The following is a 461373-nucleotide window of genomic DNA, read 5'->3' as shown; positions in this document are numbered from 1 at the left end:
TTTTCAGGAGGAAGTAGCTGATGATAAAGGAAAAGCTAAATACATGTTCTGGTTTACGGGAGCCGTTGTCAAGGAAGGTGAGAAACCCCGTGATGCCGGTGCCAGTACGTTCTACAGTGCCATGTCGAATATCAACTTGCGTATAGAAGATGGCAATCCGCATGCAGTGGCGCTACGCACACACTTTGCCCAACACAGTTTTATCAGTTATGTGGCCGTATACATAGGTAAAGGCAAGGCTGGTCTGTTCGATGTGGGCAATGAGTTGGAAAACGTTGCTTTTTACGGGGGAGATTATGGCATTTATACGACAAAAGCTTCTCCCGGATGGCCGGTAATGATGGTCGACTCTTATTTTGAGGGACAACGTGTAGCTGCTCTTCGTTGTCAGGAGTCCGGTTTGGCAATGGTGAATCTGTATGCCAAGAATGTTCCGGCTGTATTTGATATTGACCCTAATTATTGCGACAAGTTATTTTTGGAAAACAGCTATTTTGAAAATGTAAGTGGTCCGGCAGTGGTGATTACCAACGAGAACAACAGCAACAATCAGATAACCTTCCGCAATGTATATTGTAAGAATGTACCGACCTTGGCGAAATATACCCGTAGCAATACGGCCACCCATGTTGCTCATAAAATCTATAAGGTAAAGTCATACGACCACGGCTTGCAGATGGATAACATGGTGGATATGCCGGAATATGAAACGTTGGTTGATATTGAACCGATACAGAAGATGCCGGTTGCCCAACTGATGGACATCCCTGCACTGCCTGCAATGGCAACATGGGTAAATCTGCGCGAATTCGGTGCAAAGGGAGATGGGGAAACGGATGATACGAAGGCCATCCAGGAGGCTATTGACAAGTACGATAATATCTATGTGCCCCAGGGCTGGTATCGCATTACCGAAACTTTGAAGATGAAGCCCGATACCAAGTTGATAGGCCTGCATCCTTTTGGCACTCAGTTCCGGCTAGACGAAAGTACTGCTGCATTCAGTGGTTTTGGCGGTCCGAAAGCGATGGTGGAATCTTCGGAAGGCGGTGCAAATATGCTGGTGGGCATTGGTATCAATACCGGCGGTTATAACTATCGTGCTGTAGGTGTGAAGTGGATGGCAAATGCAGATTCTTATATGAATGACGTGAAGTTTGTAGGCGGGCATGGCGGTTTATGGAAACCTAAACCGGGTGTTGAGGAACCACGTGGCCGGTGGAACAGACCGGCTCGTATCAGTTCTCCCGATAATCCGGTAGCGGCTTCGGGCATGGACCTTGCTTGGGACAACCAGTATTGGAGTCTGTGGGTGACCAACAACGGTGGTGGCACCTTTAAAGACATCTGGACAGCAAGCACATATGCCACCAATGGTTTCTATGCCAACAATACTTCTACTCCGGGGCGTATCTATGCCATGTCCATCGAGCATCATGTAAGAAATGAAGTACGTTTCAACAAGGTGTCCAACTGGAAGGTGTATTGCATGCAAACCGAGGAAGAGAGCCGCGAAAGTACCGATTGCCAACCGATAGAGATGGACGACTGCAAAGATGTGACCTTTGCAAACTTGTATATGTTCCGCGTTATCCGTGTCAATGAACCGTATCACAGTTCTGTACGTATCCGCAATTGCGAGAACATCGCATTTCTGAACCTGCATAACTATTCTCAGATTAAATATACGAATAACATTGCAGTGTTCGATGTCAACAAAGACATTGACATCCGCCCGTGGGAACTTTCTCGCTTGATTGTAACCGGAAAAGAACCTCATCAGCAACCGTTAGGCAATGAAATAGGTAAGGTGAACCAATTGGCTTCCGATTTGGAATTTGCCGAAGGCATTGCGCGCGACAGTAAAGGTAACATTTACTTCTGCGACCATCGGATGCGTCGTATCTTTAAGTGGTCGGTAGAGACAAACAGCTTGTCGCTGCTGGCAGATTTCCCGTGGAAACCCTCCAACCTGGCTTTTGATTCAGAAGATAATCTATTGGTATTGTTCAGATATGATGCGCAGCCGGGATATCTGATTAATGGTAAGCCGGAGGAAATGCCGGTAATGCCTGATACAAAAGGTACTTCTTTCAGCGGATATGGTAATTCCGCATATACAATGAGAGTCTACTCCATTGACCCGGAAAATCCGGAAGAGACCATCAAACTGTTGCCGCGTGTTCCGATGGGTCAAGTGAAGAACGTGTATAAGGCTCTTTATCCTTCTAACCGTTGGAGAGACTTCCACGATTTCAATGCGGTGTCGGTCTATGTTCCTGAAATGTGCTTCCTGGCACCGGATGGAAAAACTATCATTCCTCATTATTTCGACTTGTCACGTAGTTCTTCCCTGCTGGAAGCCTATCCGGGAAAGCCTTTCTATACATCTGATGAATATGACCGCAGAATGGTGAAGATGGATGTGGCCAATGACGGCACGCTCTCCAACTTGAGCTATTTTGTGGAGCAGGGCGAATTTGGTTCTGCTGTAGATAAGGAAGGGAACTTGTATGTGGCTGACGGAGAAATATATGTATTTGATAAGGATGGCAAGAAGAAAGGGATGATTCGTGTTCCCGAACGTCCGTCCACATTACAGTTTGGCGGTAAGGATGGCAATACATTGTTTGTCACAGGCCGTTCCAAGTTCTTTGGTGTACGTATTAAATAAGGAAAATCCATATTAAAACAATCTGTGTAATGAGAAATTATCAAATAATGAGATACCTGCTGATAGTCTGTTGGATTATCTGTAATATGTCGTCCGGGTGGGCGGTAGGGGGTGGTTCCGCCTATACGCAAAGACCGGACGATCCGGAAGCATTCTACTTTACCCCGGAGAATTACGGCTTCAAGGCTGATGGAAAGTCCGACGTGACCGATGCGCTTCAAGAGGCAATCAATCAGGTGAAGCGCGAAAAGAATTTTGGGATACTGTTTCTGCCGGAAGGAAATTATCGCATTAGCAAGACGATTCAAATTCCCTCATCCATTCGGCTGATTGGTTATGGGAAGAAACGGCCGGTGATTTATTTGGGAGCCGATACACCCGGTTTCCAGACTACTCAAAATTATATGATATGGTTTACGGGAGGGCTGGCACAAGAGGGCAGGAAGCCTTCGGATGCCGGTGCAGGTACTTTCTATAGTGCGGTGTCCAATGTGGATTTCCGTATAGACAAAGGTAATCCTCAAGCCGTCGCCATTCGTGCGCATTTTGCCCAGCATGGATTTATCAATCATTGCGACATTCGGATTGGTTCGGGAAAAGCCGGCATGTATGATGTGGGCAATGAACTGGAAGACGTCAGGTTCTATGGCGGTGAATATGGGATAATTTCTTCCAGGACTTCTCCGGGATGGCCTATGATGATGGTCGATACTTACTTTGAGGGGCAGAGAAAAGCGGCTGTCTATTCAAAAGAGGTGGGGTTTGCCATCGTCAATATGCATGTGAAGAATACGCCCGTTGCCTTTGAAATGGCAGAGAATCTGGCAGACCGCCTTCATGTGGAGAATTCGTTGTGGGAGAATATTTCGGAAGCCGGTGTCAGGGTAAGCGTAGAGGGAAATACTTTTTCGCAATTGAATCTGGTGAATGTGGATTGCAGGAATGTTCCCGTACTGGTGGACTATGCTCAAAGTGGAAAGAAAGTTGCCGGAAAAGCAAAAATGTACAGAGTCAAGGAGTTTACTTACGGTCTGGTGTATCAGGATTTGAATGATGCTTCTTCTTTCAGGGAAATATGTGAAATAGAGCCGGTGGCAAAACTGCCGGTTCCACTTGGCAAGGACCTTCCGGTTCTTCCGGCAATGGAGACATGGGTCAATATCCGCGACTTAGGGGCAAAAGGTGATGGCGAGACTGATGATACGGAAGTTTTTGAAAAAGCTGTCTCTTTGCATAAAAACATCTATGTGCCCCAGGGGTGGTATCGTCTGACGAGAACGTTGAAGCTGTCTCCCGGTACTAAGCTGATTGGGCTGCATCCTTTTGGGACTCAATTTCTGTTGAAGGAAAGCGAGCCTGCATTCAGTGGTTTCGGCGTGCCTGTGCCTTTGGTTGAATCTTCCGAAGGCGGCGACGACGTACTGAATGGTATAGGTATTAATACTGGTGCGTATAATTACCGTGCTGTCGGCTGTAAATGGATGGCGGGTGAGTGTTCGTACTTGAATGATGTGAAGTTTGTAGGCGGGCACGGCACCTTGCGCAAACCGGCTCCGAATGCTTCCGGACAGTCGTCTTACCGCAGGGGCGAGCGTCGAATTAGTTCCCCGTCTTCTCCGGTCATGGAGACCGGTAAGGATATGGCTTGGGACAACCAGTATTGGAGTTTGTGGATTACAAACAATGGCGGCGGGACAATCAAGGATGTTTGGACAGCCAGTACGTATGCTGCCAGTGGGCTTTATATTAGCGAAACGAAGACTCCGGGACGTATTTATGCCATGTCTTTGGAGCATCATGTCCGTACTGAAGCCCGTTTCCATAATGTGGCCAACTGGAAAATTTATGCTTTCCAGTTTGAGGAAGAAGGTCGTGAAGGGCCTGATTGTTATATGGCAGAAATGTCCAATTGTCAAAATATCGAAATGGTAAATGTGTGGATGTATCGCGTTATCCGTGCCTTTATGCCAAAGAGGATAGGTTTCCGCATATGGGATTGCAAGAATATCACTTTCCGTAATATGCACAATTATACGCAGATATTGCCAGTCATAGAGTTTCCTATATATGATATGAATAAGAAGTTGCCCGTTTATTCGTGGGACTTTGCCCGTCTCACTGTTTCGGGTAGCGAGAAGAGCCTTCGCCCTTCCTGCACGGTCATGGACAAGCCTGTGAAGCTGGCTACCGGTTTTGAACTGGCCTCCGGAGCTACTACCGACAGTAAAGGAAATATCTACTTCTGTGAAAACCGTCTGAAGAAAATCTATAGATGGTCGGCAGACACGGAGCAGATTACTTTGATAGCTGATTATCCCTGGAAGCCTTTTACATTGGCCACTGATACGCAAGACAATCTGCTGGTTATTTTCCGCTATGACCCTCAGCCGGGTTATCTGGTGAACGGCAAGCAGGAAACGGTAGTGCGCTTGCCGGATGATAATCCGATGTACAGTGGTTGGGGTAACAGTGGCTGGAGTGCTTGGGGGTATTCTTTTAATCCGGATAGCGTGGATGCTACGATGAAGCCTATGCCACGTGTTGTTACAGCCGGTATGAAGAATATACAGAAGGTCATTCACCCTTCCAGTCGCTGGAGAGGTGACTTTGACAAGGTGGTTGCCATTATGCCTGAGTATAGTTTTGTCGCTCCGGATGGCGTGACAATTATTCCGGATACCTATGATTTGGGACGTTCTTGTGCTTTGACTGTTACAGTGCCCGGTCAGTCAGAACCGGTTTATATTGTAAATGAGATGAATAAAACGACAGTACAACTTTCCGTTGGTGTGGATGGCCGTTTGACAGAACAAGGAATAATATGTCCTTATGGCCAATACAGTAATGTGACCGATGCTGACGGAAATGTTTATGTTGCTGATGGTGAAATATTTGTCTATGACAAATATGGTAAAGAGCAGAGACGTATTCAGATAGAAGAACGCCCGATTTCCTTGGCAATTGGTGGGAGGCAGAAGGATATGCTTTTTGTTACCACCTCAAGTTCTTTCTATGGGATTAAGATACGTTAGGTATTGGTGTAGGTAAAAAAAGAATTAGCCCCTGCGGTTGTTTTATATCGCAGGGGCTAATTTATTATAAGAAGGTCTCTTTTCCTTATAGGCTGATTACTTGGAATATTATTTTTCCAGCAGCTCTTTCAGAAAAGAATCCAGTTCCTCATCCAATCCTTTCAGTAGCTCCTCATTGACCAATAGAGTATCATCATCCATCAGCAGCAGTTCTGCTATTGTTTCTCTATCGTCATCCACCAGTACAAAAGAGAATGGTTTCAGAATTGTTAGCTTGTCGAACTTTCCTTCATTTTTCATGCTGCAGAGCAGTGAGGACAAGATACGCTCTACATTTTCGTAGAAATCATCTCCCTCGTATGTCATCCATTCTTCAATGGAAGTATTGGCAAGCTCTTCATCTTCATCATCAAAGATAGACAGTTCGCCCGAATTCTGATTCGGTTGCAGATGAATGTCTGTAACGATAGTCTGTTCGCAACCGCAGGTGTATTTGCCGATTGCTTTTTTAAGAGTGTCCTCCAAGAGTGCTAATGACGATTGACTGAGCTTCATAATAACTTTCTTTTCTTAATGGTTGTTCAAAGGTATAAAAAAAACGGTTATCTCTGCATCATTTGACTAAAAATCATCATCAAATCTGTTCATTTGCATGTTCAGGCGTGCCATTCCCTCTTTTCGTTTCTCCAATTCGTCTACATACATGCTGATAAAGATGTAATAGGAGATGGTTCCATCATGTATTTCGCCTGTCTCTTTTTTGTCTGTCTTGCTTTTCTCACGGGCAAGGGTTTGCGCTTTTAATGCCCATTCCAAGGCAGTATCTATGCTGTCTTGCATTTCGTAGCCCAAAGCGGTGTTATAGGCTGCATACATTTTCTGTTTTCCTTTTTTTGTTTCGTAGGTCTGCTTCCAGAGCTCTACTGCTTTACTCCAATTTTCTTCTTTGGCATATACGGCTGCGTCACGCATATTTACAGAACCACCACTGAAGAGATAGCGGTTACCAGTTTTCCAATAGGGGAGTAGATGTCTTACCGGAACCGTTCCTGCAAATTCAGATGCTTGCTTCACCATGTCTTCTTCGCTGATGAGGCGGGAACGTACTGACGCTTCACCATTTCCTGCCTCTTCCCAGAAAATACTGTCATTGCTGTTGACGGTTACCATAGGACCTTTGCGGTTAGGCAAATATATTCTGACGGTAGGATATACCTTTACGTCCACTGTGCCGAGGAACGCACCCCAGTCGGGCATATAACTTATCTTGCGATTGGAACGCATTTGTATGTTTTCCAGGGCTATCAGGAAATCTACGTCCAAATTCTGTGTAAGTTCCAGTACTTCATCCCTCGATAATGTGCTTTCGCGGGGATTGATGTCTTTACTCCGGAGGGCAGAGTCGCATATCACAACCTCTTCAAAGTAGTTTTCGTTGGCAAGGGCCTCTGCAAGAGATTCGGTTGTTATTGCGGCGTCTCCATTGTAGTAGTTGGTGAGGCGTGCCACCTCATTCTCGCTTTTTTTCTGTTCTTCCTCACTGATGATGAGTTTGTTGTCCGGTACGTTTGGCATGTTGTTGACAACAGCCACACGTTTCAGTGTTGCCGGGAAACTGACTTCTGCCGGAAGCATATAATCAATGGACAGTTGTTCTACACTCTGGCAGCTGCCTAACAGCAGAGACCCCATCAATAACAGACAATAGTGATATTTGGTCATAGTCTTTGGTTTTGTTCTTTGGAGCAAAAGTACTCTTTTAGCTGAATATTCAAAAGCTGGAACGAATAAAAAATGTGATAATGTGGTAGGAGAAAAAGTGATAGGGTGATAAAAGATACCTGACGGTATCATCTTATCACCCTATCGCTTTATCATTTTATAGCTTTGATTTATGCATTCCTTCCGTGGCAGTTTTTGTATTTCTTACCGCTTCCGCAAGGACAAGGATCATTGCGTCCTACGGTCTTCTCGGCACGGATAGGTTCGCGTCTTGGTTGTTCACGTGTATCTTGTGCCGCAGCGGCCTGCTGGTTCGGGTCATTCAAATCAACCTTCTGTTCGCGATACTTGCTCATATCCTGGCGTTGTTCCGGAGCAGCCTGGCGCACCTCTACTTGGCGGGGAGCCTGGGGAGCCTCAGGGGCTTCAGCCGGAGCCTCTTGTACCGGGATTTGTCCACGCATCAGGATAGAGATGGTCTGGTTATTGATTTTGTTGACCATTGCATCAAACAAGTTCACAGATTCCAGCTTGTAAATCAGTAGCGGGTCTTTCTGCTCGTAACTTGCATTCTGCACGGAGTGTTTCAGCTCGTCCAGCTCGCGCAGGTTTTCTTTCCATGCTTCGTCGATAACATGCAGCAAGATGGATTTCTCGAATGACTTCACCACCTCCTTACATTCTGTCTCGTAAGCTTTCTTCAGGTTGCAGGAGATGTTGTACATACGTTTTCCGTCTGTGATGGGGATAAGTATGTTTTCGTACATGTGTCCCTGCATTTCGTATACTTGCTTGATGACCGGATAGGCTATCTGTGCCATACGTTCTGTCTTGCGCTTGAAGAGTTCCATGGCAGCGTCAAAAGTTCTGTCTGCCAGTTTTTCTTTCTTCTCATTACGGAATTCCTCTTCGGTGAAAGGTACTTCCATGGCAAGCGTCTGGAGCACATCCATCTTGCAGTTTTCATAGTCGGGTGCTTCGACGGCGTTGGCACAACGGTCCCAAATCATGTTCACGATATCCATACCGATACGTTCGCCCATCAAAGCGTGGCGGCGTTTGGTGTAGACTACTGTACGTTGCTTGTTCATCACGTCGTCATATTCCAACAGACGCTTACGGATGCCGAAGTTGTTTTCCTCAACTTTCTTTTGCGCACGTTCAATGGACTTGGAAATCATGCCGTGTTCAATCATTTCACCTTCTTTGAAACCTAGTTTGTCCATTACACTGGCAATGCGGTCACTGGAGAACAAACGCATCAGGTCATCTTCCAAAGATACGAAGAATACAGAAGAACCCGGGTCGCCTTGACGTCCTGCACGACCACGTAACTGACGGTCCACACGGCGTGATTCGTGGCGTTCTGTACCGATGATGGCAAGACCGCCTGCAGCTTTCACTTCCGGACTCAGCTTGATGTCGGTACCACGACCGGCCATATTGGTAGCAATGGTTACAGCACATTTCAAACCGGCAGTAGCCACAATATCCGCTTCTTTCTGATGCAGTTTGGCATTCAATACACTATGTTCAATCTTACGCATGGTGAGCATTTTGCTCAACATTTCAGAGATTTCAACAGAAGTGGTACCCACCAGTACGGGGCGTCCTGCTGCCACCATTTTTTCTATCTCTTCGATGACTGCTTTATATTTTTCACGTTTTGTCTTGTAAACGCGGTCGTTCATGTCGTTACGGGCAATGGGGCGGTTGGTCGGAATAACCACTACATCCAGTTTGTAGATGTCCCACAACTCGCCGGCTTCTGTTTCTGCCGTACCGGTCATACCGGATAGTTTGTGGTACATACGGAAATAGTTCTGTAATGTAATGGTGGCAAAAGTCTGGGTGGCAGCTTCTACTTTCACGCCTTCTTTGGCTTCGATGGCTTGGTGCAAACCGTCAGAATAACGACGTCCTTCCATGATACGTCCCGTCTGCTCATCCACAATCTTTACCTGACCGTCGATTACCACATATTCGTCATCTTTCTCGAACATGGTGTATGCCTTCAACAGTTGGTTGATGGTATGCACACGTTCGCTTTTGATGGCATAGTTGGTCATCAGGGCATCCTTCTTTTCAAGGCGCTGTTCGTCTGTCAGCTCTGTTTCGTTTTCCAAGGCAGAGAGTTGCGCTGTGATATCGGGGAGTACGAAGAAAGTGGGGTCCTCTACATTGCTACTAATCAAGTCTACGCCCTTGTCTGTCAAATCCACGCTGTTCATTTTCTCTTCGATAACGAAGTACAGCGGGTCAGTCACCTCGTGCATGCGCTTGTTGTTCTGCTCCATGTAGATTTCTTCGGTCTTCAGCATACCGGCCTTGATGCCTTGTTCGCTGAGGAACTTGATGAGTGCCTTGTTCTTGGGCAGGCACTTGTGACTGCGGTACAAAGCGAGGAAGCCTTCTTCCTGGTCTTTCTTATCGTTCGATGCAATCAGGCGCTTGGCATCGGCCAGGTATTGGGTAGCCAGTTTTTTCTGAGCTTCTACCAGACGTTCTACTTGTGGGCGGAGCTGTTCGAAGAGTTGGTCATCGCCTTTGGGAACCGGTCCGGAGATAATCAGCGGAGTACGGGCATCATCAATCAATACTGAGTCCACCTCATCGACAATGGCATAATTATGTTGGCGTTGTACCAGGTCTTTGGGGCTGATAGCCATGTTGTCACGCAGGTAGTCGAAACCGAATTCATTGTTTGTACCGAACGTGATGTCTGCCAGATAAGCTTTGCGACGGGCATCAGAGTTGGGCTGGTGCTTGTCGATGCAATCTACACTCAAACCGTGGAACATGTAAAGAGGACCCATCCATTCGGAGTCACGTTTTGCCAGATAGTCGTTCACTGTTACCACGTGCACGCCGTTACCAGTCAGGGCATTGAGGAATACCGGTAGGGTAGCTACCAATGTCTTACCTTCACCGGTTGCCATTTCGGCAATCTTACCTTTATGTAGAACCACACCGCCGAATAGCTGTACATCATAATGTACCATGTTCCATACAGTATCGTTGCCACCTGCTATCCAATGGTTCTGGTAGATGGCTTTATCGCCTTCGATGCGTACAAAGTCTTTAGTGGCAGCCAGTTGGCGGTCAAAATCGGTAGCTGTAACCACTATTTCTTCATTTTCAGAGAATCGTTTGGCTGTTTCCTTTACAATAGAGAAAGCGGTGGGTAATACTTCGTCCAGCGCTTTTTCATAAATCTCCAATATCTCTTTCTCGATTTTGTCGATTTGGTTGAAGAGGTCTTCGCGTTTTTCCAGTTCGGTATCTTCAACGCTGGCTTTCAGTTCTTCCACTTTGGCGCGTTGTTCGGCTGCCGAATCGTGGATGTAGGCTTTCAGTTCTTCTGTCTTGGCGCGTAGGGCGTCGTTGTCGAGTTTGGCTACTTCCGGGTAAGCGGCTTTGATTTTCTCCACCCACGGTTGTATCTCTTTCATGTCGCGTGTGGATTTGTTGCCGAAAATCGAGCTTAAAAATTCATTAAATCCCATTATATATTTGTTTTTATTATTATTGCTGAGTTAGTTGAGCGTGCAAAGTTACTGATTTCTATACAGATTATCCAGATTTGCACAGATTATTTTAGAATCAAAAGTCGAGGGGAGATGCTGTACTTGCATTAGGGGCGCGGATGCGCATTACACTTGCCAGGGTAGGGGCAATGCGGTCGATACTGATGGGTATACGGATGATTTCAGCCTTCATTCCTCCTCCCAATAAAATGAGGGGAGCAGGAATATCGGCCGTACGTACTACACGGTTATCAATACTATTTTCCTGCATGATAGTCCAGCCCGGAAGTATTTCAATGAGCAAATCGCCAGAGCGCTTGCGGTGAAAACCATTGCGTATACGTTCTATTTGCGGTGACCAGGGGCCCAAAAGCAGGCGATGAGCTGAATATACTTCGCTCACGCCACTGAACTGAACCAGAAATTCGGCAGATTTTTCTTGAATTTCAGTCAGGCTCAGCTGCTTGTTCTCAATAAGTTTATGGTTGAGATAGATTTGTTGGTCATAATAAGCTTCCACATATTGTCCCTCGCCATAGGATGCCATGAGGTACATGTTCAGCAGGGCGGCACAGCGGTTCAGGTAGAATTCACCACCCGGTATCCGATATACGCCCGGGTCGGCAGCTTCCGGGTCGGCATAGCCGGTGGAGGTGATGCAGAAAAGTACGTTGTGGAGCCCAACTTTACGTTCTATGAGCTCTAATAAGGAAGCTATACTACGGTCCAGCCGTACGTAGGTATCTTGCATTTCCATGGCACATTCCTGCGTACTCCGGTGGTTGTAATTTCCTGCGTAGTAAGTCAGCGATAATAGGTCGGGTACGTCATCTTGTCCGATAGTGCTCTTGTTCAGCAGCTCTTCGGTCAGCAGGTTGACTTCCTCGTTGATGAAAGGACTGGTAATCAGGCGGCGAAATTTGTTTGCCCGTTCACCGTCCAGCTTGTATTTGAATGGTTCGTTACGCCATTCGGGCAGAAATGTATAGTTGGTAAAAGGAAGTGCAGGTGTCCATACCATATCCTTGATACGGTAGTCGGGAGATTTCCGGTCGTTGTATTGACTCAGCCACCACGGAAATTCATTATAATAAGTTGTACTGCACCATTTTCCGGTATTGTTATTAAGCCAGAAGGCACCGTTCCCCGCGTGTCCGGCACCCAATATGGCGGCATCGCGGAAAGGCGCAATGGCATAAACCAGACCTTTGTTGCGGGTAGCTATTTTTAGCTCGTCGGCAATGGTGGAGGTCAGTAATTGGGAGGGGGAAGTGCTTTCGTCGGTATAGTTGCCCATGAAGTTGGGGTCTTCTACACAGTCTATGGGGCGTAGTGTACCTGCATCCAGCCACTGCTCTGCAATGATGCCGTTCATGGACGGTGTTGTCCCGGTATAGATGGCGGCAATGGCCGAGGCTCGGTCCGTTCCGCAAAAAGGAAATTCTGCTTGACGGAAGACTTTACCTTCACGCAGTAAGCGCTTAAACCCCTTTTCTCCGTATAAGGACGAAAATGCTTCCATATAGTCTGTACGCAACTGGTCAATGGTCAATGTTACCACCAGCTTTGGGGAGGCAGGCAGCGGTTGGGCTTGCAAACCACTGAATGTAAGTGCGAGTATGGAAGTTATCAGTCCTTTTTTCATTACTTTCGTTTGTATGTCAGAATGAGGTTGCTTGCAGAACGTATCAGCAAACACAGTGCCAAAGGTAATATTGCTGGCGGAATTCTCTGCGGAATTATTGCCCAAAGCCCTATAAAAAGTGTTAAAACTGCAAAGTTAACCAGCATATAGCGGCTTATTTCCCTTTTTCGTACCCTGGATAGCATGAATGGAAGGCAAAAAAGGTGAAATGGATGGAATACAAATAGTATATAATTGGGACTTACTGCCGGATGCTGTGAGAATAGTGCTAAAAATGCCAGTATACATCCAGCCATTCCGGCAACCAAGAAGAGTATGAGGTCCATGCCCCAGAGAGTTTTTCCTCTTCGTATGCCGTAAATGCTGATGCCTGCTACAAGTATCAGTAATAGCGAAGCCGACTGCATCGGTGTGATGCCTCTGCTGACGAAGTCGGCTGGTGTTTTACCCGTTACTACGATTTTTTCTTCTTTGGCAACCAGTGGCCGTGCTTGTCCTTCTTTGTCCACAATCTGCGCTTTATTGAAATACTCCTGCATGTAGAAGGGGACGAACATTGCCAGCCGGCGGTTGATGGGTTCGTCTGCTTTGCTGCCCATGCATAAGTCCATGCCGAAACGTGACCACAAATGGCCTTCACTGTATTTATGCAGCAAATCCCTGAAAGAGATTCCCGTACTGTTATCAGTCATATTGTCAGCGTATTGCAGCGTGCCGTTGATGGCACGTTCTATCTGGTCTCGCGGGCGGGTGGCGCAATTGTCGTAGAAAAAATTGTAGCGGTATACTCGGTTTTCGGGGCGGTAGTTCTCTGTCAATAGTGTTATCAGGCGTTCTTTTTCTTCTTCTGTTAGGTTTAACGTCTGTTGCCAGACATCGCGTCCCAGATAGTTATATTCGGCGGCGAAATGCTCATAATCGGTCACTCCAAGTTGATAATCCGTTTCTCCCAAGGCAAAACGGAAGATGAAGTTAGGGGCGTTGAAGTTGAACATGCCGTAATTGAAGACGGCGTCAATGCCGCGCGTATAGTTCTCGTACCGTATGGCAGTGTGTCCGAATAGGGAATAAATCTCTCCTCCTGCAGCGCAAGTCAGTAGACTGACGCGCACGGAGTCTGTTGCAGCACTCTTTTGCTGTTGTGTCACCTGGGCATTCGCTGCAGGCAAACAGAAGAAAAAGATTACTATATATATATGTATAAGTAGGCTTCGTTTCATGCTGCAAACTTACGGAAAAAACTAATATTATCCCAATTTGTGATGAGGAACTAAAGTGGTTATTCGTGTTATCCCAGTCATCTGTGTCCGAAGAATCTTTTTTAATTATGAACTTGATACAATTCTTGATTCGCATTATTGGCTGTTTTGAATCAACTGCCAAGTACGAGCGGTAAGTGTTTTCTATTTACAAATGATATAGGTGAAAGAATAGTGGTATATTGAACCTGGTTTAGCCGTATACTGAATGCCATTCAATCGTATACTGAATAGGGATCGGTCGTATACTGAATGTAATGCATCTCAACTATATTGATAATCAGGTGGTTGTGGTATGGCGTTGTGGTTTTAATAAATCTCAACAAATTATTGGAGTGGCATTGTGCTTGTTTGGTACGGATATGAATAAGAATTCTTGTGCGGTTGCTCTTCTAATAAAGAGGTAGTTTCTGCTGAATTTCAATATTAATGTTATATCTTTGCGCCGCTAAATTTATGCAATACGGTGAATCTCATTATTGATATAGGAAATACAATTGCCAAGATGGCGGTGTTTGATGGTGGACGTATCGTAGAGGTGGTGTATGACTCCAATCTGACGTTGGAACGATTGCCTGAAGTGTGCCGTACATATACGATTGAAAAAGCGATAGTGGCTACTGTCATTGATTTGAGCAGAGAGGTGTTGTCGCAACTGGAAGGTATGGCTGTTCCCATTCTGTGGCTCAATGAAAAGACTTCTCTTCCGGTAGAAAACCTCTATGAAACTCCCCGGACGCTGGGGTATGATCGTATGGCGGCGGTGGTAGGAGCCAATGAGCAATTTCCTGGCAGGGATATACTGGTGATTGATGCCGGTACTTGTATCACTTATGAGTTTGTCGATGCTGCTGCCCGCTATCATGGCGGGAATATCTCTCCCGGCCTGCAGATGCGTTTCAAGGCGCTTCATCAGTTTACCGGACGGCTTCCAATGGTGACTCTTGAGGGGCGGATGGTGCCCATGGGGAAGGATACCGATACGGCTATCCGTGCCGGAGTACTGAAGGGTATTGAATATGAAATTTCAGGTTACGTTACGGCTATGAAGCATAAATATCCTGAACTTTTGGTTTTTTTAACGGGCGGGGATGATTTTTCTTTTGATACAAACTTAAAAAGTATCATCTTTGCAGACAGATTTTTAGTGTTGAAAGGATTAAATAGAATTTTAAACTATAATAATGACAGGCTATAGACAAACACTGTTAGTGCTCTTGCTTACGATATTATCAGGAGCGGCAGTCGCTCAAAATAATACGAATTCTCCCTATACACGATATGGATATGGACAGTTGTCTGAACAAGGCTCAAGTAACAGCAGGGCGATGGGTGGTATTGCCTATGGTTTACGAGACAAGTACCAGACTAACTTTGCTAATCCGGCATCCTATACGGCGGTAGATTCGCTGACTTTTATCTTTGATGGAGCAGTCTCTCTACAGAATACAAACCTCAGTAACGGCACTCTGAAACAAAATGCCAAGAATTCCAGTTTTGATTACATCACGATGCAATTTCGTGCAAGTAAATGGGCTGCCATAAGCTTGGGGTTATTGCCTTATTCGAATGTGGGATACAGCATGGGAGAGTACCGGGAAGATACGGAATTCCCAGACAAATCTACGACGGTAAGCTATTCGGGAGAAGGAGGTCTGCACCAGCTTTATTTAGGTGCAGGCTTTAAAATAATTAAAAATCTTTCCGTCGGTGCGAATTTTTCGTATCTTTGGGGAGATATAACAAGAACCGCTGCGGAAACCTTTCCGTCCAGTTCTAGTGTATTTCCTATTACAATACAGTCTAATGTGGCTGTAAAGAGCTATAAATTGGATTTTGGAGCACAGTACACCCACCAGTTTGGAAAAAAGCATGTTGCAACATTGGGAATCGTATTTTCTCCGGGGCATGATTTGAGCAACGATGCGTACGAAGTTACGCAGACTGGCAATAGTAATACGGGAGTTACCTCGGTAACAAGGGACACTATTGTTACTTGCGGCATTCCAACAACATTTGGAGCAGGTGTGACATACGTGTACGACGATCGTCTGACGGTGGGAGCGGATGTGATGTTTCAAAATTGGAGTAAAGTGAGCTATATGAATAATGACGAGGCGTTTTGCGACCGTGGAAGAGTATCCGTTGGTGCAGAATATCTGCCGAATCCTATGGGACGAAGTTATTTGTCTCATGTGAAGTATCGTTTGGGAGCTTATTACTCCAAGCCTTATTATAAGATAGACGGTGTACGTGCCGCTGATGAATATGGCATTACTGCCGGTTTTGGATTACCTATACCGAGAACCCGTTCCGTATTGAGCCTTTCTGCGCAATACGTGCGAACCAAAGGAACCCAAGCTGCGTTCTTGAACGAAAATACATTGCGTATTTGTATCGGAGTAACCTTTAACGAACGCTGGTTCTTCAAGCGTAAAGTGGATTAATGGAAATTGAATAGACAAAAAATATAACAACTAAAATTTAAATACAATGAAAATTAAGACGCTTGTGGCTGTCTTGCTCCTTTCGGGTGGAGCGACCAGTACTTTCGCACAGACTGAAAATTGTAATTCGAACAGTAGTATCTCTCATGAAGCAGTGAGAGCTGGTAACTTTAAGGATGCATACGCTCCTTGTATGGCTGTATTGAAGGATTGCCCTACACTGCGGTATTATACATTTACAGATGCTCAGAAGATTTTAGTGGGTTTCTTGAGTCAGATTAAAGATAGAAATTCTGCTGATTATAAGAAGTATTTTGATGAGCTGATGGATGTGTATGACTTGAGAATGAAGTACATTCCTGAATTTGTTAACAAGGGAATGAAGGGGGTGCCGAGTGTAGCTGATGCTTTGGGTGCCAAAGCAGTGGATTATCTTCAATTTGCTCCGACTCCGGACCTTAATACAGCTTACAATTGGCTGAAAGAATCTGTCCAAGCAGAAAAGGGCGGCTCCAAAGGTGCGGTTTTACACTATTTCTTGGATGTTTCTATGCAGAAGGTAAAGGCAGATGACAATCATACTGACCAGTTCTTCCAAGACTATATTGATGCTTCCAAGTATGCGGATGATGCTATCGCAGCTGAGACCAAAGAGGCAAAGAAGGCAAACCTGCAAACTATCAAGGATAATTTGGTAGCTATGTTCATCCAGAGTGGTGTGGCTGATTGTGAATCTTTGCAGAATATCTATGGCCCTAAAGTAGAAGAAAATAAGACAGACTCTACTTTCTTGAAGAAAGCATTGAATATTTTGAAATTGATGAAGTGTAACGAAAGTGAAGTTTATTTCAAGGCTTCTGAATACATGTATCAAATTGACCCGACTGCCGATGCTGCTGTAGGTGTAGCATACATGTACTATAAAAAAGGTGACTATGACAATGCCGTGAAATACTTTGACGAAGCATTGGCTAAGGAAACCGATAATGACAAGAAAGCTGAAATGGCATATGCCACTGCTGCTGCTTTGATGCAGGCTAAGAAACTTTCTCAGGCAAGAGCATATTGCCAGAAGGCTATTAGCTTTAAGGAAAACTATGGTGATCCTTATATCTTGCTGGCACAGCTTTACGGTTCCAATCCTAATTGGACTGACGAGCCAGCTCTGAATAAGTGTACTTACTTTGTAGTAATTGATAAGTTGCAGAGAGCTAAAGCGGTGGATCCTTCAGTTACAGAACGTGCTAACGAGCTGATTAGTACTTATTCCCGTCACACTCCCCAGGCTAAAGACCTCTTTATGTTGGGTTACAAAGCTGGTGACCGTATCACTATCGGCGGATGGATAGGTGAATCTACAACTATCAGATAAAACTATGTTGCTACAACTCATCAACGTTGTTTATCATAAAAATGCGAGCATAACCATTGTCTTTGGGGCAATGGTTATGCTTCTTTTATTTTCTTCATGTTCCGGGAAGAAGAAGGAGCTGGGCGATGCCATTACCGAGCGTGATTCTATGGCGGTGATGGACACCCGCGGGGTGACTACGCTAGTGTCTGATTCCGGTGTAACACGTTACCGCATCAATACGGAAGAGTGGCTGGTCTTTGACCGGAAGAATCCTCCATACTGGGCTTTTGAAAAGGGGGTCTATTTGGAAAAGTTTGACTCTATCTTCCAAGTGGAGGCAAGTATCAAGGCCGATACAGCCTATTTCTTTAATAAGGAAGAGTTATGGAAACTGATGGGGAATGTGCATATACAGAATTTGAAAGGTGAGCAGTTTGATACAGAGTTGCTGTATTGGGACCAGCGGACACAAAGAATTTATTCGGATGAGTTTATCCGTATCGAACAGCCTGACCGTATCATTACGGGACATGGCTTTGAATCCAATCAGCAAATGACTGTTTACACGATTCGCAAGCCGGAGGGCATCTTCTATGTTGACGAAGAGGCTGCCGCAGCAGATAGCTTGCAGACTGATACCATAAATTGATAAAATGGATACCGTTATTTTTTTATTGATAACCATGGTTTTCTCCGCTTTCTTTTCAGGAATGGAGATTGCCTTTGTTTCCGTAGATAAACTGCGCTTTGAGATGGAAAGGAAGTCAGGCGTCACTTCCGGTATCATTTCCTATTTTCTTCGCAACCCGAATAACTTCATCTCGACCATGCTGGTTGGTAATAATATCGCGCTTGTCATTTATGGTATCTTGATGGCACAAATCATAGAGGTGAATCTTCTTGCCGGAATTATTTCCAACCATTTTGTAATGGTGTTGGTGCAGACTATAATTTCCACTCTTATTATTTTGGTAACCGGTGAGTTCTTGCCGAAGACTTTGTTTAAAATCAATCCCAATCTGATGCTGAGGGTGTGTGCCATTCCTTTATTTATATGTTATGTCATTCTGTTTCCTGTTTCAAAATTTGCATCGGGATTGTCGTATCTGTTCCTTCGGATATTTGGGATGAAAGTAAACAAGGAAGCGTCGGCCAAGGCTTTTGGCAAAGTGGATTTGGATTACTTCATCCAGTCGAGCATAGAGAATGCGGAAAGTGAAGAAGAACTGGATGCAGAGGTAAAGATATTCCAAAATGCGCTTGATTTTTCGAATATAAAGATACGCGACTGTATTGTACCGCGTACAGAGGTGGTAGCTGTAGATCTGACCACCACATTGGAAGAATTGAAATGTCTTTTTGTGGAGTCGGGTATTTCTAAAATCATAGTATATGATGGAAATATAGATAATGTGGTGGGATATATTCACTCGTCGGAAATGTTCAGGAATCCGGTAGACTGGAAGAATAACGTGAAGGAAGTGCCTATTGTACCCGAAACGATGTCGGCTCACAAACTGATGAAACTGTTCATGCAGCAGAAAAAAACGATTGCTGTAGTGGTGGACGAATTTGGTGGTACGGCAGGCATCGTTTCTTTGGAGGATTTGGTGGAAGAAATTTTCGGCGATATTGAGGATGAGCATGATAATACGTCCTATGTATGTAAGCAGCTGGGTGAACGTGAATATGTGCTTTCGGCCCGTCTGGAAATAGAAAAGGTAAATGAGACTTTCGGGCTCGACCTGCCGGAATCGGACGATTATCTGACAGTGGGCGGTCTGATTCTGAACCGTTATCAAAGTTTCCCGAAGCTGCATGAAGTGATTGAAGTGGATAATTATCAGTTTAAAATAATCAAGGTGACAGCTACTAAAATTGAGTTGGTAAGACTGAAAGTCATTGAATAATTTCATTTAGGCGTAATTTTTTAAAGAATAAATGGATGCGTATTAGCATTTTTTGTATCTTCGTGCGCTAAAATGAACATGTTAGGAAAATAATAATAAACAAATAAATCATATTAACTAAAATGGCAACATTACAAAACATTCGGTCTAAAGGACCTTTATTGGTGATTGTTATTGGTTTGGCGCTGTTTGCTTTCATCGCAGGTGACGCGTGGAAAGTGCTTCAGCCACACCAGTCACAAGACGTTGGTGAAGTGAACGGGGAGACAATTTCCGCTCAGGATTTTCAAGCATTGGTAGAAGAATATACAGAAGTTATCAAGTTCTCCAGTGGCAACAGTGCATTGAGCGATGAACAAACCAACCGAATCAAAGATGAAGTATGGAGAACATACGTCAATAATAAACTGATTGAAAAAGAAGCTAAGAAACTTGGCTTGTCTGTATCTAAGGCGGAAGTTCAGGCTATCATTGATGCCGGTGTGCATCCGATGCTGCAACAGACTCCGTTCCGTAATCCCCAGACCGGTGCGTTCGATAAGGATATGTTGAAGAAGTTCCTAGTAGACTATTCCAAGATGAACAAGGCACAGATGCCTTCCAATTATGCAGAGTATTATGAGTCTATGTATAAGTTCTGGTCTTTCCTTGAGAAGTCTCTTATCCAGGCTCGTCTTCAGGAAAAGTATCAGGCTTTGATTACGAAATCTCTCTTCTCCAATCCTGTGGAAGCTCAGGATGCATTTGATGCAAGAGTGGATCAGTCAGACCTGTTGCTTGCAGCAGTTCCCTATTCTTCTATTGTTGATTCTACTATTGTCATCAAGGATTCTGACTTGAAAGCTGCCTACGATAAGAAGAAAGAGCAATTCAAGCAATATGTGGAAACCCGTAACATTAAGTTTATTGATGTGCAGGTAACTGCAAGTGCAGAAGACAGAGCTGCTCTCCAAAAGGAAATGGAGGAATATACGGAGCAACTTATTGCCAATCCTTCTGACTATACTACCTTCATCCGTTCTACCGGTTCCGAAACTCCTTATACAGACTTGTTCTACACTACTAAGTCTCTGCCCGCTGATGTGACTGCCCGTTTGGACTCTGTTGCGGTGGGTGGTGTGTTCGGACCTTATTATAACGTATCGGACAATACTCTCAACTCTTTCAAGAAATTGGCTACTGCTGCCATGCCGGACTCTATCGAGTTCCGTCAGATTCAAGTGGTTGCTGAAGATGCTGAAAAGACGAAGACTTTGGCCGACAGCATCTACAATGCTATTAAGGAGGGTGCCAGCTTTGCTGAAGTTGCGAAAAAATACGGTCAGACCGGTGAGCCTACCTGGATTTCTTCTGCTAATTACGAAGGCGCACAGATTGACGGTGACAACTTGAAATATATTACTGCTGTCACTACTTTGGGACAGAACGAGCTGACCAACTTGGCGTTGGGACAGGCAAATGTCATTTTGCAGGTAACCAACAAGAAGGCTGTCAAGGATAAATATAAGGTAGCCGTTATCAAGCGTCCGGTAGAATTCAGTAAGGAAACTTACAGTAAGGCATACAATGAGTTCAGCCAGTTTATTGCTGCAAACAATACTTTAGAGAAAATGATTGCCAATGCGGAAGATGCTGGTTATAAGTTGCTGGATAGAGCCGACTTGTACAGCTCTGAACATGGTATCGGTGGTATCAGAGGTACCAAAGATGCTTTGAAATGGGCGTTTGAGGCAAAAGCCGGTGAAGTTTCCGGTTTGTACGAATGTGGCGAGAGCGACCATATGCTGGTAGTAGGTGTTGCAAGTATTGTTCCTGAAGGCTATCGCCCACTGGCTTTGGTAAAAGACCAGTTGAGAGCTGAAATTCTCCGTGACAAGAAAGCAGAGAAGATTATGGCTGATATGAAGGCTGCCAATGCAACTTCGTTCGAGCAGTATAAGAATATGGCAAATGCTGTCAGTGATTCTGTAAAGCACGTTACTTTCTCTGCTCCTGCCTATATCCCGGCATTGCGTAGCAGCGAACCTCTGGTAGGCGCATACGCTTCTATTGCCGAAGTGAACAAGCTGAGTGCTCCTATCAAGGGTAATGGTGGTGTATTCGTTCTGCAACCTTATGCAAAAGAGAAACTGAACGAAACATTCAACAAGGAAACTGAAGAGGATAACTTGGCCAACATGCATGCACGCATGGCAAGCCAGTTCATCAGTGACTTGTATCTGAAAGCCAACGTAAAAGACCAACGTTATTTATTCTTCTAAGAATAGAAAAAATATATTGAAAAGCCGTCCGGTACTTCCGGGCGGCTTTTTCATTGTCTGTACATTTCATTTTCTACACTCTCCGTTGTCTTTGTGCAACTTTATTCCTACCTTTGCATTCTTGAAAGAGTTTTGTTTTAATGAAAAACGATATGCAGAAACGACCTCTATTGGGCTTGACGCTCTCTGAATTGCAGAATGTGGTGAAGAATCTGGGAATGCCCGGTTTCTCTGCCAAGCAGATAGCTTCCTGGCTGTATGACAAGAAGGTGATTTCTATAGACGAAATGAGCAATCTTTCGTTGAAGCATCGGGAATTGCTGAAAGAAATCTATGAGGTAGGTGCCAAAGCGCCGGTAGATGCCATGCGCTCTGTAGACGGTACGGTGAAATACTTGTACCGGGCAGGCGAGGGACATTTTGTGGAAGCTGTCTATATACCCGACGAAGACCGGGCTACGCTTTGTGTCTCCTCCCAGGTGGGCTGCAAGATGAACTGTAAATTCTGCATGACCGGCAAGCAGGGTTTTACCGCCAATCTGACATCTAACCAGATTATTAACCAAATCAATTCGTTGCCCGAAAGGGACAAGCTGACCAATGTGGTAATGATGGGTATGGGTGAACCACTTGATAATCTGGACGAGGTATTGAAAGCGCTGGAAATAATGACCGCCTCTTATGGGTATGCGTGGAGTCCCAAGCGTGTTACACTTTCTTCTGTGGGACTGAAGAAGGGCTTGCTGCGTTTTATTGAGGAATCGGATTGCCACCTGGCTATCAGCCTTCATTCGCCGATACCTTTGCAACGCCGCGAGCTGATGCCGGCAGAGAAGGCGTTCTCCATCACGGAGATTGTAGAATTGTTAAGAAACTATGATTTTAGCAAACAGCGCAGACTATCTTTTGAATATATTGTTTTCAAAGGAGTGAATGACTCGTTACCGTATGCAAAGGAACTTCTGAAGCTGCTACGCGGGCTGGACTGCCGGATTAACCTGATTCGTTTTCATGCCATACCTGGGGTGAATCTTGAGGGAGCCGATATGGAAACCATGATTGCGTTCCGTGATTATCTGACTTCTCACGGTCTGTTTACCACTATACGGTCATCGCGTGGAGAGGATATATTTGCCGCTTGTGGCATGTTGTCCACTGCCAAGCAGGAGGAGAATAAAGAAGAATTAATATAAATTATTAACTTAGGTAGGGAGGATATTACGCATTCTTCGTAGCTTTGTGAAAAACTAAAATGATAGAGATATGAGAAAGCACTTGTTTTATTTAAGTATGGTTCTCGTACTGACACTTTTTTCCGCCTGCGGTGGTGGTAAAAAGGGTGTGTTTACTCCGACCTCCAGCGGTCGTGCGTATGAAGTTCTGGTAGTGGTGGAGCCCGGCTTGTGGGAACGTCCTGCCGGTAGGGCGCTTTTCGATGTGCTTGATTCTGATGTTCCGGGGCTTCCCCAGTCAGAACGTTCATTCCGAATCATGTATACTGCCCCTTCCAATTATGATGCCACTTTAAAACTGATTCGCAATATCATTATTGTCGATGTGAACAAGGATCTCTATACCCAGCCTAAATTCAAGTATGCAAGGAATGTATATGCCGCTCCTCAGTCTATTCTCACTATTCAGGCGCCGGACGAGGTTTCGTTCGAGAAATTTGTGGAGGAGAACAAGCAGGTAATCATCGATTTCTTTACCCATGCGGAAATGAACCGTCAGATTTCAGTATTGAAGGACAAGCATAGCGACTATATAGCAACGAAGGTGAAAAGCCAGTTCGATTGCGATGTATGGGTGCCGGGCGAACTGACATCTACCAAGGAGGGGGAGAACTTCTTCTGGGCAGGTACGAATGCGGCTACCGGTGATCAGAACTTTGTAATCTACTCTTATCCTTATACGGATAAGGATACGTTTACTAAAGAATATTTTGTTCATAAACGCGATTCTGTGATGAAAATCAATATCCCGGGTGCCCAAGAAGGTATGTATATGTCGACGGATTCTCTGATGACCGATGTACGTCCCATCAGTGTGCAGGGAGACTATGCACTGGAGGCCCGCGGCTTGTGGCGTGTGAAGGGTGATTTCATGGGTGGTCCGTTCGTATCGCATGTACGTTTGGACAAAGCCAATCAGCGTATAATTGTATCTGAAATATTTATTTATTCACCTGATAAAATGAAACGTAATCTGGTACGTCAGATGGAGGCTTCGCTCTATACCTTGAAACTGCCCGGCAGTAAGCAGGAAGGTGAGGAGATTCCGGTAGGTGTAACCGCAAAAGATACTACTAATAATAAGTAATAAAAATGGAAGATAACAAAATAAGAGTCGGCATTACACAAGGCGACATTAATGGTGTAGGGTATGAAGTGATTTTAAAGACGTTTGCAGACCCGGTGATGCTGGAATTGTGTACGCCGATTATCTACGGTTCGCCTAAAGTGGCAGCTTATCATCGTAAATCATTGGACTTGCCTGCTAACTTCAGTATCGTCAACTCCGCTTCCGAAGCGGCTCCCAATCGCTTGAGTGTAGTGAACTGTACGGATGATGAAGTAAAGGTTGAGTTTTCTAAACCTGACGTTGAAGCTGGTAAAGCTGCACTTGGTGCACTGGAAAAAGCCATTGAGGAATATAAGGAGGGGATGATAGACGTGATTGTCACAGCTCCCATCAACAAGCACACCATCCAGTCGGAGGAGTTCGCCTTCCCCGGACATACGGAGTATATAGAGCAGAAATTGGGAGATGGCGAGAAGGCCCTTATGATTCTGATGAAAGATGACTTCCGGGTAGCATTGGTGACCGGACATATTCCCGTTAAAGAGATAGCCGGAAGCATCACCAAAGAACTGATACAAGAAAAACTGAAGATATTCAACCGCTCCTTGAAGCAGGATTTTGCTATCGGCGCACCGCGTATTGCAGTGCTTTCACTGAATCCGCATGCAGGAGACGGTGGATTGCTGGGAACTGAAGAGCAGGAGATTATCATTCCGGCCATCAACGAAATGGCTGCTAAGGGTATGCTTTGCTATGGTCCTTATCCGGCAGACGGGTTTATGGGCTCAGATAACTTTATCCATTTTGATGGTATCCTGGCCATGTATCACGACCAGGGGCTGGCACCGTTCAAGGCATTGGCTATGGACGAGGGCGTAAACTATACTGCCGGCTTGCCGGTGATACGCACTTCGCCTGCTCATGGAACGGCCTACGATATCGCCGGGAAAGGAATTGCCTCTGAAGATTCGTTCCGGCAGGCTATCTATGTGGCTATAGATGTGTTCCGTAACCGCCAGCGTGAGAAAGAGGCACATGCAAATCCGCTGCGCAAGCAATATTACGAGAAACGTGACGATAGCGACAAACTGAAACTCGATAGTGTAGAAGAAGATTTGTAGAATGACAAAAGCGGAAATACAACAAGTAAAATTACGTTTTGGCATCATCGGCAATAACGAAGCGCTGATGCGTGCCATTGATATCGCTATCCAGGTAGCGCCTACCGACTTGTCTGTACTGATTACTGGAGAGAGTGGTGTGGGAAAGGAGAGCTTTCCGCAGATAATACACCAATACAGCCGGCGCAAGCATGGACAGTACATTGCCGTGAATTGTGGGGCCATTCCCGAAGGAACGATTGATTCGGAACTGTTTGGCCACGAAAAAGGTGCATTCACGGGGGCTATCGGTGAACGGAAGGGGTATTTCGGTGAAGCCAACGGCGGAACAATCTTCCTTGATGAAGTCGGCGAATTACCTTTGCCTACCCAGGCACGCTTGCTGCGTGTGCTTGAGAGCGGTGAATTCATCAAGGTAGGTTCTTCTAAGGTGGAAAAGACCGATGTGCGTATTGTTGCCGCTACCAATGTAAACTTGACACAGGCCATTGCTGACGGACGCTTTCGTGAAGACTTGTATTACCGTTTGAACACAGTACCTATTCAGGTTCCTCCATTGCGCGAACGCGGTGAAGACGTGGTGCTGCTGTTCCGCAAATTTGCTTCGGACTTTGCGGAGAAGTACCGTATGCCTGCCATTCAGCTGACGGAAGACGGCAAGCAAGTATTGCTGAGCTACTCATGGCCGGGTAATGTGCGCCAGTTGAAGAATATCACCGAGCAGATATCCATCATTGAGACCAATCGTGAAATCAATGCATCCATACTGAAGGGCTATCTGCCTGAGCAGAACAATATGCAGCGCCTGCCTGCCTTCTTTGGAGTGAAGGAGGACAAGAGCTTCGGAAGTGAACGGGAAATTCTCTATCAGGTTCTGTTTGATATGCGTCAGGATGTAACGGACTTGAAAAAGCTGGTGCATGAGATTATGGCTGAAAGGGGAACGGTATCCAATCCGACGGTTGCCACATCTACCTATTATGCGCCGGTCACTCCGGCGGTGGTACCTCCGGTGACATCCAGTGTCCCTACTATTATACATCCTTCGGTAAAGCCGGTTACTCCGGTGGACGATGACTTCCAGGATACGGAAGAATATGTGGAGGAGTCACTCTCCCTGGATGAAGTGGAGAAAGAAATGATACGTAAAGCGCTTGAAAAACATCACGGCAAGCGTAAGAGTGCGGCTCAGGATTTGAATATCTCTGAGCGTACGTTATACAGAAAGATAAAAGAATATGGATTGGATTAAAAAAGCGGCATTTGCTTCCTTGTTGGTAAGCTTGTTATTTCTGGTGAATTCATGTAGTATGAAGTTGGGACTTGCTCCGATAAGCTCTATTGACTATACAAAGGTAAAAACGATTTCCATTGCCGATTTCCAGAACCGGGCAGAGTATGTATATGCACCGTTGGCAACAGAGTTTAATCAGAAAATGAAGGATATGTTCATTCAGCAGACTCGCCTGCAATTGGTGAACTCCGGAGGAGACTTGGACATAGACGGAGAAATAACCGGTTACAACCAATATAATGAATCGGTGGATGCCAGCGGTTTCTCTTCGAAGGTGAAGGTGACACTGACAGTTAACGTGCGCTACACCAATAACACGAACCATGAGGAGGACTTTGAACAGCAGTTCTCGGCTTTCCAGACCTATGATTCCTCACAATTGTTGACCGATGTGCAGGACCAGCTGATAACCCTGATGGTGAAGGACATTGCTGAACAGATTTTCAATGCAACTATAGCTAACTGGTAAACTCATGACGCCTACCCATTTGCAACAATGGATTCAGCATCCCGAGACGCTGAATAGGGATACTTTGTACGAGCTTCGCACATTGGTGGCACGCTATCCTTATTTCCAGTCGCTCCGTTTGCTCTATCTGAAAAACCTCTATCTGCTGCACGACATCAACTTTGGCGCGGAGCTGCGCAAGGCTGTGTTGTATGTGGCAGACCGTCGTGTGTTGTTTTACTTTATAGAGGGTGACCGCTATACTTTGAAATCCCAGAAGGTCTCGTCGCTTTTTTCCGGCGATTCGGAGAAAGAGCCGAGTGTAGACCGTACCCTTTCCTTGATAGATGCGTTTTTGGCTACTGTTCCCGAAGAGCATTCACAGCATACGGAGCTGGATTATGCGGTGGATTATACGGCCTATTTAATGCAGGAAGAACCTGGTGTAGATGCAGAAAATGAGCAGGAAGTACCTAAACTGCGCGGACATGAATTGATAGATGACTTTATTCAAAAGAGTGAGTCTCCAGATGTCGCGAATACGAGAAGAGAGTTTCTTGTAGAGAAGGAGGAAGAGACTGAAGAAGAGGAAGAGCGCTCCGTATCGCCGGTAACGGAAGAATTGGACGATAGCTGTTTTACGGAAACTTTAGCCAAAATCTATATAAAACAGCACAGATATGACAAGGCACTTGAAATTATTAAAAAATTAAGTTTGAATTATCCAAAAAAAAATGCTTACTTTGCAGACCAAATCAGATTTTTGGAGAAATTGATTATTAACGCTAAATCAAAATAACAAAATGTATTTATTATTAGTTATCTTAATGCTGATTGCATCTGTGCTGATGTGCTTCATTGTATTGATTCAAAATTCTAAAGGAGGCGGTCTGGCATCAGGCTTTTCATCATCCAACCAAATTATGGGTGTGCGCAAGACTACGGATTTTTTGGAAAAAGCAACTTGGACTCTGGCAGCTGTCATGGTAGTCTTCAGTATTGTTTCTGCTTACACTATTCCTTCTTCCACAGGTAAGGGCGGTGATGTGATTCTGGAACAGGCGCAACAAGAAGAAAAAACTAATCCTTATAACATGCCCGTAGGTACAGAAGCTCCGCAATCGGAGGCCCCTGCAGCTACAACTCCGGCTGAAGCTCCTGCTCCTGCAGCAGAAGCCCCAGCAGCAGAATAAGATAAGGATATTGCGGATGACTCCCGCTTGGAAAAATAAGAGAAAGGTTGATACTGAAAAGGTGTCAACCTTTTTTCGTTTTAATGAAGTATTTATTTACCTTTGTCAGCAACTTATGCAATCTGATTAATAAATTGAAATTTAAATAGTGCAATGACAGAACAACTCAAACTTAAATTGAATGATTCCAAGGCTACCCGTTGGGGGGCATTGGTGATTGTTGCCTTCACGATGATGGCAGCTTATTATGTAAACGACGTGGTAGCGCCATTGAAGACAATGTTGGAAACGGACTTGGCTTGGTCGAGTACTGATTTCGGATTCTTTACCGGTGGTTATAGTTTCCTGAATGTTTTTTTCCTGATGCTGATTTGGGGAGGATTAATCCTCGACCGCTTTGGCATCCGCTTCACCGGAAAGCTGGCAACTATCTTGATGGTAGGTGGTACAGCACTTGAATACTATGCAATGACGGGACTTGCCGGTACCGACGCGACTTTATTTGGAATCAATGAAATATTTGGCTATAAAACAGGGGTGTTTGTTGCTTTTGCCGGTTATTCCATCTTTGGAGTAGGAGCGGAGGTCGCTGGTATTACAGTTTCCAAAATCATAGCTAAGTGGTTTAAGGGGAAAGAGCTTGCCACGGCTATGGGGGTACAAGTTGCTTTGGCACGTATCGGTTCGCAGGCCGGTTATGCAGTAGCCATTCCTTTGGCCCGTGCTTTCGGTATTTCCACACCGGTGTTGTTGGGCTTGGTTCTGTTGTTGGGTGGTATGATTGCTTTCTTCGTCTTTACAGTGATGGACAAGAAGCTGGACAAACAGATGGAAGCTGCTGCCATTGCTGCCGGTACGGAAGATGAGGAAGAGAAGTTCTCCTTTAAGGATGTGAAGAATATTCTGGTCAATCCCGGTTTCTGGCTGATAGCATTGCTGTGTGTATTGTTCTACTCTTGTGTATTCCCATTCCAGAAATTTGCTTCCGAGTTGATGATTATCAAATACGGTATCAATGAGAATGTAGCTGGTACGTTTGCCGGACTTCCGGCATTGGGGGCGCTGATTCTGACCCCGGTCTTTGGTGGTTTTATTGACAAGCGGGGCAAGTCCGCATCTATCATGCTGCTGGGTTCAGCCATGCTGATATGTGTACATTTTATTTATGCTATTCCCGATATAAACTATTGGTTGGTAGCTATTGTGCTGATGATAATTTTGGGCATCGCTTTTTCGCTGGTACCTTCTGCCATGTGGCCGGCTGTGGCCAAGATATTCCCGGTAAGTCAGCTGGGTACGGCATACGCATTGATTTTCTTTATCCAGAATATCGGTCTTTGGGGTATTCCTACATTGATAGGATGGGTGCTTGATGCCTATTGTATATCCGGTAAGAAACCTGATGGAACGAATATGTATGACTATACGGTGCCTATGTGCATATTTACCGGTATTGCCTGCTTGTCCCTTGTAGTGGCCCTACTGCTGAAGAAGGCGGACAGGAAGTATGGTTATAAGCTGGAAGAGCCTAATATTCAGAAATAATAGGAAAAGCGGATATCGTATGATGGAAATACCCGAAGGAAAAGTAAGTCTGTTGGACGCTGTTCCGGTCCGCTGTGGACATATAACAACCGAATGGGAAGGTGAGTGCGCCGTACTCGCCTACCCACGGTTTAAATACGAATGGATGCGTCGTTTTTTATTGCCGAAGGGGATGTCTCCTGACATCCATGTGAGGCTGGAAGAACACGGCACAGCTGTCTGGAATCTGATAGATGGACATCGTACCGTGCGCGAAATCATCTCTCTGCTTGCCAGGCACTTTGGGAAGGAAGAGAATTATATTCCCCGGGTCACCGCCTACGTAATGCAGTTGCGTAAGGATGGATTTATCCAGTTGACAATCCGGAATTAGAATTCCTTTATTCCCTATCCACTTTTATCAATCCTCCCGTTGCCGTATCAAACAGCACTTTGATGGTTGAATTCTTGTTGAACAGTACTGGTGCGAGATATTCTACGGTGCCGAATTGGGTAATGGGAAGTTGGTCATCAAACAATTTCTTATTGTTATACACCAATGTCACTTGTGCCTTGCCCGGAAGGTTATAGGCTACACCGTCCACTTTCTTTTTACTTTCCTCGGTGGCAGATACATCGGGATTTTTGAGGTCTGTGACACTGATGTAATACGGTTCACCTGCAAGGTCATTATTAGCTACCACTCCTAACTTTTTGGAGAAACGGAAAGCCACTTCATCTTTCATCTCTTTAGGCGTCAACCGGATAGTGAATGTCTTGGGTTCTTTCTTTATTTTGCCCGAGAACATTTCCGTCATGGCCGTTTCCTGCTGGTTCAGATTGTCGAGCATCAGCTTGAGCTGGGCGCCGTCCTTGGGCATATTGTCTGCCTCACCGCGCAGGATGGCATTCTTGCTTTCGCGGATGCTGTATATTTCCTTGGCCACCAGCTCGGCCATCTTGGCACTGGAGTTGGACATCAGTATTTCTTCTGTCAGAAAACTGCGTGGGTCAATGTTGCTTTCGGTGGCTTTAGCTACGGGCATCTTGGCAGCAGGCTTGTCACTGAACGGAATGTTGATGGAGCGGACAATCCCGTCTTCAGTAAGCTCCATAAGGGGTGCCACGGTTTTGTCTTTCATTTTGACGAAATAGACATTGTCCTTATCCGGTATACCGGCTATACGGGTTTCTATCTTATCCAGTGTCCAGAACTCTTCCGGTTCGGCAGACACGTTGTTGAGACGCAGATAGCGGTCGGCATATCTGCAAAATTCTCCGGGAGTGTAGGTATGCTTGGTGGTTTGCAATACGATTTCTATTTCTGTTTTGGGCAACATATAGGTTACTCCATAGTCTTTGCCACGCATCACACCGGTGGTTACGTCTGTTTGCGCTATGGCAGTGGTGGACAAGAACAGAGCTGAGAGTATCAATATATTCTTTTTCATAATCTACATTTGTTTAGACTGATTTAGCTAAGGGACAAAGTTAATGAAGTTATCTTTGCTAAATATTGCTTTATAAATTATTAACAGAGCTGACGAATTGTACGCAAACCGGCATGTCGACTACAATGTCCTGATGAGTGTCTTCTAAAAGTCCGGTAACTTCGTTTCGTTTATACACCTGAATGACATTGCTGTCACGGCAGGCGGCAAGCAAGTATTTGCCGTTGGGTGTAATGTTGAAGTTGCGAGGATGGATGCCGGTGGGCTGATAACCTACCTTTGTCAAGGTCCCATTTTCGGGATTAACGGCAAAGATAGCGATGCCGTCTTCTTTCAGCCGATTACTGGCATAGAGGTATTTCCCGTCCGGACTGAGGTGGATGTCTGCACTTCCACGGGCGGCTACGGTGTCGGCTGTAATGGTTTGTATCTGTTCCAGGCGGCCGTCATCGTAACTGAAGGCGATGACTTTGCCGGACAACTCGGTGATGAGATAGGCAAACTTCCCGTTGGGACTGAATGTCAGGTGGCGCGGGCCGGAATCCTCCTCAATGTTAACGGCTTCCAGAGAAGCATGAGGAATAGGGTTGTCGGGGTGCATCACAAAGCGCAGGATGCGGTCGGCACTGAAGTCGGTGGCGAAGATGTACTTTCCGTCCGGTGAAAAGACCGTGCAATGGATGTGGGGAGTGGCTTGCCGTATGGCATCGGGACCGGTGGCAGAGCCTTGAAAGAGCGTGTCTGCAGGAGCCAAAGTGCCGTCTTTCTGTAAAGGAAAGACGGACATGGTTCCACCGCTGTAGTTGGCAGTCAACACTTCCCGGCCATTGGTGGCCACGTAGCAGGGGTCGGCGCCGAAGGTGGGAACGGTGTTCAGCAGGCGCAATTCTCCCGTTTCCCGGTCGAAGGCAAGGGAGCTGAGGGCTGCTGTGTTGTCGTTCATTTCACTGACGGCATAGACAAATTCGCCATCTTCCGAGGGGACGAGGTAGGAGGGATTGGGCAATGTCGCTGAACTGAGCGGGACGGCTGTTCCCGTCTCCTGATTAAAGCGGAAGGTATAGATACCCTTGCTTGAACCATTCGTGTAAGTACCCACCAGCATGGCAAGTTCGTCCTGGCCACCGTTAGTGCCCTTTGGAGAAGAGCCACATGCTGTCAAACCTAATCCGAGCATACAGAAAAGAAGTGTTTTCATTAATTTAATGTGCTAATGTGTTAATGTGCAAATGTGCCAATATGCTAATGTGCTAATTGGCTGCGCTGTATATGCCGCAGGGGCATTGGCACATTAGCACATTGGCACATTAAAATTTAACTTTGGCAATACTGACGCGGTCATCGTTCAGCACGATGCGGAGGTCGCTGGCGGTAGTGCCTTTGAACGGATAGGAAATCAGCTTGCCATATTCGCTGACGGTGCCCGAATATACGGTGAGGAACTGTCCGCCACCGCCCGAGAGTTGGATTTCGAAGGTTGCCGGTAGGTTGTTGTCGCGTGTAAAGGCGATGGCAACTTTATCTACCTTGGCTCCGTTCTTTAAGGCAAAGGTAATATAATCTCCCTTATTTCCTTGCCATACGGTATTGATTTTTTCGTCGAGCACGTTTTCGGCATCCTCTGGGTTGGTGCTGGCGCTCACGCGCTTTGCTGGTTTTTGGGCTTCAATGGCTTTGGCACGGGTCTGGTAGGCTTCTACGGTCAGCGTTCCGTTCAAACGGATGTCTTCGGAAGAGGCGCCGGCCATGAGCACGAAGTCGCCGGGTTCCACCACCCATTTCATGTCAGCGTCCAGAAGCTCCAGGTGCTTGCGGTCGATGGTGAAGGACAGTTCCTGGGTTTCGCCCGGTTCAAGGTGGATGCGCTGGAAACCTACAAGGTTCTTTTCGTAGGTGGTGATACTGCTCAGTACGTCGCGGATATAGAGTTGCACTACTTCATCTCCGGCGCATTTGCCGGTGTTGGTCACCTTCAGGCGGACGGTGGCAGACTCGTTCGGGGTAATGACTCGGGGGGTGATGTCGAGGTCGGAGTACTCGAAGGTAGTGTAGCTCAAGCCGTAACCGAAGGGGTACAGTGCTCCGTTGATGCGCGACATGTTGCCCGTGGGCCCCGGATTCTTACCGCCGTCTATCTGTGAAGAAGGCTTGCAGGGGAAGTTGAAAGGGATTTGCCCTACGGTCTTGGGGAAGGTCACCGTCAGCTTTCCACCGGGGTTGTAGTCGCCGAAGAGGATGTCGGCCAGGGCTGTTCCGCCTTTGGAGCCGGGATACCAAGCTTCGAGGATGGCGGGGACGAACTTGTCTGCCCAGTTGATGGAGAGCGGGCGTCCGTTGATGAGTATCAGTACGACGGGCTTCCCCGTGGCTTGTATGGCTTGAAGCAGTTGCAACTGCCGACCGGGCAGGTCGAGGCTGGTGCGCGATTTGTTTTCGCCGCAGGTGCGTTGTCCGCCGCCCAATACTACGATGGCAACATCAGCTTGACGGGCATTTTCTACGGCTTTGTCTATCTCGGCTTGTTCGTCGTCGGTCAGCGGATAGTCTATGATTTCACTTTCGGGCCAGTGGGCGTCCACCAGGTCGCAGCCTTTGGTGTAGAGCACCTCTGCCTTGCCTTTTGTCTTTTCTTGAATGCCTTCCAGTACAGTGGTCACCTCTACGGCAAGGGGGCCGTAATGGGTCAGCGCGTAGCCTTCTTCGTTGGCATTGGGACCACAGACGGCAATCTTCTTGGTGGAGTTGATGTCTAAGGGCAACAGCTCACCGGCATTCTTCAGCAGAACGATGGACTCGCGGGATGCCTGCAAGGCGATGGCTTCGTTCTCTTCTTTTTCCACTTCACGGTCGGCACCGGTAAGGTCTGTCTGGTAGGGGGCATCGAACAGACCAATGAGGAACTTTACCCGGAGGATGTCGCGCACACGGTCGTTAATGACTTCTTCGCTCAGCCCGCCTTCCTTCACCAGTTTGCGGAGGGGAAGGACGAAGGAGTCGGGCGAGCGGAAGGTACAGCGTACGTTCAGCCCGGCTTCCACGCTTTGGCGGACGGCTTCTTTCATGTCTTTGGCGGTGCCGTGCTTGGTGTAGAGGTATTCTACGGCGTCACTGTCGGATACGACGTAGCCACGGAATCCCATTTCGCTACGCAGGCGGGTGGTGAGCCAGTAGTAGCTGCCCTGCACGGGGATGCCGTCGTAATCGTTGTACGAACTCATTACGCCCAGCATGCCAGCTTCCCGGATGACGCGTTTGAAGGGGTAGATGTGTATGTTCTCCACTTCGCGCGGCGACATTTGCGGGTCCACACGTGCCATGCCTTCGCGGGCGCCTTTGTTGTTACTGTAAGCGGCAAAGTGCTTGCCGGTGGCGGCCACTTGGTGGTTGTGCTGCAAGCCGCGCACCATTTCGATGCCCAGTTCGGCTACGAGGTAGGGAGATTCGCCGTAAACCTCCTCGTAGCGTCCCCAGCGCTGGTCGCGTCCTACGTCGAGGATGGGGGCGTAGACGTTGGTGTAGCCCAGCATGCGGGCTTCGCGTCCGGTGATGAGTCCTACTTGGCGAATCAGTTCACGGTTCCAGGTATGTCCCAGTCCCAGTTGGGTGGGGAAGTTGGTGGCGCGGTAGCTTTCCACGCCGCGTATGCCTTCGTTGGTAAAGTCTACAGGGATGCCGAGACGGGTATCTTCCACAAAGAACCGCTGTACCTCGTTCAGTGCCCAGGTGTGGCGCGAGGCGGGCCAGACGTAGGCATTGTCCGAGGGGGGGAGTCCCCATTGCTGGAAGCCGTTCAGGTGTTCGTCGATGGCGCCGATGCCGTCTTTCCAGAGCAGCTCTTTCCATTCGGGGGTGGGGAGGTCGTCTTTCAGTACACGTTTGTAACCGTAGAGGGTGACCATTTGGCAGGTCTTCTCGTCCAGCGTCATCTGTTGCAGCAGGTTTTCGATGCGTGCTTCGAGCGGGGCGGAGGGGGCTTCGTACACGTCTTTCACTCCGTTTTTGTTGAAGTCTATCCAACCTTTGCGGTATATTTCACTTTTCACCGGCTTGTAGGTTGCCGGTGTTTTGGCAGGCTTTTGTGCGCAGAGCAGTGTGCTTCCTCCAAGCAGCAGGGTTAGGGCAATAAGGTTCTTCATGATATGTTCTAAAAATCTCTTGGTTATTATTGTTTCTTTTGTTGACAAAAATACGGCTAATGTGTGAAATAAAGGGATAAAATAGTCCGAAGTATCGGCTTTTATTGTCCGAAGGGTCTTCCTCTTACTAAAAATATCCTCCAAGACGCTACCGGGGAATTCAAATCATTATTAGACGAAACATATCATTCACTTTTAAAAAGAAAGAGAGAACACTATAATAACCTGAAAAGTAGATGCAATCGCGGTGTATACAAGTATTACGGCTACATCTGTTAAACGAGGGTGTATTTATATAATAGGAATCTGTTGGCGGAATTGTTACTTGTACGGAAGAACTTTCTTTTCAACCTTGGGATGTCTAAACCAAACCTTGGTTTAGACATCCCAAGGCTGGGTATGAAAAAACCAAAGTTTGGGATAGATTGCTTCCTTAATTCTTTCCGGTTTTTCAGTTAACTTCAGAGACTTTTTTCGTTAACTTCCCATCTCTTCTGTGCAAATATCCATTACAGAAGATAGAGATTCCCTCTTGCAGGGGTTAATTCCGTCAACGGATACTGGCTTTGGTAGCTGTTTGAACATTGATGACAATGGGGTGCACATATTGTATGTATGGAGGATTATTGTTTTTATCACGAAAAGTCAGTATTAGCTAATATTTGTAAATATATGGTGATTGCTAATAAAAGAATATGTATCTTTGTGCCAAAGAAAGCGGTAGAGGATGAAAAATAAAGTAGCATTTATCCCTTTTTCACCCTCCCTACTTAGCAATGAGTTACGCAATCTTTTAAATTTCAGACTGTTACAAAGTCATGGGGTTGACTGGATTTGACAGCGGGCAGAAATGGTAAGTAAGCATGCAGTGCGTCGTTGATTTGCACTTTAATCTCAGTCCTCAAAATTTTATCTGGCGAAACTCGTTACGCTCTCGCTGCTTAATCGAAGTATAGTAGATTGAAGCTTAATCCCGGCACCAGGTGCTGGGACGTGACATCACTCGGAAGCTGTTGCTCCGAAGCATTCCGATAAAGTGGTGCAGTCAAATCGGGGATAGTTCGTGTCAGCCTCGTGGCGCGGGTGAAAATTTAGAGGATAAGGCAACGGTTGATGGCTTTGGTTCTGCCGCTGTACGAAAATTTAGGCAAAGATAAGCATGTAGAAAGCTTATGATTTCCTCGTTTGGACGAGGGTTCGATTCCCTCCAGCTCCACGAAAAATGGGAAAATAAGTTTTTAATTCCTTGAATTTCAATGATTCAGGGAATTTCTTTTTCTACTACTTCCTCTATCTTTTATATTCATTTAAAAATAATTGTAGTAAATGTGCTACAATTCAAAATTAATATCTACTTTTGTCTGTTCAAAAATCAATAACTATTAGAAGTGGGGGCAACACTTTAAATTCTGCAACAGATTTATGAAAATTCACGAAGGAAAATGTACAGAGAAGATTTTGAAAGAACGTGAACGGATTGGTAACCGGTTAGCCATTCTTCGCAAGAAGAGAAATATGACCCAAGAGGAATTGGCTAATCTTTGTGGTGTTAATCGTGTTAATATAGCCAAGATAGAGAAAGGGGCTTATAATGTGAGCATTGATATACTATCTAAGGTAACATCCGCTCTTGGTTTTGTGATAGATATAAAAGTGGATAGCTCTGTTTGTCCGATTCATTTCTCTCAACGTAAACCTGTAAAGCTGGTAATAGGGGAAGACTATTATGTCAGTTTTGGCAATAACGAAGCCCATAGATGTAAGCTGGTTGATATTCCGGAGATGTACCAAGGTCAAAGAATTAAAATCGAAACTCCGACCCCGAGAGGGTCTATCACCCACATATTATTTGCCGATGAAATAGGAACGACACCTGACGAGGCTGTAATGAACCAAGTAACGATGTAAAAACATTAAAAGGGAAGAAGTGCAAGTTCCTCTTTTATTGAAATCCCCCTCGCTACAACCATCTGCAGCGAGGGGGATTTTTTAGTTTATGAGGGTTTCTACACCCACTCTTTCATCAGAGCTATTCAAAAAATTAATGGTTTCTTCTGAATATATAATCTTAAATTGATGGTTCGGAATCAATTCTAAAGCTGGGAAATCAGTAGTGATTAACAGTTTTAGTCCCTTTCTTTAATATGTAAAAGCAACTTGTACAAAAGAAGTTTCTTATATACGGGATAGCAGCAATAACTCCGTTGAGCCTTCGTGGGGACAAGCCGAATTTGATTTTATAATGTGGGTTTATAAGGTACAGTCTCCGGTCAATGATTTGATAGTTGGCTTGCCGGGCGATACGATTGAACAGTTCTATGGTGCATCCGGTGCTCTTTATATCCAGTAGCTCCGTAATTGCGTGTTCCTGCTCGCCGCATAGTCTTAATATCCATTTGTATAAAGTGCGGGGAAGGAGGTGGAGAAAAGGGAAGTGTGAAACAATGCGGCTGTGTGCTATCTGCTGGTGGCCTCCGAATGGCATTTGCCAGGCGGGAAACCCTACAAATATAGCTCCATCGGCAGACAAATGTTTTTGTAGGCCGGAGAGGAACCGTTCTTTGTCTCTGATATGCTCTATCACATCGTGTAGAAGAATTAGGGGAAAATTCGTAGCCTTGTCCTTAAGCTGGAAAATGTCGGTGGCAATGAACTGTCCCTGCTGATGCCTTTGGGCGAAGAAGGTTCTGGCTTGTTCTATTCGCGTGGCATCAATGTCTACGCCCATCACCCGGCAACCGGCTTCGGCAAAGGGGAGCAGATTGCCTCCCTCTCCACAGCCCACTTCCAGCACTTTATCGGGGATGTGTCCGATGACTTCCTTTATGTAGGGGATATAATAGTTCTTGCTGGTCTGTGACTGTTCACCAAAGTAGCTTTCCCGGTCGGTATGTCGTTTCTGCATGTTCTTTGTTCCTTCTTGAGTTTGATTATCCATATAAATAGATAATCAGTCGGGTAAAAGACTGCGTGGCACATCGTTTTTTTACCAGGAAATGCGGAGGCCTACCGGGAGGGTGAATGTGAACGGATGTTCCTTTCGGATGGTGCGCAGTTGGCTGCCGTCGGGGATGTAATAGTTTACAGTCGGCTCCAGATAGATGCCTGCCTGGGGTGTGAGGTGATATTGTATGCCTATACTTGTGTTGACCGACCACTGCCAGGGAGCACTTACCGGATGACTGCCGAGCTTGTGTGGAATACTGTCCGTGACATGGAAGCTTTGGAGTGTCCCTTTTATGGGGATATCCACCTGCATGCCTGCCGTGGCATAACCGGAGAAACGTTTGTAATGCCAGAAACGGTAGGAAAGCCGGAGAGGGATGCCGATATAATGTAGCTTCTGGTTGTCTTGAATGCGGAATGCTTCGCCGGTAGTGAACTCCGACCTGAGAAGCGTATATTGCAATCCGGTTTCCAGACTCCAACGCTCATTCAATTTCTTGCTGAGAGAGAGTCCCACGACGATGGGGGCATGATGCTGCTGGTTCTCAACAATCCTGCCGCTGTTATTCTGGGCAATCTGCATGAGTCCGATGGAATCTTTTCCCAGAGTACCCTGCTGATAGCGGGTGTGCAGATAAGAATAATACTCTTCCCACGTACTGACTTGTTGAGGGAAGTCACTTGAAATGCCGTCGGTATGTGGAGTGGCAATCAGCTTATATAAGTTCTGTGCCAGTTGCGGTCCGAGTGAACCTGCCAGCATCAACTTCCATTTCCCGGATTTCTTCTTGCGGGTTGGCAGCATCGGGGAAGGGGAGGAGGCGAAAGCCATCTGCCGGTTGGTGATGGTCTGTCCGGTGAATGGAGAGGGTATGGGATATTTGTGGATGCTATCTTTCATTTTGGGTATGGTAAGGGGCCATTCTGTGGAAACAGGAACGGGAGGGATGATTCGTTCCCTTTTGTTCAGATTTTCTTTGGTATAGCATTGTTCGTCGTTTCGGGGAGTATCGGTTTTCTTTGTTAGTTGCGTACTCCCGGCTTGCCTGGAAGAAACTTTGGACAAACGGTTTTCCCTGATACTCTTTTTCTCTCTGTACAGATAGTCATACAGCGTTGGAAAGAGAAGCAATACTGTCAAAACAATGAATACACGGTATCCTGCCAGCATCTTTTTAAGTAAAATTTTCGCCCGGAACAATTGGGAGGAAGAGGAGTGTGGCGCTATACCCAGTAAATCTCCGATTTCTTTGTGGGACAATCCTTCCAGTACTGCCAGTTTAAATACCTTGCAGTAGCCCTCCGGAAGGCTCTCCACTATATCCAGCATCTTATCGTACGAAATGAAATCCGGACAAAAAGGATTTTCAGCAGGCTCTTCCTCTTCCGGAATATCTGTCAATGGGATGGTGGGGTTGGCATTGGCATGGTTGAGGTATTGCAGTGCCAGGTTTCTCATAATCTTTTTCATCCAGTATTCCAGTTTCTCCGGGTTGCGCAGCGAATGAATGGAAGTGAATATGATGACAAAACCGTCGTGAAGAAGATCTTGGGCTATCGTTGGGTCGGGAATATAGCGTAGGCATACTTTCAGCATTTTCTCTGAATAGTTTTCGTAGAGCAGGCTCAAGGCCTGCCCGTTTCCCTTCTGGCATAAAGTGACAAGAGCTTTTGTATCCATGTGTTTGTCTCAATGTTATTTCTTAAAGATAGAGAAGAACATGAATGACTGCATGGATTTTTATTTTTTAACTAAGCCTCCCGGTTGGCTTCTGCTGCACAGTCCGGACAAATGCCTTTCAGTACATAGTTGATGCTGTTCAGTGTAAATCCTTGAGGCAGCTTCACCACCGGAGTGGGAATGTTGGTGAAGCAGAAGGTTTTGTTGCATTTCTCGCAATGGAAATGGGTGTGCAGGTCGCTTACGTCGCAAGAGCAACTGTCGCTGCACACGGCATACTTGAAGGAACCCGTCCCGTCATCTATACTGTGTATCAGATGATGGGAGAGGAATAGGGTAAGGGTACGGAAGATGGTGGATTTGTCCACCGTATCCAGCATGGTTTCAAGGTCGAGCAATGAGACGGAACGGCCTGCCTGCATCATGGTGCGCAATACCAGGATGCGAATGGCAGTGGGCTGTATGTCTCTTTTGGCCAATAGGTCCAAATATTTCTTTTGTTCCATTTTTTCTATTTAATAAGTTTCTGTATGCGTATGGCGTTCACTATCGCAATGAGGGCGACGCCTACGTCGGCAAAGACAGCTTCCCAAAGTGTGGCGATTCCACCGGCACCGAGGATGAGGACAAGCAGCTTCACTCCGAAAGCCAGCGAGATGTTCTGCCAGACAATCCGGCGGGTTTGCCTGCCCGCATGAATGGCGGTGCCCACTCTCGAAGGCTGGTCTGTCTGTATCACTACATCGGCGGTTTCGATGGCGGCATCGCTGCCAAGTCCGCCCATGGCGATGCCCACATGACTAAGGGCAAGAACCGGGGCATCATTGATGCCGTCGCCCACAAAGGCTATCCGGTTGGCAGGGTTGCTGCGGAGTGCCTCGATGTGCTTCACCTTTCCGTCCGGCAGCAGGTCTCCGTATGCCTGGGTGATGCCTAGCTTTTCTGCAAAGTTAGTAACAATGGCTTGTTTGTCTCCCGATAATATCTGAATATTATTGATATTTAAAGCTTTTAATTCTTTGACGGCGTTGACGGCGTCTTCCTTCAATGTGTCTGATAATAACAGATAGCCGGCATATTTGGTTCCGATGGCGCAGACCACAATCGTATCGACAATTGATGACAGTTCATCGGGATATTCTATCCCGAACTTAGTCAGCAGGCGGGTGTTGCCCACCAGGACACGCATTCCATCCATAGTGGCTTGCAGTCCGTGGCCGGCAATCTCCGTAACGTCCGTTGTGGCAATCAGCTCTATATCCCTTTGTTTGGCATAGCTTACGATGGCTTTGGCTATGGGGTGCGTACTGTTTCGCTCTGCCGAGGCGGCAAGCTGTATCAACTTCTCTTCCGTAACTCCCGGTTGTGCCTGGCAGGATTGTACATCGAAGGTGCCTTTGGTCAGCGTACCCGTCTTGTCGAATACCACCGTGTCGACTTGGGTGATGGCATTGAGGTAGTTGCCCCCTTTGAAGAGGACACCCAGGCGGGAGGCGGCACCGATTCCTCCGAAGTAGCCTAACGGAATGCTTACGACGAGGGCGCACGGGCAGGAGATAACCAGAAAGACCAATGCTCTGTATAGCCAGTCATTGAAGATGAACGAGAATTGTGCATCTGCCAGCGAATAGAGGAAGGGGAGCAGTACAATCAATGCCGCCAGTCCGGTGACGGTGGGCGTATAGATACGGGCAAACTTACGGATGAAAAGTTCTGCCGGCGCTTTGCGCTCGGAGGCATTCTGCACCAGTTCCAATATACGGGAAAGAGCACTTTTCTCGAAGGGTTTGGTGACTTGGATGCGTACGACTTTGTCGGTCGCAATCATTCCGGCAAGCACTTCCCCGCCTTGGCGGATGTTGCGGGGAACACTTTCTCCCGTCAGTGCGGAGGTGTTGAAGGCGGCAACTTCGTCCAGCATCGTTCCGTCCAGGGGGACGCGCTCTCCGGCTTTTACTTCGATGGTTTCGCCTACCTGCACACGTTGGGGAGCTTCGACAAGCGTACTGCCGTTTCTGATGACCGTTGCCGTTTCGGGACGTACGTCGAGCAGGGCGCTGATGTTACGCTTGGCTTTGTCTACGGCTTTGTCCTGAAAGAGCTCTCCCAAGGAGTAGAAGAGCATGACGGCAACGCCTTCGGGATATTCGCCTATATAGAAGGCGCCGAGGGTGGCGATGGACATAAGGGTGAATTCGCTGAACACGTCCTTTTGCAGGATGCTTTCCCAGGCTTCCCTCATCACCGGGAGGCCTACGGGGAGATAGGCAAGCAAGTACCATATAAAAGGTACATACTCTCCCTTGAAGAAGGTGGCGTCAGTAGCATTCAGGATGAGCCCTCCGAAGAGCAATAGGGCAGAGAGGATGATTCTCCAATAATCTTTCAGCAGACTGTTTCTTTTTTCTTGTATCGCTGTATGTCCGTGTGTGCAGCAGCATTTGCAACTCATATTGTTTCCTCCTATTTTCTATTTTCTGCAGCAAAGGTAGCGGAAAGGAGATGCAACTTGGTTGCAAAGTGAAAATTCCCGGACTGTCCGGGCTGTCTTAGATTTCCAGCATCCGTTTCTCCCGTTCCAGGTCTTTCTCGTTCAGCAGGGGAGAGGGGACGGAACAGGTTTTGATGAAGTCGCCCGGCTGGCAGGTGTAGTTGTAGTAGGGGCGTTGCTCGTCGGTCAGCTGGTCTTGGGGGATGAGTTGGCCTTTCAGTTCCAGGAAGTCGTCCATGGAGGTGCTGTCCGAGTGTTTGATGAAGAGGATGCGGCGGGCTATGGGGTTGCGGTTGTAGTCCAGACAGAGGTAGAGCCCTTTGAGCAGGTGGGGAAAGTCGTACATGGGCAGTTGCAGGTAGATGGTGAACAAGGCCAGTTGGGGCGCCTCGCGTTCGTTGAAGAAGATATAGGCATTCTGGTGGTTGTTGAAGATAGCAGTGCCGAAGTGGGTGGTGTTGTAGGCGCTCATGTGCACCACTTTGACGTGGTCGTTGCTGTCGGCAGGGGTTATCAGGTAAGGCTCCACCTTTAAGGCATTGGAGGAGGAAGAGAGGCTGTAACTGATGTAGATGCCGCTGTAATTGTACACTTCCTGCGCCGAGTGGAGCATCTCTTCGGTCAGCATGTCGAGGAAAGGGTTGGCTTTTTGCCCCGTGGCTGGAGCAGGCTCCAGCTCAAAAAGTTGTTCCTTCAGTTCTTTGAGGGAGCCGAGGAGGCGCTTCTTCGATACGTTGTTCACTTGGGAGAGGGCGTAGTCCAGGGATTCTTCCTCCGTACTGCCTTTCCGCAGGGTGCTGATGTAGGTGGGGAGGACGCTGGAGTAGAGGGAGGAGAGGACGCTCGCCGCCATGTTGGTGTGGTCTGCCATTTCTTTCATTTTCACTCCTTTGTTGCGGAGGTATTCGATGCGTTTGTATATGTCTAAAAGGTCGTTCATAAGGGTGTGCTTCTATGATACATTACTTAAATGGGTGCAAAGAAAAGGTGCGGATGTTATGCTGGCGTTACATAAATATTTCATTAATGTTACATAATAAAGGGCTGTTTTCATGAAGTTTATTAATAATGGAAATTCATTTTTGCTGTCAGCGCCCGCCTCTATCTTTGCCACCGAAATCAAGAACGAATTTAAACAACACACTATGTTCAACGGTGAGAAAAAACAGATAATACAGAGCAAGAGACTGGCTGATGCCTTATTCATCCTTTGGGCGGGTGGAGCGGCTTTGCTTTCCTATTCACTGGTCTATGCGCTGCGCAAGCCGTTTACGGCTGCGGGCTTCGACGGGCTCGACTTCTTCGGGATGGATTACAAGACGGCAACCAGCATCGTGCAGATTTCCGGCTATTTTATTTCCAAGCTGATTGGCATCAAGGTAATTTCGGAACTGAAGAAGGAGAACCGTCTGAAGTTCATCATCCTCTCGGTGGCGGTGGCCGAGCTTTCGCTGGTGCTGTTCGGAGCGTTGCCCCGGCCGCTGAATGTCTTTGCGCTGTTCTTCAACGGGCTTTCGTTGGGATGCATGTGGGGAGTGATTTTCAGTTTCCTCGAGGGGCGGCGGGTGACGGATCTGCTGGCGAGCCTGATGGGGCTGAGCATTGCCATCAGTTCGGGCACGGCAAAGTCTGTCGGGCTGTTTGTGATGGAGCATCTCCACATCAGTGAGTTCTGGATGCCTGCCTTTATCGGTGCCTTTGCCTTCCCGCTGCTGTCGTTGCTGGGCTGGCTGATGACGAGAATGCCGCAACCTACCGCGGCAGACCGGGCACTGCGCTCGGAACGGGTGACGCTGGACGGCAGGGCGCGTGCGGACCTCTTCAAGAGCTTCATGCCGGTATTGCTGATGCTGTTTGCGGCAAACTTGTTCATCACCGTCTTGCAGGACATCAAGGAGGACTTCCTGGTGAAGATTCTGGATGTGGAGGCGGTGGGGCTGTCGTCGTGGGCATTTGCCAAGGTAGATGCGGTGGTGACACTGATTATCTTGTTGCTTTTCGGGCTGATGTCCGCGGTGAGGAGTAATATAAAGGTGCTGTGCCTGCTGCTGGTGCTTGTGACGTGCGGCACAGCGACCTTGGGATTCGTGGCCTTCAATTACGATGGGTTGCAACTGCCACCCATGACGTGGCTGTTCCTCCAGAGTTTGTCGCTCTATACTGTTTACCTCAGCTTTCAGACGTTGTTCTTCGAGCGTTTCATCGCCTGCTTCCGCATCAAGGGGAATGTGGGGTTCTTTATCGTCACACTCGATTTTATCGGGTATACCGGTACGGTGGTGGTATTGGTATTCAAGGAATTCTTCAATCCGGACATCAACTGGCTGGATTTCTATAACCTGATGTCGGGCTATGTAGGCATTGTGTGCAGCGTGGCTTTCCTATGCTCGGCTGTCTACCTGGTGCAGCGCTATCGCAAGGAGAATGCTTCGGGACCGTTGGGCTCTTCCCTTTTCCGTTTGCGCCGTTGGTCCCGGCCGGGCAATTCCTTGCTTCTTGAGACTGAATAATAATAATATATCGTATGAAAAGAATTGAATGTATCATTATGGACTGGGCAGGAACTGCCGTCGATTACGGTTGCTTTGCTCCCGTCGCCGCCTTTGTCGAGAGCTTTCGGGCCATCGGCGTTCCCGTCACTGCTGCCGAAACACGTGCGCACATGGGGCTGACCAAAGTAGAAGAAATCCGTGCGCTGTTCAATATAGAGCGTGTCCGTGCGGAATTTGAACGGAAATTCGGCCGTCCCGCCGGTGAGGAAGACGTGCAGGCACGTTATGCCGAATTCCAACGGGTGTTGTTTGCCTCGCTCGAAGATTATACCGACCCTATTCCCGGTGTGGTGGAAACGATTTCCGCACTGCGTGCGCAAGGCGTCCGCATTGGCTCCACCACCGGCTATACCCGCTCTATGATGGATGTTGTGCTGCCTGCCGCCACTGCCAAAGGCTATGCGGTAGATAATTGTGTCACTCCCGACGGGTTGCCTGCAGGCCGTCCTGCTCCCTACATGATATATAAGAATATGGCAGACCTCGCCATCCCCTCCGTAGATTGTGTGTTGAAGTATGGCGATACCATCGCCGACATCAAGGAGGGTATCAATGCCAAAGCATGGACCGTCGGTGTAGTCCTCGGCAGTAACGAACTGGGACTGACACAAGAGGAAGTCTCCTCCTTGCCTGCCGATGAGCTCGAAGCCCGTAAGGCCGATGTCCGCCGCCGCATGCTTGCCGCCGGTGCCCACTATGTGGTCGATACCATTGCCGAGCTTCCCGCAGTCATCGCCGAGATAAACCGTAAACTTGAGATTTTGTAACCCTTATAAACGTATAAACTTAAAAACTCAATGCATATGAAACCCTACATTCTCCTTACCCCCGGCCCCCTTACTACCTCACAAACTGTCAAGGAAGCCATGCTGACCGACTGGTGTACCTGGGACGAAGACTACAACCTCCACATTGTGGAAGAAATCCGTAAGTCCCTCGTCTCCCTCGCCACCCAGCATACCGGCGACTATACTTCCATCCTCCTGCAAGGCAGCGGCACGTACTGTGTGGAAGCCGTCATCGGTAGCGTCATCAAGCCTGGCGACAAACTTCTCATACTGAGCAACGGCGCCTATGGCGACCGCATGGGCAACATCGCCGAGTATCACGGCATCTCGTACGACATGCTTGCTTTTGACGAAACGGAGCAAGTCTCCGTCAGCTACGTTGACGACTATCTTTCGCACAATGCCGAAATCACTCACGTTGCCGTGGTGCATTGCGAAACCACTACCGGCGTGCTCAATCCCCTCAAGGAGATAGCCCACCTCGTCAAGATGCACGGCAAGAAACTGATTGTAGACGCCATGAGCAGCTTCGGCGGTGTTCCCCTCGATGTACACGAACTGGGCATAGACTTCCTCATCAGCAGTGCCAACAAGTGCATCCAGGGCGTTCCGGGATTTGGCTTCATCATCGCTCGCCGTTCCGAGCTGTTGCACTGCAAGGGCGTCTCCAAGTCACTCTCTCTCGACATTTACGACCAATGGGAAGCCATGGAGAAAGGACATGGCAAATGGCGTTTTACTTCTCCCACACACGTGGTCCGCGCCTTCAAGCAAGCCATGGACGAACTGGCAGAGGAGGGCGGTGTGGAGGCCCGTCACAACAGATATTGCGAGAACCACCGCGTGCTGGTGGACGGCATGCGTTCCCTCGGTTTCCAAACGTTGCTGCCGGACGAGATTCAATCGCCCGTTATTACTTCTTTCCTCTATCCTTATGCCGATTTCAACTTCAAAACTTTCTACACACAACTGAAAGAGCGTGGATTTGTCATCTATCCGGGAAAGATTTCGCAAGCCGACACTTTCCGTATCGGCAATATCGGAGATGTTCATCCCGAAGATTTCTGGCAGCTGATAGAGATAATTCGCGAGTGTAAATACTAAGCTCCGAATCTGCATAGATTTAATCGTTCCATCGTGGAGGAATAATATTTCCCCCACGATGGAACGATTTATCCTTCGCCTTCCTTCTCCTTAAGCTTCCCTATTAAATTTGACTTTCGTCAAGTCTGTAAACGCTATCTTTTCGTATTTTTGCACCCAATTTCGGAGGTATCAGATTTATGGCAACATCCAGAGAAATGACGGAAGGACGGGCTCTTCCGTTGATTTTCAACTTTACTTTGCCTTTACTGCTCGGCAATCTGCTGCAACAGACCTATTCATTGGTGGATGCAGCCATCGTGGGGCGCTTTCTGGGTATCAACGCCTTGGCTTCAGTCGGGGCAAGCACTTCGGTCGTTTTTCTTATTCTGGGATTCTGCAATGGCTGTTGCGGAGGTTTCGGCATTCCCGTGGCGCAAAAGTTCGGTGCGCGGGATTATGTCACGATGCGCCGTTATGTGGCTGTCAGCCTGCAGCTGGCTGCGGTGATGTCTGTTGTCATTGCCGTGGTTACCAGCATTTACTGTGCAGATATTCTGCACATGATGAGTACGCCGGAGAACATATTCACGGGAGCCTATTATTACCTGCTTGTCACGTTTATCGGGGTTCCCTTTACTTTCTTCTATAATCTGCTGTCCAGTATTATCCGTGCATTGGGTGACAGCAAGACGCCGTTTTGGTTTCTACTTCTCTCTACGGTACTGAATATCCTGCTCGATTTGTTCTGCATTCTGGTACTGGGTTGGGGAGTGGCAGGAGCTGCCATCGCTACCGTATTTTCACAAGGCGTCTCGGCCATATTGTGCTACATCTATATGATGCGTCGTTTCGACATTCTGAAGACAACGCCTGCCGAGCGGAAATTCGATGGTGCTTTGGCACGCACACTGATGTACATCGGCGTACCCATGGGACTGCAATTTTCCATTACTGCCATTGGCAGCATTATGCTGCAAAGTGCCAATAATGCTTTGGGTACGGCTTGTGTGGCTGCATTCACGGCAGCCATGCGTATCAAGATGTTTTTCATGTGTCCTTTCGAGAGTCTGGGCATGGCAATGGCCACCTATAGCGGGCAAAACTACGGTGCGGGCAAGCCGGAACGTATCTGGATGGGAGTCAAGGCAAGCACCCTGATGATGATTGTTTATTGGGCGTTCACTTTCTGTGTACTGATGTTCGGTGCCAGGACTTTTGCCCTGCTCTTTGTAGATGCCTCTGAGTTGGAGATTTTAAAGAATACGGAGTTGTTCCTGCACATTTCCGTTTCCTTTTTCCCGGTTCTGGGACTGCTCTGCATCCTGCGATACACTATCCAGGGGGTGGGATATACCAATCTTGCCATGCTTTCCGGTGTCTCGGAAATGATTGCCCGGATACTGGTCAGCCTGCTGGCTGTTCCGGCTTTCGGCTATCTGGCCGTGTGTTTTGGTGACCCTACTGCATGGATTTTTGCAGATGCCTTTTTAATACCAGCCTTCATTTATGTCTATCGGCGGATACTTCGGATGAAGAAAAATTAGTGTATCTTTGTATCGGGGAGTTGAAAGAAGAATGACCGGACGAAAAATTATACACATCGATATGGACGCATTCTACGCCTCCGTAGAACAGCGTGATAATCCTGCATTGCGGGGCAAGCCCATTGCCGTGGGCCATGCGGAGGAGCGGGGAGTGGTGGCGGCAGCCAGTTACGAGGCACGGCGTTTCGGGGTGCGTTCTGCCATGTCGTCACTGAAGGCAAAGCGGCTGTGCCCCCAACTTATCTTTATCCCGGGACGGATGGAAGTCTACAAATCCGTTTCCCGCCAGATACACGAAATCTTTCATGAATATACGGATGTCATCGAGCCCATTTCGCTGGACGAGGCTTTTTTGGATGTGACGGAGAATAAACCGGGCATTCCGTTGGCTGTGGACATCGCGAAGGAGATAAAGCGGAAGGTGCGGGAGAGGTTGAATCTGGTGGCTTCCGCCGGCATATCCTATAATAAGTTTCTTGCCAAGATAGCCTCGGACTACCGCAAGCCGGACGGGCTTTGCACCATACATCCTGCCCAGGCACTGGACTTTGTTGCCCGGCTGCCCATTGAAAGTTTTTGGGGAGTGGGACCGGTAACGGCGAAGAAGATGCACACCTTGGGGATTCACAACGGGGAACAGCTGCGCATGCAGTCTTTGGAAATGCTGACCCGCGAGTTTGGCAAAGTGGGGACAGTCTATTATGATTTTGCCCGTGGCATCGATACCCGTCCGGTAGAGGCTGTCCGTATCCGCAAGTCTGTGGGCTGTGAACATACGTTGGAGAAGGACATCAGCAAGCGTTCATCCGTCATTATAGAGTTGTACCATGCGGCAGTGGAGCTGGTGGGGCGACTGGAGCACGCCAATTTCCGCGGGAATACGCTGACGCTGAAAATCAAGTTTCATGATTTTAGCCAGATTACCCGCAGTATGACCCAAACAAAGGAGCTGGTTGCCCTTGACGTGATTCTGCCTTTGGCAAAGCAATTGCTGCAGGAAGTGGATTATGAACATCATCCTATCCGTTTGATTGGGCTTTCCGTTTCCAACCCCCGTGAAGAGGGGGAGGAGAAAGGAGTCTGGGAGCAGCTGAGTTTTGAATTTAGTGACTGGGAGACGGACCATTCAAATAAATAATGCTATATTTGTGTTCAGTATTAAAAAAAGGAAAGCTATGGGCTGTTTTATGAATATTTTGTGGTTGATGTTTGGAGGTATCATCACTGCTGTGGAGTATCTTATTGCAAGTTTATTGATGATGTTCACCATTATTGGCATCCCTTTCGGCATGCAGACCTTGAAAATGGCAAGCCTTGCCTTGTGGCCTTTCGGCAAAGAGGTTCGTAGCGGGGAACGTTCCAACGGTTGCCTCTATGTGCTGATGAATATTCTTTGGATATTCTTGGGCGGCATTTGGATTTGCCTTTCGCACTTGGGATTCGGGTTGTTGCTGTGCATCACTATTATAGGCATTCCTTTCGGTATTCAACATTTTAAGTTGGCAGGGCTGGCATTGACTCCTTTCGGGAAGGATATTGTTGCGGCTTGAGTTATTTTCTGTTGGTTTGGAATATGCCAGAGAAGAAGAAGGGCGGGGAATTTTTCAGTTCTCCGCCCTTCATTCATTGTATTTAAAGGTGTTTTTTTACATGGTTACAAGGGGCTGCTTTGCAAGCAGTTTTTGTAGTTTACCGTTCAGTGTTTGGCACATTGTTCCATTACCCATTGCTTGATAGCGTTTGATTTGGTACTGTAACATAAAAATTTCATTTGCATTCTTTTTCATAATTCTCATCTTTTTGTGCTCTCCGCGTTTCGGAAAGCGGGTTTTATATCTTTTCTTTTATCTTATAACGCTGCAAAGATACGAAATGTTTGCGATAAATATGTTCTATAACATAAAAACTTATGTTTCTTTCTTCATTTTCTCTAGAAATACTGTATTTTGCAATCCGTATATAACAAATATATTACATATCTTTGCATGTACTACCATGTAAAGAAGAGAGGTAATACTTATGAATAAACTGACAGAACTTTGGCGGAGCCCCTATCCCATGTTTTATCAACGTTGGAAAGCGGTGGTGATACCTTCGGTCATTATATTTCTGATACTATATATACTCCAACCTTTCGGTATTTCCCGGATAAAGGAAGGTGTATTTTGGGTGGTTGCCGGTTCGGCACTTATAGCGGCGGGTGCTTCGAGCATCTTCACTTACCTGCTTCCGGCATTGTTTCCCACCTATTATAAAGAGCAGAACTGGACGTTGGGTAAACACGTGTTGGACGTGTTGCTGATGCTGTTACTGATAGCGGTGGGAATTTGGGTCTATCATTCATGGTTGATGGGTATGTGGCTGGACAAGCGGTTGTTTTTTCTGGCTTTGTCTTGGGTAATGGTACTGGCACCTTTTCCAGTCGTGTTTTTCTTGCTGTGGAATCGCAATTTGCAACTGACCCGTAATCTGCAAGAAGCCATGGAGATAAATTGCCACCTTTCAAAGAGGGCATCTCAAGAGGTTGGGGCGGAAAGTAAGGAGTTTTCTCCGGAGGAAGTGTTGGTGTTTTCCGGTGGCACCAAAGATATGCTGGAAGTGAAGGCCGTAGATTTTCTTTATGCGGAGGCTGAAGGAAATTATGTGAAGGTGGATTATCGACTGAAGGGAGAGAGTACCCGGAAGATGTTGCGTGCCACGATGAAGCAGGCAGAGGAGGCGGTTGCTGCCTGCCCCTTCATTATCCGGTGTCATAGATCCTTTCTGGTGAATGCCCGCAAGGTGGTGAAAGTGGACGGAAACTCTCAAGGATACCGGTTGAGGCTGGAGGGAGATGGAGAGGAGATTCCTGTTTCACGTGCCTATGCCAAGGAGGTGAAAGCACTGATAGAAAACAAGATAAAGCGGTAGCTATTCGTCACAGAGATACGCCATTCGTCACAAGTCGTTGGTTGTTCGTCACATATCCGGGTCGTCTGTCCCGGATATTTTTTTTGTCCGTGTCCTTCCTTTATGTTTGTGGCAGGAAAACATAACGAACATGAAGATATGAAGTGGAAAATAATCTTTTTAATGACGGGCGGACTTCTCTTTGTACAAGCTTCCGTAGCGCAGAAGTCGGTGACGGATACCGTGCGTCTGACATTCAATATCGATAGTATAGGTCTGGACGAAGTGGTGGTAAGAGGGAAAAAGACTCCTGCCGCCAATAGCAGGTGGAGCGATATGCATCCGGTGGAACTAGTCACGGTGGGCGGTGCAAACGGTGATTTGTACAAGGCATTGCAGACCTTGCCCGGTACGCAGGTGCAGGGGGAGACCGGCGAATTACTGGTACGTGGTGGGAGCAGCTATGAGACACAGACCTTCATTGATGGGATGCATGTGTTGAATCCCTATACCTCAACATAAAGAAATCACTTGCATAGTTCTGTGACTTTTGGTAATTTCGCTTCCGAAACGAAGATAACGAATTAAATACCAAACAAATATGAAAGCAGCATTTCTAATCAGATGTTCTACTAAGAACCAAGATTTAAACAGACAGACCAGAGATTTAACTAGGCTAGCTAAATCTATGGGTTATGAATATGACCTAGAGAATTTAGTATATGGTGAAAAGATTACTGGTAAGGATGATGTTACTAAGAAGAACAGAGATTCTATTGATAGATTGCTAAGAGCAGCTAAAGAGCAGAGGTTTGATGTAGTGTTAGTGTCAGAAGTAAGTAGAATGAGCCGTGACCCTGCTTCTGGTCGTATCTATGTGCGTCTACTTATTAATATGAATATACCTGTTTACTTTAAAGATATAGACCTTTGGACTATTAACCCAGAAACAGGTAAGAAGGTAAGGGATGCAGAATTAGTTATCGGTGCAGCCTTCGATGCAGCTTGGAAGTATCTAAAGAGTATGAAAACTCAAATAGCATCTGCTAGAAGAAACGAACTGGATAATAACAGAATATCTATCGGGCAGCCTTACTTTGGCTATAAGAGATATGAAGGTACTGATAAGAGTAAGAAGAACCAGATAGTAGTTAATGAAGAAGAAGCAGAAGTAGTACAGGCAGTATATAATGAATATCTAAAGGAAGGTGCTACTTTAAAGTCCACTGCTTTGGCTATTACTGATAAGTATGGTGAGAAGCTAAATAGGAAATTCTCTTTAGGTACTATCGAACATATTCTTACTTATGAAAGCTATGCTACTGGTATTAAGAAGGTGAATCTTAAAGACCCAGATACTGATGAAGTAGAAGTATTCGATGTTAATACACCTATTATTATAGATAAGGAACTATATGAAGCAGCAGCCAATAAGAGAAAGAAGAATAGGGTAAAGGATGAACCATACCCAAACCAGCAAGTATATCTGTTATCTAAGCTGATTAAGTGCCCAGATTGTGGATATACATTAACACCTAGAAGGAAGGCTGGTGAATTTGGGCAGACTTATAGATTAGTAAATGGTAAACCTGCTGTTAGTTGGCTTTGTATGAGTGGTATTAACAATATTACAGACTGTACTAATAGAACATCTATAGCTAATGAAAAGCTAGAGCCTATTATATGGGAATTGGTAAAGAAGGAACTGATAGGCTATGCTAATATGAATGATGAGAAGCGAGAAGAGCAGATTAGAGAATGTGAGGAGAAGATAGAATACCAGAACTATAGTATTCAGAACTTCACTAAGGAGATAGATAAATTAAAGAAAAGACTATCTACAGCCTACCAATTCTCTATTAATGCTGCTGAAATGGCTGGGGATGATGAAGATATGAGAACTATGGCTATGGAAGAATTTAATAGAACCGCTAAGGGTGTTAGGCAGGAAATGAAGAACTTTGAGAAGTCAATAGAGCAGGCTAAAGGTGAATTAGAGAAGCTAAGAGATTTAAAGACCTTCTATAGCCAGCCTACCTTACCTAAAGACTATTTAGAACAGATAGAAGGTAACTTCACTGAAAAGCGTAATCTAGTGAAGCAGCTTATTACTAAGATAGTGCCTTATAGAATTACTACCTTTAAGAAGAAGGAAAGGGAAAGCGGTGTTAAAACTTGTAATAAGATGATTACCGTTAAGAATGGTGCTGTACTACTGGAAGTCTATACTATTGGCGGTGTTTACAATGTGTTCTATAATGCTAATAGTAAGTTCCAAGTAAAGACAGCCTACTATGTTCACGGTGAATATGCTACCTTTCAGAATGGTATTAGAAAGTTTCCTGCTTATGATGAAGGTGAGTACTTTGTAATTAGTAATGCTAATATGGTAATGGAAACGGATGATATAGATGAAGTAGTAACAGTGAATGAGTTTGTAGATATAGCTATAGCTAATAATTGGGTTATAGAATACCAATATATCTAGTGACAGTTGAGGAATCTTATTCAAGATGTAAGGAGCAAATATCGTTAATAATGGTGATTATTTGCTCCTTTTTAGTACCTTTGCGCTAAATTGGATTAATAGGCAAATAATGAATTTACGCTTTATAGATTTATTCGCAGGGATTGGAGGAATCCGCAAAGGGTTAGAACTAGCTGCTATTGAAGCTGGTTATACCCCTATTTGTGTATTTACTTCTGAAATAAAGCCGTATGCCTTAGATGTATTAAAACAGAATCACCCTAATGAAGAAATAGTAGGAGATATTACTAAAGTGGATGCTGCTACTATTCCTGATTTTGATATATTATGTGCTGGCTTTCCTTGCCAAGCCTTTAGTGCTGCTGGTAATCGGCTAGGATTTGCTGATACTAGAGGAACTTTATTCTTTGATGTTGAGAGGATTCTTTTAGCCAAGAAGCCTAAAGGATTCATCTTGGAGAATGTAGAAGGTCTAGTAAATCACGATGGGGGGAAAACACTTAAAACTATTCTCAAGCATCTAAAGGCTATAGGTTACAAGGTATCTTATGCGGTTCTTAACTCTAAATATTTTGGAGTACCACAAGAACGAAAAAGAATCTACATAGTAGGTACTTTTAATAACACCGTCAAGTTAGATAATTTCCCTATTGTAGAACATTCTTTAGGAGATATATTAGAGGTGGGTTTACCGACAATTAAAAGTCAGTTTACTAAGTTACTTCTGTCTAAATATGAAATCTCAGAACTTTATGGTAAATCCATTAAAGATAAGAGAGGTGGTAAGGACAATATACACAGTTGGGATATTGACCTTAAAGGTAAGACAACAAAAAGAGAGAAGGAACTACTTAATCTTCTTTTGACAGAACGTAGGAAGAAGAAATGGGCTGCTGAATATGGCATAGATTGGATGGATGGAATGCCACTTACCAAAGAAATGATAACTACTTTCTACGCTGGCTCTGATTTGCAAAAGCTCTTAGATGGTCTAGTGCAGAAAGGGTATTTAGTCTATGAGCATCCTAAAAGAAAAATAACTAAGAAGGTTGGTAATATTTCATCGTCACATAGAGAGCAAGATACTAGCCTTCCTAAAGGATATAATATAGTAACTGGTAAACTTAGCTTTGAGATAACTAAGATACTAGACCCTGCTTCTATAGCTCCTACTCTGGTCGCTATGGATATGCAGAAACTGGTAGTGGTGGACGGTAATGGTTTAAGAAAACTTTCACTAAGAGAAGGGTTAAGACTCTTTGGGTATCCAGAAGATTATCAGTTTGATGTATCAGAGAAAGATGGTTTTGATTTGCTTGGTAATACTGTTGTAGTACCAGTTATTAAGGCTGTGTGTAGTCGACTTCTAAAACAGATATAGTTATGGCAGAGGAATTAATACATATTACTCCAGAGGAGCTATATGATAAGTTGCTCACAGACTTCAATATAAAATCAGTGGAAGGACGGATAACCTTCTGCTTGGGAAGTGTGGGTATTATTGTTAAACAGAAAGATGTAGTAGGTAATATAGGTGAGTTCTATCAATTCAATTTATCCTCTTGTATCAGACAGCAGAACTCTTTAACTGCCCAATTTGTGAGCTTTAGTCTTTCAAATTTAGCGAATATTTTCTACCCCCCCAATTTTTACAATAATTAACTTGTGTTTGTTGTAAAAATTGGATGTGCAGGCATAATTCACCCCAACAACTCAGGTTTCAGCCTGATTATTTGCGTGTAACGACTGATGTTATACACAAGACTGGTGAGTGCTACATTGGCTTTAGCACGAATAAGCCCTACTGTACGCACCACAAGTCCACGCATGGTTTGTTCCTCAAACCCGAATACATGCTCGACAAGGCAACGTGTCTTGGATTTTTTCCTATTGTCTGATTTCTGCTCCTTGGTAAGCGGACGGTTACGGTAGCCCTTTTCGCAAATTATCGGATTCATCTTATGCTGTTTTACAATCTCCTCTTGTCCGACATAACCGGCGTCCAAATACAAGTCCTTGCCTTCGTCTTTTTCATCCAGCAGTCCTTCAAAGCCTTTGGAATCATGCACTTCTGCCGACGTGGTATCATAAGAAAGTATGATCTTATTGCGTTTCTCAACTTTAGTATGCTGCTTGTAGCCGTAAAAAGTCTCATCACGCTTCTTTGTCCAGCGGGCATCTACATCCTTGTGGCACTTCTTGTGGGGATTGTCATTCCACAACTTATTACCCGCTCCCTGTTTTATCTGCTCATTTTCATCACGGGTGTTACGTTGGCGAGGGGCAATAACAAAACTGGCATCAATGATGCGACCCTCATTGAATTGCAGACCCTTACTTTCCATGAAACTATGAAATTCCGAAAAAAGCTTGTCATAAACGCCTGTATTTGTCAGGAGTTCGCGATACTTCCACACCGTCTTCTCGTCGGGAACATCGTCAACACATTCAATACCAAGAAACTTGCGGAAACTCGTACGGTCAACTATCTGATACTCTATCTGATGGTCACTCAAACCATAATAACGCTGAAGAAACAAGACCTTGAACATCAGCACACAGTCTATCGGCGGACGACCGGCATTACTTTTGCGCTCTCCGGTAAAAAGGGCTGATTCAAGAGTAGGACGAAAGATCTCAAAATCAACATACTGAGACAACACTTCAAGAGGATTGCCCATTTCATTCAAACGCAATTCACGATTCTCTGACTCAAATAGTTGATTATAACGAAGCTTACGGTATCGGGATAACTTGTTCATTATAAAATTCTTATTTTCTGCAAATTTACGCTCTTGGAACCATATAAACAACTGTACTACAATATTTTAATTTATAGAACTCCTCTATAATACAAGAGTGGTTAGAAGGATGGTTAAGGGCTAATAATATATATTTTGCTCCTAATCCTAATACACAGATGCCACCAGATATATTTTTAAATGAGGACAGAAAGGTTAATTTAGTAGAAGTTAAAGCTTTTAATAGTGAAGGTAGTGCTGGTTTTGATATAGCAGATTTTAAGTCTTATGTAAAGGAGATAATAGAGAAGCCATATATGCTTCACGTTAAATATCTTATTTTTGCTTATAAGATGGATAGTAATGGTATTGTAACTATTACTGATATTTGGCTAAGAAATATCTGGGAAATAAGTGCTGCTATGGGCAAATCCGCTAATTGGACTGTAAAAGTACAATATAAAAATAAGCAGATACATAAACTTCGTCCTACTGCTTGGTATTCTACGAAACCTTCTAAGACACCTGTATTTGAAACTTTGGAAGATTTTTTAGGAGCGTTAGAGGAAACTATATTTAAGTACACTGAAACTAGGGAGTTAGCTAATAGTGGATGGAAAGATAAATTAATAGATGCTTATAGTAAACAGTATAATATAACGCTTAATATTCCTAGGTGGATGGATATAGAGTGCAAATATAGATTAGAATCGCTGCCTAAAGGAAGTAATAAAAAGTCATAAGTGGCTGTTTTAATTTACAACCCATAATAACAAAACCCCAGCCTACCGATTAAAGTAAGCTGGGGTTTATAATTAAAATTTAGGCGAAATCTTAGACCATCCACCATTTACTAAGGTAAATCTTTGAGCCTTATTAGAAGGAATCATAATAACCTTCTTATAGTAGTTACCGTTATCGGCTGCTGTAGTAGTCGGACAGTATTTATAATCTATAGTACCAAAGTTCCTAACAGTATTAGTACTATACCAATAGGCATTAACTTTAGTTCCATCTGTAAAGAAGTTAATGTAGTATGCTGTATCTGACTGGCTATCTTTCTTATCCTTCACTAAGGACTTATATTTAGATACTTCCATTAAGTGAGTATCATAGCCTTCATACTTAATATCTCTTACCTTTATTTCGGCTACTACCTTCTTATCCTTATAAGTAAAATAGTAGTCCACTGGTGCAAACTTATCTTCTGTAGGATGCAGATTAGTAGCACCCACTTGTATTAAAAATGATTCTAGTAGTTTCCTTCCATTTAGTTCTAATTCATCAAATTTATCCATTTAAGCTAGTAGTTTGTACTAGCCTGTATTCCATTATCATAAGTCATAAATCATTCACATTAACCATATACCATTTACAGGCTAATGGGTTATTCTTCCTTAGCAGGTTCTTCTTTAGTTTGTAAATCCTGCTGTACCATCTGTAACAGTCCAGCCACATCTTTATAAGGTTGCTGGACTAAGTAGTTAATAATTGCGTTAATAGTTTGTTCTGACATACGTTTCATTCACTTAGTATATTTAATGCTTCATCTGATTCTAATATAACTGCTTCTTCATCTACCCACATAGTTCTTATCTTTAATAGCCTTAATAACCCTATCTGTTTCTTCTGTGATATGTTGTTTAATCTCATTTACTACAGTCCTAATAAGGAAATACATTAGAACTGTTAAGAATGTTAGTAATACATAGGTTGTAAACATAGTATATATAGTTTAAGTAGTTAATAATCAAAGTAAAGTAAGGCTATCTTCACAGACTACCTTACTGAATGAATAACGAAGTTAGTTATAAAATAAATAATCTATGTGATAGGATAATCTTTGTATTAGAAGTATCTGTAGTATTATTACTTTGATTAGTAGTAAAATAGAACTAAATTACTCACTAATCAGAATGATAAAGTCATTCCCATTTAACTCTTTATCATATTGCAAATGTAATAATAATATTTTACATATCAAAGCTAAATTACAATAATTTTAATAATTCATCTAAACACTATCTTAGGTCTGATTATTGTAGTTGAGAATAAAGGTTTAGTAGTATATCTGTAAGGAAATCATTTTCTTCTACAGTTTTAAATCTTTTCCTGTCTTTAAGTTTAGTAGCATTATAATAAAGAGAGAAATTAGCTGTTAGTTCATTAGTGCCAGCTAGTAAACCTGCCATCATTATACATTTAGAACCTTTGTAAAACTTAATACAACCACCTTCTTTATAAAGTCGGATGATATATTTAATTCCTATGCTGTTTAAAATTTCCTTAGCTTTAATACCAGCTTCTACTGCATCTTTCTTTAGCTTTAATATTCTAGCTTCTTCTGATTCCTTTGTACTGGGTGTAAAGTCAATAACCATAGCTTACTTAATTTTAATGTACTGAATAATATAACCTCTTACCTGCTTACCATCTATTCTTTTCCTAGCTTCCTTAATCTTAGCATAATCTTCAAAGTCTTTAATGCTAGCTTTTCCTTTGATTCCTAGCGTGCCATAAATACTATTCAAGCAATCTTTAATATCAGCAGAAGGAATAAATTCACCGATTCTAAATGCAGGAATAGTAAGCAGTAACTTAGCTACCTTAGCATTATTATCCATCTTTTCAGAGATACTAATAAGAAGTCTTTGAATATGTGAAGTATGATATTTAAGTTCCCTAATCTGTTCCATACCTAGTAGTTCATAAGCATCTTTGATATAGCTATATTTCTTTTTTAATAAGGCTAATCTGTCACCATCTGTAAGACTGAATACCATACCTTCCTTTCTTTGCATTATAGAATCATATTCTTCTATAGCATCCTTAAAGGTAGTTCTGGCTGAATCATTCTTTAATAGCTTATCAGAAGTCTTATCTGTACTGCATCCTACAGCCATACCAGCCTTATTATATTCAGTGCTTAAATTAACTTGTAAACTGTATGTATGGTTAAGTACCTTGAAGTTATAAATATCCAGTTTCATCCTATTAGGGTCAAATACAAATTCACCAGTTTCTTCATCCTTCCAAATGTAATGATAGATACTTTCTTTAGTCCCTTCCTTAATTTCCTTATCATTATTAACCTTAGTAATATATGATTTGGCTTTCTGTTCTTCTTCCAGAACTACCTGCTTATATTCTTCATAAGTAAGGTCTGTATTGTATCTGGTAGCTTTATAAAGATGTGTAATAGTATCTGCATACTGGGTATTTCTAATTCTACCTGCTATCTGTCTTACCTGTGTACTAATATCCATTAAGGTTTGTGCCTTAGTGCTTTCAGAGATGATATAAATTTTACCTTCTGTATCAAATAAATCACAGCCTTCAAAGCAAGTGGAAGTATAAAAGTTTATCTTCTTTACAGGGTCAGTAGTTTCACCATTAGTAACACCTTGGCAAGTATGCTTATAACTTTCATTATTCTTACTAAAGATGATTCTGGTATTCTCATTAGTAAGGTTACAGTTCTTAATCATAGTAGCAATAAATTCCACCGAGTTTACAAAGAAGTGGGCATTACCGAATACTTTACCTTCTAAGAAGTCATTGATAACTTTCTTTACTGTAGCACCTACATACTTACATTGTACTGCATTTACCTTTACTTCGGTCTTATCTTCCCAGTCTATTTTAAAGGTCGGAATATCCTTTAGTTCTTCCAGCATTAAATCATATTCAATAGGGGTAGCTGTTAAGAATGACCATTCTTTGAATTTCTTATATTCGTCTAATACAGTCCTTACAGCCTTGTTTCTAAAGACATACTGGATAAATAACAGGTGTAGTTCATCTATTAGTAAGAAGTAGTTATAACCAGTAATACCAGCAACTTTAGCTAAACTATCATAAGTACACATAATCTTTTTAGCACCTTTCTTAGTATTCAAATACTCTCTAATTTCGTATGTGGTAACACCTTCATAAACACCTAGTACATTAACCTTACCATCTGTATTATATTTCTGCATCTTATTCTTAATTAGTGATACAAAGGGAACACATATAATAGTATCTTTACCATCTTCTAAAGCTATAGATGTTCCGCCACAGCCTACTTTACCTTTATCTATTAAATATCCTACTGGTAAACCATTCTCTTTGAATAATGGATATTCACCTAAATACTTGTACTCTTTAGTAATAATAATGTTTGTCATAATTGTAAATTGTTTGTTTAGTTAGTCGGTTTAAAATCTGGAGTTTAGAAGCATCTGGAGTTTGAATTAAGGGTGTGACATTTTTGGGTATTCTTTCTATAGAAGATTGAGGTTTCGCTACCAAAATTTGTCACACTTGAAATAAAATAATAAGCGTATCACTACGCTTACTATTCTACGCTTAACTAACCCAAACTCAAAAATTATGATGAATAATTAACATTCAGTACCTAAAATATGCTCAAAAGGTACTTATGGTAATAACTTTGTGATTCTTAGATGTGAATTAAGTGGAAGAACTGGCTAATCAGCTAGCCAGTCCACTTAGAAAATCGAATTAAAATCTATGTTTCAGTATGATAGTTTCCTTCATTTATTGTAATACAAAGATAGTGAAATATTTTGACATATCCAAATTTATTGTAATAAATTTTAAAATTTATATTGAGGATGTTATAACAGCTATATTCTTGTATTACAGTATGCAAAGTGATGGATGAATGAACTTAAAGTAAAGTTTCTTATCACTCCTTTCCACTAGACCAGCTTCTAAAGCTGAATATACTGTATTATGTTGTACCCCTATTTCGTGAACTATTCTATTCAGAGATAAATCTACTATATTGGATGCTATTCTAGACCAGCATTTGAATCGGATTAAGAAGCCGATTACTAATCTATCTACATCTGTATCTAACAGGCTGCTATCTATGGTTACAAAGAACTTGGTAGGTTCTGTATTGCTATACTTATTACTGCATCCAGTTCTATCTATTGTTAGGTTGGCTACTTCTTCAAACTTCTTTAGATGGTTAAAGATGGTAGTTTCACTAACACCTGTTATTCTTACTATATCTTTAATAGTACTATCTGGATTCTTACTAATGGCTACTAATGTGCAGAAGTAAGTAAATGCTTCATTATTGGTTAATGCCTGTAATACTGGTATGCTTAATTTAATGTTCATAGTGATGTTCTTTTGCGTGGCACTCTTTACAGATAGACATAAGGTTATTAAAGTCAAATGCTTTGGCTAGTCTTTTAGTGCCAGTATAATTCATAAAGGAATCTATGTGGTGAATATCTTCTGCTGGCTTAATAATGCCTTTGGCTAAACAGAGTTCACATAATGGCTGCTGCATTAGCTTAGCTAGTCTTAATTCCTTCCATTTGGTAGATTGGTATATCTTCTGTCTTTCTTCCCTGTTAAATGTTCTGGAAGGCTGCTTATTCGGTTTCTTTAGGTATGGCATATAGTTCTGATGGTATTATGTATTCACCTTCTTCATTCTGTACTTCCAATGGTGCTAATTTACTATTCATTGTATAGCTGGACTTCTTAGTATAGCATCTTATAGTATTGAATTGTACTCTTAGTAATGCTAATACAGATTCTTCTGTTACTTCTTCCAGTCCTACTTCCATACATCTTATTACTGCTTTCTGTAGGAAATCTTCTACAGTCTGGGACATATAGATATTGTCTTTATAGTATGTGGTGTATTGCTTTACTAATTCGGGATAATGTTTGGCTATTATATCAGCTATTTTAGAAGCATTTCTATGAAGTGGCTTATCTATTACTGTATTGTAGCTGTACTGGTCATATTGTGGCTTCCAGTTAATTATCTTATCTGCTGTTTCTATATCAATGTGAAATAATGCTGCTGCTTTGTCTAGTCCGTAATCATATACATACTGTAGAAGGACTGATTTAGGTGGTCTTATCATTCTTGAATTTAATGTACTGGTTAATGGTTTCCCTGTTATAATTGAAGAAGTCCTTTAGTATGGCTTCTATTAGTGGTGCTTTATCTGATTTGTGGTTAGTATGTTCATCTATAATATCAATATTTCTATTAAAGAAATCTGCTATTATCAATCTTAGTAGTTTAGACCTGTCTTTGCCTAGTAATTGCTGTAGTTCTGTTAGTAGCAGGTCGGTATTTAGGTCTATTTTAGCTTTAATTTCTATTGGGTAATTACTTCTTCTTTCCATAGTTTAGCCTTTAATTGTATTACAAATTTACTAATACCTTAACAGACTTCCAAATAAATAATTCACATTCTTTAATAATTGTATTGTAGTGATTATAAGTCAATTAGAGCCATTGCATAGCTTTATAAATTATAAAAATTAAAAAGACTATAATATGATAAATTACACTATTCCAAAGGACATTGAAAAGGATGCTAAGGTATATATGCAGAATGTACTGGAACAGCTGGATAGTACTGGTATGTTAGAGAATGTGGATAGTGCAGCTTTAACGATGCTGGCTAGAAACTACAGTATGTTCATTAAGGCATCCAAACAGTTAGAAGATGAAGGTTTGACTGTTACCAGTGATAGAGGTAACATAGCACCGCACCCAGCTATTAAGATTGCTAAAGATGCTCAAACGCAAGCTATGAAAGTTATGCTGGAGTTCGGACTAACAGCTAAGGCTAGAACTAAATTGCCTAAAGTAGAACAGGACGGATATAACCCATTTGAGCAGTTTATAAAGGAAGGAAAGGAAACTAGGTAATGAATACCAAACTTTACTATGAATATTGTAGTAGGGTTCTTAATGGTGAAATAATAGCTGGTGAAACTATTAAACTAGCTTGTAAGAGATTCCTGAATGACCTGCAAAGGGATGATTTGGAATTTAAAGAGGACAAGGTAGATAGAGCCATTCTGTTCATTAGCACATTGAAGCATTATACAGGTAGACATTCTGGTAAACCATTCACCTTAGAAGGATGGCAGCAGTTTATAATAGCTAATATAGTTGGATTCTACTGGAAGGGAACTACTACCAGAAGATATACTAGCAGCTATATAGAAGTAAGTAGGAAGCAGGGTAAGACAGCTTTGGCTGCTGCTTTATGCTTGTATTATTTAATAGCTGATGGTGAAGATGGTGCAGAAGTATTACTGGCTGCTAATAGTAAAGAGCAAGCTAAGATAGCCTTTGATATGTGTAGCAAGTTTAGTAAGGGATTGGATTCTAAAGGCAAGTATCTTACAGCCTATAGAGCTGATATTCTGTTTAACCTTACTAATTCCAAGTTGAAAGTATTGGCTGCTGATGATAGTAAACTGGATGGATTTAATGCCAGTTTTGGTTTATTGGATAAAGATTTGTTCAATTAAAACTCCTTTAACTTCTGGGAACTCCTTAATAAAGCGTGTAGTTAAGGACAATCAGAAACCAAGCATCTTAGAGATAAGATGAAGGCTCAACGACTATCGAAAACACATCTATTACAGATGGAAGTGAGTAGAGTACACCCAAGTGGGTGGAAATGGGGAGGACTTGACAAACTTTCATAGTTATAATTAAAATCTTAATATATGAAAGTTTACACCTTAACAGACCCTACAACCAATGAGGTTAGATATGTAGGGGTAACAATTCAGAGTTTAAATCAAAGATTATCACAACATATAAACGCTGCTAAGCATAATGAGTGCAGACACGTTTGTAAATGGATAAGAACTTTGATTCAAAAAGATTTAAAACCAATCATAGAACAAATAGATGAAGTATCAAACGGTGAATGGGAAGGTATGGAACAATACTATATAAAAGCCTATAAAAGTATTGGATGTAATCTTACTAATATTTCCAAAGGTGGTGCTGGTGTTATAACTGCTGATATGAGAAGTAAATCATCTATGGAAAGAAGTGCAGAAGGACACAAAAAGCCTGTTTATCAATTAGATACAAAACTGAACATTATTAAAGAATGGAAGTCTGCTAGTGATGCTGCAAAAGAATTAGGTTATAAACAATCTAACATTGGAAATGCAATGTGTTATAAAAGAGCAGCTTATGGATTCTTTTGGTGTAAGGTATGTGATTATGATGGTTTTAAGCCTAGTGTAAAATACACTAATGAAAAGGGAAAAGGTCAAGTTAAGATATAGTCTAAACTCTAAGGTAACTTAGAGCGGTCTTTGTGGGATAACTACCTACCAGACGGTACTTGCCTAACGAACAAGTATGAATATAATGGAATATCACGCTGCTAAGAATAGTAAAGTACGTGATGTTATTAAGTCCAGTATGGGGATGAGGATGAACCCGCATCTTTGTACTATTACTACTGCTGGCTTCGATAAGACTTTACCCTGTTACCAATTAAGAACCGTAGCTATAGAGGTGCTTAATGGCTTAAAGGTAGATGATGAAATGTTTATAGCTATCTATTCTTTAGATGCTGATGATGATTGGAGAGATGAAAAGAACTGGGTTAAATGTGCACCAAACTTGGATATTACAGTAACTTCCAAATACATTAGAGGACAGGTACAACAGGCAATAAATAACCCTGCTGATGAAGTCGGAGTTAAAACTAAGACTTTGAATTTATGGTGTGACAGTTCTAATGTGTGGCTACCAGAGGACTATATTATTAAGTGCAGTCAGGAAGTAAACCTTAATAAGTTTGCTGGTATGGATTGCTATGTAGGTGTGGATTTGGCTGCTACTTCGGATTTGACTGCTGTAGCCTACTTAGTAGTACTGGATGGTACTTACTACTTCAAAACACATTACTATCTTCCAGAATCGGCATTAAAGGATAAGGCAGATAAGGAACTTTACAAATACTGGAAGCAGCAGGGGTATCTTACTGTTACCAGTGGCAATGTTACCGATTATGACTATATAACTGCTGATATGCTTAGATATGCTGATGTAGTTAATATCCAGTCTGTAGGATATGACAAGTATAATGCTACACAATGGGCTATAGATTCTACAGAGCAGGGATTACCATTAGAAGAATATCCACAAACACTAGGTAACTTTAATATGCCTACTAGAGAACTGGAAAGGCTGATATTATCTGGTAAGGCAGTTATTGATAACAATGAAATAAATAGGTACTGCTTTAGAAATGTTACTTTGAAGTCTGATTATAATGGTAATGTTAAACCGAATAAGGCAGTAGATAAGAAGAAGATAGATGGAACTATAGCAATGATACAGGCTTTAGGTATGTATCTGAGAACACCACATTACACAAATGAAATACTGACTATTTAATGGGAATTTTTACTAATTGGTTTAAAAAGAAAGAACCAGAACAGGAAACCAGAGGGTTATTCTGTGATTCCTTAATGTATAATATGAATGGCGGTTATACCACTAATAAGGCTATGCTGTTATCTACAGTCTACAGATGTGTAGATGTTATTAGTGATGCAGTGGCACAGCTTCCATTAGAGCCATATTATATTACTGATTCTGGTTATAAAGAAAAGTTTATTAAGCATCCTACTTACTACTTACTGAACAAAGAGCCGAACAATAAGATGAGTAGGTTTACTTTTATAAAGACTTTGATAGTAAGTACACTACTTAAAGGTAATGGATATGCTTACATAGAAAGAGATGCTAAAGGAGATGCAGTGGCACTTCATTATTTACAGCCAGATTATGTTACTATTACTGAACAGAAGGACGGAATTAAATATAGTGTTGTAGGCATTAAAGGACTGGTAGAGCCTTGCAATATGATTCATATACTGAACTTTAGTTATGATGGTATTACTGGAATCAGTACTTTACAACACGCCAGACAGACTTTAGGACTGGCTACAGATTCTGAATCACACGCACAAGGATTCTTTAAAGGTGGTGCTAATCTGGCTGGTATTCTTAAAGTACAATCTACTTTAACTGGTAAGCAGAAGGTAGATTTAAAAACTAGCTGGCAGACTGCTTTTAGTCCTACTACTGGTACACCTAATGGAGTGGCTGTATTAGAAGGTAATATGGACTTTCAACCTATTACAGTGAATCCTGCTGATGCACAACTATTAGAAACCAGACAGTTTAATGTAATTGATATTTGTAGGTTCTTCGGAGTATCACCAGTTAAAGCATTTGACTTATCCAAGAGCAGTTATAGTACTGTTGAGGCTACCCAGCTAGCTTTTCTTACTGATACATTATCACCATTACTAGAGAAGATAGAATTAGAGTTTGAAAGGAAGCTGTATAAGCCTTCTGAAAGGAGTAGAATAGATGTAAGATTTGATACTTCTGTATTACTAAGAGCAGACAAACAATCTTTAGCAAACTACTACAATACACTATTTAATATCGGTGTGGTTAGTGCTAATGAGATTAGAAAGCAGTTGGATTTACCTGCTATAGATGGTGGGGATTCTCACTTTATACAGGTTAATCTAATGGAGATTAAAAATGCTGCTAATAACATTCCATCTAATAACAATATAATCAATGATACAGACAATTTACAAGGGAACTGACTTAGTATTCAATATTAAGTTGGAAGATAAGGACGGTATTCCATTTAGGGTAAGAAACACTTCTGAATTTATACTTAGGCTTTACACCACAAACCCAGCAGAGTTTATAGAATGTAATTTTAAAGGTGGTGATTTGACTGGTATAGTAGAAGAAGATAGAATAGATAAGGCGGTTATTAATTCATCTGACCTAGATAAGCTACAATCTGGACTAATCTATTACAGCTACAGCTTTAAAAGTCCTAATGCTATGTTTAATGATGCTTATTATGATGAGGTAGTTAAAGGGCAGACTAATTATTATTTGAAGTAATGGAACTACAGAGAGCAACTAAAGAAGGAGTATTAGAACTGGATAGAATCAGTGCCAAGATTGGTAGTACAGTTAATGCTGTATGGGGTACTATAGAAGGTGATATTACTAAGCAAACCGATTTACAGGATGAACTAAAGAAGGTAAAGGATAGTATTCCTACTAAAGTTCCTGCTGATGGTGGTAATGCTGATACTGTAAACGGACATACAGTAGAATGTGATGTACCTGCTAATGCTAAGTTTACTGATACTGTTTATGATGATTCTATTATTAAGGCTGGCATAGCTAATAAGGTGGACAAGGTATCTGGCAAAGGTTTATCTACTAATGACTACACAACACCAGAGAAACAGAAACTGGCTGGACTTAGTAACTATGATGATTCTGCATTAAGAAAGTATGTTGAATCCTTAGAGGAACAGAACAAGCTATTAAAGGAACAGGTAGCAGCATTACAGACTAAGATAGATAATACTGGTTGGATTCTATTGGAATAATAACAATACTATGAGAGAACTAAGAAACTGTAATGAAATTGTAAAGATGGATTCTAGGACTGTAGAAGGGTATGCTTTAGTATTCGGTAAGCAGTCTAGGGATTTAGGTGGCTTTACTGAAGTAATAGAACCTACAGCCTTAGAAGGTATTTTAGAAAAGTCTGATATACTATGCTTACTGAATCACAATGAGGATAGAGGTATATTAGCCAGGTCTAAATATGGTACTGGAAGCCTAGAATTAACTATAGATGATACTGGACTTAAATACAGGTTTGAAGCACCTAACACTGCTTTAGGTGATGAACTGTTAGAAGGTCTTAGAAGGGGTGATATTAGTACTTCTTCATTTGCCTTTACTATCGGTAAAGATACTTGGACTAAGAAGGAAGATGGTAGTTATTTAAGAACTATCAATAGCTTCAAAGAATTATTCGATGTATCACCAGTATATAAAGAAGCATATCCAGATACATCTGTAGCATTAAGAAAGATGCAGGATTTAGAGAGCGAGGATTTAAAAGATTACTTCGCTGGACTTAGGAGTAAGTTAAACTAATGAACACCTTAGAACTACTGGACAAAAAGGAACTGCTTCAAAAGAGAGCAGAGGAAATTATATCTGGTGCTGAGAAGGAAGTAAGAAAGCTAAATGCTGGCGAGCAGGTAGAATTTGATGCACTTACTAAAGAAGTGGCAGATATAGATATTCAGATTAGGAAGATTGAAGAAGATAACCTTAAACAAACAACACATACAACTAATACTATGAAAGAAAAGTTTTCACTTTTAAAGGCTATCAATGATGTAGCCAATAACAGACAATTAGACGAGAGAGCACAGGAAGTAGTAACTGCTGGTATCGCAGAAATGCGCAAGGCTGGTCAGTCTTATAGCGGACAGATTGTACTTCCTATCGAGGAAAGAGGTGATATTAAAGCTACTGTAGCTACAGCAGGACAGGAGAATGTAGCAGAAGATAAGTTAGGTATTCTAGAACCATTGAGAGCAAATTTAGTATTGGCACAAGCAGGTGCTTCTTATATGACTGGACTTGTAGGTAATGTTTCTATTCCTGTTTATTCTGGTTCAAATGTAGGCTGGGCTGGTGAAGTTGATGCTGCTTCTAATGGCGGTGGTACATTCTCAGAAGTAAACCTAGAGCCTAAAAGACTTACTGCATATATCGACGTATCTAAGCAATTCTTAATTCAAGACTCTAATTCTGCTGAGGAAATGCTAAAGAGAGATATTGTTTCAGCTATTGCCAACAAACTTGAAGCTACTATTTTGGGTAGTGAAGCTGGTGATGCAAAGAAACCTGCTGGTATGCTTAATGCTGTAGTAGCAGATAGCAATGCTATCACTTACAAGGATATTGTTAAGATGGAAGCTGATTTGGAAGCTAAGAATGTGAGAGGTGATATTAAGTTTATTGTTTCACCTTCTGCTAAGGCTGATTTAAAGACTACTGACAAGGGTACTGATACTGGTAAGTATCTGATGGAAGGTAATGAGGTAAACGGTTATCCAGTTCTTTCTACTTCTGCTGTAGCTGGTAAGGGCGTAATCTTCGGTAATTTTGCTGATTTGGTTATCGGTCAATGGGGTGGAATTGATTTAACAGTAGACCCATATACACAAGCTGCTAACGGTAAAGTAAGACTTGTTATCAATGCTTACTTTGATGCCAAGCCTAGAAGAGCAGAAGCATTTGTTAAGAAGGTTCTTAAAGCCTAATTATAGTCTATTTAATAAGTAGTAAGCTATGTATATAACTTTAGAACAAGCAAAGAAACACCTGCTAGTAGATGAGGATTTTAGGGCAGATGATATGTACATTCTGGACTTAATAGCTGTAGCAGAGGATTCAGTATCTAAACATTTAGACATAGCTTTAGATGAATTAGAAGTAGGTGGTACTTTACCACCTGCTATAATTCACGCTATGTTACTAATGATAGGTAACTTATATGCTAATAGAGAGCCTGTAGCATTTGGTACGGTAGTTAAACTGCCTTATAGTTATGAATATCTTATAGGACTTTATAAACACTATGAAATAAAATGAGGGCAGGACTATTAAATTATCCAATTACCATACAAGAACCTATAACACTAAAAGATGTATATGGGGCTAATGGTATAGACTGGAAGGATGCTATAAGTACCAGAGCGCAGGTTACTTATAATTCTGGAAACAGACAGAACCAGAATAATGAAATAATCCACTGCTATACAGTTACCTTTACTATAAGGCTATATCACAAAGTTAATGAGCAAATGCGAATTATTTGGAATGGCAATAAGTACAGGATTCTTAGTATTAACCGAGAATTATATAAGCAATCAATAACCATAGTAACTGAATTGATAAATGAATAATATAGAAGTAGATGCCAGACAGATTACTTCTATGTTTGCAGATTTGACAAGCAGACAGCAAAGGCAGGTCTATAGAAGTGCTTTAAGAAAGGGTGCTGGTATCTTAGTCGGTGAAACTAAAAGGCAGCTAAGGCAGACTTTAGGCAGGGCAGCTTCCAGTAGAAACTGGTGGAATGGTAAGACCTTAATAAGTGGAATCAAAGCTAATGCTGATAGAAACGGAGAAGAAGCTAAAGTACATATTATGGGTGACTTTAGATTGAAGTTCTTTGAACTGGGCACTAGAGTTAGAAGAACCACTGGTAGTAATACTGCATCTGTTAGGGGAAGGAATCCCATTAGAAGGCAGAGAGTATCAGCCAATAGAGGTAGTATTAATGCAGCACATTTCTTTAGAACAGCTAAAGCCAATAAGGAAAGGGAAATCTTTGATAATATGGATAACCTTATAAGCCAGTCAATTCAGAGAATAGCTAATAGGAACAGACGATGAGTTTACAAGTAGGTAAAGCTATCTATAATATTCTTAGTAATGATGCAAAGGTTATAGATAGTGTAGGACATAAAATTTACCCTTTAATAGCTGATACAGGTACTACATTTCCATTCATTGTTTATAGAAGAACAAGTATAGAACCATCTGATAGTAAGGATAGATTTATATATAGTGAAGATACTTATGTGGAAGTGGTTATAGCTTCTGATAAGTACAATGAATCTATAGAAATTGCTGACTTGGTTAAAAATGCCTTACAAGGTAAGAGGGGTAACTATTCTGGTATTAACATACACGATATTAGAATGACAAATGCAGATGAGGATTATATAGAAGATACATTCATTCAGAACCTTACATTCAACATAAAGACAAATGGCAGGACAAGTAATTAACGGTGGTGACTTAATGCTATTTATTGACGATAAGTCTATAGCATTTGCCACTAGCCACAAACTAAGTATAAATGTAGAAACAGTAGAAACCACTTCTAAGGATAGCGGTGGTAAATGGGTAGCTAAGGCTGCTAGAAAGATTAGCTGGAACTGTAGTACCGAGAACCTTTATTCTAATGATGGTGAAGGTATGACTTTTGACCAGTTATTCGATAAGCTGACAGCCAGAACACCTATTAAGGCTGTATTCTGTTTAGAGAAAGACTACGCAACAAAGAAAGATGAAGTTCCTTCTGGTGGATGGTTGCCAGCCACTACTGGAACATATTCGGGTAATGTTATTATTACAGCACTTGAAGCTAATGCACCTAATGGAGATAATGCAACATTTACAGCTTCATTTGAAGGTGTTGGAGCACTTACAAAGACAGCATAATTATAAGCCTTTATATCTCTAGGTTATGGAGGTGTAAAGGCTTTATTATTTAATACTTATTGATATGACTATTAAAGGACAAGACTACAAATTGAAATATACTCTTAGAGCCTTATTTATCTATGAACAGATTACAGGTAAGGCATTTGAGTTAAAGACTATCACAGATGAATATCTATTCTTCTACTGTGTCTTAATGGCTAATAATCCAGACAGTTCACTAACCTTTGAAGAACTGATAGAAGCCATAGATGAAGATATGGGTATTATGGTAGAGTTCCAGAACTTTTTAAAGAAGGAACTGGAGAAGCAGCAGCTATTCATTACTAATAATGCGGATGCTAAAAAAAAGTCCTAACCACTAAGGAGATATATTCAGCCTTAGTAATAGAAGGTGGACTAGACCCAGAATATGTACTAGATAAGATGCAGATGTATGAGTTAGAACCATTGATTAGCAATCTACATAGGAAGGACAGAAATAGCTGGGAACAGGCTAGAATGGTAGCTTATGTAATTGCACAATGTAACAGCACTAAGAAGTTAAAGCCTACTGATATAATGCAGTTTACTTGGGATAGTGATACTACAGGAGAAACATCTATTAGTAATGAAGATATAAAGAGATTGAAAGAGAAAGCTAAACAATATACAACACATAATTAAATATGGCTGATTTAGTAACCAGACTATTATTAAATAGTAGTCAATTTGATAACAACATAAGACAGTCCACACAACAAGTACAGCAGTTTCAGCAGGTAGGAAGGAATATCACAGCCACTATAGGAAGATTTGCTGGTGTGCTAGGTGTAGCTATGACAGCAGGAGAAGCATTTAATGCTGCTGTTAATAGTTCCAGAGAAGCACAACAGGACTGGAATACTGTAGTAGGTACTGCTAAGACTACTGTAGATAACTTCTTTTCATCTTTATATAGTGGTGATTGGACTGTATTTGAGAATGGGATATTAAATGCTATCGGACTAGCTAAGAGATATACAGAAGCCTTATCTAATGCTAAGATGGCTATGGCTATCGGTGAATCTAAAGCAGATAGATTAGAAGCAGAAAGAAATAACTATGAATACCTTATTACTAAGAAGGGTATTAGTAATGAAGAAAGAACAGCAGCCTATAACACTTACATAGAATTATCTAAGAAGGAAATCTTAGAGAGGGAAAGTAAAAGTAAGTACTTCTGGGAACAGATTCAAGAAGTAATGAAGGCTAAAGGCGTTACTGGTATTAATGATGCTAAGGAAGCACAGAAACTATATGAGAGTTTATTAGACCCATCTACTAAGGAATATGCAGATTTAGAGAAGTACAAGCAAAGGAAGTCAGATGCTAAAGGTACTAGGAATCTAGGTTACTTAATGATGATTAGCGGTGCTGGTATAGGTAGTGAAGGTTTAGATACTTATACTAAAGGTGTTAAGGAACTGGAAGAAGCTACAGATGAGAGCCTAGAGAATATGATTAGATTCCAGAATATCTTTACTTCGGAAGTCGGTGAAGAAGTAAAGGATATGCTAGATAAGGCTATAACCTTTACTGATAAGGCTGGTACTATTAAGAAAGATATGTCTGATGCAGGACAGGATTTAAAGGATAATCTTAATAATGGAGAGGTTAAATTAAAACCTGTTATTCCTACTGGTTCATTAGCAGAACTGGATGCACAGATAGCATCTTTAAGAAAGGAATTAAGCCTAGCTATTAGTAATGAAGATAGGATAAGAATCAATGCTGAACTAAATGCACTTACTGAACAGAAGAGGGTAATAGAGTTCCAGTACAAATATCCTAATGCACCTATTGGAAAGTTAGATGGCAAACCTGCTGGTTTGGCTGGTATGGTGAAGCCAGAAATACCTACTTCACTTCCTAAGTTTAGTAACCCTATTACTAATAAGAATATCAAACTGAATAATGAGTACGCACAAAGTTTAGGTGCTATAGCTTCTATTATGGGTTCTGTAACCAATATGACCAATGAAGGTGCGGCAGCTTGGTTAAGTTGGGGTGCTAATTTGATTAGTGCTGTAGCAGCAGCTATCCCACAAATTGTAGCATTAACTACAGCTAAGAAAGGTGAAGCTATTGCCAGTGGTGTAGCCAGTGCAGCCCAAACACCGTTTGTAGGATGGTTGTTAGCAGGTGCAGCAGCGGCGGCTGTAGTAGCAGCTTTGGCTAGTATTCCTTCTTTTAGTACTGGTGGTATATTTGCTGGTAATAGTACTATAGGAGATATGAACTTAGCTAGGGTAAATGCTGGTGAAATGATTCTTAATAACAGACAGCAAAGGAATCTGTTTAACCTGCTTAATGGTAATGGGGTTATAGGTTCTGCTGGCGGTGGTCAGGTAGAATTTAAGATTAAAGGCAAGGAACTTGTAGGAGTTCTAGCCAATTACAATAACAAAACAGCTAAAGTAAGATGAAATACACAGCACAATTCTATGATATAAATGAGAAGCTATACACATTGGAAATAGGTTCTGGAGAAGTGCAGAACATTACTTTATCTGCTACACCATTCATAACCGAGTTAGAAACTTCTGATTCACATTTATATAAGCCTTGCAAGTATAGTAGTGCTACTATAGGAATGATTACAGACGATTATAAGTTTGATTTGTATAGTAGTACAGCACAACAGAATAAGGTAGTTCTTAGTAATGCTGATGGTATTGTATGGGTTGGGTATGTTACACCCAATCTATACAGCCAAGGCTATGAGAATGAATTAGAAGAAATAGAGGTAGAAGCCATAGATGCACTTAGTACATTACAGTATTATAAGTACACCATTATAGGCAGTAAGAAAGATATAGTTTCATTTACCCAGATTATAAACCATCTGCTTAGTAAATGTAATGCTTATAGTTCCTTCTATATTTCGGATAATACACAATTAAATGCTACATCTGACTTTTGTTTACCTAGTAAGATGTATATCAGTGAACAGAACTTCTTTGATGAAGATGATGAACCTATGACTATGCAGGAAGTTCTGGAAGAAGTTTGCAAGTACCTTAATGTAACTGCTGTAGCTGATGGGGATAAGGTTTACTTCTTGGATTATGATGCTGTTAAGAAGGGAATCAATACCTACTATAAGTTTACCATTGGTAGTACAGCATCCACTAAGGTTACATTACAGCAGTCTAAGGAGATAGAAGCCAGTGATTATGTTGAAAATGGTGGTCAGCTATCCTTAGATAATGTATATAATAAGGTTACTGTTAAAGACAGTCTATACAGCTTTGACAGCATTATACCTAGTATCTGGGATGAGAACTATTTAACCAACTATGGTGGTAGCTGGTCTTATGTGCAGGAAGTAAATGAAGATGGTAAAGGTGGTATGCACAAATGTTTCTTTAAGTATCTAAAGAACAGCAACTATAAATGCTACTATTACAATAAGGCTACATTAGCACAAGTATCAGCACCTTCTACTATTAACTATGCTACTACACAGAACTATGTAGGTGCTACTATCTGTAAAGCCTTCTTTGATAAGGTTACTGATTTTAATAAGAAGTACAATAATATTAATTTTACAGACTATGTACTGTTACACGTTCATAATACTTATGATGGTAAACTAAGACCATTGTTTGAACTGGAAGTAAATGATAATAATGTTAGCTTCATTGGTGGTTCTACCTATCTGATTATTAAGGGTAACTTCCTATTTATGGATAGGGAATCTGAAATGTATATAATGCAGGGGTATAGTAACAAGAAAGATGACTTCAACCCAGATAATCTTTACATAGACTGTAAGTTAAAGTATGGTAGTATGTACTGGAATGGTTCTAGGTGGACTACTACAGATAGTACATTCAAATTATACTTTGATAATCAAGGACAGTCAGACCATTGTATTAACAGGATATTCCCAGTTAAAAATAACATTACTTGGAATATGGGGATAGATGGTGAAGGTTATGCTATTCCGATGCCTAATACTAATGAAGTAATTACTGGTAAACCTACATTTACTTTATACCATCCACACAAAGTAGATAATAGCTATAGATGTGATGCTGTTTGGTTATCTGACTTCGATATACAGGCTAAAGTTCAGAACTTCCAGAAGGAAGAAGAAAAGGATTCTGATACTGAATACAGCAACATTATAAACGAGGACTTTGTAAATGAGATGGATTCAGAAGAATTTGCTATATGTACTTGGGATAATAAGGAATGTAACTATAGTGCAGTTTGCTATAGTGCTAATGGTACTAGCTTTACTTATCTGGATAACGTATATAATAAGGCTACTAAGCAGATGTATAGACTGGAAGAGCATCTTATATATAGGTTAGTAACACAATATAGTACACCTTCTGCTATTCTGAATCTGAACCTACAGAACAAGTTTAAAGTATATGCTACTATGACTGATAACCATCTTCCAAATAAAACCTTTATAGTGGATAGCATTACTACAGATTATAGATTATGTAAGCAGGAAATACGGTTAATAGAGAAGAAGTAATATGCAATTTACAAGAACAAACATAAATAAGACATTTCGTAACGGTGTAGTTAATGCCAGTAATGTAGCTGTTACTAATGTTGGCGGTGGTGGGGGAAGTTCTTCTTTAAGTGGAAACTTTCTACCTGCTGTTAATAATGGTGATGGTTCTTATACTGTAGATTTATCAAAGGTAGTGTTTACTGGAAACTTAATTGGTGAAGGTGAAATTACTGCTTATGGTCAAGGTTCTACAGGTGGTGGAAGCACTTCTACAGGTTCAGTTACTATTTATGATGGTTTGGATTCTGTAGCTGTAGATGCTGCTTTATCAGCCAATCAAGGTAGGATATTAAGAGAGATGATATTAGAAGCTGGAACTGGTGGTAGTACACTATTATCTAAATTGGAAGATGTAACACTGACTAATCTGGCAGACGGTCAGATATTAAAGTATGATGCAACTTCTAAGAAGTGGGTTAATGGTGATGGTACTAAGGTTACTTGGACTAATATAGAAGGGAAGCCAGCAGCACTTACAGATGCTAATATAGCTAAGTGGAATGAGAACAGCCATACACATACTAATAAGACTACATTAGATAAGATAACAGAAACCAATCTTACTAGTTGGAATAACAAACTAGATAAAGCAATATGGGATAAAGCGTTTTACTTTGATAGTGCAGGTGATTTAAGAGCAAAAGTTAATGTAATAGGCGAGAAAGAAATTAGTGCTTATGGTGCTGGAACTACTTCGGGTGCTGGAACTGTAACTATAGTGGATGCACTTACCAGTACAGCTACTGACTGTGCTTTAAGTGCTAATATGGGTAGAATCCTTAAAGATATGATAGATTCTAAAGGTAGTGTTTCTAGCTGGGAAGATATAACCGATAAACCTAGTTGGATAACATCTACAAAACCTTCTTATAGTTGGAATGAGATTACTAGTAAACCTAGCACCTTTACACCTTCTGAACATACACATAATTATGCCAGTTTGGTTAAGGTAGGTAATACTGCTTATAATGCTGCTAGCAATGTTATTAGTTTACCTGCTTATCCTACTTTATCTAGTTTGGGTGCAGTTAGTTCTACAGACTTTAACGCACATATAGGTAACACTACATTACATATTACTAGTACTGAAAGAACCAACTGGAATGATGCCAACAGCAAGAAGCATACACATTCTAATAAGTCTGTACTGGATGGAATAACATCTGCTAAGGTTACTAATTGGGATGGTGTGGTAACTAACTGGAATAAGGCTTTTTACTTTGATTCCAATGGAGATTTGAAGGTTAAAGTGAATGTAATTGGTGAGAAGGAAATTTCAGCCTATGGTGCAGGTGCTTCTGGTGGAAGTGGTAGTATTACTATAGTAGATGCTTTAACCAGTACGGCTACAGATGCAGCACTTTCAGCCAATCAAGGTAGGATTCTAAGGGAATTGATTGATAATGTTGGCGGTGGTGTAAGTAGCTGGAATGATTTAACAGATAAGCCAAACTGGATAACTGATACTAAACCTTCTTATAGCTGGTCTGAAATTGGTAGTAAACCTTCAACATTTACCCCCAGTACGCATACACATAATTATGCTAGTACTGTTAAGGTTGGTTCAACAAGTTATAATGTTAGTGGAAATACTATCAGCTTACCAGCATATCCTACAGTACCTTCTGCTTTAAAAAATCCTAATGCACTTACTATTAGCTTGAATGGTACTTCACAGGGTGCTTATGATGGTAGTGCTGCAAAGAGTTTCAATATAACAGCAGCTAGTGTAGGTGCAGCAGCCAGTTCGCATAGTCATTCAATTAGTAATGTTAGTGGTTTACAAGATGCCTTAAATGGTAAAGCAGCTAGTAGCCATAATCATAATAGCAGTTATGTATCTGCATTAGGAACTAATGGCAATTACCTTACTTGGACAAAAAATGGCACTACTAATAATATTACAGTTCCATACGCTAGTAATTCAGACAAGTTAGATGGAATGAACCATACTGATTTTGAGAGTTATAAACTTGTAACAATAGATACCTCTGGTTTGAATAATAATACTTGGTATCCTGTAACTATGGTTATTGGAAACTCACAACAAACAAGAATCAGAATCGAAGGCAATACTAATGCTAATGCTACTTGGAATAGTAGAGGTGATAAAAATATGGCTCTAATACTGGACTATACAGTTAATGGTTCACAATGGGGCTGGACTCAAGTAGTAAGAACTATACACGCTTATCAAGAAGGTGCTGGAACATCTAGCTGTTTAAGAGGATTGGGACAGCTAACAAATTCTTCTACAGAATATGTATATGTGAGAGGTGGGGCTAAATATAACTTCTATGTCAGTAGATTTATAACACCTACTTTGAGAACATCTTCATATACTGCTAGTAGTCAATCAGTAGCACCTACTACATCTGCACCAGCAGCTATAAGTAGAAATGTGGCATATATTTCTGATACAGTAGCAGCAGCTAATAAGGTTACTAATTCTATATCATTTGCAGCAGGTTCATTTGGTACTAAGTCCTATAATGGTAGTACAGCAGTAACAGTAAATGTACCAACACATACCAGCCATTTGACTAATAATAGTGGATTCATTACTAGTAGTGCTAGTATCAGTGGTAACGCTGGTAGTGCTACAAAACTACAGACAGCTAGAACTATTAACGGTACTTCATTTAATGGTACTGCTAACATTACTACGGCAAATTGGGGTACTACTAGAAGTATTTATATCCAAGATGCTACAGCTACTAATACCAGTTCGGCAGTTAGTGTAAACGGTGGTGGTAATGCTTATTTGAAATTACCAACTAACATTAAAGTCGGTACACTTACAGCTACAGGTGAAGTGACTGCTTATTCTGATATTAGGCTTAAAACAGACATTCAGCCATTAGAGAATAGGGGTTACATTAAACCTGTTACATATAAGAAGGATGGTAAGGACTGTATAGGATTCATAGCACAGGAAGTAAGGGAACTATATCCAGAACTAGTTATAGAAGATAATACAGAAGATAAATATCTATCTGTCAATTATGCACAGTATGTAGCAGTATTACAAGCACAGATTATAGACCTTAAAAAAGAGATAGACGAATTAAAGAATATAAAAACTAAATAATATGGCTTTAGCGAGTTCGGGTATAACAACAAGTTTAGTCGGAAACACATTAGGCATATCAAATAGAAATGTAGGTGGATTATGTACTAGTAGTAATGTGAATCCGTGGTCAAAGTGGAAGCCTATACATAGTACTGTATCTACAATGACTTTAGGAGAGTTGAAGAATAGGAACTATGGAATCCAGATAATTCAAGCCAATAACCCAACTTCATTAGTAAGTGCTATTAAGGCTAATGGAAATAAAGGCTACACATACAATAAACCTACTGGCGGTTCTAATAGTCCTTATAGATTGGGTGACTTTAGAAATTATGAACATAGTGCTACTATGCCTTTGTATGCTACTTATAAAGATGGTGCTGTACAAAATATAGGCGGTGTAACTTCTAGTAATCACGCTTCTTATGAAAAACCACTAGCAGGTATAGAATCTAGCACACCAGGGGGTGATACTTCTAGTTTAACTTATCTTACTAAAGATGATATATATGTAGTATATGGTACTGATGGAAGTAAGTTGAACCTTCATAGAGGTGCTTTAGTAACAGATGGTAGTAAATCTTATTGGTATAGTGGAAAGTTGTACTGGTGGACTACACAAATGCAGCAGTTTAAAGGTAAGACTGTACAAGTATATGAGTTTTTAACTAATGCAGTTAGTACACCTACTTCACCACATACAGGTAATGCTAATGATAGATTCTTAGCCTTACCTATGCCAGTAGCATCTATACAAGTTAAAGCAGATGTAGTAGCAGGAAGTCAGAAGGTACAAATTATCTTTAAGGCACAGCAAAGAGAAAATAATACTAAGTACTATGATTGGGAACTACAATTTAGTGCAGTAGGTTCTACTTATAGAGGTGGCACAATTAATAATATTGCAGTTAAGCTATGTAAGGATAACAAAGGTATTAATCAGATTGCTTCTGCTAGTGGTCTACCTAAATCACTTACAGTTAATGATGAAACAACTTCACAGAAATATACTGGTTCACTTTATAATAATAGCACATCTTCTATTTGCTGGCTATGTTTATGGTTTGATAACCAGTTACAAAGGTCTATACAAGCACTTATGCCAATGCCTATACCTTAATAATCAGATATAACCAATAGCATATTTAAACTTTAAAACTATGGCTACAACTATCGAAATGCAGCACACAAATTACAATGTAGTAACAGATAATGGAACAATGAAGTTAGAAGGTACATTCAATATTGATATGAATGGAAAGATGAACTATAATGTTAGTATCTACCTTATTGAAGATATGAAATATATTGGTGATGCTAACTACTGTGAACTGGATGGGGGATTAGTTAATTATAACTATAACCTTCCAGCAGCTAATAAGGCTGATGTAATAGCATTAGTAGATACATCCATTCAAGAAATTAAAGTTAAACAATCAGCAGAATGACAAAAGAAGATAAGCTAAACTTACAATTAATATCAGCAGCAGTATTAGTAATAGTAGGCTGTGGTTTATTAATTGGAGGGTTCTGTGTAGCACCATTAGGAATAATAGACAGCAGCGTACTTATTGCCTTTGGTGAAACTTGTACCTTTGCTGGTGCCTTGTTTGGTGTAGATTATCATTATCGGATGATATTTAGAAAGTAAATAAATTTAGCCTGTAGTCTGGTGATAGATTGCAGGCTATTTGTTTATGTGGCTACTTTGTAGTACATTTGCAGCGTGATTCTGATAGCACTATTTGTCTGAATAGCCAGTATAATAGTGTGCTGGCATAATTTAAACTTTTTATATTATGATACAGAATCAAGAATCACAGATGGATGTTCTTTCAGTATTGGTTTCAGCAGACCGCAAGGATTTAAGTAAGGCTTTTGGTGTTGGTTTGTATATTACAGACAACGACACTGTAGAACAGGTTACGGCTAAATGTAAAACTTATATCGCAAGATATGAACTATACATAGCCAATCTTAAAGCTGTGCTGGCGATTCCAAGCGACGATTTGGAGTCTAAAATGCGAAAGGCTAAGGCTTATCGCTACATTCAATCTCTTACAGAGGATGATAAAGCAGCCTTGAAGGAGTTGATAGGTCAGTAATTGGAAGGACTTCAAACAATGGGGCTAGCTTCGGCTAGCCTTTTTTATTTTAAGATGTATGGAGTATAAGAAGTATGGAAGAAAGATAGTGGATGCTATCGAAGGTATAGATAACCCAGCCTATAAGGTATCATTAGATTGTATTAGAAGAAGCCATTTTACATTAGGCACTTTAGTTATAGCTAATACTATCTATGATGGATTTATAACACTATGCCAGTCTAAGAACTATCTATGTGCTATTCAGCAAATAAGGATGCAGATAGATAATTGTATGACTATATTTGCTAGCCAGTTAGTAAAGAACCAGACTTCTTTCTATAACCACTTTGATAAAGGTGGGGCTTTGAATCAGATGAAAGTAAAGGGTAATGCACTAACTACTAATTATCTTCTGGAGTTATTAGATGAGAAGTATATAGGTATTAGGGATATATACAGGGAAGGCTGTAAGTGGATTCATCCTACTAGCAAACGATTGAACTTCTATTATATTACACCTTTGACTAATGGAGAGCCAACTAGTATAGTAGGTTATAAAGATAAGGAATATAGTATAGTTAATGGGTTAATGGCAGATACATTACTGGAAGATATATGTAATGATATGTACTATGCTATGGATATACTACTAGAGTTAGTAAATGAACAGATAAGGCTACAGAAAGAAGAAGCTAGTGCTGTTACTACTGATGAACAGCTAATGAATAACATAGATGAAGTATTTGATAAGATAGGTATTCAAGTAGTTTTAGATAAGGGGAATGGGGTAATATTTTAAGCTGATAGTCGGTTAAACCCCAGCCTACCCTACTTTTCACGGCTGTAAGTTTCCAAATATGCAAAAGGTTGCATTATTTAACATTCTTCATAAATGATTGATAATCAATCTATACGAATGGTTAAAGTATTTATTCTGTTGTTCCAATGGAATAAATACCCCTTCGCGTAGTCGTTATTCCACCTTCATGTTCAGTGGGGTGAATTTTGCTTCCGGCGGGGCTTCGCAGGAGTACGGAGAGGCTCTTTCGGCTGTTCTGCCCTTAGAAACCAAGGATTATAGTAAAGTGGATAAGGTGGGCGTGAATGCTTCCGTAGTCGGTGTGGGCGGGGGCGGTACCAAGACTTTGGACCGTGGCTCCTTGTCCGTCGATCTGAATTACCAGAATCTGAGCTTATATGACAAGGTTTATTCCGGACGGACAGAATTTGAGCGGCCCTACCGGATGTTTTCCGGTGCCACCCAGTTCCGTCATACCCCCGGCGATGCGACGGTTTTTAAGATCTATGCGCAATATGACCGGACAGACTTTTCTGCCTATGAGGGGGATGAACGCAGATTGTTCGCTCTGGCCGAAGACAACATCTACGTCAATGCTACCTTTCGCTATCGTGCGGCAGGTGGATGGGACTGGTTTGCAGGGGCTGCTTATTCCTATTATAATCGGGAGGTCAACGCTGCTGCTGTTTCGGGAGATAATTGGCTGGAACGCCAGTGGGAGTTGCATTTGAAGACTAAGATGTCTAGGCGCTTCTCGTCAGTATTCCACCTGGATATGGGGGTGGAGAGTTATATCCGTAACTATCGGAATTGTTATCTATACTCCGACATAGACGATGCCAACCAAATGTCCCCCACTATCAGTGCAGGTTTCTTTTCGGCTGCTTACTATCCGCTGGAGCGCTTGAAGGCAGAATTGTCTTTCCGTACGGAGTACACTTCTCTGAACCGGAAGATGAATTTTTCTCCGCGTCTGGCGGTAAATTACTATTTGGGGGATATGATGCTCTCTGGCATAGTGGGCCGCTACACGCAATTGCCCGAAAATGACTGGTTGGTACGTAACCGGAAGTTGATGTCCGAGGTGTGCATGCAATATAATCTGGGGATGCAATACGGTTATGAAGGACGTTTCTATAAGGCAGAACTTTATTATAAAGACTATAGCCGCTTGGTTCTGGAAGAAACAGATGCTGGAACGGGGAGTGTACTTCTGACTTCCGGTGGATACGGATATAGCAGAGGTGTAGACTTGTTCTTCCGCGACCGGATTTCGATAAAGAATCTGGAATACCAGTTGTCCTATACGTATAACATTTCCAAGCGTAAATATCAGAGTTGTTCCGAGCTGACCATTCCCCAGTATGCCACTCGGCATAACGCGGCATTGGTTGTGAAATATTCCTTGCCCCGTCTTCACTCCATCATCAGCTTAACGAACCGTTTCAGCACGGGGCGTCCCTATCATAATCCATTGCTGCCGGGGTTGATGAACGATGAAGTGAAGCCTTATAATAGCTTGGATTTAGGGGTGACCTTTCTGGCGAGCAAGAAGGTGATTATCCATGCTTCCGCCAGCAATATCCTCGGTCGCAAGAATGAGTTTGGCAAAGTAGACAACAAGGCTGTCCTGGCTTCCCAAGACCGTTTCTTTTATGTAGGAGTGTACGTCACTTTGGGGAAGAAGGCTGCTTACGATGTATCCAATTTCTAATGATAACTCTTTAAAAAAGAACAAAGATGAAAGCAATGATTATTTTTTTAGTGTTTGTGTTACAAAGTGTTGCCCAGATGCTTTTTGCTCAGAACCTGACCATTGAAGTGCGTGACATTGAAAAGGTGGAGGGACATCTCTACGTCGCCCTCTATAACTCGGAAGAGGCGTTCATGAAGAAACCCTTGACCGCTTTCCGGATAGATGTAAAAGATACGTCGCTCTCCATCCCTTGCCAGGGACTTCCTGCGGGCACGTATGCCATTTCCCTTTTCCAGGATGAGAATGGAAACGGGAAGCTGGATAGCGGGGCTTTTGGCATCCCTACGGAGAAGTTTGGTTTCAGCAATGATGCCGAAGGCATGATGGGGCCTCCGTCCTATGCCAAATGTAGCTTCATTTTCTCCGGAGACATGACTTTGGTGATACATCTGAAGTAAAAATTGAAATATAATCCTTATTTTTGTGGCTCAACCTCAATAATAAGGATTATGAAACGAGTTGCACGACTTCTGGGATTTCTTGGAGTGGTATGTCTGCTGTCCTCTTGTGGCGGACGTTCTTTCATTACAGACGCTTCTTACCGCCAACGTGTGGAGCAGGACTTCAATCAAAAAAAGGAAAGGTTACCGCAGGGTGATTTGTTCGCTATTTTCGATGCGGACCTGACGCCGTATGAGCGTGAGGCACTGGAGTTTCTCTATGCCTATATGCCTTTGGCAGACATAACCGACTACCCCGGCGAATTTCATCTGATGAATGTGCGAGCCTCTCGGAAGGCGGCCGAGGAAATGCCTTGGGGAGAAACGGTGCCCGAGGAGGTGTTCCGTCATTTCGTGCTTCCGGTGCGGGTGAACAATGAGCATCTGGATAGTGCACGGGTAGTGTTTTACGAAGAACTGAAGAATCGTGTCAAGTCTCTGTCCCTTTATGATGCCATTCTGGAGGTGAACCACTGGTGCCACGAGAAGGCTATCTATACTCCCTCCGATGCCCGTACCAGTTCGCCTTTGGCAACGGTACGCACGGCATACGGGCGTTGTGGTGAGGAATCTACCTTGCTGGTTGCCGCCTTGCGTTCGGTGGGCATTCCTGCCCGTCAGGTCTACACCCCCCGGTGGGCGCATACGGACGACAATCATGCGTGGGTAGAAGCATGGGCAGACGGGAAATGGTATTTTCTTGGAGCCTGCGAACCGGAACCGGTACTCAACCTTGGCTGGTTCAATGCTCCGGCCAGTCGCGGTATGTTGATGCATACCAAGGTCTTCGGACGTTATGAAGGAGCGGAGGAAGTGATGTCCGTCACTCCTACTTATACGGAAATCAATGTAATCGGTAACTATGCAGCGACAGCCAAGTCCACCGTTACGGTAACGGATGGGCAAGGCAATCCGGTATCTGATGCCTGTGTGGAGTTCAAACTCTATAATTATGCGGAGTTCTATACTGTGGCCCGGAAACAGAGTGATGAAGAGGGAAAAGCTTCCTTGACGGCTGGCAAAGGCGACATGCTGGTATGGGCCTCCAAAGACGGAAAGTTCGGTTATGCCAAACTGTCTTTCGGCAAGGACCATGAACTGACAGTGAAGATGGACAAGACTGTCGGTGACGGCCATGCGGTAGATTTTGAACTTGTGCCGCCACCCGAAAATGCGGAGTTACCGACGGTTACGCCCGAACAGCGTGCGGCGAACGACCGCCGCATGGTTCATGAAGATTCCATCCGCAACGCTTATGTGTCTATGTTCATGACGGATGAGACAGCACGTTATTTTGCCCGGCAGTACAAGCTCGACGAAGATGCCGTTTCACGGATACTGGTCGCTTCCAGAGGAAACCACCGGGTCATTGCCGACTTCATGGCACGGTTGCGCTCTGAAAAGTCCAAAAGAGGAGGTCTGGACCTGCTCCAACGGATTTCGGCAAAAGACCTCCGCGACGTTACGCTGGAAGTTCTGATGGACCACATGCAATCCCGTATGTGCAAGAATGCCGACCATTTCCGCAGATATGTGCGCAATCCACGCGTAAGCAACGAGATGCTGACCCCCTATAAAGGCTTTTTCAAGAAAGCCGTCTCAAAGGAAGATGCTGAGGCATACAAGGCAGAACCGATGAAACTGGTGGCATGGGTGGCCCAAAATATCCGGGTAGACAATGACTGTAATCTGGGAGGGGCTCCCATTTCTCCAGAAGGGGTCTGGAAGGCCCGTGTGGCTGATGCCCATAGCCGTGACATTTTCTTCGTCTCCATGGCACGCAGCATGGCAATCCCTGCCCGTATCAACGGAGTGACCGGCAAAGTACAGTTGATAGGGGATGATGGTGTGACGGATGTGGACTTGAACCATCATCCGGAAGAGCCGGTCTTTATGGCGGAAGGAATTGCTTCGAAGGGAAAGTTAGTGGCTTCCTATAAGCCTATCCGTTCGTTGGACAACCCGAAATACTATTCTCATTTCACCCTTTCCAAACTGACTCCGCAGGGTAGTTTACAGTTGCTTTCTTATGACGAAGGCGATACGGATATGGGCGGTGGTACTACCTGGAATAGCCTGCTGAGGGAAGGAACTGCTCTGGAGGCCGGAGGTTATGTTTTGGTGACAGGTACACGCCTTGCCAGCGGTACGGTACTTTCTAAAACCACCTTTTTCAATATTCTGCCGGAGAAGACAACGGAAATTGAATTGGTGATGCGCGAGAGCGAGGATGAGGTGCAGGTTATCGGGAACTTTAATTCGGAGTCTCTCTTCACTCCGCTGCCGGACGCCGGCTCCGCAGCCCGGCAGAGTCTGCTGCAGGCTTGTGGGCGCGGTTACTTTGTCGTAGGCATTCTGGGTGTCAACCAAGAGCCAACCAATCATGCGTTGCGCGATATCGCTTCATTCAAGGCTGATTTGGAGAAGTGGGGGCGTAAGATGGTGTTGCTGTTCCCTAATGAGGCCAAAGCCGGCAAGTTCGCCCGCGAGTCATTCCCCGATTTGCCCTCTACCATTATTTATGGTATAGATACGGACGGTATCGCTGCGCAGATTGCAGAAAGCATGAAGTTGAAGCATAAAGAGAGCCTGCCGATATTCATCATAGCCGATACTTTCAATCGGGTGGTCTTTGTATCGCAAGGATATACCATCGGACTGGGAGAACAACTGATGAAGACAATAAAGGGGTTATAGGGCTTTCTGCTATGAATTGTAAATAGTAATTGTCAAATAATAAATCATCCGATGCCTATTATCGAAATATCATCTTTGACTCATCCCGGTGTGGAGATCTTCAGTACCCTTACCGAAGCCCAGTTGCGCAACCGCCTTGAGCCGGACAAAGGGCTGTTTATAGCTGAGAGTCCTAAGGTTATCAAGGTGGCTCTGGATGCCGGCTACGAGCCTTTGGCCCTTTTGTGTGAGCACAAGCACATCTATGGGGATGCTGCTGAAATCATTGAACGTTGTGGCGATATACCCGTCTACACAAGCGGTAGGGAATTGCTTGCCGAGCTGACCGGTTACGTCTTGACACGTGGTGTTCTTTGTGCCATGCGCCGTCCGGTTCCGAAGAGTATGGAGGACATCTGCCGGGGAGCCCGGCGTATTGTGGTTATTGACGGGGTGGTGGATACCACCAATATCGGGGCCATCTTCCGTTCGGCAGCAGCTCTTGGCATGGATGCCGTGCTGTTGACGCGTAATTCCTGCGACCCTCTGAACCGTCGTGCGGTCCGAGTTTCAATGGGAACGGTTTTTCTTGTGCCGTGGACGTGGATGGACGGTCCTTTGGATACGCTTGGTGAGTTGGGCTTCCGCACGGCGGCCATGGCGCTTACGGACAATTCCATTTCCATAGACAATCCCGTTTTGAAGACCGAGCCCCGGTTGGCTATTGTGATGGGTACTGAGGGAGATGGTCTTTCGCACGAAGCGATTGCGGGAGCCGACTATGTGGTTCGTATCCCCATGGCGCACGGTGTCGATTCTCTGAACGTGGCGGCTGCGGCGGCCGTTGCTTTCTGGCAACTTCGCGTTTAAAAGTGATAACTCAAAAAACATATATTATGTTGGCATATACTTATATTGAACACGGAAAGTTTGGATTGCTTGAGAAACCGATACCAGTATTGGAGGATGCACGCGATGCTATTGTGCGGGTGACATTGGGTAGCATATGCACCAGTGACTTGCATATAAAGCATGGAAGCGTACCGCGCGCTGTACCCGGAATTACGGTAGGACACGAAATGGTGGGCATCGTAGAGCAGGTGGGTGCCGACGTTGAGTCGGTAAAGCCCGGCGACCGTGTGACTGTGAATGTGGAGACTTTTTGTGGTAAATGTTTCTTTTGCCGTCGCGGATATGTGAACAACTGTACCGATCCCAATGGCGGTTGGGCTTTGGGGTGCCGTATCGATGGCGGCCAGGCGGAATATGTACGTGTGCCCTATGCCGACCAGGGGCTGAATCGTATTCCCGATACGGTAAGTGACGAGCAGGCGCTCTTGGTAGGCGATGTGTTGGCCACCGGCTTCTGGGCCGCCCGTATCTCCGAAATAACCGAGGAAGACACTGTACTCATCATCGGTGCCGGGCCGACGGGTATTTGTACCCTGCTTTGTTCCATGCTGAAGAAGCCCAGTCGCATTATTGTCTGCGAGCAGTCGGCCGAAAGAATCCGTTTTGTCCGCGAGCATTATCCGGAGGTGCTGGTCATTGGGCCGGAAAACTGCAAAGACTTTGTGAGGAAGCATAGCGACCATGGTGGGGCAGATGTCGTACTTGAAGTTGCCGGCACGGAAGATACTTTCCGCTTGGCATGGGAGTGTGCCCGTCCCAATGCCATTGTCACCATTGTGGCGCTTTATGACCAGCCTCAGTTATTGCCCTTGCCGGAGATGTATGGTAAGAATCTTGTCTTCAAGACCGGTGGTGTGGATGGGTGCGATTGTGCCGAGATACTGCGCCTGATAGCGGCGGGACAGATAGATACCACACCACTTATCACACATCGTTTCCCATTAGAGGAAATTGATGAAGCCTACCGTATTTTTGAGAATAGGCTGGAGGGGGTGATAAAGGTGGCGATTGTGGGTAGATAGAAAAAAAGGCTGTCTCAAAATGAGTTTGAGATGGCCTTTTTTGTGTCTGCAAAAAAATCGGACAAGCCCTAACTTCTCTCAGCCAGAACTTGCTCGTGTCCCTAATTTTTCGTATCTTAGGGAATCAAGTCAAGATATCCCAAGGATAATGTTTAAAAGTTACACCTCCAACGATAATCTGCTTTTGCCTCCATATTTAGGCGATTTTATTCCCCAAAATGATCCAGTTCGGGTTCGTCTGGGGCTCCGTCACCAAACAGGAACTGCGTGATTCCGCTCCGGTCACATATCAGGATATCACCCCGAAGAAAGTGGAAAAGGCACTCGTGCAGATAGATGATACCCTGAACGGGGGATGCTGACAGGAAAATGAAAGCAAAGGTAAGACGTCTAAGGAAGTCATGGCCTGAACAATTCAAAAAATATGAATCATAGGGGAAAATACTTGATGGACGTGACAGCTACTCAAAGACAGACAATGACGCCACTTTCATGCGCATGAAAGAGGAGCATATGAGGAACGGACAATTCAACTCCGGATATAATTCCCAGATCAGTACCAATAACCAGTTCATTTTGGGCTATAACTCTCCATCAGTGTGTGGGTGATACTTCCACCTATCCTCTCCCTTTATGGCAGATATCTTGACGTATCTGTCTGTGATGCCGGATACGGAAGTGAAGAGAACTATCTGTATGCTTTCAGACATGGCATTGCATGCTTCGTAAAGTACAATTATTTTCATAAAGAACAGAAAAGTAACTTCAGAAACAATCCGTTTCTGAAGTTACTTTTATTATAATGAAGAAACCGACGGCATGTATTGTCCGATGGGACAGAGAATGGAAAGACTCTCCGATGCAAGGTGGATAACAGGCAACGGTTTTGTGCAGACCAAGATACAGGGTATCTAACTGTAAGGGCTGCCCGTTAAGATGCCGGTGTCACAGAAGCCGCTCGGAAAGGATAGTACAGGTGAATCACCGTCTGAGAAAAATCAAGGAAATAGAACGTGAAAAGTTCATGTCGCCGGAAGGCCTTAAATATCGCAATCAGCGACTGCAGGATGTGGAAGCCGTATTTGGAAACCTCAAGAACAACAAGCAGTTTGATAATTGATAATTGAATTAATCTGATACGAAGTTAACCATATTACAGAGGGGAAACTAATGTAAACTAAATGTTCTTGAATTTGAAGGTAGAGGTGTAAAGTAAATAAAGTTGTATGATTGAAGTAATTTCATTACATGCCATTAATAATATAAGATAGGAGGTGTTTAATATGATTTTGATATTAGTTGATACATAGTGACTTATGAATGTCTTGCTTTGTTGTGACGGTATAGATACTCCGTCACAAGTACGTCACAAAATTAGCAATAATGTGGCAATTTATAGAGAATTTATAGAGTATAATATAGGACACCGTCACAATTGATAAGGTGATGCTACTAAAGAATGATAGGTATAGGTGAGTAGAGCAAGGATAGCGTGGAAGTCTGTTAAAACAAGAAGAGCCTTCCCTAAGGAAAGCTCTTCATATATAATCTGTATATCAGATGATTACTTGCTCAAAGCAGTAGCAACGTCTACGGCACAAGCCACTGTACATCCTACCATCGGGTTGTTACCGATACCCAGGAATCCCATCATTTCCACGTGAGCAGGAACTGATGAAGAACCAGCGAATTGAGCGTCTGAGTGCATACGACCCATAGTGTCCGTCATACCGTAAGAAGCCGGTCCGGCAGCCATGTTGTCCGGGTGCAGAGTACGACCAGTACCACCACCAGATGCTACTGAGAAGTACGGCTTACCAGCCAATACGCGTTCTTTCTTATAAGTACCTGCAACCGGGTGTTGGAAGCGGGTCGGATTCGTAGAGTTACCAGTGATGGATACATCCACACCCTCTTTCCACATGATAGCCACACCTTCGCGAACATCGTCTGCACCATAGCATTTTACTTTGGCACGGGGACCGTCGCTGTATGCGATTTCACGAACTACTTTCAGTTCACCTGTATAGTAATCGAATTGAGTCTGAACGTATGTAAAGCCGTTGATACGAGAGATAATCTGTGCAGCGTCCTTGCCGAGACCGTTCAGGATGCAACGCAGAGGTTCTTTACGTACCTTGTCGGCTTTAGCGGCAATCTTGATAGCACCTTCGGCAGCAGCGAATGACTCGTGACCTGCCAAGAAAGCGAAACACTTGGTTTCTTCACGCAGCAACATGGCTGCCAAGTTACCATGACCGATACCAACCTTGCGGTCGTCAGCTACAGAACCCGGAATACAAAATGCCTGCAGACCGATACCGATAGCTTCAGCAGCTTCAGCAGCGTTCTTGCAGCCCTTCTTAATGGCGATGGCGCAACCTACAACGTATGCCCATTTTGCATTTTCGAAACAGATGGGCTGAGTTTCTTCACAAGTCTTATAAGGATCGAGACCATGAGCTTCGCAGATAGCATTGGCTTCTTCGATGTCTTTGATACCGTTTGCGTTCAATGCGGCAAGAATCTGCTTGATACGACGGTCTTGGCTTTCAAATTTTACTTCTCTAATCATATGTCTTTCCTCCTTATATTATTCGTGACGTGGGTCAATGTGTTTAACTGCACCTTGCTCTTCAGTGAAGCGGCCGTATGTACCGGTAACTTTCTTCAATGCTTCATTGGCGTCTGTACCTTTCTTGATTTCATCCATAAACTTGCCCAGATGAACAAATTCGTAACCGCAGATTTCGTCGTTCTTGTCCAAAGCGATAGTCTTGATGTAACCTTCTGCCATTTCCAGGTAACGAGAACCCTTAGCCAACGTTCCGTACAATGTGCCTACCTGGCTGCGCAGACCTTTGCCCAAGTCTTCCAAGCCAGCTCCAATCATCAAACCGCCTTCCGAGAAAGCAGATTGGGTACGACCATAAACGATTTGCAGGAAGAGTTCGCGCATAGCTGTGTTGATAGCGTCACAAACGAGGTCAGTGTTCAATGCTTCGAGGATAGTCTTTCCCGGGAGGATTTCTGATGCCATAGCAGCAGAGTGAGTCATACCGGAGCAACCGATAGTCTCAACCAAAGCTTCCTGGATAACGCCTTCCTTTACATTGAGGGTTAATTTACATGCACCTTGCTGAGGAGCACACCAGCCGATGCCGTGTGTCAGACCAGAGATGTCAACAATTTCTTTAGCTTTTACCCATTTACCTTCTTCGGGAATAGGAGCCGGTCCGTGGTTAGGACCTTTCTTCACAACACACATGTGTTCCACTTCGTGTGAATAAGTCATAATTAGCTCTTTTTTAAGTGATATAATTTAAAAAAAACGTAGTCTACTTTTATTAGTCGGGTGCAAAGTTAGTTGTTTTCCCCGTTTCTGCCAACTGTTCAATTTGACTTTTTTCTATAATAATGTGAAATTGTAGTTCGGCGGATGTTTTTCAGACTTTTGCTTTGTACGCCCGAAAGCAGATTTTGAAAAATGAGTTTGCGTTATCCGCTGTCATCCTGCGGCTGAAATGTTATGCCGGAACTTAGGATTAATTTGTTGGGAAAGTGCCTGCAACTGTCCTCAAACTCCCTACTTATTATTCTTACTACACTTGTGTTCCTTTCTTACAACAGCTGTGTCGTTTTCTTACAACAGCTGTGGTAAGAATAATAGGTGCCGATTCCGTACTTAGTTTTCAGGGAGTATGCGGCTAGTTTTTGGACGTTTTCCTCTTAGATATGCTGAATCTGCTTGCAGCAGAACAGAATTGGTCCTTATGATTCCTTTTTTCGCAATTCATTTCTTACCTTTGCCACCCGATTCAATCAATGAGAAACAAATAAGATTCAGACTATGATAGAAGTTACAGATGTGGCATTGCGCCAGGCTGCCGGCGAAGGGATGGATGCGTTTATCGGCGTATTCACCGATGCTTATAAAAAAGAAATAGGCGGAGAAATGACTGCCGAGACGATGCCTTTGCTTACCGGTGAACAGCATTCATTGTTGGCCTATCAGATATTCCGTGATGAAGTGATGGAGGGAGGCTTCTGCCAACTGATTCAAAATGGTTATGGCGGTTATATTTTCGACAATCCGTTTGCCAAAGTGATGCGTTTGTGGAGAGTGGGCGATTTGAGTAAGTTGGTTTATGCTGCCAAGAAAGTATACGATAGCCATCGTGATGACTTGGAACGTGAACGTACAGACGAGGAGTTTATGGCAATGTACGAGCAATATGAGGCTTTCGATGAGCTGGAAGATGAATTTTTGGAAAAAGAGGAGGAATATACAGCTTTGGTTGCTGGCTATGTGGATGAACATTTGGAGCTGTTTGCCAAGATTGTGTAGGTGTGGATTAGCTGATGTAAATGTTAAATGTTACTGTGATATGCAGTATTTAGATTAATCTTTCATTTAATCTTAAAAACAATGAAAAAACGAGGAGAGTACTATATTACTCAATTCTTTTATCTAAATTTGCAAACTCTAATATTTATAGAAAAAAAGATGAAACAATTAAAATTCTTGGTGGTTGCCTTGACATTGTTGATGGGCATTTCGTTTACTTCGTGTTTGAATTCGGATAGTGACCCTTACAATTATGGAGGGGGTATGGTTAAAGTTCAGAACTATATGGGTGTTTATTCTTTTAAAGGTGAGAACGGTGTAACTATAACTCCAACATCTGCCTCAATTTCGGCTTTAGAGGCCAATGGCTTTAAAATGTCTGATATGAGCGATAAGGTAGCACAGATATATTATCGTTGGGATCCTACTCAAGTAGATATACCTGCTGATGAGAAAGATGTTAAGGGGGTTGAATTGTACTCTATTGAATCATTAGATAATACAGTGGAAATAGTTGAACAAAAGGGAGTCGCTGCAAATGATTCCATCAGTAAATCCAATAATGCTGCTATCATTTCGTTAGGATATGATGCTGGTGGTATAAAATATGCTCCTAAGTTTTTCTATGACGATCATACGCTTCTACTTCCGATAAATTATTATATTACTAATAAAAGGCATTTTTTGACGTTAGTGTATTACCCGAATGAGGATAATGGAACAACTTTAAGATTATATTTGGGCCATAATTCTAATGGTGATTCGACATCCACTAATAGCACATCTTACACATTGACTGCAAATACTGGCGGTTATTATGGGTTGGGATTGTTCTATAAAGTATATGATTTAAGAAAGGTTTTTGAACGTTACAAACGTCAGACATCCACTTCTGAAAATCCGACTACTATTGAAATTGTTACGAAAGTAAATTCATATTCACTGAAGTTGGACGATTCTCAAACTAAGGAAGAAGTGTATACTGTTACAAAGGGAGAAACTGAAAAATAAGATATTGAATTACAAAGATTTATTTCATATAGCAATACTACTGATTTCCTCTCCGGCTCGTGCCTGGGAGGAAATTAGTTTAGAGGATAGGCGAAAAGTGTTTGCTGCTTTTGTCTATCCTATGATTGGTTTATGCGGGTTGTCCGTTTTCATCGGTTCTTTGATGAAGATGGGATGGGATGGGCCGCAAAGCTTTCAATATGCCATGACACAATGCTGTGCGGTGGCTGTATCCTTGTTCGGAGGATATTTTTTGGCAGCCTATCTCATCAATGGGCTGCGTGTCCGCATGTTTATGCTGGACAGTGATGTCCCTTTGGCGCAACAGTTTGCAGGTTATGCACTGGTTGTGGTATTCATGCTGAAGATTGTTATCGGCATATTGCCGAATTTCGGCATTATGGCTCTGTTGCTCCAATTCTATATTGTATATGTAGTGTGGGAAGGAAGCAAAAAGGTGATGCAGATAGAAGAAAAATACCGTTTGCGTTTCACCATTCTGTCTTCTATTTTGTTAATAGCTTGTCCGGTGGTCATTGAATGGATATTCAATAAGCTGACGGTAGTGCTAAACTGATAAATGTTATGAAACAAGCTCCTGTAAATATAAAGAATAAGCGTGCTACGTTCGACTACGAACTGACGGACACCTATACGGCTGGCATTGTGCTTACGGGCACAGAAATCAAGTCCATCCGGTTGGGGAAAGCAAGCTTGGTCGATACGTTCTGTTACTTTGCCAACGGCGAATTGTGGGTGAAGAACATGCATGTGGCCGAATACTTCTATGGTTCGTACAACAATCACAATGCACGCAGGGAGCGCAAGCTTTTGTTGAATAAGAAGGAACTTGAAAAACTGATGCGCGGTACGAAAGATCCGGGTTTCACCATTGTTCCCGTGCGTTTGTTTATCAATGAAAAAGGGCTGGCCAAACTTGTGGTGGCACTTGCCAAAGGTAAGAAGCAATATGATAAGCGCGAATCACTGAAGGAAAAAGATGACAAACGCGATATGGCGCGTATGTTTAAAAGATAATATGAGTAAACTTGGTAGTTTGGTGCGTGAGCGCATCCTTATTTTGGATGGTGCAATGGGCACTATGATACAGCAATACAACTTGACAGAGGAAGATTTTCGGGGTGAACGCTTCTCGCAGATTCCCGGACAGATGAAAGGTAACAATGACCTGCTTTGTCTGACACGCCCTGATGTGATACAAGATATTCACCGCAAGTATCTGGCGGCAGGTGCGGATATCATCGAAACAAATACATTCAGTTCCACCCGCATCAGTATGGCCGATTATCATGTGCAGGACTATGTGCGTGAGATGAATCTTGCCGCAGTGCGTCTGGCACGCGAAGTGGCGGATGAGTTTACTTCTCTTACTCCCGACAAACCCCGTTTTGTGGCAGGCTCCGTAGGACCGACGAACAAGACCTGCTCCATGAGTCCCGATGTGAACAATCCGGCCTTTCGTGCCTTGAGCTACGATGAACTGGCCGATGCCTACCGTGAGCAGATGGAAGCGTTGCTCGAAGGTGGTGTGGATGCTTTGCTGATAGAAACCATTTTTGATACGCTGAATGCCAAGGCTGCTATTTTTGCCGCCGGGCAGGCGATGGAAACTGTAGGAGTTCATGTACCCTTGATGCTCTCTGTGACTGTTTCTGATATTGGAGGGCGTACTCTGTCGGGACAAACTTTGGATGCTTTTCTCGCCTCCGTGCAGCATGTCGATATTTTTTCCGTTGGGCTGAACTGCTCCTTTGGTGCCCGCCAGCTGAAACCTTTCCTGGAGCAGCTTGCTGCCCGTGCACCTTATTATATCAGCGCTTATCCCAACGCCGGACTGCCCAACAGCTTGGGCACATACGACCAGACTCCTGCCGATATGGCACATGAAGTAAAAGAGTATATCCATGAGGGATTGGTGAATATTATCGGTGGTTGTTGCGGAACGACAGATGCCTACATTGCCGAGTACTCCTCGCTGATTGCCGGTGCAACGCCCCATCAGCCAGTTCCCAGACCGGAAAATCTTTGGCTTTCCGGGCTTGAACTTCTGGAAGTGAAGCCGGAAAATAACTTTGTGAATGTGGGTGAACGCTGCAATGTGGCGGGTTCGCGCAAATTCTTGCGTCTGATTAATGAAAAGAAATATGACGAGGCGCTCAGCATTGCTCGCCAGCAGGTGGAAGACGGTGCGCAAGTCATTGATATAAATATGGACGACGGACTGCTGGATGCTCAAGCGGAGATGACGACTTTCCTCCATCTGATAGCTTCGGAACCTGAGATTGCCCGTGTTCCCGTCATGATAGACTCCTCTAAGTGGGAAGTGATTGTGGCCGGATTGAAATGCCTGCAAGGCAAGTCCATCGTCAACTCCATCTCCTTGAAGGAGGGGGAAGATAAATTCCTGGAGCATGCGCGTACCATCAAGCAATATGGTGCGGCAGCCGTGGTGATGGCTTTTGATGAAAAAGGGCAGGCAGACACGTACGAACGTAAGATTGAGGTCTGCGAACGGGCATACCGTCTTTTGGTGGACAAGACAGGTTTCAATCCCCATGATATAATTTTCGACCCGAATGTACTTGCCGTGGCAACCGGTATGGACGAGCACAACAATTATGCTGTAGACTTTATCCGTGCCACCGGATGGATACGCAAGAATCTGCCCGGTGCGCATGTCAGTGGAGGAGTGAGTAACCTTTCCTTCTCTTTCCGCGGCAATAATTACATTCGCGAGGCGATGCATGCCGTATTCCTTTACTATGCCATCCGCGAGGGCATGGATATGGGTATCGTCAATCCGGCTACCTCCGTTCTTTACACCGATATTCCCGCTGATATATTGGAGCGCATAGAGGATGTGGTCTTGAACCGTCGTCCCGATGCTGCCGAGCGCCTGATTGAAACTGCCGAACGCTTGAAAGCGGAAGCAGAGGCGGCAAAAACTTCCGGAGGAGAGCGGCAGGCTGCCGCCCATTCCCAACTTGCCTGGAGAGAGGAGACTTCTGTGGAAGAGCGGTTGAAGTACGCCTTGACAAAGGGTATCGGCGATTATCTGGAAGCAGACCTTGCCGAAGCGTTGAAGCTGTATCCCAAAGCTGTTTCTATCATTGAAGGTCCGTTGATGGCGGGCATGAATCATGTAGGCGATTTGTTTGGGGCAGGCAAAATGTTCCTGCCGCAAGTAGTGAAGACGGCACGCACCATGAAGAAAGCGGTTGCCATCCTCCAGCCCATAATCGAGTCGGAGAAAGAAGAAGGTGCAACTGCTGCCGGAAAGGTGTTGTTGGCTACGGTAAAAGGTGATGTGCACGACATTGGAAAAAATATAGTCTCGGTAGTAATGGCCTGCAACGGGTACGATATAGTGGACCTTGGCGTCATGGTGCCTGCCGAAACCATTGTACAGCATGCCATAGAGGAAAAGGTAGACATGATAGGATTGAGTGGCTTGATAACCCCTTCGCTGGATGAAATGGTGCATGTAGCCATTGAGTTGGAAAAGGCAGGCCTGGACATTCCTCTGCTGATAGGTGGTGCCACGACTTCACCGCTTCACACTGCTCTAAAGATTGCTCCGGTCTATCATGCTCCCGTAATCCATCTGAAGGACGCCTCACAGAATGCTACAGTAGCAGCCAAACTGATGAATCCTGAGACAAAGGAGGAACTGGAAGAAGAACTGCATGAGAAGTATCGGCAGTTGTGCGAGAAGAACCGGGAGAAACAAGTAACAACCGTTTCCCTGGAAGAAGCGAGAAAGAACAAACTGAATCTGTTTTAAGAAGGAAGGAAAATAAGGATTAGGGATTAACATTCCTGCGGCATATATTCCTAATATTATGCGCAATTCGTTAATCCCTAATCCTTATTCTTTATCTTCTTCTTGTATTGCTCGAAACGTGACGTAATATCCCTTACGAAGTTATAAGTTTCGATGCCACGGAAATAGCCGTTTTTGCAGACGGGGTCGGTGAAGTATTCCTCATTGCTTTTTAGCAGGATGAAGTTTTCTACATTATCACGCCAGACATATTTGTTTTTGCCGTATTTTTCGGCCAGTGCCATGGCATCCAGCACATGCCCGATACCAGAATTATAAGATGCCAGCACAAAGTTGATGCGTTCTTCCTGGGGTATCTTGGAAAAACTTTTGGCTGTGGCGCCTATGTATTTCACGGCAGCCTTTATACTCTCTTCAGGGTTCTGTTCCTTTCCTTCGGGTAGCCCCATAGCCCTGGCTGTGGCAGGCATCAGTTGCATCAGCCCCCTGGCACCGGCCCAGGATACGGCAGTGGAGTCGAAGTTGGACTCAGTATATGCCAGAGACGCCAGCAGGCGCCAGTCCCAGTCTATCTTGGGAGCATATTTCTTGAACAAATCATCGTAATGGGAAATTTTTCCTTCGCGCAGGGAGAGGATAGGAGAGTGGGGAATGGCCTTGCCGATTTCAAAATATCGTTTCATACTTGCCGTATAGGCAGGTGAAGTCATATTCTCTTCATGCCATTTGTTAGCGGCGGCTGCCAGTTGCGGACAGTCTTTCCGGACTGCCCACGATGCACGCTGGTCAAAGCTGATGGAGAGTCTGATATTCAGGTTGGGGTAATAGGTCGTATTAAGCTGTGCCACATCATTGTCTGCTACGGTATAGGGGATTTTCCCTTGTGCCACTTGGGTGATGAGGTCTTCTGCACTGATACTGTCGTTGGTCACTTTATGGATGTGGATACCTCCTCCGAGCTCTTCGTCCAGATTGACCAGCCGTTCATAATATTTTCCCGGCTTTACATATACATCTTTCCCGATGAGTTCCGTCACGTCTTTCAGTGGTTTGGTACGTCCGTTATTACGTTGCACGATGACTTGGTGCGTGATGACCTCTTCACCGCAATAAAGCAGACTGTCTTTCCATTCTTTAGTGATAGGCAGGTTGTAGGCAATGAGGTCTCCCTTGCCTGCTAATAACTTCTCTATGAGTTCGTGCACATTCCGGGCTACCTCTATTCTCAGCTTTACCCCCAGGCTCTTGGCAAACTGCTCGCTTAGCTCATATTGGAATCCCATATCCTGGCCACGGTAGATGAAGTAGGAAGTGGAGCTGTAGAGAGTCAATACAACCAGTTCTCCGCTGTCCTTTATCTGTTGCAGGTCATCCGCTTCTTCTTTTTCGGCAGGATGTCCTCCACGGCACCCTGCGATACAGCACAACAACAGTAAGATAATTGAGACGGGAGAATTGATAATGGATGATTTATGTTTGGCGAGAGAAAATAAACTGTTCATATCTCATAGATTTAGTGTGTTCTTAATCCTCCATTATCAATTCTCCATTACAAATTAACTTCCCAAGTGCTTCTTGATATACATGGTCAATATATCGATGGCTACCTGGTTGTTTCCGCCTTCCGGTACAATGAGGTCTGCATATCGTTTGCAGGGCTCTATGAATTGCTGGTGCATGGGTTTTAGTATACGTGTATAGCGTTCCATAACGGCTTCTGCCGTGCGTCCGCGTTCCACTACATCACGCTGGATTACACGAATTAGGCGTTCGTCGGGGTCAGCGTCTACAAATATCTTGAGGTCCATCATGCTTCGCAGTTTCTTGTCGCACAAGGCAAGGATACCTTCTATGATGATGACTTCCCGGGGGGCGATATGGATGGTTTCGGGCTGGCGTGTACACGTCAGGTATGAGTAGGTGGGCTGTTCTATGCTTTTTCCTTCGCGCAGCATGGCGACATGTCTGGAAAGAAGGCTCCACTCAAAAGCGTCGGGGTGGTCGAAGTTGATGTTCTGCCGTTCTTCCACGGGCACATGGCTACTGTCCTTGTAGTAAGAGTCTTGTGGCAATAATACCACTTCACCAGCCGGTAGGCTTTCGATAATTTTACGTACGACGGTGGTCTTTCCTGAGCCGGTTCCACCTGCAATTCCTATTATTAACATCCGTTTAAGTGTATATTTGAAACAAAACCAGTATTTTTGCAGTTGTTAAAACAGCCGCTTAGGCTGACAAATATAGTGATAAATCATTTAAATGGCAAAGTTATGGTAAAGCACATTGTATTATTTAAGTTAAAAGATGAGGCACCGGCTGACGAAAAGTTGGCTGCAATGAACAGTTTCAAGGCAGCTATCGAAGCGCTTCCGGCTAAAATATCCGTTATCCGCAAGATTGAAGTCGGGCTGAATATCAATCCAGGCGAGGCTTGGAGTATCGCTCTTTACAGTGAGTTCGATACGTTGGATGACGTGAAATACTATGCCACCCATCCCGACCACGTGGCTGCCGGCAAGCTTATCGCTGCTGTGAAAGAGAGCCGTGCCTGCGTGGACTACGAGATAACTGAAAATTAAAAATTAAAAATTAAATCAGAGAACATGAAGAAATTGTTGTTCCCTTTATTTCTGTTGCTTTTCGCTGTGGCAGTGCAGGCACAGATACAAGACCCAGTCAAGTTCAAGTCCGAGCTGAAGACTTTGGCTGCCGATGAAGCGGAGGTCGTTTTTACGGCTGCTATTGACAAGGGCTGGCATGTCTATTCCACCGACTTGGGCGATGGCGGTCCTATCTCGGCGACTTTCAATGTGGAGAAAATCTCCGGAGCGGAAGTGGCTGGCAAACTGAAGCCTGTAGGCAAGGAAATCTCTACTTTCGATAAGTTGTTCGAAATGAAGGTACGCTATTTTGAAAATATGGCCCAATTTGTGCAGAAGCTGAAATTGACGGGTGGTGCCTATCAGCTGGAAGGATATCTGGAGTATGGCGCTTGCAACGATGAAAATTGTCTGCCGCCCACACAAGTGCCTTTCCAATTCTCCGGTAAGGCAGAAGGGGCTGCCAAAGAAGCTGCTGCAGCTACGGTTGAAACGAAAGTTGAAGAACAGCCCGCAAAGCAGGAGGCTGCCACCGACATGGTTTCTGTGGCTGTTGTCGGTGGTGCGGACGGACCGACGGAAATCAATGTGACGGACAAGGTGAACTTCTGGAAACCGGTTATCAATGAACTGCAATCTTTGGGCGAAACCACTTCGCAGGAAGATATGTCTTGGATTTATATCTTTATTACCGGATTTGCCGGCGGACTGTTAGCGCTCTTCACCCCTTGTGTATGGCCCATCATCCCGATGACTGTCAGCTTCTTCCTGAAGCGTAGCAAGGATAAGAAGAAAGGCATCCGTGATGCATGGACGTATGGTGCTTCCATCGTAGTGATTTATGTGACGCTCGGGCTGGCCATTACGCTGATTTTCGGAGCCAGCGCACTGAACGCACTCTCTACGAATGCAGTATTCAATATTCTTTTCTGCTTGATGCTGGTTGTGTTTGCGGCTTCCTTCTTCGGAGCGTTCGAAATAACGTTGCCCTCCAAATGGAGTACGGCTGTAGACAGTAAAGCCGAGGCGACAAGTGGTTTGCTCAGTATCTTCTTGATGGCGTTTACCTTGTCGCTGGTATCTTTCTCCTGCACGGGACCTATTATCGGATTCCTGCTGGTTCAGGTTTCCACGACGGGTAGTGTGGTGGCTCCCGCTATTGGCATGCTGGGCTTTGCCATTGCATTGGCATTGCCTTTCACGCTGTTTGCCTTATTCCCGTCCTGGTTGAAGTCCATGCCCAAATCCGGTGGATGGATGAATATCATCAAGGTGACGCTTGGCTTCCTGGAGCTGGCTTTTGCCCTGAAGTTCCTTTCGGTAGCCGATTTAGCTTACGGTTGGCGCATCCTCGACCGTGAAACGTTCCTTGCTTTGTGGATTGTACTTTTTGCACTGCTTGGTTTCTACTTGCTGGGCAAAATCAAGTTCCCGCACGATGATGACGATTCAAAGGTTAGTGTGCCCCGTTTCTTTATGGCGTTGGCTTCACTCGCATTTGCGGTGTATATGGTTCCCGGTTTGTGGGGAGCTCCGTTGAAAGCTGTCAGTGCCTTTGCGCCGCCCATGCAGACGCAAGATTTCAATCTTTACAATAATGAAGTGCATGCCAAGTTCGATGATTATGACCTCGGTATGGAGTATGCCCGTCAGTATGGCAAGCCCGTGATGCTTGACTTCACCGGTTACGGTTGCGTGAACTGCCGTAAGATGGAGCTTGCCGTATGGACAAACTCTAAGGTGAGCGACATTATCAACAACGACTATGTACTTATCACGCTCTACGTCGACAACAAGACGCCGCTTCCTTCTCCCGTGAAGATTGTGGAGAACGGCACGGAACGTACGCTGCGTACCGTAGGCGACAAGTGGAGTTATCTGCAGCGTGTCAAGTTCGGTGCCAATGCGCAGCCCTTCTATGTGTTGATTGACAACGAAGGTAAGCCGCTCAACAAGTCTTACTCCTACGACGAAGATATACCTAAGTATATCGAATTTCTGCAGACCGGACTGGAGAATTATAAGAAAGAGAAATAAATAGAATCGGAAAAAGGATGCTTGTAAAAAGGCATCCTTTTTTCACTAAATCCCCTTTTTTGTATGAAACACATTATAGACATTGATGCTTGGGAACGCCGGGATAACTACGGCTTTTTCCGCAGTTTTGTAAATTCCTGGTATTCCGTCACTACAGAGATTGACTGCACGGAAGCCAGTGCTGCAGCCCGGGCTGCAAAGCGCTCCTTTTTCCTTTATTATCTGTATGCTGTGGTGCGTTCGGCTAATGAAGTCGATGAACTCCGTTACCGTACCGACAAGGAAGGCCGGGTTGTTTTTCACGACCGGGTGGACATCATTTCTCCGATAGCTGTTCCCGGAAAGACATTCTATACCGTGCGCATTCCCTACCACGAAGACTTTGAGCGTTTCTATGCCGAAGCTTACGCCTTGATAACAAACATACCCGAGGACGGTGACCCTTATGGAGCCGAAAAGATTCTTGCCGGGCAAGGCGATTACGATGTGGTCCATCTGAGTGCAGTTCCCAAAATGTATTTCACCTCGATAACCTATACACTTGCCGAAGCAGGCAACGGTTGCAGTTATCCGTTGATGACTGCCGGCAAGGCTGTATCCCGTGAAGGTCGTCTGGTATTTCCTCTTTCCATCTATGTGAACCATGCTTTTGTCGACGGTTCTCATCTGACCTCCTTCTTCGGAAAGGTGGAGGAGTATTTGAAAGAGATTTCACATAAATGAATCCCCCCAAATAAATAATCTGTGAAACGCTTATAAGGGTGTTTTTTCATGCTACAAATATATATGATGCCATACATATATGGCAACTTTGAGTTGTTTTTTGTATCTTGGTTTCTGTTTTTTAAGTATCATTGAAAAATCGGAAATGTGCAGACAAGATTTGTAGTATTACAGAATTGTTACAGAATTTATCCTTACCTTTGACACTTTAACAGAATAAGCGTATGGTAAGTAATATATCTTCATGCACGAAAGTACTTGTTTTGCTGATAGTTCTATGGGTTGTTTCGTCTTTTTCCCTGCGGGCGCAGGAGAAGGATTTTGCCACTTGGGCGAATGCCGGTTTCGAATATAAGTTGAAGCCGGCATTTACTGTTTCCGGTGGGCTGGAGTGGCGTACAAAGGATGATTTGGGAAAGACAGACCGGTGGGGGCTGAAGGTGGGGGGAAGCTATAAGCTGTTGCCTTTCCTGAAGCTTGGAGCTGGGTATGAGACGCATTACCGCAATCGGGGGGCAGATGGCTGGAAGTTCCGGCACCGCTACCGTTTGGAAGGCACTCTGTCTGCCCGTGTGCAAAGGGTGAAACTGTCCTTGCGTGAGCGCTTTCAGCATACGTTCGATGGACATACGGACGAGTTGCGTTTGCGCTCACGTGCGAAGGTGGCATATGACATTCCGAAGTGCAAGGTGGAGCCGTATGCTTCGGCCGAGATGTATAATGGTTTGAATAGGACAAAGCACTTTGGAGTAAAGCGGATGCGTTATCGCGGGGGCATTACGTTGCCCTTGTCCGAGCGCTGGGAGGCGGACATCTTTTATTGCAGACAGTGGGAGAAGGATAAGCGGAAAGATATAGTAGGGGTGGAGTGTGTTTATAGTTTTTGAGAGGAAATGAGAGCTGAAAGCCTTTTTTTACTTTTTATTCTTCCAGTGCTCTTTTTTCAGATAAAAGTTGAATCCGGCATATATTTGGAGGGTGCCGAACCCGTTGTTCAGGGAGAAACTGTTTTTGTAGTAGTCGTATGTCCGTCCTACGAATGAGGTGCCCACGAAGTATTTGCTGTTGTTGTATACCACGCCTGCACGCAGAATGAAATCAATATTGAAGTTCTTGTACCAGTCGTCCGCTTCCCGTTCTTCCGTCTTCTCTATGCGCGATGTCTTGTAGGCGACAGCCGGATTGAACGATAGGCATGCGAGGCAGTTGCGGGCAAACACCCAATTGTAGGCATAGCCGGCGTTGAGGCTGATATTCGTGTATTTGATATGTTTCACCTTCATACCCGGATTCATGGCTCTCTGAATTATTTTGGGCAGCTTGGTATAGTCGAAGTTCAGATTGTGGGTGGATATGGAGAATCCGGCAATAAAAGAACCTGCATTGCGGCGCTGGTTGGTGGACTGGCTGAAGGCAGCCGGATAGGAGAAACGTCGGTTGTTGAAAATGTAATATAGATTCAACCCCTTCATTTTTACTTTCAATCCGTTGAAGTCTTCGGAATAATTGGAGGGAATCTCGTCGGAAAAGCCGGATACCTTGTGTATCTTATAGTCGTTTCCGGTGCTGCGATAGAAAATGTCGACTCCCAGTTTGGAACTGTAAAGACTGAGATCAAACTCCGTACCGCGCTTTTTCTTGCTTTTCTTTCCGTAGAGCCAGTCCGTATCGACAGCCCATCCCAGGAATATCCAACGCCATCCGAAGTAAGCGCCTATCTTGTTGTGCGGGTTGGGCGAAAAACGGAGCCGCTGACCGTCATTGCCCACGGAGTAATACTCGTAATTGGTGAAATGGTCGAGCATCAGGGCGTAATTGTATCGGTTGGGACTGATATAGGTAGTGTCGAAGTCACTGAAGTCGAGGAATTTCTTCAATGCTTTTACGAAGGTATTTTTATGTACGATGCTGTCGCATGTGACGGAACCGTTCTCCTTGTTTTGCGCAAACAATGAGAATGTAAATAGTATCCATAAGCAGAAAAAGACCCCTTTTTGCATCTTGTTGTTCTCTCTCATTTATACAAAGCTAAATAAAATAACCGGTTTAGAACAGCATCCCACTAATTTTTCGATGAAAAAGGCATTAATAATTTGTAGTTTTCAATCGGAATGACTAATATTGAACGTTTTATTGAGAGAATATATGAATCAGAGCCAGATAAAAAAGAAGAATACGATATGAAGAAGATTATCAATCCGTGGAAAGATATGGAGGGGTACAACTGTTTCGGTTGCTCTCCCGACAATGAAGCAGGTGTGAGAATGGAGTTTTATGAGGACGGTGACGAGGTGGTGAGTATCTGGAAGCCGCGTCCGGAGTATCAGGGATGGCTGAATACGTTGCATGGAGGCATCCAGTCCGTATTGCTGGATGAAATCTGCGGTTGGGTAGTGTTCCGCAAGCTGCAGACTGGCGGGGTGACATCGAAAATGGAGACTCGGTTCCGCAAATCCATATCGACCAACGACACGCATGTGGTGCTGCGGGCTTCACTTCGGGAGCAAAAGCGGAATATCGCCATCATAGAAGCACGTCTGTACAATAGCATGGGAGAACTTTGTACGGAAGCTACCTGCACTTACTTCACCTTCCCGAAAGAGAAAGCGGAAACGGAAATGCATTTCCATAGCTGCGAAGTGGAGCAGGAGGAAATATTGCCGTTGATTTGATTGTTTTACCACAGATTACACAGATTTGCACAGATTGAAATAAAAATAATCTGTGCAAATCTGTGTAATCTGTGGTGAAGTAAGATGAATTTGAAAGAAAAAATAAACTTTTTGTGATAAATCTTTTGAAGTTTCAAACTTTTAGTTTACTTTTGTCGCATTAAAACCAAAAAAATATGAAGAATATCGTTGCACATCATCACCATCATTATCCTGACGAATAACTCGGTGGGCGTATGAGTGTATATGTACAACAAATGACATAAATGACGAGGCTTGCCGAATATTGGTAAGCCTCGTTTTGTTTTCTGCCATCTCATTCAAAATAGTAAATCGTAAAATAGTAAATAGCCTTATGTTAAGAATTGCAGTACAAGCTAAAGGTCGTCTTTATGACGAGACCATGTCATTTTTGGGAGAATCGGATATTAAGTTGAGTGCCATGAAGCGTTCGTTGTTGGTGCAGTCGTCAAACTTTCCTCTTGAAGTGTTGTTTTTGAGGGATGACGACATTCCGCAGTCTGTGGCTACTGGAGTGGCTGATATAGGCATTGTGGGTGAGAATGAATTTGTTGAGAAGAATGAGGATGCGGAGATAATCAAGCGTCTGGGATTCAGCAAGTGCCGTCTGTCTCTTGCCATGCCGAAGGATATTGAGTATCCGGGGGTGAAGTGGTTTCATGGAAAGAAGATTGCGACATCTTATCCGGGCATCCTTTCCGGCTTTTTGAAAGAGAATGGGGTGAATGCGGAGATACACGTCATTACGGGGTCAGTAGAAGTGGCGCCGGGCATCGGTCTGGCAGATGCTATTTTCGATATTGTAAGTTCCGGTTCTACGCTGGTGAGCAACCGTTTGAAGGAAGTGGAGGTTGTGATGAAGTCGGAAGCGCTACTGATTGGCAACAAGAACATGAGCGAGGAAAAGCAAGAGATATTGAGGGAGCTGTTGTTTCGTATGGATGCCGTGAAGACAGCCGAAGATAAGAAATATGTGCTGATGAATGCCCCGAAAGAGAAACTGGATGAGATTGTCTCTGTACTTCCGGGCATGAAGAGCCCCACGGTGATGCCTTTGGCGCAAGAAGGCTGGTGCTCGGTACATACCGTACTCGACGAGAAATGTTTCTGGGAGATAATCGGAAAGCTGAAAGCATTGGGGGCGGAAGGCATTCTGGTGCTGCCGATTGAGAAAATGATAATTTAAAGCCTCTCTCCCGACCCTTTCCCGATAGGGAGGAGAGGAAGGAAGAATATCATGGCTTATGCATAAATCTTTAAAAACATGTCATTATGATATTGATTAGTAATCCCGATAAATTCCAGTGGCAAGAGATTCTGAAACGTCCGGTGATGAATACGGAGAATCTGTTTGATACGGTGCGGAGCGTTATTGACCGTGTGAAAGCGGAGGGAGACTGTGCTGTACTGGATTATGAAAAAAAATTTGATAAAGTGGTGCTGACTTCGCTGGCTGTGTCGGAAGAGGAACAGCAGGAAGCGGAAAACCTGGTGAGTGAAGACTTGAAAGCAGCTATTCGACTGGCAAAGCAGAACATTGAGACTTTCCACGCGGCACAACGCTTTGAGGGCAAGAAAGTGCAGACCCGGCCGGGGGTGACCTGCTGGCAGAAAGCGGTTGCTATAGAAAAGGTGGGATTGTATATCCCCGGAGGAACGGCTCCGCTGTTTTCTACGGTACTGATGCTGGCCGTTCCCGCCAGGATTGCCGGATGCAAGGAAATTGTTCTCTGCACCCCTCCGGGACGTGACGGAAAGGTACATCCCGCTGTGCTGTTTGCCGCAAAAGTGGCAGGTGTCAACCGGATTTTCAAAGCTGGCGGCATACAAGCCATTGCCGCTATGGCATACGGAACGGAAAGTGTGCCTAAAGTTTACAAGATATTCGGTCCGGGAAATCAGTATGTCACGGCTGCCAAACAGCTTGTGAGCTTGCGTGATGTGGCGATAGATATGCCGGCAGGACCTTCGGAAGTAGAAGTTTTGGCTGACGAAACAGCTAATCCGGTTTTTGTCGCCGCCGACTTATTGAGCCAGGCAGAACACGGAGTGGACAGCCAGGTTATATTAATTACGACCTCTGTCGAATTGCAACAAGCTGTAAAGGTGGAAGTGGAACGCCAACTGGCTTTACTGCCACGTAAAGAGATTGCCGAAAAGTCTCTTGCCAATAGCAAACTGATTGTAGTGGACAGCATGGAAGAAGCCATCGAACTGACCAACGCGTATGCTCCCGAACATCTTATCATAGAAACCGAGGATTATCTTTCTGTGGCAGAACGTATCGTGAATGTCGGTTCTGTATTCTTGGGTTCTCTTACTCCGGAGAGTGCGGGAGATTATGCTTCGGGCACAAACCATACCTTGCCGACAAACGGCTATGCCAAAGCATACAGCGGTGTCAGCCTCGACAGCTTTATCCGCAAGATAACTTTCCAGGAGATAAAGCCGGAAGGATTGAATATCATTGGCCCTGCCATCGAGCTGATGGCTGCCAATGAACAGCTGGATGCGCATAAGAATGCCGTGAGCGTGAGACTGGGGCAGTTGGAAAATGAAAATTGAAAGTTGAAAATTGAGAGTTGATGGCTTAAAGTAATTTTAATCGTAAAATCGTAAATTGTCAAATCGTAAATAACATGGTGAAAACATTACAAGAACTTACCCGTCCGAATATCTGGCGTCTGAAGCCTTATTCTTCAGCACGAGATGAATATAATGGTGCTGCGGCATCCGTTTTTCTCGATGCAAACGAGAATCCTTATAACATGCCGCACAACCGTTATCCCGACCCCATGCAGTGGGAGTTAAAGACTGAATTGTCTAAAATTAAAAAGGTGAGTCCCGATTCCATCTTCTTAGGGAATGGCAGTGATGAAGCTATCGATTTGGTGTTCCGTGCTTTTTGTGAACCCCGTGTGGACAATGTAGTGGCCATCGACCCTACCTACGGCATGTATCAAGTCTGTGCTGACGTTAATGATGTGGAGTACCGCAAGGTGCTGCTCGATGAGGATTTCCAGTTCTCTGCCGACAAGCTTCTGGCTGCTGCGGATGAGCATACCAAACTGATTTTTATCTGCTCTCCCAACAATCCTACCGGCAATGACCTGCTCCGTAGCGAGATTGAAACGCTGATTCGCCAGTTTGATGGGTTGGTGATACTGGACGAGGCATACAATGACTTCTCCGAGGCACCTTCCTTCCTTGAAAATTTGAATCAATATCCGAATCTCATTGTGCTGCAAACCTTTTCCAAAGCATGGGGATGTGCTGCTATCCGTCTAGGTATGGCATTTGCCTCACCGGAGATTATCGGCATCCTCAATAAAATAAAATATCCCTATAACGTGAACCAGTTGACACAGAAGCAGGCAGTGGAAATGCTTCACCGCTATTATGAAATAGAACGTTGGGTGAAGACCCTGAAAGAAGAGCGGGAGAACCTGGAAGCCGAGTTCGCCGCACTGCCATGTACGGTGAAGATGTTCCCCTCTCATGCCAATTTCTTCCTGGCCCGTGTGACGGATGCTGCGAAGATTTACAATTATCTGGTAGGTAAGGGTATCATTGTCCGCAACCGTAACTCCGTGTCACTCTGCGGAAATTGCCTGCGGGTGACGGTAGGAACGAGAGGGGAGAATGAAAAATTGATTGAAGCGTTGAAAGTTCTTACGATTTGAGCATTTAGCATTTATGAAGAAGAAAGTACTTTTTATAGACCGTGACGGAACTTTAGTCATTGAGCCGCCGATTGATTATCAGTTGGACTCCCTGGAGAAGCTGGAGTTCTATCCGAAAGTGATGCGTAATCTTGGCTTCATCCGCAGCAAGCTGGATTTTGATTTTGTGATGGTGACCAATCAAGACGGGCTCGGCACAACTTCCTTTCCAGAAGAGACCTTTTGGCCGGCACACAACCTGATGATGAAGACATTGGAAGGCGAAGGCATCACCTTCGACGACATCTGCATAGACCGCAGCATGCCCGATGACAATGCACCAACCCGTAAGCCGCGTACCGGGATGCTTACCAAATACCTTGATAACCCGGACTACGATTTGTCCCACAGTTTCGTCATCGGTGACCGGCCTACGGATGTGGAGTTGGCAAAGAATTTGGGATGCCGCGCCATTCTTCTGCAAGATGATATGGCTTTATTGAAACCCATCTCCGAAGGTGGCAGTGCCGCTTGTGACGGACTTAAAGATTACTGCGCTCTCGCCACCAAGGATTGGGATAAGGTGGCCGAATTCCTCTTTGCCGGTGAGCGTACAGCGGAAGTACGTCGCACTACCAAGGAGACAGATATATATGTATCTTTGAATCTGGATGGCGACGGGTATTGTGACATCGTGACCGGACTGGGCTTCTTCGACCACATGTTGGAACAGATAGGTAAGCACGGTGGTATGGACCTTACCATCCATGTGAAAGGTGACCTTGAAGTGGACGAGCATCACACCATCGAAGATACTGCCCTTGCCCTGGGCGACTGCCTTTATCAAGCCTTAGGAAGCAAACGAGGCATTGAACGCTACGGCTATGCTCTTCCTATGGACGATTGTCTTTGCCAGGTGTGTCTCGATTTTGGCGGACGTCCGTGGCTTGTATGGGATACCGAGTTCAAGCGCGAGAAGGTAGGAGACATGCCTACGGAAATGTTCCTGCACTTCTTTAAATCCTTGAGCGATGCTGCCCGGATGAATCTCAATGTAAAAGCCGAAGGACAGAACGAACATCATAAGATAGAGGGCATCTTCAAGGCGCTGGCACGTGCGCTGAAGATGGCGGTGAAGAGGGATATTTATCACTTTGGGCTGCCAAGCTCGAAAGGAGTGTTGTAAAAAGGAAATAGAGGATGAATTGTTCCTCCATCTTATTAAACTTTTCACTATCTTTGTCAACAAAAAGGTATACAGACGAAGAATTATGTCACACTTGGCTCCCCTTATAGCTGATTTAGCTCTGATATTGATTTGTGCGGGGATTATGACCCTGCTTTTTAAGAAGTTGAAGCAACCATTGGTATTAGGATATGTAGTTGCAGGATTCCTTGCCAGCCCTCACATGGCTTATACACCGTCGGTGATGGATACGGCTAATATACAGACCTGGGCGGATATAGGTGTTATCTTCCTGTTGTTTGCACTGGGATTGGAATTCAGCTTCAAGAAGATTGTGAAGGTGGGAGGGGCAGCGATTATTGCTGCGTGTACCATCATCTTTTGTATGATATTGTTGGGTGTGGCGGTAGGTACCGGTTTCGGCTGGAAACGGATGGACTGCATATTTCTGGGCGGTATGATTGCCATGTCGTCCACCACCATTATCTATAAGGCGTTTGATGATTTGGGGATGCGCAAGAAGCAGTTCACGGGTCTGGTGCTCAGTGTGCTTATTCTGGAGGATATTCTTGCCATCGTATTGATGGTGATGCTCTCCACGATGGCAGTCAGCCATAACTTTGAGGGTACGGAGATGCTGGAGAGTATTGCCAAACTGCTGTTCTTCCTGATACTTTGGTTCGTGGTGGGTATTTACCTCATCCCCGGATTGCTGAAGCGGTGCCGGAAGTTGATGAGCGAGGAAACTTTGCTGATAGTCTCTCTTGGACTCTGTTTCGGTATGGTGGTGATGGCTGCGCATACGGGATTTTCGGCTGCTTTCGGTGCATTTATTATGGGCTCCATTCTCGCCGAAACGGTAGAGGCGGAGAGCATAGAGCGCCTGGTGAAGCCGGTCAAGGACTTGTTTGGCGCCATCTTTTTCGTATCGGTCGGCATGATGGTAGACCCGGCTATGATTGTGGAGTATGCGGGACCTATTGTCGTGATTACTTTGGCGGTCATTTTCGGACAATCCCTCTTCGGGACGCTGGGGATGCTGCTGGCGGGGCAACCGCTGAAGACGGCCATGCAGTGCGGTTTCAGTCTGACGCAAATCGGTGAGTTTGCTTTTATTATAGCTTCGCTGGGCGTGTCGCTGCATGTCACCAGCCATTTTTTGTATCCTATTGTGGTGGCGGTGTCTGTCATCACTACTTTCCTTACTCCTTATATGATTCGTTTGGCAGAGCCCGCTTCCAATCTTGTGGATACGCATTTGCCGGAAAAATGGAGAAAGTTCTTGACCCGCTATGCTTCAGGTTCGCAGACCATGAACCATGAAAGTCTGTGGAAGAAACTGATATTTGCACTGGTCAGGATTACGGTTGTATATTCCATCATTTGCGTGGCGGTGATAGCTTTGGCGTTCCGTTTTCTGGTGCCTTTCGTGCACGACAGTCTGCCCGGGGTATGGGGCTCTTTGTTGGCTGCCTTTATCATCATTCTGTGTATAGCTCCGTTTCTGCGTGCTATCATGATTAAAAAGAATCACTCGGAAGAGTTTGTGACTTTATGGAAGGATAACCGTGGAAATCGGGCGCCGTTAGTGGCTACCATTGTATTGCGCCTGCTGTTGGGTGTTTCGTTTGTCATGTTCGTTATAGCCGGTTTATTCAAGATGTCTGTGGGACTGGTATTTGGGGTGGCGGTGTTGCTGGTGACTTTAATGATACTTTCCCGTCAGTTGAAGAAGCAGTCCATAATGATAGAAAGGACATTCTTCCAGAATCTGCGGTACCGCGACATGCGTGCCGAGTATATGGGAGAGAAGAAACCGGAGTATGCGGGGCGTCTGCTGTCACGCGACTTGCACCTGACAGATTTTGAGATTCCCGGCGAATCGGAATGGGCAGGCAGGACATTGGCAGAGCTGAATTTTGGAAAGAAATACGGTATCCATGTGGTCTCTATCCTTCGGGGCAAGAAACGGATTAATATTCCTGGAGCGTCTGTCCGTCTTTTTCCGCAGGACAAGATACAAGTAATTGCTACGGATGAGGAATTGAGCATTTTCGGTCAGGAGATGGATAAGGTGTCTGCCATGAATGCGGATGTGATAGAGAAGAGTGAAATGATTCTACGCCAATTCTGTGTGGACGGGCAGTCTCCTTTCCTGAACAAGACCTTGAAAGAAGCAGGGATACGCGAGAAATATCACTGTCTGATTGCCGGTGTGGAGCGGGGAGGGGAGACCTTGCATGCTCCCGACCCGCATGAACCTTTTGTAGAGGGAGATGTGGTATGGATTGTAGGCGAGAGTGTCGATGTGTACAAATTGGTCGGCCGAAAATGCGAAGGTTTCGACATGGGGTAAGATTTACCCCATGAACGCTAATCAGAGTTTGTTCAGTATTTTGTCCATTACCCAGTTGGTAAGAGTGGCGCTTTCACCGTCACAGCTGCAGATTGACTTGCCTAGCAGGTGGTCTACCACTGCCTGGATAAGCGGTTGCTGGACGTAAGTGGGATTTTCAACAATGATTTCCTCACGCCCTCTTTCTGTGTGCAGCGCAATGGGGTCATAGGTGAACACGGAGAAACAAATCATGCCTTTGTCTCCAATGATTTCTATACGATCTTCGCGGGCAGATTCGTGGGCGACGAAACACCAGGAGCCGCTGCCCACCAGTCCGCTGTCAAACTGGAAACATGCGCTTAGGGTGTCCTCGGCTGGATATAGTCCGCCACGGTTGCTCTTGTAGCCGCTGGCTTCAAGGATACATCCGAAGATTTCCTGCAACAAATCTATCTGGTGGGGTGCAAGGTCATAGAAGTATCCTCCACCGGCAATATCCGGTTGCACGCGCCACGGTAGGTTTTCCTTGTTATGGTCGAGGTCGCGGGGAGGCTGGGCGAATCGGATTTGAATGTTGATGATGTTGCCAATATGTCCTTCCTCTACCAGTGACTTTACCTTTAGGAAGTAGGGCAGATAGCGGCGGTAATACGCAACAAAACATGGAACACCCGTTTCTTTGGAAATGCGGTTGATGCGGCAGCACTCTTCGTAGGTAACAGCCATCGGCTTCTCTATGTAGACCGGTTTACCTGCCTTCATGGACATGATGGCGTACGTAGCATGTGAAGAAGGAGGAGTGGCAATGTACACGGCGTTCACCTCTTCGTCGTCAATCAGCTCCTGGGCATCGTCGTACCATTTGGGAATCCCTCTTTCCTTGGCGTAGGTCTTGGCCTTGTCACCATTTCGACTCATGACGGCCACAACTTCGGAGTTCTCTATTTTCTGAAATGCCGGTCCGCTTTTGTATTTGGTCACTTCTCCGCAACCGATGAATCCCCATTTAATTATTCTCTCGCTCATAATCTTTCCCTTATTTTACTCTTCCTCGAAATCGAATTCAAAGTCGAAATCATCCAGAAATTCCGGTTCTGTAAATTCTTCCAGGCTCCGGCGGTCTTTTTTCGTTGGCCGTCCACTACCTTTGGCACGGTTGACGAAACCGCTGACACGGCTCATTTCCAGCAGTTCATACTGTTCCGGAGCCGTTACATTCTCCATCATTTCAGCTACTAACTTTGCGCCGACACGCTTTTCAATGGGTTGCAGTACTTTGAAGGAATAGGTGACGGGGGGCTTGCGCACTTGGATGACGTCTCCCGGTTTCACCGTACGGGCAGCCTTTGCCAGTGCGCCATTGATGCTGATGCGCCCTTTTTTGCAGGCTTCGGCAGCTATGGTACGTGTTTTGAAGATGCGTACAGCCCACATCCATTTGTCAATTCTGGCTTCGTTCATTTCTTGTTATATTGATTCATGGTGATATCTATTCCCGCCAGACAGAAACTTTTGATGATTTCTCCGGCTGTTTCCAATCTCTCGCCCATTGTTTTCCAATCTTCATCGGTAAAATGTCCCAGCACATAGTCAATCTGTCCGCCACGGGGAAAGTCATTGCCGATTCCAAAACGCAGGCGTGCATAGTTCTGGGTGCCCAGCGTTACTGCAATATGCTTAAGGCCGTTATGTCCCGCATCGCTTCCCTTACCTTTCAGGCGCAGTGTACCGAAAGGCAGTGCAAGGTCATCTACCACTACCAACACATTCTCCAATGGAATGTTTTCCTTTTGCATCCAGTAGCGTACGGCGTTACCGCTGAGGTTCATGAAGGTGGAAGGCTTCAGTAGTAATAGTTGGCGTCCCTTGACTGACAGCGTTGTGGTGAAGCCATAACGTCCGTCGGTAAAAGTGGCACCTGCTGCTTTTGCCAGAGTATCTACTACCATGAATCCGATGTTGTGACGGGTTTCGTGATATTCGGGGCCGATATTGCCCAATCCTACAATTAAATATTTCATTGTCAGTGCTTCAAGTCTATTCTCTTTCTCCTTTCAGAGGAGAAAGAGCAGTAAGAAAAAGAACGCGGATTATCGCAACTTTCCGCGGAAATCAGTATGAAATCTGCGTTGGCTGCGTTAATCCGCGTTCCCCAATATTTAGTCTTTCTTGGAAAGAATTGATTAGTTGCCTGCAGCAGCAGCGGCACCTCTTGCAGCACGAGTCAGCTTAACGGCGCATACAACAGCTTCTTTGGCATTCAGCAATTCCAATCCTTCGTATTGCAATTCGCCAACTTTAACAGTCTTACCAAGTCCCAAGTGAGTAACGTTGATAGTCAGTCTTTCAGGAATTACGTTATACAAAGCTCTTACTTTCAGTTTACGCATCTGGAGTACCAGCTTACCACCGGCCTTAACACCTTCTGCCAAACCTTCCATCTGTACCGGAACTTCCATAACGATAGGTTTAGCCTCGTCAATTTGATAGAAGTCAACGTGTAGGATGGTATCCTTTACGGGGTGGAATTGGATATCTTTCATGATAGCGTTTACTTTCTTGCCATCAATCACCAAGTCAACTACGTAGATGTGTGGAGTATAAACCAAATTGCGCAGACCTTCTGCAGGTACAGTGAAGTGAACATTTTCACCTGCACCATAAAGTACGCAAGGTACACCGTTGTTTTTACGAATAGCTTTCAAAGCTCTTGCTTGTTCCGAAGAACGTTCTGCAATAGTTCTTGCAGTTCCTTTTACTTCAATTGATTTCATTTCTAAAAAAATTGTGTTACTCTAAATTAAGTAAATTTTTTGCTTAATTCACCATCACACGATGTGGTTTACCACACGATGTTGCAAAAAAGCGGTGCAAAAATACAGCTTCTTTTTGAATTATCAAAAGGTTATAACTTAAAATTCAATGTCTATTTTGATTTCTCCGTCCAGGGGGCAAGCTTTTTCCTCTTGTGGTACTTCTTCTTTGTGTGTTTCGGGAGTTTCAGCCTCGTCGTCAGCGGTATGTCTTGTGTGGAAACCCTGTTGCTCCTGGATGAAGCCGATGGCCTGCTGGAGTCCGTTCATGAACTTTTCAAAATCTTCTTTGTATAGAAAGATTTTGTGCTTTTCGAAACTTACCTGCGAGTCGTCACCCTCGCCCATCACGATTTTCTTGCTTTCCGTAATGGCGAGAAACATTTCGTCTTTTCTGTTTTTCTTGACGTCTAAATAGTAGATGCGCTTACCTGCTTTGATGGATTGGGAGAATACAATCTCCTTGTCGTTCATGTCCGCTGCGTTTTTCTTCTTAAAGTCTTCCATATTATAATAGGTCTCAATTTTGATATTATCACCTTAAAACTTGTATCTCGTAGCTTTTAGCTCTTTATCGGGCTCAAAATTGACGATTTTTTTTAAACTGTCAAAAGAAAAAGACCGGATAATCAATATCTGCATTAAAAAATGTGATTTATTTATGTAAACTCATTAAAAATGCCTACTTTTGCGCCTTGTTAAAACACTAGTATTTACTTTAGAATTATGATCAACAGAGTTCTTATTCGTCTTAAGATTATACAGATTGTATATGCTTATTATCAGAATGGCAGTAAAAATTTAGACTCAGCGGAGAAAGAATTATTCTTTAGCCTTTCAAAGGCATACGACCTCTACAACTACCTGCTGATGCTGATGATAGCTTTGACGAACTACGCACAAAAACGTATTGATGCGGCAAAAGCTAAGCTGGCTCCCACTGCCGAGGAGCTGTATCCCAACATGAAATTTGTGGAAAACAAGTTTATAGCCCAGTTGGAAGTGAACAAACAATTGACGGAATTCATCGCCAACCAAAAGCGCACGTGGGCCAATGATGAAGACTTCGTCAAGGGATTGTATGAGAAAATTGTGGAATCAGATATATATAAGGAATATATGGCTTCTTCGGACGATTCTTACGAATATGATCGTGAATTGTGGAGAAAACTGTATAAGACTTTTGTTTTCAACAACGAAGCCTTGGACAGTGTGCTCGAAGACCAGAGCCTTTACTGGAACGACGACAAGGAGATTGTGGATACTTTCGTGCTGAAAACCATCAAGCGCTTCGAAGAGAAGAATGGTGCCAACCAGGAGCTTTTACCAGAGTTTAAGGATGAGGAAGACCAGGAATTTGCACGCCGTTTGTTCCGCCGTGCCATCTTGAACTGTGACTATTACCGTCATCTCATCAGTGAGAATACGCGTAATTGGGACTTGGACCGTGTAGCCTTTATGGATGTTGTAATCATGCAGTGTGCATTGGCCGAAATATTGAGTTTCCCGAACATTCCGGTGAGTGTTTCGTTAAACGAATATGTCGATATTGCCAAAGTTTACAGCACGGTCAAAAGCGGCAGCTTCGTGAACGGTACATTGGACGGAATAGTTAATCAATTAAAAAAAGAAGGTAAGTTAACGAAAAACTAATACCTTTGTTTAATAATAGAAACCAAAACTGAGTATTTATGAACTTAATGACTGTATTCTTCCTGCAAGCTCCTGTTGCAGGGCCTGCTGGTGGTGGTAGCATGATGTGGATTATGCTGATAGCCATGTTCGTTATTATGTATTTCTTTATGATTCGTCCTCAAAACAAGAAGCAAAAGGAAATCGCAAACTTCCGTAAATCGCTTCAAGTGAATCAGAAAGTAATCACAGCCGGTGGCATCCATGGTGTTATCAAGGAAATCAACGACAATGATGTGGTGCTTGAAATCGCTTCCAACGTTAAGATTCGTATAGACAAGAATTCTATTTTTGCTGCAGCTGCTGATGCGAATAGCAGTCAGGCATCTAAATAATAGAAATGTGAGCCTATGTTTGAACGTAGGAACATACAACGTACATATCTGAAGATATCAAGAGAAGTGAAGGACTTTCTGCTTAGCGATAAAAGCAGAGAGTTCTTCATTTTTTTGTTTTTCTTCTTTGTGGCCGGTGGCTTCTGGCTCTTGCAGACCTTGAACAACGACTATGAGGCGGACTTCTCTATACCGGTGCGGCTGAAGGGAGTACCCAATAATGTGGTGATTACTTCTGAACCTGTTTCAGAACTCCGCATCAAGGTAAAGGATAAGGGAACGGTACTGCTCAACTATATGTTGGGAAAGAGCTTCTATCCTGTTATTCTCGATTATGCCGATTATACGGGTGTGGATAATCAAGTAAGGATATATCCCCCGCAGTTTGAAAAGAAAGTGCTGAACCAGCTGAATGCTTCTACCCGCCTGCTTTCCATGAAGCCGGATACATTGGAGTACATCTATTCGACGGGAGCCTCCAAACTGGTGCCGGTGAAGCTGCGCGGCACGCTGAGTGCCGGACGTGAGTATTATCTTTCGGATACGATATTCAGTCCCGATTCCGTATTGGTGTATGCGCCGCAAGGCGTGCTGGATACGATTACTGTTGCCTATACGCAACCGGTGAAGCTGGAAGATATATCGGATACCTTGAGACAGCAAATCCCCCTGCGTGTTCAGAAAGGTGTGAAGTTTGTGCCTTCTTCCATTGAGATGATGCTTCCGGTGGATATTTATACAGAAAAGACAGTGGAGGTGCCGTTGCGTGGCGTTAACTTTCCTGCCGACAAGGTGCTGCGCGCTTTCCCTTCTAAGGTGCAGGTCACGTTTCAGGTTGGTCTGAGTCATTTCAGGCAGATTAACGCTGATGATTTTCATATTTACGTGTCTTATGAGGAACTGCTTCGTCTGGGTTCCGACAAGTATACGGTAAAGATCAAGAATCTGCCGAAAGGGGTGAGCCAGGTGCGCTTCAATCCGGCACAGGTGGATTTTTTGATAGAGCAAATTTCTCCTGATTATGGCGATTAAGATAGGTATAACCGGTGGTATCGGTAGCGGAAAGAGTATGGTATCCAGACTGTTGGAAGTGCTGGGTGTTCCCGTCTATATCTCGGACTTGGAAACGAAAAAGCTGATGGTATCCGATTCATTTATCCGCGAGGAATTGTCTGCCTTGCTTGGTGCGGAAGTGTATGCCGGTGGTACACTGAACAAGCCTTTGTTGGCGTCTTATCTTTTTGGCAGTCCGGAGCATGCCCAAAAAATCAACGGTATTGTGCATCCTCGTGTAAAGGAGGATTTCAGGCGGTGGACACAATGTCGCGCCGCTTCTTCCATTGTCGGTATAGAATCGGCCATTTTGGTTGAAGCGGGGTTTGCAGGTGAAGTAGATGCTATTGTTATGGTCTATGCGCCCGAAGAGGTGCGTATTTCACGTGCCGTCTGGCGGGATGCTTCCTCGCGCGAATTGATAGAAAAGCGTATCCGTAGCCAGATGGATGACGAAGAAAAGCGTAAATATGCAGATTTTGTCATTGTAAATGATGGCGAAACTCCATTGATTCCGCAAGTTTTAGAGCTAATCGGTTCGCTATCTGAAAAAATGCACTATCTGTTACGAAAATAGGCATCTTCTTAACAATAAAAATAAGCAAGCTTATTTTGTATTGTCTTCGGCTTACATTATCTTTGCCTCCCGAAAAAATAACTACTAATCATCAAAACAGAATATATTATGTTGAAGACTATTTTGTCCATTTCCGGTAAACCGGGATTGTATAAGCTTGTTTCTCAGGGAAAAAATATGTTGATTGTAGAGTCGCTTGCAGACAAGAAGCGTTTTCCTGCCTATGGTAATGAGAAGATTACTTCTTTGGGCGATATCGCCATGTATACAGATACGGAAGATGTTCCTTTGAAGGAAGTGCTTCTTTCCATGAAGAAAAAGGAAAACGGCGCTGCCGTAGTGATGGACTTAAAGAAGGCTACTGCCGACGATTTGCGTGCTTACCTGGCAGAGGTATTGCCTACCTTCGATCGCGACCGCGTATATCCGTCCGACATCAAGAAATTGATTGTTTGGTATAATTTGCTGGTGGCAAGCGGTATGACGGATTTTGAAGAAACTCCTGCGGCAGAAACGAAGGAGGAAAGCAAGGCCGAGTAATCGGAGAAGGATTGAAATACAAAATAAAAGAGGCGATTCTCAATAGTCGGGAATCGCCTCTTTTATTGGGGGATACGGATTGCTTTTAATTTCTGAAAACCAGTCCGTCGTCAGTGGTATTGGCATCCACTGTAATAGGCTTGCTGCGGTCTACTTCCTGAGCCAGCAGCTTCTTCGACAAGTCGTTCAGCAAATAGTGCTGGATGGCACGTTTCACCGGACGGGCGCCGAATTCAGGGTCATACCCTGCATTGGCAAGGAAGTCTATGGCGGCATTTGTCAGAACAAGTTCCACACCGTTACCGGAAAGCATCTTCTGCACACTCTTGATTTGGAGCACCACAATCTGCTTGATTTCGGGCTCTGTCAGCGGCAGGAACATGATGGTCTCGTCGATACGGTTCAGGAATTCCGGACGGATGGTCTTTTTCAGCATATTCATCACTTCCTTCTTGGTTTCCTCTACGATTTGCTCCTTATTGCTACTGTTTAGTTTCTCCATCTGGCTTTGGATATAGCCACTGCCCATGTTGGAGGTCATGATGATAATCGTATTCTTGAAGTTGACCGTACGCCCTTTGTTGTCCGTCAGACGTCCGTCATCTAGCACTTGCAGCAAGATGTTGAATACGTCCGGATGCGCTTTCTCGATTTCGTCGAACAGGACGACAGAATACGGTTTCCGCCTTACGGCTTCTGTCAGTTGTCCACCTTCATCGTAGCCCACATATCCCGGAGGCGCTCCAACCAGACGGGAAACGCTGTGTTTCTCCTGATACTCGCTCATGTCGATACGGGTCATCATTGTCTCGTCGTCAAAGAGGAACTCCGCCAGCGCCTTTGCCAATTCCGTCTTACCTACACCGGTGGTTCCCAGGAAAAGGAATGAGCCGATAGGACGTTTCGGGTCTTGCAGTCCGGCACGGCTGCGTCGTACGGCATCGGATACGGCCTCGATGGCTTCGTCCTGCCCGATAACCCGCTGGTGCAGTTCCGCCTCCAGATGCAACAGTTTGTCCTTTTCGCTTTGCAGCATCTTGCTTACCGGTATGCCGGTCCAGCGGGATACTACGTCAGCGATGTCTTCAGCGTCCACTTCCTCTTTAATCATGGCCTTGTCGCCCTGCATCTCGTGCAGTTTTTGCTGCGTTTCTTCAATCTCCTGGTTCAGCGCTTGCAGTTTGCCGTAGCGTATTTCGGCCACCCGGCCATAGTCGCCTTCCCGTTCAGCCTTGTCGGCCTCGAACTTCAGGTTCTCTATTTCCACCTTATTCTGCTGGATTTTGTTGACAAGGGTCTTTTCACTTTGCCATTTCGCCTTGTACGAGTTTTCCTGCTCTTTCAGCTCGGCAAGTTCTTTGCCGATTTGTTCCAGTTTGGGCTTGTCGTTTTCGCGCTTGATGGCTTCACGTTCAATCTCCAGCTGCTTTATCTTACGCGAAATCTCGTCCAGCTCTTCCGGTACAGAATCGACCTCCATACGCAGCTTGGCGGCGGCTTCGTCCATCAGGTCGATAGCCTTGTCCGGCAAGAAACGGTCGGTGATGTAACGGTTGCTCAACTCTACGGCGGCGATGATGGCATCGTCCTTAATCCGTACGTGGTGATGGTTCTCATAACGTTCCTTCAGACCACGCAGAATGGAGATGGTGCTCAGCGTGTCCGGTTCGTTCACCATGACAATCTGGAAGCGGCGCTCCAACGCTTTGTCCTTTTCGAAATACTTCTGATATTCATCGAGGGTAGTGGCCCCGATGCTCCTCAGTTCACCGCGTGCCAAGGCGGGTTTCAAGATATTGGCGGCATCCATGGCACCTTCGCCCTTGCCGGCACCCACCAAGGTATGGATTTCATCAATGAAGAGGATAATGTCTCCTTCCGACTTCTTCACTTCGTTGATAACGGCCTTCAGACGTTCTTCAAATTCGCCTTTGTACTTGGCGCCAGCCACCAGTGCACCCATATCCAGGGAGTAGACTTGTTTGTTCTTCAAGTTCTCGGGGACGTCTCCACGCAAGATACGGTGGGCAAGTCCCTCTACGATAGCTGTTTTACCGGTACCCGGTTCACCGATAAGAATCGGGTTGTTCTTGGTACGCCGACTCAGAATCTGCAGGACACGCCGTATCTCTTCGTCACGGCCGATGACGGGATCCAGTTTGCCGCTGCGGGCTGCTTCGTTCAGATTGATGGCATACTTTTCCAATGACTGGTAAGTGTCTTCGCTGGATTGTGAAGTTACTTTTTCTCCTTTTCGCAGTTCGTTGATGGCTTCCCGCAGTTCGCGTTCCGTCATCCCGGCATCTTTCAGAATGGTGGATGCAGTGCTTTTCACATTCAGCAAAGCCAGCAGTACCGGTTCCAGGGAGACGAATTCATCACCCATTTCCTTGGAATATTGGGTGGCCTTCTGGAACACTTCGTTCGTTTCACGGCTCAGGTATGGCTCTCCGCCGGATACCTTGGGCAGAGAATCAATTTGCTTGTCCAGTACAAGTGCTATCTGCTGACCGTTCATGCCCAGCTTCTGGAAGATGAAGTTGGTGACATTTTCACCTACTTTCATCACGCTTTGAAGCACATGCACGGGCTCGATGGCTTGCTGTCCACGGCTTTGTACCAGGTTCACAGCCTCCTGCACTGCTTCTTGCGCTTTAATGGTAAAGTTGTTAAAGTTCATATTTTGTTCTCCTTTCTATTTTATCAGTTTCATAACACTTGGGAAGGCGCAAAAGATTTGCCATTGGCACATTTCGGACAAATTGTCTGCATATAAAACATGTAAAATGACAAATTGTCTGTAAATCAGTCGTTTTGTTTCTTTCTACTTCTTTAGATAAGAAGTTGGAGCAAAGTTCCTTTTCGTATTAAACTCTATTGGTTAAAGAGAAGGGCAAATAAGGATGTCATGCATGAGATGTGCATCTCATGTAGTACGAGGTGTACATCTCATGTAGTACGAGATGCACATCTTATGTAGTGAGGGCCTATATGTTTTAGTAGCTAAGTCTTCGTGTTCCAGCTCCAAGGTTTCCGTGTTGCGGGGGAAGGATATTCTCTTTCCGCTTCGGAGATATAGATTAATTGCTTGGGATGATACAAGTTATTGATAAATTTGTCGTACTTTTACTGCTTCAAAGTTTTGTGCTTTCTGTGTGGTAGGTTTTCGGAGCTCCGCTTGCAGAGGAGCATTATGTATAATTACGTATTAAAATAGAAGATAATGGAGGATAAGATAAAGTTTCCGGCAAATGTGATATTGATAGATGTTGCATTTCTGAATGAAGTGGTATATGGTGCAAAGAACTTTTTGGAAGGTAAGTTGGGGCGGAAGCTACCCGATGTTGACCTGCCGGCATGGTTGAGCTATCTGGCATTGGACGCCGGCTTGAGAGAACAAGAAAATGAGGTGGAAGTGTTGCTGGTGCATACTCCGGCAGCGGACGTGCTGAAGTGTTGTGAACCATCCGATGTGAATAAACTGAATCACCAGGCATGCCGTACGCCGCTGGGCGAATTTACATTTTCTTCCGTCACCTCTTCCGGTTTAGTCTCTACCGAAGCGTTGTTTCTTGACCTGATGAACCTGGCACTTGATTCTGCAGATGTGAAGTGTTTGATGCTGTTGCCTTTCCATCAGGTATATGGTAATGGAGTGGAGGAGAAGCTGGCGGGTTTCTTCAAAGACAAGAGTGAAGAAGAACGGGGCAAAGCTGTGTACTTCATCACGGAGGAACCTCTGAGCCCGGTGTATTGCCGCCTGGAGCCGGTGTTTTATTCTTTGGCGCATGCATTCGGCATCAAGTCTGACGAGTTATAAGATATAAGAAGTATATGAGTGATTTCCGTTTAAAAGTGTTCCAGTCTGTTGCCAAGAACTTGAGTTTTACAAAGGCTTCGCAAGAGTTGTTTGTAAGTCAGCCGGCTATAACTAAGCATATCCAGGAGCTGGAGGCCACTTATCAGACGAGGCTTTTCGACCGGCAGGGAAGTAAAATCAGTTTGACCGAGTCAGGCCGGCTGCTTTTGGAGCATTGCGAACGGATATTGGAGGACTATAAACGGCTGGAATATGAAATGCACTTGTTACATAACGAATATATTGGCGAACTCAAGTTGGGAGCCAGCACTACCATTGCGCAGTATGTGCTTCCTCCGTTGCTGGGCAGTTTTATCGGCAAGTTTCCGCAGGTCAACTTGTCCTTGCTCAATGGAAATTCCCGGGAAATAGAAGCCGCTTTGCAGGAACACCGCATTGACTTGGGATTGGTGGAAGGGGTTTTCCGCCTTCCCAATCTGAAGTACACTACTTTTCTTGAGGATGAACTGGTAGCGGTAGTCCATTCCAAAAGCCGTTTGCAGTTGCCCGAAGAGATTACTCCCCAGGATTTGCCCGCTATTCCTTTAGTGCTCCGTGAGCGCGGTTCGGGTACGCTGGACGTGATAGAACGCTCACTCCAGAAGCACGGCGTCAAGCTTTCCTCACTCCATGTACTGATGTATCTGGGTAGTACCGAAAGCATCAAGCTCTTTCTTGAAAACTCCGATTGCATGGGAATCGTGTCTATCCGTTCCATCTGCAAGGAACTGGCGGCAGGCACTTTCCGCGTGGTCGAGATAAAGGATATGCCCATGCTTCGCGACTTCTGCTTTGTCCAGTTGCAAGGGCAGGAAGGAGGATTGTCGCAAGCCTTTATGAACTATATGTTTATGTCCCGATAACAATAAGTTATAGTCTATAAGTAGAAACGATTGGCGGGTGTGCTAAAATAGAACTACCTTTGCACCCGGAAAATTAAGGAATAAACATTAGTAATAATAGTAAAGTAAACAGTATGGCTTCAAATCGAGTTTTGGCTAAAAGCATTAATATGCCTTTTCTTCAAAGTAATAATAAATTTATTTATGTATCTCTCCTGGTTGTCCTCTCCTTCTTTCTGCTGTTGGATTATGTGCCCGGTATGCATGCCTATTCGGCATGGGTCACTCCGCCGTTGGCGTTGTTCTTGGGGTTGGCCTTTGCGTTGCTGTGTGGGCAGGCACATCCGAAGTTCAATAAGAAGACTTCAAAGTATCTATTGCAATACTCTGTTGTAGGGTTAGGATTTGGAATGAATCTGCAGGCTTCCCTGGCTTCGGGCAAGGAGGGAATGGAGTTCACGATTATTTCTGTAGTGGGGACATTGCTCATAGGCTGGCTCATAGGACGTAAGTTCCTGAAAGTGGACCGTGACACTTCTTATCTTATCAGCTCCGGTACGGCTATCTGCGGAGGCAGTGCCATTGCGGCTGTGGGTCCGGTATTGAAGGCAAAGGATAGCGAGATGTCTGTGGCATTGGGCACCATCTTTATATTGAATGCCATTGCATTGTTTGTTTTTCCGATGATAGGCCACGCTTTGAACATGAGCCAGCATGAGTTCGGCACATGGGCGGCCATTGCCATACATGATACGAGTTCGGTAGTGGGGGCAGGTGCCGCATATGGCGAGGAGGCCCTGAAGGTGGCAACGACTATAAAGCTGACACGTGCCTTATGGATTATTCCTTTGGCTCTGGTAACTTCGTTCATCTTTAAGAGTAAGGGACAGAAAATCAGTATTCCCTGGTTCATCTTCTTCTTTGTGCTGGCTATGATTTTCAATACTTATGTGCTGGGCACTACCGAAACGGGTGCCATGATTGGTGAGGGTATCAATTCTTTGGCTCGCAAGACGCTGACTATCACTCTGTTCTTTATCGGTGCCTCTCTGTCACGTGATGTACTGAAGGCAGTAGGCATCAAGCCCTTGATACAAGGCACCTTGTTGTGGATAGTGATTAGTGTGAGCACGTTGGCATATATCTACTTGTTCTGATTACATCGGTCCGGCAGTTCTTGAAGTATAACTTCCGGTTGAAGAAGACGGTAGGATTTTTGTAATGTATTTCTTCCCTCATTGGATATATAGACGAATACACATCTCGGGATGACCGGGGTGTGTATTTCTTTTGACAGTTAGTTTACTTTTTTGATGATAAAGTCGAAAGAGGTGAAGAATTGAGGGTGCTTACCGATAGATATGGGAAGAATAATGGTAATGGAGGAATTCCTCCCTTTCCTAATCTCTTTCTTGTTGTATATTCGAGAGTTTGCTTTATTTGCCGTATAAGTTGTCACGCCAATCTTTTGGCTTGTTTCTGCTTGACTTTTTATAATTGCCAAGGGCGTTTCCGCTTCTGCTAGTATGGGGTATTTGACTTCTGAGCTTCTTCCATCCACAATGAATTGCATATTTTTCCAGTTTATTCGGATATCTTCTGAAGAGTTGTTGCAAATTATAATTTCCCATTGGGAGTCGTTTGGAATAAACTTATAAGTAACCCCATCTTTTGTATACTCTAATTTCCCTTTTTGGTTCTCCAGCCATTTAAAGGATACTTGGCATCCTGTATCAACGTATTGTGCAGATAAAGTGGTTGGAAATAGGAGAAACAGCAAAATGGCCAGCTTATTTTTCTTCTTATATTTCCGGTAGTCATTGTATATCCATAGCATAATAAAAATAATGCCGATAGGGATGGCTATGAGAATACATGTCAGTAAATTCATGATGGCAGGTTTTATTTGTTTGTTTATATGAATATGTTGCAAAAGTATCATAAAATATTTGATAAAACAAACAAATTATGAATAAAAAGAGTGGCGTATACAGACAAATTGGTATTGGTGTTCCTTATAATATGAATGATTAATTTGTATCTTCATATAAATGGAAAAAAGTAATATATACATCGGAGAGATAATCAAGAACGTGATGCTTGAACAGCAAGTTACCAAGGCAGAACTTGCACGAAGACTGAAAGTTAAGCCTCAAAGTGTAGACTATATGCTTACGAGAAAAAGTATTGATACGGATACGTTGTATAATGTCTCATGTGCCTTGAACTACGATTTTGCTTTGTTGTATTCCATTCATAAGGAACAGATAAATTATGATACGTTAGAGCAGGAGTATAGGCTCTCCACAGCGAAAGTGTTGGTGGAGCTTGAGCTGAAGCCTGAAGACATTGCGAAATTGAATCTTAAAAAGCGGATTGCTGATGTCTTGAAATAAACGCACTCTTGGACTGGTGCTATTGGTGTTTTCATTTTTTCCCATTTTTTCTTCCTGGTCGTGTAACAAAATCCTTTCCTCCTACGTCTGAAGGGTATAAACAGAAATTTACTATTGATAAATAGCCCATGGACGCTGAAAGTTTTAAAAAAGAGTTTCTGCCATATCATCGCAAGCTGTACTGCATAGCTTATAGGCTGTTGGAGAATGCTGCCGACGCTGAAGATTTGGTGCAGGAAGCTTATCTGAAGTTGTGGAACAAGCGGGAAGGACTGGCCATTATCAGTAATCCGGAAGCATTCAGCGTTACTCTGGTGAAAAATATGTGCTTTGATTTGCTTCGTTCAGGAAAGTATACTTTGAGCAGACAGAGCGTGGAGTTGGCCGAAGTGCATAATGTGTCTCAAGCAGATAACTTTGAAGTGCGGGATGAAGCGCAGCAGGTAAGGCACATCATTGCCCGTCTGCCGGTGCAACAGCAGAAAATAGTAACGTTGCGTGATGTCAAGGGATGTTCTTATGAAGAGATAGAGCAGGTCACGGGATTGAACGCTACCAATGTCCGTGTACTGTTGTCCCGGGCAAGAAAAAAGATACGTGAGGAATTTAATAAATGGAGTAACTATGAAAGTCGAGGAAATTGAAAGGCTGCTCGCCGAATTTTATGAAGGGAATACCAACGAGCAGGAAGAAGAGTTGTTGAAGGAAGCTTTCAGAACCGAAGAAGTGCCCGAGCACTTGCAGAAGGACAAGAAACTCTTTCTCAGCTTTTTTCCCGGGGAAGTGGTGGATAATGTTCCCGCCGGATTGGAGGATAAACTGAGCCGGATGATTGATGAAAAGGCTGAAGAGGAACAACGTTTTTTCCACCGGAACAAGGCCAAACGTAATTGGCGCTGGATAGGAGGTATTGCTGCCACCATTCTGGTTCTTGTAGGTGTAGGTTATGGCATTACGAACATGGGAGAGGATATGCGTCCTCCTACACCTCAGGACACTTTCTCTGATCCGGAAGCTGCTTATAAGGCATTGCAGGCCACTTTAATCGAGGTGTCTGCGAATCTGAACAAGGGAATTGAGCAGATAGAGGAAACGCGGATAGACGTAACGAAGGTGAACCAGGAAGTAAGAAAAGAAATTCAACAATAATCTGATATGAAAACAATGAAAATTATTTTGGCAGGTGTACTGCTGATGTTGCCTTTGCTTTGCCAGGCACAGAAGAACCTATTCAACAAGTATGGAGATATGAAAGGCGTGTCGTCCGTCTACATATCCAAGGCAATGATAGAAACGAATCCCAACTTGTTTACTAAAGATGTTTATATTGGGAAAGTGTCCGGACAGTTGAACTCTGTGCAGGTACTTTCTACAATGGATAATAATGTAAAGAAAGAAATGCGTAAGGATCTTCGTTCTTTGGTGCAGTCTTCCAGATATGAATTGCTGATGAAGCAGAAAGGGACAGTCTCCAGTTCTGAATTCTACATGAGCCGTAAAGGGGAAAAGGTGAAGGAGCTGATTATGATTGTAGACGGTGCAGCCACTTTGAAATTTGTTTATCTGGAAGGTGATATGACTTTGAAGGATATACAGAATATCATGATGTATCAGAATACCAGCTGGAATGGGAACAATGTGAATATACAGCTTCCGGATATAAACTGGGCGGAGATAGAGAAGTTGAAGAACCGCGATTGGCTTGGAGAATTGAAGCATTCGCAAGAACTGGCATTGAAAGGGCTGGAAAATGTAGCTAAACTGAAAGACAACAAGTATCTGAAAGAACAGATGGATGCCGATACTTGGAAACGTTTTGAAAAAAGCATGGAGGCTTTGGAAGAACGTTTGGAAAAAATGGAATAGGAAGCGGTACCCTTTTAGGGAAACTTGCCAATAGAATGTTTTGTTTTTCTATTGGCAAGTTTTTTTGTTATTTGTCTTTTCTCAATTCTGCAAAGATAAGCCCTTCCAGCTCTTCTGCCAGTTCCGGATTGTCAAGGATGACCTGCTTGGCGGCGTCGCGTCCCTGGGCAATTTTCGTCTCGTTATAGCTGAACCATGAGCCGCTTTTCTTGATGATGCCAAGCTCTGCACCCAAGTCAATGATTTCGCCTGCACGGGAGATGCCTTCACCGAACATGATGTCGAATTCCGCTCTACGGAAAGGAGGAGCTACCTTGTTCTTTACAACTTTCACTTTGGTCTGCTTGCCGATTACTTCATCGCCGTTTTTGATGGCTTGGCTTCCACGGATGTCAAGACGTACGGAGGCATAGAACTTCAGTGCATTACCGCCGGTAGTTGTTTCGGGATTGCCGAACATGACACCGATTTTTTCGCGCAACTGGTTGATGAAGATGCAGGTGGTGCGTGTTTTGCTGACAGCTGCCGTCAGTTTACGCAAGGCTTGTGACATGAGTCGGGCTTGCAGACCCACCTTGTTGTCACCCATATCGCCTTCAATTTCAGCTTTCGGGGTTAAGGCAGCCACAGAGTCCACTACAATGATGTCAATAGCGGAAGAACGGATCAGTTGCTCTGCGATTTCCAGCGCTTGTTCGCCGTTGTCCGGTTGTGATATCAGCAGATTGTCCACATCCACACCCAGTTTTGCCGCATAGAAGCGGTCGAAAGCATGTTCTGCATCAATGAATGCGGCAATGCCTCCTGCCTTTTGCGCTTCAGCAATGGCATGAATGGCGAGGGTTGTCTTACCGGAGGATTCCGGGCCGTAAATCTCGATGATACGTCCGCGGGGATATCCTCCCACGCCAAGAGCTACATTGAGGCCGATGGACCCTGTGGGAATAACTTCTACTTGTTCGACACTTTCGTCACCCATTTTCATGATAGAGCCTTTGCCAAAGCTCTTTTCTATCTTGTCCATGGCAGCCTGCAAGGCTTTCAGCTTTTCACCTGATGCCAGATTGTTGCCATTTTCAAAATTCAGTTCGTCTTTTTTTGCCACGTTGTTAATGTTTAATGATTATAAAATTTGTGCCGCATGGTCTTTGGTCTTCACTTCTTTCGGAGTGATGATACGCTCTACAATACCTTCTTCATTAATGATGAAAGTTGTGCGGAACGTTCCCATATATTTGCGGCCATACATGCTTTTTTCGCCCCATACTCCGAATTGTTCTACCAGCTTCTTGTCGGTGTCTGCAATCAGGGTAAAAGGCAGATTGTTTTTCTCAATAAATTTCTGGTGTGACTTTTCGCTGTCCACACTGACGCCGATGACTTCATAACCGGCTTTGCGCAGGTCGGCATAATTATCCCGCAGGTTGCAGGCTTGTGCCGTGCAGCCGGATGTCATGTCTTTGGGATAGAAGTAGAGTACAATCTTCTTTCCCTTATAGTCGCTCAAGCGGATTTCTTCACCTTTTTCGTTGATGCCCAATACTTCGGGTGCTTTATCTCCTATATTCACTTTGTTAATGTTTAATGATTAGTGATTAATGGATAATGATTAGTGATTAATGTTTAATGATTAATGGGCGGAGCACCTTTTTGTCCGCATGGTATTAATCATTAAACATTAACCATTAATCATTAATCATTAATTTCAAACTTCCAAGTCTCCGTCGATAATCTCATGCCAAGGCAGGCCTTGTTTGTTGAGCTGTTCCATGAACGGGTCCGGATTGAATTCCTCGACATTCCATACCCCTGGCTTTTTCCACAATCCTTTGAGGAACATCATGGCACCAATCATGGCAGGTACACCGGTGGTATAGCTTACGCCCTGCATGCCGGTTTCCTTATAGGCTTCTTGGTGGCTACAGTTGTTATATACATAGTAAGTACGCTCTTTGCCATCCTTTAGTCCGCGGATGCGGCAGCCGATGGATGTTTCGCCTTCGTAGTTTTCGCCCAGGTCTTGCGGGTTGGGGAGGACGGCTTTCAGGAATTGCAGCGGAACAATCTTCATGCCGTTATATTCCACTTCGTCTATGCGGGCCATACCGATATTTTGGATGACACGCAGGTGTGTGAGGTATTCCTGGCCAAACGTCATCCAGAAGCGTGCACGCTTGATAGTGGGGAAATTCTTTACCAGAGACTCCAGTTCCTCGTGATAAAGTAGGTAGGAATCGCGTGGGCCGATGTTCGGATAAGTCAGGTCTTTGTGGATTTCCAGCGGCTTGGTTGTTACCCATTCTCCGTTTTCATAATAGCGGCCGTTCTGTGTAATCTCACGGATGTTGATTTCCGGATTGAAGTTGGTGGCGAATGCTTTATGATGATTTCCGGCATTACAGTCTACAATGTCCAGATATTGTATTTCGTCAAAATGATGTTTGGCGGCGTATGCCGTATATATTCCACTTACTCCCGGGTCGAAACCGCAACCGAGGATGGCGGTCAGTCCGGCATCTTCGAAGCGTTTCTTATAAGCCCATTGCCAACTGTATTCAAAGTGGGCAACATCTTTCGGCTCATAATTGGCAGTATCCAGATAGTTGACTCCACTTTGCAGACAAGCCTCCATGATGGTGAGGTCTTGGTAGGGGAGGGCTACGTTGATGACGATTTCGGGTTTGAAACTATTGAAGAGTGCTACCAGTTCGTCCACGTTGTCGGCATCTACCTGGGCGGTTTTGATGTTCGGGTTACCGATTGCCTTGACAACAGCGTCACATTTAGACTTGGTGCGGCTGGCTATCATGATTTCTGTAAACACATCAGGATTTTGAGCCACTTTGTGCGCAACAACGGTACCTACACCGCCTGCACCGATAATAAGAACTTTACCCATTTCTTTCTACTATATTATTATATTAAGTTTATAAAAAATATGGAGAGCAAATATAAGGGTTAATTCTTAGATAAACATTAAAATCCTGCTAAATACTTTGGGAAAAATGCTTCAAATATTAAATAAATTACTTGCATTTGGGTTATTTTCTATATATTTGCCCCTCGAATAAATTAACTTAAACAACGAAAATGAAAAAAGTATTTGTTTCCCTATGCATGGCAAGCGTATTGATGGGCTTGTCTTCTTGTGCATCAACTAAAAATGCCGCAACTCTTTCTTCTATCAACGGTGAGTGGAATATTATTGAAGTGAATGGCACCGCCGTAGTCCCTGCTCCTGGCCAGGAATTTCCCTATATCGGTTTCGACACAAAGGCTGGAAAAGTATTTGGCAATAGTGGTTGCAACCGTATGATGGGTTCGTTTGACGTGAATGCCAAGCCCGGCACGATTGACCTTGGCGCTTTAGCAAGTACCCGTATGGCTTGTCCGGATATGACTGTAGAAAATAATGTGTTGTCGGCTTTGAACAAAGTGAAAAAGTATAAGAAGCTGGGAAAGGAAAATATAGCTTTATGCGGTGCTTCCAATCGTCCCATAGTCGTGTTGCAGAAGAAAGAATCCGTTTCCAAGTTGTCTGATTTGGAAGGAAAGTGGATAATTAGTGAGGCTGCGGGCGAGGCCATTCCCGATGGAATGGAGAAGCAGCCGTTCATTGAATTTAATATTGCAGAAAAGAGCTTGCACGGTAATGCGGGTTGCAATTTGATTAACGGCGCTTTCCAGGTTGATGATGAAAATCCTTCGGCAATCTCTTTCCCGCAAGTTATCAGTACCATGATGGCATGCCCTGATATGGAGGTGGAAGGCCGTGTGCTGAAAGCCTTAAATTCCGTTCAGTCTTTTGGTAAGCTGGCAGGTGGAGGCATCGGGCTGTACGATGCTGACAATAACCTGGTGATGGTGTTGGTGAAGAACTGACAAGATAGGTTGAAATAATAAAGGCTCTTACAGCAATAATCTGCTAGGAGCCTTTTTTGTATCTTGATATAAAATAGTCTTTTACTTTTTCTTTAATCCTGCGCGTATCCGGCTCAAGGATTGCGGAGTGATGTAGAGGTAAGAAGCCAGATACTTGAGCGGTACATCCTGTAGCAGTTCCGGATTCTCTTCCATCAGCGTCATGTACCTTTCTTTTGCAGTGGGAGGGGTACCGTAGGCTACTGTAGAACTGTCTACCGACAGAATTTCCCGTTCAAAGATTCTTCTGCCGAAGTTGGCCATATCTATGGAATACGAAAAAAGGGCTTCCAGCTCAGGCTTACTGATACAATAGGCGATGCTCTCGTTCACTGATTCGATGTTGATGGGGGAAACTTCGCCGTCCACAATATCCCCACGATGAGAAAGCTGTGTCGCCCGGTGCGGCGAACCAAAGGGAGTTTTCCGTACCCTCTGTCAGGTAGTAGGCGCGCCAGATACCTTTCTTCAAAAGATAGAAATTGCTGTTCCTCTCCCCTTCGCTGATAATGAGTTCTCCCTTGCTGAAACGAACTTCTGCCATGTGTGACAGAAGTTCGTGCAAAGTGTTTTCCGGTAGTTTATACTTCTTGCAGAATTTCTTTGTCATAGTTTCCATGCCGCAAAGATAGTGCAAACTGAAGACATAACTTTTACGCTTGCATGAAAAAGTCATGTCGGGGTGCAGCCTGTCTTGTCTAAAGATACGGATTTTTCTTTATGCTTCCTTTTCCCGGATATGTAAATCACGAGGATAAAGAGGGTTGTCAGCATTTCTGCAAGAGGGGTGGCAAGCCAGATTCCCCGGTCTCCCAATAGCAGGGGCAATCCGAAAAAGCAGGCTGTCAGCAGAATAAAACCACGCAGCAGGGTGATAACTGTGGCGTATTTGGCACGCTCCACACTCTGGAAATAGCCGATGGATACGATGTTAACAGCAAAGAACACGAAGCCGGTGGCATACAAAGGCAACCCTTTTACCGCTATGTCATAAGCCGGATAACTGCGGTCTATGAACATGCCTACAATTTCAGGACTGCAGAATATTGTGACCAGGGCAAAACATACACCGCAGCCTATGGCTGTTTTCAATGCCAGCAAGTAGGCGCGGCGGACACGTTGGCTTTCGTTCAGGCCGTAGTTATAACTGATAATCGGCTGTGCCGACTGCGCAATGGCATTATATACCATAAATATAATAGGAAAGAAATAGCAGGCGATGCTGAATGCCGCCACTCCGTCTTCCTTCAGATAATGGATGAACACCTGGTTGCCGACAAACATCATGCAGGCAATCGCCACCTCGCACAAGAAGGCGGAAGAACCCAAGCGGCACATATAGCCAATGTTGCGGCGCATCAGTTGCATGCTTTTCCGGCTCATCTTAATGGGGTGGAAGCGCAGTGTGCACCGGCGGCGCAGTAGATAGAATACTACCATCAATGCGCCTACCGTAGTGCCTATAGCACTTGCCAATGCGGCACCGAACATCCCCCAGTCAAAGGGGAAGATGAACAGATAATCCAATAGGATGTTCAGAACTGCAGCCACCACATTGCACATCATGGCAAAGTTGGGCGAACCGTCCAGCCTCAGAAAAAACATACCCGAATTGAGTAATGCTGTGAACAGAGAGAAAGGCACAAACCAAAGCATGTATTCCACAGCCAATGGCGTGAGCCGTTCGGACCCTCCGAGCAGCTTTACCACCTGCGGGGCAAATGAACAGAATAGGGTGGAGGTACACATCAGCAGCAAGGAAGATATGACTACAGACTGTGTGATGTTGATACGTGCCACCTTGACTTTCCCGTGTGACAGATGAATGGAGGCCACCACAGAGGCACCGACTCCGAACATAAGTCCCACACCCGTAGAGAACAACCATAGCGGTGCCACAATGTTGACCGCCGCCAAAGCATCACTGCCAATTCCTTTTCCGACAAAGATGCCGTCGGTGATAACGAATAGTGCGGAGAAAATCATCCCCAGTACAGTAGGGAGCAATAGTTTGCGGAACAATGTCTTGATGTCCGTGTTCTTGAAGTCGATACTGTCTCTCATCTTTTCCATACTCATCTTATTTATTTCTTTATATGTGAAAAACAATCATTTCCGTGCTGCGATTAAGCCCAATGTTAACTAATCCTTAATCGTTCCACCATGGTGGAACGATATTTCCCTCGTGGTGGAATGATATTTTCTCCACGGTGGAACAATATTTCCTCCATGGAGGAACGGTTAAAGGTATGCAAGGAAAATGATTAATGTTGTTCATGTTTTATTATCTCTGATTCGGGCGACAAAAGTAGAGCTTTTGAATGGAATGGAAATTAACAAATGGTAATTTCCGACAGAAAAAATGATTTTAATTCTGCCAAACTGACAGATAAACTGCCACAAGTATAAATCTGCGGCTGCTCTGAACAATTTGGCACAACGTTTGTCTTTTTATTGGCGTCTGCCACTGAGGTGGACGTCGAAACAGAATAATAACAAATAAAAAATAACGATCATGGGAAAAATTATTGGTATTGACTTAGGAACAACAAACTCTTGCGTTGCAGTATTCGAAGGTAACGAACCTGTAGTAATTGCAAACAGTGAAGGTAAGCGCACCACTCCTTCAGTAGTAGCATTTGTTGATGGTGGCGAACGTAAAATCGGTGATCCTGCCAAGCGTCAGGCTATCACGAACCCCACCCGTACGGTTTTCTCCATCAAACGTTTCATGGGCGAAAACTGGGACCAGGTGCAGAAAGAAATCGGCCGCATGCCTTATAAAGTAGTAAAGGGTGACAACAATACTCCGCGTGTAGACATCGACGGACGTCTCTATACTCCGCAGGAAATCTCTGCAATGATTCTGCAGAAGATGAAAAAGACTGCCGAGGATTATCTGGGACAAGAAGTGACAGAAGCCGTAATTACCGTCCCCGCATACTTCTCCGACTCCCAACGCCAGGCTACAAAGGAAGCCGGACAGATTGCAGGTCTTGAAGTGAAGCGTATTGTGAACGAGCCGACTGCCGCAGCTCTTGCTTACGGTATTGACAAGTCTCACAAGGACATGAAGGTTGCCGTGTTCGACCTTGGTGGTGGTACATTCGATATCTCTATCCTCGAATTCGGTGGCGGTGTGTTCGAAGTATTGTCAACCAACGGTGACACTCACCTGGGTGGTGACGATTTCGACCAGGTAATCATCGACTGGCTGGTTCAGGAGTTCAAGAACGACGAAGGTGCCGACCTGACTCAAGACCCGATGGCTATGCAACGTCTGAAGGAAGCTGCCGAGAAGGCTAAGATTGAGCTGTCCTCTTCTACCAGCACTGAAATCAACTTGCCGTACATCATGCCCGTAGGCGGTGTGCCCAAGCACTTGGTGAAGACGTTGACCCGTGCCAAGTTCGAGGCTCTGGCTCACAACTTGATTCAAGCTTGTTTGGAGCCATGTAAGAAGGCTATGAGCGATGCTGGTCTGAACAATGCGGACATCGATGAAGTAATCCTTGTAGGTGGTTCTTCACGTATTCCGGCAGTACAGAAGTTGGTAGAAGATTTCTTCGGTAAAGTTCCTTCCAAGGGTGTGAATCCGGATGAGGTGGTGGCCGTAGGTGCTGCCGTGCAAGGTGCCGTTTTGACGGACGAAATCAAGGGCGTTGTATTGTTGGATGTTACTCCGCTTTCTATGGGTATCGAAACTATGGGCGGTGTGATGACGAAGCTGATTGATGCCAACACTACCATCCCCTGCAAGAAGAGCGAGACATTCTCTACTGCTGCCGACAACCAAACGGAGGTTACCATCCATGTATTGCAGGGTGAGCGTCCGATGGCTGCGCAGAACAAGTCAATCGGCCAGTTCAACCTGACAGGTATTGCTCCGGCACGTCGCGGTATTCCTCAGATTGAGGTAACGTTCGATATCGACGCCAACGGTATCTTGAAGGTGTCTGCCAAAGATAAGGCTACCGGTAAGGAACAAGCTATCCGTATCGAAGCTTCCAGCGGTTTGAGCAAGGAAGAAATCGAAAAGATGAAAGCCGAAGCCGAAGCCAATGCTGAAGCAGATAAGAAAGAGCGTGAGAAAGTAGACAAGCTGAACCAGGCCGATTCTATGATTTTCCAAACCGAAAATCAGTTGAAGGAACTCGGCGACAAGCTCCCTGCCGACAAGAAGGCTCCGATTGAAGCTGCTTTGCAGAAGCTGAAAGATGCCCATAAGGCTCAAGACCTGGCTACCGTAGACTCTGCCATGGCCGAATTGAATACGGCATTCCAGGCTGCAAGTGCTGAAATGTATGCCCAGAGCGGTGCTCAGGGTGGTGCACAAGCTGGTCCTGATATGAATGCAGGGCAACAAGGCGGTGCTCAGGATAATACAAAGCATGGCGATAATGTGCAGGATGCTGATTTTGAGGAAGTGAAGTAAGTTGCGATAGGTGATTTTATAGAAAAAAAGAGGCGTGCAATCCATTAAGTTGCACGCCTCTTGTGTTTTTGAATTTCAAGTCAGTCTTATATACTTATTTTTCAGTTTGGGGATTAATGACAATGCGCCAATAGCCACCAAAGTCCACACCTTCACGAGATAAGATACCCATAGACCGCAATTTTGCAATTTGTTTTTCTACGGCACGAGAACTTATACCAATCTTGTAAGCCATAGTTTCGGCTGACATAGAAGGATCGGAAATGACGAAATCGATAATCTTCTGTACTGTCCTTCCTATGTTTTTAGAGGCATCTGTGCTCTCTCCGAACTTTTGTTGTTTACACCAAACATTTTCGCATTTACACCGAACTTATCGACCGAACTTTCTTCGTTTGCAGGATACTTTTTGAGGGGACTGTTTACCCTTTCGGCCACTTCTTCTACGGATATTCTTTCGCTCTTTCCCCAATTCAAATTATAGAATGTAGTGAAGAAAGAAGATGCTTCCGTATTGGCAAAAGCCGACACGGATTTAAGCCATGACTTCACTTTCTTACGTTCCAACATTTCCTTGAAATCATAAGCTGAACATTCTGTTATCAATGTATTGTTGCGTATCTGCATCGTTTTCTTTTTGTTGTTCGGGTATAACACTCTAATATAATTTACAAAGGTAAGGATAAAACCGAGGAATTGGTTAACCTCCTCGTTTCCTTTTGATTTTCATGTATTTACATTACGTAGTTTATAACAATTACTTTATCTTTTCTTTATCACACTATTCACCACCCGTACAGAAGAAACCAGTTTATTGGTGGAAGTAAATACATCCACATTCCATATATGGGATGAGCGTCCTTTGTGCAGGATAGTGCCTACTGCCCTTACGGTATCTCCTTTGTGTGCAGAAGAAATATGATTTCCGCTGACTTGCATTCCCACGACAATCTCATCAGGTTTGCAGATAATCATGGAGCCGAGCCCGGCAACGGTTTCTGCCAAGGCAAGGGTGGCACCGCCATGCAGAATGCCGAAGGGTTGGCGGGTACGGTAGTCGACCGGCATGGTTGCTTCTACGCGCTCGTCCGAAGCGTATGTGTATTGAATGCCCAAGTTTCCCATCAATGCGTGGCGTGCCCGTTCGTTCAGTAAATCAAGATGGCATCAGTCCATAAGTCGGCCTACCGGATGCCAAAACTATGCGCACTCCCATCTGCTGGACCTTTAGCAGAGCAGCTAATGTCCTTTTACTGATTTCTCTTTCATCATTGAGTAGCGTTCCATCTACATCAAGAACCAATAATTTATATTTCATGGCAACTCGATTTTGGGGTTATTATGTTACAAAGTTAGAAAAATGACTGTTAAAACGGTAATATTCGTTTTATTGTTTACTGAAACTTCTTTTATTTATCCTATCTTTGTCCACGTTTTGTTCCGCGTTCTCTATCCGGAGAAGCGGATGAAAAGGGAATCGGGTGAAAGTCCCGAACAGTCCCGCTGCTGTGAGTTCCATGCTCGGTGTATCATACTTGTGCCACTGTTCTTCGGAAAGAACGGGAAGGCGATGTACCGGGAACGAGTCAGAAGACCTGCAAAACAAAGTCGAAAAATTGTCCATTCGAGGAAAGTGGGCAGTGCGCAAATGGTTTAAGATAATCTTCATTTATTCTATGTCAGGAAGGACTAAGGTACTACTGGTCTGTGCTGTTTCAGTGGGTGCAAGTATATTCCGGCTCTCTGCCCAGGAGGTGGGAGGAGATACGATTACAGGGAAAGTGCATCAGATAGAGAAAGTGACAGTGACAGCACGCAGGTCGCCCAATAAAGTGACTTCTGCCGTACCCATACAGACGATGTCACGGCAGGATATCAGCCAGCTGGGAATACAGAATATGGCAGATGCTGTGCGCCGTTTTGCCGGAGCCAATGTAAAGGACTATGGAGGTATTGGAGGACTGAAAACGGTTTCCATACGCAATATGGGAGCAGCCCATACAGCTGTCAGTTATGACGGGGTGGCGGTGAGCAATTGTCAGGCGGGGCAGATAGATATCGGGCGTTTTTCGCTGGACAATGTTTCCATGCTTTCGCTCGCCATCGGGCAGTCGGAGGACTTGTTGCAGTCCGCCCGCTTGTATGCGTCGGCCGGTGTGCTGGGCATAGAGACGGAAAAACCTCATTTTGATGACGGGCGCAATGCCGCTTTTCAGGCACGGGTGCGCGGAGGGTCGTTCGGCATGGTCAGCCCCTCGTTGCGCTGGTGGCAGAAACTGGGCAGCCGTACACGCGTGGCGGTAGATGCCGCTTATATGAGGGCGGACGGTAATTACCCTTTCACGCTGGTCAATGGAAAATACGTGACGGAAGAGAAACGTAACAACACCGGCATCTATTCCTGGCAGGGCGAAGCTACCCTTTATCATACTTTCAAGGATGACAGTGAACTGGATGTGAAGGGTTACTACTTCTATTCCCGTCGGGGACTTCCAGGGGCGGTTACGCTCTATAATCCCCTTTCCGATGAAACGCTTTGGGATGAGAATACTTTTGTGCAGGCACGTTATAGGAAGCATTTTTCGCCCCGATGGAGTCTGCAGGCACAAGCAAAGTATAATCATGGCTGGAACAAATATAAGGATGAGGGTAAGGAATATACCGACGGATATTATCGGGAAAATCACCGGCAAGACGAATATTATATTTCCGCGACCGTTCTCTACCGTCCTTTGGAAGCTTTGACCCTTTCGTTGGCGCAGGACGGGGTGATAAACAAGTTGCGCAACAGTTTGCCGGAATGTCCTTTCCCCACAAGATATACTTCCATCAGTGCCTTCAATGCACGCTACCGGCAAGGATGGCTCACGGCCACGACCTCGCTGGTGCATACCGCCACTTCGGAGCATGCCGAGAAAGGTACGGTCCCCGATGACTTCCATCGTTTTGCCCCCTCTTTATCAGTCAGTATGCAGCCTTGGCAGGACGAGTCGCTGTATTTCCGGTTGATGTATAAGAGTACGTTCCGTCTGCCCACTTTCAACGACCTCTATTATTACCGGCTGGGCAACCGCAATCTGCGACCCGAGAAGGCAGACGAATATAATGTCGGTATCACATGGAGCAAATCCGGATTGTCTGTGTTCGATTATATCTCCGTTACGCTTGACGGTTACTATAATAATGTGACGGATAAGATTGTGGCTTTTCCCACCACCTATGCGTGGAAGATGGCGAACTACGGCAAGGTGCATGCCGCAGGTGTGGATGCCACTTTGGCGGCAACCGTTCCATTGACGGAGAAAATAAGACTGATTATGTCGGGCGGATATACATGGCAAAAGGCCATTGACCTGACCGATTCCGACGCGAAGAACTATAAGGACCAATTGCCTTATACTCCTCTTCATAGCGGAAACGCGTCCGCCATTGTAGAAACGCCGTGGGTGAATGTGGGCTACTCGGCGGTAGGAGTGGGAAAGCGTTACTATTTGTCGCAGAACATTCCGGAAAATGAGATTGAGGGCTATCTGGAGCATACGATGAGCCTCTCTCATGAGTTTGTTTTGGGCGGTTGCCGGCTTCTGTTGCAGGCCGAGATTATAAATCTGACCGATGAGCAGTATGACGTGATAAAATATTATCCTATGCCGGGCCGTTCGTGGCGGTTGACGGGTACTTTCAAGTTTTGAATAATCTATTTATGAACAACAAAAACTAATTATAAACAATAACAACTGTAATTATGAAAGTAAGAAGTTTATTATTCGGTATGCTCTGCATGCTTGCTTTGGGTGCCTCTTTGGCATCTTGTAGTGACGACGATGACGATTCTCTGGATGACGGCGGGTCGAAGGTGACACTGCCGCAGACGCGTGTCTATATTCTGAACGAAGGCTCTCAAGGAGCCAACAATGCAGGACTTGCTTTTTATGCACCCAATAAGGATGCGGATTTTATCAATGATATCTACAAGACCCAAAACAATGCCAAGTTGGGTGACCTTGGTCAGAGCATGATTGAGTATGAAGATGAAATATATATAGCTGTAAGCGGTTCCAATTATCTGACCAAGCTGAATGCTGCAGGTGTGGAGTTGAAACGTGTTTCGTTTGTAGATGATAATGACCTCAGTGCTGGTATTCGCTATATAGACGCTGAGGATGGATATATCTATGCTTCCTTCTACGGAGGGGCTGTGGCTAAAATCAATGCGAAAACGTTGGAGGTAGTGGATAAATTGACCGGACTTGGTGACAATCTGGAAGGTGTGGCAATCTGCGAGGATATGCTGTATGTGGCGAATAGCTGTACTGCTGATTGGAGCACTCGGCACACTGACGTAAAGGTGATAGATTTGCGCACTTTCAAGCTGAAAGAGCAGTTGACGGTAGGTTTGAACCCCAATGCTTTGATTGAAGAGGATGATAAAGTCTTTTTGATTTCATGGGGCAATTATGGCGATGTTGGCTATTCATTGCAGATGATAGATCCTGCTGCCAACAATAAGGTGACGGAATTAGGCAGTGCCACCCGTATGTGTGCTGCTGATGATATCTTATATCTGGTGAATTCAATGACGGACTGGAATACTGAACCATATACAACAGTCAACACTTTCTTTACTTATAACATCAAGACCGGGCAGATGAATAATGCTTCTTTTCTCAAAGACGCCCCTGCCGAACTTGCTTCAAGCACGTTGTACATGTTGGAAGTAAACGAAAATAACGGTGATATTTATATCGGTACTTCCGAGTTCACAACGAACGGTACCATCTACCGTTTCAAGAAAGACGGTACATTTATCGAGAAGTTCGATGCAGGAGGCATCAATCCTAATTCCGCTATCTTCTTTAATTAATATCAATGAAAAGAGGCTGCTTTTTTATCAGTATATTTGCAGTCTTGTTTCTTTCCTCCTGCGGAGGAAGGGGCAAGACTGCCTCTGCTTTGGCCAACGGTGACACCATTCCTTTACGTTATGCGGAGAATCTTACCTTAGTGTCCTATCCCGGCTATACCCTTGCCACCTTGCGCAATCCTTGGGATACGTTGCACACGCTACATACCTATATACTGGTCCCGAAAGACCGCGAACTCCCGGCACATTTTCCGGCAGGTACTGTGGTACGTACCCCGCTCTCCAAATCAGTTATCTACTCTTCCGTCCACTGCGGACTGATGGATAATCTGGGTGTGTTTGGTAGTATCGGCGGCGTCTGTGACTTGAAGTACATCAAGCTACCCGCCGTGCACGAAGCCTGCCGCTGGGGCGCCATCGCCGATTGTGGCGACGGCATGAATCCCGACATGGAGCGCATCATTGACCTGCACCCCGATGCCATCCTGCTCTCTCCGTTTGAGAACAGCGGCGGTTATGGCCGTATCGAGAAACTGAATATTCCCATCATCGAATGTGCCGACTACATGGAAACCTCCGCTTTGGGACGTGCCGAGTGGATGCGTTTCTACGGACTGCTCTTCGGGGCTGCGCCACAAGCTGACAGCCTTTTTGCCGAAGTAGACAGTTGTTACCAACGACTCAAGATGCGTGCGCAACTTTCATCCACCTCATTCTCCGTTGTCAGTGAGTTGAAAAGCGGCTCGGCATGGTACGTGCCAGGAGGGCGCAGCACCATAGGAAGGCTTTTTCAGGATGCTTGCGGGCGTTACGCCTTTGCCGACGATACCCACAGCGGTTCTGTTCCTCTGGCTTTCGAGACCGTTTTCGACAAGGCGGGCGATGCCGACGTCTGGCTGGTGAAGTACAACCGCGACCGCGACATGAGCTATGCTGATTTGGAGGCGGATTATATCGGCTACACCGGTTTTAAGGCTTTCAAGACCCGGAATGTCTATGGTTGTAATACGGCGAAAGTTCCTTTCTACGAGGAGACTCCGTTCCGTCCCGATTATTTGTTGTCCGACCTGATACAGATTCTGCATCCCGAAATAGGAGATTTGGGAGGCTTGCGCTATTTTTGCAGACTGAAGGAGTGATGAACACAGAGATACGGAATTTTTGTGAAAGTAATAGAAAACTCTGTGCCTCCGTGTGCTAAATAATGTAACTATGAGTAAAGGCTGGAAATATGGTATCGGGTTGGGAGTAGTCATCTTATTGTTGTTTGCGGGCAATCTGCTGGTGGGGTCGGTTTCGATTCCGCCTGCCGATGTTTTCCGTATCCTGCTCGGTGGAGAGGGGGAGAAGGCAAGCTGGAGCTTCATCCTTTGGGAATCCCGTTTGCCCCAAGCGCTGACGGCGCTGCTTTGCGGTGGCGCATTGGCTGTCTGCGGACTGATGTTACAGACGGCTTTCAAGAATCCGCTGGCAGGACCATCCATTCTGGGCATCAACGCCGGGGCAAGTCTGGGAGTGGCCTTCGTCATGCTGCTGTTTGGCGGCAGCATCACGGCAGGGGCGTTCAGTCTGTCCGGCTTCTTCTCCGTGCTGCTTGGCGCATTTATCGGAGCCATGCTGATTATGGCACTTATCCTTTTCTTTTCCACGCTGATAAAGAGCAATATCATGCTGCTGATAACGGGTATCATGATAGGTTACATCGCCTCTTCGGCTATTGCCCTGCTGAACTTCTTTGCTACGGCAGAGGGGGTGCAGTCCTATATGATATGGGGGCTGGGCAACTTCGGTGGAGTTTCCCTACAGCAGATGCCGGCCTTTGCGCTGGTCACCATTGTGGGACTGTTCGGCTCATTATTGTTGATAAAGCCCCTGAACGCCTTGTTGCTGGGAGAGCGCTATGCCGAAAATCTAGGTGTAAATATCCGCCGTGTGCGCAACTGGCTTTTGATTATCACCGGGCTCTTGACGGCTGTCACCACCGCCTTCTGTGGCCCAGTCGCTTTTATCGGTCTGGCCGTGCCGCATGTGGCCCGCATGATATTGGGGACAGCCAATCACAATTCCCTATTGCCGGTCACCATCTTGAGTGGCGGTGCAGTGGCACTGCTTTGCAACTTGATTTGCGTCTTGCCCGGCGAAGCGGGTATTATCCCCTTGAATGCCGTCACGCCCATTATCGGTGCGCCGGTCATCATCTACGTTATTCTGAGCCAGCGGAAGCCCCAACAATTCAACTAGGCTATTGCCAACAGCTTGACAAGTTTTTGCCTTACTATTGGCAAGACTTTGCCACCGCGTTGGCAAACTTTTGCCATAGGCATGGCAAAGTTTTGCCAAACCTATGGCAATGTCTTGGCAAAATTTCTCTCTGATTATCAACGTGCTACTTTTTTTGTATTTTTCTCTCCATTCCATAGGGTTTTATCTTCCTCACCGCTCTTATTAATAGAAACCCCTTAAAAACATGCCTTATGAAAAACTTTGTAGGATTTACACTTGGGTGTTTGTTTGCATTCTTATCTTCGGGTATCACCCCGTTGATGGCGCAGGACGCGGCAGTGAACGAGCTCGTCATCACCGGTACGGTCAAGAACAAGGACAGCAGGAAGAAACTCGAAAACGTGAACGTCTCTGTTGTCGGCAACAATATCGGAACGGTGACCAATGCCGACGGCACATTCTCCTTGAAAGTAGCGGAAGCGGAAGCTTTCCGTGGACTGGAAGTCTCCCATATCGGCTATCTCACTACACACCTCTCTCTGGAAGAACTTGAAAAAACGGGCGGGCTGACCATCTGGATGATACCGGCTCCCAATCTTTTGAGCGAGATTGTGGTCTATGGCAATAATCCCCGCGTCATAGTGGAAGAGGCCATCAAGAAAATTCCAGTAAACTATTCTGGCAATGACAACATGCTGACCGCCTTCTATCGGGAAACCGTGCAGAAGCGCCGCCGCTATATCAGCGTGTCCGAGGCAGTGATGGATGTCTATAAGACGGATTATAACTCCCGCGATGTGGACCGCGACAAGGTGCAGCTGCTGAAAGGCCGCCGCCTGCTGAGCCAAAAGCAGAGTGACACGCTGGCTGTGAAAGTGGTGGGAGGCCCCAATTTGTCCCTTTATCTGGACATTGTGAAGAATGGCGATGCGCTGTTGAGCACGGACAATCTGGACTATTATGAATTCCGTATGGAGGACCCCGTCAATCTGGATAACCGCATGCAGTATGTGGTCAGCTTCCGTCCGCGGGTCAGCCTGATGTATGCCTTGTTCATCGGGAAACTGTATATAGACTACGAACGGCTTTCCTTTACACGTGCCGAGTTTGGCCTGGACATGGCAAACCGGGTGAAGGCAGTGGAGGCCATTCTGCATAAGAAGCCCGTCGGCTTGCGGTTCCGCCCGCAGGAAGTCGCCTATCTGGTGACCTACAAGCAGCAGGGGACCAAGACTTACCTGAACTATATACGGAATGTCATCCGCTTTAAATGCGACTGGAAAAAAAGACTGTTCTCCTCCAGCTACACCGCTTTCTCCGAAATGGTGGTGACCGACAGGACGGAAAGCCCTCTCTCCGGCATCTCCAACAAGAATACCTTCAAACGGAAGCAGGTATTCTACGACCTGGTGGATGAGTATTGGAACGAAGACTTCTGGAGGAACTACAATATCATAGAACCTACGGAATCCCTGGAGAATGCAGTCAATAAATTGCGGAAACAATCCAATTGATTATCTGATAGTTTTCCTTATATTTGGAGCAACCGAGAAAAAACACCGTGTATGCTGGACGAACTGATGATACTGGCCAGAATAAAGGAGGGCGATATAAAGGCGTTCGAAGGAATCTTCCGCCGGTATTATTCCCCTCTTTGCTGGTATGCTGCGGGCATCACGGGTGATACGGCGTCTGCCGAGGAAATTGTGGAGGAGCTGTTCTACGTGCTGTGGAAGAACCGGGAGCGGTTACAAGTATTCCAGTCCGTGAAAAGCTATCTCTACCGTTCTGTGAGAAATGAAGCCGTGCAGTTTTGTGAGCATCAGGAGGTCAAGGAGCGCTATCGGGCATCTGTCCGTACGGAGTCCGGGCCGGGCTATTCGTCCGACCCCCACGCGCATTTGGAATACGAGGAACTCCAGACCCTCATCCGGCATACGCTCGACAAGCAGCCCCGGCGCCGGCAGCAGATTTTCAGGATGCACCGCATGGAGGGGAAGAAATATGCAGAGATTGCCTTGTCGCTTTCGTTGTCCGTCAAGACGGTGGAAGCGGAAATGACCAAGGTACTCCGAACCTTACGAAATGAAATTGATAATTATATCCGGACACAATGATGGAAGTAGATAAAAAGAAGACAAGGACCGACGAGGCATGGGTACGGCTTTATGCCCGCTTCGAAACGGACTGCCTGCTGCCGGCAGATGCGGAACATGCTCCGGCAATGCACCGCAGGCTTTACCTCAAGTGGGGAAGCGTTGCGGCAGCCGTGATTGCCGGAATCGTATGTTTTGCCGCATGGTGGGCCGTACCGGAACAAGGTGGGGACAGTCGTAGCTTGCTGACGGAGGAGAACCGGGAGAAGCCCACACTGGTCAAGACCCTTGAAGACGGTTCGGTGGTATATCTGGCGCAGGAAAGCACGCTGAAGTATCCCGAACATTTTGCGGAAGACAAGCGAGAAGTGAACCTGCAGGGCGAAGCCTTCTTCGATGTGGCAAAGAAACCCGAGCAGGCTTTTACGATTGAGACGGCGAGGGTGCGTGTGGAGGTACTGGGCACGGCTTTCAATGTCAGGAGCAATGAAGGGGTCCCCTTCAGCTTGTCCGTGAAGCGCGGGAAGGTGAAGGTGCTGCTGAAACAAGAGGAACAGACGGTCTTTGTAGAGGCGGGAGAAACGGTTACCTTGCAGGCGGGCAGTCTGCTCGTCAGCGAGACGGAGAATCCGGAGCTCTTTGACCGCTACACCAGCAACATCCGTTTCAAGGACGAGTGCCTGGAGGATGTGCTGCGTGCCATCAATAAGGAGTCTGCCGGCTGGCAGATAGAAGCCGCGTCGCCACCCCTGGGCAAACGGCGGCTGACGGTCGAATTTTCGAATAACTCCCCGGAGTCTGTGGCCGAGCTGATATGCTGGACGTTCGACTTGAAGTGTACACGTCAGGGCAATAGACTGATATTGTCGGAACAATGAATTCAATGAAATGCTTCATTCTCCATTTTTCACTCTTCATTTTCTTCCTGGCGGGCAGTGCAAGAGCGGACGGAGGCGATGTGCTGGACCGCATCGTCCGGTTGCCCGGAATGAAGGGAACGGTTTATGCGCTGTTGGGGAAAGTCTCGGAGCAGTCCGGCTATCTGTTTATCTATGATAGTAAGGTCATCCATAACGACTCAGTGGTGAGGGTCGAGAAGCAGGAGTGTTCCGTGAGGCAGGCCATTCATAGGATAACCGGCAGCCGGAACCTCGAATTGAAGGTATTAGGCAACCATATATTGATAACACGGGCGGCAGAAAGGAAGAGTATGGAAGAAACGGTACTCCTGCCGCCCCGACCGGCGTATTCCACCATTGCCGGAATCCTGCTGGACAAGGAGACGGGAGAGCCCGTCGTCAGTGCGTCGGTCATCGCACAAGGAACCTCACTGGGTAACATTACCAACCAGAACGGTGAATTCCGGCTCAACCTGCCCGACTCGTTGAGGCGCTGCATGCTCTTCTTCTCCCATCTGGGTTATGTGGGGCAAACGGTGGAAGCCTCTGCTTTGGAAGGACGCAGCAATGTTCTGAGCCTTGAGCCGAAAGTCATTTCCTTACAAGAAGTGCTTATCCGCCTGGTGGAGCCTAAAAAGCTGCTTCGCGAGATGATAGAGCACCGGGATAGGAACTGCTCCACTTCTCCGGTCTATCTGACCACCTTCTACCGGGAAGGCGTACAATTGAAGAATAAGTTCCAGAGCCTGACGGAGGCCGTTTTCAAGGTCTACAAATCGCCCACGATGGAACCCGGACAGAAAGACCAGGTGAAACTGCTCAAGATGAGCAAGATAGATAACCGGGAGCAGACGGACAGTGTGCTTGCCAAAATCAGCTCCGGGGTGGAGGCATGTCTGCAGTTGGACATCATGAAGAATCTTCCAGACTTCCTCTTGCTGGAATCCGGCGAGGAACTTTATACCTATACTTCGGGCGACATCGTATCGGTGGACGACCGTACTGCCAACGTCGTCTATTTTGAGCAGAAACGGGGGGTAAAGGAACCTTTGTTCTGCGGAGAACTCTATATAGACTCGGAGAACAGCGCCTTGCTGCGTGCCCGCTTCGAGATTCATCCCCGGTATGTGAAGGCCGCCACACGGCTTTTCGTGATACACCAGGCTCCGAAAATCAGGCTGACAACGGAGAAACTTGTCTATACCGTCTCATACAAACCCTGGAACGGTACCTATTATGTCCACCACATCCGTGGCGACCTTTACTTCAAGATGAAGAGAAAACGCATGCTCTTCAGTAATCCCACTCTGTATACCTGGTTCGAGATGGTGACCTGCCGGATTGACGGGGAAAACGTGACGCGCTTCCCGCGTGCGGAACGGCTGCCGGTGCATACCGTCTTCTCTGAAACCGACTTCAAGTATGATGCCGATTTCTGGGGCGACTTCAATGTGATTCCGCTGGAAGAGGAGCTTGGAAAGATTATCGAAAAGGTGTCCCTGAAGATAGAGCAGACGGAAGCTCCGTAAACATGGCCCTCAATCGTTTGCGGTGGTTAGATTGTATATTCTACACTAAAATTATCTCTATTTTGTTTTTTTATTGTAATTTTGCCCCTGGTATTAGTTTAAATTTAAAGATTGTAACTATGAGATTACCTGAGGACCCGGTGATGCTGTACAGCTTCATCAACATGAAACTGCGTGATTTCTATCCTTCGTTGGACGCGCTCTGTGAGGATATGAACGTAGAGAAAGAGGACATTGTACGAAAATTGAAGCTCGTGGGATTTGAGTATAATCCTGCAAAGAACAGATTTTGGTAAATAATGTTTCTGTATAAAACAACTCCCGTTGCTTGTTGTTGTAAAGCGCAAGTTAACGGGAGTTGTTTTGTTATGAAACTATGGGATAAGGCAGAACGTCTTTGGACGAGGGTTAAGAACTGGAAAACAGTACGCGGCTGGCACATCTGGAAGTTGAAGCTGGTGGATGCCCGGCTGTATTTCGTCAGCATGTTCGTCGGTTTGCTGACGGGACTGGTCGCTGTGCCCTATCACTATCTTCTCTATTATCTGTTCCACCTCCGCAGTGGTTTCTTCGCTTCGCATCCGGCCTGGTACTGGCACATTCCACTCTTTCTGTTTTCTTGGGGCATTCTCGTCTTCGTCATGTGGCTCGTGGGGAAAATGCCGCTTATCGGCGGGGGAGGTATTCCGCAGACACGCGGCGTGATTAACGGGCGCATCACTTACCGGCATCCTTTCATCGAGATGGTATCCAAGTTTGCAGGGGGCATTCTGTCCTTCTCGGCGGGGCTGTCTTTGGGGCGCGAAGGGCCTTCCGTGCAGATAGGCTCCTATGTGGGTAGCCTGGTATCCCGTTGGACTCATATCCTGAAAGGCGAACGGAAACAGTTGCTGGCAGCCGGGGCGGGAGCGGGGCTCGCTGCGGCTTTTGCAGCGCCACTGGCTTCCTCGCTCATTGTAATAGAATCCATTGAACGCTTCGATGCCCCTAAGACGGCCATCACTACCTTGCTGGCGGGTGTTGTGGCAGGAGCCGTGGCAAGCATGGTCTTTCCCGTGAATCCTTACCATCTGATAGAAGTAACGGAACCGGTTTTCGCCTTCTTTGTCCAGATGAAGTATTTCTTGATATTGGCGGTGATTGTCTCCGTATGCGGGAAGTTCTACTCCTCCACCGTGAATGCTTTCAGGCATGTGTATGCCAAAGTCAGTTCTCCGGCGTATGTCAAGATGTTCTATCTGGTGCTGGTGGCCTACATCATTTCGCTGATGCAGGTCAATCTGACCGGAGGCGGGGAGCAGTTTCTGCTGGCCCAGGCGCAGAACGGCAGTACGCAGATTATGTGGGTGACGGCTGTCATGTTGCTGCATTTCGTCTTTTCCGTTTTCTCTGTCTCTTCCGGATTGCCGGGCGGCAGTTTCATTCCGACGCTGGTTACGGGAGGGCTGTTGGGACAGATTGTCGGGCTGGTGGGAGTGAGGTACGGTGTCATCGGGCAAGAGAATGTCAGTTATATCATGCTTGTTTCCATGTCGGCTTTTCTGGTGGCCGTGGTCCGTACACCGCTCACGGCCATTGTGCTGATTACGGAGATTACGGGGCATTTTGAGGTCTTTTACCCTTCGGTGGTGGTAGGCGGGCTGACTTACTATTTTACGGAACTGCTGCAAATGAAGCCTTCCAATGTCTCCCTCTATGAAGATATGATTCATGCTCCCTATTTTAAGGAGGAGAAGCGCTATACGCTTTCGGTGGAGATTATGACGGACTCTTATCTGGACGGGAAACTGGTGGACGAACTTTCCCTGCCGGAGCGTTGCGTCATTATCAATGTACATCGGGATGGAAAAAATCTGGTCCCCGCAGGAACTCGTTTGATTCCGGGGGACCAGGTACAGATTGAGATAGACTCGCAGGACATAGAGAAACTCTATGAACCGCTTGTCAGTATGGCGAATATCTATTAAGCCAGATTGCCTATCTCGTCCAGATTCTTCTGGATGTCGGCATCCGTCAGCTCGTAATTCACTAAATCGCCGGACAAATACTTGTCGTAGGATGCCATGTCGATAAGTCCGTGACCGGAAAGGTTGAACAGAATCACCTTCTCTTCACCCGTTTCCTTGCATTTGTTCGCTTCGCGGATGGTGGCGGCAATGGCATGGCAGGACTCGGGGGCGGGGATGATGCCCTCTGCTTGCGCAAACAGACAACCGGCGTCGAATGATTCGAGCTGCTTGATGTCCACCGCTTCCATATAACCGTCCTTCAGCAGTTGTGATACGATGACACCTGCACCGTGATAGCGTAGGCCGCCGGCATGGATATTGGCAGGGGCAAAGTTGTGTCCCAGTGTAAACATGGGCAGCAACGGAGTGTATCCAGCCTCGTCTCCGAAGTCGTATTGGAATTTGCCGCGTGTCAGCTTCGGACATGAGGCGGGCTCGGCAGCGACAAAGCGTGTTTTCTTTCCTTCGAGGATGTTGTGGCGCATGAAGGGGAAAGCGATACCGCCAAAGTTGGAACCTCCTCCGAAGCAGGCGATGACGGTATCGGGATATTCACCTGCCATTTCCATCTGCTTTTCGGCTTCCAGTCCGATGACGGTCTGGTGCAGGGCCACGTGGCTCAATACGGAGCCGAGGGTATATTTGCAGTTGGGAGTGGTCTGTGCCAGCTCTATGGCTTCGGAAATGGCTGTTCCCAGCGAGCCCTGATAGTTGGGGTGGGCGGTCAGTATATCTTTTCCGGCGCGGGTAGACATGGAGGGAGACGGGGTAACCTGCGCACCGAATGTCTGCATGATGCTGCGGCGGTAGGGTTTCTGCTCGTAACTGATTTTCACTTGATAGACAGCAGCTTCCAGCCCGAAAAGGCGGGCGGCATATGCCAGGGAAGCTCCCCATTGTCCGGCACCGGTCTCGGTGGTCACGTTGGTCACTCCTTCCTGCTTGCAATAGTACGCCTGCGGGATGGCGGAGTTCAGCTTGTGCGAGCCCATCGGGCTGACGCTCTCGTTCTTGAAGTAGATATGTGCCGGTGTGCCGAGTGCTTTCTCCAATCCATAAGCGCGCACCAGCGGAGTGCTGCGGTAGTATTTGTACATTTCGCGGACCTCTTCGGGGATTTCAATCCACGCGTCGGTCTGATTCAATTCCTGGCGGCAGAGTTCCTCGGCAAAGATAGGATACAAGTCTTCTGCTTTCAGCGGTTGCTTGGTGCCGGGGTGAAGCGGTGGCATGGGCTTGTTCACCATATCGGCTTGTATGTTATACCAGTATTGTGGAATTTCCTCTTCCGGGAGAATGAATCTTTTCTTTTTGTTGCTCATAGTGGTTAAAATTATTAATAATTCAATGCCCAAATGTAGCTATTATTTTTGAACCAATTTCTTTTTCCTTTTGTTTTTTGTATATCAAGGTATATTTGTCTAAGTTTGCCGCGTTTCATTAATCGATGCATTTATGAAGATTTATCATAAATTCCTTTTGTATCAAAATAAATGGATTCACCCTTACGTACGGATGACAGTGGGAGTAATGACTTCCATCACTTATTTGGCCTCCATCCTGCTGATTGTCGGCGTGGTCTATGAGCATGGCTTTACGATTTCAGAGGTCGAGGCGCATCAGCTCCAGCGCTTGTATCATGGGGTGTGGATTGTTTTTCTGGCAGACGTCACTCTGCGCATTTTGCTGGAATACAAGGATACCCGTCGCACGTTCAGTAAGCTCACTTGGATACTGACCATTCTGCTCTATCTGACCCTTATTCCGGTCATTTTCCATCGTCCGGAGGAGGAGGGCGCCATCTTGCAGTTCTGGGAATTTCTGCATGGCAAGGCCTATCACCTTGTCCTGCTGCTGGTGTTTTCCTTTTTCAGCCTTTCCAACGGGCTGGTACGGTTGCTGGGGCGGCGTACGAACCCTTCGCTTATTTTGGCTGCCAGCTTTCTGATAATCATAATGATAGGCACGGGGTTGTTGATGTTGCCGCGCTGCACGGTGAACGGCATATCGTGGGTCGACTCGCTATTCATATCCACCAGTGCGGTGTGCGTCACGGGGCTGACGTCTGTCGATGTGGCGTCCACTTTTACCCCGACCGGTTTTGTGGTAATCATTCTGCTGATTCAGATAGGCGGTCTGGGAGTGATGACACTGACGAGCTTTTTTGCCATGTTCTTCATGGGTAATACCTCATTGTACAATCAGTTAGTGGTGCGCGACATGGTGAGTTCCAATTCCTTGAATTCCCTGCTCTCCACCCTGGTCTATATTCTGGCCTTTACGCTGGTGATTGAAGGAATAGGGATGCTTGCCATCTGGGGAGACATCCACGGGACGATGGGGATGGACCTTCAGGAAGAGCTGGCTTTTTCCGCTTTTCATGCCATTTCCGCTTTCTGCAATGCGGGATTCTCCACGTTGCCCGGAAATCTGGGCAATCCGTTGGTGATGACGGGGCACAACCCGTTCTTCATCTATATATCTCTGCTGATTATTTTGGGGGGTATCGGTTTCCCCATCCTGGTGAATTTCAAGGATATTATTCTTTACCATCTGCGTCGTCTGTGGCACTTCCTGCGTACGTGGCATTGGGATGGCAGGCGTTTTTACCATCTGTACAACCTGAATACAAAGATTGTACTGATAGTCACCTTCCTGCTGTTGGTGCTGGGCACGGTGGGCATTGCTGTCTTTGAGTGGAATGCCGCTTTTGCCGGCATGTCGGTGGCAGACAAGTGGACGCAGGCGTTTTTCAATGCCACGTGTCCCCGTACGGCAGGCTTTACCAGTGTGGACTTGGCCGGCTTGGGGGTACAGACATTGCTCATTTATCTGTTTCTGATGTGGGTGGGAGGCGGCTCCCAGTCTACGGCAGGCGGTATCAAGGTAAATGCCTTTGCGGTAGTGGTGCTGAATCTGGTGGCTGTGTTGCGCGGCACGGAACGGGTAGAGGTGTTTGGTCGTGAGCTGTCACACGATTCTATCCGTCGTTCCAATGCCACGGTGGTGATGTCGTTCGGCGTCTTGTTGCTGTTTATTTTCATCATCAGCATTCTGGAGCCGGGTGCGTCGCTTTTGGCCATTACCTTCGAGTGTGTGTCGGCATTGAGCACGGTGGGGTCCAGTTTGAACCTTACCCCGCAGTTGGGAGACGACAGCAAGCTGCTGGTGGCACTGCTGATGTTTGTGGGGCGTGTGGGACTGATTACGCTGATGCTTGGCATCATCAAGCAGAAGAAGCATACGAAGTATCAGTATCCGAGTGGTCAGATTATAATCAATTAAATAAGATGAAGTATATTATTATCGGTTTAGGGAATTATGGTCACGTGCTGGCAGAAGAGCTTTCTGCATTGGGACACGAAGTGATAGGTGCGGACGTGAGCGCCGGTCGGGTAGATAGTCTGAAGGAAAAGATTGCTACAGCCTTTGTCATCGATGCGACGGACGAGCAAGCGCTGTCCGTGTTGCCGCTGAACAGTGTGGACGTGGTGATTGTTGCCATCGGCGAGAATTTCGGTGCATCCATCCGTGTAGTGGCTTTGCTGAAGCAGAAGAAGGTGCAGCATATCTATGCCCGCGCCATTGACGCTGTCCACCGTTCCGTGCTCGAGGCCTTTGAGCTGGAACGCATTCTTACTCCCGAGGAGGATGCCGCACGCGGACTGGTACGGTTGCTGGAATTCGGTGCCGATATGGAGACCTTCCGCGTGGCACCGGATTATTATGTAGTCAAGTTCACTGTTCCGGACAAGTTCATTGGCTATTATGCCAACGAATTGAATCTCGATAAGGAGTTTGGCCTGAAGATGCTCGCCTTGAAACGTGCCGAGACTTTGAAGAATTGCCTGGGCATCTCGTATGTGGAACACAATGTATTGAACGAACTGCCGGAAAATGACCAGATACAAGCCGGCGACCAGTTAGTGTGCTACGGACGGTATAAGGATTTTCAGAAGTTCTGGAAAGCACTATGATAATTGGTAGTTGGAAATGTGTCAAAAGTGGTATTCACCCCCATTTTCAACTAATCAAAGTCTTTCTCCCGACACCGATAATGGAAATAATCAGTCAGGAAGTGTGCATTCTTGCGTATGAACTCTTGCCCGTATTCTTTTCCTTGCAAACTGTTCAGATAAGCATCCGGAAGCATGCCTTCGTCTTGCAGGATGCAACTCAATTGGTAGGGGATAATGTCTGGGTTGACGATGAACATAATGGCGTTTTTCTCTGCTTCCTCCTTATTATAATTGGGGTTGTCCGGAGATTTGATGCATTCGCACAGCTTGAATTGGATATGTAGGCCGGTGTGCGGGTTGGCCATCAGCATGGCTCCTGTTTCTGTATGTATGCGTGGTATGTTCAGGTCTTCTTTCAAGCCGTATCCCATCTTGTTCAGCAGAAAATCAGAGATTTCCTCTTGCGATTGGCAGAATACAAAAGATTTCCCGCCGGATGCTTTTATGAAATCATGGAATGTAGCCTTTTCATTCGTTTTTTCTTTCTGTTTCGTCAAGTCGTCCACATATTCCGCTATTTTCTGGTCGTACTTGTTTTCGAGAAGCATGCCGCACTGCCACCATGCATTGCCAAAATAAATCAGTTCGCAGATAAGGGTGCTTTTCCCTACTTCTCTGCTACGGATAGCTGAGAGGTTCAAGGACTTCTTGGTTATCTTGAATTCGCCTTTGTCTTCACTATACAAATCTCTGACATACAGATACTCGCCGTCTTCTTTCTCCAGCAGATAGCAACTGTTTTCCCGTGCCTTCACCTTGCCCCAAAGCTGATGTTCGGGATGGGCTTTTCCGATGAGAGCCAGCCATTCCGGTGAGGTCAGCGACAGCAGGTTGCGGCGCCCTTTGAACGTCAGTGAGGTGCGTGTGGCATATATGAGGGTCTCTGCCATTTCGGGAGTAATCTTTTCATCATCCAGCAACCGTTCAGCTTCGTCCCGGTATTGGGCGACATTTTCGATGTTGAAGTAGCATTGGTAGTGAAACCAATCCAGTATCTCCCGGTAGCGGAAGAAGTCTTCTTCTTCCATGGCAGAGTGGTATAGAAATTCCTGCATCCTTTCATTTTCGGGAGCGGTTTCGTATTCCTCTGCAAGCAGTCCGTATATCTTTTGTGCAGTCTGCTCTATTCCGGGATTCTCGGGGTTGATGGCGCTTATTCCCCGGCATAGATATTGTATATGGTGCCAAAGCAGAAAGCGTATGTCCTCCAGATTGATTTCATCCGGAAAATAATCGCCTTTGATGGGGTAGAAGGGCAGATAGCTTCCGTATCGCTTCCGGCACTCGGCAGTGAATGCCTGCCAGATGCCGGTCTGGGAGATGACGTCCTCAAACCATGCGGCGAGGCAGAGGCTTGTATAGCGTATGTTTTCCTCTTCTTCGAAGGCGTCGGCTATCGTTGAAGAATAAAGTCTTTTGTGGATTTCGTTTGCAATGCCGACGTAGTACTGGTCAACGCTGTTTGTCTGCTTGTAAGGATGCAGTTCCAACCATTCTTTGGGATATATTTTCTTCATGACTCTAAAGTGAGTTTGGTGTGTGTTTTTTATATGTTTCATTTCCGGCGTAAAGATATGTTTTTTATGGGAATTTTTTTGCTTTCCCTCCTTTCGATTAGTATATTTGTATGCTACTATTAAATCATTCCATCGTGTGGGAAAAATCGTTCCACCATGGTGGAACGATTTTTCTTCCGTGGTGGAATGATATTTTCTCCATGGTGGAACGATTAAAGAATAGCATTTCTTCTCCTTAATGCCAGGGAAGAAGAAAAAACGGAATTACAGAACCATTTAAAAACAGAATATATATGAGTGCGTATTACGACCTTTTCGAGAAACCCGACGTCCGCCAGACCGGCGAGCAACAATCCCTTTATGCCCGCTTTGTCCCCAAGGGCACCATCGACCGCAAAGAATTTATCGAGCGTGTACATCTTTTCACCGGTCTCAGCCGCAGCCTGCTGGAAGGAGCGATGGCAGGCTTTATGGACGAGTTGCGCGACTGCCTTGCCAATGGCTGGACGGTGGAGCTGGGCGAACTGGGTTACTTCACCCCCTCTTTGAGTTGTACCCGCCAGGCGACGGACAAGAAAGAGCTTCGTGCCGCTTCTATCGCTTTGCGCGGTTTGAATTTCCGTCTGGGCAGGGAGTTCTATAAAGATTTAAAAGGAAAGATGCAGTTGGAGCGTTGTCCGCAATCGGCATCGGCGCCTGCTTCGTCTGCCGATGAGGCGTTGGGCGTGGAGCAGCGCTGGCAGTTGCTGGATGAGTATTTGCAGCAATATCCCTGCATCAATCGTTCCCAGTATGCACGGCTGGCAGGACGTAGTTATAAGCAGGCGGTTGTCGATTTGAATAGGTTTATAGAAGAAGGGGTACTGATGAGGCATGGGATGGGGCCGAGTGTGGTGTATGCCAGAAAGAGGTAAAATTCAAGATGTGTATTTGCATCCGAATCGAAATGCAAAGGACATATCCCGTGAGCTCAATATGGATAAAGGGCTGTTATCCCGCATATTGAAAAAGCTGGAGGCGAAAGAATACATATATAGGGAGAAGGCAACGAACGACAATCGTATGGAGTTCGTAAAAGCTTACAGAACATGGAGAAGAAATTTACCATACGTTGAATATGGCCGCGAACCAATCCGTCGAAGAGATATTTGCAGGATTGGACGAAAGCCGGATTCAAGAAAATAGAGCTTCACAACAGCTTTTACGAGTTAAGGGAGACGGTTCTCCTGCCATTATCGTTTGCTCCTATGGGAACAGAGATTATGAAGATATGCTTGTCGAGCTTAAAGATTTGCTGACTGCCAACGGGTTTAGAATCGTGTCTGCCGCCGCATTCATTGCCCGACACTCAGTATTCAGAAATGTCGCATCCGAACGTCCCGATATGGAAGACAACCGTATAGTCGATGATTTCGGTTGCAAGTCATGGCAGCTTCTATCGGGCATTACGGATACGAGTGCGATACCGGATATAAATATTAGGGGCAGCAGACTTTATCGGGATATACTGCAAGTTCCGCTTTATCCTACGGGGGACGACACATGCATTGATTGTAAAAAATGTGTCGAGGAGTGCCCGACACATGCCATTGCGTCGGAGAACCCTATAAAGACAGATGAAAGTCAATGTATTTCATGTGGAAGGTACATTGCCCTATGTCCTGTCGGTTCACGAAACTACCACTATCCGTTTTTCGGAAAAAAGAGTTTGGAGTTTGCAAGCGCAAATTCAGAGAGAAAAGAACCTGAACTTTTTTATGCTGTCTATTTGGATTTGTGTTATATGGGGATTGGCGTCTATGCGGAAAAAGAGAATTGTTAATAGGGAACCGGGAATTTAAGTTTAATCCGGTAAACGGGTACATATCAGGCACATGTTTTGCTAATGAGGTATATTGTAGTATTTAGACAGGGAGCATCTGAAATGATTTTTCAGTATCGGAATAAATTTTAAAAATAATTTCCGTATATTTGAGTTGTGATAGAATATCCATTAAAGATAGTAATAAGCAGTTTACTAAAGTTAGAGATAAAGGCTTATGCGGAATTTTTTTTTAAATATCAACGGAATAAACAATCTGATGCTTGCTTTTGTGCTGAGTTGTGCAATGGCATGTACCCCCGACAAATCCGAACAAGAACCAAATCTGACCAAAACTTTTACCGTAAACGGTGAAAACTTTGAAATGGTTCTGGTGGAAGGCGGAACCTTCATGATGGGAGGTACAAAGGAGCAGGGAAAGGATTGCGAAGAGAATGAAAAACCGGTACATGAAGAGAAAGTGGATTCTTTCTATATAGGAAAATATGAAGTGACTCAAAGATTGTGGAATGCCGTAATCGGTAGCGAACACAACCCTTCCTTTAATACCGGATGCGATGATTGTCCGGTGGAAGGTGTAAGTTGGAACGATGCACAGGTATTTGTCACCAAATTGAGTATCCTCACGAAGCAACCTTTTCGTCTGCCCACCGAGGTGGAATGGGAATATGCTGCCCGTGGCGGCAGGCAGAGCAAAGGATATAAGTATAGTGGCAGCCATCATATAGACAAGGTTGCCTGGTATATTGACAATTATCAGAAAAACAAATCCGGAGATAAAGGCACTACGCATCCGGTTGGTATGAAGCAGCCAAATGAATTGGGACTATACGACATGAGTGGAAATGTGTGGGAGTGGTGTGAGGATTTATATACCAAGGAATACGAACAAAATGGCAAGTCCGTCCATTCGGGCTGGCCTTTTGAGGGGACACATCTCTATTTCCGCCATGTACTGCGTGGTGGAAGTTGGGGAGGAACAGCCAAAGGGTGCCGTGTGTCCTACATTGATTACGATATGGGAACGTATCGTGATGAATATGGCGGTTTCCGTATAGCTCTTGGCATCAGCCCTGCACAAGTCTCTGAAGAAAAATAATCCATCAAGTATACCCCCCAGCCATAAAGGTAAAGTTAGAGCTGATAAACTGAATGAAAGAAGCATCTCCGATAATATTTCTCAAAGTTTTTTTACTCCTTGTTTATCAGCTCCTTTCTCCTCCTCCAATATCCTTTTTTATCCTACGAAAACCTCCTTAAACCTCCGTTAAAGCACCACCCCGTTTTCTGCCCGTTGTATCTTTGCATCGTGGTCACAAAGAAACTGGTTTTGCAGACTGACGAGCGAACAAGACCGACTTTTATTAATCAACTTAAAATTAAAAAACTATGGCTTTGAATTATGAAGTAAAAAAGAGAGTATTCGGTTTTGACGAGACAAAAACGGAAAAGTACGTGGCGCAGATGAAAACTTTGGGTGTGGTAGGTTTTAAAGATTTATGCGACGAGGTTTCCAAGATAGGCATGGCGCCTCGCGGTGTGGTGAAGCTGGTGCTGGACGGATTGATCGACACCTTGAATATGGATATCAACAAGGGATTTTCGGTACAGCTGGGTGAGTTCGGCTGTTTCCGTCCCGGCATCAACGCCAAGAGCCAGGACAAGCTGGAAGATGTGAAGGCAAGCACGATTTATCGCCGCAAGATTATCTTCACTCCGGGCTTCTACTTTAAGGATATGCTGACTCGTGCCAGTGTAGAGAAGATGGATTGGTCGGGCAACGGCACCGTTTCTGGTGGGGGTAGCTCCAAACCAAATCCGGATGGCGGCGGTTCCGATGGCGACCAGGGAGAAAATCCGTTAGGATAAACATTCTGTAAATAAGGAGAATATGAACTTTCTCAGAAAAAGGTTCATATTCTCCTTGAAATACTTGACTTCGCCTTTTGAATATCGTATCTTTACATCAATCATTTAAAAATCAGACAAACTGCTATGGAAACAGAAAATGGCTTTCGTATCACGACTTATAAAAAGAAAGATTTGGCATGCCTCTATTGCCCCAATGCTACTGCACGTTGCGCCATCCGCACCCTGACGCGGTGGATAAAACGGAATCACGAGCTGTATGAAGCCTTGGCGCATACCGGCTACAATGTAAGGACACGGACATTCATGCCGAAGCAGGTGAGCCTTATCGTACAGTATTTGGACGAACCTTAATATTCTTTTCAACCTCATTTATTATGTTAAAGCGGGAAGTTGCGGTTAAACTTCCTGCTTTTGTTTTTGTCATAGATACGTTGCAACACAATAGGTATAACTAACATAAGGTATTAATTAAAAAAAGAGAAAAATGATGAAAAGAATAGTTCTGATATGGATGGCCGCCTTCCTGATGGGTGGCATGGCAATGGCACAACATGCCCGCCACAGTGATAAAATGCCCGAACCGAAAGTCCGTGCCGAGCGCATGACGGAACGGATGGTGAAAGAGTACTCCTTGAACGATACGCAGAAACAACAACTGCTGGAGGCAAATCTAGCATTGGTTGAGAAAATGGGAGATATGCCGATGCATCGTGCCAAAGCACACAAGCATCATAAGAGAGATGGCAAGCGCCATCAATTGACGGATGAGCAACGCGCGCAGAAAAAAGCGGAGATGGAAAAGAAGCGTGAAGAGATGAAGACTGCCCGTATTGCTTATGATTCACAACTCCGGAAGATTATGACGGAAGAACAATATGCTGCATACAGCAAGAAAGTGCAGGATAGAAAAGCAAAAATGGAATCTAAAAGAAAATAAATTTTCTATTGCATTCAATTTGTACTATTTTTGTCCGGTCAACTACTAAAAAACAGAACGATGAAGAATATAGTCTATATTTTAGTGTGTGCATCGGTCATCTTCTTCACTGCTTGTTCGTCGCAAGACAAGAATAAGAAAGACGGTACGCAGGTATTGATGCAGGATAGTACAGAAATTGCCGGCCCACAGCGCATGCAGGTGTCTGATGTAAAAACATCCTTTACGTATAAGGGAAAAGAGTATCAGTCTTCTGTAGTGCGCCGGCCGGATGAATCTCTGCCGATAGTGAAAAACGAGCAGGGGGAGAAATTTGTGGATAACCGTATCACCTTGCGCATCACGTGCGGCGGGAAGCAGGTGGTGGATAAAGTGTTCACCAAAGATAATTTTGCTTCGTTGGTGGATGCCAAGTTCATGAAGTACTCTATTCTTGAGGGGCTGGTCTATGACAAGACCACTCCGCAAGGAATCATATACGCGGCCAGCGTCTGCTATCCGCAATCCGACCTTTATGTTCCCATCAGACTGACCATTACGGCTGACGGGAAAATCTCCATGGCAAAAGAAGAACTGATGGAGGATTATCAGACAGACAGCATTGATTAGTGGATAGTTTTCCAGATTGTTTCCAGTTTTATAGACCATCTTTGCCGGTATGAAAATCCTGATTGTAGAAGATGAGCAAGATTTGCGGGAAACCATCCGCACTTCGCTCTTGAAAGAAAAGTTTGTTGTAGAGACCGCTGCCGACTATTTTTCGGCATTGGATAAAATCAATGACTACGATTACGACTGCATTCTGCTGGATATCATGTTGCCTGGCGGGAGCGGTCTGGACTTGCTGCGTGAGCTGAAACGGCTGCATCGCAGTGACAGTGTGCTTATTATCTCGGCCAAAGACTCGCTGGACGACAAGGTGGACGGGCTGGAACTGGGAGCCGACGATTACCTTACAAAGCCTTTCCATCTGGCAGAACTCAATGCACGTGTCAAGTCATTGATACGTCGGCGGCAGGCGAAGGGAGATGTGACCGTCACCCTTGGAAATCTTTTGCTCTACCCCGACAAACGGCAGGTAGAGATAAACGGAAAACCCTTGCAGCTGAACCGCAAGGAGTTCGACCTGCTCTATTATTTTGTAGTCAACCCCGGCCGGGTCATCAATAAAATGAGCCTTGCCGAGTCGGTGTGGGGAGACAATATAGACCAGGCGGATTCGTTGGATTTTATCTACTCGCAAGTGAAGAATCTGCGTAAGAAATTGAAACAAGCTGAGGCTACCATAGAATTAAAGGCTGTCTATGGATTCGGCTACAAACTCTCCGAACTATGAAGCTGCTGAGCTACACCTACCGCAAACTTGCATTGCTGCTGTTTCTGTTGATGGCAGTGTGGGGTGTGCTGTTCTATTACGCAATCATTGACGAGGTGGTGGATGAGACGGACGATACGTTGGAGAATTACGGTGAGATATTGATGGAGAGTGCGCTTCACGACCCCTCGATACTCGAAACGGAAGGCTCGTTGATGTCTTTCTATAAGTTCACCCCTATATCCGAAGAGGAAGGGCGGCATTACAGACAAGTGTTCTATGATGCTACGGTTTATATCGAACTGGAGGATGAAGACGAACCGGTACGTGTCATGTGTACCGCTTTCCGTATGCCCGACGGGCAATATTATGAGTTGAAACTGATGATTTCCATTTTGGAGCGGGATGACATGGTGGAGGCTATGCTTTGGTATCTGGGAGCGCTGTTCCTGTTGTTTCTCATCTGTACTTCCATCGGCATCCAGTTGGTGCTGAAGGGAGTGTTCCGTCCGTTACATAGGTTGCTTGACTGGCTGCACTGCATTCAGCCCGGCAAGGAGGTGCCTCCATTGGACAACCCGACGAAGATACGGGAGTTCCGCCAGCTGAGCGATGCTGCATTGGATATGGGCAACCGCAGCTACAAGGCATACGAGGAGCAGAAGCAGTTCATCGAGAATGCCTCGCATGAGTTGCAGACACCGCTTGCCATCGTGAGGGGAAAAGTGGAACTGCTGGCTGAGAGTGAAGGGATGACGGAACAGCAAATGGAGCAGCTGGACGAGATATATGCCACGCTGGGGCGTGCCGTAAAACTGAACAAGTCCCTGCTGTTGCTTTCCCGTATAGAGAACGGGCAGTATACCGAGATGGAGGATGTCTCGGTGGATGAGATATTGGATGAACTCTTGCCCGACCTGATGGATATCTATGAACATAAGCAGGTGAGACTGATACGAAAACGGGAGGAGCAGCCTTTTATCATCCGTTGCAACCATTCGCTGGCGCAAATACTGGTTTCCAATCTTGTGAAGAACTCGTTGTTGCACAATAGGGAAGGGGGAGAGTTGCAGGTGTTTACTACTCCCGCTTCTCTGGTCATCAGGAATACGGGGGATGCCCCTTTGGATGGAGAGAAGTTGTTCCGGCGTTTCTATCATGGCATGGATGGCAAGAAGGACTCCACCGGACTGGGGCTTGCCATAGCGCGTTCCATTGCGTTGTCGTCTTCATTGAAGCTCACGTATGAATGGCAGGACGGTATGCATACCTTTCGTCTGGTTAAAGAAAGTAAAATTTACTGTTAACTGCGGTTATTCCTAAATCTTTCCTAATTCTCTACCGTTATTTGCAATGTGAATAATATGAAATTTATTAGTAACATTAAAAAATAACGATTATGAAGAAAGTATTGTCTATTCTTGTGTTGGCTCTTGTAGCTGTTCAGTTTGCCTTTGCCGGTGATGTCATCACTCAGGATACCAAGCAGCTTCCGCTGACGGCACGCAATTTTATCAACCAGTATTTCTCGAAACCGCACATTTCACACATCAAGATTGAAAGTGAAATATTGCAGACTAAAAAATATGAAGTGCTGTTGACAGACCGTACGGAAATAGACTTCGACAAGAAAGGAAATTGGTTGGAAGTGGATTGCAAGAAGTCCGCTGTTCCCGAAGCATTGATTCCGGTTCCGGTAAAGGAGTATGTGAAGGCTAACTTCCCGAGAGAGATTATTACTAAAATCGAACGCGGACGTACCGGCGTGGAAATTGAACTAGGTAATGACTACTCTTTGAAGTTCAACAAAAAGGGAAAGTTCGTCAGCATGGACGACTGATTCTCCGGTAGCTATTAACTTAAACCTTATAGAGAAATGATGAGAATGAAGATTCAAATGTTGGCGATGATGTTCATCGCCGCCTTGGCACTTGGTGCATGCAGTGATGATGACGACAAGGATGATGTCAAAGTGCCCGAAGCAATGTCACAAGCATTGAAGTCCAAATACCCTTCCGCAATCCATGTGGAATGGGAACAGAAAGGGGGCTATTTCGTTGCAGATTGTAAAGTGGATGGGCAGGAAAAGGATGTATGGTTCAATAATCAGGCGGAATGGCAACTGACGGAAACCGAATTGCTTTGGAATAATCTTCCGGGAACAGTACAGACCTCTTTCAGCGCCAGTGAGTATGCCGGCTGGAAGATAGAGGAGATTGTTCTTTTGGAGTATCCGGTAGTGCCTATGCAGTTTGTCATTGAAGTTGAAAAGGGAAATGCAGAGTATCAATTGTTCTATTCGGAAGAAGGCGGCCTGCTGCAGACAAAAGATGTGAGCGGTAATAGGGATGATACGCATTGGCCGGTAAAACTTGATTAGGGATGAGGGGATAAAGAATTAGGGGGGGCAATCATATTGACCCCTTAATCCTTTATCCCTAATCTCTAACTACATTGGCTTATAATCCTTCGCCAGTCCTCCTTCGCTGGTTTCTTTGTAGAGGGAGGGCAGGTCGTTTCCGGTTTCTTTCATGACTTCCACCACTTTGTCGAATGACACGCGGTGCATGCCGTCGGTGAAGGAGGAGTAAAGGTTGGCATCCAAGGCGCGTGCGGCGGCGTAGGCATTACGTTCGATGCACGGGATTTGTACCAGTCCGCAAACCGGGTCGCAGGTCATACCCAAATGATGCTCCAATCCCATTTCGGCGGCATATTCTATTTGTGCCGGACTACCTCCAAACAATTGGTTGGCTGCGGCTGATGCCATGGAACATGCTACACCTACCTCTGCCTGGCATCCGGCTTCCGCTCCCGAAATAGAAGCGTTGGTCTTCACGATGTTTCCTATCAGTCCGGCTGTGGCAAGGGCACGGAGTATGCGTGTGTCGCTGAATTCCCGGCTTTTTTGCAGATGATAGAGCACTGCCGGTACAATGCCACACGAACCGCAGGTAGGTGCAGTGACAATGACCCCACCTGACGCATTTTCTTCACTTACTGCCAAGGCATAGGCAAATACCAGTCCGCGCGACTGGAGGGAAGCCTTGTAGCCACTGGCACGTATATAATAGGTAGAAGCCTTTCGGCGCAGATTCAGAGGGCCAGGCAGGACTCCTTCACTATCCAATCCCCGTTTTACGGCAGCCTGCATGGTTTTCCATACCTCCTGCAGGTAATCCCAAATGTCGCTTTCCTCGCATTCCTTGACGTACTCCCAGTAACTTTTTCCGGTACGTTCACACCATTGTAGTATTTCGGTCATACTGTTCATTTTGTATACATCCGGAGTGTTTACGGATGATGCTCCGTCATTCTCTTCTGCCAGGGCACCGCCTCCGACACTGAATACGGTCCATTGGTCGGTCTCCTTGCCTTCGCTGTCCAAAGAGACGAATTTCATGCCGTTGGGATGGAAGGGCAGGAATATTTTGGGTTCCCAGATTATTTCTACCGGTGCTGCGGGTTGCAGTGTCTCGGTGATGGCAACATTGGTCATGTGTCCCTTGCCGGTAGCGGCGAGGCTTCCGTACAGGGTTACTTGGAATGCGGCTGCTTCGGGATGCCTTTCCAGGAATATCTGAGCTGCCTTGCGCGGCCCCATAGTGTGGCTGCTGGATGGACCGGTACCGATGCGGTAGAGTTCTTTGATTGATTTCATATATTTCAGATTTATGATTTAGCTTTAACTATCAGTTATCAACTGTCAATTATTCATTAACTCAAGTCCACAACGGTGATGCCTGCTCCGCCGAACTGTATATGTTCGTCGGCAAAGTGGCGCACTCCGGGAACGGTTTCCAGATATTGGCGGATAAGCGTGCGCAGGATACCCGTTCCAGTTCCGTGAAGGATACGCACGCGTGACATGCCGACAAGGATGGCATCATCAATGAAATAGGTAACGGCTTGCAAGGCTTCGTCGCCACGCATGCCGCGGACATCAATGTCTTGTTTGAAATGTAGTTTCTTCTCGTACATGCTGTCCTGGGTTTGGACACTGATGAAAGTGCTTTTGGTGGACACATCAGCTTGTTTAGGCTGCGCGTTGGTACGTTCCAGCCTATCTAGTTTTACGGTAGTTTTGATGCTGCCGAACGCGACGACCGCATTCTTGCCATTCACTTCCATTACTTCTCCCACAGAGGTTTGTCCCTTTATTCTGACGTTGCAGCCGGGGGTGATGGCTGCAAGGCGTTCTGCTTCCTTCCGCGCCTGCTGTTCTGCCAAAGCCTGGGCGGATAGCCCGTCATCTTTTCCTTTGCCTGCTTTCTTTTCTTTTTTCCGGTTTTGCTTCTCTTTCAGCTTTTCCATTTTGCGGGCAATTTTTTCTTCCAGTTCCTTGTTGGTAAGCGATTCCATTGATTCGCGGAAGTTCGTCAATTCCTGGCGGGCCTGGCGTGTCTTTTCTTTTTCTGCTTGGGCTTCTTTGATGGAGCGTATGGTGTTCTCGATGCGCGCATTGGCTTCCTGCATCAATTGCTCCACTTCTTCTTTCGCTTTGCGCAGAATCTCCTTCCGGGATTTCTGCAAATCTTCGATTTCGGTTTGATAACGCTCGATAGTCTCTTCCATGTGCTTTTCACGCTGGCGTATTGTCTGGCGTTTGCCTTCCCAATAGCGTTTGTCGCGCACAATGTCTTGCAGGTACTTATCGGCATTGATGTATTCGCTGCCCACAATTTCCGAGGCATCGGCGATGACATCTTCGGGCAGACCTATCTTGCGGGCAATCTCTACAGCGAACGAACTGCCAGGATTGCCTATCTGCAACTGGAACAGTGCTTGCATCAGATGGCGGTCATAGAGCATGGCGCCGTTTACTACACCTTCGTGGTCTTCGGCAAAATGTTTCAGATTCTGATAGTGTGTGGTGATGACACCGAACGTCTGTTTTTGGTTGAAGCGTTTCAATACGGCTTCGGCGATGGCGCCTCCTATTTGGGGTTCTGTTCCACCACCGAATTCATCAATCAGGATGAGGCTCCGTTCATTGCAACTTTTCATCATGATTTTCATGTTTGTAAGGTGGGAGGAATAGGTACTCAAATCATCTTCAATGGACTGCTCGTCACCGATGTCAATGAATATGCTGCTGAATATTCCGGCATGACTGCGTTCGTGCATCGGGATGAGTAGTCCGGATTGCAGCATGTATTGCAATAAGCCTACTGTCTTTAGGCAGACGGACTTGCCGCCTGCGTTCGGACCGGAGATAATGAGGATACGTTGCTTTTCATTCAGTTCGATGTCAAGCGGTACGACTTTTTTGCCATGTTTGGCGAGAGAAAGTTGCAAGAGTGGGTGTACCGCCATTGTCCAGTCCAGCAGTTGCTTGTTTTCGAGAGCCGGTTTCAGTCCGGATATTTGCTCGGCAAACAATGCTTTGGCACGTATGAAGTCTATTTCGGCAAGGAACTCATATGATAGCAGTACGTCGGAGATGGAGGGACGCAACTGGTTGGAGAAGTCCGTCAGGATGCGGATAATTTCTCTGCGTTCGTCACCTTCAAGTTCTCGTATGCGATTGTTGGCTTCCACTACTTCGGCAGGCTCGATGAATACGGTTTTACCACTGGCCGACTCGTCGTGTACAATACCGCGTATTTTCCGTTTCAGTGCCGGTGCAACGGGAATGACCAGACGGCCGTCACGCATGGTGGGCGTTACGTCTTTGTCCACAACGCCCTCGGACTGGGCATTTCGTAGAATACTATTCAGTGAGCGGGAGATGCTTCCCATAGTACTTGCCAGTTCCCGGCGGATGCGTGCCAACTCTGTAGAGGCATTGTCCTTGATTTTTCCGTAAGGGGAGAGGATGCCGTTTATTTTTGCTATGAGCTGTGGGAAAACGGTGATGTCTCCCGCCAGTCTTTTCAGACAAGGGTAGGGGGAAGCGCCCTCTTCCTCATCATCGTCGCTTTTCTGTAGGAAGCGTACAATATCACGTATGGTTTCCAGTGAACGGCGCAGGTCAAATAGCTCTTGTTCATGCAGATACATGCCTTCCACGCGTATGCGTTTCAGTGACGGACGTACATCAAAAAAGTATTGTGCCGGGAAGTTGTCTTCTTCTTGGAGTATGCGTACAAATTCAGTGACTTGGTCCAAACGCTCCTCCACCTCCCCAAAGTGGTCGGAGAATGCCATGTCCATCACCCGTTCTTCGCCAAGTGTACTGAGGCATTTTTCTTTCAGCAATTGGCGTATTTGGTCGAAACCTATTTTCTGTTCAAAGTTCTGCGGATATATCATGGTGCAAAAGTACTATTAATTCATGAAAAAAGAGAAAGGAAGTTTGCAGAATTAAAAATGATTTGTACCTTTGCACCGCTTTAAGGAAAAAGTACTTCTCGAAGAGGAAGTTTTTAGGAGAGGTGGCAGAGTGGTCGATTGCGGCGGTCTTGAAAACCGTTGTGCTGCGAGGCACCCGGGGTTCGAATCCCTGTCTCTCCGCAGAACTCCAAAGACAAAAAGGACTCAAAGTATGACAAATCCCGTAAAATCAAGGTTTTACGGGGTTTTTTATTTCTCTTCTCGGACATCTATCAGTAATTTGGGTTATATAATCAGTAATCTGGATACCTATGTAATAATAATACCCGCTACTTTTGTATCGCTATAACAATTGGATTTATATGTTTCAACTAAATAATATATCGTATGAAAAGATTGGTATTGTTTATGATGGCAGTTATGCTGTTGTCTATTATTGTTAACGCACAGAAAAAAGGTGGTAAGACACTGGTAGCTTATTTCTCGGCAACGGGAACAACGGCAAGGGCTGCCAAGTTGGTGGCAGAAACTGTCGATGGGACTCTCTACGAAATACAGCCTGCGAAAAAGTACACGGCTACTGATTTGGACTGGCATGACAAAGCTTCGCGCAGCAGTGTGGAAATGTCGGATTCCAAATTGCGTCCTGCATTGTATTCTAAACTGGGGAGTCTCGCGGAGTATGATACTATTTATATCGGTTTTCCTATTTGGTGGAATTTGGCTCCAAGAATTATCAATACATTTATAGAAAGCGGTGATTTTGCAGGTAAAACGGTTATTCCATTCGCCACTTCGGGAAGCAGCAGTATTTTTAATGCAGAAAAGGAATTACAGACGAATTACCCCGACATAAACTGGGGAAAAGGCAGGCTGCTGAATGGAGCGAGCCGGGAAACTGTCAAGCAATGGATTAAGAAATGAATTTCCAGCCGAAACTTAAAGAAGTAGAGATGAAGAACATGGTAAAAAACATATGTGCGGCGATGGTTATTAGCCTTTGTGCTGCGGGACATTTGTCTGCAACAGAAAATAATCCTAATAATGATAATAAATTTATGGAAGAGAATTTGAATCTGATTCAGGAGTGGGACAAGACATTTCCACAGAGTGATAAAGTAAACCATAAGAAGATAACTTTCCACAACCGTTACGGCATTACACTTACTGCCGATTTGTATGTACCCAAGAATGCGACGGGTAAATTGTCTGCCATTGCCATCAGTGGTCCGTTTGGTGCCGTGAAGGAACAAGCTTCGGGCTTGTATGCGCAGACATTGGCAGAACGTGGATTTCTGACGATTGCTTTCGATCCATCCTATACGGGGGAAAGTAGCGGCCAGCCCCGTTATGTGGCTTCGCCGGACATCAATACGGAAGATTTCAGTGCAGCGGTCGATTATCTTTCCACCCGTGACGATGTAGATGCAGAGCGCATCGGCATTCTCGGTATTTGTGGATGGGGAGGCATGGCGCTTAATGCAGCGGCTATCGATACTCGCATCAAGGCTACAGTTACGGCAACCATGTACGACATGAGCCGGGTCAATGCTAACGGTTATTTTGATTCTATGAATGCCGATGCACGGCACGAATTGCGGCGCCAGCTTAATGCTCAGCGTACGGAGGATTATAGAAACGGTACATTTGCTCTTGAAGGAGGTGTAGTAGATCCGTTGCCTGCCGATGCTCCACAATTTGTGAAGGACTACCATGCCTATTATAAAACACCGCGCGGCTATCATAAGCGGTCACTCAATTCTAACCGCGGATGGAACAAGACTTCACCGCTTTCGTTCATCAATATGCCTATCCTTTCATATAGTGATGAAATCCGTAGTGCAGTGTTGATGCTGCACGGTGAGAAGGCCCATTCACGTTATTTCAGTGAAGATGCTTTTAAAAAGTTGCAGGGTGATAATAAGGAGCTGCTGATTATTCCCGGTGCAAACCATGTAGACTTGTATGACAATATAGAGGTAATTCCATTCGGCAAAATAGAGAGATTCTTCAATGAACATCTTCGATGACCGCCTTTAATGTGTTAGGAACCGGACATACCTTTCTTTAGCCTGGTTCAGCAATTCCTCTTTCAGGCAGATATCTTTCCGGAAAAGCGAAAGCTCCGGGAAGATTTCTTTTTTCTTGGACGCCTTGTTCCAATTTCCTACTACATGCCCCTTATAGAGAAGTACCGGAAAGAACAATCCGTTGTTGGTGAAAGCTTTGGAATAGTCTTCTTTGGGTAGGACGTTCGTCCGGTCCTTGTAGCCTATCAGGTATTCATCGTAGGAGGGAAGAAGGTGCAGGCTGTCGGTCGCCTTTCCTAATGTCCGGCAGGAGTCATGGATGTACCATGTCTGGCTGTGCCATTGTTCGGACATCAGTTCCGGTTCTATCAGAGAAATGGCTTGCCTTGCTTCCGTTAAAGGCAAACCGGACCACCAGGAGAAGTCTTGCAGGGTAGCGGGGGCATGGCTGCGGAAATAGGCTGTAGCCAGGCGGGCCAGCGCTTCTTCTTTCGCTAGTTCGGGGGTAGGTGGAACTCTTTCGTCCAGAAGGGCATAGGTGTGTTGCCGTCCACGGCATTCTCCGCTGCACACAATGCCTTCGACTTCGGCACGCGACATGAAGCGGGTCATGTGGTAGTTGTCTGCAAGCAGTCCCGAATGTTCAAAATGTTCCGCAATCTCTTGTTTCGTCAGGCTTCGCTTCCCGCAGAGGATATTCCCAAGTATGGTGTAGCTTCTTTCATATTGCTGTTCCGTGATTTCCAGACCATGCCCTTTTGCATAGGAATCATTGGCAGATTTGATGCGTTGTGCAGAGAGTTTCAGCATCCAACGAATGTCTTCTGCTGCTACCAGGTGCCATGTGGGGCGCATTACGTGGGTTCTCAGTATTTCCCCTTGATGCAGGGCTTTTTCCACAGCTTGAATTCCCGGTGACTTCAGCCTCATACCTACGGCCCATTTCACCATTGTATAGTCTTGTGCCTGCATGGCGCCCATCCAGGAGACCAGTTCTTTCGGGTGGCGGAAGAGTGGAGTGGACAGTTGCTGGTTCTGTAAGCGTATTTCAGGGATTCTCATGTCGGTATGGTATTCGTTTGTATCAATAGGAATCGCAAAGATAAGAAAAGCAGGTCATTGTAGGGTATATCGTGTCCGCAATTATATTCTTTTGTTTCTTTTAACACCAGCTAATATAGCTATCTTTTATTTTTGTAACGCACAAATTGGGAAAATATTCATAATAAAACAACCATAAGAACTTTTTTATGACTATGAGAACAAATTGTATTTTATTGTTAGCTATTTTGTTGGGAGCTTTTCCCTTAAATCGTGTACATGCCGATGAATCTGGAAGCATTATTCTGTACACTCCTTACACAAAAATTTCCGTGACGCCCGGAGCGTCCATTGATTACAGCATTGATTTGATTAACAATACGGACGGGATTACAAATGCAAATCTCTCGGTCAATGGATTGCCGGGCAGTTGGAAGCATGAAATCAAGTCAGGCGGCTGGACCCTCAGCCAGCTTTCTGTACTGCCCCAGGAAAAGAAAACGTTCAATTTGAAAGTGGAAGTTCCTCTAAAAGTAAATAAAGGAAGTTATCATTTCACAGTATTTGCCGGAGAAACCAAACTGCCGCTGGAGGTGGTCGTGGCCCAGAAAGGAACTTACCAGACCGAGTTCACTACCGACCAGCCCAATATGCAGGGCAATTCCAAGTCCACCTTTACCTTCAATGCCACTTTGAAAAACCAGACGGCCGACCAGCAGCTGTATGCGCTGATGGCCAATGCCCCCAGAGGCTGGAGTGTCGTGTTCAAGCCCAACTATAAGCAGGCCACTTCTGCCCAGGTGGAAGCGAACAGCAGCCAGAATGTGAGTATAGAGATTGTCCCTCCCGCCAATGTGGAAGCCGGCAATTACAAGATTCCGGTACGTGCGGCTACCGGTACGACTTCTGCTGACTTGGAGCTGGAAGTTGTTGTCACGGGTTCCTACGAGATGGAATTGTCCACGCCCAGAGGATTGTTGAGTACCGAAATCACAGCGGGAGATGTGAAGCGTATCGAGTTGGTGGTCCGGAATACCGGCTCTTCATTGTTGAAAGATATCCAGCTTTCTGCCAATAAGCCCGTGGACTGGGAAGTGTCTTTTGAGCCTTCGAAGATTGATATGCTGAAGGCGGGGGAAACGGCCAATGTCGTAGCTACCATGAAAGCATCCAAAAAGGCATTGCCCGGAGATTATGTGGCTACCATGACGGCCAAAACTCCTGAAGTGAATACAGACGCCCAATTCCGCATTGCCGTGAAAACCCCGATGATATGGGGATGGGTGGGCGTTTTGATAATAATCGTTGCCATAGGTGCCGTATGCTATCTGTTCCGTAAATATGGAAGGAGGTGAGCATGGACGAGCGAGTGATTGCATTGACAGACTTGACCAAGCAGTATGGGCGCTTCACTGCCGTAGACCGCATTTGCTTGACTATCCGTAAAGGGGAGATTTTCGGATTATTGGGGCCAAACGGCGCCGGCAAGTCAACTACCATCCTGATGATGCTGGGACTGACGGAACCCACTTCCGGCTCTGTGGAGATTTGCGGTATCGACTCTACCAGGCATCCTATCGAGGTAAAGCGGAAGATAGGCTATCTGCCCGAAGATGTGGGGTTTTATGATGACATGACCGGTCCGGAAAACCTTATATATACTGCGCGTCTCAATGGCATTTCGGATGCCGAAGCGAAAGTCAGGGCGCTGGAGCTGATGGAGCATGTGGGGCTTGCCGGACAGATGAAAAAGAAGACCGGGAAATATTCGCGCGGTATGCGCCAGCGATTGGGACTGGCGGACGTGCTTATCAAAAATCCGGAAATTATAATCCTGGATGAACCTACTTCGGGAATAGATCCTGCCGGTGTTCAGGAGTTCATCGAGCTCATTAGGCAGTTGAGCCGGAAGGAGGGACTGACCGTCTTGTTCTCTTCCCACCACCTGGACCAGGTGCAGAAAGTTTGCGACCGCGTGGGACTGTTCAACAGTGGGAAGCTGGTCACCTTGATTGATATGTCTGATTTGAAGGACAAGCATCAGGAATTGTCTGATATTTATAGCCATTATATGGAGGAAGGAGGGGAAAGGCATGAATAAAGTCAATTATCCTTTTGGGGTAGTCGTTAACAAGGAAATATCCGACCATGTGAAAAGTTGGCGGTTCATTATCTTGATGGGAATCATTTTGCTTACGTGCATGGGCTCACTCTATACCTCGCTTACCAACATAGGTGCCGCCATCAAGCCCAATGACCCGGACGGTTCGTTCCTTTTCTTGAAGTTGTTCACAGCCTCGGACGGCACATTGCCTTCTTTTGTGCAGTTTATCAACTTTCTGGGGCCGTTGTTGGGGATTGCGCTGGGATTCGATGCTATAAATTCGGAACAGAACAAGGGGACGTTGAGCCGTATGCTGTCACAGCCCGTTCATCGTGATTGCATTATCAATGCCAAGTTCGTGGCTGCATTGATTGTGATAGGTATAATGCTGTTTGTACTGGGATTCCTCGTAATGGGCTGCGGGTTGATAGCGATAGGCATTCCTCCCACAGCAGAAGAATTTTGGAGGATTGTATTCTTTCTCATAATCAGTGTATTCTATGTGGCATTCTGGCTGAATCTGGCCATTCTGTTTTCGCTTTGCTTCCGTCAGGCGGCCACCTCGGCATTGGCTTCGGTGGCGGTATGGTTGTTTTTCAGCGTGTTCTATACGATGATTGTCAACCTGGTTGCCAAGGCGTTGAGTCCCTCGCAGCTGGCATCTCCTTATCAGATAGTCAGTTACCAGAAATTTATTCTCGGTCTGATGCGTCTGGCACCTAGCGAACTGTTCAATGAGGCGACTACAACACTGCTGATGCCTTCCGTCAGAAGTTTGGGGCCGCTCACTATGGAGCAGGTTCAGGGGGCCATTCCCAGCCCGCTGCCATTGGGACAGAGTCTTTTGGTGGTGTGGCCGCAGCTCACCGGACTGATTGCAGCTACTGTTATCTGTTTTGCCCTTTCGTATGTCATATTCATGAGACGGGAAGTCAGATCACGGTAATGATAAGTATGTTTTATTGAGTGTTGAAAGTCCGTTCCGGCATTGGTTGCTTGAACGGACTTTTAATATTATTTGCCCGAACATTTGGTAATTCCAAAAACTTCCCTTACTTTTGCGCCCCGAACAAGGAGAGGTGCTCGAGTGGTTGAAGAGGCACGCCTGGAAAGCGTGTATACCCCTAAAGGGTATCGGGGGTTCGAATCCCCCTCTCTCCGCTGAACGTGCTGGACAGAAATGGTCAGCAAACGGACAAAAAGCTACAAATCAATGATTTGTGGCTTTTTTTATTGCCCGAAAGTCCTGCTTCCAAGACTTCAAAAGTACGGTAAAAGACAAAGTTTCGTTACTAAATCGTTACCTATTCCCTGCCGGACAAAAACGGTAACGAATTGTCCATAAATGACCTGATAATGACTATATTAGTCCATAGTCTGCATAACTCGAAAACGAGAGGTAAAAACTAATTTTGCAACTAAAAATTTTGAGTTATGAAATCGACATTCAAGGTTCTTTTTTATTTGAAGAAAGGTTCTGAAAAGAAAAACGGCGAGGTTATGATTATGGCACGCATCACCATAGACGGCAAACTTTGCCAGTTCAGTACGAAACAGAGCATCCAGCCCGACAACTGGAACACGGCTGCGGGCAAAGCCAAAGGCAGGGATGCCGGGAGGATAAACGCCCTTTTGGACGACATACGTTCTTCCCTGAATACCATTTACCACGAAATGCAGCGGCGTGACAACTACGTGACCGCCGAGAAAGTGAAAAACGAGTTCTTGGGACACAGCGAGAGCCACGAAACAATCCTTTCATTGTTCCAAAAGCACAATGACGATGTGAAGCAGCTTGTGGGCATATCCAAGACGATAGCGACCTACCGCAAATATGAAGTGACCCGCCGCCACCTCGCTGAATTTATCCAAAGCAAGTACAACGTATCGGACATATCCATAAAGGAGATAAGCCCGATGTTCATTACCGATTTTGAGTTGTATTTGCGTACCGCCTGCAAGTGCGGCTACAACACCACCGCCAAGTTCATGCAGTTCTTCAAGCGTATCATCATCATCGCCCGCAACAACGGCATACTGGTGGGCGACCCGTTCGCCAGCTACAAAATCCGGCTGGAGAAAGTGGACAGGGGTTATCTGACAGAGGACGAGATAAAAATCATCCTTAAAAAGAAAATGGTTTCCGAACGGCTGGAACACGTCAGGGACTTGTTCGTCTTTTCCTGTTTCTGCGGTCTGGCATACAGCGATGTCGCCAACTTGCGGCAGGAGAATATCCAAAAGTCCTTTGACGGCAACCTTTGGATAATCACCAAGCGGGTAAAGACCAACACGGACGTGAATGTCCCCCTGCTGGATATTCCCAAGATGATTTTGAAGAAGTACAAGGGCAAGTTGCCGGACGGCAAGATACTTCCCGTAATCAGCAATCAGAAGCTAAACGCCTACTTGAAAGAGATTGCCGATATATGCGGTATTAAAAAGAACCTGACATTCCACCTTGCCCGGCACACGTTCGCCACGACCACCACGCTGTCAAAGGGCGTACCCATTGAAACGGTGTCCAAGATGCTGGGACACACAAATATAGAAACCACGCAAATTTACGCCCGCATCACCAACAGCAAGATAGGCAGCGATATGCAGGGGCTTGACAAGAAGTTTGTCGGCATCGAGAAGATTTACAAGGAAGTCGCCATGTAATCTTGATTATTGGGAACTGGTCACAATTTGTGACCAGTCCTTACTATTATTCCAACATTGCTAAATCTCCTAAAATATACGATTATGGATTTGCAGATTATCCAAAACAAGATTTTTGAGGTCAGAGGTTGCCGGGTGATGCTCGATTATCATTTGGCAGAACTCTACCAAGTGGAAACACGAGCCTTGAAGCAGGCGGTCAAGCGCAATATCGAGCGTTTTCCGGGTGATTTTATGTTTGTACTCACCCAAGAGGAAGCTAACTTGCTGTTATCCATAGGGGTATCACAAAATGTGATACCCCCTGATTACAACTTCGGCGTTGCTATGCCTATGGCTTTCACCGAGCAGGGCGTAGCCATGCTTTCTTCGGTTCTCCGCTCCAAAGTAGCCATAGAAGTAAACATTTCAATCATGCGGGCTTTTGTCCTCATGCGCCAAATGGCAATCGGTTACGAGGAACTGTCAAGGCGCATCGAGGAACTGGAGGTAAGCACCGATGCGCAGTTCAACGAACTGTACCAAGCCCTTACCCAGCTTCTAAGCCAGTCGAAACAACAGAAAGAACGCCGTCCGGTAGGTTTCGTTACCTATAACCGTGACAAAAACGAATAGGTAACGATTTCGGTAACGAAATTCCGCCTAACAAACTATATCCCAATGAAGTACATTCTTCCACCTTGCGGGCAGTCCACCGACTACCCGCATTTTTTATATCCTTTTCCAACTGGCACATTCCCCGAAACGCCAGCCGTGCGTGGCATGGCTGACTGTATTCCGTGAAAAGAGCCGTTGGAAACCCGCACAAGCGTATTGCAAGCAAGCTCACAACACCCTTGCCTTTCCCGCCCGCATGGAGTGTTCCCTAAAAGATGAAAGAGAACAGGCACTTTTCCCCGGTTTCCCTATCTGTAAATCTTCCTCTTACGCAGTCCCCCAGCCGGGACAGTCGTTTTAATCATTTCAATAGGCAAAGGTAGTTACGTGTTCTTCACGATTTTGCAAGGTCGAGCCGTTCCGGTTTGGCGAAAAAATCTTCCCTGCCTTGCGAGGTATTTTTTGCCCAAAACCTTGCAAACTCTAAACACTACCCTTTTACGCCTATGTGAAACGAAAACGACCGACCCGACCGGAAGACGCATAAAAAAAAAGTCGGATTTACGGGAAACAGGAAAAAAGTTCAGTGAAACTTCAACTCCCTCACCTCTCAAATCCGCATAAAATTAAAAACTTAAAAAATTACAGCAATATGGAAGCAAAGGTATTATCGGAAGCAAAAGTTTATGTAGGCACTTATGTCAAGTACAACAACGGTTCATTGTCCGGCGCATGGCTCGACCTTTCGGACTATTCGGACAAGGAAGAATTTTATGAAGCCTGCCGGGAACTTCACAAGGACGAGGAAGATGCGGAATACATGTTTCAGGACTGGGAGAACGTGCCGGAGGGCTTAATCGACGAAAGCTGGATTTCTGAAAACTTCTTTGCCCTGCGTGATGCGGTGGAGGATTTGAGCGACACCGAGCAGGAAGCCTTTTTCGTGTGGTGCAACTATAAAAGCCATGATTTGGGCGAGGAAGATGCGGACGACCTTGTACGGGATTTCCGGGATGAATATCAAGGGGAATATGACGATGAAGAAGATTTCGCCTATGAAATTATAGAAGAATGTTACGACCTGCCGGAGTTCGCAAAGACCTATTTCGATTACAAACAGTTCGCCCGTGACCTGTTCATGTGCGATTACTGGTTTGATGACGGCTTTGTGTTCCGGGCGGCATAACAACCAATCCGGGCGGGGTGTCAAAGCCCTGCCCGCTAAAAACAACCAAGTTTATAACCATAAAAAAATAAGACATCATGCAGTCACTTAACAAAAACGGGGTAAGCATCACCCAGACACCGGGAGAAGAAAAGTTCGTGAAATGCTGTTTAGGGGCTTTCAGGGGACAAATCTATTTTCAATATGACTACCGCTACACGGACGGCGAACTTTTCAGCACGGTAGCCAAAACGCTGGACGAGTGCCGCCGCAGGCGTGACGAATGGGTAGCGAAGAAGAACGGAGTAATAAGTAAATTTTAGGGACATGAAAACGACAGAAGTAAACAAGGAGCTTATCGGCAGGCGTTGCGAGTGTATTTTTACGGGCTTAATGGTAACGGGCGTTATCGAGGACACAGAAGAAAACGAACACACCATAGAGGTAAAAGTCCGTTTCGACCACCCGCACCAGTGGGGCGATGATTTGTATAATGATGTGTGGGCGTGGGGGCGCAAAATAGACGAGTTCGGCACGCTGCACCATTTGCAACTGTTGGAGGACAAACCGGACTTTCAGATAATGACGGTAGTTTTCGGCGAGCCAATCAGCCGGATAGACCGCAGTGTTTTTGCAGATGTGGAAACGTGGGGCGTCTGTTCCCTGCAAGGCTGGGTAAACAGCTATGAAAGTGTCCGGTTTGTAGCCATAGACGACCATACGGCAATCATCACGGGCGAATATAACATGGAGCAGGTAAAGGTGTGGTTAGAGAAATACACGCCCATAAAGAGCCTTAAAACCAGTTGATAGAGGACGGCGGCTGCTTGCCGCCGTTACTTTCTTCCGTGAGCCTGCCAGCGGGTGAAGAAAGTAACAAAGAAGCCTTTCGTTTTCCCTATCATGGAAACAGCCCGCCGATGCTTCCCGGCGGGCTGTCTGCCCGATATTTACGCTTTGCGTATCATTCCATACCCGGTTTCCCAAGAGGATGATAAAAACGGATGTCGCAACTATAAATCCTCATAGTGAATAAATTTTACACCAAGTATGCACACGGTTTCTTCTTCCTCGATGTCATATTTCCATGTCCGTTTAGTGACAAGCATTTCCGTTTCGCAATCGAACCATACCATTACGGGCGCATCATCTTCTTCGTCCGCCCATTTGAAAACCTGATTGGACGGCGTTTTCCATAATTCAGCACTGTCACGTTCGGAAATACAGTCCTTGTCCACAATGATGATGTCACCTGCTGCCGGAACTGTATCTGTTTCCAACGTGGTTTCTATGTACCACGAGATGCCTTCTATATCCAATTCTATTTTTACCATGTCGTTTTGTTATTAGGGGGTTATTGTTTCCGTTCCTTCTTCGCTGTTGTCATTATTGAATGATAGTGTAAGTTGCTGCATCTGCCCGAAGCTGTCGATGATATAAATGTCAATCGTCTGCTGGTCGGTTGATGCCGAGGTGTAGTAGAGCCTGAACGTTTCTTTCTCCAGCGGGTAAAGGTCGTTGGGCAGGAACACCGTGCCGTTATCCATTTCCAGCTTTCCTTTGCCGTCCGGCTGGAAATACCGTATCTGATAGGCAGTCGGCTGGTAATAGCCGCCACGCACCAGTCGGCAGCGTATTTCGGCGGTTTCCCCGACTTTCAGCCTTTTGGGTACTGGCAGTGTTTCGATGCTGAACGGGTACGCCTGCTGAATATCCAAGTTGTCATTACAGGCGGTGACAAGCACGAGGGCGGCCACGATGTAGCAGCCCATGATGATTTTATACATTACATTCTTCATATACATTATTATATAGCGGTCAGTTGATAATGAATTTCAGTCCCACAGATACCTGCGTGTGGAACTTGCCGATGTCCGAGCCGAACAACGCCCGTTCCCTTGCGTTCAACAGCAGAGCCACCCGGTCGGTCAGGTAGGTTTCCAGTTCCAGTGTCAGCGCACCGCCGTAAATGAAGCAGTCCTTATCCAGCAAGGTAGAGCCGTCCGGCAGCAGCTTTTCGCTTCGGTTGCTTGTTTCGTACCCGGCGAGAGCCGACAAGCCCAATGACAGGAAAAAGGTCTTTCGTCTGTCCGATAGGAATTTCAGGTAATAGCCGCCCTCTGCGGTGAACTGTTCGACTGGTATTCTCATATCCTTGTAGTCATACTTCTTGTGCAGGTATTCCCCGCCAATCACCCAGCGGTTGGCGTTCTTGGTGTAAACGCTGTACGCCGCCCCGATGTGGTAGGCAAAATCCGTATTGTCGTTCCAATGCACCCCGTCCGCCATGCCCGCCGTGACCTGCAAGCCTTTCATGCCCGGCAGGTATCTTTGTGCGTGTGCCTGAAACGAGGTCAGGCACAGCGCAAAGAGCATCATTATAAAGATGTGTCTTTTCATTCCCTATTTGATTTTGAGTTCGTCAATCACTTCCGCGTTCACGATGTCGGCGTTCTCCACCCGTATGGTCTGATGCCGCCCGCCGTTCTTCTCGTAGAGTTCCACGACCAGCAGCTTGTCGTCAGGAATGGTAAACTTCGGCAGGGCGTACACCGTGCGCACAGTCGTTTTCCCGGCAATCTCTATCACCTCGTTGTAGCTGCGTACCGCATCCAGTACCGTTTCCTGAATAGCCGTGCGTTTGGGTACTTTCTTATCGACTATCTTAAACCTGATGAAGTCCGTGTCGAAAGGCACGTTGGAACTGTTCTTCGTCTGCGTGTGTACATAGAGCATCCCGTTATAGGTGTAAATCCCCTTGATTAAGAACTGTATGCCGAAACGCTTGCTACCCAAGTGGCGCACTTTCCGGTCATTGTTCTTGTAGATGCTCTGCATTATCAGCTTCACCAGCAGCGGGCTTTCATTGCCCAGTTCCCGAAAATAGATATTCATGCGGGTATGCGAGAAGTCGGACGTATCTTCATTTTCCAAGAAGTCTTTCATTTCGATATTGAGCATTTCCGGTTCACGGGCGTACTTGACGTTGAATGAAAAGAAACTGCCGTCCTCGCAAATGACGGAGAAGTTCGTTTCGCCCGGAAAGCCCTCTGTCGTGGCTTTCACCCGGATTACGTTCTCCGCACCGTCCGCCTTGCCCGCTATGATATGGTTGCTTCCCAAATCCACGTAGCGGACGGCGGCGGGGAAGATGATATGCGTAGGCTCGGCACTCAACGCCTTGCCGTCTTTCGACGGTAGGTTTTCAAGAGCCTGCCCCCGAACCGTGCTTACATGTCTCCATGTACACGGCTCTCCATTGGATTCACTCAACTTAGTGTTCATTGGTCTGAATTTTATAATTACAAGATTCGCAAACGGCTAATGTCTTACGGTTTTGTTTTATCAGTTTTGCATTCCATGGCGTATCTCCTTTCAGTTGGCGAAGATTACGCACATGGTGCATAGTGATATTACCGTTTGACCCACATAATTCACAAACTCCTTCTTTCAACCTTTCCATAAGGCTAAGTTTCGGAATGTGCCATGTGTTGGGAATAATATCTATAAGACTATTCCTGTAAGCAGTTTTTCTTTTGAAGCCTCCATCATAGAATATTCTGTATTTGGTTGCGCCTTTAGCGTCTTTAAAGGGTACAATAAACTTCTTATCACGCAGAAATTTAAGTTTGGCTTGTACCATTGTCAGATTTAGCTTCTGGGCAATCGTTTTATACATACTGTATTCCATTATGTATCCGAATGAGTTCCCAATATCGGAGATATTATTGGCAATGGCATAATAGTTATAGAATCCTCTTATTTCGGTATTATATTGAGCTACTATGTCTTCAACCTTCTTTCCAATCATAAAGGCACGTGGTTTGGGTTTCCAAACCGTCTTTTTCCGTTCTTGGGACATCCTTAAAGCATCATATTCCAAAAGCTTGTTTTTTGCTGTATCCATGTTTACATGCAGCATGACTGAACCTTTTCCGAAGCGTCTTATCACACCTTTACTATCCTTATGCCTAAAGCTACAGTCACGGACAAATATTTCGTACCCTAAGAATTTAGCTTTATCGTGTGCGTTTGTTATCAGGGTCTTTTCTTCTGAAAGTTCCAATCTTAGCTTTTCTGCCATGAATTTGGCAATGTCCGCCTTGATTGTAATGCACTCGGTTTTACTTCCGATAATTCCAATTAAGAAATCATCAGCGTATCTAACGTACTGGATTCGTCTGTATTCTGTATCCATTGGTTCTTGACAGGTTGTTGCGAAGGTTTGTGCCAACGTTTCTTTTATCTCTGCTATCATTTTATCCCTCACGGATTCATCCGTTATTGATTTCAGCTTCTTTGCAAGTCTTGTTTTCTTGTTATTGAGTCTACGGTATTCCAAACTTATTCGTCTTCTTTCACCTTTATTGAATTTTTCAGCATATTCCTTGATGTATTTGTCGAATCTGTCAAGATAGATATTAGCCAGTATGGGACTGATAATACCGCCTTGAGGTGTTCCACTATACGTGTTTTGGAATCGCCATCGTTCAATATATCCAGCTTTCAGAAATTTTCTAATTAAGCGCAAGAAACGCTCGTCGCTTATACGCTCTTTTAGAGTATCCACAAGAATGTCGTGGTTGATGTTGTCGAAGAATCCTTTTATATCTCCTTCGATAAACCACTTAACGCCTGTGAACTTTTCTTGAACTTGTGTGAGAGCGGTATGGCAGCTCCGATGTGGACGAAAGCCATGTGAGGTGTATTCAAAGTGTTCCTCATATATGGCTTCCAGTATCATTCGGATAACTTCCTGTACTAGTTTATCCTCAAAAGAAGGAATACCCAAAGGTCTTTCTTTTCCATTCTTTTTTGGAATGTACACTCTTCTTGCTGGTTTAGGCTGATAAGCCTCTGTTTTGAGACTCTCAATAAGTTTTTCTATTCGTTGAATGCTCATTTGGTCGACAGTTTTTCCATCTGTACCGGGTGTCATATTACCTTGTTTGGCATATATGCGTTGGTATGCGACAGAGAACATATCTTCATTGAATAGAATCCGATACAGCCGTTCATACTTATAACTTGAAACAGAACTATGTTTCACTAAATTGTTTAATATTGTCTCTGGATTTCTCATGTCTCTCACATTATCTTTTGATTATATTAAAGTAATCCAACTGTTCCCCTTTGCCATGTACAAGGCTTTCCCTTGCTCAGACTACTATGGGAACTCCGTTGCCATGTCAGATATTCAGGAGCTATTCTCCATAGCCTTGCGGCGTTCTGATTTAGGCAATCCCCATTTAGATAAGTAATAACTATTTGCTTGACAAATTGTCGGATGCGATTTCCGTCCATTAATCCGCTTATTGCGGTTGTTTCGTAGTTAGTTCTTTTGCTCTGAACGTAACGGTACTCCGTCAGAGAACTACGACATGACGTTTGTAGTTGCCTTCCGTCATTGCTCGCTAAGGTGCAACAGGACTGTCGTTTAACCAATTCGGGCTTCATCCTTATATTTGTCTTTCCACCTTGCCATTCAGTCGCAGCTTGGCAACTGGCTGACTTATGACTTTTCCGACATGCTATGCTCCCTTTTGGGTTTCTCCTCCAGATAAGCCGGATGGTGGTAGGTCTCATTTGAACTCTAACCTAATCTCTTGCAAAGGAGATATTTATTACTCACCCTTATGGGCGCACACCGTTTTCGCAAATGTCACTTCCACGCCGTAGGGCGTAACCATTTGGCGGTAAGGCAGTTTCCGGGTAATGCCCCGGTACAAGTCGTTGCCAGCCGCATACTTCACGGTGTCGGTTTCCTGTGCGTTTGCCGCACACACGCCCAGCAAGAGGGCGAGCAATACAAAAATCTGTTTCATTGCTAATTGAAATTTTAGTGGTTAAATAATTATTGTTGTTTGGCGTAAAGCATCACCTTGTACCCGGCTTTCAGCTTCACTTTCACGGTTCGGAACTTCTTGGCGAGGTAGCCGGACGTTCCTTGCAGCAAACCCCTTGTCACGTCCATAGCCACCTGCTGCCCGGCACTTTGGGCAAAGGATATGCTTGTACCCAGCCCGCTTCCGATATTCGCCATAGCTTCGTTGAACGCTTCCTGCTCCATAGAGGACGGTACGGAAAGCCCCTTTTGCCCGTCCGTGTCGAACACGGCGAGTTCCACCGGGATGATGTTGCCAGCGTACTCAATCGAGGACACCAGTATGTCGAGCCGTTCGCCCTGCACCTTTGCCGTACCCGCCACGAGGGTATTCTTCGGTACAACGATATTTCCCGCCTGCATGGGTTCGAGCAGCCGTAGTTTCACCGCCTGCCCGTCCACCAGCGTTTGGTCTTGGTGGATGCAGGCGGCTACCGTGTTCTTTCCCATAGCGTACCCCGTGCCTACCGCCGTGTTGAAGCCGTAGTTTCGTGGCTGGCTGTAAGCCCGGATGAAGTCGGCATCGCTCATGGGCTGCTGCAATCCCGAAACGGTCGTTTCCCGGATAGCCTGCACCGCCACCGCATCCGGCTTGCGTTCAATGCCGCCCGTTACCGGGACTTGTGCGACTTGTCCCTGCCCGCCGTTCATGTACCTTGCCGCCAGCTCGTAGGACTTTTCCAAGAGTGCCATTTGGTCGTCAGCCGTAGGCGTGGCGTTCTGCTGCTGTTTCAGTCGGTCGGTCAGTTCCGCCACCTGCCGTTTCAATTCTTCTTTTTCCTCGTCCACAGGGGGCGTTTCGTAGAACGTGCTTAACTGGCGGTTGATGTCCCGGTAAGCCGCCCTTGAAGAAGCACCGCCGCCCCTTTGTGGCTTCGGATCTTCTTCCGGCATCAGATTGATTTCCTCTTGTGGTTCTTCCGTATCATCGTCCAGCGTGAAACCGAAGTCCTGCAAGGATTGTATCTTGTCCTGCTGTTTGCGGTTTGTCACCGCCTGCTCGTAAGCCTTTTGCTTGTCGGCTATAATCCCGTCCTCTGCGGGCAGGGGTATGTCGGCATTGAAGCCGCCCACGCTTTCCACATTCACGTCCTCTTTGCCGGAGGGTGCGAATATCAGGTACATGCACCCTGCAAAGGCAAGGAACATCAGCGGGAAGACTATCATTTTCCTGCGCTGCTGCACCTGCTGCGGGGTAAGTTCCCGTTTGGGCTTGTCTTCCTTTTTCGGCTTCCCGTCCGCCTGCGGTACGGTCGTGCCGTTCTCATTCTTCTGTACTTCTTCCATATTGCGGTCTGTTTAACGGGTTGATATTTTTGGTTGTGTCATTGCCGTGCAACGGCAGTTGCCTGATGTGTTCTATTTGCAGCCTTTGCCCGTCCCGTTTCCCGATATTGTATATTGATGAAACGGTGATGTAGATAGACAAGCCGCCGAAAAAGAAGAACATCAGGAGGATAACCGCCAGCCTTTTGCCCGGCGTAATCCGTCCGCACATTCGGCGCAGGCGGTCGTCCGCCCAGTCCCGCACCTTTTCGATGTGGTTTCGTTTTCTTTCCATAAGGCTATCTTTTAATGGTCTGCAAATCCTTGTTCTCGGTAATGGTGAACGCTTCGATGATAAAGCCGTGCGGGTTGTTGTCGCTCCGTGTGGCGTTAAGCAACCGGCACGAGGTGACAAGGCTTCGCACCGTCAGGCTGCTTTCCCGGACAATCAACTGGCGGGCATACGTGTTCACCTTGTAGGGGTACTGGTCGAAGTCGCACTTCACGCTGTCAATCTCCACCGTCTGCGTGACGTTTCCGGAAATCACCCGGTTGTAGTAGCCCTTTTCCGCCAAGTCCTTGTAATAGTTGAAAGCGGTCTTGTCGGCGAGAAACAACGAGCGTTTGATGTTGCTTTCGATAGCCCCCTTTTCGGGTGATAAGGTGAAGAAAAGTTCGTGGAAACGCCGCACGTGCGACTTGGCTTCCACGGGTCTGTTCTGTGCCATGTCCTGCGAGAGTGCCAGCATCAGGCTTTTGCCGTTGTCGAGGACGTATATCTTCTGCCGCTGCTTTTCGGCGAAGCTGTACGAGTTCCACACGGCAAAGCCCGTCACCAGTGCGCACAGGCAGATGAATACCAGCGCAAAGAGCCGGATTTGCCGGAAACTCGTTTCGATGTTCGTTAATGACTTAAATTCCATATACTAAATATTGATGTTGGTTATTTGAGTAGTTTCCCGGTTACTTTCCCGCTTGCCGCACCGACCGCAGCCCCGGCGATTGAACCAGCCCGTGCCACGTTGCGGTTATAGGCAGACGTACCGCCAGCCGACACTATCCAGCTTGCCACCGTTGGAATGGTGAAGTAGCCCACGATGCCGATAATCATAAAGATTATATACACGGTGCTGCTCCCGTCCGGGATGAAATCCGGGTCTGAAAGCTGCTCGATGTCTTTTTGGAGCATCAGGGTTTGTATGCGTGCCAGCACGCTGCTGAACAAGTCCGACACGGGCAGCCACAGGTAAATGGATATATAGCGTGAAATCCACCGGGTCAGCGTGCTTTGGAAACCGTCATAGACGGAAATCGCAAACGCCAGCGGACCCAGTATGCTTAACACGATTAGGAAGAACGTGCGCAGCGTGTCTATAATCAGCCCCGCCGCCTGAAAGAGCATTTCCAATAACTCCCTGAACCAGTCCCGGACGGACTTCTTTATATTATAAGCCGTCCTGTCCATGTACATGCCCGTCATAGTCACCATGTCGGAGGGCGACCAGCCCAGTTCTTCCAGTTGTCGGTCAAATTCCTCGTCCGATGCGAGGTAAGCCGTTTCGGGGCTTCGCATCAGGGCTTCATATTCCAGTCGGTCTTTCTGCGCCCGGTACTCGTTCATGTCGAAAGTCTGCGTTTCCATAAGCTGGTTGCACCCTTTTACCACTGGCGACAGCACCGTGTTGATAGTCCCCAGCACGAACGTGGGAAAGAACATGATGCACAGCCCCAACGCAAAGGGACGCAGGAGCGGGTACACGTCTATGGGTTCGGCACGTGCGAGCGACTGCCACACTTTGGCGGCTACATAGAACAAAGCTCCCAGCCCGGCTATCCCTTTGGCTACCCCCGTCATGTTGCTGCACAAGGGCATCATTTCATCGTACAGCACCCGCAACACTTGGTGCAGGTTGTCAAAATCCACCGTTGCTAATAACATAGGCATACCGATTTATATGTTACCAGTAGCGTTCATCCGCCGAGCCGTAGAGAGCCAGCACCCGGTCGGTGTCGTTCTTCTTCTTCGCCCGCAGGTAGGACACGGATATGTTCTTTCGGGTGTAGTAGTTCACGAGGTTGCGGTAGTTGAGCAGGCTTTTATAGGCGTTGTTGATTACCGCCAGCCTTTCGGCATCCGTCAGCGACATGCCCGTCACGTTCACTACATTCTTCAAGTCCTGCAACACGTCCGCACTTTCGGAGAGCAGCTTGGCGTACCCGGCTGAAATGGCGGTGAGTTCATCCGGCGTGTAGTTCGGGTCTGCCAGCATGTTCTGATAGTTTCGCACGTAGATTTCGGATATTTCCGCCACCAGCTCAATGGACTTCTTCACCTTGATGCCGCCCTTGACAACATCGTGTACCGCTTTGAGCGCATCGTAATATTTTTTACCCTGCTGGAAAATCTTCTGCGCTTCCATGAAGCCGTCCAGCGTGTTCTTGGCAGTGGTGGAAGTCTGCACTATCTGCTTGGTGGTGTTGATGATGCCCTGCGCCAAGTTGCCGGGGTCTGACACCACCCACTGTGCGGATGCCTTGCCGATGAAGCAAAGGCATACCGCCATAAGGAGAATTGTTCTTTTCATTATCTTTTGTTTTCAGGGTTTGTAACTCGTTTGTATTCGCCGCCGGGCATGAGCGTTATCCGGTCGGTCTTTTTGTCATAGGTGAACTGTATGCGGAAGCCCGTTTCGATGAACAGGCAGCCGTTCCGTTCTGTTACCGGGTAAGCCGTTTCCAGTATTCTGCCCCTGACATTCGCTTTCCGGGTGACGGTGTATCTGCCGCCCGTTTCCGAGAGTGTGAAAGCCGGGTGTCCCTTGACGTGTACCCAATAGCCCTGCATCCTTTCCAGCTCCTTGCTTCCGCTGTCCTCGCAGCCCGCCAGCAGGCAGGCGGACAATAGCGTGTATATCAGATTGTCAATCCATTTCATATTCCTAATTTTTAAGTTGTTGATGATTGGGGATTTCTTTTGCTTTCTGCAAGCCGCTTGATAGCCAGTTCAAGGTTGCCGCCCAGCTTGTCGGCGAGGGCGAACAGTTCCATTTTCTCGCTTTCCTCGGTCGTGTACGTGTAATATTCTTCCAATGAAACTTCCGTGGCATATACCGCCGATTGTGTGCCGCCCAGCGAGAAGAACACTTCCTTGTACTTCCGTCCGGGGTGGTTCGCCATGTTGATAGACAATATCTGCGAACGCTCCTTGTCGGTCAGTCCCAAGAGGTTCTGTATGCTGTCGAACTTGTTGAGATATTTTCGCTGGTCTAACAATATTTTGCAGTCCGAGTTATTGATGATACTTTCTTTCACGATAGGGGAAGAAATAATATCCTCTACCTCTTGCGTGACTACAATCGCTTCCCCGAAATACTTTCGGACGGTTTTGTACAAATATTTTATGTAGTCCGCCATGTTCGCCGATGCAATCGCTTTCCACGCTTCCTCGATTAGTATTAACTTCCTTATCCCCTTTAACTTGCGCATCTTGTTTATAAAGGCTTCCATGATGATGATAGTCGTTACCGGGAATAAAATCTTGTGGTCTTTGATGTTATCCAACTCAAAGACAATGAAGCGTTTATGCAGCAAATCCAGTTCCTTGTTGGAGTTCAGCAGGTAGTCGTACTCACCGCCACGATAGTACGGTTCAAGCACGTTCAGGAAATTGTCAATGTCAAAATCCTTTTCCCTGACGTTCTTCTGTTCAAGCTGTCGGCGGTAATCATCCCGGACAAACTCGTAGAACGTGTTGAAGCAGGGCGTTACCGAACTGTCTTTGCCTATCAGGTCGATATAGGCACTTACCGCATTGGACAACGCCACTTCTTCCGACCGTTTGGGGGCTTCATCGTCCCGCTTCCACAGGGTGAGTATCAGGGTCTTGATACTCTCTTTCTTCTCGATGTCAAATACCCCGTCTTCGACATAGAACGGGTTGAACGCTATCGGGTTCTCGTTGGTGTAGGTGAAATAAATCCCGTCCTCGCCGTGCGTGCGGTTGTGGATAAGCTGGGACAGCCCCAAGTAACTGTTACCCGTATCGACCAGCAGCACGTGCGCACCCTGTTCGTAATACTGGCGCACCATGTGGTTGGTAAAGAAGGACTTACCCGACCCGCTCGGCCCAAGTATGAACTTGTTTCTGTTGGTCGTGATGCCTTTCTTCATGGGCAAATCCGATATGTCGATGTGCAGCGGGCGACCGCTTACCCTGTCCACCATTTTGATGCCGAACGGCGAAAGCGAACTCTTGTAGTTCGTTTCTTCCACGAACAGGCAGAGAGCCTGCCCCAAGAACGTGTAGAAACTTTCCTCTGCGGGGAAGTCCGCCTCGTTGCCGGGTATGCCCGCCCAAAAGAGCGTGGGCGTGTCGGTGGTGTTGTGGCGTGGCTTGCACTCCATTAATGCAAGCTGGCTTCCCACATCGTTGCGTATGCGTTTGAGTTCGTCCCTATCGTCACTCCATGCCATGACGTTGCAGTGGCAGCGTACCGAAATAAGCCCCTTGCTGTGCGCTTCGTTCAGGTACTCGTCTATCCACTCCTTGTTCACTTGGTTGGCACGGGAGTAGCGGGAGAGCGATTGCATATTCCGGGCGGTCTGCTCGAAGTTCTTCAGGTTTTCGGCGTGGTCGTCTATGAAGATGAACTGGTTATAGATGTGGTTACACGACAACAGCACGCCCACCGGGGCGGCAAAACTTAACCTGCAATCGCTTCTGTCTGTGGACAGCTTCTCAAATCGGCAGTCCGTCCCGACCTTTCCGGGCAAATCTTCCACGTCTGAAAGCGTGTGCAGGCACAGTATATCGTCCCCGACCCGCATTTCTTCCGGGTACAGCCCGATGTCTTTCAGGCAAGTAGTGTCGGTTTGCGAGAGCGAGAAGTATTTCTCGATGATGCCCGCCTTTCCGTCCTGCCCGGTGATTTCCGATGCCGCCAGCCGGGTAAGGGTGACAAACCCGCTGTCGTTCATAATCCTGTCAAACTGCCCGACCGCTTCGATGAACTTTGCCGCCGCTTCCTTGTCGGCTATCTCCTGCGGTACAATCCTTCCCCGGCAAAGGGTGGAGAAGTCGCTCTGTCGGCGGCTTCTCTCCCTTGTCGTTTTCGTCAGGAACAGGTAGCAGTAATGGTTCAGGAACGGGCGTTCATTGAAGTGCCGTTCAAAGGAGCGGCTTAAAAAACTAAGCTCGTCCCTTTCGGTGTCGGGCTGGTAGTTCTCCTTGATGAAGAAGTCCTGCTTGTGTACTATGGAGTAGTCGGGCAGCACCTTGACCGCCTTGTACCACGCCGAATGTATGGCTTCGTACTCGGCACTGGTGACGGTGAACAGTTCGGGCAGTTCCACCCTGAAAGCCACCGTTATGTCCGCATCCTTTGAAATGATGCAACCGTTCTCCACCGCCAAAAGTGGAAATTTCCTTTCCAGCGTGGTAGCCTTTAACATATTCCTCATGTTCTTTCTTCCTTTCTTCTTTTGTAGTTGAACAGCCGGGGTATCTCCTTTCGGCTAATAATGAAGCGTGGGTGTCTTTTGCGTGCGGCAGCTTTCATCAGCCCGTGCGTGCCGTACTTGGCGTTGAGCCGGAACGTCTGCCACACGAGCAGCAGCGAAGCCGACACGATGAAACCGATACATAGCCACTGGTTCACGCCTGCCATGAACAGGATGATGAACACCACGAAGACGGCGAGCAAGCCGCCGCAAAAGATAAAGAGGTACTGGCTTTTCAGCCCCTTGAACTCCACCGGCTTCCCGATACCCCTGTTTACCGGATATTCAGACATTGCCGCCTTTTTAGAGGAAGAACGAACGTAGGATAGTGGCGGCGACAATCAGGAAGATGCACGCCCCGAACCAACTGGCGGCGGTCTTTGAGGTGTCGGGGTCGCCGCTTGAAAACTTGTTATATACTTTTACCCCGCCAATCAAGCCGCAGACCGCCCCGATTGCGTACACCAGTTTTGTTCCGGGGTCAAAATACCCGGTGATTAGGTTCGTGGCTTCGGTGATGCCCGCCTGCCCGTTTCCTTGTGCGTAGGCACTTACCACGGCGGCAAGTATAGCCGCCGACAAGAAGATTTTCTTTCTCATTGTGATTTGTTTTTAATGCCGGGCGGCGGGTGGATAGTCCGCCTTTCCCGGCTGGTGAATAATTTGAAATTTTAGTGGTCGGGGATAGTCCCGTTTGTCTGTTTGGTTTTCAGGTTGCCAATCAACCGTAATCCCGTTGTTTCATGCTGTCAGGCTTATACATTATTATATTATAGGAAATCGTTCATGTCGAACGCTTCGTGTTCCTCGCTTGTATCGCCAGTTCCGGCAGGGACAGCAGCCGTAGCCAGTTCCGCTTCGTTGCGTCCCAGCAGTTCCGCCACCTTTGCCAGCCCGCCGTTGATGTTCTCCACCACCGCATCGTAGAGGTTCGTTCCCTCAATGCTTGCCAATGTCCCGGCGGCTTGCCGTTTCTCCGCTTCGGTGGGGTTGTCGGCGTTCGCCGTGCGTACCGCTTCGCCCAGTTCATCGAAGCTCACGCCCGTAGCCCGCCCGGTATCATCGTCACCGTCCATGTACCCGGCTATTTCCTCGTCCTCGTAGTCGGGTTCGTCATTCTCGTAACCGGGCGTTTCTTCCGGCAGTCCGTCAGCCTGCGGCGCAAAAATAGTATCATTTTCAGCCGCTTGCGGGAGGTGTCCCGATTTGTCCTGCGCTGTCCCGATTAGTCCGCCCTTGTATCGGCTTTCACCTATCAGCGTGTAGCCTGAAACCCCGTTTCGTGGGAGTGGCGCATCATCCGTTCTGCCCGGTGATGTCCGGCTGTCCGTGTAGCGATACCACAGCCATAGGGCGATATAGTACACCAAAAGCCCGGTAAGTATGCAATAGATTACCATAGTCAGACAGGCTTTTGGAAGTTGCTTTCGTACAGGGTGTTTATCTCGTCTTGGTACTGCTCGAAGTGGCGCAGCAGAATGTTTTCCACGTAGCTGCTTACCGTCACCTTGCGCCCGCCTATCACTGTCACGATACGCATCAGCTTTTCGTGCGTGGTACGGCTCACGTACAAGGGCTGTCGGTCTGCCAGTTCTACTTTCTGAAAGTAGGTTTCCCGGTAGTCTCCCGTGCCGCCCTTGCGCTTGCGGTTTGTCGTTTTCTCCACCCGCACCGTTTCCGTCTGCTGTTCCTCTTGGGGAACTTGTGATGCAAGATTGGTATGTGGTGCATCATTCGGTTTATTATCTTCTTTACTGGGAACACCCTGCGAGATAAGCTCTTTCATGAAATCCTCGTCTATCTTCGGCATCCCGCCGCTTTGCTTTGCCATATCATTTTAATTTGATGTAGTACACTATTTCGGTTATCAGTTCTTCCAAGTTGCTTCCCCTTACCAGCGGGCGGCTGGCGGGAAAGAGCGTGGAGCGGAACACCGCCTTTTTATCCGCCACCAGTTCCTTTTTGTAGCGTTTGGTATCGGGGATAAAGGTTTTCATCAGCGGCAGTTCCAGTTCCTTAATGGTCTTGTCGTAGGCGGTGTAAAGGTCTGTTTTCTCCCTACCGTCCACCATGTTCCAAAAGAGGTACAGCCCGGCAAGTCGGCAGGCTTCATTCTTCACCAATAGCTTTTGGATAGCCATTGCGAACGACAGGCTGCTTTCCAGCACCACCTTGTCGGCGGAAATGGGGGTGAAGATGTAGTCCATGCCCGCAAGGGAGTTTATCACGCCCTCGCTGTTCACCGTGCCGGGCAGGTCGAAAAACACTATATCCGGCACGTGTCCGGCGGCTATATGTTCGTCAGCCGTTGCAATCGCCTTTTCAGGTGAACTGCACAATACCGGGTAGGCTTTCTTCCCCAGCCGGGTGAACTGCTCATACGCCATTCGCTTGTAATCTTCATCCGCCCCGACCTGCTCGGCATCCCGCTTTCGCATCCCGGCAATGGAGTGTTGCGGGTAGTCGCAATCGACCACCGCCACATCGTAGCCTTTGAGGTAGTAGAGGTAACTCGCCGCCAGCACGGTAAAGGTGGTTTTGCCGACCCCGCCCTTTTGGGTGGAAAAGGCGACATAAAGGGGTGTTTTCTCGTTTTCCATATTGCTTTCGTTCATTATTGGTTGATTTATTTATTTATTTATTGCTTTCAATCATTCATTCTTTCCATGTTGCAATCTTGAAATATTGAAAGACTGTTTTATTTCAATCTTGTTTTCCTGCTTTCATTCTTTCTTGAAATATTGAAATCCTGCAATCATGCTTTCTTGAAATCATGCTTTCAATCATTCTTTCCTGATTGGGATATTTCTTTCAATCTTGCTTTCAATCTTGAAATCCGATGCAAAAAAAGGGAGAAAAAACGCCCCCTGAAAACCTTGTCCCGATTTGTCCTGCGCTGTCCCGTTTTGTCCACCAACCACCTATTTTACAGCATTATAAATCACCGTTACTTTGCAGCGGAGTAACGAACCGCAGGGGGCGCAGGTGTAAAACCGGGCTGGTGAATGGCTGGGCTTACCGTTCCACGCTGACCCCAATCCGTCCGTGACGGATTTCGATTTTCGTCAGAAAATAGCAAGGTGTGTTTTGTATGCTACAAAACCGTTTTCCGTGCCTGAAAACGCCTTGCCCCTTGCGGGGGTAAAAATCACTCCGAAGTCGTAATTTTTTAATTGAAAGAAGCATGGAAACAAGAAAACCTAACAAGGGCGGTCGCCCCGCCCTCGCAGACCCGGCGAAGCATCGCCATGTCCTTTACCTGAACGACCGGGAGAATGCCCGCTTCCTCTCGCAATGGGAGCAGTCGGGCGTTACGAGCAAGTCCCGTTTCATCGCCGCCCGGCTGTTCGGCGAGCCGTTCCGGGTGGTGAAAGTGGACAAATCGGCAGTAGAATATTGCGCCCGGCTGACCGAATTTTACGCCCAGTTCCGGGCGGTTGCAGTCAATTACAACCAAGTCGTAAAGGCGTTGCACAGCAACTTTTCGGAGAAAAAGGCACTGGCTTTTCTCTATAAACTGGAGAAAGCGACCACCGAACTGGCGATGTTGAACCGTCAGGTTATCGACCTGACAAACGAGTGCAGGGAACTATGGTTGCCAAAATAAGCACGGGCGGCAATATGTTCGGCGCACTGGCTTACAACCAAAACAAGGTGGACAGCGGGGAAGCAAAGGTGCTTTTCTCCAACCGGATGCTGTTGGGCGAGGACGGGAATTTCTCTATCGGCGAGTGTATGCGCAGCTTTGAAATGCAGATGCCCGTCCAGCTATCCACCAAGAAGCCGATACTTCATATTTCCATAAACCCGCACCCGGAAGACGTGCTGACCGACCAGCAGCTTTCCGACATCGCCAAAGAGTATATGCGGAAGTTGGGCTATGGCGACCAGCCTTATCTGGTGTACAAGCATACCGACATCGACCGCCACCATATCCACATCGTGGGGTTGCGGGTGGACGAGAACGGCAGACCGCTGAATGACAGGTTCGAGCATCGGCGCAGCAAGCAAATCACCCGTGAACTGGAAAAGAAATACGGGCTGCACCCGGCAGAGCGGAAGGAACGTGCCGAACGCCCCGAACTGAAAAAGGTGGACTATGCCGCCGGGGACGTGAAGCACCAAGTCGGCAACACCGTGAAAGCGGCTTGCTATGGCTACCGCTTCCAGTCGTTCGGGGAGTACAAGGCTTTGCTTGCCGCTTACAACGTGTGCGCCGAGGAAGTCAAGGGCGAGATAAACGGCAAGCCCTATCAGGGCATAGTTTATTCCGCCACCAATGACAAGGGCGAAAAGACAGGCAACCCGGTAAAGGCTTCCCGCATCGGCAAGTCGGTAGGTTATGAAGCGGTGCAGCGCAGAATGGAGAAATCGGGCGAAGCAATCAGGAACGGGAAACTGAAAGAGCGCACCCGGAAGATTGTAGCCACTGCCATGCAGACCGCCCGCAGCCGCAAGGAACTGGAACAGCAGCTAAGGAAGCGGGGCATTGACGTGGTATTCCGTCAGAACGACAGCGGGCGCATCTATGGCGTTACGTTCATCGACCACGACAGCCGGGTGGTGCTGAACGGTTCACGCTTGGGCAAGGAGTATTCGGCGAACGTGTTCAACGAACGTTTTTCGGGCGAAACCGGAAAGATACACCAGTCCGAAGTGGCAGCACCGCAGCAAGACCAGCCCACGCATCAGGAACAGCCGGGCTTCACGCCGAAATCCGACATCGTTTCGGGCATGGCTTCCGTGCTGGGTGCTTTCGGCGGTTTGCTGGGCGGCGGTGCATCTGGCGGTGACGAGCCGCAGGACACCGCCCGCCAAAAGAGAAAGAAGAAAAAGAAGCGCACAAGGCGCATTGACTAACTTAAAAACATACAATTATGCAGCAAGAGGATGATTTGAGAGGGCTTGCAAGGGTCATGGACTTTATGCGGGCTGTCAGTATTCTATTCGTGGGAATAAACGTGTACTGGTTCTGTTACTCCACCCTGAAAGAATGGGGAGTGACGTTTGAAGTGATAGACAAGATACTGTGGAACTTCCAGCGCACCACCGGGCTGTTCTCGTCCGTCCTTTGGACGAAACTTTTTGCGGTGGTGTTCCTCGCCCTGTCGTGCATCGGCACTAAGGGCGTGAAAGAGGAAAAGATAACGTGGGCGAAGATACATTGCAGCCTTGTGGCGGGTGTCGTGTTGTTTTTCCTGAACTGGTGGCTGCTGGAACTTCCGCTGCCACATACGGCGGACACTGTGTTTTATATCGCCACGCTATCGGCGGGCTATATCTGTATGCTCATGGCGGGTACATGGATGTCCCGGTTGTTGAAGAACAACCTAATGGATGATGTCTTTAATACAGAGAACGAGAGTTTCATGCAGGAAACAAGGCTTATCGAGAACGAGTATTCGGTAAATCTGCCTACCCGGTTCTACTATAAGAAGAAATGGAATAACGGCTGGATAAATGTTGTGAACCCGTTCCGTGCCAGCCTTGTGTTGGGTACGCCGGGCAGCGGCAAATCGTATGCAGTGGTAAATAGTTACATAAAACAGCAAATCGAGAAAGGTTTTGCGCTCTACTGCTATGATTATAAGTTTCCCGATTTATCGGAAATCACTTATAATCATTTGCTTAACCACTTGGACGGGTATAAGGTAAAGCCCAAATTCTACATTATCAATTTTGACGACCCACGCAAGAGCCACCGATGCAACCCGATAAACGCCAGTTTCATGTCGGACATTGCGGATGCCTACGAAGCAAGCTACACGATAATGCTTAACCTCAATCGAAGTTGGATAAGCAAGCAGGGCGACTTCTTCGTGGAAAGCCCGATTATCCTGCTTGCAGCCATTATTTGGTACTTGCGCATTTATCAGGGCGGCAGGTATTGCACGTTCCCGCACGCCATAGAGTTGTTGAACAAGAAATACGCCGATGTTTTCACGATTTTGCGCAGTTATCCCGAACTGGAAAACTATCTTTCCCCGTTCGTGGATGCTTGGGAAAGTTCGGCAGTTGAACAGTTGCAGGGGCAGATTGCCAGTGCGAAAATCCCGCTTTCAAGGATGATTTCACCCGCCCTTTACTGGGTAATGACGGGCGATGATTTTTCACTTGACATCAACAACCCGAAAGAGCCTAAAATCTTGGTTGTCGGTAACAATCCTGACCGCCAAAATATCTACTCGGCGGCACTGGGATTATATAATTCCCGTATCGTGAAGCTGATAAACAAGAAAGGTCAGCTTAAAAGTTCGGTGATAATAGATGAATTACCGACTATATATTTTCGTGGGCTTGATAATTTGATTGCCACCGCCCGAAGCAACAAGGTTGCGGTTCTGTTGGGCTTTCAGGATTACAGCCAGCTTACCCGTGACTATGGGGACAAGGAAAGCCGTGTAATCCAAAATACGGTGGGCAACGTGTTCAGCGGTCAGGTAGTCGGTGAAACGGCAAAAATACTGTCCGAGCGTTTCGGAAAGGTGTTGCAGAAACGGCAGAGCATGACAATCAACCAGCGGGAAAAATCCACCTCGATAAGCACCCAAATGGACAGCCTGATACCCGCCAGCAAAATATCCAACCTCACGCAAGGTATGTTCGTGGGTGCTGTGGCGGACAACTTCGATGAACGGATAGAGCAGAAGATTTTCCACTGTGAAATCGTGGTGGACAATGAAAAGGTGAAGCGGGAAACCGCCCGTTACGTGAAGTTGCCGCAGATAATCGACTTCACCGACAAGGACGGCAACGACCGGATGCAGGAGGAGATACAAGCCAACTATGACCGCATCCGTCAGGAAGTCCGGCAGATTGTCGAGGACGAGATAACCCGGATTAAGAACGACCCGGAGCTATGCCACCTTATAAAAGAGGAAGAATAACCGATATTCTTTCCTGACAGACAGTATTTTTACTAATTTTGCAGACAAAGAAATGATTATGAATGAAAACCAAAATACGGAATGGAAAGAAAGCTGGCGTGACGAGTATCTGAAATGGATATGCGGCTTTGCCAACGCCACAGGCGGCAAGATATATATAGGTATGAATGACAACGGTAAGGTAGTCGGCGTTGCCGATGCCGACAAACTGCTGGAGGATATACCGAACAAAGTGCGTGACGTGCTGGGTATCATCGTGGACGTGAACCTGCTGGAAGAAAACGGGCTGAAATATATCGAGATTGACGTACCGCCTTATTCCAATCCTATCAATTACAAAGGTCAGTACCACTATCGCAGCGGCAGCACGAAACAGGAGTTGAAAGGTGCGGCGTTGAACCGTTTTATCCTGCAACGTACTGGCAGGCATTGGGACGAGTTTCCCATAGAGTGGGCAGGCATAGAGGAACTTTCCCCCGGCGCATTGAACCGTTTCCGCAAGGAAGCGGCGAGAAGCGGGCGTGTGGACGAAGATGTGTTGAAAGATACTACCGAAAATTTGCTGCACGATTTGCGGCTGATTGACACCCAAACCAACCGTCCGACCCGTGCCGCCTTGCTGTTGTTCCACCCCGACCCGGAACGCTTTGTAACCGGGGCTTATATCAAGATAGGTTTCTTCCGGGATGATAAGGGTAACTTGGAGTTTCAGGACGAGGTTCACGGCTCTTTAATGGAGCAGGTGGATAAGGCAATGGATTTGATAAAGACCAAATACCTGATTTATCATATATCATACGAGGGAATTTCCCGGCGTGAAACACCGCAGTTCCCGGTGGAAGCTATCAGGGAGTCACTGATGAATTGTGTGGCACATAAAGACTATGCCAGTGCCGTACCCATTCAGATTAGCGTGTTCCCCGACCATATCACCTTTTGGAACGCCGGACAGTTACCGGAAAGCTGGACGACCGAAAAACTTTTTGAAAGCCACCCGTCCTCTCCCTATAACCCGCTAATCGCCAACGCCTTTTTCAGAAGCGGGGATATTGAAAGCTGGGGACGTGGCTACAAGCGTATCTTGGAAGCTGTCAGCGCATACAAGTTGTTGCCACCCAAACTTGAAATGTTAAGCGGTCTGATGATTACCTATTATACCGATATACGTTCGCAGCTATTGGCGCAGCGAGTGGATGAAAGGTATATACCCATTATTGAGTATGCCGCCCAAAATGGGAGTATAAATAATTCAGATGTGCAGAATTTGTTAAATACCAGTAAAACTACTGCTTATCGAATTTTGTCGCAACTGGATAACTGGCTGGAAATACAAGGAACAACAGGAAAAGGCACTCATTATACACTTAAAGGGTTCACAAAGGGTTCATAATTGAATGTTTTTGCTTTTATGAAATGCTGAACTTCCTGTTTAACAAGCATTTGAAAACCATTAAAAGGGTTCACAAAGGGTTCATCGAAAGAGAGTGATTGATTTCACTCTCTTTTTTATGCTTAATTTCGCAACCATTGGTTGAATATTTTATCTTAATTGCGTTTTTCTTGTTTTATAATCCAAGTTGAACCGTGTCGTGGGAAGAATGGTCTTTGCCATTTCTGTTTGCAATACGGTTTGTCTGATGTCGCCCAGTATGTCCGCCACCACCTTTCTGACACGTGGCGGGTAACTTTTCGCCAAAGATACGATTTTTTCCAGTTCCAGCAGGCTATACCCGTTGAAATATTGGCTCTTGACCCGGTTGTAGATGTCCTGCCCGGTTGTTCCGGGTATGCGCTTCATGTCCTTTATCGCATCGAGCAGCCGCAAGTACGGGACAAGGCTTTCATCCGGGTAGTCCATGCAGTAGGCTTTCACGCACTCTATATCCAAGTTCTTGAAACGGAAACGGCGAACCGGGTTAGGAGTGGCTATCGTTATGGTTGTGGCTACCTGTTCGGTCAGCCCCATTTTGTTATAGACGTAAGCACCCGTGATATAGCCGTTCAGTTTTTCAGTCAGATAGCGGAACTGTTCATCCTGATAGACAGGCAGCTTTCCCAGTCCCAGCACTGATTTCTTGGGACGATAGTACGCCCCCTTTTCAACCCGTACCAGTACCCCTTTGCGGCTCTGTTCGGAAAGTAGCACCGCAACATTGGCGGTCTTTTCCGTTTCAAACGACAAATCCCGGAACGTGAATATACGCCCGGTATCTATCCGTTCAATCTGCCCAAGTATCTCTTTCCTGAATGAAGCCATATTTATGTACTTTGTTTCTATGAAGCAAAGATAGTATATTATGTAATCACCTGAAAAAACATAACAAATATTTTGCCGAAGATGTTTTTTATTTCTCCAACTATTGGTTGGATATTTTTTTATTCACTCGGACAAATTGGGACAGTACCGGACAAATTCGGACAGTCCTTGCCGCCCGTCCAAATATAGCATATTTAGTCGCTACCTTTGGGCGGGACTATTCCCGTAACCACTAAAATTCCAATTATTTATGGCAAACAGAATGACCCCGCCCGCAGAGGGGCAGGAAAAAGACGTGCTGCTGGTCTTGGATAAACAGCAGGGAAAGGTGAGTGCCGTTAAGGGTATCGACAAGGACGGCAATTTGCAGACCGTGCCACCCACTACCGGACACGGCGGCGAGTTCATGCAGGTGGACAAGAACAGCGATGTGTTCAGCAACTTCATTTCCAACTTCTACCGCAAGTATCAGGACACTTCCGGGCTGGAACTGTTCAGCGTCAAGGCTTCCGAAGCGGAGCGGGACGCAAAGGCAATCGAGGACAACCACCGCAACCCTACACCGGAGGGTGACAAGCGGGCTGAAATGCTTCGAGTTCCGAAGCCCGACTTCCACGAGTTCAAGCAGGGCTACCGCTTCGACCCGTCAAAAATCGACTGGGAGAACCTGAAAAAAGTCGGCATCACCGCCGACACCCTGAAAAACACGAGGGACTTCGACCGGGTGATGCGTGGCTACAAGTCCCGCAACACTTACACTGTTTCGGGGACGGTGGGCGGCTTCTATCTCAAACCTACCGATGTCAAGATCTCTTTCTATCAGGCAAAGGACGGCACGGTAGTACCCAAGCTACACGGCGTGCAGCAGGACGAAAAACTGTTGCAACGCCCGTTCCATGAACACGAGTTCACCAAGCAGGAACAGGGCAACTTGCAAGGCACTGGCAACTTGGGCGGCATCGCTGAAATCAAAGACCCGAAAAGCGGCGAGCAAATCCCCGTGTTCGTCAGCCGGGACAGGTACACGCACGAACTGGAGTATATGCGGGCTGACAAGTGGAAATGCCCCGATACAATCTGTAACGTGCAAGTCAGCCCGGAACAGAAAGCCGCCTTTGAAGCCGGGCAAGCGGTGAAAATGGAAAACCTGCAATTCAGGGACGGCACGCAGCGCAGTGCCTATTTGCAGGTCAGTGCGGTGGAGCGTGGCTTGGAGTTCCTGCCCCGTGCCGCCGTCCAGTTCTTGCAGCAGTGGCAGCAGCCCGCAGAGCGGCAGGTCGCCGGGCTAAAGGACGGCAAGGGCGTTGAGTTCAACGGTCATGTACAGCCCGGCGCACAGGGCAAATCCCCCGACAAGGTGCAGCCGAAAGACGTTACCCCCACCGCCGAGAGCCGGACGCAGGTAGCGGTCAATTCGGGGGGCAAGACCAACGAAGCCACCAAGCAGGGCAAAGAGCCGTTGAAACAGGGTCAGGACAAGCCCACCGCCAAGCAGAAAGAGAAGCAGGAGAAAGCGCAGGACAAGAGCCTGAAAGCTGACAAGCCCAAGAAGTCCAGAGGAATGAAAATGTAATATCCACCATTAAAAAGTAAAGAATTATGATTGCATTGATAGCAGAGAAGCCCAGCGTGGCAAAGGACATCGCCCGCATCATCGGGGCGACCGGGCGTAATGACGGTTATCTTTCCGGTAACGGGTATATGGTGACATGGGCGTTCGGCCACTTAATCCAGCTTGCCATGCCGGAAGCCTACGGCGTGGCGAACTTCCGCAGGGAGAGCCTGCCCATACTGCCGCCCGATTTTCAATTAATCCCCCGTCAGGTGAAAGCGGAGAAAGGTTACAAGGCAGACCCCGGCGTGCTGAAACAGTTGAAAGTGATAAAGGAAGTGTTCGACCAGTGCGACCGGATTATTGTCGCCACCGATGCCGGGCGTGAGGGTGAGTTAATCTTCCGCTATATCTTCCATTACCTGAACTGCCGGAAACCATTTGTGCGCCTGTGGATAAGCAGCCTTACCGACAAGGCAATCCGTGAGGGGCTGGATAACTTGCAGCCGGGAGAGCGTTACGATAACCTCTATTTCTCTGCCAAGTCCCGCAGCGAAGCGGACTGGCTGATAGGGATAAACGCCACCCAAGCGTTGAGCGTTGCCGCCGGGCAGGGGGTGTTCTCGCTGGGCAGGGTGCAGACACCCACGCTCGTGATGATATGCAGCCGCTATTTGGAGAACAAGAATTTCGTACCCGCCAAGTTTTGGCAACTCAAAGCGGCGACTGCCAGCGGGGGAATAAATTTTACCGCCCAATCGACCGCCAAGTGGGAACAGCAGCCCGAAGCCATAGCCGCCCTGCAACGGGTAAAGGATGCCGGGCAACTTGTGGTTAAATCCGTTGAGAGGAAAGAAGCCTGCCAAGAACCGCCGCTTTTGTACGACCTTACCACGCTGCAAAAGGAAGCGAACACGAAGCTGAACTTCTCGGCTGACAAGACGCTTTCCATAGCGCAAAGCCTGTATGAAAAGAAAGTGATGTCCTACCCAAGAACCGGAAGCCGCTATATTCCGGAGGACGTTTTCGATGAAATGCCGGAACGTGTCGCCCTGCTGGGGCAATACTCCCGCTTTGCCGGGTATGCCGCCGGGCTGGACGGCACACCCCTGAACCGCCGCAGCGTGAATGACGGCAAAGTGACCGACCACCACGCCTTAATCATTACCGAGAACCTGCCCGGCGAACTTTCCAAAGACGAGCGGGCGGTTTACGAGCTGGTAGCCGGGCGTATGCTGGAAGCCTTTTCGGGCAAGTGCGTGAAAGACGTTACCACCGCCTTGCTGTCAGGGGGAGATACCGACTTCACGGTGAAAGGGTCTGTGATGAAAGAAGCCGGGTGGCGTGCCGTGTTCGGCGAGCAGGAAACGGGCGGGGATGAAGAAGCCGCCAGCCTGCCGCCACTCCAAGAGGGAGAATGTTTGCCACTCTCCGGCGTGGATCTGCTCGAAAAGCAGACCAAGCCGAAACCGCTGCACACGGAAAGCAGCCTGTTGGCGGCAATGGAGAACGCAGGCAGGGAACTGGAAGATGCCGAACTGAAAGCCAGCCTGAAAGATGCCGGGATAGGCACGCCCGCCACCCGTGCGGCGATTATCGAAACGCTGTTCGCCCGCCAGTACATCGTGCGTGAGAAGAAGAACCTTGTGCCTACCGACAAGGGGCTTGCCGTTTATGGGATTGTCAAGGACAAGAAGATTGCCGATGTCGAAATGACGGGCATGTGGGAAACCGCCCTTGCCAAGATAGAAGCGGGCAGCATGGATGCCGACACGTTCCGGAAGGGCATCGAGGTGTACGCAACGCAAATCACCGCAGAACTGCTATCGGTGCAGCTATCTGTCGCTACTGGTGAAACCTGCCCCTGCCCGAAATGCGGCAGCGGGCGCATCCTGTTCTACCCGAAAGTGGCGAAGTGTTCCAACGTGGACTGCACGCTTACCATATTCCGCAACAAGTGCGACAAACAGCTTTCCGACAAGCAGATTGTCGAGCTGGTGACGAAACACAAGACCGGGCTAATCAAGGGCTTCAAGGGCAAGAACGGCAAGGCTTTCGATGCTTCGCTGGTACTGGACGAGCAGTTCAATGTCGGTTTTTCATTCCCCGAAAAGAAAGCGAAACCGAAGAAATAGCCTATCTTTGCCGCTGAAATTTCATTGTGATAGGTTTTACAGCTTATAATAATTGAAATTTTAGTGGTTGCGCCCGGAGGGAAACCGGGCGCATTTTTTATATGTTCCCGCCAAACAGGTAGGTCGAACAGACCACCCCGTTATCCAGCACCCTGCTTTCCGAGAGCTTCCACAGCGAGCCGGATGTTTCCCCGACAAAACCGATGCCTTTGCCCGCCATGACCGGGACGGTGTAGATTGTCAGGCTGTCCAGCAGTCCGGCTTTAATCAATGAAGTAAGCAGCTTGCCGCCACCCACCACCAGCATGTCGGTTTCCTGTTTCAGTTCATAAACCCTTTGCAGCGGTTCTTCGGTCAGGAACTCCACCCCGCAGTCCGGTGTAACGTTGGTGTCGTAGTGTGACACCACAAAAGACCGTTTGCTTTTGTGCGGCCACCCGCCCCAGTGTTCAAAGATGTAGTTGTAGGTGTTCGCCCCCATAAGCAGGCAGCTTGCGGCGGCGTGTTCCCTTGCCGCCAGTTCCTTGACCTCACGGGGCATCCAGTCCAGTTCATAGTCCGGCGTGGCGGTATGCCCGTCCAGCGATACGGCGATGTGCGCTTTGATTTGTTCCATATTATCAGGTATTAAAGTGATATAAATCCCTACTGTCTTGGCACGTTAGCCGCAACCCCAAAAAAGAAAGCGTGGCATGACGCTGTTTCGATGCGAGGTACTGGCATACCCAAATGTGGAAACAGTGCAGCCACGCTATGACAAACGCATAGCATATCCTGCGCTGAATATCCCCACATTTTGAAAAGTGCCAGTTTTCGCATCGGGACGTTCGGCGAACGTATATGTTATATATAAAGGCAATATTCCGGCAACCGCCGTCCAACTGCCGTTACTTTTCCGTGTAACTTCTGCAAAGTTAAGCAAATACCCTGAAAAATCACGTGCAAACAGAAAAAATCCTGCCGTGTTATCACAACAGGGCAGGACACAAGCACCTAAAAATACACAAGTTCAGCCCATACGCCTACGGGCAGCTTGCGTTCCTTTGAAGATGATATGAACCGATGACAAAACAGCTTTGGTTCGCCGTGTCTTTGGTGATGATGTCCCTTTCCCGCATGAAGCGGATATAGCTCTTTGCGGTGCGCTCCTTGATGTCCAATACCTGCTGCAACTGCTCGCAAAGGTCTATGTAGGTGATGCGTGTCTGCCGCCCGAAGATGTCACGTGCGACATTCACCAGTTCCCTTTCCTTGCGCTTCTCCTTTTCCTCACGGGGCTTCTCGCCCTTGTACACGTGCATCCCCGCTTCCTTGTCCCATGCAAAGAGCATCAAAGGAACGTCCAACGGGCTTCCGTCCCTTACTTTCAAGGCTTTCACGACCGACTGGGCGGGTTCTTCGTCTTTCTCTATCGAAAGGATTGTAGCCGCCTTACGCTGCAACTCACTACCCAAATGTCCCCGCAGTTTCAATCCGTTGGGGACGAAGTGCAGCACGCACAGAATACACGTGTTGTAGATCCCCGCCAGCCGATAAAGTTCATCTATCACCGCCACGCTTTCCGCTTCATCGTTGGCACTCTTAACAAGGTCTGCGATGCCGTCAATGACGACCAACTGGATGCCGCCGTACTGGTAGTAGAACTTGTCCATGCTTTGTACAATGGCGTTCAGGCGTTCTTTGCGTGACATGCCGGTAAGACAAAACGCTTTCAGTTCATCGGGTTTGTCCGGCTGTTTGGCACGTGCCAGCAGGTTGCTTACATTCTTGAACAGTTGCACTTCCGACTGTTCGGTGTCGTAGAGCAAGACCGCCTTGTGTTTGCCGTTGGCGGTTATCTGTATGCCCAGCGTATCTACTTCCGCACCAGCCGGGCAGATGCAGCCCGCCACGATTGCGGCTATATAATTGCTCTTTCCCGTTCCCTCGCCCCCGGTGATGCCGAACAGGTTGCCTTGTGTCCCCAGCGGAACGTCACCCGCCGAAATAATCTCTTGCGCTTTGGCGGGCGGGTTGTTGAAATCTATTTCGCATGATTTAAGCATAATCAATGTGTCGCTATACAGGTTGTCTAAAAATTCGATAAACAGTTTCAGGAAATCTTCACGGGTGTTCCCGGCTTTGAAGTAGTCGGATATGTCCTTTTCCTCTTTCGTTCCCGGAAGCGGGAGCAGCAGGCGTTTCACTCCAAATTCTTCCAGTAGTTTTTCCTGTTTGCATGAACTTTCCCTGCCCGTCTTGTCCATGTCAAAGAGCAGGACGATGTGCTTGAACCGGAATGTCAGCCGATAAACCAGCGTGGGCGGTATTGTCACCGTTTCGCTGTTGAAGCAGATAGCGTGAAAACCGTGCGCCGCCAGCGAAAGCACGTCTTTCTCGCCGCCCGTGATGAATAGCGTGTCGCCTTTGGCTGGCAGTTGTTCCAGCCCGAAACAGTAGTTCTCACCGAAGCTGCCGCCGTAGAGGAAACGGGGCGTGGAGAACGGGCGGTACAGCTTGATGTGCTGTTTGCCCTTGTAGCCGTACATGGGTTCTGCCACCGATGAAGTGTAGGTGTACGGTTTGCCCTCTGCCGTTTCACTGTTGTATTCCCGGAGCGAACAGACCTTGTAACGTTCCAGCAGTTCGGGCGTGATGCCGTACTGTTGCCAGTACACCAGTTCGGCAAGCGGGAACTTCTGTTCCCGGAACTGGTAGGGCTTGACGGGCTTTTCGGGCGTTTCTTCGGGTTTGTCCGGCACTGCCCGGCAGACGGTTGCCGGGGGAACGGAAACCGGAATGCCGGAAGCCAGCCCCAAGCCCAAATCCCGGTCGATGATTTCCAGTATCTCCACGAAGTCAGCCGCCCGGTTGCAGTCCAGCCCCTTTAACTGCCCCACGAGGAAGAAACAGTCGCCGCTGTAACTGTCGTTGCCGAAGTCTTTCATCTTGTAGATACCGCCCCGGCGGTCGAAATAGATGTTGCAGGAAGCCTTGCTGTCCTCGTACAGCGGGTTAAGGAAGTTGCGACCTATGCGCCAATTGCCGGGCAGGTAGTGTTTGAACACCGCCAGCCCGTTACTTGTTCTTTCTAAGATTTCCTCTTTCCTTAGCATACAACTGGTGGTTGGTTATCAGGTTGTCGATGTTCTCCTTGTTGCTCCTTATCAGGCGTTCTTCCAGCATCCGGCGTATCTCGCTGACCTTGTAGAAGTAGCGTCCCCTGATGTTGGAATAGGCGATAGTTCCCGACACCCGCAGGCGTTGCAGGGTCTTTTCGCTTATTTTCAGGAACGTGCAGACCTCGTAGCTGTCCACCCACATGTCTTCCTCGCTTTGCCTTGCCGTTTCCATGTGGTTGAAGATGTAGTCGGCAATGGCGGTAATCTTGTTGTCCAGTTCCTTGTAGGCTTTGGACTCGAATGTTATTATTTCCATAACGGTAACTGATTGATTTGCCGCAAAGTTCGGGTGTCCTGAAAAATAAAACGCCACAGATGTACCCACCTGTGGCGAAATAAATTTTGTTAAAGCACGGTTGCCTAATCCTGCTCCCTCATGCGCATCAGCAACCTGTCTTTCAGGGTGGAGAGGAAGCCCGTTCGGTCTTTGGTCTTGGCTTTTAGTTCCATGTAGGTGTGGTAGAAGTCGCCGAGGTCGATGTCGAACACGTATTCAAAGTAGGCTACAATCTCCTTAATATCAACCGTCCCCTTGTTCAGACAGCCGCAGGCGTCCAGTGCGTAGATAAGTTCCACCAACGCCCTTTTCGTCCCCGTCCAGCGCAACACCTTTCCCATGAAGCCGTTCTTCACCCGCTTGCGTTGTTCCCGGCGTTCCAGCTCGTGCAGACGGTTGGTGAGGTATATTTCCAGCAGTTCGTTGGCTAAAATCTTGGCTACCTTGAAATCGTGACTGGTGCTGAACTGTGGGTCTGTTTCGTAATAGAAACTGTCCACGATGATTTGTATGTCAGGCTTCCCACGCATGAAATACTGCCTGTCCAAGTAGGTGGCTTTCGTTCGGTGGTACTGGTAGAACGCCAAGTTCCGCTGGAACGACTTTGAAATCCGGTCGGTTTCCGACAGCAGGTAGTCCCTTTGCACTTCCTCGCTGCCGCTGGGGAAGCGCACCTCTATCTTGTAAACGGTGTTGTAATAGATGATTTTGCTCGCTAAAAGCGGTTTCAGTTCCTTGAAGAAGTGTATTTCCTCTTCCGTGCTGGCGAACGGGTAGGAGATTATAAAGTTTTTGAGTTCGCCCAGTATCTCTTGCAGGTAGTCCACGCACAGGCGGCAGAGCGTCAGCGTGTCCGCTGCGGTGTCCTCGTATTCCTGTATCTGCCATTCCACTTTTTGAAGCAGTCCGGCGAAGTATGTTTCCAACGGTATCTTATGTTCCATAACCTTGTGCTTATCTTTTATGAAGCACAAAGTTACGGGCATAAAAAATCTGTTTTATTCTTGATTTTTCACATTACGTTCTTGTAACTGTGCATTTTCTTGTTTCCTGCGCTTTTCTGCGTATCTCGCCCGGTGTGTCCAGCAAGTAAGCCTTGCAGAAGTCGTTCAGGTTCGATGTCGATGCGAACCCCGTGGTGAACGCCACTTCCGTAAGCGTGAGGTTGGTGTTCTTCAGGTAGTGTTCCACGTCCTTTGCACGCTCCTTTATCACCCATTCCTTAGCCGTGTACCCGGTCATTTTCTTTACCTTCCGTCGGAACGAGCCGTATTCCATGCCGCATTTGTCCGCCAGTTGCTCGGCATCATAGACCATGTAGCCTTTCAGACGCACCATTTCGGTGAATGTCTGCCTGCCCAGCTCCGGCAGCATCCGTTCGGCGTGGCGCAGTTCCTTTTCCGTCACCAGCAGGCGGTTGTCCCTTACCGGGTTTCTCCGTAGCAGGTGGAAAGCGTGGCATACCGTGTTGTACACGTTGCAGAGGTACTGCCGTCCCGGTCGCATCCAGTGGAGCGCATCGCAGTAGGCGGTCAGTTCGGGTATCTCGTCCCGCTTGCGGTGCTGTTCCGCCAGTTCGTCCAGTATGGCGTAATGGGTGGTGGACATACCCAGCAGGATAATGATTGCCTTGTAGTCCTTGTATGCCGCCAGTGTCGGCGTTTCCGGCAGGCTTTTGAGCGTGTCGCACACGTGGGCGCACAGCCGCACGTCCTTGCTGAACGGTTCAAGTTCCAAGTAGTTGTCCATTTTCCGGCTGTTGTGCAGCAGCCATGTTACCTTTTCGTCCAGTTCCTTGCAGGACGCTTCCAACTCCGCTTCGGGAGCGGGAAGCAATAATGATGTAATCCGTTGTTCCATATCTGAATAAATTGATTTGTTTTCTGTACGTTACCCGGTAGCCCATAGCCAAAACTTTTGGATTAGCCGCCAAACCACGTGATAAAGGAACATGGCGGCAAGCATAAGAAAACCTGCCCGCAGGAAATATTCTTCAATGCGCTGCCAAACGCTCGTTTTTCGTTCGGGCATCAGTATGTCCGCCACTTCCTCAAAGGTCTTGCAGGCGAAAATCGCTTGCCGGAACTCGTCTGCGCTGTTCCAGCATTCTTCCTTGAACCACCGTGTCTTGGGGTATCGTTCCGCTACCAGTTCTTGCAGTTTTCGTAGTGGGAACGGTTCGGGGTTGTCCCCGTACTCGTATTCAATGGAAATCACACGTCCCTGCATCCTGATACAATATCCGAATATCCCTTGCCACTTCACTTTGTGCGCCCCCTTTTCAACATATTTCGTCCCGGTTGCATCCACTACAATGTAGTTCTTCCGCTTCTTCAACAACTCGGTATTGGTCGTTGTGTACAGTTCTTCCTTGCGAAACACGTATATCATGTTGCCTTTGGGGGCAAAGCTGAATATCGGGTATTTAAGTCGGGCTTTCATTGTAAATAGTCTATTGTTTTATAAAAGCAAAATAAAACAGGGTAACACCTACCACAACCCCGAAAAAGATACAACCTGTAATAATGAAAGCCCAATCGGGGTAATGGAAATCAAGTTCTTCATAAGGAATGGCAGTTTTCTTTATACATCTGTTCCATACCCATATCAGAACTTTTCCAAATCTATTTACTGTGATAAGGTTACTCATATTGATTAATGGTTTAGCAGGGAACGGCTTGTCCGTTATCCTGCTTCGTTAACATCATATTTTATTCTCATTCCAGTGTACCATATCAATACACCATAATAACAAGGTCTTTTTGCGCTTCAACGGCTTCATCGAAAATGAAATTCAAGTCGTCCATTTCCTGCTCGTAATCATAATCTCCGATACCGTTACCCTCTTGTAGTGAGGTGTATTCCGTCCGCTTGCTCTCCAAATCTGAAACGGGTATGCTGATGATATAGGGAAAATCACTGCTCAATGGAATAGGGATGAATGTACTTTGGCTATCCAATTGCCAAAGGTTTTCCGCACAGTAGATTTGCGTTCCATAATGGTTGCAAATCTTTTCATATACATACCCGTACATGAAAGCAATTTCGGGATAACGGATTTCTCCGTTCACTATATCTGCCAACGCTGCATAAGCATCTTTATCCGTGTTCAGGCTATCGCTGAAATAATCGTTCAGAGTGTCAAGTTCCTGCTTCAACGCAACCTTTAATTGGTTTATAAGCTGATTATCACAAGTTCCATAAACAGACTTTACCTTATCGGCTTCTGTCAAATATGCACAAACAGAGTAACTCATACCTTTTCTTCATTTAATATTGTCATTCCAGTGTACCATGTCGTATGGATAGTAGGGCAACCCTTTCAGGCTGCTATCATCCAGCCCCAAGACCTTGACCAATGCACCGCTTTCAAAACACCAATAACCGTCATGGTTGATACCATATTTATGGTCGTCATGCCAAGATAAATCAGAATGTCCTCGATACCATTCTTTTTTGAGGTATTTTTCCAATCGTTTCACCGCTTCTGCTTTGTCTTGTTCAGCCAACTCTGTAACAGTGATAGCAATTCGATAGGGTGACGGATATAATACTTGGTTTGTTGTCCTTTCCCAATCAGGAAATCTGTATCTAATCAATGTATCATAAATATAGTCTTTAGCTTCTCTGTCTTTTATCAGTTGCACCAGACCATGTATAAGGTCGTCTTCGTAATCCAACATAATGCCTATTGACAGAAGCCACAACATTTCAATATAAAATCCGTTGTCCGTCCAAAATCTCGGCATTGTTTTGAGGGCTTTCACATAATTGTTTTTCAGCTTATCAATATCCTGTCCCATAGAATACTGTACTAATAAATAACGAAGCCTATAATTGAACAAAGAATCGTAACCTATATGTTTTCCTGAAAGATGCATTTGTTCATAATAACTAATATCTTCATCATACATTTTCAGTTGCTTCAAATACTGTTCTTCTGTAAAAAGTTTATCTCTTGTTTCCATTATGGTACACTGCTTTTTGATGTTAATGGTTTGACAAGGAGCTGCGTTTAGCAGCTAACTTGGCTTGTTATCAGTGATTTATTTTGTGATACCTGCACATGTAAATTTTAATCCTGTGATTGAATTTTGCTTCACAAAATCTACAAATTCATCTGTGCAATAATAATTGTTATTAAACAGACTATCCCGAAATATGATATATGAACCGATATTTCCTTTATTGAAAATACCATTATTATCCCTCATCATCTTCAAGATTTCTTCATTGCTCTTGGACTCTATATTTAAGGCATCGACTGTATTCAATACATTTATAAAATAATAACCTGAAGCGTTCCCGTCCACATTGACAGGTAAAACTTCTATTTGCCCTTTCAGCTTTTCAGAGAGTAATAAGGAAGTTCTTTTATTTACTATCAGACAACCGGAAAAATAACAAGATGCATCAAACTCCTCACTTCGTTTGTCTTTCTTTTTCCTTTTATCTCTAAACAGTTCCAGACTAAGCCCTTTCCACTCATTAATAAGTGATTGACCATTATAATCCCAAACGCCTTTATTTGACTCATCATCTTCCTTGAATACAAAGAACTTGTAATTATCAAAGTCTTGTCCAATTTCATATATATTCATAATGTTACACTATTTAATTACTGATAATGGCTAAGCGGGGAACGCTGTAAGCGTTATCCCGGTTTGTTAGCAAAATATTATACCCATTCTAATATTGGGTTAGGTCTATGAACAAAATACCGTTTATTATTCGAAATTGAAAATATCATTCCCGAATGTAATTTCGTTCAAGTTCCTCTTTTTACAATCCACAACGCCTCCACCCGTCTGTCCGCATCTGTACTGCATCGATTTTCCATGCTTCCCCCACACGTTTCATACAGAAACGATAGTCGAGATTGATTCTTTCATCCTGCGCATAGATGTAAAGTTTGTTGCGGGAAACCTGTTCGGCATCAACCAGGCGGAAGGTGGCATACGTCCCCTCTGGAGAAAGCGACAAAGCGAGCGGCCGATACCCCATCCGTGGCTTCTCGGATACATACTGCTGCCAGATCTGCTGCAACTTCGGTCGCACATCCGGCGCATCAAAACCTGTCTGGTCGGTATATTTCTCCCATTGAGTCATGGCGGCAAAGAAAGCATACAGCACCTGTTCCGCCTGATGAACCGCATCAGCGTCCACCTCCAACTTCTTCTTCGCCTGGCTTCGTTGCAACGAGGCGAACAGCTCCATCTGCTCCTGGGTAAAGAGGTCGCCAGGACGCAAGGAAAGGCGTTTATTGAAAGCAATGCCAAGCACCCCTTCATAAGTGATCTGAGTTTGTCGAACATGCAAATGATTCAGCTTAGGGAGCTGAGCAGCCCGATGCAACCCCTCATCGTCCAGCGACGTGGCACTCAAGTCCAACAGAGCCACCTTACTTGCCTGCATCATGGACAACCCCTTTCCCGTAATTGCAGGATTTCCTGCCAAGAGCAGATACTCCAAAGTGGGCATGGTGGCAAATACCGCAAAGCATGCGTCGGTAAGCTCCGCATATTCGATCCCTACATTGACCATTTTCTTGGCACCTGCCAGCGGTTGAATCTGTTCGTCCGTCAAAGGGTAATGCTTGACATGAAATCCCACCAAAGCAGGATAAGCGCCAATCTGTTGAATCACCTCCACAGATAGCTCGGGCATGAGCATCACCTTATCGCCATCAAAAATCAGTTTGCCGTCTTCCCAGTCGATGGTACGTGCCCGCTTGGGAAAAGAAGTAAGTTCTTTTATCATCGTTCTATCATTTTTAAGGTAATCTTTGTTCATAGACTTTCTGTTTTTGCTAATGGCTAAGCGGGGAACGCTGTCAAGCGTTATCACGCTTTGTTAGTTGCTTCGTTATTGTCTACCCATGCTTTGATTTCATTTGGAAAATGTTTATGAAACATTCTTATCCACAACTTATCGTTACACTTGTCGGGGATACAAGCATGAATGCACTCAAACCACTGGTCCCACATCCAATCAAAATCATCTTCCGGCATCATCATCCAAAGCAGAAAATCTTTCGGTTCCCAATCAGATAATTTCATAATATCCTTTTGCAGAACCTTACGCATGGATTGAAGTTGCTCTGTTGCTTCTTGACTGGTTATTTTTCCTTTCCAAAAATCAACAGCCGAGTGTGCAAAGTCATTTATCTGTTGGATAGTAGCATTAGGAAAATATTGTTTATCCAAATGCTCTACCATATCTTGCATAAAACATATTCGACGTTGATGCCATTGATGTTGGTTGTCATCTTCTATTTCATCTAAGATATACTTTGCCAACACTATAATTGCATCAAGTCCATGATTTTCTATTTTACCCCATTCGGTAGTATTCCAATCTGCTTGTGTTTTCACTTTATCATAGCAGACAGAGCATACTCCGTTTGGTAGAGTTATGGGATGTTTTCTGCAAATAGGGCATATTTTATCAACATTTTCCATTCTATTTGATTTTTAATTTGCAACTAATGGCTAAGCGGGGAACGCTGTCAAGCGTTATCACGCTTTGTTATCTATATTTTCAACTGAATCAGAATGGAATTTTAGAAGCATAAGCCGCATAATATTTTCCTTATCTTCCCAATATTCCTCGTCTATTTTATTCAACTTGGTGATTTCGTTCTCTGTCAAATGTTTGGGAATATTCCATAGCTCTTGTAATTGGCTGTCATTTTCTAATCTTTGGATGATGCCGTATGCCTGTATAAGAAGTTGTTCTGTATATGTTGCGTTAATTGCTCCCAGTCCTTTGATTGCAAGCAAATAAGCATCATATCCCCAATTACAGAAGAATTGAAGAAATCCACCATTATACATTTCAAGTTCCAGCCAATATAATGCGGCGACCATACTGTCTGTTTCCCCCATATCTTGATAATTGGGACGAATTTCTGTAAACTTACGTCCAATAGGGGAAAAGGATTGCTCCCAATATTGTTCTAAATTTTCCATTCTTATTGCTTTTGTTATAGATAATGTTATTTATAACCGCACCTTATGGTGTCGTTCCTACACTTCTATAACTGCACCTCACGAATTATCCAGTGTATCAAGAGGATTAGGGATTTTTGCTTTATGGGCACTTGACACATGAAGATAAATGGTTGTGGTCTTGATGTCGTTGTGTCCCAGCAATTCCTGTATCGTGTGCAGGTCTGTTCCCTGTTCCAGCAAGTGTGTGGCAAAGGAGTGGCGTAGCATGTGTACGTGTACACGGTGTTTGATGCCTGCACGATGTGCGGCTTCTTTCAGCACTTTCACCAATGCACTTGCCGAATATTGCTCTCCGGGTGTTTCGCCCTCAAACAACCATTTTTGTGGACGATATTCCCGAAAGTAGTGCCGTAGTTCTTCCAGCAACTTGGGCGAAAGGAGCGAATAACGGCATTTCTTCCCCTTGCCCATGATACGAACCGACATTGTTTCACTGTTGATGTCCTGCGGGGTCAGGTTAAGCAATTCGCTTCTTCTAAGTCCGGCAGAGTAAACCAACGAAATCATGCAGTGATGCTTGATGTTGGAAATTTGTGCAAGGATGCGCTTAATTTCATTCTTGCTCAACACTTCGGGCAGGCTCTTGTACTCTTTGGCACGGGTGATACCGCCATAGTATTGCCGTTTGCCGCCTTTCACCTGCTCGTAATAGAACTTGATAGCATTGATGCGCATATTCTGTTGCGACACCGAAATCTTCTTCTCGTTCACAAGATAGAGTATGTACTTGTTGATGTCCGGCACTTTCAGGCGGTCGATGTTCCGTCCCTTGTGATATTCCATGAAATCGCTGAAATAAGCACGGTATGTTTTGACGGTCGAGGGGCTGTAACGCTTTTGTTCCAGCAGTTCGAGATAGCCTTTCGGCAGTGTGTATTCCCTTTTGGGCTTGGGATGCCGCACGTAAACCCGGCTGTAATCAATATAGGCGTGGGGCGAATAGCGGTCGTAAAAATCCGGCAGGCTGAAAGCGGCTGACGCTATGTATGCAGAGCCGTTACCAGCCATTTCCATGCCCGTGTCTTGGGCGAGCAGCAGGGCGACAGCCTGACTGTTCGCATATTCTATCCGTATGTAATCCGCACCGTCCCTTGTTTCTTTGTGTAGCACGATGCTTCCTCTTTGTTTCTGAACCTTATCCATGTCGCTGAATTTTGCTTCGCTCCAAAGATAAGATAAAAATACCATTATTTGAACATCTGTTCAAAAATAATCGAGGTTAAAAAAACAAAAGAGTATCAGGCTTTAAGCAGCGAATAGATATGGCGAAAATTTTCTGCCAGTTCGTCCACGTTCAAACCGTTTAGAAATGCTTGTTCGTATGACAGCCCTAAAAACATTTGCCGGAACATGATAGCCGTTTTCTTCACGTCCGTGTTGCTCCTGATTTCCCCGCTTTCTTTTGCCTTCTGTATGACTTTCTCCCATAGGTCATAGTCTTGTCGGTAGATTTTCTCAATTTTCTGCCTGATGCCCGGATAGTACATACGCACTTGTGACAGAAAGTGAAAGTAGTAGAAGTTAGGACTACAATCATGCGGGCTACTATTATCACCAATCAGTTCAACAATCCTTTTCATGGAAGCGGCTACCCCCGCCACGTATTGCCCGATGAACTCCGCCAACGTATCGGCAGGAGCGGCAAACTTGTTTTCCGGTTCGTGCATTTGCAACACGTATTTGTCCGCCACAGCCATGAATAAATCCAGCTTGTGCGGAAAATAATAAACGATACCCGTTTTTGTCACCCCGCAGGCTTTGGCAAGCGTGATGATGCTTGCTTTCTCGTAGTTCATCCTGACAAATACGCCGAACGCTTTATCTATTACTTCTTCACGGTTAGTTATTATCATACACGTTTGTTTTTAATCGGTTACGAAGATACGGATTTTGTTTTAAGCATTTGTACCCCAGTGCTTTTTTTTAGTGCAAGGTGCAAGTATATATTTATATATATAGCTTGCACCTTGCACTAATCGCAGAATATTTATTATCAATGATTTGCGTATTTCAAAAGAAAGACTTATCTTTGAACCCGAAAGTTAGGCAGACAAACAGAGGTCAAAGTTGGACAAGCCCAACGTCTGAAAATCGTTACTGTTTCGTTACCTATTTGAAATTTTGAAAGCAAAGTAGCTGAAATATAAGCAGTTAGAGTTATAGGTTCAAAACCCCCACTCTCCGCTAAAATAGAAAAATTAAAATCGTAAGTCTCTGAATTTTAATGGTTCAGGGACTTTCTTTTTTCTGTTACTCCCTCTTTTTTAGGATACCTCATAGCAGAAGACTTTAGGAGTTCTGTAAAAAGAAGAAAGAATTAGTGTTTCAAGTTACTTATGTTAGAAATTATTTTCTCATTTATTAATAATGTATCTGAATGGAGTGCGTAGTTGCGTAAGTAAGTGACGTGATGTGTATATATACGATATAATTTTCCAAACTTAATTTTATAGCTTGGGATGGAGAACTGCTGGGAGGGATTAAAGTTAATAATAGGATGTAATTCGGTATTTTGCAATGATAATTGTCATGTTTAATACTTAAATAACTGTTGTGCCAAGTTGTACAAGTCATTGCGCCACGTGTACCACGTGTGTCCACCGGGGGCTTCGCTGTACTTGTAGTTGATACCTGCTGCGTCAAACAGTTTCAGCATGGCTTTACAATTGTTGTAAGCGATGTCCTCTGGACCACCTTGCGTGAAATGCAAGGCGTGCACTGTGTGGTTGAAGTCTTGAGCGATGGTCTTGAGGTAGGTGCTGCGTTCGGCGTACATTTTCTTGTTCGTCTCAAACCATCCAGAGCTCAATACCCATAAGTAGCCGAATTCTTTGTAGTGATTCAAGCCTGCTTCCAAAGTTTCCATGCCGCCCATGGAGAGGCCTGCTAAGGCACGATGGTCTTTGTCGGTCAGTACACGGTAGTTGGCTTCGATGTAAGGGATGATGTCATTCATCAGGTCTTTGGCAAATAGAGGTACTTCGTCCATTAGGTTTTCTGTGGCAATGGAGCCGTTGGGCATCACCACAATCATGGGTTGCATTTTGTTCTCGGCTAGTAAATTGTCGAGTATGTTGCCTGCGCAGCCTACCGTAGGCCAAGCAAGGTCAGTATCACCTCCGCCATGTATCAGGTAGAGCACCGGCAATTTTTCCACACTTTTCTCATAACCCGCTGGCGTCCATACGTGCAGGCGACGGGTAGTCTTCAGAGTCTTTGAGTGATAATAACGTTGAGCTATTGCACCATGGGCAACATCTTCCTTCATGGAGAAAAAATCGCCATCTTTTGCCTCCACTTTCAGTACGGCTGAGATTTCATGTGCCTCGGGAGACTTGGGATCGAACACTTTCACACCATCTACTATAAAGTGGTAGCGGTAGGCTCCAGCTTTTACTGGAGGTACGGTCACCGTCCATACACCAGAGACCGATTTCATCACATCTGGCTTCTTTCCCCAAGGAATAATGTCACCCTCGATGTCTACTTTCTTGGCTTGGGGTGCGTAGATATTCAATGCTATCCTGCCGTCACTCAGCACTTTGACTGATTGGAGCGTGTCGTTAGGGGTAGGCGTACGTTGCCATTGTGCTGCCATAGGCATTATGCTGCAAACACAAAAAAATGCTGTTAAAATGAATTTACTCTTCATTGGAATTAATTTTAAGATTATAAATAAGACAGCTATCTCATGGTACGGAAGCAACCGGATGGTAGCCGATATGTATTGCCTTTCCTATTGTCCTACTCTAATAGGACAATAGGAAAAATGCTTGGTTTACTCTGTTAACACTTTGCGTGCTTCGCGGTCAGGGTCGTAGACTACTTCGCACTGGTCGTTCAACATCATCGTGGCTCCCTTGTCCGGTGTATATTGCGGCCATTCAGGCAGGCTTGTGCAATTGGGGCTACCCGTACGCATGAAGCTCAGTAAAGCGTCGGTCATCTTCGTGGAGAGGTCGCGCGGACGCTTGCCTCCCCCCGTATGGGTAAGCATAACGTCGGTATTCTTCAGCCAGAAACTGATGTCCAGACAATGGAAGGAACGCATGCGCCCGTCGAATAAGGGTGGCTCCCAGCCGAACCATGCTAAATAGACCGGTGCGCTTTGTTGTGCCTTGGCATTGATGGCTTCAATCACTTTCTCACGGGAGCTCATTATCAAGCCGAGCAATTCAATAGGTTTCTTGTCGGGAAATGCTTTTTCATAAGCCAATACAATATTCTCACCGTTTTTACCTTTCATTTTGTCCACCATTTCCACCAGTTGCGTTCTATTCATTTTTTCGAGGGTAGCATTGTCGCGGCTTATGGAGAACTCGCATGTAGTGGTGCTGAATAGCATGGGGACATGGGCCGAGGGAGCTTCCGGATCGGTATAAAATGTATCCATCGGGATGTGGAAGCCATCACCCACAGGCCCAAAAGAACCACGCATCATGCCATTGCCGCCTAGTTGCTTGTCATACTTAGCGGCTGCTCGGTTGGCCAGGACGATGTAGTCGAGCCAAGGTATTTCTTGCAATTTGTTTATTTGCGAAGGTGGTAAACCTGCCTCTTTTAGGATGTATTTACCCAGTTCGGTACTGTAATTGTTATCTATTGCCCCCGTGATGTTTCCACTCAAGGCTACGGCCTTGTGCAACAACCCCTTTGTCTCGGCCATGGCTACCAGCGTGCACACTTTAGCTCCGCCGCCCGACTGGCCCATGATGGTGACGTTGCTCGGATCACCTCCGAATTGTGCGATGTTGTTGTGTACCCACTTCAGGCCGGCCACCAAATCGAGGATACCAACATTGCCCGACTCGGCAAACTTCTTCTCATCCACCCCTGAAAAGTCACTGAAGCCGATAGGGCCCAGTCGATGGTTTAATGAAACAAATACAATGTCTCCGTAGCGGCTAAGATTCTCGCCCCGATAGCTGTCTTGCTCAATGCTATTGCCATTTGTAAAACCGCCTCCATGAATCCATACCAGCACAGGGCGTTTCTTCGTGTCGGCCAAGGCGGGCGTCCAAATGTTTAGCATCAGACAGTCCTCGCTGACGCCATAGTAATTCCAATGGTCGGTAAATGTAGTGTATGTGTTGCGGTACTTGCCTGTCGTAATCTGCGGAGCCGTATCGCCCCAAAAGACCGCTGGACGGATGCCCTCCCAAGGCTCGGGTTCGCGGGGAGGCATGAAACGGTTTTCGCCCGCCGTGCTTGCCCCATACGGTATGCCACAGAAGGTGTATATATCTCTTAATAGATAGCCGCGCACTTTGCCATACTGAGTCTGTGCTACGGCAATGGAATCTCCTATATATAACTGTTGTTCGTCTTGCGAAACACTATTCGGTTGTTGCTCCGTCCTTCCGGCAGAGCAAGCGGAAAAGGTATACACGAAAATACCCGCGTAAAGCAGGGAGATGCCTTTCCTGATTTTCAACTTAACTGTTTTCATACGCAATGAATTTTTTTATTACAAAGATGAACATTTGTCGGCAAAGCTGCTTTTCACCAGCTTCGTTGTTTTTGTCAATGGTTCACTTGATACTTGTCTGTTTCTTCATTCAGGTTGTCTGTATATTCAAAGGCAGGCATAGAAAAGAATCCACACACAGTTATGCAAAGGACAGACTGCGTGCGGATTCTGCATTGTCTATCACAATCTTTTTACTCAACTCTAATAACTGTTCTATAAAGTAACTTCACCTTCCAGACGGATATCTGCTGAAGAGGCACCGATAAGTAGTTTTACCTTACCGGGCTCCACAACGAACTTATCTTGAATTTCATCCCAATAAGCGAAATCCTCCTTGGGAATATCAAGCACCACTTCCTTTGTATCACCGGCTGCGATAGGCACCTTACTGAATGCCCTCAGTTGCTTCATCGGGCGTTCTACCTTTGATTCCGGATAGCTGGCATACAGCTGCACCACTTCCTCACCGTCGCGGCTACCAGAATTCTTTACCAACACGGTTACGGTAACCTTATCCTTGTCCTGCTTGACAGACTTGATTTGCTGGTAGTCGAATGTAGTATAACTCAAGCCATAGCCGAAAGGATAAAGTACATCATCCTTGTAGTACATGTAGGTACGTCCGTTACGAATGTCATAATCCATCATGTCGGGTAGGTCGGTAATGTCCTTCACCCATGTTTGAGTAGTATGTCCAGAGGGGTTGACCTTACCAAACAAGACATCGGCCAAACCGTTGCCTTGTTCTTGACTGCAATGCGTAATGTGCAAAATGGCTGGCAGATTTTCTTGACTCCAGTTGATGGTGTATGGGAAGCTGCTAACTAGTACCAAGATAGTGTTGGGATTGGCCTTGTACACCTGCTTCAGCAAGTCTTCATCGGGCAGCATCAGCGACTTTCTATCCACAGCTTCTCGTCCGTCGCTCGGCACGGGGCAGAAGAACCAGTCAGGACGTGTGCCATACGGATGGTTTCCTACGCATACCACAGCTACATCAGCCTCCCGGGCCGCATTTACGGCTTCATCTATTACATTGTTGGTAGCATAAATCACTTCTGTTTGTCCATCTTTCACGGCGTTGCGAATGCCCTCTAAGATAGTAATCTCATATGCCGGTGTGCCGCTATACCAGTCTTGCACAATCTTATCGGCATAAGGGCCTATTACGGCTATCTTCTTCAGCTTGGAGGCATTGAGGGGCAGAAGATTCTTACTATTCTTCAGCAGCACCACCGACTTGGCCGTCACCTCGCGTGCTAATTGTTTGGCTTCCTCACGTTCATAAGGAGGCACTTCGTTGGGGATGGTACCGATGTTCTTATAAGGGTCTGCAGAATCTTTTCCGTCCAGCAATCCTAGCCTTAAGGCTACGTATAGGTTGCCACGAATAGCTTTGTCAATGTCTTTCTCAGTCAGTAAACCCTTTTCTAAAGCTTCCTCAATATAGGGCTTATAAACATCCAAGAATTGTCCTGTAGTAGCCTTTACCACCGCAGCCGCTCCTTCGGCCATAGTGGGATAGGCATGGTGGGCATTGACTAGCAGCTTCAGTGCTCCGCCATCCGTGCAGATAATGCCGTTGTTGCCCCATTTGTCGCGAGTAATTTCTTTCAAGCAAGGATGTACGCACATGGCCGGGCCGTTCCATCCGTTATAGGCAGCCATAAAAGCATGGCTTTCGCCTTCGGTAATGCCTTTGTAGAAGGGATAAGCATAATATTCGTAGAATAGGCGCATATCGAAGTTGCTTGATGTGCTGTCTCTGCGATCTTCGTTACTGTTGGCCAGGAAATGTTTCATCAGGGCGGCAGTACGCCAATAGCGTGGGTTATCACCTTGCAAGCCTTTGATGTTGGCTACTGTCAGTCTGGCAGTAAGGAAGGCATCCTCTCCGTAGCTTTCTTCCGTGCGTCCCCAGCGCGGATCGCGTGCCAAGTCGGCATTCGGAGCACGCATTACCAAGGCTGTACGCTTGTCTTCAGGACGTTGCATGTAGTAGCGCGCTTCAAGGGAAGCCTGCTCACCTACTTTTTTCACTAAGTCCACATCCCACGTAGCGCCCAGCCCATATGATTGTGGGAAAATAGTCGTAGGTCTATCAGTAGGAATTATTTTTCCATCTTCACCTTTCTTACGTCCTCCCCAAGCAGCAGGACCACCCAAGGCCAATCCATGTAGGCCCTCGTGGTGGCGGCAAGAAAGTATGCCCAAACGGGGCACCGCTAGGTCGCTGCCGAGTAAAGCAATTCTTTCCTCCAGCATAAGTTCTTCCAGCAAGGCGTCAATACGCTTTTCGTCCGATAGTTTCGTGTTCTGAAATTTGTAAATTTTCTGCGCTCCGACCGATAAATAAGCCATCGTGAGGCACAACACAACAAATAAAGATTTCATTTTCATGATTACATAAATTGAGTTTGTAAACCTTAATATGTAGTAAATTTTGTTTTCTCACTTTAAAAATGTACAGAAACGGATAGTCTTGATGAAGGTGTCAAAATGACAACCAGTCGCAAACGGCATTCCTGTTTTTTTACACTCTCATTAAATTTCATATTATAAGCATATGGCTCTTATCACCAACCAGGATTTTGTTTCAAAACACCGTCAGATAATAGAATCTGGTTCGTGTTGACCATCATCAAACCTGCCTTGTTTATAAAGTTCTGAGGATTGAACGAGATGGTAGCAGGAGCACCGGCTGTCATCACTTCAACGCCGTTTTGTTTGGCTAATTGGGCAGCCGCATAGTCTATGCCTTGGCGTAGCAAGTCGTAATAGTTAATGCCTTCGAAAGCAAATTCAAACTGACGTTCGCGCATTATGTTTTCTTTCGTAGCTTGTTTTTCGGTGTATAACGGAGAGGTGTTGCCATCTTTATCCTTAAAGGCACGTTCGCGAACCATGTTGAAATACTGTTGCGCATTAGGGCTACCCAACTCAGCTGCCATTAGTAACACGTCGGCATAGCGAACTTGAACATAATCCTGGTGGTTTGAAATCATCAAGTTACCCGTACCGTTTTCCATACCAGCATGTGTACCATCGGCAAAGGCCAATGGAGCATACTTCTTGATATAGTAACCGGTGTATTCCTGCGATTGGACAATACAAGTTTGAACCAACTGATTGTCTTCCAATCCCTCGCCTTTTATATCAATCACAGAAGCTGTACGCCGAGTATCGCCATCCTCATATTCCTCAACGAATTTAGGATTTACTGTAGCATATCCCCAACCTTGTGCATAAGGAGCCACACCTGTTGAGGTACGCAAAGCAATGTTTACTTGCCAACGGTTACCGTCCAAACCAGACCAGTTAACACTGGCTGTACATTTTACGGTTAATACTGTCTCGTTATTACCATCACCGGCATAATCGCCATATAGGGTAGTCATATCACCTACTTCTGCTTTTTGGGCACAAGCGGCAGGCCACAAACGCCGGTATTCGGGTATCAAAGCGTATTGACCTGAAGAAATAATGTCTTCCACAGCGGCTAACGCATCAGCCTTGGTCACGCCTTCAGGCTCTTGACCATAATAACCGGTGTAGTACAAATAAGCACGTGCCAAGATGGCCTCGCAAGCATATTTGGTAATCTTGCCATCGTTTGTTTCCGATTCAGCTTTGGGATAAGCGTTTGCCGGAATATTTTCGATGGCAAACTTCAGGTCATCGAAAATCAGCTTATACACGTCAGCGGGATCTGCCTGCGGTATATTTTCATCAGTAGGTTTGGTAAGCAAAGGAATGTTACCAAACTGACGTACCACATCGAAATATAAGAAGGCACGGATGGCATGGCACTCGGCCATATACTGAGTATGCATGCTACCCGTTTCGTTCCATTGAATGCTATTTTCGCGTGTGATTAATTCGTTGCAACGATAAATGCCTGCATAATAACCAGACCAACTGGAACCTGTAGAAGAAGGCATTTCTGAGAGGTCAAAGCGATCGGTCACACGCATACCGTTACCATCGGAAGCACCGGAACCGCCGAAACATTCATACCCCATTACTTCGGCGCTAACCAAGAAATTGACAGCGCTACCACATGTTGCACGTCTATAACCATCGTAGCAGCCCAACAAGGCACGATAGGCATCTTGCTCTGTTTTATAAAAATTTCCTGTCGTAGATTCGGTCTTTGATTCCACATCCAAGAAGCCCTTAGTGCAAGAAGTCATTCCCAAACTTAGGCATAAAATGCCTGCTGCAATTATGTTAGACCTAATATTTTTCATATTCATACGTATTTTTATAAATTAGAATTTAAGATTTACACCTACAAGAACAGTACGGGGGCGCGGATAATAACCATAATCTAGGCCCGATACCCAAGAATTGTTGGAAGAACCAAAACCGATTTCTGGATCCATACCGTCGTACCCGGTAATGGTGAATAGGTTTTGTACCTGAAAGTATAGGCGAGCTTGGCTGACTGCTTTGCCCTTGAATAATTTGGCGAAATCATAACCCAACGTAAGGGTACTTAGGCGCAGGTAGTCACCATTTTGTATAAATAAGTCAGAGAACTGATAGTTGATGTTGCTATCTGTAACGCGCGGAATCCGGTTACTGGTGCCTTCACCGTGCCACCGGTCAAGGATAGCTGTGGTGTAGTTTGGTGTAGGACGGGTGTGGTTACGGTAAGACTGCACAATCTGCTGGCCAAAGGCGCCGTTTGCCACGATGGAGAAATCGAAGCCTTTGTAAACGAAGCCCAAGTTCAAACCCAACGTGAAATCAGGAGTACCGTTGCCTAAGTTCACCTTATCTTTGTCGTTGATTTGACCGTCATGGTTTCGGTCCATAAAGCGCACATCGCCCGGCTGTACATTAGACTGCAGGATACCGTTGCCTGCGGCACGCCATTCATCTATTTCCTGTGTATCTTGAAAGATACCGGCAGTTTTATAGCCCCAGAAATAACCGATAGGTTGGCCATTTTCTGCACGGTAGAATTCGCTGGCATTGTTGTACAACTCATCGCCTGCACCATGGATGATACCATCGCTGGTAGGAATGTTACCTACCTCATTCTTGTTGTAGGAACCGTTCAGTGAGATGTTATATTTAAAGTCCTTACCTAACGTGTCATCCCAAGTCAAAGCCAGTTCCACACCGGTGTTCTTTACATCGCCACCATTGATGTAAGGTGCGCCTGTACCAGCCGTATTCAGAATAGGAGCTGTGAGTAACCAATCCTTTGTTGTCTTCATATAGAAATCAAAGTTCACACCAAAACGGCTGTCGAAGAAGCGAGCGTCGAAGCCGATATTGGTCTGTTCAGAAGTTTCCCATGTCAACTTTTCATTGGCCAAACGGCTGGGATAAGCGCCCCAGTTGTTACCTAATGCCGCAGCTTCGGTAGACGAATTTTGATGCGAGTTACCGAAATAGTAATATATATATTGCGACGTGATAGGTGCTAAGTATTGGTAGTTGTCAATGTTTTGGTTACCTACTTGTCCCCAGCTGACACGTAGCTTAAAGTAGTCGAGCCAGCTACGGGTACTTTCCATGAATTTCTCGTTGGTCATGATCCAGCCTGCGGAGATGGATGGGAAATAACCGTAACGATGGCCACGGGCAAACTTGGAAGAACCGTCGGCACGTACCGTAGCGTTCAGCATGTAGGTCTCTTTCCAGTTCCAACCAAAGCGGACGAAGTAAGAGACCGTACGGTTTTCATCCAATGGATAACCGCTGACACCTAAACCACTGGCAGTAGAAGAAGCTGTACCATTGCTGATGTAAGCATGTTCCCAATCGTCGAATCCTTCTTTCAAGGAAGAATTGCTACCACTTAAGTAAGTGCCATTGTATTGGTAGGACTCCATACCGATCAAGGCATTGAAGGCATGGTCATTAACTTTCCAGTCATAAGTAGCCGTATTGGTCCATGTAAGTTCCAATACATGCTGCATATTTTGGGTAACACTGGTATTAGTATTACGGCTTGTAGAACCGAATTGGTATATCGGGTTGAAGTTGCGGTATTCATTGGTACTGTAGTTAGCACCGAATACAGTACGAATTTTTAGGTTCTTGATGGGCTGCAATTCGGCATAAGCGTTGCCGGAGAAGAAGACGTTTTTGTTTTGATTATGGCGCATCATCATTAAACCATAAGGGTTACCGCTTTCCTGATTCCAATCGGAATTGGAGGTATCATTGTAGGGCATGTCGTAAATGTTGTTATCGCTGTAAATGGGAACAAATGGAGCAATTTCGTAAGCGCCACGCAACGAGTTATCGTATTGGCCGCCTACGCCGACACCAGTCTTATCACGGTAAACGAAGCTAACTTGTTCTCCCACCTTCAGTAGATTTTTGAATAACTTGTGCTCAGAGTTGATGCGGAAGTTGTAACGGGAGAAGTTAGACACGTCCTTACCGCCAACAATACCTTCCTGTGACATGTAACCCAACGAAATGGCATATTGGGAAACCGTTGAACCACCCGTAATACCAAGGGTATAACTCTGCATTTGAGCATTGTCTTCAAACATTTTGTCCAGCCAATCTACATCATAGAGATTACCGTTTGCATCATAAATAGACTTATAGCCGCTCCAATTATATCCAGAACCGGTAGAGTTGCGGTGCGACTCGTCCATAATCATCATGTACTGTTCGGTATTCAATAAGTTCACTTCTTTTGCCACGTTCTGTACACCGAAGTAACCGTCGAATGACACTACAGCCTTACCTTCCTTACCGTTCTTGGTCGTCACCAACACTACACCGTTGGCTGCCTGCGCACCGTAGATGGCAGCGGAAGCGGCATCCTTCAAGATGTCGATACTTTCGATGTCGGCAGGGTTCAGGTTGGAGATGTCACCGCGAACGCCATCAATCAGATACAATGGTTCAGCATTACCTATGGTACCCAAACCACGGATGCTAACCTTGAGGCTTTCACCCGGTTGGCCGGAAATAGAAGTGATGTTTACACCAGGTGTCTGTCCCTGCATGGCCTGCAAAGGATTGGTGGTGTTCAGCTCGGCGATTTTGTCGCCTTTTACCTGGACGGTGGCACCTGTCACTAATTTTTTCTTTTGGACACCATAGCCCACAACCACGACTTCGTCCAACATTTCATTGTCTTCTATCAGTACCACATTAATGATAGAAGATGTGCCTATCTTGATGGTTTGCGACTTAAAGCCAATGTAAGAGAAGACCAAGGTCTGCCCTTCGCTGGCTTGCACTGAGTATCGACCATCAAGGTCAGTGATACTACCGGTAGAATTTTCTTGTACTTGGACACTTACTCCAATCAAGGGAAAACCGTCCGTACCCGATGTTATTACTCCCGTAATCGTCTTTGACTGCAGAGGAGATGCTTGTACCGGAACTGCTTGTATACAAGCAAGTGTTAGTGCGAGTGACAAAACTACGTTGCAAAAACATAAAATTACACTTTTTTTCATATGCATTTCTCACATTTTAATTATAAGGTTAATATTAAGGATAATACATTCTCTTTCGTGTTTTAGGGTTCACACAAAACTACTTTTTAACATATCTCTCACGTTGTATAGTGCAACAATCTTTAAATAAAAAATGAAGAGCTTTATTTTAAGGATTCACGTGCTTCCCTATCGGGATCGTAAACCACCTCACAGACATCGTTGAGCATCATCGTGGCACCCTTCTCAGCTGTGTACTGTGGCCATTCGGGCAGGCCTGCACAATTGGGATTGCCGATGCGCATGAAGTTCAACAAAGCATCGGTCATTTTCATAGAAAGGTCGCGCGGACGCTTACCACCGCCTGTATGGGTAATCATTAAGTCGGTGTTCTTCAGCCAGAAGCAGATGTCCAGACAATGGAAGGCGCGCATGCGGCCGTCGAACAAGGGAGGATTCCAACCGAACCATGCCAAATAGACCGGGGCCTTTTGTGTCAGCTTCTGGTTGGCTGTAGCAATGACATTTTCACGTGAACTCAATATTAAACCAAGCAACTCGATAGGCTTTTTGTCTGGGAAGGCTTTGGCATAAGCGTCGACTATCTTGTCACCGTTCCCACCTTTCATCTGGTTTATCATTTCAACTAATTGTTTCTTGTCTATCTGCTCCAAAGTGGAGTTGTCACGACTCAGGGAAAATTCGCAATTGGTAGTGCAGAAAATCATTGGGATGTTGGCCGAGGGGGCTGAGGGATTGGTAAAAAATCCGCCCATAGGAATATGTGTACCGTCGGCGATAGGACCGAAGTTGCTGCGGCGACCGGTAATGCCAGCTTGTTCGTTATACTTGGCCATAGCACGGTTTGCTAACTCAATATAGTCGAGCCACGGCATCTGCTGTAATTTATTTGCTTCGGAAGGCTTCAAGCCGGCTTCCTGCAAGATTACTTTGCCTACGGCTGCACTGTAATTCTTGTCAATGGCATCAGTAGAGTTTCCGCTCAAAGCTATGGCCTTGTGGATAAGCCCTTGCGTTTCGGGCATGGCCACCAGAGTACACACTTTGGAACCACCGCCCGATTGGCCAATGATAGTGACATTGTCGGGGTCTCCGCCAAATTGCCCGATATTGTTGTGTACCCATTTCAAGCCGGCGACCAGGTCGAGAATGCCCACATTGCCCGATGCTTCGAATCCCTTACCGGCCACCGAAAGATCGGAAAACCCGATAGGCCCCAAACGATGATTGATGGATACGAACACGATGTCACCATAACGGCTGATATTTTCGCCATTATAACCATCTTGTTCAATACCATTACCGTTGGTAAAGCCGCCTCCATGTAGCCACACCAGCACGGGACGCTTCTTGTTATCCGTCAGTCCGGGCGTCCAAATATTTAACATAAGGCAGTCTTCGCTTACATCATAATAGTTCCAATGGTCTACAAGCGTGCTGTAACTGTTGCGATACTTCCCCTTGGTCTTTTGTGGGGCTGTGTCACCCCAGAATACAGCAGGTCGAATGCCTTCCCACGGTTCGGGTTCTCGAGGAGGCATGAAGCGGTTCTCACCCGCCGTGCTTGCCCCGTAAGGCACTCCACGGAAATTGTAGATACCCTTTAATATAAAGCCCTTCACTTTGCCGTATTGGGTCTGAGCTACGGCAATGTTATCACCAATGAACAATTGTTGTTCATCATTGTTTTCCTCTGTGCTCTGCTTGGCCTGGTTGGAGCAAGCTAAAATGCCGCACAGCAAAACGCTTCCTACACATAGCAAGGAAACCGTCTTCAACTTCATAATACCAGATTTACTTATTCGCATAACATTTGGTCTTTTATCGCCCCAAATGTGGTGAAAATCGTTTGTATGATGTTATCAAAATCTTTAATTGATTTATCAAAATCTACTTAATGTTGTTTAAAGCGTATGATTTCAACATTGAGACAAGTCTTTGCCTATATATTCCTAATAAGCCTTTCTTACTTGTATCCACCCATCACTAACCGCTAATCTCTAAGTTGGAACCCCATTTATTGCTCATGTACTTTTTGACAAAAGCAAGGATATATTTTGATTATCGCTCGTTTTATATAATTTTGTACAGAGAAAAAGAATACTGATGTTTCACGTGAACCTTAAATGACATACTACTTGTATGAAAAAACTCAAACTGCAATGGAAAGGCATTTATGCCTTATTACTGATGTTGTGGTCTGTACCCCTGCCAGCCCAGTTTCCGCTGGTAGAACAGATATCAAGTAACTTCATTACTTCGTTTGCCGAAGATCCCAAAGGCTACATCTGGATAGGGACCAATCACGGGTTGAACCGTTTCAGCGGTTCGAATTATACTGTATATTATGCGCAAGAAGAGTCCACAGCGCTCAATAGCGACTATGTGGATAATTTAATGTTTGATGCCAATAACCGTTTGTGGATGTCAAATGAATGCGGATTGTGCGTGTGGGAGGATGGTATATTCAGACATCCGCAACAGGTAGGCTTCAATCCCATAGGGCGTGTGCTGGATCTGGATAACGAGTGGCTCATTATTACTGATCGTAAGGGGGTGGCCAAGGTGAACAAGCAGACGCTGAAAGAGGAAAAATATTATCTACAACCAGGCATGAGCATAGTCGGTGCTATTACCATTTCCAGTCAAAAGCAAGTGTGGACGGCCAACGCTAGGCACCATGCCACAGATATTTATATATTGGACAGAGACTTGAACTTGTTGCGGACGCTGAATGGCTCTAAGGATACCTATATAGAAAGTATTGTGGAAGACGCCAGCCACCACATGTGGGTGACTACAAGTAAAGGATTATTGTGTTATGACGCAAAGACGTGGGAAGAACTGCTTTTACCTACTGACTTTATGGAGGCTACACAGAACAAAAAAATACACTTCGTGCTTCCTTATCGGCAAAACTTCCTGTTGATAGGTATTTCGGGTGAGGGAATGTACCGTTACGATGTGGCTCGACGGGTGTTGACACGTATCCATGTGCAGCAACAGTTGAAGGGGGATAGATATGTCTGTTTCATCGATACAAACAACGGAATATGGCTGTCTGATCAAGAGAACGACTTTCACTATTATCCCGAAAAGGCAGCCTTTAACAATTTGTCGTCCATCTTCGAACGCTTGGAAGACCCCTTCGTGAAAAATCTTTTGTTCGACTATGAGGGCTATTTGTGGATGCGCTCCTCGCACGATATTGCCAGTTATGATATAGGTGGTGATAAGATAGCTTTCCACTTGGCAGATGGTGGCCTTTACGGGCATATTTTTATTGACTCGAAGAATAGGTTGTGGGTCATCCGGAACCGTTCGGAGGTGCGGCAGTATGCTATCCGGGAGGGGAAAATCGTACGGGAAGAGAACCATTATACCTTCCCGGCCAATGTGTTTTCCATCAGTGAAGACAAGGAAGGACGTATTTGGGTTACGCTGGCTGATAGATTTGCCACGCTGGCGGCCGACGGGAAGTTCACTTACCGGTATGCACCGGGCAGCATTTCGTTTTCGCAGTTGCAGACATTGCGCCCATCGGGTACAATGATTCTCTATACGGTGGCCAACGGTATCTATAAATTTGGTGAAGACCAACAGTTCATCCCGTTGGATTCTCTTTATTTGCCCAACCCGAATTCACTTATTATCGATAGGAACAATACGTACTGGATAGGGACTTACAATACCGGGCTGGTGCATTACGACCCACGCACACAATGGCTGGAGCGGTTTGATTTATCGTCGGGACTGATAGACAACAGCTTGAAGGCAGTAATCGAAGACAAGGAAGGGAACATCTGGTTTAGTTCGTCTACGCATATAGGAAAGTATGATGTGCAGGAAAAAACATTTTCTTATTTATATGATAACTACTTCTGCAAGGGGAAGCTGTATGCGCTGAATTGTGCGGCAGTGGCACCAGACGGTACCTTGTTTTTCGGAGGCTCGGGTGGCATTACAGTCATTTATCCGGATGTACCCATCGAGAAAGAACCGGATATCCCGCTGAATTTGGACATGATATTGGTGAACGGGGGAATACATAATAAGAGCGAGGAAAAACTATCGTTGTCTTATCGGGAGAATACAGTTACGTTCTACTATTCGGCATTAAAGTTAGAGGCGGGTTCTCTGCTGAACTATGCCTATATGCTAGAGGGCTTCGACAAGAACTGGATTGACGCTGGTTCCAACAAGCGGGTGGCCTATTCCAACCTGCCTACCGGAAAATATACGTTCAAGGTGAAAGCTCGCATACTGAGCGGAGAGTGGTGCAAGAACGAACTGACCAAGGAGGTGGTTGTTCACCCTGCACCATGGGCTACGCCCTTGGTTATTGTGTTATACTGGCTGGTCGGTATCGGGCTGGTGCTACTGGTCATCCGGCTAATTATACGTTGGCGGACACAAGAGGAGAGACTGGCATTGGTCAAGTACCAAAAGGAGATAAATCAGGCACACATAGACTTTGTGACCAACATTTCGCACGAAGTACGTACACCGCTAGCCATGGTATATGCCCCGTTGAAAGAACTGGCGAAAGAAAACAATCTGAATGAACATGAGCGTGGCTTGGTGGATATCATGTTGCGCAATGCCGACCGCTTGTTGCGGCTTGTGAAGCAGTTGCTTGACCCCAAGGAAGGTGAGAAGGACGAGAAGCAACTCCGGGTTGCCGTGGTAGACCCGGTAGCTTTCGTTCAGGCACAGATAGCGAACTTCCGGTTTATTGCCCACGAAAAAGGGCTGACGATAAACATGCACGCTGAACAGAAGCAGGATACGGTGGCTTGTTTTGATACGGAGAAGGTGGAAAAGATATTTTATAACTTGCTCAGTAACGCCATTAAGTACACACCTGAAGGGGGGAGTATCGACATTACTGTGGAAAGCGACGGGAAAAACGTACAAATATGCGTGGCCGATACGGGACAAGGTATTTTGCCCGAAAAACAGAAACAACTGTTTGATCGCTTTGAACGGTTGGGAGCTGATAAGAAATACCCCAATGTGAATGGTAAGGGCATCGGTCTGAATTATGCGCAATATTTGGCACACCTGCATAAGGGAAACATAGACTACACTTCCAAGCACCCTCAGGGGGCTTGCTTCACTCTTAGTATCCCACAATCGCTGACAGCATATAGTCCCGAGGAACGGGCACAAGACAATGAGTACAAGATACCCATACCGGCAGTCGAGACGAATGCCGTAGAAAAAGTAGTCTCTAAGGAGAACACGTTGTTCATTGTAGAAGACGATCAGGAGGTGCGCGAATACCTGCGAGTGCTGTTGTCGCCAGATTACAATATCGTTGTCGTGGAAAATGGAGAGGAAGCCATAGACAGATTAGAGATGGAGTTGCCTGAACTGATTGTGAGTGATGTGGTCATGCCTCGGAAAGACGGCTACGAGTTGTGCAAGACTATCAAGACAAGTGCCGATTGGGGGCGTATTCCCATTATTCTGCTAACGGCAAAGAACGATATGGACAGCAGTATCAAAGGACTGGATTGTGGTGCTGATGCCTACGTGGGCAAGCCCTTCGACCCCTTCTATCTGAAAGCCGTCATAAACAATCTGTTGGAAAACCGTAAACGGATGCAATGGATTGTGCAAAACCTCACCTCGGAAAGCCTACCGAGGGGAGAGGCGCGAGAAGCGATACTTAATGAACAAGACCGTCAGTTTTTGGAGAATTTGCACACGTTGCTGGACAAGCACTTGGATGACGAGGCATTCGGCATTACCTCGCTGGCAAAGGAAATGCTGATGAGCTACAGCAGCTTGTATGCCCGAGTCAAGTCGTTGACGGGACAAACACCGCAGAACTTTCTTATCACTTATCGCATGAACACGGCTATGCAACTGCTGCAGACGGGCAAATACACTGTGAGCGAAGTGTGTTACAAGGTGGGAGCTTCTTCGCTGGCCAACTTCTCGCGCAGCTTCAAGCGGCAGTTTGGTGTTCCGCCCAGTGAAGTATAATTTGTGTCATCAATCTCCCGTTGCTGAGGCTGCCTACTGATGGGCACAGCGAAGAAGCGAGGATTATCGAAAGCCCGAATAAGGCGATGGGATAATGCATTGCCACTGCAAAGCAAGTGCATGCTTTTTGCAGTGCTACTGCATTCAGCTTTGCAGTGGCGCTGCAACACATATGCAGTGTCACTGCAGCATATATGCAGTAGCGCTGCAACACGTTTGCAGTCACACTGCAGCAGATGTGCAGCGACGCTGACCCGGTAGGTGTGTACGGGATTGTATCATGTTTCGTTAAGAAGATATTATAAAGTATCCTTTGAATGTCGTATTTTTGTCTATCCGTAATTTAGAGTAGTCAAAGAAAACTATGAAACACACTCGTATGAAACTAAAAACAGCGGTAAAGAACCTTCATGAAGGCTGGAAATTCCGGCAGGCGAGACTGACCAATTGGTATCCGGCTACAGTTCCGGGAGTAGTCCACACAGACTTACTGCAGAACAAGATTATTGAAGACCCGTTTTTCCGGTTGAACGAACGGGGATTGCAATGGATTGACAAGGAAGACTGGGTTTATGAAACTTGCTTTACTCTTGCTGCCGACATGATGCGGAAAGAGAATATGGAGCTTGTGTTCGAGGGGCTGGATACTTACGCTGACGTTTATTTGAATGATGAATGTATACTGAAAGCGGACAATATGTTTCGTCGCTGGTCTATCCCCGTCAGGCAGTACATCAGAGAGGAGAATAATATACTGAAGGTGTACTTCCATTCGCCGGTAAAGATAGACGTCCCCAAATGGGATGCACTTCCTTACCAGTATCCGGCATCCAATGACCAGTCTGAAAACGGGGGCTTGTTCAATAAGAAGATAAGCATTTTTGCCCGTAAGGCAGGTTATCATTATGGCTGGGACTGGGGGCCGCGTCTGGTTACCTCCGGCATCTGGCGTCCGGTGTATATCAGGGCTTGGAGCGATTTGAGAATCAACGATGTGTTTATCGAGCAGAAGGAAGTCGGTGCAGGCAGGGCCGTGATTGCCGGACATGTGGAGCTGGATGCCGATAAGGATATGAATGGAGTGTTGGTCACGATAACGGATGAGGTTACTGGAAGAGTGCTTGGCGAGTGGCAAGCGGATTTGAAGCGAGGCACCAATCAGGTGACCGTTGATTTTGTCCTTCACAAGCCGAAGCTGTGGTGGAGTAATGGACTGGGGGAGCCTTTCCTTTATCGTTTCCGTACGGATATCATTGCAGGTGGGGAATTGTTGGACTCTAAAACCGAAAGGGTGGGCATACGCTCTTTGAAGGTGGTACATCAGCCGGATAAGGACGGGCATACTTTCTATATAGAGCTGAACGGGCGTCCGGTTTTTGCCAAAGGAGCCAATTACATCCCTTCGGATAACTTCCTGCCGCGCGTCACTCCCGAGAATTATAAAAGGACGATTCTCGATGCCGCCGGTGTAAACATGAATATGTTGCGTGTCTGGGGCGGAGGTATCTATGAGAACGATGTCTTCTATGATTTGTGTGATGAGTATGGAATCATGATTTGGCAGGACTTTATGTTTGCCTGCAGCATGTATCCGGCAGAAGGCGCCCTGCTCGATAATATCCATCAGGAGGCGGTGGACAATGTGAAACGTTTGCGCAATCATGCTTGCATTGCTTTGTGGTGTGGAAATAATGAATGCCAGGATGCCTGGCTGGGCTGGGGCTGGAAGCGTGAGATAGAACGGCAGAACAAGGAATATGCCGACAAGATTTGGGCACAGTACCGGCAGCAGTATCATGTCACCTTACCCGGGGTGGTCAGGGAGTATGCACCCGGAACCTTCTATTGGCCTTCTTCTCCGTTCGCATTCGAGGGAGAGATGTCCGGTACTACTGACGGGGACCGCCACTATTGGAGTGTCTGGCATGGTAAAGCACCCATTTCTGATTATGACAGCGAGAAATCCCGCTTTTTCAGCGAGTACGGCTTTCAGTCTTTTCCAGAGTTCGACTCCGTCAAGCGCTATGCTCCTTACCCCGAAGACTGGGATATACGTTCCGAGGTGATGATGTCCCATCAGCGTGGTGGCGACCATGCCAACGGGCTGATTGAGACTTACCTGTTGAATGAATATAAAAAACCGCGTGATTTCCGGGCATTCCTTTATATGAACCATGTGCTGCAGGGAGATGCCATCAAGACGGCCATCGAGTCGCACCGCCGCCAAATGCCGTATAATATGGGGACGCTTTTCTGGCAGCACAACGACTGTTGGCCCGTAGCTTCCTGGGCGAGCCGTGACTATTACGGACGCTGGAAGGCGCAGCACTATTATACTCGCAAGGTCTATGATGACATCCTGATTTCTCCGGTAGTGGAGGGGGATGATTTGAAAGTATATGCAGTGTCCGACCGCTTGGAGAATACTTCCGGCCGGCTGCAGCTCCAGGTCTGCCGGTTCGACGGAACCGTGGTTTATCACTGGGACAAATCTGTCGGCATTTCCGGTAATGACAGCCGTGTCTGTTTTTCCGCACCGTTTGCCAAGCTGCTGGAGGGGGCAGGTAGAGGAATGGTATATGTCCGCGTAGACTATACGGACAAATCGGGCAGGGTGTACCATAACAACTACTGTCTGGACAAGCAGAAGAATATGAATTATCCGAAAGTGGATTTGCAGGTCGAAGTCCGTTCCATTGAAGGCGGATATGAAGTGACGGTTTCGGCAGACAAGTTTGCCCGTGCCGTATGCTTGTCCGTTGCTGACAATGAAAGTGTATATAGCGACAATTATTTTGATGTCCAGCCGAAGAGCAGCGTGCAGGTACAGGTCAGGACGCGATTGTCTGCCGAAGCGTTCAACGCTTCGTTGAGGCTGACTTGCTTGAACAATGAATTCTGATAAGTTATGGAAAACAAAGCGGAGCAACATATTGAAATGTTACTCCGCTTCTCATTGAGATGTTGAAAAATGTGTTTTCAGGAGATTTAGTTGTTTTCTTTTTTAATGTCTATGGTCATGAACCGTTCACCGTCATATAGACTTTTGACGCGGATGTTCAGTCCTTTTTTCTCTTTTAGTTGTTCCGCTATATTGTCCAGCTTGAAGGAGGCCAGTCCGGTGCCCAGTGTGAGCTGGCTATCATTGTAGGCATTGTGGCGGAATTCGAGATTGACGTAATCCGGTTTGTCGTTCTCGCCGGTGGATGCTTCGTTGATGACCAGGTTCAGCATGTGCTTCTTATCTTCGTTGTTACTGTGGTAGAATTGATACTTGATGTTCAGATACTCACCCGTAATCCATAAATCCGTGGCGTTGATGTTGTCGTCTCCGATACTGTCCGCCTTTTCGGCAGGCATGGAGTAGATGTCTTTGGTCAGAATATTTTCGATGTGCTTTATTTGGGCATTGTATTCGTAGCCTGGAAGTTTCTCTTCCAGTTCGCGGAAGTAGATGAAAGCCCTCTGGCCGTCTATTACGGCATAGTTGTGAACATAGGTTGTGTCACTGGGATATAGTTTACTGCCTTCGTCCAGTGAGAAATAGTAGTCTTTTCCTTCGATGACCTTCACCGTACCTACGGCGAACAAAGTGTCATATTCGTCATCCCAATCGTCCAGGCATGATTGCAATACAATGGCAGTCAGGAATAAAAGCATGGATGCTGCCAATGTCATTCTCAGTTTCTTCATAAGTGGTAGGTTTTAGCTCTTTTTCTGTTTAAAACTTATTTTTGCATTCAGAAAATGCGGTGAAAAGCTAAATACTGCGTAGTATACTGTTAAAGAAATAAAAGTGTGATTTTCTTCTCTGCCTGATGCAGTATTTTTGCGCCAGTTGCATTTTTAAGGTAAACACGTGTTAAAAGAGAGAATGGAAGAACAGGAATTGGCAGAACGCTGTAGGCAAGGGGACAACCTTGCCCGCAAAGAACTGTATGAGCGCTATGCGGGACGCATGCTCAGCGTATGCCTCCGTTATGCAGGTGACCGGGAGACTGCCCAAGACCTGATGCATGACGGTTTTCTGAAACTTTTTGATTCTTTCGATAAGTTCACTTGGCGGGGAGAGGGCTCTCTGCGGGCATGGATGGAACGCGTAATGGTGAATACGGTATTGCAGTATTTGCGGAAAAATGATGTGATGAATCAGTCATCGGCCTTGGAGAATGCACCCGAAGCTTATGAAGAACCGGAAGGTTCGTCGATAGATGTCATTCCTCAAAAGGTGCTGATGCAGTTTATCAGTGAATTGCCTGCCGGTTATCGTACTGTATTCAACTTATATATTTTTGAAGAGAAATCCCATAAGGAGATTGCTCGACTATTGGGAATTAATGAAAAATCCTCTGCCTCGCAGTTGACGCGTGCTAAGGCGACTTTAGCGGCAAAAGTACGTGAGTGGATGAAAAGAAATGATTAAATGAAGGAACGTATGGAAGATGAATTGTGGTTGAAAAAGATAAAGGATAAGCTGGAAGACTATTCCGAACCGTTGCCGGTTGCCGGATGGGAGCGGTTGGAAAAGGAATTGTCCCTTTCCGGAACTCCGATAACCGGATCGCATAGGATGATGCCTTTCCGTCGCTGGGCGGTGGCTGCGGCAGCTGTGCTGCTGGTGGCAGTATCGTCCGTCAGTCTGTGGCTGTTGCAGAGTCCGGTAGGGAATGAAATGCGGCATACGTCAGTGCCTGCTTTGGCTGTGGCTCCGGATGTCTTGCCGGAACAGACGGTACCTGCCGTACGGACTAATCCCATAGAGCCTGCCTATCGGGCACATGGAAATGCATCGGCACCCAATAGGGAGGCAAGTCGCCCTTTGGTTGCACAACATATCAGAATATCGGTTGACGATGAGCGGCAGGAGGAAATGTTGCCGGTTGAAACTGCAGATGAGGCTGTCGGTATTGGGCAGCAGGCGGAAGAGCCGGTAGTGGAAGATACGGACCATGAGACCACAATGCAGGCAGAGGAACCGGAGAGAACAAGGAAAGACCGCTATCGTCCGTCAGGCCGAGACAAACTGCATCTTCCGGAAAGAAACAGTTCTGGTAGGGATGCTAAAGGATGGGCGGTTGGCTTGTCCGTAGGAAATACGGGAGGTTTTTCATTGGCGAATGAAGGGGAAGCGAATGTCATGTCGGACTACATGCCTGGAAGTCCTATTTATGGCGGTAACGTAGATTTATCCTCTACGGCCAATGGTATTGTCACCATTCCCGACGGGCAGGAACTGGTTTTCAAGGATGGTATGCCCTATCTGCAAAGACGCGAAAAGGAGATTGCGGATATAGACCATAAACAACCGCTCAGTTTCGGTGTTTCGGTGCGGAAAAACTTGGCGAAGGGTTTCTCTGTGGAAAGTGGGCTGACGTATACCTATCTTGCTTCTGACGTAAGGTATGAGGGCAGCTCGGAAAAGATAAGCCAGAAGCTGCATTATATTGGTATTCCGGTACGGGCCAACTGGAACTTTGTGGATACAAAGAACTTTACGATGTATGTTTCGGCGGGGGGGGCCATTGAAAAATGTGTGTATGGCAAGATTGGTACTGAGAGTGAGACTGTGAAACCGGTACAGCTTTCTGTCATGGGTGCTGTCGGTGCCCAGTATAACATAAGCAATAGGGTTGGCTTGTATGTGGAACCGGGAGTATCCTATTTCTTTGATGACGGTTCGTCGATACAGACTATACGCAAGGAGAACCCGTGTAACTTTACGTTGCAGGCCGGCATACGTCTTACTTATTGATGGCAGGACAGACATGTTTTTGTCCACTTTCTTGTAGATTCTGAATTTTCTTAATAACTTTCGGCCGTGTTTCTTCGTTGGTGGATGAAGGGACACGGTTTTTTATTGATTGAGAAGAAAGAAAGTAGGTCGGGACATGCCCGGCAATATAACAAACACGTAGTAAAATAGACAAAATGAAGATTAAAAAGAAAGTAGCCTTAAGCGGGCTATTGCTTTGTTGTGCAATCACGGCAAAAGCACAAGTGTGTATTACTCCCCAGGCGGAACAACGTGCCAGGGAGTTGGTTTCTCAAATGACTCTGGAAGAAAAAATCGATTACATTTCCGGTCCCAAATCTTTTTATATCCGTGCTGTGCCCCGGCTTGGTATACCCGAAATCAGGATGGCCGATGGTCCGCAAGGCATACGTAACAATACTCAAAGTACCTTGTATCCTTGTGGCATCTTGTCGGCTTCGACATGGAACCGTAAGTTGGCCAGAGAACTGGGACATGGTTTGGCCCGGGATGCAAAGGCCCGTGGGGTAAGTATTCTGTTAGGGCCCGGAGTCAATATCTACCGTTCTCCTCTATGCGGGCGAAACTATGAGTATTTTGGTGAAGACCCTTATCTGACGGGCGAAACAGCTAAAGAATATATCTTGGGAGTGCAGGAAGAGGGAGTCATGGCTACGGTGAAGCATTTTGCAGCCAATAACCAGGAGTGGAGCAGACATCATGCCAGCTCGGATGTGGATGAACGCACGTTGCAGGAAATTTATTTTCCCGCGTTCCGAAAAGCTGTGCAGGAAGCAGGAGTAGGAGCGGTCATGGATAGCTATAATCCGCTGAACGGGGTGCATGCCACCGAAAACAGCTGGCTGAACATTGATGTATTACGCAAACAGTGGGGATTTAAAGGTATCCTGATGTCCGACTGGACATCTGTATATTCCGGTGTGGGAGCCGCTAATGGAGGGTTGGATTTGGAAATGCCCGTCGGTAAATTCATGACCAGGGAAATTCTTATTCCGGCAATAGAGAATGGTATAGTGAAGGAAGAGACCATTGACGCCAAAGTCCGGCATATACTCCAGACATTGATTGCTTTTGGAGCACTTGATACTCCGAGAGAAGATAAATCTATCGATAAAGACAATGCACAGTCTAAGGAAATTGCACTTGACTTGGCGAGAGAAGGAGTAGTCTTATTGAAAAATGACAACGGTACGTTGCCTTACCGGAACGGTAGAACATTGGTAATCGGGCCTAATGCCGATATTATTCCCACAGGAGGGGGAAGCGGATTTGTCACCCCTTATTCGGTAGTGTCGCTCTATGACGGTATGGTTCAGTTGAAGGGCGGCAGACAGATAGAGCTGCTGTCTGACAGCCTTCTTTATAAGGATATGTCCCAACAGATTTATACGGATGACAGTTTTACGCAAAACGGTTTTAAGAGCGAATATTATAATACTCGTAATCTTACCGGAGAGCTCTTTCAGGCTGCCATAGAGCCTGCCATAGACTATGCCTGGAAATACGGTGCACCGTTCGACGGCATGCCGGTAGATCAGTTTTCTGCCCGTTGGACGGGAGTTTACAAGGCTGACAAGGATGGAACTGTCAAGTTCCAGCTGGCTGGCGATGATGGATACCGTCTGTTTGTAAACGATAAGCTGATTACCGGAGATTGGGGGAACCATTCATTCAGTACCCGCAGTGCATTTATGCAGGTCAGTGCAGGGGAGATATACCAGTTGCGTATTGAATATTTTGATAATGTGGGTGAGGCGACTGTCAGTTTCCAGGCAGGAATGATGGATGAGGAGCGTTTGGCCTCTTCACTGAAGCATGCCAGGAATGTTGTTGTATGTGCCGGGTTCAACAGCAGTACAGAAGGTGAAGGGTTCGACCGTCCGTTTGCATTGTCATACGGGCAGGAATATCTCATTAATAAAGTGGCTTCACTTCATGATAATGTGACTGTGGTGGTGAATGCCGGAGGTGGAATAGATTTCCGCAATTGGGGGCAGAATGTACAAGCTATTTTGATGGCATGGTATCCGGGGCAGGAGGGTGGAAAGGCCCTTGCCGAAATCATTACGGGCAAGCTTTCGCCAAGTGGCAAACTGCCGGTCAGCATCGAGGAAAAATGGGAAGATAATCCGGTATATGGTAATTATTATGACAATCGCAATGTACCTCATAAACGGGTGCAGTATGCCGAAGGTGTTTTCGTAGGTTATAGGGGATATGACCGGAATGGAAAACAGCCGCTCTATCCTTTCGGGTATGGACTGTCATACAGTAGTTTTGAATACAGTAATCTGAGTGTTGAGAAGACGGGGGGAAACCGGGTTACAGTAAGCTTTGACATCAAGAATACCGGAAAGATGGATGCTGCGGAAGCGGCTCAGGTATATGTGCGGGATGTGGAATGTTCTGTTCCGCGTCCATTGAAGGAGTTGAAAGGCTACGATAAGGTTTACTTGAAGAAGGGGGAAACCAAGCGCGTTCGGATATTGCTGGATGAGGAAGCCTTTGCCTACTATGATGTGGAATCACATCGGTTTGTAGTGGAAAAGGGGACTTTTGAGATTCTGGCAGGTCCTTCTTCAGCTGATTTGCCGTTGAAGGCAACTGTTGTTTTATGATAAAATAAATATCAAAACAAGAATGGCGGTATGAAAAAGATAATAATACTGATGGTTTGTCTGTGGGGATTTGGTAACAGCTTTACCTCGGCACAAACTACGGAGAAGGAGAAATTTATCTCCGATTTGATGAAACAGATGACGCTGGACGAAAAGATAGGCCAGCTTGCACAATGCACCTACCGGGGGAATTTTACCGGACCCGACGGTGGAAATATTCCTAAAGAAGAGTATGTCCGGCAAGGCAGAATAGGCTCTATGCTGAATGTGATAGGAGTAAAGGACATACGCCGTTATCAAGAACTTGCTCTGCAGTCGCGTTTGCGCATTCCTTTAATTTTCGGACTGGATGTTATCCACGGCTATCGTACCGGGTTTCCGCTTCCGCTTGCCGAGGCTGCAAGTTTCGATTTGGCCATGATTGAGGAAGCTGCACGCTACAATGCTTTGGAAAGTGCCGCCGATGGTTTGAACTGGGTTTTTGCCCCGATGGTGGATATTTCGTGGGACGCACGTTGGGGACGCGTCATGGAAGGGGCCGGTGAGGACCCTTATTATGGTTCTCGGGTAGCGGAGGCGCGTGTCAGAGGCTTGCAAGGAGACGATTTGGCGGACACGACGACTGTCATGGCATGTATGAAACATTTTGCCGGATATGGTGCACCGATAGCAGGAAAGGAGTATAATAGTGTGGATATGTCAATGGGCCACTTTGCCAATTTTTATATGCCTCCCTATAAGGCGGCCATAAAGGCAGGAGCAGCTACCGTGATGAGTGCTTTCAATGATTTTAATAATATTCCTTGTACTGCCAATGATTTCTTGCTCAACCGGCTATTGAGAGAGCAGTGGGGATTTAAGGGATTTGTTGTGTCCGATTATAATTCGGTAGAGGAATTGGTGAACCACCGTTATGCTGCTGACAAGAAAGATGCCGCAGCCAAAGCGCTGAATGCTGGTCTGGACATGGAGATGGTAAGTACCTGCTACTTGACTTATCTGAAGGAGCTTGTTCAAGAAGGGAAAGTAAAGGAGAGTGTGCTTGATGATGCAGTACGGCGTATTTTGGAGAAGAAATATGAGTTGGGATTGTTTGAGGACCCTTTTCGCTACTGTAATCCGGAAAGAGCAGCCAGAATACTCAATGCACCCGAAGTCCGCAATGCTTCGCTCCGTATGGCCGAGCGTTCCGTTGTATTGCTGGAGAATAGGGAATCCGTGCTTCCGTTGACGGCACAGACGAGGAAGATAGCCTTGATAGGAGGACTCTCAAAATCCCAATACGATATGGCAGGCGCTTGGGCCGCCACTACGGACCGGAGCAAAGTGGTGACCTTGTATGATGCACTGGTCCGGAAAGGACTGGAGGTGAACTATGCTGAAGGCTATGATATGAAGAGCAATCAATTGACTGGACTGCAGGAAGCATTGCAGGCTGCTGAGGCTTCGGATGTCATTGTTGTGGCGGTAGGCGAGAGATTCGGTCAGAGTGGCGAGAAGGCTTCCAAAGTGAATATAGCCATACCCGAGGGGCAGCAGAAGCTGGTGTCGGAACTGGCAAAGACTGGAAAACCTGTCATTGCTCTTGTCATGTGTGGGCGTCCGGTAATCTTCAATGAGATAAGGGAACATGCTGATGCGGTACTGTGTACTTGGTGGCTGGGAAGTGAGGCCGGCAATGCCATATGCAATGTGTTGTGGGGAGAGTATAATCCTTCGGCTAAATTGCCCATAACATTTCCTGCACACGTAGGACAGATTCCCATTTATTATCAGAATAAGAGCACCGGCCGCCCTACCGCATTGAAACAGACCTATAAGGCATCTTATATCGATGCTTCCACTGAGCCTGCCTATCCTTTCGGATATGGGCTTTCGTACACGGATTTTGGATATTCTGATTTGAAACTGCTGCCGGGCAAGGCTGCAGGCGTCCATACGGAGGTATCGGTAAAAGTGACTAATACCGGTAAGTGTGCAGGAGAGGAAGTAGTCCAGTTGTATGTGCAAGATAAGGTAGCGTCTGTTACGCGCCCGATAAAGGAATTGAAGGGCTTCAGGAAAATTCATCTGAATGCGGGTGAAAGCAAAACTGTAGTTTTTCAGATAACTGACGATGCACTGGGATTCTATGACAATGAGATGAATTATATGGTAGAACCTGGTGATTTCGTCTTTATGGTGGGTGGCAGTAGTGATGATGTACAGCAGATTACCTATAACTTGGAAGAATAGGGTTCTTGTCCTATAAATGAAAAGCAAGGCTGTCCGGATATGATTCCAGACAGCCTTGCTTTTCTGTTTTAGTTGGTTATCACATTCGTGAAATACTCTTTGAACAGTTTTTCTGCCCGTTCCAGTTGTTCCGGAGTATTTTCCTTTACTTCTTTCAATTTGTAATCCCATCCCATGGCTTCGTATTTGTGAACGCCCAGACGGTGATAAGGAAGTATTTCCACCCGTTGTATTTGCCGGTATTTGCCGAAACTTTCACCCAGTAGGCGGATGTCTTCTTCCGAATCGCTGTAACCGGGAACCAGTACGTAGCGCAACCAGGAGGGGCGCCCATGTTCTTCGAGCCAGGCAGCGGTGCGGAGTGTCTGTTCGTTGCTCCGTCCCGTTAGCGTGCGGTGGCGTTCGGGATTGAATTGCTTGATGTCCAGCAGCACGAGGTCAGTCAGACTAAAGAGCTCTTCCACCTTTTCATTCCAGATGCCTCCGTTACTGTCCAGACAGATATGGATGCCGTTCGCCTTCAGCTCCTTGAAAAGAGGAATCAGCGCTTCTGCTTGCAGGGTAGGCTCACCGCCGGAGAAAGTAATACCTCCTTTCTTCCCGAAGAATGCCTTTTGGCTGATAGCCATTTGCAGAATCTCTTCCGGAGTGGTGGGAGTGCCTCCTTTTACATCAATCGTATCCGGATTGGCACAATACAGACAACGGAACGGACATCCTTGCAGGAAAACGACGAGCCGGAGACCCGGCCCGTCGAATGTTCCCATACTTTCGTAGGAGTGTACATTTATCATATTACATTCTTTCGTGGAATGAACGGCTGATGACTTCCAACTGATGCTCGCGGCTCAACTTCACGAAGTTCACGGCATAGCCGGAAACGCGGATGGTGAGTTGCGGATACTTTTCAGGATGTTCCATGGCATCTTCCAGCATTTCGCGGTTCAGTACGTTTACGTTCAAATGGTGGGCACCTTTGGTGAAGTAGCCGTCCATCATGGTTACCAGGTTCTCTACACGTTCTTCCGGTGTCGGGCCCAGTGATTTGGGAACAATGGAGAACGTATTGCTGATGCCGTCCTGCGAGTCGCGGTAGCGCAATTTGGCTACGGAGCTCAAGGAAGCGATGGCACCGTTCTTGTCACGTCCGTGCATTGGGTTGGCACCCGGAGCAAAGGCAACACCTTTGGCGCGTCCGTCCGGAGTGGCACCGGTCTTCTTGCCGTACATCACGTTGGAGGTGATAGTCAGCAAGGAAAGGGTGGGACGGGCATTCTTGTAGACAGGCAGCTTTTTCAGTTCTTCGCTGAAATAGTAAACGAGGTCTACTCCCAGGTGGTCCACACGGTCGTCATTATTGCCGAAGCAGGGGAATGAGCCTTCGGTGTCGAAACCTTCGGTCAGGCCGATTTCGTTGCGGCGTGCAGTGACTTTGGCATATTTGATGGCGGACAGTGAGTCTATGGCGATGGAAAGGCCGGCGACACCGTATGCCAGATTGATGCGTGGGTCGGTATCGATGAATGCCATCTGGGCTTTCTCATAATAATACTTATCATGCATGTAGTGGATGATATTCATGGCCTCGTTGTAGACACGGGCTATTTCAGTCAGTACCTTCTTGTAGTTGGCCATAACTTCCTCAAACTTCAGTGTTTCGCCGGTCAATACGGGAATACCTTTCACCATGACAGTTCCGGTGTTTTCGCAACGGCCACCGTTGATGGCAAGCAGCAGGGCCTTGGCAAGGTTGGCACGTGCACCGAAGAACTGGATTTGTTTGCCGATGGCTTGGTAGGATACACAGCAGGCGATGCCGTAGTCGTCGCAGTTGCGCACTTCACGCATCAGGTTGTCGTTTTCGTACTGAATGGAGCTGGTATCTACAGAAACTTTGGCGCAGAAATCCTTGAAACCTTCCGGCAGTTCGGGACTCCACAATACGGTCAAGTTCGGTTCCGGAGAAGGACCGAGGTTGTATAGCGTCTGCAAAAAGCGGAAAGAAGTCTTGGTGACTTTCACGCGTCCGTCGTTGAAACGGCCGCCAATGGCTTCGGTCACCCAAGTCGGGTCACCGGCAAAGATATCATTGTATGATTGCATACGCAGATGGCGTACCATGCGCAGCTTGATGACGAACTGGTCTATCAGTTCTTGCGCAAACGTCTCGTCAATCTTTCCATGAGCCAAATCGTATTCGATGAAAATATCGAGGAAAGAAGATACGTTACCCAGTGACATGGCAGCACCGTCCTGCTCTTTGATGGCAGCAAGATATGCCATGTATACCCATTGCACGGCTTCTTGGGCAGATGTAGCCGGGTGGCTGAGGTCAAGCCCATAATATTCACCCATTACTTTGATATCTTTCAAGGCTCTGATTTGTTCTGCCACTTCTTCGCGCAGGCGGATACGTGCTTCGGTCATCGGGCCTGTAAGGTTACGCAAGTCCTCCTGCTTGGCTTCGATAAGTCGGTCGATGCCGTAGAGTGCCAGACGCCGGTAGTCACCGATGATACGTCCGCGGGCATAGTTGTCGGGAAGACCGGTCAGAAATCCCAATGAGCGGAAGGAACGGATTTCTTCGGTATATACATCGAATACGCCGTCGTTATGTGTTTTGCGGTAATGGGTGAAGATGTCTTTTACTTTATCGTCCACTTCCACTCCGTTTTCACGGCATGCTTTTGCTACCACGTTGATGCCTCCGAAAGGTTTGATGGAACGTTTCAACAGTTCATCGGTCTGCAAACCGACAATGAGTTCATTGTCCTTATCAATATATCCGGCTTTATGAGAAGTAATGGTAGATACGGTGCTATTGTCCAGTGAACGGACGCCATTGTTGTTTCTTTCTTCTTCGAGAGCTTTCAGACAGATGTCCCAGATACGTTTGGTACGTTCGGTAGGTCCCTGCAGAAAAGATGCATCTCCGGTATAGGGTGCGATGTTTTTACTGACGAAATCACTGACATTGATTTCTTTGCTCCAAAGCCCATTGGTAAAGGTTTTGTTCAATTCCATAAAATTTGTTTTTGTTAGTAGGTTAGATAATGTTATCCTTTAGAGCGCGCAAAAATACTGAATAAATTCCGTAATTTTATAAGAGAGATTCCCCTTTTTATGTTGAACAGCATAAAATAACTATTATTAGGTAGTGAATGTCCGGGGGAGTAGAGATGCTAATACTTTCTTTATATGTGGTTTACGAACAGAAACAAGAATCGGATAATAATCTGCATTATTTACAAATAATGTAGGTTTAAGAACAGTCGTATTCTGAACCTAATTCAGTCGTATAGTGAATGCCATTCAGTCGTATACTGAATAGGGTTCAATCGTATACTGAATGTGACTCTTTGTAAGCATACTGATATTCAGTAAGTTATAAAATATTATCTTGCCATTGATAAATTTTAACAAACAGCCTAAATGCCGTTATGTTCGTTCCGTAGTGGGTATAAACAAGAATTTTGGTATAATTGCTCTGTTTTTGTGCAGAAAAGTTTGTAGAATAAAAAATGATTTGTATCTTTGCACCGCTTTAAAAGAAAAGCACTTCTGAAAAAGAAGTTTTGGAGAGGTGGCAGAGTGGTCGATTGCGGCGGTCTTGAAAACCGTTGTGCTGCGAGGCACCCGGGGTTCGAATCCCTGTCTCTCCGCTGAATTAACCGGAAAAAACGGACAGTAAACACACAAGTCCCACAAATCCAATGATTTGTGGGACTTTTTTTATCCCCTTGTGCCTGCCTTAAAGTATTTATCTATTAAAAACTTAATCCTACGAAGCAGGTCAGAAAACAACATAAAAAAGGCCATCTATCCCAGACAGCCAATCTTTTGTTAACCTTAAATCTAATACTATGAAAAACACATTACAAATGTACATGTTTTCCGCTAACCTCCAAACCGGCAGCGGTTAATATTATATTATATAACAACCCTTAATGCTCATTAAGGCTTTATCAGCGAAAACGCAACGTGCATTTGCTCCCAACGCATCATCCGTTTGCCCGGTGTGCATTATGCATCCGGCACAGATGGATGATGCGTTTTGCAAATCCGTCACATCAACAGTCAATTCTAAAATAACCATTACAATGAAAGCAACCCCAAACAAAGGAATGAAACTCTCCGCTGAAGATGTCAGAGCCTGCCTTCAGCACCGCTTGCACCGTAGCTTGAACTATATACCTCATGCTGCGCTCCCGCTACATCTTTCAGAGCCGCTTGAAAAGCGTGGAACGCTGCCGTCTCACGCCAGCCAAGGTGCTGGGCTACTTCAAGGAGGAAGGGGAGGAGTTGGGGGTAGGAAGTAAATTGGTTAGTTCGGATGGAAAAATTCGTATATAATGCATAAGCCGCATCCGTCGAATATAATGAAAGGAGATGTGATGAACAATTACTAACTTATATTCGTGAGAATAGACTGATTGAGAAATATTAATAAAGTAAAGAACAAAAGATAACAAAATAGTATAGGACAGTTAAAGTACAAAGGACATTTCGGTAGCGTGGAATACGGTGAAGAAGACAATTGCTTGTTTGGCAAAGTTCTTGGTCTTAAAAAGGATTGTATTACCTATAAAGGTGAAATCATTAGTGAATTGAAAAGTAACTTTGAGGGTGCTATCCTTCATGGCATGGCAGCCGCCAACGTCTCTCCCATTCTAACTTTGCAACATGTTTTATTAATAAAAATATGCAAAATAGAGAATGTATTTCTAATACATTCTGATTATTTTAGTATATTATTATATAGGGTGGTGGAGGATGAGGTGAGTCCCTCTTCCGCCATCTTATTTATTTCATTAATTTTTAGCCGATTCTAACTGTTTATTTGTATCCCCTTGGCTGGTCCCTTACCTTTGTCATGTTATCGAATTAAGAATAGACAAAGATGGAAAAAGAAATGAGCCCCATGACAACGGAGATACTGAAGAAAGGTTATCTCCTCTTCCCCATTCCCCGCCGGTATACACGGTTTGGTGTTTCTTTGTGGGATATGCCAGACCCGGATAATGGGAATGTAGACACGCATTGGACGTATGGCGGTTATGAGTATGTGAGTAATCAAAACTTCCATCCAACCGCCTGCGATGCTCCATTCGCTGGAAAAGGAAATGTGCCCGGTTGTGCGGCCAATCGTGCGTCATCGTTGCAGGTAGCGGATTTTTTGTTCTTTATTTGCAGAAAGGTTATGCGGAAGTATTCCTGCAGGGCTCGGATAGTAGTGAATCCCGTTGTGTTTTAAAGTGTTATTATTTGTAGACAGTTAATGTCTTTTGTTGTCAGATTCATTGATTTTTATTCTCTTTTCGTATATTTGCGCCCATTAATTAAAGATTGTCACACGACTATTCTGAAAAAAGTGTGATATTCTGATAGCATATTTATAATAGGGTTATTCCTGATTTTACACTAAACTGGATAGGATTAATGGAGAATTTGAATGCAGTGATTACGGGAGTTGGAGGATATGTTCCGGACTATGTCTTGACTAATGATGAAATATCTAAAATGGTGGATACCAATGATGAATGGATTATGGGGCGCATTGGTATAAAGGAAAGACGCATTTTGCATGAGGAGGGGCTTGGAACTTCATATATGGCTCGTAAGGCTGTGAAACAACTGATGCAGCGCACAAAGACCAGCCCGAATGACATTGACTTGGTTATCGTAGCTACTACCACTCCCGATTATCACTTTCCTTCTACCGCGTCCATCTTATGTGACAAATTGGGCCTGAACAATGCTTTTGCTTTTGACATGCAGGCTGTTTGCAGTGGATTTCTGTATGCAATGGAGGCGGGGGCGAATTTCATACGTTCCGGAAAATATAAGAAGGTTGTCATAGTAGGAGCTGATAAGATGTCATCGGTGATTGATTATACAGACCGCGCTACCTGTCCTATTTTTGGTGACGGTGCTGCTGCTTTCATGCTGGAACCCACCCGGGAGGATATGGGAGTAATGGATGCCGTATTGAGAACAGACGGGAAAGGTCTGCCTTTTTTACATATCAAAGCGGGAGGCTCCGTATGTGCTCCATCTTACTATACACTGGACAATCGGATGCATTATATTTATCAGGAAGGACGTACAGTCTTTAAATATGCTGTGGCCAATATGGCGGATGCTTGTGAGGCGGTCATGGAGAGGAATCACTTGACGAAGGAGGACATTGACTGGGTGATTCCCCATCAGGCAAACATGCGTATAATTACTGCTGTTTCGCAACGCTTGGGAGTATCTCCCGAAAAGGTAATGGTCAATATAGAACGGTATGGAAATACAAGTGCCGGCACGCTTCCATTGTGTGTATGGGATTTCGAGGATAAGCTGAAAAAGGGGGATAAACTGATTTTTACAGCATTCGGAGCAGGATTTGCTTGGGGGGCTATTTACGTGAAGTGGGGATACGACGGAAAAGGTTGAGGCTCTCTGATAAGATTTAGGTTGTTTGTTTTTTTTCTGATACAACTTTTAGTATCTTTGCGAAACAGCAGTTTTTTATTGTGACAGAAAATTGCATGTGTTTTGTTAACCATATAGAAAACTAAAAACAATCAGCGTATTATGAACCAGGAATTATCCATGAGCCCCAATCTATTGGTGGCTGCCCTTCAAAAACCGGCTTCCGAATTTACGAAAGCAGACATTGTTTCCTATATAAAGGAGAACGACATTCGTATGGTGAACTTCATGTATCCTGCGGCAGACGGGAGACTGAAGACACTGAACTTTGTCATCAATAATGAGGCATACCTTGATGCCATACTTACATGTGGTGAACGCGTAGACGGTTCCAGCTTGTTTCCGTTTATAGAGGCCGGTAGCAGTGATTTGTATGTAGTGCCGCGTTTCCGGACCGCTTTTATAGATCCTTTTTCTGAATTGCCCACGTTGTCAATGCTCTGTTCTTATTTTAATAAGGATGGTGAACCGTTGGAAAGTTCTCCGGAATATACCCTGCGTAAGGCATGTCAGGCATTTACTGAGGTTACGGGGATGGAATTTCAGGCTATGGGAGAATTGGAATATTATGTAATTTCTGAAAATGACGGATTGTTCCCGGCTACCGACCAACGTGGTTATCATGAATCGGCCCCTTATGCCAAGTTCAATGATTTCCGTACGGAATGTATGTCATATATTGCGCAGGCAGGCGGACAGATAAAGTATGGGCATTCTGAAGTCGGTAATTTTACGCTGGACGATAAGATTTATGAGCAGAATGAAATAGAATTCCTGCCGGTGCGTGCCGAGGAGGCTGCTGACCAACTGGTGATAGCAAAATGGGTTATTCGTAATCTGGCTAGCCAGTATGGATATAACATTACTTTTGCACCGAAAATCACGGCAGGAAAAGCCGGTTCCGGATTGCATATACATATGCGTATCATGAAGGACGGGCAGAACCAGATGCTGAAAGATGGGGCACTCTCTGAAACAGCCCGTAAGGCCATTGCGGGCATGATGAAGCTGGCTTCTTCCATTACGGCTTTCGGTAATACAAATCCTACTTCCTATTTTCGTCTGGTTCCTCATCAGGAAGCACCGACCAACATTTGCTGGGGCGACCGCAACCGTTCGGTATTGGTACGCGTTCCGTTGGGCTGGTCGGCAAAAACGGATATGTGCATGTTGGCAAATCCGTTGGAGACCCCAAGTCATTATGATACTACACAGAAACAGACGGTGGAAATGCGTTCGCCTGACGGTTCGGCCGATTTGTATCAATTGATTGCCGGACTTGCTGTAGCTTGCCGTTATGGATTTGAGATAGACGATGCTTTAGGAATTGCAGAAAAAACATATGTCAATGTAAATATCCACAAGAAAGAAAATGAAGATAAGTTGAAACAACTGGAACAGCTTCCTGATAGTTGTGCCGCTTCTGCCGATTGCTTGGAAAGACAGCGTGCTGTCTTTGAACAATACCATGTGTTCAGTCCTGCAATGGTTGATGGGGTTATCTCTAAACTGCGTTCTTACGAGGATAGAACCTTGCGTGCAGAGATACAAGACAGTCCGGAGGAGATGCTGAAACTGGTCGAGAAGTATTTCCACTGCGGATAGGAGAAGAAATGAGGGCATAACTCACCGCAGGTTACACAGATTGCTATAGAATTTCTGATAATCAGGAACTTTTATCTGTGTTAATCTGCGGTGATTGTGTATTTTGACACCTCTCCATTATTCCTTTGGCTTTGAATACTGGTTCTGCTTTTTGTATTTCCGATTCGAAGCCGAACCAATAACCATTTTGGGTATTGTCGTCAATGGGTAGAAAACATAAGCGGAGGCTTTCTTTGTAGTTTCCATAGATGACTTCCCAATATTCCGGTGGCATCTGGCGCTTGGTCTTGACTTTCTCTGCTGGTTTTTTCTTTAATGACATGCCTGCCTCTATCCAGGCAATGGTGACCATGATTTTATAGGCCGGATAATGCATACTGCAGAATTCATAGAGTACGAGACCTCGCTTTTCCAGGCTCATGGGCTGGTCTATAAGATTTTTATCGATTAAAAATTCCAGAAAGCGACGTAGGAAGTCGTTGTCATCCAGAATCAGCTTGCGGGTGATGGCTTGCCAAGCAGTTGTGTTATAGAATCCATCCAGAAGACGTGACAGTTGCCGGGCTGTTTGAAGCTCGTTGACACTGGTTTCATTTGTTTGAAGCACTTCATAAGGGGGGAGAGGAGAATATCGGATGCCCAGTTCTTCCGCTCTTCTTCTCATTTCTGTGCCGGGAAGTAACTTCAGGGATTCAAGCTGTATCTCGCCGGCATTGTATCCGGCAAGTGTACGCACATCTTCAAATATTTCGGATAGGCGGTATAGAGGCAAGCCGGCAATGAGGTCGGCGTGTGTTTCCATATTGGGTAGGGAACATAGGAAACGAAGACCTTGCAGTGAGTCCTCCAGGCTTCCCATCCGACGGCTTTTTTGGAGGACCGGTTCGCGCAGGCTTTGAATACCGGCCTCGAGATGGAGCAATCCTTTAGGTAGCTTTTTCAATTCATTTTTCAGCTCTTCGGATAATAGTGCAGGGTGTATTTCTAAGTGAAAGCATATGTCCGAGTTGAATTCCAGGAAAAGTTGCAGTAATTCTTTAGCACGGCGCGGATTATAATTAAAGGTCCGGTCGAGGACGCGTACGTTTTTTATTCCATGGCTGTGGATAATTTGAAGGCGTTCACGGATACTTTCAATGGACAGTGTGCGCACCGGTTTTTCTTCACCGCTGACGCAGAATGCGCATGTGTTGAAACAGCCTCGGGTAGTCTCCAGTTGTACGAATGGTTTGCTCCAGTTGAAGAAACTGCTGTTTTCCGGCGGTACGAGTCGGGAAAAGTTGAGTACACGGGCTATGCCGTTGTCTATATATTGCTTTTGAGGATTCATATAGCAAAGCCCCGGAATGCTGTCCCATTTTTCCGGCTGGTTCCAGCAAGACAGCCATTGGGGGAATGCTTCTTCTCCCTCTCCCCTGAATACACAGTCGATGAAAGGGTTTTTATGCAGAAAGTCTTCATTGTTTCCTAAGAATTCAGGTCCGCCCAAAATGAAGCAGCTATTGGGAAGCAATGCTTTTAATCTCGCCGTGATGTGCAACAGTTGTTCGTGGTTGAACAACCATGTCGTTGCGGCAATGATGTCGGGTTGGTGCCGGTATATTTCGTCGACAATCATTCCTACGTTTTCATTGATGGTGGCAGATACGATTTCCCATTTTACGGAATTGTTCTTTGCTATTTGTGCGTGCAGTGCAGGGAGTGCCAACGAAGAGTGTGCATACGAGCTATTGAGGTCTATCCAAAGAATTTTCATGTTTAATTGAGTTTCATCTTTGCAAAGATAACTGATTTTGCTTTTCGTATAAACAAAAAGGGTTATATTTGCATGACGGAAATCGAAAATAGTAGAGTGTTGGTATAGAATGTTTTTTGAAAGATGAAATATTTCTTTTGTATTCTTATTTCTATAAGGTGATAAAGGGTTATCTTATCACTGGCTTGATAAAGTAAGGAAGGAAGTGCTATTAAGTGTGATTGATACAGAATGCAAAATATCGGAATAAGTTTCCAGCTATTTTGAACATTTTGAGAAAGTAAACTCTTTTGTACAAGAACTGGTTTAGGTAATTGATTCCTTCCTATGATGTAGGGATACTCTGTGAGGAGTATCCCTACAATTTTTTACATTGATTCCACGTTGCCTCCCTTTGAGGGGAATTGTTTGGACAATAACAAAAAAGAGGAATATTCTTTCGAATTTCCTCTTCTTTGCGGGTGGCAGATGGGACTCGAACCCACGACATTCAGAACCACAATCTGACGCTCTAACCAACTGAACTACAGCCACCATGTTAGTGCATTTCTTAAATGCGGTGCAAAGATAGGGATAATCTTTAATATTGCAAAGAATGAGACGAAATTTTTTGAGATTTCTGCATTATTTTTTCTTCTCGTAGATATCTATATTGTGCTGCTGGAGCAGCTTTCGAGAGCTTTTGACGAAGATTTCCAGGTGTTTACGAGCTTCCGGAGTTAAATGTTCTGTAGGAAAACTGGCAGGATAAAGAATGTAATTTTTTTCTTTAGTAAGTTCCGGCCGGCCGGTCCAGACCAGATTATATCCACAATAGGAAACACGACAGTATGGAAAAGGCAGAGGATTGGAGTCTGGCAGGGGCGTCTGACTCTGACCGATGTAAGAGGGACGGATGGGTTGGGGGAGAGGATGTTTCTCCAACTGCAAAGTGAAGATGAGGCCGCCGTCAGTGTTGGCCTTGCTCATATTGGAAATGAAGTTTCCCAAGGAATAGACTATGATGTGCTGTTCGGTACCGTTGGTACGTAGTTCCATTGGTTGAATGACGTGAGGGTGTGAACCGATAATATGTGTTACGCCTTGTTGGAGCAACCAGTTGGCCAGTTCGCGTTGCTCACGGTTGGGAAGGGACTGATATTCCTCTCCCCAATGCATACAGGCAATAATGGCATCCGGTTGGCGTGCCTTGGCACTTTGGATATCTTGCAGGATGGTATTCTTATCAATATAGTTTACGATATTGGGAGAGGTAGCCTTGATACCATTGGTGCCGTAAGTATAGTTGAGTAGGGCAATGCGAAAGCCGTTTCTGTTGATGAACAGGGGATAGCGTTGCCTGCGCTCCGACAGATTCTTGTAGGTGCCTGCGTAACGAATACCGGAGGAGTCGAGCAATTGTATGGTACGCTCCATCCCCTTTTTCCCACGGTCCAGACAGTGGTTGTTGGCTGTCAGTAAAATATCGAATCCGGCGTCCTTTATGGCTTGAAGATATTCATCGGGGGCGCTGAACATAGGATAGCCCCGATAGGGCTTGCCCCCCAATGTGACTTCCAGATTTCCTATGGCGAGGTCTGCCTGGGATATTTGCTCTTTTATGAGGGAGAAGCAGGAGGAGTAGTCATATTTTCCTTCAGATACATGTGCTGCGTCTATTTGTGCCTGGTGCTGCATCAGGTCACCGACAAATAATAGCGTAATCCTTTCCTGGGAGGAAAGGGTTACGCTATACAGTAAGACAGTCATGAAGACGACGAGCGTTTTCATGACGTTGTTATTGGTAGATTGCTTTCTTGCCGGCAAGCAATGTATTCTTCATAAGGGAAACGATGGTCATCGGACCTACGCCTCCCGGTACGGGGGTAATGAATGAACATTTAGGAGCTACTTCATCGAATTTCACATCACCGGTCAACTTGAACCCGGATTTCTTGGAGGCATCGGGCACACGGGTAGTACCTACATCAATAACGACAGCACCTTCCTTGACCATTTCCGCCTTAACAAAGTTCGGTTGTCCCAACGCAGCAATGATGATGTCCGCTTCCTGGCATTCCTTTACCAGGTCTTTGCTGCGGCTGTGGCATACGGTTACTGTGGCGTCGCCGGGATAAGCTTTCTGCATCATCAGGGCAGCCATGGGTTTGCCGACAATGTTACTGCGTCCCAATACCACGCATTTCTTGCCTGAAGTTTCTATCTGATAGCGCTTCAGCAGTTCAAGGATACCGTTGGGGGTAGCGGATACATAGCAGGGAAGACCAATGGACATCCGTCCCACATTGATGGGATGGAAACCGTCCACATCCTTACGGTAGTCGATGGTTTCAATCACCTTTTGCTCAGAGATATGTTTGGGCAAGGGAAGCTGTACAATGAAACCGTCCACATCTGCATCCTCGTTCAATTCGCGTACTTTGGCAAGCAGTTCCTCTTCGGTAACGTCTGCCTCGTAACGGATAAGGGAGGACTTGAATCCGCAAACTTCGCATGCTTTTACTTTGGCGGCAACGTAGGTTTCGCTACCTCCATCGTGTCCTACAAGAATGGCGGCCAGATGCGGGCGTTTACCCCCACGAGCCACTATCTCGGCTACTTCTGCTGCAATCTCTTGCTTTACTTGCTCTGAAATTGCTTTTCCATCAATCAGTGTCATAGGCTATTATCTTATCTTTTTAATTTCGGCATCATCTTGCCCATCTTGCTGCCAGTGACCATCTTCATCATCTTGCGGGTCTGGTCAAACTGTTTCAGCAGGCGGTTTACTTCCTGAATATTCGTACCGCTACCTTTGGCAATGCGCTGGCGGCGTGAACCGTTCAGAATGGCCGGATTACTGCGTTCTTCCGGAGTCATGGAGTAAATAATGGCTTCAATGCTCTTGAAGGCATTGTCGTCAATGTCTATATCCTTGATGGCTTTGCCTACGCCCGGTATCATGGAGGCAAGTTCCTTCAAGTTACCCATTTTCTTGATTTGTGCAATCTGGCTCAGGAAGTCGTTGAAGTCGAACTGGTTCTTGGCAATCTTCTTTTGCAGGCGTTTGGCTTCTTCCTCGTCATATTGTTCCTGTGCACGTTCCACCAAAGATACGATGTCACCCATACCGAGGATACGGTCGGCCATACGTGAGGGATGGAATTGGTCTATGGCATCCAGCTTTTCACCGGTACCTACAAACTTGATGGGCTTGTTTACCACCGAACGGATAGAAAGGGCGGCACCACCGCGGGTATCACCATCCAGTTTGGTCAATACTACACCATTGAAGTCGAGCCGTTCGTTGAATTCCTTAGCGGTGTTCACTGCATCCTGACCGGTCATTGAATCCACTACGAACAGAATTTCGTCCGGATTGATGGCCTTCTTGATGGCGGCAATCTCGTTCATCATCTCCTCATCCACTGCCAAACGACCGGCTGTATCGACAATTACAAGGTCGTAGCCTTTGGCTTTGGCTTCTTGGATGGCATTTTGGGCAATGGCTACCGGATTCTTGCTGTCCGGTTCCGAGTACATAGGTACGCCAATCTGTTCAGCCAGTACGCGTAACTGCTCGATGGCAGCAGGACGGTATACGTCACAAGCCACCAATAACGGCTTTTTGTTCTTCTTGCTCTTCAGCATGCGGGCCAGCTTTCCGGAGAAAGTTGTCTTACCGGAGCCTTGCAAACCGGACATTAGGATAATGGCAGGCTTGGAGTCGAGGTTTATTTCAGAAGTCTCGCCGCCCATGAGCTGGGTCAGTTCATCGTGCACGATTTTTACCATCAGCTGGCTGGGCTTAACGGCTGTCAGCACGTTTTGTCCCAAGGCTTTTTCCTTAACGGTATCGGTGAAGTTTTTGGCTACCTTATAGTTCACGTCGGCATCCAAAAGTGCCTTACGTACGTCTTTCAGGGTTTCCGCAACATTAATTTCGGTGATTTTACCCTCACCTTTCAAAATTTTAAACGACCTTTCAAGTCTCTCGCTTAAATTATCGAACATAGTATCTAATTACAATTACTAAATTACAAATTACTCTTATTGAGGCGCAAAAGTACAAAAAATCCCTTTAACTGCCTTCTTTTGAAGCAGAATATTATTGAAGACTTGCAGTGGATGGGCGAAAAGAATGGAAGTGCCGGTCAGGGCACTGATAATTATCTATATTATTCTGTTTTTTGAGGGCTTTTTACTTATTTTCTATGTATGAAAAAACGGATATACAAAAGCTTCCACCTACGTTTATGGACGTAAATGGAAGCTTTTGTACAATATCTGTATGCAGTTATTGTTAACTGTTCATGCTCATCAGGAATTCGTCGTTGTCTTTGGTCTTCTCCAGACGGTCTTTTACGAAGTCCATGGCTTCTATCGGATTCATGTCGGCAAGGTACTTGCGGAGAATCCACATGCGGTCCAGTGTCTGCTTGTCTTGCAGCAGGTCGTCGCGGCGGGTGCTGGAGGCAACGATGTTGACAGCCGGGAAGATACGCTTGTTGGACAAGTTGCGGTCGAGCTGCAACTCCATATTACCCGTACCCTTGAATTCTTCGAAGATAACCTCGTCCATCTTCGAGCCGGTGTCAATCAAGGCAGTGGCAAGGATGGTCAGTGAACCACCGCCCTCGATGTTACGTGCTGCACCGAAGAAGCGTTTGGGCTTATGCAATGCGTTGGCATCCACACCACCGGAAAGCACTTTGCCGGAAGCCGGGGATACGGTGTTGTAGGCACGTGCCAGACGGGTGATGGAGTCGAGGAAGATGACAACATCGTGTCCGCATTCCACCATGCGTTTTGCTTTTTCAAGGACGATGCCGGCAATCTTCACGTGGCGTTCTGCCGGTTCGTCGAAGGTAGAGGCGATTACTTCCGCATTGACGGTGCGAGCCATGTCGGTAACTTCCTCCGGGCGTTCGTCGATGAGCAGCATAATCATGTAGACTTCCGGATGATTGGCGGCAATGGCGTTGGCAATGTCTTTCATCAAGATGGTCTTACCGGTTTTGGGCTGTGCTACAATCAAGGCACGCTGACCTTTGCCGATGGGAGCAAACAAGTCTACGACACGGGCCGACATAGAGTCGGAGTATCCGCCTTTGCAAAGCTTGAACTTCTCGTCCGGGAAGAGGGGGGTGAGGTGCTCGAACGGTACGCGGTCGCGTACGAAAGCCGGGTCACGTCCGTTTATTTTGGATACTTTTACCAGCGGGAAGTACTTTTCGCCTTCTTTCGGGGGACGGATTACGCCTTCTACCACATCACCGGTTTTCAGGCCGAACAATTTGATTTGTGATTGTGATACGTAAATATCGTCCGGTGAGGACAAATAGTTGTAATCGGAGGAACGGAGGAAGCCGTAGCCATCCTGCATGATTTCCAGTACACCGGTTCCGGTGAGGATGTCGTCGAATTCGTACGCTTTCTCGCGTTCTATTACGGGTTTGCGTTCCGGAGCGGCGGGATAGTTCTCTCCGTTGTTATAGGGTTGTGCAGGGCGCTGCTGCGCGGGGCGCTGTTGGTTATAGCCACCGGTACGGTTATTATTGTTGTTATTATTATATGGGTTGTTGTTGTCACGGGGACGGAGGCGTGGGCGTTGTGGCTGTTGCGGTTGTAGTTCGGCAGGGGCAACGGCAGGAGTGGGAGTTGCGGGAGTTTCTGCTTTGGTCGCTTCGAATTTACCGATAAGTTCGGAAGGCAACTCTATCTTTTCTGTGGGGAGGTCTTCAATGGGGATGAAGTCATCTGCCGCCTCGGCCAGAATAGGGCTTTCGTCCGGTACGATATTCTTCACGGCTTTTTTAGCTTCCACTTTTTTAGCTTCCGCTTGAGGTTCTGTTTTCGGAGCTTTAGCCTCGAAGTTCAGTTCCGGTTCGGCAACCTTCGGGGTTTCTGTTGCTTGGGGTGCGGCAGCCTCTTCCTTTACCTTGCGGGGACGTCCCGGTTTGCGTTTTTGGGGGGCGGCTTCTTTGGCTGGCGCCAGCGTTGCAGCTTCTATGGTCGGTTCTTGGGGTGCTTCCACAGTTTTGGGTTGTTCTTTCGCAGCCGGTATTTCCTCAGTTTTGGCTTTGGTGAGGTCTCCGTTTTTATTGGCTGAGAACACTTTGTCGGCGCCTTCCTTTTTTACGGTCTTTACAGTGACGCGCGAGCGTTTTTGTTTTTCCCCTTTGCGCTCTTCCTTCAGCTTGTCGGCGGCAACTTTCTTGGTAGCGCCTGCGATAGCTTGTTCGTCAAGTATCTTGTAAACAAGTTCTTCTTTTTTGAGTGAGTCTGTTTTTTTTATACCCAGTTCTTGGGCAATAGTTTGTAGTTCCGACAAATTTTTGTCGTTCAGTTGAATGATGTTATACATACAGTATATATGTGAATGGTTTAAAATTTACTTTTATTGAAAGGCATAAGTGCACAATTGCAGTTGTTGTAGGAAGCAACTTGGGCAAGTTTACCTTGTGATATATGATTTATATGGGATATTTATTATTGAACCGGAAATCTGATAAACAATTCTCGCCACAGCAAGAAGTCGCAGAATGTTTCAACGGTGCAAAGGTAATAAATATTTTTGGTTTCATAAACAAATCATCTTTTTTTTAAATTTAAAACTTTATCTTTGCTGTATTAACAACAACATGAAGGATTGGTTTATGAATATAGATGAAGTGCAGTTGATAACTTTTTCACCTACTTGTACCTCTAAACAAGTGGGAGAGGCAATTGTTCACGGAACGGGAATTTCGTCTGTCTCCAAAGTGGACCTCACCTTGGAAGCGGCGGGTAAAAGGGAGGTGCCTTCCCATGCTTTGGCGGTCATCACGGTGCCCGTATATGGCGGTCATGTGGCTCCTTTGGCATTGGAGCGAATGAAGGAGCTTCGTGCTGACGGTGCACCTGCCGTGGTTGTGGTGGTTTACGGCAACCGGGCCTATGAGAAGGCTTTGGTGGAATTGGATGCTTTTGTCACGAAGTTGGGTTTCAAGGTAATTGCAGGCGCTACGTTTGTAGGCGAGCACTCTTATAGCAGTGAGAAATACCCGGTAGCGGCCGGACGTCCGGATGCGGACGATTTGGAGTATGCAAAGCTTTTTGGTGAAAAGATACGTGCTAAAATTGCGGCAGCCGAAGATATGGAGAAACTGTATGGAGTGGATGTGGCCCGTATCCAGCGCCCGCGCCAGCCTTTCTTCCCGTTGCTACGCTTTTTGCGCAGAGTCGTCAAGTTGCGTAAGAGTGGGGTGCCTATGCCCCGCACTCCGGAAGTGGATGCGGAACGTTGTACGCATTGCGGATATTGCGTGAAGCATTGTCCTGCAGGAGCCATTATAAAAGGAGACGAGTGTAACACGGTTGCAGAGAAATGCATCAAGTGTTGTGCTTGTGTGAAAGGCTGTCCGCAGAAGGCGCGCACGTATGACACGCCGTTTGCCGTATTGCTTTCCGATTGCTTCAAGAAACAGAAGGAGGACAGAATCATTCTGTGATGGCTACTGGCCGGTGGTTGATACAACCAGCACTTTCCGGGTTTTTTCGTCTATTCTGAAACGGTTGTCCGCCCGTTCTCCCACCAGCCAGATGATGTCATCTCCGCAGCAAAGTACCCATTGCCGTTCTTTGCGCAGAAGGGAGAACTTGCGGTCGGTCAGGTAGTCGCTTACCTTCTTCCGTCCTTTCATGCCGAAGGGCACGAAACTGTCTCCCTGCTTGCAAAGGCGCAGCGAGAGGGGATGCTTGAGTTTGTCGGCATCAAAGCAGGCGGTGGCTTTGTCGCGTGGAATAATGAAATCCGGTGTATAGGGATGCTCTTTTATTTCCAGTAGCGGCTTTACGGCTTCTTGTACGGGTTCTATCAACAACGAGCCGCGGTCTTTGATGACACGCCAGCCGGGGGTAGTAAAGACTTTACCGGGCTGTCCGTCCAATGTCCGGCAGATGTCCCTTACTTGTGCGGCGTTGAATCCAAGCGGATGCAAGATCTCAAATAAGACCGTTTCCGATGCCGCTTCTTGCTTCAGGGCGTTGATACTTATGCCTTCCGATGTCTTGACCCGCAGTTTGGCTTCTTCTATACCTATATTATATATAGAGGCCGCATCGTCCAGATGCTCTGCCGTTTTGAGGATGCTTTCCTTGACGGAGGGGTTTATCTCCTGCATCATGGGAAGCAGGTTCAAGCGTATTTTGTTGCGGGTATATTCGTCCTGCAGATTGGTGCTGTCTGTCACGTAGGCTTGCCCGATACTTTCCAGATAATCGGTGATTTCCTTTCTGTCCAGGCAGAGCAAGGGACGGACTATATGTCCGTTTCGGGGGCGTATGCCCCGCAATCCGTTGATGCCGGTACCGCGAATCAGATTGAGCAGCAATGTCTCCACACTGTCATCCTGATGGTGGGCGACGGCAATGACGGTTGCACTGCATGCTTCCCTTGTTTTTTCAAACCACGCGTAGCGCAATTCCCTTGCAGCCATTTCGATGGAGATATGCCGTTCCTTTGCTTCCCGCTCTGTGTTGAAATGGACGGTGTGCAGCGTCACCCGGTGCTCCAGGCAGAGCTGGCGTACAAAGTGCTCGTCGCGGTCGGATTCCGCTCCGCGCAGATGGAAGTTGCAATGGGCGGCTTCGCATGTGTATCCCAGGCTGAGGAGCAGGCGCAGCAACGCCACGGAGTCCGCCCCGCCACTCAGTGCCACAAGTATCTTGTCGTCCGGCGAGAAGAGTTTGTGGCGTTCGATGTATTGTACTACCTTCTGCATATTCAACTTATTCGACTATAGAGTAGTGCAAAGATAGTGCAAACGATTTTTATTGCCACATCTGCAAGTATCTATTTTCAGAATCTTTATCGGCTAAGGTCGTATTTGCTAAAAGCTAATCTTACCACAGCTGTGTTTTATGCATACCACATCTTTGTTCTTTTCTTACCACAACTGTGGTAAGAAAAGAACAAAGATGTGGTGATGTTACGATTTAGTATCTCTGGAAATAGTGTTCTGCCTTTTGGGCATTGTTGTTTAGTATCTTTTGGGGGAATTAAATGATGGTTCAATCTTTTCTCTTTCGCTTATCACGGCTCTTTCATTTATAGGAGTTAAGGGGGGTAAAACCTTTAAAGGAAAGAACTGTGTCTGCTTATTTAAAAACATTCTAAATTATTTGTGCCTTGCGGACATAAGTATTATCTTTGCCCCCAAAATAGAAAAGAAAGGCAGAAAGACTATGCGTTTGTCCGAATTGAATACCGGTGAAAAAGGTGTAATCGTAAAAGTGCTGGGACACGGTGGTTTCCGCAAACGGATTGTGGAAATGGGATTTATTAAAGGTAAAACAGTGGAGGTCTTGCTGAATGCTCCGTTACGTGACCCTATCAAATACAAAGTAATGGGATATGAGATTTCTCTTCGTCGGCAGGAGGCTGAGATGATAGAGATTATCAGTGAGCAGGAAGCCAAGGAGCAGGCTGTGCAGCCCGATTACCACGAGGGGCTGGGCGAAAACATGCATTTGGGCGAAGATGAGCTGAAGCAACTGGCCCTCGGCAAACGCCGCACCATAAATGTGGCTTTGGTGGGAAATCCCAACTGTGGTAAAACTTCTCTTTTCAACATCGCTTCTGGTTCGCACGAGCATGTGGGCAATTACAGTGGCGTTACGGTAGATGCCAAGGAGGGGTATTTTGACTTCCAGGGCTACCATTTCCGTATTGTCGACCTTCCCGGAACCTATTCCCTCTCGGCCTACTCCCCTGAAGAAATCTATGTTCGTCGGCACATCATTAATGAAACACCGGATATCATTATCAATGTTGTGGACTCTTCCAATCTGGAACGCAATCTTTATCTCACCACCCAGCTGATTGACATGAACGTGCGCATGGTGATTGCACTGAACATGTACGATGAGCTGGAAGCTAGTGGAAACACGCTGGATTATGTAAAGCTCAGCCAGTTGTTCGGAGTCCCGATGTTGCCTACGGTCAGCCGTAGCGGGAAGGGCATCGAACAGCTGTTTCATGTGATTATCAATATTTACGAAGGGTGCGATTTCCTCGACCATAAAGGAAGGATACGCAGCGAGATATTGAATGACCTTCGCAGCTGGCATCAGGAGTATGTTCCCGACCATGATTTCGGCAGCCATAAAGAAGAGGTGGAACAGCCGCGCGGCTTTTTCCGCCATATCCACATCAATCACGGTCCAGAGTTGGAGCGTAGCATTGAGGAGGTGAAGCGCGTCATCAGCGTCAATGAGAACATCCGTCACAAATATTCCACGCGTTTCCTTGCCATCAAGCTGCTGGAGAACGACGGAGACTTGAAAAAGATTGTGGAGGAGCTGCCCAACGGAAAGGAAATTCTTGCCGTCCGCGACCGGGAAGAGGCACGGATTGCCGAGGTGATGAACGAGGAGAGCGAGCAGGCCATCACCGACGCCAAGTATGGTTTTATAGCCGGTGCCCTGCGCGAGACCTATGTGGACAATCATCAGGATACGTCGCGTACCACTCAAATCATAGACTCAATCGTTACCCACCGCGTATGGGGCTATCCCATTTTCTTCCTTTTCCTTTATCTGATGTTCGAAGGCACCTTTGTGCTGGGCGACTATCCTATGCAGGGGATTGAGTGGCTGGTAGGCGAATTGGGTGACCTGATACGCGACAACATGTCCGAAGGACCGCTGAAAGACCTTCTGGTGGATGGCATTGTCGGGGGTGTGGGAGGTGTCATTGTATTCCTGCCGAATATTCTGTTGCTCTATTTCTTCATCTCCTTGATGGAGGACTCAGGCTATATGGCACGTGCCGCTTTCATTATGGATAAGATTATGCATAAAATGGGGCTGCATGGAAAGTCCTTCATTCCGCTGATTATGGGCTTTGGCTGCAATGTTCCCGCTATCATGGCTTCGCGCACCATCGAGAACCGCAAGAGCCGTCTGGTGACGATGCTCATCAACCCGCTGATGTCGTGCAGCGCCCGTCTGCCCATCTATTTATTGCTGGTAGGCGCCTTCTTCCCGAACAATGCGAGCTTTGTGCTGTTGGTAATCTATGCCATCGGTATTCTGTTGGCAGTGCTCATGGCACGCATTTTCTGCCGCTTCCTGGTGAAAGGGGACGATACACCGTTCGTCATGGAGCTGCCGCCTTATCGTATGCCGACGTCCAAGGCCATCTTCCGCCATACGTGGGAGAAGGGAGCGCAGTATCTCCGCAAGATGGGAGGTATCATTATGGTGGCATCCATCGTTATCTGGGCATTGGGATATTATCCCAACCACGATGAATATGAAAGTGTGACGGAACAGCAGGAAAATTCCTACATCGGTCGGATTGGTAAAGCCATGGAACCGGTCATCGAACCGTTAGGATTCGACTGGAAACTGGGTATTGGCATCCTTTCCGGCGTGGGTGCCAAGGAACTGGTGGTAAGCACGCTCGGAGTGCTTTATGCCGACGATGCCGAGGCAGATGCCGTAAGCTTGAGCGAACGCATTCCAATAACGCCCCTGGTGGCTTTCGGCTACATGGTGTTTGTGCTGATTTATTTTCCGTGCATCGCCACGTTGGCAGCCATTAAAGGGGAGTCGGGCAGTTGGAAGTGGGCCGTGTTTGCGGGGCTTTATACTACTGCGCTGGCCTGGCTGATGTCTTTTGCAATTTATCAGATAGGAGGTCTGTTTTTATGATGAATAGTTGGCAGGAGTGGGTAGTAGCCTTATTGTTGTTGCTCTGCGCTGTGCGGATTGGCATGAGTATTTATTCTTTTTTTCATCGGGTCAAAGAAAATGGTAATCCGTGTGATAGCTGTGCAAGTGGCTGTGAACTAAAGAATTTGTATGATAAGAAGCGTGCGGAGTGCAGTGGAGTGACGAAAAAAAAGAAGAAAAGTTGTTGCGGATAGTTGGTAGTTTCAAAAAAAGTGCTACCTTTGCATCCGCAAACAAGAAATAAAGAGTTCTTGTAAGAACCGGTACCTTGGATGAGTGGCTTAGTCAGCGGTCTGCAAAACCGTGTACGGCAGTTCGAATCTGCCAGGTACCTCGAAGAATAAAACTCCGAAACTGCTTTTTAAAAGTGTTTCGGAGTTTTTTGTTATAGGGAATTGTTTGCCCATTCTATAAAATATCATTCGCTGAATAGTTACAGCTTACTTATTAAAGATTGAATAAAATGAAAAAAGTAGGATTTCTGATTTTCTGTCTGTTTGCTATGTGCAGCATGGCAGGCAAGGCACAGGATGTAGTGGCGGACAGTACCGGCTACATCGTTAAGGTAGGGGAGATGGCTCCTGATTTTACAGTGAAGCTGACGGATGGGAAAAGCATTACCCTTTCGGAACTTCGTGGGAAGGTGGTCATGTTGCAGTTTACCGCAAGCTGGTGTGGAGTGTGCCGTAAGGAGATGCCTTTCATTGAGAAGGATATTTGGCTGAAGCATAAGTCGAATCCGGATTTTATGCTGATTGGCATTGACCGTGACGAGCCGTTGGAGAAAGTGATTGCTTTTGGTAAGTCAACCGGAGTGACCTATCCTTTGGGTCTGAACCCGGGAGCGGATATATTTGCGAAGTATGCGCTCCGCAAGGCAGGCATCACACGCAATGTCCTAATTGATAAGGAAGGGCGTATTGTGAAGCTGACACGTTTGTATAACCCTGAAGAATTTGCTTCTCTGGTGAAGGAGATTGACGGGATGCTTTCTGAATAGCAGGCATAGGCAAGATATAAAAAAACGAAGTGCCCCCTAAAAGTTTTTGTCTAACCTTTAGGGGGCACTTCATTTTATGCTTGTCGGGATAGTTTGGCAAGATAGTCATAATGTGTACCCTCTTTCACCAGTTCTGCAGTAAAGCCGTTTTCGGCAGCATAAAGGCTCAGGGTTTGGAAGTCGATGTAGAGCCAGTCAAAGGAGTCTCCTTTGACATTCTTGTATTGCATTTGGAAGTCTACCTCTCCGTAGTAATCACCGGCAAGGTCGATAACAATACTGCCATCTTCCTCTTCGAACAGATAGCTCAGGTTGCTGGAATCCATTAAAACGCAGCCTCCAGGCCGGAGCAGCAGCTTCATCTTCCGGAAAAAATCAGGCAGATTCTCCAACTTTCCGATAATGCCGGAACCATTCATCAGCATTAGGATAGTGTCGTATTCATCGGCAAAGTGTTCATTGAACAGATTGGTTTGTGACACGCTACGCACACCTCGCTGCTTCATCACTTCCACGGAAAGCGGGGAAATGTCGATGGCATGGACCTCTTTTCCGGCTTCTTGCAGGGCAAGGCTATGGCAACCGCTGCCGGCACCCACATCCAGAATCCTTCCGGTTGCCATTTGCAGAGCAGTACGCTCCAGCAAGGGCATTTGCTTTTCTGTGCGGAATAGCTCTTCGACGGGAATTTCGTCCTCATCGAATTGTGAAGAGAACACGCGTAGGCGGTCGGCTTTATGCCATTTGAAGTAATCGGCTATGGCTGCGCCCATCGGGTCCTTGTCGGCAGGCAATAAGGCTGTATTTATCATTTCTTATGTCTGTTAGCGCGTTTGCGGCGGATTTCTGCTTTCATTTTGGCTGAGGCGGAACCGTGTTGCCCGGTAATGTAGGTTTTCTTCTTGGCTTTGGTCTTTATCTTGTTTTCTTCTTTAGGTTTGTCCTTTTTGCCTTTGAAGACAATACCACCCATCATCGCTTCTTCTATACTCATATATTTCGTTGTTTTAATAAAGTAGAATATCATTTCTCCGGCAATACCTCAATCCAATAGTCATCCGGGTCATTGATAAAGTACAGTCCCATTGCTGTGTTTTCGAAACATACCCATCCGTTTTCCTTATGGTATTGGCGTATGGCGTCGTAATCGCCGGATACGCGGAAGCAGAGGTGACTCTCGTTCTCTCCTAATTCGTAGGCTTGTGGGTGATCCTTCAAGCAGGTCAGTTCCAGCAGAAAGCCGGTACTGCCGTCGGTCAGATAGACCAGAGTGAAAGAGCCGTCGGACGACTCTTTCCTATGATGTTCTTTCAGCCCCAGTGCCTTTTCGTAGAATGCGATGCTACGTTCCAGGTTGGTGACATTGATATTAAAATGGTCGAATTTACTTTTTATTTCCATTTGTTTATTTCTGATTTGATTATTTACAATTTATAGTCTGCGTGTGCGGTCATTTGACCATTGCTTTCAGAATTTCGCCTACATACGTGCGTGGCATACCTTCCATCGTTGCCGGTGAGGGCAGCTTCTTACATTCCAGAATGACCGTAGGCTCTGTCTGTCCCGTAGGATAGAAACGGATGGTATAGCTTTCTGCTTTTTCCATTTGTTCATACGGCTGGTCGGGCGATAGTATGCTGAATACAACTGGTTTGCCGTTGACTTTGCCCAAAGAACCTCCGGAGTTTGCTGTCATCATGGTCATGTTGAAAGGCTCTTGGCCGATGACGATAACCAATTTGCCTGCTCCGGTCTGGATGGCATCGGCTGACAATTGCTCGGGGGCTATGGTCGTATATTCTTGTTGCTGGTTCTTTTGGGCAGGAACCAGTGCGGCAGGTTTCTTGACTTGGGGCACTTCGATGACTTGGGCATCTTTCACGACGCCTTCGGATGCCTTTTCAGTAGCCTGGGCGGGTTCCACGGTAACTTGTTTCTTCGGGGTGATTACTGTCGGACCGGAATTGACGACAGCCTTCACCTCTTTCTTTTCTTCCTTCTTTTCTTCTACCGGAGTTTTGGCAGTGGTGGCGCTCAATGCTTCTGCTGCTCCCAGGCAAAGGTCATCAACGAAGTCTACGGTTTTTCTGCGCCACTTGGCAAGTCCGCGTACCAGTTTGGTCTTCGCCTTGTTCAAGGCATACTTGTCTACAATCCACTCTTCGGCGGTATATTTTTCTTTTCCTTCGCGGTAGTTAAACCGTATCTTCTCTACTTCGAGCACGCTCTTTTCGGGTTGGCAGGTCACAGTCAGCTGGTAAAGGATTTTGGTACGGTCTAATGACAGAGCCGTAGAACTGAATACAATCCATTCGTCCCCGATACCTACAATCTGTCCTTTCTCTTTGTCTGAGAATACTACACGGCTGTTATTTTCATTCTCTTTCAGACGGTCATCCATCCAGCCGAGCAGACGTTCGTAGATTTCATCCTGAGACATGCCGGGGATGCTGAATTCTTTGGTGAATACCACTTTACCGTCCACCTCGGGAACGGCACCGGCCAGATATTTACTGTCGTCCCTATCCTGCGCCTGCAGCATGGTCGGCAGACACAGGCAAAACAGTGTAAAAAGAAGTTGTGTCAAATTTTTCATAATAGTATGTGTTTTAATTATTAATTTACGAATTATGGGCTACAAGTTGGGGAGTTCGAAACTTTCACCACGGTGTGCGATGCTCAGAAAGTGGCATCCCTTGCTCTCGGCAAACTGCCGGAAGGCGTTGCCTCCCTGATAATCTTCGCTGAAGTGCATCGGTACAAATATAGTGATTTTTATTCGTTCCACGAATTGTTCTGCTCCACGCATATAATCTTTTCCGATACGGCTGTCTACCGGAAACATGGCTACATCTATGGCAGGTGCAGTTTGCTGCAGAGCTCTCACTTCGGCCAGAAAGTCACCTTCGGCCTTGCGTATTTCCTGCGGAGTAGATTCCTCGCTCCAGTGCCAGTTGTTTAGGTCACCGGCATGGAACAGTCGCCTGCCCTGCAGGTCTATCAGGAAGGAGATACCCACATCGGTGGAACCGAAGGCTTGGATACGGATATGTTCGTCTTCGTAGGTGTCGCCCTTATTGATATAGGTGGCATCTTCCGCTGAGGCGCGGCGGTGCTTTAGGATGTCTTTGGAGAATATGTAGCGGATGTCGGGCCGCTGTTTTTTCCATGAAAGAACTTCGCGATTGAAGTGGTCGGGATGGAAATGCGAGCATAGTACGTAGAGTACGCCCGGCTTTTCCAAGAGATAGTCGTGCACGATACCTTTATTGAAAACCTCTTCCGAGGAATCTTTATAGTAATCGATAATGACCGTCACTCCGTCCGCTTCAATCGCGAAGCCGCTATGGTAGATGTAATCAAGTTTCATTTACGGATTGAATTATAGCGCAATATTACAAAAAACGCTACACAAACTTCCGGTTTAAGCTGTTATTTTATGCAAAAGTACGCTACATCGGTACTTCTATGAAGAGAATGTGAGAGTCTTTCAGTGTTTCCAGCTCAAAACTGCCGGTTTCGTACACTCCCATTCCGTCACGACGTGAGAGCACTGTGCCGTCCACTTTGACTTCACCCTCCATTATGAAGATGTAGACACCGGAATGCGATTGGTGCATGTGGTAGTCAATCTTCTTTCCAGCTTCTATTTCACCGATAGAGAACCAGGTCTGTTGTAGCAATCTGGCAGGAGCATCGCCGTCAGGGGATACTATTAGCGCCATTTCATTTTTGCGCAGAAGTGGACGTACGTCGAAGTCCTGGTATGCGGGTGGTGTGTTCAGCTTTTCGGGCATCACCCAGATTTGCAGGAATTCTACCGCTTCAGTGTCACTGCCGTTCATTTCGCTGTGGTAGATGCCGGTGCCGGCACTCATGGTTTGTATATCTCCCGGAGTGATGACGCGGCTGTTCTGATGACTGTCCCCATGTTTCAGTTTCCCTTTCAAGGGAATGGAGATGATTTCCATATTTTTATGAGGATGTGTGCCGAAGCCCTTTCCCGGAGCCACACGGTCGTCGTTCAGTACACGCAAGGCGCCGAAATTCATCCGGCGGGGATTGTAATACTCGTCAAAACTGAAGGTGTGGTAGCTGTCAAGCCAATCATATAGGGAATGACCTCTGCTATCTGATTTGTCTATAACTTTTTTCATAATTTATTCCTTTTCCTAAAATGGTTTATATACTAGTAACGCTTTGGAAAGTTATAAAGTTTTAAAACCGATGTCTAATAATTTGTAAATGAGTGGGAACTATGCTTTGACCTCATTTTCCAGTGGCTTATGGTTCATAAAATCTTTGATGTTCTGTAACGTTGTCGAAGCAATGTTTGCCAGTGCCTCGCGTGTGAAAAAGGCCTGGTGCGAAGTGACGATGACATTATTGAAGGACAGTAGCCGCGCCAGGGTATCGTCATCAATGATTTTGTCCGATTGGTCTTCATAGAAATATTCGCTTTCCTCTTCGTACACATCCAGGCCGGCAGAGCCGATTTTCTTGTTTTTCAGTCCTTCAATCAGGGCGTTGGTATGGATGAGTTGTCCACGTCCGGTATTGATAATCATTACTCTGTCCTTCATTTTACTGATGGAATAGTCGTTGATGAGATATTTGGTCTGCTCAGTCAGCGGGCAGTGCAGGGAGATGATATCCGAATTGTGATAAAGCTCATCCAGGCTGGTATATACCACTTGATGTTCACGGGCAAAATATAGTCGGGATAGAGGTCGTAGGCAAGGATATTCATGCCGAATCCGCGCAGGATACATATCAGTTTTTTGGCAATTTTTCCCGTACCGATGATGCCTGCTGTCTTTCCGTACATGTCGAAGCCCAGAAGTCCGTGCAGCGAGAAGTTTCCGTCCCGTGTCCGCCAGGTGGCGCGTGGGATTTTACGGTTGAGGGATAACATTAGGGCAACGGTATACTCTGCCACGGCATAAGGGGAATAGGCGGGGACGCGCACTACGTTAATGCCACAGTCGGCAGCCGCTTTCAAATCTACATTGTTGTAGCCGGCGCAGCGCAACGCCAATAATTTCACACCATTGTCCGCCATCAGACGGATAACTTCGGCATCGGCCGTGTCGTTCACGAAGATACAGACTGCATCTACGCCTTGGGTTAAAATAACGTTGTGCTTGTTGAGATGCCCTTTATAGTAGCGGAGCTCAAAACTATATTCCTTGTTCTTTTCATTGAAAGACACTTCATCATAAGGTTTGCTGCCAAAAAATGCAATAGTGTATGCCATGGGATTTGTTGTTTTTTAAATGTTACATAATAATAGAGAGATAACAAGTGGAAAGTTGATATGGTTCAGTGGCCGGAAGGATTCATAAAATGATAATTATTTCCATTTGTTTCATCAGAAACTATTTGGTATTTCAATGAAAGTATTATATTAGGATAACTTTATGCACAAAACTATTTTTTATGTGCAATATTATTGTACCTTTGCGCCCGAAAACAATTAAAAAAGATTTAGATGAGAAAATTTTCGTTGATTGGCATTGCGATGTTAATCGTTTCAATTCCAACTTTTGCGGGTGGTATCCTAACAAATACAAATCAGCATGTATCTTTTCTTAGAATGTTAGCGCGTGGTGCTTCCATTGATATTGACGGTGTCTATTCTAATCCGGCCGGTTTGGCCTTTCTGCCGGAAGATGGTCTCTATTTGTCTTTGAATGGACAAAGTGCTTATCAGACCCGTAACATAAAAGCGACATTTCCCTTGTTTATTGAAGATGGGAATACACGTTATTATAAAGGAAAAGCTTCTGCTCCTTTCATTCCTAGTTTTCAAGGTGCATATAAAAAAGGAGACTGGACTATTTCCGGTAGCTTTGCTGTTGTAGGTGGTGGCGGTAAGGCATCGTTTGATGATGGTTTGGGTATGTTCGATTCAATGGTGATGGGACAAGTCCATACTATTTCGGGTGGTCAAATCACTCCCAATATGTATTCTATCAATAGTGCAATGGATGGAAGCCAGTTTATTTATGGTGTGCAATTGGGGTTGTCGTATCAAGTTAATGATTGGTTAGGTGTGTTTGCCGGTGGACGTATGAATTATTTTACCGGTGGGTATGAAGGATTTCTGACTGCAACCGCACACAGTAATATTCCTACTTATGGTGGCATGGAATTGGTTGGTATCGATTTAGACTGCGACCAGACCGGCTGGGGATTGACCCCTATCTTGGGAGCTGATGTGAAGTTGGGCAAATGGAATATTGGGTTGAAGTACGAGTTTATGACCAGTCTTAATCTCGAAAATAAAACCAAAAAAGCTGAAGTACGTGCGATGGGAACTGCTATGGGAGATGAAGGGAATCCTTTGGCTGACTATAAGGATGGTGTGAATACTCCGAGTGATATCCCTGCATTATTGACTGCAGCTGTTGGTTATGAATTCCTTCCTACGCTTCGTGCAACGCTGGAATATCACCATTTTTTTGATAAAGCGGCAGGGATGGCCAATGATAAGCAGAAAGCGTTGAAGCATGGCACACATGAAATTTTGATTGGTACAGAATGGGATATAGCTAAACAGCTGACCATCAGTGGTGGTTATCAGCGTACAGATTATGGCTTGGCTGATGATTTTCAGAGTGATATAAGTTTTTCATGTGACTCTTATTCACTGGGGTTTGGTGCTGCCATCAAAATGACAAAGCATTTGACTATGAATATAGCCTATTTTTGGACAAACTATGATGATTATACAAAGAAGATAAGTGAAACCACCAAGAATGTTTATAGCCGTACTAATAAAGTGTTTGGTCTTGGTGTTGACTATAAGTTCTGATTTCACAATCCTACCTTTATATATTAAGAAGCCGTCTCAAATGTCGATTTGAGGCGGCTTCTCTTTTTATATTGGATTAGAAAGAATACTGTACAAGCAGGTTCATACGGTTGGCATGGTTGGTGGAATTGTCGAAGTTGGTGCGCCAGCCACGCAGATATTCAGCGCCTACCTGCATGTTCGGGGTTACGTTCCAGAATACGTTGGCTACGAAATACTGTCCGTAGCGATAGGTACTTGGCAGGTCGTTGGGATAACCGTCTTCAGAATAAAGGCGGGACATGCTGTAAGTGCTTGAGAGGAATATCTTCGGAGATATGTTATATTGCAGACCTGCATACCAGCCCAGCATGGGCAATGCCTGCATTTTGCCTTCCTTTTCGGGATTGGGGACAATATCGACGTTCAGATTGCTGATGTCGTTCAGGTATTGCCCGATACCTTTACCATAGTTGACTTGCCCGAATGCCTGCCATTTTTTACCGAGATTGAAGGTCGTTGAGGCTTGTATACCGTATCCGGTGACACTGGATGCCTTATCCCTTTCTACATTGGTATATGTCATGCTGCGGATGATACCTCCTACACGCAGATGACTGCTGCTGTTCCAGCTGTATTGTGCCGAAGCCGTGAAGTCCGGCATGCGTTGCTGGGCAATCTCGAATTGGCTGCTTGTTGTGCCGTCAACGGCAGGCGCCTCGATGGAAGCTTGGAAACGAAAGTCTTTCAGCCCTTTATAAGTATATGACAATTGTGTGGCGCGGTAGAATGTGGCACCGTTGGGACCTTGAAAGTCAATGGTGGAAGGGAGGGCGCCTAAGTCCATGAAACCGCCATAATTGTATCCTATTGTTATATTGCGGAATGAAAGATAGGCATTGCGCAGTTGGAATGTCTTGTCTCCACCACGGAAATTTCCAGCAGTATAGACTGTGAAGTCACCCAATAGCCGGGTGTGTCCGACCAATTTCAGAAAGATAGTAGCCGTACTGGCATCCATCTGAAATTGATTTTTGATTTTACTACTGCTTGGAATGTTGGCAGGAACAAAGTCGATGTCATCCACAATACCTCCAAAATCATACTCGCCGGTGGCACGGACATACCCTCCGATACCCAGGGCGAATTTGCCTTGTTTGTCCATCAATAAGAAGCGGGGAGCTTTCGGGTCATGGATGTAAGGCAATTGTGACTCATTCATGATACGGATAATCTCGTCGCCCGCTTTGTCGATGGTAACTATGACAATGCCGTTTGGAGCTTCGTCATCGATAATCTCTTTTTTTTGTGCATGGATAGTGGACAAGGGAAGTCCGGTTACGCACAACAGAAACATTGCTTTTAAGATTGTTTTCATTTAAGTTAGGTTTTGATGAATGTGCTTTCAACAACTTAAATGAAAAAAGGTTTTGTAGTCTTGGAGGAAGAAAGGAGGTTATTCCGTCAGTATTCTTGCCTTGAATGAAGATCGTATGCAAAATTACCCTTACCCTAATTTCCGGAATAACCTCCTGAGGATGTGTGTTAAGTTACTTATTTTTTCATGACGGCATTCCATAGCGCTTTGCGTAGGGTTCCCATGGTGTCGTCACCTTCATAATCCCAGAACATCATGCCTTTCATGCCGTTTTTTAATATCCATTCACCTTTGGCGGCAATACTGCGGGGATTGTCGTAGCCACAGTAGAAACTGCCGTTTTTGGTGACATAGGGGACATTGCCTTCGGCATCCCAATTATCGATGACATAGCCGTCGTCTTTGCTCAAGTTGAGAATATCCCGATAATTGATACTGCCGCCGGAATTGAAATCTGCCCTTCCATAGAATGGAATCCCCAATACTAATTTGTTGGCAGCTACACCTGCATTCAGGTATTCGTCTACGGAACGCTGGCAGTCCCAGTAATTACTAGGCTTGTTCAATGCTGATTGATGCTGGGGGGCACCAACCAGATCATAGGCCATGATATTGACGAAATCTACATACGGGTCTACAGCCTTTACATCAATATATTTGTAGCCTTCACCTTGGGGACGTTTGTCCATACAATAACCTGCATAGGTCAATAGGGTGGACTGCCCCAACTCTGCACGCAAGTCTTTCATCAATAGGGTGAAGTTCTCCACATCTACCAACTCGTCATAGGCATTGCTGCTGAAAGTCATACCGGGAAATTCCCAGTCAATGTCAATACCGTCTATGCCCTCACTCAGAACAAAGGCTCTGCAGTCTTGTGCGAATTGCTTGCGCATTTCCGGACTCTTCGCCAGGGCGGAGAAGCCTCCGTCTTGGGAATTGTCAGAATTGGAAACGCTATTGGTAAAAGAGAGTAATATCTTCACATGTGGATACTGGCTCTTTATTTTCTTTACCTTATCAAAACGGGATTTATCACCTTGCAGGCCAAACTTTTCATAAATTCCGTTTTTAACATATAATTCTGCAAAAGCGTAGTTTATGTGGGTCAGGTATTTGGCATCGGGTATGGATGTGCCATAATAAGTGACGTAGCCCAATGCAACCCGGCCTGCAACCTGCTCGGCCATTTCGGTCTCGTTGTCTTCATTTCCCGGAGCTGGCAGTCCGGGAATGTAGTCGTCATTGTGACATGCGGCTACTAGAAAGACAGTAGCTATTATAAATAGCAGTTTCTTTTTCATAGAGAGTGCATATTATTCAGAATCGGTTCCTGCTTCAGTCTTGAAGTAAGCATACCAGCCGCTGTCGTCCCAATCCACACCACCGCTATACTTGCCGGGATGATAGATTGTGATATAGTTCTCATCCAGTGTCAGCAGCCAGAATTTGTTGCTGCCTACGCTTTGTCCGTTGTCGTCATAATTCCCTCCGATGGTGGGGATGCTCGTTATCAGTTCACCCAGTACTCCGTCTTCCGGTTTTTCGTGTGTGAAGGAGAAAGTACCTTCTGCCTTTAGGTTTCCGCTGGCATCATAGGTTTTCATCTTGTTTCCGTCGAATTCGAATACCATGGACTGGTCTCCGGCTTCGGCGGCAGTGACATTGGCCCACCAGGCAAAATTTGATTCGGGAGTATAGCCTGCACTGGTATATTTCCAGCCTCCATGAGCCCCCATATTGCAGACGGAACCCCAGCTGACTTCACGGAACTTCCAGGTTTTCTTGGCAGATTTGTCACTCTTGTCGGTTGCACCGGTGAAGTAAGTGGACCAATCGTCGAATACATTGGTCACAGTCACTACAACCGGCTCTGTCTTGATAATTTGATTGGCGGAAATACCCATATAGTAGATGGAATAGTCTGCATTGGATTCCATGATGACCGTAGCGTTGTCCGTGACCAGTGTCTTACTTTGTTTACTTCCTTCGTCCCCCCATTCTATGTGCCATGAACCGCCAATGTCCGGGCGGGAGTTTTTCAGGGCGATATACTGGTCGCCTTCCACTACTCCGTCTTGGTTGGGGAAGGGTTGGGTAATGGATATGGCGGCTTGTAATGCCTCCTTGGTTATGGGTGTACCGGCATCAGTCACATATTTGTCTCGCAAGTCTTCGTCTTCGATAGGATCGCATGCAGTAACGATGAAGGCTGAAGCAAGCATTGCTATCAATATTTTTGTTACTTTCATATTGTCTTTATTTATAGGTTAATACTCTTACATATTGTTCCAATCCGAGAACTGGGCAGATGCATCCCAGCCTGGATTCTGCTCAAGGACTCCATTGGAGATGTCGATTTCGTCTTGCGGAATGGGCCAGTAGCCTTGGGTTGCTTGTAGGCGTTTCTTATAGTCGAATTTTACCATCGGTACCACCGTAGCGGCATTTATTATATTGAACCCGGTCTGTTTGTTGAGTATGTCACCGGCTTCCTCAAGCGAAGGACCCGACCAGCGAAGGATATCCCACCAGCGGATGGACTCGAATGCAAGTTCCCAGCGGCGTTCCTGCTTGATGGCTTCCAGGGAGTAGGCCACCGGAGCCAAGTGGGAGCGGGCACGTACCTTGTTCAGACCCGTAGCGTCTTGTTTCAGCTCGGACTGCATGAGCAGAACGTCGGCAAAACGGATATGAATCAAGTCGGCAATTTGGAGTAGCTGTTGGGATGTCTGCGAAGATATTCCGGGGAACATCTGCTTGCCGAAAGGTTCGATTTTGCCTTCATTGTAGGAATTGATATTGATGTATTTTTTCTGGAAATAGCCGGTTTGTTCATAGTAACGATAGGATACGGTATATTCCGGTTCACCCTCGTCCATGGTGCAGTCCATCAGCACATTGCCGGCAACATTCGGATCAAGTGCTTTGTACGACCATATGGAACCGGTCAGACGGGGATCCTCCTTGTAACCGTCCGTATAGGTCTGCTTGGCGGCCCAGTCTTTCCATTCGTTGACCATGGCCGGAGATACGGGGCCAGCTCCCCAACCGGTGCCGAAGGGATAACTGTCTTTGTTGGAATAGTTGTCGGCAGACGGTGAATAGAATTGCGCGCATGTGTTGGAGAACCAGGTATAGGTCCAGTCGGATTTCAGGTTATGCTTGTTGGCGAATAAAGTTTCGTCGGAACTGTTTCCTTCCCATTTCAGGTTATGGTTGATGACGTATTGGTAACGGAACCCTTCGGTATTGTCTTCGGTAGCATCGTTGGTATAGGCCCAAATGTTGCGTTGGTCGGACACCAGTTTATGACCGGAGTTGTTAACACAGTCATCTATCCAAGAGATGACCTCCTCTTTGGTAGTTCCGTTGGGAAGCTCGGTTTTTTCGTAGCGTCCGGTATAGAAAAGGAATACACGTGCCATCATGGCTTCGGCGGCATATTTTGTAGCGTGTCCGGTCATGTCTGAGCCTTTCGGATAAATCTTTGCGGGCATCATTTCGATAGCATTTTTCAAGTCTGCTGCAATCTGGGCGTAGATTTCGTCTACGGATGCACGCGGCAGGTTGGTGCTTTCCAGTGTGGTGCGTAAAGGAACTCCGCCAAAAACTTGTGCCAGTTCATAATAAGCCATGGCACGCAGGAAATAGGATTCACCGAAAAGCCGGTTGCGTTCGCTCTCGCTGGACCATGATTTCACGTTCTCCATTGTGTTGATGGCATTGTTGGCACGGTTGATAAGGGTGTAGCAACGGTCCCAGATGCCGGCAAATGTATTCAGATTGCCACTGTACATAAGGAAGTTGGTGGCACAGTTGTTGGAGTAGGAGAGGTTGCCTCCCAGACAGTCGTCACCTGCCAACTGGGCAATGTAATACTGGGAAGAGGTTTCAGGACTTTCAAACAACAGATGGGCGTATATGGCCGTCACCATTTCTTGGGCATCCTTTTCTGTCTCCGGGAAGTTGGCGGTTGTCTTTTCGGTCAAAAGTTCCGAATCGAGGAAGTTTTCGCATCCTGAAAGAAGAATCAGTATTGCTGATGCTATGAATAATATCTTTTTCATAATTTCTTCGGTTAATTAGAATTTTACATTTAAGCCTATCATATAGGTACGTGCACTGGGATAGTAGCCCAGGTCGATGCCTGATGCCCAACCATAATCGTCGCCGCCGTAACCGATTTCCGGGTCCATACCGGAATAGCCGGTGAAGGTAAAGAGGTTCTGTGCGGTCAGATACAGACGCAGCTGTTGTACCGGTAACTTTTTGAATGCTTTCTTGAAGTCGAACCCCACAGTGATGTTCTTTATCTTGAGATAGTCTCCATCTTCGATATAAATGTCTGATACTCTGTTCCAGTTGGAGCTGGAAGCGCTGGACAGTCTCGGGAACTTGTCGGACGTACCTTCGCCGTGCCAGCGTTGGAATATCTCTGCTGTATAGTTATTCAAGGGTGAGGAGGAGAAGTCACGATAACACTTCAGAATCTGCTGGCCGAATGCGCCGTAAGTAGTGATTGAGAAGTCAATGGCCTTCCAGCTGGCATTCAGGGAAAGTCCCATTGTCAGGTCGGGATTCGGGTTACCTATCATAGTACGGTCATTGGCATCGAGCGTACCGCTATTGTCGGTGTCTGCCCAGATTACGTCACCCGGCTGTGTCTTGTCGCCATTCAGTTTCGGACCTTTGTAGTTGTCTATCTGTTCCTGGTTCTGGAATATGCCGTTACTCTTGTAGCCGTAGAAGTAGCCGATGGGTTTGCCTACTTCAGCACGGAAGCACTCTTCGGCTCCTTCCCACAGAACGCTGCCGCTACCGTGGATGATTCCGTCTTTGTTGGCAATCTTGGTCACTTCATTCTTGTTGTGAGCAAGGGTCAGGTTGGCTCCATATTGGAAATCCTTTCCGATGTTGTCGTTCCAGTGGAGTCCTACTTCAATACCCGTGTTTTTTACATTACCGCCATTGACGGACACTGCATTGGCACCGAAGGAAGAGAGTACCGGAGCCGTAACCAGCCAGTCTCTGGTATTTTTGTTATACCAGTCGAATTCAAAGCCCAGGCGGTTGTTCAAGAAGCGTGCATCGATACCGAAATTCAATTGCTCCTGTGTTTCCCAGGTAAGGTCCGGGTTGGTCAGTCGGTAGGCGTATGAACCGGTACTGATGAGGTCCATGGAGTCGCCGAACGTATAACCGCCATATCCATTGTTGGAAGTTATCAGTGAAAGATATTGGAAAGTAGATACATTACAGTTACCATTTTGCCCCCAGGAAGCGCGTAGCTTTAAGAAGTCCAGCCATTTGATTCCTGACATGAAGGACTCGTTGCTGATAACCCATCCGGCGGATACTGAAGGGAAGTATCCCCAGCGGTGTCCGCGGGCAAAAGTGGAGGAACCGTCCGCACGCATGATGACAGAAGCCATGTATTTCTCCTGGTAGTTGTAGTTGACGCGTCCGAAGAAGGAAGCGATGGAACCTTCCCCGTTAGGCTTGCCAGTCAAGGAGGACACACTGTTGGCGGTCAATGGAACATTGGATAAATAAGCGTGCTTGAAGTCATAGAAGTTTGAGCCTATGGCTGAACCGCTCATTTCTTCTCCCATACCCCATTTTTCCATACTCTGACCTACCAGGACGTCGATGTTATGGTCATCGATATTGAAGATGTAGTTGGCTGTATTGTCCCATGACCAACGGTTATACATAGACATGGATTGGGTAACCTTGTCTTCTGCGTTGTTGAGTGACGCACTCAGATAATCGAATCTCGGCAAATAGGAACGATAACTGGAGGCTCCCATGATGTAGCCGAACTGGCTCTTGATACGCAGGTTCTTGATGGGTTGCAGTTCTGCATAGAAGCTGCTCTGCATGTAATGGGACTTGCTTAGGTTCTGGTTCATATAGTAGTCCAGATAAGCTATCGGGTTTTTATTGGCTCCGTTGGAGATATCCCATTTGTAGTTGTCCTTTTCCTGGTCTGCGTAGAGGTAGTAGTCTCCATCTGAATTGTAAGGGTGCATCAACGGGCTCATGATGAGCATATTGTGCACTCCGTTCCAATAAATGCCGCCGGTTCCGAATGAACCTTGCGTTTGCGAATATTTGTAGTTGATGGTTTCGCCCACTTTCAGGAAGTCAAGATTGCCTTTTTTCATGACTACGTGGTCCGAGTTGACGCGGAAGTTGTAGCGGTTCATTTCAGGAAATTCGCCGGGAACTCCCATGGTGGCTTCTTGGTTGGTGTATGAAATACCTATGGCATATCTGGAACGGTCTGTTCCTCCGGTGATGTTGACTGCGTGGTTCTGTACCAATGCATCTTCATTCAGCACTTCCTTCAGCCAGTTTGTCCCTTTCCATGTTCCGTTCTGTATGGCCTGCAAATCCCTTTCCGGAATATAGGTCGCCCAGTTGTACGGACTCAATCCGTCCATTACACGGCCTTCATCCTGCATCATCATGTACTCTTGGGCATTGAGGATAGTAGGGATTTTGTAGAGGTTCTGCACGCCGACATAGCCGTCGTAACTGACTTCGGCAACACCGGTTTTACCTCGTTTGGTGGTAATCAGGATAACGCCGTTGGCGGCACGCGCACCATAGATGGCGGCGGAAGCGGCATCCTTCAAGACGTCCAAAGATTCAATGTCACTCGGGTTCAGCCCGTCGATGCTACCGTTGGCAACTCCATCTACCACATAAAGCGGGGAGAAGGTTCCGGTAGTACCGATACCGCGGATATTCACCTTAAAGCCCGAACCCAGGAAGCCGTTGTTTTGCGTGATGTTGACACCCGGTGACTGGCTCTGCAAAGCGCCCAGGGCATCCACAGTGTTCAGCTTGGCTATGTCTTCTCCTTTCACTTGTACAGTGGCGCCGGTGACAAGTTTCTTTTTCTGTACACCGTAACCGACAACAACTACTTCATCCAGTAGTTCGGAATCTTCTGTAAGGGTGATTTTCATGTTGGCATCTGCTTTGGCTTCCTGCGTCTTATAGCCGATGTAGGAAATGACCAGGGTGGCACCTCTTTTTACGTTTAGCGAGAATTTACCGTATAAGTCGGTGGTAACTCCATTGGTAGTACCTTTTTCCAAGATACTTGCTCCGATGATAGGCTCTCCATTCTGGTCGACAATGATACCGCGGGCTGTTTGTGCCTGCATCTGTTCTGTCACTCCGAATGAATTTTCCGAATAGGTCTCTATTGCCATGATTTTGCTGCTTCCTATAAATAGGGAGGCGATGGCAATTGCTGTGAGGATTTTGTTGTTCGATGTTCCTCGTTTACGATTTTCATTCATAATAGATGTTTTTTGTTTAAGAGGAGTTCTATAAATTAAAATATTGTAGTACAGTTGTTTATATGGTTCCAAGAGCGTAAATTTGCAGAAAATAAGAATTTTATAATGAACAAGTTATCCCGATACCGTAAGCTTCGTTATAATCAACTATTTGAGTCAGAGAATCGTGAATTGCGTTTGAATGAAATGGGCAATCCTCTTGAAGTGTTGTCTCAGTATGTTGATTTTGAGATCTTTCGTCCTACTCTTGAATCAGCCCTTTTTACCGGAGAGCGCAAAAGTAATGCCGGTCGTCCGCCGATAGACTGTGTGCTGATGTTCAAGGTCTTGTTTCTTCAGCGTTATTATGGTTTGAGTGACCATCAGATAGAGTATCAGATAGTTGACCGTACGAGTTTCCGCAAGTTTCTTGGTATTGAATGTGTTGACGATGTTCCTGACGAGAAGACGGTGTGGAAGTATCGCGAACTCCTGACAAATACAGGCGTTTATGACAAGCTTTTTTCGGAATTTCATAGTTTCATGGAAAGTAAGGGTCTGCAATTCAATGAGGGTCGCATCATTGATGCCAGTTTTGTTATTGCCCCTCGCCAACGTAACACCCGTGATGAAAATGAGCAGATAAAACAGGGAGCGGGTAATAAGTTGTGGAATGACAATCCCCACAAGAAGTGCCACAAGGATGTAGATGCCCGCTGGACAAAGAAGCGTGATGAGACTTTTTACGGCTACAAGCAGCATACTAAAGTTGAGAAACGCAATAAGATCATACTTTCTTATGATACCACGTCGGCAGAAGTGCATGATTCCAAAGGCTTTGAAGGACTGCTGGATGAAAAAGACGAAGGCAAGGACTTGTATTTGGACGCCGGTTATGTCGGACAAGAGGAGATTGTAAAACAGCATAAGATGAATCCGATAATTTGCGAAAAGGGCTACCGTAACCGTCCGCTTACCAAGGAGCAGAAATCAGACAATAGGAAAAAATCCAAGACACGTTGCCTTGTCGAGCATGTATTCGGGTTTGAGGAACAAACCATGCGTGGACTTGTGGTGCGTACAGTAGGGCTTATTCGTGCTAAAGCCAATGTAGCACTCACCAGTCTTGTGTATAACATCAGTCGTTACACGCAAATAATCAGGCTGAAACCTGAGTTGTTGGGGTGAATTATGCCTGCACATCCAATTTTTACAACAAACACAAGTTAATTATTGTAAAAATTGGGGGGGGTAGAAAATATTCGCTAAATTTGAAAGACTAAAGCTCACAAATTGGGCAGTTAAAGAGTTCTGCTGTCTGATACAAGAGGATAAATTGAATTGATAGAACTCACCTTAAGCTAATGGATCTCAAAATAAATAGGTTGAATAGAAGATGACACTAATAGTGTCTTGGGGCTTTCGGGTAAATCATAGGCATTCATTGTTTTTCTAAGGTTACTATATATAATATGGTATATTCTTGGTTAATATCAATGTGTTTTCCAGAGCTTCCGGATTGTTGTTATCAAATATAACCCTAATTTTAATTATTTAAAATATAGAATCTTAAGTATTAAAATATGTTGTCTATTATTTTATATGCTTAAGGAATTTGCGTGAATGAAATCTTGTTTGAGGATGAATTCGGTTGCATGCTTTTGAATTTGTACTATAATTTATTAATATGTTGATTTATATGCTTTTAGTTTTTATATTTTAAAGTTGTTGTAAATAATATTCTTTGTTTGGGATGTTCTATTTAAGTCTCGTTAACTAAATATGCACAGTTTGCAATTACTTCGAATAAAAAAAGGACTTTCGTTTTGCTTGAGTTTTAGTTAAAATATATGTTGTTTGTTCATTTGCAAAACTTGTTGTATCTTTGCAACCGGATTTAAAATGTATGATGCCGTGAATAACGGTCGTGTATTCTAGAACACCACGTAAAAAACAGGAGTATGAAACAAAAAGTATCTGTACCTTTTATGTTGCTGGGCATTCTGTTCAATGTATGCTTGATTGCAGCCAATCTTCTTGAGACTAAAGTTATCCAGTTTTTGGGTATTACCGTAACAGCCGGATTGCTGGTCTTTCCTGTTTCTTATATTATCAACGATTGCATTGCCGAGGTTTGGGGCTTTCGTAAAGCTCGTCTGATAATCTGGAGCGGTTTTGCCATGAACTTTTTTGTGGTAATGCTGGGACTGATAGCCGTGGCATTGCCTGCCGCCCCTTTCTGGGATGGTGCCGCGCATTTCAATTTTGTCTTTGGAATGGCTCCCCGTATTGTCATAGCTAGTCTGACGGCATTCTTGGTGGGCTCTTTTCTGAATGCCTACGTAATGAGCCGCATGAAACTGGCAAGCAACGGGCGTAATTTCTCCGCACGTGCCATTTGGTCGACGGTGGTTGGTGAGACGGCAGACTCGTTGATTTTCTTTCCGGTGGCGTTCGGAGGAATCATTGCATGGCGGGAGTTGCTGGTGATGATGTGTATCCAGATTCTGCTGAAGTCCATGTACGAGGTATTGATACTGCCTGTGACTATCCGTGTGGTAAAAGCTATTAAGCGGATAGACGGTAGTGATGTCTATGATGAAGGCATCTCCTATAAAGTATGGAAAATAGGCGATATTTAAAGCCCCTTACCCGTAGTGAGGGGAAATCAGTTATTATGTCAAACAAATAATAAGCAATGCCCTCTCTGTTTCCCTCCCTACGGGGGAGGGAAACAGAGAGGCTTTTAACAAGATGAATAGGGACACTGCTTTGGTGGTATTCAGTGGCGGGCAGGACTCGACCACTTGCCTCTTTTGGGCAAAACGTGAATTTAAGAAAGTGTATGCGCTGAGTTTTCTGTATGGACAGAAGCATCAGAAGGAAGTGGACTTGGCGAGGGCCATTGCCCGTAAGGCAGGTGTGGAGTTCGAAGTAATGGATGTTTCCTTTATCGGCCGGCTTGGACATAACTCATTGACAGATGCCGGCATGGAGATGGACCAGGAGAAGCCGGCAGACAGCTTTCCGAATACTTTTGTGCCGGGACGCAATCTGTTTTTCCTGAGTATAGCCGCCGTCTACGCCCGCGAGCGGGGAATTAATCATATTGTGACGGGGGTGTCGCAGACCGATTTCAGCGGTTATCCCGATTGCCGGGATGCTTTCATCAAGTCGCTTAACGTGACGCTGAACCTGGCTATGGACGAGCAATTCGTACTGCACACACCACTGATGTGGATTGACAAAGCGGAGACCTGGGCGCTGGCAGACGAGCTTGGAGTGCTCGAACTTATACGCCACGAAACGCTGACTTGTTATAACGGTATCCCGGGAGATGGTTGTGGACACTGCCCGGCATGCACGTTGCGCAGAGAAGGATTGGAAAAGTTTTTGGCTTCTACTAAATGAGGCACACTTGTATCACTAAAAATATATGGCTATGACAGAATTGAAAGACCAACTTTCCCTTTTGGGGAGAAAGACAGCATACCGTCAGGACTATGCTCCCGAAGTATTAGAGGCATTTGATAACAAGCATCCCGGCAATGACTACTGGGTGCGTTTCAACTGCCCCGAATTCACCAGTCTTTGTCCCATCACGGGACAACCGGACTTTGCGGAAATCCGTATTTGCTATATCCCCGATGTCAAGATGGTGGAGAGCAAGAGCCTGAAGCTCTATCTGTTCAGTTTCCGCAATCACGGAGCTTTCCACGAAGATTGCGTGAACATCATAATGAAAGACCTCATTCATTTGATGAATCCTAAGTATATCGAGGTGACGGGTATCTTTACCCCGCGTGGCGGCATCTCTATCTACCCGTATGCCAATTACGGACGTCCCGGCACGAAGTTCGAGCAGATGGCGGAGCATCGTTTGATGAACCGTGAATAAGATGCTGTATCTGATGGCTCCTATAAATAGAAGGGGGCTGTTAGGACAGGTAATTTTTGCATCACTATATTCTATATCCTTGTCTACTGACCTTTAGTTTCTTGTTTGCTAATTTTTATTCGTCCGACAGTTGTTGCATTATCGTCCAACAGCTGTCGGACGATAATTAAACAGCCGTCGGACGATAATGTAACAACTGTCGGACGAATAGTTTTTAGTAAATGAGAAGTTAGTCTGTCTTTATTCATCGGCTAATATAAGGCTTCTCTATCATTAGTTTTGCTACATCTTTATTTTCTCTTTTACGATTATCCGCATAAATGCCGCTGACGAATAAGAAATTGTTTTGATTTTATTATTTAAGAGATTTCCTCAGCACCTTCCGAGCTCGTTTTCGGTTTTTTTATCTGTTTTATTATTGATAATACCTATCAATGGTGATTGCATGGTATGATATATACGATAAATCCACTCCATATAATTACCTACAATAAGCGATTGCACAGCTGGATGTTAATAATGACCTTTGCACCGGTTTACTAACAACATTATAATTATTATAAAATTGAAAGCATATACATTTAAATTCTCGCTGCTGTTTCTCCTTCTGTTGGCTTCTCTGTCTGTACATGCGCAGAGGAGAGGAGGGATGATTTCTGGTAGAATCATTTCTACGGAAAAAGAAACGGTGGATTTTGCGACTGTTTATCTGAAAGGGACGAGTTATGGAGGAACCACGAATCAGGAAGGCCTCTATCACATTAAGGCGCCTGCCGGCGACTATACGTTGGTGGTGTCTGCCGTAGGTTATACAAAGGTGGAGAAAAAGGTGAAGCTGGTCAATGATGAGCGGATGAAGCTGAACATAACCATCGCTCCTGAAACGCAACAGCTGGACGAGGTGACTATCGTTTCTACCGGAGTGAGCCGGGTGAAGAGGTCGGCATTCAATGCTGTGGCAGTCGATACAAAGGAACTCCAGAACACCACGAAGAATCTGAGCGATGCCTTGACCAAGGCTCCGGGCATGAAACTCCGTGAGTCGGGTGGGGTAGGTTCGGATATGCAGTTGATGCTGGACGGTTTTAGCGGAAAGCACGTCAAGGTGTTCATTGACGGTGTGCCGCAGGAAGGTGTGGGAAGCTCCTTCAGCTTGAACAATATTCCGGTGAGCTTTGCCGACCGTATAGAGGTATACAAAGGTGTGGTTCCCGTGGGCTTCGGTACGGATGCCATTGGCGGTGTCATCAATATTGTTACCAACAAGAAACGCCGGAACTGGTTTCTGGATGCTTCTTATTCTTACGGCTCGTTCAATACCCACCGCTCATACGTTAACTTCGGACAGACTTTCAAGAACGGTTTCAGCTATGAAATCAATGCCTTTCAAAACTACTCGGACAACGATTATTATGTAGATGCGCCGGTAAAGGATTTTGAGACGGGCAGTTTCAACGAAAGTGAGAAGGTGCGCGTGAAGCGTTTCAATGATACTTACCACAACGAAGCCATTGTGGCCAAAGCGGGTATTGTGGACAAAAGTTGGGCAGACCGGCTGATGTTCGGTTTCACCTATTCGCACATGTACAAGGACATACAGACCGGTGTACGCCAGAAGACAGTCTTCGGGGAAAAGCACCGCTTTGGCCATTCACTGATGCCTTCGATGGAATACAGCAAACGCAACCTGATAATCAAGGGGCTGGATATGGTGCTGACAGCCAACTACAATCGCAATGCCACTACGAATGTGGATACTGCCCGCTACGAATACAACTGGCTTGGTGAGAAACATCCGCTGAACAGCCCCGGCGAACAGTCCCGCCAGTATTCCCGTGCCGATAATGACAATTGGAACGGTACATTGACCTTGAATTACCGCATTGCCAGGGTCCACATGCTGACTTTCAATCATGTGTTGAGTGCATTCCAGCGTGATAATACTTCACTGTTGGCGGTGGAAGAACAGACGGATGCCATTGCCAAGCAGACCCGCAAGAATATCTCCGGTTTGTCATACCGCCTGATGCCTTCCGAAAAGTGGAACTTCTCGGCATTCGGCAAATACTACCGCCAGTATGTGGCAGGACCTATGGCCGAGGATGATACCGGTAGTAATTATGTACGCACCAGCCGTACGGTAGACTCTTGGGGATATGGTGCTGCCGGAACCTACTTCATCCTGCCCGGCTTGCAGGCGAAGCTCTCTTATGAAAAAGCTTACCGCCTGCCCACTATCGAAGAGATGTTTGGTGACGAAGATCTGGAGAGTGGAGACATCGGCATCCGTCCCGAGAAAAGTGACAACATCAACTTGAACCTGAGTTATTCCCGGAGTTTTGGAAAACATTCCGTCTACGTGGAAGGCGGTGTGGTATACCGCAATACGAAGGATTATATCCAGCGCAATATCCAGGACTTGAGCGGAGGAAAAGAAGGGGCCACTTATACCAACTACGGCAAGGTGCTGACGAAGGGATACAATGTATCGGCACGCTATGGCTTCGGACGCTGGCTGAGTGTGGGCGGCAACTTCACGCAGATGAATGTGCGTGACAATGAGAAGATGCAAATCGGCAGTATCGGCAACTCTGTGGAAAATCTCGGTTACAAGGCACGCATTCCCAATGTGCCCTATCAGTTTGCTGATTTTGACGTAAACTTCTATTGGCGCGACCTCTGGAAGAAAGGGAATATGCTGTCCGTGACTTACGACAACCAGTACATGCACAGCTTCTCCTACTATTCGCAGGCCATCGGTAGCAAGAACAAGGATTTCATGGTACCCGACCAGTTCTCCCATAACCTGACATTGAGCTATAGTCTGAAGAATGGCCGCTATAATATCTCGTTTGAATGCCGCAACTTCACGAACGAGGATTTGTACGACAATTTCAGTCTTCAGAAAGCCGGGCGTGCGTTCTATGGCAAGGTACGTGTACATTTTGGTGATTAATAAATATAATGGTTTTAATAGGTGTAATTAATAAGAAGAACAAATGAAGAAGAATTATCTTTTGTCCGGCCTCTTGGCAATGGCAATGACCGGAATGGCTTTAATTTCTTGTACAGACACAGACGAACCGGGTTCCGGCTCCGGTTCCGGTTCAAAGGGTAACTATGTGATAGCTGCCACGGCTACAGTTTCAGGTAGCTCCGTTCCTGTCCTGCTGACAGCCGAGTCACTGGAAAGCGGTGAAATTACTGCTGCCGGCAATGGCCTTGTGAACGATGGGGCTACTTACTGGGTGTTCTACGGAAACAAATATCTGTATGCCTTGAATTATCACCAGGGAAATGCAGGCACTACCCAGTCGTTCATTATGAATACAAACGGTGAACTGGAAAAACGTAGCCAGGAGTATAACGTCAATCGTTTCACTACCTACGGCTATTATGACCAATTTATAATGACGACTTCTACCGGCGACGGCCCTACGGAACTGAATGATGCAAATGGATATACTCCCCAATCTTTTTTGATTTCCTATCTGGATGTCGAGAAACAGACTTATACAAAGAACTCGGTAACAAAGGATACTCCATTTCTTGCCGAAAATTTCCTTGAAAATGGTGAATACGTAACACTGGCCGGTATAGAACAAGTGGGCAGTAAGGTTTATGCAGCAGCCATTCCCATGGGGCTTAGCCAGTATGGTTGCATGCAGAAGAATGAAGACGGTAGTTACAAGTGGGTGCTTTCCGGTAATGAGGATTTAATAAAGACAGAATCCGGCGGGCAGGGTAGCGGTGCCTATGAGAAGGACGAATTGCAATGGACCCAGTATCCTAATGAATGCCATATCGCTATCTTTGGTGATCAGACACTGAATTCTCATAAGGTCATCACTACAGACAAAATCAGTTATGCTGCCGGACGCATGAAGTCACAGTACTACCAGATGAACTGGCTTGCCGACGACGGCTATGTATATGTATTTTCTCCGAGCTATGCCAAGACCATGAGTGATTCGCGTCAGCAGACTACATTGCCTGCCGGAGTTGTACGCATCGATACCAAAGCAGAGGAATTTGATGCCGCCTATTACTATAATCTTGAAGAGAAAGCCAATGGCGCCTCTTTCTTGCGCACTTGGTATATTTCAGGTAATTATTTCCTGTTGCTGATGTATGATAAGGCAATTACGGCATCAGACAAGGTTGCCAACCAACTTGCCGTCTTCAATGCCTCCACCGGAGCTTTGACTTATGTGAACGGCCTTCCAAGCGATGTCTCCGGCTTTGGTAATACCCCGTACATGGAAAATGGCAACGCATATGTGGCAGTCACTACCTCTTCCGGCTATCCTGCCATCTATAAGGTAGACCCTGCCAATGCAACAGCTACCAAGGGTCTGGTTGTCAATGCAACCCAACTGAACGGTGTAGGTAAACTGGAATAAAGCTCCTATGAAGAAAGTTTTTCGTAAAATACATTTATGGCTTTCAGTCCCCTTCGGGCTACTGATTACCCTTATCTGTTTTTCCGGAGCCATGCTGGTATTCGAGACGGAGGTGATGGAGCTCTGCCGCCGCGACCTCTACTATGTGGAGAAAGTCGGGCCGGCACCGCTTCCCATGGGCAAGGTGGCCGAAAAAGTGGCCGCTACTCTGCCGGATAGTGTTTTTGTGACGGGTGTCACAGCCTCGTCTGCTCCGGAGCGTGCCTGGCAGGTGAACCTTTCCAAACCTCGTCGTGCTTCCGTCTATGTAGACCAGTATACGGGTGAGATAAAGGGCAAGTATGAGCGTGCGCCGTTTTTCACGACCATGTTCCGCCTGCATCGCTGGTTGCTGGACAGCATGAAGCCCGATGGAGGCATCTTCTGGGGAAAAATGATTGTGGGCACTGCCACGCTGATGTTTGTCTTTGTCCTGATATCGGGCATTGTCATCTGGTGGCCCCGTACAAAAAAGGCTTTGAAGAACAGTCTGAAGATTGTTACCAATAAAGGTTGGCGCCGCTTCTGGTACGACCTGCATGTGGCAGGCGGCATGTACACGCTGATTTTTCTGCTGGTAATGGCGCTTACGGGACTGTCATGGTCTTTCTCCTGGTACCGCACCGGCTTCTACAAAGTTTTCGGAGTGGAAACCACGCAAGGGGGTGGAGGACATGGTGCTTCGGCACAAACTGCTGCCCAGGGAGGAGAACGGGCTCAAGGCCGGTCTGGTGGCAGACCGGGAGGTGAGCATCGTGAAAGAAATTCTTTCTCTCCTTTTACAAGCTGGCAGAAGGTTTACGAAGAACTGAAGGAACTCAATACTGATTATAAACAGATTACCGTGTCCAAAGGCTCTGCTACGGTTTCTTTCAATCGGTTGGGCAACCAGCGTGCTGCCGACCGCTATACGTTCAATCCCCGTAGCGGTGAAATCACCGGGGCTACCTTATATAAGGATGCCGACGCTTCAGGAAAAATCCGTGGCTGGATATTCTCCGTTCATGTAGGCAGTTGGGGAGGGCTGACCACCCGCATATTGAGTTTTCTTGCCGCTTTGGTAGGGGCCAGCTTGCCGCTGACGGGCTATTATCTTTGGATTCGCAGATTGGTTCGGAAAGGCGGTAGGAAAGCGAGCATGTAATTAAAGAAAGTTGCTTAGAAAAAGCAGGCAGTTTTATAAAAGGATGAAGATGTCCGCAAGATGCGCAGGCGTGCGTGTTTTGTGGGCGTTTTTTTATAAATACTTTTGGGCGGAGATTTCATTTATCCGCATTTCCTTCTCTTCTATCCGGATGCATCCTTCGCTTGCCAGCTCCGATAAGGCACGTGCTAGCGAGGGACGAGCCACTCCCAGTATTTGTGCCACTTCCTGCTGGTTGAGTATCGTGCCATGCATGCGTAGATAGTTCAGTATGCGCGATTTTAGGCTTTGCAGGGCAAAGGCATTCAGCTTTTTGGAGAGAAACAGAGTTCTGTCCGATACCAGTTGCAGAAAGTTGCGCATCACAGTGGGGTGTCGATGCAGGAATTCCAGGAAGACATTCTTGTTTATGATGAGTATCTCACATTTCTCTTTTGCTTCGATATTTACCGGGAAGCGGTTTTCGGAGGCAAAGACAAAAGCCGGGGCAAGTAGTTGCGGGGCTTTCAGCGTTTCTATGGTGAGTTGTTTTCCCTCTGCACTGACCATTTGGGTACGCACACTGCCGCAGCACAATATGAATAGAGAACGGTATACTTCTCCCTGCATGGCAATAAAGTCAGCAGGTTTGTATTGCCTGCGTGCATGTTCGGGTGCCAGGATGAGGGATAATAATTCTTCTTCTGTTATGCCTTGAAAAGGAGGCATTTTCAATAATGTATGGATTTCCATTCTCTTTTTTACTTTTTTGTGATTCGATGTAACATTCGTGACAGTTTTCGCGTTGTAGAACTCTCATCTTTGCACAAAGATAATGCAAACCGAAAGTAATAGAAAATAAGCTTGCTTATTTTTATTGCTGAGGTGCTGCTTATCTTATGGAAAGATGATGTAAACTTTTAAATGAATAAGAATATGGAACCGAACATGTTTTGTTATCAATGTCAGGAGACAGCCAAAGGAACCGGCTGTATACTGAAAGGTGTATGTGGAAAAGAAAGTCATACGGCTCAAGCTATGGACTTGTTGCTGTTTGTGGTTAGAGGTGTCTCTGTCGTTGCCGATGTTTTGCGCAAGGCAGATTGTCCGGTCTCCGAAGAAGTGAATATCTTTGTGACGGATGCTCTGTTCTGCACTATTACGAATGCAAATTTCGATGATGAAAGCATTTTGAAGCGGGTAGATAAAGGAATCACCATGCGTAATGGATTGATTCAAGAGGCCAAGCATAACAAAGTGCTCTTACCCAAAGTAAATGAACTGACTTGGCAGGGAACGCGTGATGACTATGCCGGAAAAGCGAAGACAGTAGGTGTTCTGCGTGAACAGAATGAAGACCTCCGCTCGTTGAAAGAATTGCTTGTCTATGGCTTGAAAGGTATGGCTGCCTATCTGGAGCATGCTATGCGTCTGGGATTCAATGATGATACGGTTCATGTTTTCATGCAACGCGCACTGGCTACCATTGCGGTTGAGTCTCTATCGGCAGAGGAGTGGGTGAAGCTGGTTCTCGAAGCTGGTGAGTTTGGAGTAAAGACAATGGCTCTATTGGATGCAGCCAATACTGGTACTTACGGTAATCCTGAAATTACAAAGGTGAATATCGGTGTGAAGAACCGTCCGGGAATTTTGATTAGCGGCCATGACTTGAAGGATATGGAAGAATTATTGAAACAGACTGAAGGCACAGGAATAGATGTCTATACACATGGTGAAATGTTACCTGCTCACTATTACCCGGCTTTCAAGAAATATTCCCATTTTGTAGGCAATTATGGCAATGCCTGGTGGAAACAGCGCGAAGAATTCACTTCCTTCAACGGACCGATTCTGTTTACCACCAATTGCATCGTTCCTCCTCTGACAAATGCTGTGTATAAAGAACGTATGTTTACCACCAACTCTACCGGCTATCCGGGTTGCAAGTACATTGATAAGGATGCTGAAGGTAGGAAAGACTTTTCTGAAATCATAGAGATTGCCAAACAATGCCAGCCTCCGGTGGAGATAGAGCATGGAGAAATTATCGGCGGTTTTGCCCATAACCAGGTGCTGCAACTGGCAGACAAGGTGGTAGATGCCGTGAAGACCGGGGCCATACGCCGCTTTATCGTAATGGCAGGTTGTGACGGACGTATGAAGAGCCGTGACTACTACACGGAATTTGCCAAAGCCTTGCCGCAAGATACCGTTATCCTGACCGCAGGTTGTGCCAAATACCGCTATAATAAACTTGGTTTGGGAGACATCAACGGCATTCCCCGTGTATTGGATGCCGGGCAGTGCAATGACAGCTATTCACTGACGGTAATAGCCATGAAGCTGAAAGAAGTATTCCAGCTGAACGACATTAATGAACTTCCCATAGTCTACAACATAGCGTGGTACGAACAGAAAGCAGTTATTGTATTATTGGCATTATTGAGCCTCGGTGTGAAGGATATTCACTTAGGACCTACATTGCCCGCTTTCCTTTCTCCAAATGTCGTCAAGGTACTGGTTGATATGTTCCATATTGCAGGTATCGGTAGCGTGGAAGATGATTTGAAGAAATTCGGATTGTAAATAAGATGATGGGGTGATATCCTGCTATCACCCCATCATCTTATCCTCTTATCACATTATTTATCGCTTCCTCCGTTCCGCAGAACGGCCCGTGCGATTGTAGCTTTATGGTACACATGGCGGCGGCAAAGCATCCGGCTTCTCGATAAGACGCGCCTTTGTCGCGCATATACAGATATCCTACCATATAGGTGTCTCCGCATCCCGTTGCATCTGTAATCTGCAGGGCAGGGTAGGCGGGTATTTCGTGGAATTCTCCTTGGGCATAAATCAGCGAACCTTTATCTCCCAGGGTCAGCAGCACTTCCTTCACGCCCCAGTCTGCAATCAGCAATGCAGCTTCGTGCGGTTCACTGCATCCGGTCAGCACTTCCATTTCAGCTTCGTTGGCTTTCAGGATATGGATATACTTCAATGCTTCTTTCTTTTCCGGCCAGTCTACGGCCAGCACCTTTTCATTCTCCACCTTGCGGAGAAATCCTTGCACGTCTACCGAGAGGAGTCCCTTGCCGGACAAGAACTTGATGACCTCCAAAGAGAAGTCGTCGGCAAGCAGACTGCCCAAGTGGATAATCCGTGCATCGGTATCTTTCAAACCTTCCACGGTGAAAGGGTCTGCTTTTGCCGTGACACGTTGTGTACGTTCGTTTTGATTTTCTCCATAAATATTCTCGAAACAGACGGAATGTGTGCTGTGCAAGGCTTTGACGGAAATACCTTCTTTCCGAATGTCTTCCACAATGCCCATGTCAGTATCAGCCAAAGCTGTTACCAATAGAAAATCGTTAGCATTCAAGTGCTTGATGGCATGTGCGAAGTAGAAGGAGGTGCCTCCCGGCATATATATGGTATTTTTAGGGGTTACGACTTTATCTTGGGTAATATAGCCGATGCAACATAGACTGTGTGTGTTCATTTCTTTGTTGGCTTTTTATTTCTTTATTGTATTGATTCCGTAAATTGGGCGCGAAGATAGTGATTTAATAACAATTCGACTATATTTGCAGCTGTAAATGTAGCCTCATTGAATATGAATTCATTAAAAACGAAAAGAGTACGTATGATAGTTGGCATTATAGTGGGTATTATGGCTGTTGCGGTCATAGCGGGATTCGTTTTTGTCAATCAGCCGAGTTTCGGGAGGGCTCCTCAAGGAGAACGGTTGGAGAGGATAAAGAAGTCGCCTCATTACAAAGACGGAGAATTCCGGAATCTGCACAGTACGATGATGATGACTTCCCAAAAGGGACGTTTGGGAGCTTTCTGGGGATTCTTATTTAAGAAAGAAACCGATTTGCGTCCAGAAAAAGAGATTCCGGTTATAAAGACGGACCTCAGCAAGATAAGCAAGGACGAGAATGTATTGGTATGGTTCGGACATTCATCCTATTTTATCCAGGTAGACGGAAAGCGTATACTGGTAGACCCCGTATTTTGTGTGGCTTCTCCGGTTTCGTTTGTAAACAAGCCGTTCAAAGGGGCGGATGCCTACAAGCCTGCCGATATGCCGGAGATTGACTATCTGGTGATATCACATGACCATTGGGACCATCTGGATTATGAGACGGTGATGCAGCTGAAAAACCGGGTAGGCAAGGTGGTCTGTCCTTTGGGGGTAGGCGAACATTTCGAGTATTGGGGATTTGACAAATCATCCCTGGTTGAGCTAGATTGGTTTGAAGATACTGTACTGGATAAGGGATTTCTGCTTCATTGCTTGCCCGCCCGGCATTTTTCGGGCCGCTCGTTGAAGGCAAATCAGGCATTATGGGCTTCTTTCCTTATCGAAACCCCTTCGCAGAAGATTTATATGGGTGGTGATAGCGGATATGACACGCATTTTGCCGAAATAGGCAAGCAATATCCCGGCATTGACCTTGCCATATTGGAGAATGGGCAGTATAACGAAGATTGGAAATATATCCATACCATGCCCCAATATTTGGGGCAAGCGGCCAGGGACTTGAATGCGGAAAAGATTCTGACTGTTCATCATTCCAAATATGCTTTGGCTAGACACCGCTGGGACGAACCGCTGAAAAATGCCATGAATCTGAAAGAGAAAGACTCATTGAACGTGTTGATGCCTATTATAGGGGAAGTGGTCCGGTTAAAATAATGAGTGATATTGATTATAATACACCTGGCAACACGGCTATTGACGAGTTATTAACGGAAATATATATCCCTATCGAAAATAAAAGTAAGATAATATGTTAGAATTACCCGAAGTTATCACCTTGAGCAAACAAGTGAACAACGCCTTGAGCGGTAAAACAATCACGCAGGTATTTAATGCCACCAAACCGCATAAGTTTACGTTCTATAACGGTGAACCGTCGGAGTATGGTAAACTGCTCGTAGGCAAAACCATCCTTTCATCCGAAGGATATGGCATGTTTGTCAATTTCAATCTTTCGGATAATGTGATCATGAACATAGGCGACGGAGTCAGTGTCCGTTATTATAGTGCGGGAGATGAGATTCCTGCCAATTACCAGTTGTTGCTGACGTTTAATGATGATTCATTCCTTGTCTTCACGGTTGCAATGTATGGTTTTATCAATGTTTATCCTGATAGCTATATCGACAATAAGTACTATAAATTGAGTCGGGAAAGCATTTCGCCGTTGAGCGATAAATACACCGAAGCGGAATTTGAGAAACTCGTTGCCGAAGCAAAGAAGACCCTCTCTGCTAAAGCTCTATTGGCAACCAATCAGCATATTCCCGGTGTCGGTAATGGCGTAACGCAGGATATTCTGTTCAATGCACGGATAAATCCCAAACAGAAAGTGCTACTTCTGTCGGATAATCAGAAAGAAGTTCTTTTTAATGCTCTAAAAAAAACATTGGTGGATATGACTTCCGAGGGCGGACGCGATACGCAAACAGATCTTTATGGCAACGCCGGAGGTTACAAAACCATTCTTTCTGCCAAAACATGGAAGAATCCTTGTCTCCGTTGTGGCAGTACCATCATAAAAGAGGCTTATATGGGTGGTTCGGTATATTATTGCCCAACGTGTCAACAGATAAAAGAATAAATGTTCACATCTTCTTAGAATCCTTTATATGCAATACAAGGAATTAATAAACTGTTATACAGAATATTAATTCCTTGTATTGCATTCTATTAATTTCATGTCTACATGATATTCATATCCTGCGAACACGATATGAATATCTTCTTTTCTTCATACTTTGTACGGACAAAAGGAGCGTTTTATAAAGCCCGCCCTTTGTAAACGTTTGACTGGGACAATGGAACCAGGACTCCGTTCAGCGTCAGGGTATTCGAATTGAAGTTCGGGCTGATTCTTGCTGATGCATTATTGCCGCCGTTGGTCAGTGTGATATGCACTTGTGTGGATATTCCAATGCCTTGTACGCTGAAGCTGCAATTCACGTTTCCCTTTTTGTCGGTCGTGATTTTCATTTCCTTTCTGCTGCCGTCCACTGTGATGCCGCCTATTCCGTTGGGGCCTGCAAGGGCACTGTTGGCAGCTATTTGTACAGATGCGTGTTCACCGTCCATCATAACGAAGTTTGTTGTCGATGAAACAAATGCACTCCTTCCTCTCTTGAATACCAGCTGGTCTGCTTCCAATACAAACTTGCCCTCTTTCAATGCCTGGACGGCAATGGCATAGTTCCTTTCATTTTCCGCTTTTTCGCGTGCTTTCTGGGCTTCGCGTTGGGCTTTACGCTCTGCACGGCGTGTTTCGCTGCTACTCTGTGCATACATCAAGGTAGATGCACTTACCAATACCAGTGTGATTAATGTAATGATTCGTTTCATAATTGTTCTTTGTTATTTAGTTAAGACCTTCTGGCTAATTAACAAATGAAAAGCCAAAAAGATGCAGCTTGAATCTTAAATAAGCGTAAGACTTAACACTTCTTGGGTTTTGTTGGAAGTTTGTATTAAATTTCTTCCAAGGCATAATACTGGTAGTCCCGGAGAATGGTTTGAAGAAAGTTTTCCGGGTTACCGTCATGAGGAGTGATGGAGAGAAGTTCCTGCACTTTTTTCGCAAGGGAGGCAATGCGTCGTGTACGGTCTTTCTTACCCGATTGCAGGGTCCGAGTAATGACGTTGATTTGCTCCAATGACAAGTCGGAAGCTTGTGGATAGGTAGGCCGGTAGTCTTTGGTCAGGTAGTCGAACTCATCGAGGCTGACGTGTATCTTGCGGTAATTCTTTTCCTTGATTACCATGGTGCCGGCAGCAAGGTCGCCCATTCGCTGGCTGTTTTTGGTCAAAAGGACGACCAGAAGTCCCAGGCCACCGGTCACCGGTCCGTCGATAGGAAAGAGAAGCCATCGGAGCAGGTACGAGCCTATGCCGGGCGTGGAACCGTCTGCTTTTACGACACGGATGTTCATCAGCCGCTTGCCGAGACTTTGTCCCTGGTTGAACATTTCGCAGAGAAATGCGTAAAACAAGACCGGCAGGTAGACGATAGCGAGGAAGAAAAGCATCGTGAAATCAGAGGGCAGATGAATCCGTGAAAACAAGGCCAAAGTAGAAAATACATAGAATCCGAGCAGAATATAGTCTATGACCAGTGCAATGAGCCGTTCACCGATACTGGCAGGCGTTTGACTGATGCGGACAAACTGCCCGGTGATAATTGTAGATTCTGCCATTCCTGATAAAACATTTTTAGTATTTCATTGCAAATATATCATTATTCTCTTATTTTTGTTACCGATTTCAGACAAAACTTCTCTGAAATATTCATGGGGTATGAAAGAAGTGACGTTTATCCGGCGGAACATCGAAAAATGGAAACAAGCAGAAAAAATAGTGGAGCAGGCGGACAGTCTGTCTCCCGATGAGCTTGCCGACGCATATACGGAGCTTACGGCAGACCTGGCTTTTGCCCAAACGCATTTCCCCGCTTCCCGCATCACTATCTATCTGAACAATCTTGCCTCGGCATTGCACAACCGCATTTATAGAAACAAGCGCGAGAAATGGTCAAGAATTATCACCTACTGGACCCGTGAAGTGCCTTCGGCCATGCACGATGCACGCCGTGAGTTAGTGGCTTCCTTCATTATATTTGTGGTCAGCGCATTGATAGGAGTGGTATCTGCTGCCGGAGACCCCGATTTTGTGCGTTTGATTTTAGGAAACTCTTATGTGGATATGACTTTGAACAATATCGCTAATGGTGAACCCATGGCTGTATATAACGGTTCCTCCGAGTTCCCCATGTTTCTGAGTATCACGCTGAACAATATCATGGTCTCCTTCAACTGCTTTGCCATGGGGCTGCTGACCAGTTTTGGCACCGGATACATGCTCCTTAACAATGGCATCATGATAGGGGCTTTCCAAACCTTCTTTTATCAGCACGACTTGCTTTGGGAGTCCTCCCTTGCCATTTGGCTGCACGGGACACTCGAAATCTGGGCGATTATTGTAGCCGGTGCCGCCGGTCTTGCCCTGGGCAACGGATGGCTCTTTCCCGGAACCTATTCAAGGCTGGAATCTTTCAAACGGGGAGCCAAAAAAGGACTGAAAATAGTGGTGGGTACGGTACCCGTATTCATCATGGCAGGATTTATAGAAGGATTTGTTACCCGTCATACCGAACTTTCGGATGCTTTGAGGTTCGGCTTTATTCTACTTTCTTTGTCGTTTATCTTTTTTTATTATATTTATTTACCTAACAGAAAGAAGCATGGAAGCACAGAAACCTAAAATCGCACTGTATGTACAACGTTCTTTTGGAGAGAAACTAACTGCTACCTTTGATTTTATCAAAGAGAACTGGAAGCCGTTGATGAAATTCACTACATATCTGATGTTGCCGCTTTGCCTGCTTCAGGGGCTGAGCCTGAACGGGCTGATGAGCGGTACAATGGTTTTGGGTGATATGACCGGAGGCTCGTTCGACTCTTCTGTTGTCGGAGCGTCCATCATGGCGCTGGTGACTTATTACAGTCTGTATGCCGTTCTATATCTGCTGGGAACTGTCATGCTGACCTCTTTGGTCTACGCATTGGTCCGTACTTACAATGAACGGGAAGAACGCTTGGAGGGAGTGACGTTAGGGATGCTGAAGCCCTTGTTGTTCCGTAATGTCAGAAGGGTATTTCTGATAATGATTGTCAGTGTGCTTTTGGTGCTGTTTGTAGGGCTTATTGTTGGTTTTATAGCCACCATCATTCCGTTTATAGCGCTTGCGTTCTTGTTCGTTCTGCTCGTTGTGGTGGTGTCTGTGCCACTGGCTATTTGGGCTCCAGTCTATCTGTTCGAAGATATCTATATCATAGATGCCTTGAAGAAGGCCTACCGACTGGGTTTCGCTACCTGGGGAGGTATCGTACTGATTTCCATTGTTATGGGATTCATCGCCGCCATCTTGCAGGGAGTGACGATGATTCCATGGTATATCGGGACCATTGTGAAATATATCTTTGCAATGACTGATGCAGGTGGCGGTGCCACTGTATCGGCAGCCTATAGCTTTGTGCTTTATCTGCTGGCGGTGGTCCAGGCATTCGGCGTTTATATGTCCATGATTTTCTCATTGCTGGGACTGGCTTATCAATACGGTCATGCTTCGGAAAAGATAGATTATGTGATGGTGGAGAGTGATATTGACAATTTTGATAAACTCTGATAACGGACTATGAATATGGTTCCGGCTGATACACTGGTTTGTGATACTGCACAGATTGCCGTTTGGCAGTCCGACCCGGCGTTTGCTTACAGCCGTGAGCTGATAGCTCCCGAAATTAATGTACTTGAGTGGTTCAGCAGATGGTTCGGCAAGCTGCTGGACAAGATATTCGGGAATACGTTGGTGGCAGAATATTCGGAGGTCGTGTTGATATGCATTGCCATTCTTATCCTTGTATTGGTCATCTGGTTTGTGTACAAGAAGCGTCCGGAATTGTTCATGCATTCGCGCAAGAGTACCCTGCCCTATACAGTGGGGGAGGATACCATCTATGGAGTGGATTTTGCGGAGGGAATTGCCGATGCGCTTGTCCGGACGGATTATCGGGAGGCGGTGCGTTTGCTCTATCTGCAGACGCTGAAACAGCTCAGCGATGGAAAACGTATAGACTGGCAGTTATATAAAACGCCTACACAATATATCTATGAAGTCCGTCTGCCAGCTTTCCGCCAAATGACCAGCCATTTTCTACGGGTACGTTACGGAAATTTTGAAGCGACCGAAACATTGTTCCATGCGATGCGGGATTTGCAGAAAGAAGTGGAGAAAGGAGGGATGGCATGAAGGGGAACCATTGGTTTATAGCCGGTATCATTGCTTTTCTGGTGTTGATGTTTGCGATAGAGTGCCGTCTGCCGAAGAAGTTTGTCTGGAACCCTACGTTCAGCCATTATGACAAGCAACCGTTCGGCTGTGCCGTGTTCGATAGCCTGGTGTCTTCATCGTTGCCGAAGGGATATTCGTTGTCGAGAAAGACTTTTTATGAGCTGGAGCAGGAAGATACGACGCTTCGCCGCGGAATACTGGTTGTTACCGATAACCTGCATCTGACGGATGTAGATGTGGAGGCGATGTTGAAGATGGCGGGACGGGGAGACCGGATTATGCTGGCGGGGAGCTCTTTCAGCCGTATTTTGAAAGATACGCTGGGATTTGAGTGCAGCTATTCCTATTTCAGTCCGTCGGCTTTGAAAAAATATGCCACTGCATTGCTCTCGAAAGACAGTTTGTGCTGGGTGGGGGATTCGGCGGTTTATCCGCAGCAGACTTTCTGTTTCTATCCCCAACTTTGCCAGTCTTATTTCTTTGCAGATTCCATTTCTTGTAAAGTGTTGGCGGAAAAAACTGTTACCGGAGAAGCTGCTCATCCGGTTGCCATGTCAGTTTCTTGGGGAAAGGGGGAGGTTATACTGGCTTCCACTCCCCTGCTTTTTACGAACTATGGTGTGCTGGATGGGAAGAATGCGGCTTATCTTTTTCGTATATTGTCCCAAATGGGTGGATTTCCCATTGTCCGTACCGAAGGCTATATGAAAGAAACAGCCCAGGCACAGATGTCTCCTTTTCGCTATTTCCTTTCGCAGCCTCCGCTTCGCTGGGCATTGTACTTGAGTATGGTTTCCATCCTGCTCTTTATGATATTTACAGCCCGTAGGAAGCAGCGTGCCATTCCCGTTATCCGCGAACCGGAGAATAAGTCTTTGGAGTTTGCAGAGTTGATAGGTACCCTTTATTATCAGAAGAAGGACCATGCTGACTTAGTCCGCAAGAAATATCTCTATTTTGCGGAGGAACTGAGGAGGGAAATGCAAGTGGATGTGGAGGAAGTGGCAGAGGATGAGCGCTCTTTCGGCAGGATTGCCCGGAAGACGGGTATGGAAGCGGGGGAAATTGCCGCATTCATCCGCGAGGTGAGGCCGGTGGTGTACGGAGGGCGCAGCATCTCTGAGGAGGAGATGAAACGGCTTGTCGATAAAATGAATGAAATAATCAATCATATATAAAGAAGATATTTATGGAAGAGAACACAGAAAAACGGGTGGACTTGACTCTCTTTTCCGAGAAGATACAAGCGTTGAAGGACCGGATTGCTACGGTCATAGTGGGGCAGGAGCAGATAGTGGACCTGGTACTGACGGCTGTCCTGGCAAACGGCCATGTGTTGCTGGAGGGAGTGCCGGGGGTGGCAAAGACGCTGCTTGCCCGTCTGGTTGCCCGTTTGATTAAGGCGGATTTCAGCCGCATTCAGTTTACTCCGGACTTGATGCCGAGTGACGTGTTGGGGACTACGGTCTTCAACATGAAAACCAATGACTTTGACTTCCATCAAGGACCGGTATTTGCCGACATCGTGCTGGTGGACGAGATAAACCGTGCTCCTGCCAAGACGCAAGCCGCCTTGTTTGAGGTTATGGAAGAACGGCAGGTCAGCATTGACGGCACCACGCATCAGATGGGAGAACTCTATACGATTCTGGCAACCCAGAATCCGGTGGAGCAGGAGGGTACTTATAAATTGCCCGAAGCGCAATTGGACCGTTTTTTGATGAAGATAACCATGGGATACCCTTCGTTGGAGGAGGAGGTGGATATTCTGGAGCTTCACCACACGAATGCTTCGCTGGTGAAGCTGGATAGTCTGACGCCTGTCCTTACAAAGGAAGAACTGCTGTCATTGCGCAGGCTGATGGAGCAGGTGTTTGTGGATCGTACACTGCTTCAATACATCGCGCTGATAGTGCAACAGACGCGTACCAGCAAAGCTGTGTATTTAGGAGCCTCTCCACGTGCATCTGTGGCAATGATGCAGGCTTCGAAGGCGTATGCACTGTTGCAAGGACGTGATTTCGTGACACCGGAGGACATAAAGTTCGTTGCTCCGTATGTACTTCAGCACCGCCTGATATTGACGGCAGAAGCCGAGATGGAAGGTTATTCACCGGTAAAAGTGACGCAACGTCTGATTGATAAAGTGGAAGTTCCGAAATGAGACTGGGCCGCCGCTTCTATATGACTCTTGTGCTGATTATCCTGCTGATGGGTATCGGGTATGCTTTTGCTCCGTTCTTTACAATCGGGCAGTGGGCGCTGTTTGTCCTGGCCTTGTCGGTGCTGGTGGATGGGGTTATGCTCTATCGCGTTCGTGGCATCCGGGCTTTCCGTCAGTGCGCTACCCGTTTCTCCAACGGAGATGAGAACGCTGTGAACATACGTGTGGAGAGCAGTTATCCGTATCCGGTAGCTGTGGAAGTGGTGGATGAGATTCCTTTTGAATTCCAGTTGCGGAATGTTGATTTCAGGATGAAGCTCCGGGCGAGTGAGGGCAGGACGATTACCTATCATCTGCGTCCCACGCGGCGGGGGATTTACTCTTTCGGACGGATTCGGGTGTTTGTGGCAGGCAGGATGGGACTGCTTTCCCGCAGATATACTTGCGGTGCTCCTCAGGATGTCAAGGTATATCCGTCCTATCTGATGCTTCATCGGTATGAGCTGCTGGCCATCAGTGACAACCTGACCGAGCTGGGGATAAAGCGCATCCGCAGGGTGGGGCATCATACGGAGTTCGAACAGATAAAGGAGTATGTGAAAGGGGATGATTACCGCACGATAAACTGGAAGGCGAGTGCCCGGCGGCACGAACTCATGGTCAATGTCTATCAAGACGAACGTTCCCAGCAAATCTATAATGTGATAGACAAGGGGCGGGTTATGCAGCAGGCATTTCGCGGAATGACTTTGCTCGACTATGCAATCAACGCCTCCCTTGTCCTTTCATACGTTGCCATGCGGAAGGAGGATAAAGCCGGACTGGTGACGTTTAACGAGCACTTTGATACATTTATCCCCGCTTCCCGACAGCCCGGACAAATGCAGGCGTTATTGGAGAACCTTTACAGCCAGCAGACTACTTTTGGGGAGACCGACTTTTCCTCATTGTGCGTACACTTGAACAAGCATGTCAACAAACGGAGCCTTTTGGTGCTGTACACCAACTTTTCCGGTATAAGCAGCCTGAACCGCCAACTGGCTTATCTACAGCAGTTGAACCGTCAGCACCGGTTGCTTGTCATCTTCTTTGAAGATACCGATTTGGAAGAGTACATCGCCACGCCTGCAAAAGATACGGAAGGTTATTACCGTCATGTCATTGCCGAGAAATTTGTATTTGAGAAGCGGTTGATTGTTTCCACCTTGAAGCAGCACGGCATCTGTTCTTTACTGACTACACCGGAGAATCTTTCTGTCGATGTGATAAACAAGTATCTGGAGATGAAGTCACGTAACCAGATATAAAGACAGTAACTAAGGTTATATAATCCGTAATAAGGGTAGTGAAAGTATCCGGATTTTCCTCTAATTTTGTAATTGGGATATTGTGAACGTTTGGAAAACATATCCTTAACGATTTTAGATATCTGAAGTTGCAATAATTGAGAATGGCTTTATAGGTGATGAAAGACAATACATTGGACATAAAGACTGTATGTGAGTGTAACCGGTGTTTGGGATGCAAAACGCTGCATCCCCAGGTAAGCATTATTAATCTGGAAAATCCTAATGTGTATCAGGATGCCGTGAAGTTTGAGTTCTATGCTATCCTGCTGATAGAGGATTGTGAAGGGGGATGCGACTGTTGCGGGCGGAAATATTATGATTATTCCAATGCTACGATGGTATTTCTTACTCCCGGCGAGATATTCCGGATGAACAAGAATAATACGCTTCCGGACAAAGGCTGGCTGCTGGCATTTCATCCCGATTTATTGCTTTGTACTACGTTAAAGAATCATATCGACAACTATACTTTCTTTTTCTACCGCAAAGAGGAGGCGTTGCATCTGTCACAGCGCGAAACGGCCAAAGTGACGTGTTGCCTTGAGAATATCGAGGATGAACTTCATCATTCCATTGATACGCATAGCAATACCATTCTGTCCCGTCACATCGAATTGCTGCTGGATTATTGCTCACGTTACTATGAGCGGCAATTTATCACCCGTGAGAATAAGAACAGGATGATTCTAGGGAAAATGGAAGGGATATTGGATGAATATATCACTTCCGGAAAGTTGCAGGAGGGGAAGCTGCCCACTTCCGGGTGCTGTGCCGAAAGACTGAATCTTTCGACGGCTTACTTTGATGATTTGCTGAGGTTTGAAACCGGCAAGACATTGGCTGAACATTTTCAGCTCAAATGCTTGTATACGGCCAGGAAGATGTTGTCGGAAGGCGGTAATACACCTGCTGCCGTAGCGCGTCGGCTGGGCTATCCGAGTGTGCAATATTTCAGTCTGGTGTTTAAGAAAGCAACGGGAGTTACACCGAATGAATATAGATATTCATAAAATTGAGATGAGGGAAATATATATAATTTATTAGACCAAAATATTTTATAATGGAGACCAAAGCTATATTTTTAGATGTAGACGGAACATTGGTGAGTTTCGACACTCACCGCGTTCCGCAGTCGGCTATCGAAGCGTTGCAGCAAGTTCATGAATCCGATATAAAAATCATAATAGCAACTGGGAGGGCGTTTACCGATCTTCACGAACTTGAAGAGATTCCATACGATGCAGTGATAGCTTTGAATGGGTCCGATTGTGTACTGAGAGATGGCACTCCTATATCTCGTAAACAGATTCCCGAAAAGGATTTTCAGAGGGTACTGGTATTGGCTCAACATTATGGGTTTGCTCTGGCTATCGAAACGAATAAAGGTATTTTTGTCAACGAACTCAATCCGACCGTCGTCGAATTGGCCAGGCTGGTCAACCACCCTACACCGCCGGTGGCAGACATTGAAAAGGAATTTATGGGAGGCGGATGCTGTCAGTTATGCATATATTGTGATGAAGAAATGGAAAAAGAAGTTATGGCAAAACTTCCCGGACTTTCTGTTTCCAGATGGAACCCTTTCTTTGCGGATGTCAATGTGACGGGAGTAAACAAGGCTATGGGTATCAATGAGTTTGCTTCCTATTATGGATTTGATGTTTCAGGAACCATTGCTTTTGGTGATGGTGGGAATGATATTTCCATGATTCGTGCAGCCGGGATGGGAATAGCTATGGGAGGAGCTTCCGAGGCTGTGAAAAGCGTTGCCGATTATATAACGGAGACGGTGGATGAGCATGGTATCCGGAACGCTCTGGTTCATTTTGGTATTGTGGAATAAAAATCGGCTGTCAAAACTTATGAAAACTATAGTCAGTGAATATTATGCTTTTAGAAAAACTGCTTAAAGAATTTAATTTTAGCATCAATACTTTTAATTTGGAGGAATCTAAGTTATTTGACCGATATTTTGAGCGGATATTGATTGGTAAAGATACATTTTTGATTAAGGAAGGAGAAATAGAAAGATATAGTTATTTCGTTTATGATGGGATGTTACGTTGTTGGCTTTTGAATCATAAAGGGGAAGAGCAGATTTTTTGGTTTTGTAAAGAAGGTACGTTTTCAATGTCGAACATATCTTTTACCTTACAAACAAAATCTGCATTTAATGTGCAGACAATTGTAGATAGCGTTATTTACCGAATAGACAAGAAGCGAGTAGATGAACTGTATACTGCTATTCCTAAGGTGAAAACCGTATTTGAAGATTTGAATGCCATACTACTGAATAAACTCTTGAAAAGAAATATCGACTTGATTAAATATTCTCCTGAACAGTATTATCTACAGATGATTGAAGAATATGGCATTACATTAAACTATATCCCACTCAAAGATATAGCTTCTTATTTGGGTATCACGCCGCAAGCACTAAGCAGAATCCGTAAACGTATTTTTTAACCTGGGTTCAGTGCATTGAATGTATAAGTTCCGAACTTTGCGGCTTTAAATAGCAATTACAATTATGATTAGAAAAATTAAAGTTACGGATTATCCACGTTTGATGGAAATTTGGGAAAGTGCAGTATTGAGTACACATGATTTTCTTAAAGAGGAAGATTTTCTGTACTATAAGGAACAGCTTCCGGTATATTTTCAGTATGTCACTCTATTCGGATTTGAACAGGAGGGAATCTTAATCGGATTTATGGGAATTGCAGAAGGAAATCTTGAAATGTTGTTTATTGACAATAATTATCGAGGCACAGGAATTGGGAAAAAACTGGTTACTTATGCCATAAATCATTTGCAGGTAACGAAAGTCGATGTGAACGAGCAGAATATTCAAGCTGTCGGTTTTTATAAATATATAGGCTTTAACGTATACAAAAGGTCCGATTTGGACGGAGAAGGTAAAGAGTATCCTATTTTACACATGCAGTTGTAGCCCGCATCCAATTTTAAATAAAGATGTAATTGACAGCACTACTTTTTCTTTTCATTTACAGATTTAATTTCTGATAGTAAGAACTTAACGATGCTTTTTTACCCTAATATCTATTAACACCGATTTAGGGCTTATTCTTCACTTTCTTCGTACAAATACTGCATTTAAGGGGGCAATCCCGTTGCATGCAGTGTCGGAAGTGTGGCTTTTACTCTCCGGATGTGGGTACTTTTTCCCTTGATGTTCTATGTGTAATGTGGAGAAGCTTGATGTATAATTCCCAAATCCTTATCATAAAACCTCCGTGATAAAAAGTATGGGATATTATGGATTCTGCCTATATCTTCTTCAGGTCTTACCCTTATCCAGGGGGCGATCTATCCATTCATTGCTGCTCAGTTTCTTATTCGCGGTGCGTAAGGTACTTTAACCTGCGATTTTACAAAATATCATAAACTTGTAACTATCTACTAATAAACAGCTTATTATGATTGGTATATATCGTAAAATATCACCTAAAATCTTTTGTTATCTCAATAATTGGGTGTATATTTGGGTGTTAATTTAATTACACCCGAATATGAATATCAAGAGAAACATCATCTTTTCTTTGGAAAGCCGGAAGAAGAACGGCGTACCAATCGTGGAGAATGTGCCTATCCGTATGCGTGTGATATTTGCCAGCCAGCGCATCGAGTTTACAACGGGCTACCGCATCGACGCAGCCAAATGGGACACAGACAAACAACGTGTAAAGCCGGGCTGCACCAACAAGCTGAAACAGAGCGCATCCGAAATCAATACCGACCTGCTGCGCTACTATACGGAAATACAGAACATCTTCAAGGAGTTTGAGGTTCAGGGAACCATGCCTACCACCGCACAAGTAAAGGAGGCTTTCAACAGCCTGCACAGCGAAAAGAGGGAGGAAGAACAGCAGAAGCCCCTGACGTTCGCACCTATGGAGGTATTCGGGGAGTTCATCAAGGAATGCGGGACACAGAACGGCTGGTCTGATGCCACTTATGAGAAGTTCGCCGCAGTGAGGAAACACCTTGAGAAGTTCGACAAGGAACTGACCTTCGAGGCACTGGACGAACCCAAGCTGACAAGCTATGTGAATTTCCTCAAGGATGTGGAAGGCTTGCGCAACACGTCCACCATGAAGCAGATAGCCTACCTGAAATGGTTCCTACGGTGGTGCACCAAGAAAGGGTACTGCATGAACAACGCCTACGAGAGCTTCAACCCGAAGCTGAAAAGCGTCCAAAAGAAGGTGATATTCCTCACATGGGAAGAACTGAACAAGCTGAAAGACTACAAAATACCCCCGACCAAGCAATATCTCGAACGGGTAAGGGACGTCTTTCTGTTCTGCTGTTTCAGCGGGCTGCGCTATTCGGACGTGTACAACCTCAAACGGAGCGACATTCGGGACGGGTATATAGAAATCACCACCGTAAAGACTGCCGACCGCCTTGTCATCGAACTGAACAACCACAGCAGGGCGATACTTGACAAATACAAGGACGTGGAGTTTGAAGGACACAAGGCGCTCCCGGTCATCAGCAACCAAAAAATGAACAACTACCTGAAAGAACTGGGAGAACTTGCGGAAATCAACGAGCCGGTAAGCGAGACCTACTACAAGGGCAGCGAACGTATAGACACCATCACACCCAAATACGCGCTGTTGGGCACCCATGCCGGAAGACGGACATTCATCTGTAACGCTTTGGCATTGGGCATCCCCGCACAAGTGGTGATGAAATGGACGGGGCACAGCGACTACAAGGCGATGAAGCCCTACATAGACATAGCCGATGACGTGAAGGCGAACGCAATGAGCAAATTCAACCAACTGTAACTATCACACTATGGACGAAAGAATAACATCAATGATACCCCGCTACGGGAAACTCAACAAGATATACACCGAAATAATGTCCGGCGGCAGTTTCTCTTTTGAGAAGCAACAGTTCATTTCTGATTTTTACAGAGAGTACGGGGACACGCAGACCTTTGAAACCGCACTTATCAGCCTCATGCTTGAAGCGGACGCCGCGCACTTCTCCATATTGCTGAACAGCCTGAAACGAGAGATTGAGAGCAACATCTCGACTTACAGCGCCTGCAAGGAGTTTTTTGACTGCCTCGATACCGGATATGTCTGCCGACAGCATGAAGAGCGCTTCGACTGGAGCATCGACAGACAGATGAAAGTCACAAACGGATATTACCGAGAACTCATGGCAGCTAACGGCTCTTTGGAAGCAGTAGGTTTCAGGGAACACGACCGTCAGGAAGAGGAACTGCTGGAAAGAAGGTACGACCGATGCAAACGGGAATACGACAAGGAGAAAGCCAAACTGGATGAACTGTACAGGCAGAAGGAGCAGGCAAGACGGGAAGCCCTGCAATGCCTGCAAAACCGTTGCGGGGACATTTGCAGGCTGGGAGGCTCACTATTGGCAATCCTTGATAAATACCTGACCGACCAAAAGAAAAAGGAGGGGGAAGAAAAGGAAATTCCCTCATCCGGTACCACCCCGGCAAGCCCACCCGCCTATTTCCCCATGCGACTGCTGTCAGCCATTTATGAGAAATGCAACGACAAACAGTTTGAAGCCGTTCCCGAAGCCGATTTCTACGCCGGAATGAACTTGCAGCCATGCAGGAACAGGCTGAAGATAAGACCGGGAGAAAAGGCGCGTGTATGCTACCTGATATTCCTCATGAGTGAGACCCTCTCCAATCAGGACAGAGAGAAGTGGAAGGATGAAATCATGAGATTGCTGGATATAGACATAAAATATTACAAATCCAAATACAAGGCACCCGTTCCCCGTACAGATTTAGCCAGTGACAGCAATCAGGAATTTGCCAAGGAAATGCGGTTAATATTCCGATAGCCGGTGATATGTCCCGACATTCCACGACACGACCACTTTTACCACTCAAAATAATTTCTACCACCTTTTATTACTTACTGATACTTAATAAGATAGCGTGATACCCCAATCACGCTATCCACATCCTTACCACCCGTACCCGGAACTAACTTTGCACTGTTCGAACGAGGTAAAAAGCCCATGCGCAGGGCTTACAGTACAAACGTTAATTTCATTCTGATATGGAAATTAGAGACCTTTTATCAAAGCCCGTATGGCAGATGACGGGCGAAGAGTTCATATTCCTGAACCGCCATGCCTTGCAGGGAAGCGAAACGAAGCCAGCCCAGCCAGCAGCCGGCAAGGACAAGAAATACGTGTACGGGATAGGCGGCATAGCCCGTCTGTTCGGGTGCAGCATACCCACTGCAAACCGCATCAAGAAAAGCGGGAGGATAGACAGAGCCATTACGCAGATAGGGCGCAAAATCATCGTCGATGCGGACATGGCACTGGAACTGGCAGGACGTAAAAGCGGGGGACGCAGATAGGGAGGTGCCATATGGAAAACAAGGAAAGAAACATCACGCCCGAAGAGGCGATAATCCTATGGCATGCCTCGCGGCTTGACCTTTCGGAAGACTATGAGCAGGCACCCGAAATCCTGAAAGTGCAGGGCTCCGTCATCGGCACGCTGGGAAACTTCAGCGCGTCAATCGGAAAAGCCAAAAGCAAGAAAACATTCAACGTCTCCGCAATCGTGGCGGCTGCGCTGAAAAACGGGACGGTACTGAACTATACGGCGGAACTGCCCGAAAACAAGCGGAAAATACTCTATGTGGACACCGAACAGAGCTCCTACCACTGTGCGAAAGTGGCAAGGCGCAGCCTGCGCATGGCGGGACTGCCGACAGGCAGCAACCATGAGAACCTCGAGTTCCTCGTCCTGCGGAAATACACGCCCGAAGAGCGCATAGCAATCGTGAGGGAGGCAATCTACCGGACTGAAAACGTCGGGCTGGTAATCATCGACGGAATACGGGACATGGTGTACGACATCAACAGCCCCGGCGAATCCACGAAGGTAATCTCCCTGCTGATGACATGGACGGGGGAAAGGAACATCCACATCCATACCATACTGCACCAGAACAAGGGGGACGAGAACGCAAGGGGGCACATCGGAACCGAGCTAAGCAACAAGGCGGAAACGGTGCTGCAAGTGGAGAAGGACAGCAAGAATCCCGACATAAGTACGGTCAAAACCGCACATATCAGGGCGGTGGACTTCGAACCGTTCGCATTCCGCATCAATGAGGAAGCATTGCCCGAGCTGCTGGAAGACTACCTGTTCAAGGACAAGGAGAGAAGTTCGACCCGTACAAGGACATCACCGAGCGGCAGCACCGCATCGCACTGGAAGCGGCGTTCACCCTGAAAGACGAATACGGCTATCAGGAACTTGCGGAAGCCTTGCAGGAAGCATACGCCTCTGTCGGTGTCACGCTTGGAGACAACAAGGTGGTAAAACTCATCACCGTACTCAAAAGCAAGCGGATGATAGTGCAGGAGAACGGCAGGAAATACACCTTCAACCCTGACTTCCACTATTAGCGGCACAGACCGGAAACCACTTTACTTTAGTCAGGGTATATATATATGTCAGAGTAAAGTGAAGTGTTCCGGTTGCTGATAAAAGCACTTTACTTTATTCCCGTACCATATATATACGGAAATAAAGTAAAGTGGATACAGCCCGTAATATACGGAAAGGTACGGGCGAAAAGAAAAAAACAATATCCACTTAAACAGAAACCTACATGAATACGAATGAAGCGAAACAGATACGCATAGAGGAATATCTGCACAGTCTCGGCTACGACCCGGTAAGGAAACAGGGCGACAGCCTATGGTACAAGTCACCATTCAGGAATGAACGGGAACCGTCCTTCAAGGTCAACACGGAACGCAATCTATGGTACGATTTTGATGCGCCCATATAGGCTACACAATAAATATCTCTATGGCAAGAGATTAGGTTAGAGTTCAACAGACCTATCCTCAACGACTTAGCTGGAGGAGAAATCCAAAGGTGACAAAAGCATGTCGGTAAAGTCATTAGTCAGCTAAATACCAAGCTGCGACTGCATGGCGAGAGGAAAAGACAGACACAAGGATGAAGCCTGATTGGTTGAACGATAGTTCTGCTGCACACGTACCAGCCCCGACGAAAGGTATTTGATTCACGTCGGGCTGAAGCACCCCATGTAAACCGAAATTACAATGGAGCAGGAGCTGGCTTCAGAGCAACCACAATAAGTGGAATAGGAACGTAAGTCGCATCCGACAGTCTGCCGAGCCAAACAGTTATTGTGAAAGCAAATGGGGATTCCCTAAATCAGAATGCCGTAAGGCTATGGGCATAGGACCCTGAATATCTGACATGGGAACGGAGCTTCCGTAGTAGTCCGAGCAAGGGAAAGCCTTGTACATGGCGAAGGGAAGCAGTTAGATAACTTAATACAAATAATGGAAAATGTGTGAGACATTATGAGAAGTCCTGAGCAAGTATTAAAAGCTTTAAACAAGCATGGTAAAGTTTCGGATTACAAGTTCGAAAGGCTGTACCGTATCTTATTCAATGAGGAAATGTTTCATGTTGCTTACCAGCGTATTAACGCCAAACCAGGCAATATGACACCCGGTACGGATGGGAAAACCATCAATCGGATGAGTCTTCAAAGAATAAACAAAGTCATTGCATCTTTGAGAGATGAGTCTTACAAGCCTAATCCGGCAAAAAGGATATACATACCCAAGAAAAACGGTAAGAAAAGACCGCTTGGAATTCCTTCCTTTGAGGACAAACTTGTACAGGAGGTGGTGCGCATGATTCTTGAAGCCGTCTATGAAGAGGTGTTTGCAAACACCTCACATGGATTCAGACCAAACAGAAGCTGCCATACCGCATTGACCCATATCCAAAAGACATTTACAGGTACAAAATGGTTTGTGGAAGGAGACATTAAAGGATTCTTCGACAACATAGACCACAATGTATTGATTGCAACTTTGCGGAAACGGATTGCCGATGATAGATTTCTAAGGCTTATCCGCAAGTTGTTGAATGCGGGATATATTGAAGACTGGAAGTTTCATAATACAAACAAGGGAACTCCACAAGGCGGTAATATCAGTCCTATACTGGCAAACATTTATCTTGATAATTTTGACAAGTATATGGAAGAATACGCCCTACGCTTCAATAAGGGAAAAGAAAGACACATCACCAAAGAATACAAGCAACTTAGCGATAAGATGCAACGCATCCTTAAAAGCATCAAGAACATACAGGATGCAGATGTCAGATTACAGCTTAGGGATGAGTATGAGAAACTGAGACGTGAAAGGCAAAAGATTGAGAGCAGAGACAGTATGGATGAAACATACAGAAGGCTTCGATACGTAAGATACGCAGATGATTTCCTCATTGGTGTTATCGGAAGCAAGGCAGAGTGCGTTAAAATCAAGTCGGACATTACCAAGTATATGGAAGAAAACCTCAAGCTGGAACTGTCACAGGAAAAGACATTGATAACAAACGCACAAAAGCCCGCGAAATTTCTTGGCTTCGATGTTTCAGTCCGTAAGTCTGATGCTATCAAGCGGGACAAGAACAATGTGCCAGCCCGTTATTACAACGGTAAGATAGTCCTAAAGGTCGCCATAGAAACGGTGCGGAACAAACTGGAAGAATACATCGCCATCAGATACAAGGTAGAAAATGGCCGACAAGTTTGGTTTGCAAAGTTCAGAGGCAATCTTATGAAGAAGAAAATCGAGGACATAGTGGCGGCATATAACTCTGAAATCAGAGGGTTCTACAACTACTACTGCATTGCCAACAACGTGGCATACGCGCTCTCAAAGTTTGGATACATCATGGAGTACAGTATGTACCATACCATTGCAGGAAAAACCAATAGCACTGTAAGCAAAGTCATTGACAAATATAAGGTTGGGAATGACATTATAGTGCCATATCAGGATGCAAAAGGTAAATTACGGTACAGGAAATTCTATAATGAGGGATTCAAACGTAAACCACCAATGTACTATACGGAGGTAAACGACTTATCCTACACAATCGCAATTCCACAGCCGACACTTACTGAGCGATTGGATGCGAGAACATGTGAATTATGTGGAAAAGTCGGACCTGTAGTCATGCGTCATGTCAGAAAGCTAAATCAGCTTAAAGGAAAAACTGAATGCGACAGGCTGATGCTTGAAAAGCATAGGAAGACATTGGTTGTCTGTGAAAAGTGTTATGCCAAAATACACAGCCATGCTAAATAAAGTCATGTTATCAACGGAGAGCCGTATGCGTGGAGACATGCAAGTACGGTTTGGGGGCAGGTACGGGAAAACCTACTGCCGAAAGGCAGTAAGGCGTTCTGTACCGAGCCTACGCGCGGGCAGGGGCGGGAACATCATCGCACTGGCGCAGGAACTCTACGCATCCGACAGCCTGCCCTACCTTTTGGAACGGATAGCGGAGCAGGCGCCCGGTGTGCATCCGGTCTCCTTTTCTTTTGGCAAGCAGGCACTCTCAAAACCGAGCTTCCAACAGTTGGAGGTGGTGCCGCTCTCTTCCCCCGCCTTGTATTCCTATCTGCGGCAGAGGGGGATAAATACGGAGCTGGCGAAAAGAGAATGCAGGGAAGTGCGCTATCTGACCGACGGCAAACCATACTTTGCCATCGGCTTCCCCAACCGTTCGGGAGGCTACGAGATACGCAACAAGTTTTTTAAAGGGTGCATCGCACCGAAGGACATCACCCACATACGGCAGGAACAGACGAGGGAGACCTGCTGCCTCTTCGAGGGCTTCATGGACTACCTCTCCTTCCTCACCCTGCGGCTGGAAAGGTGTCCCGACCTTGACGGGCAGGACTACATCGTGCTGAACTCGACTTCCAACCTATCCAAAGCAATCCGACCTTTGGGCGGTTACGGACGCATCCATTGCTTTCTTGACAACGACAAGGCGGGAATGGAAGCCGTTCAGGAACTGCGGGAGAAATACGGAATGCGTGTCCGGGACGCATCACACATATACGGAGACTACAACGACCTGAACGACTTCCTTTGTGGTAAACGGTCAGGACAAGCGGAACGGCGGCAGGAGAAACCGGAACCGGAAAGAGAACAACGGCAGGCAAGACAGCCGGAGAGGAAAGGCAGAGGTTTCAGGATGTAACCGCACAGTCGGCTGAAGGCTTTAAAAAAGCCATAGCTCATTAGGGCTTTTTCTTCACGCAATGCACGCATTGCTAAAAAAGCCCCAATGAGCAAAAGGGACGCCGCCCCTTTTGAAGCCCCGGAGCCATGCGGCATGGGAACAAGGCAGGGGAAGTATTAACCGAAAAATATATTACAGTTATGGGATATGCAGTTTTGCATTTGGAAAAAGCAAAGGGTACGGACAGCAGGATGTCCGCACACATAGAGCGCACCGTCCACCCCAAGAACGCGGACAGAACGCGCACGCACCTGAATCGGGAATTGGTGCAATTCCCCGAAGGAGTGAGGAACCGCACACAGGCAATAGCGCACCGGATAGAGACAGCAGGTATCAGACGCAAGGTGGGTACCAACCAGGTGAAGGCAATCCGGGTACTGCTCACCGGAAGCAACAAGGACATGAAGCAAATGGAAGCGGACGGACAGCTTGACGGATGGTGCAACGACAGCCTGCAATGGCTCCGTGAAACATACGGGGAGCGGAACCTCGTGTCGGCAGTTCTGCACATGGACGAAAAGACACCGCACATACACGCCACTATCGTACCGATAGTGACCGGGGAGCGCAGGAAAGCCAAAAAAGAAGAACAGAACGGGAAAAAGAAATACCGCAAGAAGAGCACGCAGGACGTGCGGCTGTGTGCTGATGATGTCATGGCAAGGCACAAGCTTAAACACTATCAGGACACCTACGCACAAGCCATGGGCAAATATGGCTTGCAAAGAGGAATAGACGGTTCGCTGGCAAAACACATCTCCACCATGCAATACTACAAGGAGCTGGTAGAGCAACAAGACAGTCTGCAGGAGAACATAGAAACCCTGCTGGGGCTGGAAGAGGAAGCGCAGAAGAAACTGAAAAAGGTCAAGGGAGAAATCAACACGCAGAAGATGAAGAATGCGGCGGTAAACGCCACCACAGCCATAGCGGACGGGGTGAGTTCTATTTTGGGAGGCAGCAAGGTCAGGAGGCTGGAAACGGAGAATGAGGGTTTGAGGCAGGGCATTGTGAAGCTGCAAAAGCAGGTACAAGCCGAACAGAGGGAACAGAAGAACATGGAGAACCGACACAACAGCGAGATAATCAGGATAGACCGAAGTTACCAGCAGAAAATTGCAGGGTACGACAATAGGCTGAAACAGATAGACACCTATTTCCCTATCGTAACGGAACTGCTGCCCATAGCCGAACAATGCCGGGAAGTGGGGTTTACCGAGGAACTGACAAGGCGAATCGTCAGCCTGCAGCCCGTAGGGTTTAAAGGCAGGCTCTATTCGAAAGGACACAAGGAGAGGTTCAGGACAGAGCACTCAACGGCAACTGTAGAGAGAAACCCGCAGGAGAATGGGAAATTCAGGCTATGCATTGACGGTATGCCGATACTTGAATGGTTCAGGATGAAATTCCAAGAACTCAAAGAGAAACTGGGTGTAAGCCACACCCAAAAAGAGGAAAACACACCGAAAAGAGGGTTAAGAATGTAATTTCCGCGTAGAAAAATAAAAATGCAATTATGCTTGTTAATGAATTGTACTTTCACTATATTTGGCAAATATATTATTCTCATCTAATAAATCATTTGGGTTCATGAAGCAACAGCTTATAATCGCATTACTTGCATTAGGTATTACATTTCCACTGAATATCTTTTCTCAAGACAACTTTCCAAGTAAAACAGAACGCATATATTCGTTATCAATGATTTGGAAGGAACTTGAATATAATTTTGCTTTTCCATCTTATTTTCAAAAGCACAGATTAGACAGCCTGTACTTAGATTATTTGCCTAAAATAGAAAATGTAAAAGATGAGTATGAATATTATCGCATCCTTTCTTCTTTTATGGCAAATATGAACGAAGCCCATACACGTATCATTCCCCCTCAAAAGCTGCCTTATGATATGCCCTCTATCATAACATCAAACATCGGGAAGCACATTTACGTGAAAAATATAGATAGAAAAATACTAAAATCAATACCTCTAAAAAGCGAAATAACCGCAGTAAATGGAATACCAGTAATGGATTTTCTAATAGATTCGGTTTACCAATATATAGGTGCGTCCACTGCGCATTGGAAATTCGACAAGGCGGTAACTGAAATGTTATACGGTAAAATTAATTCTAAAGTTCGTCTTTCAATAAAGACACCGAAAGGTGAAAAGAAGGATATTGAACTTACACGTAATCATTTACAGAACAAAAAGGAAATCATAATGGCTGACACAGCCTATACTGTTCCGATGACAATCAAATACTTGAAAGACAGTATTGCACATATGCACTTATCAACTTGTGATGGAAATAAAGTTGGAGAAATCCAACAAATCTTTTATCAAAATCTGCAAAAGTTATTGAAATGCAAAGGGCTTATTGTTGATGTCAGAGGAAACCGGGGAGGAACTGACCAAGCTTGGTATTTACTGGCGTATTGTTCAATGCCCGGAAAGGAATTTCGGAATAAAGGGAAATGGGTAACCAGAAAACATATAGCTTCGTATAAAGGGTATGGCTCAACAGACAAGAAGTTTGAAGAATACTTTAAGGGGCTGGCAATGGAAGAAATTCATTACCCACCTTATAAAAACGGAGTTCCGGACTCTTTAAAGCTAACCCAACCTATGGTTATTTTGTCTGGACAATATGTTGGCTCTGCCGCTGAAGACTTTGTGCAACTAATGAAAGAAAACAATCGTGCCGTTATTGTTGGAGAACCAACTATTGGCTGTATAGGAGAACCTATGCTCATCGATTTACCTTGTGAATATAAAGCTATGATAAGCGCAAAGGCTTATATTACAAATGAAAGCTCACAACTCAATGATACTGGAATATTACCAGACATAGAAGTAAAATCGGATTTCACTGATTTTTTGAAAGGGGAAGATAATCAACTTAACATGGCTATTGATATAATCACAACCAAAGTAGTAAATCTCAAATAAAAAAAACTCCCAATTTTACATTATTGGGTGTAAAAATGGGAGTAAAATCTTTAAATTATTGATTATCAATATTTATTGCGGTGCGTACGGAAGATGAACCTTATTTCTACTCCTCACGTACTCAATATCTTAGCAAGCTCTTAATTCTTTCTCCCACTAATAACCCCACGTGTGTAATTCTTTAGATTGCTTGGTGTTACGGTGGTTGTTTGAGTTGATGCAAAGATAGGTGTTTATTATAGAGTAATAAAATAAAAGAGCCATATTTAACACGAAAATGCAGAGAGTTTTCTTACTTTTGCAATATGTTATATTATAGAAGAAAAATATTATTAGCATTGATTGAAGCATTTGGCGGTCATTTAACTGCCAAACAACTTCAGAAATATTTGTTTCTTTTTACAAGGAAACAAGAGGAAAAAGCATTTGATTTTATTCCTTATTACTATGGTTGTTTTTCATTCCAAGCAAATCAGGATATAATGACATTAGCTAAATTGGGCTACTTAAGTATTATAAAAAGCGAGAATGGTCGTAGAATACAAATTTGTCAACCCAATAATTATTTGATGATGCTTGATATGTTTGAACAGCAAGCTATAAAAGAAATAAAAGAAAAATTTGGTTGTCTATCTCAAAACGAGTTAATTCGTTACACTTATATCAATTATCCTTATTACGCAACAAAAAGTACAATAGCAATTAATTTGCTAAATGAGGAAGAATTAGCTGTAATAGATAAGCAAAAAAGAACCTTTACAGAGCCTCAATTATTCACTATAGGATATGAAGGACGCTCTTTAGAAAAATACATTAATATTCTCCTCGTGAATGATGTACATATTCTCTGTGATGTCCGTAAAAATGCCTATAGTCAAAAATATGGATTTTCAAAAAGTCAATTAGAGAAAGCATGTACAGGAGTAGGTATAAAATATATCCATATACCGCAACTGGGAATAGAATCAGAACAAAGACAAGATTTAAAATCACAAAAAGATTATGAAATTCTTTTTGAGTCATATGAAAAATCTACCCTAAAAGAAAATTGGGATTATCTTTTATATGTCCGAGAATTGATTGATACAGAGAAACGTGTAGCTTTAACTTGCTTTGAAGAAAGTCACAAACAATGCCATAGAGGAAGAGTTGCGAAATATTTAATGCAACTACCTGATATAACTTACACCCTTAAACATCTATAAAACATGCCTACAACTCGAGTTCTAATTGCTGTAAAAACATACCCTACTTTATCGGAAAAATACGATGAATTAGTTTGTACTGCTGGTTTCTTGGAAGATGGCACTTGGATAAGAATATATCCTATTCCTTTTCGTAAATTAAGTTATGATAAGAGATATAGTAAATGGCAGTGGATAGAACTTGATTTGGTTAAAAACACAAGTGATTTTAGGAAAGAAAGTTTTCGTCCTGCAAATATAGATAATGAAATAAAAATAGTAGGAGAAATTGGTACAAAAAATGGCTGGGCAAAAAGAAAGTCTATTGTTTTAAAACATGTCCGTTATAATATGGCTGAGCTTATTGAAGAAGCCAAAAATCCTCAAATAGGAACATCATTAGCCGTATTTAAACCTCAAAGAATTATTGATTTTGTTTGGGAAGAATCTACAAGAGAATGGAATAAGCAGAAATTAGATGTTGTATATGCCAATCAAGCCCAACATAGTTTATTTGATGTAGAAGAAACTAAAAGAATATTCAAAGTAGCTAAAAAATTGCCTTATGAGTTCTCATATAAGTTTATATCAGAAGATGGTAAAGAACGAAAACTCATGATTGAAGATTGGGAATTAGGGATGCTTTATTGGAATTGCCTTGCTGCTGCTAATGGAAATGAACAAGTCGCATGTGAAAAAGTGAAAGAGAAATATTTCACAGAATGGTGTAAAAAAGATATATATTTTTTCTTAGGAACAACCAAGAAATTTCATAATGTAGGTACTAATCCTTTTATTATTATTGGAACATTTTATCCACTGAAGAATCCGCAATTGGCTTTGACCTTTAAAATGGACTAATACAAACTTAGTTATATTAAATAAAAGCTTTTAGATATAAGAACAAAAGACCATAGTATAAACTTACTTTCGTAAATACGATTCGATATAATACATTTTGCTGAAAAGAAGATTGTTGAAAAATATTTTTTTAAGATGGCAAGGAATTGCTTTTTACTATTTTGCTTTTAATAACCCTATGAAGAACATAGACTAAGCTTTAGTCCTATCACATTTATTACTTTTTTATTAGAATGTCCCTTTTTTACACCTAATATCAATCTAAGAAATCTTACTTTTGCCTGATAATTAAGGCAAAATGGAGAAAATTCAAGTAATACAACCTACTAAATTGCTCGCTCCTTATATAAAGCAATATTGGTTTTTAAGGATAGATGATGTAAAGCAAGGCTTTCAACGTTCTATCCCGGCAGGTTGTGTAGCACTTGTTTTTCATAAAGGAAACAAAATTATTTCTTCTTTTCATAAGGGAACGCAGCCACAATCCTATATAAGCGGGCAAATCAGCACTTATTCAGACATAGAATTTTCTTTCTTGGATATGGTTATTATCCTATTTCAGCCTATCGGATGCAGGATGTTTTTTCCATATCCTATGGAAGAATTTACCAATCAAAACATAAGTATTGATTTGTTAGACAATACCTATTTGGTAGAATTGGAAGAGAAAATAAATGAAGCATCTGATACTTATCAAACGGTTAGATTGATAGAAGAATATTTATTAAATAGACTATCTAAAAATATTCCATGCAATGCCAACAGGATGATGACTACTGTTCAAAATATCAATGAAGGAGAAGGAAATATATCCGTTCTATCTCAAACGGCTTGTTTAGGATATAAGCAATTTAAACGGATATTCGCTGAATATGTAGGACTAAATCCAAAAGATTTTATCCAAATCACACGATTTAGAAAGACATTCAATATTTTGCAATTAACTCCACAAATCAGTATAAGTAAAGTAGCCTATGATTGTGGATATTATGATAAGTCACATTTAATAAAGGAGTTTAAAATGTTCACGGGCTATACCCCTAAACAACTACTTGATATTTGTGATACTTATACCGAAAATCTATCGGTATTCAACTCTGTATTTATCAACGACAATAAAAAACTTAATAACATCGCTTTATGAAAATATTGATATACGGTGCTGGCGTAGTGGGTTGTATTTATGGTTGGCAATTATCCAAAGCAGGATGTGACGTTACTGTATTGGTGCGTAAAGGACAAAAAGAGTTTGTACAAAAGAATGGCATTCAAATTATCTGTTCTGACTTTAGAGGGAAAGCAAGAAAAGATATAGATGTAATCTTTAAGCCTACAATAATAGACGAACTTTCGTCAAACAATGATTTTGAATATATTATTGTCTCCACCAATAAATTGCAATTATCAACTATATTGCCAACTCTTTCAAAGTCAGCAGGAAAAGCAAATGTTGTATTTTTCCAAAATAACTGGGATGTTTTTACTGAAATAGATAAATATCTCAATCCTGAACAATACTTTTTTGCCTTTCCTTTTATGGTCGGGGGTGGAAAAGAAGATAAAAATATACATTGTGCCATTTCAGGTTTAAAATATTCCAATACCCCATTAGGGGAAAAAGATGGGCGAATAACTCCACGAGTAGAAAAACTTTTTGTAGCACTGGATAAAGCAGACTTAAAACCTGTTATTTCTAATCAAATATTAGTATGGCTAATAACACATTATGCTGTCGCTGCCGGTCTTTCAGCGGGAATAATGAGTGCCGGAAGTGCCTCTAAATTTATAGAGAATACGGCTATTGTTAAAACTACAATGAAAGCTATTCGGGAAGGCTTAGCTATTTGTAAAAGAATGGGTATCAATCCTAAAACAGAAAAAGCAAACAGATTATATCTTTTACCTCTATTTATCAGTGTGCCAATAGCTAAGAAAATTTATAGCAATGATGCTCTGCAACTTATGTTTGATGGACATATAAATCATTCTCCTGCTGAAATAAGGCAAATGATAGATGATATAATAGATAGTGGTGTAAAATATGCTGTTACAACTCCTAATCTGGCACAATTAAAAGGTTATATATCTTCTAACCAAACTAATAAAAGTAAGTAAATAAAGCTATCAATTCGATAGCCATTAAATATAAGTATATGAAAGATATATTACAAGAGAGATTTTTCCAATTATTATTGGAATGCTCGCAGCGTAAAGTTTCTGTAACAGAATTTACAGAAGCTATTGAGGAATTGGCAACACATTTAGCTGATTTCTGTTTCAACGAACAGGATTATAGCGTTTTACTTCGTTATTTCTCCTTTGGTTTGCATCGACTTAAATCGTATCGTGTGCGGTTTGAGCAAGAAAAAAATGCCCTACTTGCATTTAATTGATGAAGCAATAGGATTACTAAATAATGAAATGCGTATTATCAAACTGCGCATAAAATATCCGGAACAGTTTCAGCAACACGTAAATAAGCTATTCCTTTCTCCTCTCCATTTGACAGACAAGACAAACCTTATCAATATCATGGAAATTGTCAGTGGTTTATTCCTCTCCAAACGTATAATATATCAGAATGGAAAACCTGTTCACTTGACGGACTTAGGCAAAGCCTTTGAATGGCTGTTCAATATCAAATTGGGTGATTATCACCAAAAGTACATGGATGTCGTCAAGCGAAAGCCAACAAAACTAACAGAGTTCCTTAACGAATTGGCAAACCTTATCCGCAAAGAACACGAAAATAAAGGGTATAGATAATCAGGCGTTTAATATCAATTTATACGGGGTAGCGTATGCTACCCTGTAATTTGTTTGCTTCCCTTTTCTGAACTTTGCTTCATCAATCGATTGAGAATCTTAATGTATAATCAGAAAAATGAAGCAATATGTATGTAGATAATTACGAGTTCAAAGACTGGATGCAAAAACTACTTGATAAACTGGATGAAGTAGGCAAAGATGTAAAGTCATTGCAGACCAACCCCGAAGTAATGCCGAATGACAAACTTTTGGATAATCAGGATTTATGTCTGCTATTCAAAGTCAGTACCCGGACATTACAGAGATTGAGAAGCAAGAAACTGCTGCCCTTTATGATGATTAGCGGAAAAGCCTATTACCGGGCTTCAGATGTGCGTGAGTTCATAAAGGAACGGTTCGATGTGGGCACGCTCCGAAAATTCGAGAAAGAACACGGAAGCGAATAAGTAAGAGTGAAATTCATCCCGGAGCTGTACACGTGGCAGTTCCGGGATGTTTTTTCTTTTGGCAAGCCTGTATTTACTTTTCTGCCGATATTACCCCCTCTTCCTTATAAGATGCTTCAAACTGTTTGGTAAGCGCAATAATCTGCTGGTTCGTCTTTACCAATTCAACAGTGTATTGTTCCAGTTTGTAAAGCAGGGCAAATGCTTTCTTTTCCGCAAAATTGGAATGAAGTTCTTTCACTGTTTGGTTATACAGTATGCCTATGCTCCTGAATTGTGAAAACAGTTGGGAGAGTTGGATGTAATAATCTACCTTACTTTTATCAATCCTAAGCACCTTAAACGATTTCCCGAAAATACAGTTCTTAATGAAATGCGCCTTTACCTTGTAGCCTGATTGGTCGTAAAAGGCTAAGAACTTGGCGTTCTCCACATCGTCCAAATTAAGAGAATAGCGGTGTGTTCGTGGGTCAAGTTTAGGCTTGCGCCCACCTTTGTTAAATGGCTTCTTTTTCTGTTCCATAATGATAATTATTTACTGGTTTTACGACTTCGGAGTAAAACCAACCACCTTTTAAGGTGGCATGGTTTTGAGGCACAAAAAACGAAGTGCGGGCCTCAAAACACAACTTGCTGTTATCATGTGATAACAAAAATCTTCCCTATGGTCAGATTGCAAAAGCAAGCGGTTTGGCTTCCTCCTATATCTGTTTATTGGTTACAAAATTACAGACAGCAATTTACCTCTGAAATATGCCCTATTACGCCAAATTGTGACATAAACGGACAAAGTAACCCCATTTTTAAAAGCATCTGTTTTTACCCTTTTCTTTGCTGAAAATTGATTGAATGATGGCAATATATAAGGCAGTCAAAAAAGGTTTGAATATGGCTTTAAACCATGTTTGAGAACCGTTTAGAAGTATAGCAATATTGCTATAAAATAGGCTTGTTCCCTTTCAATCAGTATCAGAAATCAATCAAGTTATTTATAAACTATTAAAATTTGAAGGCATGGAAAAAGAAAAACAATCATTACAGGAAACAGCAAGCAAGGAACGGGAAAACTATAAATCGGTGTTCCTTAAAAAACGGTCAGTTTGTAACCGTCAAAGCGTGTACATAAGTGGAGAGATACAAAAACGTATCACGCAGATTGTAGGAGTGATTACGGGCAAACAGGTAAGCATCGGAAATTTCATTGATAACGTACTGGAAGAACATTTAAGTACACACAATGATGTTCTTTCGGCTCTCTACCGGGAAGAAATGCAAAAAGGAATATTCAACCAGCCAAAAGAGAAAGACGTATGAATATTGTAACTATTGAGGAACAGACTTTTAAACAAGTATGTGGGCGGTTCTCCGGTTTCGTCAGTCAGGTAGAACGGATTTGCAGAGAGAATACCCACCAGCCGAACAAATGGCTGTCAGGTCGTGAAGTGTGCGCCCTGCTCGGTATCAGCATCCGAAGTTTGCAAAACTACCGGGACAGCGGCAAACTGGGTTACTCCCAAATCGGTAATAAACTGTACTATAAATCTGCCGATATTGAAAGACTGATTGCAGAATGTACAGTAAACCAAGTTTCAGGAAAGAAAAACAACTATATACCAACCAACAAATAAGCATCGCCTTATGAAAAGAAAACAAGATGTCAATTCAGAAGCAAACCAATCTTTCACCCTACCGTCTATTGTCGGCACATGGGAAAGTCTAAATCTTCATCCTACGGTAATGATATACCCAAGTAAGAAAAAGTATCTCCTTTCGATGCTCCATGTATCGGATAACGGACAGGCGCAACCTGCCACTTACGAGATACAGAAAGAAGATAGCCGTTACTTTATTGTTTCAGCCTTTAAGCGGCTTTATATCGGCTATGACAAGGCAAAAGACAGCCTTTCTATTTCTTACTATGGCGATTACCTGCGTAATTGAACATATATATACCAATCATTCAAGCTAACTATAAATTAATATGTCAATATGGAACTGATAAACGGCAATAGTGAACTAATAAAAGAGTTCTTTCAATCTATGGATAGAATGTTAGACGGTATCAGCCGACTGGCAAAGGAAAGCAGACCGCATTTGAACGGTGAAAAGTTTCTAAGTAACCGGGAAGCATCCAACTATCTGAAAGTAAGCATCCGCACGCTGCAAGAATGGCGAGATACGGGCGTTATCCCTTACATTCAGATAAAAGGCAAAATAATCTACCGCCAAAGCGATATAGAACGGCTTTTGCAGACCTACTACAACAAGGAACGGCAGGAATAACCTACCTTCCTTTAAAAAACACATTTTTTTCCGAAACTGACTAAGAACATTAACTTTATTCAGATTTGGAAAATTCCTCTTAAAAAGAAATCAAACAAAATCACATTGCACCCAATAAAATTCCGTATATTTGTTTTTAAATACTAAAATCATGGAAAATAGAATATTAGAATTTATTGGACATTATAATACTGCACCATTTTTATTTGTTGGTTCTGGATTTTCACGTAGATATTTAGGCTTAGAAGATTGGGAAGGATTGCTAAAACGGTTTGCTACATTAAATAATGTAGATTATCAATATTACTTTTCATCTTCTGGTGGTAAGCTACCTCGAATAGCATCTTTAATTGCGGAAGACTTACATGAACGATGGTGGAAATTGCCTGAATATGAAAAAAGTAGAAATAGATATAAAGAATATAATACAAATAAATATTCTGCATTAAAAATAGAAATATCTCATTATCTGAAAGGGAAAATGGATATCAAAATCCAAGATAAAATACTTTTAGAAGAATTAGATTTATGCAAAAAAATAGTCATAGACGGTATTATAACAACAAACTACGATAACTTATTAGAAAAAATATTTAGTGATTTTAAAACATATATCGGTCAAGAAGAATTGTTCTTTTCATCTCCTCAAGGAGTTGGAGAAATATATAAAATACATGGCTGTCAATCCAAACCTAACTCCTTAATATTAACCGATGAAGATTATATTTCTTTTGAAAAGAAAAATCCATATTTAGCAGCTAAATTACTTACGATATTTACAGAGCATCCAATCATTTTTATTGGTTATTCTTTAACTGATGAAAACATTCTCAAAATTTTAAACTCAATAGCACAATGTTTAACAAGTGACAACCTGCAAAAATTAAAAAATAGACTTATTTTTATTCAATATAATGTATCTCAACAAGAGATAGAATATGCAACTCATACGATAGCACATGAAGAAATACGTATTCCTGTAAAAACTATTACAATGAGTGATTTTAGACCACTATTTCTTGCATTATCATCTATTAAGAGAAAATTTCCAGCAGGTTTACTTCGCTTATTAAAAGAACATGTATATGAACTTGTTATGACAACAGACTCATCATCTAAAGTTTATGTACAAAATATTGATTCAAAAGAAGACATCAAAAATTTAGATGTTGTTTTGGGGATAGGTGCTATTAATAAAGTTGTAAAGGCTGGATATAGACGTTATGAACGGAAAGATTTGATTGAAGATATTCTTATAAAAGATAAATCGTTGAATAATAATGATATTGTAAATGTTACTTTACCAGCTTTATTAAAGGGCACAAAATATCTGCCATTCTTTAAATATTTGGTCAATTCAAATTACTATCAAGAGCAGAAACCTATAGACACTGTTGATGAAAGAATTATAAAACATCACTTATTGGCTATACAACATAAATTTTATGAGCCTACCGGAAAATATGACATTAGGAAGAAAAAAGATGTTGCATCTTATCAGGAAACAATGATTGATTTTATCGATGAATTTGGTTTAGAATATATTAAATATATACCATATCTAAAAAAAGACAAAATCAACTCTGACGATTTATTTGAAATTTTGAATAAGCATATTTCTGTTTTAGAAGGAAATAATGAAAATCTAAAAAGCGTTTTTTACAAAATGATATGTTATTATGATTTTCTCAAATATCATTTAGGAAAATGATTCAAGAAAAAATAGGCAATCAATAGCATGGCATATAGCTATTGATTGCCCTCATTCTCTATTTTATAAGAAAATTTCTCTCTACATTTGCCATATCACGCATAATAGAGCTATCCAAAACCTTTGCATAGTGCTGTGTCATTCTTATATTGGAATGTCCCAAAATCTTAGATACATTTTCCATTGATACATCATTGGCGAGAAAAACTACGGTAGCCGCCGTATGGCGTGCTACATGTGTAGTTAAGCGTTTGGTAATGCCGCATAAATCAGCGATTTCTTTCAAGTAGGCATTCATGCGCTGATTACTGATTACGGGTAAAAGCACACCTTTCTTTATACACTCTGCATTATCTTCATATTTCCTCAATATCCTTTGAGGAATAGATAAGACGGGAACATTACACATCTGATTAGTTTTCTGTCGTGCCTTGCGTATCCACAAAGCACCGTTGTTGTCTTTTATCAGGTGTTCACGGCTTAATTGCTGCACATCCACGAAAGCAAGCGCGGTAAAACAACAAAAGACAAAAACATCTCTTACCTGCTCCAACCGTTTGATAGTAAATTCTTTGTTCATCAGAATATCCAGTTCTTCACGTGAAAGAAACTCTACATTTACTTCATCCTGCTTGAAGTGGATGCCGTAAAACGGGTCTTTCTTTATCCAATCGTTAGCCAAAGCAATACGGATAATCTTTTTCAAGTTCTTCAAATGTTTCAATGCGGAATTGTTTTGGCAATGCTTATCCGTTTTCAGCCAAAAATCAAAATCACGGATAAATTGCCCGTCCAGTTCTGCCAGCATTATATCATCACGGTGGTAACAACTACGAATATATTCTTTCAAGCGGTTTATTGAAGTATCAAACTTGGTTACGGTGCTTTCTGTATATTCCTTGCCAATCAGGGCACGGCATTTCTCGTTATGCTCCGCATATACTTCCAACAAGCTGCGCTGTACCTTGTCCCGTCCGTAGAAACAATCCTTTATTGTATCGGCTGTTATCGGTTTGTTGTCTATTTCCAGTTCACGGTGTATCTGCAATACTTTAGCACGAATCGTATTGATATAGTGGTTCAGTTCTGTAGCTACACGGTCTTTTCCTTTGGAACATTCCTTTTTCTGATTCCATAAATCTACGGGAATACTCCGTTTAATCATAACTTCGGCTACTCGCTTGTTTACGGTGATGCGCATACAAATAGGAGCTTCACCATTTTTCAGAAGTTTTACTTTTTTGATGATGAACAATACGCTTAGTGTGTTTCTTTTCACTACTCCCATAATTCTTTGTTTTTTTAAGTGGTACAAAATTAGTTTGCTACACTCAAAAACCAGCTACGCAAAAAGCCGACAATCAAAGACAAATGCGTCAATTCGTGGGAGCAAAAACAGTTTTCAAAAAGTCCCACGAATAAGCCACGTGAGAACTGCTTTAAACCGCTATTTTTTGCCTAAGCGGGGAAAAAGAAAAAGCCCTGTAATCATTGAATTACAGAGCTTTACTTTATTTTGCTTTCTATAAAAGCGGTGCGTACGGAACTAACACATTTTACTATTATACTGATAATCAGCAAAATACTTGTTAAAAATATATTAATGGTATCATATTTATATCATCTCCGCTTATTTTCTTCTATAATTTTATGCAGTGCTTCTATCTGCATCATCGCACCTTCATAAGCTGCTTTGTAGTTGACATTCGCATCCATATCCGTTTCGATCATGTTCCCCTTACCAGTACAAAGCCATTTCACATTCAATTCCGGGAACTTATCTACAATACGAGCTATTATATCAGTTCCAATAGCCCCCTTCCCGTTCCTTATGGAATTATAAATGTATCTATTTGATAGTTCACAATAAGCCTCAAACGAGTTCTCACCTTTGACAACTCCCTTATCACGTGCATACCTTGCAAATTTTCGTAATCTGTCAATAGCCCTTTCTTCCATATCAAATAATCTTTTGACTTATTATGCGTAATGCTTGCCACATCCCCCTTATTTCTCTTCTCTCGACATCTAACTGGCCATGCTTGGGGTTATCAGCCTTTAAAGTCAGCACATTATCCAAGAAAAGACTGTTTTTTAATATCCGCTTGACTGAAAGTGTTTTCCCATATACAATACTCACAACTCCTGACGCGCTTTCCCACAAACCTTCTTCTATTTTGCGAGCAAGAATTTTAGCTCCGTCCGGTATAGTTGGCTCCATGCTGTCACCACGTACTTGAAAGACCATATAAGAATCATCAAGCACTTCACCTTCTTCCGGCATGACACCATAAGAATCAATTTCATAAGCTGTATTATATAAGCTTTCGACAAATGAAGCCGCAGCATCCATCGGAACATATTTTACTTTTACAAGAATATCTTGAAGATAAGGAGCTACTTTACTAATCGTAGAATCTGATTGCATTCTTGCATTTTTCAGAGCATCCCTAATATCCTTCTCCGAAGGTTCTATTTGTCCTGATGGAGTCTTTGCAAACAAACCTTCTCCAGTATATAGCCATGCTCTGCTCACATCATACTTCTCACAAAAAGCATCAATTGTTTTTTTACTTGGCAACTGAATCCCTTTTTTTATACTGGTAAGGGTTGATTCACTGGATATAATATTGTCTTTCTTTAATTTATACCCACTCAAACCACAATATGAAATTGCTTGCAAAAACCTTTTTGAGAGATCACTCAATTTTTTATCGTCAATTTCTTGCATACTTCATAAATTAAGTAGTATATTTGCATCCGTAATAGTAGCAGTATTACCACATAAATTGATTAAACATCCTACTTGGAGTTTATATATAGAAATCCGTAAATAGCTGCTACCTATTTGCGGATTTTCTTTTTCTCCACATTGTGTAATCGGCGGTAGGCCGCATAGCGGAGAGACAGAGGGTTACACTCTTACAACTCAATACTGCGAAAGGCGTGCGATATTGAGAGGCAAACGAAACCGGGATGCCTGCACAGCTACAAGTAAGCGAAAAATCCGGGAAGTCGGGTAACTTGTTAATGCCCGGCCAGCTAAGAACGGCGTACTTATACGAACGAGACATTTCTTATGCTGCATATAGCAAAAACGGGAAACCGTCTAAGGGCTAACTATGCAGCAATCCAGCACCTTACCGAATGAGATCGTCTTTTACTTCTTCAATTATTACAATACTAATAGAACGACATTACTTTTTTTTCAGAAAGCTTTCTTTTTACGCAAGCCTCACTTGTATAACATTTTATAAACCAGCAACTTATATTAAAACATGTTTTATAACATACGATATACTACAAATTTTATGAAGTATTTTATTGTACTTCTGAAAATATGAAGTATATTTGCAACGTCAAACAAACAAAGAGTGTAAGTTTGAACAACAAGAAAGCTGGCGACTTCAAAAGCCACTTACTACATATCTCATTGGCAAATGTAGTTGTTAGCTTTCTTTTATGCAAATTTTTTGTGGAAAATTTAAGTATAAAATAGAAAATAATATGAAAGTAACAAAGAAAGATATTCTAAGTATTAAAGCTGGTTCTTCCAAAGTAATGCAGCTGGATTCTTACAAGGATTGCGTCAATGCAAGAAGCTACGCCTATCAATTAGCTTTTACTGATCCCCGTGAAGACGTTGAAAGATATTCAATATCCATCGACAAAGATAAAAATCAGATAACCATCGAAGCGATAAAGAAATGAACCGTTCAGATGCCAGAATGATTGCAGAAGAACTGCACAAGTTTATTCGCAATGATGTGAGAAAGGCTGTAACTGAAATGGCGACTGTTGAAACCGAAGAGTATTTGAATGCCAAACAAGCAGCTGTATTTCTTGGATGGAAGTTGCAAACCTTATACAATCGAATACATGATATTCCTCACACCAAAAATGGCAAGAGTCTCATTTTTACCAAATCAGCTTTGAGAAAATTCATGGAAAGAAAATAATCCCGGACGGATTTGGCCGTCTTTCCGGGAACTAACAAAACGTTCTTTGACATATTGTATAGTCTGAACAAATAAAGACTTAAAACAAGGTTTACTGCTTATCTAAAGGGCGAAATAGACCGACAAAGTAGCCAAAGCGGATTAGTGAAAAGAGTGTGAATACGGACTGCCAATAAGAAGATGCAGCACACGAATCACTAAGTTATCAAAAACAACTTATATTATGACAAAGTAAACGTAGGGCGTTTATAAATACATTCTTAACTGAATAGATACTTTAAATGATATATATACCCGTGCTTCGCAAGAAGCGGTCACCGCTAAAAAGCTACGGCCAACAATCCATCGGAACGCGGACGGGAACACATTTTAAATGCTAAAAGTATGAAAGGAATTACAGAAATGACCGAGCAAGAGATTCTTGCGTTAACGGAGGAAGATGTACAGAAATTGATTAAACTCCGCATGATGGAGGAAGGTATCAAAATTATGGATAAGCCGGAGGTTCCCGAATTGTTTGAGATTGAACCTGCTGATTTGAAAGTGTTCACGATCCCATTCTTTGAAGGTTACGCTTTTACAGACATGGAAGAAGCGAATGCGGTAGCAGAAGCATTACGTAATGCGAAAACCCTTCGCAAAGTTGAATACGATTGGAACAAACTCGGAAGCGACTACAAATATCTCGTCAAGAAAGATAAATACAATTACTCTATCAAGCCAGACTTTGAGGTTAACTGTGGCTTTGTGTATTCAAGTGAACTATACGAAAAGATTTCAAACTTTGCCGCACAGAACAAGGTTATGAAAGAACAAGCAGCGAAAGACCAAAAAGAATATGACGAAAAGATGCAAGAAGCGTCCGGTATTATCTCGGAAATAAGCGGACGGGTTAAAGAGGTCAAAGTTAAGTATGAGCGATTGAATAGGCTTACTTACAAATTCGCTACTGACTATTATCCCCTTTCCGATCACAATGAGGATATGGCAATGAAATTTATGGCTAAAGCCTATTCTTTTACAGATAAAGAAAAAGAATACATATTACAGAATTACAAAGAATTACTATCCACAAGTGATGAATAAGTTTTTTAGTTAGTTATTGGCTCCTTGCTTGCGAAAGTAGGGAGTTTTTTGTAAAACTCCAAATTCATTATATGAGTAATATAGAAGATACAATTTACAATCTGCCAAATGAGGAATACCACCGTGGAGAAAGATTCAAAGATTTCCTAAGTAGTACGCAGATTAAAGATTATATAGTGTCCCCAAAGTTTGCCCGATACAAGGCATTGCACCCTGAAATGTTCGAGATCAGTATTGAAGCTTCTGAAAAAGGCTCGCTGTACCATGATGCAATGGAAAGTCTTGTTAATACTGGAACACTTGACAAATGGAGAAACAATCTTCTTGTATTTGAGCCACCTATAAATCCTAAAACTGGCTGTCCGTATGGACGAGACACCCAAAAATATCAGATTGCACTAATAGAGGCCAAAGAATCAAATCCCGGTAAAACATTGACAAGCACAACCGATATACAATTGGTTGAAACAATGGTTTATGAGCTTCTTAATAATTGCCGGGACACCTCCAAACAGATCAGGCAGATATTAAAATGGGGAAAAGCCGAAGTTAGCCATTTCGTTGAATACGAAGGATGCAAGTTCAAATATCGCCCTGATGTGGAAACGGCCAAAAAAATTGTTGACTGGAAAACATTGGCGGTTGATGATCTTCATGAAGAAACGGTTAACCGGACTATCGCCAAATTTCATTACGGTATTTCGGCAGCCTTTTACCAGTTTTTTGAACATGAACGTACCGGAGTATGGAAGGAGTTCTACTGGGTTATGCAACAAAAGACAGCTCCCTATGACGCAGTATTTGTCAGTGCAGCTAACTGGGCTTTCCATTTGGAAGACGGAATTGTGAAAATGGGGGCAAGCGCATTGGCTTTCAAGAAATTGTTAGACCAGCATGTTTACTGTACACAAAACAATGATTTTGACGGTGCACAGATATTTATTCAGCCGGGATTCAAAGGACGAAGAATAATGGTGCCGGACACACCTGCATTTGAAAAGAACAAGATGTTTAACTTTTATAATAATCAAGAACAATGAGTAAAACAGAGAATCAATCCCCCCAACAAGGGAACTTGGGAATGGAACAACACAATGCTCCTTCACCAACAAAAACAGAACCGGTCTCCCCAACACCTTCCACACCACAACCACCCGTTCCTTCTGCCCCACCAGCCTTTCCAGTACAACTGAAAGGATTGGAAAGCTGTTTTATCTCCCCTAAAAAGGCATTTATAGCAGCTGGTGGCACAGAACAGCAATTTGCCCGTGAAGTCAATTTCGCTATGCAGGCAATGTTGAATAATCCTTATTTGATTGACTGTGCCCGGCAATATCCCGATCATCTTGTCGAAGCAATCAAAAACGTTTCTCTTACCGGTCTGACACTCAATCCTGAACTAAGATTGGGGTATCTTGTACCATACAAAGGCAAAGTGAAGTTCCAAGCTTCATACATGGGGAAAGTTGATATTTTGATCCGTACTGGTGTTGTAAAGGATATTTATTCAGATTTGGTTTATGCTAATGATGAGTTCAGTATGACAAAAGGTACCGGCGGCACTATCATCCACAAACCCAATGTATTCGGAGAACGTGGTGATCTTCTTGGTGGCTACTATTTTGCAGTCTTGACTTCCGGTGTTGTAAAATTCGATGCAATGCCCAAAGCACGTATTGAAGAAATAAAAAGTCGTAGTGAGGCTGTCAAGAAAGGCAAGCAATCTCCGTGGGACACAGACTTTGAAGAAATGGCTCGAAAAACAATCGTGAACTGGGCTTTCAAATTCCTGCCCAAAACCGGCATTTCAGATTCCATGATTAAAGTTCTTGAAACAGAGAGCCAGTTGGATGATGAAATGTTTGAAGACTGGAAAAAGGCACAAGGTCAGAAACCGGACGATTTTGAGGAAGACGATACTCCATACGCAGAAGAAGTCAAGTAATGGATTCATGTGAAAAAATTAGTAACAGTATCACAGCGGCTAAAGAACTGATCGAAAATGAAACACGTTCTTTGGCTGCTTTACATAAAGCAAAACAGCTTGAAAAAGAGCTTCATAAATCCGGCAAGTTGTTTCGTATTCCTACAATGAACGGAATTATAGAAACAACCTGCCCGGAAAAATACATAGAATACAATAACCAATTTAAAATCAAATTAAAATGAGAACAGTAACAGTTGAAGTGCCCGAAGGACACATGGTAAAAATCGTGAAAGAAGAAAGTATGCAACCTACTCAAAAAGTTACGGGGGGGGGGTAAATTTGAATTTGAAGGTGAGACATTCATCCCCGGTGACGTAATTATCAATCCGAATCGCGGAGGGGGCAGCATGATGATTCTCTCTGAAATTAGAGAAGAAAGACCACTCCCTTTTTTACCGGCAATTAAAGTACCTTTCGGCCTTGTCGCCTATGTTCCTTCCAATGATGAAGGTGACAGAGTTTTTGTAAAATTCACACCCGAAGCTGGTATCGGAGGCATGAAGGGATTCCGTAAAGCTACGGAAGAGGAAAAGGCAAAGATGCTTGCCGCCATGAAGGAAGAAAAACATTACTCCTTCAATTTTGAGAAGTTACAGCCTGAATATATCCCGACTGTCGGCGATGTTGTTATTGTATGGGATGATAATAGCAAAGAAAATGCGGTAGTCGGTATTATGAATGAAGTGGATGAAGTGGATGAAACGAGCAACCCATACAAAATAAATGATGGCACTTGGTATAAGAACTGCGACAAGTTCGTTTCAGAAAAACAATATAAAAATTTGATTGATGGGAAAGAGTAAATCTAAATCGGGGGGGGCGAGAAATTACACTCCCCTTCTCACAGCTCGTCCAAAGGGAATGAGCTACCAAGAGTATCGTGAACGCAGAGCCTATCAGAACGCATGGTTGAAAGAGCGACTGAAAGGCTTTATTTGTTACGTATCGTCTGAACTGGTTGTATATGACAAAATAACGGGATTACCCCGATTATTCAATCATCGTACAGATGATATACACAAAGCAAACATAAGGACTAACCCACAGCCATTTGTCGGTTCTGCCCGATATGGCTTAAAACCTTTATGATATGGATAAAGAACTATTTAAAGACAAGAATCCATTGCTTCGCAGACAAATGTTGGAAGACAATTGCGCAGCAGTTGAAAGAATCACCTATACCTCTCCTTTCAGTGAGGAAGAAATGGGTGAACGGAAAACGGAATTGGCAAATATTGACCTTGACATGGCCGCACTGGAAGAAGAAAAGAAAGCTTTCATGCAAGCATACAAGGACAAACTGAAACCTAAAAAGGAACGTAAAAAAACGTTGCTTACCGATATAAAGCGTGGTTATGAGGAAATTACGGATGAATGCTTTAAGTTTATGGAACGTAGCACTCGTACCACCGGATATTACAACGGTAATGGCGATTTGGTTAAAGAACGTCCGATGGAGGCACAAGAGATGCAAAAAACGGTCTTCGAGGACATTGAATCTACTGGTACGGAGGGATAAGCCATGAGAAAAGAAGAACTTATCAAGCAAGTAGCCGAATCAACCGGTATTGCTATTTGCGAAATCCGAACAGTTATAGAAGCAGCATTGAAGGAAACCGTAGATGCAGTAGCTAATGGAAAGACTCTTTATATCAGAGGTTTTGGTACACTGTCACCCAAACACTATAAACGAAAAGTTGCTCGTAACATACACAAAAACGAGACGATTGTCATAGCGGAGCATTATACTCCACATTTCAAACCAGCCAAATCATTTAAAAACAGAACTAAAAATTTGTAGAACAGCATGGAAAACGAAAAGATGCAAGTGAATTTTGCTCCGGGTATAACCGAAGCAACCCTTAGAGTTATTGAACTTCACGAAGAAAATGAGTTACCGGTACTGGAACCTGATAAGGTAGAATTAGCCGGAACAATTGGAAGTGTTCATGAATTTCTCTTGAAAAGAATCTCTGAAAAAGAGCAGATCAATCAGAAACGTTGTTATATTCTTGTTGATCGGGAGAAAATGACACTCAAACTTGTCACCAATGAAACTGACAGTAGGAATAAAGCTACTGTAAGAGGTGAATTGAAATACTATCCCAAGTTTCTTGAATTTGGTATCAATACAAGCAAGACATGGGAGCCAGTGCAGCTTTCAAAGTTCTTCAAAATGAATCGTGCCTTTTTCAAAGATGCACAATACAACATGGAATTGGTTACAGTCCTGAAGAACTTCAAAGCCAGCATCGACTCAAAAGTGGAAAATTCCCGACAAGACAACGGTAGTCGCACCGACAATTACAGCCAAGTTGTCAATTCCAATCTTCCGGCCTCATTCAATCTCATTGTCCCGATTTTCAAAGGTCGCCCGGCAGAAGAAATTGAAGTGGAAATCATTGCAGATGTGGATGGGCGTAACATTCGATTATCCCTTTGCTCTCCCGGTGCAGAAGTAATCGTGGAAGAAGAGCGTAATAAGGCCATTGACGAGCAATTGTTGTTAATTCGTAAATTGGCACCGGATATTGCCATTATCGAACAATAACAATGAAGTCTGTAAAGAAATACTGGAAGCCGGTACTTGTCGTATCGGCTTTCTTCATTGGCAACCGCGTATTCAATCACATAAATGCGTGGCTGGGAATTTCAATAATCATGCTGATTGTAGCATTTATAGTTTATAATATCATTAAAAAAGTAGAAAATGAAAAGAAAGATTGATTTTTTGATTGTGGCATTATTTGCCGTTGTTTTGTTTGCTTCATGCGAAAGAGTTGCTCCCAATTATGCCGGTGTCCTTATGGAGAACTACGGCAAACAAGGGAAAGAAGATTTTAAAATCGTTTCCGGTAAGGTATCTACATGGGAATTAGGCTCAGAGCTTTTTCAGGTTCCACTATTCGATCAGCGTGGAGAATTTGCCGAAGCTGTCACACTGAAAGCAGCCGATAATACAGAGTTTAAGGCACGTCCCACATATAGCTATAAAGTTATCAAGAACCGTGCCATTGATGTTGTCTTTGACAACAAGCATATTGGCCGTGGAAGTGATTTTATGTCCTCGTTGGAAGATAACATTTTAGAACCACGTATATATGATTTGATAAAGGAAGAAAGCCGGAAGCATAAAACCGATAGCTTGATGGCTGACGGAGGCTCATTAGTGTTTGAGAAACGATTAGAACAGATCGTTGATAAAGAGTTTGAAAAAAGAGGTTTGCAACTACTCACATTCTCTGCCCAGTTGGAGTTCTCCGATAAAGTTCGCGAAAAAATTGATAGTAGAAATGAAGTGAATACCAATATCTCCGTGTTGGATCAACAAATTGAGGAACAGAAGAAGCGCAATGAACTGGAACAGTTAAAAACCGAGCAGGCTCTAATTCAGTCAAGAGGTCTGACGAAAGAAATATTATATAAACAGTTCATTGACAAATGGGATGGAACAAGCCCTTTGTATGGTATTGCTCCTGAATTTCTAAAAATAACAAAATAATAATTATTAACCCGATTAATAATCAGCTTCTCCCGGTGTGGCTTGACCGCCTATCCGGGAACTATCATGCCTCACCTTTTTTCTTCTCTTTGCAAGTCGAGCCGAGTACGCTGCATACGCTCCACGGCGGTAGATACTACAAAGAGTCTTTTTGTTCATATAAGAATGCCTCTATTGTGGAGGCAAACGAATAAGTGGCGGAATTGGAAGACGCTTAGTTTCTGTGGTAAAAATGCACGAATAGCATCACGAGTCAGGTAATCATGCTATTAACACTTGACATACGTACAAACGGAAGCAGAAACGAAAATCCTGATTGCAACAGTTCCCGGTTCGAGTCCGGGCTTATTCTCATAAATCAATCATTATGAAAGTTGAAATTCCCGACTATTTCTTAAAATCCTTTATCCGACATTTTGAAAGGATAACCGAGAATTGTAAAGCATCACCTTCTGACATCAAGACCAGTGAAGCACTAAGACTTGGAAAGAAAGATATAGTTAAGCTCAAAAGATTTGTAAACAAAAAGTATAATTTATGAAACGAAGGATCATAGGTATAGATGTTGGCAAAAACGGTGGAATTGTAGTGTACGACACCGAGAATAACAGATTATTGGAGTGTATCAAAATGCCACCAACTCCCAAAGACTTATTAGATTTTCTCTCTATATACAAAGAAAATAGCGTTTGTTATTTGGAACGAGTGAATGGCATGACCGGACAAAGTGCTTCTGCCTCTTTTGTTTTTGGAGAAGGTTACGGACAGCTGACTATGGGATTGATAGCTTGTGGGATTCCGACAGTAACAGTATCTCCACAAACTTGGCAAAAAACTTTAGGATTACGAAATACAGACAAATTGGGTAAGACAGAATGGAAAAACATCTTAAAGAAGAAAGCCCAACAGCTGTTTCCGTATGCAAAAGTTACATTGGCAACTTCGGATGCCTTACTAATATGTGAATATGGTAGAATTAAAGAAAATGAATAATGGAAAATTTAAAAAAATGCAGCAAATGTGGCTGAGAACTTCCGGTCAGTGAGTTTTGGAGAAATGCTTCAACCGAAGATGGATTGCAGACATACTGCAAAGAGTGTGGTAATATTTATGCCAAAAACCGTAAGAAAACTCCGGGGGGGGGTAATTTGAAGAAAATATATTCCAATTCTGAATTGGCAAGATTTTCTCCACGGGAACTTATCACAGAATTGAAAGCACGTGGATATACCGGAGAATTGAAATACACTCAAACAATATCATTATAAATGGAAAAGTTACGTCTATTGGTTACAACCAAATGTCCGAACAAATGTCCTATGTGTTGCAACAACTCATGGGATTTTTCAAAATTACCAGTTGTTGAGCACTTTAATTACAAAGAGATCATGATAACTGGTGGAGAACCACTTTTGTTTCCTGAAAAACTGTCAAATTTGGCCGAAAGTATCAGAACCGTTCAGAAATTGGCCTATGGCAATAAAGGAAAATTATTTCTATATACGGCACTGGCTGATATGCTTCCCAATTATATCAGATATTTCGATGGAGTTGTTTACACTCCACATTCTGCTAATGATGTTCATAGTTTATTAAAGGCCAATAATTTTTTGTTGGACTACAAAGATGAACTTATGGAAAGTAAATCTCTTCGACTCAATCTTTTTCCTGATATTAAAAAGCATATTCCTGACAACACAGACCTTTCGTTATGGAAAGTAAAAGATATGCAATGGATCAAAGATTGCCCGGTTCCGGCTGATGAAGAGTTCAAAAGAGTAGCTGAATTATGGGAGGTGGAATGATGAAAGATGTAATTACCCCCCCCCCAACATCTCTATCCTTATTGCTGGTCTTTAGAAGATGCTGTTTTTACTAAAGATAAAGGAAAGGTGTTTTCTTGTTTTGCATGTGGCGGTGGCTCTACTATGGGTTACAAAATAGCTGGTTACGATGTTATTGGCTGTAATGAGATTGATCCACGAATGATGAAATGCTATGAAACAAACCATCATCCCCAGTATAGTTATTTGGAAGATATTCGTGATTTTGTGAGAAGGAAAAATCTTCCCGAAGAATTGTACAAATTAGATATATTGGACGGATCACCACCTTGCAGTACATTTAGCATGTCGGGATTACGTGAAGATGCGTGGGGTAAAGAAAAGAAATTCAAGGAAGGTCAAAAGACACAAGTTTTAGACACGCTCTTTTTTGATTTTATTGCACTTGCCAAACGCTTAAAACCTAAAGTCGTTATTGCTGAAAATGTGAAAGGTCTTCTTTTAGGGAATGCGATTGATTATGTCAGACGTATATACAAAGACTTTGAGGAAGCTGGTTATTATTGTCAGCATTTTCTTCTTGATGCTTCTAAAATGGGAGTACCTCAAAAAAGAGAACGTGTATTCTTTATATGTATCAGGCATGATTTGGGAGTCCATTTTCTAAAAGTTTCAGACCTCTTCAATGTTGAACCATACATCGACATGGAATTTAATGAATCGGAAATATATTATGGGGAATATGCGGATTACAAGGGAAAGCCTATTGGCGTAAAAATGAGAAAGTTATTTGAGCAGAGAGTGGCAGGAGATATTGCTTTGGCAGAGGCCTATAAGAAACAAACTGGAAAACGAGGCTTTTTTAATCAACAATATCTATATGAGAACAAAGTAAGCTACACCCTAACAACTCATGCAGACTCAATTATTCCTTTTAAGCAGCCTATATATTTATCACGGTCAGAAGTATGTAATATATCCACATTTCCACAAGATTATCATTTCCTCAACCAATCCCCACATTATATCTGTGGAATGAGTGTACCACCCGTTCTGATGGCACAAGTAGCCTCACGAGTATGGAAATATTGGTTATCTAAATTATAAATCAAATGAAATCAGAAGAATTAGCAGCCCAATGGTGTCGGGATCATCCTGATGCAACATTGGAACAAGCATTCATGGCCGGATTAGGCCATAAGATGAATATGAATAAGGATTCTCTTTCTGCAAGGAAAGACAAATTCAGAAGTGAAGTCCTCATGTATAGAGGAAAATATCCTGATGATATGTTGAAGGACTTTTTTGAGTATTGGACTGAATGCGGAGGCCGGAAAATGCGCTTTGAGAAGGAACGTACATTTGAAGTTTCCAAACGTTTAGTCAGATGGTCTAATAATGATTTTAACAAGTATGGGAAACAACTTAATTCAAGTCAACAGCAATCTCCCGGCAACCGAAAAGAAAGCGTTGAAAGACTTGCTGACCTTGCAAGCGGAGTATTACAAGGGATTGCACGTAAGTTCGATTAAAGAAGCTGTTCTCAACACTCCTAACCTACCACTCTCTGTTATAAGAAAAGAAATCACATTGGCTGGCGCAAGAGCCATACTGGTAATTGCGATTAACGAGCTTGTGTCTTTTTTCAATGTTGGAAAAACGATGAATGATGTTCAAGTGGCACTTACCGCTGATCTAATAATAGACAGATTCTATTATCTCAAATTGGAGGAAATCAAATTGTGTTTCCGTAATGCTATGGCTTCCGGTAAGATTTACGATAGACTGGACGGTAATATCATTCTCGGCTGGTTAAATGAATACGATGCACAGCGTGATGAAATTGTTTCTTCTCTTTCAATTAATGAAGCCCATGAACAAAATAATAACAGCACTGGAATGTTCTACGGAGAATATATCAAACATCTAACTGAAAGATCGGAAAATGGAGATGAAGAAGCCAAAGAATTATTGGAATCCCATCAATCATTCATACAAAGGATGAAATCAAATGATAAAGAAGCCGCTTTCAAAAAATGGAAAGAAGAATATTATGGAAGAACTAAGAAACAAACTACTTGACTGGGCAAAACAATTTGAAACACCTGATTTTATAAAAGATGATCCTATATTCTTCCCACATAAGTACAGTGATAAAAAGGACATAGAAATCAGTGCCTTTCTTACTTCATGGATAGCTTTCGGGAATCGCAAACTGATAATGCAACAAGCGGAAATTTTGGATAATCTAATGGGTAATTCTCCTTACGCCTTCATTATGAACAAAGTATGGGAACAATACAAAGAAAATACAAATACCTTCTACCGTATGTTCACCTACCATGACTTTTTCTGCATTTGCCAGCGGTTGTACAACATATATCAGGAATGGGATGATTTGGAAGTCTTTTATGAGGGTTACAATAATGTTATCCGTGAAATACAAACAGATTTTGGTGGCGTAAAAGGTATTCCAAAATTGGAGCGTGATTCTCCATGCAAGCGTATTTGTCTGTTTCTACGGTGGGTAGTACGAAAATCACCGGTAGATTTAGGTATTTGGAATATTATTCACCCGACAGAATTATACATACCATTGGATGCACATGTTGCAAAAATGGCACACCAGCTTGGGATAACAACACGCAAAACAGAGGACTGGAAAATGGTTCAACAAGTAACCAATTACATGAAAACAATTTTCCCGGATGATCCGTGCCGGGGAGATTTTGCATTATTCGGATATAGTATTAACAATAAATAATTTACATTATGTCAGAACTTAAAATTACACAAGAAAAGGTTACAGCCGCTTTTAGTGAAGCAAACGACTGTCCTAAAGCAATTAGTATTCTAACAGCTTTATTCGGAAAGCAAAAGCCGGATTATACAGATTATCACAATATCAAAACCTACGAAGATGCTTGTGAAGCAATAGGTGTAAAACCTATTGTTCGCCTACTTGTTGAAGATGAAGACGGACACAAAGAAGAAGTGGCTGATATTGCACACCTCGCCTACATCAAACTATGCACAATTGCTCGTGCATTGAACAACGATCCTAATTTTCCACGATTTACTAAAGATGAATACCGTTATACGCCGTGGTTTTATCTTTATAATCAGAAAGAAATTGATGAAATGGACGAAGAGGATCGTAATCGGCTGGTTCTTTGGGGCGGGCATGCGTATCACGGTGCGTATTGCGGCCTCGCTTTTGCGTACTCGTATGACGGTTGGTCGTACTCGCTGGCGAATATCGGCTCTCGCCTTGCTGTAAAATCAAGTGAAATCGCAATTTACTTTGGAGAACAATTCAAAGAATTGTGGAAAGACTTTCTGATTGGAAAAAAGTAATCACACTGGGGAGGCCGCATTAAAGCGGCCTTTTCCATACCTTTTAAATCTATGACTCCAAAAGAATTTTTCAACAAAGTGGTGGAAATGCGCCGTTGCCAAAAAGAATATTTTAAAAATAAGAGACAGATAGATTTACGAATAAGTAAACAAATTGAGCGTGAAGTAGATGAAGAAATCGAACGTGTTCAAAAAATCCTTCACAACAAACAGAATCCGCAACTCTTTTAGACTATGGTTAATATGAAAATCCTTGACCTGCCATTAAAAGCAAAATGGTATGAAATGATCGAATCTGGAAATAAGAAAGAAGAATACAGAGAGATCAAGAAATACTGGATCGGAAGATTAGCAAAATGTGGAGGTCACAATTCCTATGAAAAGACAGGTTTCTACTGTAAGAAAGCTATTTGTTTTTCTTGTATTACACGTGGAAACGGCTTTCATCCCAAAGAATACACTCATGTTCGCTTCCGTTTTGGCTACACCAAACGGACAATGCTTTTTGAACTTGAATCTATAACCATCGGAGTTGGTAACACCAATTGGGGAGCGCCTGACAATGAATATGTATTTATACTTAAACTGGGAAAATGTATTAAAAAATGAAAGTAAGGACTCAACAGAATTTCAACCGAAAAACTAATGAAACAGTATTCGGTATCAGCATCATGCCTGACGGTGGCAGAAGATATTGCAAATATCCAATAGGCCACCAAGAATACAAAGACTATGCCCAAGCACACCAAGCTATGAAAGATGTACAAAAGATATTGGATAATGGAGGTCGATTAGTATATTCTCCCAAAGGTAGTGCCGGGATTAATAAACATGAATATGTGAAAATTGAAATGATATAAAAATGAAAATATTAGTAAGTTTTTCAGGTGGTAAGGATTCACAAGCATGTTTGATCCAAGCCTTCAAACAATATGGGGGGGGAATTTAACCGCTGTGTTTTGTGACACCGGTTGGGAACACCCTGACACATATAAACATGTGAATGATGTTTGTCTGCAAATGGGTGTAAGACTTATAACTCTCAAATCAAAATATGATTTTGTGTCTTTGGCAGCTCATAAGAAAAGATTTCCTTCCACGAATGCACGATTTTGTACCAGTGAACTAAAAATGAAGCCAATGATTGATTATGTACTTTCTTTGAAAGAAAGCTGCATTATCATACAAGGTATCAGAGCCGGAGAAAGTACAGCACGTGCGGCAATGGAAGAGGAATGTATGTATTTCAAATCGTATTTCCAACCTAATAAGAAAGGAAGAACTGAAAACTATCGAAGTAAGGATGTCAAAGAATGGTGTTCCCAATATGACGCTTCTGTTCTAAGGCCGATCTTCAAATGGAGTGCACAGCAAGTTATAGATTGCATACTGGATGCAGGGCAGGTACCGAATCCATTGTATTATCGCGGATTCTCACGTGTTGGATGTTTCCCGTGTATCATGTGTCGGCACAAAGAAATTGAACTTATAGCCAAAAATGATCCTGAAATGTGTCAACGTCTGATTCAAGCAGAGAAAAGCGTAGGACATTCCTTCTTTCCTCCATCATACATACCTCAAAGATTCTGTAAAAACAAACAATATCCTTATATAGAGGAAGTTTTGGAGTACGTTAAAGAACATACCCTTGATATGTTCGAGCCGGAAGGTGGATATGCCTGCATGAGTCTGTTTCATGGATTATGCGAATAAATAAAAATATTATGAAGAAAATACTGCTTATCTGTACACTCCTTGCTTTGTTAATTGGGTGTACTACACCGAGAGTTTATAAAGAAAATCGCTTCACAAAACAGTTTCAAGAAGCAGATTCAATGTTTAATGAAAAATATGGATTAAATGAGTAAAGATAATATAGCTCAACAATACAATAATATGGTTGCAAGTATTGAAGATGCTAAAATTTATGATGGTCGGGGAGAATATAACCTATATGAATGTAATAAATGCAATAATTATAAGGTAACTCTATACAAAGACAAAGGTGTAACTCCCTTCATCATGAGATGTAAATGCGGAGGGGATATGATGCACACGAAATCTTCAAAACAAGCTCCACCGTCATACGTGAAAGTTCATAATTGGGTACGTCCCAGTTTGGAGCAAACAATGTCATTGAGTGAAGGTATGCGTAATCATATTCTAAATGGAGGATTAATATTAGAAGATGAATTAAAGTGATCTGATAAAATGAAAGAAATAACTATTGGTGATAAACCTTTAATGTAAATGTTTTAAGCCTTGCTATCAATAAAGATAACAAGGCTTAAAAGAAAATGGCAGCGACCTACTCTCCCACAATTATGCAGTACCATCGGCGTGACAAGGCTTAACTTCTCTGTTCGGAATGGGAAGAGGTGGAACCCTTGTGCCATAACCACCTAAATTAAGGACTTAGCTGTACTAAATAAATTTTTCAATCAACCACTACAAAAGATCAACACAGTTTAGCACAAAGTCCCAACCTACCGTCTATTCAATTTTAAGCATTGCCATAGCCGTACGGTAGTAAAGCTATAGAATGCTTTTTCTAATTAAATGTTTCATAATTAAAAAAATTAATCATTTGCGACATTGCAAATGAGGTTCAAATATACGCATTAAAAGTAAAATGGCAAAAATTTATGTAGCAAGTAGCTGGAGAAATCCTTTTCAACAAGAAGTTGTAAATATTCTCCGTGATTTAGGACATGAGGTCTATGATTTTAAGAATCCCCACATGGGAATGGTGGTTTCCAATGGTCTGATATAGACCCTGATTGGCAGAACTGGACAACTAAGCAATATCAAGAAGCACTTAATCACCCAATTGCGCAGAAAGGTTTTGATTCAGATTTCAATGGTATGCAGTGGGCTGATGTCTGCGTTATGGTTCTTCCTTGTGGTCGATCTGCTAACACAGAAGCCGGATGGATGAAAGGCGCAGGTAAAAGGGTAATGGTTTATTCTCCCGAAAAGCAAGAACCAGAACTGATGTATAAAATATACGATTTTGTGAGTGACAACATATTTCGTATCAACGATAAGATAATTGGAGTATAACAGATAAGATATGAGCAGACTGTCAGACGAATGGTGTTGCATGAATTGTATTCACCAAGAAGAATGTTTGGATCAATATCCTAATTTAAATTTATTAGAGTATTGTGTACATTACGAAGACGTAGAAAAGAAGGAGGATTAACAATGGGATTTACAACATCATGTTTTATCAGAAAAAACACACCGGAGCTTCGTAAGAAGTTGGAGAAGTTGGGATATATGTCAATGTTTTCTAACGCCAATGGAATTTGCTTAGCCACTGCTGCCTATATTGAGAACTACTTCTCTATCAGTGAGGGGTTGTTTAATGATAAACATCCTTATAGAACTTACGACTATGCAGGGCGTATTGATTGTGGAACCAACGAAGAACTTTTCCTTGCCATTGCCGCGCTTAGAGATGATACGGATAAGTATCAATGGTTTATTCCACCAGCAGGAGCTTGGGTTTATAATAAAGGCTATGAAAGTATATTGGAAGTGTCTCTTAAATGGCGCAAAGCTACTGTAAATGAGCTAATAGAACACTTTAAAGAAAAGGAGGAAATATGAAGCAGACATTAGAAGAAGCCGTAAATGAAATTGGAGGCGTACATCCTGACTGGGATAAAATAACTTGTTTTAGAATAGGATTTAAAGAAGGAGCCAGATGGCAGACAAAACAACTTCCGTGGGTATCAGTGAAAGAACGGTTGCCGGATGAAAATGAAGACATCATCATTCTATGTAAACATGGTGCGATTTTTAACGGTACATATAGCAACAATGTATGGTTTTGCATGGATGGTTATATCTATGATACGTACAAAGGTAACCCAATTTACTCTTCAATGAGTAGCATACCTCCGTCATGGGAACCGATAGCATGGATGCCAAAACCTAAATTTGAAGAATAATGAATATTGGAATTTTAGCCGTTGATAGCAATTTCCCCAATTTAGCACTTATGAAGATCAGTGCTTACCACAAAGCAAGAGGCGATCAAGTGGAATGGTATAATCCACTATGTAAATATGATAAAGTATATGCAGCTAAAGTTTTCACTTTCACACCCGACTATAACTATTATATCAATGCTAACCAAATAGAAAAAGGTGGTACTGGATATGATATTGAAAAAGTTCTTCCAATTGAGGTTGATCGTCTTCAACCTGATTACTCGATCTACAATATTGACTCCAATTTGTCCTATGGATTTCTGACACGTGGGTGTCCCAATCGGTGTAAATGGTGTGTTGTTCCTAAAAAAGAAGGAAAAATCTCACCTTATATGGATATTGAGGAAATAACAGCCGGACGGAAGAAAGCTATCCTTATGGATAATAATATACTGGCCTCAAACTATGGCTTGCAGCAAATAGAGAAAATCATCAAACTGGGTATCAAAGTGGATTTTAATCAAGGACTGGATGCTCGTTTAATCACGGATGAAATCGCTCGGCTACTTGCAAAAGTAAAATGGATTAAACGTATTCGCTTTGGATGCGATACACCGGGACAGATTGCAGAAGTTGAACGTGCTTCCGCTTTAATAGACAAGTATGGATATAAAGGGGAATATTTCTTGTATTGCATCCTTATGGACTCTGAAGAATCGTTTGCGCGCGTCAACTACTGGAAATCTAAAAGCCGCCGTTTTCTTCCACATTGTCAACCCTTTCGTGATCTGAACAATCCACACCAAATTATTCCACAGTGGCAGAAAGACATGGCACATTGGGCTGATAGGAAGGAAATATACATGAGTTGCGACTTCAAAGACTTTTCACCAAGAAAAGGTTTTTTATGTAAGGAATACTTTAAAATATTGTGAGATGAAATTAAACAAAAAGACAGAGCGACTTATTAAACGTAGAGCCGCTGAATTTAAAAAATTATATGAAACTCCTAATCCCGAAGTAGATAAAATTATTTCTGAATTGAGAGCAGAAGCAACGAAACGTCCACAGAACATGAGTAAGGAAGAAGAAATTGCTTATATTCTGAAAAAGGCTGATGAAAATTGCGATCATATAGAAATTCGTAAAATCCTAAATGTAAGTAATACATGAATACATCTTTTGAACGATCTGCAAACGCTTCCGATGAATGGTACACACCACGAGAAATCATTGAAGCATTAGGTGAATTTGACCTTGATCCATGTGCTCCCATGCACCCTCTTTGGCCTACCGCAAAAATCATGTACAACAAGCAGGACAATGGTCTTATACAAAATTGGGGGGGGGCGAATTTGGCTTAACCCTCCGTACTCCAAACCGCTTATATGGCAGTTTGTAGAGAAATTGGCAGAACACGGCAACGGTATAGCACTACTTTTTAACCGGTGTGACAGCAATAAGTTTCAAGACATCATCTTCACGAAAGCAACCGGTATGATGTTTTTGAGGAATCGAATAAAATTCTTCCGTCCCGATGGAACACGTGGGGACAGCCCCGGTTGCGGTAGTGTTCTTATTGCATTTGGCCGGGAAAATGCCGAAATTTTAAGGAACTGCTCTTTACAAGGCAAATATGTTGAACTTAACAATGATAAATGATGAAAGTCTTATATTTACTCATGCTCATTGCCGGTCTTCTGTGGATCGGTGATTTCTCTATCACCTTAAAACCCTTTTCTGTATCTTTACCATGCTGGTATAAATCCGTTGGCATACTTCTATTTTGGCTGTCAATGACTATATATGTTTTAGGTGAGCATACCAAAGGCTATAAAGAAGGATTTGATACTGGAATTAAACAGTGCATTAAGATACTTGATAGAAATTGCCACTCTAAAGAAATAAATAATGATGAAACAGTACAGAATCAATAAAACGACTACCTTCGTAGAAGATAATTGCAGCGGAAACAGAGAGAAATACCTCCTTCTTGATTACAAAGTACAAGTTAAATTTGCAGGGATTTGGATAACAGTCAAGTCCTTTCATGATGAAGATGAAGAATACGCAAAGAACTGTGCGAATGAACTTCTTGAAAAACTTAACGAAAAGATTTGATTATGATTGAATTACAAGGAAAATTCGGCAAAGATTGTAAAATATTTACAAATGCAATAGAAAATGAAGCTATTGGAACGATACAAAACATTTTGAACAATCCGGTTACGACTGGTGTTCCGGTTCGTATTATGCCTGATACCCATCAGGGAGTAGATATAGTGATTGGATTCACCATGCCAGTTACAGATCGTGTCAACCCCAATCATATCGGAGTGGATATTGGTTGTGGAATGTTGTGTGTAGAAATTGAAAATGCAATAACAGAAGAGTCTTTCCCGGACATTAATCATGCAATCCGTTCCATCATACCTATGGGATTTGAGATTAACCAACAACCCTTATCCAAACAAGAAAAGGAAGATTTGTTTACCTTCTTATCTATCAGAATGGATCAGTTCTGCTCTAAATACCAACTAACCAAACCAGTTATTAATGAAGAATATGTATCACAACTTTGTAAGAAGGTGGGGATAAATGAAGGCACATTCTACAACTCTTTAGGTACATTGGGAGGTGGAAACCACTTTATAGAACTGGGGCGTGCCGAGTCAACCAATAATATATTTCTTACAATACATACCGGATCGCGCAACTTTGGTGTGAAGGTCTGTAAATACCATGCAGAAATAGCAAAATTTGATAAAAAGGCTTTTTCTAATGAAATTCAACGCTTGAAGTCCACTGTTGAGCCACAATTCATGCAAACTGAAATACTACGTTTGAAGGAAAAATTTGCCGAATATTCCGGGTATCTCACAAATGAAGCAATGCTCCACTATTTATGTGACATGGTGATCGCACAAGGATATGCCGCATTCAACCGCAAGTTGATTATACAGCGTATAATCAGAACTTTGAGCTGGAACGCTACAATATCCGTTGAGACAGTCCATAACTATATCAGCTTTGATGATATGATAATCCGTAAAGGGGCTATTGCCGCATACGCCAATGATTACGTTGTGATTCCTATGAATATGGCAGACGGTATTCTTCTTTGTCGTGGTAAGGGAAACAAAGACTGGAACTATTCTGCACCACATGGTGCAGGACGCTTATACTCCCGTTCCGAAGCTAAAGAAAGATTATCAATGGACGCATTCAAAACCCAAATGAGCAAAGTGTATTCCACTTCCGTATGTGAAGGGACATTGGATGAAAGTCCTATGGCATACAAAAATGTTCAGGAAATAAAAGAGCTTATAGAACCTACGGTAGAAATTATTGATACAATTGTGCCACTAATCAATATCAAAGCTGTATGATAGAAAAGACAGACTTCCCATATACTCTTGGCGGCTATGTTGAACAGCAAAATTATAAAGGTTTCGACATAGCCGTTTCCATTCGTAGATACAAAGGAATATCAGCTTATGTCATTTCCTCGGAGAAAAGGCTGATCCGTGAAGAATCTGCCACCTTTGCCGACAAAGAAGACATGTTCCGTTGGGGACGAGAAGCGGTTGACCGATATTTGGAACAGCAAGAACGTAGAAAAGAAGAAAATACGATCAAACGGGCAGACTATTATAAGAAGAAAGCTCGTGTGGCAGCATTGAAAGCCTTTAATGCCGCTATGTATTTCTCTGATATAAAGGACGGACTTTATGATAAGGCAAAAGGATTTTTTGAGTATGAACTGGATAAGGAACATGGAAAGATCAAATGAAAACACTTGATATTATACAAGGCTTTTGCGATCATGTTTTTCGTGATAAAAAAGGAAACCGCATCTTTCCCAATATTTTTGTCGGGAAATGGGAAGCTGACTTATTGGAAGTTACCCGGTCACGCCTGACTTATGAATATGAAGTAAAAGTAAGCAGATGTGATTTCCATAAGGATAAAAAGAAAAGTGATAAATATGGCAAGAACAAGTTTGATGTTGTCACTTCCGGCCAACGTACCAATTATTTTTATTATATAGTACCAAAAAGTTTGATAAAGCCCGATGAAGTCCCTGATTTTGCCGGGCTTATTTATGCTTATGAAGGATCAGTGCAATGTTATTCTCTTGAAAAGGGAAGGTATGCGGTAAAGAGAATTTTCTTTGAGGTAGTCAAGCCTGCCCAAAAAGTTTCTGACATGAAAGCGGATGATAATTTCATTCGTAAACTCGACTTATCCATGTACTATCGCTATCACCAAATGAGAAGAGATAATTACAAAAATAAGGAATAATATGGAATTAAGATTAGACCCTGAAATACCGGTCACACGGGTTGTCAACGGACATAATGTTTTCAATAAAGGCTATCACCACGGATTAAGAGGAAAAACCTATGAAGAATACTATGGCAAAGAGAGAGCTGTTGAAATAAGAAAAAGACACAGCGAGGCTTTGAAAGGACATAGATATTGGTCTAATGGAAACGCCCATGCCTTTGCGTGTATCGCAATCACTCCCGAAGGCAAATGGTATAGATTCGATTCAATAACCCAAGCCGCCCAAAAGCTAAATCTGAATTATGCCACAGTTCGCCGGTATATAAAACGAAAAATCAAGCCCCAAAATGGCTGGCAATGGTTTTTGGAGAAAGATAATAACTGGATAAAACATATTGATAATGGGAAAATTAAATGAGATCGCGCAGAAAGCTTATGAATGTGCCGTAAGACGTGGAAAGATTGATCCCGACAATGATAGCAACAACAATCTTCACCGCGATCTGCTTGAAGAAGTTGCCGAAGTCTTTGAGTGTACGGGTGAGAAATCTCCACATATTAAAGAGTATTTAGATGTAGAAGAAGAACTGGCAGATGTAATCATTGTTGCCCTAAGTACACTACATCATTTCAAATGTGACATTGATTCACTCATTGAAGCCAAAATGAATTATAATAAAAACAGAATGGATTGATATAGGAACCGGACAATTAATAAAGTTGATTGTTGAGACGTTTGTCCTTATCTTTGCACTACCATGTGTCTATAAAGATTTCATGAACTTATGGAAAGAAAAATAGGTGATATAAAAGACAAGAAGTTAAAAGCTGAAAATATCACACTGGCAGCAATATATAACATATTGTTCACCAATGATATAGTTTGTTCCTTAATTGTAGAAATGTTAAGTGCATTACGTAAATCAGAGCTTTGTCGTTTCCGCGTAAAGCAGCAAGGAAATAAACTGGAACAGTTGATGCTTCAATATGAAAAGAAAATCAATAAAATAGCCGGACACCGGGCTTTTTTCATGGCTGATGCCAACCAATATGTTGCAGATGAAGTGCAACCTGACCTGCTTAAAATGGAATACTCCATTAAAATGGAGTTTGATAAATGCCGGATCGAGAACAGTGCCTTACTTGCCAAAGTAGAACTTACAAGATGTATGGCGGAACTTGCTTGTCTATCCCTTGACAAACGGATAGAAGAAGTCCGTCCATACAACAAAGAAGTAACCGGAATAACATATCTCCGGCTCACTGACACACTTAAAGTATTGGACGAACTTTCTGATATTTTATATAAGGGAGGGTATTGTGACCTCAATCAAAGTGATAATTGCAAAAGGGGGATGGCTATCATACAACGAAAACTTACTGATTGTGATATTATCAGCCGCGCAATCAATGAGTCAGACAAGTTAAATCCGGCTGGGGATGATGAATAAAAATGGCAAAATATCGTATAGGAATATCCGAGAATCTATTAGGAGACAAACGCTATCAGTGTCAGATTAAAAGATTTGGCATTTGGTGGAATGATGAAAGTTTCAGCACTAAAGAAAGAATGTTAGATTATGCCCGTAAACTTGAAAAGGCCGGGCATATAGTGTTTAACTATTTATAAGCGAACAATGAAATTAGAAGGAAAAATTATTGTGGCACAACCGATACAATCGGGTGTCTCAAAAAATGGTAACAACTGGCAAAGACAAGATTTCGTTTTGGAAATTCCCGGCCAATACCCTAAAAAAGTCGCTTTTTCAGTAATGAATAGCAATATTCAGAATTTTGGATTAGCAGTCGGGCAAGACGTTGATATTGAAATAGATATTAATGCGAATGAATGGCAAGGAAAATGGTTTAACTCCATTACTTGCTGGAAAGCAACACTCCGTAATCCAGGACAGCCTACCGCAGCGCAACAGCCCCAAACTTATTATCAGGGGGCATCATCCACCGCGGCACCCGTACAAACTGCCATACCTCAACCGCCAGTGGATTTTGGGGAACAAAAAGACGATTTGCCTTTCTAAAGAAAAAGGAGAAGGGAGCATTTCGGCTCCCTTCTTATTAATTAATGTTCCACCTTTACAATTTCATTATAAACGATTTTGCTTCGTGGGTTATGATTGACTATCGTTTGTTTATACCCCTTTGTCCCCCATCTCCACCATAGGAACCTGTGTTTATATATCCGGCTTATCGCACTTGAAAGACTGTCTCTCACTTCATAAGTAAATGTGCTGTCAGGAATATTTGCATAAAAATCCACCCATTTATCTGAATAATTGAAACAGCTGTCTTTCAGAACAAATACAATACTGTCTTTAGTGACAACTTTTGTGGTTGTGATATATTCGACTTCTTTTGGACGCAGATTCAATTCTTTTATTAGTTTTGCATCCGCACTCCGCAGCTCTTTCAATTCTTCTATGTTAAGCCGTAAAACATGGTTTTCAACCACATTTAGACTATCCCTAATCTTATATTCTTCAAGCCCAGTACAGAGACTTTTCATATTATCTGAAAGTCGGGCACTTTCCTTCTTCTCTTCCTGCCACAACCGGTACATCAAAAAGGTTGCCGCAAGGAGTAACACAAAGATTACTCCTATACCTATCTTCAATCTCATAATCAATCTGTATATACATTTTTACCAACTTCCGCAATAACTACCCATGCACCATTACAGAAACCATATATCTTACCGTCATTCTCCGGCATTTCAGGTATTGTATTAAGTTTTGTTTCATTGGCAGTGGCTTTGCTAAGAGCTGTTTGAGCTGTACTTTTTGCAGCATCAGCCGTTGTTTGTGCGGTCACGGCCTTTCCATCAGTAACAGCCAACATTCCAGTCAGAGTTTTTTCATTGGTTACTCCTGCAAGGAAGGTTTCAATTTCATTGAAGGTGTCAATGGCCGTAGTCGCATCAACAGTACCAACCAATTCATCCAAAGCGGTCTTCACCGCATTTATGGACTGTTCCAGTTGGGACTCTGCCAGTTGAGCACGTCCGCTTTCTGCTAAAATATCCGATTTGCTCGCACTGCTGCTACCATCAGAACTTTCCAAAAATGAAGATGAAATAGGAAGTTCATTACATCCTACCATAACATATTGTCCAGCTATCAACCCGTCGACATTCATATCACAGAACTCTCCAACCCCAAGTGCTGTTTTGTAAGGTACATAATCCTTTCCATTAGAACTTTTGTACACAACAACTCTATTGTTTGCTGCATCTCCAAAATTAATGCTGATAGCAAATTTCTCAGTAGATAACTGTATAGGTTGGCTTTCGTACCAATCCTCTTCTCTAAGAGTAAAATTCAAGTTTGCCATATCTTCTATGTGTTTATATGTTTGTTTCCTATATCAATTCCCAACCTTTCCTTACATCATCCATATTTGCAGGAACGCCATTCTCAACATAACTCATTGCAGCCACTACCGCAATAAGTTGTTCCCGGTTATTTCTATTCAGAACAGTATGACGAGATATGCCCGAACGCTTTTCAACTGTGGCAATATACACGTCAGTATTGTTCTCACATGGCGGTGCCCAGCGCATAATAACATCTTCAAGTTCGTTGGCCGTACCATCTTTGTCAGTGTCATACTTATTAAAAATATAAGTTTGAAGAGTTTTAAAAGCAGCACGGTAACCGTATGCCATAGTTTTAAACTGAAAGAAACTTTTATCTGTCTGCGTTACAGACAAGCCCTGCCATTTTGTATTATTTCTCCGTATATTCAACGGATTGTTATTCCGTAGTCCCCGTGTCATTTTTATCCTCCTTCTCTTTTTGTGTTTCAAACAATATTTGTGCAGCCAGCCGTGCTATATCATCTTTATTCTCAATGATTATACTCATAGTCTTTTCCGCTTTCCGAAGTTCAGCCTTTTCCCATGATTTCTCACGTACCGATTTAAACTCACAGAAAACGCAATAAGCCGCCCATAACATAGCGAATACTGGAAATGGAATGACAATACAACATATAAGATCAATCATAACCAGTGTCAGAAACGGATTAAAATATTTCTTCGCTTTTGTCGCTGTCATTTTGTACTTCTTCGAGGTACGAAGCTCCCCACGTTGTTTCGCCTTCTGAATCCCCGAAATAAAATCTATCCCCATTGCGATTATGATAGCTGTCATACTTACCGCTATCAAAACCAAATGTAAAAACAAATGGTCGTGAATGAATGTTTCAATAATGTCGTTCATATCCTTTTGTGTTTGCGTTTATTATTTTTATTCCAATAGTAATTTGTTGATAGCATCAATAAAGGCTGGGGAACATAAACTTGCGTATTCCTTAATCATATTACACTCTTCATCGTTATACTCAATTTCTCCATTGGAGTTGAATATTTTAAATGCGAGGGCATGAGCCTCTATTCCCCTGCCAAGTTGATAAATGATATTGGCAAAATCCTTCTTATAGTTCTCAACGGAACATCTCGTCTTATCAATATCAACAAATATCTCAATTCTTTCAAAATTTATCCTTTTCATAATCACTTCCAATCATTATCATTTGAAGCACCGAACATCAGTCCTCTTCCCAACCAGTCAGAGTTCGGTGACGGATACATAAAATCCACCAACTGCATACAATGGTGCATGGAACCGCCATTCAATGTTTGCTTTGTTCCATTCGCGTATATCTGAACATTATTATAATTGTCATTTGCATTAACCACGAATATCCTTTGGGTGACGGCAAGACTCAAAAGATAACGGTAGGTTACATTCGATGTTATTCTAAATATAACCGTATCAACTGGAAAACCCGAAGTTTCACCGTTATAATCGTATCTTGGCGAATAGCAAGGAACTGTATAATAAGTTTCGTTAGCAGAGGAAGTCCCGGAAGTCAAAGGTATATAAGTACCGGTTTTATCAGCACCTTTTGTGTACACATAGGCATAGGAGCCGTAAACTACCATAATGCTTCTTTCCCTTGCGCCAAACACGCCTCTACACCATAAGTCAGAAGTGTAGAAACGTAATGACCGGTTATCCTTAGTACCTTGATGATACATATTACCATCAAACCACATTCTTCCATCACTTCCAAAGCTGATTCCTCCAACCGCATCACCAGCAGCATTCACGCAATTCAACCTTGTAAAAGAGCCTGATACACCTTTCAATGTACCTTCAAAAGTGCTGTCACCTGAAATAACCGCACCAGCCGCATAGAGCTTCCCTGCTATACTCACCTTATATGGCGCATCAGTCGGTGTTGTAGCTCCAACCCATAACGGATAGTCACCACCAACAAGACCTGCTGCAACCGTTTTATTATCGCCCTTCATTATCAAAAGCTGATTACCCTGCATGAACCGTAGAATAGCATTTTGAGCCATGATAAGCGGAGTGTACACTGGCACCAAAGAATTAAACTTCTGCCAATAAGTTGTATTTGTCACCGGAATGGAATCACTGGACGTATGAGTTTTCAGACATTTATACGCATTAAACGTATTAGCACCGGTAGTCACAATTGCAATATCCAAGTACCGGGTACCGGAAGTCAAAGCCTCGTCATTGCGATACTCTATGCCTTTAGCCCATTCGGATTGCCGGAGAATACAGCCTTGCAGCCCGTTTTTCCCCGGTTCCCCATTAGTACCGTCAATTCCATTTTTGGCCTTTCTTCGTATTAATATATGCCCTTGCGCCTCCATACCGGATTACTTCAATTTTGCTAATACTTCTTTTGCGATCTCTTTAGCCTTGATACGATAACTCTGATAATCAGTATATTCTTTCAGATATTCGGCACGCTTATCTTCGTCAAGTACCGAAGTTGTATCACGTGCCATTTCCAAGTTAGCGAAAATGGCATCACGCTTATTCGCATCATAACGTTCCATGATAATGGCACTTACAATACTGTCATAATCATGTTCCCCTTCAACGTCCACATTTTCACAGACATACTGGTCTTCAACCACCATATCTTCCGAACCGGTCTTTTGAACGGTTTCTCTTCTTTCAAAGTCAAAGTAAATGCGTAACAACGCACCTTCAAGTACAAATTCAACACCAGTCGGTAGTTCTCCTACAAGAGTTCCATAACTTTTCATAAATTACCTCCATTTTTACAATTATTCTTCAAAATAGTAAGCACTCTTCCCGTCACCTAACGAACGCCGCTTGACAATCACATTCTCCACTGGAAAAATCTTCTGACCGTTATTCTCCGCTTCGCGAGCCTGATCCAACACATCTTTCAGATTGTAACAGTTCGTTATGAATTTGCTACGTTGTCCGTTCTGTTCAAAAAGAACACAACATCTTCCTTCACCTTGCTTTGTCTTCACATTCGTTTCAAAGTCCACCACTGTTATAGGGACATTGAGAATATCCATCAATCTTGTTTCTTTTACATCGAAGAACTTCTTTCCGTCCTTCGTTCTGCCACTCTGTTTGATACCTTTATCTGCAAAACTCATATCATTATTTGTTATTGTTCTCCATAAATTTTTACAATCTCCCCACTTGCACCAACCCCAGTATGAAGCTCGTATCTCGCGGTTACGTTTCCGGCTTTTTATTCGTTTCACCTTTCGGGCAAAGTTCTTTTTCATATTTTTACGCATCCGAACATTATCTTTCGTGAAGCAATAGCCCAAAAAGTTAATCCTTCTTCCTCTTACTACGTTTTCGCTTTCTATGCTTTTTGTTCCCATTCTTTGTTTCTGTCCCTATCGGAGCAATACAACTGTTTGCTTTAACTACCAACCCAATTTTTGCACTTTCCCGTTCATACGCACGAATAAGAAACAACGCTTCGGACTTAGAACGAGCCAGCATAACATTATCATCGCAATATCTATGCAGGCATTTGACATGATATTTCTCCTTCATTGTATGATCTATCCGACTTGCCGCAAAATTCCCGATAGGTTGGCTTGTAAATGCTCCAATCGGAACACCTCTTCTTCCGTTCAACTTCATTCTCCAATACGTCAACTAACTCTGTTCCGCTGTCATACGATAAAACAGCTATCTCGATCAATTTAATAAATCGTTCATCTTTGAATTTCCTTCTCAATGCAGCAACAATAAGCTCATGAAGAATACTTTGATAGAACTTTTTGAAATCAGTCTTTACGAACCATTTGTATTCCGGGTATCGGTGAAGAAAACGTTTCATTCTCCTTACTCCAAAATGTAATCCCTTTCCCTTGATACACGCACTTGTATCATAAATCAAATTTCTATAAACATCTTCTTCAATCACCCTCATAATTGCATGGTGCAATATACGCCACGGGAAATATTTCTGTTTAACAATATCTCGAACCTTTCCTGCATCACTTTTTACTCTCATCACGCTATAATCCGGTGCCGGAAAATCCAATGTCAGGATCATCAACTGTAAAGCCCGAAGGTCATCTTCCGGGTGTAGATTATGCCGCCTGATAAAGCGGTTTTTCTTAACCTTCCCATCTTGCGCCTCTTTGTCCGCTTCACGTAAATTATTTATCTCTGCTATACGTTCAAGAATATACCCGGCTCTTTTAGATTTCTTTCCACCGTTTGCTTTAATTCGTCTATTGTCAGCCTCTATCCTTTCCGCTATAATTATATCAATTTCATCATGCGACAGACTCTTCCAATCAATATCACTTCTTCCAATATTCACTGCTGCTTTGTTTTAAAATTTACACCATACTTCCAATTTTGTCTTGTTCAGACCATTCTAATTATTCCGATAACTGCAAGCCGTTTTTGCTTGCTTGAATAATTCGCCCGGAGCTTTCGAGAACCAACCTACTAACACCGCTTGTCGCCTTTCGCAAATAGGGCAACCTTTCCGCATTCTTGATTTTCTGACATCGTAACCAATTGATTACTACGTTGCAACGATATAAATCCTGCAAGGTCATGGCTCGGAGAACTCGCAGATTACTCTACGATAAATAAGTATGGCGAGAGCCGATATTCGCATTCGAGTTCGACCAATCGTTATTCGAGTTCGCATAAGCGAGGCCGCAATTCGCACCGTTATTCGCATTACCGCCCCAAAGAACCAGCTCTTGTTCCCCTCTACCAACCGTCCACGCCTTTCGGCTTTCGTCCCGTTGTCCGTTGCCGTAAAACGAGAAGGTGGACGGGTTTTAATTGATTGAAATTCAAAGAACTAATCTTTCAAAGTCTGTCATGCAGCCATCAAAGATGCACCGCTAACAAATGTTAAATCTCCAAAAAACGCAAGGCGAGAGCCGATACCCGCATCCGAGAGCGACCAAGCGTAATTCGAGGCCGCAAAAGCGAGGCCGCAATACGCACCGTGATGCGCATTCCCGCCCCAAAGAACCAGCTGCCCAGTAGTGTTTGCCCATGAATAATCAGCCCAATAGGAAGTGCTGCTTCCACCGATCTTTTTCGGGAAAATATCAAAATGTTCCCCAAGAATTATTTCCTGCACTTGGCCGGAAGTTGTCTGCCGGGTAGCTTGTCTGTATTCACCATTTGGATGCGCAGCTAATTCAGCAGTAGTCGGTAAACGGTTTCCTTTGTAAATGAAAATTTCCGTTCCACTTTGAGCACTATTGTTGGAACTACCGCAAAATACTCCTTGCAGAAATTCCCACTGCCACCCATAAGGATCTTCTATACCCATCATGTTCACCCGTGAACAATCCACTCCAGTATTACTTCCATTCACCACAGAAATAGCTATTTTACCCCAATTGTCACCGAGACTCTTTGTTGCGCCAGTTTGCAATGCTGCCGCAGCAGCCCACAAGTCTTTACTGGAGCTACCACCCACACCATAACCAAGTTTGGCTTGAATATTGGTATCTCCGTACTGGGACAGCCCCAACATCATAATAAGCTTTCTCTGATCGTAATCGGTCAGTCCCCATTCCTTACCGTTCACTTGTGCAGCATTCCAAAATGCGTTGATTGTCTTGCTGCCTGCCGGTGCAACTCCTGAACGTGAAACAAGTGCGCTACCTGACATGGAGCCTTTGTATGCACCGATACAGTTATACATTCCACCATTTGCCCCACCAATAAACTCACCGCCAATAGGTAGCATCGAGAGCCATAAGACTGGTACACCACTCACACTGTCAGTCTGTACACGATAATACAAACGTGGCCCTATCCACATCACATGCCCTTTGGTTTCATCCACCGCAGTACCATCAGCAAACACCGCACTATTGGTAGGGGACATTTTAGCAGCCCTTCCATCATTCGTTACGAGATAACGGCCACAATACAACTTGTATTCTGTCCATGCGGCTGTATTACCTATCACACCATAGTTCGTGCTACTTTGGGTTGATTGTTTGATTGGAATCCCCCAAGCCACCTGCCTCAACATTTGTTCGTCACCATTATTAATAGCATTCATGAAGTTTTCCACGGTAATGCGTCTGACACTACCACCAACTTCCACCAATACTGTATTGGAACGCAGAATGGAGGTCACCAATGTTTCATTTCCTAATCCTTTAGTTGCCATAATATTATTTTGTTTTTATGTTAATTAAAATGACATTCTGCCAAAACATCAACATCATATTGAGTCCCGTTTCTGTCAGTTTCCGTTGTTGTTACAGATATAGAATTTGTTGTAGAATGTTTCAAACTCTTCCAGTTTTCCTTATCCATCACATCCATAGTCCACGATGCGGAAGTAGGAGTATAAGTTGACCCCGTAGTCATATTTACAATCTTGGCACTTACTGTAACGGGTTGTCCGGTATCAACCTCTTTGTTGGAAGAAGTTATATAACATACAATTTGAAATTCATCTGCCGTATCAATGATACGTACCCCGGCACGTGCTATCGGTTGTGAAGCACTTGAAGACTGATAAACTTCTGCTATGAATAACTGGGTACCGTCCACATCACCACGGGTAACAGTTACACTTTTCTGTCCGTTCTTATCAGTCCAAGCCGCCGTGTCCTTATACCATTTTATATAGTAATCGGTAATGGCATTGGCACCGGCATACAGCTTGGTAGTCAGAGTACAACTTGTTACTTTGCTTGTTAACTGTTCGGTACTTGCAAGAATAGCAAGATAGTAAGAGCTGGCTCCCATATTCTGAATGGCAATAGGCAGTTCCCCGGTCAAATTATACTCAACACCTGCCGTAGAAGCGACACATGAATAAGTCAATGTATCTCCTGCAATATTCGTTTTGCTTGCCAAGTTTCCGACAATTTTAATGGCACCGGTACTGGTATTCAAAGAGAATTTGCCCGTACTGTCTTTTTTCCAACCTCCACTTTCCGCACCGTTAAAATTTAAAGCCACTCCATTGTAAGCCCAACTATGACCAGACAAACTGACCGCCAACCCACGTGCCGAAGTTACTTTGGGTGTCCGTACCGGCTGATTCGCAGCTATACTCCAATCAGGAGAGACAGCCCCACTTTCTTCATCTACGGCCTGAAACAATGGAATGCCATTATTTTCAAAAGTCAGCATCAGGCTGTCATTGGAACGAAGACGTTTAATCGTGATGCTATTTTGGGCACTATAATTTTCTGCCATATTCCCAACCTCCTTCTGATATAATTTGATTCATGCTTGTATTAGTATAAACGATACCGTCCAACAACAGTATTCTATCTTCCAGTTCTCCATCAAGAGAAGGCAGGCACATTACCTCCTTTTCATTCAAGATGATGGATTCTCCCTTTACCAAGTGCCCCAACAACAGAACCCCGGCATCCAAAGCCTTTTCCTTATTTGCTACAACATACCTCATATCAATTATTTATATATATGTTCCCGTTACTGTCCGTATATTCATTTGTCCCATCAGTCAATACAGAGAAAGCCTTTTTTTGCTCGGCCTTAATGTACACGTCCAACCAATCGTCAAGATAAGTTTCACCAATACCGGTTCCATCCAACATAATCACAGTTTTTTCCCCCTCCTGCCATTGTACCCCGGTCTTATTTGCACTGTCCGTAAACCATACCATGCGGATAATCGGTGCCGGTATCGGCACAATTTCTCCATTCCACTGTACCATAGCTATATTCCTATGCAGGATTTCATCAGGATTGATGGAAGCCTGACTTGCCGGTATGCACGTAAATTTTGGATAAACACGATTGACGGAGAATTGCTGTCTTGCAACCTCCTTTCCACCAACCTTCACCAACAGCAAGTAATCCCCCTTCTCGACCAAACGCAAGTCCATTATCAGGCTGGTTAAGGACAAAGCCACTATTTCATGGTTTGCGGTAGTCAGCATTGTTTGACTTGATATGCTGTTCACCTGATAAAGTTCAATTGTATATCCGGTAGTTATTTTATTCACTCCCTTTGTTACCATAAGTGGAATGGTGCGCTCGTATGAATTTTCATCCAAAGCTGCATTCCTATTGGCCGTAGATGCGGAAATCAAATTGTTGGCTACCTTGTAATCATACAACAAAAGCTTGTCAAGAAATGGATTGTACTGGATTATCTGACTATCCCCAATAGACAAACCGTAGGTATCTTCACTCTTATCTACCGTTGTCAACATGATAGAGTCAGTCTTAACGGGAATATTCACCCCAAGCCGGGTATCAGCTATCAGACCTTCAAAATACAACTCAAAACTTTCACCCGGAGCCACATTTCTGCTTATGGTAATGGCACCGCGTGTATCTCCAACCGTATCTATACTGTACTTCCCATTCCATGAACTGATTGCAGAAATATTCTCTCCATTAGCAAACCAGTTCATTTCTGCCAACAAAGAATTAACATAAGGCATATCCCAGCTACCGTCAGCGGCATTCGCTATGACTTCCGGTAAAATCACCAGTGGAGTAACCCCACGGTCAGGATCATATTCATTTGCCACCGGATTATAGACCTGATTGGCCGGACTGTTCGGTGTCATTATCTTCAAGCTTACTGCAATGGTAAGCGGTTGAAACTCTTTTCTGATTCTTTTCTTTTCACTCTCTATCATATCGTCACAATTGCTTCTACTGATGCAGTATCATTTGTTGCCGTTATGGTAAACAAGGTACTTACTACTGTTACTGAATTATTCCCTAAATCACTAATTTCCTTTGTGTTATGTATCGTTATTGAACCGTTGAAATCTTTATGCTTGATATTCCAAGCTTCATCATCGGCGGTATCTCCACTATCCCTTCGGATAGCCCATTGTCTAACTGTGTCTGTAATATCCTCCCAACCTTTAAAGACCTTGCAAGTAATTTCCATTGATTCACCATAAGCAAGAAAATTGTCACCTTGCGTATCAATCTCAATGCGTACCGGTGCATCTATCTGTAACTGTTCGATTGTGCCGGTCATATAAATGTTATTCAGATAAGCAGAATAACCGGTCATATCCAACCCGAAGATGTTGAGATTGCTCAAATCCCCATCCTGCATTGCAACCATACTCTTTGTAAACTCCCAGTCATTTACCCCTACCAAGAAACGGCGGTATGTCCTCGTCTCATAAGCGGAAGTCTGGCGTTCCTTGTTTGTAAAGTTGCCATAAGCGACAAAATGCAAAGCCTCACACGGATGGAAAGAATATTGCCAACGATCAGAAACACCACGAAGCACATAGCGAAACCTTTTGTTTGTTCCGGCATCCAATATTTCTGTAATACGAAAATAGATTGTACAGAAACCGGCAAACATACGGTTGCCACGGCTATCATCTATATCAGATACCGCATTATTCCCCGGCGTTTCATAGTCATGGAAATACCCCATGCAAATATCATCCACAGCCACAGCACCTATTTCACCGTCTTGTAATTTCAAACTTATTGTCCCGGAACGTAGCAAGTTACCATCAGCATCATAATCAGGCTCAACACTCTCTATAATTCCAGCACCGGGAGAACGCCATTTGTCACCAAGCACAATTTCAGCACGGTTAAAACGCAATTCCGGCACCTCTAAAAACCTGCGTAACGTGAGGCTTTCCATATACCCACGTCCCATGCTGTCTATTTTCGCCCCAAAGCCGGTCAAACCCTCTGCAAAACCGCTTGCACCAAAGATAGCACCGGCTAAGAAGCCGATAAGCCCAGCTGCCGTATCATTGTGGGTGCGCGAAAGAAAAAGCTGATTGCCCAGTGAACGGATGATAGACTGTATCTGTTGGGTATTCAAGCCACCGGTTCCCTGCCCACCACCTGCAATAGAGTCTATCTGATTTTGGATTTTTTCAAGCGATCCAACAGCCTTTTCCTCCCGAAGTGTCATAGTGTACTTCGGTATCATATCTTCTCCCTCTTTGATAATAAGGGTATCAATAATGATGCTGCCTTCAATACCAAGATCGCTATCAGTGAATAGCATCAAGTCCCCTTCTTTCAAAGTATCATGTATGCTTGCTTCCCCCCTTGCAACAGCCTCATCATGTTGGCGTGCCATGAAAATATCATCCACCTTCGGTTCATACGAATAGCGCACATAGTCATTCTTTGCAAGATATTTTTTCGCGGTAGCAAGCAACCGTTGTGAAGCGGCCTGAATATAAACGTCCGGCATATCAATATAAAGCAGGACAAACTTGTCACCGGACTTTATATTGTAATCCTTGTATGGGAAATATAATTTCAGACTTTCATCATATACACGGTTACAAGTCAGCACATATTTATTGCCCTTCTTCTCACATTTGGTTATTTCAAAATCCCGGCCACCACACATGCCGTTTTTCATGCTAATGGTGGCTGTTTCAGAAGTCAGGTAATCGTTTATATTGAAACCAACATCTTTTAGCGTTATTGTAAAAGGTGGGACATCTTCACCTTCCTTCAGGCTATCCATTGTACCATCATCTGTCAGTTGTTCGGCATCAGCCACTTCGTCAAGATTGCCATTATCCCCGGCATCCAATGATACATAAATACCTGCATCTTTCAACTGTTCGGCGGTCATACCTTCCATTGAAGGACATATTTCCTCCAAACCACCGGTACCGTCAAAATAAACACTCCCTTCCCGAATGCCAAGCACAGCAATATTCTTACTGTCAATATATGGATCAAGCGTTGTCTTAGGAAAATCAGGTAACATCAGATTTTCCACGGCCATGTTATTCGGCAAATAATTGGTAAGAGAACTGTTTGAGAGCTTATTATAATACCGGTTAGGCATATTTCTTGTACTACCGTATGCACGCAATCGCGTAATAATCTGTTGATCCGCATCGGCTGTACGTTGAATTTCGTACAAACCGTTTCCACGTCCATACTTGAAAATATTGCCCACAGCAATACCGGCAGTACCGATTGTTATTGTTCGGCCACGAATAACAAAGTTCGCACCAAATTTTGAATTGAACAACTCCAATGCACCCCATACCTTTATATTGTTCACATCAATGTTTACATTGGTAGTGCTCACATATTCAGGGTGTACGGCAACCGTCCATTTTTGTGCTCCGGTATATATACGGTCAAGATTTACTTGAACACGGTCTGCCAAATCTTGTATAGACGAAGCGAAGAAACTGAACTTAGGCAAAGAAGTGAAGTGTATCTGATTATCACTTTTCACATAATCAAGAAAATCACATCGCGTCAATTCATCTCCCGGCCAGTTGAACTTTACGTTATCATAGACAAACGCTTCTCCCGAAGTTTTTCTTGCCGCCTTTTTTAATGCCGTAGGATCATAGTTTATCTCAAACTTCTCACCACGGTACATAACATAGTCACCTATCTCAAAAAGAATGGGTACGGCACTTTTCAGAGTGCTTGTCACAAAACATGCACCCATCCATGTACCATTATACTCCAAACCTTTCAGTGTACAACGTACCGTATTGCCAGTTTTATCATAAACCTTCCATGCCATACAGCTATACTTTTTCAACCAATGCAACTATCTTTGTCGGTTCCGCAACACTATACGAGGGGATTATTTGAGTTCGAGGATCAGTTACTCTGAATTTTACCGGGAAGGTCAAGACTTCATCCATATTGGACTTATTAAATTCAAAATCTCCAACCTCCAGTAAGTAAAGTCCTTGCCGCCCGATACCCGTGTGCGAGTTATATATTTTCAAGGTGGCACCGTCACCATTTTCTCCCGTGAGATAGTTTTGAAAGGCCATAATTTTATCGTATGCAGTACCCAAATCTCCCTTATAGCACATCTCGGCTTCCAAGTCGTATGCCTTTAATAGCAGCTTATCGGGTATGTAAGTATCTTCACCGTCTTCATCCGGCCAATCCCGTTTGGGTAAATCTTTCGTTTCCCCACCCGGCTTGAACGGAAATTCTGTGCACACAATTCCAAAATGCGCCAAGCTGTCTTTGACTGGAGCATTCTCGGTAGTTTTCTGCATCAAAATAGAATACGGTTCGTTCATATACATATATTAAAAAAGAGCTTGCCGCAGAGATATTTAGTCTCCACAACAAGCTCTATGGCCTTATACTTTAATCTTATTTCAACGCAAATATAATTGTATTTTCTATATAATCATAGAAAATAATGCCATAAAAGCATTTTTTAGTAGATTATTATACTCAACCCCTAACTTGCTTCCACGTGTATGTTGAAAAACATAAAAAATATCATTTGTCATAATTTTATTTATTAATACTTTTGCATTTAATTATAAAAGAGGTTATTATATGTTAGGAGTTTTAGTTTGGATAGTAGTGATTCTTCTGATCTGCTTTAGTGTTTTCGGAGGGCCATGTCTATTACCACTATACGTACTTTTTGTGGTGGTGGTAGGTTTTTATTTTGGTGTAAAATATTTAGATATATGATAGAAAAGGAACAAAAAGCTAAAAGAGTGTATCATCGAACAAAACCTGCGAGTAAAAGTAAGGTTCGGGCTATCAGATTTGATTTAGACTTGGTAGAGTTTATAAATCTACAACCAAACGTAAGTCTATTTATAAATGACCTTATTCGGAGAGAAAAAGAAAAAATAGAAAGAATGAAAGCTATTGAAGTTCGTGAAATTTTAAAAGAAATGGAATAATGAAAAACATTTTACTTTTACTGTTCATATCATATTTTATTATTAGTTGCAGTAGTAATACAAAAACGCCATTTGAAGAAGAAGCATATAAAATGCTTAAAACTGAAATTAGTGATACGTTTTCCAGCGTAGGAAACGATGTTGATATATTAAATACCAGTACAGAGTATTATACAGATTCATTATGTGTAATAAAACTATCTGTCAAAGGGAAAAATGAACTTGGAGGAAAAACTTCAAATGTGTTTGAATATATATATTTAAAAGAAGATGATAGTTCGACTATGGGATTTCTTAGAGAAATACAAAAAAATGATTCTTCATTGATGAAAGTAGCTGATATTGAAAGTGAAGACTCCAAATGGAATAATAAATCATTTGATGAAAAGTTATACCATCTATGTAGAGTTTATGCTGCTACCAAGGCTTACGCTAAACAGCTTAAAAAAAAATACAAACTAAATTAGGTGAACATAGTTAGTAATAAAATCATGAATGAGTAGGGCTGGCTCCAAAGTCAGCCCAATTTATTTGTTATGTATTGAAAAGAATCGCAAATTACCTCTTGATTGTATAAGAACGGAATTACGTTCTTTTAGTTTTTCCTCTGTAATTAAGTTTTTTACGAATTGTTTAGTAGAATCGTTTCTGTATAGCGCACCATCTGTTTCTGCTGCCCACTATGTTTATTCCATTAACTTTACCGAAAAATGACGATTTAAAATTTGCTTATTACAGTATATTGTCAAAAACTCGATTCTTCTGAATTTTCAGAGAAATAAATAGTGAACGCTATGCTACTGGTATTAATTCACCCTTAATCAGCTTTATGGCTTTCTTTACGTCCCAACCGCTTTCGCATAATGCGATGATAAAACGTACACCTTTCGTAGTCCATACAGTATAAACATTTGTTCCTATCGAGCCATCCGAACGTGTGTACGTCTGTGTACGTGTAGAGTGTAGTCCCCAAGTAGAATAAGGAGTATGCAATAACCATTGTCCGCTTTGTCGGTAGATGACTCCGATTTCTTTCAGCTTCTTATGCAGCTTTTCGGCATCCATTCCTATCTGCTTGGCGACTTGTGTGCTCGTCTGGGTGTTTACACTCTGCAAGTGGTTATCATAATAGCTGACCTTCGGAGCGGCTTGAAGCAACTGCTCTTCTTGCAATGCGTTCTGTTGTTCAAGACGTTGCTTCTCTTCTCGCTCGTTCTTTAATTGTGTTGCAAGACTGATAACAAGGTCGGGATTGTTTATCATTTGCTCCAAAGTTGGCTGCATGGCGGTCATGCCATATTGAAGTAACTCTTTGATACGCTTATTACACCATATAGCAAATGATGGAGATAACCAACGGGCAAATTCCAATGCTACATCTTCGTGAAGCCATGTGCCTTGTTCGCTATTACCACCTTTAACTACTTGAATTAGTGCCGATATGGGAATATGCATATCGGCTGAAAGTGCTTCTGTGAACTCGGTAGTAGCTTTCAATCTAAGCCAATCCCCTACTAATTTACCAAACGGCTTTGCCATTTCTGTTGCATTTACCATTACATTATCATCTTTATAAAAAGTGATAGGGCTTCCATTATATTGAAAAATTTGATTTGTTTTCATATTATAAATTTAGATTTTACTTAACAAAGATTTCTCCCTTTTACGGGAAAGCTCACGCTTGTTTTCTTCAAGTTCTTCCCAACGATTAATAATTTTGGCTCGTAAGTTTGCATCATAACCACTTGCGAGAAGAAGGCAATCCTTTTTGGTGAGAATGTAACAAGACACTTCTTTGCTTCCACCGTTTGGCATAGGTTGAGGTCTTGATGATAATTCAAAACTGAATTGTCGTCTATCTTCCAGTTGTTCAAGGATATTGCGAATATCTCGCATTACATTTGAATGAGTTTTGCCCGTAATTTCTGCAATCTGCAAGGAGGTCATTGTTCTTTTTTTACCTTTTCCCTCATCAATAGGTATTAACTGATTAAAATTTTCCATATCTTTGCACTATAAAGTTAATGTTTTCCCCATCAGCGGCTCGGACATCTCCGCTTTTGGGGAATTATTTTGTCCGATCTTGTAGTAGGTAGGGAATCGAACCCCAATACGCCATTACTCGTACCTACTGAACCCTCCTTAATATAATAGTCACGCTTGACATAATAGTAAAGAGAAAGGGCAAATCCCGATGAAGCCTAATGTGGTTGTCTGCCTCAAAGAGAATGCCCTATAATATTTTACTCCAGTTCATGACAACCACGTAATGAACCTAATAGCATTGTTTCCGACACAAATATAGAAACGATATTTTCACCATACAACAACCTAAAAATCAATAAAATAAATTCGGTAGACATCAGTAACAAACGGTAAGAATCGGTAACTAAAAATAGTTATATTTACTCTAAAATTTAGACACAATATAAATAATGCACGTATCTACCGTATTGTGACGAGATGTTGGTTGCAATTTATGATACCGTTCAAATAATTTGGAAATATAAAATACTGTAAATAAATATATTGCAGAAAACGTGTTAGTCCCCATTCTTTTTATATCTTACCATAACATTGCCTTCGGATTCTATTTTACAGTTTCCACCATGAACATATACATAAACTTTAGCCACATCGCTTTGCCTTACATGTAGTTTAGCCCGATCATATACACTTACAAAAACTTTGGCACAATCCTCCACTTCAAGAGTCAATTCACTATCATGCCGCAAATGGAGAGTAACAACTGTAAATTTACCGAAAGAAAGTTTACCTGAACATTTACCGTTCAGTACATATACACCATTGTCGCCTCCGATCACTGGTTCATCAACAAAAATATGGTTTTGATGAAGCAGACTCCGGTCAAAATTGCCTTTTATATATTCCACCGTCGGATAATCGTGTTCAATACAAAAATCAATGCCCCGTATATACATTCCGATCAATTCTTGCTGGCTTTTATTGTTTTGCCAGTCACCTTGCCATTGTGTGCAGAGGCCATACGATACGGCATGACCTCTCAATTCACTATTCAATCTGTTCATAATCATATATTAAACTTGTTTACACCGTTTATATTCCTATGTAGTATATCCCTGATTTCTTCCACAAATTCCACATTCTTTGCTGTATTTATCTGTATCATTGTCAGTTGTTGTAATTGTGCTTGTGCTATTACATTATAGGCCGGGAACAATTCTTCAACCAATCTGCGCACATACTCCCGTTTAACACTCACGTCAGCCCGGATTGCATTTATATAAGAAGCCAAAAGGTTAGCGGTATTTTCAGTAACATTCTGTATGCCTTTAGATAAACCACTTCCACTGTCTTCTTCCTCTTCCTTCATACTGATACCATATTTCTTTTCCATATAGTTATTCAGTTTGTCAAGCATGGAATAGTAATCATCGGTTTTCTCACTTACCCCCATTAGATAGTCCGCAATACTTTCCAACTCCTTTTCGTCAAGAGAGAAATCCTTGCCGAAATAACCACTCATTCCATCCTCACCAAAAAGCATCTTTTGAAGCTGTTGCATGGCCGGTTCCAAAATACTTATTTTGAGAATGGAGTTCATAACATCACCCATAATGTCGGCAACCTTATTTTTGAAAGCTTCGGCACCATCCTCGCCTTTCTGCCATGCCTCATACAAGGCATCTCCCAACTGCGAAGCCCAGTCTTTCAAATTAATGCCATAAAGAGATTCAGCCGTTTCTTCGGCAAAATCCTTTATTTGCTGTTTCATCTCCGCAATCTGATTCTCATAATCAGCCACTTTGCTATCATCCGTCTTCTTCTTGTCAATTTCGGCTTGCCGCTGTTTCTCCAATTCTGAAAGTTGTTCTTGCATCAAGGCACGTTGATACCCGTATGCACCGCCTTCATCGTATGCCGAAACACGTTTTTGAAGTTTTTCCGCTTCCTGCTTATATTTCTGCAAAGACATCAAATCGAAGATGTTGATCTTCCCCTTATTGCGTATTGCCTCAATCTGATTATTTAATTGATTCAACCGGGTACGGTCATTTTCTGCATCTACAAGTTTTAGTTCCGTGCCACTGCCCAAGAAACGTTCAAGAATACCGTCAATCTGTTCGTATATATACTGCAACTGTTGAGCACGAAGTTTACTTTTTTCAATAGCCTTATCAAGCTTTTTGTCATGTGCTTGTGCTATCTTCCCAATCCAGTTTACAGCTTCACCGGCAGCGGCAGCAATACCACCAACTATTCCACCTTTGGCGAATCCCTGCCCGATATTGCTTATAGAAGACATGGCATCCTGCACATTACCCATCGTGTCGGCCATACCCTCATTGCCCAAAGCATCGAACATGGAAGACATCTGTCCTGCAAAATTGCCGACAAGATCAGCACTTTCAGCGGCACTTTCTCCTATGGCTGCAATTTTTTCTATGGTACCCTTTTCATCTTTATCTCCACTGGAGAATAAAGAACGAATATTTTTTATGAGAGTGGCAAACGGATTCTTCTGTAATCCGGCCTTATATAAGTCTTGTATGGCTTTCTTTAACTTCTCAATTTGAGAATATTCTCCTGAAACATCAATCCGTTTACCATTCTCATCCAAATACCAAGAAGTAAAAGCTGTTGGCTTTCCATTCTTGTTTTTAGTTACAGAAGCATTATCAATAATCTGTTGCGCATAATCGGATGCTTGCTGTATCTGTCCGTATGATTTATAGGTCTGATCTCCAAATATCTGTTCCCATACCGGAAGAAGTTCAAGCAGTTGTCCCCTTAGTTTTGCCAGTTCCTCCTTATATTCGGTAAAAAGAGCTTTCTGTCCGGGAGTCATGCCTTCAACATTCCCAACAAGTTCATTATTTTCACCAATGAAGGTGCCGGTTAAGGGAGCATATTTCTCGCTTAAGTCCCGTATCTTTTCAGCGATAGATTTGTATTTGTTGAGGGCAGTAACTTCTTTCAGCTTTACTTCCAAACTATCTTTTTCAATAGCTTCTTTAGCTTCCTTCCATGCACTGAAAAACTGTTTATACAAAACACTGTCTTTACCTCCAAGTGATTCTGTGGCCTCTTGTTCGGTGAAAGTCAAAGGTATATATACCCCTTTATCCTTCATTTTCTTAGTTACCTTTTCAGCTAATTCCTCGGATTTCTTCTCATATTCAGACAATACTCCGAAAGCGTATAAAGAAGCATCCTTCTTACTTGCACCGGCATTGACAAGCTGCTTGTATATATCCCATTTCTTTGAAACATCAGACACGTACCTTTCAAGTTCCTTTGCGGCCTTATCCGAAGCTTCTTTCATAGCATTGGCATCAATATCCAAAAGAACTTTCCGTATAGAAACTTTCAATTCCCTACGTTCTTTAGTCTTATCGTCAAGCTGGTTAAGAATCTTATTCAATTCATCTCGATAATTTCCAATATCCACCGGTTCTTTACCTTTAAATAAGGAATCAAAAATACCCGATTCTTTAACCTTGCTGGCAGCTTCTCCCTTTCCAACAATGTCAGTCCACTTCTTATATTCAGAATATGCCTCCTTTAGTAAGTTTACCCGTTCTTTCAATCTTTCGGCAAAGGCATCCTTTTTGCTCTTATCCTTATTTGGATCAGTGAGGGAAAAACCGATTTCTTTAGCTCCTTTCTCACCGGCTTGCATTGTATCGAAAGCCTTTTTATAATCTGATACAATTTGCTTCTGCCAGTCGGGAAGTTTTGACAAGTCAATAGCTCCAATACCTGACAAATCTATTCCGGCTTTAATCAATACCGGCTTCAATTGATTTGTTGTCTCTTTAGCTTCCTTATACGCTTTTTGTACTCCTTCAATAATTTTCTCTGAATCCGTAGAAACCTTTATTTGGGCTTCAAATTGCCCATCTGTGGCTTCATTGAACTTTTTCTGCAAGTCTGACAAGCTCTGAATAGTTTCCGTATATTCAGCATTAATCTTGATATTGAATTGCTTTTCAAGAATCTCACCATTAAGAAATTTTCGTATATCTACCGGCATTTCTTTAAATTGATCCAAGAAAGAACTTATATCCAAACCGATAGCTATTCTTTGAGCGTCACTCAAATTGTTTAAATTCCAACCGGCAGCTTGTAATCGTGACTTATATTCAGATATGAAACTCTGCATATCCGGTGATACTTCTTCCTCAAAAACACGTTTAGAGTTTTTCCATGCCTTCCGTAGCTGAAAAATATCATCCCTATATCCTCCCGTGAAGGGTAACTCATTATTCAAACTGGCTAATGCCTTGGGATATTCTTTGATTATATCCAACTGCTCTTTCAATGATTTGCCCGAAGCGACTTTAGCAAAATCATCATACTTGGCTATAACTTTCTGCATGGCAGTATAATACTCTATATAGCTACCAGCCATACGGTCTATAATCTTGTCTATATGCTTCTCTGCCTTGATGTAGTCTTCAATATTTTCACTAAAGCTTTCGTCAAAATAACCATCAGTAGCATCATTCGCATATTCAGATGTACCTCTTATGGCATTCAACAATTTATAAGCCTCTTTTGTATCATTCAAAGCATTCCGAAGCAATATATATTGTTCTGCAAGGCTTTTAACCGTATTTCCTTCATCATCAGTCTTAAACGTTTCATTAAAAGTGTCTGCCCAAACTGGAGAATAATCCTTTAATGCTGTTTTCATTTCTTCAATAGAAGAAATCAGTGAGGCATCATTCGCCTTAAAAGGATCAACATCAGCAAATTTTTGAGCTTCTTTCGTTAAATTCTTGAAACCGTCTTGTGTTCTTGTTGTCAGCTCGGAAATACGCTCGTTCATTTCGTCAGCCTTTTGCCCGGACTTATACCATAATTCAGTAATGGCAAAAAGTCCAGCGAACAAATACATGTATGGATTGAACAAACCCTTAAAAGCAGTCCAAACTTGTTTGGCTCCATAACTAAGCATTGTCATTGCCACACGAGCTTTTCCAGCTGACATAGCCACTTGAAGTTCAGCTTTTGATATATTAAGTAATTGGGTAATATGTCCTGCCTGACCTGATTTAATTTTCCCAAGTGTTATCAACCTCAACGCTTGTTCTTTGTTCAATGCGCCACTAACAGCCAATGCCCTCCATTCTGCGGTAGTCATAGCATTTCTTGAAGCAATCAATCCTTTTTCAGCGGCAGTTAAAGTGCGGTAATTGGAAGCCATCACTAAATCCGCTGCTGTTTTCTGTTTAGCTGCGAGTGTTCCTTTTATTAATGTAGCATTTGCCACTCCCATGGCACGTGATCCTGCATAAACCGCAACCCGATATGTTCCAAACGCAGCTGTGGCCGCTGTTATAAAAGGTACAACTTCTTTCCAATTTTGAGCAAGGGTGGTAAGGCTTTCGGCAGTCCATTTCAATGTACTACCCATTGACTCCGCAATATCACCAAGCATAATGTCAATCGCATCAGCCAAGTTCTTCCATTTGGATTTGACTGATTCTGAAAGAACTTCCTGCATGTTATGAAACATGCCACCATCATCCGTAAGTTCCCAAAGAACATCTTTTACGTCCTCAAACGTAACCTTCTTTTTCGAGATCATATCAAGCACTTCACCGGCACTGACAATGCGGCCTTCCAACTTACTGAATCGCTCGGCCAGTTTATCCACCATAGGAATGTTCGCTTCCGTCAATTGCCGCAATTCTGTTCCTTTCAAGAATTTAGCAGCCTTTATCTGACCGAAGGCCAATATGATACGCCCCATATCAACACCTACACCGGCTGATATATCAGCCAGCCTTTTCATGGTATCATACAATTCATTGTATGGTATAGAATATGCAGAAAGTTGCTTGGCATACTGATTCAAATCCATAACCCCGAACGGAGAAGCAACAGCCAGTTTCTTAATCTGATTGAATATGGTTGTAGCTTTGCCTTCATCTTGCAGGATAGAGGCCATTGCAATTTTCTGATTCTCCAACTCACCACCAATATCAACCACTGCACGTAAGAAATTTTGTGCCGCATAAATGGAGTATAGCCCCAAAAATTCATTTCTTAATTGTCCGACAATACTCAACTGGCTGTTCATTGCTCCATTCATATTGAGAGTGGCTGTCATGTGCCGCCTTGCTGCATTGGCTGATCTCTCACGGGCATTAGCCAAATCCAGTTCCGCTTTGGCGGCACGGGCGGCTCTTTGTCGCGCAAGCTCACGTGCAGCTGCGGCAGAAGCCTCCGCTTTGGTTTGAATGGCTGCGGCTTTGGCGGCGCGTAAATCACTTGCTGTAAAGTTTGTATTCAACCCGGCGGCTTGCAAGGCGGCACGGACAGCTTGTGTGGTACTGGCCTTATCCACTACCACATTGATCTTAAACTTCTCACTTTGAAGCAAAGTCTTCATATCGCCAACCAACTTCTTCTTGTCAAAACCCACATCAAGTTTTGCCTGCAAGTCTTTGGTGATTTCCGCTTTCAATTTTTTACGTTGTTCCGCTGTCTTATCACGGAACAGTATATCAAAATATAAATTACCGAGATCAGCCATATATTATTGTGTTTGTGTTACTTATAATCATTAATGTTAATTGCTGTTTCTCCATTGCCATACTTATCTTTCCAGCGTTTGGCAGCATCCTCTATTTCGCTTACGGAAGGGGATTTGAAGTTCTTCGTATCGTGCTTCTTTTCCTTGTTGTCCTTGTCACAATCTGTAACCACAATAGACACATCCATTGCCAATAGTTCAATTTGTGCATTTGTAAGTACCCAATAAATACCAAACAAGGGCTTGCTTATTGGAATCCCAAATACTCTCAAAGGCTCTGTCAGCCACGGATAGGACTTGCCTATTTCCCACGTTTGTCCGTAGCTGGTTCGTGAAGGATATGCTCTGCTTCCTCTTTTGTCATTGTCATCATCGTGTCCTTCATCGCGGTCAGATATATGGTAGCAGTCAAGTAGTCTTCCACTGGAATTTTTTTTTTGCCGACGGCTATAACCTTCATCAGCTCATGATCTCCATATTGTTTGATATAAAAGAACCATCGCCACAAGAAAGGATAGAAGAACTTGATCTTCCAATATCCGTTCAAAATGATAGCGGCTGCACATTGGCAACTGATCTTATCATCATTTCCCGATTTCTGCATGGTACTGGTGAATTTGCGTATAGTCCCTCTTTTCAGCCATGAAATACCATATTTCTTTCCTCGGACTTCCACATAGTCCACACTGTCTTCCAACACATCATTCAATAGCCTTTCATCCTCCGGTGTAGGAAGTGTTATGTCATTCTTCTTTGTCATATTTTATCGTGTTTTATACGAAAAAAGGTGGTGGCCGGTATCAAGTAGCTCACCACCTTTTCGCTGATATGAATTTTGCAAAGTGTTATATCCTAAGTTTTTTATTCGGACACTTTTTTACGTAAAATGTAAATAGAGGCACCCTTAGCATCATTCAACGGAGAAACAGATACATTAAAGTACCCCGGCTTATCCTGCTCGCTGACGAAGTTGCTATACCCCTCAACATTCGGTAAGAACAAGGCTGTTTGACGGTCTTCACTACGCATGAAGAGTCCTCCGATTACTTTCTTCGGTTCGATATTGTAACCTTCACCTTCATAAGTCTCACCATCAATGGTAGCAGTCATAGTCACCGTTTCCGCTTTCTTGTTCAGTAACAAGTCATTGATCTTTCCTGCCACGGAAGGTACTTGAAACTGAATATCGGAATCTCCAGCATTAGCAATAGAAGTCCAAGTTGCTCCGGTTGTCAACTTGATCTTGGAAACATCGGCAGCTCCGGTATCAAATGTAACTCCGTCAGAGAGTACCGGCAGCTCCATATCAAAAGCCGCTAAAGTTGCGAGGTCACTATTGACTTTGGACACATAATAAACCTCCTTCATCTGATTAAAGAGCACCTTTAACTCTTCCAGTTTGGTAGTAATAGAAATCTCTGCCATAATCGTATCTTTTTAAGTTTGTGTCATTTGTTTATTATTAGCTTCGCTTGTATTATTAAGGAATGAAAACCGAGTCCGTCATTTCCTCCGGGAAGCAATCGTGGACTTACAGCTGAAAACAATTCCGTCACTATTGGAAATTTTGAAACCACTTCCATTTGCATTTCATCCAAACGGACTGTATTCTCAATACCGTTTGAGCGATCATGCGCAAAAACGTTTATCTGACAGTAAGTGTCTTGGTAGGTACTTCCTTTATCTTGGATAGTTTGTGGCAACCGGATAACAACAAAGTCCTTCATCGCCTTTTGTTCAGCAGCCGGACGATCTGTTATGAAAACCTTTTCACCAATGCCGGTTACTGCATCAGCGATTTGTTTTAATATATCCATACGTCTATAAACTGTCCGTCCCATCATTTCATTGGTTTAAAGTTCTTGAATAATGTATTTTGTGCCCTTTGAAATGTTCCGGTCAGAACATCTGCATTCAACACATTCTCCAAATAGGTTGAATATTCAGTACCCGTGCACATTACTATCTCAAATCCTTTACGTGATTCCGACTTATATCTTTTCAAGAAATCAAAGGAGAATGCTTCGCCATAACCTTTATCAGTTTCTATTGTTCCAGTAAAACGTCTGTTCTGATTATCATAACTGACACCTACAAATGTTTCACCTTTAGTCAGCTTTACTCTCACCGGTTGTTTCATTGAATCTCCACTACAAACGAAATAGGAAAATCTACCGTCCATGAATAATCCGCACGCATAACTGGTTATTGTATTACCCGTAAGATTCCGAAAGCCTGACTTGTTATCAAGTGCATCTTGGATAAGTTCTTCACAGCATTTAGTCAAGACATCAAAGATATATCCTGAAACAAGCTCCTTTGCCTTCCTTATTCCTTCATCAAACAATACTTCATTGCTCCGGTTATCCATGCGTTAATTTTTTGCAAGATTGAAATACACAGTTGTTCCCAAATTTCCGGCATAGCTATCAGTAACCATACATTGAGTGAAAGTGCCTTGTCTGTCCGTGACATCTATCAGATCACCGGCCAATATTCCTTCAACAATTCCGGGAAGGCTCAACAGATAATCGCTCTTTATCACATTATCGGTTTTGAATGTCCGCAAATTTGTACTACCTTCCTTTCGGCATATACCTTCATACAAGATCACCTTCTCACCATCACTGAAAGAATCCTCACCTATAATTCGGTAAACAGTACATTTGTGCGGATGCCGTGGATTATTTACTTTCATACTCAAAAATTGACTATTCTGATTTTAGTGCCCTTTACAACTTCTTCATCCCATTTCTCATACAGTTCTTTCGCCATTTCACGGAGTTGCCGCTTGTCGTATGCACTGGTCTGCCAACCACCTTCCTTATGCTTCCATCCCCCGTCACTGTCTTCGGTATCATTCTTACTGCTTGGAGTGCTTGCACACCACATGTAAATATCGGCAGTGGCAAGATCAAGCTGCCTTTCGGTCAGTTCACTTACCATTGTTCCAAAAGCGATTTTCCGCTTGACAAGAACCCTTTTGAGGGCGTTGTCCGCTATTTCATAAGCAGTTGCGCCACTCAAAAAGTCCTCAATGGTCATATCTTCCGTATGAGAAAGTTCCTCATTCATTCTTGCATGAATTTAAGAATTACACAGTTACAGTAGAGATGAACATATACTGTGGCATTCTCGGCACACACATTTGGGCGGCTTCACTTTCAATATAGATTGAATGTGTTTCAGGATTGGCTCTCTGTGTCAGTTTCAAGCGTCCACCGTCATAAGAAGCAACCTTGTTTGCCTCATATCCCAAAGTCAAAGGCTCCACACCTTGAATAGTACCGATCTGACCTACTGGTATAAAGGCAATATTGGTGGCCTTGAAGTTCTCCACTTGTTCAGTGATAAGATCAGGTTGTCCGTCCGCATCCTTACCGGGCTTGTCAACAAAAGCATAGCTGTCACGTGGCACGATTTCATCCACCTTAACCAGTTTCTTGAAAATGGCTTTCAGGCGGTCTTCATCTTCATTCTGTGCATTGGCAATAACCGTACTATCATCCGTCACAGTCGGATAGAGGGAATGGCCGATACGTTTAAGAACCGTGGTATGAGTCATTAAATCATCCCATAAGTCCTGCGCCAGCTCCATCCTGATCTTGCCCAAATAATGATATTTGCGGCGAATCTCTTTCACTCTGTTCTTTACATCCATAATCGGATCAGAGGCAGAGCCTTGATTTGCCGGAATATGTTCATCCTTAGTCCACCAGCGGCTTGTGCCGGCCAATACTTGATAATGGTTTTCAGGGATATTAAAGTCAATAGTGATACCCTTCAAACCACGTGGGTTGTTATCAGTATCAATAGTGAACTTACCCGTGGAAACAATTCTCATTCGCTGGTGAGTAAGCGCATTGTAGTACGATCCGATAAGACCGTCAGCACTTTCATCAAGCAAGCCCAAGAACACATTCTGCATCTCTTCCGTCAATGCGGACATGCCTACCCGTTGCAACAGCTGCAATTGTTGTCTCACAGTCACACGGTTCAAACGGTAGAACTTCTTTTGAGTCGGGATATTACCCGTCCTTCCTTCGAGTTCTCCCAATGCAGCTTCATAACCCGGACTTTCCGGATCAACGTAAGCTGGCAGCGTTTTCACGCCGAGGCTCGTAATAAGCTGGGAGAAAGTATAATCCAACTTGGTTGCTTCAAATTCAAAACCATCAATTTGAAGTAGGTCATACTTCTCCTTGTAACGGTCAATAAATTCTTGCCAAGTGTCCCCACCAAGCCCATACTCGATAACCTTGTACAAATCAATAGGAAGTGTATTCATACAATTGTCGTATTTTAAATGTTGTTTTCAAATTCTTTTACTGCACCCATACAATTTGAGGAAGTGTAGTAATCTTTTGCAGGATAGCGACCACTTCTTCGTCAAACATGTACTGATAAATCTCTCCGGCATAGACTACTGTCCCACTGGCCTTTGTGTTGCCACTGGCTACAAGAATATCTTCTTGCAAATAACCATTAATGCCAAGAGTGGTAATATCTGATTCAGCCGCCTTGATCTGTGCATCCGTATAAGCGGTGAATGTCTTACCTGAAAGATCAAACTTCACAGCTGTACCGGCAGGAATCTTGCCAACCGCAACCCAATCGGAAATGTTGCTCACCATACCACCGCCCGGATAACGGTGACGGATTTCACGCCACACTTTACGGGCATGTCCGTATTTCACGGTGTTCACATCAAACGTGTTACCCATTGTTCCCATACATTTATTGTTTTAGAGTTAATAATTTCAATTCTTCTTCCAGCCTTCCTTCTTGCCTTTACGTTCAAAGTATCTGCTGGCTGCATTGTGTTGTGTTCCACCTGAACCGTCAGAAGTTCTTGGGGCGGTGCCATAACCCCTGCACGCCTTATATTCTGCATCATATTTCGGCAGAAATTCAGTAACCAGTTCATCCACAGTTTTCTTGGTATCGAAAGTTACCCCTTGTAAGGTCTTGCTCAACACATAATCATCATTCGCTTGTTTGGCCTTCATTGCAGCCGTAACCTTCTTCAACAAATCAGATTGAACCTTTTTGCTGTCTTCCGCGTCTAAACGTGCTTCCAGTTCTTTCAGTTTCTTCTCCAGTTCATCATCGTTTTTCGGTGGTACCGGTGGAGTTGGAGGTGTCGGGGGAGTCGGTTGGGGCTTATAGTTTTTCTTAAAGTCCTCAACTCTGGTTGCGACATCATGGTTGTACTGTCCTTGCATCCCTTTCAGAAAATTCACAGCCTTGTTCCAATAAGCCTCGTCAGGCTCCGAACCTTCGGCTATGGGATTAAGTTCTATATACGTCTGTAATGTCTGCGGTGAAAAACTGGTTTCTCCAAGTTTCTCACTTAATGTGGATAAGATTTTTTCTTGTTCCATCGTGTTTATTTTGTGTTTATGTTGAATAAAAAAAGAGTCAGACAATGCTTTTTGCATCAATCTGACTCTTTGGTCTTATTTTCCATTTAATAGTGGGCAGTATTGGACTCGAACCAATGAAGACGAAAGCCAATAGATTTACAGTCTATCCCGTTTGCCACTTCGGTAACTACCCGTTTTGCGGAAGCAGAAGGATTCAAACCTCCGAAGCCTTTCAGCTTGCCTCTTTAGCAAAGAGGTGGTATCGTTCACTCACCCATACTTCCAATATGCGACCTACAAGATGTCTCGGTGAAACCACCGCATTTCCCTTGTATTTCGGACGTTATTCATTCTGTGTAGCGTATCAGAGAATCGAACTCTGGTTTCCACCGTGAAAAGGTGACGACCTAACCGTTAGTCGAATACGCCATTTGTTGAGATACAAGGATTTGAACCTTGAATAGCAGAACCAAAATCTGCTGTGTTGCCATTACACCATATCTCAATATGCGCGAAGAGAAGGACTCGAACCCCCGACAATCAGGTTTGGAATCTGACGTTCTTCCAACTGAACTATCTCCGCTTCATTGCGCCCGGTGATAGAATCGAACTACCGACCTTTACATTAACAGTGTATTGCTCTACCAATTGAGCTAACCGGACAATATACCTATACTCACCTAACCTGCGATACCCCATTTCAGCGTACCTGTGGGAATTGAACCACACCGTATAGGTTTTGTGGAAAGAGATGAAATCGAATCACCTTAACCGGATTTTCAGTCCGGCGCATACACCACGTCTGCCATCTTTCCATATTCTCCCTTTATCCCCATACGCCACATCGAAGGGAGAAACAATGCGGCAACTCCAACTATTGTTGCGGAGATTCGACTCGAACGAATGACCTTTGGGCTATGATCCCAACGAGCTACCAGCTGCTCCACTCCGCGATATTATCCTGAAAACTACTTTGTACCCACAATATCCACATTTATGTAGTTCTTGCATCTACGACACTTCACTCTCAATATAACAACACCATTGACATAGCTTATATCAGTTAGTTTCTGACCGCATATCGGACATAAAACTATCTTGTTGTATATTTCCCTTTGATCTGCATCTTTATCCGCACTAATTTTTATCATACTCCATGTTTTCGTTGCAAATATATGTACTGGATTTCTTTTCTCAAAACATTTTTGATATTATTTTCTATTAAAATGTAGAAAATAATACTCTTTATGCGTATTTTTGTACTGCAATATTAGAATCAGAGCTTATAGGCCGGTCTCCACATGTGTAATGTGAGGATCGGTTTTCTTTTTATGGAGAAATATAGTGGAATAAAAACGGTTAATGCCAGTTTGGTGCTTGATTATGAATATATCCAAATGTTAAGGGACGCGGATAGGAAAATTCCTAATCCGAATAAGATAATCGCACAAGGTGGAGGGCAGGAAAACATGCTCTCCACCCCGGCTGATATTACCATCTGTGGGGGATGCCGTGGAGGAAGTAAAACTTTTACTCTTCTTATGGAAACATTGAAAGATATAAAAAATAAAAACTTCCGTTCTGTGCTTCTCCGGCATGAGATAGACGATCTCTCTGATATGGTAGAAACATCATCCACCTTATATGATGATTTTGGGGAATACAACAAGTCCAAAAACGACATGCGCTGGAATTTCTATAAAGGTGGATTTTTAAAATTCAGCTATCATGCTGACACACTTGACGATTTCAAAAAGCGTTTTCAAGGTAAACAGTTCGCATATATAGGTGTGGATGAAATAACCCACATGGAATATCTCAAATTCAAATACCTTATCACTTGTAACCGTAACGCCTTTCATATCCGTAACCGCTTTATCGGAACATGTAACCCTGATCCTGACAGCTGGGTTGCAAAATTCATTGACTGGTGGATCGGAGAAGATGGTCTTCCAATCCCGGAACGTGATGGCAGAGTCCGGTATTGTTTTATGGACGGGGACAATGTTTCAGGTATATATTGGGGAGATACCCGTGAGGAAGTATATGAGCAATGCAAGGATATTATACACGCCTACTGGAAGCCGGAGTATGAGCAATATGGCACACCACAAGAACTGTTTATCAAGTCGGTTACTTTTATTGAAGCAAAACTTTCCGATAATGTAAAACTGATGTCTTCTGATCCGACCTATTTGGCTAACCTTGTCAACCAGTCAGACGAACAACGCGCACGCGATCTTGACGGTAACTGGAAATACAAAGCTGCCGGAGATGATATAATAAAGCTGACTCACATGGAAGCCTTATACCGCAATTCCATGCAGATAGGTGATGGAATACGCCGGGTATCATGTGATGCGGCATTTGAGGGTGGCGACAGTCTTGTCATGTGGCTGTGGGAAGGATGGCATATAAGAGACATATTTGTTTGCAAACTTGACAGCAAGAAAACAGTCGATACCGTAAAAGCGATGCTGGAAGAATGGCATGTAAGAGAAGAATGCTTCACCTATGACCTTAACGGACTCGGACAAATATTCAAAGGCTTTTTCCCGAATGCAATCCCATTCAACAACAAAGAAGCCGTGGAAGAGAAATTCAAATACATCTATGCGAATTTAAAATCACAAGCGGCATATCTGTTCGCACAAAAAATTATCAACCGGGAGATTTCCATTGAACCGACTCTTCTTGAACGCAAGTTCTCCGGCAAAGGGTTTGAGAAAGTTCCCCTTAGACAGATTCTCGACAAGGAAAGGAAAGCGATACGAAAGGATGAAGACAGTGAAGAGAAAGGCTGGACTATTATCAAGAAGATTATAATGAAAAAATTAGTAGGTCATTCTCCCGACTTCATAGAAGCATTGCTTATGCGAATGATTTTTGAAATTAAACATAAACGCAAACACATAAAAGGTTTAGGATTAATATGATAGCAGAGATTCTTACAAAAAAGCCTTTTGCAAGGGTTACTCCCGAAGGTTACTTGCAAGGCAGGATTACGAGCGATTTAAGAAACGCATCGTTCACAAACAACAGTGATAGGCTGACATGGCAGCTCATTTCGCAGGCTGATTTTATCCGTGAGTTTTATCCTTCAGGGCACAAGATCAATTCGGAATTGTTTTACCCGGACAGACTGAAATATGACGAAGAGAAGAAACGGTTCTTCCGGGAGAAAGTATTCCGTGCTTCTTTTCCCTTTCAGATGATAATCACTATCCAACAACTTGTACATCTATGTGGCAATGACATTCATCATGAGCTGACCGATACCAAAGTTGATGAAAGTTCACGGGAAATATTTCTCGAATTTCAAAAAGGATGGCTGGATAAAAATATGGAGATTGCATTTTACGAATATGCCAAAAGTGTAAAAATAACGGGAGATGCAGCAATCGTATTCTATATGAATGAAGGCAAGGTGTTCACCAAGAATCTCTCCTATTTTGATGGTGACACTCTTTATCCTCACTACGATTCCATAACCGGTCAAATGACACTGTTTGCCCGGCGATACAGCGACTATGACGAAGAGGGAAAGGAACTCATTTCTTGGGTGGAAGTGTGGGATAATAAAAAAATGTACCGTTACCGGCAGGATAAAAGGGGAATAGCCGGAGCAATAAACAAAGTGAAACAGTATTTCGGTATTGAAGGATATACATTAGTGGAAGAACACGATCATGGATTTACCGAATGTCCGGTTGTATATTATCGGGACAAACACGGTGCCTGCTGGAGCTTTTCACAAGATAATATCGACAAGTACGAACTGGCTATTTCCCATTTGTGTCAAAACAATATGGCATACGCATTTCCAATCATGTTACTTAAAGGTGAAGATGTTGAGATTCAGGGAGATATGTATGGTGCGGTAAAAGCTATCACTATGGGGAAGGATGATGATGCAGGCTTTATGAATCGTCCCGAAGCATCACAATCATTTGAACTTCAAATTAATACATTACTTAAAATGATTTTTATGGGGAGTTTTGTTGTCATGCCTCCCGAAGTAAAGTCAGGAGATTTACCGGGTGTTGCTATCAAGCTGATCTATTCACCATCTTTGGAAAAAGCCATGATTGACTGCAAGGAATTTGACGAATCAATAGACAAAATGAAACGGCTGTTCCTGCACGGATATGGAACAGAAAAAGGCCAACTTACCAAATTCCTCAATTTGAAAATTTTTTCGTGGGCAGTTCCATACGTCCACCAAAATGCAGCCGAATTGGTATCGAACTTGGTACAATTAGTCGGTGCCGGTATTTTATCAAAAGAAACCGGCTCGGAAGAATCCGGCTATGGAAAAAACAATGAATGGGATCGTATCATGCGTGAATATAAGGAACAGCAACAAGCTGACTTGCTATATCAACTGAAAATCAAGAAAAATGAAAATAAAGAGGGTAATGCAAAATGATCTGTACCAACGCGGAGCGCGAAAGCAATCCCGTACTCCGCGCTCTGAATCCAATGTAACTATACATTAGGAAAAGCCGCCTCTGCCTACATAAAATAGACAGAGGCTTTACTTTTTCAACAATTTGGTTGATAAGCTTGTGTTATAACAAGTCAGCTTCTACATTGCAAATGTAATGAATGAATTGAATATGACACTACTTTCGATACAATTTTTTATTATAAGGCTTTCGAGGATATTTCCGGTTAAGCTTCTTTTGCAGATCATCATTGATACTTTCATTCAGAAGGATTTTAGAATTTAGCACCCGGACTTCTCCAGTAAGTTCCATAATAGTTTTAGATTGTGTCGCATTTTGTTTTGAAAGCTCAACATTGGCAATAGCCAGTTTGCTGCATTCTGATGCAAGATGATTGAGTTTCTTTGTGCTGATTAATGATAATCCAAACATAATATTCTGATATTTAGTATGTTAAATAATTATATTGCTGATACGGGAACGGCAAAGCATTTACAATGACCGTGATACGGTGGTAATTTGTCCCATTCCACATGAAATCCGACTTCATCGTCACAAATGTTACAAGGATAGGAGCTGCCACGCATGACAAAGAACCCTACGGCTCCACAGGCTTTAGCCTGCAATTCCCAATGCTTCATCCAACCCTCTGCCACAGCATACTCCGTCAAATCTGACAGTGCAGTCCAAGAGCTTACAGTACGTCCTACTCCAAAAGACTCCTGAACACCGAGTCTTGAAATAATCGGATAACCCTTTGAAATAGCTCTCTGTACATGCTCATTAAGCAATGGCGTTTTTACCGACTGCCTGATAGATGAAAGTAATTTGTCTTTGGAAAGGTTCAGTAGTAATCCGGCGGCAATGGCCGTTTCAACCTCCTTTGAAAACCGGTCAACATATTCTCTTGCGCGTTGCGTGAAGGTTTTGCTGTATGATTCTCGCGTTATATATGTTATGATTGCATCCTTATTATCCTCATGTGTCGCTACTGCCAAAGTATAAGTATAGTCTTCAATTATTTCAAGAAGGGATAAAATAATGGCATCCACTTCCTCCTGCAACTGTCTGTTTGCTGAAAAACGGAACAGTTCAGGGCTGATCTTGTACCGGTATGAAATATCTATAATTTGCTTTGCTGCCTCGATCATTACAATTTGAAGATTGGTACGCATGGATAGCTCCGCATCCAAACGTTGACGGAGGTATTCTTTGGCCTCTTCAATTTCCTTATCAGTCGGTACCCTCATTTTTATGTTCCTCCTTAATACTTTCCTTTATGCTATTCATGTTTCTTTCTTCTTCCAGTATTTTGGCATCATCTTCCGGTGATACTGGTTTCTGCAAGCCTCGTAGCCGTTCGGTAAGATCAGAATAGCTTTTAAAAAACTCTTCCATAAACTTAACATCGGGGGTTGCGTTACTAATAAGGAAACAGACTTTGATCCATGTTTCCAAATATTCGCGAAGTTCCTTATTGTTGGCTAATTCCCGAATCCGGGAGAACATTCCGTTGTCATCCCGAAAACGCATACTCCAAAAACCTGACACTGCCTTAATACTGATCCAGTCATGTTCACTACCATTATCCCTCGTAACAATAAAGTTACCTACCTGAATACCATTTGTTTTTTTGCTCATAATCCTATTTTTAATTTACGTTCAAATCTATCTCCAAGATTAAAAAAGTATTCCTTACCGTAAGAGTTTATACGTTCTTCATCCGATGATACTTTATTCATTTCATAAATCAAGCAACTATACCTATCATCATCAGGAAGAAGCCCTTTGCACTCTTCTCTGATATAAATATGATGCTTCCCATTTACCCAATAAAATTCAGAGAGAAATCCACCAAGAAGCATTTCAATCATTTTTTGGTGCCTGACAGACAATTCTCCTTGCACTGCTATATCCATTACAATGCTCTTACCTTCTATTGTCTTCAATTCACATGAATAGTTCAAGGCCCGAAGAATAGACATCAGCTCAACACTTAACTCTATGTGATTCATATTTTTCATACTTTTACTATTTCAAATTCATCTGCATGTTCCTTGCCAATCCAATCCCGTTTCTGATTTTCAGTTGCGCTTTCGTAGATTCTTCCTCGCTTAGACAAATGCCTTTTCCTAAAAATACCTTCTTCTCCAAGTTTGTCATAATCTCTTCTTGAAGGGGATAATCCCTTTGCCCTGCAAAAGAACAATCCCGTTTCCTTGTGTCTAAATTTTACTGCCATGCTTATTCCTCCCATGGATTTTCGTCTTCTTCCTCAACGTAAATCCGTTTTAATTTGTCTGATACTTCTTCAAGCTCACGCTTCATTTGATTTACATGAAATCCAGCTGGCATAGGGATTTCCAATGCTCCCCGTAGGTTATCTATTTTTTCAATAACCTCTGCAAATTCATCCGGTGCGATCATACTATTTGGTTCTTATTTTTAATTGTTTGATAATCTTCTCCACAGCGTCCAAGTCAAAAACAGTTGTTCTCTTCTCCATGTGGTACGTCCCCTCCAGTTTCTTCTCCCGGAACAAACGCTGGACTTGATAAATGCTCAATGACAAGCAGGCCGCAAGCCCTTCATGGGTATAAGCGTATCGTTTGCCATCTTGATAAACCGGTTTAGCGATCCTTTGCTTATAGTTACCCCGTAGGTCTTCCCGTTTCTCATAATAGAGTTTTTCCGTCAAGGCTGTTCCATACAAACCATACACCTGACCATTCGGGGTTCTTTTTTTACGATAACCGGCTTCCGAAAGAATACGTCCGAATACTGTCACATTCTCTTCTTTGGCATTATTGTCCCTACACCATTTGCAATATTTCCGGTACAGAATGGCCGAAGACATCCATTTGGGTTCAATATCGGCAATTTCCTCATAGCGGCACAGATAGTTCATTTGATACATGAACTTCATTACGGTACTACTTTCCGACTGATATTCATCCATGACATTTTCAAGCTCCTTACTGTCTGTCAACTTATAACCATTGGCGATAAAACGGTCACGTCCTTCCAATATCCAATTGAATATAGCTGGGTATTCGGCCTCCAAATCCCGTGACAGTTCTTTTTTCTGCCGGGCTTTGGGTATCTCCACCTCAAAGGGAATAATGCAAATACGCCGCCTCATTCCATAGCTCCAGTCTTTCAAATACGGCATTTGGTTGGCATTTGCCATAAGCAGAGGAATATTGTAAGCAGTGAAGTTATCGCCATAGATAGGCCGGGCTTCGGTAGGTTCACCACTGATAAGGCTCTTCAACGTGTCACTATCCTTACCAAACTCTAACGCTTGTATTTCAGAACAGTAGTTCAACCGCTTGCCATTAATGAAAGCGATATTTTTTTTTCTCTCATTTCCAGTAATCAATGCACCTATGCCGAAATTGCTGACATTCTCCCGGCCAAGTATGCCCATGATCGTTTCAAAGACTACACTTTTGCCATTGGAGCCGGAGCCACGAAGAACAAGCATAGTTTCCATTTTCGCCACACGCCGGTCAACAAAAATACTTCCAAGAAACTCCTGCAAAACTTTTTGCATGTTTTTGTCCGGCAAAACTTCATCCAGGAACATTCTCCAAAGAAAGACATGCTCTTCCGGCTTGTAGTCATAGGGAACACATGTAGTCTGTACCCAACGGCGGTTGAAAGAATGTGCACGGCGAGCATTCATATCAAACACACAGTTATTGAACACCACAATGGCATTATCAGGCTTCAAGGCTTTTCCTGCCACCACACGCTTACAGACTTTCAGTACACCCTCCACACGGGAATAATCACCATTGGGCATTTTGCATTTACGCATCAAGTCATATATCAGATTGCCAAAATCATCCCATGCCATCTCTTCATATATCCGGCCACTGAAATAGTAAGGCGTACCATTGAACTTACAAATCGAAGATCGTATAATGGCTGCACGCATCAAGTCCTGCACAGCGTCAACACGCGCTGCACTTTTGGACTCTTGTAAGGCGGCATCCAGTTTCTCGCCTTTCATAAGCCCGAAGACCTCATTTAACAACTTCCTATACTTTCCCTTCTCCATGTACAATCTATGAATTTGAATACCCGGCACGGGTTAAGGCCTCAACCATATATACTGACAGATTATTTATAGCAACATCTCCTGAATATCCAAATCGCCACAAATCAGTACGCCAGTCCTCTAAAGATGTGTCACAAGGTATATGATATTTTTGCATAATATCTCGCATCACCGCACAATCTTCATATCTTTCCTCTTCCTGCGCTTTTCTGAACACAGAAACAAAAACGTATCGCCCATAATCAAACAATATAGACTCAAACTTATTCATACCACCGTTTTTATACCCGAAAACAAAGCATTTCTACTGTTTTTATGCTATTTTTCAAGTGTTTTATGCCACAAATATAGCTTATTTTCTACATAATTACCATATAAATACTATTATTTTCTACTTAAAATATAGAATAAACACGCTTTTTTGAAGTCTTTTTGCCATGTTTTTATTCGTTGCATCATTGAAGACCAATAATCGCAAAATATTGATAAACAAAGGATAACTACTCTATTTCAATAGGAAATACAGATGGAACATTCTCTCTGATATGTATGGTTTATGTAGGGTTTTAAAGGCAACTATACATATATAACATATTGAAATACAAATCAATGGAAAAATAGTGCATAGTATGTATAGTTTTTTATGCAAACCATATTATATATATTTTTTTCCCATACGCAATTTACATATAAACTATACATACTATACATTAAATTTCCATTGACCTAATAATGAATGATTTACACATGTATAGTTATGAAGTAAACTATACATATACTATACATTTTCAGAAGTAAAACTATACATCGGACATTCACTTTTGTAATTTATCATTGGAAAAGCCTTAAAAACATCCATTATTGGCTCCAAAAAAGAAAAAAAATAAAAATCTTGACCGGGATTGAAACATGCTTGGTGTCTTGGGTAGCCGGGGGGGGTGCCCTCCCTGCTTTCATTATCCAGTTGACCGGCAAAGAAGGAGAAAAGCCGCGCTTTGCCTTGATTCTCTTTATATTATACCTATAATATTAAATATTATCCGGCTTTTCCGCTTCTTCTGCTTTCCGCTTTGCTCGATCAGCTATAAAAAGGCTACATCTATAACATTGCAAAGGCAGATAATAATGTACTGTTTCCTCTTCTTCTGTATTTTCGTCCTTCTTCATCTGTTGTAAATCGGCTATTTTCATTAATACATCTGCACGATCTTTGCCCCTCAAATAAGGCAAGGTTTGTTCGAGACCTGACAAAACAGCGTCTTTATCTCGGTATTGTACAACATTCCCGGCTTTTTCTTCCTCTTCTGTTTCTGTGCTTTTCTTTTTCTTCTTGCTTTTGGGGCTATCATTGTCAGGAAGGAAGGCGGCGCGGTTATCTTCAAAAGACCGTATCAATTTATTAATGCCGGGTTTATCCTTTGCAAGCTGGGCGGCTCCGCGTTGCGCCGTTTCTATTTTGGTGGATCGTGGTCTAAATATAGTTGCGTACGCTTCGCCACGACTGGCACCGGATGCGACAAGCATACAAAAGAAAACATCATCCGGGGTTAATTGATAAATTTGCTGTAAATCTGTTACGCGCTTACTATACACCATATAAAACGATATAAAAGGGTTTATTATATTGGCGTCTCGCGCTCTGTAACTTGCTACAAAGTTAAACAAAGGCTATAAATAAAGCAAATAAGCGTATCTATAGGCGTAAACATACAAATATTTCCTTACTTCTTAAATACTTTATATTTATCATTATATTATCTATTAATTTATTGATAATCAATGTATTATATAAATATTAATAAATGCAAAAACAGAGCGATTTCTTAAAAAATAAAAGTACATTTTGTTTTGTATTACAAATATTATTCGTACCTTTGTAATACAGAAAAGGAGATAAAAAGACCGGATCACCTTCCACAAATTCCGCTTTTACTTCTTCTTGGTTGAATGTTTAATTTAAAATATAAGATCATGGAAGTATTACTAAACTTACAAAACAAAAATGTAACGTTAAACGCCGTACATGTAGCCCCAGAGGGCACAAACTGTTGCAACCGTTTGAAGGTTCATTTTGATGTGTTTCAAGAAACAGCGAAAAAAGCCGCTATTATAAGACTATCAACGGCAAATAGTTTTGAACTGATTCACTATCAAGATAAACATATAGCGTTATTAATTCCCTTTGATCGCATTCAAAAGATTTCGTATTAATAAAAAACCGGGTCGAGTTTGGCGACTCTTCCCGGCCTCCCTTTAAACTTTGCGTTTATCGGATCACCTTCCACAGTGATAACGCAAAGTTAAGGGAAAAACAAAGACAAACCAAGTTTCACCCTTTAATTTTTGCGTTATGAACACAGATTTATTAATTATCTACATTCGCAATTCTCGCGATATTTACGCGCTTACTGAATGGCTGCAAAATGCACTTTTGAAAAAAGTAAACCGCGGCTTAACTCCTTCCGTTGAATATCTTGCAAACTGTTCCACTATGAAAAAGATCGTCCGGATGGCTGCAAAAATGCTTTCCGATCAGGATCATAAGACCGCAACCAAGCAAGAAAAAGAACAAGCGGCAAGAGAACACGCGGCCTATATTATCGGATGCGTGGAATATCTTTCTAAATTCTAATAATAACTATTTTTCCGGGGCTGTCATGGCTCCGGGTTACTTCTTACTTTCATTATTCACCCTTTAAATTTTGTATTATGACAACTACAAATAGACTTTGTTACACAGTATCAAAAAGATATATTCAAGCCGGGACAACCTTTAAAATCAATGTTAAAATATTACTGGCTGATGATTGCAAAAATAATATATGCGATTGGAGTATAACGGCGGATATTTACGAACAACGCAAAAACGGGCGTTTCGTTTGGTGTGCTGGTGGTTGCTGCCATGAAGAAATACTAAAGCGTTTCCCACAGTTTAAAATGTTCGTTGATCTTCATTTGTCTAATCATTACGGCGCGCCAATGTACCCAGTTGAAAACGGTTTTTACCATATTACGAACAGCAGCAAAGAAACTGCAATTAACTATTTGCGTATCACGGAAACGGAATATAATTTGCTTCATCAGGCAGAAGATAAACAATACTTTAAATACCTCCTTTATATGCTCGGTATCGTTGAACGCTGGAAAAGAGAATCTAACGAGGCTTTAAAAAAGCTGGAAGAGTTAACCGGGCAAACATGGGAAAACCCATATAAGCCGGAAAACGAACGTTTTACTTTGAAATTGACGGACGAAGAACGTACAACTATAACTAACAGAATAAACGATGGTTATTATCGCCCTGAAGCTGTACAAGCGCGAAAAGACGAAGAAAAGCGCAAAGCATACGAGAAAAAACGCGCTGAAATAATTAACGATTGCAAAAAGAAACAACAAAAGGCCGAAAATGAAAAGCGGGTTATGTTGGCCGTTCTTGATGCCGGGTTATCAGTTAATAATGTGATATATTACGATCATAGTAACGAGCTTGTTTTTAATTGGAAAGACTACGAAACAAAAGTAACGGAGAACGATTTTAATAAATTCGTTTCCAGTGTTAACCGTTCTTTGTTGCCTGCTGGCATAACTTTTAAAATGAAATAGCCATGGCAAAATACACGATAACCAATCAAAAAGAGTTACGCCGATCTTTTTGGGAGTTCTGCAAAGAGTTCGGAGGCGAATTTGAAAGAGAAGCCAACAAAAAGAAACATTCTTTTAAACTGGATTTTAATATAGCTTTCGGAGAATATAAAGACGGACTTTGTAAAGATGGCATTATATCGCAAAGTTTATACGAACGTGCAACACTTTATTAATAATAAGCTATGTTTTGTTTAATGCTGCTTTTATTCGGTGCCGTGGTGTTTATCTCCGGCACCGATCCCAAAAAAATAAAAGACTTCATAAATAAAAACGATCAATCAGACAAATTTTAAATTTATGGAGAAAAAGATATCATATCATATTGGGTTATATGGATTTAGAAAACTTATAGTTTATGTAATTAAGGATAACGGGGATAATACATCTATTGTTAGCCTTAACAAAGACGGTTCATTCCCTAAATACGTTTGGAACTGTAATTTGCATAACATAAACGAATAATACAAATATTCCACCGCGCCGGGCGGTTTCCCGGCATTCCTTTAAACTTTGATATTATGACTACCTATATAATAGAATCCCCAAACGGAGAAACGCACAAATTAGAAGTATTCCGCACCGCAACCGGATTTAGTGTTTGTGTTGATGGCTCAAATATATGTGAGAGTATAACGGAGGAAGATTTTTTGCAAGAGCTTGAAAACCCTACTTTCTAACATGGTGGGCGTAATTATTTGGCTAATAGTAGTTTTATTAATCTGCTTTAGCGTGTTTGGCGGTCTTTGGCTGCTTCCTATTTACTTGCTTTTCTGCCTTGCTTTAGGCTTTTACTTTGGTGTAAAATATCTAACTATTTAATGTTATGAATGAAAAAGAATTTAACGGCCTTATTTTGGCCGAACTGGTTAAAATAGCAAACGAAGTTTTTACAAATGAAATAGAAATAGCTCCCGGCACCTATACCGCCGCGGAGCTTGCAAAGCTGAAAGATGCCAACGGCAACGAGATAAATATAAAATATCTTTGCGTTGATGCCAAACTAAATATAACGGATTTTAGGGCTGTACAAATAAACAGCTTTAAGTGTTCTTTCCCAGTGGATCAGGTTTTTAATCTTGTTTGGCAATTTGAAAAGCTGATAGGCACCAAACAAGCCAATAAAACAAGGTTTACCAAAATAGAAGAGCGTGAAAATATTGTTTGCTCCTTTGATATGTGGATTACAAAGGAACATCTAAATATCACTAAATTAGTAACAAAAGATTCTCTAAGACCAGCATTTAATTATATTTATCTTGATCCTTACAAATCGGCTTTAGTTGCTTCTAACGGGCGTACATTAAAAGAATATCCCGTAATTATTGAAACATCCGGGCTTTTGCCTGACGGTCTGAAATTATTTATCAATCCCAAACATTTAAAAGAAATGGTTGGCCGGTGCTCTGTTTGTGTTTGCAGTCAGGAAGGCGGCAATATTACAGAAATAATCAACGATAAAAAACAAACCTTTATTTGTGATTTTGCCGGATATTTCCCTAATTACCGGCTTTGTATATCCCAATCTTTCAAAAGACGGATTTATAAAGATTCAGAAAAGCGAATTAAAAGCGGTTGCCGGTTTTGTAAAAGAAATAGCCAAACGGAACAAAAAAAGCGGTTTCTCACTTCGTACTATTGCCGGAGAGAACAAAGTTTATTTATCTTATAATGACGCAGACAGTAACGGACACAAAGAACTTTGTGTAACATTGGAAAAAGCCGCTTTAATTGATATAAAGTTAGGTTTCTTTGCATCAAACGTTATCCCTTTGCTTTCCGGCTGGACTGGTGGCGTATGGCTGGTGGCACCTGATCGGGCGGCGGTCTTCGATGATAAAGCGGCGCGTATCGGTGTGGTTATGCCTGCCTTTATAAATGATTCTATTTGCCCGAACTTAAAATGTAATATAAAGGCTTTGGATCGTGCCAAAGTTCCTACCATCCCGGAAAAAGAACCGGTAAGAGAGCCGGAGAAACATTTACCGGCCTTATATGTGGATGTACAAACAAAAACACCGGCTTTTGTCTTTGCTTTGGTAGCTCTGATAGATTTTATTTCCCGTTGGTTTTATCAGGATCAAATAAACAAAGCATTACAGAGGCTAACAATGCTAACCGAACTATCCGGCATTTCTTTGCCTGAACTATTAACCGAACCAGTAAACGAAGAAACAAACGCGAACGAACCCGAACCAATAACAGAGAATGAACCAGTACGCGCATACACACCCGAACTATTGTATATTGATCAGCCTTTGGTTTTCCCGGTGCCTATCTTCATACATAAACATGAACGAACTATCAGCCCAACCGTTGTGCCCGAACTATTGAATCGTCAATGTATAACATTGCTGTTTGTTTCCATGATGTTGCCCGAACTATTACGGCGATATGTTTGGGGAGCAATCCGACCAAAGGCAAATGCAGATGGACTATTTTGGGGCGATTTTAGACGTTTTCACACCAAAGGTAATCATCGAATCAGAGACGGAACAAAAGAGGCAAACAAGCCTAAATTACAGCCATTTCAAACGAATTATTACATACATCAAGAATCATTATGGAAGAGAATAAACAAGCCAAAAGAAGTTATCGCCGAAACAAACCGGTTACGAAAAGTAAGGTCTATGCTATTAGACTGGATATTGATTTGGTTGATTTTGTCAGAGAGCAACCGAACATGAGTAAATTTATTAATGAACTGATCCGAAAGGAGAAGGAAAAGGCCCAAAAGTATGAATGAAAAATCAAAAGCTTTTGAACTGATAGAATTTGTTTGGAACAATGAAAAGACTGATTCTTATTTACGAGTCAACATAGCCATGTATGAAGCAGTAAAGTTGGCTATAATATCTCAAATGAAATTCAATAAAGAGGATTTTCAGAATATATTTTCAAAATTCAGCGGTGGTTATTGGTTTGGAGTCAACGCCAACGGTAAGGGCTATGGTGAAAATTTCTATCGGGAAGCTGTTACTTCGGGAAATATTTCAGCCTGCCAAAGCTATGAAGCATTCTACAACATTAAGCCCTTCATAGACTCCAAAGGCAGAAGGTTATGCGAAGGGGCAATGTACCGGGATAATGAGAAACGTTATAGGGTGACGGGATTTGATTTCAGCACTAAAAAAGTCTATTTAGTAGGTTATGCCATAAGTGATTGGGAAGAAAAAGGCAAAAAGACTCTTTTCAACTTTACCAACAACGAATGGAACGAATTTAGAAAACAAATAAAGCAATTTTAGCATAATTATGAATCAAAAAGCAAAAGATTATATCAGACGTAACACTTTGGATTTGGAAAGTGACAACCGGATGGATTCTACCGGCTATGTGCAATATGCCATATCAGAAGCAAAAGCCTATGCAGCAATAGCGATAGCCGAAGAAGGAATGAGACAAAAAGCCATTGAAGCATTCAAATTTGCTGTTGATGGTTACTTCATAATTGGTGGTACCGATTATTCAGCCGATAGATTAAATGAATTTATTAAAAAACTTGAATCTTAATTGGATATTTATATGAGAATGATAAAATTTAGAGCGAAAAGGGTTAACGGTGGTGAATGGGTAAAGAGTATGACCATTTCCTATGGAACCATCAAAAGAAAGATGTACAATGTATTCTTTGAAGTAGAACCCAACAAGTGGGTTGGTGTTATTCCCGAAACAGTCTGTCAGTTCAGCGAAATAACCGATAAGAACAGTAATAGCATCTTCGAACATGATCTAATACTGATTCATGAAAGTGAAAGCTCCTATCAATTTACAGTTGAGGTATTATTTCATAAAGGTATGTTTTGCTACAAGAACAAGGCATGTGGCTTTACCCCCTTGTGGTATGTCAGTGATAGATGCGAAGTGATAGGAAACGTTTTTGACAACCCGGAATTGTTGAAAGGATGAGATCAACCATGAATATACCATATAGAACCAGTCGTGACTATCAGCTTCTTAAAAAGCTACTGGATGAAGGAAAAGAGATCGTATGTTTTACAGACTTTCCGATAGATAACCGGATTTTCCGCGATGTTTGTAAAGCAAGAAAAATAGGAGAAGGCCGATACTCTGTTACTTGCCGTGGTTGTGAATATGCTTCATTTTGGGAAAATCACAATTACAAATGGACGTTTGAAGATGAAATGCAGATGGCTAATATAGAATTTATTGAACCAAATATTTAATTGATATGAAAGCTATTATAATATATTCAGGCAAAGGCGGCGTAGGCAAAACCACAACAACCGCAAATATAGCAAGATTACTTGCAAAACAAGGGAATAAGGTGTTTATCATTGATGCAGATATAAACACCCCGTCAATGAACACCGAATTTGAAGGCGATCATCCGCATGAAATGATTTGGGTACACTCTTCCGGGAATATGTTTTCCAAGTTTATTTACTTGGAAAAATCAATGGTAAGGCAATATCTTGAACTGGCTAAAAAGAAAATACACTCCATCAACCCGGATTATGTTCTTATTGACACGCCTCCAAGTGTCACAAACGTGCATATAGAACTTCTTAGTAGGGTAAAAGTAAGTTATGTGCTGTTTGTCACCCAACCCACGAAATTAAGCAACCAAGATGTATTGCGTACAATGGACTTCTTTCATGAAAGATGTGGGAAGGTTAATTGTGGTATTGTGGAGAATATGTGCTATGGTACAGAACATAATGAATACCCGATAAGACTTGTTGCACAAATACCCATGCAGGACAACATGAATACCGAAAACCTGCTAACCAACGCCTATAATGACTTTCAAAAGATAGTTGATGAAATCGTACAGAGTGATATTGTTGTTCTTGAAGAATATTCCACCGAAAACGGATATGATGAAAACTTTGATGTTACGGATATACACATTACCGGCTCACGAAAACATTACTTTACCCATGAACTTAAATATGATAATGGTGTAGAAAAAACTCTTACTCTACCTGCTATGAAATTTCTGTCTGTAAGAACATGGGATAAAGTAAGAGATTATATCCGGTTCCATGATGATTTGGGACATCTTTGGGACGAGAGAATGAGAAGATGTGATACAGAAAGGGTGGGCAGAGTAGTAAATCATTTCCAAAATGACGATAACGCCTATTTTATGGTTATAAATGCGCCAAACACGGAAGTTCATCTCATTACCGGAGAAATCGGAATCTGTTCTTTATTGACTGGGCAGAGAGGGCATTTTGAACTACCAAGAGTCAGTTATCAAACGAGTAAAGGAAACGTGGTGCTGTTCCCTGATGAAATTATGCCAGTAGATATAAACTTGCTACAACAAGAAATAAACGAAGGCTATATAATGTTAAGTGACGGGAGATATTTACCACCGAAAGAAACGGTACAACAATGTTACAACGCTTTCGGCATAAGGGTTGGCTTAGGTGATAATTGGGAAGATATTTATGATAGTTGGAATAAAGAAATGAAATAAAAATGAAAGATTTACGTACAGCATTTTTGGTAAAATACCCCAAATATGAAATTATACTCAACATGTATAGTAAGGCGAACGATTGCCCGGCAACATGGGAGAATCTTTCAAAAGTCCGATTGCAGGCTTTTGTTGATTATATGGAAGAACGGCTGGCACCAAACTCTGTTCGCCAATATGCCGCCAAATTAAAAGCTGTATTGAACTTGTATAATGAAGAGGTTGAGCTACCTAAAGACTATAATAAAATCCTTTCAGTAAAAAATGTGAGAAGCACTAATGTTTGGCTTACTGATGAAGAACTTGAACGAATTATCACCTATGTTCCCAAGAATGCCAACGAACAATTGGTACGCACACAATTTTTAATAGGAGCCTTTACTGGTTGCCGTCATAGTGACTATACACGGTTGAACAACCGTAATATAGTGGATGGAATGATCTCTTATGTCAGCTTAAAGACTAAGACTCATGCCACAGTGCCATTGAAGCCAATTGTGAAAGAGCTACTAACAAACTTGCCTAAAGAAGAAGTTAGCGATCCGACATTCAACAATAATATCCGTAATATTTGCCGGAAAACCGGAATCACAGAAGCGGTTAAAATATTCAAGGCCGGAAAGGAAGTGGAAGGTGAAAAATGGGAATTTGTTTCAAGCCATACGGCACGCCGGAGTTTTGCAACCAATTTGTATTTACGGGGTGCCGATTTATACTCTATAAGCCAAATGATGGGACATGCAAGTGTGGAAATGACTCAAAATTATCTTTGCTGTGGTCTCCGTGAACAATCGGCACAAGTTATGGAGTATTTCAAATGAAACAAGCCACGCTAAATATCAGTAGAACTATTTTAGCGTGGCTCTCTTATGCTATGACAAAATCCGTTCCAACATTTCAAATTCCTTCTCTACTTCGGTATTCAAGACTTTGGCATATTCTTGCGTAGTACGCACATTAGTATGACCGAGCATTTTACTTACATTCTCTATCTTAACACCATAATTCAGGCACATCGTTGCAAATGTGTGCCGGCTCATGTGAACGGTCAAATTCCTATCAAGTCCTGCATAATCAGCAACAATTTTCAGTCGCAAATTATATTGTTGGTTAGTGATTTTCGGCAAAACAAAATTATATTTTTTCAGAATTTCCATAGCTGGAGAAAGCAAAACAATAAAATAATTTTCATCCGTTTTTACCCGTGCATCCAATATAACATATTTATCTCCACGCTTTTGCAATTCATGTTTAAAGTCAAATTTGGCAAGATCGGCATAGGCAATTCCGGTATATGCCTGAAAAATAAAAAGATCACGAACCCTGCAAATTGTTTCAGTAGGTATTCGGGCATTTTTCACCTTTTCGAGTTCGTCCACTGTCAAATACTTCCTGACTGAATGCTTACCACGTACAAGACGCTCTCCCTTGTACGGATCATCCTGCAACAAATCAAATTTTATAGCTTCACGAATATAACGTTTGTTGCGCTTATGGTAATTATATATTGTCGGCTGTGAATACCCCTTCGAGTGCAACCAATCATCATACAACGTTATATTTGCTTTTGTCAAGTCCGAGAAATATATTATTCTATCAAATTCTCGCAATGAAGCAACAAACGTCCGATGTGTCATTTTCGTGCTTTCTGCAATATCTCCACGTTCCTCAATTCTTCTTTCTATAAAATCTATGTAACTTTCTGATTTATTGGTATATTTCAAAAATCTATTCAGCTTATCAAAATCAAAAACTTCTTTTTTACTAATAAGCTCATTAATCCAATTTTGGATCACCCTGCGTTGTTCGTCAAGACACTGGTTCAGTTGAATCATCTCAACCGAGTTGATAATCTTTCTCCGATCATCCCATTGGTCGGAATAGACCTTAACGCCAGTGCCGATCCACTTTCTCTTACCTTCGCTCAAAACTTCAAGTTGAACGAGTCCTTTGTGTTTCTTTGTCGCAACCTTCTTGCGGTCAAAGACGAATCTCATTGTCGGATATTTCATATTCTTTTGAGTTTTGGTATCTACTGATTATCAATACAATAAAAATGGTATCAATGATGGTATCAAAGCCACTGGGAAAATCGGTAAAAATCGGGAAATACTGGTAAGTTTCCGGTAAATATACACCCAATTTCTGCATGTCTCTTATTCACTTCCAATACCTTAACCATCTGATATACAACAAAAAAGGGAGTAACTTATGTTACTCCCTTTCGCGGTGCGTACGGGACTCGAACCCGTGACCCCATGCGTGACAGGCATGTATTCTAACCAACTGAACTAACGCACCATTATTTCATTTTTTTTGTAGCTATCTCTCTCGATTGCGGTTGCAAAGGTAGGCATTTCTTTGATATCTGCAATAGCTATGACGAATTTTTTTTCAAGCGTTTTGTGCTGTATTTGCTTTATATCCTCATATTGAGAAGATTGTAAAAATGAGAGAAAAGTAAATTTAACAACTGTTTAGAAATTTGTTTATGCACTGTTTTGTTCTTGATATGAAAATCTCTCCTGGAGAAAACGAAACATTTCGGAGCTTGTTTTAAACTTCTTGCTCGAAAAGTTCTTTGTTTTGCAATAAATCGTTATTTTTGCGAACTCAAAACGAGAATGTTGTAATTTGAAAAATGATAAAAAACATTTTAGGATGATGAAAACAGCCAAACTGTTGCTGCACTGCCCTGACAAACCTGGCATATTGGCAGAAGTAACAGACTTTATAACGGTGAACAAAGGTAATATTATCTATCTAGATCAGTATGTAGACCATGTAGAGAATATCTTTTTCATGCGTATAGAATGGGAATTGAAGGATTTTCTGGTACCTCAAGAAAAGATTGAAGATTATTTTGCCACCTTGTATGCACAGAAGTATGAGATGAATTTTCGTCTCTATTTCTCCGATACAAAACCGCGCATGGCTATCTTTGTCTCGAAGATGTCCCATTGCTTGTTCGACTTGCTGGCGCGTTATACTGCCGGTGAGTGGAACGTAGAGATACCTCTTATCATAAGCAATCATCCTGATTTGCAGCATGTGGCAGAGCGTTTCGGTATTCCTTTCCATCTTTTCCCCATCACCAAAGAGACAAAGGAAGAACAAGAGAAGAAGGAAATGGAGCTACTGGCAGAACATAAGATAACTTTCATAGTGCTGGCACGCTACATGCAGGTCATTTCCGAGCAAATGATAAATGCTTATCCTAATAGGATAATCAATATCCATCATTCTTTCCTTCCGGCATTTGTAGGAGCGAAGCCCTATCATGCTGCGTTTGAACGTGGAGTGAAGATTATTGGAGCCACCAGCCACTATGTTACCACAGAGTTGGATGCCGGTCCTATCATAGAGCAGGATGTGGTGCGTATTACACACAAGGACACTGTGCAAGATTTGGTGAACAAGGGCAAGGACTTGGAAAAGATTGTACTTTCCCGTGCTGTTCAGAAGCATATTGAACGCAAGGTGTTGGCATATAGGAATAAAACAGTAATATTTAATTAGTTGATAATTGATGGTGTGGAACCAGTCATTACCTTTCAATTATCACCTTTCAATTGTCAATTCTCAATAAAAAAATGAAGGTTGCAGTTATCAAATATAATGCAGGCAATATCCGTTCGGTGGATTATGCTTTGAAACGCCTGGGAGTAGAGGCAGTGATTACAGCGGATGAGGCTGTGTTACGTGCTGCCGATAAGGTTATCTTTCCCGGTGTGGGAGAGGCGGAAACCACTATGGACTTTTTGCGTGCCAGTGGTATGGATAGGTTGATAAAGGAATTACGCCAGCCGGTATTGGGCATTTGTCTGGGCATGCAGTTGATGTGCCGTCATTCTGAAGAGGGGGATGTGGATTGTCTGGGTATTTTTGATACTGATGTGAAACGTTTCATTTCTCAGAGGCACGAGGATAAAGTGCCTCATATGGGATGGAATACCATTGCTCGGATAAATAGTGGCCTTTTTAAAGGCTTTACTAAAGAAGAGTTTGTCTATTTCGTACATAGTTTCTATGTGCCTGTCAGTGATTGTACGGCAGCCGTGACGGATTATATTCATCCGTTCAGTGCCGCTTTGCATAAAGACAATTACTACGCCACACAGTTCCATCCGGAAAAGAGTGGAAGTGTGGGAGAGCGTATTTTGCGGAATTTCCTGGAACTGTAAATCGCCAAATCGTAAATGAAATGATAGAACTGATTCCCGCTATTGACATTATTGACGGAAAATGTGTACGCCTTTCCCAAGGCAATTATGACAGCAAGAAGGTGTACAATGAAAATCCCGTGGAAGTGGCCTTGGAACTGGAGGCTCATGGTATCCGCAGACTTCATGTGGTCGATTTGGACGGTGCGGTTTCCCATCATGTGGTAAACTACCGCACGTTGGAACAGATAGCTGTGCGTACGTCTCTTATTATAGATTTTGGAGGTGGGGTAAAGAGTGATGAAGATTTGGTGATAGCTTTTGAGAACGGTGCGCAGATGGTGACTGGCGGCAGCATTGCTGTGAAGAATCCCGAATTGTTCTGCAAATGGCTTCAAATGTATGGCTCTGAGAAAATTATTCTTGGCGCTGATGTGAAAGAGCATAAAATAGCCGTCAATGGTTGGAAGGATGAGAGTGGTTGCGAACTGTTTCCGTTCTTGAAAGACTATGTGGAGAAGGGGGTTCATAAGGTTATCTGTACTGATATCAGTTGTGATGGAATGCTGCAAGGACCATCGATAGCGCTGTATAAGGAGATATTGGAGCACCGCCCTGAACTCTATTTGATAGCCAGTGGAGGAGTAAGTTGTGCTGATGATATCCGCCAGCTGGAAACTGCCGGTATACCTGCCGTTATTTTCGGTAAGGCTCTGTACGAAGGTCGCATTACCTTCAAAGAGCTGGAAAACTTTGTTGGTTGAAAGGTGAAAATTGAAAATTAAAAATTAATCACTTATAACTCATAACTCAAACCGCCGTGTTAGCAAAAAGAATCATTCCTTGCCTCGACATAAAAGATGGGCAGACCGTGAAAGGTGTCAATTTTGTGAACCTCCGCCAGGCAGGTGACCCGGTAGAACTGGCGCGTGCTTATAGTGAGCAGGGTGCCGACGAACTGGTTTTTCTCGACATCACAGCCAGTTTTGAAGGTCGTAAGACTTTCACAGAATTGGTGAAACGCATAGCTGCGAATATCAGTATTCCTTTTACTGTAGGTGGAGGCATTCATGAACTGGGTGACGTGGATAGGCTACTGAATGCAGGTGCCGATAAAATCTCCATCAATTCCTCTGCTATCCGCCGTCCCGGATTGATAGACGAGATTGCGAAGAACTTCGGTTCGCAGGTTTGTGTACTGGCAGTTGATGCCAAACAGACTGAGAAGGGATGGTGGTGTTACTTGAACGGTGGCCGTGTGGAAACGGATAAGGAACTGTTTGCGTGGACAAAAGAAGCCCAGGAACGTGGTGCGGGCGAGATATTGTTCACTAGCATGAATCACGACGGTGTCAAGACTGGTTATGCCAATGAAGCGCTTTCCAGCCTTGCCGACAATTTGTCCATCCCTATCATTGCATCGGGGGGAGCAGGTGTCAAAGAGCATTTTCGTGATGTCTTTTTGCAGGGAAAAGCAGATGCTGCTCTGGCAGCCAGTGTTTTTCATTTCGGAGAAATCAAAATTCCCGAATTAAAATCGTACCTTTGTGCCCAAGGAATTGCGATGAGAGGATGAAGGTGAGTTTACGATTGGACGATTTACGATTTACGATTGGGATTACTCAAGCAAATCATAAGTCTCCAGTCACTTAAAATAATTCAATCGTAAATAGTAAATAGCTAAATCGTAAATAAAATGGATTTTGACAAGATGAACGGACTTGTTCCGGCGATTATACAAGATGCAGATACCGCTAAGGTGCTGATGCTTGGCTTTATGAATAAGGAGGCTTATGACAAGACGGTGGAAACCGGAAAGGTGACTTTCTTCAGTCGTACCAAGAACCGTCTTTGGACGAAAGGCGAGGAGAGTGGTAACTTCCTGAATGTGGTTTCCATGAAGGAAGACTGTGACCGGGATACGTTACTGGTGCAGGTACATCCCGTAGGCTCGGTTTGCCATACCGGTGCAGATACTTGCTGGGGTGAGAAGAACGAACAACCTGTTATGTTCTTGAAGCTTCTTCAGGATTTTATCTGTAAGCGTTATGATGAGATGCCCGAAGGTTCCTATACGACTAGTCTTTTCCAGTCCGGTGTCAACAAAATGGCACAGAAGGTAGGCGAAGAGGCTGTGGAAACTGTCATTGAGGCTTGCAACGGTACGGACGAACGCCTGATTTATGAAGGAGCTGATTTGTTGTATCACCTCATCGTGCTACTCACATCCAAAGGATACCGCATTGAAGACCTTGCGCGTGAATTGGAGGAACGTCACAGTGCGACGTGGAAGAAACACTAAACAATTAAAAATTAATAATTAAAAATTAACAATTAAAAATTAAAAATTAAAAATTAAAATAGGGGTGGGCGAGGCGCTGATAAGATATACGGACGTAGAGATACACCAGCAGGAGTTGTGCGTACTGAACGGTGTGAATTTGGAACTTCACAAAGGGGAGTTCGTGTACTTGGTAGGTAAAGTGGGTTCTGGCAAGACGAGCCTGCTCAAGACTTTCTATGGTGAACTGGATATTGCATCGGGCAAGGCTGAGGTATTGGGGTATGACATGCTCCATATTAAGCGTAAGCACATCCCACAGTTGCGCCGCAAACTGGGAATCGTATTCCAGGACTTCCAGTTGCTGACAGACCGTACGGTGTACGACAATCTTGAATTTGTTCTCCGTGCTACCGGTTGGAAGAGCAAAGGGGAGATTAAGGACAAAATAGAAGAGGTGCTGAACCTGGTGGGGATGAGCAACAAAGGGTATAAGTTGCCCAATGAACTGTCGGGCGGTGAGCAGCAGCGCATTGTGATTGCGCGTGCAGTTCTCAACTCTCCGGAGATAATCCTTGCGGATGAACCTACCGGAAACCTGGATTCGGAAACCGGACATGTTATTGCAGAGCTTCTGCACGGCATCAGTGAAGCCGGCGCACTGGTGGTGATGACCACGCACAACTTGCAGTTGCTGCGAGAGTTTCCCGGTAAGGTGTACCGGTGCGCAGACCACCTGATGACTGATGTTACGGCAGAATACGCCCCTACAATAACCAATGATTAGTAGTTATCTCTGACTACTGATTCTTATAAAGAACAGAAATTAACGATAGAGCTCCGTAGCTGCCTACTTGTAGCTCGTAGCTTGTAACTATAAACTAATTAATACAGAAACGAAAATGAAAGTTTTAAAGTTTGGAGGTACTTCAGTAGGTTCGGCTCAGCGAATGAAGGAAGTGGCCAAATTGATTACCGATGGTGAACGTAAGATTGTGGTTCTCTCTGCCATGTCGGGTACCACAAACACATTGGTTGAGATTTCGGACTATCTGTACAAGAAGAATCCGGAAGGTGCCAACGAGATTATCAACAAGCTGGAAAGTAAATATCGCCAGCACATTGATGAACTTTTTGCTACTCCGGAGTATAAACAGAAAGGCTTGGAGCTCATCAAATCTCATTTTGACTATATCCGTTCTTATACCAAAGACCTCTTCACTCTGTTTGAGGAGAAGGTGGTGTTGGCTCAGGGCGAGTTGATTTCCACCGCCATGATGAATTACTATCTGCAGGAATGCGGTGTGAAGTCTGTGTTGCTTCCGGCTTTAGAATACATGCGTACGGATAAGAATGCCGAACCCGATCCGGTCTATATCAAGGATAAGCTTCAGATTCAGCTGGAATTACATCCGGATGCTGAGATTTATATTACTCAGGGGTATATCTGCCGTAACGCCTACGGAGAGATAGACAATCTGCAGCGTGGCGGAAGCGACTATACGGCTTCGCTGATCGGTGCTGCCATCAACGCTTCTGAAATTCAGATTTGGACGGATATCGACGGCATGCACAACAATGATCCCCGTATTGTGGACAAAACTGCGCCGGTGCGTCATCTGCACTTCGAAGAGGCCGCAGAGCTGGCATATTTTGGTGCCAAGATTCTGCACCCCACCTGCATTCAGCCTGCCAAGTATGCCAATATTCCCGTCCGTCTGCTCAATACGATGGACCCCACTGCTCCGGGTACACTGATTTCTAACGATACGGAGAAGGGTAAGATTAAGGCGGTGGCTGCCAAGGACAACATTACGGCTATCAAGATAAAGTCCAGCCGCATGTTGCTTGCTCACGGATTCTTGCGTAAGGTTTTCGAGATATTCGAGAGCTACCAGACTTCCATTGATATGATTTGTACCTCAGAAGTGGGTGTGTCCGTATCTATCGACAATGTGAAGCATCTTAATGAAATTCTGGATGACTTGAAGAAGTATGGTACAGTGACGGTGGACAAGGACATGTGTATCATCTGTGTGGTGGGCGATCTCGAATGGGAGAACGTCGGTTTCGAAGCCAAGGCATTGGATGCCATGCGCGACATACCGGTACGTATGATTTCTTTCGGTGGTAGCAACTATAATATTTCTTTCCTCATCCGAGAGTGTGACAAGAAAGTGGCGTTGCAGTCACTCAGCAATGCGCTGTTTAACGGCGAATAAATATTTTTTTAGGGTGTAGATTACGCGGATTGTACGAATTCTTTTTGTTTTTTATCCGTACAATCCGCGTAATCTACGCTCTAAAAAGAGTTGCAAACACTTCTTTCATTTCCTTTTTTAAAACTAAACAAAGATTACAGCTATTATATGAAAGGAACATTTCCCATCAATAAATTCCGCGAATTGCGTACTCCCTTCTATTACTACGATACAAAGGTTTTGCGTGATACGCTTGCCTGCATTCGTACGGAGGCGGCGAAGTATGGTAATTATTCAGTGTATTATGCCGTGAAGGCCAACGCCAATCCCAAAGTGCTTGCCATTATCCGCGAGAATGGTTTGGGTGCCGACTGTGTAAGTGGCGGTGAGATCCGTGCTGCCATCAAAGCCGGTTTTCCCACTGGCAAGATTGTTTTTGCCGGGGTGGGTAAGGCTGATTGGGAAATTAATCTGGGGCTGGATTATGATATTTTCTGCTTTAATGTGGAATCTGTCCCTGAGCTGGAAATTATCAATGAGCTGGCTGCCGCTAAAGGTAAGGTAGCCAATGTGGCTTTCCGTATCAATCCCAATGTAGGTGCCCATACCCATGCCAATATTACCACTGGGCTGGCCGAAAATAAGTTCGGTATCAGTATGCAGGATATGGACCGTGTGATAGACATTGCGCAGAATATGAAGAATCTGAGACTCATCGGACTGCATTTCCATATCGGTTCCCAGATATTGGATATGGGTGATTTCGTGGCTTTGTGTAACCGTGTCAACGAATTACAAGATAAGTTGGAAGCCCGTCATATCCGCATTGAGCACGTCAATGTGGGGGGGGGGCTCGGAATCGACTATGGTCACCCCAACCGTCAGCCGATACCTGACTTTAAAAGCTACTTCGAGACTTACAGCAGCCATTTGAAACTTCGTCCCCATCAGACGCTTCACTTTGAGCTGGGACGTGCGGTAGTGGGACAATGTGGTTCATTGATTTCGCAGGTACTTTATGTGAAGCAGGGTACCAACAAGCAGTTTGCCATCTTGGATGCTGGCATGACGGATTTGATTCGTCCGGCACTCTACCAAGCGTTCCATAAAATAGAGAATATCACTTCGGATGCGCCGGTTCAGGCTTATGATGTAGTAGGACCCATCTGCGAGTCTTCCGATGTATTTGGTAAGGCTATTGATTTGAATGGCGTGAAGCGTGGTGACCTTATCGCCCTCCGTTCGGCAGGGGCTTATGGTGAAATTATGGCTTCGGGCTATAACTGCCGTGAGCTTCCTCAAGGATATACATCGGACGAGCTGGTATAGAGCGGCTGGAGACGTGTTGCATGGATGACGAAGCATTCCAAGACCTTTGTTTTTGTATAAAAAATGTTATTGTGTGAACAACTTTTAAGGTTTCTTGTTACTTTTGTAATGATTTCAATTTTAATAAATACGATTATGATTACAGAAAAATTACAGAATGCAATTAATGAGCAGATTACGGCTGAGATGTGGTCTTCCAATCTTTATTTAGCGATGTCTTTCTATATGGAGAAAGAAGGTTATAACGGTATAGCTGCTTGGTTGAAGAAGCAGGCTTCTGAAGAAAAAGCTCATGCTTGCGAAATGGCTTCTTATATCATCAAGCGTGGCGGTAAGGCTAAATTGGATAAGATTGATGTTGTTCCTAATGATTTTGGTACTCCGTTGGAAGTATTCGAGCAGGTTTATGAACACGAATGCCGTGTTTCAAAGATGATTGATGCATTGGTGGATGTTGCTGCTGCAGAAAAAGATAAGGCTACACAAGATTTCCTTTGGGGATTTGTACGTGAGCAGGTAGAAGAAGAAGCTACTGCTGCTGGTATTGTGGATATGGTGAAGAAAGCTGGTACTACCGGAATCTTCTTTGTTGATGCAAAGTTGGGAGAACGCAAATAAGAAACAACAAAAAATCCCGCGGCTAATCAGTCGTGGGATTTTTTTGTTTGGTTATAACTTATAATTCACTTCAGCACTCCAAGCTCTTTCCCCACCTTAATAAATGCGGCAATACATTTGTCCAGATGTTCCTTTTCGTGTCCGGCAGAAATTTGTACGCGGATGCGTGCCTGGTCTTTGGGCACTACGGGGTAGTAGAAGCCGGTAACGTAGATACCTTCTTCTTGCATACGGGCGGCATAAATCTGGGAAAGTTTGGCATCATACAGCATGACGGCGCAGATGGCGCTCTGTGTCGGCTTGATGTCGAAGCCAGCGGCAGTCATTTTGTCGCGGAAGTAATTCACGTTTTCCAGCAGTTTGTCATGCAGGGTATTACTCTCTTTAAGCATCTTGAATACCTCGAGACTGGCGCCGATGATACCTGGCGCCAATGAATTGGAAAAGAGGTACGGACGGCTGCGTTGGCGCAGCAGGTCAATGATTTCCTTACGTCCGGTAGTGAATCCTCCCAAAGCGCCGCCAAAGGCTTTGCCCAAAGTTCCAGTGTAGATGTCTACGCGTCCGTAGGTGCCATATTGTTCGCTTACGCCGTGTCCCGTGGGGCCTACCACACCGGCAGAGTGTGATTCGTCCACCATGACCAGCGCGTCGTATTTCTCGGCAAGGTCGCAAATTCGGTCCATCGGGGCAACGTTGCCGTCCATGGAGAATACCCCGTCCGTAACAATGATACGGAAACGCTGTGCTTGGGCTTCCTGCAGGCATTTTTCCAGGTCGGCCATGTCGGCATTGGCGTAGCGATAGCGTTTGGCTTTGCAGAGGCGTACGCCGTCAATGATGGAAGCATGGTTCAGGGAGTCCGAGATAATAGCGTCTTCTTCGGTGAAGAGGGGTTCAAATACCCCGCCATTGGCGTCGAAGCAAGCGGCATAGAGAATGGTGTCTTCAGTCTTGAAGTAGTCGGAGATGGCTGCTTCAAGCTCCTTGTGGATGTCCTGCGTTCCGCAGATGAAACGTACGGACGACATGCCGTATCCGCGGTGTTCCATAATCTGCTGGGCGGCGGCAATCAGCCGCGGGTGGTTGGACAGTCCCAGGTAGTTGTTGGCACAGAAGTTCAGTACCTCTTTGCCTTTTACGGTGATGGCAGCTTGTTGTGCACTCTTAATCAGTCGCTCTTCCTTGTAGAGTCCGGCTTCTTTTATTTCAGCAATAGTCTTGCTGAGATGGTCTTTCATTTTACCGTACATAGCATTTTTATTTTTTAGGTAATACGTTGTCGTTACATTTCCCACAAAGAACATCATTTTTCTTGGAATAAACAATAACAATATGGCAGAAATATGAAAAAAAAGTGTGTATATTTGCACCATATATAATAACGAAACCTTATAAATAACTCGTATGAAGAATATTTTGGTAATTGGAGCTACCGGACAGATTGGATCGGAACTCACACTGGAGTTGCGCAAACGTTATGGCGATGACCATGTTGTGGCAGGATACATTCCGAGTGCTATGCCCAAGGGAGAATTGAAAGCATCCGGTCCTTCGGCTATTGCCGATGTGACAGACCGTCAGTCCATCGAGGTGGTGGCGCGTCAGTTCAAGATTGATACAATCTACAACCTGGCTGCCTTGCTTTCGGTAGTTGCCGAAAGCCGTCCGGCCATGGCTTGGAAAATCGGTATCGACGGGTTGTGGAATGTACTTGAAGTGGCGCGCGAGTACAATTGTGCCGTGTTTACCCCGAGTTCCATCGGTTCGTTCGGCGAAGCTACGCCTCACGTGAAGACACCACAGGACACTATCCAGCGTCCGCGTACCATGTATGGCGTGACTAAAGTGACGACTGAATTGTTGAGTGACTATTACTATACAAAATATGGTGTGGATACACGCTCGGTACGTTTTCCGGGAATCATTTCGAACGTGACCCCTCCGGGTGGCGGCACTACGGACTATGCGGTAGATATTTTCTACTCTGCCGTGAAGGGAGAAAAATTCGTATGTCCGGTGAAGGCCGGTACGTATATGGATATGATGTATATGCCTGATGCACTGAATGCGGCCATCTCACTGATGGAAGCAGCACCGGCAAGGCTGAAGCACCGCAACGCCTTCAACATCGCCTCCATGAGTTTTGACCCTGAACAGATTTATCAGGAAATCAAGAAGCATGTGCCTGATTTTGAGATGGTATACGAGATTGATCCGCTGAAGCAGGCCATTGCTGATAGCTGGCCCGACTCTCTGGATGACTCTTGTGCACGCGAGGAATGGGACTGGATGCCGCAGTATGACCTGGAGTCCATGACCGTAGACATGCTTGAGAAATTGAAGGCTAAATTAAATAGGTGACCGTAAGCGGTCCGCAAAGAATGAAAAAACTTTTATTGGGATTTTTGTTACTCGCCTTTTTGATTTCGTGTGGAAACAAAAAGGCGAAAATGGATTCCTTTGCTACCATTGCGGAAATGGTGGATTCGGCCGGTTACAAGGCCGATACGCTGCAGGAAGCAGAAGTGAAGGAAGAACCGAAGCCGATGGTGGCAGACGAGCTGTTTGATGATTTTATCTTCAATTATGCTTCGGATGATGCCCTGCAAAGGCAGAGGACGGTATTTCCTTTGCCCTATTATGACCGTGATACTCCGCTGAAGATAGAGGCGGACTTCTGGAAGCACGATTATCTGTTTACCAAGGAGAACTGTTACACCTTGCTTTTTGATAAGGAAGAGGATATGGACATGGTGGGTGATACTACGCTGACATCGGTACAAGTGGAGTGGATTTTCTTGAAAACGCGTATGGTGAAGCGTTATTATTTTGAGCGGAAGCGGGGAATGTGGATGCTCGAGGCCATCAACCTGCGCGAGATGGAGAAAGGTGAAAATGAGGACTTCGTGGAATTCTATACCCGTTTTGTGAGGGACAGTGTCTATCAAAGCAAGCATATCAGCCATCCGCTACAATTCATCACCATAGACCCTGATGACGAGTTTTCTATCCTGGAAACTACTTTGGATGTGGACCAGTGGTATGCCTTCCGTCCGGTAATGCCTACCGACAGATTGTCTAATATCAATTACGGACAGAAGAATGAGGACTTGTCGGATACCAAGATACTGAAGGTAAATGGTATAGGCAACGGGTACTCCAATATCTTCTATTTCCGCAAACGCGGTAAGGGATGGGAGCTGTACAAATATGAAGACACGAGCATTTAAAATAGAGGAGGAAAGGTTTGAGGAAAATACCCAATACATTTGGAATTGACGTTACTGCTGCAAGATTTCTGGAATACGGTTCGGAGGATGAACTGCGGGAATTGATTGCGGCAGGACATGTTGTTGCACCTTGGCTACATATCGGTGGAGGGAGCAACCTGCTCTTTATCAAGGATTATGAAGGCACGGTGCTGCATTCACGCATCGGTGGCCTGGAGGTGACGTCAGAGGATGAGGAGCACGTGTCGGTGCGTGTGGGCGCCGGTGTGATATGGGACGATTTTGTGGCCTACTGTGTGGAGCGGCGTTGGTATGGTGCCGAGAACCTTTCGCTGATACCGGGTGAGGTAGGGGCGAGTGCAGTACAGAATATCGGTGCCTATGGTGTGGAAGTAAAGGACCTGATAACATCCGTGGAAACCATAAACATGGCAGGGGAGAAGCGTATCTACGGAGTGGACGAGTGCGGCTACTCTTACAGAAAGAGCTTGTTTAAGCAACCGGAGATGAAGACCGTGTTTGTGACTTATGTGAACTTCTGCCTGGGTAAACGGGAACATTATACATTGGGTTACGGTACTATCCAGCAGGAGCTGGAGAAATATCCGGTGCTGAATTTGGAAACTTTGCGCCGGGTGATTATAGACATCCGTCAAAGCAAATTGCCCGATCCGAAGGTGCTGGGCAATGCGGGTAGTTTTTTTATGAACCCCATTGTGCCGCGTCGGCAGTTGGAGTCCTTGCAACGGGAATATCCGGACATGCCCCACTATGATGTGGATGCCGGCCGGGTAAAGATACCGGCTGCCTGGATGATAGACCGGTGTGGCTGGAAAGGTAAAGCGCTGGGGCCTGCTGCGGTGCACGATCGGCAGGCGTTGGTACTGGTGAATTCGGGTGGTGCCACGGGAGCGGATATTGTCGCTCTTTCAGATGCCGTGCGCGCTTCTGTCCGCGAGAAATTCGGCATTGATATTCACCCGGAAGTTTGTTTGATAAAATAGTAAGAGAGTTTTGACACACCCAAACATCGTTGTATATAACCTGATTTTAGAAATTTATTTGATTTAGTCAATGGGGAAACTCAGAATATTAGGAAGCGGGACTTCGACCGGTGTGCCTGAGATAGGCTGTACTTGTCCGGTCTGTACTTCCACTGACCCGCGGGACAACCGCTTGCGTGCGTCATCCCTGCTGCATACGGATGATGCGGTGATATTGATAGATTGTGGTCCTGACTTCAGGGAACAGATGCTGTGCGCCTCTTCTTTTGAGAAGATAGACGGCGTACTGGTGACACACGAACATTATGACCATGTGGGCGGTCTGGATGATTTGCGTCCGTTCGGTCGTTTTGCCGATATTCCTATCTACTCCGATGCCTACACTGCTGCCCATCTGCGGACAAGGATGCCTTACTGTTTTGTCGATAAAGTATATCCGGGAGTTCCGCGTATTTATCTGCAGGAAGTGGAGGCGGGGCAAGTGTTTCACATCAACAGGACGGAGGTGCTGCCTTTACGGGTGATGCACGGCAGGCTTCCCATCCTGGGCTACCGCATTGGCGGCCGCTTGGGATATATCACGGATATGCACACAATGCCTGAGGAATCTTATGAACAATTGAAAGGCTTGGATGTTTTGGTAATGAATGCTTTACGGCCAAAGCCGCATCCTACGCACCAGAGTATTTCGGAGGCGTTGGAGGCTGCCGGACGTATTGGTGTCAAAGAGACCTATTTTATCCATATGAGCCATCATGCAGGGCTTCATACTGACATCGAAAAGCGGCTGCCACCCCATGTGCACTTTGCCTACGATGGACTTGAAATAGATTTCTAAACTTTTTGAAACATTTGTTTTGTTTTATTAGTAGAAAATGTTATTTTTGCCAAAAGTTGATGAATAAATGCCATGAAACTCCGACTCCTCATACAGATAGCTGTCGTTGTGTCCATAGTGCTGCTATGTACCGGCTTTGGCGTGTATTCTTTCCTGCGGTTGAATTCGGTGGAGAACCGGCAGGATTTCAATCTTTATACTTTGGTGCCGCAAGATGCCACAGCCATACTCGAAACCGACCGTATGGCAGACCTCGTGGAAGATATCAATGAGTTGAATTGCAGCAAAGACAATCATTTTCTATACGTATCGGAGCTTTTTGTTTACTTGAAGAAGTATTTGTATACTTTGGTGGAAGATACTCCACATGGACTGAGTAAACAGATGAACAAGATGCTGATTAGCTTTCACGAGCCAGATACACCGATGAACCAAGTATTGTATTGCAGTTTGGGTTCGGGTGATTATGAGTTAGTGGAGTCTTTTGTGGAGAAGTACTGCTCCAGTTCGTTCCCTTCCAAGTATTTCGATTACAAGGGAGAGGAGATACGTATCTATCCCATGGTAGACGGTCGTTTTCTGGCTGCCTACTTCACTCCCGATTTTCTGGTTGTAAGTTTCCAGAAGCGTTTGATAGAACATGTGATTGATGCGCGGCGCAGCAAAAAGTCCCTGATGAACCTCCCTTCTTTCCGTACTATGCACGCGGGCAAACACAACAATGTAGCTGCCACAGTCTATGTGCGTATGAAAGGAGTGGGTATGGGGAAAACTACGGACGGTATTCGTTCGCAGACGCAGCTGGGCAGTTGGGCAGAGTTTGACATGAAGTTCAATGAAGATGCCATCTATTGTTCCGGTGTCAGCCACGGATCGGATTCCACACAGACGTTTATCAATGCCTTGCGGGTGCAGCAGCCGGTAGAGGACGGATTTTCCGGGTCTCTGCTTCCGTCTTCCACTTTCTTTTACGATCGCTGGGCAATGTCTGACAGAGATGCCTGGTTTGGCTTCACTGCCAGTCAGGAGTATGCCAAGGCCACCTATTCAGACTATATCAAGCAGCGCGACGAAGAGTGGATTGCTTACTTGAATGAGCATGCGGGGGAGAACGTGATGTCTTGCTTGTTTCAGTCGAAAGACACGTTGGACAAGCTGCCTTGCGCCGTGATGTGTATTCCTCTCAAGGATGAGCTGGCAGCGGAACGCTGCTTGCAGTCTTTGCTTTACAGTACTCCCAAGGAAGAGGATGCTCCGCTTATGCCGAAGGTGGTTTCAAATAATTCGTTGTATCCCAAAGCAAGGAGGTTTTCTAAATATGTGCTGCCCCGTAACACGCTGCTTACCCAGTTGACGGGTATCACGGAGTCTGCCCTTTATACCTTTGCCTGTTTCTATCGGGGTAGTCTGTTGCTGGCTCCTGATGCACTGAGCCTTTCTGCCTATATTGAAGCGGTGGAGAGTGGAGATGTATTGGACGGAACACCGGTGTATGAAGAGGGTATCGGCAGTCTTTCACCCATATATAATTTTGTAATGATGGTGGATATGGAGATGATGCTGAGTCAGCCGGAAACGTATGTGCGTCTGATACCGAACTTCTTCTTCCGCCAATCCAACTTCTTCCGTCACTTCATGCTTGCAGTACAGTTCACTTGTACAGAAGGGGTGGTTTATCCGAATATTGTATTGCTTTATAAGGGGGATGATTAATCAGTCGTGCTGTAGTGTGCTGAGGGATAATAGGCACAAGGAAAGTCAAAATATACATTCACCACAGAATTACACAGATTGCTGCAATTGAAGATGTCGATTATCAATGTTTTAGGGTAATATGCGTTAATCTGTACAATTTTGTGGTGAGTTATAACTTAGTTTTAGAACGGCAAGTCATCCTTTGCATCCCCTGCGAGGAATTCCGGTGCGGCAGTGGGAGCTGGCGGCGGAACGGGAGCGCCCGGAGTGGGTGCGGCAGTGCTTACGCGTTCTATCTTCCATGCGCGAATACTGTTGAACCAACGGTCTTGCCATTGGCGTGCGTCTATATCAAAAGATACTGTCAACTCTTCACCCATCTGAATATTGAACTGTTCTATTTTGTCTGCTCCAAACACGTCAAAACACATTTTACGCGGGTATTGACCATGATCTTCAATCACATATTCCTGTGCTTTCCATTCGTTACCCGACTTGGAAACTCCGCCTCTGGGCTGGAGTATAGCGATGATTTTTCCTGTAAATTCCATTGTTTTCTTTTTAAATGATGCGGCGAAGTTACAATTTTTTAGGAATATGAGACGAATATTCGGCTGTTTTTTCTTGCTATTTCTTTGTCGTAGGGAATTCTTTTTTTAACTTTGTCCGTCAGTTTGAAAAATATAAAAACGGTTTCTAAGACGTTAGCAAAATAAAAAACTTAAATATACAGAAGATATGAAATTTATCGTTTCGAGTACTGCGCTCTCCAGTCATTTGCAGGCTATCAGCCGTGTGATTAATTCGAAGAATGCGTTGCCTATTTTGGATTGTTTCCTCTTTGAACTGCAAGACGGAACCTTGTCTGCAACTGTTTCCGACAGTGAAACGACGATGGTCACTACGGTCGAAGTGAATGAAAGTGATATGGACGGCCGTTTTGCCGTCACAGCCAAAACCCTTTTGGACGCTTTGAAGGAAATTCCCGAACAACCGTTGACTTTTGAAATCAATACGGATTCCCTTGAAATCACGGTACAGTATCAGAACGGTAAATACAGCCTGATGGGGCAGAATGCGGACGAGTTCCCTCAGTCTGCCATGTTGGGTGACAATGCCGTACGTGTGGAAATGGATGCACAAGTGTTGCTGGGTGGTATCAACCGTGCCGTGTTTGCTACGGCTGATGACGAGCTTCGTCCCGTGATGAACGGTATCTATTTCGATATCACAACGGAGGACATCACGATGGTGGCATCAGACGGTCATAAGCTGGTGCGCTGCAAGACACTGGCCGCCAAAGGTAACGAACGTGCCGCCTTTATCCTGCCCAAGAAGCCGGCTTCGCTGATGAAGAATCTGCTGCCGAAAGAGCAAGGCATGGTGACTATCGAGTTCGACGAACGCAACGCTGTGTTCACACTGGAAAGCTACCGCATGGTGTGCCGTCTTATCGAAGGTCGCTATCCCAACTACAACTCTGTGATTCCGCAGAACAACCCTTATAAAGTGACGGTAGACCGCCTGCAACTGCTCGGTGCTTTGCGCCGTGTGTCCATTTTTTCTTCGCAGGCAAGCAGCCTTATCAAGCTGCGTATGCAGGAGAATCTAATTGTCATCTCCGCACAGGACATCGATTTCTCTACATCGGCCGAAGAAACACTGGTTTGCCAGTATGCGGGCAATCCGATGAGCATCGGTTTCAAGTCCACTTTCCTGATTGACATTCTGAATAACATTTCTGCCGATGAAATCGTTATCGAACTGGCAGATCCTTCACGTGCAGGTGTCATTATTCCGGTAGAGCAGGAAGAGAACGAAGACTTGCTGATGCTGCTGATGCCGATGATGCTGAATGACTGATGAATATTAGCAATCGGATTATGAGCTACGAGCTACAAGTGGCTGCGCAATTATGCCGCACGGTACTTGTAGCTCGTGGCTTGTAAGTTAAACTTATAATTTATAGCTCATAGCCAGAGCTTATAAAACGAAAAAACAATGAAATTGAATCTGAAAAATCCGATAGTCTTTTTTGATTTGGAGACTACGGGTACCAATATCAACTCAGACCGAATTGTCGAAATTTGTTACCTCAAGGTATATCCCAACGGGAATGAGGAGTCCAAAACCATGCGTATCAATCCCGAAATGCCCATTCCTGCCGAAGCATCTGCCGTTCATGGCATCTACGATGCCGATATAGCCGACTGCCCCACATTCAAGGAAGTGGCGCGCAACATTGCCAATGACATTGAAGGATGCGACTTGGCGGGCTTCAACTCCAACCGTTTTGATATCCCCGTCCTGGCGGAAGAGTTCCTTCGTGCCGGTGTGGACATTGACATGAGCCGCCGCAAGTTTGTAGACGTGCAGGTCATCTTCCACAAGATGGAGCAACGCACGCTGTCTGCTGCCTATAAATTCTATTGCGGCAAGAATTTGGAAGACGCCCATACGGCAGAGGCTGATACACGTGCCACCTACGAGGTGCTGATGTCGCAGTTGGACCGCTATCCGGAGTTGCAGAATGACGTGGCTTTCCTTGCCGACTATTCCAGCTTCAACAAGAATGTGGACTTTGCCGGTCGTATGGTTTACGATGACAAAGGTGTGGAAGTATTCAACTTCGGCAAGTACAAGGGCATGTCGGTATCCGATGTCCTGAAGCGCGATCCCGGCTATTACAGTTGGATTCTGAACAGTGATTTTACTTTGAATACCAAAGCCACGCTGACCAAGATACGTCTGCGTGAAATGACTCAGAAATAAATGGCAAATATACTGAAAGGGAAGAAAATAGTATTGGGCATTACTGGCAGCATTGCAGCCTATAAAGCATGTTATATTATTCGCGGACTGATTAAGCGTGGTGCAGAGGTGCAGGTGGTCATTACGCCTGCCGGTAAGGAATTTATTACCCCCATCACGCTCTCTGCCCTGACTAGCAAACCGGTTATCAGTGAGTTCTTTGCACAACGTGATGGCACCTGGAACAGTCATGTGAACCTCGGTCTGTGGGCAGATGCCATGCTGATAGCCCCGGCTACGGCTTCCACCATCGGCAAGATGGCGAATGGCGTGGCAGACAATATGCTGATTACCACCTATCTTTCCGCCAAAGCTCCGGTGTTTGTGGCGCCTGCCATGGACCTGGACATGTATGCCCATCCTTCCACCCAAAAGAATCTGGATATACTCCGTTCTTATGGAAACCACATCATAGAACCCGCTACGGGAGAACTCGCCAGCCATCTGGTGGGGAAAGGCCGTATGGAGGAACCGGAGAATATCATTTGCCATCTGGAAATGTACTTTGCTGCCAAAGAGGGAGACCTGGTGGGGAAGACAGTGATGATAACCGCAGGACCTACTTATGAGAAGATAGACCCGGTGCGCTTCATCGGCAACTATTCTTCCGGTAAGATGGGATTTGCCTTGGCAGACGAATGCGCTGCAAGGGGAGCCAAGGTGATACTGATTGCCGGTCCGGTGCAGCAGACCACTTATTTTCCGATGCATCAATACCATGCGGTAGAGTCGGCGCAGGAGATGTTCGATGCTGCATCCGCAGCCTTTGTCCATGCCGATGCCGCCATCTTGACGGCTGCTGTGGCAGACTATACTCCCGAACAAGTTGCCGATGAGAAAATCAAACGTGAAAAGACCGGGGAGATGAGTTTGAACTTGAAACCTACCCGCGACATAGCCGCTTTCTTAGGCAATCTGAAGAACGATACAGAGCACCAACGGCGCCTCCTCGTAGGCTTTGCCCTTGAGACTCATAACGAGCAGATGAATGCGGAAGACAAGCTCAACCGCAAGAATCTGGACTTCATCGTGCTGAACTCCCTGAACGACAAGGGAGCCGGTTTTCGTTGCGATACCAATAAAATCAGTATCATAGACCACCAGGGAAAGACGGACTACCCCTTGAAGTCCAAAGCCGAAGTGGCTACCGACATCGTAGACCGTCTGGTGAAAGATTTAAATAGTAAATAGTAAATCGTCAATATCCTTATGTTGCGTTCGCTTTACATACAGAATTATGCGCTTATTGAAAAGCTCGATATCAGCTTCAGCAGCGGTTTCTCGGTGATAACGGGTGAGACCGGTGCTGGAAAATCCATTATTCTGGGTGCCATCGGTCTGCTGCTGGGACAGCGTGCCGATGTGAAAGCCATTCGTGTAGGAGCTTCGAAGTGCATTATCGAGGCCCGTTTTGATATTTCCGCTTACGGTATGCAGCCTTTCTTTGAGGAGAATGAGTTGGAGTACGAGGAAGAATGCATCCTGCGCCGCGAGGTGTCCGCTTCGGGCAAGAGCCGGGCATTCATCAATGACACGCCTGCTTCATTGGCTCAGATGAAGGAGCTGGGAGAACAGCTGATTGACGTGCATTCCCAGCATCAGAACCTATTGCTGAACAAGGAAGGATTTCAGTTGAATGTACTGGACATCTTGTCGCATAACGAAGATGCCTTGTCTGCTTACCAGCATATCTTCGGAGCATGGAAGCAGGCACAGCAGGATTTGGAGGCCCTTGTTGCCCGTGCCAATCAGGATAAGTCGGACGAAGACTATATCCGTTTCCAACTGGAACAGTTGGAAGAGGCACACTTGTCTGCCGGTGAGCAGGAGGAGCTGGAGCAAGAGGCGGATACGCTGAGCCATGCGGAAGAGATAAAGGCCGGACTCTATCGGGTGGGGCAGACGCTCTACTCGGACGAAGGAGGCTTGTTGTCCGGGCTGAAGGAATGCTTGAACACGATGCTCGGCCTGCAGAGGGTTTATCCGGTTGCCGGAGAACTTGCCGAACGCATGGAAAGCACTTATATCGAGTTGAAGGATATTTCGCAGGAAGTGTCGGGTAAGGAGGATGAAATAGAGTTCAACCCCGAACGTCTGGAAGAAGTGAACGAACGTCTGAACTTGATTTATACGCTCCAACAGAAGCACCGCGTTTCCACTGTCGGCGAACTTCTGGCGTTGACGGATGAATACGCCGCCAAACTCTCTGCTATCACTTCGTCCGACGAGCACATAGAGGAACTGAAAGCGCGTTGCGACGCTTTATATAATAAGGTGAAAAAGCAGGCTGCTGTCCTCACCAAGGCGCGTACTGCCGCTGCCCGTGAAGTGGAGAAGCAGATGGCTGCGCGGCTGATTCCGTTGGGCATGCCCAATGTCCGTTTCCAGGTAGAGATAGGTGTCCGCAAAGAGCCGGGCATACACGGGGCGGATACTGTGAACTTCTTGTTTTCCGCGAATAAGAACGGGGCATTGCAAAGCGTCTCCTCTGTAGCTTCGGGCGGTGAAATAGCTCGTGTCATGCTTTCCATTAAAGCAATGATAGCCGGTGCCGTCAAGCTTCCTACCATTGTATTCGACGAAATAGATACCGGAGTCTCCGGCGAGATAGCCGACCGCATGGCGGATATCATGCAGGAGATGGGCGAGCAGGACCGCCAGGTAATCAGCATTACCCATCTACCCCAGATTGCTGCCCGTGGACGCGCCCATTACAAGGTGTACAAGCAGGACAACGAGACGGAAACAAACAGTCACATCCGTCGTCTGACCGACGATGAACGCGTGGAAGAAATAGCCCATATGCTGAGTGGTGCTAAGCTGACCGAAGCCGCACTGAACAATGCCAGAGCATTGCTGGAAGTATCAAATAGTAAATAGTAAATCGTCAAATAGTAAATACCCATATATGGTTGATAACAGTGAAATGATTTTCGGCGTCCGTGCCGTGATAGAAGCCATTCAGGCAGGAAAAGAGATAGACAAGATATTGGTAAAGAAGGACATTCAGAGTGATTTGTCAAAAGAGCTGTTCGCTGTCTTGAAAGGGACTTTGATACCGGTACAGCGCGTTCCGGTGGAACGCATCAACCGCGTGACGCGGAAGAATCACCAGGGAGTGATTGCCTTCATCTCTTCAGTCACTTACCAGAAGACGGAGGACTTGGTACCTTTCCTTTTCGAGCAGGGCAAGAATCCTCTGTTTGTGATGCTTGACGGCATCACGGATGTCCGCAATTTCGGCGCCATTGCCCGTACTTGCGAGTGTGCGGCGGTAGATGCCGTGATTATCCCTGCACGGAACAGTGTATCTGTCAACGCAGATGCCATGAAAACCTCGGCAGGAGCCTTGCACACCTTGCCCGTTTGCCGCGAACACAGCTTGAAAGAGACCCTGCAATTCCTCAAGAATAGTGGTTTCCATATTGTGGCAGCCACGGAGAAAGGCGATTACGACTATACCAAAGCCGACTATACCGGTCCGATGTGTATCATTATGGGTGCCGAAGACAAGGGGGTGTCCTATGACAACCTGGCGTTGTGTGACGAGTGGGTGAAGATTCCCATGTTGGGAACCATCGAGTCCCTCAATGTTTCCGTTGCAGCCGGCATTTTGATTTATGAAGCGGTAAAACAAAGAACCAACTAAGATATGAAAAAGAAATTGCTGTTGATGCTCACTCTCTGTTTATTGGCTCAGTGGAGTGTGGCACAAGCCCCGAAGTGGGTAGACAAAGCCAAACGTGCGGTTTTCTCGGTAGTGACTTACGACCAGAACGATAAGATACTGAATACTGGAAACGGCTTTTTTGTCACTGAAGATGGCATTGCGCTTTCTGACTACACCTTGTTCAAAGGTGCCCAGCGTGCCGTTGTGATGAGCTCGGACGGGGCACAGATGCCGGTGGAGGCCATTATGGGAGCTGATGACATGTACGATGTTGTCAAGTTCCGTGTCGGCATCCCCGGAAAGAAAGTCACGGCGCTCACTTTGGCTGCTGTGGCTCCGGCTGTCGGCGCGGATGTATATTTGCTGCCTTATTCCACCCAGAAGGACCGTTCTTTTACTACCGGGAAAGTAAAGGAGGCTGATAAGATTTCCGGCAACTATTCCTATTATACGCTCGATATGCGTCTGAAGGACAAGATGGTGAGCTGTCCGCTGATGACTGTGGACGGGCAGGTCTTCGGCCTGGCGCAGAAGTCCTCCGGACAAGACACGGCTACCATCTGCTATGCCATTGACGCTAATTTCGCCATGTCGCAGAATATCTCCGCATTGTCTTATGGAGATATGTCATTGAAGGGCATCAGTATCAAGAAGGCATTGCCCGATACCGAGGAGCAGGCTTTGGTGTTCCTCTACATGGCTTCTTCCCAACTGTCTCCGGAGAAGTATATGGAGACTCTGAACGATTTCATTGCACAATATCCTGCCAGTGCCGACGGTTATCTGCGCCGTGCTTCCCAGCATCTGTTCATGTCCCGTGAAGATGCTTCCATGGATAAGGTTGCTGCAGACATGGATAAGGCTTTGGAGGTTGCCGCAAAGAAAGATGATGTGTATTACAACCGGGCCAAGATAATCTATAATTATGCATTGGGCAAGCCCGAGAAAGTTTATAAGGACTGGTCGCTCGACAAGGCTCTGGACGAGGTACGGAAAGCGATAGCCATTGACGAACTTCCGGTTTATGTCCAGTTGGAGGGTGACATCCTGTTTGCCAAGCAGGAGTATCCGTCGGCATTTACCAGCTATGATAAAGTGAATAAGACCATTCTGGCATCTCCGGCTACCTTCTTCAGTGCCGCCAAGACCAAGGAATTGATGCAGGCACCTGCCGAAGAGGTACTGGCTCTGATGGACAGCTGTGTGGCCCGCTTTACCCAGCCCTATACGGAGGAAGCCGCCCCTTATTTATTGGAGCGTGCCCAAGCCCGCATGAATGCAGACCAGGCGCGCAATGCCATGCTGGATTATGACGCCTATTACAATGCCGTGAACGGTAAAGTGAACGACATGTTCTACTATTACCGTGAGCAGGCTGCTTTGAAGGCCAAGCAGTACCAGCGTGCGCTGGACGATATGGCGAAGGCCATCGAATTGAATCCGGAGGATTTGACCTACCGTGCCGAACTGGCAGTGGTGAATCTTCGCGTGGGACGTTACGAGGAGGCGTTGAATGTGCTGAAGGCTGCCTTGGAGAAAGACCCTAAGTATGCCGAGGCCTACCGTCTGATGGGTATCGCCCAGCTGCAGATGAAGAAGGACAAGGAAGCTTGTACCAGCTTTGCCAAGGCAAAGGAATTGGGTGATCCCAATGTGGATGCTTTGATTGAGAAGCATTGCAAGTAAAGGGATGGGATAGAATAAAGGCTCTGCTTTCGCAAGCAGAGCCTCTGTTTTGGGGAACTCCCCCGTGTTAAATGAGTTAAGTCTAGGTATAACAGGTTATGAGTGAAATTACGTTGTTTTATTTATAAAATGCGTGGATTTCCGGAATACTGCATATACTTCTGATTTTTTTATTTCAAAAAAGAAAATAGACTCGATTATTAATAAAAACAAACTTTAACAATTATGAAGAAAGTGATTTGCAGCCAGCAGGCACCGGGCGCCATAGGCCCTTATAGCCAGGCTATCGAAGCTGGCGGAATGGTATTTGTATCAGGCCAGTTGCCCATTGACGCAGCTACCGGAATGATGGCTGAAGGTGCGGAAGCGCAAGCCCGCCAGTCCTTGGAGAATATAAAGCATATCCTGGAAGAGGCAGGGCTGGGTATGGCGAATATTGTGAAGACAACCGTTTTCCTGGCAGACATGTCCTTGTTCGCTGATATGAACAAGGTATATGCCACTTATTTTGACGGTGCTTTCCCGGCACGTTCGGCTGTGGCAGTGAAGGCGCTGCCTAAAGACGCCTTAGTAGAGATTGAGTGCATCGCGGTTCGCTAACAAGTCGGCAACAATGAAACTGCTGCCTCCCACGAAGATGAAATCTTCCGGGAGGCTTTTTTCTTGTGCGGCCCGCACAGCGGCGGGTACATCAGGATAGCAATCTCCTTCCAGACCTGCTGCTTCGGCAAGCTCCTGCAGTTCGCTTTCGGGCAATGCCCGCTTCACGCTGGCTTTGGTGAAGTAGTAGGTCGCTTCCCGGGGCAGCAGGGCCAGTACCCCCCGTATATCCTTGTCATTGACCATGCCTATGACGATGTGTAGCTGGCGGTAAGTTTGCTGTTTCAGTTGTTCTGTAATGTAGGTGATGCCTCCCACATTGTGGCCGGTGTCACAAATCAGGGTGGGCGACTCCTGCAGTTTTTGCCAGCGTCCCATCAAGCCTGTCAGTTCCACCACACGGGCAAAGCCACTGCGCACCGCTTGTCCGTCCAGCCGGTAGCCGGCTTCTTTCAGTAGCGGGAGGGCAGTGAGGACGGTCCGGGCATTTTTCTGCTGGTAGAGCCCTTTCAGTTCGTATTCTATTCCGGGATAGTCCTCACGGTCATTCTCTTCGGCAAAGTAGATGGGGGCACCCGTTGTCTGTGCTTTTTCCAGAAATACCGGTCTCGTTTCGGGAGTGGTTTCGCCGATTACAACGGGAATACCACCTTTAATGATTCCTGCCTTCTCTCCTGCGATTTTTGCCAAGGTGTCCCCCAGAAATTGGGTATGGTCAAAACTGATGTTGGTGATGATGCATACATCCGGATGGATGATATTGGTACAGTCCAGGCGTCCACCTAGTCCCACCTCGATTACGGCTACATCCACCTTCTCATCAGCAAAGTAGCGGAAGGCCATGGCGGTGGTCAGCTCAAAGAAAGAGGGATGGAGAGGTTCGAAGAAGCCACGTTCCTGCTCTACAAAACGGATGACGTATTCCTCGGGTATAGGCTGTCCGTTAATCCGGATGCGCTCCCGGAAATCCACCAGATGGGGCGAGGTATAGAGCCCGACCCTGTATCCTGCCTCTTGCAGTATGGCGGCAAGTGTATGTGAGCAGGAACCTTTTCCATTGGTACCGGCCACATGAATACTGCGGAAACTGCGGTGGGGATGTTCGAAGTGTGCGTCCAGGGTCAGAGTGTTTTCCAATCCTTCCTTGTATGCTGAGCCGCCCACTTGCTGAAACATGGGCACACTGTTATATAAGTAAGTTAAAGTGTCCTGATAATCCATCTTTTATAATATTTAACGGAGAAGCAATCCTTTCTCCCTATTAATTTGTTATCTTTAAAAGCGACAAAGATAATGCAGACCGAACGCAATCAAGCTTGCTTGAAATTGCTTGCAGTGTAGCTTATCTTAAGCTTATGCAAAGGTATTAACAATTTAAATCTAACGTGTATGGGAGCTAAGAAAAATTTTGTGATTGATACAAATGTGATTCTTCATGATTATAACTGTTTGAAGAATTTTCAAGAGAATGACATTTATCTTCCCATCGTAGTCCTTGAAGAACTGGACAAATTCAAGAAAGGTAATGAGCAGATTAATTTCAATGCGCGTGAGTTCGTCCGTGAGCTAGATTTGATTACCGATGACAATCTGTTCACCAAAGGAGCGCCATTGGGAGAGGGCTTAGGCCGTCTGTTTGTGGTGGCAGGCATGGTGGACTCTCCCCGGGTACGTGATTCCTTTCCCGAACGCATTCCCGACCATCAGATTCTGTCGGTAGTGGACTGGCTTTCTACCAAAAAGCCTAAAATGAAAACCATTCTTGTCACGAAAGACGTGAATCTGCGCATGAAGGCGCGTTCCATCGGTCTGCTGTGCGAAGACTACATCAATGATAAGGTAATCAATGTGGATATATTCGAAAAGTCGAATGAAGTGTTCGAGGGTATTGACCCTGCGCTGATAGACCGCATTTATTCTTCCAAAGAAGGACTGGACATCAACGAGTTTGATTTTAAGGACATCATTCGTCCTAATGAATGCTTTGTGCTGAAGAGTGACCGCAGCAGTGTGCTTGCACGTTATAATCCCTTTACCCATTCGATTTGCCGGGTCAACAAGACAAAGAACTATGGCATTGAACCGCGCAATGCTGAGCAGAGCTTTGCTTTTGAGGTGCTGAATGACCCGAACATCAAGCTGGTTGCCCTGACTGGTAAGGCGGGAACCGGCAAGACCCTGCTGGCACTGGCCGCTGCATTGGGAAAACTTACCGACTACAAGCAGATTCTTCTGGCACGTCCCATCGTAGCCCTATCCAATAAGGACCTTGGATTCCTTCCCGGTGATGCCAATGAGAAAGTGGCTCCTTACATGCAGCCTTTGTTTGATAATTTGAATGTAATCAAGCATCAGTTCGCTGCCAATTCCTCTGAAGTGAAACGCTTGGAGGATATGCAAAAAAGTGAACAATTGGTCATCGAGGCATTGGCCTTTATCCGCGGGCGCAGCTTGAGCGAAACCTACTGTATTATTGATGAAGCCCAGAACCTAACTCCACATGAGATTAAGACCATCATCACCCGTGCCGGTGAGGGCACGAAAATGGTGTTTACCGGTGATATTCAGCAGATAGACCAACCCTATCTGGACAGTCAGTCCAATGGACTTGTCTATATGATAGACCGTATGAGGGACCAGAACTTGTTTGCCCATGTCAATCTGGTGAAAGGAGAACGTAGCCAGTTGAGCGAGTTGGCAAGTAATCTGATGTAGCGGATATCGCATTTTCCGGGGTAAAACTATTTCTATCCCGCTTTCCGGCTGCTAAAACAGGGGAAGGCGGGATGGTTTCTTTATAGAGGATAGATAATTATTATAACATTTTTTTATCGATTTTTTGCCCGTTTTGACTAAAATAGTGTATCTTTGCCTCGCCTAAAACAAAACTGTCAAGCAAAATGAAGCGAAATTTTTTTCATCGGTATCTTTCCGCGAAAGTGCTTCCGATATGGACTATTCTATTAATTGACGTATTTATCATCGTCATATCCAGTATGTTGGCCTATGCTCTCCGATATGATTTCAGAAGTATTTTTTTTGAATCCTCTACCATTGACAAGACCATTTTATGGACGGTTGCTGTCAACTTGATTTTCTTCCGTGTTTTCCGTACGTATTCCAATGTGCTGCGCTTTTCCTCCTTTGTGGATATCATGCGAATTTTTGTGTCATTGACTGTGTCGTATGCACTGCTGATGATAACGAGTGTCCTGACGGAAAGCTATTTGGAGTTTAACCTGGCTCCGGTCAGCGTGCTGTTCATGTCCTATATCATCAGCTTTGCCATGATGGCATGCTCCCGTGTGGTTGTCAAGACTTTCTTTGAGGCGCTGAACTTTGACGGCACCCATAGTGCCAATGTGTTCATTTACGGTGCCAAGGAAGCCGGGGTCAACATTGCCAAGGCATTGCGTGTCAATCTGCGCAACCACTACCGTCTGCGTGGATTCATTGCGGACGAACCTGAGCTTATCAATAAGGTGATGATGGGGGTCAAGGTGTTCCCCAACGATGATACGCTGATTGATGTGCTGAACGACCGCGATGTGCAGACCATTATCATTTCTCCCGCCAAGATGGAGGAACTGAAGAAGTCCGACATGGCTGATCGCCTGCTGGTGCACAACATCAAACTGATGACCGCGCCTCCCTTGAGCGAGTGGAACGGCCAGGCATTGAGCCGCACGCAGTTGAAGGAAATTCAGATTGAGGACCTGCTTCAGCGCAATCCTATCGAGATAGATATCCATAAGGTTGCCTCTCATCTGGAGGGCAAGCGTGTGATGATTACGGGCGCCGCCGGCTCCATCGGCAGCGAAATCATGCGCCAGGTGGCTTCGTTCAATCCCTATAAGCTTATTTTAGTGGACCAGGCCGAGACTCCTCTGCACGACATCCGTCTGGAACTTCAGGACCGTTGGCGCGACATCGATGCTGAGACCATCATAGCCGACATCTCCAATGCCACGCGCATGGAGGATATCTTCAGGGAGTTCAAGCCCCAGTATATTTTCCATGCGGCCGCCTACAAGCATGTGCCGATGATGGAGGACAACGTTTCCGAGTCCATCCAGGTGAACGTATTCGGCACGCGCACCGTTGCCGATCTTGCCGTGAAATACGGTGCCGAGAAGTTTGTGATGATTTCTACGGACAAGGCTGTTAACCCTACAAACGTGATGGGCTGTTCCAAGCGTATTTGCGAGATTTATGTGCAGTCTCTTGCGAAGAAGTTGCAGAAGGAGGGAGGCCATGCCACTCAGTTCATCACTACGCGTTTCGGCAATGTGCTGGGTTCCAACGGTTCTGTCATTCCCCGTTTCCGTGACCAGATTCAGCGTGGCGGTCCGGTGACGGTGACCCATCCTGAGATAATCCGTTACTTCATGACCATTCCCGAAGCTTGCCGCCTTGTTCTTGAGGCCGGCAGTATGGGCAACGGCGGTGAAATCTATATCTTCGACATGGGTAAGTCGGTGAAGATTGTGGACCTTGCCAAGCGTATGATCAGCCTTTCCGGACGTACGGATGTGAAGATTGAATTTACCGGTCTCCGTCATGGCGAGAAGCTCTACGAGGAACTCTTGAATGTGAAGGAGCTTACAAAGCCCACCTATCATGAGAAGATTATGATTGCCACGGTGCGTGAGTATGACTATGACGAGGTGAAGGAGCGTATCCAGAAGCTGATTGATGTAAGTTACACCTATGACCAGATGAAAATTGTTGCTGCCATGAAGGATATTGTTCCGGAATTCGTGAGCAAGAATTCCTGCTTTGAGGCGCTGGATAAGAAGAAATAAAAAGATAGCGGTATAGTATAAAATGAAAGGGTGATAACGTCATTGTAGTGTTATCACCCTTTAATTTTATTGTCTTCTTGTCAGCCTTTTGTCTCATTCATGTGAAGAGAAGTATTTCAAGAACTGTGTACGTTCGAAAGTATTGACTCCCTTCGGGTCGTTTACGTTCAGAATACCTTTGAACTGGCTGATGGTTTCCATACCTTTGCGGTCCATCCACAAGTTGAGGAAGCGGATGTATTCTTCAATGATGGTAGCTGAATTCTGATAAAGCACACTGCATATCTCTACGGCCGAAGCACCTGCTAATATTGCCTTGACAACGCCTTCGGGCGAGTGGATACCACCGGAAGCGGCATAGTCCAGCTTGTTTACGGCTGCCGAAGCGATGCCTATCCAGCGCAGGGCTTTAGACAAATCGGCTTCGTTGCTGAATACGTTGCCGGATACTTGTATCATTTTCTCAATGTTGATGTCCGGCTGGTAGAAGCGGTTGAACAGCACTACTGCGGCGGCGCCGTTGGCGTACAGTTGGTCTATCAGAACTATCGGGTTGGTCAGGTTGTCACCCAGCTTCATGATGACGGGTATCTTGACCGTCTTCTTGATGTGGCTCAGAATGTCGATGTGGCGTTGCTCGAAACTGCCGTAAGCATATTGTACATCCGTCTGCAGTGCAAGGATATTGATTTCCAGTGCGTCTGCACCGGCTTCTTCTATTTTGGCGGCAAATTCCACCCAGTCGGCATTCTGATAGCAGTTGATGCTGGCTATGATGGGGATATTGCAAACCTTTTTGCTTTCCTTAATCAGGTTCAGATATTCACCCAGCTTATGTTCGCGGATATATCCTACAAGGTAGTCACTGCCTTCGGGGTACATGTTCGGGTCTCCCATCCAGTCAGCCTCCATCATGATTTGCTCTTCAAAAAGTGATTTTAGCACAATGGCACCTGCGCCGGCCTCAGATAGTTTCTGGTTCTTGGCGGCGCTGTCTGTCAGTCCGGAGCTGCTGACGATAATGGGGTTTCTGAGTTTCAGCCCTGCAAAAGTAGTTTCTAATGTTGCCATGATAATGATTTTTTATGGTTAATAGTTTCTTTCTCCAAAAATCTTGCTTCCTACACGTATCAAGGTGCTCCCGGCTGCAATGGCCTCGTGGTAATCGTGAGACATCCCCATGGACAGTTCCCGGAATGACTCTGCATCGGCAAACCATTTGGCTTTCGCTTCATTGAAGAAGCTGCTTAAAGAACAAAACTCTGTTCTGATTTGTTCGTCATTGTCCGTATTCGTGGCCATGCCCATCAATCCGCATATCCGGATATGCTTGAGCTCTCTCCATTCACCGGCCGCCAGCATTTCCCGGCATTCGTCAAAGCTGAATCCAAACTTGGTCTCTTCCCGGGCAATGTGCAGCTGCAGCAGGCAGTTGACGGTTTTTTCGGCTTTGGCAGCCTGCTTGTTCACTTCGGCCAACAGCTTGTAGGAGTCTATGCCATGAATCAGCGCTACGTAAGGAACGATATATTTTATTTTGTTTGTTTGCAGATGCCCGATGAAATGCCATTCTATGTCTTTGGGCAGACTTTCGTATTTGGCGGTCATTTCCTGCACCTTACTTTCTCCGAACACACGCTGGCCGGCACGATACGCTTCTTCTATCGCCTCGTTGGGGTGAAATTTGGAAACAGCCACCAGCCGTACCTTTTCAGGCAGTTCGCTCAGTACTTGTTTTAAATTCTCTGCAATCATCGTTTTTTTGAGTTATGAGTTATGAGTTATAAGTTATGGCTCGCAATAATAATTCATAACTTATAACTCATCACTTAAATTAAACTTCCGGTTTGTCGTCGGGCTCTGCACTGTACGGATATACATCCATAATGGCGGTTTCCGCTACAGATGCTATCTGATAGTCGGCCATTGTGCCTTTCATGCCCTCATCCAGTTTCTTCACTGCATCACGCAGGTCGGCAGCCTGCACCAATACCTGGGTAGAGGTTTTCTTTTCCGCACCGCTTTTCTCGTCCAGTGTGATGAAAACCAGTTTACATTTAAACCAGCGGTCGGCAGCTTCCTCTTCGCTGGGGAACAATTCGCTATAGTTGGCACGTTTGATGTCCGATACGGTGAACTCTCCCGAAATGAACGGCGTCATCTCTTCGATGATGCGTGCTTCCGCTTCCGTAAAACTGAGGGCATCCACCAGGTACGGTTCGGTCACCTTCTTGTTCATTCCATTTTCCATTGTTTTCTCGTAACGGATCTTACATTCAAACCATGTATGCATTGCCATAATTTTCTGTTTTTAATTATTGATTTATTGTTAGTTAAGCTGCTTTATGCGTGCCTATGCCCGCCGAAAGCAGTGCAAAGATAGCCAAAAACTAAATGGATATAAAAAGTTGCCTTGCATTTTACGTGAAAATTTTATTGGAGAACCGGGACGGTACGTATGGGCATAAAAAAAGGAGTACCGCTGTACTCCAACCTTTGTTAACCTTAAATCTAATACTATGAAAAACACATTGCAAATGTACGGACTTTTTCGACATTTGCAAGAGTGTCGGGGCATAAAATGTGTATTTGTAACACTTATTATATTTTATGCCTTTGTACTACATCTTTTTTAAAACTTGAGGCGTGTTGCTGAAACATAAATTTGCATCTGTTTTGCTTCCACACTTCCACTCATCTCCTGTATCTCCCTATTCATCGGCATTTGCCCTGCGGTGGAAGCAATCTGAAAAGGTGGAAGTAAAATTTGCTTCCACCTGCCAAAAACGCCTGAGTTTTGCCGTAACTTATTATCCTTTACCATAATACCGCGCGTGGGTTACATAAATCGGTCAGTGTAGTTTTCTTGCATTTTCGAGTTTGCCCGACTATGAATAGTGGAGTCTAATGTCTTTTAAGTTGCTGTACAATACGTTTGCACCTTGTGCGCAATAGGCGCGGGCTACGTACTTCATCTGTAAAAGCCTTGGAGCTAGTGACGCCTAACGGCCATGAACAACCCTGCTTATGGTCGTTAAACGATTGCTTCATGGCCATTAGCAGAGCTGTTCATGGCCGTTAGGCGTTATTAATTCCCTATGCAACAGTGGACATACTTACTTACGTAACTTCAATAATGCATTTATGAGGGTAAGATGTTGGAATGTAGAATGATATATTGGAAATGATGAGGTGTTTTTTAAACGTTCGTTTAATGAACGTCTATTTTTAAGAAAATAAGTAGAGGCATAAAAGTTAAAAAGGAACAGAACTTTAAGATGTCAAATGTTAGATATATACTACTGTTATTCAGTATATTAGAATAAAGCAGGAAACACTTTGGAAATATTTTTATTAAACATTTTGTTAGTTCAAAAAATACGGCTTATCTTTGCGTTCATTAAACGAACGTTTATTGGACACTTATATGAGTCTAATATCTTCTTTAATAGCTTATTATCATTGCAAAAGTGTGCAATACGGTTTGGGTGAGAAAATGTCTCGTTCAAACCGCGAAGCGCACCCGGAACTGAGCTGATTCATTCGAAAGGAAATCCCTAAGTGACTGAACAACAGAAATATTGGTTTGCAGCCCGCACCCGTGACAAGCAGGAATTCACAGTCCGGAAATCTCTGGACCGACTCAAATCGGAAGAGCATTTGGATTTTGACTATTATCTTCCCACGCGTTTTGTCATTTCTCAATTGAAATATCGCCGTAAGCGTAGCGAAGTTCCGGTAATCCGTAATCTGGTGTTTGTTCATTCCTCCAAGCAGACAGCCTGCGATATTTCCAACATTTATAATGTCCCCCTTTTTTATATGAAGGATCTTGCCACGCATTCCATGCTAGTGGTACCGGATAAGCAAATGGAGGACTTTATGTTCGTGATGGATCTGAATCCTGACGGTGTCAGCCTTGATAGCGAAATTCTTACTGTTGGGCATAAAGTAAAAGTTATCAAAGGCGAACTCAGCGGTATTGAAGGTGAAGTTGCCGTCGAAGCCAATAAAACATACGTCGTCATCCGTATTAAAGACCTTTTGACTGCAAGTATCAAAGTCCCCAAATCCTATCTGAAAATAATAAAAGATTAATGATGCTTTATCATTCTGAACTTATTGAAGCAGCTCTTCCCCTTTGTTTATAAATAATAGAAAACTTAATATAAAGATGAATTCTTTACTTTCCCGTGCTCTTGAGCTTCAGCGTGTTGCTCATGAGTTGATGTGTCTTGGCATGGACGGTACTCCCGTTTATTCCGATACGTTTTGTAGATTGAATAAGGAGGTGCTTGTGCAGTCCGATTCCCTTTTCCCCGTTCAAGGTTCTGGTGTAGAAGAGGAGGCCAATGTATGTTTGGCTCTCTTGATTGGTTATAATGCCACTATTTATGATAATGGGGATAAGGAGCAAAAGAAACAGACTGTTTTGAATCGTGCTTGTCAGATTTTGGGACAGCTTCCTGCCTCTTTGCTCAAGGTACGTTTGCTGGCTTATACGTATGGCGAGGTTTATGAGGAATCTTTGCTTCAGGAAGCTCATGCTATTATAGATGGTTGGGGTAAGGAAGTCATGACGGCAGAGCAAGTGGAGTTGGTGAAGGAGTTGAGGAATATTGAGGAGAATCCTTATCCGTTTGAGGAAGTTGAAGATTGATTTTGAATAATATAGATATATGCAAACAGTTTTAGTAACAGGTGGAGCCGGCTTTATCGGTTCCAACCTTTGTGAGCATTTGCTTGCTCACGATTATCACGTTGTCTGTCTGGACAATTTTGCTACCGGAAAAATAGAAAATCTTCTTCCTTTATTAAATCAGTATCCGCAAGCTTTTAGACTGATAGTTGGAGATATATGTAATATATCCGATTGTCAAAAAGCAGTGGAAGGAGTAGATTATGTATTACATGAGGCTGCTCTTGGATCAGTTCCACGTTCTATTAAGGATCCGATAACGACGAATGAAGTCAATATCGGTGGTTTCCTGAATATGCTGGTTGCTGCCCGTGATGCCGGAGTGAAACGCTTTATGTATGCGGCCAGTTCATCTACTTATGGTGATAGCAAATCTCTACCTAAAGTGGAAGATGTAATCGGTAAGCCTTTGTCACCTTATGCCATTACTAAATATGTGGATGAACTGTATGCGGATGTGTTTACTCGCACATACGGTATGGAGTGCATAGGCTTGCGCTATTTCAATGTTTTCGGCCGTCGTCAAGACCCGTTTGGGGCATACGCTGCTGTTATTCCTCTATTTGTAAAGAAATTGATGGCTCATGAGAGTCCAGTTATTAATGGGGATGGTGAGTACAGCCGTGATTTCACTTACATAGATAATGTCATCCAAATGAATATGCTTGCCATGACTACTACTAATCCTGAAGCAGTCAACCAAGTTTATAATACTGCTTATGGTGAGCGTACAACTCTGAATCAATTAGTAGATTATTTGAAAGAATTTTTGAGTGAGTTCGATTCAGAAATTGCAAATATTGAAATACTGCATGGCCCTAACCGTTTAGGAGATATTCCTCATTCATTGGCTTGCATTGATAAGGCTAAAAAATTATTGGGATATAATCCTAAATTCAATATGCGCGAAGGGTTGAAAGAGGCTGTGCTGTGGTATTGGAATAATATTTAATCTTCTATTAAGTAAACAAAATTATTCATAGGTATGAATGAAGTAAAAATTGCCGTAATCGGACTCGGTTACGTAGGGCTTCCTTTGGCCCGTTTGTTCTCTACAAAACATAAGACAGTAGGGTTTGATATGAATCAGGCACGGGTAGATGCGTTAATGAAAGGGCATGATGCTACGCTGGAAGTATCGGATGAATTATTGCAGTCAGCCATAGCCAACGGATTTATTTGTACAGCTGATATTGAAGATATTCGTGATTGTAATTTTTATGTGGTGGCCGTTCCTACTCCTGTGGATAAGAACCACAATCCTGACTTGACTCCTCTTTATGGGGCAAGTACTACCGTGGGTAAGGTAATTTCAAAAGGGGACATCGTAGTTTACGAATCAACGGTATATCCCGGTGTGACCGAAGATGAATGTATTCCTGTAGTAGAAGCGGTTTCGGGATTGAAATTCAATGTTGATTTCTTTGCCGGTTATTCTCCTGAACGCATCAATCCGGGTGACAAGCTCCATACAGTGGAGAAAATCAAGAAGGTTACTTCCGGCTCTACTCCTGAAATAGGAAAGAAGGTAAATGATGTGTATGCTTCCGTAATTACTGCTGGTACTCATTTGGCACCAAGCATGAAAGTGGCTGAAGCAGCAAAGGTTATCGAAAATTCCCAGCGTGACATCAATATCGCCTTTATTAATGAACTTTCCAAGATATTTACATTAATGAGCATTGATACACAAGATGTATTGGAGGCTGCTGGAACAAAATGGAATTTCTTGCCTTTTAAACCAGGTTTAGTGGGAGGACACTGTATTGGTGTAGATCCTTATTATTTGGCCCAGTGTGCACAAGAGTATGGCTATAATCCTGAAATCATTCTTGCCGGTCGTCGTATGAATGACGGCATGGGAGAATATGTCGCTAATCAAGTGGTGAAGCTAATGCTAAAGAAAGGTATTCAGGTTCTCAATTCCAATATTTTGATTCTCGGATTTACTTTTAAAGAAAATTGTCCGGATGTTCGCAATACGAAAGTTATTGATATTTATAATGCTCTGAAAGAGTATAATGTAAACCTTGTCGTTTATGATCCGTGGGCTAATCCTTCGATAGTAAAGCGTGAGTATGATATTGAAGTGATGAATGACTTACCAAAGGAAAAATTCGATGCAGTAGTGATGGCTGTAGCACATAAAGAATTTGTGAATTTGGATGTGCAGCAATTGACTGATGAGAAAAAAGTGATTTATGATGTGAAGTGGATGATGGACAAGAAGTTGGTAGATGGGAGGTTGTAATAACTGATTTCCTATTGAAGAGATAATATGATAGAAAGAATAAAATCCTTTAAACAGAATAAAGAGCTTTATACCTTAGTTTCTAATTTTAGTTATTTGTCCATTTTGCAAATAGCAAGTTATGCATTTCCTTTTATAACAATGCCTTATTTGGCCAAAGTAATAGGAGCGGAGGGGTTTGGAAAGATTGCATTTGCTTCTGCTTTAATGCTTTGGTTTATTACCATAGCTGATTGGGGATTTAACTATACTGCAACAAGAGATGTTGCAAAAAATAGAGATAATAAAGAAAGAATATCTGAGATTTTTTCCAATGTTTTTTGGGCAAGAATCTTTTTAATGTTGATTTCTTTTCTCCTTTTGTCTATTAGTGTTTTATTGATTCCTAAATTTAAAGAAAATATGGCTGTAATATTTATATCATTTTTGATGATACCAGGCCATATTATGTTCCCTGATTGGTTTTTTCAGGCAATAGAAAGGATGAAATACATAACAATACTTAATGTGTTATCTAAAGCATTATTTACTATAGCTGTTTTTGTTTTTATTAGAGATAAATCTGATTATATTTTACAACCACTATTTACTTCTTTGGGCTTTATGCTTTCAGGAGTAATTGCAATGTACTATATTTTAGGTAAATGGGGGATAAAATTAAAAATTGTTCCTATGAGAACAATTGCAAAAACAATAAAGCAGAGTACTGATGTATTTATCAATAATATACTTCCCAATTTTTATAATTCGTTTTCTACTATATTATTGGGGTTTGTAGGAGGAGATGTGGCTAATGGGATAATGGATTCTGGTAGAAAGTTTGTAACTCTTATAATACAGTTGGTTAAAATCTTTTCTAGGGTTTGTTTTCCTTTTTTGTCACGTAGGGCAGATAGGCATAAAACATATGTAAAAATTGTGTTACCTATAGCTTTGTTATTTTCGTTATTGTTATTTGTTTTTGCACCTTTGTTAATGCGTATATTCTTTACTTTAGAATTTTATAAGGGTGGTATTTGGGTAATGAGAATAATGTCTGTATACGTTTTTTCAATAGCAGTGAATGATGTTTACGGTATTAATTATATGATAGCGAATGGATTTGATAAACAAATACGGAAAATAACTATTGGTGTGTCTATATTAGGATTTTTTTTATCGATAGTTTTAGTATACTACTTTTCATATATTGGTGCAGCTGTGAGTATAACGATATCTGGGTGTTTGAGAGGGCTGTGGACTTATTTATGGGTGAAATATAATAAAATATAAATATATGATACTGAAATCAATAATATCCGCTATAAAAAGAAAACATATGAGCGGAGTGGATTATGCTAAAAGTATAGGAGTTAAGGTTGGAGACGGTTGTTTTATTTCTTCGAAAAATTATTCTTCAGAACCTTATTTAATAGAAATCGGAAATTATGTTCGGATAGCAAATAATGTCCATTTTTATACGCATGGAGGAGTGTGGGCTCAAGCTCAAAAATTACCTAAAGGTGCATTGGAACATTTTGGAAGAATAAAAATTGGAAATTATTCTTATATAGGAGATGGTTGTATGATAACACCAGGGGTAACTATTGGCAATGATGTGATTGTTGCAGCTGGCACTGTTGTTACAAAATCTGTACAAGATGGCTTGATGGTGGGAGGAAATCCTATGAGGGTTATCGGTAGGACAGAGGATTTTGTAAAAAAAACAATAGAGCATAACAAAGCATGTAAGGATGTCTATAAACTTAAAGGTGAAGAAAGACGCAAATATATTGAGTCTATCCCAGAAGAGTATTTAGATAGAAAACCTTATATAAAATATGAAGAGAAAAATCGGGAATGAAAAATATTTTGGAAGAAATAAATATCATAAGACCTTTAGTAATAATTTTGCTTGTTTTAATGCATGCGTTTACCATGTATGGTGGGAGTTGGCCAAAGCCAGAAAGGATTGAGGATGTAGAACTTTATTTTTGGATACAAAGATTTTCTTTTGCTTGCATGTTGGAAATGTTTGTGTTTATTTCCGGCTATCTATTTGCTTATCAGGTGTGTGAATTGAAGAAGAAATATTTTTTTCTTCAATTGATAAAAGTAAAATTTAAAAGGTTGATAATTCCATGTATAGTGTTCTCTCTATTCTATTCCTTTCTATTCCCCCCGGGAATAAATATATTAAATTATATCTATGGATTAGTTAATGGTTTTGGGCATATGTGGTTCTTGCCAATGTTGCTTTGGTGCTTTGTTGCAACATACTTTTTATTAAAAGTAAGAATGAAAGAAGAAATAAAATTAATAGGATTATTGTGCCTCAGTATCTTTCCTTCTTCTTTAATTCCGCTTCCTTTTCGAATGGCAAGCACCATGTACTATCTTTTCTATTTTTATTTGGCTTATTATATTTGGAATCATCGAAAATTAGTAGTAAAGTATTTGGCAACCAATAAGATAATAATTAGCGGAAGCATATTATTCTTGATTGTTTTATTTCATTTAACATTGTACTACGAGATAATACATTATCACATACGGTTATAATATCTTTGATAAATAAGTTGGGTAAAATTATTTATGCTACAATTGGAGTGTTGTTATTTTATATTAGTATTATGTATAAAAACAAAAGCGTAATATTCCAAATTGGTTTGTTAAGTTAAATGTATTGTGTATGGGCATTTATTTGTTTCAACAATTTATTTTGAAGCTTTTTTATTACAAGTTGCCTATGCTGGAATTGTTGGGAACATATTGGTTACCTTGGGGGGATTCCTTGTAGCTTTGCTTCTTTCTATTTTACTGACATTCTTGTTACGTAAGTCACAAGTGGGAAGATGGCTGGTTGGCTAAGGCTTGTATTTCTTTGATGGTCTATAGCTATGCAATTTATGATAAGTAGAGAACTATTAGGTAAGAGGGGCTTTTTGGTGTTTCTTTTCTTGATGAATCCATTTCTGGCATTTTGTTTAGCCGTTTGTTTACTGTCTAAGCAAAGAGATAGGTTATTCGCAACCATAGTTATAGTTTTGTTTTTGGGGCTTTTAGGTTATACCTGCTTGCCCTTTTCTACAATGGACATCACCCGGCATTATGTGATGTTTGATAGAATGAAACAAGCTGTTTCTTTGGAGGATTTTATCTTTTATGAATCTCTATCGGAAAAACCGGACTTCTTTTTAGACTTGCTATATTGGATATTAGGAAAGTATATTGATACGCATCAAATCGTAGGATTCATAGGAGCATCTATTTATTATGGTTTTATGATTGGAGTTATACGAAATTGGTGTAACGCTCTGCCTATGAGGTCTTCGAAGATATTCTTCCTTTTGCTGATCATGTTCTTGGCTTTAATTCCTGTATATGAGTTTTCGGGTATGAGACAAGGGAATGCGATTATGATATTCTTATATATCATAACGATATCTGAAATGTCTATGCTAAAACGTGGATTATTGTTGATAATACCTTGCTTGTTGCATTTTTCATTATATCCCATCGTTGCATTATACATTTGTGCTTGTATGGTGAAGAAGAAGATACTTTGGATTATAGCATTATGTTTGATGTCTGCTTTCTTTTATTTTACTCCATTGATGGCTTGGTTGATGAATATCTGTTCTTCTATGGGAGGAATGGGTGCCGGGATTGCTGAAAAAATAGATGCTTATCTATTTCAGGGTGAAGTGGATTCAGCATTGTATTCTGGTTCTGTTCTTCGTTTTTTTATTATTTTAGGATTGCTTTTCTTCTATCCGATAATTGCTTATTCTGTGAATAGAAAGATTGAAAAAGGGAGTTTTTTTGAAAGATTTCATAATTTTTTCATCTTGTTTTTCTCTTATCTTTTTTTTTCATCATCTTCATATATTCTCTCTCGCAATTTGATGATGTTCAAACTATTAATCGTACTGTATGTTGTTTATGCGCTTTATACATTTGCCTTCAAGTGGTATTTAAAAAGGTTGTTGATTTGTTTGTGTCTTATAGTCTGCATATCAGGACCTTTCTCTTTCATTCTTGGGAGGGAGTATAGAACATTGAATTTTTCTTTGTTTACATCAAATATAATAGAATTGCTAAGTATAAAAACTAATCCTGAAGGATATTCCATTTAATAATTAAGATGAAAACTCTCTTTCTTATAACCTCTTTAGAGCAAGGTGGTATTGAAACATATCTACTTAGATATTTGGAATATTTTCAAGAACATGAAGCTATTGTGATTTGCAAATCGGGTGGTTTGGGAGAACTTTATCCCCAATATACTCAGATGGTAAGAGTTATCCCTATGTATTTTTCATATTTTGGTGGTGTTCGGTATTATAGATATTATAAATTGCTGAAAAGGGAGCAGGTCGATACGGTTTGCGATTTTACCGGGAATTTTGCAGGACTACCTCTTTTAGTAGCTTGGTTCGCGAGGGTAAAAAAGAGAATCGCATTTTATCGTGGTTCTACAAATCATTTTAGGGAGACACGTATTCGGTTACTCTATAATGCTTGTATGAGAAAACTGGTATCAGTCTTTGCTACCAAGATACTTTCAAATTCAGTAGCAGCACTTGATTTTTTCTTTCCTAAACGTGACAGGACGTCAGATAGATTTGATGTTATCTATAATGGAATGGACATGAAAAAGTTGTCAAAACTGGAAAAGAAACGGTTACGCCAAGAATTTGGTTTGCCTTCTGATGCTTTTGTTGTAGGGCATACAGGACGCTGTAATGAGGCAAAAAATCATGATACCATTTTGAAGGTTGCTTCTGAACTTTGCCATAAGTATAAAGATATTCATTTTGTATTGGTGGGTAAAGGAGTGAAAGAGAAATGCGAAATGATGGTTCAGCAGATGGGGTTGAATAAACAAATTCATCTGCTTGGTTATAGGGATGATGTTCTTCGGATTCTTCCATTATTTGATTTATATTATTTCCCATCGCTGACAGAAGGGCAGCCCAATGCTCTGATTGAAGCTATGGCTACAGGGTTGCCTTTTGTTGCTTCTGATATAGCTCCGATAAAAGAATCGGTTCCTCCTGCAATTCGTTCATTGCTTCTTCCTCCTTGTGACAGTGAAAGGGCTGTGAAAGTGATAGAACGAATCTATAAAGGGGAGAGTGACGGAGCGGAATATATGTGTAAAGAGTGGGCGCAACAGCATTTTGATGCGGATGAATTGTTCGCTAAATTTAGAAGAGAGTTATAATCTTAATTATCTATGGACTTGGTTTTTTGTACAGAAGCACGTTTTGTGCGTAGGTCTTCAGGGGTAGTGTACAGTATTGATGGGGGGCTTACTAATAGTTTATGGGAACGTTATTTGCGTAAGTTCGGCCATGTGTACGTAATGGCGCGTGTGCTTCTTGATGATGATTATCCGATAAACGATAAGTATTTGGCATCGAATGAACGAGTTTCGTTTATAGATTTGCCGTATTATGTCGGACCTATACAATATTTGAAAGTACGTAGAAAGCTAAATAAGATAGTTGCAGCGAATTTAATGTCTGGATGTGTTTATATTTGTCGGGTTCCAGGGGAAATAGGGACACTTATGGCAAGGCATTTGAAAAAGAATGGGATGCCTTATGGGGTGGAAGTGGTAGGAGACCCATGGGACGTATTTGCTCCTGGGGCTGTTAGACATCCACTTCGTGTGTATTTTCGTTATAGGGGGACGCATGATTTGAAACAGACTGTTGCTCAAGCAAATGCTGCTCTTTATGTTACAGAATATCAGTTGCAAAAGCGTTATCCGATAAGTAATTCAGTCTTTAGCATTTCAGCATCAAATGTACAGATTTGCACCCGTAATTTACCGTCTTCAGGAAAAAAATTGTATAAAAAGAAGGAGTACAATCTGTTGTCGGTAGGTTCTTTGGAACAAATGTATAAGGCGCCTGATGTGGTTTTGCAGGCATTGGCATTGTTAAAGACCAGAGGGGTGAATTGTAAGTTGACATGGTTGGGGGAAGGTAAGCATAAAGAGGCAATGCGGAAATTGGCATCAACATTACATATTTCCAATGATGTGATTTTTAAGGGAAATGTAAGTCGGGATGAGGTGGATGAAACATTGAGGAATGCTGATCTTTTTCTGTTAGTTTCACGTACTGAGGGATTGCCACGTGCCTTAATTGAAGCAATGGCTATGGGATTACCTTGTATTGGTACCCAAGTGGGGGGGATTCCTGAATTGTTGGATGAACAAGTGCTGATTCCGGTTGATGATTCGCAGGCTTTAACCGATAAAATAGAGTTCTTGTTGAACCATATAGAGGCGATAGACAAGCAAGCAAGTAGAAACTATGAATTTGCCAAAAAATATTATGATTCTATTCTTCAACAAAAGAGAGAATCGTTTTATCAATACCTTATTTCTATCGTAAAATGAAGCCTTTTTCTTTTCAACATAAACTTGGACGTGTGCTTTTGTCATGGATTCAACACTATAATCACGAAAAATATTGGAAACAGCGAGCTATCGTAATTAATCCCAATGATAAAACTTACCTTTTACTAAAGGTGAGTTCTATCAATTCAATTTATCCTCTTGTATCAGACAGCAGAACTCTTTAACTGCCCAATTTGTGAGCTTTAGTCTTTCAAATTTAGCGAATATTTTCTACCCCCCCAATTTTTACAATAATTAACTTGTGTTTGTTGTAAAAATTGGATGTGCAGGCATAATTCACCCCAACAACTCAGGTTTCAGCCTGATTATTTGCGTGTAACGACTGATGTTATACACAAGACTGGTGAGTGCTACATTGGCTTTAGCACGAATAAGCCCTACTGTACGCACCACAAGTCCACGCATGGTTTGTTCCTCAAACCCGAATACATGCTCGACAAGGCAACGTGTCTTGGATTTTTTCCTATTGTCTGATTTCTGCTCCTTGGTAAGCGGACGGTTACGGTAGCCCTTTTCGCAAATTATCGGATTCATCTTATGCTGTTTTACAATCTCCTCTTGTCCGACATAACCGGCGTCCAAATACAAGTCCTTGCCTTCGTCTTTTTCATCCAGCAGTCCTTCAAAGCCTTTGGAATCATGCACTTCTGCCGACGTGGTATCATAAGAAAGTATGATCTTATTGCGTTTCTCAACTTTAGTATGCTGCTTGTAGCCGTAAAAAGTCTCATCACGCTTCTTTGTCCAGCGGGCATCTACATCCTTGTGGCACTTCTTGTGGGGATTGTCATTCCACAACTTATTACCCGCTCCCTGTTTTATCTGCTCATTTTCATCACGGGTGTTACGTTGGCGAGGGGCAATAACAAAACTGGCATCAATGATGCGACCCTCATTGAATTGCAGACCCTTACTTTCCATGAAACTATGAAATTCCGAAAAAAGCTTGTCATAAACGCCTGTATTTGTCAGGAGTTCGCGATACTTCCACACCGTCTTCTCGTCAGGAACATCGTCAACACATTCAATACCAAGAAACTTGCGGAAACTCGTACGGTCAACTATCTGATACTCTATCTGATGGTCACTCAAACCATAATAACGCTGAAGAAACAAGACCTTGAACATCAGCACACAGTCTATCGGCGGACGACCGGCATTACTTTTGCGCTCTCCGGTAAAAAGGGCTGATTCAAGAGTAGGACGAAAGATCTCAAAATCAACATACTGAGACAACACTTCAAGAGGATTGCCCATTTCATTCAAACGCAATTCACGATTCTCTGACTCAAATAGTTGATTATAACGAAGCTTACGGTATCGGGATAACTTGTTCATTATAAAATTCTTATTTTCTGCAAATTTACGCTCTTGGAACCATATAAACAACTGTACTACAATATTTTAATTTATAGAACTCCTCTAAAACTATATTATTTATATTACATCAAACGTACAGATGCTTATCACAATTGTTCTTTTGGAACTAACTTAAATTCCGGAGCTTATTTTGCAACTCCTCCCCACCTTCCTCATGGACCAAAGGGGATTATAGTGGGACACGATGTTCGCATAGAAGCAAATAGTATTATATATCAACAAGTTACAATTGTATGGGGTAAAAATACTAAACAATGTATTGATAGGAGCTGGTGCGAAGATATTGCCCGGTGTTTCAATAGGTAATAATGTTAAAGTGGGTGCGAATGCGGTAGTGGTGGAAAATGTACCCGATAATGCAACTGTGGTATTGCCGAAACCGAGAATCATTTTGAAATGATGGAGCATTGGAATGGAAAGATAGTTCAGATGAAAAAGAATAATAGAAAGAAGTTTTATATAGTGACTACTGTACCTGCATCATTAAACTTCTTTAAAGGGCAATTGGCATATTTGAGCAATGATTTTGAGGTAGTTGCTATCTCGTCTGATAAAAAAAATCTTGAGCACTTTGGTGAGGGAGAAGGAATTGATACTTATCATATCCCAATGGAGAGGCCGATTTCACTTTTGAATGACTTTAAAAGTCTCATAAGGTTCTTGTTTTTCTTCAGCAAAAAGAAGCCTGATATTGTACATGGAAATACCCCTAAAGGAAGTTTTTTGTCGATGATAGCAGCTAAACTGACAAGTGTGCCTGTAAGAATTTATATGTGTCATGGACTCAGGTATCAGGGATATGGCGGTTTGATGAGAACTTTGTTGAAAACAATGGAACGTGTCTCATGCTATTGTGCCACAGAGGTTCTTTGTGTGAGTAATGGGGTAAAAGCAACATTAATGGAAGACGGCATTTCTAAAGCATCAAAATTGAAAGTTATTTGGAATGGGAGTGCCAATGGTATTGATACTGATAGGTTTGACAGGAAGATGGTTTCTTTGGAGGCACTTTCTTCTATTGCAAATTCTGTTGATAGATTTGTTTTCTGTTTTGTTGGGCGCATTGTGAAAGATAAAGGGATAAACGAACTGGTATTAGCTTTTAATAGATTGTCTGCTATATACAATGATATAAATTTGATGTTGATTGGCCAGTTTGAGGATAATGATAACCCGGTAGATAAAACTACTAAGGAAGACATACATTCGAATTCTAAAATTCATTTTTGGGGAATTCAAAAGGATGTCAGACCATTTATGTGTGCTTCTGATGTGTTTGTTTTGCCATCGTATAGGGAAGGATTTGGAATGGTGCTCATGGAGGCCGGTGCATTAGGTGTTCCATGTATAACCACGGATATAAATGGTTGCAACGAAATAATCCAAGACGGTGTGAATGGAAGGATAATTCCGCCACGTGATGAAGAAGCCTTGTATAAGGCTATGAAATGGATGTATGAGCATCGAAATGCAGAAGTAAAAGAAATGGCAAAACGCGCCCGTCCGATGATTATAGAGCGTTATGAGCAGCATAAAGTTTGGGAAGCACTATTGGAAGAGTACCGCTCTTTGGACAATAATGTCTGATTTTGTTTTAATATTCCAATAACTAATATCTGATGAAGATAAATTGGAATTGAATCGTGCACTTGCTGCTGAGGTGAGAGGCATCAAATTGAATCGGTTGTTGGATGTCTTGAAAACAAATGAGATTTTGTAAGAAGATATTGATTCTGAAGTAGAAACGGTAAGACAAGAAAATTATGAAAAGCGACTGCAAAACGAGAATCATTATTGATACAAATCTTTGGATTAGTTTTTTGATTGGCAAAAAATTGGCTGGTCTTTTGGATTTCTTGTCTGATGAAAAGGTTGAACTTGTTGTTTCAAATAATAACCGTAATGGAGTTTGATGTATTGGCTTCTTCATCGGGCTATTCCTTTTTGTACATGAAGATTCTGAAGATTATTATCATCTTGTTGTCAGAGAATAATTCTTTAAAATATATAGATACGATTTCTTCTTAGTGTATAACCATTAAATCATGTACTCTCATTTTTTTAAGAGGGTGATTGACTTCATCCTTGTGTTTTGTGTGTTGGCTTTGATTTGGCCGATACTGTTTCTTGTTGCCCTTTGGTTGCATTTTGCCAATCAAGGTGCTGGAGTCTTTTTTACTCAGGAACGCCCAGGAAAACATGGCAAAATATTCCGTATTATAAAGTTTAAGACCATGACGGATGAGTGGGATGCAGAAGGGAATCTGTTACCGGACGTACAGCGTTTGACTAAAGTGGGTAGGTTCATTCGTTCTACAAGTATTGATGAGTTACCACAGTTGATTAATGTCTTGAAAGGGGATATGGCTTTGATAGGCCCTCGTCCCTTACTCCCCCAATATCTTCCTTTATATAGTAAAGAGCAGGCCCGTCGGCATGAAGTACGTCCGGGGATTACTGGCTGGGCACAAGTGAATGGGCGCAATGCAATCAGTTGGATGAAAAAGTTTGAATTAGATGTTTGGTATGTGGACCATTGTTCATTTTTACTTGATTTGAAGATAATATTTTTAACAATGAGGAAAGTGCTTTTGCGTAAGGATATTAGTTCAAATACTTCAGTAACGATGGAAGCCTTCACTGGAAATAATTGAAATTAAGAATATGAAAGATGTAGTAATTTATGGTGCAGGCGGTTTTGGACGTGAAATAGCTTGTTTGCTTTGTGCTATAAATAAAAAGAAACAGGTTTGGAATTTTGTAGGTTTCATAGATGATGCAAAAAGTGTTGGCGATGAAAACGAATATGGTCGGGTTTTAGGTGGAATGGATTATCTAAATGCTTATTCTCGGCAACTTAATGTGATAATAGCCATTGGTAACCCTCATGGAGTAGCTTCCATCGTTTCAGGGATATACAATGACAATATTATATTTCCCAATATTTATGCTCCCAATTTAAGATTTGCTGATTCTAAAAATATGCAGATAGGTAAGGGAAATATTTTTTCTTGGGATTGCCATATAAGTTGCCATGTAACAATTGGTGATTTCAACGCTTTCAACGGAGATGTTATAGTTGGACATGATGCTGTAATAGGTAATTATAATTCTTTTATGCCAGGAGTACGTGTTTCTGGCGAGACTACAATTGGAAATGAAAACTATTTCGGTGTTTCTTCCATCGTGTTACAGAAAAAGGAGGTTGGAAATAATACTGTGGTAGGTGCCGGAAGTGTTATAATTCGTTCTACGAAAGACAATTCAACATATATGGGTAATCCTGCTGCTTTAATTAAATATTAATAATAAAATAATTAATCATGGACTTAAATGATTTTATAGAGCATTTTGCAGAACAGTTTGATGAAACTGAAAAGATTGTGTTTACTGCTGAGACTGTATTTAAAGAGTTGGACGAGTGGTCATCATTGATTGCTTTATCGGTAATGGCGATGGCAGATGAAGAATATGATGTACAGTTGAAAGGGGACGATATTTTAGCTTCAAGAACTATAGAAGATTTATATAATCGAGTAGCATCAAAAAGAGCTTGATATGTACAATCCTTATTCTTTATCTGGCAAGACAATTTTGGTGACAGGAGCTTCTTCGGGCATAGGAAAAGCCACTGCAGTAGAGTGCTCTCGTTTGGGGGCAAAACTTATTTTAGTGGGAAGAAATAAAGAACGATTAGAAGAGACATTTTCTCAACTGGAAGGAGAGGGGCATATAATGAGAATTCTTGATCTGACAGATGTTGATGCATTAGAAATGTTTGTCAAAGAATTGCCTGAAATACATGGTTGTGTGAATAATGCAGGTATTGGTGGTAAACAACCTATTGCTTTTATTAAGCGTGAAGAATTGCAGCATATTTTGAATACTAATGCTTTGGCACCTATTTATCTGACACAATTTCTCATAAAAAAGAAAAAGATGAAACGTGGTTCATCTATGGTTTTTACTTCCTCTATTTCTGGTGTTTATTCGGTAGATATTGGTAATGCAATGTATTCCATGACTAAAAGTGCAATAGATGGTTTCATGAAGAATGCGGCCATAGAATTAGCTGTAAAGGGGATAAGAGTAAACAGTGTAAATCCAGGAATGGTAGATACTCCTATTAATGATATTGATAGTTTTACAGAGGAACAAAAACAAAAAGATATTAGCAATTATCCACTTAAACGTTATGGATTACCCAATGATGTGGCATGGGGGATTATTTATTTATTATCAGATGCTTCATCATGGGTTACGGGAACAAGTTTAAAAATAGATGGTGGATATTCATTGTAATTACTTATAAATTGAGATATGGCATTTTTATCATTTTCTAATGTAAAGTTTGCAGGGGTTGCTGCTGCTGTTCCAAAAATAGTCAAAGAAATAAAAGACTTGAGTTTTTTTTCTCCTGGCGAGGCAGATAAGGTGATAGCATTAACGCATATTGAGCGCTCCAGGATGGTCCCAAAAGGCATGTGCTGTTCGGATTTGTGTTATGAAGCAGCAGAGCAATTGATAGAAAGGCTTCAATGGAATAAGCAGGATATTGGGGCATTGATATATGTGTCATTGTCTCGTGATTATCTTACTCCCCATACTTCTGCACTCCTCCAGGACAAACTTGGATTGTCTAAAGAGTGTTACGCGATAGATGTACCTTTAGCATGTTCCGGATATGTTTACGGTTTGTCTGTCATTGCAGGGCTTATGCAGAATGGCGGAATAAAGAAGGGGTTGTTATTGGTAGGAGAAACAACTTCTCAATTGCAATCACCATTAGATAAGACCATATGGCCTTTGCATGGTGATGGAGGTACAGCTACCGCTTTAGAGTTTAATGAAGGAGCAAGCCCTATGTTATTCCATTTTGCAACAGATGGCTCAAGAGGTGATGCAATTATTAATCTTGATGGTGGTATGCGCCATCCGATAACAGAAGAGTCTATGAGAATGATTGAAGTGGAACCCGGGATTATTCGTAACCGTACTCAATCCGTTCTTGATGGTATGAATGTATTTGGATTTTCCATCAAGGAACCTCCAGCCAGTATTAAATCTCTTACGGAATATTATGATTTCTCATTGGATGATATTGATTATCTGATTTTACATCAAGCTAACAAATATATGGATGATAAAATAGGTAAGAAGTTGAAAGTACCAGCTGACAAAATACCTTTCTCTTTGATGCAATATGGGAATACAAGCAGTGCTTCTATACCTATTACAATGGTTGTTGGTATAGGTGAAAAATTATCTTTAGAAGATGCTGATGTTGTAATTTGTGGTTTTGGTTCAGGTTTGTCTTGGGGGAGTGCTTATATTAAACTAGACCATATTATATGCCTGCCTCTGATTGAATTGGATTAATTATGAAAAGACTTGAAGGACGTACTGCCCTCATTACGGGTTGTAATCGAGGTATAGGCAAGGCAATAATGCAAGAGCTGGTTGTCGGTGGAGCCAATATTATAGCTTGCACTCGTAAACAGACAGCTGAGCAGGATGCTTTCTATAGGCAATGCCAATCAGAATATGGAATACAGATATATCCTATCTATTTTGACTTGTCTGATGAGGATGCCATACGGATTGCTTTAAAAAAAATATACTCTTTAAAAATTGTCATAGATATACTTGTGAATAATGCCGGTATATTGAATACGGACGGGTTACTCCGATTGAAGATGGAAGATGCCCATAGGGTGATGCAAGTGAATTATTTTGCTCCCCTGCAGATTACACAAGGAATTGTGAAATTGATGTTGCGCTCAAAATCGGCATCTATAATCAATGTGGCATCTATTGCAGCTTTGAAACCGACCGTGGGTAACACTGTATATGGAGCCAGTAAAGCAGCCCTTATAAGCATGACTACTTGTTGGGCAAAAGAACTTGCTTCAGCCAAGATTCGAGTGAATGCTGTAGCACCGGGGTATTTTGATACAGATATGAGTACCTCTGTTGATAGCAAAGTGAGGGGGCAACTGGTTAACGATACATCATTGAAAAGATTGGGCACTGTGGAGGAAGTGGCTAAAGTCGTTTCATTTCTTGCTAGTGATGATTCGTCATATATTGACGGTGAAGTTATAAAAATTACGGGGGGAGTATAGAATATGATTGAAAATAAAATAATTAGCCTGGAAAAAGATTGTTATGATATGAAGCTTAAGGCTCTTGAAATGGCTTTGAGTACGGGCGGTAACGGTTCTCATATAGGTGGAGCTTTCTCTGCCATGGAAATATTTGCAGCGCTCTATTCGGTAGCTTATGTGGATGATACATTTGACGAGAAAAGGGACCGGATAATCATTAGTAAGGCACATTGCGTTTTGGCCTACTATACGGCCTTGTGGAAGAAAGGCCTGCTGTGTGAGAAAGATTTATCCACATTTGATAAGAATGGTACCTCTTTTCATGGACACCCACATCGGAATTTAACTTATGGAATAGAATTTTCGGGAGGTAGTCTTGGCTTGGGGCTATCTTATGCTGTAGGAGTAGCTTTGGCTATGCAGAAAAAGCACCAGAGTAATAAAGTCTATGTGCTATTGGGTGATGGAGAGTGTGACGAGGGAATCGTATGGGAGTCATTGATGTCTATTGCAAATTTTAAACTGAATAATCTTATAATCATTGTAGATAGAAATGGCTATCAACTAGATGGTTCTACCAAAGAAATCATGAACCAATACTCTTTGGAAGAAAAGTTTAAGTCGTTTGGTTTGGAAGTGGAGGTCGTAAATGGGCATTCTATAGAGGAGTTGCTATGCGTTTTGAATAAGCCATCTGACGTATCAAGGGTGATTGTCGCAGATACAGTAAAAGCGAATGGTATTTCATTTCTGATGAATAATAAGATGGCGCATCATTGCGTGTTGTCATTGAAGAAATATAAAAAAGCTGTAGAAGATATAAAAGCAATGTATGATGGGAAATAGTAAGATTAATCCTAAGATTTATTCAGCTTTAGGACAAGGTGGAAGTATGTTTGGTATTACATTGCCCGATGTGGCTCGGAAAAAGGATAATGTGATTGTTCTCTCGGCTGATATGTCAACACCTGCCGGACTTGATAAATTCAAATCCTTGTATCCAGACAAGTTTTTCAACTTAGGAATTGCTGAGCAAAACATGATTGGAGTGGCAGCTGGATTGACGGATGAAGGATATAAAACAATATCAGTAGCCCAGGCTTGTTTTGTTTCAATGCGTTGCTTTGAACAAGTCCGCCAATTCTTGGGGTATATGCATTCGGGACAAGTTCTTGTGGGGATTGGTTCCGGATTTTCGTTGACACTAATGGGAAATACCCACTATGCGTTGGAGGATATTTCATTGATGAAAACAATTCCCGGTATGACAGTAATAGCTCCTTGTGATGCATTGGAGGCAATGAAGGCTCTTGAGGCTGCGGTACAGTTGGAAAGCCCCGTATATATTCGCTTGTATGGGGGAACTGTAACTCCCATTGTCTATCACGAGGATTTTGATTTCAAAGTGGGTAAGTCTGTCACTCTGCGAAAGGGGAAGGATTTGCAGATCATAGCTACCGGAAGTATGGTGTATATTGCTATGCAGGCAGCTGAAATTTTAGCAGGGAAAGGAGTTTCTGCTTCTGTTGTCGATATGCATACTGTCAAACCTCTGGATATTGAAGTTATAGATTTTAATGCGCCTTTTATTGTTTCTCTTGAAGAACACCGTATGGTTGGAGGTATGGGCGACTCCTTGGCAGATTACTTATCACAATATAACTCACATCCTAAATTGCTGAAAATAGGAGCTTCGGATAGTTTTTCCATAGTGGGTGACTATCCTTATATGATGGAACAGAACGGATTATCAACTGATAAAGTCGTAGAACGGATTATGTCATTTATAAATAGATAAATTATGAACGTAAAAGAAAAAGTATTTGAGATTGTAGCTTCTGTCTGTGAAACGGAAGTATCCAATGTTAATGAGAATAGTACAATCGGTGATTTTCCCCAATGGGATTCTATGGGACATTTGACAATCCTTTCTAATGTAGAAGAGGCCTTTGATATCAATTTTGAGCCGGAAGAGATGATGGATCTGGAAGATGTCCATGATATCATAGCAGCTGTGGAGGAAAAGTTGTAATAATTATGGTGATAGAGGAAATCATATATCGGCATTCAATTACTTCTCCCGAAAAGACGGCCGTCATTTCGGGGGAAGTGACTGTCTCTTATCGTGTCTTGTGGAACAATATCAAGCATACGGCTGCCTATTTCATTTCTAAGGGAGTGGGAAAGGGCGACCGGATCATTGTCTCTGCAAGTAAAAATATAGATTTCATTTATGCCTATTTTGGAGCGCATCTGGCAGGGTGTATTTGTGTCCCGATTGATCCGGAGACCAATGTAACCCGTCTGGAAAGGATCATTGATTGTGCAGCACCTTCCATGATTATCGGCGAGCTACGCAATAAAGGGGGACATGAGGTGCTTCCGTTCACAGAGATAGGATTCGATAAGGATTTTGATGTGGTTTTTCCTCAAGAGAGGGATATTGCCGACCTTCTGTTTACTACCGGTACCACCGGTATGCCCAAAGGGGTGGTTTTGTCCTACTCCAACCAATTGTCCGCTGCAAATAATATAAATACTTTCATAGGGAATACTTCCGAGGATATTGAATTGCTGGCTTTGCCTATCAGTCATTCTTTCGGCTTGGGCCGGCTGAGATGTGTACTGGCTAAAGGCGCCACTCTAGTCCTTTTGGGCAGCTTTGCCAGCATGAAGAGATTTTTCGGTGAGATAGAAAGATGCAGGGTCACGGGGTTTGGTATGGTGCCTGCCAGCTGGGCCTATATTGCCAAGATGAGTGCGGATAGGATTGCCCGATATGCCTCCCAATTGAGGTATATAGAGATAGGCAGTGCATTTATGCCGAAAACTGAGAAAGAGAGATTGATGCGTCTGTTGCCTGATACTAAGATATGTATGCACTATGGGTTGACCGAAGCTTCGAGAAGCGCTTTTATCGATTTCCATACCGATATGGAACATTTGGATTCAGTGGGCAAGTCTTCTCCCGGTACGGAGATTGTCGTTTGTGATGAACAAGGAAATTTACTTGCGACAGGGCAGGAGGGCGAGTTGTGCGTAAAGGGCGGACATGTGTGTGCTGGCTATTGGGGAGTATCAGAAGATATCTTCAGGAATGATTTTTATAACGGCTATTTCAAAACCGGAGATTGGGGCTACATTGATTACTCCGGCTATATATATCTAAAAAGCCGTAAAAAGGAGATTATCAATGTCGGTGGGAAAAAAGTCAGTCCGATTGAGGTCGAAGAGGCCTTGAACTCCATTCCGGGTATTGAGGAGTCTGCATGCATCGGTGTGCATGATGATGTGATGGGAGAAGTCGTGAAGGCTTTCATCGTTGGCTGCTTGACGGAAGAGGATGATGAAAGGGTCCGGAAAGAGATGGGGGCTCTGGTGGAGAATTATAAGATACCGGTCTATCTGGAACATATTGATAGTATCCCCCGAACAACATCGGGCAAGATACAACGGTTATTATTGAAATGATTATGAATGAACGAAGCATGGTTGAAGAACTGTTGAACAGACCTCCTTATGACGGGAGTGAAGAATGTGATAATTTGTTTATAGAAGCTCTGCGTGATGAGCTCGTTTTCCACTATGAGCACAATGAGATGTATCGGCATTTTTGTGAGAGGAAGAACTTTAATCCTCATGAGCCGATTCATTCGGTGGATGAACTTCCGCCTGTGGCCGTCAGTGTATTCAAGGAATTGGGATTCAACTTGAATTCAGTTCCCTGGGAAGAGCTGACTTTGGCATTACAGTCCTCTGCCACTTCAGGAATACCGAGTACCGTAGTCATTGATAAGATAACAGCAAAAAGACAAGGTAAAGCAATGGTAAAGGTGGTCAGTGAATTCATTGGCAAAGAGAGGAAACCTTTCCTGATTATGGATATTGATCCCCGTTCTGCCTCCAGAAAATTGCTTGGAGCAAGATTTGCCGCGGTGACCGGGTATCTTAAGTTTGCGAGTAAAGTCGGTTATTTTCTGAAAGCGGATGAGAATGGTCTCTCATATTTTGATGTGGAAGGCATTCAGGCATTTATAAAAGAATTGCCATCCGGACAGCCTGTTGTGGTTTTTGGATTCACTTATATATTGTATCAACATGTATTGAAGTCAATACTGGAATCAGATGTGAGACTGCATTTGCCTGAAGGTTCCAAGATAATCCATATTGGCGGTTGGAAAAAATTGGAAAGTGAGAAAATAAGCAAAGAACTTTTTAATGAGCAATTAGCGCGGTGCTTTGGCATTTGTCCGGAAGATGTCATCGACATTTATGGATTTACAGAGCAGATGGGGTTGAATTATCCGGATTGTGCCTGTGGCTGTAAGCATGCCTCTTCTTATGTGAAAGTCCTGGCCCGCGATACCGTTACAAGAAGTGTCCTTCCGGCGGGAAAGGAAGGGATGCTTGAATTTATAACTCCTATTCCTCATTCTTATCCGGGCAATGTGGTATTGACAGATGATATCGGCATTCTGGAAGATTCACCTTGTCCTTATGGACGTCCGGGACAGAGGTTCCGTATTGTCGGACGGTTGAAGAAAGCGGAGGTCAGAGGATGTGGGGATATTCTTTCCTCCAAGTTGGTGTTTCAACAGAAAGAAGGGACGGAAATAAAGTCGGACTCTCATCTGGACATTCAATATTTCAGGGGAACTTTGAAAGGGAATACGGGAGAGGAGCAGCTGCAGGGTATTATTTCTTGTCTGAATGATAAACTGGACTGGCTCCGGCAGCAACCGGTCGAGGCACTGATTGGCATCATTGGTGAAGTCGCAAAGAAATGGCTGTCCGATGAACGTTTTTCCTTTTTGAAGGACAAAGGCTTGCTGTTCTTGTCGAATTGGTGTGAAGCGTCTCATTTAAGGCAGATAGCCGAAGAGGGTCTGAGGGGGAATATAAGGTATTGCGATACCTTCTTGCATTTTCCAAATTCTTCAAAACATTTCTTGAAGGCAAATTCGCGAGGACTGGCTTGTCATTGGATGGCAGGCAATGTACAAATATTAGGTGTGTTTGCCTTGGTCCAATGTATCATAACTAAAAATGTGAACTTATTAAAGGTCTCTGCCAAGGATGACGGTGTGTTCCGTGCGCTTTTGAATGCGTTTGAAGGAGTTACTTATACAACTGAGGATGGCTATACACTTGAAGGTTCGGCTCTGATGGATACTGTGGCTGTTGTATATTTCTCGAGAGATGCAAAAAAAATGGGAGAGTTGATGTCCGGGTCTGCCCAGGTCAGAATTGCATGGGGAGGGAAAGAGGCGGTTGAGACAGTGGCAAAGTATCCTTCGATGATTGACTGTGAAACAGTTGTTTTCGGCCCCAAATTGTCTTATGCGGTAATTGCTAGGGAGGAACTGTCATCGGAGCATGCTGCGAAGAAATTGGCAAGACGAGTGTCGGTAGATGTATCTGTTTTTGACCAGTCCGGTTGTGCATCACCTCATAATCTTTATATTGAGAAAGGAGGAATAGTTACCCCTGAGCGTTTCTGTGAAATTTTAGCGGAGGCATTTCCCAAAACGGAAGCCCAAATTCCTAAACCATTCATATCTCCGGAACAGATATCTGCTGTTCATTCGTCCAGGGGAGTATATGATTTTAAAGGTAGAGTTTGGGGAAGTGATACGATGTCATGGACAGTACTTTATTCAGAGGATAATGAGCTTTGTAAGCCAGTGTATTCACGTGTGCTTATGATACATCCGGTGGATCACATAAATGATGCATTAGTACATGTTCAGGATTATATCCAGACGATTGGTATTGCTGCTCCTGAAGATAAGGCCATTGATTTTGCAAATAAGGCTACAATGGCAGGTGTTGCCCGATGCCCTTTGATAGGCAGGATGTTGAACTTTGAAATGCCGTGGGATGGACTGTTTCTGATTGATAGATTGGTCAGATGGAATACCTTGAGCGGTCCTCTTTGTTGACGGGTAAAGTGGAAATGATTGAGATTGTTCGGATTGTCAATTCTGTATTTGAATCAAATACTTATTTGGCAATAAGCAGGAATTATGGCCTATGTTTTTTGATTGATTGTGGAGATCCTATCCCTATAATTGAGAACATAAGCAATCGGGGATTACCTTTGAAAGGTATTTTCATTACTCATTCCCATTTTGATCATATATATGGCTTGGACTCCATCATTGATGAATATCCGGAAACTCCCATCTATATCTCTGCTTTTGGAAAGGAAGGATTGTACTCCGATAAATTGAATTTATCGCGCTATAGTTTGTGTCCTTATGTATTTCAACATTATAGTGTCATGAAAGAACTGAAAGAAGGGGATACTGTATATTTATATGGAAGTGCTGGAGTAGAAGTTTATGAGACTCCCGGTCATGATAGAAGTTGTTTGACTTACAAATTTGGCAATTGTTTGTTTACAGGTGATGCGTTTATACCAGGGGTAAAAGTGTCCGCTTCATTTCCTAACAGCAATAAAATGTCCGCAGAACTATCCCGACAACGTATTCTTTCTTTATCGAAGGGGTGTCGTTTATGTCCCGGTCATGGTGAGAATTATGAGAACTTTCAGCCGGAAGTATATTTATAGGCTGTTTTATTGGTTATTTATCCCCTATTATGTGAGGCGGAAGAGTTCTTCTTCTGTCGAATGAACTTGATTTATTTTACAAAGAAATGGATAAAAGAATTTATCTTTGCCTCGCCCACATGAGCGGCAAGGAGATGGGCTTCATACAAGAAGCCTTTGATACCAACTGGGTGGTTCCGCTTGGCCCGAATGTGAATGCCTTCGAGCAGGATTTGGAACGCTTTGTTGGGCTGAATAAAAAGGTAGTGGCTTTAAGTGCCGGTACTGCTGCTGTGCATCTGGCCCTGCTCGCTTGCGGAGTTGGTCAGGGTGACGAAGTGATAGTACAAAGCTTTACCTTTTGTGCCTCTTCCCATCCGGTGACCTACCTCGGTGCCACTCCGGTATTCGTGGATTCTGAGGCTGATACATGGAATATGGACCCGGTACTTCTGGAGCAGGCTATCAGGGACCGTATCGACAAGATCGGGCGGAAACCTAAAGCAATTGTTCCGGTAGCTTTGTATGGAATGCCCTACAGGATAGACCAAATCATGTTAGTGGCAGATAAATATGGTATTCCGGTCATAGAGGATGCCGCCGAAGGCTTTGGAAGCAAGTTTGACAGGCAAGTCCTCGGAACTTTTGGCAAATATGGTGTGCTTTCTTTCAATGGCAACAAGATGATAACCACCAGCGGTGGCGGTGCTTTGATTTGCCCTGATGAAGAGTCCAAGCGTGAGATAATGTTCTATGCTACCCAGGCCCGTGAGTCCTATCCCTACTACCAGCATGAGCGTATAGGCTATAATTATAGGATGAGTAACATTTGTGCGGGAATCGGCCGCGGTCAGATGACGGTGGTGGATGAGCACATAGCGCACCATAAGCATCTGTGCGGTCTGTATCGTAAGTTGTTGGCCGATGTGGAGGGAATCACGCTTCATGAGAATCCTTCCGGACGTTATGACAGCAATTATTGGCTGAACACGGTACTGCTTGACGGGAATCTGCATGTGAGAGGTGAGGAGGATGCCTACCGTGAGACAGTGAAAGGTGCCGTTGGTGGTGCCGCGGGTGTTACGCATGAGTCAATGAGTGCCCATACCTCTTGTGAGCCCAACCGTAATGTGGAAGCCATGCGTATTTGCTTGGATAAAGCCGGTATCGAGAGCCGTCCCTTATGGAAGCCTATGCATCTCCAGCCGGTTTATGCAGCTAATCCTGCCTATGTGAATGGTGTCAGTGAGGGTTTGTTCAGGCGTGGTCTTTGCTTGCCGAGTGGTCCTTATGTGACGGATGAGGATGTGAGATACATAGTGAATGAAATGAAGGAGAGTATACTATGAAATCTACATAGTATCAATTTTTTATGAACTAATTTCAGAAAACAGCTTCAGTGGGGCTGTTTTCTTTGTTTATAGGCATATTTGAGATGGGTACCGAGAATCTTCTCTGACTTCGGGGGATATTCATAATGTGATCTTCTTTGATAGAGAGCCATAGTTGTGTGTTGCCACTCTTATTTGAATAACCGTTCTTTGGCGGTGAATAATAACCAATAAACGTTTATCAATTATGGCAGTAGTAGCTTATTTAAGAGTAAGTACAGAAAAACAGTTTTTAGAGAATCAGCGCGAGGAAATTATACGCTTTGCGGAGAAGAACGGGTTGAGCATCGACAGATGGTACATGGAGACGGTCAGCGGAAAAGTGAGTAGCAAAGAGCGTAAACTGGCGGGCTTGTTGGACCGGATGAAACCGGGAGACTCCTTGATTATAACGGAGATTTCGCGGCTTAGCCGGACACTGCTGGAGATAATGACCATTCTTAACTCCTGCATCAAAAGGGGAGTGGTGCTGTACAGTACCAAAGAGGGGTATGTGTTCCAGAATGACATCAATAGCAAAGTGCTAGGATTTGCTTTTGGACTGATGGCCGAGATAGAGCGTAATCTGATTTCCATGCGCACCAAAGAAGCCTTGGAACGACGGAGGAAAGAAGGAAAACATCTGGGCAGGAAGAAAGGGGACACACCCAAAATGAAGATACTCTATGCGAACAAGAGGAAGCTTGTAAGGGAGCACCAAAGAGGAGAGTCGTGTGCTGAGCTTGCCCGGCAGATGGGAGTGTCACGGACTACGATGTTCCGTTTTCTGAGACACTATTGAGCAATTCAGCTAAACGAAGGTGTCAAAGGTGGGATTCCTTTTGACACGCTTCGTGTGGGCTACTTATTCGGCTGATACTTCTTTCTTTTCCTTCCACTCTTTCCCGCGCTTGTGCAGGTTTTTCAGCTCGAATGACAGCATGATACGGAAGAAACCTATAATCAGGAATGCAAACGAAATCATGTACACGGCGTAAAGGGCGCCTACTGCCGGTTGCCACAAGATGATGAGCGAGCAGATGACGGCAAGAATACCGAAAGCAACGTACCATCCCCAGTCTCTTGTCCCATATCTTTTGAGGTCCATGGCATAGCCTACGGATGAGAAGCCGCGGAACATCAGCCAGAAGGCGATGATGAACGGAATGACTTCCATGCTGAGTATCGGATAGGCTATCAGGTAGAATCCCAGAATCATGTCGATGATGCCTCCAGCCAGATACCATCCCCAACTGGATACCCTTCTACGGTTACTTACTGCAAAGGATATTTCCAGCAGACCGCTGAACAACATGGAGACGCTGAACAGAATGCTCAATACCGCATACCCGCTGAGAGGGGAGAACATCAGGCTTATAGCCACTATTACATAAAGAATACCAAGAATGAGTGAAATCCACCAATTCTTTACTTCCTGCTGAAGTTCGTCAAAAATAGTTTTCATGTGAATTTAATTTTTTAAGTGATTATCATTAATTCGTCTGTAGAATAACAGTTTATCCGGAAAAAAGTTTCGGGTGAACTTTTTCTGTATGTAATTTGTTATGTATACATATAATTTGATAAAACTATGGCTACAACAAAATTTAAAGGACAACCGGTAAAGGTTATCGGTGAATTTATAAAGGTGGGCTCTGTTGCCCCCGATTTCGAATTGGTAAAAACAGATTTGTCTTCATTCTCTTTGAAGGAACTGAACGGGAAGAATGTTATTTTGAATATTTTCCCCAGCCTTGACACTGGTGTGTGCGCTACTTCTGTACGTAAGTTCAACAAACTGGCTGCCGGCCTGCCCGATACCGTGGTGTTGGCAATCTCCAAGGACTTGCCTTTTGCACATGCACGTTTCTGTACAACGGAGGGTATTGAGAATGTGATTCCTTTGTCTGATTTCCGTTTTTCCGATTTTGATGAAAACTACGGGGTACGCATGGCAGACGGACCGCTTGCCGGTTTGCTGGCACGTTCGGTAGTGGTTATCGGTAAGGATGGAAAGATTGCCTATACGGAATTGGTACCTGAAATTACGCAAGAACCA

The 461373-nt window shown here is 44.3% G+C and carries 448 protein-coding genes, 14 tRNA genes, 1 rRNA gene, 1 other RNA gene, 12 pseudogenes and 1 riboswitch (2 of these 477 running past the window's edge); of the genes and pseudogenes, 299 read left to right on the top strand and 177 right to left on the bottom strand.

The features are described 5' to 3' along the window. Positions 1-2674, top strand: the 3' portion of a protein-coding gene (locus tag HUX74_RS17055) for a glycosyl hydrolase family 28-related protein (RefSeq protein ID WP_174647074.1). It extends 341 nt beyond the left edge of the window; only the last 2674 of its 3015 coding nucleotides appear in the window; its start codon lies off the left edge, out of view; its stop codon occupies positions 2672-2674. Between the two features lie 29 nt (positions 2675-2703). After that, positions 2704-5706 (top strand): glycoside hydrolase family 55 protein, encoded by a 3003-nt coding sequence (locus HUX74_RS17050; RefSeq protein ID WP_174647073.1) that lies wholly within the window; start codon positions 2704-2706, stop codon positions 5704-5706. A 108-nt stretch (positions 5707-5814) separates the two neighbouring features. Here the strand turns inward: HUX74_RS17050 and HUX74_RS17045 are convergent, their stop codons facing one another. The 5 genes from HUX74_RS17045 to HUX74_RS17025 all read right to left on the bottom strand — a co-directional run bounded on the left by HUX74_RS17045 (position 5815) and on the right by HUX74_RS17025 (position 13820). Further along, positions 5815-6261, bottom strand: a complete 447-nt coding sequence (locus HUX74_RS17045) for a hypothetical protein (RefSeq protein ID WP_174647072.1) — start codon at positions 6259-6261, stop codon at positions 5815-5817. Between the two features lie 66 nt (positions 6262-6327). Beyond that, positions 6328-7428, bottom strand: a complete 1101-nt coding sequence (locus HUX74_RS17040) for a DUF6340 family protein (protein WP_044467707.1) — start codon at positions 7426-7428, stop codon at positions 6328-6330. Between the two features lie 170 nt (positions 7429-7598). Beyond that, positions 7599-10934 (bottom strand): preprotein translocase subunit SecA, encoded by a 3336-nt coding sequence (gene secA / locus HUX74_RS17035; protein ID WP_117964191.1) that lies wholly within the window; start codon positions 10932-10934, stop codon positions 7599-7601. Positions 10935-11031: 97 nt separating this feature from the next. Beyond that, positions 11032-12600, bottom strand: a complete 1569-nt coding sequence (locus HUX74_RS17030; protein WP_117964192.1) for an alkaline phosphatase family protein — start codon at positions 12598-12600, stop codon at positions 11032-11034. Next, positions 12600-13820, bottom strand: coding sequence for a DUF4105 domain-containing protein (locus tag HUX74_RS17025; RefSeq protein ID WP_131225372.1), 1221 nt, complete (start codon positions 13818-13820; stop codon positions 12600-12602). Before HUX74_RS17025 ends, HUX74_RS17030 begins: the two co-directional genes overlap by 1 nt. Before the next feature lie 505 nt (positions 13821-14325). Between HUX74_RS17025 and HUX74_RS17020 the strand changes: the two genes are divergently transcribed. The 15 genes from HUX74_RS17020 to HUX74_RS16950 all read left to right on the top strand — a co-directional run bounded on the left by HUX74_RS17020 (position 14326) and on the right by HUX74_RS16950 (position 30106). Continuing rightward, a complete protein-coding gene (locus HUX74_RS17020) occupies positions 14326-15057 on the top strand; it encodes a type III pantothenate kinase (RefSeq protein WP_117600440.1) in 732 nt (243 codons plus the stop codon). Continuing rightward, positions 15044-16306 (top strand): hypothetical protein, encoded by a 1263-nt coding sequence (locus tag HUX74_RS17015; RefSeq protein ID WP_117600439.1) that lies wholly within the window; start codon positions 15044-15046, stop codon positions 16304-16306. The genes HUX74_RS17020 and HUX74_RS17015 overlap by 14 nt, the downstream gene beginning before the upstream one ends. 46 nt (positions 16307-16352) lie before the next feature. After that, positions 16353-17678 (top strand): M48 family metallopeptidase, encoded by a 1326-nt coding sequence (locus HUX74_RS17010; RefSeq protein ID WP_117600438.1) that lies wholly within the window; start codon positions 16353-16355, stop codon positions 17676-17678. Between the two features lie 4 nt (positions 17679-17682). Further along, the gene (gene lptC, locus HUX74_RS17005) at positions 17683-18309 is read left to right on the top strand and encodes an LPS export ABC transporter periplasmic protein LptC (RefSeq protein WP_117600437.1); all 627 of its coding nucleotides are present in this window, start codon (positions 17683-17685) and stop codon (positions 18307-18309) included. Between the two features lie 4 nt (positions 18310-18313). Next, complete coding sequence (locus HUX74_RS17000) at positions 18314-19570, top strand: hemolysin family protein (protein ID WP_174647071.1); 1257 nt, start codon at positions 18314-18316, stop codon at positions 19568-19570. A gap of 122 nt (positions 19571-19692) precedes the next feature. Continuing rightward, entirely contained in the window at positions 19693-21831 is a 2139-nt protein-coding gene (locus HUX74_RS16995) for a peptidylprolyl isomerase (RefSeq protein ID WP_119961319.1), read from the top strand. Positions 21832-21983: 152 nt separating this feature from the next. Continuing rightward, positions 21984-23024, top strand: a complete 1041-nt coding sequence (gene rlmN / locus HUX74_RS16990; protein ID WP_117600517.1) for a 23S rRNA (adenine(2503)-C(2))-methyltransferase RlmN — start codon at positions 21984-21986, stop codon at positions 23022-23024. Between the two features lie 70 nt (positions 23025-23094). Further along, the gene (locus HUX74_RS16985; RefSeq protein WP_117600434.1) at positions 23095-24150 is read left to right on the top strand and encodes a DUF4837 family protein; all 1056 of its coding nucleotides are present in this window, start codon (positions 23095-23097) and stop codon (positions 24148-24150) included. Positions 24151-24155: 5 nt separating this feature from the next. Then, positions 24156-25253: a 4-hydroxythreonine-4-phosphate dehydrogenase PdxA gene (pdxA, locus tag HUX74_RS16980; RefSeq protein ID WP_117964196.1), complete on the top strand. Its 1098-nt coding sequence runs from the start codon at positions 24156-24158 to the stop codon at positions 25251-25253. A 1-nt stretch (position 25254) separates the two neighbouring features. Next, complete coding sequence (locus tag HUX74_RS16975; protein ID WP_117964197.1) at positions 25255-26505, top strand: sigma-54-dependent Fis family transcriptional regulator; 1251 nt, start codon at positions 25255-25257, stop codon at positions 26503-26505. Beyond that, positions 26492-27016: an LptE family protein gene (locus HUX74_RS16970; protein ID WP_117600431.1), complete on the top strand. Its 525-nt coding sequence runs from the start codon at positions 26492-26494 to the stop codon at positions 27014-27016. The genes HUX74_RS16975 and HUX74_RS16970 overlap by 14 nt, the downstream gene beginning before the upstream one ends. A 4-nt stretch (positions 27017-27020) precedes the next feature. After that, positions 27021-27794, top strand: coding sequence for a tetratricopeptide repeat protein (locus HUX74_RS16965; protein ID WP_117964198.1), 774 nt, complete (start codon positions 27021-27023; stop codon positions 27792-27794). A 4-nt stretch (positions 27795-27798) separates the two neighbouring features. Then, complete coding sequence (secG, locus tag HUX74_RS16960; protein ID WP_009038088.1) at positions 27799-28188, top strand: preprotein translocase subunit SecG; 390 nt, start codon at positions 27799-27801, stop codon at positions 28186-28188. A 153-nt stretch (positions 28189-28341) separates the two neighbouring features. Then, a complete protein-coding gene (locus tag HUX74_RS16955) occupies positions 28342-29733 on the top strand; it encodes a nitrate/nitrite transporter (protein WP_119961318.1) in 1392 nt (463 codons plus the stop codon). 19 nt (positions 29734-29752) lie between these two features. Continuing rightward, a complete protein-coding gene (locus HUX74_RS16950; RefSeq protein ID WP_117600427.1) occupies positions 29753-30106 on the top strand; it encodes a PqqD family protein in 354 nt (117 codons plus the stop codon). Positions 30107-30113: 7 nt separating this feature from the next. Here the strand turns inward: HUX74_RS16950 and HUX74_RS16945 are convergent, their stop codons facing one another. From HUX74_RS16945 to HUX74_RS16935, 3 genes are all read right to left on the bottom strand, one after another. Continuing rightward, the gene (locus HUX74_RS16945) at positions 30114-31163 is read right to left on the bottom strand and encodes a DUF4831 family protein (protein WP_138345306.1); all 1050 of its coding nucleotides are present in this window, start codon (positions 31161-31163) and stop codon (positions 30114-30116) included. A gap of 70 nt (positions 31164-31233) precedes the next feature. Next, the gene (locus HUX74_RS16940) at positions 31234-32361 is read right to left on the bottom strand and encodes a lactonase family protein (protein WP_117600425.1); all 1128 of its coding nucleotides are present in this window, start codon (positions 32359-32361) and stop codon (positions 31234-31236) included. Positions 32362-32470: 109 nt separating this feature from the next. Continuing rightward, on the bottom strand, positions 32471-35299 hold the full coding sequence (locus tag HUX74_RS16935) for a glycoside hydrolase family 3 N-terminal domain-containing protein (protein WP_174647070.1): 2829 nt from the start codon (positions 35297-35299) through the stop codon (positions 32471-32473). An 820-nt stretch (positions 35300-36119) separates the two neighbouring features. On the opposite strand from HUX74_RS16935, the gene ssrA reads away from it, so the two are divergent. Next, positions 36120-36518: a transfer-messenger RNA gene (gene ssrA, locus HUX74_RS16930) on the top strand. Positions 36519-36721: 203 nt separating this feature from the next. Then, positions 36722-37207, top strand: a complete 486-nt coding sequence (locus HUX74_RS16925) for a helix-turn-helix domain-containing protein (protein ID WP_118696432.1) — start codon at positions 36722-36724, stop codon at positions 37205-37207. 199 nt (positions 37208-37406) lie between these two features. On the opposite strand, the gene HUX74_RS16920 is transcribed toward HUX74_RS16925, so the two are convergent. The 5 genes from HUX74_RS16920 to HUX74_RS16900 all read right to left on the bottom strand — a co-directional run bounded on the left by HUX74_RS16920 (position 37407) and on the right by HUX74_RS16900 (position 43357). Continuing rightward, a complete protein-coding gene (locus HUX74_RS16920) occupies positions 37407-38204 on the bottom strand; it encodes a bifunctional 2-polyprenyl-6-hydroxyphenol methylase/3-demethylubiquinol 3-O-methyltransferase UbiG (RefSeq protein WP_057255848.1) in 798 nt (265 codons plus the stop codon). Between the two features lie 81 nt (positions 38205-38285). After that, positions 38286-39926 carry a sigma-70 family RNA polymerase sigma factor gene (locus HUX74_RS16915; RefSeq protein WP_118696433.1) on the bottom strand — a complete coding sequence of 547 codons (1641 nt, stop codon included), beginning with the start codon at positions 39924-39926 and terminating at the stop codon, positions 38286-38288. A 71-nt stretch (positions 39927-39997) separates the two neighbouring features. Then, the gene (locus HUX74_RS16910) at positions 39998-40432 is read right to left on the bottom strand and encodes a Fur family transcriptional regulator (RefSeq protein WP_117600422.1); all 435 of its coding nucleotides are present in this window, start codon (positions 40430-40432) and stop codon (positions 39998-40000) included. A gap of 5 nt (positions 40433-40437) precedes the next feature. Continuing rightward, the gene (locus HUX74_RS16905; RefSeq protein WP_174647069.1) at positions 40438-42378 is read right to left on the bottom strand and encodes a heavy metal translocating P-type ATPase; all 1941 of its coding nucleotides are present in this window, start codon (positions 42376-42378) and stop codon (positions 40438-40440) included. A gap of 97 nt (positions 42379-42475) precedes the next feature. Further along, positions 42476-43357: a hypothetical protein gene (locus tag HUX74_RS16900; protein WP_117964201.1), complete on the bottom strand. Its 882-nt coding sequence runs from the start codon at positions 43355-43357 to the stop codon at positions 42476-42478. 112 nt (positions 43358-43469) lie between these two features. Here HUX74_RS16900 and HUX74_RS16895 point away from each other — a divergent pair, with 112 nt between their 5' ends. From HUX74_RS16895 to HUX74_RS16870, 6 genes are all read left to right on the top strand, one after another. After that, a complete protein-coding gene (locus HUX74_RS16895; RefSeq protein ID WP_117600419.1) occupies positions 43470-44927 on the top strand; it encodes a DUF5690 family protein in 1458 nt (485 codons plus the stop codon). Between the two features lie 14 nt (positions 44928-44941). Then, positions 44942-45736 (top strand): phosphonoacetaldehyde hydrolase, encoded by a 795-nt coding sequence (phnX, locus tag HUX74_RS16890; protein ID WP_117964202.1) that lies wholly within the window; start codon positions 44942-44944, stop codon positions 45734-45736. Positions 45737-45772: 36 nt separating this feature from the next. After that, positions 45773-46861, top strand: a complete 1089-nt coding sequence (locus tag HUX74_RS16885) for a 2-aminoethylphosphonate--pyruvate transaminase (protein ID WP_174647068.1) — start codon at positions 45773-45775, stop codon at positions 46859-46861. Positions 46862-47040: 179 nt separating this feature from the next. Beyond that, complete coding sequence (locus tag HUX74_RS16880; RefSeq protein ID WP_044469012.1) at positions 47041-48387, top strand: MATE family efflux transporter; 1347 nt, start codon at positions 47041-47043, stop codon at positions 48385-48387. A gap of 31 nt (positions 48388-48418) precedes the next feature. Further along, positions 48419-49525 (top strand): DNA polymerase IV, encoded by a 1107-nt coding sequence (gene dinB, locus HUX74_RS16875; RefSeq protein WP_117964204.1) that lies wholly within the window; start codon positions 48419-48421, stop codon positions 49523-49525. A gap of 37 nt (positions 49526-49562) precedes the next feature. Continuing rightward, on the top strand, positions 49563-49937 hold the full coding sequence (locus HUX74_RS16870) for a YccF domain-containing protein (RefSeq protein WP_005832831.1): 375 nt from the start codon (positions 49563-49565) through the stop codon (positions 49935-49937). A gap of 96 nt (positions 49938-50033) precedes the next feature. On the opposite strand, the gene HUX74_RS16865 is transcribed toward HUX74_RS16870, so the two are convergent. Next, positions 50034-50174, bottom strand: a complete 141-nt coding sequence (locus HUX74_RS16865) for a hypothetical protein (protein WP_165491341.1) — start codon at positions 50172-50174, stop codon at positions 50034-50036. 232 nt (positions 50175-50406) lie between these two features. Here HUX74_RS16865 and HUX74_RS16860 point away from each other — a divergent pair, with 232 nt between their 5' ends. The 5 genes and pseudogenes from HUX74_RS16860 to HUX74_RS16840 all read left to right on the top strand — a co-directional run bounded on the left by HUX74_RS16860 (position 50407) and on the right by HUX74_RS16840 (position 55426). Beyond that, positions 50407-51297 (top strand): LytTR family DNA-binding domain-containing protein, encoded by an 891-nt coding sequence (locus tag HUX74_RS16860; RefSeq protein WP_174647067.1) that lies wholly within the window; start codon positions 50407-50409, stop codon positions 51295-51297. 138 nt (positions 51298-51435) lie between these two features. After that, a pseudogene (locus HUX74_RS16855) lies at positions 51436-51792 on the top strand (hypothetical protein); the annotation flags it as partial. Positions 51793-51877: 85 nt separating this feature from the next. Continuing rightward, positions 51878-53764 carry a recombinase family protein gene (locus HUX74_RS16850; protein ID WP_174647066.1) on the top strand — a complete coding sequence of 629 codons (1887 nt, stop codon included), beginning with the start codon at positions 51878-51880 and terminating at the stop codon, positions 53762-53764. A 109-nt stretch (positions 53765-53873) separates the two neighbouring features. Beyond that, a complete protein-coding gene (gene dcm, locus HUX74_RS16845) occupies positions 53874-55145 on the top strand; it encodes a DNA (cytosine-5-)-methyltransferase (protein WP_217451032.1) in 1272 nt (423 codons plus the stop codon). Between the two features lie 2 nt (positions 55146-55147). After that, positions 55148-55426 carry an NgoBV family restriction endonuclease gene (locus tag HUX74_RS16840; protein WP_174647065.1) on the top strand — a complete coding sequence of 93 codons (279 nt, stop codon included), beginning with the start codon at positions 55148-55150 and terminating at the stop codon, positions 55424-55426. Positions 55427-55464: 38 nt separating this feature from the next. Here the strand turns inward: HUX74_RS16840 and HUX74_RS16835 are convergent, their stop codons facing one another. Then, positions 55465-56526 (bottom strand): IS5-like element IS1169 family transposase, encoded by a 1062-nt coding sequence (locus HUX74_RS16835; RefSeq protein WP_008657074.1) that lies wholly within the window; start codon positions 56524-56526, stop codon positions 55465-55467. Positions 56527-56612: 86 nt separating this feature from the next. On the opposite strand from HUX74_RS16835, the gene HUX74_RS16830 reads away from it, so the two are divergent. Further along, positions 56613-57248 carry an NgoBV family restriction endonuclease gene (locus HUX74_RS16830; RefSeq protein ID WP_217451038.1) on the top strand — a complete coding sequence of 212 codons (636 nt, stop codon included), beginning with the start codon at positions 56613-56615 and terminating at the stop codon, positions 57246-57248. Positions 57249-57320: 72 nt separating this feature from the next. Here HUX74_RS16830 and HUX74_RS16825 read toward each other — a convergent pair whose 3' ends face one another. From HUX74_RS16825 to HUX74_RS16790, 8 genes are all read right to left on the bottom strand, one after another. Continuing rightward, on the bottom strand, positions 57321-57803 hold the full coding sequence (locus HUX74_RS16825; protein ID WP_174647064.1) for a hypothetical protein: 483 nt from the start codon (positions 57801-57803) through the stop codon (positions 57321-57323). 89 nt (positions 57804-57892) lie between these two features. Then, on the bottom strand, positions 57893-58030 hold the full coding sequence (locus HUX74_RS16820; protein ID WP_165859763.1) for a hypothetical protein: 138 nt from the start codon (positions 58028-58030) through the stop codon (positions 57893-57895). A gap of 511 nt (positions 58031-58541) precedes the next feature. Further along, positions 58542-58886: a hypothetical protein gene (locus tag HUX74_RS16815; RefSeq protein WP_174647063.1), complete on the bottom strand. Its 345-nt coding sequence runs from the start codon at positions 58884-58886 to the stop codon at positions 58542-58544. 3 nt (positions 58887-58889) lie between these two features. After that, positions 58890-60674, bottom strand: coding sequence for a DEAD/DEAH box helicase family protein (locus HUX74_RS16810; protein ID WP_174647062.1), 1785 nt, complete (start codon positions 60672-60674; stop codon positions 58890-58892). Positions 60675-61149: 475 nt separating this feature from the next. Further along, positions 61150-61641, bottom strand: a complete 492-nt coding sequence (locus HUX74_RS16805) for a helix-turn-helix domain-containing protein (RefSeq protein WP_174647061.1) — start codon at positions 61639-61641, stop codon at positions 61150-61152. Further along, on the bottom strand, positions 61631-61816 hold the full coding sequence (locus HUX74_RS20835; protein WP_229108380.1) for an HNH endonuclease: 186 nt from the start codon (positions 61814-61816) through the stop codon (positions 61631-61633). Before HUX74_RS20835 ends, HUX74_RS16805 begins: the two co-directional genes overlap by 11 nt. Before the next feature lie 85 nt (positions 61817-61901). Beyond that, entirely contained in the window at positions 61902-62405 is a 504-nt protein-coding gene (locus HUX74_RS16795; protein ID WP_174647060.1) for a hypothetical protein, read from the bottom strand. After that, the gene (locus HUX74_RS16790) at positions 62389-62673 is read right to left on the bottom strand and encodes a hypothetical protein (protein WP_117573198.1); all 285 of its coding nucleotides are present in this window, start codon (positions 62671-62673) and stop codon (positions 62389-62391) included. Before HUX74_RS16790 ends, HUX74_RS16795 begins: the two co-directional genes overlap by 17 nt. Before the next feature lie 154 nt (positions 62674-62827). Between HUX74_RS16790 and HUX74_RS16785 the strand changes: the two genes are divergently transcribed. The 30 genes and pseudogenes from HUX74_RS16785 (at position 62828) to HUX74_RS20830 (ending at position 89158) form a co-directional block, all read left to right on the top strand. Beyond that, positions 62828-63205 (top strand): phage terminase small subunit P27 family, encoded by a 378-nt coding sequence (locus HUX74_RS16785; protein WP_117678201.1) that lies wholly within the window; start codon positions 62828-62830, stop codon positions 63203-63205. Then, a complete protein-coding gene (locus tag HUX74_RS16780) occupies positions 63205-63816 on the top strand; it encodes a terminase large subunit domain-containing protein (protein ID WP_254592882.1) in 612 nt (203 codons plus the stop codon). Before HUX74_RS16785 ends, HUX74_RS16780 begins: the two co-directional genes overlap by 1 nt. A gap of 201 nt (positions 63817-64017) precedes the next feature. Further along, positions 64018-64593, top strand: coding sequence for a GIY-YIG nuclease family protein (locus HUX74_RS16775; protein ID WP_174647059.1), 576 nt, complete (start codon positions 64018-64020; stop codon positions 64591-64593). A 76-nt stretch (positions 64594-64669) separates the two neighbouring features. Beyond that, a complete protein-coding gene (locus HUX74_RS16770) occupies positions 64670-65716 on the top strand; it encodes a terminase TerL endonuclease subunit (RefSeq protein WP_254592881.1) in 1047 nt (348 codons plus the stop codon). After that, on the top strand, positions 65716-66948 hold the full coding sequence (locus HUX74_RS16765) for a phage portal protein (RefSeq protein ID WP_174647058.1): 1233 nt from the start codon (positions 65716-65718) through the stop codon (positions 66946-66948). Before HUX74_RS16770 ends, HUX74_RS16765 begins: the two co-directional genes overlap by 1 nt. After that, positions 66920-67261, top strand: a complete 342-nt coding sequence (locus HUX74_RS16760; protein WP_174647057.1) for a hypothetical protein — start codon at positions 66920-66922, stop codon at positions 67259-67261. Before HUX74_RS16765 ends, HUX74_RS16760 begins: the two co-directional genes overlap by 29 nt. After that, positions 67261-67761, top strand: coding sequence for a hypothetical protein (locus tag HUX74_RS16755; RefSeq protein ID WP_174646761.1), 501 nt, complete (start codon positions 67261-67263; stop codon positions 67759-67761). The genes HUX74_RS16760 and HUX74_RS16755 overlap by 1 nt, the downstream gene beginning before the upstream one ends. A 10-nt stretch (positions 67762-67771) precedes the next feature. Further along, complete coding sequence (locus tag HUX74_RS16750) at positions 67772-68320, top strand: HK97 family phage prohead protease (protein WP_117573185.1); 549 nt, start codon at positions 67772-67774, stop codon at positions 68318-68320. Beyond that, positions 68320-69501, top strand: a complete 1182-nt coding sequence (locus tag HUX74_RS16745) for a phage major capsid protein (protein WP_174647056.1) — start codon at positions 68320-68322, stop codon at positions 69499-69501. Before HUX74_RS16750 ends, HUX74_RS16745 begins: the two co-directional genes overlap by 1 nt. Positions 69502-69529: 28 nt before the next feature. Continuing rightward, positions 69530-69832 (top strand): head-tail connector protein, encoded by a 303-nt coding sequence (locus HUX74_RS16740; RefSeq protein ID WP_117596101.1) that lies wholly within the window; start codon positions 69530-69532, stop codon positions 69830-69832. Next, positions 69829-70146, top strand: coding sequence for a phage head closure protein (locus tag HUX74_RS16735; RefSeq protein ID WP_174647055.1), 318 nt, complete (start codon positions 69829-69831; stop codon positions 70144-70146). The genes HUX74_RS16740 and HUX74_RS16735 overlap by 4 nt, the downstream gene beginning before the upstream one ends. Beyond that, entirely contained in the window at positions 70139-70639 is a 501-nt protein-coding gene (locus HUX74_RS16730; protein ID WP_174647054.1) for a hypothetical protein, read from the top strand. Before HUX74_RS16735 ends, HUX74_RS16730 begins: the two co-directional genes overlap by 8 nt. Beyond that, complete coding sequence (locus HUX74_RS16725) at positions 70636-71037, top strand: DUF3168 domain-containing protein (RefSeq protein WP_174647053.1); 402 nt, start codon at positions 70636-70638, stop codon at positions 71035-71037. The genes HUX74_RS16730 and HUX74_RS16725 overlap by 4 nt, the downstream gene beginning before the upstream one ends. Next, positions 71018-71473, top strand: a complete 456-nt coding sequence (locus HUX74_RS16720; RefSeq protein ID WP_117853079.1) for a phage tail tube protein — start codon at positions 71018-71020, stop codon at positions 71471-71473. The genes HUX74_RS16725 and HUX74_RS16720 overlap by 20 nt, the downstream gene beginning before the upstream one ends. A gap of 64 nt (positions 71474-71537) precedes the next feature. After that, on the top strand, positions 71538-71831 hold the full coding sequence (locus HUX74_RS16715; RefSeq protein ID WP_174647052.1) for a hypothetical protein: 294 nt from the start codon (positions 71538-71540) through the stop codon (positions 71829-71831). A gap of 74 nt (positions 71832-71905) precedes the next feature. After that, positions 71906-72139: a hypothetical protein gene (locus HUX74_RS16710; protein ID WP_317190578.1), complete on the top strand. Its 234-nt coding sequence runs from the start codon at positions 71906-71908 to the stop codon at positions 72137-72139. 2 nt (positions 72140-72141) lie between these two features. After that, positions 72142-73920, top strand: coding sequence for a hypothetical protein (locus HUX74_RS16705; protein WP_174647050.1), 1779 nt, complete (start codon positions 72142-72144; stop codon positions 73918-73920). Next, complete coding sequence (locus HUX74_RS16700; RefSeq protein ID WP_174647049.1) at positions 73917-75989, top strand: hypothetical protein; 2073 nt, start codon at positions 73917-73919, stop codon at positions 75987-75989. Before HUX74_RS16705 ends, HUX74_RS16700 begins: the two co-directional genes overlap by 4 nt. Position 75990: 1 nt before the next feature. Further along, on the top strand, positions 75991-79122 hold the full coding sequence (locus HUX74_RS16695; RefSeq protein WP_174647048.1) for a tail fiber domain-containing protein: 3132 nt from the start codon (positions 75991-75993) through the stop codon (positions 79120-79122). A gap of 1 nt (position 79123) precedes the next feature. After that, on the top strand, positions 79124-80224 hold the full coding sequence (locus HUX74_RS16690) for a hypothetical protein (RefSeq protein WP_174647047.1): 1101 nt from the start codon (positions 79124-79126) through the stop codon (positions 80222-80224). 40 nt (positions 80225-80264) lie between these two features. Then, a complete protein-coding gene (locus HUX74_RS16685) occupies positions 80265-80552 on the top strand; it encodes a hypothetical protein (protein WP_174647046.1) in 288 nt (95 codons plus the stop codon). After that, positions 80549-80755, top strand: coding sequence for a hypothetical protein (locus HUX74_RS16680; protein WP_117596113.1), 207 nt, complete (start codon positions 80549-80551; stop codon positions 80753-80755). The genes HUX74_RS16685 and HUX74_RS16680 overlap by 4 nt, the downstream gene beginning before the upstream one ends. 148 nt (positions 80756-80903) lie before the next feature. Next, positions 80904-81209 (top strand): hypothetical protein, encoded by a 306-nt coding sequence (locus HUX74_RS16675; protein WP_254592880.1) that lies wholly within the window; start codon positions 80904-80906, stop codon positions 81207-81209. Positions 81210-81267: 58 nt separating this feature from the next. Beyond that, a complete protein-coding gene (locus HUX74_RS16670; RefSeq protein ID WP_174647045.1) occupies positions 81268-81990 on the top strand; it encodes a hypothetical protein in 723 nt (240 codons plus the stop codon). Positions 81991-82132: 142 nt separating this feature from the next. Continuing rightward, positions 82133-83704 (top strand): annotated as a pseudogene (locus HUX74_RS16665) (TonB-dependent receptor plug domain-containing protein); the annotation flags it as partial. A gap of 26 nt (positions 83705-83730) precedes the next feature. Next, on the top strand, positions 83731-84144 hold the full coding sequence (locus tag HUX74_RS16660; protein ID WP_117601676.1) for a DUF2141 domain-containing protein: 414 nt from the start codon (positions 83731-83733) through the stop codon (positions 84142-84144). 51 nt (positions 84145-84195) lie between these two features. Continuing rightward, positions 84196-86883, top strand: a complete 2688-nt coding sequence (locus HUX74_RS16655) for a transglutaminase domain-containing protein (protein WP_117964207.1) — start codon at positions 84196-84198, stop codon at positions 86881-86883. Between the two features lie 51 nt (positions 86884-86934). Then, positions 86935-87732, top strand: a complete 798-nt coding sequence (locus tag HUX74_RS16650) for an RNA methyltransferase (protein WP_117964208.1) — start codon at positions 86935-86937, stop codon at positions 87730-87732. Positions 87733-87758: 26 nt separating this feature from the next. Continuing rightward, on the top strand, positions 87759-88796 hold the full coding sequence (locus HUX74_RS16645; RefSeq protein ID WP_117601679.1) for an alcohol dehydrogenase: 1038 nt from the start codon (positions 87759-87761) through the stop codon (positions 88794-88796). A gap of 218 nt (positions 88797-89014) precedes the next feature. Continuing rightward, positions 89015-89158: a hypothetical protein gene (locus tag HUX74_RS20830; protein ID WP_226791205.1), complete on the top strand. Its 144-nt coding sequence runs from the start codon at positions 89015-89017 to the stop codon at positions 89156-89158. Positions 89159-89377: 219 nt separating this feature from the next. On the opposite strand, the gene HUX74_RS20825 is transcribed toward HUX74_RS20830, so the two are convergent. Further along, the gene (locus HUX74_RS20825) at positions 89378-89542 is read right to left on the bottom strand and encodes a hypothetical protein (RefSeq protein WP_227186277.1); all 165 of its coding nucleotides are present in this window, start codon (positions 89540-89542) and stop codon (positions 89378-89380) included. 140 nt (positions 89543-89682) lie between these two features. Between HUX74_RS20825 and HUX74_RS20820 the strand changes: the two genes are divergently transcribed. Next, positions 89683-89916 (top strand): transposase, encoded by a 234-nt coding sequence (locus HUX74_RS20820; protein WP_254592878.1) that lies wholly within the window; start codon positions 89683-89685, stop codon positions 89914-89916. A gap of 444 nt (positions 89917-90360) precedes the next feature. Here HUX74_RS20820 and HUX74_RS16635 read toward each other — a convergent pair whose 3' ends face one another. Both HUX74_RS16635 and HUX74_RS16630 read right to left on the bottom strand, forming a co-directional pair. After that, the gene (locus HUX74_RS16635; protein WP_057089564.1) at positions 90361-91371 is read right to left on the bottom strand and encodes a GGGtGRT protein; all 1011 of its coding nucleotides are present in this window, start codon (positions 91369-91371) and stop codon (positions 90361-90363) included. 18 nt (positions 91372-91389) lie between these two features. Further along, entirely contained in the window at positions 91390-92091 is a 702-nt protein-coding gene (locus tag HUX74_RS16630; protein WP_005831848.1) for an iron-sulfur cluster assembly scaffold protein, read from the bottom strand. Between the two features lie 555 nt (positions 92092-92646). Here HUX74_RS16630 and HUX74_RS16625 point away from each other — a divergent pair. From HUX74_RS16625 to metH, 5 genes are all read left to right on the top strand, one after another. Continuing rightward, positions 92647-93144 carry a DMP19 family protein gene (locus HUX74_RS16625; RefSeq protein WP_117964215.1) on the top strand — a complete coding sequence of 166 codons (498 nt, stop codon included), beginning with the start codon at positions 92647-92649 and terminating at the stop codon, positions 93142-93144. An 81-nt stretch (positions 93145-93225) separates the two neighbouring features. Continuing rightward, positions 93226-94155, top strand: coding sequence for a hypothetical protein (locus HUX74_RS16620; RefSeq protein WP_117601625.1), 930 nt, complete (start codon positions 93226-93228; stop codon positions 94153-94155). A 4-nt stretch (positions 94156-94159) separates the two neighbouring features. Then, on the top strand, positions 94160-94732 hold the full coding sequence (locus HUX74_RS16615; RefSeq protein ID WP_117601624.1) for a Yip1 family protein: 573 nt from the start codon (positions 94160-94162) through the stop codon (positions 94730-94732). An 8-nt stretch (positions 94733-94740) separates the two neighbouring features. Continuing rightward, a complete protein-coding gene (gene smpB, locus HUX74_RS16610; RefSeq protein ID WP_005831836.1) occupies positions 94741-95193 on the top strand; it encodes an SsrA-binding protein in 453 nt (150 codons plus the stop codon). A gap of 1 nt (position 95194) precedes the next feature. Beyond that, complete coding sequence (metH, locus tag HUX74_RS16605; protein ID WP_174647044.1) at positions 95195-97960, top strand: methionine synthase; 2766 nt, start codon at positions 95195-95197, stop codon at positions 97958-97960. A 77-nt stretch (positions 97961-98037) separates the two neighbouring features. Here the strand turns inward: metH and HUX74_RS16600 are convergent, their stop codons facing one another. Both HUX74_RS16600 and udk read right to left on the bottom strand, forming a co-directional pair. Continuing rightward, a complete protein-coding gene (locus HUX74_RS16600; protein ID WP_174647043.1) occupies positions 98038-99462 on the bottom strand; it encodes a transglycosylase SLT domain-containing protein in 1425 nt (474 codons plus the stop codon). 54 nt (positions 99463-99516) lie between these two features. Next, positions 99517-100128, bottom strand: a complete 612-nt coding sequence (udk, locus tag HUX74_RS16595; RefSeq protein ID WP_022401974.1) for a uridine kinase — start codon at positions 100126-100128, stop codon at positions 99517-99519. 102 nt (positions 100129-100230) lie between these two features. Between udk and HUX74_RS16590 the strand changes: the two genes are divergently transcribed. From HUX74_RS16590 to HUX74_RS16575, 4 genes are all read left to right on the top strand, one after another. Beyond that, the gene (locus HUX74_RS16590; protein ID WP_117601620.1) at positions 100231-100539 is read left to right on the top strand and encodes a Dabb family protein; all 309 of its coding nucleotides are present in this window, start codon (positions 100231-100233) and stop codon (positions 100537-100539) included. Between the two features lie 24 nt (positions 100540-100563). After that, positions 100564-102597 carry a cytochrome c biogenesis protein CcdA gene (locus HUX74_RS16585; RefSeq protein WP_174647042.1) on the top strand — a complete coding sequence of 678 codons (2034 nt, stop codon included), beginning with the start codon at positions 100564-100566 and terminating at the stop codon, positions 102595-102597. 63 nt (positions 102598-102660) lie between these two features. After that, positions 102661-103320 (top strand): CatA-like O-acetyltransferase, encoded by a 660-nt coding sequence (locus HUX74_RS16580; RefSeq protein WP_117601618.1) that lies wholly within the window; start codon positions 102661-102663, stop codon positions 103318-103320. Positions 103321-103544: 224 nt separating this feature from the next. After that, positions 103545-104207 (top strand): DUF2490 domain-containing protein, encoded by a 663-nt coding sequence (locus tag HUX74_RS16575; protein WP_174647041.1) that lies wholly within the window; start codon positions 103545-103547, stop codon positions 104205-104207. 27 nt (positions 104208-104234) lie between these two features. On the opposite strand, the gene HUX74_RS16570 is transcribed toward HUX74_RS16575, so the two are convergent. Further along, entirely contained in the window at positions 104235-105338 is a 1104-nt protein-coding gene (locus HUX74_RS16570; protein ID WP_371808730.1) for a DUF4421 domain-containing protein, read from the bottom strand. A 162-nt stretch (positions 105339-105500) separates the two neighbouring features. Between HUX74_RS16570 and HUX74_RS16565 the strand changes: the two genes are divergently transcribed. The 6 genes from HUX74_RS16565 (at position 105501) to HUX74_RS16540 (ending at position 113217) form a co-directional block, all read left to right on the top strand. Then, positions 105501-105992 carry a PaaI family thioesterase gene (locus tag HUX74_RS16565; RefSeq protein ID WP_016272848.1) on the top strand — a complete coding sequence of 164 codons (492 nt, stop codon included), beginning with the start codon at positions 105501-105503 and terminating at the stop codon, positions 105990-105992. Between the two features lie 355 nt (positions 105993-106347). Beyond that, on the top strand, positions 106348-107199 hold the full coding sequence (hisG, locus tag HUX74_RS16560) for an ATP phosphoribosyltransferase (protein WP_044467625.1): 852 nt from the start codon (positions 106348-106350) through the stop codon (positions 107197-107199). Between the two features lie 86 nt (positions 107200-107285). Then, the gene (hisD, locus tag HUX74_RS16555) at positions 107286-108578 is read left to right on the top strand and encodes a histidinol dehydrogenase (protein ID WP_174647040.1); all 1293 of its coding nucleotides are present in this window, start codon (positions 107286-107288) and stop codon (positions 108576-108578) included. Between the two features lie 74 nt (positions 108579-108652). Beyond that, complete coding sequence (gene hisC, locus HUX74_RS16550; RefSeq protein WP_174647039.1) at positions 108653-109696, top strand: histidinol-phosphate transaminase; 1044 nt, start codon at positions 108653-108655, stop codon at positions 109694-109696. A 13-nt stretch (positions 109697-109709) separates the two neighbouring features. Continuing rightward, positions 109710-110861, top strand: coding sequence for a bifunctional histidinol-phosphatase/imidazoleglycerol-phosphate dehydratase HisB (gene hisB / locus HUX74_RS16545; protein WP_138345611.1), 1152 nt, complete (start codon positions 109710-109712; stop codon positions 110859-110861). Positions 110862-110946: 85 nt separating this feature from the next. Further along, a complete protein-coding gene (locus tag HUX74_RS16540; RefSeq protein WP_174647038.1) occupies positions 110947-113217 on the top strand; it encodes a cation:proton antiporter in 2271 nt (756 codons plus the stop codon). Positions 113218-113238: 21 nt separating this feature from the next. On the opposite strand, the gene HUX74_RS16535 is transcribed toward HUX74_RS16540, so the two are convergent. The 5 genes from HUX74_RS16535 to HUX74_RS16515 all read right to left on the bottom strand — a co-directional run bounded on the left by HUX74_RS16535 (position 113239) and on the right by HUX74_RS16515 (position 116519). After that, positions 113239-114225: a Gfo/Idh/MocA family protein gene (locus HUX74_RS16535; RefSeq protein ID WP_117601647.1), complete on the bottom strand. Its 987-nt coding sequence runs from the start codon at positions 114223-114225 to the stop codon at positions 113239-113241. Between the two features lie 15 nt (positions 114226-114240). After that, positions 114241-114660, bottom strand: coding sequence for an RNA-binding S4 domain-containing protein (locus tag HUX74_RS16530; protein WP_174647037.1), 420 nt, complete (start codon positions 114658-114660; stop codon positions 114241-114243). Then, the gene (gene pth, locus HUX74_RS16525) at positions 114657-115220 is read right to left on the bottom strand and encodes an aminoacyl-tRNA hydrolase (protein ID WP_117601645.1); all 564 of its coding nucleotides are present in this window, start codon (positions 115218-115220) and stop codon (positions 114657-114659) included. The genes HUX74_RS16530 and pth overlap by 4 nt, the downstream gene beginning before the upstream one ends. Before the next feature lie 162 nt (positions 115221-115382). Further along, on the bottom strand, positions 115383-115973 hold the full coding sequence (locus tag HUX74_RS16520; RefSeq protein WP_117601644.1) for a 50S ribosomal protein L25/general stress protein Ctc: 591 nt from the start codon (positions 115971-115973) through the stop codon (positions 115383-115385). Between the two features lie 138 nt (positions 115974-116111). After that, complete coding sequence (locus HUX74_RS16515) at positions 116112-116519, bottom strand: PUR family DNA/RNA-binding protein (RefSeq protein ID WP_117601643.1); 408 nt, start codon at positions 116517-116519, stop codon at positions 116112-116114. A gap of 219 nt (positions 116520-116738) precedes the next feature. Between HUX74_RS16515 and nusB the strand changes: the two genes are divergently transcribed. From nusB to HUX74_RS16490, 5 genes are all read left to right on the top strand, one after another. Continuing rightward, positions 116739-117665 carry a transcription antitermination factor NusB gene (nusB, locus tag HUX74_RS16510; RefSeq protein ID WP_117601642.1) on the top strand — a complete coding sequence of 309 codons (927 nt, stop codon included), beginning with the start codon at positions 116739-116741 and terminating at the stop codon, positions 117663-117665. A 38-nt stretch (positions 117666-117703) separates the two neighbouring features. After that, positions 117704-118039 (top strand): preprotein translocase subunit YajC, encoded by a 336-nt coding sequence (gene yajC / locus HUX74_RS16505; RefSeq protein ID WP_009038121.1) that lies wholly within the window; start codon positions 117704-117706, stop codon positions 118037-118039. Between the two features lie 15 nt (positions 118040-118054). Beyond that, on the top strand, positions 118055-119071 hold the full coding sequence (locus HUX74_RS16500; protein WP_119961300.1) for a YbbR-like domain-containing protein: 1017 nt from the start codon (positions 118055-118057) through the stop codon (positions 119069-119071). Further along, a complete protein-coding gene (gene coaE / locus HUX74_RS16495) occupies positions 119061-119669 on the top strand; it encodes a dephospho-CoA kinase (protein WP_119961299.1) in 609 nt (202 codons plus the stop codon). Before HUX74_RS16500 ends, coaE begins: the two co-directional genes overlap by 11 nt. Before the next feature lie 108 nt (positions 119670-119777). Further along, positions 119778-120209 carry a DUF5606 domain-containing protein gene (locus HUX74_RS16490; protein ID WP_005831788.1) on the top strand — a complete coding sequence of 144 codons (432 nt, stop codon included), beginning with the start codon at positions 119778-119780 and terminating at the stop codon, positions 120207-120209. A gap of 85 nt (positions 120210-120294) precedes the next feature. Here HUX74_RS16490 and clpB read toward each other — a convergent pair whose 3' ends face one another. Then, on the bottom strand, positions 120295-122889 hold the full coding sequence (gene clpB / locus HUX74_RS16485) for an ATP-dependent chaperone ClpB (protein ID WP_005832699.1): 2595 nt from the start codon (positions 122887-122889) through the stop codon (positions 120295-120297). A gap of 543 nt (positions 122890-123432) precedes the next feature. On the opposite strand from clpB, the gene HUX74_RS16480 reads away from it, so the two are divergent. The 3 genes from HUX74_RS16480 (at position 123433) to HUX74_RS16470 (ending at position 126067) form a co-directional block, all read left to right on the top strand. Then, positions 123433-124029 carry a DUF6621 family protein gene (locus HUX74_RS16480; protein WP_055288528.1) on the top strand — a complete coding sequence of 199 codons (597 nt, stop codon included), beginning with the start codon at positions 123433-123435 and terminating at the stop codon, positions 124027-124029. 14 nt (positions 124030-124043) lie between these two features. After that, entirely contained in the window at positions 124044-124931 is an 888-nt protein-coding gene (locus tag HUX74_RS16475; RefSeq protein WP_035448955.1) for a LysR family transcriptional regulator, read from the top strand. A 113-nt stretch (positions 124932-125044) separates the two neighbouring features. After that, entirely contained in the window at positions 125045-126067 is a 1023-nt protein-coding gene (locus HUX74_RS16470; RefSeq protein WP_009038126.1) for a YeiH family protein, read from the top strand. Between the two features lie 140 nt (positions 126068-126207). Here the strand turns inward: HUX74_RS16470 and HUX74_RS16465 are convergent, their stop codons facing one another. Beyond that, complete coding sequence (locus HUX74_RS16465) at positions 126208-126801, bottom strand: hypothetical protein (protein WP_174647036.1); 594 nt, start codon at positions 126799-126801, stop codon at positions 126208-126210. A gap of 160 nt (positions 126802-126961) precedes the next feature. On the opposite strand from HUX74_RS16465, the gene HUX74_RS16460 reads away from it, so the two are divergent. From HUX74_RS16460 to HUX74_RS16445, 4 genes are all read left to right on the top strand, one after another. Further along, positions 126962-127306: a hypothetical protein gene (locus HUX74_RS16460; protein ID WP_008665423.1), complete on the top strand. Its 345-nt coding sequence runs from the start codon at positions 126962-126964 to the stop codon at positions 127304-127306. Between the two features lie 128 nt (positions 127307-127434). Then, positions 127435-127950, top strand: coding sequence for an RNA polymerase sigma factor (locus tag HUX74_RS16455; protein ID WP_057089549.1), 516 nt, complete (start codon positions 127435-127437; stop codon positions 127948-127950). Next, positions 127931-128455, top strand: a complete 525-nt coding sequence (locus HUX74_RS16450) for a hypothetical protein (protein WP_005832693.1) — start codon at positions 127931-127933, stop codon at positions 128453-128455. The genes HUX74_RS16455 and HUX74_RS16450 overlap by 20 nt, the downstream gene beginning before the upstream one ends. Positions 128456-128461: 6 nt before the next feature. Beyond that, positions 128462-129172, top strand: coding sequence for a DUF4252 domain-containing protein (locus HUX74_RS16445; protein WP_117964231.1), 711 nt, complete (start codon positions 128462-128464; stop codon positions 129170-129172). Between the two features lie 67 nt (positions 129173-129239). Here HUX74_RS16445 and recA read toward each other — a convergent pair whose 3' ends face one another. The 3 genes from recA to HUX74_RS16430 all read right to left on the bottom strand — a co-directional run bounded on the left by recA (position 129240) and on the right by HUX74_RS16430 (position 132071). Beyond that, on the bottom strand, positions 129240-130277 hold the full coding sequence (gene recA / locus HUX74_RS16440; RefSeq protein WP_117601636.1) for a recombinase RecA: 1038 nt from the start codon (positions 130275-130277) through the stop codon (positions 129240-129242). 18 nt (positions 130278-130295) lie between these two features. Then, positions 130296-130742, bottom strand: coding sequence for a thioredoxin-dependent thiol peroxidase (bcp, locus tag HUX74_RS16435; protein WP_057258658.1), 447 nt, complete (start codon positions 130740-130742; stop codon positions 130296-130298). Between the two features lie 135 nt (positions 130743-130877). Then, positions 130878-132071, bottom strand: coding sequence for a saccharopine dehydrogenase family protein (locus tag HUX74_RS16430; RefSeq protein ID WP_016272822.1), 1194 nt, complete (start codon positions 132069-132071; stop codon positions 130878-130880). Positions 132072-132262: 191 nt separating this feature from the next. On the opposite strand from HUX74_RS16430, the gene HUX74_RS16425 reads away from it, so the two are divergent. Next, positions 132263-133054 (top strand): META domain-containing protein, encoded by a 792-nt coding sequence (locus HUX74_RS16425; protein WP_117601635.1) that lies wholly within the window; start codon positions 132263-132265, stop codon positions 133052-133054. An 81-nt stretch (positions 133055-133135) separates the two neighbouring features. On the opposite strand, the pseudogene HUX74_RS16420 reads toward HUX74_RS16425, so the two are convergent. Further along, positions 133136-133712 (bottom strand): annotated as a pseudogene (locus HUX74_RS16420) (Crp/Fnr family transcriptional regulator). A gap of 53 nt (positions 133713-133765) precedes the next feature. After that, the gene (locus HUX74_RS16415; RefSeq protein ID WP_117601653.1) at positions 133766-135166 is read right to left on the bottom strand and encodes an MATE family efflux transporter; all 1401 of its coding nucleotides are present in this window, start codon (positions 135164-135166) and stop codon (positions 133766-133768) included. Positions 135167-135608: 442 nt separating this feature from the next. Here HUX74_RS16415 and dnaK point away from each other — a divergent pair, with 442 nt between their 5' ends. Next, positions 135609-137528, top strand: a complete 1920-nt coding sequence (gene dnaK / locus HUX74_RS16410; protein ID WP_005831748.1) for a molecular chaperone DnaK — start codon at positions 135609-135611, stop codon at positions 137526-137528. Positions 137529-137622: 94 nt separating this feature from the next. Here the strand turns inward: dnaK and HUX74_RS16405 are convergent. From HUX74_RS16405 to HUX74_RS21075, 3 genes and pseudogenes are all read right to left on the bottom strand, one after another. After that, a pseudogene (locus HUX74_RS16405) lies at positions 137623-138086 on the bottom strand (HTH domain-containing protein); the annotation flags it as partial. Between the two features lie 204 nt (positions 138087-138290). After that, positions 138291-138689, bottom strand: a pseudogene (locus HUX74_RS16400) (PaaI family thioesterase); the annotation flags it as partial. Further along, positions 138685-138846, bottom strand: coding sequence for an HAD hydrolase family protein (locus HUX74_RS21075; protein WP_370540406.1), 162 nt, complete (start codon positions 138844-138846; stop codon positions 138685-138687). The pseudogene HUX74_RS16400 and the gene HUX74_RS21075, both read right to left, overlap by 5 nt. Before the next feature lie 100 nt (positions 138847-138946). Then, a riboswitch (cobalamin riboswitch) is annotated at positions 138947-139146 on the top strand. 58 nt (positions 139147-139204) lie between these two features. Between HUX74_RS21075 and HUX74_RS16395 the strand changes: the two genes are divergently transcribed. The 10 genes from HUX74_RS16395 (at position 139205) to HUX74_RS16350 (ending at position 151106) form a co-directional block, all read left to right on the top strand. Continuing rightward, entirely contained in the window at positions 139205-141220 is a 2016-nt protein-coding gene (locus HUX74_RS16395) for a TonB-dependent siderophore receptor (protein ID WP_131225350.1), read from the top strand. Positions 141221-141273: 53 nt separating this feature from the next. Beyond that, complete coding sequence (locus tag HUX74_RS16390) at positions 141274-142392, top strand: YncE family protein (protein WP_138345601.1); 1119 nt, start codon at positions 141274-141276, stop codon at positions 142390-142392. Positions 142393-142397: 5 nt separating this feature from the next. Next, positions 142398-143531, top strand: coding sequence for an ABC transporter substrate-binding protein (locus tag HUX74_RS16385; protein ID WP_174647035.1), 1134 nt, complete (start codon positions 142398-142400; stop codon positions 143529-143531). A 73-nt stretch (positions 143532-143604) separates the two neighbouring features. Then, the gene (locus HUX74_RS16380) at positions 143605-144633 is read left to right on the top strand and encodes an iron ABC transporter permease (protein ID WP_087331922.1); all 1029 of its coding nucleotides are present in this window, start codon (positions 143605-143607) and stop codon (positions 144631-144633) included. Between the two features lie 233 nt (positions 144634-144866). Then, positions 144867-146129: a carboxypeptidase-like regulatory domain-containing protein gene (locus HUX74_RS16375; RefSeq protein WP_005831737.1), complete on the top strand. Its 1263-nt coding sequence runs from the start codon at positions 144867-144869 to the stop codon at positions 146127-146129. Positions 146130-146180: 51 nt separating this feature from the next. Next, positions 146181-146732, top strand: coding sequence for an RNA polymerase sigma-70 factor (locus tag HUX74_RS16370; RefSeq protein WP_009038152.1), 552 nt, complete (start codon positions 146181-146183; stop codon positions 146730-146732). Continuing rightward, positions 146729-147589 carry a FecR family protein gene (locus tag HUX74_RS16365; RefSeq protein WP_174647034.1) on the top strand — a complete coding sequence of 287 codons (861 nt, stop codon included), beginning with the start codon at positions 146729-146731 and terminating at the stop codon, positions 147587-147589. Before HUX74_RS16370 ends, HUX74_RS16365 begins: the two co-directional genes overlap by 4 nt. Beyond that, the gene (locus HUX74_RS16360) at positions 147586-149139 is read left to right on the top strand and encodes a carboxypeptidase-like regulatory domain-containing protein (protein ID WP_174647033.1); all 1554 of its coding nucleotides are present in this window, start codon (positions 147586-147588) and stop codon (positions 149137-149139) included. The genes HUX74_RS16365 and HUX74_RS16360 overlap by 4 nt, the downstream gene beginning before the upstream one ends. A gap of 119 nt (positions 149140-149258) precedes the next feature. Further along, entirely contained in the window at positions 149259-149435 is a 177-nt protein-coding gene (locus HUX74_RS16355; protein WP_005832662.1) for a DUF4250 domain-containing protein, read from the top strand. Positions 149436-149507: 72 nt separating this feature from the next. Next, entirely contained in the window at positions 149508-151106 is a 1599-nt protein-coding gene (locus HUX74_RS16350) for a ClC family H(+)/Cl(-) exchange transporter (RefSeq protein WP_174647032.1), read from the top strand. On the opposite strand, the gene HUX74_RS16345 is transcribed toward HUX74_RS16350, so the two are convergent. Beyond that, positions 151103-152470 carry a TrpB-like pyridoxal phosphate-dependent enzyme gene (locus tag HUX74_RS16345; protein WP_117600403.1) on the bottom strand — a complete coding sequence of 456 codons (1368 nt, stop codon included), beginning with the start codon at positions 152468-152470 and terminating at the stop codon, positions 151103-151105. The two genes, HUX74_RS16350 and HUX74_RS16345, sit on opposite strands and share 4 nt — an antisense overlap. A 133-nt stretch (positions 152471-152603) precedes the next feature. Between HUX74_RS16345 and HUX74_RS16340 the strand changes: the two genes are divergently transcribed. Together HUX74_RS16340 and HUX74_RS16335 are read left to right on the top strand one after the other, a co-directional pair. Further along, positions 152604-154433, top strand: coding sequence for a TrkH family potassium uptake protein (locus HUX74_RS16340; protein ID WP_117974352.1), 1830 nt, complete (start codon positions 152604-152606; stop codon positions 154431-154433). A gap of 5 nt (positions 154434-154438) precedes the next feature. Then, the gene (locus tag HUX74_RS16335; protein WP_117966878.1) at positions 154439-155125 is read left to right on the top strand and encodes a TrkA family potassium uptake protein; all 687 of its coding nucleotides are present in this window, start codon (positions 154439-154441) and stop codon (positions 155123-155125) included. A gap of 50 nt (positions 155126-155175) precedes the next feature. Here HUX74_RS16335 and HUX74_RS16330 read toward each other — a convergent pair whose 3' ends face one another. Continuing rightward, positions 155176-156684, bottom strand: a complete 1509-nt coding sequence (locus tag HUX74_RS16330; RefSeq protein ID WP_174647031.1) for a DUF3843 family protein — start codon at positions 156682-156684, stop codon at positions 155176-155178. A gap of 293 nt (positions 156685-156977) precedes the next feature. Between HUX74_RS16330 and HUX74_RS16325 the strand changes: the two genes are divergently transcribed. The 12 genes from HUX74_RS16325 to HUX74_RS16275 all read left to right on the top strand — a co-directional run bounded on the left by HUX74_RS16325 (position 156978) and on the right by HUX74_RS16275 (position 165010). Next, on the top strand, positions 156978-157598 hold the full coding sequence (locus HUX74_RS16325) for a DsbA family protein (RefSeq protein ID WP_005832650.1): 621 nt from the start codon (positions 156978-156980) through the stop codon (positions 157596-157598). Next, complete coding sequence (locus tag HUX74_RS16320; RefSeq protein WP_117976735.1) at positions 157558-157869, top strand: helix-turn-helix domain-containing protein; 312 nt, start codon at positions 157558-157560, stop codon at positions 157867-157869. Before HUX74_RS16325 ends, HUX74_RS16320 begins: the two co-directional genes overlap by 41 nt. Continuing rightward, complete coding sequence (locus tag HUX74_RS20815) at positions 157802-158506, top strand: 4Fe-4S dicluster domain-containing protein (protein WP_117966886.1); 705 nt, start codon at positions 157802-157804, stop codon at positions 158504-158506. The genes HUX74_RS16320 and HUX74_RS20815 overlap by 68 nt, the downstream gene beginning before the upstream one ends. A gap of 217 nt (positions 158507-158723) precedes the next feature. Then, positions 158724-159605 carry a formylglycine-generating enzyme family protein gene (locus HUX74_RS16315; protein WP_370528659.1) on the top strand — a complete coding sequence of 294 codons (882 nt, stop codon included), beginning with the start codon at positions 158724-158726 and terminating at the stop codon, positions 159603-159605. A 290-nt stretch (positions 159606-159895) separates the two neighbouring features. Beyond that, complete coding sequence (locus HUX74_RS16310; protein ID WP_009038158.1) at positions 159896-160375, top strand: HU family DNA-binding protein; 480 nt, start codon at positions 159896-159898, stop codon at positions 160373-160375. Between the two features lie 126 nt (positions 160376-160501). Then, positions 160502-160729: a DUF4248 domain-containing protein gene (locus HUX74_RS16305; RefSeq protein ID WP_005831704.1), complete on the top strand. Its 228-nt coding sequence runs from the start codon at positions 160502-160504 to the stop codon at positions 160727-160729. 136 nt (positions 160730-160865) lie between these two features. Continuing rightward, positions 160866-161315, top strand: coding sequence for a DUF4890 domain-containing protein (locus tag HUX74_RS16300; protein ID WP_005832642.1), 450 nt, complete (start codon positions 160866-160868; stop codon positions 161313-161315). 60 nt (positions 161316-161375) lie between these two features. Continuing rightward, positions 161376-161924: a DUF4738 domain-containing protein gene (locus HUX74_RS16295; protein ID WP_005831701.1), complete on the top strand. Its 549-nt coding sequence runs from the start codon at positions 161376-161378 to the stop codon at positions 161922-161924. A 49-nt stretch (positions 161925-161973) separates the two neighbouring features. After that, positions 161974-162651 carry a response regulator transcription factor gene (locus HUX74_RS16290; RefSeq protein WP_005832639.1) on the top strand — a complete coding sequence of 226 codons (678 nt, stop codon included), beginning with the start codon at positions 161974-161976 and terminating at the stop codon, positions 162649-162651. Beyond that, positions 162648-163937: a HAMP domain-containing sensor histidine kinase gene (locus tag HUX74_RS16285; RefSeq protein WP_005831698.1), complete on the top strand. Its 1290-nt coding sequence runs from the start codon at positions 162648-162650 to the stop codon at positions 163935-163937. The genes HUX74_RS16290 and HUX74_RS16285 overlap by 4 nt, the downstream gene beginning before the upstream one ends. A gap of 92 nt (positions 163938-164029) precedes the next feature. Further along, positions 164030-164470 (top strand): PepSY-like domain-containing protein, encoded by a 441-nt coding sequence (locus tag HUX74_RS16280; RefSeq protein WP_005831697.1) that lies wholly within the window; start codon positions 164030-164032, stop codon positions 164468-164470. Between the two features lie 36 nt (positions 164471-164506). Next, on the top strand, positions 164507-165010 hold the full coding sequence (locus tag HUX74_RS16275) for a PepSY-like domain-containing protein (RefSeq protein ID WP_005831695.1): 504 nt from the start codon (positions 164507-164509) through the stop codon (positions 165008-165010). Positions 165011-165079: 69 nt separating this feature from the next. Here HUX74_RS16275 and HUX74_RS16270 read toward each other — a convergent pair whose 3' ends face one another. Both HUX74_RS16270 and HUX74_RS16265 read right to left on the bottom strand, forming a co-directional pair. Next, positions 165080-166291, bottom strand: coding sequence for an L-serine ammonia-lyase (locus tag HUX74_RS16270; protein WP_117966895.1), 1212 nt, complete (start codon positions 166289-166291; stop codon positions 165080-165082). 56 nt (positions 166292-166347) lie between these two features. Then, complete coding sequence (locus HUX74_RS16265; protein WP_174647030.1) at positions 166348-168885, bottom strand: endonuclease MutS2; 2538 nt, start codon at positions 168883-168885, stop codon at positions 166348-166350. 116 nt (positions 168886-169001) lie between these two features. Here HUX74_RS16265 and HUX74_RS16260 point away from each other — a divergent pair. The 3 genes from HUX74_RS16260 (at position 169002) to HUX74_RS16250 (ending at position 170936) form a co-directional block, all read left to right on the top strand. After that, positions 169002-169086, top strand: a tRNA-Ser gene (locus HUX74_RS16260). 207 nt (positions 169087-169293) lie between these two features. Further along, entirely contained in the window at positions 169294-169830 is a 537-nt protein-coding gene (locus HUX74_RS16255) for a flavodoxin (protein ID WP_174647029.1), read from the top strand. Between the two features lie 29 nt (positions 169831-169859). Further along, positions 169860-170936: an alpha/beta hydrolase gene (locus HUX74_RS16250; RefSeq protein ID WP_171030432.1), complete on the top strand. Its 1077-nt coding sequence runs from the start codon at positions 169860-169862 to the stop codon at positions 170934-170936. Positions 170937-170942: 6 nt separating this feature from the next. Here HUX74_RS16250 and HUX74_RS16245 read toward each other — a convergent pair whose 3' ends face one another. Further along, entirely contained in the window at positions 170943-171998 is a 1056-nt protein-coding gene (locus HUX74_RS16245) for a winged helix DNA-binding domain-containing protein (RefSeq protein WP_174647028.1), read from the bottom strand. Positions 171999-172186: 188 nt separating this feature from the next. Here HUX74_RS16245 and HUX74_RS16240 point away from each other — a divergent pair, with 188 nt between their 5' ends. The 10 genes from HUX74_RS16240 (at position 172187) to HUX74_RS16195 (ending at position 179317) form a co-directional block, all read left to right on the top strand. Then, positions 172187-173332 (top strand): NEW3 domain-containing protein, encoded by a 1146-nt coding sequence (locus HUX74_RS16240; protein WP_117600372.1) that lies wholly within the window; start codon positions 172187-172189, stop codon positions 173330-173332. Between the two features lie 2 nt (positions 173333-173334). After that, positions 173335-174078 carry an ABC transporter ATP-binding protein gene (locus HUX74_RS16235; RefSeq protein WP_117600371.1) on the top strand — a complete coding sequence of 248 codons (744 nt, stop codon included), beginning with the start codon at positions 173335-173337 and terminating at the stop codon, positions 174076-174078. Beyond that, on the top strand, positions 174071-175027 hold the full coding sequence (locus HUX74_RS16230) for an ABC transporter permease (RefSeq protein WP_005832505.1): 957 nt from the start codon (positions 174071-174073) through the stop codon (positions 175025-175027). The genes HUX74_RS16235 and HUX74_RS16230 overlap by 8 nt, the downstream gene beginning before the upstream one ends. Positions 175028-175154: 127 nt before the next feature. Then, a tRNA-Ser gene (locus tag HUX74_RS16225) sits at positions 175155-175242 on the top strand. A 273-nt stretch (positions 175243-175515) separates the two neighbouring features. Beyond that, positions 175516-176745, top strand: a complete 1230-nt coding sequence (locus HUX74_RS16220; protein WP_117887855.1) for a site-specific integrase — start codon at positions 175516-175518, stop codon at positions 176743-176745. 84 nt (positions 176746-176829) lie between these two features. Then, positions 176830-177360, top strand: a complete 531-nt coding sequence (locus tag HUX74_RS16215; protein ID WP_005924231.1) for an ORF6N domain-containing protein — start codon at positions 176830-176832, stop codon at positions 177358-177360. Positions 177361-177502: 142 nt separating this feature from the next. Further along, complete coding sequence (locus HUX74_RS16210; protein ID WP_081443384.1) at positions 177503-177703, top strand: hypothetical protein; 201 nt, start codon at positions 177503-177505, stop codon at positions 177701-177703. A gap of 291 nt (positions 177704-177994) precedes the next feature. After that, positions 177995-178528 (top strand): antirestriction protein ArdA, encoded by a 534-nt coding sequence (locus HUX74_RS16205; protein ID WP_055295774.1) that lies wholly within the window; start codon positions 177995-177997, stop codon positions 178526-178528. Positions 178529-178605: 77 nt separating this feature from the next. Beyond that, complete coding sequence (locus HUX74_RS16200) at positions 178606-178830, top strand: DUF3873 domain-containing protein (protein ID WP_174647027.1); 225 nt, start codon at positions 178606-178608, stop codon at positions 178828-178830. Between the two features lie 4 nt (positions 178831-178834). Beyond that, on the top strand, positions 178835-179317 hold the full coding sequence (locus tag HUX74_RS16195; RefSeq protein ID WP_055170729.1) for a hypothetical protein: 483 nt from the start codon (positions 178835-178837) through the stop codon (positions 179315-179317). A gap of 203 nt (positions 179318-179520) precedes the next feature. Here the strand turns inward: HUX74_RS16195 and HUX74_RS16190 are convergent, their stop codons facing one another. From HUX74_RS16190 to HUX74_RS16105, 18 genes and pseudogenes are all read right to left on the bottom strand, one after another. Beyond that, positions 179521-179841, bottom strand: a complete 321-nt coding sequence (locus HUX74_RS16190) for a hypothetical protein (protein WP_174647026.1) — start codon at positions 179839-179841, stop codon at positions 179521-179523. A 12-nt stretch (positions 179842-179853) separates the two neighbouring features. Then, positions 179854-180312: a DUF3872 domain-containing protein gene (locus HUX74_RS16185; protein ID WP_122295812.1), complete on the bottom strand. Its 459-nt coding sequence runs from the start codon at positions 180310-180312 to the stop codon at positions 179854-179856. A gap of 13 nt (positions 180313-180325) precedes the next feature. Next, a complete protein-coding gene (locus HUX74_RS16180) occupies positions 180326-180907 on the bottom strand; it encodes a conjugal transfer protein TraO (protein ID WP_174647025.1) in 582 nt (193 codons plus the stop codon). A gap of 3 nt (positions 180908-180910) precedes the next feature. Beyond that, positions 180911-181678, bottom strand: a pseudogene (gene traN / locus HUX74_RS16175) (conjugative transposon protein TraN); the annotation flags it as partial. Positions 181679-181781: 103 nt separating this feature from the next. Then, positions 181782-183590 carry a group II intron reverse transcriptase/maturase gene (ltrA, locus tag HUX74_RS16170; RefSeq protein WP_070752858.1) on the bottom strand — a complete coding sequence of 603 codons (1809 nt, stop codon included), beginning with the start codon at positions 183588-183590 and terminating at the stop codon, positions 181782-181784. A 562-nt stretch (positions 183591-184152) separates the two neighbouring features. Further along, positions 184153-184332 (bottom strand): annotated as a pseudogene (locus HUX74_RS16165) (conjugative transposon protein TraN); the annotation flags it as partial. A 29-nt stretch (positions 184333-184361) separates the two neighbouring features. After that, positions 184362-185678, bottom strand: coding sequence for a conjugative transposon protein TraM (gene traM, locus HUX74_RS16160; protein ID WP_174647022.1), 1317 nt, complete (start codon positions 185676-185678; stop codon positions 184362-184364). Then, positions 185656-185952 (bottom strand): TraL conjugative transposon family protein, encoded by a 297-nt coding sequence (locus HUX74_RS16155; RefSeq protein ID WP_174647021.1) that lies wholly within the window; start codon positions 185950-185952, stop codon positions 185656-185658. The genes traM and HUX74_RS16155 overlap by 23 nt, the downstream gene beginning before the upstream one ends. A 4-nt stretch (positions 185953-185956) precedes the next feature. After that, on the bottom strand, positions 185957-186580 hold the full coding sequence (traK, locus tag HUX74_RS16150; RefSeq protein WP_004308760.1) for a conjugative transposon protein TraK: 624 nt from the start codon (positions 186578-186580) through the stop codon (positions 185957-185959). 20 nt (positions 186581-186600) lie between these two features. Further along, positions 186601-187596, bottom strand: a complete 996-nt coding sequence (gene traJ, locus HUX74_RS16145; protein ID WP_174647020.1) for a conjugative transposon protein TraJ — start codon at positions 187594-187596, stop codon at positions 186601-186603. 19 nt (positions 187597-187615) lie between these two features. Next, a complete protein-coding gene (locus tag HUX74_RS16140; RefSeq protein WP_008648479.1) occupies positions 187616-188242 on the bottom strand; it encodes a DUF4141 domain-containing protein in 627 nt (208 codons plus the stop codon). Continuing rightward, positions 188242-188592 (bottom strand): DUF3876 domain-containing protein, encoded by a 351-nt coding sequence (locus tag HUX74_RS16135; protein ID WP_005924203.1) that lies wholly within the window; start codon positions 188590-188592, stop codon positions 188242-188244. Before HUX74_RS16135 ends, HUX74_RS16140 begins: the two co-directional genes overlap by 1 nt. An 11-nt stretch (positions 188593-188603) precedes the next feature. After that, on the bottom strand, positions 188604-191117 hold the full coding sequence (locus HUX74_RS16130; RefSeq protein WP_174647019.1) for a TraG family conjugative transposon ATPase: 2514 nt from the start codon (positions 191115-191117) through the stop codon (positions 188604-188606). Continuing rightward, positions 191114-191449 (bottom strand): DUF4133 domain-containing protein, encoded by a 336-nt coding sequence (locus tag HUX74_RS16125; RefSeq protein ID WP_174647018.1) that lies wholly within the window; start codon positions 191447-191449, stop codon positions 191114-191116. Before HUX74_RS16125 ends, HUX74_RS16130 begins: the two co-directional genes overlap by 4 nt. A gap of 10 nt (positions 191450-191459) precedes the next feature. Continuing rightward, on the bottom strand, positions 191460-191756 hold the full coding sequence (locus HUX74_RS16120) for a DUF4134 domain-containing protein (protein WP_004308755.1): 297 nt from the start codon (positions 191754-191756) through the stop codon (positions 191460-191462). Positions 191757-191926: 170 nt separating this feature from the next. Beyond that, positions 191927-192556 (bottom strand): hypothetical protein, encoded by a 630-nt coding sequence (locus HUX74_RS16115; RefSeq protein ID WP_174647017.1) that lies wholly within the window; start codon positions 192554-192556, stop codon positions 191927-191929. Between the two features lie 2 nt (positions 192557-192558). Then, positions 192559-192987 (bottom strand): DUF3408 domain-containing protein, encoded by a 429-nt coding sequence (locus tag HUX74_RS16110; protein WP_174647016.1) that lies wholly within the window; start codon positions 192985-192987, stop codon positions 192559-192561. Position 192988: 1 nt separating this feature from the next. Continuing rightward, positions 192989-193771, bottom strand: coding sequence for a ParA family protein (locus HUX74_RS16105; RefSeq protein ID WP_016662210.1), 783 nt, complete (start codon positions 193769-193771; stop codon positions 192989-192991). Between the two features lie 569 nt (positions 193772-194340). On the opposite strand from HUX74_RS16105, the gene mobA (HUX74_RS16100) reads away from it, so the two are divergent. The 4 genes from mobA (HUX74_RS16100) to HUX74_RS16085 are packed head-to-tail and all read left to right on the top strand — an operon-like array spanning position 194341 to position 199433. After that, the gene (gene mobA, locus HUX74_RS16100; protein ID WP_055295407.1) at positions 194341-194763 is read left to right on the top strand and encodes a conjugal transfer protein MobA; all 423 of its coding nucleotides are present in this window, start codon (positions 194341-194343) and stop codon (positions 194761-194763) included. Beyond that, a complete protein-coding gene (gene mobB, locus HUX74_RS16095) occupies positions 194748-196016 on the top strand; it encodes a conjugal transfer protein MobB (RefSeq protein ID WP_146376205.1) in 1269 nt (422 codons plus the stop codon). The genes mobA (HUX74_RS16100) and mobB overlap by 16 nt, the downstream gene beginning before the upstream one ends. Before the next feature lie 17 nt (positions 196017-196033). After that, the gene (gene mobC / locus HUX74_RS16090; RefSeq protein ID WP_055295410.1) at positions 196034-198043 is read left to right on the top strand and encodes a conjugal transfer protein MobC; all 2010 of its coding nucleotides are present in this window, start codon (positions 196034-196036) and stop codon (positions 198041-198043) included. A 58-nt stretch (positions 198044-198101) separates the two neighbouring features. Continuing rightward, the gene (locus HUX74_RS16085) at positions 198102-199433 is read left to right on the top strand and encodes an ATP-binding protein (RefSeq protein WP_055295518.1); all 1332 of its coding nucleotides are present in this window, start codon (positions 198102-198104) and stop codon (positions 199431-199433) included. A gap of 150 nt (positions 199434-199583) precedes the next feature. Here HUX74_RS16085 and HUX74_RS16080 read toward each other — a convergent pair whose 3' ends face one another. Next, positions 199584-200300, bottom strand: a complete 717-nt coding sequence (locus HUX74_RS16080; RefSeq protein ID WP_055295412.1) for a DUF6088 family protein — start codon at positions 200298-200300, stop codon at positions 199584-199586. Positions 200301-200550: 250 nt separating this feature from the next. Here HUX74_RS16080 and HUX74_RS16075 point away from each other — a divergent pair, with 250 nt between their 5' ends. Then, positions 200551-201873 (top strand): DUF3945 domain-containing protein, encoded by a 1323-nt coding sequence (locus HUX74_RS16075; protein WP_055295414.1) that lies wholly within the window; start codon positions 200551-200553, stop codon positions 201871-201873. A 26-nt stretch (positions 201874-201899) separates the two neighbouring features. Next, positions 201900-203987: a type IA DNA topoisomerase gene (gene topB / locus HUX74_RS16070; protein WP_055295415.1), complete on the top strand. Its 2088-nt coding sequence runs from the start codon at positions 201900-201902 to the stop codon at positions 203985-203987. 97 nt (positions 203988-204084) lie between these two features. On the opposite strand, the gene HUX74_RS16065 is transcribed toward topB, so the two are convergent. From HUX74_RS16065 to HUX74_RS15970, 21 genes are all read right to left on the bottom strand, one after another. Continuing rightward, complete coding sequence (locus HUX74_RS16065; protein ID WP_004326099.1) at positions 204085-204603, bottom strand: dihydrofolate reductase family protein; 519 nt, start codon at positions 204601-204603, stop codon at positions 204085-204087. A 406-nt stretch (positions 204604-205009) separates the two neighbouring features. Next, the gene (locus tag HUX74_RS16060; RefSeq protein WP_007845710.1) at positions 205010-207082 is read right to left on the bottom strand and encodes a bifunctional DNA primase/helicase; all 2073 of its coding nucleotides are present in this window, start codon (positions 207080-207082) and stop codon (positions 205010-205012) included. Further along, entirely contained in the window at positions 207045-207473 is a 429-nt protein-coding gene (locus HUX74_RS16055; RefSeq protein ID WP_007845709.1) for a helix-turn-helix domain-containing protein, read from the bottom strand. Before HUX74_RS16055 ends, HUX74_RS16060 begins: the two co-directional genes overlap by 38 nt. A 35-nt stretch (positions 207474-207508) precedes the next feature. Next, entirely contained in the window at positions 207509-208411 is a 903-nt protein-coding gene (locus HUX74_RS16050; protein WP_004326095.1) for an RteC domain-containing protein, read from the bottom strand. 31 nt (positions 208412-208442) lie between these two features. Next, on the bottom strand, positions 208443-209285 hold the full coding sequence (locus tag HUX74_RS16045; protein ID WP_033572530.1) for an AraC family transcriptional regulator: 843 nt from the start codon (positions 209283-209285) through the stop codon (positions 208443-208445). 30 nt (positions 209286-209315) lie between these two features. Continuing rightward, positions 209316-209867 carry a hypothetical protein gene (locus HUX74_RS16040; protein ID WP_004326093.1) on the bottom strand — a complete coding sequence of 184 codons (552 nt, stop codon included), beginning with the start codon at positions 209865-209867 and terminating at the stop codon, positions 209316-209318. Between the two features lie 10 nt (positions 209868-209877). Continuing rightward, positions 209878-210075, bottom strand: a complete 198-nt coding sequence (locus tag HUX74_RS20810) for a hypothetical protein (protein ID WP_055295418.1) — start codon at positions 210073-210075, stop codon at positions 209878-209880. An 85-nt stretch (positions 210076-210160) separates the two neighbouring features. Continuing rightward, on the bottom strand, positions 210161-210682 hold the full coding sequence (locus HUX74_RS16035) for a hypothetical protein (protein WP_007480238.1): 522 nt from the start codon (positions 210680-210682) through the stop codon (positions 210161-210163). A gap of 9 nt (positions 210683-210691) precedes the next feature. Then, positions 210692-211393 (bottom strand): PoNe immunity protein domain-containing protein, encoded by a 702-nt coding sequence (locus HUX74_RS16030; protein WP_007480240.1) that lies wholly within the window; start codon positions 211391-211393, stop codon positions 210692-210694. 78 nt (positions 211394-211471) lie between these two features. Beyond that, a complete protein-coding gene (locus HUX74_RS16025; protein ID WP_055295420.1) occupies positions 211472-212026 on the bottom strand; it encodes an imm11 family protein in 555 nt (184 codons plus the stop codon). Positions 212027-212207: 181 nt separating this feature from the next. After that, a complete protein-coding gene (locus tag HUX74_RS16020; RefSeq protein ID WP_027202914.1) occupies positions 212208-213185 on the bottom strand; it encodes an NTF2 fold immunity protein in 978 nt (325 codons plus the stop codon). A gap of 83 nt (positions 213186-213268) precedes the next feature. Continuing rightward, positions 213269-213886 (bottom strand): hypothetical protein, encoded by a 618-nt coding sequence (locus tag HUX74_RS16015; protein ID WP_018712181.1) that lies wholly within the window; start codon positions 213884-213886, stop codon positions 213269-213271. Positions 213887-213943: 57 nt separating this feature from the next. Continuing rightward, on the bottom strand, positions 213944-214396 hold the full coding sequence (locus HUX74_RS16010) for a DUF4375 domain-containing protein (RefSeq protein WP_027202908.1): 453 nt from the start codon (positions 214394-214396) through the stop codon (positions 213944-213946). A gap of 78 nt (positions 214397-214474) precedes the next feature. Then, positions 214475-215581 carry a site-specific integrase gene (locus HUX74_RS16005; protein WP_055295521.1) on the bottom strand — a complete coding sequence of 369 codons (1107 nt, stop codon included), beginning with the start codon at positions 215579-215581 and terminating at the stop codon, positions 214475-214477. Positions 215582-215676: 95 nt separating this feature from the next. Next, positions 215677-216291 (bottom strand): TetR/AcrR family transcriptional regulator, encoded by a 615-nt coding sequence (locus tag HUX74_RS16000; protein WP_005924132.1) that lies wholly within the window; start codon positions 216289-216291, stop codon positions 215677-215679. 680 nt (positions 216292-216971) lie between these two features. Beyond that, positions 216972-218036 (bottom strand): alpha/beta hydrolase-fold protein, encoded by a 1065-nt coding sequence (locus tag HUX74_RS15995; RefSeq protein WP_229075395.1) that lies wholly within the window; start codon positions 218034-218036, stop codon positions 216972-216974. Between the two features lie 180 nt (positions 218037-218216). Beyond that, entirely contained in the window at positions 218217-219887 is a 1671-nt protein-coding gene (locus HUX74_RS15990; protein ID WP_098032821.1) for a carboxylesterase/lipase family protein, read from the bottom strand. A 234-nt stretch (positions 219888-220121) separates the two neighbouring features. Then, the gene (locus HUX74_RS15985; RefSeq protein ID WP_174647014.1) at positions 220122-222308 is read right to left on the bottom strand and encodes a glycoside hydrolase family 3 C-terminal domain-containing protein; all 2187 of its coding nucleotides are present in this window, start codon (positions 222306-222308) and stop codon (positions 220122-220124) included. 176 nt (positions 222309-222484) lie between these two features. Next, positions 222485-224158: a RagB/SusD family nutrient uptake outer membrane protein gene (locus tag HUX74_RS15980; RefSeq protein WP_016272722.1), complete on the bottom strand. Its 1674-nt coding sequence runs from the start codon at positions 224156-224158 to the stop codon at positions 222485-222487. Positions 224159-224179: 21 nt separating this feature from the next. Further along, positions 224180-227353, bottom strand: coding sequence for a TonB-dependent receptor (locus tag HUX74_RS15975; RefSeq protein ID WP_174647013.1), 3174 nt, complete (start codon positions 227351-227353; stop codon positions 224180-224182). 143 nt (positions 227354-227496) lie between these two features. Beyond that, positions 227497-229161 carry a carboxylesterase/lipase family protein gene (locus HUX74_RS15970; protein WP_117589634.1) on the bottom strand — a complete coding sequence of 555 codons (1665 nt, stop codon included), beginning with the start codon at positions 229159-229161 and terminating at the stop codon, positions 227497-227499. 334 nt (positions 229162-229495) lie between these two features. Between HUX74_RS15970 and HUX74_RS15965 the strand changes: the two genes are divergently transcribed. Together HUX74_RS15965 and HUX74_RS15960 are read left to right on the top strand one after the other, a co-directional pair. Then, positions 229496-233347, top strand: coding sequence for a hybrid sensor histidine kinase/response regulator transcription factor (locus HUX74_RS15965; RefSeq protein WP_174647012.1), 3852 nt, complete (start codon positions 229496-229498; stop codon positions 233345-233347). A 364-nt stretch (positions 233348-233711) separates the two neighbouring features. Next, on the top strand, positions 233712-236249 hold the full coding sequence (locus HUX74_RS15960) for a glycoside hydrolase family 2 protein (RefSeq protein ID WP_174647011.1): 2538 nt from the start codon (positions 233712-233714) through the stop codon (positions 236247-236249). 86 nt (positions 236250-236335) lie between these two features. On the opposite strand, the gene HUX74_RS15955 is transcribed toward HUX74_RS15960, so the two are convergent. After that, positions 236336-237040, bottom strand: coding sequence for a NigD-like protein (locus HUX74_RS15955; protein ID WP_138345576.1), 705 nt, complete (start codon positions 237038-237040; stop codon positions 236336-236338). A 181-nt stretch (positions 237041-237221) separates the two neighbouring features. Here HUX74_RS15955 and HUX74_RS15950 point away from each other — a divergent pair, with 181 nt between their 5' ends. The 4 genes from HUX74_RS15950 (at position 237222) to HUX74_RS15935 (ending at position 243973) form a co-directional block, all read left to right on the top strand. Then, a complete protein-coding gene (locus HUX74_RS15950) occupies positions 237222-237770 on the top strand; it encodes an RNA polymerase sigma factor (RefSeq protein ID WP_005831669.1) in 549 nt (182 codons plus the stop codon). Beyond that, positions 237771-239099, top strand: a complete 1329-nt coding sequence (locus tag HUX74_RS15945; RefSeq protein ID WP_138345574.1) for a porin family protein — start codon at positions 237771-237773, stop codon at positions 239097-239099. A 176-nt stretch (positions 239100-239275) separates the two neighbouring features. Continuing rightward, positions 239276-241738: a glycoside hydrolase family 3 protein gene (locus HUX74_RS15940; protein WP_174647010.1), complete on the top strand. Its 2463-nt coding sequence runs from the start codon at positions 239276-239278 to the stop codon at positions 241736-241738. Positions 241739-241768: 30 nt separating this feature from the next. Continuing rightward, positions 241769-243973 (top strand): glycoside hydrolase family 3 N-terminal domain-containing protein, encoded by a 2205-nt coding sequence (locus tag HUX74_RS15935; protein ID WP_174647009.1) that lies wholly within the window; start codon positions 241769-241771, stop codon positions 243971-243973. 68 nt (positions 243974-244041) lie between these two features. Here the strand turns inward: HUX74_RS15935 and pflA are convergent, their stop codons facing one another. Both pflA and pflB read right to left on the bottom strand, forming a co-directional pair. Continuing rightward, the gene (gene pflA / locus HUX74_RS15930) at positions 244042-244767 is read right to left on the bottom strand and encodes a pyruvate formate-lyase-activating protein (protein WP_138345567.1); all 726 of its coding nucleotides are present in this window, start codon (positions 244765-244767) and stop codon (positions 244042-244044) included. 1 nt (position 244768) lies between these two features. Further along, on the bottom strand, positions 244769-246997 hold the full coding sequence (pflB, locus tag HUX74_RS15925) for a formate C-acetyltransferase (RefSeq protein ID WP_117600363.1): 2229 nt from the start codon (positions 246995-246997) through the stop codon (positions 244769-244771). 553 nt (positions 246998-247550) lie between these two features. Here pflB and HUX74_RS15920 point away from each other — a divergent pair. The 6 genes from HUX74_RS15920 to HUX74_RS15895 all read left to right on the top strand — a co-directional run bounded on the left by HUX74_RS15920 (position 247551) and on the right by HUX74_RS15895 (position 252058). Continuing rightward, positions 247551-247635, top strand: a tRNA-Ser gene (locus HUX74_RS15920). A 535-nt stretch (positions 247636-248170) separates the two neighbouring features. Next, positions 248171-248326, top strand: coding sequence for a hypothetical protein (locus HUX74_RS15915; RefSeq protein ID WP_226791197.1), 156 nt, complete (start codon positions 248171-248173; stop codon positions 248324-248326). 161 nt (positions 248327-248487) lie between these two features. Further along, complete coding sequence (locus tag HUX74_RS15910) at positions 248488-248805, top strand: hypothetical protein (protein WP_174647008.1); 318 nt, start codon at positions 248488-248490, stop codon at positions 248803-248805. A gap of 68 nt (positions 248806-248873) precedes the next feature. Then, complete coding sequence (locus HUX74_RS15905; RefSeq protein ID WP_117965358.1) at positions 248874-249227, top strand: hypothetical protein; 354 nt, start codon at positions 248874-248876, stop codon at positions 249225-249227. A gap of 185 nt (positions 249228-249412) precedes the next feature. Beyond that, positions 249413-250414 (top strand): beta-ketoacyl-ACP synthase III, encoded by a 1002-nt coding sequence (locus tag HUX74_RS15900; protein ID WP_138345565.1) that lies wholly within the window; start codon positions 249413-249415, stop codon positions 250412-250414. A 141-nt stretch (positions 250415-250555) separates the two neighbouring features. Further along, positions 250556-252058, top strand: a complete 1503-nt coding sequence (locus tag HUX74_RS15895; RefSeq protein ID WP_174647007.1) for a glutamine synthetase family protein — start codon at positions 250556-250558, stop codon at positions 252056-252058. 61 nt (positions 252059-252119) lie between these two features. Here HUX74_RS15895 and HUX74_RS15890 read toward each other — a convergent pair whose 3' ends face one another. The 6 genes from HUX74_RS15890 to rho form a co-directional block, all read right to left on the bottom strand. Further along, complete coding sequence (locus HUX74_RS15890) at positions 252120-253814, bottom strand: B12-binding domain-containing radical SAM protein (RefSeq protein WP_174647006.1); 1695 nt, start codon at positions 253812-253814, stop codon at positions 252120-252122. Positions 253815-254274: 460 nt separating this feature from the next. After that, positions 254275-254348 (bottom strand) — tRNA-His (locus HUX74_RS15885). 90 nt (positions 254349-254438) lie between these two features. Further along, complete coding sequence (locus tag HUX74_RS15880) at positions 254439-255584, bottom strand: CapA family protein (protein ID WP_174647005.1); 1146 nt, start codon at positions 255582-255584, stop codon at positions 254439-254441. A gap of 7 nt (positions 255585-255591) precedes the next feature. Next, positions 255592-256473, bottom strand: a complete 882-nt coding sequence (folD, locus tag HUX74_RS15875; RefSeq protein ID WP_009038180.1) for a bifunctional methylenetetrahydrofolate dehydrogenase/methenyltetrahydrofolate cyclohydrolase FolD — start codon at positions 256471-256473, stop codon at positions 255592-255594. A gap of 11 nt (positions 256474-256484) precedes the next feature. Next, positions 256485-257807 (bottom strand): signal recognition particle protein, encoded by a 1323-nt coding sequence (gene ffh, locus HUX74_RS15870; RefSeq protein ID WP_117965352.1) that lies wholly within the window; start codon positions 257805-257807, stop codon positions 256485-256487. Between the two features lie 289 nt (positions 257808-258096). After that, the gene (rho, locus tag HUX74_RS15865; RefSeq protein ID WP_174647004.1) at positions 258097-260160 is read right to left on the bottom strand and encodes a transcription termination factor Rho; all 2064 of its coding nucleotides are present in this window, start codon (positions 260158-260160) and stop codon (positions 258097-258099) included. A gap of 292 nt (positions 260161-260452) precedes the next feature. On the opposite strand from rho, the gene HUX74_RS15860 reads away from it, so the two are divergent. Beyond that, positions 260453-261286: a 4Fe-4S binding protein gene (locus HUX74_RS15860; RefSeq protein ID WP_165491348.1), complete on the top strand. Its 834-nt coding sequence runs from the start codon at positions 260453-260455 to the stop codon at positions 261284-261286. A 3-nt stretch (positions 261287-261289) separates the two neighbouring features. On the opposite strand, the gene tilS is transcribed toward HUX74_RS15860, so the two are convergent. Further along, positions 261290-262558, bottom strand: coding sequence for a tRNA lysidine(34) synthetase TilS (tilS, locus tag HUX74_RS15855; protein ID WP_117600354.1), 1269 nt, complete (start codon positions 262556-262558; stop codon positions 261290-261292). Between the two features lie 463 nt (positions 262559-263021). On the opposite strand from tilS, the gene feoB reads away from it, so the two are divergent. The 4 genes from feoB (at position 263022) to HUX74_RS15840 (ending at position 266514) form a co-directional block, all read left to right on the top strand. Continuing rightward, entirely contained in the window at positions 263022-265493 is a 2472-nt protein-coding gene (gene feoB, locus HUX74_RS15850; RefSeq protein ID WP_174647003.1) for a ferrous iron transport protein B, read from the top strand. After that, positions 265493-265708, top strand: coding sequence for a hypothetical protein (locus HUX74_RS20805; RefSeq protein ID WP_370293441.1), 216 nt, complete (start codon positions 265493-265495; stop codon positions 265706-265708). The genes feoB and HUX74_RS20805 overlap by 1 nt, the downstream gene beginning before the upstream one ends. Before the next feature lie 68 nt (positions 265709-265776). Then, positions 265777-265848, top strand: a tRNA-Cys gene (locus HUX74_RS15845). A 129-nt stretch (positions 265849-265977) separates the two neighbouring features. After that, the gene (locus tag HUX74_RS15840) at positions 265978-266514 is read left to right on the top strand and encodes a TlpA disulfide reductase family protein (protein ID WP_174647002.1); all 537 of its coding nucleotides are present in this window, start codon (positions 265978-265980) and stop codon (positions 266512-266514) included. 74 nt (positions 266515-266588) lie between these two features. Here the strand turns inward: HUX74_RS15840 and HUX74_RS15835 are convergent, their stop codons facing one another. The 7 genes and pseudogenes from HUX74_RS15835 to HUX74_RS15805 all read right to left on the bottom strand — a co-directional run bounded on the left by HUX74_RS15835 (position 266589) and on the right by HUX74_RS15805 (position 271771). Next, on the bottom strand, positions 266589-267326 hold the full coding sequence (locus HUX74_RS15835; RefSeq protein WP_174647001.1) for a bifunctional 2-polyprenyl-6-hydroxyphenol methylase/3-demethylubiquinol 3-O-methyltransferase UbiG: 738 nt from the start codon (positions 267324-267326) through the stop codon (positions 266589-266591). Continuing rightward, positions 267323-267508 carry a hypothetical protein gene (locus HUX74_RS15830; RefSeq protein ID WP_008664928.1) on the bottom strand — a complete coding sequence of 62 codons (186 nt, stop codon included), beginning with the start codon at positions 267506-267508 and terminating at the stop codon, positions 267323-267325. Before HUX74_RS15830 ends, HUX74_RS15835 begins: the two co-directional genes overlap by 4 nt. A gap of 29 nt (positions 267509-267537) precedes the next feature. Further along, complete coding sequence (locus tag HUX74_RS15825; RefSeq protein ID WP_117600350.1) at positions 267538-267915, bottom strand: VOC family protein; 378 nt, start codon at positions 267913-267915, stop codon at positions 267538-267540. Between the two features lie 49 nt (positions 267916-267964). Continuing rightward, positions 267965-269110 carry a DUF4468 domain-containing protein gene (locus tag HUX74_RS15820; protein ID WP_174647000.1) on the bottom strand — a complete coding sequence of 382 codons (1146 nt, stop codon included), beginning with the start codon at positions 269108-269110 and terminating at the stop codon, positions 267965-267967. 39 nt (positions 269111-269149) lie between these two features. Beyond that, complete coding sequence (locus tag HUX74_RS15815) at positions 269150-269884, bottom strand: MBL fold metallo-hydrolase (RefSeq protein WP_138345365.1); 735 nt, start codon at positions 269882-269884, stop codon at positions 269150-269152. An 82-nt stretch (positions 269885-269966) separates the two neighbouring features. Next, positions 269967-270671 carry a pirin family protein gene (locus HUX74_RS15810; protein ID WP_174646999.1) on the bottom strand — a complete coding sequence of 235 codons (705 nt, stop codon included), beginning with the start codon at positions 270669-270671 and terminating at the stop codon, positions 269967-269969. Between the two features lie 99 nt (positions 270672-270770). Then, positions 270771-271771: pseudogene (locus HUX74_RS15805) on the bottom strand (2-hydroxyacid dehydrogenase). Between the two features lie 234 nt (positions 271772-272005). Here HUX74_RS15805 and HUX74_RS15800 point away from each other — a divergent pair. Then, a complete protein-coding gene (locus tag HUX74_RS15800) occupies positions 272006-273331 on the top strand; it encodes an OmpP1/FadL family transporter (protein WP_174646998.1) in 1326 nt (441 codons plus the stop codon). 76 nt (positions 273332-273407) lie between these two features. Here the strand turns inward: HUX74_RS15800 and HUX74_RS15795 are convergent, their stop codons facing one another. The 5 genes from HUX74_RS15795 to HUX74_RS15775 all read right to left on the bottom strand — a co-directional run bounded on the left by HUX74_RS15795 (position 273408) and on the right by HUX74_RS15775 (position 282007). Continuing rightward, positions 273408-274688: a hypothetical protein gene (locus HUX74_RS15795; RefSeq protein ID WP_117600345.1), complete on the bottom strand. Its 1281-nt coding sequence runs from the start codon at positions 274686-274688 to the stop codon at positions 273408-273410. A 176-nt stretch (positions 274689-274864) separates the two neighbouring features. Continuing rightward, positions 274865-275992, bottom strand: coding sequence for a glycosyl hydrolase family 18 protein (locus HUX74_RS15790; protein ID WP_057097812.1), 1128 nt, complete (start codon positions 275990-275992; stop codon positions 274865-274867). Between the two features lie 12 nt (positions 275993-276004). Next, positions 276005-276940 carry a hypothetical protein gene (locus HUX74_RS15785; protein ID WP_117965334.1) on the bottom strand — a complete coding sequence of 312 codons (936 nt, stop codon included), beginning with the start codon at positions 276938-276940 and terminating at the stop codon, positions 276005-276007. A 27-nt stretch (positions 276941-276967) separates the two neighbouring features. Then, entirely contained in the window at positions 276968-278758 is a 1791-nt protein-coding gene (locus HUX74_RS15780) for a RagB/SusD family nutrient uptake outer membrane protein (RefSeq protein WP_005832449.1), read from the bottom strand. Between the two features lie 15 nt (positions 278759-278773). Next, positions 278774-282007, bottom strand: a complete 3234-nt coding sequence (locus tag HUX74_RS15775) for a TonB-dependent receptor (protein ID WP_174646997.1) — start codon at positions 282005-282007, stop codon at positions 278774-278776. Positions 282008-282112: 105 nt separating this feature from the next. Here HUX74_RS15775 and HUX74_RS15770 point away from each other — a divergent pair, with 105 nt between their 5' ends. The 7 genes from HUX74_RS15770 to HUX74_RS15740 all read left to right on the top strand — a co-directional run bounded on the left by HUX74_RS15770 (position 282113) and on the right by HUX74_RS15740 (position 291470). Continuing rightward, complete coding sequence (locus tag HUX74_RS15770; RefSeq protein WP_008657074.1) at positions 282113-283174, top strand: IS5-like element IS1169 family transposase; 1062 nt, start codon at positions 282113-282115, stop codon at positions 283172-283174. A 773-nt stretch (positions 283175-283947) separates the two neighbouring features. After that, positions 283948-284628, top strand: coding sequence for a queuosine precursor transporter (locus HUX74_RS15765; protein WP_117965328.1), 681 nt, complete (start codon positions 283948-283950; stop codon positions 284626-284628). A 112-nt stretch (positions 284629-284740) separates the two neighbouring features. Beyond that, positions 284741-285397: a 7-cyano-7-deazaguanine synthase QueC gene (gene queC, locus HUX74_RS15760; RefSeq protein WP_005831503.1), complete on the top strand. Its 657-nt coding sequence runs from the start codon at positions 284741-284743 to the stop codon at positions 285395-285397. Between the two features lie 31 nt (positions 285398-285428). After that, on the top strand, positions 285429-285884 hold the full coding sequence (gene queF, locus HUX74_RS15755; RefSeq protein WP_117965416.1) for a preQ(1) synthase: 456 nt from the start codon (positions 285429-285431) through the stop codon (positions 285882-285884). Positions 285885-286533: 649 nt separating this feature from the next. Beyond that, positions 286534-288840, top strand: coding sequence for a TonB-dependent receptor (locus HUX74_RS15750; RefSeq protein ID WP_254592909.1), 2307 nt, complete (start codon positions 286534-286536; stop codon positions 288838-288840). 43 nt (positions 288841-288883) lie between these two features. Continuing rightward, the gene (locus HUX74_RS15745) at positions 288884-290287 is read left to right on the top strand and encodes a DUF4374 domain-containing protein (RefSeq protein WP_119962075.1); all 1404 of its coding nucleotides are present in this window, start codon (positions 288884-288886) and stop codon (positions 290285-290287) included. Positions 290288-290294: 7 nt separating this feature from the next. Next, the gene (locus tag HUX74_RS15740) at positions 290295-291470 is read left to right on the top strand and encodes a PepSY domain-containing protein (protein WP_174646995.1); all 1176 of its coding nucleotides are present in this window, start codon (positions 290295-290297) and stop codon (positions 291468-291470) included. 93 nt (positions 291471-291563) lie between these two features. Here the strand turns inward: HUX74_RS15740 and HUX74_RS15735 are convergent, their stop codons facing one another. Next, on the bottom strand, positions 291564-292202 hold the full coding sequence (locus HUX74_RS15735) for a Crp/Fnr family transcriptional regulator (protein WP_174646994.1): 639 nt from the start codon (positions 292200-292202) through the stop codon (positions 291564-291566). Between the two features lie 183 nt (positions 292203-292385). On the opposite strand from HUX74_RS15735, the gene hcp reads away from it, so the two are divergent. Then, on the top strand, positions 292386-294035 hold the full coding sequence (gene hcp / locus HUX74_RS15730) for a hydroxylamine reductase (RefSeq protein ID WP_174646993.1): 1650 nt from the start codon (positions 292386-292388) through the stop codon (positions 294033-294035). A gap of 40 nt (positions 294036-294075) precedes the next feature. Here the strand turns inward: hcp and HUX74_RS15725 are convergent, their stop codons facing one another. Beyond that, positions 294076-294951, bottom strand: a complete 876-nt coding sequence (locus HUX74_RS15725) for a PfkB family carbohydrate kinase (RefSeq protein WP_061412187.1) — start codon at positions 294949-294951, stop codon at positions 294076-294078. Positions 294952-295095: 144 nt separating this feature from the next. Here HUX74_RS15725 and HUX74_RS15720 point away from each other — a divergent pair, with 144 nt between their 5' ends. Then, on the top strand, positions 295096-296154 hold the full coding sequence (locus tag HUX74_RS15720; protein WP_174646992.1) for an MBL fold metallo-hydrolase: 1059 nt from the start codon (positions 295096-295098) through the stop codon (positions 296152-296154). Positions 296155-296248: 94 nt separating this feature from the next. Continuing rightward, a complete protein-coding gene (locus HUX74_RS15715; protein WP_131225308.1) occupies positions 296249-297082 on the top strand; it encodes a DNA-formamidopyrimidine glycosylase family protein in 834 nt (277 codons plus the stop codon). A 179-nt stretch (positions 297083-297261) separates the two neighbouring features. Here the strand turns inward: HUX74_RS15715 and HUX74_RS15710 are convergent, their stop codons facing one another. Continuing rightward, a complete protein-coding gene (locus HUX74_RS15710; RefSeq protein ID WP_174646991.1) occupies positions 297262-297837 on the bottom strand; it encodes a DUF4251 domain-containing protein in 576 nt (191 codons plus the stop codon). Positions 297838-297962: 125 nt separating this feature from the next. After that, positions 297963-298688 carry an RDD family protein gene (locus HUX74_RS15705; RefSeq protein ID WP_005831462.1) on the bottom strand — a complete coding sequence of 242 codons (726 nt, stop codon included), beginning with the start codon at positions 298686-298688 and terminating at the stop codon, positions 297963-297965. A 100-nt stretch (positions 298689-298788) separates the two neighbouring features. Between HUX74_RS15705 and HUX74_RS15700 the strand changes: the two genes are divergently transcribed. From HUX74_RS15700 to HUX74_RS15575, 26 genes and pseudogenes are all read left to right on the top strand, one after another. Continuing rightward, on the top strand, positions 298789-299751 hold the full coding sequence (locus HUX74_RS15700; RefSeq protein ID WP_117600339.1) for a stage II sporulation protein M: 963 nt from the start codon (positions 298789-298791) through the stop codon (positions 299749-299751). Beyond that, positions 299732-300676 carry a hypothetical protein gene (locus HUX74_RS15695; RefSeq protein ID WP_117600338.1) on the top strand — a complete coding sequence of 315 codons (945 nt, stop codon included), beginning with the start codon at positions 299732-299734 and terminating at the stop codon, positions 300674-300676. Before HUX74_RS15700 ends, HUX74_RS15695 begins: the two co-directional genes overlap by 20 nt. A 9-nt stretch (positions 300677-300685) precedes the next feature. Then, positions 300686-301300 carry a DUF4129 domain-containing protein gene (locus HUX74_RS15690; RefSeq protein WP_117689197.1) on the top strand — a complete coding sequence of 205 codons (615 nt, stop codon included), beginning with the start codon at positions 300686-300688 and terminating at the stop codon, positions 301298-301300. Further along, positions 301297-302520, top strand: a complete 1224-nt coding sequence (locus HUX74_RS15685; RefSeq protein WP_117965320.1) for a DUF4350 domain-containing protein — start codon at positions 301297-301299, stop codon at positions 302518-302520. The genes HUX74_RS15690 and HUX74_RS15685 overlap by 4 nt, the downstream gene beginning before the upstream one ends. An 11-nt stretch (positions 302521-302531) precedes the next feature. Then, a complete protein-coding gene (locus tag HUX74_RS15680; RefSeq protein WP_117600335.1) occupies positions 302532-303506 on the top strand; it encodes a MoxR family ATPase in 975 nt (324 codons plus the stop codon). Continuing rightward, on the top strand, positions 303503-304813 hold the full coding sequence (locus HUX74_RS15675; RefSeq protein ID WP_119962080.1) for a DUF58 domain-containing protein: 1311 nt from the start codon (positions 303503-303505) through the stop codon (positions 304811-304813). The genes HUX74_RS15680 and HUX74_RS15675 overlap by 4 nt, the downstream gene beginning before the upstream one ends. A 158-nt stretch (positions 304814-304971) precedes the next feature. Beyond that, positions 304972-305865 carry an AraC family transcriptional regulator gene (locus HUX74_RS15670; protein WP_138345384.1) on the top strand — a complete coding sequence of 298 codons (894 nt, stop codon included), beginning with the start codon at positions 304972-304974 and terminating at the stop codon, positions 305863-305865. 50 nt (positions 305866-305915) lie between these two features. Next, complete coding sequence (locus HUX74_RS15665) at positions 305916-306698, top strand: Cof-type HAD-IIB family hydrolase (protein ID WP_174646990.1); 783 nt, start codon at positions 305916-305918, stop codon at positions 306696-306698. 44 nt (positions 306699-306742) lie between these two features. Beyond that, positions 306743-307321: a Crp/Fnr family transcriptional regulator gene (locus tag HUX74_RS15660; RefSeq protein ID WP_005832383.1), complete on the top strand. Its 579-nt coding sequence runs from the start codon at positions 306743-306745 to the stop codon at positions 307319-307321. A gap of 64 nt (positions 307322-307385) precedes the next feature. After that, on the top strand, positions 307386-307808 hold the full coding sequence (locus tag HUX74_RS15655) for a GNAT family N-acetyltransferase (protein ID WP_138345388.1): 423 nt from the start codon (positions 307386-307388) through the stop codon (positions 307806-307808). Positions 307809-308388: 580 nt separating this feature from the next. Next, positions 308389-309675 (top strand): site-specific integrase, encoded by a 1287-nt coding sequence (locus HUX74_RS15650; RefSeq protein WP_174646989.1) that lies wholly within the window; start codon positions 308389-308391, stop codon positions 309673-309675. Positions 309676-309685: 10 nt separating this feature from the next. Next, positions 309686-310720: a hypothetical protein gene (locus HUX74_RS15645; RefSeq protein WP_174646988.1), complete on the top strand. Its 1035-nt coding sequence runs from the start codon at positions 309686-309688 to the stop codon at positions 310718-310720. A 221-nt stretch (positions 310721-310941) separates the two neighbouring features. Beyond that, a complete protein-coding gene (locus HUX74_RS15640) occupies positions 310942-311250 on the top strand; it encodes a DUF3853 family protein (RefSeq protein WP_122140564.1) in 309 nt (102 codons plus the stop codon). An 11-nt stretch (positions 311251-311261) separates the two neighbouring features. Then, positions 311262-312313 (top strand): annotated as a pseudogene (locus tag HUX74_RS15635) (AAA family ATPase). Between the two features lie 206 nt (positions 312314-312519). Continuing rightward, positions 312520-312693 (top strand): annotated as a pseudogene (locus HUX74_RS15630) (DNA primase); the annotation flags it as partial. 556 nt (positions 312694-313249) lie between these two features. Then, a complete protein-coding gene (locus HUX74_RS15625; protein ID WP_174646987.1) occupies positions 313250-315058 on the top strand; it encodes a reverse transcriptase/maturase family protein in 1809 nt (602 codons plus the stop codon). Then, entirely contained in the window at positions 315048-315962 is a 915-nt protein-coding gene (locus HUX74_RS15620; RefSeq protein ID WP_174646986.1) for a toprim domain-containing protein, read from the top strand. Before HUX74_RS15625 ends, HUX74_RS15620 begins: the two co-directional genes overlap by 11 nt. 182 nt (positions 315963-316144) lie before the next feature. After that, positions 316145-317491, top strand: a complete 1347-nt coding sequence (gene mobV, locus HUX74_RS15615; protein WP_174646985.1) for a MobV family relaxase — start codon at positions 316145-316147, stop codon at positions 317489-317491. A 103-nt stretch (positions 317492-317594) separates the two neighbouring features. Continuing rightward, on the top strand, positions 317595-318953 hold the full coding sequence (locus tag HUX74_RS15610) for a S41 family peptidase (protein WP_174646984.1): 1359 nt from the start codon (positions 317595-317597) through the stop codon (positions 318951-318953). Between the two features lie 338 nt (positions 318954-319291). Next, positions 319292-320158 carry a DUF488 family protein gene (locus HUX74_RS15605; protein WP_229094952.1) on the top strand — a complete coding sequence of 289 codons (867 nt, stop codon included), beginning with the start codon at positions 319292-319294 and terminating at the stop codon, positions 320156-320158. Positions 320159-320161: 3 nt separating this feature from the next. Then, on the top strand, positions 320162-320998 hold the full coding sequence (locus HUX74_RS15600; protein WP_174646983.1) for a hypothetical protein: 837 nt from the start codon (positions 320162-320164) through the stop codon (positions 320996-320998). A 298-nt stretch (positions 320999-321296) separates the two neighbouring features. Beyond that, a complete protein-coding gene (locus HUX74_RS15595) occupies positions 321297-322142 on the top strand; it encodes a helix-turn-helix domain-containing protein (RefSeq protein ID WP_118289983.1) in 846 nt (281 codons plus the stop codon). After that, the gene (locus tag HUX74_RS15590; RefSeq protein WP_174646982.1) at positions 322139-323113 is read left to right on the top strand and encodes a ketopantoate reductase family protein; all 975 of its coding nucleotides are present in this window, start codon (positions 322139-322141) and stop codon (positions 323111-323113) included. Before HUX74_RS15595 ends, HUX74_RS15590 begins: the two co-directional genes overlap by 4 nt. A gap of 38 nt (positions 323114-323151) precedes the next feature. Beyond that, positions 323152-323391, top strand: coding sequence for a hypothetical protein (locus HUX74_RS15585; RefSeq protein WP_118289985.1), 240 nt, complete (start codon positions 323152-323154; stop codon positions 323389-323391). Continuing rightward, positions 323345-323764, top strand: coding sequence for an RteC domain-containing protein (locus HUX74_RS15580; protein ID WP_174646981.1), 420 nt, complete (start codon positions 323345-323347; stop codon positions 323762-323764). Before HUX74_RS15585 ends, HUX74_RS15580 begins: the two co-directional genes overlap by 47 nt. Positions 323765-323892: 128 nt before the next feature. After that, entirely contained in the window at positions 323893-324213 is a 321-nt protein-coding gene (locus tag HUX74_RS15575) for a helix-turn-helix domain-containing protein (protein ID WP_174646980.1), read from the top strand. 73 nt (positions 324214-324286) lie between these two features. Here HUX74_RS15575 and mobA (HUX74_RS15570) read toward each other — a convergent pair whose 3' ends face one another. Beyond that, positions 324287-324736, bottom strand: a complete 450-nt coding sequence (gene mobA / locus HUX74_RS15570; RefSeq protein ID WP_174646979.1) for a conjugal transfer protein MobA — start codon at positions 324734-324736, stop codon at positions 324287-324289. 491 nt (positions 324737-325227) lie between these two features. Here mobA (HUX74_RS15570) and HUX74_RS15565 point away from each other — a divergent pair, with 491 nt between their 5' ends. The 5 genes from HUX74_RS15565 to HUX74_RS15545 all read left to right on the top strand — a co-directional run bounded on the left by HUX74_RS15565 (position 325228) and on the right by HUX74_RS15545 (position 328207). Next, positions 325228-325527, top strand: coding sequence for a DUF3408 domain-containing protein (locus HUX74_RS15565; protein ID WP_129698111.1), 300 nt, complete (start codon positions 325228-325230; stop codon positions 325525-325527). Next, positions 325524-325841, top strand: a complete 318-nt coding sequence (locus HUX74_RS15560) for a helix-turn-helix domain-containing protein (protein WP_118289988.1) — start codon at positions 325524-325526, stop codon at positions 325839-325841. Before HUX74_RS15565 ends, HUX74_RS15560 begins: the two co-directional genes overlap by 4 nt. A 10-nt stretch (positions 325842-325851) precedes the next feature. Beyond that, positions 325852-326154, top strand: coding sequence for a DUF3876 domain-containing protein (locus tag HUX74_RS15555; RefSeq protein ID WP_118289989.1), 303 nt, complete (start codon positions 325852-325854; stop codon positions 326152-326154). 48 nt (positions 326155-326202) lie between these two features. Next, positions 326203-326496, top strand: coding sequence for a helix-turn-helix domain-containing protein (locus HUX74_RS15550; RefSeq protein WP_174646978.1), 294 nt, complete (start codon positions 326203-326205; stop codon positions 326494-326496). 151 nt (positions 326497-326647) lie between these two features. Further along, on the top strand, positions 326648-328207 hold the full coding sequence (locus tag HUX74_RS15545; RefSeq protein WP_050427482.1) for an SIR2 family protein: 1560 nt from the start codon (positions 326648-326650) through the stop codon (positions 328205-328207). Between the two features lie 58 nt (positions 328208-328265). Here the strand turns inward: HUX74_RS15545 and HUX74_RS15540 are convergent, their stop codons facing one another. From HUX74_RS15540 to HUX74_RS15530, 3 genes are all read right to left on the bottom strand, one after another. Beyond that, positions 328266-329495: a site-specific integrase gene (locus HUX74_RS15540; protein ID WP_174646977.1), complete on the bottom strand. Its 1230-nt coding sequence runs from the start codon at positions 329493-329495 to the stop codon at positions 328266-328268. 332 nt (positions 329496-329827) lie between these two features. Continuing rightward, a complete protein-coding gene (locus HUX74_RS15535) occupies positions 329828-330166 on the bottom strand; it encodes a hypothetical protein (RefSeq protein WP_057087789.1) in 339 nt (112 codons plus the stop codon). 1 nt (position 330167) lies between these two features. Further along, positions 330168-330938 carry a LexA family transcriptional regulator gene (locus tag HUX74_RS15530; RefSeq protein ID WP_100263562.1) on the bottom strand — a complete coding sequence of 257 codons (771 nt, stop codon included), beginning with the start codon at positions 330936-330938 and terminating at the stop codon, positions 330168-330170. A gap of 776 nt (positions 330939-331714) precedes the next feature. Between HUX74_RS15530 and HUX74_RS15525 the strand changes: the two genes are divergently transcribed. The 12 genes from HUX74_RS15525 (at position 331715) to HUX74_RS15470 (ending at position 338741) form a co-directional block, all read left to right on the top strand. Further along, positions 331715-331918 carry a hypothetical protein gene (locus tag HUX74_RS15525; protein WP_004326696.1) on the top strand — a complete coding sequence of 68 codons (204 nt, stop codon included), beginning with the start codon at positions 331715-331717 and terminating at the stop codon, positions 331916-331918. Then, entirely contained in the window at positions 331915-332166 is a 252-nt protein-coding gene (locus tag HUX74_RS15520; RefSeq protein ID WP_009132293.1) for a helix-turn-helix domain-containing protein, read from the top strand. The genes HUX74_RS15525 and HUX74_RS15520 overlap by 4 nt, the downstream gene beginning before the upstream one ends. Positions 332167-332550: 384 nt before the next feature. Beyond that, positions 332551-333252, top strand: a complete 702-nt coding sequence (locus HUX74_RS15515) for a hypothetical protein (protein ID WP_009132292.1) — start codon at positions 332551-332553, stop codon at positions 333250-333252. A 71-nt stretch (positions 333253-333323) separates the two neighbouring features. Continuing rightward, the gene (locus HUX74_RS15510) at positions 333324-334292 is read left to right on the top strand and encodes a PD-(D/E)XK nuclease-like domain-containing protein (RefSeq protein ID WP_174646976.1); all 969 of its coding nucleotides are present in this window, start codon (positions 333324-333326) and stop codon (positions 334290-334292) included. Continuing rightward, positions 334289-335197, top strand: coding sequence for a recombinase RecT (locus HUX74_RS15505; protein WP_004326700.1), 909 nt, complete (start codon positions 334289-334291; stop codon positions 335195-335197). Before HUX74_RS15510 ends, HUX74_RS15505 begins: the two co-directional genes overlap by 4 nt. After that, complete coding sequence (locus HUX74_RS15500; protein ID WP_004326701.1) at positions 335197-335421, top strand: hypothetical protein; 225 nt, start codon at positions 335197-335199, stop codon at positions 335419-335421. Before HUX74_RS15505 ends, HUX74_RS15500 begins: the two co-directional genes overlap by 1 nt. Positions 335422-335586: 165 nt before the next feature. Beyond that, positions 335587-336042, top strand: coding sequence for a hypothetical protein (locus HUX74_RS15495; protein ID WP_254592877.1), 456 nt, complete (start codon positions 335587-335589; stop codon positions 336040-336042). A gap of 287 nt (positions 336043-336329) precedes the next feature. Continuing rightward, on the top strand, positions 336330-336758 hold the full coding sequence (locus HUX74_RS15490) for a hypothetical protein (protein WP_057087798.1): 429 nt from the start codon (positions 336330-336332) through the stop codon (positions 336756-336758). Positions 336759-336761: 3 nt separating this feature from the next. Continuing rightward, positions 336762-337040, top strand: a complete 279-nt coding sequence (locus tag HUX74_RS15485; RefSeq protein ID WP_174646975.1) for an HU family DNA-binding protein — start codon at positions 336762-336764, stop codon at positions 337038-337040. A gap of 6 nt (positions 337041-337046) precedes the next feature. After that, positions 337047-337790, top strand: coding sequence for a hypothetical protein (locus tag HUX74_RS15480; RefSeq protein ID WP_174646974.1), 744 nt, complete (start codon positions 337047-337049; stop codon positions 337788-337790). 2 nt (positions 337791-337792) lie between these two features. Beyond that, positions 337793-337966 carry a hypothetical protein gene (locus HUX74_RS15475; RefSeq protein WP_174646973.1) on the top strand — a complete coding sequence of 58 codons (174 nt, stop codon included), beginning with the start codon at positions 337793-337795 and terminating at the stop codon, positions 337964-337966. Continuing rightward, a complete protein-coding gene (locus tag HUX74_RS15470; protein WP_174646972.1) occupies positions 337950-338741 on the top strand; it encodes an SPFH domain-containing protein in 792 nt (263 codons plus the stop codon). The genes HUX74_RS15475 and HUX74_RS15470 overlap by 17 nt, the downstream gene beginning before the upstream one ends. A gap of 15 nt (positions 338742-338756) precedes the next feature. On the opposite strand, the gene HUX74_RS15465 is transcribed toward HUX74_RS15470, so the two are convergent. Then, on the bottom strand, positions 338757-338900 hold the full coding sequence (locus HUX74_RS15465; RefSeq protein WP_153877579.1) for a hypothetical protein: 144 nt from the start codon (positions 338898-338900) through the stop codon (positions 338757-338759). A 378-nt stretch (positions 338901-339278) separates the two neighbouring features. Between HUX74_RS15465 and HUX74_RS15460 the strand changes: the two genes are divergently transcribed. The 13 genes from HUX74_RS15460 to HUX74_RS15400 all read left to right on the top strand — a co-directional run bounded on the left by HUX74_RS15460 (position 339279) and on the right by HUX74_RS15400 (position 346084). Continuing rightward, positions 339279-339734, top strand: a complete 456-nt coding sequence (locus HUX74_RS15460) for a hypothetical protein (RefSeq protein WP_004326708.1) — start codon at positions 339279-339281, stop codon at positions 339732-339734. 275 nt (positions 339735-340009) lie between these two features. Then, entirely contained in the window at positions 340010-340546 is a 537-nt protein-coding gene (locus HUX74_RS15455; protein WP_032849004.1) for a hypothetical protein, read from the top strand. A 123-nt stretch (positions 340547-340669) separates the two neighbouring features. Beyond that, entirely contained in the window at positions 340670-341632 is a 963-nt protein-coding gene (locus HUX74_RS15450) for a DNA cytosine methyltransferase (protein ID WP_254592876.1), read from the top strand. 5 nt (positions 341633-341637) lie between these two features. Then, entirely contained in the window at positions 341638-342057 is a 420-nt protein-coding gene (locus HUX74_RS15445) for a hypothetical protein (protein ID WP_009132280.1), read from the top strand. After that, complete coding sequence (locus HUX74_RS15440; RefSeq protein ID WP_004326712.1) at positions 341939-342607, top strand: hypothetical protein; 669 nt, start codon at positions 341939-341941, stop codon at positions 342605-342607. The genes HUX74_RS15445 and HUX74_RS15440 overlap by 119 nt, the downstream gene beginning before the upstream one ends. Then, the gene (locus HUX74_RS15435) at positions 342579-343289 is read left to right on the top strand and encodes a TIGR02757 family protein (RefSeq protein WP_004326713.1); all 711 of its coding nucleotides are present in this window, start codon (positions 342579-342581) and stop codon (positions 343287-343289) included. Before HUX74_RS15440 ends, HUX74_RS15435 begins: the two co-directional genes overlap by 29 nt. Before the next feature lie 8 nt (positions 343290-343297). Next, the gene (locus tag HUX74_RS15430; RefSeq protein WP_174646970.1) at positions 343298-343882 is read left to right on the top strand and encodes a hypothetical protein; all 585 of its coding nucleotides are present in this window, start codon (positions 343298-343300) and stop codon (positions 343880-343882) included. A 51-nt stretch (positions 343883-343933) separates the two neighbouring features. Further along, complete coding sequence (locus tag HUX74_RS15425) at positions 343934-344113, top strand: hypothetical protein (RefSeq protein WP_004326715.1); 180 nt, start codon at positions 343934-343936, stop codon at positions 344111-344113. 12 nt (positions 344114-344125) lie between these two features. Beyond that, entirely contained in the window at positions 344126-344491 is a 366-nt protein-coding gene (locus HUX74_RS15420; protein ID WP_229078322.1) for a hypothetical protein, read from the top strand. After that, complete coding sequence (locus HUX74_RS15415) at positions 344488-344742, top strand: hypothetical protein (protein WP_174646969.1); 255 nt, start codon at positions 344488-344490, stop codon at positions 344740-344742. Before HUX74_RS15420 ends, HUX74_RS15415 begins: the two co-directional genes overlap by 4 nt. Positions 344743-344788: 46 nt before the next feature. Then, a complete protein-coding gene (locus HUX74_RS15410; RefSeq protein WP_174646968.1) occupies positions 344789-345595 on the top strand; it encodes a phosphoadenosine phosphosulfate reductase family protein in 807 nt (268 codons plus the stop codon). Positions 345596-345606: 11 nt separating this feature from the next. Next, positions 345607-345750 (top strand): hypothetical protein, encoded by a 144-nt coding sequence (locus HUX74_RS15405; protein WP_174646967.1) that lies wholly within the window; start codon positions 345607-345609, stop codon positions 345748-345750. Beyond that, positions 345743-346084: a hypothetical protein gene (locus tag HUX74_RS15400; RefSeq protein WP_117796998.1), complete on the top strand. Its 342-nt coding sequence runs from the start codon at positions 345743-345745 to the stop codon at positions 346082-346084. The genes HUX74_RS15405 and HUX74_RS15400 overlap by 8 nt, the downstream gene beginning before the upstream one ends. Before the next feature lie 93 nt (positions 346085-346177). Here the strand turns inward: HUX74_RS15400 and rrf are convergent. Continuing rightward, a 5S ribosomal RNA gene (gene rrf, locus HUX74_RS15395) occupies positions 346178-346288 on the bottom strand. Positions 346289-346514: 226 nt separating this feature from the next. On the opposite strand from rrf, the pseudogene HUX74_RS20800 reads away from it, so the two are divergent. From HUX74_RS20800 to HUX74_RS15330, 15 genes and pseudogenes are all read left to right on the top strand, one after another. Then, positions 346515-346945: pseudogene (locus HUX74_RS20800) on the top strand (hypothetical protein). Between the two features lie 144 nt (positions 346946-347089). Beyond that, complete coding sequence (locus HUX74_RS15390; RefSeq protein ID WP_117984048.1) at positions 347090-347497, top strand: hypothetical protein; 408 nt, start codon at positions 347090-347092, stop codon at positions 347495-347497. Beyond that, the gene (locus HUX74_RS15385; protein ID WP_007846625.1) at positions 347494-347841 is read left to right on the top strand and encodes a DUF551 domain-containing protein; all 348 of its coding nucleotides are present in this window, start codon (positions 347494-347496) and stop codon (positions 347839-347841) included. The genes HUX74_RS15390 and HUX74_RS15385 overlap by 4 nt, the downstream gene beginning before the upstream one ends. Further along, a complete protein-coding gene (locus HUX74_RS15380; protein ID WP_174646966.1) occupies positions 347841-348758 on the top strand; it encodes a radical SAM protein in 918 nt (305 codons plus the stop codon). The genes HUX74_RS15385 and HUX74_RS15380 overlap by 1 nt, the downstream gene beginning before the upstream one ends. A gap of 1 nt (position 348759) precedes the next feature. After that, entirely contained in the window at positions 348760-348996 is a 237-nt protein-coding gene (locus HUX74_RS15375) for a hypothetical protein (RefSeq protein ID WP_007846621.1), read from the top strand. Continuing rightward, positions 348993-349485: pseudogene (locus tag HUX74_RS15370) on the top strand (DNA N-6-adenine-methyltransferase). Before HUX74_RS15375 ends, HUX74_RS15370 begins: the two are co-directional and overlap by 4 nt. Continuing rightward, on the top strand, positions 349485-349760 hold the full coding sequence (locus tag HUX74_RS21070; protein ID WP_007846615.1) for a hypothetical protein: 276 nt from the start codon (positions 349485-349487) through the stop codon (positions 349758-349760). The pseudogene HUX74_RS15370 and the gene HUX74_RS21070 overlap by 1 nt, the downstream one beginning before the upstream one ends. Then, a complete protein-coding gene (locus tag HUX74_RS15365; protein ID WP_007857030.1) occupies positions 349735-349944 on the top strand; it encodes a hypothetical protein in 210 nt (69 codons plus the stop codon). The genes HUX74_RS21070 and HUX74_RS15365 overlap by 26 nt, the downstream gene beginning before the upstream one ends. A gap of 2 nt (positions 349945-349946) precedes the next feature. Further along, positions 349947-351212 (top strand): RNA-splicing ligase RtcB, encoded by a 1266-nt coding sequence (locus HUX74_RS15360; protein ID WP_007846611.1) that lies wholly within the window; start codon positions 349947-349949, stop codon positions 351210-351212. After that, positions 351209-351616, top strand: coding sequence for a hypothetical protein (locus HUX74_RS15355; RefSeq protein WP_005794352.1), 408 nt, complete (start codon positions 351209-351211; stop codon positions 351614-351616). Before HUX74_RS15360 ends, HUX74_RS15355 begins: the two co-directional genes overlap by 4 nt. After that, complete coding sequence (locus HUX74_RS15350; protein WP_004326731.1) at positions 351613-352128, top strand: hypothetical protein; 516 nt, start codon at positions 351613-351615, stop codon at positions 352126-352128. Before HUX74_RS15355 ends, HUX74_RS15350 begins: the two co-directional genes overlap by 4 nt. 1 nt (position 352129) lies before the next feature. Then, complete coding sequence (locus tag HUX74_RS15345) at positions 352130-352531, top strand: hypothetical protein (RefSeq protein ID WP_005794355.1); 402 nt, start codon at positions 352130-352132, stop codon at positions 352529-352531. After that, positions 352515-352808, top strand: a complete 294-nt coding sequence (locus HUX74_RS15340) for a MazG nucleotide pyrophosphohydrolase domain-containing protein (RefSeq protein ID WP_004326733.1) — start codon at positions 352515-352517, stop codon at positions 352806-352808. The genes HUX74_RS15345 and HUX74_RS15340 overlap by 17 nt, the downstream gene beginning before the upstream one ends. A 90-nt stretch (positions 352809-352898) precedes the next feature. Next, positions 352899-353564 carry a hypothetical protein gene (locus HUX74_RS15335; RefSeq protein WP_057087815.1) on the top strand — a complete coding sequence of 222 codons (666 nt, stop codon included), beginning with the start codon at positions 352899-352901 and terminating at the stop codon, positions 353562-353564. 186 nt (positions 353565-353750) lie between these two features. Continuing rightward, positions 353751-354152, top strand: coding sequence for a DUF3127 domain-containing protein (locus HUX74_RS15330; protein ID WP_004326735.1), 402 nt, complete (start codon positions 353751-353753; stop codon positions 354150-354152). Positions 354153-354193: 41 nt separating this feature from the next. On the opposite strand, the gene HUX74_RS15325 is transcribed toward HUX74_RS15330, so the two are convergent. The 15 genes from HUX74_RS15325 to HUX74_RS15255 all read right to left on the bottom strand — a co-directional run bounded on the left by HUX74_RS15325 (position 354194) and on the right by HUX74_RS15255 (position 367474). Next, entirely contained in the window at positions 354194-354757 is a 564-nt protein-coding gene (locus HUX74_RS15325; protein WP_005794364.1) for a DUF6549 family protein, read from the bottom strand. Continuing rightward, complete coding sequence (locus HUX74_RS15320) at positions 354754-355461, bottom strand: hypothetical protein (RefSeq protein WP_057087816.1); 708 nt, start codon at positions 355459-355461, stop codon at positions 354754-354756. Before HUX74_RS15320 ends, HUX74_RS15325 begins: the two co-directional genes overlap by 4 nt. Positions 355462-355489: 28 nt before the next feature. Then, positions 355490-355906, bottom strand: coding sequence for a hypothetical protein (locus tag HUX74_RS15315; RefSeq protein ID WP_057087818.1), 417 nt, complete (start codon positions 355904-355906; stop codon positions 355490-355492). Beyond that, positions 355884-356351, bottom strand: a complete 468-nt coding sequence (locus tag HUX74_RS15310; RefSeq protein WP_004326737.1) for a hypothetical protein — start codon at positions 356349-356351, stop codon at positions 355884-355886. Before HUX74_RS15310 ends, HUX74_RS15315 begins: the two co-directional genes overlap by 23 nt. A gap of 27 nt (positions 356352-356378) precedes the next feature. Continuing rightward, on the bottom strand, positions 356379-356642 hold the full coding sequence (locus HUX74_RS15305; protein WP_004326738.1) for a hypothetical protein: 264 nt from the start codon (positions 356640-356642) through the stop codon (positions 356379-356381). Between the two features lie 2 nt (positions 356643-356644). Then, the gene (locus HUX74_RS15300; RefSeq protein WP_174646965.1) at positions 356645-357820 is read right to left on the bottom strand and encodes a hypothetical protein; all 1176 of its coding nucleotides are present in this window, start codon (positions 357818-357820) and stop codon (positions 356645-356647) included. 6 nt (positions 357821-357826) lie between these two features. Next, positions 357827-358222 carry a hypothetical protein gene (locus HUX74_RS15295; protein ID WP_174646964.1) on the bottom strand — a complete coding sequence of 132 codons (396 nt, stop codon included), beginning with the start codon at positions 358220-358222 and terminating at the stop codon, positions 357827-357829. Positions 358223-358243: 21 nt separating this feature from the next. After that, a complete protein-coding gene (locus HUX74_RS15290) occupies positions 358244-358726 on the bottom strand; it encodes a hypothetical protein (RefSeq protein WP_254592875.1) in 483 nt (160 codons plus the stop codon). Between the two features lie 245 nt (positions 358727-358971). Next, on the bottom strand, positions 358972-359787 hold the full coding sequence (locus tag HUX74_RS15285; RefSeq protein WP_174646963.1) for a reverse transcriptase: 816 nt from the start codon (positions 359785-359787) through the stop codon (positions 358972-358974). Positions 359788-360303: 516 nt separating this feature from the next. After that, positions 360304-361623 carry a hypothetical protein gene (locus tag HUX74_RS15280; protein ID WP_174646962.1) on the bottom strand — a complete coding sequence of 440 codons (1320 nt, stop codon included), beginning with the start codon at positions 361621-361623 and terminating at the stop codon, positions 360304-360306. A 20-nt stretch (positions 361624-361643) separates the two neighbouring features. Further along, positions 361644-362666: a hypothetical protein gene (locus HUX74_RS15275; RefSeq protein WP_005794381.1), complete on the bottom strand. Its 1023-nt coding sequence runs from the start codon at positions 362664-362666 to the stop codon at positions 361644-361646. Beyond that, positions 362650-362883 carry a hypothetical protein gene (locus HUX74_RS15270; protein ID WP_005794383.1) on the bottom strand — a complete coding sequence of 78 codons (234 nt, stop codon included), beginning with the start codon at positions 362881-362883 and terminating at the stop codon, positions 362650-362652. The genes HUX74_RS15275 and HUX74_RS15270 overlap by 17 nt, the downstream gene beginning before the upstream one ends. 1 nt (position 362884) lies before the next feature. Next, positions 362885-364090, bottom strand: a complete 1206-nt coding sequence (locus tag HUX74_RS15265) for a hypothetical protein (protein WP_005794386.1) — start codon at positions 364088-364090, stop codon at positions 362885-362887. Then, positions 364087-366957, bottom strand: a complete 2871-nt coding sequence (locus tag HUX74_RS15260) for a hypothetical protein (protein WP_009132273.1) — start codon at positions 366955-366957, stop codon at positions 364087-364089. The genes HUX74_RS15265 and HUX74_RS15260 overlap by 4 nt, the downstream gene beginning before the upstream one ends. Before the next feature lie 4 nt (positions 366958-366961). Continuing rightward, positions 366962-367474: a hypothetical protein gene (locus HUX74_RS15255; protein ID WP_007846598.1), complete on the bottom strand. Its 513-nt coding sequence runs from the start codon at positions 367472-367474 to the stop codon at positions 366962-366964. A 405-nt stretch (positions 367475-367879) separates the two neighbouring features. On the opposite strand from HUX74_RS15255, the gene HUX74_RS15250 reads away from it, so the two are divergent. After that, positions 367880-368101 (top strand): hypothetical protein, encoded by a 222-nt coding sequence (locus HUX74_RS15250; RefSeq protein WP_008673420.1) that lies wholly within the window; start codon positions 367880-367882, stop codon positions 368099-368101. After that, positions 368101-368568, top strand: coding sequence for a hypothetical protein (locus tag HUX74_RS15245; protein WP_057087833.1), 468 nt, complete (start codon positions 368101-368103; stop codon positions 368566-368568). Before HUX74_RS15250 ends, HUX74_RS15245 begins: the two co-directional genes overlap by 1 nt. 325 nt (positions 368569-368893) lie before the next feature. Here the strand turns inward: HUX74_RS15245 and HUX74_RS15240 are convergent, their stop codons facing one another. The 22 genes from HUX74_RS15240 to HUX74_RS15135 form a co-directional block, all read right to left on the bottom strand. Continuing rightward, positions 368894-369724, bottom strand: coding sequence for a phage antirepressor KilAC domain-containing protein (locus HUX74_RS15240; protein WP_057087835.1), 831 nt, complete (start codon positions 369722-369724; stop codon positions 368894-368896). Positions 369725-369733: 9 nt separating this feature from the next. Next, complete coding sequence (locus tag HUX74_RS15235; RefSeq protein WP_005794398.1) at positions 369734-370048, bottom strand: Rha family transcriptional regulator; 315 nt, start codon at positions 370046-370048, stop codon at positions 369734-369736. Between the two features lie 596 nt (positions 370049-370644). Beyond that, the gene (locus HUX74_RS15230; RefSeq protein ID WP_057087837.1) at positions 370645-371157 is read right to left on the bottom strand and encodes a hypothetical protein; all 513 of its coding nucleotides are present in this window, start codon (positions 371155-371157) and stop codon (positions 370645-370647) included. Then, on the bottom strand, positions 371154-376631 hold the full coding sequence (locus tag HUX74_RS15225) for a tape measure protein (RefSeq protein ID WP_174646961.1): 5478 nt from the start codon (positions 376629-376631) through the stop codon (positions 371154-371156). The genes HUX74_RS15230 and HUX74_RS15225 overlap by 4 nt, the downstream gene beginning before the upstream one ends. A gap of 17 nt (positions 376632-376648) precedes the next feature. Then, the gene (locus HUX74_RS15220; RefSeq protein ID WP_004326771.1) at positions 376649-376819 is read right to left on the bottom strand and encodes a hypothetical protein; all 171 of its coding nucleotides are present in this window, start codon (positions 376817-376819) and stop codon (positions 376649-376651) included. Positions 376820-376932: 113 nt separating this feature from the next. After that, entirely contained in the window at positions 376933-377391 is a 459-nt protein-coding gene (locus tag HUX74_RS15215; RefSeq protein ID WP_004326772.1) for a hypothetical protein, read from the bottom strand. A 101-nt stretch (positions 377392-377492) separates the two neighbouring features. Then, positions 377493-378056 carry a hypothetical protein gene (locus tag HUX74_RS15210; RefSeq protein WP_004326773.1) on the bottom strand — a complete coding sequence of 188 codons (564 nt, stop codon included), beginning with the start codon at positions 378054-378056 and terminating at the stop codon, positions 377493-377495. A gap of 23 nt (positions 378057-378079) precedes the next feature. Further along, positions 378080-378448, bottom strand: a complete 369-nt coding sequence (locus HUX74_RS15205; protein WP_224205391.1) for a hypothetical protein — start codon at positions 378446-378448, stop codon at positions 378080-378082. A gap of 23 nt (positions 378449-378471) precedes the next feature. After that, positions 378472-379002 carry a hypothetical protein gene (locus HUX74_RS15200; RefSeq protein WP_004326776.1) on the bottom strand — a complete coding sequence of 177 codons (531 nt, stop codon included), beginning with the start codon at positions 379000-379002 and terminating at the stop codon, positions 378472-378474. Between the two features lie 3 nt (positions 379003-379005). Continuing rightward, positions 379006-379329, bottom strand: a complete 324-nt coding sequence (locus tag HUX74_RS15195) for a hypothetical protein (protein ID WP_004326777.1) — start codon at positions 379327-379329, stop codon at positions 379006-379008. Positions 379330-379331: 2 nt separating this feature from the next. Continuing rightward, positions 379332-379706 (bottom strand): hypothetical protein, encoded by a 375-nt coding sequence (locus tag HUX74_RS15190; RefSeq protein WP_005794411.1) that lies wholly within the window; start codon positions 379704-379706, stop codon positions 379332-379334. Between the two features lie 19 nt (positions 379707-379725). After that, positions 379726-380919: a hypothetical protein gene (locus HUX74_RS15185; RefSeq protein ID WP_005794414.1), complete on the bottom strand. Its 1194-nt coding sequence runs from the start codon at positions 380917-380919 to the stop codon at positions 379726-379728. A gap of 37 nt (positions 380920-380956) precedes the next feature. After that, complete coding sequence (locus HUX74_RS15180; protein ID WP_004327383.1) at positions 380957-381364, bottom strand: hypothetical protein; 408 nt, start codon at positions 381362-381364, stop codon at positions 380957-380959. A 27-nt stretch (positions 381365-381391) separates the two neighbouring features. Beyond that, positions 381392-382015 (bottom strand): hypothetical protein, encoded by a 624-nt coding sequence (locus tag HUX74_RS15175; protein WP_174646960.1) that lies wholly within the window; start codon positions 382013-382015, stop codon positions 381392-381394. 93 nt (positions 382016-382108) lie between these two features. Beyond that, positions 382109-382190: transfer RNA gene (locus HUX74_RS15170), tRNA-Tyr, on the bottom strand. Positions 382191-382196: 6 nt separating this feature from the next. Continuing rightward, positions 382197-382281, bottom strand: a tRNA-Ser gene (locus tag HUX74_RS15165). Positions 382282-382354: 73 nt separating this feature from the next. After that, positions 382355-382426, bottom strand: a tRNA-Glu gene (locus HUX74_RS15160). Between the two features lie 5 nt (positions 382427-382431). Then, positions 382432-382502: transfer RNA gene (locus HUX74_RS15155), tRNA-Gln, on the bottom strand. Positions 382503-382507: 5 nt separating this feature from the next. Next, positions 382508-382580, bottom strand: a tRNA-Trp gene (locus tag HUX74_RS15150). Positions 382581-382587: 7 nt separating this feature from the next. Then, positions 382588-382660 (bottom strand) — tRNA-Asn (locus HUX74_RS15145). Positions 382661-382739: 79 nt separating this feature from the next. After that, positions 382740-382812, bottom strand: a tRNA-Phe gene (locus HUX74_RS15140). A 65-nt stretch (positions 382813-382877) separates the two neighbouring features. After that, positions 382878-382950: transfer RNA gene (locus HUX74_RS15135), tRNA-Met, on the bottom strand. A 348-nt stretch (positions 382951-383298) separates the two neighbouring features. Here HUX74_RS15135 and HUX74_RS15130 point away from each other — a divergent pair. Both HUX74_RS15130 and HUX74_RS15125 read left to right on the top strand, forming a co-directional pair. Further along, positions 383299-384933 (top strand): terminase large subunit domain-containing protein, encoded by a 1635-nt coding sequence (locus tag HUX74_RS15130; RefSeq protein ID WP_005794423.1) that lies wholly within the window; start codon positions 383299-383301, stop codon positions 384931-384933. Then, on the top strand, positions 384930-386426 hold the full coding sequence (locus tag HUX74_RS15125; RefSeq protein WP_005794425.1) for a phage portal protein: 1497 nt from the start codon (positions 384930-384932) through the stop codon (positions 386424-386426). Before HUX74_RS15130 ends, HUX74_RS15125 begins: the two co-directional genes overlap by 4 nt. A 196-nt stretch (positions 386427-386622) precedes the next feature. On the opposite strand, the gene HUX74_RS15120 is transcribed toward HUX74_RS15125, so the two are convergent. The 9 genes from HUX74_RS15120 to HUX74_RS15080 all read right to left on the bottom strand — a co-directional run bounded on the left by HUX74_RS15120 (position 386623) and on the right by HUX74_RS15080 (position 392107). Further along, the gene (locus tag HUX74_RS15120; RefSeq protein ID WP_005794429.1) at positions 386623-386877 is read right to left on the bottom strand and encodes a hypothetical protein; all 255 of its coding nucleotides are present in this window, start codon (positions 386875-386877) and stop codon (positions 386623-386625) included. 29 nt (positions 386878-386906) lie between these two features. Further along, positions 386907-387695: a hypothetical protein gene (locus tag HUX74_RS15115; protein WP_174646959.1), complete on the bottom strand. Its 789-nt coding sequence runs from the start codon at positions 387693-387695 to the stop codon at positions 386907-386909. Further along, positions 387679-388086 carry a hypothetical protein gene (locus tag HUX74_RS15110; protein WP_008775841.1) on the bottom strand — a complete coding sequence of 136 codons (408 nt, stop codon included), beginning with the start codon at positions 388084-388086 and terminating at the stop codon, positions 387679-387681. Before HUX74_RS15110 ends, HUX74_RS15115 begins: the two co-directional genes overlap by 17 nt. Beyond that, entirely contained in the window at positions 388083-388460 is a 378-nt protein-coding gene (locus HUX74_RS15105; protein ID WP_005794434.1) for a hypothetical protein, read from the bottom strand. Before HUX74_RS15105 ends, HUX74_RS15110 begins: the two co-directional genes overlap by 4 nt. Positions 388461-388465: 5 nt before the next feature. Beyond that, the gene (locus HUX74_RS15100) at positions 388466-388702 is read right to left on the bottom strand and encodes a hypothetical protein (protein ID WP_171035773.1); all 237 of its coding nucleotides are present in this window, start codon (positions 388700-388702) and stop codon (positions 388466-388468) included. Further along, entirely contained in the window at positions 388690-388872 is a 183-nt protein-coding gene (locus HUX74_RS15095) for a hypothetical protein (RefSeq protein WP_005794436.1), read from the bottom strand. Before HUX74_RS15095 ends, HUX74_RS15100 begins: the two co-directional genes overlap by 13 nt. A gap of 1 nt (position 388873) precedes the next feature. Further along, positions 388874-390511 (bottom strand): phage/plasmid primase, P4 family, encoded by a 1638-nt coding sequence (locus HUX74_RS15090; RefSeq protein WP_007854258.1) that lies wholly within the window; start codon positions 390509-390511, stop codon positions 388874-388876. A gap of 7 nt (positions 390512-390518) precedes the next feature. Then, positions 390519-390782, bottom strand: a complete 264-nt coding sequence (locus HUX74_RS15085; RefSeq protein ID WP_005794441.1) for a hypothetical protein — start codon at positions 390780-390782, stop codon at positions 390519-390521. A gap of 758 nt (positions 390783-391540) precedes the next feature. Further along, positions 391541-392107 (bottom strand): hypothetical protein, encoded by a 567-nt coding sequence (locus tag HUX74_RS15080; RefSeq protein WP_055300628.1) that lies wholly within the window; start codon positions 392105-392107, stop codon positions 391541-391543. A gap of 375 nt (positions 392108-392482) precedes the next feature. Between HUX74_RS15080 and HUX74_RS15075 the strand changes: the two genes are divergently transcribed. The 11 genes from HUX74_RS15075 to HUX74_RS15025 all read left to right on the top strand — a co-directional run bounded on the left by HUX74_RS15075 (position 392483) and on the right by HUX74_RS15025 (position 400423). After that, positions 392483-392722, top strand: a complete 240-nt coding sequence (locus HUX74_RS15075; protein WP_004327398.1) for a hypothetical protein — start codon at positions 392483-392485, stop codon at positions 392720-392722. 139 nt (positions 392723-392861) lie between these two features. Beyond that, positions 392862-393143: a hypothetical protein gene (locus HUX74_RS15070; protein ID WP_004327399.1), complete on the top strand. Its 282-nt coding sequence runs from the start codon at positions 392862-392864 to the stop codon at positions 393141-393143. 77 nt (positions 393144-393220) lie between these two features. Next, positions 393221-394114, top strand: coding sequence for a hypothetical protein (locus HUX74_RS15065; RefSeq protein ID WP_120068098.1), 894 nt, complete (start codon positions 393221-393223; stop codon positions 394112-394114). Positions 394115-394116: 2 nt separating this feature from the next. Then, positions 394117-394329, top strand: coding sequence for a hypothetical protein (locus tag HUX74_RS15060; RefSeq protein WP_004327401.1), 213 nt, complete (start codon positions 394117-394119; stop codon positions 394327-394329). A 1302-nt stretch (positions 394330-395631) separates the two neighbouring features. After that, positions 395632-396840, top strand: coding sequence for a hypothetical protein (locus tag HUX74_RS20795; RefSeq protein ID WP_254592874.1), 1209 nt, complete (start codon positions 395632-395634; stop codon positions 396838-396840). Positions 396841-396891: 51 nt separating this feature from the next. Continuing rightward, positions 396892-397401, top strand: a complete 510-nt coding sequence (locus tag HUX74_RS15050; RefSeq protein ID WP_174646958.1) for a hypothetical protein — start codon at positions 396892-396894, stop codon at positions 397399-397401. 7 nt (positions 397402-397408) lie between these two features. After that, a complete protein-coding gene (locus tag HUX74_RS15045; protein WP_007846554.1) occupies positions 397409-397666 on the top strand; it encodes a hypothetical protein in 258 nt (85 codons plus the stop codon). 12 nt (positions 397667-397678) lie between these two features. Continuing rightward, on the top strand, positions 397679-398062 hold the full coding sequence (locus tag HUX74_RS15040; RefSeq protein ID WP_174646957.1) for a YopX family protein: 384 nt from the start codon (positions 397679-397681) through the stop codon (positions 398060-398062). An 8-nt stretch (positions 398063-398070) separates the two neighbouring features. Next, the gene (locus HUX74_RS15035; RefSeq protein ID WP_174646956.1) at positions 398071-398340 is read left to right on the top strand and encodes a hypothetical protein; all 270 of its coding nucleotides are present in this window, start codon (positions 398071-398073) and stop codon (positions 398338-398340) included. A gap of 5 nt (positions 398341-398345) precedes the next feature. Continuing rightward, entirely contained in the window at positions 398346-399602 is a 1257-nt protein-coding gene (locus tag HUX74_RS15030; RefSeq protein ID WP_174646955.1) for a P-loop NTPase, read from the top strand. A 2-nt stretch (positions 399603-399604) separates the two neighbouring features. Continuing rightward, positions 399605-400423 carry a site-specific integrase gene (locus HUX74_RS15025; protein WP_174646954.1) on the top strand — a complete coding sequence of 273 codons (819 nt, stop codon included), beginning with the start codon at positions 399605-399607 and terminating at the stop codon, positions 400421-400423. A gap of 51 nt (positions 400424-400474) precedes the next feature. Here HUX74_RS15025 and HUX74_RS15020 read toward each other — a convergent pair whose 3' ends face one another. After that, positions 400475-401614: a site-specific integrase gene (locus HUX74_RS15020; protein ID WP_174646953.1), complete on the bottom strand. Its 1140-nt coding sequence runs from the start codon at positions 401612-401614 to the stop codon at positions 400475-400477. A 215-nt stretch (positions 401615-401829) separates the two neighbouring features. Then, positions 401830-401903 (bottom strand) — tRNA-Asp (locus HUX74_RS15015). A 360-nt stretch (positions 401904-402263) separates the two neighbouring features. On the opposite strand from HUX74_RS15015, the gene purU reads away from it, so the two are divergent. The 9 genes from purU to HUX74_RS14970 all read left to right on the top strand — a co-directional run bounded on the left by purU (position 402264) and on the right by HUX74_RS14970 (position 410194). Then, positions 402264-403121: a formyltetrahydrofolate deformylase gene (gene purU / locus HUX74_RS15010; RefSeq protein WP_117600329.1), complete on the top strand. Its 858-nt coding sequence runs from the start codon at positions 402264-402266 to the stop codon at positions 403119-403121. Between the two features lie 74 nt (positions 403122-403195). Beyond that, positions 403196-403786, top strand: coding sequence for an imidazole glycerol phosphate synthase subunit HisH (hisH, locus tag HUX74_RS15005; RefSeq protein WP_117965314.1), 591 nt, complete (start codon positions 403196-403198; stop codon positions 403784-403786). Positions 403787-403806: 20 nt separating this feature from the next. Beyond that, positions 403807-404529, top strand: a complete 723-nt coding sequence (gene hisA / locus HUX74_RS15000; RefSeq protein ID WP_117600327.1) for a 1-(5-phosphoribosyl)-5-[(5-phosphoribosylamino)methylideneamino]imidazole-4-carboxamide isomerase — start codon at positions 403807-403809, stop codon at positions 404527-404529. Positions 404530-404585: 56 nt separating this feature from the next. Beyond that, positions 404586-405341 carry an imidazole glycerol phosphate synthase subunit HisF gene (gene hisF, locus HUX74_RS14995; RefSeq protein WP_117600326.1) on the top strand — a complete coding sequence of 252 codons (756 nt, stop codon included), beginning with the start codon at positions 404586-404588 and terminating at the stop codon, positions 405339-405341. Positions 405342-405461: 120 nt separating this feature from the next. Continuing rightward, on the top strand, positions 405462-406067 hold the full coding sequence (gene hisIE / locus HUX74_RS14990) for a bifunctional phosphoribosyl-AMP cyclohydrolase/phosphoribosyl-ATP diphosphatase HisIE (protein WP_117600325.1): 606 nt from the start codon (positions 405462-405464) through the stop codon (positions 406065-406067). A gap of 64 nt (positions 406068-406131) precedes the next feature. Beyond that, positions 406132-406833: a cell division ATP-binding protein FtsE gene (locus tag HUX74_RS14985; RefSeq protein WP_117600324.1), complete on the top strand. Its 702-nt coding sequence runs from the start codon at positions 406132-406134 to the stop codon at positions 406831-406833. A 115-nt stretch (positions 406834-406948) separates the two neighbouring features. Then, entirely contained in the window at positions 406949-408268 is a 1320-nt protein-coding gene (locus HUX74_RS14980) for an aspartate kinase (RefSeq protein WP_117600323.1), read from the top strand. Positions 408269-408415: 147 nt separating this feature from the next. Beyond that, the gene (gene lysA / locus HUX74_RS14975) at positions 408416-409576 is read left to right on the top strand and encodes a diaminopimelate decarboxylase (protein WP_174646952.1); all 1161 of its coding nucleotides are present in this window, start codon (positions 408416-408418) and stop codon (positions 409574-409576) included. Between the two features lie 135 nt (positions 409577-409711). Beyond that, entirely contained in the window at positions 409712-410194 is a 483-nt protein-coding gene (locus tag HUX74_RS14970) for a ferritin (RefSeq protein WP_117600321.1), read from the top strand. Between the two features lie 65 nt (positions 410195-410259). Here HUX74_RS14970 and kbl read toward each other — a convergent pair whose 3' ends face one another. Further along, entirely contained in the window at positions 410260-411447 is a 1188-nt protein-coding gene (gene kbl / locus HUX74_RS14965) for a glycine C-acetyltransferase (protein WP_119962297.1), read from the bottom strand. Positions 411448-411601: 154 nt separating this feature from the next. Between kbl and HUX74_RS14960 the strand changes: the two genes are divergently transcribed. The 5 genes from HUX74_RS14960 (at position 411602) to HUX74_RS14940 (ending at position 416982) form a co-directional block, all read left to right on the top strand. Continuing rightward, positions 411602-412558 (top strand): NAD-dependent epimerase/dehydratase family protein, encoded by a 957-nt coding sequence (locus tag HUX74_RS14960; RefSeq protein WP_117600320.1) that lies wholly within the window; start codon positions 411602-411604, stop codon positions 412556-412558. 20 nt (positions 412559-412578) lie between these two features. Continuing rightward, entirely contained in the window at positions 412579-413427 is an 849-nt protein-coding gene (locus HUX74_RS14955) for a DUF4348 domain-containing protein (protein ID WP_174646951.1), read from the top strand. Between the two features lie 17 nt (positions 413428-413444). After that, complete coding sequence (murB, locus tag HUX74_RS14950; protein ID WP_117965311.1) at positions 413445-414431, top strand: UDP-N-acetylmuramate dehydrogenase; 987 nt, start codon at positions 413445-413447, stop codon at positions 414429-414431. Positions 414432-414501: 70 nt separating this feature from the next. Beyond that, entirely contained in the window at positions 414502-415269 is a 768-nt protein-coding gene (locus HUX74_RS14945) for an MBL fold metallo-hydrolase (protein WP_174646950.1), read from the top strand. 72 nt (positions 415270-415341) lie between these two features. Continuing rightward, positions 415342-416982, top strand: a complete 1641-nt coding sequence (locus HUX74_RS14940) for a DUF3352 domain-containing protein (RefSeq protein WP_174646949.1) — start codon at positions 415342-415344, stop codon at positions 416980-416982. Positions 416983-417146: 164 nt separating this feature from the next. Here the strand turns inward: HUX74_RS14940 and HUX74_RS14935 are convergent, their stop codons facing one another. Further along, entirely contained in the window at positions 417147-417515 is a 369-nt protein-coding gene (locus tag HUX74_RS14935) for a DUF3127 domain-containing protein (RefSeq protein WP_117600316.1), read from the bottom strand. Positions 417516-417702: 187 nt separating this feature from the next. Between HUX74_RS14935 and dnaN the strand changes: the two genes are divergently transcribed. From dnaN to HUX74_RS14900, 7 genes are all read left to right on the top strand, one after another. After that, complete coding sequence (dnaN, locus tag HUX74_RS14930) at positions 417703-418827, top strand: DNA polymerase III subunit beta (protein ID WP_005831387.1); 1125 nt, start codon at positions 417703-417705, stop codon at positions 418825-418827. 138 nt (positions 418828-418965) lie between these two features. Beyond that, positions 418966-419736 carry a 3'-5' exonuclease gene (locus HUX74_RS14925; protein ID WP_005831385.1) on the top strand — a complete coding sequence of 257 codons (771 nt, stop codon included), beginning with the start codon at positions 418966-418968 and terminating at the stop codon, positions 419734-419736. Then, a complete protein-coding gene (gene coaBC / locus HUX74_RS14920; protein WP_174646948.1) occupies positions 419737-420966 on the top strand; it encodes a bifunctional phosphopantothenoylcysteine decarboxylase/phosphopantothenate--cysteine ligase CoaBC in 1230 nt (409 codons plus the stop codon). Positions 420967-420984: 18 nt separating this feature from the next. After that, entirely contained in the window at positions 420985-422655 is a 1671-nt protein-coding gene (gene recN, locus HUX74_RS14915; RefSeq protein ID WP_174646947.1) for a DNA repair protein RecN, read from the top strand. A 28-nt stretch (positions 422656-422683) separates the two neighbouring features. Next, a complete protein-coding gene (rlmB, locus tag HUX74_RS14910; RefSeq protein ID WP_005831382.1) occupies positions 422684-423424 on the top strand; it encodes a 23S rRNA (guanosine(2251)-2'-O)-methyltransferase RlmB in 741 nt (246 codons plus the stop codon). 3 nt (positions 423425-423427) lie between these two features. Beyond that, positions 423428-425131 carry a serine protease gene (locus HUX74_RS14905; RefSeq protein ID WP_174646946.1) on the top strand — a complete coding sequence of 568 codons (1704 nt, stop codon included), beginning with the start codon at positions 423428-423430 and terminating at the stop codon, positions 425129-425131. A 225-nt stretch (positions 425132-425356) separates the two neighbouring features. Further along, complete coding sequence (locus tag HUX74_RS14900) at positions 425357-425731, top strand: RidA family protein (protein WP_008664867.1); 375 nt, start codon at positions 425357-425359, stop codon at positions 425729-425731. On the opposite strand, the gene HUX74_RS14895 is transcribed toward HUX74_RS14900, so the two are convergent. Next, positions 425699-426952, bottom strand: coding sequence for a folylpolyglutamate synthase/dihydrofolate synthase family protein (locus HUX74_RS14895; RefSeq protein WP_174646945.1), 1254 nt, complete (start codon positions 426950-426952; stop codon positions 425699-425701). The two genes, HUX74_RS14900 and HUX74_RS14895, sit on opposite strands and share 33 nt — an antisense overlap. Before the next feature lie 168 nt (positions 426953-427120). On the opposite strand from HUX74_RS14895, the gene HUX74_RS14890 reads away from it, so the two are divergent. Both HUX74_RS14890 and HUX74_RS14885 read left to right on the top strand, forming a co-directional pair. Further along, a complete protein-coding gene (locus tag HUX74_RS14890) occupies positions 427121-428446 on the top strand; it encodes a PhoH family protein (protein ID WP_005832353.1) in 1326 nt (441 codons plus the stop codon). Positions 428447-428631: 185 nt separating this feature from the next. Beyond that, on the top strand, positions 428632-430536 hold the full coding sequence (locus HUX74_RS14885) for a nucleoside-diphosphate sugar epimerase/dehydratase (RefSeq protein ID WP_174646944.1): 1905 nt from the start codon (positions 428632-428634) through the stop codon (positions 430534-430536). Between the two features lie 93 nt (positions 430537-430629). Here the strand turns inward: HUX74_RS14885 and HUX74_RS14880 are convergent, their stop codons facing one another. The 3 genes from HUX74_RS14880 to HUX74_RS14870 all read right to left on the bottom strand — a co-directional run bounded on the left by HUX74_RS14880 (position 430630) and on the right by HUX74_RS14870 (position 432835). Further along, positions 430630-431607, bottom strand: coding sequence for a dihydroorotate dehydrogenase-like protein (locus HUX74_RS14880; protein ID WP_022402041.1), 978 nt, complete (start codon positions 431605-431607; stop codon positions 430630-430632). Between the two features lie 18 nt (positions 431608-431625). Next, complete coding sequence (locus tag HUX74_RS14875; protein ID WP_174646943.1) at positions 431626-432291, bottom strand: YggS family pyridoxal phosphate-dependent enzyme; 666 nt, start codon at positions 432289-432291, stop codon at positions 431626-431628. A 79-nt stretch (positions 432292-432370) separates the two neighbouring features. Beyond that, positions 432371-432835: a DUF4494 domain-containing protein gene (locus HUX74_RS14870; protein ID WP_005831367.1), complete on the bottom strand. Its 465-nt coding sequence runs from the start codon at positions 432833-432835 to the stop codon at positions 432371-432373. 1262 nt (positions 432836-434097) lie between these two features. Between HUX74_RS14870 and HUX74_RS14865 the strand changes: the two genes are divergently transcribed. The 10 genes from HUX74_RS14865 to HUX74_RS14820 all read left to right on the top strand — a co-directional run bounded on the left by HUX74_RS14865 (position 434098) and on the right by HUX74_RS14820 (position 443883). Continuing rightward, a complete protein-coding gene (locus tag HUX74_RS14865) occupies positions 434098-434634 on the top strand; it encodes a UpxY family transcription antiterminator (RefSeq protein ID WP_174646942.1) in 537 nt (178 codons plus the stop codon). A gap of 76 nt (positions 434635-434710) precedes the next feature. Continuing rightward, on the top strand, positions 434711-435196 hold the full coding sequence (locus tag HUX74_RS14860; RefSeq protein WP_174646941.1) for a UpxZ family transcription anti-terminator antagonist: 486 nt from the start codon (positions 434711-434713) through the stop codon (positions 435194-435196). Between the two features lie 19 nt (positions 435197-435215). After that, positions 435216-436187: an SDR family oxidoreductase gene (locus tag HUX74_RS14855; RefSeq protein WP_117652576.1), complete on the top strand. Its 972-nt coding sequence runs from the start codon at positions 435216-435218 to the stop codon at positions 436185-436187. Between the two features lie 33 nt (positions 436188-436220). Then, positions 436221-437486 carry a nucleotide sugar dehydrogenase gene (locus tag HUX74_RS14850; RefSeq protein WP_117652575.1) on the top strand — a complete coding sequence of 422 codons (1266 nt, stop codon included), beginning with the start codon at positions 436221-436223 and terminating at the stop codon, positions 437484-437486. A 27-nt stretch (positions 437487-437513) separates the two neighbouring features. Beyond that, on the top strand, positions 437514-438758 hold the full coding sequence (locus tag HUX74_RS14845) for an oligosaccharide flippase family protein (protein WP_117652574.1): 1245 nt from the start codon (positions 437514-437516) through the stop codon (positions 438756-438758). 4 nt (positions 438759-438762) lie between these two features. Continuing rightward, complete coding sequence (locus tag HUX74_RS14840; protein WP_117652573.1) at positions 438763-439329, top strand: DapH/DapD/GlmU-related protein; 567 nt, start codon at positions 438763-438765, stop codon at positions 439327-439329. Beyond that, on the top strand, positions 439326-440027 hold the full coding sequence (locus tag HUX74_RS14835) for an acyltransferase family protein (RefSeq protein WP_117652572.1): 702 nt from the start codon (positions 439326-439328) through the stop codon (positions 440025-440027). The genes HUX74_RS14840 and HUX74_RS14835 overlap by 4 nt, the downstream gene beginning before the upstream one ends. 347 nt (positions 440028-440374) lie before the next feature. Beyond that, positions 440375-441604, top strand: coding sequence for an EpsG family protein (locus tag HUX74_RS14830; RefSeq protein ID WP_117652608.1), 1230 nt, complete (start codon positions 440375-440377; stop codon positions 441602-441604). Between the two features lie 8 nt (positions 441605-441612). After that, complete coding sequence (locus HUX74_RS14825) at positions 441613-442695, top strand: glycosyltransferase (protein WP_174646940.1); 1083 nt, start codon at positions 441613-441615, stop codon at positions 442693-442695. A 12-nt stretch (positions 442696-442707) separates the two neighbouring features. Next, complete coding sequence (locus tag HUX74_RS14820; protein WP_174646939.1) at positions 442708-443883, top strand: glycosyltransferase; 1176 nt, start codon at positions 442708-442710, stop codon at positions 443881-443883. Positions 443884-444180: 297 nt separating this feature from the next. Here the strand turns inward: HUX74_RS14820 and HUX74_RS14815 are convergent, their stop codons facing one another. Continuing rightward, on the bottom strand, positions 444181-445242 hold the full coding sequence (locus HUX74_RS14815) for an IS5-like element IS1169 family transposase (protein WP_008657074.1): 1062 nt from the start codon (positions 445240-445242) through the stop codon (positions 444181-444183). A gap of 271 nt (positions 445243-445513) precedes the next feature. On the opposite strand from HUX74_RS14815, the gene HUX74_RS20790 reads away from it, so the two are divergent. The 17 genes from HUX74_RS20790 to HUX74_RS14730 all read left to right on the top strand — a co-directional run bounded on the left by HUX74_RS20790 (position 445514) and on the right by HUX74_RS14730 (position 460116). Then, positions 445514-445684: a DapH/DapD/GlmU-related protein gene (locus HUX74_RS20790; RefSeq protein WP_371808723.1), complete on the top strand. Its 171-nt coding sequence runs from the start codon at positions 445514-445516 to the stop codon at positions 445682-445684. 29 nt (positions 445685-445713) lie between these two features. Beyond that, positions 445714-446871, top strand: a complete 1158-nt coding sequence (locus HUX74_RS14805) for a glycosyltransferase family 4 protein (RefSeq protein ID WP_174646938.1) — start codon at positions 445714-445716, stop codon at positions 446869-446871. Between the two features lie 176 nt (positions 446872-447047). Next, positions 447048-447197, top strand: a complete 150-nt coding sequence (locus tag HUX74_RS14800; RefSeq protein ID WP_227741035.1) for a putative toxin-antitoxin system toxin component, PIN family — start codon at positions 447048-447050, stop codon at positions 447195-447197. A 132-nt stretch (positions 447198-447329) separates the two neighbouring features. After that, positions 447330-447938, top strand: coding sequence for a sugar transferase (locus tag HUX74_RS14795; protein WP_117652569.1), 609 nt, complete (start codon positions 447330-447332; stop codon positions 447936-447938). A 10-nt stretch (positions 447939-447948) separates the two neighbouring features. Next, complete coding sequence (locus HUX74_RS14790; protein ID WP_174646937.1) at positions 447949-448590, top strand: serine acetyltransferase; 642 nt, start codon at positions 447949-447951, stop codon at positions 448588-448590. 17 nt (positions 448591-448607) lie between these two features. Then, complete coding sequence (locus HUX74_RS14785) at positions 448608-448841, top strand: acyl carrier protein (protein WP_174646936.1); 234 nt, start codon at positions 448608-448610, stop codon at positions 448839-448841. Between the two features lies 1 nt (position 448842). Beyond that, positions 448843-449586 (top strand): SDR family NAD(P)-dependent oxidoreductase, encoded by a 744-nt coding sequence (locus HUX74_RS14780; protein ID WP_117652566.1) that lies wholly within the window; start codon positions 448843-448845, stop codon positions 449584-449586. Between the two features lie 18 nt (positions 449587-449604). Next, complete coding sequence (locus HUX74_RS14775; RefSeq protein ID WP_117652565.1) at positions 449605-450663, top strand: 3-oxoacyl-ACP synthase III family protein; 1059 nt, start codon at positions 449605-449607, stop codon at positions 450661-450663. Between the two features lie 2 nt (positions 450664-450665). After that, on the top strand, positions 450666-451409 hold the full coding sequence (locus tag HUX74_RS14770) for an SDR family NAD(P)-dependent oxidoreductase (protein ID WP_174646935.1): 744 nt from the start codon (positions 450666-450668) through the stop codon (positions 451407-451409). A gap of 3 nt (positions 451410-451412) precedes the next feature. Further along, positions 451413-452237: a 1-deoxy-D-xylulose-5-phosphate synthase N-terminal domain-containing protein gene (locus tag HUX74_RS14765; RefSeq protein WP_174646934.1), complete on the top strand. Its 825-nt coding sequence runs from the start codon at positions 451413-451415 to the stop codon at positions 452235-452237. After that, positions 452224-453189: a transketolase family protein gene (locus HUX74_RS14760; RefSeq protein ID WP_254592873.1), complete on the top strand. Its 966-nt coding sequence runs from the start codon at positions 452224-452226 to the stop codon at positions 453187-453189. The genes HUX74_RS14765 and HUX74_RS14760 overlap by 14 nt, the downstream gene beginning before the upstream one ends. 3 nt (positions 453190-453192) lie before the next feature. Continuing rightward, entirely contained in the window at positions 453193-453423 is a 231-nt protein-coding gene (locus HUX74_RS14755; protein ID WP_005832318.1) for an acyl carrier protein, read from the top strand. A gap of 5 nt (positions 453424-453428) precedes the next feature. Further along, a complete protein-coding gene (locus tag HUX74_RS14750; RefSeq protein WP_174646933.1) occupies positions 453429-454862 on the top strand; it encodes a class I adenylate-forming enzyme family protein in 1434 nt (477 codons plus the stop codon). A 2-nt stretch (positions 454863-454864) separates the two neighbouring features. Further along, positions 454865-457333, top strand: a complete 2469-nt coding sequence (locus HUX74_RS14745; RefSeq protein ID WP_254592872.1) for an acyl-CoA reductase — start codon at positions 454865-454867, stop codon at positions 457331-457333. Then, a complete protein-coding gene (locus tag HUX74_RS14740; protein WP_174646931.1) occupies positions 457303-457965 on the top strand; it encodes an MBL fold metallo-hydrolase in 663 nt (220 codons plus the stop codon). The genes HUX74_RS14745 and HUX74_RS14740 overlap by 31 nt, the downstream gene beginning before the upstream one ends. A gap of 86 nt (positions 457966-458051) precedes the next feature. Beyond that, positions 458052-459293: a DegT/DnrJ/EryC1/StrS aminotransferase family protein gene (locus HUX74_RS14735; protein WP_174646930.1), complete on the top strand. Its 1242-nt coding sequence runs from the start codon at positions 458052-458054 to the stop codon at positions 459291-459293. 229 nt (positions 459294-459522) lie between these two features. Next, positions 459523-460116: a master DNA invertase Mpi family serine-type recombinase gene (locus HUX74_RS14730; protein WP_057089503.1), complete on the top strand. Its 594-nt coding sequence runs from the start codon at positions 459523-459525 to the stop codon at positions 460114-460116. A gap of 63 nt (positions 460117-460179) precedes the next feature. Here HUX74_RS14730 and HUX74_RS14725 read toward each other — a convergent pair whose 3' ends face one another. Further along, positions 460180-460779, bottom strand: coding sequence for an HdeD family acid-resistance protein (locus tag HUX74_RS14725; protein ID WP_174646929.1), 600 nt, complete (start codon positions 460777-460779; stop codon positions 460180-460182). 126 nt (positions 460780-460905) lie between these two features. Between HUX74_RS14725 and tpx the strand changes: the two genes are divergently transcribed. Next, on the top strand, positions 460906-461373 hold the 5' portion of the coding sequence (gene tpx / locus HUX74_RS14720; RefSeq protein WP_005831317.1) for a thiol peroxidase. Its footprint extends 33 nt past the window's final position; the window shows 468 of its 501 coding nt (coding positions 1-468); it begins with the start codon at positions 460906-460908; its stop codon lies beyond the right edge, outside the window.

The organism is Bacteroides sp. Marseille-P8574 (assembly GCF_902825465.1).
In the GTDB taxonomy this organism is placed as follows: domain Bacteria; phylum Bacteroidota; class Bacteroidia; order Bacteroidales; family Bacteroidaceae; genus Bacteroides; species Bacteroides uniformis.
This window is presented reverse-complemented; position numbering and strand designations above follow the sequence as displayed.

Bases quoted from the DNA above. Each gene is read 5' to 3' on its own strand.
- HUX74_RS16480 (WP_055288528.1), top strand. From the start codon at position 123,433: ATGGAGGATAAGATAAAGTTTCCGGCAAATGTGATATTGATAGATGTT.
- HUX74_RS16885 (WP_174647068.1), top strand. From the start codon at position 45,773: ATGAAACCCTACATTCTCCTTACCCCCGGCCCCCTTACTACCTCACAA.
- HUX74_RS15225 (WP_174646961.1), bottom strand. From the start codon at position 376,631: ATGGCTGATCTCGGTAATTTATATTTTGATATACTGTTCCGTGATAAG.
- HUX74_RS15470 (WP_174646972.1), top strand. From the start codon at position 337,950: ATGAAAAGAAAGATTGATTTTTTGATTGTGGCATTATTTGCCGTTGTT.
- HUX74_RS15660 (WP_005832383.1), top strand. From the start codon at position 306,743: ATGCTTTTAGAAAAACTGCTTAAAGAATTTAATTTTAGCATCAATACT.
- HUX74_RS16985 (WP_117600434.1), top strand. From the start codon at position 23,095: ATGAGAAAGCACTTGTTTTATTTAAGTATGGTTCTCGTACTGACACTT.
- HUX74_RS16920 (WP_057255848.1), bottom strand. From the start codon at position 38,204: ATGCAGAAACGACATACCGACCGGGAAAGCTACTTTGGTGAACAGTCA.
- HUX74_RS16585 (WP_174647042.1), top strand. From the start codon at position 100,564: ATGAAGAAATTGTTGTTCCCTTTATTTCTGTTGCTTTTCGCTGTGGCA.
- HUX74_RS16110 (WP_174647016.1), bottom strand. From the start codon at position 192,987: ATGGCAAAGCAAAGCGGCGGGATGCCGAAGATAGACGAGGATTTCATG.
- HUX74_RS16905 (WP_174647069.1), bottom strand. From the start codon at position 42,378: ATGAGTTGCAAATGCTGCTGCACACACGGACATACAGCGATACAAGAA.
- HUX74_RS15645 (WP_174646988.1), top strand. From the start codon at position 309,686: ATGGACGAAAGAATAACATCAATGATACCCCGCTACGGGAAACTCAAC.
- HUX74_RS16340 (WP_117974352.1), top strand. From the start codon at position 152,604: ATGAAGATTTATCATAAATTCCTTTTGTATCAAAATAAATGGATTCAC.
- HUX74_RS15380 (WP_174646966.1), top strand. From the start codon at position 347,841: ATGAATATTGGAATTTTAGCCGTTGATAGCAATTTCCCCAATTTAGCA.
- HUX74_RS16740 (WP_117596101.1), top strand. From the start codon at position 69,530: ATGTATATAACTTTAGAACAAGCAAAGAAACACCTGCTAGTAGATGAG.
- HUX74_RS16785 (WP_117678201.1), top strand. From the start codon at position 62,828: ATGATAAATTACACTATTCCAAAGGACATTGAAAAGGATGCTAAGGTA.
- pdxA (WP_117964196.1), top strand. From the start codon at position 24,156: ATGGAAGATAACAAAATAAGAGTCGGCATTACACAAGGCGACATTAAT.
- HUX74_RS16535 (WP_117601647.1), bottom strand. From the start codon at position 114,225: ATGAGCGAGAGAATAATTAAATGGGGATTCATCGGTTGCGGAGAAGTG.
- HUX74_RS15795 (WP_117600345.1), bottom strand. From the start codon at position 274,688: ATGAAAACAATCTTAAAAGCAATGTTTCTGTTGTGCGTAACCGGACTT.
- HUX74_RS14730 (WP_057089503.1), top strand. From the start codon at position 459,523: ATGGCAGTAGTAGCTTATTTAAGAGTAAGTACAGAAAAACAGTTTTTA.
- HUX74_RS16670 (WP_174647045.1), top strand. From the start codon at position 81,268: ATGGAGTATAAGAAGTATGGAAGAAAGATAGTGGATGCTATCGAAGGT.
- HUX74_RS16390 (WP_138345601.1), top strand. From the start codon at position 141,274: ATGAAAGTAAGAAGTTTATTATTCGGTATGCTCTGCATGCTTGCTTTG.
- HUX74_RS16155 (WP_174647021.1), bottom strand. From the start codon at position 185,952: ATGGAAAGAAAACGAAACCACATCGAAAAGGTGCGGGACTGGGCGGAC.
- HUX74_RS20825 (WP_227186277.1), bottom strand. From the start codon at position 89,542: ATGAAAATAATTGTACTTTACGAAGCATGCAATGCCATGTCTGAAAGC.
- HUX74_RS16815 (WP_174647063.1), bottom strand. From the start codon at position 58,886: ATGGTTATTGACTTTACACCCAGTACAAAGGAATCAGAAGAAGCTAGA.
- HUX74_RS15420 (WP_229078322.1), top strand. From the start codon at position 344,126: ATGAAAATCCTTGACCTGCCATTAAAAGCAAAATGGTATGAAATGATC.
- HUX74_RS15070 (WP_004327399.1), top strand. From the start codon at position 392,862: ATGAACACAGATTTATTAATTATCTACATTCGCAATTCTCGCGATATT.
- HUX74_RS16805 (WP_174647061.1), bottom strand. From the start codon at position 61,641: ATGAACATTAAATTAAGCATACCAGTATTACAGGCATTAACCAATAAT.
- secA (WP_117964191.1), bottom strand. From the start codon at position 10,934: ATGGGATTTAATGAATTTTTAAGCTCGATTTTCGGCAACAAATCCACA.
- HUX74_RS15220 (WP_004326771.1), bottom strand. From the start codon at position 376,819: ATGGATGTGTCTATTGTGGTTACAGATTGTGACAAGGACAACAAGGAA.
- HUX74_RS15735 (WP_174646994.1), bottom strand. From the start codon at position 292,202: ATGGAAATCCATACATTATTGAAAATGCCTCCTTTTCAAGGCATAACA.
- HUX74_RS16940 (WP_117600425.1), bottom strand. From the start codon at position 32,361: ATGAAAACACTTCTTTTCTGTATGCTCGGATTAGGTTTGACAGCATGT.
- HUX74_RS14835 (WP_117652572.1), top strand. From the start codon at position 439,326: ATGAAAAATATTTTGGAAGAAATAAATATCATAAGACCTTTAGTAATA.
- HUX74_RS16760 (WP_174647057.1), top strand. From the start codon at position 66,920: ATGATACAGACAATTTACAAGGGAACTGACTTAGTATTCAATATTAAG.
- HUX74_RS15860 (WP_165491348.1), top strand. From the start codon at position 260,453: ATGAATATAGATGAAGTGCAGTTGATAACTTTTTCACCTACTTGTACC.
- HUX74_RS16500 (WP_119961300.1), top strand. From the start codon at position 118,055: ATGTTTGAACGTAGGAACATACAACGTACATATCTGAAGATATCAAGA.
- HUX74_RS15695 (WP_117600338.1), top strand. From the start codon at position 299,732: ATGGAAGCACAGAAACCTAAAATCGCACTGTATGTACAACGTTCTTTT.
- HUX74_RS16700 (WP_174647049.1), top strand. From the start codon at position 73,917: ATGAAATACACAGCACAATTCTATGATATAAATGAGAAGCTATACACA.
- HUX74_RS15210 (WP_004326773.1), bottom strand. From the start codon at position 378,056: ATGGCAGAGATTTCTATTACTACCAAACTGGAAGAGTTAAAGGTGCTC.
- HUX74_RS15260 (WP_009132273.1), bottom strand. From the start codon at position 366,957: ATGGCATGGAAGGTTTATGATAAAACTGGCAATACGGTACGTTGTACA.
- HUX74_RS15510 (WP_174646976.1), top strand. From the start codon at position 333,324: ATGAGTAATATAGAAGATACAATTTACAATCTGCCAAATGAGGAATAC.
- HUX74_RS15500 (WP_004326701.1), top strand. From the start codon at position 335,197: ATGGATTCATGTGAAAAAATTAGTAACAGTATCACAGCGGCTAAAGAA.
- HUX74_RS15485 (WP_174646975.1), top strand. From the start codon at position 336,762: ATGAGAAAAGAAGAACTTATCAAGCAAGTAGCCGAATCAACCGGTATT.
- HUX74_RS16515 (WP_117601643.1), bottom strand. From the start codon at position 116,519: ATGGAAGACTTTAAGAAGAAAAACGCAGCGGACATGAACGACAAGGAG.
- HUX74_RS16775 (WP_174647059.1), top strand. From the start codon at position 64,018: ATGAAAGTTTACACCTTAACAGACCCTACAACCAATGAGGTTAGATAT.
- HUX74_RS15595 (WP_118289983.1), top strand. From the start codon at position 321,297: ATGGAGAAAATTCAAGTAATACAACCTACTAAATTGCTCGCTCCTTAT.
- HUX74_RS16465 (WP_174647036.1), bottom strand. From the start codon at position 126,801: ATGAATTTACTGACATGTATTCTCATAGCCATCCCTATCGGCATTATT.
- HUX74_RS16290 (WP_005832639.1), top strand. From the start codon at position 161,974: ATGAAAATCCTGATTGTAGAAGATGAGCAAGATTTGCGGGAAACCATC.
- HUX74_RS15455 (WP_032849004.1), top strand. From the start codon at position 340,010: ATGGAAAAGTTACGTCTATTGGTTACAACCAAATGTCCGAACAAATGT.
- HUX74_RS16380 (WP_087331922.1), top strand. From the start codon at position 143,605: ATGAGTAAAGGCTGGAAATATGGTATCGGGTTGGGAGTAGTCATCTTA.
- HUX74_RS15555 (WP_118289989.1), top strand. From the start codon at position 325,852: ATGAAAAGAAAACAAGATGTCAATTCAGAAGCAAACCAATCTTTCACC.
- HUX74_RS15480 (WP_174646974.1), top strand. From the start codon at position 337,047: ATGGAAAACGAAAAGATGCAAGTGAATTTTGCTCCGGGTATAACCGAA.
- HUX74_RS15725 (WP_061412187.1), bottom strand. From the start codon at position 294,951: ATGAACACACACAGTCTATGTTGCATCGGCTATATTACCCAAGATAAA.
- HUX74_RS16915 (WP_118696433.1), bottom strand. From the start codon at position 39,926: ATGGATACAAAAGCTCTTGTCACTTTATGCCAGAAGGGAAACGGGCAG.
- HUX74_RS16470 (WP_009038126.1), top strand. From the start codon at position 125,045: ATGGCTTCAAATCGAGTTTTGGCTAAAAGCATTAATATGCCTTTTCTT.
- HUX74_RS16865 (WP_165491341.1), bottom strand. From the start codon at position 50,174: ATGAAAAAGAATGCAAATGAAATTTTTATGTTACAGTACCAAATCAAA.
- mobV (WP_174646985.1), top strand. From the start codon at position 316,145: ATGGGATATGCAGTTTTGCATTTGGAAAAAGCAAAGGGTACGGACAGC.
- mobA (WP_174646979.1), bottom strand. From the start codon at position 324,736: ATGGAACAGAAAAAGAAGCCATTTAACAAAGGTGGGCGCAAGCCTAAA.
- HUX74_RS15840 (WP_174647002.1), top strand. From the start codon at position 265,978: ATGAAAAAAGTAGGATTTCTGATTTTCTGTCTGTTTGCTATGTGCAGC.
- HUX74_RS15815 (WP_138345365.1), bottom strand. From the start codon at position 269,884: ATGAAACTTGATTACATCTACCATAGCGGCTTCGCGATTGAAGCGGAC.
- traM (WP_174647022.1), bottom strand. From the start codon at position 185,678: ATGGAAGAAGTACAGAAGAATGAGAACGGCACGACCGTACCGCAGGCG.
- HUX74_RS15940 (WP_174647010.1), top strand. From the start codon at position 239,276: ATGAAGATTAAAAAGAAAGTAGCCTTAAGCGGGCTATTGCTTTGTTGT.
- HUX74_RS15525 (WP_004326696.1), top strand. From the start codon at position 331,715: ATGAAAGTAACAAAGAAAGATATTCTAAGTATTAAAGCTGGTTCTTCC.
- HUX74_RS15745 (WP_119962075.1), top strand. From the start codon at position 288,884: ATGAAGAAGAATTATCTTTTGTCCGGCCTCTTGGCAATGGCAATGACC.
- HUX74_RS16945 (WP_138345306.1), bottom strand. From the start codon at position 31,163: ATGAAAAAGAATATATTGATACTCTCAGCTCTGTTCTTGTCCACCACT.
- HUX74_RS16085 (WP_055295518.1), top strand. From the start codon at position 198,102: ATGAATGAAAACCAAAATACGGAATGGAAAGAAAGCTGGCGTGACGAG.
- rho (WP_174647004.1), bottom strand. From the start codon at position 260,160: ATGTATAACATCATTCAACTGAACGACAAAAATTTGTCGGAACTACAA.
- topB (WP_055295415.1), top strand. From the start codon at position 201,900: ATGATTGCATTGATAGCAGAGAAGCCCAGCGTGGCAAAGGACATCGCC.
- HUX74_RS16115 (WP_174647017.1), bottom strand. From the start codon at position 192,556: ATGGTAATCTATTGCATACTTACCGGGCTTTTGGTGTACTATATCGCC.
- HUX74_RS16530 (WP_174647037.1), bottom strand. From the start codon at position 114,660: ATGAACGAAGCCAGAATTGACAAATGGATGTGGGCTGTACGCATCTTC.
- HUX74_RS14745 (WP_254592872.1), top strand. From the start codon at position 454,865: ATGAATGAACGAAGCATGGTTGAAGAACTGTTGAACAGACCTCCTTAT.
- smpB (WP_005831836.1), top strand. From the start codon at position 94,741: ATGAAACAAGCTCCTGTAAATATAAAGAATAAGCGTGCTACGTTCGAC.
- HUX74_RS15320 (WP_057087816.1), bottom strand. From the start codon at position 355,461: ATGGCAAACTTGAATTTTACTCTTAGAGAAGAGGATTGGTACGAAAGC.
- HUX74_RS20805 (WP_370293441.1), top strand. From the start codon at position 265,493: ATGAATAGTTGGCAGGAGTGGGTAGTAGCCTTATTGTTGTTGCTCTGC.
- HUX74_RS15195 (WP_004326777.1), bottom strand. From the start codon at position 379,329: ATGAAAGTAAATAATCCACGGCATCCGCACAAATGTACTGTTTACCGA.
- HUX74_RS16215 (WP_005924231.1), top strand. From the start codon at position 176,830: ATGGATTTGCAGATTATCCAAAACAAGATTTTTGAGGTCAGAGGTTGC.
- HUX74_RS15450 (WP_254592876.1), top strand. From the start codon at position 340,670: ATGGGTTACAAAATAGCTGGTTACGATGTTATTGGCTGTAATGAGATT.
- dcm (WP_217451032.1), top strand. From the start codon at position 53,874: ATGAATTTACGCTTTATAGATTTATTCGCAGGGATTGGAGGAATCCGC.
- HUX74_RS15105 (WP_005794434.1), bottom strand. From the start codon at position 388,460: ATGAATCACATAGAGTTAAGTGTTGAGCTGATGTCTATTCTTCGGGCC.
- HUX74_RS15230 (WP_057087837.1), bottom strand. From the start codon at position 371,157: ATGATTATGAACAGATTGAATAGTGAATTGAGAGGTCATGCCGTATCG.
- HUX74_RS17025 (WP_131225372.1), bottom strand. From the start codon at position 13,820: ATGAAACGAAGCCTACTTATACATATATATATAGTAATCTTTTTCTTC.
- HUX74_RS16950 (WP_117600427.1), top strand. From the start codon at position 29,753: ATGATGGAAATACCCGAAGGAAAAGTAAGTCTGTTGGACGCTGTTCCG.
- HUX74_RS15675 (WP_119962080.1), top strand. From the start codon at position 303,503: ATGAGACTGGGCCGCCGCTTCTATATGACTCTTGTGCTGATTATCCTG.
- hisIE (WP_117600325.1), top strand. From the start codon at position 405,462: ATGGATTTTGACAAGATGAACGGACTTGTTCCGGCGATTATACAAGAT.
- HUX74_RS15880 (WP_174647005.1), bottom strand. From the start codon at position 255,584: ATGAAAACGCTCGTCGTCTTCATGACTGTCTTACTGTATAGCGTAACC.
- HUX74_RS14885 (WP_174646944.1), top strand. From the start codon at position 428,632: ATGAAGCGAAATTTTTTTCATCGGTATCTTTCCGCGAAAGTGCTTCCG.
- mobB (WP_146376205.1), top strand. From the start codon at position 194,748: ATGGTTGCCAAAATAAGCACGGGCGGCAATATGTTCGGCGCACTGGCT.
- ltrA (WP_070752858.1), bottom strand. From the start codon at position 183,590: ATGAGAAATCCAGAGACAATATTAAACAATTTAGTGAAACATAGTTCT.
- HUX74_RS16835 (WP_008657074.1), bottom strand. From the start codon at position 56,526: ATGAACAAGTTATCCCGATACCGTAAGCTTCGTTATAATCAACTATTT.
- HUX74_RS16065 (WP_004326099.1), bottom strand. From the start codon at position 204,603: ATGGAACAAATCAAAGCGCACATCGCCGTATCGCTGGACGGGCATACC.
- HUX74_RS16880 (WP_044469012.1), top strand. From the start codon at position 47,041: ATGGCAACATCCAGAGAAATGACGGAAGGACGGGCTCTTCCGTTGATT.
- HUX74_RS15665 (WP_174646990.1), top strand. From the start codon at position 305,916: ATGGAGACCAAAGCTATATTTTTAGATGTAGACGGAACATTGGTGAGT.
- HUX74_RS16970 (WP_117600431.1), top strand. From the start codon at position 26,492: ATGGATTGGATTAAAAAAGCGGCATTTGCTTCCTTGTTGGTAAGCTTG.
- HUX74_RS17040 (WP_044467707.1), bottom strand. From the start codon at position 7,428: ATGACCAAATATCACTATTGTCTGTTATTGATGGGGTCTCTGCTGTTA.
- HUX74_RS14945 (WP_174646950.1), top strand. From the start codon at position 414,502: ATGGGGAAACTCAGAATATTAGGAAGCGGGACTTCGACCGGTGTGCCT.
- HUX74_RS15020 (WP_174646953.1), bottom strand. From the start codon at position 401,614: ATGAAATATCCGACAATGAGATTCGTCTTTGACCGCAAGAAGGTTGCG.
- HUX74_RS14935 (WP_117600316.1), bottom strand. From the start codon at position 417,515: ATGGAATTTACAGGAAAAATCATCGCTATACTCCAGCCCAGAGGCGGA.
- HUX74_RS14905 (WP_174646946.1), top strand. From the start codon at position 423,428: ATGAAAAAGAAATTGCTGTTGATGCTCACTCTCTGTTTATTGGCTCAG.
- HUX74_RS15490 (WP_057087798.1), top strand. From the start codon at position 336,330: ATGGATAAAGAACTATTTAAAGACAAGAATCCATTGCTTCGCAGACAA.
- HUX74_RS15440 (WP_004326712.1), top strand. From the start codon at position 341,939: ATGGGAAACAACTTAATTCAAGTCAACAGCAATCTCCCGGCAACCGAA.
- HUX74_RS15590 (WP_174646982.1), top strand. From the start codon at position 322,139: ATGAAAATATTGATATACGGTGCTGGCGTAGTGGGTTGTATTTATGGT.
- HUX74_RS15800 (WP_174646998.1), top strand. From the start codon at position 272,006: ATGAGAAAATTTTCGTTGATTGGCATTGCGATGTTAATCGTTTCAATT.
- rlmN (WP_117600517.1), top strand. From the start codon at position 21,984: ATGCAGAAACGACCTCTATTGGGCTTGACGCTCTCTGAATTGCAGAAT.
- HUX74_RS15110 (WP_008775841.1), bottom strand. From the start codon at position 388,086: ATGAGCAAAAAAACAAATGGTATTCAGGTAGGTAACTTTATTGTTACG.
- HUX74_RS15945 (WP_138345574.1), top strand. From the start codon at position 237,771: ATGAAGGAACGTATGGAAGATGAATTGTGGTTGAAAAAGATAAAGGAT.
- HUX74_RS15505 (WP_004326700.1), top strand. From the start codon at position 334,289: ATGAGTAAAACAGAGAATCAATCCCCCCAACAAGGGAACTTGGGAATG.
- coaE (WP_119961299.1), top strand. From the start codon at position 119,061: ATGGCGATTAAGATAGGTATAACCGGTGGTATCGGTAGCGGAAAGAGT.
- HUX74_RS16780 (WP_254592882.1), top strand. From the start codon at position 63,205: ATGAATACCAAACTTTACTATGAATATTGTAGTAGGGTTCTTAATGGT.
- HUX74_RS16995 (WP_119961319.1), top strand. From the start codon at position 19,693: ATGGCAACATTACAAAACATTCGGTCTAAAGGACCTTTATTGGTGATT.
- HUX74_RS16305 (WP_005831704.1), top strand. From the start codon at position 160,502: ATGGAAACAGAAAATGGCTTTCGTATCACGACTTATAAAAAGAAAGAT.
- HUX74_RS16375 (WP_005831737.1), top strand. From the start codon at position 144,867: ATGAAAAACTTTGTAGGATTTACACTTGGGTGTTTGTTTGCATTCTTA.
- HUX74_RS15175 (WP_174646960.1), bottom strand. From the start codon at position 382,015: ATGGAACAAGAAAAAATCTTATCCACATTAAGTGAGAAACTTGGAGAA.
- phnX (WP_117964202.1), top strand. From the start codon at position 44,942: ATGAAAAGAATTGAATGTATCATTATGGACTGGGCAGGAACTGCCGTC.
- HUX74_RS15130 (WP_005794423.1), top strand. From the start codon at position 383,299: ATGTGTAATGTGAGGATCGGTTTTCTTTTTATGGAGAAATATAGTGGA.
- HUX74_RS14850 (WP_117652575.1), top strand. From the start codon at position 436,221: ATGAATGAAGTAAAAATTGCCGTAATCGGACTCGGTTACGTAGGGCTT.
- HUX74_RS16590 (WP_117601620.1), top strand. From the start codon at position 100,231: ATGGTAAAGCACATTGTATTATTTAAGTTAAAAGATGAGGCACCGGCT.
- HUX74_RS14895 (WP_174646945.1), bottom strand. From the start codon at position 426,952: ATGGATTATCAGGACACTTTAACTTACTTATATAACAGTGTGCCCATG.
- HUX74_RS16135 (WP_005924203.1), bottom strand. From the start codon at position 188,592: ATGAAATGGATTGACAATCTGATATACACGCTATTGTCCGCCTGCCTG.
- HUX74_RS15640 (WP_122140564.1), top strand. From the start codon at position 310,942: ATGGAAATTAGAGACCTTTTATCAAAGCCCGTATGGCAGATGACGGGC.
- udk (WP_022401974.1), bottom strand. From the start codon at position 100,128: ATGTTAATAATAGGAATTGCAGGTGGAACCGGCTCAGGAAAGACCACC.
- kbl (WP_119962297.1), bottom strand. From the start codon at position 411,447: ATGTACGGTAAAATGAAAGACCATCTCAGCAAGACTATTGCTGAAATA.
- HUX74_RS14925 (WP_005831385.1), top strand. From the start codon at position 418,966: ATGAAATTGAATCTGAAAAATCCGATAGTCTTTTTTGATTTGGAGACT.
- hisA (WP_117600327.1), top strand. From the start codon at position 403,807: ATGATAGAACTGATTCCCGCTATTGACATTATTGACGGAAAATGTGTA.
- dinB (WP_117964204.1), top strand. From the start codon at position 48,419: ATGACCGGACGAAAAATTATACACATCGATATGGACGCATTCTACGCC.
- HUX74_RS15955 (WP_138345576.1), bottom strand. From the start codon at position 237,040: ATGAAGAAACTGAGAATGACATTGGCAGCATCCATGCTTTTATTCCTG.
- HUX74_RS15340 (WP_004326733.1), top strand. From the start codon at position 352,515: ATGGGAAAATTAAATGAGATCGCGCAGAAAGCTTATGAATGTGCCGTA.
- HUX74_RS15995 (WP_229075395.1), bottom strand. From the start codon at position 218,036: ATGGCAGCACAATGGCAACGTACGCCTACCCCTAACGACACGCTCCAA.
- HUX74_RS16355 (WP_005832662.1), top strand. From the start codon at position 149,259: ATGAGATTACCTGAGGACCCGGTGATGCTGTACAGCTTCATCAACATG.
- HUX74_RS17000 (WP_174647071.1), top strand. From the start codon at position 18,314: ATGGATACCGTTATTTTTTTATTGATAACCATGGTTTTCTCCGCTTTC.
- HUX74_RS16010 (WP_027202908.1), bottom strand. From the start codon at position 214,396: ATGGAAAATTTAGAACAATATTGGGAGCAATCCTTTTCCCCTATTGGA.
- HUX74_RS16925 (WP_118696432.1), top strand. From the start codon at position 36,722: ATGAAAATTCACGAAGGAAAATGTACAGAGAAGATTTTGAAAGAACGT.
- HUX74_RS15425 (WP_004326715.1), top strand. From the start codon at position 343,934: ATGACTCCAAAAGAATTTTTCAACAAAGTGGTGGAAATGCGCCGTTGC.
- HUX74_RS14725 (WP_174646929.1), bottom strand. From the start codon at position 460,779: ATGAAAACTATTTTTGACGAACTTCAGCAGGAAGTAAAGAATTGGTGG.
- HUX74_RS16745 (WP_174647056.1), top strand. From the start codon at position 68,320: ATGAACACCTTAGAACTACTGGACAAAAAGGAACTGCTTCAAAAGAGA.
- HUX74_RS15575 (WP_174646980.1), top strand. From the start codon at position 323,893: ATGTATGTAGATAATTACGAGTTCAAAGACTGGATGCAAAAACTACTT.
- HUX74_RS16030 (WP_007480240.1), bottom strand. From the start codon at position 211,393: ATGGAAACAAGAGATAAACTTTTTACAGAAGAACAGTATTTGAAGCAA.
- HUX74_RS15775 (WP_174646997.1), bottom strand. From the start codon at position 282,007: ATGAATGAAAATCGTAAACGAGGAACATCGAACAACAAAATCCTCACA.
- HUX74_RS16680 (WP_117596113.1), top strand. From the start codon at position 80,549: ATGACAAAAGAAGATAAGCTAAACTTACAATTAATATCAGCAGCAGTA.
- HUX74_RS15715 (WP_131225308.1), top strand. From the start codon at position 296,249: ATGTTAGAATTACCCGAAGTTATCACCTTGAGCAAACAAGTGAACAAC.
- HUX74_RS15905 (WP_117965358.1), top strand. From the start codon at position 248,874: ATGGAAAAAGAAATGAGCCCCATGACAACGGAGATACTGAAGAAAGGT.
- HUX74_RS16450 (WP_005832693.1), top strand. From the start codon at position 127,931: ATGAAAGTCGAGGAAATTGAAAGGCTGCTCGCCGAATTTTATGAAGGG.
- HUX74_RS15710 (WP_174646991.1), bottom strand. From the start codon at position 297,837: ATGAAACGAATCATTACATTAATCACACTGGTATTGGTAAGTGCATCT.
- HUX74_RS15270 (WP_005794383.1), bottom strand. From the start codon at position 362,883: ATGAGGTATGTTGTAGCAAATAAGGAAAAGGCTTTGGATGCCGGGGTT.
- HUX74_RS15245 (WP_057087833.1), top strand. From the start codon at position 368,101: ATGAAAAACATTTTACTTTTACTGTTCATATCATATTTTATTATTAGT.
- HUX74_RS15200 (WP_004326776.1), bottom strand. From the start codon at position 379,002: ATGGATAACCGGAGCAATGAAGTATTGTTTGATGAAGGAATAAGGAAG.
- HUX74_RS15185 (WP_005794414.1), bottom strand. From the start codon at position 380,919: ATGAATACACTTCCTATTGATTTGTACAAGGTTATCGAGTATGGGCTT.
- lysA (WP_174646952.1), top strand. From the start codon at position 408,416: ATGAAAGGAACATTTCCCATCAATAAATTCCGCGAATTGCGTACTCCC.
- HUX74_RS15040 (WP_174646957.1), top strand. From the start codon at position 397,679: ATGAGAATGATAAAATTTAGAGCGAAAAGGGTTAACGGTGGTGAATGG.
- HUX74_RS15520 (WP_009132293.1), top strand. From the start codon at position 331,915: ATGAACCGTTCAGATGCCAGAATGATTGCAGAAGAACTGCACAAGTTT.
- HUX74_RS15100 (WP_171035773.1), bottom strand. From the start codon at position 388,702: ATGGGAGGAATAAGCATGGCAGTAAAATTTAGACACAAGGAAACGGGA.
- HUX74_RS16870 (WP_005832831.1), top strand. From the start codon at position 49,563: ATGGGCTGTTTTATGAATATTTTGTGGTTGATGTTTGGAGGTATCATC.
- HUX74_RS15300 (WP_174646965.1), bottom strand. From the start codon at position 357,820: ATGGAGGCGCAAGGGCATATATTAATACGAAGAAAGGCCAAAAATGGA.
- HUX74_RS15465 (WP_153877579.1), bottom strand. From the start codon at position 338,900: ATGAACAAAAAGACTCTTTGTAGTATCTACCGCCGTGGAGCGTATGCA.
- mobA (WP_055295407.1), top strand. From the start codon at position 194,341: ATGGAAACAAGAAAACCTAACAAGGGCGGTCGCCCCGCCCTCGCAGAC.
- HUX74_RS16685 (WP_174647046.1), top strand. From the start codon at position 80,265: ATGGCTACAACTATCGAAATGCAGCACACAAATTACAATGTAGTAACA.
- HUX74_RS15350 (WP_004326731.1), top strand. From the start codon at position 351,613: ATGAAAACACTTGATATTATACAAGGCTTTTGCGATCATGTTTTTCGT.
- dnaN (WP_005831387.1), top strand. From the start codon at position 417,703: ATGAAATTTATCGTTTCGAGTACTGCGCTCTCCAGTCATTTGCAGGCT.
- HUX74_RS16005 (WP_055295521.1), bottom strand. From the start codon at position 215,581: ATGGATAAGGTTCAGAAACAAAGAGGAAGCATCGTGCTACACAAAGAA.
- dnaK (WP_005831748.1), top strand. From the start codon at position 135,609: ATGGGAAAAATTATTGGTATTGACTTAGGAACAACAAACTCTTGCGTT.
- HUX74_RS16965 (WP_117964198.1), top strand. From the start codon at position 27,021: ATGACGCCTACCCATTTGCAACAATGGATTCAGCATCCCGAGACGCTG.
- HUX74_RS16310 (WP_009038158.1), top strand. From the start codon at position 159,896: ATGGCTTTGAATTATGAAGTAAAAAAGAGAGTATTCGGTTTTGACGAG.
- HUX74_RS15435 (WP_004326713.1), top strand. From the start codon at position 342,579: ATGGAAGAACTAAGAAACAAACTACTTGACTGGGCAAAACAATTTGAA.
- HUX74_RS15680 (WP_117600335.1), top strand. From the start codon at position 302,532: ATGGAAGAGAACACAGAAAAACGGGTGGACTTGACTCTCTTTTCCGAG.
- HUX74_RS16105 (WP_016662210.1), bottom strand. From the start codon at position 193,771: ATGAACGAAAGCAATATGGAAAACGAGAAAACACCCCTTTATGTCGCC.
- HUX74_RS15560 (WP_118289988.1), top strand. From the start codon at position 325,524: ATGAATATTGTAACTATTGAGGAACAGACTTTTAAACAAGTATGTGGG.
- HUX74_RS15045 (WP_007846554.1), top strand. From the start codon at position 397,409: ATGAATCAAAAAGCAAAAGATTATATCAGACGTAACACTTTGGATTTG.
- HUX74_RS16455 (WP_057089549.1), top strand. From the start codon at position 127,435: ATGGACGCTGAAAGTTTTAAAAAAGAGTTTCTGCCATATCATCGCAAG.
- HUX74_RS14755 (WP_005832318.1), top strand. From the start codon at position 453,193: ATGAACGTAAAAGAAAAAGTATTTGAGATTGTAGCTTCTGTCTGTGAA.
- HUX74_RS15965 (WP_174647012.1), top strand. From the start codon at position 229,496: ATGAAAAAACTCAAACTGCAATGGAAAGGCATTTATGCCTTATTACTG.
- HUX74_RS20810 (WP_055295418.1), bottom strand. From the start codon at position 210,075: ATGAGTAACCTTATCACAGTAAATAGATTTGGAAAAGTTCTGATATGG.
- HUX74_RS16205 (WP_055295774.1), top strand. From the start codon at position 177,995: ATGGAAGCAAAGGTATTATCGGAAGCAAAAGTTTATGTAGGCACTTAT.
- HUX74_RS16635 (WP_057089564.1), bottom strand. From the start codon at position 91,371: ATGATTAGAGAAGTAAAATTTGAAAGCCAAGACCGTCGTATCAAGCAG.
- HUX74_RS16675 (WP_254592880.1), top strand. From the start codon at position 80,904: ATGATACAGAATCAAGAATCACAGATGGATGTTCTTTCAGTATTGGTT.
- HUX74_RS15565 (WP_129698111.1), top strand. From the start codon at position 325,228: ATGGAAAAAGAAAAACAATCATTACAGGAAACAGCAAGCAAGGAACGG.
- HUX74_RS16020 (WP_027202914.1), bottom strand. From the start codon at position 213,185: ATGATAAAAGAACTTACTTCTTTTCCCAAGCGGGCACGTACCATCGAC.
- HUX74_RS15255 (WP_007846598.1), bottom strand. From the start codon at position 367,474: ATGAACGAACCGTATTCTATTTTGATGCAGAAAACTACCGAGAATGCT.
- HUX74_RS16385 (WP_174647035.1), top strand. From the start codon at position 142,398: ATGAAAAGAGGCTGCTTTTTTATCAGTATATTTGCAGTCTTGTTTCTT.
- HUX74_RS15545 (WP_050427482.1), top strand. From the start codon at position 326,648: ATGGAAAATAGAATATTAGAATTTATTGGACATTATAATACTGCACCA.
- HUX74_RS16725 (WP_174647053.1), top strand. From the start codon at position 70,636: ATGAGTTTACAAGTAGGTAAAGCTATCTATAATATTCTTAGTAATGAT.
- HUX74_RS14740 (WP_174646931.1), top strand. From the start codon at position 457,303: ATGGAATACCTTGAGCGGTCCTCTTTGTTGACGGGTAAAGTGGAAATG.
- HUX74_RS16050 (WP_004326095.1), bottom strand. From the start codon at position 208,411: ATGCCCGTAACTTTGTGCTTCATAAAAGATAAGCACAAGGTTATGGAA.
- HUX74_RS15115 (WP_174646959.1), bottom strand. From the start codon at position 387,695: ATGAGGGTACCGACTGATAAGGAAATTGAAGAGGCCAAAGAATACCTC.
- HUX74_RS16895 (WP_117600419.1), top strand. From the start codon at position 43,470: ATGAAGTTTATTAATAATGGAAATTCATTTTTGCTGTCAGCGCCCGCC.
- HUX74_RS16540 (WP_174647038.1), top strand. From the start codon at position 110,947: ATGTCACACTTGGCTCCCCTTATAGCTGATTTAGCTCTGATATTGATT.
- HUX74_RS14800 (WP_227741035.1), top strand. From the start codon at position 447,048: ATGAAAAGCGACTGCAAAACGAGAATCATTATTGATACAAATCTTTGG.
- HUX74_RS15790 (WP_057097812.1), bottom strand. From the start codon at position 275,992: ATGAAAAAGAAACTGCTATTTATAATAGCTACTGTCTTTCTAGTAGCC.
- HUX74_RS15895 (WP_174647007.1), top strand. From the start codon at position 250,556: ATGAACCAGGAATTATCCATGAGCCCCAATCTATTGGTGGCTGCCCTT.
- HUX74_RS16630 (WP_005831848.1), bottom strand. From the start codon at position 92,091: ATGACTTATTCACACGAAGTGGAACACATGTGTGTTGTGAAGAAAGGT.
- HUX74_RS15050 (WP_174646958.1), top strand. From the start codon at position 396,892: ATGAATGAAAAATCAAAAGCTTTTGAACTGATAGAATTTGTTTGGAAC.
- HUX74_RS15125 (WP_005794425.1), top strand. From the start codon at position 384,930: ATGATAGCAGAGATTCTTACAAAAAAGCCTTTTGCAAGGGTTACTCCC.
- HUX74_RS15980 (WP_016272722.1), bottom strand. From the start codon at position 224,158: ATGAAAAATATTAGGTCTAACATAATTGCAGCAGGCATTTTATGCCTA.
- HUX74_RS16180 (WP_174647025.1), bottom strand. From the start codon at position 180,907: ATGAAAAGACACATCTTTATAATGATGCTCTTTGCGCTGTGCCTGACC.
- metH (WP_174647044.1), top strand. From the start codon at position 95,195: ATGAGTAAACTTGGTAGTTTGGTGCGTGAGCGCATCCTTATTTTGGAT.
- lptC (WP_117600437.1), top strand. From the start codon at position 17,683: ATGTTGCTACAACTCATCAACGTTGTTTATCATAAAAATGCGAGCATA.
- hisD (WP_174647040.1), top strand. From the start codon at position 107,286: ATGATATTGATTAGTAATCCCGATAAATTCCAGTGGCAAGAGATTCTG.
- HUX74_RS15820 (WP_174647000.1), bottom strand. From the start codon at position 269,110: ATGAAAAATTTGACACAACTTCTTTTTACACTGTTTTGCCTGTGTCTG.
- HUX74_RS15825 (WP_117600350.1), bottom strand. From the start codon at position 267,915: ATGGAAATAAAAAGTAAATTCGACCATTTTAATATCAATGTCACCAAC.
- rlmB (WP_005831382.1), top strand. From the start codon at position 422,684: ATGGTTGATAACAGTGAAATGATTTTCGGCGTCCGTGCCGTGATAGAA.
- HUX74_RS16120 (WP_004308755.1), bottom strand. From the start codon at position 191,756: ATGAGAAAGAAAATCTTCTTGTCGGCGGCTATACTTGCCGCCGTGGTA.
- HUX74_RS16370 (WP_009038152.1), top strand. From the start codon at position 146,181: ATGCTGGACGAACTGATGATACTGGCCAGAATAAAGGAGGGCGATATA.
- HUX74_RS16520 (WP_117601644.1), bottom strand. From the start codon at position 115,973: ATGAAATCAATTGAAGTAAAAGGAACTGCAAGAACTATTGCAGAACGT.
- hisC (WP_174647039.1), top strand. From the start codon at position 108,653: ATGGTGAAAACATTACAAGAACTTACCCGTCCGAATATCTGGCGTCTG.
- queC (WP_005831503.1), top strand. From the start codon at position 284,741: ATGAATAGGGACACTGCTTTGGTGGTATTCAGTGGCGGGCAGGACTCG.
- HUX74_RS15215 (WP_004326772.1), bottom strand. From the start codon at position 377,391: ATGACAAAGAAGAATGACATAACACTTCCTACACCGGAGGATGAAAGG.
- yajC (WP_009038121.1), top strand. From the start codon at position 117,704: ATGAACTTAATGACTGTATTCTTCCTGCAAGCTCCTGTTGCAGGGCCT.
- HUX74_RS15685 (WP_117965320.1), top strand. From the start codon at position 301,297: ATGAAGGGGAACCATTGGTTTATAGCCGGTATCATTGCTTTTCTGGTG.
- HUX74_RS15610 (WP_174646984.1), top strand. From the start codon at position 317,595: ATGAAGCAACAGCTTATAATCGCATTACTTGCATTAGGTATTACATTT.
- HUX74_RS15360 (WP_007846611.1), top strand. From the start codon at position 349,947: ATGATTGAATTACAAGGAAAATTCGGCAAAGATTGTAAAATATTTACA.
- HUX74_RS14855 (WP_117652576.1), top strand. From the start codon at position 435,216: ATGCAAACAGTTTTAGTAACAGGTGGAGCCGGCTTTATCGGTTCCAAC.
- HUX74_RS16460 (WP_008665423.1), top strand. From the start codon at position 126,962: ATGGAAAAAAGTAATATATACATCGGAGAGATAATCAAGAACGTGATG.
- HUX74_RS16195 (WP_055170729.1), top strand. From the start codon at position 178,835: ATGAAAACGACAGAAGTAAACAAGGAGCTTATCGGCAGGCGTTGCGAG.
- HUX74_RS15515 (WP_009132292.1), top strand. From the start codon at position 332,551: ATGAAAGGAATTACAGAAATGACCGAGCAAGAGATTCTTGCGTTAACG.
- HUX74_RS15770 (WP_008657074.1), top strand. From the start codon at position 282,113: ATGAACAAGTTATCCCGATACCGTAAGCTTCGTTATAATCAACTATTT.
- HUX74_RS15690 (WP_117689197.1), top strand. From the start codon at position 300,686: ATGAATATGGTTCCGGCTGATACACTGGTTTGTGATACTGCACAGATT.
- HUX74_RS16235 (WP_117600371.1), top strand. From the start codon at position 173,335: ATGGACGAGCGAGTGATTGCATTGACAGACTTGACCAAGCAGTATGGG.
- HUX74_RS16285 (WP_005831698.1), top strand. From the start codon at position 162,648: ATGAAGCTGCTGAGCTACACCTACCGCAAACTTGCATTGCTGCTGTTT.
- HUX74_RS15290 (WP_254592875.1), bottom strand. From the start codon at position 358,726: ATGAAAAAGAACTTTGCCCGAAAGGTGAAACGAATAAAAAGCCGGAAA.
- HUX74_RS15315 (WP_057087818.1), bottom strand. From the start codon at position 355,906: ATGACACGGGGACTACGGAATAACAATCCGTTGAATATACGGAGAAAT.
- HUX74_RS16335 (WP_117966878.1), top strand. From the start codon at position 154,439: ATGAAGTATATTATTATCGGTTTAGGGAATTATGGTCACGTGCTGGCA.
- HUX74_RS15095 (WP_005794436.1), bottom strand. From the start codon at position 388,872: ATGATCGCACCGGATGAATTTGCAGAGGTTATTGAAAAAATAGATAAC.
- HUX74_RS15600 (WP_174646983.1), top strand. From the start codon at position 320,162: ATGCCTACAACTCGAGTTCTAATTGCTGTAAAAACATACCCTACTTTA.
- HUX74_RS15830 (WP_008664928.1), bottom strand. From the start codon at position 267,508: ATGAGTATAGAAGAAGCGATGATGGGTGGTATTGTCTTCAAAGGCAAA.
- traJ (WP_174647020.1), bottom strand. From the start codon at position 187,596: ATGTTATTAGCAACGGTGGATTTTGACAACCTGCACCAAGTGTTGCGG.
- HUX74_RS15780 (WP_005832449.1), bottom strand. From the start codon at position 278,758: ATGAAAAAGATATTATTCATAGCATCAGCAATACTGATTCTTCTTTCA.
- tilS (WP_117600354.1), bottom strand. From the start codon at position 262,558: ATGCAGAAGGTAGTACAATACATCGAACGCCACAAACTCTTCTCGCCG.
- HUX74_RS16715 (WP_174647052.1), top strand. From the start codon at position 71,538: ATGACTATTAAAGGACAAGACTACAAATTGAAATATACTCTTAGAGCC.
- HUX74_RS15355 (WP_005794352.1), top strand. From the start codon at position 351,209: ATGATAGAAAAGACAGACTTCCCATATACTCTTGGCGGCTATGTTGAA.
- HUX74_RS15975 (WP_174647013.1), bottom strand. From the start codon at position 227,353: ATGAAAAAAAGTGTAATTTTATGTTTTTGCAACGTAGTTTTGTCACTC.
- HUX74_RS14795 (WP_117652569.1), top strand. From the start codon at position 447,330: ATGTACTCTCATTTTTTTAAGAGGGTGATTGACTTCATCCTTGTGTTT.
- HUX74_RS15030 (WP_174646955.1), top strand. From the start codon at position 398,346: ATGAAAGCTATTATAATATATTCAGGCAAAGGCGGCGTAGGCAAAACC.
- hisH (WP_117965314.1), top strand. From the start codon at position 403,196: ATGAAGGTTGCAGTTATCAAATATAATGCAGGCAATATCCGTTCGGTG.
- HUX74_RS16395 (WP_131225350.1), top strand. From the start codon at position 139,205: ATGTCAGGAAGGACTAAGGTACTACTGGTCTGTGCTGTTTCAGTGGGT.
- HUX74_RS14900 (WP_008664867.1), top strand. From the start codon at position 425,357: ATGAAGAAAGTGATTTGCAGCCAGCAGGCACCGGGCGCCATAGGCCCT.
- HUX74_RS15810 (WP_174646999.1), bottom strand. From the start codon at position 270,671: ATGAAAAAAGTTATAGACAAATCAGATAGCAGAGGTCATTCCCTATAT.
- HUX74_RS15085 (WP_005794441.1), bottom strand. From the start codon at position 390,782: ATGAATAAGTTTGAGTCTATATTGTTTGATTATGGGCGATACGTTTTT.
- recN (WP_174646947.1), top strand. From the start codon at position 420,985: ATGTTGCGTTCGCTTTACATACAGAATTATGCGCTTATTGAAAAGCTC.
- HUX74_RS15235 (WP_005794398.1), bottom strand. From the start codon at position 370,048: ATGACCTCCTTGCAGATTGCAGAAATTACGGGCAAAACTCATTCAAAT.
- HUX74_RS15415 (WP_174646969.1), top strand. From the start codon at position 344,488: ATGAAAGTAAGGACTCAACAGAATTTCAACCGAAAAACTAATGAAACA.
- HUX74_RS15025 (WP_174646954.1), top strand. From the start codon at position 399,605: ATGAAAGATTTACGTACAGCATTTTTGGTAAAATACCCCAAATATGAA.
- HUX74_RS14860 (WP_174646941.1), top strand. From the start codon at position 434,711: ATGAATTCTTTACTTTCCCGTGCTCTTGAGCTTCAGCGTGTTGCTCAT.
- HUX74_RS16735 (WP_174647055.1), top strand. From the start codon at position 69,829: ATGAGGGCAGGACTATTAAATTATCCAATTACCATACAAGAACCTATA.
- HUX74_RS15080 (WP_055300628.1), bottom strand. From the start codon at position 392,107: ATGGTGTATAGTAAGCGCGTAACAGATTTACAGCAAATTTATCAATTA.
- HUX74_RS14840 (WP_117652573.1), top strand. From the start codon at position 438,763: ATGATACTGAAATCAATAATATCCGCTATAAAAAGAAAACATATGAGC.
- HUX74_RS16350 (WP_174647032.1), top strand. From the start codon at position 149,508: ATGAAACTATGGGATAAGGCAGAACGTCTTTGGACGAGGGTTAAGAAC.
- HUX74_RS16295 (WP_005831701.1), top strand. From the start codon at position 161,376: ATGAAGAATATAGTCTATATTTTAGTGTGTGCATCGGTCATCTTCTTC.
- HUX74_RS16415 (WP_117601653.1), bottom strand. From the start codon at position 135,166: ATGGAAAAGATGAGAGACAGTATCGACTTCAAGAACACGGACATCAAG.
- HUX74_RS16770 (WP_254592881.1), top strand. From the start codon at position 64,670: ATGAATATAATGGAATATCACGCTGCTAAGAATAGTAAAGTACGTGAT.
- HUX74_RS17015 (WP_117600439.1), top strand. From the start codon at position 15,044: ATGACAGGCTATAGACAAACACTGTTAGTGCTCTTGCTTACGATATTA.
- HUX74_RS15060 (WP_004327401.1), top strand. From the start codon at position 394,117: ATGGCAAAATACACGATAACCAATCAAAAAGAGTTACGCCGATCTTTT.
- HUX74_RS14780 (WP_117652566.1), top strand. From the start codon at position 448,843: ATGTACAATCCTTATTCTTTATCTGGCAAGACAATTTTGGTGACAGGA.
- HUX74_RS15310 (WP_004326737.1), bottom strand. From the start codon at position 356,351: ATGAACGACATTATTGAAACATTCATTCACGACCATTTGTTTTTACAT.
- HUX74_RS15120 (WP_005794429.1), bottom strand. From the start codon at position 386,877: ATGTTTGGATTATCATTAATCAGCACAAAGAAACTCAATCATCTTGCA.
- HUX74_RS16900 (WP_117964201.1), bottom strand. From the start codon at position 43,357: ATGAACGACCTTTTAGACATATACAAACGCATCGAATACCTCCGCAAC.
- HUX74_RS15190 (WP_005794411.1), bottom strand. From the start codon at position 379,706: ATGAATGAGGAACTTTCTCATACGGAAGATATGACCATTGAGGACTTT.
- HUX74_RS16730 (WP_174647054.1), top strand. From the start codon at position 70,139: ATGAATAATATAGAAGTAGATGCCAGACAGATTACTTCTATGTTTGCA.
- HUX74_RS16570 (WP_371808730.1), bottom strand. From the start codon at position 105,338: ATGAGAGAGAACAACAAGATGCAAAAAGGGGTCTTTTTCTGCTTATGG.
- HUX74_RS15410 (WP_174646968.1), top strand. From the start codon at position 344,789: ATGTTTGATCCAAGCCTTCAAACAATATGGGGGGGGAATTTAACCGCT.
- HUX74_RS16365 (WP_174647034.1), top strand. From the start codon at position 146,729: ATGATGGAAGTAGATAAAAAGAAGACAAGGACCGACGAGGCATGGGTA.
- HUX74_RS16840 (WP_174647065.1), top strand. From the start codon at position 55,148: ATGGCAGAGGAATTAATACATATTACTCCAGAGGAGCTATATGATAAG.
- secG (WP_009038088.1), top strand. From the start codon at position 27,799: ATGTATTTATTATTAGTTATCTTAATGCTGATTGCATCTGTGCTGATG.
- HUX74_RS15705 (WP_005831462.1), bottom strand. From the start codon at position 298,688: ATGGCAGAATCTACAATTATCACCGGGCAGTTTGTCCGCATCAGTCAA.
- HUX74_RS15385 (WP_007846625.1), top strand. From the start codon at position 347,494: ATGAAGCAGACATTAGAAGAAGCCGTAAATGAAATTGGAGGCGTACAT.
- HUX74_RS15345 (WP_005794355.1), top strand. From the start codon at position 352,130: ATGGAATTAAGATTAGACCCTGAAATACCGGTCACACGGGTTGTCAAC.
- HUX74_RS15090 (WP_007854258.1), bottom strand. From the start codon at position 390,511: ATGGAGAAGGGAAAGTATAGGAAGTTGTTAAATGAGGTCTTCGGGCTT.
- HUX74_RS14820 (WP_174646939.1), top strand. From the start codon at position 442,708: ATGGACTTGGTTTTTTGTACAGAAGCACGTTTTGTGCGTAGGTCTTCA.
- HUX74_RS16955 (WP_119961318.1), top strand. From the start codon at position 28,342: ATGACAGAACAACTCAAACTTAAATTGAATGATTCCAAGGCTACCCGT.
- HUX74_RS16660 (WP_117601676.1), top strand. From the start codon at position 83,731: ATGAAAGCAATGATTATTTTTTTAGTGTTTGTGTTACAAAGTGTTGCC.
- HUX74_RS16025 (WP_055295420.1), bottom strand. From the start codon at position 212,026: ATGAATATATATGAAATTGGACAAGACTTTGATAATTACAAGTTCTTT.
- HUX74_RS14785 (WP_174646936.1), top strand. From the start codon at position 448,608: ATGGACTTAAATGATTTTATAGAGCATTTTGCAGAACAGTTTGATGAA.
- HUX74_RS16015 (WP_018712181.1), bottom strand. From the start codon at position 213,886: ATGGAAAATGTTGATAAAATATGCCCTATTTGCAGAAAACATCCCATA.
- HUX74_RS16620 (WP_117601625.1), top strand. From the start codon at position 93,226: ATGAAAAAACGAGGAGAGTACTATATTACTCAATTCTTTTATCTAAAT.
- HUX74_RS15430 (WP_174646970.1), top strand. From the start codon at position 343,298: ATGTCAGAACTTAAAATTACACAAGAAAAGGTTACAGCCGCTTTTAGT.
- HUX74_RS15720 (WP_174646992.1), top strand. From the start codon at position 295,096: ATGATAGTTGGCATTATAGTGGGTATTATGGCTGTTGCGGTCATAGCG.
- HUX74_RS17045 (WP_174647072.1), bottom strand. From the start codon at position 6,261: ATGAAGCTCAGTCAATCGTCATTAGCACTCTTGGAGGACACTCTTAAA.
- HUX74_RS15240 (WP_057087835.1), bottom strand. From the start codon at position 369,724: ATGAAAACAAATCAAATTTTTCAATATAATGGAAGCCCTATCACTTTT.
- HUX74_RS17010 (WP_117600438.1), top strand. From the start codon at position 16,353: ATGAAAATTAAGACGCTTGTGGCTGTCTTGCTCCTTTCGGGTGGAGCG.
- HUX74_RS16325 (WP_005832650.1), top strand. From the start codon at position 156,978: ATGAGTGCGTATTACGACCTTTTCGAGAAACCCGACGTCCGCCAGACC.
- HUX74_RS15265 (WP_005794386.1), bottom strand. From the start codon at position 364,090: ATGATAGAGAGTGAAAAGAAAAGAATCAGAAAAGAGTTTCAACCGCTT.
- HUX74_RS14845 (WP_117652574.1), top strand. From the start codon at position 437,514: ATGATAGAAAGAATAAAATCCTTTAAACAGAATAAAGAGCTTTATACC.
- HUX74_RS15585 (WP_118289985.1), top strand. From the start codon at position 323,152: ATGAAAGATATATTACAAGAGAGATTTTTCCAATTATTATTGGAATGC.
- HUX74_RS14980 (WP_117600323.1), top strand. From the start codon at position 406,949: ATGAAAGTTTTAAAGTTTGGAGGTACTTCAGTAGGTTCGGCTCAGCGA.
- HUX74_RS16255 (WP_174647029.1), top strand. From the start codon at position 169,294: ATGAAAAGATTGGTATTGTTTATGATGGCAGTTATGCTGTTGTCTATT.
- HUX74_RS14790 (WP_174646937.1), top strand. From the start codon at position 447,949: ATGAAAGATGTAGTAATTTATGGTGCAGGCGGTTTTGGACGTGAAATA.
- HUX74_RS20835 (WP_229108380.1), bottom strand. From the start codon at position 61,816: ATGCAGCAGCCATTATGTGAACTCTGTTTAGCCAAAGGCATTATTAAG.
- HUX74_RS16490 (WP_005831788.1), top strand. From the start codon at position 119,778: ATGTTGAAGACTATTTTGTCCATTTCCGGTAAACCGGGATTGTATAAG.
- HUX74_RS16140 (WP_008648479.1), bottom strand. From the start codon at position 188,242: ATGAAAAGAACAATTCTCCTTATGGCGGTATGCCTTTGCTTCATCGGC.
- HUX74_RS16315 (WP_370528659.1), top strand. From the start codon at position 158,724: ATGCGGAATTTTTTTTTAAATATCAACGGAATAAACAATCTGATGCTT.
- HUX74_RS14815 (WP_008657074.1), bottom strand. From the start codon at position 445,242: ATGAACAAGTTATCCCGATACCGTAAGCTTCGTTATAATCAACTATTT.
- HUX74_RS15400 (WP_117796998.1), top strand. From the start codon at position 345,743: ATGAGTAAAGATAATATAGCTCAACAATACAATAATATGGTTGCAAGT.
- HUX74_RS16045 (WP_033572530.1), bottom strand. From the start codon at position 209,285: ATGGAACAACGGATTACATCATTATTGCTTCCCGCTCCCGAAGCGGAG.
- coaBC (WP_174646948.1), top strand. From the start codon at position 419,737: ATGGCAAATATACTGAAAGGGAAGAAAATAGTATTGGGCATTACTGGC.
- HUX74_RS14775 (WP_117652565.1), top strand. From the start codon at position 449,605: ATGGCATTTTTATCATTTTCTAATGTAAAGTTTGCAGGGGTTGCTGCT.
- HUX74_RS15445 (WP_009132280.1), top strand. From the start codon at position 341,638: ATGAAATCAGAAGAATTAGCAGCCCAATGGTGTCGGGATCATCCTGAT.
- HUX74_RS16690 (WP_174647047.1), top strand. From the start codon at position 79,124: ATGGCTTTAGCGAGTTCGGGTATAACAACAAGTTTAGTCGGAAACACA.
- HUX74_RS14870 (WP_005831367.1), bottom strand. From the start codon at position 432,835: ATGGCAATGCATACATGGTTTGAATGTAAGATCCGTTACGAGAAAACA.
- folD (WP_009038180.1), bottom strand. From the start codon at position 256,473: ATGACACTGATTGATGGAAAAGCAATTTCAGAGCAAGTAAAGCAAGAG.
- HUX74_RS16320 (WP_117976735.1), top strand. From the start codon at position 157,558: ATGGGATGGGGCCGAGTGTGGTGTATGCCAGAAAGAGGTAAAATTCAA.
- HUX74_RS16765 (WP_174647058.1), top strand. From the start codon at position 65,716: ATGGGAATTTTTACTAATTGGTTTAAAAAGAAAGAACCAGAACAGGAA.
- HUX74_RS14765 (WP_174646934.1), top strand. From the start codon at position 451,413: ATGATTGAAAATAAAATAATTAGCCTGGAAAAAGATTGTTATGATATG.
- feoB (WP_174647003.1), top strand. From the start codon at position 263,022: ATGCGTTTGTCCGAATTGAATACCGGTGAAAAAGGTGTAATCGTAAAA.
- HUX74_RS15765 (WP_117965328.1), top strand. From the start codon at position 283,948: ATGAAACAAAAAGTATCTGTACCTTTTATGTTGCTGGGCATTCTGTTC.
- HUX74_RS15295 (WP_174646964.1), bottom strand. From the start codon at position 358,222: ATGAAAAGTTATGGAACTCTTGTAGGAGAACTACCGACTGGTGTTGAA.
- HUX74_RS16245 (WP_174647028.1), bottom strand. From the start codon at position 171,998: ATGAGAATCCCTGAAATACGCTTACAGAACCAGCAACTGTCCACTCCA.
- HUX74_RS16625 (WP_117964215.1), top strand. From the start codon at position 92,647: ATGATAGAAGTTACAGATGTGGCATTGCGCCAGGCTGCCGGCGAAGGG.
- HUX74_RS16445 (WP_117964231.1), top strand. From the start codon at position 128,462: ATGAAAACAATGAAAATTATTTTGGCAGGTGTACTGCTGATGTTGCCT.
- HUX74_RS21075 (WP_370540406.1), bottom strand. From the start codon at position 138,846: ATGAAATATAAATTATTGGTTCTTGATGTAGATGGAACGCTACTCAAT.
- HUX74_RS15535 (WP_057087789.1), bottom strand. From the start codon at position 330,166: ATGGAAGAAAGGGCTATTGACAGATTACGAAAATTTGCAAGGTATGCA.
- HUX74_RS15700 (WP_117600339.1), top strand. From the start codon at position 298,789: ATGAAAGAAGTGACGTTTATCCGGCGGAACATCGAAAAATGGAAACAA.
- HUX74_RS16975 (WP_117964197.1), top strand. From the start codon at position 25,255: ATGACAAAAGCGGAAATACAACAAGTAAAATTACGTTTTGGCATCATC.
- HUX74_RS15065 (WP_120068098.1), top strand. From the start codon at position 393,221: ATGACAACTACAAATAGACTTTGTTACACAGTATCAAAAAGATATATT.
- HUX74_RS15390 (WP_117984048.1), top strand. From the start codon at position 347,090: ATGGGATTTACAACATCATGTTTTATCAGAAAAAACACACCGGAGCTT.
- HUX74_RS14970 (WP_117600321.1), top strand. From the start codon at position 409,712: ATGATTACAGAAAAATTACAGAATGCAATTAATGAGCAGATTACGGCT.
- HUX74_RS15890 (WP_174647006.1), bottom strand. From the start codon at position 253,814: ATGAAAATTCTTTGGATAGACCTCAATAGCTCGTATGCACACTCTTCG.
- HUX74_RS15375 (WP_007846621.1), top strand. From the start codon at position 348,760: ATGAAATTAAACAAAAAGACAGAGCGACTTATTAAACGTAGAGCCGCT.
- HUX74_RS15305 (WP_004326738.1), bottom strand. From the start codon at position 356,642: ATGAAAAGGATAAATTTTGAAAGAATTGAGATATTTGTTGATATTGAT.
- HUX74_RS16790 (WP_117573198.1), bottom strand. From the start codon at position 62,673: ATGGAAAGAAGAAGTAATTACCCAATAGAAATTAAAGCTAAAATAGAC.
- HUX74_RS16820 (WP_165859763.1), bottom strand. From the start codon at position 58,030: ATGAAACGTATGTCAGAACAAACTATTAACGCAATTATTAACTACTTA.
- HUX74_RS16705 (WP_174647050.1), top strand. From the start codon at position 72,142: ATGGCTGATTTAGTAACCAGACTATTATTAAATAGTAGTCAATTTGAT.
- HUX74_RS15985 (WP_174647014.1), bottom strand. From the start codon at position 222,308: ATGAAAATGAAATCTTTATTTGTTGTGTTGTGCCTCACGATGGCTTAT.
- HUX74_RS15495 (WP_254592877.1), top strand. From the start codon at position 335,587: ATGATGATTCTCTCTGAAATTAGAGAAGAAAGACCACTCCCTTTTTTA.
- HUX74_RS16300 (WP_005832642.1), top strand. From the start codon at position 160,866: ATGAAAAGAATAGTTCTGATATGGATGGCCGCCTTCCTGATGGGTGGC.
- HUX74_RS16080 (WP_055295412.1), bottom strand. From the start codon at position 200,300: ATGGCTTCATTCAGGAAAGAGATACTTGGGCAGATTGAACGGATAGAT.
- HUX74_RS16250 (WP_171030432.1), top strand. From the start codon at position 169,860: ATGAAGAACATGGTAAAAAACATATGTGCGGCGATGGTTATTAGCCTT.
- HUX74_RS15550 (WP_174646978.1), top strand. From the start codon at position 326,203: ATGGAACTGATAAACGGCAATAGTGAACTAATAAAAGAGTTCTTTCAA.
- HUX74_RS16755 (WP_174646761.1), top strand. From the start codon at position 67,261: ATGGAACTACAGAGAGCAACTAAAGAAGGAGTATTAGAACTGGATAGA.
- HUX74_RS15280 (WP_174646962.1), bottom strand. From the start codon at position 361,623: ATGGCAACTAAAGGATTAGGAAATGAAACATTGGTGACCTCCATTCTG.
- HUX74_RS16425 (WP_117601635.1), top strand. From the start codon at position 132,263: ATGAAAAAAGTATTTGTTTCCCTATGCATGGCAAGCGTATTGATGGGC.
- HUX74_RS15250 (WP_008673420.1), top strand. From the start codon at position 367,880: ATGATAGAAAAGGAACAAAAAGCTAAAAGAGTGTATCATCGAACAAAA.
- HUX74_RS14805 (WP_174646938.1), top strand. From the start codon at position 445,714: ATGAAAAAGAATAATAGAAAGAAGTTTTATATAGTGACTACTGTACCT.
- HUX74_RS15180 (WP_004327383.1), bottom strand. From the start codon at position 381,364: ATGGGAACAATGGGTAACACGTTTGATGTGAACACCGTGAAATACGGA.
- HUX74_RS17050 (WP_174647073.1), top strand. From the start codon at position 2,704: ATGAGAAATTATCAAATAATGAGATACCTGCTGATAGTCTGTTGGATT.
- HUX74_RS16825 (WP_174647064.1), bottom strand. From the start codon at position 57,803: ATGGATAAATTTGATGAATTAGAACTAAATGGAAGGAAACTACTAGAA.
- queF (WP_117965416.1), top strand. From the start codon at position 285,429: ATGACAGAATTGAAAGACCAACTTTCCCTTTTGGGGAGAAAGACAGCA.
- HUX74_RS15540 (WP_174646977.1), bottom strand. From the start codon at position 329,495: ATGGGAGTAGTGAAAAGAAACACACTAAGCGTATTGTTCATCATCAAA.
- HUX74_RS14735 (WP_174646930.1), top strand. From the start codon at position 458,052: ATGGATAAAAGAATTTATCTTTGCCTCGCCCACATGAGCGGCAAGGAG.
- HUX74_RS15330 (WP_004326735.1), top strand. From the start codon at position 353,751: ATGAAATTAGAAGGAAAAATTATTGTGGCACAACCGATACAATCGGGT.
- HUX74_RS16650 (WP_117964208.1), top strand. From the start codon at position 86,935: ATGCCTATTATCGAAATATCATCTTTGACTCATCCCGGTGTGGAGATC.
- HUX74_RS16565 (WP_016272848.1), top strand. From the start codon at position 105,501: ATGAAGAAGATTATCAATCCGTGGAAAGATATGGAGGGGTACAACTGT.
- HUX74_RS15405 (WP_174646967.1), top strand. From the start codon at position 345,607: ATGAAGAAAATACTGCTTATCTGTACACTCCTTGCTTTGTTAATTGGG.
- HUX74_RS16810 (WP_174647062.1), bottom strand. From the start codon at position 60,674: ATGACAAACATTATTATTACTAAAGAGTACAAGTATTTAGGTGAATAT.
- HUX74_RS15900 (WP_138345565.1), top strand. From the start codon at position 249,413: ATGGAGAATTTGAATGCAGTGATTACGGGAGTTGGAGGATATGTTCCG.
- HUX74_RS16240 (WP_117600372.1), top strand. From the start codon at position 172,187: ATGACTATGAGAACAAATTGTATTTTATTGTTAGCTATTTTGTTGGGA.
- HUX74_RS15275 (WP_005794381.1), bottom strand. From the start codon at position 362,666: ATGGCAGAAAATTATAGTGCCCAAAATAGCATCACGATTAAACGTCTT.
- HUX74_RS15650 (WP_174646989.1), top strand. From the start codon at position 308,389: ATGAATATCAAGAGAAACATCATCTTTTCTTTGGAAAGCCGGAAGAAG.
- HUX74_RS16200 (WP_174647027.1), top strand. From the start codon at position 178,606: ATGCAGTCACTTAACAAAAACGGGGTAAGCATCACCCAGACACCGGGA.
- HUX74_RS16125 (WP_174647018.1), bottom strand. From the start codon at position 191,449: ATGTCTGAATATCCGGTAAACAGGGGTATCGGGAAGCCGGTGGAGTTC.
- HUX74_RS15750 (WP_254592909.1), top strand. From the start codon at position 286,534: ATGATTTCTGGTAGAATCATTTCTACGGAAAAAGAAACGGTGGATTTT.
- HUX74_RS16710 (WP_317190578.1), top strand. From the start codon at position 71,906: ATGTATGAGTTAGAACCATTGATTAGCAATCTACATAGGAAGGACAGA.
- HUX74_RS16060 (WP_007845710.1), bottom strand. From the start codon at position 207,082: ATGCTAAGGAAAGAGGAAATCTTAGAAAGAACAAGTAACGGGCTGGCG.
- HUX74_RS16275 (WP_005831695.1), top strand. From the start codon at position 164,507: ATGATGAGAATGAAGATTCAAATGTTGGCGATGATGTTCATCGCCGCC.
- HUX74_RS16360 (WP_174647033.1), top strand. From the start codon at position 147,586: ATGAATTCAATGAAATGCTTCATTCTCCATTTTTCACTCTTCATTTTC.
- HUX74_RS16750 (WP_117573185.1), top strand. From the start codon at position 67,772: ATGAGAGAACTAAGAAACTGTAATGAAATTGTAAAGATGGATTCTAGG.
- hisG (WP_044467625.1), top strand. From the start codon at position 106,348: ATGTTAAGAATTGCAGTACAAGCTAAAGGTCGTCTTTATGACGAGACC.
- HUX74_RS15335 (WP_057087815.1), top strand. From the start codon at position 352,899: ATGGAAAGAAAAATAGGTGATATAAAAGACAAGAAGTTAAAAGCTGAA.
- HUX74_RS15655 (WP_138345388.1), top strand. From the start codon at position 307,386: ATGATTAGAAAAATTAAAGTTACGGATTATCCACGTTTGATGGAAATT.
- purU (WP_117600329.1), top strand. From the start codon at position 402,264: ATGATGAAAACAGCCAAACTGTTGCTGCACTGCCCTGACAAACCTGGC.
- HUX74_RS16580 (WP_117601618.1), top strand. From the start codon at position 102,661: ATGAAACACATTATAGACATTGATGCTTGGGAACGCCGGGATAACTAC.
- mobC (WP_055295410.1), top strand. From the start codon at position 196,034: ATGCAGCAAGAGGATGATTTGAGAGGGCTTGCAAGGGTCATGGACTTT.
- HUX74_RS14825 (WP_174646940.1), top strand. From the start codon at position 441,613: ATGAAAACTCTCTTTCTTATAACCTCTTTAGAGCAAGGTGGTATTGAA.
- HUX74_RS16850 (WP_174647066.1), top strand. From the start codon at position 51,878: ATGAAAGCAGCATTTCTAATCAGATGTTCTACTAAGAACCAAGATTTA.
- HUX74_RS15625 (WP_174646987.1), top strand. From the start codon at position 313,250: ATGAGAAGTCCTGAGCAAGTATTAAAAGCTTTAAACAAGCATGGTAAA.
- traK (WP_004308760.1), bottom strand. From the start codon at position 186,580: ATGGAATTTAAGTCATTAACGAACATCGAAACGAGTTTCCGGCAAATC.
- HUX74_RS16230 (WP_005832505.1), top strand. From the start codon at position 174,071: ATGAATAAAGTCAATTATCCTTTTGGGGTAGTCGTTAACAAGGAAATA.
- HUX74_RS16345 (WP_117600403.1), bottom strand. From the start codon at position 152,470: ATGAGCAACAAAAAGAAAAGATTCATTCTCCCGGAAGAGGAAATTCCA.
- HUX74_RS15935 (WP_174647009.1), top strand. From the start codon at position 241,769: ATGAAAAAGATAATAATACTGATGGTTTGTCTGTGGGGATTTGGTAAC.
- HUX74_RS16280 (WP_005831697.1), top strand. From the start codon at position 164,030: ATGAAGAAAGTATTGTCTATTCTTGTGTTGGCTCTTGTAGCTGTTCAG.
- HUX74_RS15530 (WP_100263562.1), bottom strand. From the start codon at position 330,938: ATGCAAGAAATTGACGATAAAAAATTGAGTGATCTCTCAAAAAGGTTT.
- HUX74_RS15740 (WP_174646995.1), top strand. From the start codon at position 290,295: ATGAAGAAAGTTTTTCGTAAAATACATTTATGGCTTTCAGTCCCCTTC.
- HUX74_RS16190 (WP_174647026.1), bottom strand. From the start codon at position 179,841: ATGGTAAAAATAGAATTGGATATAGAAGGCATCTCGTGGTACATAGAA.
- HUX74_RS14890 (WP_005832353.1), top strand. From the start codon at position 427,121: ATGGGAGCTAAGAAAAATTTTGTGATTGATACAAATGTGATTCTTCAT.
- HUX74_RS16860 (WP_174647067.1), top strand. From the start codon at position 50,407: ATGAATAAACTGACAGAACTTTGGCGGAGCCCCTATCCCATGTTTTAT.
- HUX74_RS20815 (WP_117966886.1), top strand. From the start codon at position 157,802: ATGGCCGCGAACCAATCCGTCGAAGAGATATTTGCAGGATTGGACGAA.
- HUX74_RS14955 (WP_174646951.1), top strand. From the start codon at position 412,579: ATGAAAAAACTTTTATTGGGATTTTTGTTACTCGCCTTTTTGATTTCG.
- HUX74_RS14760 (WP_254592873.1), top strand. From the start codon at position 452,224: ATGATGGGAAATAGTAAGATTAATCCTAAGATTTATTCAGCTTTAGGA.
- pflA (WP_138345567.1), bottom strand. From the start codon at position 244,767: ATGATAAATGTACACTCCTACGAAAGTATGGGAACATTCGACGGGCCG.
- HUX74_RS15950 (WP_005831669.1), top strand. From the start codon at position 237,222: ATGGAAGAACAGGAATTGGCAGAACGCTGTAGGCAAGGGGACAACCTT.
- HUX74_RS15365 (WP_007857030.1), top strand. From the start codon at position 349,735: ATGATGAAACAGTACAGAATCAATAAAACGACTACCTTCGTAGAAGAT.
- HUX74_RS15475 (WP_174646973.1), top strand. From the start codon at position 337,793: ATGAAGTCTGTAAAGAAATACTGGAAGCCGGTACTTGTCGTATCGGCT.
- HUX74_RS15460 (WP_004326708.1), top strand. From the start codon at position 339,279: ATGAAACGAAGGATCATAGGTATAGATGTTGGCAAAAACGGTGGAATT.
- ffh (WP_117965352.1), bottom strand. From the start codon at position 257,807: ATGTTCGATAATTTAAGCGAGAGACTTGAAAGGTCGTTTAAAATTTTG.
- HUX74_RS15835 (WP_174647001.1), bottom strand. From the start codon at position 267,326: ATGATAAATACAGCCTTATTGCCTGCCGACAAGGACCCGATGGGCGCA.
- HUX74_RS16000 (WP_005924132.1), bottom strand. From the start codon at position 216,291: ATGATAATAACTAACCGTGAAGAAGTAATAGATAAAGCGTTCGGCGTA.
- HUX74_RS16185 (WP_122295812.1), bottom strand. From the start codon at position 180,312: ATGTATATGAAGAATGTAATGTATAAAATCATCATGGGCTGCTACATC.
- HUX74_RS14875 (WP_174646943.1), bottom strand. From the start codon at position 432,291: ATGATTGCAGAGAATTTAAAACAAGTACTGAGCGAACTGCCTGAAAAG.
- HUX74_RS15960 (WP_174647011.1), top strand. From the start codon at position 233,712: ATGAAACACACTCGTATGAAACTAAAAACAGCGGTAAAGAACCTTCAT.
- HUX74_RS16265 (WP_174647030.1), bottom strand. From the start codon at position 168,885: ATGATATATCCGCAGAACTTTGAACAGAAAATAGGTTTCGACCAAATA.
- HUX74_RS14750 (WP_174646933.1), top strand. From the start codon at position 453,429: ATGGTGATAGAGGAAATCATATATCGGCATTCAATTACTTCTCCCGAA.
- clpB (WP_005832699.1), bottom strand. From the start codon at position 122,889: ATGAACTTTAACAACTTTACCATTAAAGCGCAAGAAGCAGTGCAGGAG.
- HUX74_RS15205 (WP_224205391.1), bottom strand. From the start codon at position 378,448: ATGGATATATTAAAACAAATCGCTGATGCAGTAACCGGCATTGGTGAA.
- HUX74_RS15990 (WP_098032821.1), bottom strand. From the start codon at position 219,887: ATGAAAACAGTTAAGTTGAAAATCAGGAAAGGCATCTCCCTGCTTTAC.
- HUX74_RS16220 (WP_117887855.1), top strand. From the start codon at position 175,516: ATGAAATCGACATTCAAGGTTCTTTTTTATTTGAAGAAAGGTTCTGAA.
- HUX74_RS14830 (WP_117652608.1), top strand. From the start codon at position 440,375: ATGATAAGTAGAGAACTATTAGGTAAGAGGGGCTTTTTGGTGTTTCTT.
- HUX74_RS16430 (WP_016272822.1), bottom strand. From the start codon at position 132,071: ATGGGTAAAGTTCTTATTATCGGTGCAGGCGGTGTAGGTACCGTTGTT.
- HUX74_RS15970 (WP_117589634.1), bottom strand. From the start codon at position 229,161: ATGCGAATAAGTAAATCTGGTATTATGAAGTTGAAGACGGTTTCCTTG.
- nusB (WP_117601642.1), top strand. From the start codon at position 116,739: ATGATCAACAGAGTTCTTATTCGTCTTAAGATTATACAGATTGTATAT.
- pflB (WP_117600363.1), bottom strand. From the start codon at position 246,997: ATGGAATTGAACAAAACCTTTACCAATGGGCTTTGGAGCAAAGAAATC.
- HUX74_RS16695 (WP_174647048.1), top strand. From the start codon at position 75,991: ATGCAATTTACAAGAACAAACATAAATAAGACATTTCGTAACGGTGTA.
- HUX74_RS16040 (WP_004326093.1), bottom strand. From the start codon at position 209,867: ATGAAAGCCCGACTTAAATACCCGATATTCAGCTTTGCCCCCAAAGGC.
- HUX74_RS14880 (WP_022402041.1), bottom strand. From the start codon at position 431,607: ATGGCAACATTAGAAACTACTTTTGCAGGGCTGAAACTCAGAAACCCC.
- HUX74_RS15670 (WP_138345384.1), top strand. From the start codon at position 304,972: ATGAAAGACAATACATTGGACATAAAGACTGTATGTGAGTGTAACCGG.
- HUX74_RS15915 (WP_226791197.1), top strand. From the start codon at position 248,171: ATGCTGCGCTCCCGCTACATCTTTCAGAGCCGCTTGAAAAGCGTGGAA.
- hcp (WP_174646993.1), top strand. From the start codon at position 292,386: ATGGAACCGAACATGTTTTGTTATCAATGTCAGGAGACAGCCAAAGGA.
- HUX74_RS16075 (WP_055295414.1), top strand. From the start codon at position 200,551: ATGGCAAACAGAATGACCCCGCCCGCAGAGGGGCAGGAAAAAGACGTG.
- HUX74_RS16270 (WP_117966895.1), bottom strand. From the start codon at position 166,291: ATGAAATCAATCAAAGAACTCTACCGCATCGGTACCGGTCCATCCAGC.
- HUX74_RS15035 (WP_174646956.1), top strand. From the start codon at position 398,071: ATGAATATACCATATAGAACCAGTCGTGACTATCAGCTTCTTAAAAAG.
- HUX74_RS16130 (WP_174647019.1), bottom strand. From the start codon at position 191,117: ATGAGGAATATGTTAAAGGCTACCACGCTGGAAAGGAAATTTCCACTT.
- HUX74_RS16645 (WP_117601679.1), top strand. From the start codon at position 87,759: ATGTTGGCATATACTTATATTGAACACGGAAAGTTTGGATTGCTTGAG.
- HUX74_RS16720 (WP_117853079.1), top strand. From the start codon at position 71,018: ATGGCAGGACAAGTAATTAACGGTGGTGACTTAATGCTATTTATTGAC.
- HUX74_RS17030 (WP_117964192.1), bottom strand. From the start codon at position 12,600: ATGAAAAAAGGACTGATAACTTCCATACTCGCACTTACATTCAGTGGT.
- HUX74_RS16330 (WP_174647031.1), bottom strand. From the start codon at position 156,684: ATGAAGAAAATATATCCCAAAGAATGGTTGGAACTGCATCCTTACAAG.
- HUX74_RS15785 (WP_117965334.1), bottom strand. From the start codon at position 276,940: ATGAAAGTAACAAAAATATTGATAGCAATGCTTGCTTCAGCCTTCATC.
- HUX74_RS20830 (WP_226791205.1), top strand. From the start codon at position 89,015: ATGATCCAGTTCGGGTTCGTCTGGGGCTCCGTCACCAAACAGGAACTG.
- HUX74_RS16935 (WP_174647070.1), bottom strand. From the start codon at position 35,299: ATGAAGAACCTTATTGCCCTAACCCTGCTGCTTGGAGGAAGCACACTG.
- HUX74_RS16600 (WP_174647043.1), bottom strand. From the start codon at position 99,462: ATGAACAGTTTATTTTCTCTCGCCAAACATAAATCATCCATTATCAAT.
- HUX74_RS16910 (WP_117600422.1), bottom strand. From the start codon at position 40,432: ATGGAACAAAAGAAATATTTGGACCTATTGGCCAAAAGAGACATACAG.
- HUX74_RS14940 (WP_174646949.1), top strand. From the start codon at position 415,342: ATGAAACTCCGACTCCTCATACAGATAGCTGTCGTTGTGTCCATAGTG.
- HUX74_RS15620 (WP_174646986.1), top strand. From the start codon at position 315,048: ATGCTAAATAAAGTCATGTTATCAACGGAGAGCCGTATGCGTGGAGAC.
- pth (WP_117601645.1), bottom strand. From the start codon at position 115,220: ATGAAATATTTAATTGTAGGATTGGGCAATATCGGCCCCGAATATCAC.
- HUX74_RS16475 (WP_035448955.1), top strand. From the start codon at position 124,044: ATGAGTGATTTCCGTTTAAAAGTGTTCCAGTCTGTTGCCAAGAACTTG.
- HUX74_RS16795 (WP_174647060.1), bottom strand. From the start codon at position 62,405: ATGATAAGACCACCTAAATCAGTCCTTCTACAGTATGTATATGATTAC.
- HUX74_RS14770 (WP_174646935.1), top strand. From the start codon at position 450,666: ATGAAAAGACTTGAAGGACGTACTGCCCTCATTACGGGTTGTAATCGA.
- HUX74_RS15075 (WP_004327398.1), top strand. From the start codon at position 392,483: ATGGAAGTATTACTAAACTTACAAAACAAAAATGTAACGTTAAACGCC.
- hisB (WP_138345611.1), top strand. From the start codon at position 109,710: ATGAAGAAGAAAGTACTTTTTATAGACCGTGACGGAACTTTAGTCATT.
- HUX74_RS14960 (WP_117600320.1), top strand. From the start codon at position 411,602: ATGAAGAATATTTTGGTAATTGGAGCTACCGGACAGATTGGATCGGAA.
- HUX74_RS16035 (WP_007480238.1), bottom strand. From the start codon at position 210,682: ATGAGTTACTCTGTTTGTGCATATTTGACAGAAGCCGATAAGGTAAAG.
- HUX74_RS16655 (WP_117964207.1), top strand. From the start codon at position 84,196: ATGAAACGAGTTGCACGACTTCTGGGATTTCTTGGAGTGGTATGTCTG.
- HUX74_RS21070 (WP_007846615.1), top strand. From the start codon at position 349,485: ATGAAAGTCTTATATTTACTCATGCTCATTGCCGGTCTTCTGTGGATC.
- HUX74_RS16575 (WP_174647041.1), top strand. From the start codon at position 103,545: ATGGTAAGTAATATATCTTCATGCACGAAAGTACTTGTTTTGCTGATA.